Raw genomic sequence first — 448,797 nt, 5'->3', positions numbered from 1 at the left:
GAATCGGCCCTGATCGTCCTCGACATCCTCGAACTGGTCGCGCAGCGTGGCGACGCCCAGCGGCACGCTGATCCAGTCCACCACCCGCGCCCCGCCCGGCTGCGGGTCGGCAAAACCGTTGCCCAGCCGCATAATCGCGCGCGACCGCTCCTTGGGCTCGACATCCTCGAGGTCGATCCAGACCAGCTCGGTCGAGCCGCCGCCGATATCGACGACCAGCAATTGCTCGGTGCGCTGGCTGACCAGCGGCGCGCAGGAGATCACCGCCAGCCGCGCCTCTTCCTCGGCGTCGATGATCTCGACCGGCAGCCCGGTCTCGCGCCGGATCATGCGCAGGAAATCGCGGCTGTTCCTGGCCCGCCGGCAGGCCTCGGTCGCGACCAGGCGCATGCGCGTGACCTTATGCGCCTCGAGCTTGCGCCGGCACACCTGCAAAGCATGCACCGTCCGCGCCATCGAGGGACGCGACAGCCTGCCTGATGCCTCGAGGCCGTGGCCCAGCTGGACCGGCTTCGAGAAACTGTCGACCACCTGGAACTGGCTGCCCGCGGGACGGGCAATCAGCATCCGGCAGCTGTTGGTGCCAAGATCCAAGGCCGCATAGAGCGGCCCGTCCTCGGCCGGGCGGGTGGCGAAAGGCTCGACCGTTTTTCTCGGGAACGCGTCCGCACCCGCAGGACGCCTGGGCGCCATGGTCACGCCCTCCGATAACAAGTTGGTCCGAAAGTAACCCGCGCCCGCCACGCCTTCAAGGGGGGCGATCAAAGGCGCGCCTCTCGACAGGGGCGCGGGGGCGGGCTATGCCCTGCCCCATGATCGTGATCGCCGCATTCCTGATTGGCGCAGCGATCGGCTGGATGCGCGCCGCGAAAGCCGGCGGCAGCCGCGCCGACAAGCTGCAATATGCCGCCGCCCATGCCCTGGCGCTGACCGTGCTGGGGGTGTTCCTGACCATATTGCTCAGCCGGATGGGCTGATGTTCCGGCCCTTCCTCGACAGTCTGCGCCGCCATGGGGTGCCGGCCAGCCTGCGGGAATACCTGGACCTGCTGGCGGGGCTGCAGGCCGGGCTGTCGGACTGGACGCCCGAGGGCTTCTATCACCTCGCCCGCGCCACCCTGGTCAAGAACGAGGCGCATATCGACCGGTTCGACCGCGCCTTCGCCGAAGCCTTCTCGGGCCTTGACGAGATCCCCATCGAGGCGCTGGTGAACGAGGTCTCGATCCCGCGCGAATGGCTGGAAAAGCTGGCCGAGAAGCTGCTGACGCCCGAGGAGCGCGCCGCGGTCGAGGGCACCGGCAGTTTCGAGGAGCTGATGAAGCGCCTGCGCGAGCGGCTGGCCGAGCAACAGGGCCGCCACCAGGGCGGCAACAAATGGATCGGCACCGCCGGCACCTCGCCCTTCGGCGCCTATGGCTACAACCCCGAAGGGGTGCGGATCGGGCAAGCCGAAAGCCGCCACCGCCGCGCCGTCAAGGTCTGGGACAAGCGCGAGTTCCGCGACTTCGACGATTCGGTCGAGCTTGGCACCCGCAACATCAAGGTGGCGCTGAAGCGGCTGCGGCAATGGGCCCGCCACGGCGCGCTGGAGGAGCTGGACCTGCCCGGCACCATCCGCGCCAGCGCCGAGCATGGCTATATCGACGTGCAGACCCGGCCCGAGCGGCACAATGCCGTCAAGGTGCTGCTGTTCCTGGACGCGGGCGGCAGCATGGACGACCATTCGCGGCTGGTGGACGAGCTGTTCTCGGCCGCCCGCGCCGAGTTCAAGCACCTGGAGCATTTCTATTTCCACAATTGCGTCTACGAGGCGCTGTGGAAGGACAACCGCCGCCGCTGGACCGAGACGACGCCGACCTGGGAGGTCATCAACCGCTTCGGCCGCGACTACAAACTGATCTTCGTCGGCGACGCCTCGATGTCGCCCTATGAGATCGCCGTGCCCGGCGGCGCCAACGAGCACTGGAACCCCGAATCGGGCGAGACCTGGCTCAAGCGCCTGCGCGAGACCTGGCCGGATCACGTCTGGCTGAACCCGGTGCCGCGCGCGCATTGGGGCCATACCCGCTCGATCGCCATGATCCGCGAGATCTTCGAGGACCGCATGCAGCCCCTGACGCTGGAGGGGCTGACCCAGGCCATGCGCCTCCTTGGCTAGGCGCCGCGCCATGCCCATATTGCGCATATGCTGAAGCTCACGCCGATCCTGCTGATCCTGCTTTATGCCGCCGCGATGTGGTTCTTTTCCGCATGGCGGCTCAAGGCCGAGCTGAACGCCAAGTCCACGCCGCTGCGCCATCCCCGGCTGCTGCCGATGCTGGAGCGGCTGGGCCGGGCCATGGACCTGCCCGAAGTGCGGGCGCATGTCTACGAGGTCGGCCATGTGAACGGGCTGGCCGCGCCCGACGGCCGCATCTTCCTGACCCGCGGCTTCCTCGACCGGCTGGACCGCGGCGAAGTGACCGAGGCCGAGCTGGCATCGGTCATCGCGCATGAGCTGGGCCATGTCGCCCATGGCCATACCCGGCGCCGCATGGTGGATTTCGCCGGGCAGAACGTGGTGCGCATGGTGCTGGCAGGGGTGCTGGGCCGTTTCCTGCCCGGCATCGGCGTCTGGATCGCCAATATCGCCGCCAGCGCCATTGCCGCCCGCCTGTCGCGCCAAGACGAATTCGAGGCCGACGCCTTCGCCAGCGCGCTGATGGTCAAGGCCGGGCTGGGCACCGAGCCGCAGAAAAGCCTGTTTCGCAAGCTCGACCGGCTGGCGGGCGCGGGCCGGGCGGGCGCGCCGGCCTGGCTGATGTCGCATCCGCCGGCCGAGGCCCGCATCGCCGCTATCGAGAGGCTCGAGGCGCGCTGGGAATTAGCCTAACTTGTCTGCGCGCGCGGATCGCGTATGCTGCGCGGGCAAACAGCTGATTTTCCATGACCCGCCCTTTTCGCCGCCGCATCCTTTACATCCCGGGCTATGACCCGATCCCGCCCCGCCGCTATCGCGAGCTTTACCGGCGCGAGGGGGCGGAACAGGCGCGCATCTCGGGCTATCATCTGGGCTTCGGCCCGCGCCGCGACCGCACGGGCTTCGGCTGGGGCGTCGCCGGCGATTTCGCCGGCCGGCAGGCCGAGGCCGAGTTCGAGGTGCTGGTCTGGGCCGACATCGTGCAGGGTTCGATGGGCCAGGGCATTCTCGCGACCTATGGCCAGCTTGTCCGCACCGCCTGGGCCTATGTCGGCTCGGGCGCGCTGATGCGGCTGATGCGGCTGCGCCGCGGCCCGGTGATCGCGGCGCTTTACCCGGTGGTCGTGCTGCTGGCGCAGCTGCTGGCCTCGGCGCTGGCCGGGGCGCTCATCGGCTGGGCGCTGGGGCGGATCACCGGCCTGGGCTGGTGGCTGGGCGGGCCGGTCATGCTGGCGCTGACCTGGGCCGGGCTGCATGCGTGGCGGCGCCTCGACGGCAGGATCTTCGCCTGGTACCTGATGCACGACTACGCCTTTACCGCCCAGGACCGCGGCGCCTATCCCCCGGCGCTCGAGGCGCGGCTGGCGCGTTTCGCCGAACGCATCGCCGAGGTGCTGGCCGGCGACTGGGACGAGGTGCTGGTGGTCGGCCACAGCTCCGGCGCCTATCTGGGCATCTCGGTGCTGGCCGACCTGATCCGCTCGGGCCGGGTGCCGGCACAGGGGCCGCGGCTTTCCTACCTGTCGCTGGGCCATGTCGTGCCGATGGCGTCGTTCCTGCCGCGCGCGAACCGGCTGCGCGCCGACCTGCGCTTTCTGGCGGCTCGGGACGAGCTTGACTGGATCGACGTCACCGCGCCGGGCGATGCCTGCTGCTTCGGCCTGTGCGATCCGGTCGCGGTCTCGGGGGTCGAGCCGCCCGGCCGCCGCCATCCGCTGGTGCTGTCGGCGGCCTTCACCCAAACGCTTTCCCCGCAAAAGCGGCGCGCACTGCGCGGGCGCTGGTTCCGGCTGCATTTCCAGTATCTCTGCGCCTTCGACCGGCCGGGCGATTACGACTATTTCGCCATTACCGCCGGGCCGCTGACGCTGGGCCGGCGTTTCGCCGGGCGCGCGCATTCGCCGGGCCGCATCGCCCGGCCCGTCAATCGCCGGGTAGCGACATGATCCCGCCCAAGCCACCGGCGCGGCCGGGAAAACCCTCGGTCTGGCGCTTCCTTCGCGATTTCCGCCGCGACATCCTGTCGGCGCAATCCGACCGGCTCTACCGCGCCTGGATGGCCGAGTTCCGCGGCCCCTTCATCCACAGCTTCACCTGCAACGACCCGGTGCTGGTCGAGCTGATCCTGCGAAAACGTCCGATGGATTTCCCAAAATCGCCGCGCATGGCGGCGGGTTTGCAGCCATTGCTCGGGAATTCCAGTTTCATCTCGAACGGCGAGACCTGGCTGCACCAGCGCCGCATCATCGATCCCGCCTTCGAGGGCGGCCGCCTGCGCGAGGCCTTCCCGGCGATGTGGGACGCGGCCCAGGCCGGCGTCGCGCGCCTGGCGCCGCTGGCCGACGGGACCGAGATCGACATCGAGCCGCTGACCAGCCACATCGCCGCCGACGTCATCTTCCGCACCCTGTTCTCGATCCCCATCGAGGACGCGACCGCCGCCCAGGTCTTCCAGGCCTTCCGCGACCATCAGGATGCCCAGCCGATGGTGAACCTGGGCGGGCTGATGGCCCTGCCCCGCTGGGCCCAGCTGCACACCCGCCGGGTGCGCGAGACGGCGCGCCGCATCCGCGGTCTGATCCGCCAGCTCGTCGCGGCCCGCGCCGCCGAGATCGCCGCCGGCAGCGCGCCGCAAGATCTCGCCACCAAGATCATGACCACGCCCGACCCGCAGACCGGCCGCAGCTTTACCGAGGCCGAGATGATCGACGAGGTCGCGACCTTCTTCCTGGCCGGGCACGAGACCGGCGCCTCGGCCTTGGCCTGGACGCTCTACCTGCTCGCCGAAAGCCCGGAATGGCAGGACCGGCTGGCGCGGGAGGCGCGGCAGAACCTCGCCCCGGATTTCGCCGCCATGCGCAACCTGCCGCTGGCCCGCGCCGTCTTCCGCGAGGCGCTGCGGCTCTACCCGCCCGTCGCCATGACCGTGCGGCAATGCCGCCGCCCCGAGACCCTGCGCGACCGCAAGGCGCCCAGGGGCGCGCAACTGGTGCTGTCGCCCTGGCACCTGCACCGGCACGAGCGGCTCTGGGACAATCCCGACCATTTCGACCCGTCGCGCTGGGAAACCGAGAACGGCAAGGCCCGCCAGCGCGACGCCTTCATCCCCTTCTCGGCCGGACCGCGCGCCTGCCCCGGCGCCGGCTTCGCCATGGTCGAGGGGCCGCTGATCCTCGCCACCCTCCTGCGCGCCTATCGTCTGGAACCCGGCCGCGACCGCCCGGTACCGATCATGCGGCTGACGCTGCGCGGCAAAGACGGCATCCGCCTGTGTCTTTTCCCAAGGCAAACGGGCTGACTCGCACCCGCCGTATCCAAAAAGCGCCGATGCCAGGGCATTTCTTCGTTCTCCAAATACCCATGCAACGCCGGCAACCGGCACGAATTTCGGCCAGCCCGCGCCGGCATTTCCACCGTCCGCCCCGGCAATTCGCCCGGCCGCGCCGCGGCGCCCCGGCACTTGGCGCAGCCCCCATTGAACCGTCCCCGGTGCCCGGCTAGCCTGCCTCCAAAGCAGATGGAGGCTGACGTCATGAACCAACCGCAAAGCTGGGAAGCCCGCGCCGAGACCTATTCGCTCTACGGCTTCACCGACATGCCTTCGGTCCATCAGCGAGGCACCGTCGTCGTGACCCATGGCGAGGGCCCCTATATCGTCGATGTGCATGGCCGCCGCTATCTGGATGCCAATTCGGGGCTGTGGAACATGGTCGCCGGCTTCGACCACAGGGGCCTGATCGAGGCTGCCAAGGCGCAATACGACCGCTTTCCCGGCTATCACGCCTTTTTCGGCCGCATGTCCGACCAGACCGTGATGCTGTCGGAAAAGCTGGTAGAGGTCTCGCCCTTCGAATCGGGCCGGGTCTTCTATACCAATTCCGGCTCCGAGGCGAACGACACCATGGTCAAGATGCTGTGGTTCCTGCATGCCGCCGAGGGCAAGCCGCAAAAGCGCAAGATCCTGACGCGCTGGAACGCCTATCACGGCGTGACCGCGGTTTCCGCCTCGATGACCGGCAAGCCCTACAACTCGGTCTTCGGCCTGCCGCTGCCCGGCTTCATCCACCTGACCTGCCCGCATTACTGGCGCTATGGCGAGGAGGGCGAGACCGAGGAACAATTCGTCGCCCGCCTGGCCCGCGAATTGGAGGACACCATCACCCGCGAGGGCGCCGACACCATCGCCGGCTTCTTCGCCGAGCCGGTGATGGGCGCGGGGGGCGTGATCCCGCCGGCCCAGGGCTATTTCCAGGCCATCCTGCCGATCTTGCGCAAGCACGACATTCCGATGATCTCGGACGAGGTGATCTGCGGCTTCGGGCGCACCGGCAGCACCTGGGGCTGCCTGACCTATGACTTCATGCCCGATGCCATCATCTCGTCCAAGAACCTGACGGCGGGCTTTTTCCCCATGGGCGCGGTGATCCTCGGCCCCGATCTCGCGAAACGGGTCGAGGCCGCCGTCGAGGCGATCGAGGAGTTTCCGCACGGCTTCACCGCCTCGGGCCATCCGGTCGGCTGCGCCATCGCGCTGAAGGCCATCGACGTGGTGATGAACGAGGGGCTGGCCGAGAACGTGCGCCGCCTCGCCCCCCGCTTCGAGGCGGGGCTGCAGCGCATCGCCGACCGCCCGAACATCGGAGAATACCGCGGCATCGGCTTCATGTGGGCGCTGGAGGCGGTCAAGGACAAGCCGAGCAAGACCCCCTTCGACGGCAATCTCTCGGTCAGCGAGCGCATCGCCAATACCTGCACCGACCTGGGGCTGATCTGCCGGCCGCTGGGCCAGTCCATCGTGCTCTGCCCGCCCTTCATCCTGACCGAGGCGCAGATGGACGAGATGTTCGAGAAGCTGGAAAAGGCGCTCGACAAGGTCTTCGCCGAGGTCGCCTGAGGCGGCGGGCGGCCCCTACCAGGGGTCGCCCCCGCCCAGCACGGCGCGCGCCAGCTGCACCCGCTGCGGCGCGATCTGCGCGGCCTGCGCGAAATCCAGCACGCGCTGGTCGTGCTCCAGCAGGAAATCCAGCACGAAGACGGCGAATTCCGGCCGCGCCGCCATGGCACGCAGCCCCGCCACGTCGCTGCCCGATTGCGCCAGCAGCGCCCCTACCAGTTCCGCATCCCCGGCAATATGGACAAAGCCCGCATCGGCAATGTCGCGCGCCTCGTTTCGTGTCATGCCATTCTCGCTTTCGTGAAGCCCGCCGCGAATTTCCTCGCAGCCGGAAAGGATTTGTTAACCATTCCCGCGCAAGATGCGGCTCTGGGCTCGGGGTGTAAAGCAGGCGTAACCATGGCGGGGCGTATTCTTGTCGTTGACGGCGTGCCGACGAATCGCATCACCATGAAGGTGCGATTGGCTTCGGCCTGCTACGAGGTCTCGACCGCCAGCTCGGCGGCCGAGGCGTTGCGCATCGCCCGGCTGATCCATCCGCAGATCGTGCTGGTCGGCGCCGGCCTGCCCGACATGGACGGGGCCGCGCTGTGCGGCGCGCTGCGCACCCAGCCCTGGGCCGCCGACCTGCCGGTGCTGGTCCAGGCCAGCGGCGCGGATCGGGTGGCCGCGCTGCGGGCAGGCGCGGCGGCGCTGATCGACGCGGGCAGCGACGAGTTGACGCTGCTGGCGCGCATCCGCGGGCTGATGCGGCATGAATATGGCGCGCTGGATCATCCCGCCCCCGGCATGGCCGAGGCGGCGGCCGGCTTTGCCGCGGACAACCGTCCGCGCGCGGTCTTCGTCGCCGACCGGCCCGCCACGGCGCTGGGCTGGCGGCACGCCCTGCGCGACCGGGTGGATTTCGCCATCGCGGTCCGCGAACCCGAGCATGCGCTGGCCGAGGCCGCATCGAGCCGGGTCGCCGATCTTTACCTGATCGCCGCCGACATCCAGCAGCCGGGCGACGGGCTGCGGCTGCTGTCGGAACTGCGCTCGCGCCCGCGTTCGCGCGAGGCGGCGGTCGTGGTGACGCTGCGCCCTGAACGGGCCGAGATGATGCCGGTGGCGCTGGACTTGGGCGCGGGCGATGTGCTGCCCTGGGATCTGGCCCGCCCCGATGCCGCGCCCGAAACGGCGATGCGCCTGTCGGCCCAGCTGGCCCGCAAGCACGAGGCCGACCGCCGCCGGCACGAGACCCAGCGCAACATGCGCTGGGCGATGACCGATCCGCTGACCGGGCTGCACAACCGCCGCTTCGCCCTGCCCCGCCTTGCCGAGCTTGCCACAGAGGCGCAGGAGCGCCAGGGCGACCTGGCGGTCATGCTGCTGGACCTGGACCGCTTCAAGCAGGTGAATGACATCCACGGCCATCCGGCCGGGGATGCCGTGTTGGCCGAGATCGCCGCCCGCCTGGCCGCCACCCTGCCCGAGGGCGCGCTGCTGGCCCGTTTCGGCGGCGAGGAGTTCCTGGCCGTGCTGCCCGATTGCCCGGCCCGCGCCGCCCGCCGCGTCGCCGAGGATCTGCGCCGCGCGGTAATGGCCGCGCCGGTCGCCCTGCCGCAGGGCTGCCAGGATGCCGAATTGGGCGTCACCATCTCGGTCGGCGTGGCCACCGGCCATGGCGCGCCGCATCTGCTGCCGCTCGACCCCCAGGCGCTGCTGGCCAGCGCCGACCGTGCGCTGCTCAACGCCAAGTCCTCGGGCCGGAATCGTATCGTCATGGCCGCCTCGGGGCTTGCAGCCTGATTGTCGCTGCGTCACTTTGCCACGGCGGCCTCGGACTCAAGGCGCGCTTTTCATTGTGGAGTGCATCCCCTAGATAAAGGCGGAACAGGAAAGGAACGCGCCCATGCCCCATGCCTATTCCGACACCGCCCTGCCCGAACGTCCCGTCAAGCCGGCCATGCTGCGCGGCGCGCTTGGCCGCTGCCCCTCCTGCGGGCAGGGGCGGCTGTTTCGGGGCTATCTGTCGGTCAGCCCCACCTGCCCGCATTGCCACGAGGAACTGCACCATCAGCGTGCCGACGACGGCCCGGCCTATCTGACCATCCTGCTGGTCTCGCATCTGGGCGCGCCGCTCTTGCTGGCGATCTACATGATGTATCGCCCCTCGGCCATGGCCATGCTGATCGGCTTCGGCCTGGGCGCGGTGGTGCTGTCGCTGCTGCTGCTGCCCCGGATCAAGGGCGGGATGATCGGCTTCCAATGGGCGCGCCGCATGCATGGCTTCGGCGCCGAGCCCGCCGCGATCGAGGCCGCCGCGTCGTGAGCAGTCTGGCCGGGACCGCCCCCGCAAGCCGCGATGCCGCCGAGCAGCCGATCCGCGATGCCGCCACCGTCATCGTGCTGGACCGCAACGCCCAGGGCGGGCCTTCGGTGCTGATGGGGCAACGGGGGGCTTCTGCGGTGTTCATGCCCTCGAAATACGTCTTTCCGGGCGGCGCGGTGGATGCCGGCGACGCCCAGGTGCGCCTGGCCGGCGACCTGCCGGCCCGAACCTCGGCCCTGCTGGCCGCCGAACCGCGCGCCGAATCGCAGGTCACGCCCCTGGCGCTGGCCGCCGCCGCCCTGCGGGAACTGGCCGAGGAAACCGGCCTTTTGACCGGCCCCCCCGGCCCCGCGCCCGAGGGCTGGGATCATTACGCCGGGGCCGGGCTGGCGCCCGACGCTTCGGCGCTGATCTACCTGTTCCGCGCCATCACCCCGCCCGGCCGGACCCGGCGCTTCGACGCGCGCTTCCTGTTGCTGGACGCCGAGCGGCTGCATGGGGATCGCCACGATTTCAGCGCCGCCTGCGACGAGCTTTCGCATCTGCATTGGGTGCCATTGACCGAGGCGCGGGCGCTGGACCTGCCCTTCATCACCGAGGTGGTGCTGGCCGAGGTCGCAAGCCTGCTGGCCACGGCCGGCGACGGGCCGCTGGCCCCGCCGCCGACGGTGCCCTTCTTCGACAACAGGCTGTCGGTGCCGCGCTTCATGCGCATCGGCTAGGCCGGTTCCGCCCCCGATTCAGCGCCCCGGATCAGCGCCCCTTGAACCGCGGCGCGCGCTTTTGCAGGAAGGCCGCGACCCCTTCGGCGAAATCCTCGGTCCGGGCCATTTCGCCTTGCAGCCGCGCCTCCAGCCGCAACTGCCCGGCCATGTCGTTGCCGCCCGAGGCGCGCAACGCCTGCCGGATCGCCAGTAAGGCCGCCGTCGGTCCCTGGGCCAGGGTTTGCGCGCGCGCCGCCACGGCCGTTTCGAAATCCGCGTCCGGCACCGCCTCCCAGATCAGTCCCCATTCCGCCGCCTGGGTCGCGGGAATGCGGTCGGCGAACAGCATCATCCCCATGGCGCGCGGCACCCCGACCGAGCGCGGCACGATGAATGTCCCGCCCGCGTCGGGGATCAGGCCGATCCGGCTGAACGCCTGCACGAAGCTGGCGCTTTCCGCGGCGATGACCACGTCGGCGGCCAGCGCCAGGTTGGCCCCCGCCCCCGCCGCGATGCCGTTCACCGCGGCGATCACCGGCACCGGCGCGTCCGAGATGGCGGCCAGCATCGGCTCGTATTCCTCGCGCAGGATGGTCTCCACGTCGAAGCCGCCGGTGGCATCGGCCAGATCCTGGCCCGAGCAGAAGCCGCGCCCGTTCCCGGTCAGCACCACGCAGCGCGCGCCCGGCGGCAGGCCGGTCAGCGCCGCGACGATCTCGGCCCGCATGGCGCGGTTCAGCGCGTTGACCACGTCGGGCCGGTTCAGCGCCAGCCTTGCAATGCCGTCCTGATGCGTGAATTCGATGGTCTGAAAGCTCATCCCTGCCCCTCTCCCCCGGTTTCGGCCATCCTGCCGGGGTGCGGCGGGGCGGAAAAGCCCCGACCCTGCGTCAGTCGCGCAGGATCTGCTCCAGCCGGGCCTTTTCCTCGTCGCTGAGCTTTTCCGGCCCTTCCTCGGCCAGGTTGCGCGAGCGGATGAAGCGCCAGCCCACCAGCAGCGCCAGCAGCGCCATCACCGGCCCGGCCAGGTAGAGCAGCCAGTTCGCCCCGCGCGCTGGCGGCTCGAACAGGACATATTCGCCGAAACGGTCGGCGATGGCCTGCACCGCCTGGGCATCGCTGTCGCCGGCGACCAGGCGCTCGCGCAGGTAAAGCCGCAGGTCGCGGCTGATGGCGGCATTCGATTCGTCGATGGTCTCGCCCTGGCAGATCGGGCAGCGCAGGGTCTTGGAGATCTCGCGCGCCCGCGCCTCCAGCGCCGGGTCGGACAGCACCTCGTCGGGCTGGACGGCCAGGGCGGGCAGCGCAAGCAGCAGCGACAGGCACAGGATCAGGGCGCGCATGGGCTACTCCGCCGGCTGGGGCGCGACGCGGGCATGGCGGGCGCCGGCGGCGACGCGATAGCGCCGGTCCGACAGGCTGATGAAGCCGCCAAGCGCCATCAGCGCCGAGCCGAGCCAGATCCAGCTGGCGAAAGGCTTGATATAGACCCGCACCGCCCAGCCGCCGCCCTGCTGCTGATCGCCGATAACCAGGTAAAGGTCGCGGAACAGCCCGTTCTGGATCGCCGCCTCGGTCGTGGGCATGGATTGCACCGGGTAGACCCGCTTTTCGGGATGCAGCAGCGCGACCTGCCGCCCGTCGCGATCGACCGTCATCGCGGCGATGATCGAATTGTAGTTGGGGCCCGGACGCTCCTCGACGCTTTCCAGGGTGATGTCATAGCCGGCGACGGTGAAGGTCTCGCCGATGCGGGCCACGCGGATGTCCTCGACCTGCCAGGCCATCAGCAGGCTGATGCCGATGAAGGTGACGCCCAGCCCGGCATGGGCCACGGCCTTGCCCCAATCGGCCCGCGGCAGCCGGCGCAGGCGCGCAAGGCCGGAATTGCCGGTGCGCAGCCACAGATCCACCGCCGCACCCGCAACCAGCCAGGCGCCTAGGCCTGCGCCGATCACCGCCAGCGCCGAATGGCCGGTCGAGACGGCAAAGACCAGCGCCATCACCGCCCCGGCAAAGACCAGCGCCCCGCGCAGCGGGTAAAGCGCGCGCTTCAGCCGGCCGCGCTTCCACGGCAGGATCGCGCCCAGGGGCAGGATGATCGCCAGCGCCACCATGAAGGGCGTGAAGGCCTGCTCGAAGAAGGGCGCGCCCACCGACAGCCGGCGGTCCCACAGCATCTCGGCCACCAGCGGCCAGACCGTGCCGACAAAGACCACTAGGGCCGAAACCGCCAGCAGGATGTTGTTCAGAACCAGCGCCCCCTCGCGCGAGACCGGGGCAAAGGCGCCCCGCGCCTGCATCGAGGCGGCGCGGACGGTGTAAAGCAGCAGGGCGCCGCCGACGAAAAAGGCCAGGATCGCCAGGATGAACAAGCCGCGCTGCGGATCGCTGGCAAAGCTGTGGACCGAGGTGATGACGCCCGAGCGCACGATGAAGGTGCCGATCAGCGAAAAGCCGAAGGCCATGATCGCCAGCAGGATGGTCCAGCTTTTCAGCACCTCGCGCTTTTCCACCACGATGGCGGAATGCAGAAGCGCGGCGGCGATCAGCCAGGGCATGAAGCTGGCGTTCTCCACCGGATCCCAGAACCAGAAGCCACCCCAGCCCAGCTCGTAATAGGCCCACCAGGAACCCAGCGCGATGCCGATGGTCAGGAAGACCCAGGCCGCCAGCGTCCAGGGCCGGACCCAGCGCGCCCAGGCGGCATCGACCCGCCCCTCGATCAGCGCGGCCACGGCAAAGCTGAAGGCCATGCTGAGCCCGACATAGCCGAGGTAAAGGAAGGGCGGATGGAAGGCGAGGCCGGGATCCTGCAACAGCGGGTTCAGGTCGCGCCCGTCAAAGGGCGGGCTCGCCATGCGCAGGAAGGGGTTCGAGGTGAACAGGATGAAGGCCAGGAAGGCCGCGCCGATCGACGCCTGCACCGCCAGCACCCGCGCCCGCAGCTTGGGCGGCAGGTTGGCGTCGAAGACCGCGGCCATGGCGCCGAACAGCGTCACGATCAGCACCCACAGCAACATCGAGCCCTCGTGGTTGCCCCAGACGCCGCTGATCTTGTAGATCATCGGCTTGGCGGTATGCGAGTTCTGATAGACCAGCGCGACCGAGAAATCCGAGGTCACGAAGGCCATGGTCAGCGCCGCGAAGGAAATGCCGACCAGCCCGAACTGCGCCAGGGCGGCTGGGCGGGCGGAATCGATCCAGCCGCTCCAGCCCTTGCTGGCGCCGACCATCGGCACGACCATCTGGAACAGCGCCACGGCAAAGGCCAGGATCAGCGCGAAATGGCCAAGTTCAGCGATCATGGGCTTCCTCCGGGATGGCTGCGCCGCAGGATAACCGCGGTGCGGGCGGCAAACCAGCCCCCCGCACCTGCCAGATTGTCACAGCATCGCTAGCGCGCCGCGCCGGCCGCGGCCCAGTCCCGCAGGGCGGCATTGTCCTCGAAGGGCCCGGATGCGGCGATCTGCGCCGGGAATACGGCGGGCGCGGCATCGGCCGCCGCCTTACGCGCTGCGACGGGCAGCACGGGCCGGCTGCGAAAGTAATGCGCCTCGCGCGCGCCGAAATAGAAGCTGATGATGGCGCCAAGAAGCCACCAGAGCGGTTCGGGCACCAGGTTCAGGTTCTCCATCCGCAGGCCGAATCCTTCCGGGTCGGCCATGGCATAGGTGAACAGCCCCACCGTCCCCAGCGTCATCATCGGCCGCGGCAGCCGGTTCAGCCCGTTCATCATCGCGTCGAACCAGCCGCGCGGCTGGGCGGCGAACTCGCCGGAAAGCTGGGCGATGGCGCGGGCATAGGCCTCTTCGTCCAGCTCCATGCGCCGCGTCGCGTTCTCGCGGAACACCTCGGCCACGCCGGTCGCGGCATTGGCCATGGTGGTGACGGCGCCGCTGGCGCCCAGGAAGCGGTCCATCAGCCCCATTTCGCCACCCTCGCCCGATGCTCGGCCGCCGTCAGGTGGTATTTGGCCGAGATGAACTCCTCGGCCCGCAGGATCCAGCCGCCCTTGCCCCCCGATTTGGTGCGGGCATATTTGCGGCTGGCCGGGCGCGCATCGCCCAATGCATAGTAATAGTTCCGCCGCGCGATCCCGTAGGCATCAGCGAAATAGCCCGGCGCCGCCGCATCGGCCTGCTGCGCGGCCTGGACGGTGCGCGGTCCCACCACGCCGTCGTCCGTGGCCGCAAAGCCCATGCGCGTGACCAGCCGTTGCAGGATCTTCACCGCATTGGCGCCGGCATTGACATACATGTCGAAGGCCGAGGCCTGCACCGAGGCCGGCAGTTCCGCCAGGCGCGGGCGGCGGAAATAATGCTCGACGAAGATGCGCTCGGCATCGGCGCGGGTCAGCGCCTTGACGTCCGCCACGTCCACCCGCCCGTCGCCGGTCTTGTCGATCCCCAGCCGCTGCAGGGTCGCCAGCGTGACGCCGAATTTCGTCGCCCCGCCCGGATCGTCGGGGTCGTTGACGTAGCCCCCCTCACGCGCGACGATCTCGGCCGCGATCTGCGTTACTGTCTTCATGTCCAGCCCCCAATCCTGAAGCGGACCAAGGCTGGAGAAATCCGGTTAACCGGGGGTTAACCGGGCGCGCGTTGCGTCAGGAGTTCGGCTCTTGGTAGACGCCCTGCTCCTTCAGCGAATCCATGACCTCGCGCGGCATGTAGTTCTCGTCATGCTTGGCCAGGATTTCCGAGGCGACGAAGGTCTCGCCCTCCATGCGCCCGGTGCCGATCATGCCCTGGCCCTCCGAGAACAGGTCGGGCAGCACGCCGGTAAAGCGCACCGGGACGGTGGCGCCGCCATCGGTCACGCGGAAGGTCACCGTCTCGCTGGCGCCGCGCACCAGGCTGCCGTCCTCGACCAGGCCGCCCAGGCGGAAGACCTCGCCGGCCTCGGGCGGGTTCTCGGCCATCTGGCTGGGCGAGCGGTAGAGGTTGATGCCGTCGCGAAACCCGTAGCCGATCAGCCCGACGGCCAGCACAAGGGCCACGGCGGCGGCGACAAGGATCTGGATACGGCGCCTTTTCTTCAATGATTTCATATTTCAGGCTCTCCTTCTTCAGGCGCTTTCAAACCTGATCGGATGGCGGAGGAATTGCGTGGCCTTGCCCGAGACCCGCTCGGGATCGCCGGTGGTCAGGAAGCGCGAGCGGCTGCCCGCGCCCAGCATTTCGGGATGGCGCTCAAGATAGTCCTCCAGGCTTTCGGCGACCAGGTCGGGCTGGGAATAGACCTTGACCCCCGGCCCCAGCGCCTTCTGGAAAGCGGCCTGGACCAGCGGGTAATGCGTGCAGCCCAGGATCGCCGCCTCGGGATGCGGCATGCGGCGCTTGAGCGCCTCGACATGGCTGGTCACCAGCGCCTCGGCCAGGATCTCGTCGCCCATCTCGATGGCATCGACGACCCCGCCGCAGGGCTGGGCCTCGACATCGACGCCGATGGCGCGAAAGGCCAGCTCGCGCTGGAAGGCGCGGCTTGCCACGGTGGCGGGCGTGGCGAACAGCGCCACATGCTTCACCGCCACCTCGCGCGGGGGCGAATTGTCGCCCCAGCCGCGCTCGGTCAGCGCCTCGATCATCGGCACAAAGACCCCCAACACGCGCTTGTCCGCGGGCAGCCAGGTCTCCTGCATGCGCTTGAGCGCGGCGGCCGAGGCGGTGTTGCAGGCCAGGATCACCAGGTCGCAGCCCTCGGCCCACAGCCGCTCGACCCCGGCGCAGGTCAGGCCGAAGATGTCCTCGGCATCGCGCACGCCATAGGGGGTATGGGCATTGTCGCCCAGATAGACCAGCGGCAAGTCGGGCAGCCGGGCGGCGATGGCGGCCAGAACCGTCAGCCCGCCCAGACCCGAATCGAATACGCCCACCGCCATGACTAGCCTCCTGTTCGCGATTGGCCTTTTCTAGGATGCGCCGCGCCGGAATGCCATGATTTATGTCACCCGGCCGCCGGGGCCGGAACACGGCTGCGCGACGCGCCCAGGCTCGCGCCAGCATGGTTTTTCGCGGTCGAGCCCCCGCCGGCGGCGCACGAGGGCGGCGACGGCCGGGCACCATGCGGCAGAAGGTCGCGCGGCGCAGGCCCCGCGCCCGGCCGGGCCGGTCGGCCGCCCCCCCCCCCCGCATGACCGACCGGCCGCGTTCAAAAGCGCGTGACGTTTCGCCGGTCCGAATCGGCACCATGGACGGGATTTGCACAGGCTTGGCCTGCCCCTGCTCGGCAGGTGGTCATCCGCTGCGCATTGTGGGTAAGCAACACTGCCGGAGAAAGGGTTTTCTTGGCGTTTTGCAGGCTTGTTCCGCTAACCTTCTGTGATAAGGGTTGCACGGATTGCATGGCTGATGCCGCAAGAAAGCACTGTTATGGACTGGGATAAGTTAAGAATATTTCACGCCGTCGCCGACGCGGGCAGCCTGACCCACGCGGGCGATGTCTTGCACCTGTCCCAGTCCGCCGTCAGCCGCCAGATCCGCGCGCTGGAAGACTCGCTGGGCACCACCCTTTTCCACCGCCATGCCCGCGGGCTGATCCTGACCGAGCAGGGGGAGCTGCTGTTCGAGGCGACCTCGTCCATGGTGCGCAAGCTCGACACCACCGCCGCCCGCATCCGCGACAGCGAGGAAAGCGTCTTCGGCGAGCTCAAGGTCACGACCACCACCGGCTTCGGCACCATGTGGCTGGTGCCGCGGCTGGCCAAGCTTTACGAACGCTACCCCGACCTCAAGATCGACCTGATGCTGGAAGAGCGCGTGCTGGATCTGCCCATGCGCGAGGCCGACGTCGCCATCCGCATGAAGGAACCCAACCAGCAGGATCTGATCCGCCGCCGGCTGCTCAACATCCGCATGAGGCTTTATGCCACGCCGGAATACCTGGCCAAGGCCGGCGTGCCCGAGACGCTGGAGGATCTGGGGCCGCACCGGCTGATCTGCCAGAACCCGCAGACGCCGCAGGTCAGTTCCGGCGCGGTGTTGTCGCAGATGCTGCTGGCGCGCAACATCAGCTCGACCCTGATGGTGAACAACTATTTCGGCGTGCTGCAAGGCGTGCTGAACCATGTCGGCATCGGTGTCCTGCCCGATTACCTGTCGTCGGATTTCCCCAACCTGACCCGTGTGTTGCCGGACATCCAGTCGGGCGAGGTGCCGGTCTTCCTGGCTTTCCCCGAGGAATTGCGCGCCTCGCGCCGCGTCGCCGCCTTCCGCGATTTCGTGCTGGAGGAGATCCAGTCCCTGCGCCGCCAGCAAACCGAGGAACAGGCCACCGACCCGTCCGCGGGATGAGCGCCGAACGGGCAGATGCCGCGCGGCTTTGCCCGAGGCATTCGCAGAATGCATATCGGGCATGTGCTGCAATGCGGAATTGATCCTTGAACCGCTCGCCGACTGCACATATTTCCGATCTCGAAGGCGATGGTTTGAGGAAACTCTCATCACCTTCAACCTCCCTGTTGGACTTGAGCCGGGCTTCATGCCCGGCTTTTTTTTGCGCCGCCACTTTTTTGCCCCAGGCATCGCGGTTTTTCCCGGCCCTGCGCGCGGGGGCCTTTCCTAACCCTTCGCCGCCGCTTAAAAGGCCGCAAAACCGGGGGAAAGGCGCCAGGACATGAACGAACCGCAGATCACCGAGGAACTGATCGCCGCGCACGGGCTCAAGCCCGACGAATACCAGCGCATCCTCGAGATCATCGGGCGCGAACCCACCTTCACGGAGTTGGGCATCTTCTCGGCGATGTGGAACGAGCATTGCTCCTACAAGTCGTCCAAGAAATGGCTGCGCACCCTGCCGACCAACGGCCCGCAGGTGATCTGCGGTCCGGGCGAAAACGCCGGCGTCGTGGATATCGGCGACGGCCAGGCCGTGGTCTTCAAGATGGAGAGCCACAACCATCCCAGCTATATCGAGCCGCATCAGGGCGCCGCGACCGGCGTCGGCGGCATCCTGCGCGACGTCTTCACCATGGGCGCCCGCCCCATCGCCGCCATGGACGCGCTGTCCTTCGGCCGGCCCGAGCATCCCAAGACCGCGCATCTGGTCAAGGGCGTGGTCGAGGGGATCGGCGCCTATGGCAATGCCTTCGGCGTGCCGAACGTCGGCGGCGAGCTGCGCTTCCACCGCAGCTATGACGGCAACTGCCTGGTGAACGCCTTTGCCGCGGGCCTCGCGGACAGCGACAAGATCTTCTATTCCGCCGCCTCGGGCGTCGGCATGCCGGTGGTCTACCTTGGCGCCAAGACCGGCCGCGACGGCGTCGGCGGCGCCACCATGGCCTCGGCCGAGTTCGACGACACCATCGAGGAAAAGCGCCCGACCGTGCAGGTCGGCGACCCCTTTACCGAGAAATGCCTGCTGGAAGCCTGCCTGGAGCTGATGCAGACCGACAGCGTCATTTCCATTCAGGACATGGGCGCGGCGGGCCTGACCTGCTCGGCGGTCGAGATGGGCGACAAGGGCGGGCTCGGGATCAAGCTGGTACTCGATGCCGTGCCGCAGCGCGAAACCAACATGACCGCCTATGAGATGATGCTGTCGGAGTCGCAGGAACGCATGCTCATGGTGCTGAAGCCCGAGAAGGAGGCCGAGGCGCGGGCGATCTTCGAGAAATGGGATCTGGATTTCGCCATCGTCGGCGAGACCATCGCCGAGGACCGTTTCCTGATCATGCACGGCAACGAGGTCAAGGCGGACCTGCCGCTGTCGAAACTCTCCTCCAGCGCGCCGGAATATGACCGTCCTTGGGTGGAAACGCCCGTCGCGGCCGAGATGCCTGCCCTGCCCGCCATCGCCCCGATCGCGGCGCTGAAGGTGCTGATCGGCAGCCCGAACTATGCCCACAAGGGCTGGGTGTGGGAGCAATACGACACCCAGGTCGGCGCCGACACCATCCGCCGCCCCGGCCTGGGCGCCGGCGTGGTACGCGTGCATGGCACGAAGAAGGCGCTGGCCTTCACCAGCGACGTGACGCCGCGCTATGTCCGGGCGAACCCCTATGAGGGCGGCAAGCAGGCGGTGGCCGAGGCCTATCGCAACCTGACCGCCTGCGGCGCCCTGCCGCTGGCCACCACCGACAACCTGAACTTCGGCAACCCGGAAAAGCCCGAGATCATGGGCCAGTTCGTCGGCGCCATCAAGGGCATCGGCGAGGCCTGCGCGGCGCTCGACTTCCCCATCGTCTCGGGCAACGTCTCGCTTTATAACGAAACCGACGGCAAGGGGATCCTGCCCACCCCCACCATCGGCGGCGTCGGGTTGATCGCCGATCTGGGCGACCTGATCGCCGGCCTTCCGGCCGAGGGCGACCTGGCGCTGGTCATCGGCGAGACGCGCGGCCACCTGGGCCAGTCGGCGCTGGCCGCCGAGGCCTTCGGCATCGAGGCGGGCGACGCGCCGCATGTGGACCTGGCCGCCGAGCGCCGCAATGGCGAATTCCTGCGCGCCCACGGCGCGCTGGTCCGGGCCGCGACCGACCTGTCCGACGGCGGGCTGGCGCTGGCGGCCTTCGAACTGGCCGAGGCGGCGGGCCTGGGCGTGACGCTGGACAGCGCCGGGATCGCGCAGCTTTTCGGCGAGGATCAGGCCCGCTACCTGGTCGCCTGCACCGCCGAGGACGCGGCCAAGCTGGCCGAGGCGGCCGCGGCGGCCGGTGTGCCGCTGGCGACGGTCGGCGGCTTCGGCGGCGAGACGGTGATCCTTGGCGGCGACGCCGCGCCCCTGGCCGAGCTGTCGCAGCTTTATCGCACCGCCTTCGAGAAAAGCCTGGACCTGGAACTCGCCTGACCCGGAAAGCGGCCCTTGGCCGCTGCCTCCGGCGGGGGTATTTGGAAAACGGAAAGAACGGCAGCGGCCCAGGTCGCGGGACCGGCCGCGTCGCCATCCCGGTGCCGGAGCTTAGAAGACGAAGGGCGCGACGGTCCGGCGGCTTCCTCTTGTGAAGGCATCGGCAACGAGGATCATGGGCGAGAGGTCCACCTCGGAGGCGCCCTTGCGCAGGAGCCCGGCCATGCGCGCGTAAAGCGCCGGGTATTCGCCCGTGATGCTGGCCTTGCCCGTCGCCGGGCGGCCGTCGATCTCCAGCAGGTTGCCGCCCCTGCGCAGCGCCAGCCGGCCGGCATCGGTGGCGAACTCCATATCCCAGGTTTCGGAGCCCTGCTGGCGGAGGTCGAAATCGGCCGTGATGCCATGCGACAGGCTCAGCCGTGCGGCGATGGGGGCTTGGCGGTTCTCCGGGAAGTCCAGTTCCGCCGCGATGACATGCACCGGCACGGGCAGGATCTCGGTCAGGATCGAAAGCGCGTTGATGCCTGGGTCGAAGACGCCCATGCCGCCGGCCTCGAAGATCCAGTCCTGGCCGGGATGCCAGAGCCGCACATCCTCGCGCCAGGTGATCCGGCCCTCGCGGATGCGGCGGCCGGCCAGCCACGCCCTGGCCGCCGCCACCGCATGGGCCATGCGCGAATGCCAGGTCGCAAAAAGCGTCACCCCCCGCGCCTGCGCCAGGTCGCGCAGGACATGCACCTCGGCCAGGGTCGCGCCGGGGGGCTTTTCCAGCATCAGGTGGCGGCCGGCGCGCAGCACCGCCTGCGCGATCTCGAAGCGGGGCACGGGCGGCAGGCACAGGCTGACCGCACCGATGTCGGGACGGGCCTCCAGCATGTCCTCGATGCGCGGAAAGGCTTCGATACCCTCGACCCGGCCATGGCGACTGACCGTCGCGGCCAGCTCCCAATCCGGGCTCGAGGTCAGCGCCGGAACATGCTGGTCCAGCGCGATCTTTCCGATGCCGGCAAGCGCGATCTTCATCGGTAACTGTCCTTTCCTCACCTCGACCGCCATGGCGGCGAGCTTGCGATACGTCATCGCGGCCGGGCGGAAGCCGTTCCCGCTGGCCGAGAGCGCCGGCACCGCCAGCGGCAGGCCGAGCATGGGGCCTCGATCCCCGGCACCTCGCCCGGCCGGGCGCGCATGCCGTCCCGTGCCGATCAGGTCGAGCCGGGCGAGTATCACGCGCGACTTCCTGCCCTGGTGCGAATTGCCGCTGCACCGGGCGGCTGGAGAGATGGATTTCGTCCTGGCCCGCATCCTGCCGATGTCGGACGAGACCTACGGGCCAGCCACCACGCTGGACGCCCCGCCCGGCGACGCCAACCGAACTGGCCGGGCAGGAATGGAACTTGCAGGGCCGCATTCGGCTGAACCGGCGACAGCGCGCGCCGTCGCATGGGTATTTTGGAAACGGAGAAAGCCGGCGCCGCGTCTGCGGGCGGCGCCGGGGCGTTGTCATGCGCTTTGCAGGCCGCGCTCGTCCCGGCTTTGCAGGACGGCCTTGTCGGTCTGGCCGAGGATCTGCGAGGTGACGGTGCCCGCCGTCATCGAGCCCGAGACGTTGAGCGCCGTGCGCCCCATGTCGATCAGCGGCTCGACCGAGATCAGCAGCGCCACAAGCGTCACCGGCAGGCCCATGGCCGGCAGCACGATCAGCGCCGCCATGGTCGCGCCCCCGCCCACACCCGCGACCCCGGCCGAGGACAGGGTGACGATGGCCAGCAGCGTCATGATCCAGGCCGGGTCCAGCGGGTCGATGCCGACCGTCGGCGCCACCATCACCGCCAGCATCGCCGGATAAAGCCCGGCGCAGCCGTTCTGGCCGATGGTCGCCCCGAAGGAGGCCGAAAAGGAGGCGATGGTCTGCGGCACGCCGAGGCGGCGGGTCTGGATCTCGACATTGAGCGGGATGGTCGCGGCGCTGGAACGGCTGGAAAAGGCGAAGGTCAGCGCCGGGACGATCTTGCGGTAGAAGGTCAGCGGGTTCACGCCGGTCAGGCTGAGCAGCACGGCATGCACGACGAACATGATCGCCAGGCCCAGATAGGAGGCGACGACGAACTTGCCCAGGTTCAGGATGTCGGCCGCGTTCGAGGTCGCCGCCATCTTGGTCATCAGCGCCATGACGCCATAGGGGGTCAGCGCCATGATCAGCCGCACCAATTGGCTGATCCAGGCTTGCAGGATGTCGATCAGGTTCAGCAGGCTGCGGCCCTTTTCCGGGTCGCGGCGCAGCAGGCGGATGGCGGCGACGCCCAGGAAGGCGGCAAAGACCACCACCGCGATGATCGAGGTCGGGTTGGCCCCGGTCAGGTCGGCGAAGGGGTTCCTGGGGATGAAGGACAACAGCAGCTGCGGCACCGTCAGGTCGGCGACGCGGGGCGCGTAGCTGGTCTCCAGCATGGTCAGCCTTGCGGTCTCGGCCGCGCCCTGGGCCAGCCCTTCGGCGGTCAGGCCGAAGGCCAGCGACATGACCACGCCCACCAAGGCCGCGATGGTCGTGGTGCCAAGCAGCGTGCCCAGCGTCAGCACCGAGATGCGGCCAAGCGCCGAGGCGTCGTGCAGCCGCGCCACCGCGCTGAGGATCGCCGCGAAGACCAGCGGCATCACCACCATCTGCAACAGCTGCACATAGCCGTTGCCGGCCACGTTGATCCAGTCGATGGTGGTTTGCAGCGCCGGCGTGCCGGTGCCATGGACGAGTTGCAGCCCGATCCCGAACAGCGTGCCCAGGACCAGGGCGATGAAGACCCGCACCGACAGCGACAGCTGACCGCCTTGCAGGCGGACCAGTGCGACGATCAGCGCGGCAAAGATCACGAGGTTGATGAGGACGGATGCCATCGCGCGTCTCCGGCAATTTCAGATTGACCTATCAAGCCATAATGCACGTCCGGCGTATAGCCCAGGGGTCGCCCGGCTTTGCGGGCCTTCGCCGATAAAGGCCGTACAGAGTCGTGCTGCAAACCTCTTGACCGCGGTTTCGGTGGCTATATTCCATGTAATATTGAAACAGTGTTTGGATATCAGAGATTATTTTCGCTGCGTCGCCGCGATACCTTGGCGAAACCGATCCCTGCGGCCGCCGCTTGATCGGCCGCCGGCGCCGGGTCCAATCGCAACAGCAAGGCAGGCCATGCACAAGCTTCTGGCGATCCTGTTCGCCTTCGCCCTGGGCGCCGCCAGCCCCTTGCCCGTCCAGGCACAGACCATGCAAGAGACCGCCCTGTTCGCCGCCGCGACCGATGGCGATGCCGCGGCCATCCGCGACCTTCTGGCCCGCGGCGTGGCCGTGGACCCGCGCGACGCAAAGGGGCGCACGCCGCTGCTGGTGGCGACCCATGCCAACCGGGTCGAGGCCGCGAGGGCGCTGATCGAGGCCGGCGCCGACGTGAACGCCAGGGATGCCATCCACGACAGCCCCTATCTCTATGCCGGGGCGCGCGGGCATCTGGAGATCCTCGAGCTGACGCTGGCCCATGGCGCCGATCTGGCCAGCACCAACCGCTTCGGCGGCACGGCGCTGATCCCGGCGGCCGAGCGTGGCCATGTCGAGACCGTCCGCCGGCTGATCCGGGCCGGGGTCGAGATCGATCATGTCAACCGGCTGGGCTGGACCGCATTGCTGGAGGCGATCGTCCTGGGCGATGGCGGCCCGCGCCAGCAGCAGGTGGTCGACCTGCTGGTCGCGGCCGGCGCCGATGTAAACCTGGCCGATGCCGAGGGCGTCTCGCCGCTGGCCCATGCCCGCCGCAGGGGTTTCGACGCGATCGCGGCGCGGTTGGCCGAAGCCGGCGCAAAGTGAAGGAAGAACGATGACCGACAAGGCGACACGCTATCTGGAACAGGCGGTGATGCTGGCGCATCGCAACGTGCAGGCCGGCGGGCGGCCCTTTGGCGCGGTTGTGGTGCGGGGCGGCGAGGTGCTGGCGACCGGCGTCAACGAGACCGTCGCCACCCATGACCCGACGGCCCATGCCGAGCTGGTGGCCCTGCGCGCCGCCGCGCAGCGGCTGGGTTCGGCCGATCTTTCGGGCTGCGCGGTCTATGCCAGCGGCCAGCCCTGCCCGATGTGCCTGGCCGCCATGCGGCTGGCCGGCGTGGCCGAGGTGCATTTCGCCTATTCGAACCAGGACGGGGCACCCTACGGCCTGTCCACGGCCGCGCTTTACGAGGAACTGGCGAAACCGCTGGCGCAGCAATCCATGACCATCCGCCACCGGCCCCTGCGCCCCCAGGGCATGGGCGATCTCTATGCCGACTGGAAGGCACGGCAGGACCGGGCGTGACGAACCGTCAGCCGCTGATGCTGGCCGTGGTGGCCATGGTCGGGCTGGCGCTGCGGCCCTTCCTGACCGGGGTCGGCCCGCTGGCAGCGCCGATCTCGGCCGAGACCGGCCTGACCATGCAGGGCCTCTCGGCCCTCACGCTGCTGCCGATCCTCTTGATGGGCGCGGGCGCCTTTCTCGGCCCGGCGATCCAGGCGCGGCTGGGGGCGAAACGCGCCGCCGTGCTGGCGCTGCTGGTGCTGGGCCTGGGCTCGGGCCTGCGGCTGGGGGCGCATTCGGCGCTGGACATGCTGGGCTCGGCCATGCTGCTGGGCGTGGGCGCGGCGGTGGTGCAGGCGGTGTTTCCCACCATCATCAAGCGCGAGTTCCCGCGCGGCATCAACCTGGCCATGGGGCTTTACGCCGCGATGATGATGGGCGGCGGTGCCTTCGGCGCGCAGGCCGCGCCGCTGATCGCCGCCTGGTCGGGCAGCTGGCGGCTGGCGCTTGGCTGGCTGGCGCTGCCCGCCGTGCTGACCGCGCTGCTGGTGGCGCTGGCCCTGCCGCCCGAGGCACGCGCGCCGCGGACCGCCCGGCAGGGACTGTGGCACTGGCTGCGTCGGCCGCGGGTCTGGCTGCTGATGGCCTGTTTCGGGCTGATCAACGGCGGCTATTCCTCGTCCGTCGCCTGGCTTGCGCCCGCCTTCCAGGACCTGGGCTGGTCGGTCGGGGCCAGCGGCGGGCTGCTGGCGGTGCTGGCGGTGGGCCAGGCGGTCTCGGCGCTGGTCACACCGGTCCTGGCCAGTCACGGCAGCGACCGGCGGCCCTGGCTGGGGATCTGCCTGGCCATGCAGGCGCTTGGCTTTGCCATGCTGGTCCTGCGCCCCGAGGCCGCACCCTATCCCATCGCCTTTCTGCTGGGCGCCGGGCTTGGCGGTTGCTTTTCGCTGATGATGATCGTGGCGCTGGACCATCTGCCCGATCCGGCGCAGGCCGGGGCGCTGGCGGCGCTGATGCAGGGCGGCGGCTTCCTGCTGGCCGCGATCCCGCCCTGGATCCTGGCGCTGCTGTACGACCTGACCGGCAGCTTCGCCCCCGGCTGGGCGCTGCATCTGGCCGCCGTACTGGCGGTCTCGGCCCTGGCGCTGCGCCTGTCGCCGGCCAGCTATCGGCGCGCCCTGCACCGGCCCGGCCCGCTGCGCACGGATGCCGCGCCGGCCGAGTGAACGATTTTCGACAAGGAGGAGGAACCCATGCTGACCATCACCCGACTGGACCAGGCCGATGCACGCCTGTTGATCGCCGGAGCCGAGGCCCATGCCCGCGAGATCGGCGTGCCCATGTGCATCGCCGTCACCGACGAAAGCGGCCAGCTTCTGGCCTTTTCGCGCATGGACGGCGGCAAGGTGACATCTGCCACCATCGCCATCGACAAGGCCTTCACCGCCGCCGCGGCGCGCAAGGCCACGCATGAATACGGCGCCGCCAGCCAGCCGGGCGCCCCGGCCTGGGGCATTTCCTCGGCCATCGGCGGGCGGCTGATGGTGGTGGGCGGGGGACTGCCGGTCGATCACGACGGCCAGACCGTCGGCGGCATCGGCGTCTCGTCCGGCACGCCGGCGCAGGACCAGGCGGTGGCGCAGGCCGGCATCGACCATTGGCGGGCGCATCGCACCTGACCCCCAGCCCGGACCGCCCCCCGGAACGCGCCCATCCCGCGGCCGGACGCGCTTGCGCCCGGCCGCGCAAAAGGCTAGCAGCGCGGGCCTTGCGGACAGGGGCACGGGGACGGACAGGGATGCGCAACGACTGGCTCGCCATCGACTTCGGGACATCGAACTCGGCCGCCGCGATCCTGGACCAGGGGCAGCCGCGGCGCATCGCCATCGAGCCGGGGGCCGAAACCCTGCCGACCGCCGTTTTCTTCCCCGCCCAGGGCGGCGCCATGCGCATCGGCGCGGCGGCGGCCGAGGCGCTGATCCAAGGCGACGAGGGCCGCTACATGCGGGCGCTGAAAAGCGTGCTGGGAACGGCGCTGTTCCACGAATCGCGGCTCATCGCCGGCAAGCGCCGCACGCTTTCCGAAATCGTCACGGCCTTTCTCGCCACCCTGCGCGAGCGGGCCGAGGCGGCCGCCGGGCGGCCCTTTCGCCGCGCGCTGTCCGGCCGGCCGGTGCATTTCCACTCGAACGACCCCGTCCGCGACGCGCAGGCCCTGGCCGACCTGCAGGGCTGCTACCTGGCGGCCGGCTTCGGCGAGGTCGCCTTCCTGCCCGAGCCCGAGGCGGCGGCGCTGGCCAGCCACGGCCTGGGCCGCGCGGGCGAGATCGGGCTGATCGTCGATATCGGCGGCGGCACCTCGGATTTCTCGGCCTTCCGCAGCCGGGGCGACGGCTTGCAAATCCTCGCCAATCACGGCATCCGACTGGGCGGCACGGATTTCGACCAGCAGGTTTCGCTAAGCCATGCCATGCCGGCGCTGGGTCATGGCGGGCAGCTGCGGCGCGCGATGGGACCGGGGCTCTTGCCGGTGCCGAATGCGATCTATGTCGACCTGGCGACCTGGGCCAGGATCCCCTTCCTCTATGTCCCCGAGACGCGGCGCATGGCCGCCGGGATGGCCCGCATGGCGGTGGACCGCGCCGCCATGGACCGCCTCGTCGCGGTCCTGGACGAGGAGCTGGGCCATGAGTTGGCCTTCGCGGTCGAACGCGGCAAGATCGCCGCCAATGCCGGCGACGGCGCGCGCATCGCCATGGGATTCGTCGAGCCGGGCCTGGCGCCGGAAATCTCGCCCGCCTCGCTGGAGGCGGCGCTGTCGGATTGCCGCAGGGATCTTGCGCAAGCCGCGGCCGAGACGCTGCGGCTGGCGGGGATCGCGCCCGGACAGGTGGGCAGCGTGATTCTGGTCGGCGGTTCCAGCCTGATGGGCTTCGTCGCCGCCGAGGCGCTGCGGCTTTGCCCCGGCGCGCAGCTGCGGCGCGCGGGGGCCTTCACCGCCGTGGTGGACGGGCTGGCACTGGCGACGGCGCGCTAGCGCTTGCCGGGTTTCGGCCCGGCACGGAACGGCTTGTCACCGCCCTTGCCCTGCCAGCCGCCAGCCGCCTTGTGCGACTTGAAGCCCGCGGCACGCTTCGGCCGCGCCTCGGCACCGTCGCCCCGCGCCGGGCGGTCGTCGCGCGCCGCGCCGCCATGCGTCTTGAAGCCCGCCGATTTCAGCCCTGCACGCGGGGCGGTTTTCGGCGCTGCCTTGTGCGCCTGCTTCTTCTCGGCGCTCCAGCGGGCCTTGCGCGGGGTTTCCGGCGCCTCGGCTTCCGGCGCGGGCTCGCGGCCGTGGGCGGGGGCGGGGGCGGGGGCAGGACGGGCGGCGCGCGGCTTCACGTCGGCGGGATCCAGCAAGGCCGGGCGCCGGGCGGGCTTGGGCCTGTCCTCGGCGCGCGGCTCCAGTGCCTCGGGCCGTGCAGAGCGCGACGCCTGGCCGCGATGCGGTTTCTTCTCGCGCGCGGGGGGCATCGCACCTGCCGTTTCACCGTTTTCCAAATACTCCCGCCGACCGGGCCGCTTGTCGCGCCCGGCGGCAGGCTCGAAAACCGGCTCGCCCTCGATCCGGCGCATGGTCAGGCCGGGCTCCAGCTCGATCCGCTCGCCGAAATTCGGCGCGACGGCGGCGGCGATCTGCACGAAGGTCTGCTCAGTCTTGACCCGGATCGCGCCGATGGCATCGCGGGTGATGTTGCCCGCCTCACAGATCTTGGGCAGCAGCCAGCGCGCCTCGGCCCGGCCGGAATGGCCGACCGAAAGCAGGAACCAGACCGCCGGGCCGAACTCGCCCCGTTCGCGCGGCGCAGAAGGCGCAGGGCCCACGCTTTCCGACAGTTCCTCGGGCGCCGGGCGCCCCTCGCGCCACAGCCGCACGAAGGCCGATGCGACCCGTTCCGCGCCGAAGCGGTCGAGCAGCGCGGCAGCCAGCCCCGCCTCCTCGCCCGGCGCCTCGGCTAGCGCCGGATGGTCCAGCATGCGCGCGTCGTCGCGGGCCTGCACCTCGTCGGCCGAGGGCGCCTTGCCCCAGTCCGCGACCAGCTTGGCGCGCTGCAAGAGCCGCTGCGCCCGCTTGTATTCCGCCGAGGGCACGATCAGCACCGAGGTGCCCTTGGCGCCCGCCCGGCCGGTGCGGCCGGAACGGTGCAGCAGCGTGTCGGGATTGGTCGGCAGGTCGGCATGGATCACCAGTTCCAGCCCCGGCAGGTCGATGCCGCGCGCCGCCACATCGGTGGCGATGCAGACCCGCGCCCTTCCGTCGCGCAGGGCTTGCAGGGCGTGGCTGCGTTCCTGCTGGGACAGTTCGCCCGACAGCGCCACCACCTTGAAGCCGCGATTGCCCATGCGCGCCAGCAGGTGGTTCACATTGGCGCGGGTCTTGCAGAAGATGATCGCCCGGCTGGCCTCGTAATAGCGCAGGGTGTTGAAGATCGCGTGCTCGCGGTCGCGGGTGGTCACCGACAGGGCCCGATATTCGATGTCGCCGTGCTGGCGCGCCTCGCCCATCGCCTGGATGCGCAGCGCGTCGCGCTGGAAGTCGCGGGCCAGCGCCTCGATGGCCGGCGGCACCGTGGCCGAGAAGAGCAGCGTGCGCCGTTCGGCCGGCGCCGAGCCCAGGATGAATTCCAGATCCTCGCGAAAGCCCAGATCCAGCATCTCGTCCGCCTCGTCCAGCACGCAGGCGCGCAGGCCGGTCAGGTCCAGCGAGCCGCGCTCGATATGGTCGCGCAGCCGGCCGGGGGTGCCGACGACGATATGCGCCCCGCGCTCCAGCGCCCGGCGCTCGGTGCGATAGTCCATGCCGCCGACGCAGGTGGCGATGCGCACGCCCGCCTGCTCGTAAAGCCAGCCCAGCTCGCGCGCCACCTGCAAGGCCAGCTCGCGCGTCGGCGCGATGGCCAGCGCCAGCGGCTGGCCCGCCTCGGGCAGCGCATCGCCGTCGAGGATGTCGCCGGCCATGGCCAGGCCGAAGGCCACGGTCTTGCCGGATCCGGTCTGCGCCGAGACCAGCACGTCGTGGCCCCGCGCCTCGGGGGCCAGGGCGGCCTGTTGCACCGAGGTCAGGCTGGCATAGCCCTTGGCCGCCAGCGCCGCGGCCAGAGGCGCGGCAATATCATGTTCGTTCATCGTCTTCGCCAGAAAGGGGATGCGGGGGCGCATCCGGTGAAAGGCACCATCCCCTTTGCGGCCGGGCCCTCCCATGACCCGCCGGCCCGGAATGCGGAGCCAAGCCGCCCGCCTATCCTGTCGCGGCCCGCAAGTCAAAGCGAAACTAGGGCCGCATCAGCTGATCCTCGGTCCAGCCGAGCCGCGCCATGTCCTCGGCCCGCGCCGCCGCATCGTCGCCGACGATGAATTCGTCCAGCTGCGGCGGGACCATGCCGGCCTGCGACAGCAGGCCATGCACCTGCCCGCGGTGATGGGTCTGGTGCTGGAACAGATGCGAAAGCAGGTCGTCGCGGCGGTCGTGCTGCACGCGCAAGCCCCGGTCCACCGCCACGATTTCCGCCAGGGCGTCCGGCGTCAGCGCCGCGACCAGCGCCAGCAGGCGGTCGTCCATCCGCGTCTGCCATTCGGACAGCCGCGCGAGGTCAGGGCAATCCCGCGCCTCGGCCAGCGCGGCCTCATTGAGCGGCCGGCCCTCCAGCGCGTCGATATAGAAGCGGTCGACCAGCAGGATATGGTTCAGCGTGGCGCGGATCGAGCCGAAGAAGGACGGGCGCGGCGCCTCATAGGCGCCGGGCGGCAGGGCAGCGCAGGCGCGATGCAGCCGGGCATTGGCCAGGCGGTTCATCTGCGCCAGCTTGCGCAGCATGCGCAGCATCTGGACCATCGGGCACCTCCTGCCGCGATGATGCCGCGCGGCGCCCGCCGGGTCGAGCCTCTAGCGCCGCGGCCCGGCGGGATCATGGCCCAGGCTGCGGCGGATCTCGGCCAGGAACAGTTGCAGCGCCGGCACCGGGTCGCGGTGGTGATAGACGATATAGACCTCGGAGACCGGCGGGTTGGGCCGGATCGGCAGGAAGGTCAGCGGTCCCGCCGTCAGCTTGGCGATGCCCGCCGGCACGATGCTGACCCCGAAGCCCGCCACGATCAGGCTGGGGATCGACTGGGCATCCACCACCTGCTGCGAGACCCGCGGCCGATAGCCCGAGGCGATGATACAGGCCATGACATAGGCCGCGAAATCGGAACTGTCGGGGCGCAGCACCACATGCTGGTCCTCGCGCAGATCGTCGATCGAGACGCAGGTGCGCCCGGCCAGCCTGTGGTCGCTGCGCACCAGCGCCACCATCTCCTCGCGCCAGCCGTATTCATGGGCCAGCTCCTCGTCGCGCGGCACCGAGCGGTTGAAGCTGACATCGGTGCGCCGGCTCAGCACCTCGGTGATCTGCGTGGCCGGGGTCTGTTCGTGGACGCGCAGGGTGATTCGCGGATGCAGCCGGGCGAAATGCGCCAGAAGCTCGGCAAGGCCGCCGCGCAGGATCGAGCCGGTGGCGCCGATTTCCAGCAATCCGTCCTGGCCCTGCTGGATTTCGCGGATCTCGTGCAGGCTGCGTTCGTACTGGTCCAGCATGTTGCGCGCCCTGGGCAGGAACAGCGCGCCCGCCCGCGTCAGCGCCACCTTGCGGCTGGTGCGGCTGATCAGTTCGGCACCCACTTCGCGTTCAAGTGTCTGGATTTGCGTGCTCAGCGGCGGCTGCGACATGTTCAGCCGCCGGGCGGCGCGGGTGAAGTTCAACTCCTCGGCCAGAACGACGAAGCAGCGAAGCTGGCGTATTCTCATATCGTCACCATATTGATCAACGGCAAATCAATATTAGACACGGATGTGCCATTGGCCAACAATCTTCGGAATGAGGGGTGGCCGCGACCATGTGCCGATGCGCAAGGAGACGCATCGCCGCATCGCGGCCCCCCTTCCGTCACAGGGAGGAACGGAAACACATGCCGAATTGGTCCAGGTCCTTGTTTGGACAGGTCTGCGTGGCGCTGGTGCTGGGGATCGTCGCCGGCTTCTTCGCGCCCGAGTTCGCCGCCAAGATGAAGCCGCTGGGAGACGGGTTCATCAAGCTTATCAAGATGCTGATCCCCGTTATCGTGTTCTGCGTCGTCGTGCATGGCATCGCCGGCGCGGGCGACCTGAAAAAGGTCGGCAAGGTCGGCGTGCGCGCCATCATCTATTTCGAGATCATCACCACCATCGCGCTGGCCCTGGGCATCGCGGTCGCCTATCTGTTCGGGCCGGGCCATGGCATGAACATCGACGTGAGCCAGCTCGACGCCTCGGCGCTGTCGGCCTATGTGGACCGCGCGCATGAAGTCACCAGCGGCGGCACCGTCGACTTCCTGATGAAGCTGATCCCGACCACGATGATCAGCGGCTTCGCCCAGGGCGACATCCTGCAGGTGCTGCTGGTCGCCATCCTGTTCGGCTGCGCCCTGTCGCTGGTGGGCGAGCGCGGCAAGCCGCTGCTGCACATGATCGAGCTGACGGGCGACGTCACCTTCAAGATCATGTATTTCATCGTCCGGCTGGCGCCGCTGGGCGTGTTCGGCGCCATCGCCTTCACCGTCGGGCAATACGGCATCGGCTCGCTGGCGCAGCTGGGCTACCTGGTCGGGCTGTTCTACGTCACCATCGCCGTCTTCGTCTTTGTGGTCCTGGGCTTCGTGCTGCGGCTGGCGGGCTTCAACATCTTCAAGCTGCTGCGCTACCTGCGCACCGAGGTCGGCATCGTCGCCGGCACGGCCAGCAGCGATGCCGTGCTGCCCCAGACCATGCGCAAGCTGGAACACCTGGGTATCAAGGACTCGACCGTGGGGCTGGTGGTGCCGACAGGCTATTCCTTCAACCTCGACGCCTTCTCGATCTACCTGACGCTGGCGGCGGTCTTCATCGCCCAGGCGACCAACACGCCGCTGTCCACCACCGACCTGCTGGCCATCCTGGGCGTGGCGCTGGTGACGTCCAAGGGCGCGCATGGGGTGCCGGGCTCGGCCATCGTGATCCTGGCCGCGACGCTGGCCGCGATCCCGGCCATCCCCGCCATCGGGCTGGTGCTGGTGCTGTCGGTCGACTGGTTCATGGGCATCGCCCGCGCCCTGGGGAACTACCTGGGCAATTGCGTCGCCACCGTGGTCGTCGCCTCCTGGGTGGGGGATATCGACCGCGACCGCGCCCGCCGCATCCTCGAGGGCGAGGACATGCCGACCCTGGACGTGCTGGACGAGGATGCGCCGATGTCGCAGCCCCAGCACGGCTAAACGAAGTCGCCTCGCGGGGCTGGCCGGGACCAGCGCGACGGATCCGGTCAGCCCCGCCGAGAAGACGGCCTGCGCCTTCCCTCCCGATGGCGCAGGCCATTTCGCGTCAGGGAAGGCCGGCGGCAAAGCCCTCGTCCGTCAGGATCCCGATCAGCGCCTGCTGGGCCCGGGTGCGATAACGCCGCGGATTGGTCAGCAGCGAGAACGGCCGCTCGGCCCCCGGCAGCGGCAGGGTGCGAATCCAGCCGGCGGCGGCCGGGCGCGCCACCGCCCGCTGCGACAGCGCCGCAAGGCACTGGCTGGAGGCCACCGCGTTCAGCACCGCCTCGTTCGAGGGCAATTCCAGCGCCAGGGGCAGCGCGGCCACGCACAGCCCCTGCCCGGCCAGCCAGGTCTCGAACTCGGACCGGGTGCCCGAACCCGGCTCGCGCAGGATCCAGCTCTGCGTGGCAAGCTCGGCCGGGGGCACCGCCTCGCGCCCGACCCAGGGGTGATCGGTCGCCATGACCAAAACCAGCCGGTCGCGCGCCACCACCTGCCGGTGCAGATCGCCATGCGCCACCGCGCCCTCGACCAGCCCCAGGTCGGCGCCGCCCTCCTGCACCGCATCGGCGACCTGGGTGGTGTTGCTGACGGTCAGCCGCAGCTCGATGTCCGGATGCATCTCGTGCAACGCCACCAGCCGCGGCGGCAGCCAATAGCTCGCGACGGTCTGGCTGGCATGGACCCGCAGCCGCCCGCGCGGCTCGCGCGCCAGATCCTCCAGCACCATCTCGGCCGTCTCGGCGCGGTCCAGCACGGCGCGCGCCTCGGCCATGAAGGCCTCGCCGGTCTCGGTCAGCAGGATGCGCCGCCCCACCCGATCGAAGAAGCGCACGCCATGCCGCGCCTCCAGCGCCGAGACGGCGGCGCTGACCGCCGATTGCGTCAGGTTCAGCGCCTCGGCCGCGCGGGTGACGTGCTGGCGCTCGGCCACGGCCAGGAAGATGCGGAGCTGTTCCAGCGTCATGCGCCATTGATAAGCAAAATCGAACGATATGGCAAATATAATGCGATGGATTGAACAGCGATCCGCGACCATGTTCCGCTGCATCAGCAAGGAAGCGCGATCATGTCCTCGACCGACCAGAACCAGCCAACATCCCCCGCCGTCGCCGCCTGGCTGGGCGCCACGCTGCCGGGGCTGGGACTGACCTTCGGCATCGCGGTCCTGGCGACGGCGGCGCATCGGTTCTCGGGCATCCCGGCGCTCAGCCCGCTGGTGGTGGCCATGGTGCTGGGCATGGCGCTGCGCAACCTCGTGGGCACGCCCGGGGCGGCACGGCCGGGCATCGGCTTTTCGCTGCGCCGCGTGCTGCGCTTTGCCATCGTGCTGCTGGGCTTCCAGCTGACGCTGGAGCAATTGCGCGCCGTGGGCCTGCCGGGGGTGGCGGTGATCGCGGTGGTGCTGGCCGCGACCTTCGCCTTCACCAGATGGGCCGGGCGGGCGCTGGGGGTCGAGGCGCGGCTGGCGGAACTGATCGCGGCCGGCACCTCGGTCTGCGGCGCCTCGGCGGTGATCGCGACGAACACGGTCACGCGCGGGACGGACGAGGACGTGGCCTATGCCATCGCCTGCGTGACGGTCTTCGGCTCGCTCTCGATGATCGCCATGCCGCTGCTGGGCGAGATGCTGGCGATGGGGCCTGCGCATTACGGCATCTGGGTCGGCGCGACCGTGCATGAGGTGGCGCAGGTCGTCGGCGCCGGCTTCCAGCACGGCGCCGAGGCCGGGCAGGCCGCGACCGTGGCCAAGCTGAGCCGGGTGATGCTGCTGGCGCCGCTGATCCTGGTGCTGGGCACGCTGGCGCGCCGCGGCGGCAAGGCCGCGCATGGCGCGGCGCCGACGCCCTGGTTCGTGCTGGGCTTCATCGCCGTGGTGCTGCTGAACAGCGCCCTGCCCCTGCCCGAGCCGCTGCATGCCGAGGTGGTGGCGCTGACCGCCTTCCTGCTGACCATGGCGCTGGCGGCGATGGGGCTGGAGACCGACATCCGCAAGCTGCGCGCCAAGGGCATCCGGCCGCTGGCGCTCGGGGCGCTGGCCTGGCTGTTCATCTCGACCCTGGGGCTGGGGCTGGTGGCGCTGCTGTGACCCCGCGGCATTGAGCCGCCCCGCCGCCATGCCTAGATTGGGCGCGATCCGCCAAAGGACCGCGCCCATGGCCCTAAAGCCCGCCGACCCCCGTCCGATGACCCGGCGCGAGACCGAGGTCCGCCGCTTCGTCCGCGCCCGCTATGGCCCGCGCGGCACGCTGGCGCTGCATCGCCACGCCCTTGGCCTCGACCTGCTGCGCGCGCCGGTGAACGTCATGCTGTCGCCGCTGTTCCTGCTGGTGCGGCTGGCCGCGCCGCTTCTGCGCCGCATCGGGCTACGGCGCGCGGGCGACTGGCTGTCGCGCCGGCAGATCTTCCTGAAATCCGACGTGGCGCAGCGGATCGAGGCGGACCTGGCCCGTTTCATCGAGGATCTGGCCGAAAAGGGGCTGGCGCCCGGGGCCGCGCCGCAAAGCGTCGCCCGCGCCGCCTCGGACTATGCCGAGACCCGCAATGCGATATCCGAGATCACCACCTCGGTCCTGGTGCTGGCCTCGGGGCTCTTGCTGTTCCACCGCGCCACGCCGGGCGTGATCTCGCTGGCCGGGCCGGTCGCACATCTGCGAGCGCAGGTGCAGGCGATCGAGGATTTTGCGCTGGGAAGCTGGGCCGGCCGCATGTGGTACGGCGCCTTCCCGCGCGAGCTGTCCAGCGTGGACCTGGTGCTGACCGGGGCGGTGCTGGCCATGCTCGCCTCGGTCCTGACGACCTTTGCCGGGCTCGTCGCCGATCCGGTCCAGCTTTGGACCGGCATCCACAAGCGCCGGGTGCTGCGGCTGCTGCGCCGGCTGGAGAAGGCCGAGGACGCGCCGGGGCTGGCGCGCGAACATGTTCTGGCCCGGCTGGGCGACCTGTCCGACGCGGCGCTGAGCCTGTGGCGCAGCTTCAGGGGCTAGGCCAAAGCACGGTTTCGTCGATCCCGGCCAGGTCGCGCCGCCCGGTCAGCGCCATCGCGACCTCAAGCTCGGCGCGCAGGATGGTCAGCATATGCGCGACCCCCGCCGCACCGCCCACCGCCAGCGCATGCAGCTGCGGCCGCCCGACCAGCACCGCCGCCGCGCCCATCGCCAGGGCCTTCAGCGCATCGGTGCCGCGCCGGATGCCGCCGTCGCACAGCACCGGGATGCGCCCGGCGACCTGGCGGGCCACCACCGGCAGCGCCTCGGCCGTCGCCGGCAGCGTGTCGAGCGCCCGCCCGCCGTGGTTCGAGACGATCACGCCGTCCACCCCGGCCGCGACCGCACGCCCGGCATCATGCGCCGACATAATGCCTTTCAGCAGCAGCGGCAGCCGGGTCTGCGCTTTCAGCCAGACGATGTCCTCCCAGCGCGGCGCCTGATCCAGCAGGCCCAGGAAGGTCGCCGCCCGCCCCGGCTCGCTGCGGATCTGCGGCGGGCGCATGCCGTCCAGGTTGACCGCCCGCAGCCCCTCGGGCAGGGCGAAGCCGGCGCGGGCTTCGGTGTTGCGGATGCCGTTCACCGGCGCATCCACGGTCACGACCAGCGCGCGACAACCCGCCGCCTCGGCCCGGCGGACCAGCGCCAGCGTGTCGGCCCGGTCGGGCTGCATGTAGAGCTGGAACCACAAGGGCCCCTGCGCGCGGGCCGCGATCTCCTCCAGCGGCAGGCCGGACTGGGTCGAGACCACCATCAGGCTGCCGGTCGCCGCGGCGCCAAGGGCGGTCGCATGTTCCCCCTCGGCATGGGCGAGCCCGTGAAAGGCCACCGGCGCCAGCAGGAAGGGATGCGGCAGGTCCAGGCCGAAAAGCCGCAGACCGGTATGCGCCCCCCGCATGTCGCAAAGCAGGCGCGATTGCAGCCTGATCCCCCGCCAGGCGGCAAGGTTGGCCTGTGCCGTCAGCCCGTCCGCGCCGGCGCCATCGACATAGGCCCGCGCCGGGACGGGCAGGATGGCGGCGGCCAGGCGCTGGTAATCCTCCAGCGCCACCACGTCGGGGGGAATGGCCTGGGTCAAATCTCGGACCAGTGGCGGATCATGTTGTGATAATGCGCGGTGATGCCCGTGACCGCCGGATCGTCGTCAGGCAGCATCGCGCGGATGCGCATGATCGACTGGTCGAGGTCATAGAGCATGTGCCGCCTCCAGTCGTCCTTGACCATCGACTGCGCCCAGAAGAACGAGGCCCAGCGCGAGCCGCGCGTCACCGGCGTCACCGAATGCAGCGAGGTCGCGGGATAGACCACGGCATGACCCGCCGGCAGCTTGACGCGATGCTCGCCATAGGTGTCGTGCACGACCAGCTCGCCGCCGTCGTAATCTGCGGGCGGGGTCAGGAAGACGGTGGTCGAGACATCGGTGCGGATGCGCTGGCCGCTGCCGGGCACGACCCGGATCGAGCCGTCGACATGGGCGCCGAAGGTCATGCCCTCGTCATAGCGGTTGAACATCGGCGGCAACACGTGCAGGGGCAGCGCGGCCGAGGAATAGACCGGGCTGCGCCCCAGCGCCCGCATGACGATGCCGCTGAGTTCGCGTGCCACCGGGCTGTCCACCGGCACCTGGAGGTTCAGCTTGACCTTGGCCGCCTGATCGCCGGCGGTGCTGCGGCCGTCGACCCAGTCGGTACCCTCCAGCACCTGCCGGATATAGGCGACCTCCTCGGGCGTCAGCAGATCCGGAATGGTGACGAGCATGGGATTCTCCTGCGGTGGAATGCGGCGGGCGCAGGATAGGGCCGGGGCCGCAGAAAGTTAAGCGTTTTTGTCGGATTTTGGGAATGCCCGCAGCGCGAGCGAGAGGGAACGGCCCGAAAGCCGTCCCCGAAGCGGTGGCGACGCGATCCTCAGAACGCGTGCTTCAGCGTCAGCACGAAATTCCGCCCCGGCTCGATATTGGCGAATTGCCCGCTATGCGAGTCGGTATAGATCTGGCGGTCGAAGACGTTGTTGATGTTGAGCTGCAACGCCGTGGCCTCGTTCAGCCGATAGGCCGCCATCAGGTCGGTGCGCCAGCTTGACGGCAGGCCGGCATCGGCATCGCCGTTCTGCGAATAGCTGGCCATGCGCTTGCCGGTATAGGTCACGCCGCCGCCCAGCGTCAGTTCCGGGCTGTAGTCATAGGTCGTCCACAGCGAGAAACTGTTGCGCGGGATCTTCACGACCTGCTTGCCGGTGGCGGGGTTCGGATAGGGATCGCCGCCGCCGCGCGGCGTACTCCAGCCGCCGTCCTTCAGCTTGACGTCCTGATAGACATAGCCGCCCCAGATGCCCCAGCGCTCGGTGAGCTGGCCGGCAAAGCCCAGCTCGATGCCCTTGGCGGTGGTATTGCCGATATTTTCGGTCTCGCCCAGGGCGTTGGTGACGCGGGCATTGTCCTTTTCGGTCCTGAACAGCGCCGCGCTCAGCTCAAGCTGATCGTTCAGCACCAGCCATTTCGTGCCGATCTCGTAATTCACGCTGCGCTCGGGATCGAGGCTGTCCAGATCGTCCGAGGCATTGCTGCCGCCGGTGCCCGCGCCTTCGCCCGCCGGGTTCGAGGAGGTGCTGGCCGAGGCATAGATCGAGCCATTGGGCACCGGCTTGTAAACCACGCCCAGCATCCCGTTCAGGAAATCGGAATCGTTGTCGTTGCTCGCGCGTGGATCATCCTCGGTCGCATGGGTGACGCTGTCGACGCTGTAATCGTCCCAGCGTAGCCCCACCGTCGCCTCCCATTGCGGGGTGAAGGTGATGGTGTCCAGCGCGTAGACGCCGCGCGACTTGGTGGTGCTGTAGCCGGTCTCGCCGCCGCGCTCGATGCTGCCGCCCCAGAACGCGCCGGGATTCGGATTCTCATAGGGCGAGGTCGGCATCGGGTCGGGATTGTTCACCGCCAGCCGGCGGGTGGCGGCGCGGGAATTGGCGATGTCCACCCCGACCGCGAAGCGATGCTCGACGCCCCAGGCCCGTGCCTCGCCCGAAAGCTGGGCGTTGAACGACACGGTCTCGTTCACCCGGTCCGAAGCCTTGGAACTGCGCGACACCAGCCCGTCGCTGCCCGAGGTCGGCGAGGTCACGACATAGGTGTTGGTGTCGCGCGCCTTGCGCAGGGCCGTGGTCAGCCGCAGGCTGTCCGAGAAGGCATGTTCGAACTTCACATAGCCCGAGGCGGATTCGAGATCGCGGAAATCGCGCGCGTGCAGGCCGTAGAAGGTATCGGGCTCGACATCGGCCGGCAGGAACGGGTCGACGCTGGTGCCCGAACCACGCCGCCATGCCGCCGGCGTGCTCGCATTGGACATCGGCACGCCGTAATCGGGCGTATCCTCGTCCTTGTAGTAATACAGCCCGGCGGTGATCTTGCTGTCGTCGGTCAGGCGATAGCTGATGCTGGGCGCCACGCCGAAGCGCCGGGACTCGACGCCGTCGCGCCCGCCCAGATCGTCGGCGTGCTGCCCCATCAGGTTCAGGCGCAGGCCGATCGCGCCGAATTCACGGTTCGAATCCAGCGTGCCGCGGACATAGTTGCCGGTGCCATAGGACAGCGCCACCTCGTCAAAGGCGCCCGGCTGCGGGGTCTTGCTGTTCAGGCTGATGGTGCCGCCGGTCGAACCGGCGCCGGAATAGACGCCGCCCGGACCCTTGCTGATCTCGATCGATTCCAGGTTGAAGGCCTCGTATTGCGTGCGCGAGGCGTTGCGCATGCCGTCGACCAGCATGTCCTGGCTGGCCTCGAAGCCGCGGATATAGGGGCGCACGCCCTGCGGCACGCCGCCCTCGCCCGCGCCCAGGGTGACGCCCGGCGTTGTGCGCAGCACGTCCGCGACCGAGGTCTGGCCGCGCTCCTCGATCTGGCGCGCGGTGACGACGGTCACGGTCTTGGGCGTGTCGAGCAGCGGCGCGGTGGCCTTGTCCGAGGCGCTCTCGGTGACCTTGTAGCTGGTCTCGGCCTCGTTGCCCTGCTGGCGGCGGATGACCACCGTGTCCAGGGTTACGGTATCCTGCGCCTGGGCGGGGCCGGCCACGCCGGCCGAGATGGCCAGCACGGGCAGCAAGCCCAGGGTCGGCAGCAATTGCGCGGCTGACCCCGAGGCAGGCGGTTTGGGATGGGTTTTGTTCATGGGTTGATCCCGGCACGAAAGATGAGTCGCAACCGCCTCAAGGCGGAAACGACAGGAAGGTGCTGGCTCATCAATGGCTTGCGCGTTCGCGCAGCGGAAAGCGGGGTGAAACCGCGGTCCGGCTGCGCTTGATCAACGCAAGAGGACAAATTGTCATACCTTGTCAAACGACGCAGCGTCATTTCCCGGCTCCGCAACCTCGCCTGTTGCCATAATCCAACAGTCTGCCGGGTGCTGCGCCCGCGCCATGGCCCGTCATCGCCGCCGCCGGCAGCATATCCAGCCCCTGCCCGCGATCCCGGCGACCCACCAGATGTTCTAAGAACAGTGCCATCGCCCACTAAATCTGGATTGACCCGGCCTGTGACCCGTGGCTAACTGCGGGGGTCATGGTTGCCCTGGGGCCGACTCGGGGATGAAAAGGGAAGCCGGTGAAAAGCCGGCACTGCCCCCGCAGCTGTAAGCGGCGAGCGACGCTGGAATGCCACTGGAGCCCAGGCTCCGGGAAGGCCGGCCGAGCCGAGACCCGCAAGTCAGAAGACCTGCCATGGCGCGAAAGAACGAAACCGTGCGGCGGGCGCGGGGCTGGAACAGGGTCCGGTGGCATGTCCATCGGCCCGGCCCTCTCTTGCCGACAGAACAGAAGGAGCCGGGCCATGCCCATCACCGTTTACTCCAAGCCCGCCTGCGTGCAATGCACCGCCACCACGCGGGCGCTCGACGCGCGCGGCCTGGCTTATCGGCTGGTCGACCTGACCGAGGACGAGGCGGCGATGGAGCTGGTCGCCTCGCTGGGCTATCGTCAGGCCCCGGTGGTCGTCGCCGGCGATGCGCATTGGGCGGGCTTCCGGCCCGACATGATCGGCCGGCTGTCCTGACCGGCGCCATGGGCGGGCTGGTCTATTATTCCTCGGCCTCGGGGAACACCGCGCGCTTCGTCGCGCGGCTGGGGCTGGCGGCCGGGCGCATTCCGGTCTCGCCGCGCGACGCGCTGCCGCAGCCCGCGGCGCCCTATGTGCTGATCTGCCCGACCTATGCCGATGGCGAGGGACGCGGCGCGGTGCCGAAACAGGTGATCCGTTTTCTGAACGATCCCGCCCGCCGCGGCCTGCTGCGCGGCGTGATCGGCAGCGGCAACCGCAATTTCGGCACCGCCTTCGCCCTGTCGGCCAGGGTGATCGCCGCAAAATGCAACGTGCCCGTGCTTTACCGCTTCGAGCTGGCGGGCGACGACAATGATCTTTCCCGCGTCCGGGCGGGGCTTGAGAAATTCTGGGGGACGGAATGCTTGACGATGGCGTAAAGGCCGAGCTGGACTATCACGCGCTGAACGCGATGCTGAACCTTTACGACGGCGAGGGCCGCATCCGCTTCGACGCGGATCGCAAGGCCGCGCGGCAGTATTTCCTGCAGCATGTCAACCAGAACACCGTCTTCTTCCACTCGCTGGACGAGAAGCTGGGCTATCTGGTGGACGAGGGCTATTACGAGGCCGAAGTCCTGGAGCAGTATCCGCGCGAGTTCCTGCACCGGATCTGGGACGCGGCCTATGCGCGGAAGTTCCGCTTTCCGACCTTCCTGGGCGCCTTCAAGTATTATACCAGCTACACGCTGAAGACCCGCGACGGGCGGCGCTATCTGGAACGCTACGAGGACCGGGTGGTCATGGTCGCGCTGGCCTTAGCGCGCGGCGACGAGGATCTCGCCATGCGCTTCATGGAGGAAATCCTGTCGGGCCGCTTCCAGCCGGCGACGCCGACCTTCCTGAACGCCGGCAAGAAGTCGCGGGGCGAGCTGATCTCGTGCTTCCTCTTGCGGCTGGAGGACAACATGGAGAGCATCGGCCGCGGCATCAATTCGGCGCTGCAGCTTTCCAAGCGCGGCGGCGGCGTCGCCCTGATGCTGACCAACCTGCGCGAGGCCGGCGCGCCGATCAAGGGGATCGAGAACCAGTCCTCGGGCGTCATCCCGGTAATGAAACTGCTGGAGGACAGCTTTTCCTATGCCAACCAGCTGGGCGCGCGGCAGGGCGCCGGCGCGGTCTACCTGAACGCGCATCACCCCGACATCCTGCGCTTCCTCGACACCAAGCGCGAGAATGCCGACGAGAAGATCCGCATCAAGACGCTGTCGCTCGGCGTGGTCATCCCCGACGTGACCTTCGAGCTCGCCAAGCGCAACGAGGACATGTATCTGTTCTCGCCCCATGACGTGGAGCGGGTCTACGGCCTGCCCTTCTCGGAGATTTCCGTCACCGAGAAATATGCCGAGATGGTCGACGACAAGCGCATCAGGAAGAAGAAGATCAATGCCCGCGCCTTCTTCCAGACCCTGGCCGAGATCCAGTTCGAGAGCGGCTATCCCTATATCATGTTCGAGGACACGGTGAACCGCGCCAACCCGGTCGCCGGCCGCATCAGCATGTCGAACCTGTGCAGCGAGATCCTGCAGGTGAACGAGGCGAGCACGTTCAACGAAGATCTGAGCTATTCCCATTTGGGCACTGATATTTCATGCAATCTCGGCTCGCTGAACATCGCCGCGACCATGGACGGGCCGGATTTCGGCGCGACCGTCGAGGTGGCGATCCGGGCGCTGACCGCGGTGTCGGAAATGTCGGCGATCGAGGCCGTGCCCTCGATCCGGCGCGGCAATGACGAGGCGCATGCCGTGGGCCTGGGCCAGATGAACCTGCACGGCTTCCTGGCGCGCGAGCGCATCCATTACGGCAGCCCCGAGGGGATCGAGTTCACCAGCGTCTATTTCGCCGCCGTCGCCTATCACGCCATCCGCGCCTCGAACGGGCTTGCGCAGGAAAAGGGCCGGACCTTCAAGGATTTCGAGACGTCGAAATATGCCGACGGCTCGTTCTTCGACAAATACGTCACGCGCGACTGGCTGCCCTCGCTGCCCGAGGTTGCGCGGGTCTTCGCGGGCATCAGCCTGCCCACCCGCGAGGATTGGGCCATGCTGCGGGAATCGGTGATGCGGCACGGGCTTTACAACCGTAACCTGCAGGCGGTGCCGCCGACGGGCTCGATCAGCTACATCAACAACTCGACCAGCTCGATCCATCCCATCGTCGCCAAGATCGAGATCCGCAAGGAAGGCAAGATCGGCCGGGTCTATTACCCCGCGCCCTTCATGGACAACGACAACCTGGACTATTACCGCGACGCCTACGAGATCGGCCCCGAGGCGATCATCGACACCTATGCGGCGGCGACCGAGCATGTCGACCAGGGCCTGTCGCTGACGCTGTTCTTCCCGGCCGAGGCCACCACGCGCGACATCAACCGCGCCCAGATCCATGCCTGGAAGAAAGGCATCAAGACGATCTATTACATCCGGCTCCGCCAGACCGCGCTGGAAGGCACCGAGGTGCAGGGCTGCGTCTCCTGCACGCTTTGAGGCGGGGGCTGTCTGCCCCCGCACCCCCGAGGATATTTGGACAAGAAAGAAAGGCTCTTCGGATGAAGGACCATGCGCAGCGGACGCCCCTGCGGGCGATCAACTGGAACCGGCTGGAGGACGAGAAGGATCTGGAGGTCTGGAACCGGCTGACCGTGAACTTCTGGCTGCCCGAGAAGGTGCCGCTTTCCAATGACGTGCAGAGCTGGGCCACGCTGCGCCCCGAGGAGCGCGAATTGACCATCCGCGTCTTTACCGGGCTGACGCTTCTGGACACGATCCAGAACACCCTGGGCGCACCGGCGATGATGCCCGATGCGCTGACCCCGCATGAGGAGGCGGTGCTGTCCAACATCGCCTTCATGGAGGCGGTGCATGCGCGGTCCTATTCCTCGATCTTCTCGACGCTGTGCCTGACGCCCGAGGTGGACGCGGCCTTTCGCTGGGCCGAGGAAAACCTGCATCTGCAGCAGAAGGCGCGGCTGGTGCTGGAGGAATACCAGGCCGGCTCGGACCCTCTGAAGCGCAAGATCGCCAGCGTGTTCCTGGAAAGCTTCCTGTTCTATTCCGGCTTCTACCTGCCGATGTACTGGTCGAGCCGCGCCAAGCTGACCAATACCGCCGACCTGATCCGCCTCATTATCCGCGACGAGGCTGTGCATGGCTATTACATCGGCTACAAGTACCAGCGCGGGCTGGAGCGGCTGGGCGAGGCCGAGCGCGCGGCGCTGAAGGATTTCGCCTTTTCGCTGATCTTCGATCTCTACGATATCGAGGCGAAATACACCGCAGAGCTTTATGACGGCATCGGGCTGACCGAGGACGTCAAGGCCTTCCTGCATTACAACGCCAACAAGGCCTTGCAGAACCTGGGCTACGAGGCGCTGTTCCCGCCGCAGGCCTGCGAGGTCAGCCCGGCGATCCTGGCCGCCCTGTCCCCGGACAGCGAGAACCACGATTTCTTCAGCGGCTCGGGGTCGAGCTATGTCATCGGCAAGGCGGTCGCGACCGAGGATGAGGACTGGGACTTCTAGGCGCGCGGGTTGCGCGCCAGCCGCTGCGCGATGGCCGAGCAGACCAGCAGCTGCGTCATGTGATAGATCATCACCGGCAGCACGGTAGCGCCCACCGTCGCCGCCGGGAAGATCGCCGTGGCGATGGGCAGCCCGCTGGCGAGGCTCTTGGTCGAGCCGCAGAAGAACAGCACCGCCTGGTCCTGGGGCGGCAGGCGGAACAGCCGCCCGGCGCCCACCATGCCCCCCATGACCAGGGCCAGCAGCAGCGCAGTGACCAGGAAGCACAGCACCAGCCCGGGCAGCGGGATCGCCGACCAGATGCCCGCGACGGTGCCGGCGCCGAAGGCGGAATAGACGATGAGCAGGATCGAGCCCCGGTCCACCACCATGGTCATGAGCCGGTGGCGCTGGACGAAGCCGCCGATCCAGCGCCGCAGCAATTGCCCTGCGACGAAGGGCAGCAGGATCTGCACCGCGATCTTCTGGATGGCGTCCAGGCTGGCGCCGCCGCCCTCCTGATGCAGAAGATGCGTGACCAGCAGCGGCGTCAGCACCACACCCACCAGGTTCGACAGCGAGGCGGCGCAGATCGCCGCCGGCACGTTGCCACCCGCGATCGAGGTGAAGGCGATCGAGCTTTGCACCGTCGAGGGCAGCACGGCCAGGAACAGCAGTCCCAGCGTCAGTTCAGGGCCCAGCACGCGGCCGAACAGGATGGCCAGCAGGATGCCCAGGGCCGGGAACAGCGCATAGGTGGCGCCGAAGGTCAGGCCCTGAAGCCGCAGGTTCAAGAGCCCCGCCCGGACCGAGGCCGGATCGAGCTTGGCGCCGTAGAGGAAGAACAGCAGCGTCACCGCCCAGAAGGTCGCACCGCGCAGGATCTCGGCCGCCATGCCGCGGGCGGGCAACAGCAGCCCCAGCAGCACCATGCCGATCAGCAGCAGCATGTAGGTGTCGATGCCGATCCGTTTCAATGCCTGCATGGTCTTCCCCGTCGCGCGTTCGCCCCTGTCTGATATACATCGGGGCCCGGCACAAGCCGCCGGCGGAATGCCATGACGCTTGCCCCGCTGGCAAAAAACGGTCACAGCAGGGTCATGCCCGACCAAACCGTTCCGACCATGCGCCCCGCTTTCGCCCCCTGGCTGTCCCGCAGCAATGACGTGACCTCGGTCTTCCTGGCGGCCGGCCAGGTGCCCGACCTGGTCAACCTTGCCGGCGGCCTGCCCGAGCCCTCGGTCTGGCCGGTCGCGGAACTGGCCGATCTTGCCGCCGAGGCGATCCGCAACCACCCGGACGAGACGCTGGGCTATGGCCCGATCCCCGGCCTGCCGGCGCTGCGCGACCTGATCGCCGCCCGCTTCTCGACCGAGGCGCTGCGGCTGTCGCGCGAGAACGTGCTGATCACCACCGGCGGCATGCAGGCGCTGGAGCTGATGGGCAAGGTGCTGCTGGAACCGGGCGGGACGGTCGCGGCGCAAAGCCCGGCCTATCTGGGGGCGCTGGACGCCTGGATGCCGCATGCGCCGCGCTATCGGCCCATGCGGATCGAAGGCAACGATTTCGACCCCCATGCCGCGCTGGCGGGGGCGCAATTCGCCTATACGGTGCCGAATTTTTCGAATCCCAGCGGCCGGCTGGTGGCCCTGCCCGAGCGGCAGGCGCTGGTCGCCGCCGCCCATGCCACCGGCACCTGGCTGATCGAGGACGACCCCTATGGCGCGCTTTACTACGAAGGCGAGCCGCTGCCCCGGCTGCTCGAACTGTCGGCGGCCGAGCGGCCCGGCCCCTATGGCGGGCCGGTGGTCTACATGGGCTCGCTCTCCAAGGAACTGGCGCCGGGGCTGCGCATCGGCTGGGTGATCGCCGCCCCCGAGATGATCGTGGCGCTGGCCACCGCCAAGCAGGGCTCGGACATGTGCACCAGCGGCCTGTCGCAGATGCTGGCGCTGCGCGCGTTGCAGGCGGGGATCACCGACCGCATCCGCCCCGAGGTGCTGGCGATCTATCGCGCCCGGCGCGACGCGCTTTGCGCCGCCCTGCAGGCGCATCTGGCGGGCGAGCTGGACTGGCAGGTGCCGGTCGGCGGCATGTTCGTCTGGGCCACGGCGCGCGATCCGCGGCTGGATACCGACCGGCTGCTGCATCACGCGATGGCCGAGGGGGTCTGCATCTCGCCCTCCAGCGTCTTCGATCCCGAGGGGCTGGACCGCCGTTCGCTGCGGCTGAACTTTACCCTGAACCCGCCCGAGCGGCTGGAGGAGGGCTGCCGCCGCCTGGCCCGCGCCATCCGCGCCGCGCTGGCCGAGGCGGGCTGAAGCCGCCCGTCACACCGGCCAGACCATCAGGATCAGCGGCACGCCGGTCAGCACCACCAGCACCGACAGCGGCGCGCCCAGCCGGGCGTAATCGCCAAAGCGATAGCCGCCCGGCCCCATGACCAGCGTGTTGCACTGATGCCCGATGGGGGTCAGGAAGTCGCAGCCTGCCCCCACCGCCACCGCCATCAGGAAGGCATCGGGCCGATAGCCGAGTTCGCTGGCAAAGGTCGCCGCGATCGGCGCCATGACCAGCACGGTCGCGGCATTGTTCAGAAAGGGCGTGACCGCCATGGCCGCGACCAGGATCAGCGTCACCGCACCCCAGACCGGCAGGCCCATCGCCGCCTGCGACAGCCAGGCGCCCAGAAGCTCGGTCACGCCGGTCTTTTGCAGCGCCTCGCTGACCGGGATCAGCGCGCCCAGCATGACCAGGATCGGCCATTCGATGGCCTCGTAAGCCTCCTCGGCGCTGATCGTGCCGGTCAGGATCATCAGCACGGCGGCGGCGAAGAAGGCGATGGCGACAGGCACCAGCCCCGCCGCCGTCGCCGCCATGGCGACCGTCAGGATCAGCACCGGCAGCAATTGCTTGCGCACCCCGCCCAGCCGGATATGGCGCTCGGCCAGGGGCAAGAGGCCCAGCACCCGCATCCGCTCGGGCAGGCGGTCGATCGGCCCCTGCACCAGCAGCACGTCGCCGGCCGCCAGCACCGTCTGGCTGAGCCGCTGGGTCATGCGATGCCCGGCGCGCGAGATGGCGATCAGGTTCACGCCATGCTGGTCGAAAAGCGCGATCCGCCCCACGCTTTGCCCCACCAGCAGCGAGGCGGGCGCGATCACCGCCTCGATCACACCGATCTGGTCGGCAGGCAGGCCCTCCTCGGCGGCCGCATCCTGCCGGGTCAGTTCCATGCCCAGCTTGGTCACGGCGCGTTCCAACGCATTCGGCTCGCCGCGCAGAAGCAGCGTGTCGCCGACGCGGATCACCGTGTCGGGCAGTGTCACCGCGCGACGGACGTCGCCCCGGATCAGCCCGGTGACGGCCACCTCGCCATCGACGGCGCCCAGATAGTCGCCCACCGTCATGCCGACGATATCGGCGCCCTCGGGGACGGTGGCTTCGGTGTGATAGTCGCTGATGTTCACCGCCTCGCTCAGCGAGGCCGTGGCACGGCGGTCGCGCGGCAGCAGCCGATGGGCGAAAAGCAGAAAGACCAGCCCCACCAGCGACAGCCCGAGGCCGACCGGCGCATAGTCGAACATGGTGAAGGGCTGGCCCGTCATCTGCTCGCGCACCCGCGAGACGATGATGTTGGGCGAGGTGCCGACCAGCGTGATCAGCCCGCCCAGGAGCGAGCCGAAGGCCATCGGCATCAGATAGGCCGAGGGCGAATGCCCCGAGCGCCGCGCCATCTTCAGCGCGGCGGGCATCAGCATGGCCAGCGCGCCGATGTTCTTGACCAGCGCCGACAGGCCCGTGACCGAGCCGACCAGCACCAGCAGCTGCCAGCGCAGGGCCCGCAACCGCCCCAGCATCCGGCGCATCACCGCCTCGATCACGCCCGAGCGCGAGATGCCGGCGCTGACCACCAGCGCGCTGCCGACGATGATGACGATATCGTCGCTGAAGCCGCGGAACGCCTCGTCCGGCTTGACCGTGCCCGCCACCAGCGAGGCCAACAGCGCGATCATCGCCACCACGTCGTAGCGCAGCCGCCCCCAGACGAACAGCACCATCATCGCGCAAAGGATCAGCACGGCCAGGAGCTGCGGCATGGCCATGTGGCTTGACCCTCCCTTTCGTCGGATACGCTATCCAATGCCGCAGGCCGGCGGGCGGTTCCGCGGCAGGACAGGTTGTCGCGGCCGCCCGGCGGCACCGGATTGGCGCTTGACAGCCCTTGCCCGGCTGCGGCAATGCAGGGCCGCTACGGTTCCGGCGGATCTGCGCCGGATCAAAAGGGAACACCGGTGCGCCCATGGGCCGCGATGCGGCCGGGGCAAGGTCGGGACTGCCCCCGCAACTGTAAGCGGTGAGCGACGGTCGAACGTGCCACTGGGATCTCCTGGGAAGGCCGGCCCGAGCAGCGATCCGCGAGCCAGGAGACCTGCCGTGGCGATCACCCATTTCCGGCGCGGGGCGCGTCTGGAAAGCGGCCGTTCCGCAGAGGTGACGATCGCCGTCCTGCGGTCGGGCCTGCCAGCCTTTCCACAGGGCATTTCTGCAAATCGCGGGCCTGGCCCGCGCTGGAAAGGCTTTGGAATGTTCAGAACCCCGCTTTCGCTGCTGGCCACAACCGCCGCCGTACTGCCCGCCGCCCTGTTGCCCTGTGCCGCCACGGGCCAGCAGGTCCAGGACCAGGTCGTGCTTGACACCCTGGTCCTGTCCGCCGGCCTGTCGCCGGTGGCCGAAAGCGCCTATGGCCGCGCCCATACCGTGCTGACCAGCGAAGACCTGCAAAGCCGCCGGGTCATCACCGTCCAGGACGCTTTGCGCACGGTCCCCGGACTTTCCGTCACCTCGACCGGCGAAACGGTGGCCAAGATCCGCATCCGCGGCGGCGAATCCAATCACGTGCTGGTGCTGATCGACGGGGTCGAGGCCAATTCCCCCGGCAACGGCGACTATATCTTCAGCGGCATGCTGGCCGAGGACATCGAGCGCATCGAGGTGCTGCGCGGCCCGCAATCCGCCATCTACGGCGCCAATGCCGCATCCGGCGTCATCTCGATCACCACCCGTCGCGCCTCTGCGCAGGGGCCGGGCTATGGCGGCACGGTCGAGATCGGCGGGTTGGACACCCGCACCGCCAGCGCCTTTGTGCAGGCGGGGGACGGGCGCGGCAGCATCAGCCTGTCCGCGGTGGCGCGCCGCACCGATGGCGAGGACGAATCGCGCAGCCCCGGCGGGGATACCGAGTTCAACCGGCAGCGCGTGCTGGGCCTGAACGGCTCATATGATCTGACCGAAAGCGCGACCGTCGGTTTCACGCTTAGGCGCATCTGGCAGGAATACGGTTATGACCGGGCCGTCTCTTTCGTGGATTCGCCCGACGACTATATCGTCGACGCACCGCTGACCGCCGACCGGGACGAAACCTATGGTTCGCTGTGGCTGGAAGGCGAAGCTTTCGGCGGCAGGCTGCTCAACCGCTTTGCCGTCTCTGGCGCCAACCAGAACACGGCGCATTTCAACGGCGGCCTGCCGGATTACAGCGACGCCTCGCGGCTGCGGAACTTCAAATATACCGGCAGTTGGGCGCTGGATGGCGGCAATGCCCGCGATGCCGCGCAAAAGCTGAATGTGGCGGTGCAGAAGAAACGCGAGATCTACGAGAACTCCTTTGCATCGGGCGGCCGGTACGAGCGCGACACGAAATCGGCCTCTCTGGAATATCAGGGACAGTTCGACAACGGGATCGGCGTCCAGGCCGGCATGCGGCGCGATTTCAACGACGATTTCCGCCATGCGACCACCTGGAACATCGCCGCGGCATGGCAGGTGCCCGGCCGCGACCTGCGTCTGCGCGCAGCGGCCGGCAAAGCCATCGTCAATCCCACCATGTTCGAACTTTATGGCTATGCGCCGGGCAGCTATGACGGCAATGCCGATCTGACGCCCGAAACCAGCCGCAGCCAGGAAATCGGCGCCGACTGGAACTTTGCCGCGGGGCGGGGCGCGCTGGGAGTGACGCTTTTCACCAGCAAGGTCGAGGATATGATCATCGGGACCGGCAACACGTCGCAAAACCTTGACGGCACCAGCAAGCGCAAGGGGTTCGAGGCCGACCTGGAATATGAAGCGACCGACTGGCTTCGGCTGGGCGCGACCTATACCTACACGGATGCCCGCACAGAGGACGACCAGCCCGTCGTGCGCCAGCCCCGCCACCTGCTTGGCCTGCGCGCGACGGCCGATATTGCGCAGGGGCGCGGTTCGGTCACAGCCGATCTGCGCTATGCCGGCAGCAGTTACGACGCGGAATGGTTCAGGAACTACAGCCCGCCGACCACCGAATTGCCCGATTACGTCACCGTCAACCTGGCCGCCGGCTATGACCTGACCGAAAACCTGCGCCTGACAGGCCGCGTGGTGAACCTGTTCGACCGGGACTATTCCGAATCCTGGGGCTATTACGGTCAGGGCCGCACCCTTTACGCCGGCCTGACGGCGAAATGGTAAGGCGGCTCGGCCTTGTCGCCGGCCTTCTGGCCGGCCTGATCCTGCCGGGATTTTTCCAGCCCGGCGCGGCCGAGCCGCCGCGCCGGGTGCTGTCGATGAACCTCTGCACCGACCAGCTGGCGCTGATGCTGGCGGCGCCGGGCCAGCTGGTCTCGGTCTCCTATCTGGCGCAGGATCCGACCGCCTCGGCCATGGCGGATCAGGCGGCGCGGCTGCCTTTCAACCACGGCCTGGCCGAGGAAATCTTCCTGATGCGGCCCGATCTGGTGCTGGCCGGGGCATGGTCCACGCCCGAGACCATCCGGCTGCTCAAGCGCCTGGAGATCCCGGTCGAGATGTTCCCGATCGAAACCGACATCGCCGGCATCCGCGCCAATATCCGCCGTATGGGCGAGGTGCTGGGGCGCGAGGCCCAGGCCCAAGCGATGCTGGCGCGTTTCGACGCCGACCTGGCGCGGCTGGCCGATGCGCCGCCGGGGCCGCGGCCGCGCGCGGCGCTTTACATGGCCAACGGCTACAGTTCCGGCCGCGACAGCCTGGCCGGGCAGATCGTGGATCTGGCCGGATTCGACAATATCGCCGATGAACTCGGCCTGCCGGCAGGCGGGACGCTGGCGCTGGAATCGCTGCTGCTTGCCGATCCCGACCTGCTGATCGAGGGCCGCCGCTACGAGGGCCATGCCCGCGCGCAGGAGATGCTGGACCACCCGGCGCTGAAGGCGCTGAGCCGGGGCAGGCCGGCCGAGGTCATCTCGGACCCCGACTGGATCTGCGGCACTCCCTTCATCCTGCGTGCCGTGGCGGGGCTGCGCGACGCGCGGCTGGCCCTGCGGGACGCGCCATGAACCGGCAGGGCCTGCTTTTCGCCGGGCTTTCCGCGCTGGTCGCGGCGCTGTTCCTGGCCTCGCTGCTGACCGGCCCGGCCGGCATCGGTCCCGGTGAAAGCCTGGCCGCGCTGTTTCGCGGCGGCGACGACCTGCTGGCGTTGGTGATGCGCGAATTGCGCCTGCCGCGCGCCATCCTGGGGCTGATGGTCGGGGCGGCGCTGGGAATGGCGGGTGCGGTGCTGCAAGGCTTCCTGCGCAACCCGCTGGCCGAGCCGGGGCTGATCGGCACCAGCGCCTCGGCCGCGCTGGGGGCGGTGCTGGCGATCCAGACCGGGCTTTCCGCCGCCTTTCCCCTGGGCCTGCCGCTGGCGGCGCTGGCGGGCGCGGCGCTGTCGGTGCTGCTGGTGCTGATGCTTGCCGGGCCGCGCGGCGGCACGCTGGCGCTGATCCTGGCCGGCATCGCCATCTCGGCGCTGGCGGGGGCCGCGACCTCGCTGGTGCTGAACCTGTCGCCCAATCCCTTTGCCATCAATGAGATCGTGTTCTGGATGATGGGCTCGCTGGCTGACCGTTCGATGCTGCATGTCTGGATCGCGGCACCCTTCATGCTGCTGGGCTTCGCCCTGCTCTGGCCCATGCGCCCCGCGCTCGAGGCCCTGACGCTGGGCGAGGACGCGGCGGCCTCCAGCGGTGTGCACCTGGGCCGGCTGCGGCTGATGCTGGTCGCGGGCATCGCGGCGCTGATCGGCGGCGCCACGGCGGTCGCCGGCACGGTGGGCTTCGTCGGGCTGGTGGTGCCGCATGTGCTGCGCCGTGCCGTCGGCGCCAGCCCGGCGCGGCTGGTCCCGGCAGCGGCGCTGGGGGGCGCGGCCACGGTGCTGGCCGCCGACATCGCGGTGCGCTGGCTGGCACCGGGTCGCGACCTGAAGCTCGGGGTGCTCACGGCGCTGGTCGGCGCACCCTTCTTCCTGCACCTGATCCTGAAAACCCGGCGCGAGGGGCTGTGACCATGCTGGAGCTTCGCGCCCTTTCGCTCGACCGCGGCGGCCAGGCGGTGCTGGACGGCATCGACCTCAGCATCGGCGCGGGCGAGTTCGTGGGCCTGCTTGGTCCGAACGGCGCCGGCAAGACCACGCTTCTGCGCGCGGCGCTGGGGCTCTTGCCGGCGCGGGGCCATTCCTCGCTGGCAAGGCTTTCGGTGCGCGAGCGCGCCCGCGCCGCCGCCTATATGCCGCAGGGCCGCGAGATCGCCTGGCCGATGCCGGTCGAGGCGCTGGTGGCGCTTGGCCGCATCGCGCATCCGCATTCCGCCAGCGCGGAAGACCGCGCCGCAATCGAGCGCGCCATCGCGGCGCTGCACCTGAGCCCCTTGCGCCACCGCCGCGCCACCGAATTGTCGGGGGGCGAGCAGGCCCGCACCCTGATCGCCCGCGCGCTCGCCCAGGAAACCCCGCTGCTGATCGCCGACGAGCCCATCGCGGGCCTCGACCCGGCCGCGCAGATCGACGCGATGCGGCTGTTTTCCCGGCTGGCCGACCGGGGTCATGCGGTGCTGGCCTCGCTGCACGACCTGGGGCTGGCGGCGCGGCATTGCACGCGGCTCGTCATGCTGCACCAGGGCCGGATCGCCGCCGACGGCCCGCCCCAGGCGGTGCTGACCGCCGAAAACCTCGCCCGCGTCTTCGGCATCACCGCCCATCTGGCGCAGGGCCCCGGCGGCATCCTGTTCCAGCCGCTCGGCACCATTGAGGGAGAGGACCGATGACCGACATGCTGGCGGACCGGCTGGGCGCGCTGATGACCGATACCGGGGCGGGATGGTCCATGGGCTCCTTCGGGGCCATCGCCGAGTTCCACCATGTCGCGGGCGATCCGCCGCCGCAGCCGCTGGAGGGCTGCGGCATCGTTACCGAACGCGGAGGGGTGCGGCTGGACGACCTGGCCGACCTGACCCCCATCGCCTGGGAGGCGCTGAGCCCGCGCCCGCATCGCTGGCAGCAGGGCGTCTCGCTCTGCCTGCCCGAGGGGCGGCTGGGCACGGCGCGGCGCCGGGTGCTGACCGAGCTTGGCCCCGATGCGGGCGCGCTGCGCGACCAGGATCGCGGGGCGGTGCTGTTCGACCTGGGCCTGGACCAGCCGCAGGTGGATTTCTGCATCCGCAGCGACGATCCGGTGCTGGTCGCGCGGCTGCGGGCGGAATGCGGCCGCTCGGTCCTCGACCCGGAAAGCCGCGCCATGGCGGCGATCCTGCCCGCCCATCCGCATCGCGTGGCGCTGACCCGCATCGGGCGCATCGAGGTCTGGCAGAAGATCGGCGGGCCCGATACCGGCGGCATCTCGCCCGTCGGGCCGCATACGCATATCCTGCCGCAGCTTTTGCGCACCGGCCGCACCCATTCGGCGAATACGCCGATCCCGCCCGGGCTGGTGCCGGTCGCCGGGCTGCATCCGACCAGCCCGGTCATGGACAGCCTGGGCCAGGACCGCGATTTCGACGCCACCGCCTTTGCCGATTTCCAGGCCATGCTGGCCGATTGGGGCGATGCCGAACGCCATGCTCTGAAGGCACGGGTCTGGGCGGCGCTGGAAGCGGGCGAGCCGCCCTCGGCCCTGGCCGAGCCCGGCGACCGCCATGCCCGCGCCGCGCTGCGCATCGCGCTGCGCCAGGCCGAACGCCGGGACGGACCCTCGGCGCTGCTGTCGCAATGGCGCGCGGCTTTCGACCGCGACGCGGCGCCCGCGGATCAGGACGCACCCGGCCACTGACCGCCGCAAAGGCGGGGCGGGCCGCCCCGCCTGGCCCTGACGGCGCTTTTTTTCATCCCCGCGGCGGTCGGTTCCGCCCTGGTCAAGGGCGGCGGTTCCGGCCTGGCTTGGGCCCGAGGGAAAGGGGCGAGGCCGAAGCCCCGCCCCGCAAGGCCGATTACTGCCAGGACTTCAGCAGCTCGTCATAGGAGATCGTCTCGCCCTGCGGCTTTTCGTTCTCCAGCGGGCCGACGGGCGAGCCCTCGGCGGCCAGCCATTCCTGCGGATCCTTTTCCTCGTTCATCTTGGGGCCCAGGTCGCCCTGCACGCCGGCGCGCTCCAGCCGCTCCAGCACCCGCTCCTGCTCGGCGCAAAGCGCGTCCAGCGCCTCTTGCGGGGTCTTGGCACCGGAAAGCGCGTCGCCGATGTTCTGCCACCAGAGCTGCGCGAGCTTCGGATAATCGGGGATATTGGTGCCGGTCGGCGACCATTGCACGCGGGCGGGCGAGCGATAGAACTCGACCAGCCCGCCAAGCTGCGGCGCGCGCTCGGTAAAGGACTGGTCCTGGATCGTCGATTCGCGGATGAAGGTCAGCCCGACATGGGATTTCTTCACGTCCACGGTCTTCGAGGTCACGAATTGCGCGTAAAGCCAGGCGGCCTGCGCGCGATCCACCGGCGTCGATTTCATCAGCGTCCAGGAGCCCACGTCCTGATAGCCGATCTTGGTGCCCTCGGACCAATAGGCGCCGTGCGGGCTGGGGGCCATGCGCCATTTCGGCGTGCCGTCCTCGTTCATCACCGGCGTGCCGGGCTTGACCATATCGGCGGTGAAGGCGGTGTACCAGAACATCTGCTGGGCGATATCGCCGCGCGCCGGGACCGGCCCCGCCTCGCCGAAGGTCATGCCCATGGCCTCGGGCGGAGTGTATTTCTTGAGCCAGTCGATGGCCTTGGTCACGGCATAGACCGCCGCCGCGTCGTTGGTCGCCCCGCCCCGCGCCACGCAGGAACCGACGGGGCGCGAGTTCTCGTCGACGCGGATGCCCCATTCGTCGACCGGCAGCCCGTTCGGCTCGCCCTTGTCGCCCATGCCGGCCATGGACATCCAGGCATCGGTATAGCGCCAGCCGAGGCTGGGATCCTTCTTGCCGTAATCCATGTTGCCCCAGGCCCTGGTCGGGCCGCCCTCGACATAGGACATGTCGCGGCCGGTGAAGAACTCGGCGATGTCCTCATAGGCTGACCAGTTGACCGGCACGCCCAGGTCGTAGCCGTATTTCGCCTTGAAATCCTCCTGGGTCTTCGGGTCGTTGAACCAGTCGTAGCGGAACCAGTAGAGGTTGGCGAATTGCTGGTCGGGCAGCTGGTAGAGCTCGCCGTCCGGGGCGGTGGTGAACTCCAGCCCGATGAAATCGTCAAGGTCCAGCGTCGGGCTGGTGAAGTCCTTGCCCTCCTCCTCCATCCACCTGGTCAGGCTGCGCGCCTGCTGATAACGCCAATGCGTGCCGATCAGGTCGCTGTCGTTGACATAGGCGTCATAGATGTTCTCGCCGGTCTGCATCTGGGTCTGCAGCTTCTCGACCACGTCGCCCTCGCCGATCAGGTCGTGGGTGACCCGGATGCCGGTGATGGCGGTGAAGGCCGGCGCCAGCACCTTGGCCTCGTATTCATGCGTGGTGATGGTTTCCGAGACCACCTTGATCTCCATCCCCGCCAGCGGCTGCGCGGCGTCGATGAACCATTGCATCTCCTTTTCCTGGTCCTCGCGCGAAAGCGAGGACAGATCGCCGATCTCGGCGTCAAGGAACCTCTTGGCCGCCTCCATGTCCGCCCAGGCGGGCGCGCCCATGACCATCAGCGCAAGCGCCATGGCCGTGGTCCTTTGCATCGGTCTCATGTTTTCCTCCCTGATGAGACACCGTTTCCCGATCCCCGTCAGACCCAGCGGAACACCGCCGCGGCATAAACGAGGCAGAGCGCGAGCCCCCACCACAGCGGCGGGCCTGCGAAGAACAGCCAGCCCAGGCAGATGAAGGCCGAGCCGAGAAGCGAGATGAACAACCGGTCGCCGCGCGTCGTCTCGATGCGCAGGATGCCGCGGCGCGGGGTTTCCGGAAAGCGGATGGCCAGGATGGTGAACAAGACCAGCAGGCTGGCGATCACCCAGAAGAACAGCGCCACCGGAAAGGTCCAGGCCATCCAGCCGCCGGGAACCATCGGGCCGGTCCAGTCCCTGGCCCCGTCCCTGACCGGCGTGGCCAAGACCAGCAGGCCCAGGATCGCGCCCATCAGCAGGGCGGCCCCGGCATAGATCGCCGGCCAGGCGATGCGCTTGTGCGTCGGGATGGCGGCGTCGGACATCAGACCCTCCCCAGGGCAAAGCCCTTGGCGATGTAGTTGCGCACGAACCAGATGACCAAGGCGCCGGGAATGATGGTCAGCACCCCCGCCGCCGCCAGCACGCCCCAATCCATGCCGCTTGCGGAAACCGTGCGCGTCATCGTCGCCGCGATGGGCTTGGCATTCACCGAGGTCAGCGTGCGGGACAAGAGCAGCTCGACCCAGCTGAACATGAAGCAGAAGAAGGCGGCGACCCCGATCCCGCTGGCGATCAGCGGCATGAAGATCCGTACGAAGAAGCGCGGGAAGCTGTAGCCGTCGATATAGGCGGTCTCGTCGATCTCCTTCGGGACGCCGCGCATGAAGCCTTCCAGGATCCAGACCGCCAGCGGCACGTTGAACAGGCAATGCGCCAGCGCCACCGCGATATGCGTGTCGAAAAGCCCGACCGAGGAATAAAGCTGGAAGAAGGGCAGCGCAAAGACCGCCGGCGGCGACATGCGGTTGGTCAAGAGCCAGAAGAACAGGTGCTTGTCGCCCATGAAGCTGTAGCGGCTGAAGGCATAGGCGGCGGGCAGCGCCACGGCGACGGAAATCACCGTGTTCATCACCACGTAGATGATCGAGTTCACATAGCCCATGTACCAGCTGGGATCGGTCAGGATCACCCGATAGTTCCGCAGGGTCAGGTTGTGCGGATAAAGGCTGAAGGTGCCGGTGATCTCGGCATTGGTCTTGAGGCTCATGTTGACCAGCCAGTAGATCGGCACCAGCAGGAACAGCAGGTAGATCAGCATCACCAGGGCCGAGGGCTTCACGCGCATCACATGCCCTCCGGGATGTCGTCCTGGCGGCGGTCGATATTGGTCATGACGGTGTAGAACACCCAGCTGACCAGCAGGATCACCAGGAAATACATGATCGAGAAGGCGGCGGCGGGACCGAGGTCGAACTGCCCCACCGCCATCTTCACCAGGTCGATGGACAGGAAGGTGGTCGAGTTGCCGGGCCCGCCGCCGGTGACGACGAAGGGCTCGGTATAGATCATGAAGCTGTCCATGAAGCGCAGCAGCACGGCGATCAGCAGCACGCCCTTCATCTTGGGCAGCTCGATGTAGCGAAACACCGCCCAGCGGCTGGCCTGGTCGATCCGGGCGGCCTGGTAATAGGCCTGCGGGATGGATTGCAGACCGGCATAGCAGAGCAGCGCGACCAGGCTGGTCCAGTGCCAGACATCCATGACGATCACGGTGATCCAGGCGTCGATCGGATCATTCGTGTAGTTGTAGTCCAGCCCCAGCGCCTTGAGCCCCCGCCCCAGCAGGCCGATGTCGGTGCGGCCGAAGATCTGCCAGATCGTGCCCACGACATTGAAGGGGATCAGCAGGGGCAGCGCCATCAGCACCAGCACCAGGCTGGACCAGAAGCCCTTCTTGGGCATGTTCAGCGCCACGAAGATGCCCAGCGGCACCTCGATGGCCAGGATGATGGCGGAAAACAGCGCCTGCCGTCCCAGCGCCCCGTGCAGGCGGCGGGAATGCACCATCTCGTCGAACCATTCGAGCCCCGCCCAGAAGAAGGCGTTGTTGCCGAACGTGTCGTTCACCGAATAGTTCACCACCGTCATCAGCGGGATCACCGCCGAAAAGGCGACCACGACCAGCACCGGCAGGACCAGAAACCAGGCCTTGTTGTTCTGGGTCTTTTCCATCAGCCGGCCCCCTCATCCAGCGGCGCGACGCGCCAGTCGTCGGCATAGACGTTGATCTTGCCCGGCGCGAAGGCGACCTGCGGCAGGCCCTCGACCGGCAGGCCCTCGGGCATGACCACGTTCAGCGGCCGGCCCGCCACCTCGCCGCGCACCAGCCGATGCCGGCCCACGTCCTCGATGCGGCGGATGGTCAGGGCCAGCCCGCCGCCGGCCACCAGCCTGGCATGTTCGGGGCGGATGCCGATCTGCACCCGGCCCGCGACCGGGGGATAATGCGCCCCCAGCGCCACCGCCTCGCCGCCGGGCAGCAGGGCGCGGTCGCCCTGCAGCGCGGCATCGAGGAAGTTCATGCCGGGCGAGCCGATGAAATAGCCCACGAAGGTATGGGCGGGCTTTTCGAACAGTTCCTCGGGCGTGCCCATCTGCACCACGCGGCCCTCATGCATGACCACGACCTGCTGGGCAAAGGTCAGCGCCTCGGTCTGGTCGTGGGTGACGTAGATCATGGTATGGCCGAACTGGCGGTGCAGTTCCTTGAGCTGGGTGCGCAGCTCCCATTTCATCTGCGGGTCGATGACGGTCAGCGGCTCGTCGAACAGGATCGCGTTCACGTCCTCGCGCACCATGCCGCGCCCCAGGCTGATCTTCTGCTTGGCATCGGCGGTCAGGCCCTGCGCCTTGCGGTTCAGCCATGCCTCCATGCCGATCATGCGGGCGATCTGATCCACCCGCGCCTTGACATAGGCGGCGTCCTTGCCGCGGTTCCTCAGCGGGAAGGCCAGGTTGTCGCGCACCGTCATGGTGTCGTAGACCACCGGGAACTGGAACACCTGGGCGATGTTGCGCTCGGCCGTGGGGGCCGCGGTCACGTCGCGCTCGCCAAACAGCACCCGGCCCTGGCTGGGGGTCAGAAGCCCCGAGATGATGTTCAGAAGCGTGGTCTTGCCGCAGCCCGAGGCGCCCAGCAGCGCATAGGCGCCGCCATCCTGCCAGACATGGTCCATCTGCTTGAGCGCGTAATCCGCCTCGGACCGGGGATGGGGAAGGTAGCTGTGGGCCAGGTTCTGCAGGGAGATCCGCGCCATGTCAGGCCGCCCTCGCATAGGCGGCCGGAGCGGCAAGCCGCCCGGACGCGTCGAACAGATAGACATGCGCCGGGTCCAGCCAGACCGTCAGCGGCTGGCCGGGGGTCAAGGGATGCACGCCCTCGACCAGCCCGACCCAGCGGTCGGCGCCATGCTCGACATGGACGAAGGTTTCCGAGCCGGTGATCTCGGTCCCGACGAGCGTGCAGGCGAAAGCAACCGCCGCCGTTCCTTGCCGGGCCAGCGACAGGTGGTTGGCGCGGAACCCGGCCAGATAGGCGCCGTCGGCCAGGTCGGCGAAACCGCCCGAAGCCAGCGCGCTGTCGCCGAAGCTGACGGCACCGCCCTGCTTGCGGGCGGCGACGAAATTCATCGGCGGGTCGCTGAACACCCGCGCCGTGGTCGCATCGACCGGCTGGCGATAGACCGTGGGCGTCGGGCCGAACTGCGTCACCCGGCCCTGCCACAGCGTCGCGGTATGGCCGCCCAAGAGCAGCGCCTCCTCGGGCTCGGTGGTGGCATAGACGAAGATCGCGCCCGACGCCTCGAAGATGCGCGGGATCTCGATCCGCAGCTCTTCCCGCAGCTTGTAGTCGAGATTCGCCAGCGGCTCGTCCAGCAGCACCAGCCCGGCGCCCTTGACCAGCGCGCGGGCCAGGGCGCAGCGTTGCTGCTGGCCGCCCGAAAGCTCCAGCGGCTTGCGCGCCAGCATCGGCGTCAGGCGCAGCATCTCGGCGGTCTCGCGCACCTTGCGGTCGATCTCGTCCCGCGGCCGGCGCAGGATGCGCAGGGGCGAGGCGATGTTTTCATAGACCGAAAGGCCGGGATAGTTGATGAATTGCTGATAGACCATGGCGATGCCGCGGTCCTGCACCCGCTGGCCGGTCACGTCCCGCCCGTCCCAGAGGATGCGGCCGGTCGTCGGCTGGTCCAGCCCCGCCATCAGCCGCATCAGGCTGGTCTTGCCCGACAGCGTCGGCCCCAGCAGCACGTTCATGCTGCCCCTTTGCAAGGTCAGGCTGGTGGGATGGATATGCGCCCGGCCGCCGACCGACCGCGATACGCCCTGCAAGTCCAGCACGGCCCGTCCTCCCCCTATTCCGCTGCCGAATGGGCGGCGTGGTGCCGGTCCACGAAGGCCTCCAGCTCGCGGCGCTGCGCCTCGGTCATGTGCAGGCCCAGCTTGGTGCGGCGCCACAGGATGTCCTCGGCGGTCTGGGCGAATTCATGGCGGATCAGCCACATCACCTCGGCCTCGGTCAGCCCGGCGCCGAAATCGCGGCCCAGATCCCCGAGGCTTGCGGCGCCATCGAGCAGCAGGAAGGACTCGGTGCCGTAGCTGCGCACCAGCCGGCGCGACAGCCGTGGCGACAGGAAGGGATGGCGCGCCTGCAACTGCGCGACCAGAGCCTCGACCCCGTCCACCGGGAAATCGCCGCCCGGCAGCGGCACCCGCGCGGTCCAGTCCCCGCCCGCCTGCGGAAAGAAGGGTGCGAGCCTGGCCAGCGCGCCCTCGGCCAGCCGGCGATAGGTAGTGATCTTGCCGCCGAAGACATTGAGCAGCGGCGCCCCGCCCGCCTCGCCATCCTGCAGGCTGAGGACATAGTCCCGCGTCGCCGCCGTGGCCGATTTGGCACCATCGTCGTAAAGCGGCCGCACCCCGGAATAAGTCCAGACCACCTGGTCGGGCGTCACCGGGCGGGCGAAATAGCGGCTGGCGAAGGCGCAGAGATAGTCGCGCTCTTCCTCGGTGCAGCGCGCCTCGCCGGGGGGGGCGCGATGGTCCATGTCGGTGGTGCCGATCAGGGTGAAATCTTCCTCGAAGGGAATCGCGAAGATGATCCGCCCGTCCGTGCCCTGGAAGAAATAGCAGCGGTCGTGGTCGTAAAGCCGCGGCACGACGATATGGCTGCCGCGCACCAGCCGCACGCCCTCGGCCGAGGGGATATGCGCGACGTTGCGGATCACGTCCTCGACCCAGGGCCCGCCGGCATTGACCAGCGCGCGGGCGTGGTGGATGCGCGTGCCCCCCGGCCCCTCGGTGGTGATGCGCCACAGCCCGTCCGCGCGCTCGGCACGGGTGACGCGGGTGCGGGTCAGGATGGTGGCGCCGCGCGCCCGCGCATCGCGGGCGTTCAGCACCACCAGACGCGAATCCTGCACCCAGCAATCGGAATATTCCCAGCCCAGCCGAAAGCCCGGCTTCAGCGGCAGGCCCAGCGGATCGCGGGACAGGTCAAGCCGCCTGGTTCCCGGCAGGATCTTGCGCCCGCCCAGGTTGTCGTAAAGGAACAGCCCCAGCCGGATCAGCCAGGCTGGCCGGCGGCCGCGCAGCCAGGGCATCGTCCAGGACAGGATGCGCGAGGTCGGCGTGTCGGCCTCGAAGCGCATGTCGGGCGACCAGGGCAGCACGAAGCGCATCGGCCAGGAGATATGCGGCATCGCGGCCAGCAGGGTCTCGCGCTCCTCCAGCGCCTCGCGCACCAGGCGGAATTCAAAGAACTCCAGATAGCGCAGCCCGCCATGGAACAGCTTGGTCGATGCCGAGGAGGTCGCCTGCGCCAGGTCGCCCATCTCGGCCAGCGTGACCGAAAGCCCGCGCCCCGCCGCGTCGCGCGCGATGCCGCAGCCGTTGATTCCACCGCCGATGATGAAAAGGTCGGCCTGGGGCCGCGTTGGTGCCGGCACGCCGATCCCTCCCCGTCGCTGCGCGTCCGTCGATAGCCGAAAGGTGTAACGGCTTCGTGACTCCGGTCAAGCGAAAATTTTCGCTTATGATCGTTTTTACGATAAACGAATGAACACCTGCGGCAATGCAGCATGATTCGCGGCGAAATATTGCGCTTGCAGCAAGGAATCGGCGATGGAATGCGCGGTTTTTCCCGCAAGGTCGCGCAGGCAGGCGCCCATCAGCCACCAGGAACGAACTGAAACGAACGTTTTAGAATCATATGGCCGCAGCAACCGCAGGTAGAAAGGCATTTTCACGCCCGCGCACGGCCCTTTCACCCGGCCCGACGTTGCCGCAATGCAGCAACAATGCCGGCGATGCGGCAAAGTGACGCCGTTTTGCCAGCGCCGGGCTTGGTCTTGCCGGGAAAATCTGGCAAGGACGGCGCATCCTAGAACAAGGGCCGACCAGATGAACAGCCAATCCGTCATAGAAACCGGGGGTCAGGTGGCCACGCTGACCCATCTTCAGCGGCTTGAAGCCGAAAGCATCCAGATCATGCGCGAGGTCGTGGCAACGGCCGACAATCCGGTGATGCTCTATTCGGTGGGCAAGGATTCGGCCTGCATGCTGCATCTGGCGAAGAAGGCATTCTACCCGGCCCCGCCGCCCTTCCCGCTTCTGCATGTGGATACCACCTGGAAGTTCCGCGCCATGTACGAGCTGCGCGACCGCGCCGCGGCGCAGGCGGGCATGGAGCTGATCGTCCACCACAACCCCGAGGCGATGGAAAAGGGCATCAACCCCTTCGACCACGGCAGCCTGCATACCGACATGTGGAAGACCGACGGTCTGAAGCAGGCGCTGAGCCAATACAACTTCGACGTGGCCTTCGGCGGCGCCCGCCGCGACGAGGAGAAATCGCGCGCCAAGGAGCGGGTGTTCTCGTTCCGCTCGGCCAACCACCGCTGGGATCCCAAGAACCAGCGCCCCGAGCTGTGGAAGCTTTACAACACCCGCAAGGGCAAGGGCGAATCGATCCGGGTCTTCCCGCTGTCGAACTGGACCGAGCTGGACATCTGGCAGTATATCCACCTGGAAAACATCGACATCGTGCCCTTGTATTTCTCGGACCTGCGGCCGGTGGTGGAACGCGACGGCCTGCTGATCATGGTCGATGACGACCGCTTCCGCCTGCGCGACGGCGAGCAGCCGATGATGAAATCGGTGCGCTTCCGCACGCTGGGCTGCTATCCGCTGACCGGCGCGGTGGAATCGAACGCCAAGACCCTGCCCGAGGTCATCCAGGAAATGCTGCTGACCACCACGTCCGAGCGGCAGGGCCGCGCCATCGACCACGACCAGTCGGCCTCGATGGAGAAAAAGAAGCAAGAGGGGTATTTCTGAGATGAACCACGAGATGAAGAACCCCGTCTATGTCACGGACACGCTGATCGCCGAGGACATCAACGCCTATCTGCTGAAGCACCAGCACAAGACCATGCTGCGCTTCATCACCTGCGGTTCGGTCGATGACGGCAAGTCCACGCTGATCGGCCGGTTGCTCTATGACAGCAAGATGATCTTCGAGGACCAGCTTGCCAGCCTGGAAAGCGATTCCAAGGCCGTGGGCACCCAGGGCGGCGAGATCGACTTCGCCCTGCTGGTCGACGGCCTGGCCGCCGAGCGCGAACAGGGCATCACCATCGACGTGGCCTATCGCTTTTTCGCCACCGATAAGCGCAAGTTCATCGTTGCCGACACGCCCGGTCACGAGCAGTATACCCGCAACATGGTCACCGGCGCCTCGACCGCCGACCTTGCGGTGATCCTGATCGACGCGCGGCAGGGCGTGCTGACCCAGACCCGGCGGCACAGCTATCTGGTGAACCTGCTGGGCATCCAGAACGTGGTGCTGGCGGTGAACAAGATGGACCTGGTCGATTACTCGGCCGAGCGGTTCTACGACATCGTCGCGGATTATTCGCATTTCGCCAAGCAGATCGGCATGGACAGCTTCCTGCCGATCCCGATCTCGGGGCTCAAGGGCGACAATATCGTCAGCCACAGCGACAACATGCACTGGTATCAGGGCCCGACGCTGCTGGGCCATCTGGAAGAGGCGCCGGTCAGCGACACGCGCATGCTGGACCAGCCCTTCCGCATGGCGGTGCAATGGGTGAACCGGCCGAACCTGGATTTCCGCGGCTTTGCCGGCCAGATCGGCGCGGGCATGGTGCGGCCGGGCGACGCGATCCGGGTGCTGCCCTCGGGCAAGACCACCACGGTCAAGTCCATCGTCACCTATGACGGCGAGCTGGACCTGGCCGTTGCCGGCCAGTCGGTGACGCTGACCTTCGCCGACGAGATCGACTGCTCGCGCGGCGACGTGATCGTGCAATCCGACCAGCCCTGCGAGGTCGCCGACCAGTTCGAGGCCACGCTGGTCTGGATGGCCGAGCAGGAGATGCTGCCGGGCCGCCCCTACCTGCTGAAGATCGGCACCCAGACCGTCACCGCGACCGTCACCGAGCCCAAGTATGAGGTCAATGTCAACACGCTGGAGCATCTGGCCAGCAAGACGCTGGGGCTGAATGCGATCGGCGTGGTGAACATCTCGACCGACCGGCCGATCCCCTTCGAGGCCTATGCCCAGAACCCCGACCTGGGCGGCTTCATCCTGATCGACCGCATGACCAATGCCACGGTGGCGGCGGGCATGATCCATTTCGCCCTGCGCCGGTCGCAAAACATCCACTGGCAGGCGCTGGACGTGAACCGCGATGCCCATGCGGCGCTGAAGAACCAGAAGCCCGCCGTGGTCTGGTTCACCGGCCTGTCGGGCTCGGGCAAGTCGACCATCGCCAATATCGTCGAGAAAAAGCTGCATGCCCTGGGCAAGCACACCTTCCTGCTGGACGGCGACAACATCCGCCACGGGCTGAACCGCGACCTTGGCTTCACCGATGCCGACCGGGTGGAAAACATCCGCCGCGTGGGCGAGGTGGCGCGGCTGATGACCGATGCCGGGCTGATCGTGCTGACCGCCTTCATCTCGCCCTTCCGCTCGGAGCGGCAGATGGTGCGCGACCTGATGGCGCCGGGCGAGTTCGTCGAGGTCTTCGTCGACACGCCGCTGGAGGTGGCCGAGGCACGCGATGTCAAAGGGCTGTATAAAAAGGCGCGGTCGGGCCAGCTGAAGAACTTCACCGGCATCGACAGCCCCTATGAGCAGCCGCAGAATGCCGAGCTGACCGTGAACACCGTCGAGCTGACGCCCGAGGACGCAGCCGAGCGCATCGTGCAATACGTGCTGCGCGAGATGAGCTGACGCCCCGCCCCTTCGTGGATGAGACAAAAGAACGGCGGCCGGGTTGCGGCCGCCGTTCGCATGTCGGGGTCGGGCTTTTCCAAGCGGCGGCGTCAGGCCGTGTCCGCCAGCGCCCGCGGCCTTGGCCCGCCGGTGGCCCAGTCGAGCAGTTCGGCCGTATGGACGACCGGCACCCCGGTGCCCGAGCCGATCTGCATCATGCAGCCGATATTGCCGGCGCTGATGACCTGCGGGGTCAGCGCCTCCAGCGTCTCGACCTTGCGGCGCTTCAGCTCGGCCGAGATCGCCGGCTGCATCAGGTTGTAGGTGCCGGCCGAGCCGCAGCAGATATGCGCATCCCTGGGCTCCAGCACGGTGAAGCCGGCGGCGGCCAGCAATTCCTTGGGCGTCGCGCGGATCTGCTGGCCGTGCTGCAACGAACAGGCGGCATGATAGCCGACGCGCAAGGGCTCGGCATGGCCGGGTTCGCGCAGGCCCAGATCGGCCATGACCTCGGTGATGTCCCTGGCCAAGGCCGCGACCCGCGCGGCATCCGCGGCCAGCGGGTCATGCGCGAACATATGCCCGTAATCCTTGACCGTGGTGCCGCAGCCCGAGGTGTTGATGACCACCGCGTCCAGCCCCTCGCCCGCGACCTCGGCCATCAGCGCGCGGATATTGGCGGCCGCCATGGCGTGGCTTTCGTCGGTCTTGCCCATGTGATGGGTCAGCGCACCGCAGCAGCCCAGGCCGCGCGGGATCACCACCTCGCAGCCGTGCCGGCGCAGCAGGCGGATGGTCGCGTCGTTGATGTCGGTGTTCAGCGCCCTTTGCGCGCAGCCGATCAGCAGCGCCACCCGCTTGCGGCGCGGCCCCTCGGCGGCAAAGACCTGCGGGCGGTCGTTCAGGCTGGGCGGGGGAATGTCCCTTGGCGCCATGTCCAGCATCGCCCGCAGCCGCGCATCCGGCACCAGCCGCCGAAACGGCCGCGCGAGTTTCGCACCCATCAGCGCCAGCCGGAAACGGCCCGGATAGGGCAGGATGCGCGCCAGAAGCCAGCGCAGCGCCCGCTCGCCCAGGGGGCGGCGATAGGTCTTTTCGATATATTCGCGGGCGTGATCGACCAGATGCATGTAATGCACGCCCGAGGGGCAGGTGGTCATGCAGGAAAGGCAGCTGAGGCAGCGGTCGATATGACCGACGGTCTTGGCGTCGGGGATCTTGCCGTTCTCCAGCATGTCCTTGATCAGGTAGATGCGGCCGCGCGGGCTGTCCAGCTCGTCGCCCAGCACCTTGTAGGTCGGGCAGGTCGCGGTGCAAAAGCCGCAATGGACGCAGCTGCGCAGGATCTCGTTGGCGCGGGCGGTGCCGGGGTCGGCCAGTTGCTGGGGCGTGAAATTGGTCTGCATGTCACTGATCCATCAGGCCGGGATTGAGGATGCCGGCGGGGTCGAACCTCTGGCGCAGCCCGGCCGAAAGCCGGGCGACGGCCGGGGCCTCGGGCGGGAAGGCCGGGCCGGTGAGCCCGCCGCGCCGCAGCAACGTGGCATGGGGGGCGACCTGCCGCACCGCCTGGGCCGTCCCCGGCCCGCAATACCAGACCAGCCCGCCGCCCCAGTCGAGCGACGCCTCGCCCCCCAGCGCCTGCAAGGCCCGCGCCGCGGCCGGGGCGTCGCTGGGCTTGACCAGCACCCGCCAGAGCGGCGCGTCCGTGCCGGCGAAATGCGCCAGATCGCGCAGCTCGCGCCACAGGGCCAGGGTGGCCTCGGCATCCAGAAGCTCGGCCTCGCGCGGTGCCAGCAGCGCCAGCAGCCGGTCGCGGCGATAATCCATCTGCGGCCCCAGCCCCTCGACCCGCAGCCAGGCGGTGCCGTCGCGGAAGGCGGCGCCCGAGACCTCGAAAGGCGTCGCCAGCGCAGCCGAAAAGATCGCCACCGCCTCCTCGACCGTAACGCCGTGAAAGCCCAGCGTACAGCGGTCGGGCAGGTGCGGCAGGGTCTTCAGCGCCACCTCGGTCAACACGCCCAGCGTGCCATGCGCACCGCAAAAGAGCTTGCCCAGATCGAGGCCGGTGACGTTCTTCATCACCCTGCCGCCGTTCTTCAGCACCCTGCCCTGCCCGTCGACGAAGCGCAGGCCCAGCAGATGGTCGCGGCAGGCCCCGGCCAGCAGCCGGCGCGGGCCGCTGGCATTGGCCGCAACCACGCCGCCGATGGTCGGCGTGCCGCCCTGGCCCAGCACGCCGCGCATGTCGGCGGGCTCGAAGGCCAGCGCCTGGCCCTCGGCGGCCAGCATCGCCTGGATCTGGTCCAAGGGCGTGCCGGCGCGGGCGATCAGCGTCATCTCGCCCGGCTCATAGGTCACGACGCCCGAGATCGCGGCGGTAGACAGGGTGTCGCCCGGCACGGCGCCGGTCTCGACCCGCGTGCCGCCGCCGGCAAGGCGCAGCGGCTGGCGGGCGGCGAAACGCTCGGCGATCAGGGCGCCAAGCTCGGCCTCGCTGGCGGGGTTCAGCCCCGCGCGGCTGGGGGTCTCGGGGATCATCGGGTGGCTGCCTCCTCGCGCCAGGGCTGGCTTGCATCCAGCGGAAAGACCTTGGCCGGATTGAGCAGCCAGCGTGGGTCGAAAACATCCTTGACCGCCATCTGGATCTCCAGGTCGGGGCCGTCATATTGCTTGCCCATCAGGTCGCGCTTTTCGATGCCCACGCCATGCTCGCCGGTCAGGCAGCCGCCGACATCGACGCAAAGCCGCAGGATGTCGTTGCCGAAAGCCTCGGCGCGTTCCAGGTCGCCGGGCTTGTTGGCGTTGAACAGGATCAGCGGGTGCATGTTGCCGTCACCGGCATGGAAGACGTTCGCGACCTCCAGCCCGTGCTGGCGCGACAACTCGCCGATCATCTTCAGCGTATAGGGCAGCTGCCCCACCGGCACCGTGCCGTCCAGGCAAATGTAATCGCCCAGCCGGCCCATGGCGCCGAAGGCCGATTTGCGGCCCTTCCAGATCGCCATGGCCTCATCGGCATTGCGGCTTTCGCGGAACTCGACCGGGTTCAGGGCACCCGCGATCTCACGGATGCGGGCGATCTGGTGGTCGATCTCGGCCGGAGAGCCCTCGACCTCGACGATCAGCACCGCGGCGCAATCGGGATAGCCGGCATGGGCAAAGGCCTCGACCGCGCGCAGGCAGACATCGTCCATGTATTCGATGGCGACCGGCAGCACGCCCGAGCGGATGATCCGCGCCACGCATTCCCCCGCCACCTCGGCGCCGTCGAAGCCGATCAGCACCGGCCGCGCACCCTCGGGCCGCGGCAGGATGCGCAGGGTGGCCTCGGTCACGATGCCGAGCTGGCCCTCCGAGCCGCAGAGAAGCCCCATCAGGTCCAAGCCCGTCGGCCCCATTTCCGGCCCGCCCAGCTCGACCACCTCGCCGCTGGGCAGGACCACCGTGGCGCCCATCAGGTTGTTGGTGGTCACGCCGTATTTCAGGCAATGCGCCCCGCCCGAGTTCATCGCGATATTGCCGGCGATGGTGCAGGCCAACTGCGAGGACGGGTCGGGCGCATAGAAGAAGCCATGCGGCTCCAACTCGGCACTGACCGAAAGATTGGTCACGCCGGTCTGCACGCGGATGAAGCGGTTCTGGGTGTCGATCTCCAGCACCTCGCGCAGCCGCAGGGTGGCGATGATGACGCTGTCCGCGGTGGGCAGCGCCCCCCCGGCCAGCGAGGTGCCCGCGCCGCGCGGCACCACCGGCACGCGCATTTCGTGGCAGATGCGCATGGCGGCGGCGACCTCTTCGGTGGTGCGCGGCAGCACCACGGCCAAGGGCGGGCAGCGATAGGCGGTCAGCGCATCGCATTCATAGGCCCGCGTCTCCTCGGGATCCCAGATCACGGCATCCTCGGGCAGGACGTCGCGCAGGGCCGCGACGATCTGCGGCAGGCGCGCAAGGATGCCCGCATCGGGCTGGGGCATGGCGATACCGGACAAGCTCTTCTCCCTTCGTGGCGGGGCCGTCCTCTGCCCCTGCATTCTTGGTATTATTTTCAGACCATGTTAGTCAATCGGTATTTTTCTGTACCATCATGCGGGATTTGTGCTTACATGGCCACGATCCGGCAAAACCGCATGAGCGCCCATGACCAACGCTTCCGTAAAATCCGAACGCGCCGCCGAGGCCGTGGCCCAGCATCTCGAATCGCTGATCCTGGAAGGGTCGCTGCGCCCGGACGAGCGGCTCTTGCCCGAGCGCGAGCTGGCCGAGCGGCTGAACGTCTCGCGCTCGACCCTGCGCGACGGGCTGAAGATCCTGGAGGAACGCGGGCTGCTGACCAGCGCCGGCGGGCGCGGCAGCCGGGTGGCGGCCCTGGGCCAGGCCGCGATCACCGATCCGCTGATCGCCATGCTGGTCCGCCATGCCGAGGCGGCCGACGATTACCTGGAGTTCCGCGGCATCGTCGAAAGCGCGGCAGCAGGGCTGGCGGCAGAGCGCGCGACCGAGGTGGAGCTGGCACGCATCCGCGACTGCCTCGGGCGCATGGACCGCGCCCATGCCCGCGCCGATACCAAGGAGGAGGCCGAGGCGGATGCCGAATTGCACCTGCTGATCTATGAGGCCAGCCACAACCTGACGCTTTTGCAGATCATGCAGGCGCTGGCAGGGGTCTTGCGCTCGGACGTGATCCAGAACCGCAGCCGGCTGTTCGCGGTGCCGGCCATCCGCGAATTGCTGCGCCAGCAGCACCGCGCCATCGCCGAAGCGATCCTTGCCCGCGATGCGGAAGCCGCGCGGCAGGCGGCGTGCGAACATATCCGTTATCTGCGCCAAGCCAGCCGCGAGATCCGCGAGGCCGAGGCGCGGCTGGACCTGTCGCTGCGCCGGCTGAACGGCGGCGGCGCTGGAACGCGCGCGGCTGGCGCGAAAGCCGCCCCCGCCGCAGAGGGCTAGCCGGCAGGAAAAAGGCCGGGACGGTGCCCGGCCTTTCGATTGCGCGTCAGTCCAGGCTGACGTTTGCGTCGCGGACCACCGGCTCCCATTTCGCCATCTCGGCCTGGACATGCTCGGCCAATTCCTCGGGGGTCGAGGCGACGATGGTGGCCGAGAACTCCTGCATCCGCTCGGCGACGGCCGGGTCGGCCATGGCCACCAGCGCGGCCTTGTTCAGCGCCTCGACAACCTCGGGCGGCGTGCCGGCCGGGGCGAAAAGCGCGTTCCAGGTATAAGTCTCGTATCCCGGCAGGGTCTCGGCAATGGCCGGGATGTCGGGGAAGCTGGGCGCGCGTTCCGCCGTGGTCACGCCAAGCGCCCGCAGCTTGCCCGAGGCGATATGACCCGAGGCCGAGGGCAGGTTGTCGAAGATGATCGGCACCTGGTTGCCCAGCACATCGGTCAGCGCCGGCCCCGAACCCTTGTAGGGGATATGGGTCAGGTCGATCCCGGCCATGGCCTTGAACAGCTCGCCCGACAGGTGCAGCGGCGTGCCGTTGCCGGACGAGGCATAGGCCAAGGGCTCGGACTTGGACAGGTCGATCAGCTCCTGCACGGTGTTGACCGGCAGTTCCGGGTTCACCGCCAGCACGTTCGGTACCAGCACCAGCAGCGAGACGGGCGCGAAATCCGCGACCGGGTCATAGGGTTTCTGCTTCAGGATCAGCGGGTTCAGCGCATGGGTGGCGACGGTCGCCATCAGGATCGTATAGCCATCGGGATCGGCCTTGGCGACCTGGGCCGCGCCCAGGCTGCCGCCCGCCCCGCCGACGTTCTGCACGATGACCTGCTGGCCCAGCTCCTGGCTCATGCGGTCGGCGACGATACGGCCGACCACGTCGGTCGAGCCGCCGGCGGCAAAGGGGATGACCAGGGTGATCGGACGGTCCGGGTATTCGGCGGCGGCGGCCCCGGCCAAGCCAAGCACCACGGCAGCGCCCAGCAGCAGCCGGCGGGTGATGGATGCGGTCATGGTTTCCTCCCAGTTGAATATTCAGGCGTCGCTTTCGGTAAAGACCTCGTCCCGCCGCTTGCGGATCTGCGGCATGAAGACCAGCACCAGCACCACCAGCGACATCGCCAGCAGCGTGGCGCTGATCGGACGGGTCAGGAAGGTCGTGGGATCGCCGCGCGACAGGATCATCGCCCGGCGCAGGTTTTCCTCGAGCAGCGGGCCGAGGACGAAGCCCAGCAGCAAGGGCGCCGGCTCGCAGCGCAGCTTGGACATGACATAGCCGAGCAGGCCGAAGAAGGCGACGGCGAACAGGTCGTAGCTGTTCGAGTTCACCGAATAGACCCCGATCGAACACATGGCCATGATGATCGGGAACAGCACGTAGTAAGGCACGGTCAGCAGCTTCACCCACAGCCCGATCAGCGGCAGGTTCAGCACCACCAGCATCAGGTTGCCGATCCACATGCTGGCGATGATGCCCCAGAACAGTGCGGGTTGCTCGCTGACCACGTTCGGCCCCGGCACGATGCCCTGGATGATCATCGCGCCGATCATCAGCGCCATCACCGGGTTCGCCGGGATGCCCAGGGTCAGGAGCGGGATGAAGCTGGTCTGCGCCCCGGCATTGTTGGCGCTTTCCGGCCCGGCGACCCCGGCCAGCGCGCCCTTGCCGAACTCCTCGGGGTGGCGGGAGACCTTCTTCTCGATCGTGTAGCTGGCAAAGCTGGCCAGGATCGCCCCGCCCCCCGGCAGGATGCCCAGGACCGAGCCGATGCCGGTGCCGCGCAGGACCGGGCCGATCATCTGGCGCAGCTCCTGGCCGGTGGGGAACAGCCGGTTGATGTTCTTGGTCATGACCTGGCGGTCATGCTCGTCCTCGAGGTTGCGCAGGATCTCGGCGATGCCGAAGACCCCCACGGCGACGGCGACGAAGTTCAGCCCGTCGGCGAATTGCGTGATCCCCATCGTGAAGCGCGGGGCGCCGGTATAGATATCGGTGCCGACCATGCCCAGAAGCAGGCCCAGCACCACCATGGCCAGCGCCTTCAGCACCGAGCCATGCGCCAGCGCCACAGACATCACCAGGCCCAGCACCATCAGGCTGAAATACTCGGCCGCGCCGAATTTCAGCGCCACCGCGGTCAGCGGCGGGGCGAACAGCGCCACCAGGAAGGTCGAGACCGAGCCGGCAAAGAACGATCCCAGCGCCGCCAGCGCCAGCGCGGTGCCGGCCTTGCCCCTGCGGGCCATCTGGTAGCCGTCGATGGCGGTGACGGCCGACGAGCTTTCGCCCGGCATGTTGATCAGGATCGCCGTGGTCGAGCCGCCGTATTGCGCGCCGTAATAAATGCCGGCCAGCATGATGAGCGAGCTGACGGGCTCGAGCTGGAAGGTGATCGGCAAGAGCATGGCGATGGTCGCCGTGGCGCCGATGCCGGGCAGCACGCCGATCAGCGTGCCGAGCATGACCCCGATCAGGCAGAAGGCCAGGTTCGCCAGCGAGGAGGCGACCGAAAAGCCGAGCGCGAGATTGCTGAAAAGTTCCATCGCGCCCTCACATGCCCAGCCAGGGGCCGAAGCGCCGGAAGGGCAGGCCAAGGCCGTAGCTGAAGATCAGCGTGGACAGAATCGTCACCGCCACCGCCAGGATCAGCGCCGCCAGCGGCCGCATCCGCATCGAGGCCTGCGAGGCGATCAGCGTGGTGAAGAACAGCGCCGGCACGAAGCCGAGGCCGCGCACCGTCAGGCCAAAGAAGATCGGCGCCGGCAGGATGAACAGCAGCCCGCGCCAGGCGACCTTGCCGAAGGGCTCGTCATCCTCGCGCCCGAAGGATCTCAGCAGGATGATCAGCCCCAGGACGAACAGAAGCCCGGACAGGACCATCGGGAAATATCCCGGCCCCATCCGCAGCGAAGTGCCGATTTCCAGCCCGGCCGTGTGCCAGCCGAAGAATCCCGCCGCCGCCATCATCGAAAGCCCGGCGACGATGTCGGTGGTATCCTTGGGTTTTGCGGACATGCGTTCCTCCCCCCGATTGACGGGCCCCGCCGCAAGGGGCGGGGCCGCTTTCCGTTTCAGTCGGCATAGACGCCGGCGGCCTCGATCACCGGCTTCCAGCGGGCGATCTCGGATTCCAGCTTGGCCTTGAGCGCGGCCGGCGTGGCGTTTTCCGCCGGCTCGGGCGCGGTGCCCAGGTCGGCCATCGCCTTGGCGACACCCTCGTCGGCCAGCGCGACCTGCAGGGCCTGCGACAGCCGCTCGGTCACTTCGGCCGGCGTGCCCTTGGGGGCATAGATGCCGTGCCAGATGCCGAACTCCATCGTCTCGACGCCGCCTTCCTTGGCGGTGGGCAGGTCGGGGAACAGGTCCAGCCGCTCGGGCGAGGTCACGGCATAGGCCTTGATCGTGCCGCCCTTGATCTGCTGGGTGGTGTTGGTGGTCTGGTCGCACATGATGTCGGTCTGCCCGCCCAGCAGGTCGGTCATCGCCGGGCCGGTGCCCTTGTAGGGGACCGTCACCAAGGGTGCCTCCAGCGCCTGCATCAGCAGCATGCCGCACAGGTGGCTGGCCGCGCCGATGCCGGCATTGGCCAGCGTCAGCTTGTCGGCATTGGCCTTGACGTAATCCTTGAAGGCGGTGAAATCGGCGGGCTCGAAATCCTTGCGCGCCGTCACCACCATCGGCACCTCCGTCACCAGCCCGACATATTCGAAGGCGTTCAGCGTGTCATAGGGCAGGTTGCGGTAAAGCGTGTCCGATGTCGCCATGCCGATATGGTGCAAAAGCACGGTATAGCCGTCCGGCTCGGCCTTGGCGACATTGGCCGCGCCCAGCGTGCCGCCGGCGCCGCCGATATTCTCGACGATGATCTGCTGGCCCAGATCGGCCGACATGCGCTCGGCCACCATGCGCGCGACCGTATCGGTCGGACCGCCGGCCGAGAACGGCACGACCATGGTGATCTGGCGCTGCGGCCAGTCCTGCGCGAATGCCGGCGCGGCCAGCAATGTCGCGGCGCAAAGCGCGCCCAGAAGCTTTGGATAAGCCATGTTCCCTCCCCAAGGATATTCCGGCCGCCTCCCTCCCGGCGCGGCCACCGGGTGAAGCCTGCGGCGGGCCGGACCACGGCACAAATCAAAAACGCGGCCCATCCGGCGCATATTGCCGCAATACGACGGAAATGGGTGGAAAAGGGAACATTGCCTGGCTGGAGTGGGTGGATTTCCACCCATTTCCGGTCAACCCGGCTCGTCTTCAGCGGAATCCAGGATCAGCCGGCGGTCGAGACCGTATTTCTGCATCTTCTCGTAAAGCGTCTTGCGCGAGATGCCCAGCGTCTCGTAGACCGGGCGCAGCTTGCCGTCATGGGCGGCGATGGCGCCGGCGATCAGGCTGCGCTCGAAGGCCGCCACGCGGTCGGCCAGGCGCGCACCCTGGGCGGTACCAAGCTCGACCCCTTCCAGCCCCAGCACGAAACGCTCGGCCAGGTTGCGCAATTCGCGCACGTTGCCCGGCCATTCCCGTGCGGCTAGGCCGGACAGGAAGGCGGCGGGCGCCTCGCGCTCGGGCCGGTTGTGGCGGGCGGCCGCCTCGCGCAAGAGTTGCAGGAACAGCAGCGGAATGTCCTCGCGCCGGGCGGACAGCGGCGGGACGTGCAGCACGGCGACATTCAGCCGCCAGAACAGATCCTCGCGAAAGCGGCCCTGGGCGACCAGTTCCTCCAGATCGGCCTTGCTGACGGCGACGAAGCGCACGTCCAGCGCCACCGGGTCGTTCGAGCCGAGCCGGGTGATCGTGCGCTCCTGCAGCACCCGCAACAGCTTGGCCTGCAATTCCAGCGGCATCGAGCCGATCTCGTCCAGCAGGATCGTGCCGCCGCGCGCATGTTCGAACTTGCCGTATCGCGGCCGCAGCGCGCCGGGAAAGGCGCCGACCTCATGGCCGAACAGCTCGGATTCGATCAGCGCCTCGGGCAGGGCGGCGCAGTTTATGGCGATGAAGGGCCGCCCCGCGCGGGCCGAGATGTCGTGCAGCGTGCGCGCCACCACCTCCTTGCCGGCGCCGGTCGGGCCGATCACCAGCGCATCGGCATCCGAGGCGCCGATGGCGCGCAGCCGATAGCGCAGGTCGACCATGACCTGGGTGCGGCCGGGCAGCCGCGCCTCGACATCGTCGCGCTTGCCGGCGACGGCGCGCAGGCGGCGGTTCTCCAGCACCAGCCCGCGATGGTCGATGGCGCGGCGGATCACCGTGGCCAGTTCCTGCACCACGAAGGGCTTTTCGATGAAGTCATAGGCGCCACCGCGGATCGCCTCGACCGCCAGCGGCACCTCGGCATGGCCGGTGACCAGGATCACCGGGATCTCGGGATCGATCTCGTGCAGCCGGCCCAGCAGGGTCATGCCGTCCATACCCGGCATGCGGATGTCGCTGACCACCGCGCCGGCAAAGCCCGGCCCGGCCAGCGCCAGCGCCTCTTCGCCCGAGGCCAGCGGCTCGACGGCAAAGCCCGCCAGCTCCAGCGCCTGCGCGGTCGAACTGCGCATCTGCTCGTCATCCTCGACCAGAAGCACGCGCCGGGTCATGCGGCGGCCTCGGCCGGGACGGCGGCGGGCAGGGTCACGCAGAACTCGGCGCCGGGGTCCATGTTGCGGCAGGCGATCTCGCCGCCGAAATCGCGCACGATATTGGCGGTGATCGACAGGCCGAGCCCCAGCCCCGCCCCCATGCCCTTGGTGGTAAAGAACGGGTCGAAGATGCGCGCGGCGATGGCATCGGGCACGCCGGGGCCGCGGTCGCGGATGCGGATGGCGACGCGCCCGCCCTCGGCCCGCGCCAAAAGCGTGATGCGGCGATCCGCGCCGCCCTCGACCGCATCGGCGGCATTGGTGATCAGGTTCACCAGCACCTGCTGCAAGCGCGTCGGCCCTGCCCGCAGCGGCGGCAGGTCGGCGGGCACATCCACATCCAGCACCGCGTCGCTGCTGGCCAGCCGGGCGGCGACGATGGTGCGCGTCTCCTCCAGCAGCCCGGCCAGCGCCACCGCGCCCAGCACATCGTCGGGCTTGCGCGCGGCATGGCGCAGGTGCTTGCCGATGGCGGCCATCCGGTCCACCAGCGCCAGGATCTGCGCGATGTTTTCGCGCGCGCGGGTCAGGTCGCCGCGCTCGATCAGGATGGCGGCGCTGTCGGCATAGTTGCGCGCCGCCGCCAGCGGCTGGTTGATCTCGTGCGAAAGCGAGGCCGACATCTGCCCCAGCGCCGCCAGCTTGCCGACCTGCACCAGGCTGGCCTGGGCGGCGCGCAGCTCGGCCTCGGTGGCGCGGCGCTCGGCGATCTCCTGTTCAAGCTGGCTGTTGACCCGCGCCAGGTCGGCGGTGCGCTCGACCACGCGGCGCTCCAGTTCCGCCGTTGCGGCCAGGCGATCGGCGATGCGCGCCCGACGCTGGCGCCACATCATCAGCCCGATTCCCGCGACCGCGATCAGCAGCATGAGGCTCAGCACCGCCAGCCGCGCCTCGGCCCGCAGCTCGGCGCTGTCCAGCAGCACATGCACGGTCCAGCCCGCCCCCGGCATCTCCTCGGAGGCGGCGATATAGTCGTGGCTGCGCTGGGGCCCTTCTGCAAGGGCGGGCGGCAGGCGGAACACCGGCGCGCCGTGCAGCTCCAGCCGCTCGACCGGCAATTCGGCCAGCGGCGTGCCGGCATAACGGCGCGATGATTCGGTGCGCGCCAGCCGTTCCGGCGTCAGCGGCCGGATGCTGTGGTAAAGCCAGCTGGGTTCCGAGGACAGGAAGGCCGTGCCCTCGGGATCGGTCACCAGCACGCGATACTGGTTGCCGCGCCAGGAGGCCTCGATCCGGTCCACGCCGATCTTGACCGCGACGACAGCGCTGATCCGGCCGGTCTCGTCCGCGACCGGGGCCGAGAAGAAATAGCCCCGCACGCCGGACGTGGTACCGATGCCGTAGAACCGCCCCTGTCCGCCCGCCATGGCGTCGATGACATAGGGCCGGTAGCTGAAATTCTGCCCGACGAAACTGGCCGGGCCCTGATAGCCGGAATGGGCGATGGTCTCGCCATCGGGCAGGATCAGGTAGATGTCCGAGGCCTGCACCGCCTCGTTCTGCTCGGCCAGCCAGCGGTTCGTCTGCTGCCGCAGCGCGGCATTGCCGGGATCGGCGGCAAGCTCTCGGATCAGGTCCAGGTCGGCGACCAGTTGCGGCACCACCTCATAGCGCGCCAGGTCGGCATTGAGCGCGTTCACCGTCAGCCGCAGCGCGGTCGTGGCGCGGGCATGGCCTTCGCGGAAGTAATGCTGATGGGCAAGCTGCGCGCCCAGCCACAGGACGGCCGCCACGCAGGCCAGGCAGGACAGGACCAGCGGCCAGCGGCGCGGCCGCGGGTCTATGCGCATCCGAACCGGCGCATCCAAGGCATGCCTTCCTTCCCGCTCTCTCTCTCTCTCCCTGCGGCGGAATCTGACAGCAAGGCCGGCTGCGCGCAACCGGCCTCGTGCCAGGGTCAGGACAGCGCCCGGCGCACCGCCGCCCGGCCCGCCAGCGCGGCATAGGCGGCACCCGCGACCAGGAAGGTCGCCGGCGCCGACAGCGAGGCCGCCGTGCCGCCGGCGAAATGCAGCGCGAGCCCCGCACCCGAGGCCAGCAGCCAGGCCCCCAGCCCCGCCGGATTGACCGCGCGCGCATCCGCCAGGTCGGCGTCGCCGGCGCCGGCGCCGCGATCTGTCGCGATATGGACCAGCGCGATGCCGACCCAGGCCACGACGAAGATGCCCTGATAGGCCAGCGCCTGCAGGATATAGGCAAAGACATCGGCCAGCATCAGCGCATAGGCGATGGCGCCGACCACGCAGGCCCAGACCCATTTCGGCAGGTGCAGCCGGAAGGCGGTCTCGGCAAAGCTCTCCATGTTCACCGCGGCGAGGTAATAGTTCGCGGTGTTGATCCGGGTCTGCGAGATCCAGACGAAGGCGAGGCCCGCCACGCCCATCAGCTGCACCAGCGCGAAGACGACCGAGACCTCGGAGACCCCGCCCTCGGTCGGCAGGCTGGCGGCCAGGAAGATGCCGACAAGACCGTTGAGCAGGAAGGCCACGGCATAGAAGGGCGCGCCGAAGTTGATAATGGCGTGGAAGCGCGCATCCTCGGGCCGGCCGAAGCGGGCATAGTCATAGGTGAACATCATCAGGATCCAGACGCCCATATAGGCGGTGAAGCAGTCCCACCAGCCGCCGGCGGGCGCGCCGCCCTCGGGGCCAAGGTTCAGCCAGGCGTCCGAATAGCCGTATTCCGCCACCGCCAGCACCACCGCCGCGACCAGCCCCAGCAGGTAGAAGGGCAAAAGCACGCCGTTGAACTTGTCCAGCCAGTTCTGGATCGAGCCGAAGATCAGCGCCACCGAATAGACCGCCACCACCAGCGCCGCCAGCGGATAGGAGATGCCGGCATATTCCCGCAGGGCGACGGCGATCACCGAGCCCTCGAACACCGCGTAATAGATCGCGGTGGCAAAGAAGATCAGCGTCGCCACCGCCGCCCCGCTGCGCCCCAGCAGGATGCGCGAGAACAGCGAGACGCTGAGCCCGGTGCGGATCGCGTGCCGCACCAGCACCGCGTTCACCGCCGCATAGGCGATAACCGACAGCACCAGCCCGATGATGGCGTTCCTTGCGCCATAGGCCAGAGCCAGCGAGGCGGCGATGACCAGGTAGAACATGGCCGAGCAGACCGACCACCAGGCCATGGTCAGCGGCAGCCGGCCCATGCGCTGGTCGCGCGGCACCGGCCGGTCCGAAAATTCCAGTTCTTCCGAATTGTCCAAAGATCCAGCCATGGCTGAAGCTCCCTGTTTTGGTTCTTGTGATTGGTTCCGGATGGGCGGGGCCTGGCGCGGCCCCGCCCGGCCTTGGTCAGGCCTCGGCCAATGCCGCGGCCCTTTCGGGCGCAGCGCCGGCGGCGCTGGCCACGGTCACGACATAGACGCCGTTCTGGTCCAGTTCGGCGACCCAGCCCGGCTCGATGACGATGGTGGTCGTCACCTCCTGGATGACCGCCGGGCCGGTGACGACGTCGCCCGCGCCCAGCTTCGCGCCGTCATAGACCGGGGTCTCGTGCTTGCGGCCCGAGGCATCGAAGATCATCTCGCGCGTGCCCGACAGCGCCGCATGCGCGCCTGCGCCCTGCGCGATGCGCATCCGCGCCGGCCGCTCGACCGCGCCCGAGATGGCGCTTTCCACGTTCACCACCTCGACCGGGCTGTGCGGCTCGGCATAGGTGTAAAGCTCTTCGTGGCGGGCGTGGAAGGCGGCCTTGAGGCGTTCCAGCGCCGCCTCGTCGATCGGGAAGGGATCGACGCTGACCGTGCATTCATGCACCTGCCCGACATAGCGCATGTCCAGGCTGCGGCGGATGCCGATCCGGTCGGGCGCGAAATCGTCGGCCAGCAGGTCGGCGCGGCCCTTCTCCTCCAGCCGGGCGAAGGTCTCGTCCAGCCGCCTGGCCGCCTCGGCCCCTTCCAGCCACGCGGCGATGGGGGCCATGTAGTTGTATTTCACGTCCGAGATGATCTGCCCGAAGGCGCAAAGCCCCGAGGCGAGCTTGGAAACCAGCACCTTGCCGATGCCCATCTCGCGCGCCAGCGCCGTGATATGCGCGCCCGTGGCGCCGCCGGCGCAGTTCAGCACGAAGTCGCGCGGGTCGTAGCCCCGCTCGACTGAAACCCTGCGGATCGCATTCACCATATTGTTGTTGACGATGGTGAACATGCCATAGGCCGCGGTCTCGACGCTGATGCCCAGGGGCTCGGCCAGGTGCTTGCGGATCGCCTCGCGCGCCTTCTCGACGCTGAGCGGCAGGCGGCCGCCGACCAGGCCCTCGGGATTCAGGTAGCCCAGCACCAGGTTCGCGTCGGTCGTGGTCGGCCGCTCGCCGCCCTTGCCATAGCAGGCCGGACCGGGTTCCGAGCCCGCCGATTGCGGCCCCATCTGCATCAGCCCCATCGAGTCGATCCAGCCGATCGATCCGCCGCCCGCGCCCAGGGTTTCCACCTGAATCATCGGGATACCAATGCGATAGCGCAGAAAGTCGATGTTCTTTGACACATTGGCCTGCCCGTCGCGGGTCAGGGTGATGTCGAAGCTGGTCCCGCCCATGTCGACGGTGATGATGTCCTCAAGCCCGTAGGGCTCGCCCAGATAGAGCGCCGCGCGCGGCGCCGAGGCGGGGCCGGAATTGATCGCATAGACCGACTGGTCCGAGACCACCGACCCCAGCGCCAGCCCGCCGTTCGACTGGAAATAGCGCACCGGCTGACGCGCGCCGAGGCCTTGGAAATAGCCGTCCACCGCCTGCACGTAGCGCGACAGGATCGGCGCGAGATAGGCGTTCACGATGGCGGTCGAGGTGCGGGTATATTCGCGCACCTGCGGATAGAGCTGGCTACCGACGGTCAGGCGCGCCTCGGGCATCATCTCGCGCACGATCTCGGCGGCGCGGAGTTCGTGATCGGGATGCAGGACCGACCAGACGAAGCTGATGGCGACCGATTCGACGCCCTCGCGCAGGAAATGCCGGCAGGCCTCGCGCACCTCGTCCTCGTTCAGCGGCGTGTGGACGGCGCCGGTCGAGATCACCCGCTCGCTGATCCCGCGCCGCAGGTAGCGCGGCACCAGCATGGTCGCGGGCGGATAGTCCGGGTCGTAGCGATAGCCGTCCTCCTTGTGGCCGAGGCGGATCTCGATGCTGTCCTCGTGGCCCTTGGTGGCGATCAGCCCGGTCCTGGCGCCGCTATGGGTGATCAGCGCATTGAGCCCGACCGTGGTGCCGTTGATGCACAGGTCGGCGTTCGAGACGAGGTCGCGCGGGCCGATGCCCGTCTCCTCCTCGATCACGGCCAGGCCGTTCCTGATGGCCAGGGTCGGATCCTGCGGGGTGGAGAGCGCCTTGAAGATGCGCAAGCCCCCCTCGCGGTCGGCGAGGATGAAATCGGTGAAGGTGCCGCCGGCGTCGATGCCAAGGCGATATTGGTGTTTCATGGCGGGTTCCATCTTTGGCTGCGGTTCGCGGGTCCGGCGCCGGGGGCTTCGCGCCCCCGGACCCCCGCGGGGTATTTGGAAAACGGCGAAAGCCTTAGGCGGCGCGCAGGGCGGCGGTGGCGGCGTGATCGACGGCGAGGGTCGCGGCATCGGCGATGACGACGCCATAGTCGAGCCGCGCGCCCTCGAGGCTGACGAGGCCGTTCCTGACATCCTCGACCACCTTCTCGACCGGGCGGGCATAGGGGTCGCCGTAGCCGCCGCCGCCGGGATTGCGGTTCGCGGCGCGCTCGCCGGGCTGGATGGTCTCGATGACGTTTTCGGTGATGACCTGCGTCTCGCCGCCCCGCGTCACTTCCAGCCGGCCGACCTTGGGCGGGATCAGGGTGGAACGGGCGCCGGCCGCGCCCATGGCCGGGATGCGGCGGCCCTCGCCGAAGGTGACCAGCGTCATCGGGCTGTCCAGCGGCTCGACCTCCCAGCAGGTGCCCGAGCCGCCGCGGAACTGGCCGGCGCCGCCCGAATCCTGCATCAGGGAATAGCGGTGGATGATGATCGGATAGCTGTGCTCCAGCATCTCGATATCGCCCGAGGTCAGCGCGCCGAAGCAGCATTCCGGCCCGCAGGCATGCCAGCCGTCCTGGCTGGCCGTGGCCCCCGCCCCCGAGATGATCGAGGCCAGCACCATGGTCACATATTCCTCGTCATGGCGCTTGTCCCAGCCGGCGATGTTGCAGCCATTGGCATGGCCCCAGCTGGCCGAGACCTTGGCCGGCGCCGCCTGTTCGAAGGCCAGCCGCACCGCATCGGTCAGCGTCTCCATCGGCGTGGTGGTGCAGTTCATGTGCGGCGCGGGGGATTTCGCGTTGCAGAGCGTGCCCCGGGGCCCCATGTCGGTGGTCACGCAGCGATAGAGCCCCTCGTTATAGGGCGGCGGGAGCTGCGCGAACATCATCAGCCCCAGATAGACGCCGGAATGGCTGTTGCCTTCGTAGCTGTTGATGAAATAGGGCACCTGCGGCGGCGAGCTGATGGCGATGTGGCAGCCGTCGCCCTGGATCGTCACCGTGGCGGTGATGTCCATGTCGCCGAAGCCGTGGCCCGCATCCTCGAGCACCGCCGTGCCGGTATAGGTGCCGTCGGGAACCTGGGCGATGAGCTTGCGCATATGCGCCTCGGCCATGTCCAGCAGCTCGGCGATGCAGTCCTGCACCACCTGCTTGCCATATTTGTCCATCAGCCGGACCAGGTTGCGGGCGCCGACCTGGCAGGCGCCGATCAGGGCATTGAAATCGCCCTCCTGGTCGCGGCGCGCGCGCATATTGGTCAGGATCAGGTTCATCACGTCATGGCGCGGTCTGCCGCGATCCCAGAGCTTGACCGGCGGGATGCGCAGCCCCTCGGCATAGATCTCGGTCGCGTTGGGGTTGTAGCCGGCGGGCACCGGGCCGCCGATATCGGTCAGGTGGCCCTTGCAAACGGTCCAGAACACCAGCTCGCCCTGGTAGAAGACCGGGTAATACATGCAGGTGTCGATGATATGGCTGCCGCCATGGGCCGGATCGTTGTGCAGGATCAGGTCGCCCTCGTGGATGTCGCCCTGAAAGAATTTCGCCACCGATTTCATCGCCGGGATCAGGCTGCCGAGGTGGATGGGGATGTCCTGGCCCTGCAGGATCATCTCGGGCGTGTGGTTGAAGAGCGCGGTCGAATAATCATGCGCGAGGTTGAAGACCGAGCTGCGGGCGGTCTGTTCCAGCGTCAGCGTCATCTCGCGCTGCGTGGTCTCGAGCACGCCCCGCACCACCGAAAGCGTGATGGGGTCGGGTTTGGGTCTGGTCATGGCATTTCCCTGTCTGGGCCGCATGGGCGCGCACGGGCAGGGCAGCCGGGAAACGGCTGGTTCATGGTCTTTTCTCCCTGCGGCGTGCCGCCTGGCGCGGCATCTTTTCGGTTGGACCATGGTGCGGCGGCAGCGGCGCCCGGTCTTGGCGCTGGGTGCGGAGAAACTTGTCGCTGGGCGCAGCCCTGCCGATCCATGCGGCAGGATCTGGCGCCTGCCCCGCGCGCACGTTTTCTTTTGCCCGATTGCTCGCGGCGCGCTACGAATCGCGGAACCGATGCGGGGAGGCGCATCATGACCCTGGAAAGCTACAGCACCGCCGCGGCCGCGCCGCCCGAGCGCGCGGCGCATTGGTCGGCCATCATCGCGGATACCTATTTTCCGCTGCAGCTGAGCTATCGCGACCCCGCCACCTTCCAGGGCCGGCTGGAACGGCGCGGCATGGGGCAAGTGTCGCTGTCGCGGCTGCGCACCGAGCCGGCGCGCTATGAGCGGGTGCCCGGCCTGATCCGGCAGGGCGAGGCCGAGGAATACCTGGTCACCATTCCCAGCCTGGCGCCGGTGCTGTTTCGCCAGCTGGGCCGCGACATCACCTGCGCCCCCGGCGGCTTCATCGTCGAGCGCGGCGACGAGCCCTATCGCTTCGCCTATCAGGCGCGCAACGACCTGTTGGTGATGAAGATCGCCCGCAGCGCGCTGGCCGAAAGGCTGCGCCAGCCGGACCGGCTTTGCGCCACGGTCTTCGACGGGCGCGAGGGCCTGGGCGGCCTGTTCGCCGAGACGGTGCGCCGCGCCCATGCCCTGCCCGCCGATTCCGCGGCGGCAGACGTGCTGGGCCGGCACCTGATCGAGTTGCTGGCGCTGGCGCTGGACCGGCAGGCGGAAACCGACGGCGGCGCTGCCACGGCGGTCCGCGCCGCGCATCTGAAGCGCGCGCAGGACGCGATCCTGCGCAGCCTGACCGATCCGGCCCTGTCGCCCGAGACGGTGGCGGCGGCCTGCGGCATCTCGAAACGCTATCTGCACGACCTGTTCGGCGATACCGGGACCACGGTGGCGCAATTCATCCGCGAGGCGCGGCTGAAGGCGGCGCGGGACATGCTGCAGATGCCGGGCGACCTGTCCCTGGCCGCCGTCGCCTATCGCTTCGGCTTCAGCGACCAGGCGCAATTCTCGCGGCTGTTCCGGGCCATGTTCGGCCAGACCCCCAGCGGCTATCGCGCCGCCTGCCGCGCGGGGCGGCAGGGCTAGGGTTCAGCCCTGAAAGCGCCAGTCGCCCTCGCCGAGCGCCGGGGCGGCGCGTTCCGTCACCAGCGGGCTGCGCGAGAAGCGCAGCGGGCTGCGCAGCCCGGCGATGCCCTCGGGCGCGATGCGCAGGCCGCGGGCCTGCACCTGCGGCTCGGCCAGGGCCTCGGCCACGTCGTTGACCGGGCCCGCGGGGACGCCCGCCTCTTCCAGCAAGGCGATCAGCGCGCTGCGGGCAAAGCGGCACGTGGCATCGGCCAGAAGCGGCACCAGCCGCGCGCGGTTCGCCACGCGGGCGGGGTTGGTGGCGTAATCCGGGTCGGTCGCCAGACCGGCCAGATCCAGAACCCGGCACAGCGCCGCGAACTGTCGATCATTGCCGCAGGCGATGATCAGATGCCCGTCCGAAGCCGGGAAAAGCTGGTAGGGCACGATATTGGGATGCGCATTGCCCAGCCGATGCGGCACCGCGCCGCCCAGCAGGTAATTCGTTGCCTGATTGGCCAGCACCGCCACCCCGCAATCCAGCAGCGACAGGTCCAGATGCTGGCCCAGGCCCGAACGCGCCCGCTCGGCCAGCGCCGCCTGCACGGCGATCACCCCGTAAAGCCCGGTGAAGATGTCGATCCAGGCGACGCCGACCTTCTGCGGCTCGCCCTGCGGATCGCCGGTCAGGTCCATGATGCCCGACATGCCCTGGATCAGGAAATCATAGCCCGGCTGCACCGCGCGCGGCCCGTCCTGCCCGAAGCCGGTGATCGAGGCATAGACCAGCCGCGGATTGCGCGCCGAAAGCGTCTGGTAGTCCAGCCCGAACTTGCGCAGCCCCCCCAGCTTGAAATTCTCGATCACCACATCGGCCTGGTCGATCAGCGCCCGCAACCGCTCCAGGTCGGCGGGATCGTTGAAATCGCAGATGACGGAACGCTTACCGCGGTTGGCGGCGTGGAAATAGGCCGCGACCCGCTCGGTGGTCCCGTCGGCGCGCGGCCGCTCGATGAAGGGCGGGCCCCAGCGGCGGGTATCGTCGCCCTCGGGCGCCTCGACCTTGATCACCTCGGCGCCCAGGTCGGCCAGCGTCTGGCCGATCCACGGCCCGGCAAGGATGCGCGCCAGTTCGACGACGCGCAGCCCCTTCAGCGCCGGCTGATCCATCACGCGAACGCCTGGATGCCGGTCTGCGCCCGGCCCAGGATCAGCGCATGCACGTCATGCGTGCCCTCATAGGTGTTCACCGTTTCCAGGTTCTGCGCGTGCCGCATGACGTGATAGCCGATCTGGATGCCGTTGCCGCCATGCATGTCGCGGGCCTGGCGGGCGATCTCCAGCGCCTTGCCGCAATTGTTGCGCTTGACGATGGAGATCATCTCGGGCGCGAACTTGCCCTCGTCGAAAAGCCGCCCGACCCGCAGGCTGGCTTGCAGGCCCAGGGCGATCTCGGTCTGCATGTCGGCGAGCTTTTTCTGGTAAAGCTGCGTCGCGGCCAGCGGGCGGTTGAACTGGTGGCGATCCAGCCCGTATTGCCGGGCGCGGAACCAGCAATCCTCGGCCGCGCCCATCGCGCCCCAGGAAATGCCATAGCGCGCGCGGTTCAGACAGCCGAAGGGACCGCCCATGCCCTCGATATTCGGAAGCAGCGCGTCCTCGCCAACCTCGACATTCTCCATCACGATCTCGCCGGTGATCGAGGCGCGCAGGCTCAGCTTGCCCTCGATCTTGGGCGCCGAAAGGCCGGGCGTGCCCTTGTCCAGCACGAAGCCGCGCACCTTGCCGCCATGCGCCTCGGACTTGGCCCAGACCACGAAGACATCGGCGATGGGCGCGTTCGAGATCCACATCTTGGACCCGTTCAGCACATAGCCGCCCTGGGTCTTGCGGGCCACGGTGCGCATCCCGGCGGGGTCGGAGCCCGCGTCCGGCTCGGTCAGGCCGAAGCAGCCGATGAACTCGCCCGAGGCCAGTTTCGGCAGGTATTTCTGCTTCTGCGCCTCGCTGCCATAGGCCTCGATCGGGAACATCACCAGCGAGCTTTGCACCGAGGCCATCGAGCGATAGCCCGAATCGATGCGCTCGATCTCGCGCGCGACCAGCCCATAGGCGACGTAAGAGGCGCCGACGCCGCCATAGGCCTCGTCCACGGTGACGCCCAGCAGGCCCGAGGCACCCATCTCGCGGAATATCTCGGGATCGGTTTCCTCGTTCAGATAGGCGGCCTCGACGCGCGGCGCCAGCCGGTCGGCGGCAAAGGCCGCGGCGGTGTCGCGGATCATCCGCTCTTCCTCGGTCAGCTGATCCTCAAGCAGGAACGGGTCGGACCACGAGAAAGGGCTGCCCTTGTGCGATTTCGTCGTCACGTCATGCCTCATGCGCTGATGCTTGTCGGATCATTCATTACCGCTTTCAAACCGGGCCGGAAAATGGATAATCCTCATTACTTCATGCATGGGGTGAATGTTCTTGCGGCAAAGGCGCTTTCTTCCGAACCTCAGCCTGCTGCTGGCCTTCGATGCGGTGATGCGCACGGGTTCGGTCACCGGCGCGGCGCAGGATCTGGGGCTGACGCAAAGCACGGTCAGCCGGCTGCTGCAAAGCCTGGAGGCGCAGCTGGGGCAGGAGCTGTTCATCCGCCACAAGAAGCGCCTGACCCCGACCGAGGCGGCCGAGCGGTATTTCCGCGACATTTCCGCCGCGCTCGACCTGATCCAGCGCGGCAGCATGTCGCTGATCGCCAATCCCGACGGCGGCAGCCTGGACCTGGCCGTGCTGCCGACCTTTGCCACGCGCTGGCTGGCGCCGCGGCTGCCGGATTTCCTGTCGGCCCATCCGGGGGTTTCGATCAACCTGACCACCCGCTTCCGTCGCTTCAACTTCGACGAAGAGCCCTTTGACGCGATGATCTTTTACGGCCGGGACGACTGGCCGCGGGCCGAGCACCTGAAGCTGTTCGATGAACGCCTCACCGCCTGCGCTTCGCCCGATCTTCTGGCCCGGCGGCCTGTAACGGCGCCCGCCGATCTGGCGGGAATGGTGCTGCTGCAATTGCCGACCCGCCCGGACGCCTGGCAAGCATGGTTCCGGGGCCAGGGCGCCGAGCCGCCGGCGCCGCTGGACGGGATGATGATGGACCAGTTCTCGATGATGATCCAGGCGGCAATCTCGGGGCTGGGGATCGCGCTGCTGCCCGATTACCTGGCCCGGGTCGAGATCGCCGAGGGCCGGCTGGCGCCGGTGCTTCGGCAGGGCGTGCCGGGCAGCGGCGCCTATTGGCTGGCCTGGCCGGCGCGCAAGGCCGGGCTGAAGCCGCTGGCGGCCTTTCGCGACTGGCTCGCCGCCCGCATGGCGCTGGACGGCATGGGTTAGGGGCCGCCCGCCTTCAGGCCGGGACCAGCGCCGCCTCGATGGCCGCTTCCAGGATCGCCAGCGCCTCGGACAGCTGCGCGTCGGGGATGGTCAGCGGCGGCAGCAGGCGGATGACGTTGTAGCGCGTGCCGCAGGACAGCAGGATCAGCCCGCGCGCCTCGGCCTCGGCCACGATGGCGGCGGTCAGTTGCGCGTCGGGCTGGCTGCGGTCGCCGGGCTGCACCAGCTCGAAAGCGTTCATCGCGCCAAGCCCGCGCACGTCGCCGATGGCCGAGAAGCGTTCGGCCAGCTTTTGCAGGCGCGAGCGGATGGCCGAGCCGATTTCCTCGGCGCGGGCGCAAAGGTCTTCGTCCTCGATCACCTCCAGCACCGCCAGCGCGGCGGCGATGGCCAGCGGGTTGCCGGCATAGGTGCCGCCCAGCCCGCCCGGCGCGGGCGCGTCCACGATCTCGGCCCGGCCGGTGACGGCGGACAGCGGAAAGCCCCCGGCCAGCCCTTTGGCCATGGTCACCAGGTCGGGCGCGACGCCGGAATGCTGGAACCCGAACATGCGGCCGGTGCGGGCCATGCCGGCCTGGATCTCGTCGCCGATCAGCACGATGCCGTGGCTGTCGCAGATGCGGCGCAGCGCGGCCAGGAACTCGGGCGGCGCGACGTTGAAGCCGCCCTCGCCCTGCACCGGCTCGACGATGATCGCCGCCACCCGCCGGGGGTCGATGGACGAGGCCAGCAGCGTCTCCAGATGTGCGACGGCCTGCGCGACCGACACGCCCGCCATGGCGTTGGGGAAGATCGCGTGGTGAATCTCGGGCGGCATGGTGCCGAAACCGGCCTTGTAGGGCGCCACCTTGCCGGTCAGCGCCATGCCCAGAAGCGTGCGGCCATGGAAGGCGCCGTTGAAGGCGATCACGCCCGAGCGCCCGGTAAAGGCCCGCGCCATCTTCACCGCATTCTCGACCGCCTCGGCGCCGGTGGTGGCGAACATGGTCTTTTTCGCGAAATCGCCGGGGGTCAGCGCGTTCAGCCGCTCGGCCAGGGCGACATAGGATTCATAGGGCGCGACATGGAAGCAGGTATGGGTGAAGTCCTGCATCTGGCGCTGGACCGCCTCGATCACCTTGGGATGGCGATGGCCGGTGTTGTTCACCGCGATGCCGGCGGCGAAATCCAGCATCCGCCGGCCCTCGGCGGTCCAAAGCTCGGCATTCTCGGCCCGGACGGCATAGATGTCCCGCGTGCCGACACCCCGCGCCACCGCCGCCTTGCGCCGCTCGATCAACTGCTTCGATTCCATGTGCAGACCTCCATGCTGATGGAATCGGCTTACACGATGCTCAATATTTTGAGCAACGACTTTCTTCGATCTGCGGCAGGATGCGGAACTGGTGCGCAACCCCCGGCCCTGCTAACCTGCCGCAAAACGGCATCGGGGCAAGGATGAGCGATTTCGACGTGGGCGCGCGGCTGAAAGAGCTGCGCAGCGCGGCAAACATGTCGCAGCGGCAGCTGGCCGAGGCTTCGGGCGTGCCGCATGGCCAGATCTCGATGATCGAGACCGGGCGCTCCAGCCCCTCGGTCGCCTCGCTGCGCAAGATCCTTGGCGGGCTGGGCGTCACCATGTCCGAGTTCTTCGAGCCCGACCTGCCGCAAAGCCCGCAACCCTTCTTCACCCCGGCCGAGTTGCGCGACCTGACCTCGCGACTTTATTCCGCCGCGCAGGGGCCGGTCGGGCGTATGACCCTGCGCCAGGTCGGCGACGCGCGGCTGCACAACCTGCAAATCTTGCACGAACGCTATGAGCCGGGCGCCGATACCGGCGAGACCATGCTGGCCCATCACGGCAGCGAGGGCGGCATCGTCATCGCCGGCGAGATCGAGCTGATCGTGGCCGACCAGAGCCGGGTGCTGAAGGCGGGCGACAGCTACCTCTTCGCCTCGACCCAGCCGCACCGCTTCCGCAACATCTCGGACCGCGAGGCGGTGGTGGTCAGCGCCTGCACCCCGCCCTATCTCTAGCCCCTGATTTCTAACCCCTGCGGGTGACGAAGCGGGTCTGCAGATAGGCGCCGATCGCCTCGGAACCGCCCTCGGTCCCCATGCCGGAATCGCCGATGCCGCCAAAGGGCAATTCCGGCAGCGACAGGCCGATATGGTTGATGGTCAGCATTCCGGCCTGGATTTCATCCTGCAACCGCTGCGCGCGGGCCGAACTGCCCGTCCAGGCATAGCTGGCCAGGCCATAGGGCAGCCGGTTCGCCTCGGCAAAGGCCTCGTCGTCGCTGCTGAACCGGTTGACCACGGCGATGGGGCCGAAGGGTTCCTCGTTCATCACCGCCGCATCCGCCGGCACGTCGGTCAGCACGGTCGGGGCAAAGAACCAGCCTTCGTTGCCGATCCGCGCCCCGCCGGTCGCCAGCCGCGCGCCGCGGTCCAGCGCGTCCCGGATCAGCCGCTCGATGGCGGGGATGCGGCGCTCATTCGCCAGCGGCCCCATGGCGCTGTCCGGGTCCATGCCCGGCCCGACCTTGGCGGCGGCCAGTGCGGCGGTGAAACCTTCGGTGAAGCGGTCTGCCACCGCCTCTTGCACCAGGAAGCGGGTGGGCGAGATGCAGACCTGCCCGGCATTGCGCAGTTTCGCGGCCGCCATGGCCGCCACCGCCGCATCGACATCGGCATCGTCGAAGACCAGTACCGGCGCATGGCCGCCCAGCTCCATGGTCCCCGGCTTCATGTGCAGCCCCGCCAGCGCCGCCAGCTGCTTGCCCACCGCCGTCGAGCCGGTGAAGGACACCTTGCGGATCACCGGATGCGGGATCAGGTAGCCCGAGATTTCGGCCGGGTCGCCATAGACCAGGTTCACCACCCCCGCCGGCACCCCGGCATCGGCAAAGCAGCGGATCAGTTCGGCCGGCGAGGCCGGAGTTTCCTCGGGCGCCTTGACGATGATGGTGCAGCCCGCCGCCAGCGCGGCGGAAACCTTGCGAACCGCCTGATTGATCGGGAAATTCCACGGCGTGAAGGCGGCGACCGGGCCCAGCGGCTCCTTGACCGTCAGCTGGGTGACACCCGGCACGCGGGGCGGGATGACCTGGCCATAGCTGCGGCGCGCCTCTTCGGCGAACCATTCGATGATCTCGGCCCCGGCCAGGGTCTCGGTCCGCGCCTGGGCCAGCGGCTTGCCCTGTTCGGCGACCATCAGCGCGGCGATGGGCTCGGCGCGCTCGCGCAAGAGCGCCGCCGCCTTGCGCATCAGGTCCGAGCGGTGCAGCGGCGAACTGCGCCGCCATTCCACAAAGGCGCGGTCGGCGGCGGCCAGCGCCTGATCCAGGTCGGCGAGGCCGGCATGGGCGACGCGGCCGATCTCGGCGCCGGTGGCCGGGTTCAGAACCGGCAGGCTGCGCCCGTCCTGCGCCGGACGCCAGATTCCGTCGATGAAAAGCTGCGTGTTCGGATAGCTCATCCTGTCCCCCTGCTGGAATCGGCCGTCGGCCGGTCCGGTCATAGGGCTAGGCCGGGCGGTTTTCAATCCAATTGCTCAATATCCTGAACGCAGACTTTCTGCGTGATTGCGCATCGGCCGGAGCCCGGCCCTAGCCTCCCCCGCCGCCGCCGAACAACAGGTTGAAGAAGCGCGAGCCGATGATGAACGAGCCGACGGTGACGATCCCGGCCGCCAGCGTCATCTTGGTTCCCAGGGGCACCTCTGCCCCGGATTTCGTCCGACCGAACAGCTGAAAGAAGAAGGCCAGGATCACGACAAAGGACGGCAGCAGGTTTTCCAGCAAGGTATCCTTGCTCAGATAGGTCAGATAGGCGACCAGTAGCCCGATAAAGGAAAAGAATGTCAGTTCGAACGGCGCGAGAACCTTTTCCCCTTCATCGAAGCGGATGAAAAGCAGCAGGACCAGCGGAAAGGTGATCGCGAAGAATATGGCAGGCAGCAGGTCCGAAAGCGCCAAAAGGAAATTGAAAAGCGAAAGCTGGGCCCGAGAGACGACGCTGCTCCAGTCCAGCAGCATCTAACCCTGCCCCAGGCGGCAAGGATCGCTGGCATAGCAACTATGCAGGCGATCCCTGGAACTGGCGGCCTCGTCGCGATAAATGCCCATGAACTGATCGTAAAGCCGATAATACCGGCTGGAAGCCTTGTTCGAGACCGAACATTGCCCGCGTTCCTCGGCGATCCGGCGGTCGTAATTGCCTTTCTCGTTCGGGGAAAGGTCGCCCCTGCCGGCGGCCGCACTCACCCTGGCCTCGACAATAAGCAGATCGCGGCAGATCTGCTCTATCGCCTCGTTGAACGCCTCAAGATGCGTGACTCGGTAAAGCTCCAGATCCCGGCGATACCTGATCAGGCTGTCCAGCTTTTTCAGGCTGTTATCGACCTGCGGAAAAGCTTCGCTCAGCAACTGCCGCCGGGTCTGCACATCAATCGGGACCGGGAAGCCGAAATCGTCTCCGTCCTGGGCGAAGGCCCCCGTGCCCAGGAAAGAAACCGCCAGTAAAACGAAGGCAACCCGCATACCATTCCCCGATGTGGCGCGAATCCATGCTGCCACAACCCGGGGGATGAGTCATCCGTCCATCTTCAATGCCTGGATGAATGCCGTCTGCGGGATCTCGACCTTGCCGAACTGGCGCATCTTCTTCTTGCCGGCCTTTTGCTTTTCCAAGAGCTTCTTCTTGCGCGTCGCATCGCCGCCATAGCATTTCGCCGTCACGTCCTTGCGCAGCGCCGAAAGCGTCTCGCGCGCGATCACCCGGCTGCCGATGGCGGCCTGGATCGGGATCTTGAACATGTGGCGCGGAATCAGCTCCTTCAGCTTTTCCACCATCGCCCGGCCGCGGCTTTCGGCACGGTCGCGGTGGACCATGATCGCCAGCGCGTCCACCGGCTCGTCATTCACCAGGATCGACATCTTGACCAGATAATCCTCGCGATATTCGCTGATCTGGTAATCGAAGCTGGCATAGCCCTTGGTCACGGATTTCAGCCGGTCGTAGAAATCGAAGACCACCTCGGCCAGCGGCAGGTCATAGACCACCATCGCCCGGTTGCCGGCATAGGTCAGGTCCATCTGGATGCCGCGGCGGTCCTGGCAAAGCTTCAGCACGTCGCCCAGGTATTCGTCGGGCACCATGATCGTGGCCTTGATGCGCGGCTCCTCGATATGGTCGATCAGCGTCAGGTCGGGCATGTCGGCGGGGTTGTGCAGCTCGCGCACCTCGCCGTCGCGCATGTGCAGCCGGAACACCACCGAGGGCGCGGTGGTGATCAGGTCCAGGTCGTATTCGCGCTCCAGCCGGTCGCGGATCACCTCGAGGTGCAGAAGGCCCAGGAAGCCGCAGCGGAAGCCGAACCCCAGCGCGGCCGAGGTCTCCATCTCGTAGGAGAAGCTGGCATCGTTCAGCGCCAGCTTCTCGATGGCGTCGCGCAGCGCCTCGAAATCATTGGCATCGACCGGAAAGAGGCCGCAGAACACCACCGGCTGCGCCGGCTTGAAGCCCGGCAGCGGCTTGTCGGTGCCCTTGCGCTCATGCGTGATGGTGTCGCCGACGCGGGTGTCGCGCACCTGCTTGATCGAGGCGGTCAAAACGCCGATCTCGCCCGGCCCCAGCTCGGCAATGTCCTGCATCTGCGGCCGCAGCACGGCGAGCTTGTCGATGCCGTAGACGGCATTGGTCTGCATCATGCGGATGCGGTCGCCCTTGCGGATCACCCCGTCCATGACCCGGATCATCACCACGACGCCCAGATAGGGGTCATACCACGAATCGACCAGCATCGCCTTCAAGGGCGCGTCGCGGTCGCCCTTGGGGGCCGGCAGGCGGGTGACGATGGCCTCCAGCACCTCGGGGATGCCAAGGCCGGTCTTGGCCGAGATCTCGATGGCGTCATGGGCGTCGATGCCGATCACGTCCTCGATCTGTTCCTTGACGCGGTCGGGCTCGGCGGCGGGCAGGTCGATCTTGTTCAGCACCGGCACGATCTCGTGCCCGGCGTCGATGGCCTGATAGACATTGGCCAGGGTCTGCGCCTCGACCCCCTGCGTCGCGTCCACGACCAGCAGGCTGCCCTCGACCGCGCGCATCGACCGGCTGACCTCATAGGCGAAGTCGACATGGCCGGGGGTGTCGATCAGGTTCAGCACATAGGTCCGCCCGTCTCGCGCGGGGTATTCGATGCGCACGGTGTTGGCCTTGATGGTGATGCCCCGCTCGCGCTCGATATCCATGCTGTCGAGCAGCTGGGCCTTCATGTCGCGTTCGGCGACCGTACCCGTCAGCTGGATCAGGCGGTCGGCCAGGGTGGATTTGCCGTGGTCGATATGGGCCACGATCGAGAAATTGCGGATGAGGTCAAGGTCGGTCATGGCCGGGCTATACAAGGGCTTTGGCGTTGCGGAAAGAGGGTTCATGAGGCGGTGACGAAACCGGCCTCGCGCAGCCGGCGGCGGCGCAGCGCGGCCTCGCGCCACATGGTGTAGCAGCCCGAGCCGACGATGATCGCGGCGCCGGTCAGCGTCAGCGCATCCGGACGCTCGCCGAAGACCAGGAAGGCCAGGATCAGGGCAAAGACCAGCCTTGCATAGCGATAGGGGGCAAGCGCCGAGGCCTCGCCCACGCGGGTTGCGGTGACCAGCAGCGCATAGCCGCCGACGCCCAGGGTGATGCAGGCCAGCAACAGCAGCCATTGCCGCGGGCTGGGCAGGACGAAGTCCTGCCCCAGCACCAGCCCCATCAGCACCGCGGCGATCAGGATGGCGAAGAAGGCCGAGGCGGCCAGCTGGTCGGAATGGATATGCGCCGGCACGCGGCGGGTGGCGATGTCGCGCGCCGCCAGCCCCACCACCGCCAGCAGCGCCATCAGCGACACCGGCTGGAACCCCGCCAGTCCCGGCCGGATCACCAAGAGCACGCCCAGGAAGCCGACGATGATCGCGCTCCAGCGCCGCCAGCCGACCGGCTCGCCCAGAAACAGCGCCGCGCCCAGCACGATGGCCAGGGGCAGCGCCTGCATGATCGCCGAGGTTGAGGACAGCTCGGTCAGCGCCAGCGCCACGACGATGCCGATCGAGCCAACCGCCTCGGCCAGGTTGCGAAACAGCACGATGGGCCGGACCAGGTCGCGGGTGAACAGCCGCCCACGCTTGAGCTTCAGCATGGCGCCAAAGGCAAGAAAGCCCAGAAGCCCGATCAGGGCCAGCACCTGCGCATAGGGCAGTTCGGCCGCAAGCAGCTTGATGAACATGTCCTCGAAGGCGAACAGCACCATCGAGACGACCATCAGGATCGCGCCACGGAAGTTTTCGGTGACCATTGGTCGCAGCCTCATGAGGGGGAGTTGCGCCCGTGGCGCCGCGACGCGATCATAGGCTGCTTCCCGGACAAGCGAAAGGCCGGGCCAGACGAAAAACGGGTGAAAGGACGGGCCGATGAAATTCCGCGTCGAGGACATGAGCTGCGGCCATTGCACGGCGGCCATCGAAAAGGCGGTGGCCGAGGCGGGCGGCAGGGCCGCGACCGACCTCGCCAGCCGCAGCGTCACGGTCGAGGGGCTGGATGCCGCCCGCGCGGCCGAGGTGATTCGCGACGCCGGCTATACGCCCGAACCGGCCTGACCGCATATCTTGGGGCGCGCGCCCCCGCGGCCGCCATCCTTTGGCCCCCTGCGCCGCCCCGCCGCAATTGAGGCAAGGGGCGGCTTCTGCTAAGCTCCGCCGGACAAGAGCGCGGCGGAAAGAGGGTGCGCAGCCCCGTTGCCGTGGCAGGAGCCGAGGAGACAGAGATGTTCAACCGATTGATGATCGCCGCCGCCGCGGTGGTGCTGACCACGCCGCTCGCCGTGGCAGGCCCGATCGATTCCGCCTGCATCCGTTCGGAGCGGGGCGCCCGCAACGGCCAGGCCTGTCGCTGCATCCAGCAGGTCGCCGACCAGACGCTGTCGCGCTCGGACCAGCGCCGCGCGGCGCGCTTCTTCCGCGACGCCGATGCGGCGCAAGAAGTGCGCATGTCGAAAAGCGATGCCGACAACGCCTTCTGGGCCCGCTACAAGAATTTCGCCGCCGCGGCCGAGGCCTATTGCGCACGCTGAGCCGGGGATGCGCATCACCGTGCTGACGGGGGCAGGCATCTCGGCCGAAAGCGGGATCAGGACGTTCCGTGCCACCGACGGGCTGTGGGAAGAGCACCGCATCGAGGACGTCGCCACGCCCGAGGGCTTTCGGCGCGACCCGGCGCTGGTGCATCGCTTCTACAACCAGCGCCGCGCCGATGCCGCCCGCGCCCGGCCCAACGCGGCGCATCGGGCTCTGGCGCGGCTGGCGCAACGGCACGAGCTAACCCTGGTCACGCAGAACGTGGACGACCTGCACGAGCGCGGCGGCTCGGCCGAGGTGATCCACATGCATGGCAGCCTGCTCGGCGCGCTCTGCGCCGGCTGCGGCCACCGCTGGCCGGCGGCGCTGGTGATGCGCCCGCCCGATCCCTGCCCGGCCTGCGGCAAGGCCCTGGCCCGGCCCGACATCGTCTGGTTCGGCGAGATCCCCTATCACATGGAGCGGATCTGGAAGGCGGTCGAAAGCGCCGAGCTCTTTGCCGCCATCGGCACATCGGGCCTAGTCTATCCCGCCGCCGGCCTGGCCCAGCACGCCCGCCGCAACGGCGCCCATACCATCGAGCTGAACCTGGCTGCCTCGGCCGTCAGCCGCGACTTCGCCGAACGCCGCCTCGGCGCCGCGACCGAGGTGGTGCCGCAATGGGTGGATGCGCTCTGCCCCTAGGCGCCGCCTTCCGGCTTCTTTCTTGTGCAAATATCCTGGGGGAACGCCGCGCCGGCCCCGTCGAGGGGCCGGCGCGGCGGGGGCAAAGCCCCCCCCGGCCCCCATCTCGCAGCCACCGCGCTTGACCATGGCGCCGCAATCGGCCACCCCTGGCCTGCCCCGCAACCCCAAGGCCCGCTATGACCCGCACCATCCTTGCCAATGCCCGCCTGATCCTGCCCGAGACCGTGACCCCCGGCGCGCTGGTGCTGGAGGACGGCGCCATCGCCGCGATCCAGCCGGGCAGCGCCGTGCCGGCCGGCGCGCTGGACATGCAGGGCGACTATCTTGCCCCCGGCATGGTCGAGCTGCATACCGACAACCTGGAACGCCACATCCGTCCCCGCCCCGGCGTGGACTGGCCCCATGCCGGGGCCATCCTGGCGCATGACGCCGAACTGGCGGGCTGCGGCATCACCACGGTCTTCGACGCCATGCGCGTGGGCTCGATCCCGAACGAGGGGCCAGACCAGGATTACGACAAATATGCCCGCGAACTGGCGCATGAACTGGCCGCGCTACGGGCTCGGGGGGCGCTGCGCATCAGCCATTTCCTGCACCTGCGCGCCGAGATCTGCTCGCAGACCCTGCTGGCGGAACTCGACGAGTTCGGCCCCGAGGACCGGGTCGGCATCATCAGCCTGATGGACCACACACCGGGCCAGCGCCAGTTCCGCGACATCTCGAAGCTCGCGCAATATGTGCAGGGCAAGTACAAGCTCTCGGACGCGGCCTTCGCCGAGCATGTCGCCCGGCTGCAGGATCTGCGCGCCCGCTTCGGCGACCGCCACGAGGCGGCGGCGGTCGAGATCGCGCACCGGCTGGGCGCGGTGCTGGCCAGCCATGACGACACCACGGCCGCACATGTCGCGCTTTCGGCCGGCCATGGCGTGCGGCTGGCCGAATTCCCGACCACGCCCGAGGCGGCGGCGGCCTGCCACGACCACGGTATCATGGTGATGATGGGGGCGCCGAACCTGATCCGCGGCGGCAGCCATTCCGGCAATGTCTCGGCGGCGGATCTGGCACGGGTTGGGCAGCTCGACATCCTGTCCTCGGATTACGTGCCCGCGGGGCTCCTGGCCGGGGCGCTGATCCTGGCGCGGATCTGGGACGACCTGCCGCGCGCCATGGCAAGCGTGACGGCCAACCCGGCCCAGGCGGCCGGATTGGCCGACCGCGGCCGCCTGGCGCCGGGGCTGCGCGCCGACCTGATCCGCTTTGCCATGCTGGACGAGGATACGCCGGTCATGCGCGAGACATGGGTGCGCGGGCGCCGGGTCTGAACCTTGCCGCGAACCTGCGAAAATTCGCAATTCCCTTGATCTGGATCAAGCCGTTGCGATCGGCGCCGGGCTAGCCATGCCCGGCCCAGAAGGAGTGCGAACCATGAGCTACAAGGCAAAGATCGACGAGATGCGCAGCGAATTGCGGGTGATGAACAAGGCCATCCCCGACGCCACCAAGGGCTTCGGCGCACTGTCCAAGGCGGTGCATGACGGCGGCGTGCTGGACGCCAAGACCAAGGAATTCATCGCCGTCGGCATGGCCATCGTCCAGCGCTGCGAGCCCTGCATCCTGCTTCATGTCGAGGCGCTGATGAAGGCCGGCGCCACGCGCGAGGAACTGGGCGACGTGTTGTCCATGGCGATCCAGATGAGCGGCGGGCCGGGCCTGATGTATGCCGGCCACGCGCTGGCCTGCTGGGACGAGCTGGCGGCGGGCTGATCCCGCCGCGCGGGACGCGCTCAGGTGATGACGTCGGGCGCATCCCGGCCGGTGCGGGCGCGGATGCCGGCGATTTCCTCGGCGGCGGCGACGATGCCTGCCAGCGCCTGTTGCGGATCGTCCTGCATCCGGGCGGGATCGGTCTCGACCCGCTCCAGGTAGACGCGCAGCGTCGCCCCCTCGGTGCCGGTGCCCGACAGGCGCAGCACGATGCGGCCGCCGCCCTCGGTCATGATGCGCAGGCCCTGCCCCTCGCTGCGCGAGCCGTCCACCGGGTCGTCATAGGCGAACTCGTCCGCCGCCTCGATCCGCAGCCCGGCCGCGGCCTGGCCCGGCAGATCGGCCAGACGCTCGCGCAGCGCCTGCATCAGCTCGGCCGCGGCCGCGGCATCCACCGCCTCATAGTCGTGGCGGGAATAGTAGTTGCGGCCGTATTTCGCCCAATGGTCGGCCATGATCCCGGCCACCGGCTGCCGGCGCTCGGCCAGCAGGTTCAGCCAGAACAGCACCGCCCAGAGCCCGTCCTTTTCCCGCACATGGTCCGAACCGGTGCCGGCGCTTTCCTCGCCGCAGAGCGTCGCCTTGCCGGCGTCGAGCAGGTTGCCGAAGAATTTCCAGCCGGTCGGCGTCTCGTAGCAGGCCAGGCCCAGGCGCTCGGCCACCCGGTCCAGCGCCCGCGAGGTCGGCATGGAGCGCGCCACGCCTTTCAACCCGCCGGCATAGGCCGGGACCAGCGTGGCGTTCGCAGCCAGCACCGCCAGGCTGTCCGAAGGCGTCACGTAGCAGTTGCGGCCGACGATCATGTTGCGGTCGCCGTCGCCATCCGAGGCGGCGCCGAAATCCGGCGCGTCCGGCCCGAACATCGCATCCATCAGATCCTTGGCCCAGATCGGGTTCGGGTCGGGATGGCCGCCGCCGAAATCGGGACTGGGAACGGCATTCACCACCGAGCCCGCGGGCGCGCCCAGCTCGCCTTCCAGGATCGCCCTGGCATAGGGGCCGGTGACCGCATGCATGGCGTCGAAGCGGATGCGGAAGCCGTCGGCGAACAGCGCGCGGATCTTGCCGAAATCGAAGATCGAGCGCATCAGCTCGGCATAATCGGCGACCGGGTCGACGACCTCGACCTCCATGCCGCCCAGGGCCTTGGTCCCCGGCGTGGCCAGGTCCACGTCCTGCGCGTCGAGGATGTGGTATTCGGCCAGGGTCTTGGTGGCCTCGAAGATCGCCTCGGTCACCGGCTCGGGGGCCGGGCCGCCATTGCCGATATTGTATTTGACGCCGAAATCCTCGGTCGGGCCGCCGGGATTGTGGCTGGCGGACATGATGATGCCGCCATCCGCCCCGCGCAGCCGGATCAGGTGCGAAGCGGCGGGGGTGGAAAGCAGCGCGTTCTGGCCGACGATCACCTTCTTCGCGCCGCTGGCCGCGGCCATGCGCAGGATGACCTGCGCGGCGCGGTCGCCGAAATAGCGCCCGTCGCCGCCCAGCACATAGGTCTTGCCCGCGGCGCCGCCGGTGCCGTTCCAGATCGCCTGCACGAAGTTTTCCAGGTAATGCGGCTGCATGAAGACCGAGGTCTTCTTGCGCAGGCCCGAGGTGCCGGGCTTTTGCCCCGCGATGGGCTGGGTCGGGACGGTGTGAACGGTCATGGACCTCTCCTTAGCGTTCGTGGTCGCGCATGATGCTGGCAGTCCGCGCGACCGAGGGCAATGCCGGGAAATCCCCGGCCGCCACCGGCAGGCGCAGCTGCCAGTTCGGATATTCGCCGACCGTGCCGGGCAGGTTCGGCTGGTCGGCCATGTCGAGCAGCAGCTCCGCCTGCACCGCCACCAGACGCGACGGCGTGCGGGCCAGGAAACCGTGCAGCGCGTCCAAGCCGGGATCGGGCAGCAGCCGGTCGAAGGCGACGACCTCCTCGGCGCGTTCTTGCTGCCCGGCGGCGGTTTCCTGCCCGGCGATGCCGGCGCGGGCAGCGATGTCGGCGCCACGCCGCCAGCCGCGCCAGGTCGGCAGGTCGTGGGTCGAGAAGCTGGCGATGGCGCCCTGGTCATAGGATTCGGCCGGGCGGAAGGCCGGCGGATGCCAGCCCTCGCGCTCGAACATCGCCACGCGGCAGCCGAGGATGCCGGAAGCCGCCAGCGCCTCGCGCAGGCCGTCGGGGATATTGCCCAGATCCTCGCCGACGAGCACCGCATTGCCGGCGCGCGCCGCCTCGATCCGGGCCACGGCCAGCATGGCATCGCGCGGCATGGCGACATAGGCGCCGGGGGCGGCGTCCGGCACCCAATAGGCGCGCTCGAAACCCAGGATGTGGTCGATGCGCAGCACGCCGGCGAATTGCAGCTGGCGGCGCAGGGTCTCGGCCAGCGGCGCATAGGCTTGGGCACGCAGACCCAAGGGGCTGAAGGGCGCGAGGCTCCAGTTCTGCCCCTGCGGGGCGAAAGCGTCGGGCGGCGCACCGAGCGAGGCGCCGAAGGCGAAGCTGGCACGGTCCTCCCAGGTCTCGGCGCCGAAGGGATGAGTGCCGACGGCGAGGTCGAGATAGAGCCCATGCGCCATGCCGCCGTCGCGCGCCGCCTGCCCGGCCGCCGCCAAGGCCCGCTCGGCCCGCCATTGCAGCCAGGCGTGAAAGCGCATCTCGCCGGCCAGATCGGCCCGCGCGGCGATGGCGGCGGGCGTGTCGGGCGAGGCGAGGGTCGCCGGCCAGTCGCCCCAGAAGGCCCCCAGCCGGGCCGAGAGCGCCTGATGCAGGGCAAAGCGTTGCAGGCCCTCGCCCTCCGCCGCCTGCCAGGCGTCGAAGGCCGGATCGCCGGGAAAGGCGTCGTATCCCGCCCGCAAGGCCGCCATGCGGGCGGGGATGTCGCGGGCATAGTCGATGCGCGGGCCGGGGGTGCCGGGGCCGCCGGGCAGGTGGATCACGTTCAGCCGCCGTCGATGCGAGGGGGTATAGGGGCTGGACAGCTGCGGCTCGGTCGGAAAGCCGGCATGGACCGGGTTGATGCCCAGGAATGCCGCCCCTTGCCGGCCCATCCCCTTGGCCAGCACCGCAAGGTCGGCATAGCTGCCGATCCCGGTTTCCGAAATGCCGTAGAGCGGCGCGGCCAGCCCCCAGCAGCGCGCCGGCCCCGGCAGGCGCGGCGGCGCGGCGAGCAGCGTATAGTCCCGGCCCCCGGCCCGCAGGCGGTGGATGCCCAGCGGCAGCACGGGCAGCGGGCCGTTCCCCTCGGCCTCGGTGCCGTCCTCGAAGGTCAGTTGCCAGTCGTCCAAGGCCAGGTCGGGGCGCGCGCCGGCAGCGCAGATCACATCCTGCGGCAGGCGGACGGCATGGTCGTCCAGCGCCGCCTGCGCCTCGGCCGCCGTGGGCACGGCAAGACCCATGGCGGCAAGCAGCGCCACCGCCGTCTCGACCGAGGTCTCGCGCCATTGCCCGGCAAGGTCGTGAAAGCCCGGCAGCACGCCCATGCGACCGGCCAGGGTCAGGCGCGGATCAGCCATGCTCGCGCTCCAGATCGAAGGCGAGGGTCGACTGGCCGTCCACCGCCAGCCGCTCGGCCTCGACCACATGCGGGGCCAGGTCGGGGCGGCTGGTATCCAGATGCAGCCGCCAGCGCCAGCCCTCGGGGCGCTCGGGCAGCACCACCTCCAGCGGCTCACCGTTGTTGAAGACCAGAAACAGCGCCTCCTCGCGCTGCGCATATTCGGGGGTGCCGGCGGCCATGCGCAGCTCGGCGCAAAGCACGCGCAGCTCGGGATTGCCCCAATCGGCCGGGGTCATCTGCGCGCCGTCCGGGCGCAGCCAGAACAGGTCGGGCAGCCCGTCGGTCAGGCGCGGGCGCGAATGCAGGAAACGTTTCTGCCGCAGGATCGGATGGGCGCGGCGAAAGGCGATGAGCTTGCGGGTGAAGTCCAGGAAGGCCGGGTCGGCACCCTGCCATTGCACCCAGCCGATCTCGTTGTCCTGGCAATAGGCGTTGTTGTTGCCCTGTTGCGAATTGCCCAGCTCGTCCCCGGCCAGCAGCATCGGCGTGCCCTGCGACAGAAGCAGCGTCGCCAGCAGGTTGCGCCGCCGCCGCGCGCGGGCGTCCCGGATCGCGGGGTCGTCGCTGGGCCCCTCGGCGCCCATGTTGTCCGAGAAATTCTCGGAATGGCCGTCGCGGTTCTCCTCGCCATTGGCCTGGTTGTGCTTTTCGGAATAGCTGACCACGTCCATCAGCGTGAAGCCGTCATGCGCGGTCAGGAAGTTCACCGAAGCCGTGGCGGGCCGGCCGGAATGGTCGAACTGCCGGGCGGAGCCCGCCATGCGGTCGGCCAACTCCGGCACCTGCCGCGCGTCGCCGCGCCAGAAGCGGCGGATGCCGTCGCGATACTTGTCGTTCCATTCCAGGAACGGCGGCGGAAAGCCGCCCAGCTGATAGCCGCCGGGACCGATGTCCCAGGGCTCGGCGATCAGCTTCACCCGCGTCAGCACCGGATCCTGCCGGATCGCGTCGAAGAACGAGGCGCTGCGGTCGAAGCCGCCACGAACCCGCCGGCCCAGCGTGGCGCAAAGGTCGAAGCGGAACCCGTCCACATGCATCACCTCGACCCAGTAGCGCAGGCTGTCCATGACCATGCGCAGCACCATCGGGTGATTGACGTTCAGCGTGTTGCCGGTGCCGGTGTCGTCGACGTAATGGCGCGGATCCTCCTGCAGCCGGTAATAGCTGCGATTGTCGAGGCCGCGGAAGCTGAGCGTCGGGCCAAGCTCGTTACCCTCGCCGGTGTGGTTGTAGACCACGTCCATGATGACCTCGATGCCGGCGGCATGCATGCGGGCGACCATATGCTGGAACTCGGCGATCTGGCCCTTGGCCAGATAGCGCGGATCGGGGGCGAAGAAGCCCAGCGTCTGGTAGCCCCAATAGTTCACCAGCCCCTTCTCCAGCAAGAAGCGGTCGTTGAGGAAGGCTTGCGCCGGCAAGAGCTCCAGCGCGGTGATGCCCAGGGCTTGCAGATGCTCCAGCACAGGGTCCGAGGCGAGGCCCAGGAAGGTGCCGCGATGCGGGACATCAGGGTGCAGTTGCGTCAGGCCCTTGACATGGGCCTCGTAGATCACCGTCTCGGCGATGTCGCGGCGCGGCGGCTGGTCGGGGCCCCAGGCGAAGGAGGGATCCTCGACCACGCAGCGCGGCATGAAGCGGGCGCTGTCGCGGCGGTCGAAGCTCAGGTCGGCCTCGGGCGCACCGACCGTATAGCCCATCAGCGCATCGTGCCAGACCAGATGCCGGGTCAGCCGCTTGGCATAGGGATCGAGAAGCAGCTTGTGATAGTTGAAGCGGTGCCCCTCGGAGGGCGCATAGGGACCGTCGGCGCGCAGCCCGTAAAGCTGGCCGGGGCGCAGGCCGGGGACATAGCCGTGCCAGACGTCGCCGTCGCGTTCCGGCAGGTCCAGCCGGTACGTCTCGGTCCGGCCGTCGGGGGAAAACAGGCACAGCGTCACCCGGCGCGCATGTTCCGAGAACACGGCGAAGTTCACGCCCTCGCCGTCGAAGGTGGCGCCCAGCGGTTCCGCCCGGCCCTCGAAGATGCGCAGCCCGGTCATCAGGCGGCCATCGCCCCGAACAGCTCGGCATAGGCGCGGGCCGAGGCGTCCCAGCCGACCGGATGCGCCATGGCGTTTTCCGTCATCCGTCGCCACACGGCAGGCTGGCGCCAGAGCGCGCAGAGCCGCGACAGCGCCCGGGACAGCGCCCGGGCATCGACCGGGTGGAATTGCACCCCGGTCGCCACGCCCGCAGCCAGCCCCGCCGCCGAGGCGTTGATGACGGTATCGGCCAGCCCGCCGGTCAGCGCCACCAGCGGCAGGGTGCCGAAGCGCAGCCCGTAAAGCTGCGTCAGCCCGCAGGGCTCGAAGCGCGAGGGCACCAGGATGGCGTCGCCGCCGGCGATCATGCGGCGCGACAGCGGCTCGTCATAGCCCAGCCGCAGCGCGACGCCGGGGTGGCGGGCGGCAGCCTGGGAAAAGGCCGCTTCCAGCCCAGGATCGCCCGATCCCAGCACCGCAAGCTGGCCGCCGTTCTCCAGCAGCGCCGGCAGCGCCTCGATCAAGAGGTCCAGCCCCTTCTGCCCGGTCAGGCGCGAAACGACGACGCAAAGCGGCCCTTCGGCCTCGGGCAGGCCGAATTCCTTGCGCAGCGCGGCGCGATGCGGCGCCTTGCCCTCGGGCGCGGCATAGGGCGGCGTCCAGGCATCCAGGTCGATGCCGTTCAGGATGCCGGTGAAATCGCCGGCGCGGTCGGCCAGCACCCCCTCCATCCCCATGCCGAATTCCGGGGTCATCAGCTCTTCGGCATAGGTCGGGCTGACGGTCGAGACCTTGTCGGCAAAGACGATTCCCGCCTTCAGCGCCGAGATCCGGCCCCAATATTCGAAGCCGCGCGGGTTGAAGAGATGCGCCGGCAGTTGCAGCGCCGAGAGCATATGCGCCGGCGCCAGGCCCTGGAAGGCAATGTTGTGGATGGTCAGCAGCGTTCGCACGTCCCGCACCCCGGCCTGGCGCAGATAGACCGGGGTCAGGCCGGCCTGCCAGTCGTGCAGGTGCAGCACCTGCGGGCGCCAGTCCTCGATCCCCTCGGCGGCGATCAGCGCGGCGGCCTTGCAAAGCGCGGCGAAACGCTGCGGATTGTCGGGCCAGTCGCGGCCGTCCGGCCCCAGATAGATGCCGCCCTGCCGGTCGAAAAGATGCGGCGCGTCCAGGATGTAAAGCACCGCATCCCCCAGTGCGCCGCGCCGGATGCGGGCCGGGCCGCCGAACAGCTCCGGGATCTCGCGCACGGCCGGCGCCTTGGCCGCGGCCCCCAGCACCGCCGGATAGCCGGGCAGCAACACCCGCATCCCGACCCCGTGCCCGGCCAGCGCCGCCGGCAGCGCCCCGGCCACATCGGCCAGCCCGCCGGTCTTGACCAGCGGCACGCATTCCGAGGCGACGGACAGAACCCTCATACGGACAAGACCCTCATAAAGACGCTTCCCTTCGATCCAGCATGTCCTGCGTGATCAGCGTGACGCCGCCTTCCGAGACGCGGAACCATTTCGCGTCCTCGTCGGGGTCTTCGCCGACGACCAGCCCTTCGGGGATTCTGACGGCGCGGTCAATGACCACATTGGTCAAACGCGCGTGTCGGGCGACATTGGCATAGGGCAACACCACCGCGCGCTCCAGGCTGGAATAGGAATTGGTATGGACCTGGGTGAACAACAGCGACTCGCGGATCTCGCTGCCCGAGATGATGCAGCCGCCCGAGATCAGCGAGCTGACGGCGCTGCCGCGGCGGTCGGGCTCGTCATGGATGAACTTGGCGGGCGGCACCAGCTCGGAATAGGTCCAGATCGGCCAGTCGCGGTCCCAGAGGTTCAGGTCGGGGTTGAAGTCGGTCAGGTCGATATTCGCCCGCCAGAAGGCGTCGACCGTGCCCACGTCGCGCCAATAGACCGGATCGCCGTCCGAGCGCACGCAGCTGTCGGCGAAGCGATGCGCCTGCGCCTTGCCGTTCCTGACGATCTGCGGGATCAGGTCGTTGCCGAAATCATGGCTGGAATTGTCGTCCTGCATGTCGCGGATCAAGAGGTCGCGCAGGAAGTCCCAGCGGAACACATAGATGCCCATCGAGGCCAGCGTCACCTCGGGATCATCCGGCGTGCCGGGCGGATCGGCGGGCTTTTCCAGGAAGCTGGTGATGACGTCCTTGCCGTCCACCGCCATGACGCCGAAGGCCGAGGCCTCGGCCCGCGGCACGGTCAGGCAGCCGATGGTCACGTCCGCACCCGCCTCGACATGGTGGCGGATCATCAGTTCGTAATCCATCTTGTAGATATGATCGCCGGCCAGGATCAGCACGTAATCGACGCCGTAGCTGTCGATGATGTCAATGTTCTGCGCCACCGCATCGGCCGTGCCGCGATACCACATCGATTCGTCGTAACGCTGGGACGCGGGCAGGATGTCGAGGAACTCGTTGCGCTCGGCGCGAAAGAAGTTCCAGCCGCGCTGGACATGGCGGATCAGGCTGTGGGCCTTGTATTGCGTAGCCAGCGCCATCTTGCGGATGCCCGAGTTCAGCGCGTTCGACAGCGCGAAATCGATGATCCGCGACTTGCCGCCGAAATAGACCGCGGGCTTCACGCGCTTGTCGGTCAGTTCGCGCAGGCGCGAGCCGCGGCCGCCGGCCAGAATGAAGGCCATGGATCGTCTGGAAAGCCTTTCCTCACGCGGTGCCATCTCTCTGCCCTCTCCCTTTTTGCCCGGCGCGCGGGTGTGGTTGCTATGATGTCGTCCTGTCGTCCTTGATGAAAATCAGCGTCGAAAGCGGCGGCAGCACCAGGTCGGCATGGGCGGGCTGGCCGTGGCTTTCGCCCGGCAGGGCGGTGACGCGGCCCAGATTGCCGCGCCCGGCCCCGCCATAGACCTCGGCATCGGTGTTCAGCACCTCGCGCCACAGGCCCGGCTGCGGAAAGCCCATGCGCCAGCCGCTGCGCTCGACCGGGGTGAAGTTGCAGACCACCACCACCGCGGCATCGCCCGGACCACCGCGCCGGATCCAGGCATAGATGGAATGCGCGGCGTCATTGGCCTCGATCCACTGGAAGCCGGCGCCGTCGCAATCCTTCGCGTAAAGCGCGGGGGTCGCGCGATAGATGGCGTTCAGGTCGCGCACCAGCAATTGCATGCCGTAATGCAGCGGGTTGCCGATGCAGGCCCAGTCGATCTCGGCATCGTGGTTCCATTCCGAGCCTTGGGCGAATTCCTGGCCCATGAACAGCAGCTTCTTGCCCGGATGGCCCCACATGAAGCCGTAATAGGCGCGCAGGTTGGCGAATTTCTCCCATTCGCTGCCGGGCATCTTGGCCAGCATCGAGCCCTTGCCGTGCACCACCTCGTCATGGCTGATCGGCAGGATGAAATTCTCGGAAAAGGCGTAATGCAGGCCGAAGGTCATCTGGTGGTGATGGTGCTTGCGATGGATCGGCTCGCGCCGGATATAATCCAGCGTGTCGTTCATCCAGCCCATGCTCCACTTGAAGCCGAAGCCCAGGCCGCCTTCATGCACCGGCCGCGAGACCTTGGGGTAGCTGGTCGATTCCTCGGCCACGGTCATGATGCCCGGTTCCTCGCCATAGGTCAGGCGGTTCATCTCCTGCAGCATGGCGATGGCTTCGTAATTCTCGCGCCCGCCGTCCTTGTTGGGGATCCATTGCCCCTCGGCACGGGAATAGTCGCGATAGAGCATCGAGGCCACCGCATCCACCCGCAGCCCGTCGAGGTGGTACTCCCGAAGCCAATAAAGCGCGTTCGAGGTCAGGTAGTTCATCACCTCGCTGCGGCCGTAATTGTAGATCAGCGTGTTCCAGTCCTGGTGAAAGCCCTCGCGCGGGTCGGCATGCTCGTAAAGCGCGGTGCCGTCGAACTGCACCAGCCCGTGCGGATCGGTCGGGAAATGGCCGGGCACCCAGTCGAGGATCACCCCCAGCCCCGCCTTGTGCGCAGCGTTCACCAGGTCGCGGAACTCGTGCGGCGGGCCGAAGCGGATGGTCGGCGCGAACAGCCCGACCGGCTGGTAGCCCCATGAGCCGTCAAAGGGGTATTCGCTGATCGGCAAGAGCTCGATATGGGTGAAGCCCATGTCGCGGGCGTAATCGACCAGCTCCACCGCCGCCTCGCGGTATGAGATCGGCCGGCCGCCGTCCTTCCTGCGCCAGCTGCCCAGATGCACCTCGTAGATCGAGATCGGGCGGTCGATGCGCTGCGCCGCGGCCCGCGTGCCCATCCAGCCCTGGTCCGACCAGCCATAGCCCGCGATGTCGCGCACCACCGAGGCGGTGGCCGGCGGGTGCTGGGCGCCGAAGCCGACTGGGTCGGCCTTTTGCGCCAGCCCGCCATAGGCGCCGAGGATCTCGTATTTATAGGCGGTGCCCTCGCCCAGGCCGGGCATGAAGATCTCCCATACGCCGGTCGCGCCGCGGCGGCGCATGACATGGCGCCGCCCGTCCCAGGCGTTGAAATCCCCGATCAGCGAGACACGGCGGGCATTGGGCGCCCAGACCGCGAAATGCGTGCCGGCCGTGCCCTGATGCTCGATCACATGCGCGCCGAGCGCCTGCCAGAGCCGCCGGTGCCGGCCTTCGCCCAGCAGGTATTCGTCAAGCTCGCCCAAGACCGGGCCGAAGCGATAGGCATCCTCGACCAGCCATTCCTCGCCGTCGCGGCGCCCGCGCAAGAGATAGGGTTCCGCGCCCGGCACCTTGCCGTGGAACAGGCCCGGACAGCCCTCGACCGGCGCCAGCGGATGCGCCTTGCCGCCGACCATGGCCGCCAGTTCCTGAGCGCCGGGATCGAAGGCGGTGACATGGCGCAAGCCCCCCCGCGGATGCGGACCAAGGACCGCGAAGGGATCGTCGAAGCGCCCCTCGGCGATGCGGGCCAGCACCGCGGGGTCGGCGACTTCATTGGGGTCGATCTGCGCCATGGTTCCCCCCCTTGCGGCGTCACTCCTGCCCGAGCAGGCTTTTCACGTTCCAGATGTCCTGCATATAGCCGCGGATGGTGCGATCCGACGAGAACCAGCCCGAGCGCGCCACGTTCAGCGCCGCCATGCGCGTCCATTCCGCGCGGTTGGCATAGGCAAAATCCACCTCGCGCTGCGCCCGCCAGTAATCGGCGAAATCCGAGGCGACCAGGAAGTAATCCGCCCCCGTCAGGTTCTCGACGATATTGGCATAGCGGTCCGGCTCGCCGGGGCTGAAGGCACCGCTGCGGATCGCCTCGACGGCGCGCTTGAGGCGCGGATCGGCGGCGACCGCGCAGGCGGCATGGTCGGGGACGGCGCGGCGGGCCTCGGCCTCCTCGGCGGTCAGGCCGAACAGGAAGAAGTTCTCGGGCCCCACCAGTTCGCGGATCTCGACATTGGCGCCGTCCAGCGTGCCGATGGTCGGCGCGCCGTTCAGCGCGAATTTCATGTTGCCGGTGCCCGACGCCTCCTTGCCGGCCGTCGAGATCTGCTCGGACAGGTCGGCGGCCGGGATCAGCCGCTCGGCCAGCGTCACGTTGTAGTTGGGCAGATAGAGGATCTGCAGCTTCTCCTTCGTGGCCGCGTCGGCATTGATGACGGCAGCGACGTCGTTGATCAGCCGGATGATGTCCTTGGCAAAGAAATAGCCCGGCGCCGCCTTGCCGCCAAAGATCTTGACCCGCGCCGTCCAGTCCGCGGACGGGTTCTCGCGCATCTCCTGCCACAGGGCGATGGCTTCCAGGATGTTCAGGTGCTGGCGCTTGTATTCGTGGATGCGCTTGATCTGCACGTCGAACAGCGCCTGCGGATCCAGCATCACGCCATGGTCGCGGGCGATCCAGCCGCTCAGATCGGCCTTGTTGGCGGCCTTCACGGCGGCGAATTCCTCCAGCCAGCCGGCATCGGCGACATGGGGCTCCAGCGCCTGCAACTGCTCCAGATCGCCCACCCAACCGTCGCCGATGGTCCGGGTGATCAGCCGCGCCAGGCGCGGGTTGCAGCCCAAAAGCCAGCGCCGCGGCGTGACGCCGTTGGTCTGGTTCACGATGCGGTCGGGCCAGATGCGGTGCTGGTCGGCAAAGACCGTGGTCTTCATCAGCCCGGTATGCAGCGCCGAGACGCCGTTCACGCGGTTCGACAGGATGAAGGACAGCTCGCCCATTCGCACCTTGCCGTCGCCGCGCGCGGTGTTGCGGCGGTCGGGATGTGCGCGGGCATCCTCGGCGTCGATGCGGTCGATGATCTGCAGATGCCGCGGCAGCAGGTCGCCGAAAAGCCCCTCGCCCCAGCTTTCCAGCGCCTCGGGCAAGAGCGTGTGGTTGGTGTAGTTCACGCAAGCCCTGGTGATCGCCAGCGCCTCGTCGAAGGGCAGGCCGCGTTCGTCATGCAGGATGCGCAGCAGCTCCGGCCCGGCGATGGCGGGATGGGTATCGTTCAGCTGGATCGCCACCTTCTGCGGCAACAGGCGCAGGTCGGCATGCTCGGCCTCGAAGCGGCGCAGGATGTCGCGAATCGAGGCGGCCGAGAAGAAATATTCCTGCGTCAGCCGCAGCCGCTTGCCCTTTTCGGTCGAATCCTCGGGATAAAGCACGCGCGAGATGGTGCGCGCCAGCGCCTCGGCCTCGGCCGCAGCGGCGAAATCGCCGGCATTGAAGCGGGCCAGGTCGAAGGGATCGACCGCCCGTCCGGCCCAGAGCCGCAGCGTATTGGCCCAGGCGCCGCGCCAGCCGATGACCGGGATGTCATAGGCTTCGGATTGCACGAAGCTTTCGGGTTCCCAGACCGCGCGGCCGTCGCGGGTCGCGACCCGGCCGCCGAGACCCAGGACAAAACGCGCCTCGGGGCGTTCGAACTGCCAGACGAAGGGCTGTTCCAGCCAGTCCTCGGGCGATTCCATCTGCCGCCCTTCGGCAAAGCTCTGGCGAAACAGCCCGTGCTCGTAGCGGATGCCATAGCCATAGGCCGGGCAACCCAGCGTGGCGAGCGATTCCATGAAACAGGCCGCCAGCCGGCCCAGGCCGCCATTGCCCAATGCCGCGTCGGGCTCGTCCAGCAGCACGCCGCGCCAGTCGAGGCCGAAGCTTTCCACCGCCTCCTGTGCCTCGTCGGCCAGTTGCAGGTTGACGATATTGTCCTGAAGCAGCCGGCCGATCAGGAATTCCATCGACAGGTAATAGACCCGCTTGGCATCGGCGCGATAGGTGGCGCGGGTCGATGCCATCCAGCGATCCACGATGCGGTCGCGCACCGCATGGCTCAGCGCCAGCCGCCAGTCGAAAAGCTGCGCGTGGTCGGGATCCTTGCCCAGCGTATAGGTCAGGTGCCACAGGATCGCGTCGCGGAAATCGCTTTGGGGCATGTCGTCCCTGGCCATGGATCACCCTTTGTCGGCACACCCGTATCCTTTCGGGTCATCTCTTGGCTTAAGGCATCCGTGATCGAAAGCAAGCGGTTGGGAGAAAATTCTGTTAGCGTTAACCGGCGCGGGCAATATCGCGCCGAAACCCGGCGCGGGACGCCGGAAACACCCGCCCCTGCCGCATTGTGCGCTGCAGGATTGCGCCAAACCGGGCAAGGGCCGCATGTTCTGCGGCCCCTTGGCCGGTCAGAAATCCAGGCCCAGGTCCAGGGTGCGCGCCGAATGGGTCAGCGCGCCGACCGAGATGTAATCCACCCCCGTCGCCGCCACCTCGGCCACGCGAGCCAGCCGCATGTTGCCCGAGGCTTCCAGCACCACCCGGCCCTGGGCCATGGCCACCGCCTCGCGCAGCGCGGCCGTTTCCATGTTGTCCAGCAGCACGACATCGGCGCCGCCCTCCTCCAGCACCTCTGCAAGCTGGTCGAGCCGGTCCACCTCGATCTCGACCCGCATCATATGCGAGGCGCGGGCCTTGACGGCTTGCAGCACCGGCCGGATGCCGCCCGCCGCGGCGATGTGGTTGTCCTTGATCAGGATCGCGTCCGACAGGCTGAAGCGATGGTTGAAGCCGCCGCCATGCAGCACCGCCTGCTTCTCGACCAGCCGCAGGCCGGGGGTGGTCTTGCGGGTGCAGGTGATGCGCGCCTTCGTCCCCGCCGTCTCGGCCACGAATGCCGCCGTCTGGGTGGCGATGCCGGACAGCCGGCCGGCAAAGTTCAGCGCCACCCGCTCGGCCGAGAGGATCGAGGCCGCCTCGCCCTCGATCTCGGCCAGCGTGTCGCCGGGCTGGAAACGGCTGCCATCGGCATGGTGCAACCGACAGTCCAGCGCGGGGTCGATCAGCCGAAAGGCGATGGCCGCCAGTTGCATGCCAGAGGCCACGCCCGCCTCGCGCGCCACGATCCGCGCCCGGTAGCGGGTGCCGGCCGGGATCACCGTGCGGGTGGTGATGTCGCCATAGGTGCCCAGATCCTCGGTCAGCGCGGCCCGGACCAGCGGTTCCATGATCATCTCGGGCAGCGGTGGCATCTCGGTCATGTCGTCTCCGGTTCAAGCGAGGCGCGCAGGGCCAGCGCCTGCGAAAGCGTCAGGCGCGAGCGGCGGCCCTCGGGCAGGGTCTGCGGGAAATCGGTGCGGCAATGCGCGCCGCGGCTTTCCTGCCGCATCAGCGCCGCGGCGGCGATCAGCGTGGCGGTGGCGGTCATGTTCAGCAGCGCCGGGCAATCGGGCTGCGCCGCCTCGATGGCGGCGATCTCGCGCAGGCAGCGGGTCAGGCCCCCGGCATCGCGCAAGACGCCCGCCCCCTCGGTCATGGCGCGGCGCAGGCGGGCGACCAGCGCCGGATCGGGCACCGGGCCGGGCGGCAGGTCGGGCAGCACGATTTCGGGCGCGTCCTGCACCGGCCCCAGCCGCGCCGCGATGGACAGCGCGCAGCGGCGGGCATAGACCAGCGCCTCCAGAAGCCCGTTCGAGGCCAGCCGGTTGGCGCCATGCAGCCCGGTCGAGCTCGCCTCGCCACAGACCCAGAGCCGGTCGAGGCTGGCGCGGCCGTCGCTGTCCACCGCCACGCCGCCCATGTGGTAATGCGCTGCCGCCGCCACCGGGATCGGCTCGCGCGTCGGGTCGATCCCGGCCCGCGCACAGGCCCCCGCCACGGCCGGAAACTCGGTCAGAATGCGGTCGCCCAGGCAGGCGCGGGTATCCAGCATCGGTCGCAGCCCGGCCTGGCTTTGTGCATAGATGGCGCGCGCCACCACGTCGCGCGGCGCCAATTCGGCATCGGGATGCACCGCCGGCATGAAGCGTTCGCCCAGGCGGTTGACCAGATGTGCGCCCTCGCCGCGCAGCGCCTCGGTGGCCAGCGGCGCCGGATCCTCGCCGCAATCGATGGCGGTGGGATGGAACTGCACGAATTCCGCATCGGCGATCTCGGCCCCGGCCCGCGCCGCCATGCCGATCACCTGGCCGCGGATGCGCGGCGGATTGGTGGTCAGCGCGTAAAGCCCGCCCGAGCCGCCGCCGGCCAGCAGCACCGCCGGCGCCCGGATCAGCAGCGGCGCCGAGCCCTGCGGGCCGGAAAGCGCCACCTCGACCCCCGCGACCCTGCCGTCCTCGACCCGCAGCCCGGTGGCCATCACCCCCTCCAGCACCTGCACCGAGGGGGCCTCGCGCAGGCAGGCGACCAGCGCGCGCATGATCTCGGCCCCGGCCTGGTCACCGCGCACCCGCACGACGCGGGCGAAGCTGTGCGCCGCCTCGCGCGACAGCACATAGCCGCCATCCGGCTTGCGGTCGAAAGGGGTGCCGAGCCGGGTCAGGTCCAGGATATGCGCCCGCGCCTCCTCCGTGACCAGCGCCGCGATGGCGGGATCGACGGTGCCGGCGCCGGCGCGGAGCGTGTCGCGGGCATGGGCTTCGGTGCTGTCGGCCGGGTCCATGGCCGCCGCCACCCCGCCCTGCGCCCAGGCCGAGCTTGCGCCCTGGCCCAGCACCTCGGGCGAGATCATCAGCACCGGGCGCGGCGCCAGTTTCAGCGCCGCGTAAAGCGCACCCAGGCCGGCGCCCACAATGACGACGCGGCCGGTCGAAACCTCGCGCACCTCAGGCTGCCAGACGCTGCGACAGGTCGATCATGCGCTGCACCGCCAGCCGGGCGCGATCGGCGACCTGGGGATCGACCTCGACCACACCGGTCATGGTGTGCAGCGACCAGAGCACCTTCTCCAGCGTGATCTTCTGCATGTAGGGGCACATGTTGCAGGGTCCGAGGAACTCGACCTCGGGATTGGCGTCCGAGATGTTCGAGGCCATCGAGCATTCCGTGACCAACATCACCTGCTTCGGCCGCTCGGCCTCGACCCAGTCCTGGATATTGGCGGTCGAGCCGGCATAATCGGCTTCGGCCACCACCTCGGGCGGGCATTCGGGATGGGCGATGATCTTCAGCCCCGGATTCCAGTCGCGGAAGTCGCGCAGATCCTGCGCCGTGAACTGCTCGTGCACGATGCAGGCGCCGTCCCACCAGACGATGCGCTTTTGCGGCACCTTGTTCGCCACATTCTGCGCCAGCCATTTGTCCGGCGTCATGATGATCGTGTCGGCATCCAGCGCCGCCACGATCTGCGCCGCATTCGCGCTGGTGCAGCAGATGTCCGAGGCGGCCTTCACCTCGGCGGTGGTGTTGACATAGCTGACCACCGGCGCGCCCGGGTAACGCGCGCGCATCTGGGCGATGCCCTCGGCGGTGATGCTTTCGGCCAGCGAGCAGCCGGCCTCCATGTCGGGCATCAGCACCGTCTTTTGCGGGTTCAGGATCTTCGAGGTCTCGGCCATGAAATGCACGCCGCATTGCACGATCACCTGCGCCTCGACCTTGGTCGCGGCGATGGCCAGCGCCAGGCTGTCGCCCACCACGTCGGAAATGCCGTGATAGATCTGCGGCGTCATGTAGTTATGCGCCAGCACCACGGCATTGCGTTCCTTTTTCAGCTTGTTGATCGCTGCGACATAGGGGGCGTGGATCGCCCAGTCCGGCCAGGGCATGACGCGGCCCATCCGGGCATGGACATCCGCCATGCGCTCGGCCAGCTCGAGCGAGGGCTCGAGATCGTAATGCGAGCCCAGCTCGCTGCGGATGGTCGTCAGATCGAGCATTCGGTCCCCCCACTCTGCCCGCGTCGCAGTCACCCCGGATATAATGCGCCGGGCCCCCGATACCAGAGCCCCGGGCCTGTGAGTCGCGGTTCCTAACCCATGGATGACGCTCGGGCAACGCAAATGCTAAGCTGCGCCAAAAGGACAAGCCGCCTTGCCGGCCCCTGACGTCTGGACCTCGGGCCGTCCTGCGGTAAAAATGAACAGTAAAGTGATCGGGTTCAGGCCATGAAAGAGTTCCAAGACAGTTCCCCGGTGCCGCCCAGCCTGCGAAACCTCCAGATCCTGGAAGCCCTGGCCCGCGAGGCGCGCCCGATGACCGCGACCGAGATCAATGCCAGCCTGGGCCTGCCCAAGCCCACCATCCACCGCCTGGTCGCCAATCTGGAGCAAGAGGGCTACCTGTCGCGCCAGCTCGACGGGCGCAGCTACCTGCCCGGCCTCAAGCTGCGCCAGATGATGCTGGGCGTCATGCATGCCTGCCAATACGACCTGCCGCGCCACGACGTGCTGGTGCGGCTTTTCACCGCCGTGGGCGAGACCTGTTCGATCTCGATCCCCGAAGGCGACACGCTGGTCTATGTGGACCGCGTCGAGACGAACTGGCCCCTGCGGCTGGTGATCCAGCTGGGCACCCGCGTGCCGCTGCATGCCACCGCGGCCGGCAAGGTCTGCCTGGCCTTCATGAACCCGCAAAGCGTCGAGCATTTCCTGCGCCATGCCCGGCTGCATCCGCATACGCCGAACACCTTCGTCTCGGCCGAAAGCCTGCGCGAGGAACTGGCGCGGGTGCGCGAACAGGGCCATGCCATCGACGACCAGGAATTCATTCCCGGCATGGTCGGGATCTCGGTCCCGGCGCTGGATGGGCGCGGCCGGGTTCTGGCCGCCGTGACCTTCCACGCGCCGGTGCAGCGCATGTCGCTGGAAACGGCGATGACGCATCTGCCGGCGCTGAAGCGCGCGGCAAGCGAACTGGCCGACCTGGCCTGACCGGTTCAGCCGGCCCAGGTGGCGGGGATCAGCCCGCGCAGCGCATTGCCGACCCACAGCCGGACATGGGGCAGATCCCCGGCCAGCAGCAATTCCTCGCGGCAGGTGCCCTCGGCCAGCATCCCGGCGCGCAGCACGCCCGGCAGAAGCCCGCAGGACAGCGGCGGGGTGCGCAGCCCCTGGCCGCGGTCGAAGAAGACCGTGGTGATGGTGCCGTCGCAGACCTCGCCGCGCTCGTTCAGGAAGACCGCCTCCTCGACCCCCTCGGGCAGCGCGGCGCGGGCGGCGTCGTAATGCGCCCGCCGCGTGGTCTTGAGCCTGAGCCAGGGATCGACCGAATTGAGCCGCGTACCGGCCAGCGCCAGCCGCCATTGCGGGCGCGACTGCGGCAGGGGCGCGCGCGTCACCTCGATCCGCCCGGCGCGGTCCAGCGTCAGCCGCAACCGCGCAGGCTGGCCCGCAGGCCCGACCAGAGCGGCGCGGGCGGCCTGCGCGTCGCAGGACCAGCCCAGCGTCCGCGCCCCCGCCGCCAGCCGCGCCAGATGCCCCGCGATCCGCGGGCAGCCGGTGCCGTCCCACAGCACCGTCTCGATCAGCCGCAGTTCGGGATCGTCAGATCCTGCGCGTAGCGGGCTTTCCATAGCGCCTCCTCCCATTCGCCTTCCGCGGTCGAATCCTGCACCACGCCGCCGCCGACATTCAGCGTGACCTCGCCATCCGGCCAGACCGACAGCGTGCGGATCGCCACCGAGAAGCAGGCCGCACCGTCCGGGGCCATCCAGCCGATGGCGCCGCAATAGACCCCGCGCGGGAACGGCTCGACCTCGCGGATGATCTGCATGGCGCGGATCTTGGGCGCGCCGGTGATCGAGCCGCAGGGAAACAGCGCCCGCAGCAGCGCGCCCAGTTCCGCCGGACGCTCCAGTTGGCCCACCACGCGCGAGCTCATCTGGTGGACGGTGGCAAAGCTGTCTACGGCGAAAAGCTCGGGCACCCGCACCGAGCCCACGCGCGAGAGGCGGGCGATGTCGTTGCGCAGCAGGTCGACGATCATCAGGTTCTCGGCCCGGTTCTTTTCCGATGCCGCCAGCCCCGCCGCCAGGGCCGCGTCGCGCGCCGGATCGGGGTCGCGCGGCGCGGTGCCCTTCATCGGCCGCGCCTCGATCCGGCCCTGCGCATCGAGGCGGAAGAACAGCTCGGGCGAGCGCGAGACCACCACCGGCCCCTGCCCCAGCTCGGCATAGGCCCCGAAACCGACCGGCTGGCGCACGGCCAGCGCGGCGTAAAGCTGCAGCGCCGAGCCGGAGATCAGGCGCGAGCCGATGGGAAAGGTCAGGTTGATCTGGTAGCAGTCGCCGGCCGCGATATAGTCGCGGGTGCGGGCAAAGGCCGCCGCGTAATCCTGCGGCGAGATCATGGGCTCCAGCGGCGCCAGCCGGGCCGCGCCTGGCGCGGGCAACAGCGGCGCCGGCTCGGGCGCGTCATGGACGGCGAAGGCCATGAGCGGCGTGCGCCGGTCCGCCGGCATCTCGCGCGCCAGCACCGGCTCCAGCGCATAGCCCAGCTCATAGGACAGGTAGCCCGCGATCCAGGCCCCCTGCCGGCGCCGGGCCTCGAGATGGTCGAGCGCAGAGGCCACATCCTCGGGCCCGGTCACCACCAGCACTTCCCGCGGATCCCGGAACAGGACCGGCTTGCCGTCAGGACCGAATTCGCAAAGGATCACGCGCGCCTCCATTCTCGCCGCGCGGGGTAGCATAGGCGGGGCGGCGCGAACAATGGCCGGCACGGGACCGGCGCGACAATGGCGCGGAATGCCGGGGTCCGCGGTGCCTAGAGAGCCAGCGCCACCCAGGCGCCGTTGCGCTTGCTGGAGCGCAGGCAGGCATCGACGAAAGCCACGCCCTCCAGCCCCTCGCGGATGCCGGGAAAGGTCGCCGCCGGGTCCGGAACCGCCCCGTCGCGACGGGCTAGGATGGCGCGCGCCGCCTCGGCATAGATATTCGCGAAACCCTCAAGATAGCCCTCGGGGTGGCCGGCGGGAATGCGGGTCAGGCGCGCGGCCTCAAGCCCCGTGCCGGCGCCGCCGCGCGACAGCCGGTAGCGCGGCCGGCCCAGCGGCGTGACCCACAGGGCATTCGGCTCTTCCTGCGCCCATTCGATGCCGGCGCGGCTGCCATAGACCCGCAGCCGCAGCGCGTTCTCGCAGCCCGAGGCGACCTGCGAACACCACAGCATCCCGCGCGCCCCGCCGCGATAGCGCAAGAGCACATGGCCGTTGTCATCGACCGCCCGGCCCGGCACGAAGCTTTGCAGATCGGCGGCCAGCGCCTCCAACTCCAGCCCGGTCACGAAGCCGGCCAGGTTGAAGGCATGGGTGCCGATGTCGCCGATGGCCCCGCCCGCACCGGATTGCGCCGGGTCGGTGCGCCAGCCCGCCTGCTTGTTGCCCGCCTGCTCGATGGGCTCGGCCAGCCAGTCCTGCGCGTATTCGACCTGCACCAGCCGGATCTCGCCCAGTTCGCCCGCCAGGGTCATGGCGCGGGCCTGCCGCACCATCGGATAGCCGGTATAGTTGTGGGTCAGCACGAACAGTGCGTCCGAATCCGCTGCGGCCCCGGCCAGCTTGCGCGCCTCGGGCAGGGTCGCGGTCAGGGGCTTGTCGCAGATGACATGGATGCCGCGCTTCAGGAAGGCGCGGGCGACGGGGGCGTGCAGGTGGTTCGGGGTGACGATGGCCACCGCCTCGATCCCGTCCTTGCGCCGCGCCTCGCGCATCGCCATCTGCGCGAAATCGCCATAGGCGCGGCCCACGCCCAGCTCCGCCGCCGAGGCCGCGCTTTTCTCGGGCGTCGAGGAAAAGCAGCCCGCGACCAGCTCATACTGGTCGTCGATACGCGCGGCGATGCGATGCACGGCACCGATGAAGGCGCCTTGCCCGCCGCCGACCATGCCAAGGCGGATGCGGGGCACGCGGCGGGCCTGCGCGGGAACGGTCTGGGTCATGCCATGCTCCTTGCAAGATGTCCGGCGGCGGCAGGGAGGAGAGGGCCGCCGCCGGATCGGTTGCGCCTAGACGGCGAGGCCGAGCCCGGCCCCGACCGAGGATTCCTCGGCCCGGTCCAGCAGGCGTTGCAGCGCCGCGCCGCGGGCGAAATCGGGATCGACCGCGCCCTCGCCCCGGATCGCGGCGACGAAGCGCTGGTAGATCGTCGGCACCGGCGGGCAGTCGACCTCGTGCCAGGCGGCGATCTCCAGGTCAGGCGACAGGCAGGCGCGCAGCCGGCTCACGCGGTTCTCGAAGCAGACTTCCAGCCCGCCGCGGTCGCCATAGATCCGCAGCCGCAGGTCGTTCAGGTGCCCGGAGGCAAAGCGCGTCGCCGCCACCGTCCCCAGCGCGCCGTTTTCCAGCACGATCTGCATGGTGGCGCTGTCGTTGGCGTCCAGCACATAGTCGCCGATCCGCCCGCCCGGCGCCTTGTCGAAGGTCTTGAGCAGGCAGGAAACCTGCGCCGCGTCCTGCCCGGCGATATAGGTGGCGAAATCGAGGATATGGATGCCCACATCGCCCAGCACCCCCTTGGAGCCATGCGCGGTCGAGACCCGCCACAGCCATTTCGGGTCGGTGCGCCAATCGCCCCAGCCGGGCTGGGTCAGCCAGCTTTGCAGGTAGCTCGCCTCGAAATGCCGCACCGCGCCGATCTCGCCCGCGCGGACCATCGCGGCGGCCTTTTGCAGCGCCGGCACGTCGCGATAGCTGAGATTGACCATGTTCACCACGCCCGCCCGCGCCGCCGCCTCGGCCATCGCTGCCGCATCCGCGGCATTGGTGGCCAGCGGCTTTTCGCACAGCACATGCTTGCCCGCCGCCAGCAGCGGCATGGTGGTCGGATAATGCGCGGCATCCGGCGTCACGTTGGTCGCGGCGTCGAACGCGCCCCAGGCCAGCGCCTCGTCCAGGCTGGCGAAGCCGCGGGCAATGCCATGTTCGGCGTTGAAGGCGGCCAGCGGCTCGGGCCGCGGGTCCACGCCGCCCACCAGCTCGACGCCGGGAATGCCGGCGAAGGCACGGGCATGGTTCGCCGCCATGCCGCCGGTGCCGATGACGAGAAGCCGGACCATCAGCGATAGCCCTCCTCGCCGGCGGCATGCAGCCTGGGACCGCGTTCCTCGATCGGCTCCAGCGCCTGTTCGACCGGGACATTGGGCGCGACGGTCGGCTCGGCCAGCCGCGCGGCCGGGTTATGCGCCCATTTCACCGCGTTCAGGATCACCCGCTGCACATTGGCGTCGTGATAGGTCGGATAGGTCTCGTGGCCGGGGCGGAAATAGAACACGTTGCCGGCCCCGCGCTTGTAGGTCAGGCCCGAGCGGAACACCTCGCCGCCGGCAAACCAGCTGACGAAGACCGTCTCCAGCGGCTCGGGCACGCCGAAGGGCTCGCCATACATCTCCTCGTGCTCCAGCTCGAAATGATCGGGCAGGCCGGCGGCGATGGGATGGTTGCGCGAGGTCAGCCAAAGCCGCTCGCGCTCGCCCGCCTCGCGCCAGGTCAGGTTGCAGGGCGTGCCCATCAGCCGCTTGAAGGGTTTCGAGAAATGCGCCGAATGCAAAAAGATCATGCCCATGCCGGACCAGACCGCCTCGGCCACGCGCTCGACCACCGCGTCCTGCACCTCGCCATGGGCGCAATGGCCCCACCAGATCAGCACGTCGGTTTCGGCCAGCCTCTCGGCCGTCAGCCCATGCTCGGGATCTTGCAGGGTGACGCTGCCGGCCGCGATCCCGTCATCGCGGTTCAGCGCCGCGGCGATGGTGTTGTGCATGCCGTCCGGGTAGATCCCGGCGACGGTCTGGTTCTTCTGCTCGTGGACGTTCTCGCCCCAGACAGTGACTCGGATGGTCATTCATCGCTCCTTGTTGCTCCCCTGCGGAAGCGGGTGGTGGATTCAGCGGATCGGCGCGTCGTTGGCGTCGAAACGGTGCAGGTGGCCCAGGCGCGGCCCAAGGTTCAGCCGCGTGCCCAGCGGCCGGGCCAGCTTGCCCGGCTGGCGCACGACCAGCGGCTCGGCGGCGCCGATCTCGACGAAAAGGTAATGGTCGGCGCCCAGATCCTCGGCATGGACGACCTCGCCCGACCAGGGGCCGGCCTCGACGATGTCGATATGCTCGGGGCGGATACCCAGGGTCGCGCAGTCATGCGCATGCGCGAAACCGTCGGTCAGGAAGTTCATCTTGGGACTGCCGATGAAGCCGGCGACGAAGGTCGAGTTCGGCCGCTCGTAAAGCTCGGCCGGCGTGCCCACCTGCTCCAGCCTGCCGTCGCGCAGCACGGCGATGCGGTCGGCCAGCGTCATCGCCTCGACCTGGTCATGGGTGACGTAGATCATCGTCACGTCCTCCATGCCGTGATGCAGCCGGGCGATCTCCAGCCGCGTCTGCACGCGCAGCGCCGCGTCGAGGTTCGACAGCGGCTCGTCGAACAGGAAGACGCGCGGGTCGCGCACGATGGCGCGGCCGATGGCGACGCGCTGGCGCTGGCCGCCGGACAGTTGCTTGGGCAGGCGGTCCAGCAGGTGCTCGATCTGCAACAGCCGCGCCGCCTCGCGCACGCGGCGGTCGATCTCGGCCTTGCCGGCCTTGGCCAGCTTCATGCCGAAGGCCATGTTGTCATAGACCTTCATATGCGGGTAAAGCGCATAGCTCTGGAACACCATGGCGATGCCGCGGTCCGAGGGCACCAGGTCGTTCACCCGTTGCCCGTCGAACAGCATGTCGCCGCTGGTGATGTCCTCCAGCCCCGAGACCAGCCGCAGCAGCGTGGACTTGCCGCAGCCGGACGGGCCGACGAAGACCATGAACTCGCCCTTGCGGATCTCCAGGTCGATGCCCTTGATGACCTGCAAGCCGCCATAGGATTTGGTGACGTTCTTCAACTCGATCTTGGCCATGGTTCAACCTTTCACGCCGCCGGCGGTCAGGCCCGCCACGATCTTGCGCTGGAAAATGAGGACGAGGACGATCAGCGGCACCGTCACGATGACCGAGGCGGCCATGATCGGACCCCAGGGGATCTCCTGCTCGGAGGCGCCCGAAAGCAGGCCGATGGCCACCGGCACGGTGCGCATGCTTTCAGTGCTGGTGAAGGTCAGCGCGAACAGGAACTCGTTCCAGGCGCCGATGAAGGCCAGAAGCCCGGTGGTCACCATCGCCGGCCACAGAAGCGGCAGGAAGACGCGGGTGATGATGATCCAGGGGCTGGCGCCGTCGACGATCGCCGCCTCCTCGATCTCGACCGGCAGGTCGCGCATGAAGGTGGTCAGCACCCAGACGGTGAAGGGCAGCGTGAAGATCGTATAGGACAGGATCATCGCCCAATGGGTGTTGAAGATGCCCAGGAAGCGCACCAGCTCGAACAGCCCGGCCAGCACGGCGATCTGCGGGAACATCGACACGGCCAGGATGGTCATCAGCAGAAGCCCCCGCCCCCGGAACCGCACCCGCGCCAGCGCGTATGAGGCGGTGACGCCCAGGAACAGCGACAGCCCCACCGTGGCCGTGGCGATGATCAGCGAGTTGCCGATGGAGTAAAGGAAGTTCCTCGACCCCAGCACCGCCTGGTAGTTGCGCAGGTCGAAGCCCGCGGGCAGGTAGTTCACCCGAAACAGCGCCGTCCCCGAGGCGAAGCTGGTCACGACGGCATAGTAGAAGGGAAAGACCGAAAAGACGACGATCACCACGACCAGCGCGTAAAAGCCGATCCGTTTGAGCAGCTTGTGACGGGTCATTTCGAGCCCTCCCCGCCCAGGTCCACGCGGCCGAGCCAGATATAGGCGCTGACGAAGACGGCGATGATCGCGAAGAGCAGCGTCGATTGCGCCGCGCCATAGGCGAACTTGTCGAAGTCGATCATGTTCTCGCGGCTGATGACCGACATGGTCTTGGTGGCCGAGCTGTTCGGCGTCAGCACATAGATCAGGTCGAAGATGCGCAGCGCGTCCAGCATGCGGAAGATCACCGCGACCATCAGCGCCGGCTTGATCAGCGGCAGGGTGACGCGGAAGAACACCTTGACCGGATGGATGCCGTCGATCCGCGCCGCCTCGTAGATGTCGCGCGGCACCATCTGCAAGCCGGCCAGGATCAGCAGCGCCATGAAGGGCGTGGTCTTCCAGATATCGACGATCAGCACGGCGGTCATTGCGGTTTCGGTGCTGGCGGTCCAGGCGATCTTTTCGCTGATCAGCCCCAGCCGCAGCAGGATGTCGTTCAGGATCCCGAACTGGTCGTTCAGCATCCAGGCCCACATCTTGGCCGAGACGATGGTCGGGATCGCCCAGGGGATCAGGATGGCGGCGCGCACCAGGGCGCGGCCCCTGAACTCGGCATTCAGCACCAGCGCCACGATCAGGCCCAGCACCGTCTCGAACCCGACCGAGATCAGCGAGAAGCGGACGGTGTTCCAGACCGCGTTCCACCAGGCCGGATCGACCAGCGTGCCGCGCCAGACCACCCGCCCCGAGGACAGCGTGCGCATCGACAGGTAGTTGTCGAAGCCGATCCATTCGCCGCCATAAAGGTTCGACAGCGTGGTGTTGGTGAACGAGAACCAGATGGTGCGCGCCAGCGGCCAGGCCGCGACGCAGAGCAGCGCGAAAAGCATGGGGGCCAGGAACCAGAAGGCCGCCCTTTGCCGACGCTGCCGCAGGCTGGGACCGCCGCTGCGGCCCGCGATGGGGTCAGTCATGGGGAAACTCCTCATCGGCCGCAGGGGCCGGTCGGGGCCGGCGCAAACCCGCCAGCCCCCGCCAAGCGCCTTACCAGCCCGAGCCCTGCATGTCGCTCAGCTCCAGCTCCAGCAGCTCGAGGTTCTCAGCCGCGCTGCCGTTGCCCGACAGCGTGTCATGCACGGCCGACCAGAATTTCGACGAGACCTCGTTATACTTGTTCTTGGTCGGCCCCGAGGGGCGCGGCACCGCATCGGCGAAGACCTCTTTCCAGCGCGGGATCAGCGGCACCGCCTCGGCGATCTCGGCATCGTCGTAGAGCGCGACCACGGTGGGCAGGTTGCCGTCCAGCAGCGCGCGGCGTTTCTGCGCCTCGGCCGAGGCGAGATAGAGCGCCAGATCGACCGCCGCCTCCTGCTTGGTCGAGAATTTCGACACCGCGACGTTCCAGCCGCCCAGCGTCGCGGCCGAGCCGGCCTCCTCGGTGCCGGCTGGTAGCGGCGCCACGTTGAACTTGTCCTTGACCGCGCTGTCCGCGCCGCCGCTCAGCGCGAAGGCATAGGGCCAGTTGCGCATGAAGACCGCGTTGCCGGTCTGCCAGACGCCGCGCGCCTCTTCTTCCTTATGGGCCAGCACGCCGCGCGGGCTGATGGTGCCGATCCAGCCTGCCGCCAGTTCCAGCGCCGCCACAGCCTGCGGATTGTTGATCGAGACGGTGCCGTCCGCCTCGACGATCTGGCCGCCACCAAAGGATTTCACCCATTCCAGCGCGTTGCAGGTAAGCCCCTCATAGGCATTGCCCTGCCAGACGAAGCCCCACAGGTCGCCCTGTCCCGCGGCCCGCTCGCCGTCCTGGATCAGCTTGGCGGTCTCGGTCAGTTCGGCCCAGGTCCTGGGCACCTCCTTGCCGTATTTCTCCAGCAGGTCGGTGCGGTAATACAGCGCCGGGGCATCGGTATAGAGCGGCAGCGCCACCAGCTTGCCGTCCGAGGTCTGGCTTTCGATGACCGAGGGGAAATGCTCGCCGACAATATCCTTGGCCGCCTCGGACAGGTCGACGAAATATTCGGAAAGCTGCGGCGCCCAGATCACGTCGGTCTGATACAGGTCAACGTCCTTGGTGCCCGCCGCCAGCCACAGCCGGTATTGCGCGAACTGGTCCGAGCTGGACTGCGGCATCGGCACCAGCGTCACCGTGTGGCCGGTGCGTTCCTCCCAGGGCTTGACCAGTTCCTTGAAATGCTCGGCCTGCTTGCCGACGCCGCCCGCGACATAGAACAGCTCGTCCGCCACGGCAGGCAGCGCGATGCTGCCCATGAGCGCGGCCAATGCGACCGGGCGCAGCGCGCCCCGGCTGATACGTCCCATCCTCATCCTCCCCTTGGTAAAGGCGCCTCCCAGCACCGTTCGCAGTATCGGGCCTGCCTGCCTCGGCCCGTTCCGAAACCTTTCGGGAAATTTCTACCGCATCCGGCCGGTCCGGTCAATAATTCCGACGAAACCCGCCGGAACCGGGCGGCGGGCTGCAAGAAACCGTGCGTTTCCTGGGAAAAACCGTATCGTCGCGCCGGGCGGCGCGACGAACGCGCGGGACAGCGGATGTCATGCGCTAACATCAGACAGCGCGTTTCGCCGACAAGGGCGCTTTCGCGGCCGAATCACCGGCGCAGGGCTGGGAATCACCCGCCAAGCCGTTTTCCAAAACATTTCGGAGACGAAAACCGGCCCGCCCGCCGGATGGGGAAGCGGCGCCGGAAATCCGGCGCCGCAAGACTTCAGCCGTTCAGCAGGCGGCGCAGGCTGGCCAGGGCGCGCTCGCGATCCTCCTGATAGCCGATCAGCCCGGCATAATCGCCGTTGCCGTCAAAGAGCAGCATGGTCGAGGAATGGTCCATGGTATAGTCGCCCCCTTCCAGCGGCGACTTGCGGGCATAGATGCGGAACGCCTTGATCGCCTTGGCGACCTCTTCCGGCGCGCCCGAGACCCCGACCACGCCCGGCACCCAGGACACGTATTCGCGCAAGGCCTCGACCGTGTCGCGCTCGGGATCGACGGTGACGAAGAACACCCGCAGTTTCTTGCCGTCCTCGCCCAGTTCCTCCTGCCAGCTGGCGACGTCGCCCAGCGTGGTCGGGCAGACATCCGGGCAATGGGTGAAGCCGAAGAACACCGCCGAGGGCTGGCCCTTCAGCGCGGCCTGGCTGAACTCGGTCCCGTCGGTCGCCACCAGCCGGTAGTCGCCCCGCCCCAGCGCCGCCGTCCCGGCATCGGCGATCGAGCCCGTGCCCGAACCCGAGCGGGGCGAGACGAGCTGGAACCAGCCCAGCCCGGCCAGCGCCAGCACGACCAGCGCCCAAAGCGCATAGCGCAGCGGTTTCAACCCGGATTTGCCCTTAGTGTCCGCCATGGCCACCTCCTTTTTGCGCCCCGGCATTGCGCGGCCCGACCGCCAGCGGCAGGCTGACCTCGCCCGCCTTTTCGAAGCTCAGCGTGACATTGACCGTTTCGCCCTCGACCAGCGGCTGCTTCAACTCCATGAACATCAGGTGATAGCCGCCGGGCTTCAGTTCGACCGTGGCCCCGGCCGGAATCGCCAGGCCATCGGGCAGTTCGCGCATCCGCATCACCTCGCCCTCCATGGCCATCTCGTGAATCTCGGTGCGGCCGGCGAAATCGGCATGGGCGGCGACCAGCCGATCCTCGTCCCCGCCGTTGGCGATGGTCAGGAAGCCGCCCGCCACCGGCGCGCCGGGGGGCGTGGCGCGGCTGAAGCCGCCGCTGAGCGCCAGATCGCCCAGGACCACCGGACCGCCGGCAGCCGCGGCCTGGGCATCAGGCCCATGCCCGTGCCCGTGGCTATGCCCATGCCCGTGATCGGCCTTGCCCGCCGTGACCGTCAGGCCCGGCGCCGGGTTCGGCACCTCCTTGCTGCCCGAAACGTCGGTCCAGTCCGCCTTGCCCTCTGCGCATTCCTGCACGGTGGGGAAATACAGCACCGTGCCCGGCGCCACATCCGCGCCGACGGTGCCGCGGATGACGAACTCGTCATACCAGTCGTCCTGCAACGCACCGCCGGACCAGACCACCTCGCGCGTGCCCTCGGTCATCTGGGTGCCGTGATTGTCGAAGGGCCGGGCATAGGCGCCCTTCACCGTCTCCAGCGTCCAGCCCGGCTTGGGCATGGGCTTGGCGTTGTAAAAGCCCTCGGGCAGTTCGACCCGCAGGGTGTGGGTGGTCTGGCCGTCGCAACCATGGCCGATGCGGATCACCGCGCGATAGGCGGCACCGGCCGCGGCCTCGGATTTCTCCAGCGTGGCATGGGACAGGGCGGGACCGGCCGCAAGGCCCAGAAGCGTGGCGCAAAGCGCGCCGAAAACAGGATTTTGCATGATCGTTCTCATCTTGTGGAAAAGGCGCCGCCGGGCCCTGGCCCGTCGGCTGCCGAAACAGGATTCCGTCAGATGAGGCGCGGCGGTCCGCGCGCCGAGGGCTCAGGCAGGGCCGAGGCATGCGGCGGGGCCGGCGGCGCCGGCCAAAGCGCAAGGCGCGCCGCAGCGGCAAGGGGCTGGGGCGCGTCGGCCACGGCGCCCTGCAACAGCGGCTGGCCATGCGGCGCCCAGGCGCAGGCATGCGGATCGCCATGCGGGATCTCGTCGGCCGGGACCAGGCTGCCATCGGCGGCAACGGCCATCTGCACCGGCCCCTCGCCCGAACACAGCACGATGGCGACGGCGCCCTGCGCGTCGCGGGCGATCATGGTGCCGGGCTGGATCAGCGAGAACAGCAGGAAAGGCAGCACCGCCAGCCAGCGGCCCAGGCGCCAGAGCGGCCCGCCGCGTCCAAGCCCCGTCGTCCGATGTCCGCTTCGACCCTGCATGGGCGCAGCCCTGTCAGAAATCCGCGCCGGAGGAAAGGGACAATATGCCGCGATCACCGGCGAATCGTCCGCGCCAGCACGATTACCGGCAGGATGCCGATGACGACGATGATCAGCGCGACGATGGCCGCGTCCTCATAGGTGCCGCGCGCCGCCTCGCCGTAAAGATGGGTCGAGAGCGTCTCGAAGTTCAGCGGCCGCAGCAGCAGCGTCGCCGGCAGTTCCTTGACGCAGTCGACAAAGATCAACAGCCCCGAGGCCGCCAGCGCCGGGCGCGAGATCGGCACATGCACCTGCCGGAACACCTGGCCGGGGCTGCGGCCCAGCGTGCGCGCCGCATGGTCGAGCGAGGCGGGCACCCGGCTGAGCCCGGCCTCGATCCCGCCGGTGGCGATGGCCAGGAACCGCGCGACATAGGCATAGACCAGCGCCGCGCCCGAGCCCAGCAGCAAAAGCCCCGGCCCCGCGCCCAGCAGCGCCTGCGAGACGGCGGCGATCTGCCGGTCGGCCAGCGCGATCACCGGCAAAAGCCCGATGGCCAGGATGGTGCCCGGCACCGCATAGCCCAGCGTCGAAAGCCGCGCCATGCTGCGGGTCAGGCGTCCGGGCCGCATCCGCGCCGCCCCCGTCACGACCAGGCCCAGCAGCAGCGCGACCAGCGTCGCCGCCGCGGCGAACAAGGCGGTATTGCCGGCCTCTTCGATGATGCGCGGCGAAAGCCCGGCAAAGCGATAGCGCGCCCAGGCCGCGCTGGCCAGATACCAGGCCGGCGCCGCGAAGCCCAGGGCGACCGGCAGCGCGCAGACCAGCATCGCACCCCCGGCCCGCCAGCCGCGCAGCCGCATGCGCCGCAGGGGCTGCGCACCCGCCGCATAGCGCTGGCGCCGGCGGCCGCGGCGCTCCAGCATGACCAGCGCCATGGTGATGGCCAGCATCGCCAGCGCGATCTGTGCCGCGCCCGGCAGGTCCGAGCGGTTGATCCAGGTCGAATAGACCGAGACGGTCAGCGTGCGCACGCCCAGGAACTCGGCCGCGCCGATGTCGTTCATCGCCTCCATCAGCGCAAGCGCGGTGCCGATGGCGACGGCGGGCCGCGCCAGCGGCAGGGCCACGCGCAGGAAGGTGGCGACCGGTCCCGCCCCCAGCGTGCGCCCCGCATCCAGCAGATTGCCCGCCTGCATGGCGAACAGCGCCCGCACCGGCAGGTAGACATAGGGGTAAAGCACCAGCCCCAAGAGCAGGATGCAGCCGGGCATCGAGCGGATGTCGGGCAGGCGGAACTCGCGCGGGCTGGCATAGCCCAGCCAGCCGCGGATCACGCCCTGCACCGGGCCGACCGGGTGCAGAAGGTCCAGATAGGCATAGGCGACGATATAGGTCGGCACCGCCAAGGGCAGCAGCAGCGCCCAGCCGAAGATGCGCCGCCCCGGAAAATCGCAGGCCGCGACCAGCCAGGCCGTGACCGTGCCGAGCGTGGCGACGATGGCGCCGACGCCCAGAAGCAGGATCACCGTCTGCCGCGCCGCGACCGGCAGCACATTGCTGACCAGATGCGCCCACAGCCCCGGGCTGCCCCGCAGCGCGAACAGCCCCAGCGCCAGCACCGGCAGCAGAACCAGCGCGGCGACGGCCAAAGCCGCCGCCTGCCAGCCCATCCCCGCGCGGACGCGGGGGATTCGTGTCAGTTCCGGGGTCATGCGGCCTGCGTCCGCGGCGGGTTCAGTTGTCGAATCCCACCGCCTCGGCCAGTTCGCTCGCCGCCTTGCGCTGGCGGGCGATCTCGGTCAGGTCGGTGCCGTCGACCTGAAGCCCCGCCATGTCCTCGATCACCGGGCTGACCGCCACGCCGGGCTTGACCGGGTATTCGAAATTCGCCTCGGCATAGATCCTTTGCGCCTCATCCGAGACCAGGTATTCCAGCAGCTGCACCGCCTGGTCGCGGTTCGGCGCATGCTTGGCCACCGCGGCGCCCGAGACATTGACCTGCGTGCCGCCGCCCTCGAAAGTGGGCAGGATGACCTTGATCGCCTTGACCCATTCCTCCTGCTCGGGGCCGCCGGCGCCGCTGCGCATCAGCCCGACGTAATAGGAATTGGCGATGCCGATCTCGCAGATGCCGCCCATGATGTCGCGCGCCACGTCGCGATCGCCGCCGCCGGCGGTGCGGGCCAGGTTCGCCTTGACGCCTTCCAGCCAGGCCTTGGCGGCCTCTTCGCCGTGATGCACGATGTAAGAGGCGGTCAGCGCCACGTTATAGGGGTGCTGGCCCGAACGGATGCAGACCTTGCCCTGCCATTCCGGCTTGGCGAGGTCTTCATAGGTGAAGCTCACCAGATCCAGATCCTTGTCGGCGTAAAGCACCCGCGCGCGCTGCGACAGCGCGAACCAGTTGCCGTCCTTGTCGCGCAGGTTTTCCGGGATGGCGGCGGCCAGCGCCTCGGATTCGACGGGCTGGGTCAGGCCACGGTCGACCAGGTCGACCAGGTTGCCAATGTCCACGGTCATCAACACATCGGCGGGCGAGGCGTCGCCCTCCTGCTCGACCCGCTCGGGCAGGCCGTCCTTGAGGAAGATCGTGTTGACCTTGACCCCGGTGGTTTCGGTGAACGAGGCCAGCAGCGGCTCGATCAGGTTCGGCTCGCGCGTGGTGTAAAGGTTCACTTCCTGGGCGCTTGCGGCGACGGCCTGCGCCGCCAGCAGGATACCGATCACTCCAGATAGTCCGACACGCATTCCCTGTCCTCCTTGCGATTTCTCGACATGTTTACTAAACTAATTAGTAATGTAAACTATTCTCATGCGGTTGCGGTCACGAAGGGATGCCGATGAACCAATTCGCCAGCCCTCCCGACTGGGCCAGCCAGGTGGATGCGCGCGTTGCCGCACCCGATACCCCGTCCCCGCCCATGCTGGAGGTCGAGGCGCTGTGCCGCCGTTTCGCCGGCGTGGCGGCGGTCGAGGATGTCGGCTTCAGCGTGGCGCCCGGCCAGGTGACCTGCCTGCTCGGCCCTTCGGGCTGCGGCAAGTCCACCACGCTGCGCATGATCGCCGGCATCGAGCGGCCCGATTCGGGCGTCGTGCGCATCGCCGGCCGGCCGATGTCGGAAGGCGGCGCCTTCCTGCCGCCCGAGCGCCGGCCGGTCGGGATGGTGTTCCAGGATTTCGCACTGTTCCCGCATCTGGACGTGGCGGCGAATGTCGGCTTCGGCCTGCGCGGCCCGGCGCGGCAGGACCGCGACCGGATCGCCGCGCTGCTGGAGCGGGTGGGCCTGGCCGGCCATGCCGCGAAATACCCCCACGAGCTTTCGGGCGGCGAGCAGCAGCGCGTGGCGCTGATCCGGGCCCTGGCGCCACGGCCCTGCCTGATGCTGATGGACGAACCCTTCTCCAGCCTCGACCACCGGCTGCGCGACGGGGTGCGCGACGCGGCGCTGGACCTGCTGCGCGAAACCGAAACCGCGGTGGTGATGGTCACGCACGACCCCGAGGAGGCGATGCTGATGGGCCATCGCATCGCCGTCATGCGCCGGGGCCGGCTGATCCAGGAAGGCCGCCCGGACGAGCTTTACGACCGCCCGGCCGACCGCGGCGTCGCGGCCTTCTTCTCGGACCTGAACATCGTCGCGGGCCGGGTGGCGGGCGGGCGGGTGCAGACCGTGCTGGGCGCCTTTCCCGCCCCCGGCCTGGCCGAGGGCAGCCGAGCCGAGGTCGCCGTCCGCCCGCAGCACCTGGTCCCGGCCGAGGCCGGCGGCACCCCGGCGCGGGTCGAACGCGCGCGCTATCTGGGCCGCGAAAGCCTGATCGAGATCCGGCTGGAACCCGGCGGTGCAGCGATGAAATCGCGCATTCCCGGCCTGGTCCTGCCCGCGCCGGGCAGCCTGATCCGCGTCGCCGCCCAGCCCGGCAGCGCCATGGTCTTTGCCTGCGAGAACGAATAGGATCGGCCGCCCTTACTCGGCCGCCCCCTATTCGGCCGCCGCCCGGCAGGCGGTGCCGGCCTCCAGCAGCGCGCGGATCTCGGGCCGGCACGAGCCGCAATTGGTGCCCGCCCGCAGCGCCTGCCCCACTGCCTCGACCGAGGTCAGGGCCTGGCTGGCAATGGCCCGCACGATGCTGTTCACGCCGATGCCAAAGCAGGCGCAGACCAGCGCGCCCTCGTCCGGGCGGTCGGCGCCGGGGCGGCCGGCCAGCACCTCGGCCCCGCCCTCGCCCAGCAGCGCCGCGACATGGCTGCGCGACAGGCCCACCGGCCCGGGCGCCACGAACAGCGCCGCCCGCAAGCGCCCCTCGCGCAGGAAGGCCAGCCGCACCTGCCCGCGGGCGCGGTCATGCAGCACCAGCGGCTCGTCCGACAGGCCGAACAGCGCGCGGGCATGGGCGGTCCAGTCCTGCGGCATCTCCAGCCCGGCCAGTTCGGCCTGCTCCCCGCGGGGCAGCGTCGCCCGCGCCCAATAGTCGCAATCCGGCCGGATCGCGCCGGCCGAGACGGCAAAGCCGAACCAGCGCGCGGCAAAGGGCCGGATCGCCACCGGTGCCGATTTCAGCGCCGGCTGGCCCGAGACCGGATCGACCGTCCCCGGCACCAGCGCATCGACCCGGCCCGAGGGCGCGGTCTCTCTGGTCCAGTGCATCGGGGCGAAGGGATGGCCCGGCGCCACCCGGTCGCTGACCAGCACCCGCAGCACGGCCCGGCCCTGCGGGCTTTCGACCTCGGCCAGACTCGCGGGGGCCAGGCCCAGCCGGGCCGCGTCGCTTGGGTGCAGTTCCAGGAAGGGCTCTGCCAGGTGGCGCGACAGGCGCGGCGACAGGCCGGTGCGGGTCATGCTGTGCCAATGGTCGCGCACCCGGCCGGTGTTCAGCCGGAACGGATGATCCCCGCCGACCGGCTGCGGCGGGCGCGGCGTGACCGCGACCATCCGCCCCCGGCCCGAGGGCGTATGGAACCGCCCGTCGCCAAAGAACCGCCCGCCCTGCCTGCCCGCCGATTGCGGCCAAAGGAAAGGCTCCAGCGCGTCATATTCCGCCTGGGTGATGCCGGCATGGGCCGAGATGTCGAAATCGCTGCCCAACCCGCCCGCGATGCCCGACAGCGCGGCATGTTCGGCAAAGACCTCGGCCGGGCTGGTCCAGCCGAAGGCCCCCGGCCAGCCCATGCGGCGCCCGACCTCGGCCAGGATGCGCCAGTCGTCGCGCGCCCGCCCGGCGGGGGCCAGCGTCCGGCGCTGGCGGCTGATGCGGCGTTCGGAATTCGTCACCGTGCCGTCCTTTTCGCCCCAGCCGGTCGCCGGCAAGGCCACATGCGCCAGCCGCACGGTGTCGGTCCGCGCCATGATGTCCGAGACAACGACGAAATCGCATCCGGCGATGGCGCGGGCGACGCGGTCGGCCTCGGGCATGGTCGCGGCGGGGTTGGTGCAGATGATCCACAGCGCCTTGATCCGGCCGTCCTCGACGGCGCGGAACATGTCCACGGCCTTCAGCCCCGGCCGCTCGGCCATGCGCGGCGCGTTCCAGAAGGCACGCACCGCCTCGCGATGCGCTGGGTTCTCGATCTCCAGGTGGCAGGCCAGCATGTTGGCGAGCCCCCCGACTTCGCGCCCGCCCATGGCATTGGGCTGGCCGGTGACGCTGAACGGGCCCATGCCCGGCCGGCCGATGCGGCCGCTGGCCAGGTGACAGTTCAGGATCGCATTCACCTTGTCGGTGCCGCTGTCGGACTGGTTCACACCCTGCGACCAGACCGTCACCACCTTGTCGCTGTGCAGCCACAGGTCGAGGAATTGCCTGATCTGGCTGTGCGCCAGCCCGGTGGTCGAGGGCAGCGTCTCGCGCGCGGCGGCCATGGCATCCTCGATTCCCTCCAGGTTATCGGCACAGATCTCTGATTTTCTGCCGATTTCTGCCAGAAGCAGGTTGAACAGCGCCGAATCCGACCCCGGCGCCAGCGGCAGATGCAGGTCGGCGATGTCGCAGGTGGCGGTGCGGCGCGGATCGACCACAACGACCCGCGTGCCCCGCGCCTCGCGCGCCGCGGCCAGCCGCTGGTAAAGCACCGGATGGCACCAGGCCAGGTTCGAGCCGACCAGCACCACCGTATCGGCCAATTCTATATCCTCGTAGAGCCCCGGCACCGTGTCGGTGCCGAAGGCCCGCCGGTGCCCCGCCACCGCCGAGGCCATGCAGAGCCGCGAATTGGTGTCGATATTGCCCGAGCCGATGAAGCCCTTCATCAGCTTGTTGGCGACATAGTAATCCTCGGTCAGCAGCTGCCCCGAGACGTAGAAGCCGACCGAATCCGGCCCGTGCTCGGCGATGGTTTCGGAAAACCGGCGCGCGACCAGATCCAGCGCCTCGTCCCAGCCGGCCTCGCGCCCGTGGATACGCGGGGCAAGCAGCCGCCCGGCATGACCAATTGTCTCGCCAAGCGCCGAGCCCTTGACGCAAAGCCGGCCCTTGTTCGCCGGATGATCGGGATCGCCGGCGATGCCCAGCCCGCCGCGGCCGTCCGGCGCGGCCAGCACGCCGCAGCCCACGCCGCAATAGGGACAGGTTGTGCGGATGCTCTGCATGGCGACGCTCATTCGGCGGCGACCGGGACGGGCTCGGCGGCCTCGGGTTCGCGCCGGGGCGAGGTCTTGTGATGCGTGGCATAGATCATCGCGCCGACAAAGGTCAGCCCGCCGACCAGGTTGCCCAGCACGGTCGGGATCTCGTTCCAGATCATGTAGTCCATGATGGTGAACTGGCCGCCCAGCAGCAGCCCGGCCGGAAACAGGAACATGTTCACGATGGAATGCTCGAAGCCCATGTAGAGGAAGATCAGGATCGGCATCCACATGGCGATGACCTTGCCCGAGACGCTGGTGGACATCATCGCCGCCACGACGCCGGTCGAAACCATCCAGTTGCACATGACCGCGCGGACGAACAGCGTCAGCATCCCCGCCGCGCCATGGGCGGCATAGCCGATCGTGCGCCCCTCGCCGATATGGCCGATCTGTTCGCCGACCGCGTTCGGCGCCTCGGAAAAGCCGAAGGTGACGATGATCGCCATGAACACCGCGACGGTGAAGGCGCCGGCGAAATTGCCGCAAAAGACCAGGCCCCAGTTGCGCAGCATGCCCTGGACCGTCACCCCCGGCCGCCGGTCGATCAGCGCCAGCGGCACCAGCGTGAACACGCCCGTCAGCAGGTCGAAGCCCAGCAGGTAGAGCATGCAGAAGCCGACCGGGAACAGCAGCGCGCCGATCAGCGGCTCGCCGGTGTTCACGGTGACGGTCACGGCAAAGGCGGCGGCAAGCGCCAGGATCGCCCCGGCCATATAGGCGCGGATCAGCGTGTCCTTGGTGGACATGAAGACCTTGGCCTCGCCAGCGTCGATCATCTTCTTCGCGAAATCGGCAGGATTGACGTAGGACATGATGCAACTCCTCAGGCGGCGTTCGAGCGGGAGACGAGTTCGGCGCTGATCAGGACGCGGCCCTGTTCGACGCGGACGGGCCAGGTGCGGACCGCGCCCTCGTCGGCGCCCTGCGCGGCGCCCGAGTTCATGTCGAACACCCAGTTGTGCAGCGGGCAGGTCACGCGATCGCCATGCACGATGCCCTCGGACAGCGGGCCGCCCTTGTGCGGGCAGCGGTCGTCCAGCGCAAAGACCCGGTCGTCCATAGTGCGGAACACCGCGACGCAGCCCTGCGCGGTGCGGATCACCCGCGCGCCCTGGCGGGGGATGTCGTCCAGGGCTCCGATATCGACAAAGACGGTCATTCCGCAGCCTCCAGGGTCAGATCGGCAAGGGGCGCCCATCGGGGCGTCTCGGTGGTGGTGGAATGTTCGGCCCAGGGATCCTTGCGATAGACCGACTGGCTGATCTCGAACCGCTCGACCAGCGCGCGGCGGGTCGGCAGGTCGGCGATCTGTTCCTTGACCCAGTCGAGCCCGACCTTGGCCACCCATTTATAGGGCCGGTCCAGATAGCGCGCGTGCTCGCGGTAAAGCTGGATGAAGGCGGTGATGATCTCGACCGCCTCGTCCTCGCAGGGGGTCGCGGCCAGGGGCTCGGTCTCCTTCACCTCCATCCCGGCGGCCCCGGCGACGCTGATCTGGTAGCCGCTGTCGACGCAGATCACGCCCACATCCTTGCAGGTCGCCTCGGCGCAATTGCGCGGACAGCCCGAGACGCCCAGCTTGACCTTGTGCGGCGTCCAGGAGCCCCAGAGCAGCTTTTCCAGCCGGATGCCGAGGCCCGTGGAATCCTGGGTGCCGAAGCGGCAGAACTCGCTGCCGACGCAGGTCTTCACCGTGCGCAGCCCCTTGGAATAGGCATGGCCCGAGACCAACCCAGCCGCGTTCAGGTCGGCCCAGATATGCGGCAGATTCTGCTTCTTCACGCCCAGCAGGTCGATGCGCTGGCCGCCGGTGACCTTGACCATCGGCACGGCATATTTCTCGGCCGCATCGGCGATGGCGCGCAGTTCCGAGGGCGTGGTGACGCCGCCCCACATGCGCGGCACCACGGAATAGGTGCCGTCCTTCTGGATATTGGCGTGGTTCCTTTCATTCACGAAGCGCGACTGGCGGTCATCCTGATATTCCAGGGGCCATTCCGCCAGCAGGTAATAGTTCAGCGCCGGGCGGCAGGAATGGCAGCCGCCCACGCTCTTCCAGCCCAGTTCCTGCATGACGGCCGGGATCGACTTCAGCCCCATGGACTTGATGAGCCGCCGCACGTCCTCGTGGCTGTGGTCGGTGCATTTGCACATGCCGGCAGGCGCGGGCGCGACGAAGCCGTCGCCCAGCGTCAGCTTCATCACCTGCTCGACCAGCCCGGTGCAGGTGCCGCACGATCCCGACGCCTTGGTGGTTGCGCGCACCGCGTCGAGCGTGGTTGCGCCATTCAGCACCGCATCGGTGATCGTTCCCTTGCAGACGCCGTTGCAGCCGCAGATCTCCGCCTCAGGCGGCAAGGCTGCAACGGCCGCCATAGGGTCCAGCGCGGTCCCCCCCTGGAAGGCCGGGCCGAAGATCAGCGTGTCGCGCATCTCCGACACGTCGGTTTCGTCCTTCATCAGCCCGTAGAACCAGTTGCCGTCGGCGGTGTCGCCATACATGACCACGCCGATGATGCGGTCGTTTTCCAAGACCAGCCGCTTGTAGATGCCGCGGCCGGGGTCGCGAAACACGATGTCCTCGCGCCCCTCGCCTTCGGCGAAATCGCCGGCGCTGAACAGGTCGCAGCCCGTCACCTTCAGCTTGGTCGCGGTCTGCACCGGGCGGAACTCGGCCTCCTCGCCCAGCAGGGTCCGGGCCAGCACCTTGGCCTGGTCGTAAAGCGGCGCGACAAGGCCGAAGACCTGCCCCCGATGCTCGACGCATTCGCCAAGCGCGAAGATATGCGGATCGCTGGTGCGCAGGGCGTCGTCGACGACGATGCCGCGCTCGACCTCCAGATGCGCGTCATTGGCCAGCCGCACCTCGGGGCGGATGCCGACCGCCATGCAGACCAGGTCGGCGGGATGGACGGTGCCGTCCTCCAGCAGCACCGCCTCGGCCCGGCCATGGCCCAGGATCGCCTTGGTCGCGCCCTTGCAATGCACCTTGATGCCGCGGCGCTCCAGGTCGCGCTGCAGCAGATAGCCGGCGGCGGGGTCCAGCTGCCGCTCCATCAGATGGCCCATCAGGTGGACGACGGTGACGCGGGCGCCGCGCGCGGCCATGCCGGCCGCGGCTTCAAGGCCCAGAAGCCCGCCGCCGATCACCACGGCGTCCTTGCCGGCGATACCGGCCTCGATCATCGCATTGGTGTCCTCGAGGTCGCGATAGGTCACCACGCCCGGCAGATCGCTGCCCGGCACCGGGATGATGAAGGGCGCCGAGCCGGTGGCGATGACCAGCGCGTCATAGGGCGCGCCGCCCGAATTGGAATAGACGGCGCGATTGGCGCGGTCGATCCGCACCACCGGCTCGCCGAAGCGGCAATCGACGCCATGCGCGGCATACCAGTCCGCGTCATGGGTGACGATCTGCTCATAGGTCTTTTCGCCCGACAGGACCGGCGAGAGCATCAGCCGGTTGTAATTGCCGCGCGGCTCGGCGTTGAACAGGGTGACATGCCATTCGCCGGGCGCGGCCTCGAACAGCTGCTCCAGCAGGCGGCCCGAGGCCATGCCGGCGCCGATGACGACCAGTTTCTTCATCGCGTGACTCCTTTCTCAGGCGGCTTGCAGGGGCGCGCGGCCCATCTGGCGGATCGAGGCATGCATCCAGAGCGCGCAGAGCCCGACCAGCAGGAACAGCGCCATGAAGCAGCTGGACCACAGCCCGGTCTGGTCGCGCAGCCAGCCGAACAGCAGCGGCAGCGCAAAGCCGCCAAGGCCGCCGATCATGCCGACCAGCCCGCCGACCGCGCCGACATGGCCGGGGTAATAGCTGGGGATGTGCTTGTAGACGGCGGCCTTGCCCAGGCTCATGAAGAAGCCCAGCACGAAGATCACCGCCAAAAAGACCGGCACCGGCACGCCCGAGGGGATCGACAGGATCGCCGTCGCGACCAGCGAGACGAGGAAGGTCGCATACATCACCGCCCGCGCGCCGATGCGGTCGGACAGCACCCCGCCCCAGGCGCGGAAGATCGAGCCGGGGATAGAATAGGCCGCGCCGATCATGCCGGCGGTCCCGACACCGAAGCCGTAGACCTGCGTCAGGTAATGCGGCAGCCACAGCGCCAGCGCCACGAAGCCGCCGAAGCTGAAGAAGTAATAGGCCGAGAAGCGCCAGACCCGGACCTGGCCCAGCGGCGCGAACTCGGCGCGCAAGGGCGCCTTGCGGCTGGCCCCTGCGGCGGTGACGGGGTCGTCCTTGCTGAAGACCCAGAACAGCACGGCGGTCAGCGCCAGCGCACCGGCCCAGATCTGCGCGGTCGCCTGCCAGCCCAGTGCCAGCATGACGAAGGGCGCGGCGAATTTGGTCACGGCGGCGCCGACATTTCCGACCCCGAAGATGCCCAGCGCCGTGCCCTGCCGCCCTTTGTCGTAAAAGCGCGAGACATAGGCCACGCCGACGGCGAAGGATCCGCCGGCCAGCCCGACGCCCAGCGCCGCCAGCAGCATCTGCGGCCAGGTGCTGGCCCAGGACAGCAGGAAGGTCGCGCCGGCGGCGGCCAGCATGGTCAGCGTATAGACGCGCCGCCCGCCCAGCCGGTCGGTCAGCACGCCAAGCGCGATGCGCACCAGCGAGCCGGTCAGGATCGGCAAGCCGATCAGCAGGCCGAACTGCGTCTCGGTCAGGGAAAGCTGCTCGCGGATCTGCAGGCCGATGATCGAGAAGATGGTCCATACCGCGAAGCAGATGGTGAAGGCGAAGGTCGAGAGGCCCAGCGCGCGGCTGGCCTCGGAGGATGGAACGGGGGGAACGGCGGACATGGTGGCTCCGATGCGTTGCTGATGGCGAAGGCTGTCGGAAAGCGCGGCCGAGCGGCGAATACCGCAGCGGATTTACGCTTTCGGGGGAGGATCTCCGCGCCCTTGCGGAAACCCGTGCCGCATCATTGCGAGCGGGCCGATGGCGCGCCGTTGCGCCGGGCCATGAGGCAAGACTGGGTCAGGACGCGGGCCGGATCAAGCCTTGATGCGGCATCGCAGCATCCGCGACAGGCTGCGCCCGAATGCCGGGCAGCCCCATGCCCGGCCTGCCTGCAAAACGCTCAACCGGCGAAAGGGGGCTCGAAGACGGTGCCGTCGAAGAAGGCATCGGCACGCAGAATCATCTGCCCCTTTTCGGCCGCGACCTCGCGGTCCTCAGCCAGCGCGCCCTCCAGCCGGGCCGAGGCGCCGGGCAGCGCCGCCCCCGCCTCGCGCAGGTGCCGGCGGTAAAGATCGGTGCGGAAATGCGCCATCGCCTTTTGCATCGCCGGTCCCGGCTCCAGCCCGTGACGCAGGGCGATGCGCTGCGCGAACAGTGCAGCCAGGCTTTTCCAAGGGAAATTCGCCGCCCCGGCATGGAAGGCGACGAAGCCCGGCACATGGCGGATCTCGCCCGAAGGCGTGACCTGCATCCGCCCGGTCAGCCCGCGCTCGGCCAGTTCGGCCGGCAGATCCAGATATTCGCGCCGCGACAGGATCTCGGCGGCGGTGTCGCGGTTCTCGGGCTCGTCGAGCCAGCGCCCGGCGCGCCAGACCGCCCGCATCAGCGCGCCCGTCAGCTGCGGCTCGGCTTCGGAAAAGTTGCGGCGCAGCACCAGCCCCTTTTCCGGCGGCGAGGCCCAGATCGCCGTGCCGGGCAAGAGCAGCGCGGCAAGGCCGCGGTCCAAGGCACTCGACGCCCAGGGCTCGCCGACGCAGAAGGCATCGACCTCGCCCGCGGCCATGGATTCGGCCATCAGCGGCGGCGGCACGGTGACGACCTCCAAGGCCGGGCGGAAATCGCAGGCACCGAGCCAGTGCCGGATCAGTTCCAGCTGGGTCGAGAAATGAAAGGGCACGCCCACCCGCAGCCGGCCGGGGGCGGCGCCATGCAGGGCATGGGCGGCCTTGCGGGCGTCGCGGAAGTCGAAATCATGGCCCTGGTCGCGCATCCTGGCGGCCAGCGCGGCGCTGACCGCGACCGCCTGCCCGCCCTGGGACAGGAACATCACCAGGTCCAGGTCCGGCAGCGCCGGCCCCAACCCCAGCGCCTGCGCCACCGGCATCGGCACCAGCATATGCGCCGCCTCGATCAGCCCGGCGCCCAGCATGTCGCGGGCCTGCGCCCAGGCACCCAGGCGCAGCAGCCGGAACTCCAAGCCCTCCTCGGCGGCAAAGCCCAGCTCGCGCGCCACGATCAGCGGTGCGGCGTCGATCAGCGGCACATAGCCCAGGCGCAGGGGCGTCAGCGGCATGAGAGCAACCCCGCGGCCAGGACCAGCTGCTGCGCGATCTCGGCCACGCGCTTGCCCTGGTCCATCGCCGTCTTGCGCAAGAGCGCATAGGCGGCCTCCTCGTCGATGCCGCGCGCCTTCATCAGCACCGCCTTGGCACGGTCGATCACCTTGCGCTCCTCCAGCGCCGCGCGGGTGGCGGCCAGTTCGGCGCGCATGCGCTGGACCATGTGAAAGCGCGCGACGGCCGCGTCCAGCACCGGCTTGATGCGCTCCGGCCGCAGCCCATCCACGACATAGGCCGAGATCCCGGCCTCGACCGCCGCCCGGGTCAGGTGCTCGTCCGAGCGGTCCACGAACATCGCCACCGGCCGCTCGGTCGGGCCCGAGGCCACCGCCAGTTCCTCCAGCACGTCGCGCGAGGGGTTGGCCAGGTCGATCAGCACGATGTCGGGCCGGCATTCGGCGATATGGCGCGCCAGCCCGGTCTCCTCGGAAATGATGCGGATGTCATGGTCGCCGATTTCGCGCAGCCCGTCCACGATCGGGGCGGCGCGCTCGGGGTCGGGTTCGATGACGACGATGGAAAGGCGCTTGTCCATCTGCTTCCTGCCTGTGCCGCCCTTGCAGTTGCCACCGAAACAGCGCGCCCGCAACGCATCGCCCCCTCGCCGCACCGTCCCGCACCGGATCTGCACGCCGGCGGGCAGGTTTCGGGCGACGCTGCCCAAGGGACGGGCAGGAAAGATGCGACGCCGGCTCCCTTGAGCCTGCCGGGGGTTTGGCTAATCTGGCGGCGATGCGAACGGAGGGCAACCATGCCGGAAATCATCCTGTTGACGGGCAAGGCCGCCCCCTTGTCCGGAAGCGAGCAGAAAAGCGGCATCGACAAGCGCCCGGTGGACCGGCCGCTGGCGCTTGGCCCCGAGGGATTCGAAGGCGACGAGCAGGCCGACCGCCGCGTGCATGGCGGGCCGGAAAAGGCCGTGCATCACTATCCGTTCGATCATTATGCAGCCTGGCGCGAGGAGCTTGGACGGCCGCGCCTGGCCGAAGCACCGGGGGTTTCACACCCCCGGCCCCCCGTGGGGTATTTGAGGAACGAAGAAATCAGGGGACTTCTGGAAACGCCCGGCGCCTTTGGCGAGAATATCTCGACCGAGGGGCCGACCGAGGCGGAGGTGGCGGTGGGCGACATCTTCCGGCTGGGCGGGGCACTGGTGCAGGTCTCGCAGGGGCGGCAGCCCTGCTGGAAGCTGAACCGGCGCTTCGGCATCGAGGACATGGCGCGGCGCGTGCAGCAAAGCGGCCGCACCGGCTGGTATTACCGCGTGCTGGAGCCGGGGATCGTGGCGTCCGGCGACCGGCTGGAACTGATCGACCGGGTAGCGCCCGACTGGACGCTGCGCCGGCTGTGGCATGCGCTTTACGTGGACCGGCTGAACCTGGGCGAGCTGCAGGGCATCGCCGCGCTCGACGTGCTGGCCGAGGGCTGGCGGCGCTACGCCATCCGCCGGCTGGAGAGCGGACGGGTCGAGGACTGGTCCAGGCGGCTGGAGGGCAGCGCATGAGCCGGCCGCTGGCGATCTCGATCCAGAGCCAGGTGGTCATGGGCCATGTCGGCAATTCCGCCGCGGTCTTTCCGATGCTGGCCGCCGGGCTGGAGGTGGCGCCGATCCCGACGGTGATCTTTTCCAACACGCCGGACTACCCGAGCCTGCGCGGCCGGGCGCTGCCGGGCGATTTCTTCGCCGAGCTGCTGCAGGGCGCCTGGGACCGCGGGTTGCCCCAGCGCGCGGATTTCCTGCTGACCGGCTATATCGGCTCGGCCGAGGTGGCGCGGCTGACCGCCGATTTCGTCGCCCGCGCCAAGGCGGCGAACCCGCACCTGCGCTATTACTGCGACCCGGTGCTGGGCGACGAGCAGCCGGGGCTCTATGTGCCCAGGGAGATCGCCGACACCTTCCGCGACCGGCTGCTGCCCCTGGCCGACATCGCCTCGCCCAACCCGTTCGAGGTCGCCTGGCTGACCGGCCAGCCCATCGCGGAACTGGCCGACATCCACCGCGCCGCCCGCGCCCTGCGCATGGCGCCCGAGGCGCAGCTGATCGTCACCGGCTGCAAGCTGCGCGAGACGGCGCCGGGCATGCTGGAAAGCGTGATCCACGGCCCCGAAGGCCTGTCGCGCCACCCCACGCCGCATCTGCCGCTGGCCATGGCAGGAACCGGAGACCTGTTCGCCGGCCTCATCACCGCCGCCCTGGGAAGCGGGCGCAGCCTGGCGCAGGCGGTCGAATATGCGCAGGTCCAGACCTCGCGGGCGCTGGAGCGCGCGGCGGCGCTGGGAGCGAAGGAGGTGGTGCTCTCGGACCCCGATTTCCGCAAGGCCCTGCTGGAGCCCTGAGAAAGGCGGGGCCGGGCCTTGCGGCGCCCGCACCACCCGAGAAGCGGCCGCTCGGCGCCGGTGGCATGGCTTCGAATGCCTGTGCCGGCGAGATCCGCGAGAAGGGCTTCGCGCCGCCTGCGAAACTGATGGCCGGCCGCGCCGGGGCCGGCGCCATGGCGAACCCCTCGGCCCCGCCCGAGGGCGCGCGTCCGGGCAGGCCGATGGCGCGCGATGCGGGCGGCTCGTCCTCCGGCTCGGCCGCTTGCCGTTCCCGGTTCACAACGCCCAGGCGGCGGCGCAGGCCAGAAAAATCCCCAAGACCCTGTCGCATCGCATCGGGATCGCACATCATGAATCCAGCAACCCCGGCACCCAAAGGACCGACAGATGCCATCCGCGCTTTCCCGCCTGCCCCCCGTCCATGAGATTCTGCAATCGGCCCAGGGACAGTCCTGCATCGACGCACATGGCCATGCCGCAAGCCTGGCCTGCATCCGTGAATTGCTGGACGAATACCGCCAGCGGCTGCTGGACGGCACCGCGGATATCGAAAGCCGCGAAAGCGCCGCCGGGCAGATTGCCGGGGCCGCGCTGGAAAGGCTCGACCAGCGCCACGCGCCGGCGATGAAGCGCGTGCTCAACATGACCGGCACGGTGCTGCACACCAATCTCGGCCGTGCGCTCTATGCCCCGCGGGCGGTCGAGGCCGCCATGCGCGCCATGACCGGGCCGCTGGCGCTGGAATACGACCTCGACGCCGGCCGGCGCGGCCAGCGCGACGACGCGGTGCAGGCGCTGGTCGCCGAGATCACCGGCGCCGAGGCCGCCTGCATCGTCAACAACAACGCCTCGGCCATCCTCTTGGTGTTGGCGGCGCTGGCGGCGGGGCGCGAAACCATCGTTTCGCGCGGCGAGCTGATCGAGATCGGCGGCTCGTTCCGCATGCCGCAGATCATGGAAAGCGCCGGCACCCGCCTGCGCGAGGTCGGCACCACCAACCGCACCCATCTGCGCGACTACGAAGGCGCCATCGGCCCGGATACGGCGCTGCTGCTGAAAGTGCATCCCTCGAACTACCAGGTGCTGGGCTTTACGCATGAGACGCGCTGCCCGGAGCTGCTGCCGCTGGCGCGCAGGCATGGGTTGCCGCTGGTCGACGACCTGGGCTCGGGCACGCTGGTCGACCTGTCGCGCTGGGGCCTGCCGCATGAGCGCAGCGCGCAGGACGCGCTGGCCGAGGGCGTGGACCTGGTGACGTTTTCCGGCGACAAGCTGCTCGGGGGGCCGCAGGCGGGCTTCATCGCCGGGCGCCGCGATCTGGTGGAACGGTGCGCGAAACATCCGCTGAAACGCGCCCTGCGGCTCGACAAGGTGCGGCTGGCGGCGCTGGAGGCGACGCTGGCGCTTTACCGCGACCCCGACCGGCTGGCCGAGACCCTGCCCACGCTGCGCCACCTGGCCCGGCGGCCCAACGGGATGCGGGCCATGGCCCAGGCAATCCTGCCCGCGCTGGCCGCCGCCCTGCCGGCGGACCATGCGCCGGAAATCGCGGCCTCGCAGGCGCAGATCGGCTCGGGCGCGCTGCCGCTGCAGACGCTGCCGAGCCTTGCCTTGCGCATTCCGGCGCCGGGGGCCAGCGCCGAGCGGATCGCCCGGGCGCTGCGCCACCTGCCGCTGCCGGTGATCGGGCGGATCGCCGAGGGCGCGGTCTGGCTGGACCTGCGCTGCCTCGACGATCCGCAGCCGCTGGTCGAGCAACTGCCCGGCCTTGCCGCGCTGCTGGCCGAACGAACCGCCAGGGAACTGCCCTGACGGAGCGCCATTCCAGCCGCCCCATGCGCCGGCCAGATCGGGACGGAGCGCATCCCCATGACCCGGCGGCCGTGGCTGGCCAGCCCGGTTTCGCGCGCCGAAACGGGGCCATGGCGCGGACAACCAGCGGGTTGCCGGCGGGGATCACATCCTGCCGCGGCCCTGGCGCTGGCGGTGCCGCATGTGCGCCACTCCGGTGGCGATCAGCGGACCGACGATCACCACGGCGAACCGGCGTAGGGTCTGCAAGCTCATGGCAAAGGCGATATCGGCACCCGTTCCGATCGCAAGGATGGCGATCGAGTCGATGCTGCCCGGCACGGCGGCCAGCATGCCACCCATCAGCCCGATGCCGGCGATCCAAGACAGGGCAGCCCGGACCAGCCGCAAAGCAGGATCGGCAGCAGGCCCGCACCGATCACCCCCGGATCGGTGCCGGACAGGATCATTCGCACGGGCTCCGCCTGCGCCGGGCCGATGCCCATGATGCCACCGTTCGACTTGGTGATATGGGCGGGAACGGCGGCTGACCAGGCAGGAGCCGCTGGGCCGGTCAGCCAGGGCACCGAGGCGGGGCTGCGCCGCGCCGCAGGCAGCCCCTCGACCACCTGCGGGCCCGGCCGCATCGCCCGCGCGCATCGCGCGAACGCGTTCGTCCCGGACGAAAGGCTTGACGCCTGCTGCCGGGCCTGCCGGGCCTGCCGGCGGAAATAGCCGCCTTTGCATGGCGTTCCAATGGCCGGACGGCTGCAGGCCGCATCGGCGCCCGGCTGCTGGCCGCGGGCCGGGGATCCGCTTGGCCCGATGGGACCGGCGCGACCGTCACGGGCGCCGCGCGATCCGCCAGGGCCGGGTCGGCCCCCGCGGCTAGTAGATCGGCGGCGAGACGATCCAGATGGCGATGGCCGGTTCGTCGCCGTCATTGCGCCAGGCATAATCGGTCTCGCGGAACTGGAAGCTGTCGCCGGGCTCCAGCCGGATCTCGCGGTCGCCGACGATCAGGGTCAGGCGGCCCGAGATCAGGACGCCGCCGTCCTCCTTCGGCCGCGCCTTGCGCCGCCCGCCGCTGGAGGAACGCGGCGCGAAGGTGGACTTGATCATCTCGAACGAGCCGCTGAGCGTCGGCGACAGCAACTCCTCGACGAGGCCGCTTTCCTGCGAGCCGATGGGTGTCCGGTCCGCCGCGCGCAGGACCAGACCGCGTTCCTCGGGCGCCCGGCTGGAGGACCGGAAGAAGAAGCTGATGTTCACCCCCAGCCGGTCCGCGATCTGCCCCAGGTCGTGGACCGACGGCGCGGTCTGCCCGCGCTCGACCTGGCTCAGCCAGCCGACCGAGCGCCCGACATCGCCCGCAAGCTCATGCAGCGTCATGCCCCGCGACTTGCGCAGCGACCGGATGTCTTCGCCAACGTGATGGCCCATCGGCTCTCCTTCTGATGGTGCCTGGCAGGGTGCAGCAATCATTGTGAAATTTCAACAGGCCAGCGGCTCATATATGAAATTTTATACCAGTAATCATTATTATTGAAATTATTGATTGAAATTTCATTCTTGCCATGGATAGTTTCGGCATGTCGGCAGAATGGAAACGCCCGGTCGCCTCTTGCCCGCCAAAGGATCGCAGGGCATCGGCCCTGCGCGCAGCCCACCCAGTTCAACAGCGGATAACCCATCATGGTCGCACTCCCCCGCCAAGCCCGCGCCGTCATCATCGGCGGCGGCATTTCCGGCTGTTCCGTCGCCTATCACCTGGCGAAGCTCGGCTGGACCGACATCGTGCTGCTGGAACGCAAGCAGCTGACATCCGGCACCACATGGCACGCGGCGGGGCTGATCGGCCAGCTGCGCGCCAGCCAGAACATGACGCGGCTGGCGAAATATTCCGCCGATCTCTACGCCAGGCTGGAGGCGGAAACCGGGCTGGCAACCGGCCTGCGGCAATGCGGCTCGATCACCGTCGCCCTGACCGGGGAACGGCGCGAGGAGATCCTGCGCCAGGCGGCGCTGGCCCGCGCCTTCGGCGTGGACGTGAACAAGCTTTCCCCGCGCGAGGTGCTGGAGCTTTACCCGCATCTGGAGATCTCCGACCTGGTCGCCGGGGTGCACCTGCCGCTGGACGGCCAGGCCGATCCGGGCAATATCGCGCTGGCGCTGGCCAAGGGCGCGCGGATGCGCGGCGCAAAGATCATCGAGCAGGTCAAGGTCACGCGCGTCGTCACCAAGGGTGGCCGCGTGACCGGCGTCGATTGGGAAGCCGGCGGAGAGCGCGGCCATATCGCCACCGAAAACGTGGTGAATTGCGGCGGCATGTGGGGCCGCGATCTCGCGGCCGCGAGCGGCGTCACCCTGCCGCTGCATGCCTGCGAGCATTTCTACATCGTCACCGAGAATATCCCCGAACTGGCCCGGCTGCCGGTGCTGCGCGTCCCCGACGAATGCGCCTATTACAAGGAGGACGCGGGCAAGATCCTGCTTGGCGCCTTCGAGCCCAGGGCCAAGCCCTGGGGCATGGCGGGCATCCCCGAGGATTTCTGCTTCGACCAGCTGCCCGAGGATTTCGACCATTTCGAGCCGGTCCTTGAAAGGGCGGTGGCGCGGATGCCGCTGCTGGGCCAGGCGGGGATCCACACCTTCTTCAACGGACCGGAAAGCTTCACCCCCGACGACCGCTATTACCTGGGCGAGGCGCCTGAGCTTGCCGGCTACTGGGTCGCGGCGGGCTACAATTCCATCGGCATCGTCTCCTCCGGCGGGGCCGGCATGGCGCTGGCGCAATGGATGGAAGACGGCGAGCCGCCCTTCGACCTGTGGGAGGTGGACATCCGCCGCGCCCAGCCCTTCCAGCGCAATCGCTGCTATCTGAGGGAACGGGTCAGCGAAACGCTGGGCCTGCTCTATGCCGACCATTTCCCCTATCGCCAGATGGCGACCTCGCGCGGCATCCGCCGCTCGCCGCTGCACGAGCATCTGAAGGCGCGCGGCGCGGTCTTCGGCGAGGCCGCGGGTTGGGAACGCGCCAACTGGTTCGCCAATGACGGGCAAGAGCGCGAATACCGTTACAGCTGGAAGCGCCAGAACTGGTTCGACAACCAGCGCGCCGAGCATCTGGCGCTGCGCGAGGGCGTGGGCCTCTTGGACATGACCAGCTTCGGCAAGATCCGGGTCGAGGGGCGCGATGCGGCTTCCTTCCTGCAGCGGCTCTGCGCGAATGACATGGACGTGGCGGCGGGGCGGATCGTCTATACGCAGATGCTGAACACCCGCGGCGGCATTGAATGCGACCTGACGGTGACGCGGCTGTCGGAAACCGCCTTCCTGTTGGTCGTGCCCGGTGCAACCTTGCAGCGCGACCTGGCCTGGCTGCGCCGGCATCTGGGCGAGCAATGGGTGACGATCACCGACATCACCGCCGCCGAAGCCGTGCTGCCGCTGATGGGTCCGCGCTCGCGGGAACTGCTGTCGCTGGTCTCGCCCGACGACCTGTCGAACGAGGCGCATCCTTTCGGTGTCGCGCGCGAGATCGAGATCGGCATGGGCCTGGCCCGCGCCCATCGCGTCACCTATGTCGGCGAGCTCGGCTGGGAGCTTTACGTCCCGACCGACCAGGCCGCCCATGTCTTCGAGACCCTGGCCGAGGCGGGAGAGCAGGTGGGGCTGAAGCTATGCGGGCTGCACGCCATGGACAGCTGCCGCATCGAAAAGGCCTATCGCCATTTCGGCCATGACATCACCGACGAGGATCATGTGCTGGAGGCGGGCCTGGGCTTTGCGGTCAAGACCGGCAAGGGCGATTTCATCGGCCGCGAGGCGGTGCTGAAGAAGCGCGAGACCGGGCTGGAGCGCCGCCTGCTCCAGTTCCGGCTGAAGGATCCCGAGCCGCTGCTGTTCCACAACGAGCCGATCCTGCGCGACGGCAGGATCGTGGGCCATCTGACCTCGGGCAATTACGGCCACGCCCTCGGCGCCGCGGTCGGGCTGGGTTACGTCCCCTGCCGGACCGACGAGACCGCGGCCGAGATCCTGGCATCGGACTATGCCATCGACGTGGCCGGCCGCATCGTGCCCGCCGGGCCCAGCCTCGTCCCCCTCTACGATCCCAAGTCGACAAGGGTGCGCGGCTGAGCGGGGACCGGTCGGGGGGCAGCCCGCCATCACGACAACGGGCCTGCGGCTGAACCTGCCGCGCCGCGTCTCGGGGTCCGGCACCATGCAGGCGACGGCCTGCCGGCAGCCGTTGTCCCCTTGCTCAACCCATCGTCTCTCGCGCACGCCGGACCAGGCCGCGCAGATCCTCGAGGCTGTATTCGCCGAACGCGCCCTCGTCGCCCGCGATGAAGCTGGGGGTGCCCATCAACCCCATATGCTCGGCCAGCATGTGGCTCATGGAAATGTGGCGCTCGACCGGCTCGGCGGCCATGTCGCGCTCCAGCCGGGCGATGTCCAGGCCGATGTCGCGGGCGGCGCGCATCGTGGCGGCCTCGGTCACCCGGCCCTTGGTGCGGAACAGCGTGGTGTGGAACTGCCAGTATTTGCCCTGTTGCAGCGAGGCCAGCGAGGCCCGCGCCGCGAAATCCGAATCCTCGCCGAAGACCGGCCATTCCCGGAACACCACCCGCAGGTTCTTGTCCGAGGTGATCAGCCGGTGCATCGGCTCGACCATCTTGCGGCAGAACGGGCAGTTATAGTCGAAGAACTCGGTCAGGGTGATGTCGCCCCGCGGGTTGCCCAGGACCGGGGCCGTGGGATCGCGTTCCAGCGATTGGCGCAAGTCGTCGGGCATGGGGTTGTCGCGTTCCTGCGCTTGGGCGGTTTGGCCCAGGATCGGCAGCGACAGCAGGCTGGCCCCCGCAAGGACAAGGCTTCGACGGTGCATGATCTCTCCTTCAGGTATCGAGGCCCGACGGCGGCGCCGCAAGGCGATGTCGGCGGGATTCCCGCCCTTTCTAGACCATCTCGCTCAGGACATCTGCCGCGCTGCGGCGATGGCGCTGCGCAGGCGGGTCTCGTCCAGCGCGCCGGGATAGATCCTGGCGCCGATGATGAAGGCCGGCGTGCCGCGCAGGCCCAGTTCCGCGGCCTGCGCCGCGTTGCGCGACAGTAGCCCGTCCCACTTGTCGCGTTCGGCGCGATAGGCGGCCAGCGCCGCCCCGGTGTCGATGCCGCCATCCCCCAGCACCTGCCGGATCTGGTCCTCGGAAAGCCTGGCCTCGGTCACCATCAGCGCCGCATGGGCCTGCGCATAGCGGCCCATCGACGCCGCCCCGAGAACCAGCTGGCTGGCCAGGACCGAGGGCGCGCCGAAGATCGGCCAGTCCTTCATCACCAGCCGGATATCGCCGTCCTTTCCGACCATATCGGTCAGCATGGCATGGCCCATCTTGCAATAGGGGCATTGGTAGTCGAAATATTCGACGATGGTCAGCGCCCCCTCGGGATTGCCCAGGGCGGGATTGTCGGGATCGTGCAGCACGTCGTCGATACCGGCTCCGGCCGTATCGCTTGCCGTATTCCCGCCCCTGCCCAGCAGGACCGTTCCGCCCAGGATGCCTGCCAGCCCTGCCCCCGCGGTGCCGGCAAGGATGTCGCGTCGGGTGATGCTCATGTCGTTCCTCCTGTCTGCTCGCGGCCGGCAGCCAGCGCATCCTGCGGCGCAGGCAAAGGCTGGCCGGACGGCATGGTGCCCTTGCCGGATTCGGCGCGGGTCAGCACGATCACCTTCGTCATGCTGCCGGTCTGTTCGGCCAGGCGGATGATGTCCTGGTCGAACAGCCGGATGCAGCCCGCCGAGGTCGCCTGCCCGATCGAGGCCGGGTCCATGGTGCCGTGGATGCGGCAATAGGAGTCGCCCCGGCCATTGTGCAGATAAAGCGCGCGGGCGCCCATCGGGTTGCCGATGCCGCCCTCCAGGCCCTTTTCCACCGGACCATAAAGCTCCGGTTGGGTCGCGATCATGTTGTCGGCGGGCTTCCAGCTTGGCCAGTCGCGCTGATAGGGGATAAGCGCCTCGCCGGTGAAGCCGTGGCCGGCCGCATCCACGGCGACGGCATAGCGCATCGCCTTGCTGCCGGGCCGGACCTGATAAAGGGTGCGGGCATGGGGATCGACGATGATCGTGCCGGGCTTCTCGTCGCTCCAGTAATCCACCAGTTTCCGGGCCATGTCCTCGGTGAGCAGTCGCGGCGAGACGGCGGGGATTTGATGGCCATTATCCTCGACAGCGCCATACATGGCCGCCACTTCGGGGCGGATGGCGGGCGGCGGCGGATCGGCGGGGGCCGCGGGTCCGGTCGAGGCGCAGGCCGCCGGTGCCGGCAGCGTTGCGCCCGCCAATGCGGTTCGTATCGGGCTCATGGTCATTCTCCTGTCGCTTGCGCGATCATCCGGGCCAGGGCGGCGCGCGAAATCTCGCCCGTCTGCGCCGCGACCAGCCGGCCCTTGGCGTCGAAGACCAGCGTCGAGGGCAGGCCGATCGCACCAAGCGCCCCCATCAGCCGGCCATGCGGATCGCGGATCATGCCTTCGCGGGGCAGCTTTTCGTCTCGCAGGAAGGCCATGATCCGGGCCGCTTCCTCGCCCTGGTTGGCAAAGACGAACTCGACGCCGGGCGTATTCGCGGCCAGGTCGGTCATCATCGGCATCTCGCGCCGGCAGGGCGGGCACCAGGTCGCCCAGAGGTTCAGCACCACGGGCCAGCCGCGCCCGCCCAGTTGCACCCCGCGTCCGTCCAGCGCGATCAGTTGCAGGTCCGGCAGGATGACCGAGGGGCGCGGCGGCAGCGCGGCGATGACGGCCTGATGCCCGGCCAGCGCCACCGCGCCGCCCAGGACCAGCGGCAGGGCTGCCCCCCGCGCCCGGCGCAGCAGCGCCAGCAACAGGACGGCGATGCCCCCGGCCCAGCCGGCAGCGGGCAGGAAACCGCCCTGCCAGAGCTTCAGCGCGTCCAGCGGATGGGGGGTGAAGGCAGACCAGTTGGCGATGACGAAGCCCGTGCGCGCGCCAAGGGTCCAGGCCAGCACGGCAATGCCGGCCCATCGGCCCGCGTCGCCTTTTTGCAGCCGCGCCGCGATCTCGACCACCAGGAAGAACAGCAGCAGCGCCACGACCGCCGCGAAACGCGCGCCGTCGAAGACCAGCGGGCCGATCGAGATCGCCGTCACGGCACCACCTTCGCGATCGAGGCCAGCAGCGCGGCGCTGTCCATCTCGCCGACCAGCCGGCTGCCTGGCGCCTCGGCGCGGGCCGCATCCAGAAAGACCATCGTCGGCGGCCCGGCGGCGGCCAGATCCTGCATCAGCGCCTGCGCCTCGGTGTTGAAGGCGCTGACATCGACCTTGATCCCCGCCAGGCCCGCGAGCGCGGCGTGGACGGCAGGGTCGGCCAGGGGCCCGCGTTCGATGGCGCGGCAGGTCACGCACCAGTCGGCGGTGACATAGACCAGTGCCGGCCGGCCGTCGGCCGAGGCCAGGGCCTGTTCCAGTTCGGCCCGCGTGGCGACCTCGGCAAATTGCGTCTCGGTCGGCGCCGGCACCGCGCGACCCGCAAGCGGCGCCAGCGGCCGCAGCGGATCATCCGCCCCCAGCGCCGCCCCGAATCCTTGCATCAGCCCTGCGAACAGCAGCAGGATGCCAAGCGCCGCCCCAAGCCGGCGGCCTCGCGTCGCGTCACCTTCCGGCCGGTCCAGCGCGCCCAGGAACACCGCCGTCCCGACCAGCAGCGCCGCCCAGAGCGCCAGCGTGACCGGCCCCGGCAGCACGCGCCCCGCCAGCCAGATCGCGAAGCCCAGGAAGATCACCCCGAAGGCGCGCTTGGCACCCTGCGTCCAGCCGCCGCTGCGAGGCAGGATGCGCGGGCCGAAAAGCCCGATGGCCAGCAGCGGCAGCCCCTGCCCCAGCCCCAATGCAAACAGCGCCGCGGCCCCCAGCATCACCTCGCCGGTCTGCGCGGTGTAGAGCAGCGCCCCGGCCAGCGGCGCGGTCACGCAAGGCCCGACGATCAGCGCCGAGGTGACGCCGAGCACCAGCGCGCCGCCGACCGAACCGCGCCGGCCGCCGACACGCCCAAGCCGGGTTTGCAGCGCCTGCGGCATTTGCAGTTCGTAGAAGCCGAACATCGACAGCGCCAGCGCCACGAAAAGCACCGCGGCGACCGCGATGGCGGCGGGCGATTGCAGCACCATTTGCAGATTCGCCCCCGACCATGCCGCCGCTACGCCCAGCAGCCCGAAGGCCGACGCCATCGCCAGCACATAGGCGCTGGCCAGCAAAAGCCCGCGCCGCGCGGTCAGCCTCTCGCCCTGCCCGGCCAGCATGCCCGCGACGATGGGGAACATCGGAAACACGCAGGGCGTGAAGGCCAGCAGCAGCCCGAAGCCGAGGAAACCGGCAATCACCAGCGCCCCGCCCCCGCGCGCGGCCAGACCCTGCACCAGCCCCTGGTCCTGGGCCAAGGTCAGTCCGGCACCGGAAACCGCCGCGGGATCTGCGGGCTGCGGGCTCCAGCCCGAGCCGCCGGCGGAGCCTTCCTGCTTGGGAGCATCCGCCAGCAACGTGCCATCGCCATCCAGCCTTACGCTTTGCGGCGCATAGCAGATGCCGTCCTGCTGGCAGCCCTGCCAGTGCAGGGTGACGGGGCGACCGGCGTTCTCCAGCCGTGCCGCGACCTCGCCGCGATAGATCTGGCCTTCGCCGAAATAGGGATCCTCGTAGCTCTCGCCCTCGGGCAGGGACAACGGCCGGCTCTGCCCGTCGGCTTCCGCCGCGAAGGTGCTGCGATAGAGATAATATCCTTCGGCGATGCGCCAGTTCAGCACCAGCGCGCCGTCCTCGTCCCGGCTGACGGTCAGGGCGAAAGCGTCCTGCGGTTGCAGGGGCGGCTCATGGGTCTGGGCAGAGGCCCAGGTCACCACAAGGGCCGCGATCAGCAGCGACAGCAGCGCCGCGATAGGGGCAGGGAACAATCTCGTCATCATGGGGACTGGCTAAAGACGCCACCTTAAGCCCAGCTTAAGGTCCGTCGACGATAACGTGATCATCAGGAACTACGGGGAAACGCGCATGCGCCTGCTGATTGTCGAGGACGATCCGGTCCTGTCCGACGGCCTCGGCGTCGGATTAGGCCTGTCGGGGTTCACGGCCGATAGCGTCGGCACCCTGGCCGATGCCCGCGCCGCGCTGGAAGGCGGCGGCTTCGTGGGCATGGTCCTGGACATCATGCTGCCCGACGGTTCGGGCCTGGACCTGCTGGCGGAACTGCGCAGCAGGGGATCGCGAATCCCGGTCCTTCTGCTGACCGCACGCGATCAGGTGCGCGACAGGGTGTGCGGTCTCGATGCCGGCGCCGACGATTACCTGGGCAAGCCCTTCGACCTTGCGGAACTTGCCGCCCGGCTGCGCGCCATGCTGCGCCGCCAGGAAGGCCGGGCCTCGGCCGTGATCGCGTGGAATGGCCTGGAACTCGACCCGGCGACCATGCGCGGCAGGCGGAACGGCGACGATATTCCGTTCTCGCGCCGGGAATTCGCCATCCTCCAGGCCTTGATCGAACATCCCGGCGCCATCCTGGCCAAGCCCGTCCTGGAAGAGCGGCTCTATGGCTGGCAGGGAGAGGTCGAGAGCAACACGGTCGAGGTCCATATCCACAAGCTCCGCGCGAAGCTTGGCGCGACCTTCATCGAGACGGTGCGCGGCGCCGGCTACCGGCTGGGGAAACCCGCCGAGAACGGGAGAAAGGGATGACCTCGATCCGCAAGCGGCTGTTCATCATCCTGCTGGCCGCGACCGGCGTCATCTGGCTGTCCGCCTTGGCCTGGATCCAGCACTCGACCCGCACCGAGGTCGGCCATGTGCTGGACCGGCGGCTGCAGGAATCGGCGCAGATGGTGGCCTCGCTGATCCGCCGCAACGGCGGCATGCCCGGACCGGATGCGGCGATGCTGGTCGACAAGGCGCCGGCCCTGTCCGACATGGGCCGGCACGACTACGCCCGCCAGCTGATCTGCCAGGTCTGGGGCTTCGACGGCCAGTTGAAAAGCGAATCCGACGGCGCGCCCTCGGGCCAGCTGGCCGAGCAGGAAGGCTTCAGCGAGCGCGAGGTCGATGGCGAGGTCTGGCGCGTCTATACCCATATCGATGCGGAGCTGGGCATCCGCGTCATGGTCGGCGATGCGCGTTCCATGCGCGACCGGCTGGTGCATGGCGTGGTGATGGGGCTTCTGACCCCGGCGATGCTGATCCTGCCGCTGCTGGCGGCGCTGATCTGGCTCTCGGTGCGCGGCGGGCTGGCGCCGCTGGACCGGCTGGCGCGGACGCTGGCCCACCGCCCGGCCACCGATCTCGGTCCCCTGCCAGAGAACGGCGCGCCTTCGGAACTGCGCCCCATGATCGAGGCGCTGAACGGCCTCTTCCACCGCGTCGAAGGCTTGCGTGAGCGCGAGCGCAGCTTTACCGCCTTCGCCGCGCATGAGCTGAAGACGCCGCTGGCCGGACTGAAGACCCAGGCGCAGGTCGCGACGCTGGCCCCCGATGCCGCGACGCGCGAGCGGGCGCTGGCGCAGATCGCGCGGGGCGTGGACCGCACCGACCGCATGGTGCGCCAGCTTCTGGACATGACTGCGGCCGAAAACGCCATCGACGCGGCGCAGACCCCCGCGCAGGACGGTGCGCGCATCCTTGCCGAGGTGGCCGACGAACTCGCCGGGCTGGCGCAGGTGCGCGGCGTCGCGCTGCACCTGGAAACGGGCGCGGCCGAATGGCGCAGCCCGCAGGCCGCCCTGCTGGCACCGGCGCTGCGCAACCTGTTGGAAAACGCGATCCTCGCCTCGCCTTCGGGCGCCGGCGTCGAGGCCCGGCTGACCCGCGACCAGGAAACAGTCCGCTTCAGCGTGCTGGACCGCGGTCCCGGCATCAGTGAGGCCGACCGCCCCCATGTCACCGAGCGGTTCTATCGCGGTTCGGCCAGCCCCTCGGGCAGCGGCAGCGGGCTGGGCCTTTCCATCGTCGCGGCCGCCGTCGAGGCGATGGGCGGAGAGCTGCGCCTCGCCGCCCGCGAAGGCGGGGGCGAGCGGGCCGAACTGGTCCTGCCTGCCGCGCGGCCTTGACCGCCGGCGCCGGCCGCCGGCGCTTTCCGGCCCCGGATATTGACAAAGGCGCAGGCAGCAGGCAACGCATGGCAAGGCCGGGTGCAACCGGCACCATGATCCAGTCGCGGACGGGCAGCCGTCCGGCGGATGTCCCTGGCGGCCCTTGCAAGGTTGCGGCCCGGATCTGAAACCGGGCCGGCCGGCATTTGGCCGGGCACGGGCGATGCCGGGACCGCCCTCCCCCCAAAAAAGTCCGAGGCCCCATGCCCTTCACCATCGCCATCGACGGACCCGCCGCATCGGGCAAGGGAACCATCGCCCGCGCGCTTGCCGGGCATTTCGGCTTTGCCCATCTCGACACCGGGCTGCTTTACCGCGCCGTGGGCGCCAAGGGCGGCGACCCCGTCGCCGCGGCGCGCGCGCTTGCCCCCGCGGATCTGGCCCGCCCCGACCTGCGCAGCGCCGAGGCCGGGCAGGCCGCCAGCCGCGTCGCCGCCATCCCCGAGGTGCGCGCCGCGCTGGTCGAGTTCCAGCGCCGCTTCGCCCGCACCGAGCCAGGCGCGGTGCTGGACGGGCGCGACATCGGCACGGTGATCTGCCCCGAGGCCGAACTGAAGCTCTATGTCACCGCCAGCGACGAGATCCGCGCCCGCCGCCGGGCGCTGGAACTGGGCGCCGACGAGGCGCGGATCCTGGCCGAATTGCGCGAGCGCGACGCCCGCGACGCCGCCCGCGCCGTGGCGCCGATGCGCCCGGCCGATGACGCGCTGCTGCTGGATACCAGCGCAATGACCATCGACGAGGCCGTGGCCCGCGCCATCGCCTGCGCCAGGGAGGCCGGCGCATGAGCCCGCGTTTCCAGCTGACCGACCTGGGCGTGCCGGTGATCCAGGCGCCGATGGCCGGCACCGCGACGCCGCATCTTGCCGCCGAGGTCAGCCTGGCGGGGGGCCTCGGCTCGCTGGGGCTGGGCGCCGCCGATGCCGCGCAGGCCGCCGCGATGATGGCCGAGACGCGCGCGCGGCTGGGCTCGGACCGCTATGGCGTCAACCTGTTCTGCCACCGCCCCGCCCAGGCCGATCCCGCGCGGGAAATGGCCTGGCTCGACTATCTCGCGCCCGAGTTCCGCCGCGCCGGGGCCGAGCCTCCGACCGGCATCGCAGAGGTCTATCGCAGCTTTGTCGCCGATGACGAGATGCTGCGCGCGGTGCTTGCGGCGCGCCCGGCGCTGGTCAGCTTTCATTTCGGCCTGCCTTCGGCCGAGCGCATCGCCGCCCTGCGCGACATGGGCGCGACCCTGGCCGCCACCGCGACCTCGCGGGCCGAGGCGCTGGCGATCCGCGACGCGGGGCTCGACCTGATCGTGGCCCAGGGCCACGAGGCCGGCGGCCACCGCGGCATCTTCGACCCCGACGGCCCCGACGAATGCCTGCCGACCGCGGCGCTGCTGGCCGAACTGCTGGACCTGGGCCTGCCGGTGATCGCGGCCGGGGGCATCATGGACGGCGCCGATGCGGCGCGCCACCTTGTCGCCGGGGCGGCGGCGGTGCAGATGGGCACCGCCTTCGTCGCCTGCCCGGAATCGGCCGCCAGCGAGGCCTATCGCAGCCGGCTGGCCGGCGCGCAGCCCGGCGACACGGTGATGACCCGCGCCATCTCGGGCCGTCCGGCGCGCGGGCTTGCCAACCGGCTGACCGCGCTTGGCGCGGCACCCGAGGCCCCGCCGCTGCCGGATTACCCCATCACCTATGACGCGGCCAAGCGGCTGCATGCGGCGGCGGGCGGCTCGGACTACGCGGCGCAATGGGCGGGAACCCAGGCGCCGCGCGCGCGCGCCATGCCCGCCGCGGATCTGCTGGAACTGCTCGGGCGCGAGATTTGCGCGCATCTGCCGGGCCTCGGCGCTTGCCAGGACGGCCGATGAGCGTTATATCCCGCCCGTCAAGGTAAGCGATGGGGCCAGAACAGGCCGCTTCAACAGGGTCGGGCGCATGCCGCGACCCTTTGCGCTTATCCCGGCATCTACAAAAAGACCGGCGGAGCCAACCGCATGGCCAGCAATGATCGAAAAGGAAACTGGATCTATATGTGCGCTAAAGCGACCATGGAGGAATTCGAGGCCCTCCTGAACGAAAGCCTCGCCATCGACACGCCCGAAGAGGGCTCGGTCGTCAAGGGCAAGGTCATCGCCATCGAGGCGGGCCAGGCCATCATCGACGTCGGCTACAAGATGGAAGGCCGCGTCGATCTGAAAGAATTTGCCAATCCCGGCGAAGCCCCCGCCATCGCGGTCGGCGATGAGGTCGAGGTCTATCTGGACCGCGTCGAGAACGCCCGCGGCGAAGCCTCGATCTCGCGCGAGAAGGCCCGCCGCGAAGAGGCATGGGACCGCCTGGAGAAAGCCTATGCCGCGGAAGAGCGCGTCGAAGGCGCCATCTTCGGCCGCGTCAAGGGCGGCTTCACCGTCGACCTGGGCGGCGCCGTGGCCTTCCTGCCCGGTTCGCAGGTCGATGTGCGCCCGGTGCGCGACGCCGGCCCGCTGATGGGCCTGAAACAGCCCTTCCAGATCCTGAAGATGGATCGCCGCCGCGGCAATATCGTCGTGTCGCGCCGCGCCATCCTGGAAGAGAGCCGCGCCGAGCAGCGCGCCGAGGTCATCGCCAACCTGTCGGAAGGCCAGACCGTCGAGGGCGTGGTCAAGAACATCACCGAATACGGCGCCTTCGTCGATCTGGGCGGTGTTGACGGGTTGCTGCACGTCACCGACATGGCCTGGCGCCGCGTCAACCACCCGTCCGAGATCCTGTCGATCGGCGAGACCGTCAAGGTCCAGGTCGTCAAGATCAACAAGGACACCCACCGCATCAGCCTGGGCATGAAGCAGCTTCAGGCCGACCCGTGGGATACCGTGGCCGACAAGTTCCCGATCGGCTCGGTCCATACCGGCCGCGTGACCAACATCACCGATTACGGCGCCTTCGTGGAGCTGGAAGCCGGCGTCGAGGGCCTGGTCCACGTCTCGGAAATGAGCTGGACCAAGAAGAACGTCCATCCCGGCAAGATCGTCTCGACCTCGCAGGAAGTCGACGTCATGGTGCTGGAGATCGACGAAGCCAAGCGCCGCGTTTCGCTGGGTCTCAAGCAGACCATGCGCAACCCGTGGGAAGTCTTTGCCGAGACCCATCCCGTCGGCACCGTCATCGAGGGCGAGGTCAAGAACATCACCGAATTCGGTCTGTTCGTCGGCCTGGAAGGCGATATCGACGGCATGGTCCACCTGTCGGACATCAGCTGGGATACCCGCGGCGAGGAAGCCATCCAGGACTTCCGCAAGGGCGACGTGGTGAAAGCCGTGGTCCAGGAAGTCGACATCGAGAAGGAGCGCATCTCGCTCTCGATCAAGGCGCTTGAAAACGACGCGATGGCCGAGGCCGTCGAGGGCGTCAAGCGCGGCTCGGTCATCACCGTCACCGTGACGGCGATCGAGGATGGCGGCATCGAGGTCGAATACAACGGCATGAAGTCCTTCATCCGTCGTTCGGACCTGGCCCGCGACCGTCAGGACCAGCGCCCCGAGCGCTTCCAGGTCGGCGATCATGTCGATGTCCGCGTCACCAACATCGACACCAAGACCCGCCGCCTGGGCCTGTCGATCAAGGCGCGCGAGATCGCCGAAGAGAAGGAAGCGGTCGAACAGTATGGCAGCTCGGATTCGGGCGCCTCGCTGGGCGACATCCTGGGCGCCGCGCTCAAGGGCCGCAGCTGAGCCAACCATAGGCTGAACTTTGCGCCCCCGGCCCGTCCGGGGGCGCTTTTCATTGCGGATCGCCGCCGATTGAACCATAAAGTCTTGAAAAGCACGGCAACCAAACCGCGCACCATGCGTTCTGTCGTTGAATGCCGCGCCGCCAGCCCTATGATCGGGCGACAGGAATTGTTGGAACACCAGATTCAGGAACCGCAATGATCCGATCCGAACTGATCCAGAAAATCTCCGAGGAAAACCCGCATCTGTTCCAGCGCGATGTCGAGCGGATCGTGAACACCGTGTTCGAGGAGATCATCGACGCCATGGCACGGGGCGACCGGGTCGAGTTGCGCGGCTTCGGCGCCTTCTCGGTGAAGAAACGCGACGCGCGCCAGGGCCGCAACCCGCGCACCGGCGAAACCGTCAGCGTGGACGAAAAGCATGTGCCCTTCTTCAAGACCGGCAAGCTGCTGCGCGAACGGTTGAACGGCCTCGCCGAATAGGCCAGATTGCCGGCGTCAATCTTTGCGGGGTTCAGCGATGCGCACGATCCGGGTCTTCTTCCTTGTCATTCTGGCCATCGTGCTGATGCTGCTGGCGGCAGCGAATCGCCAGCCCGTCACCGTCAGCCTGGTGCCCGAGGCCTTGGCGCAATTCGCCGGCGGGCGCTGGTCGCTGACCATGCCGGCCTTCGTGGCGCTCTTCCTGGCCATGGTCTTCGGCGTGCTGGTCGGGCTGGTCTGGGAATGGCTGCGCGAATCGCATCTGCGCGCCGAATCCAGCCGCCGCGCGCATGACCTGGCGCAGTTGCAGCGCGAGGTCGGCGACCTGCGCCGCACCCATGCCGCGCCGCGCGACGAGGTGCTGGCGATCCTGGACGATCCCGCCCGCAAGCCGGCCGCGCCGGCAGGTTCCGGCTCGACCCTGCCGGCACCGCGCTGAACCATGGCCGTCTCCGTCAAGATCTGCGGCCTGACCGAGGCCGCCGGCCTTGCCGCGGCCGTCGAGGCCGGGGCGCGCTATGTCGGCTTCGTCTTCTTCCCCAAGTCCCCGCGCCATCTGGCCCCCGAAACGGCGGCTGAGCTTGCCGCGCAAGTGCCGCTGGGCGTGGCCAAGGTCGGGCTGTTCGTGGACCCTGACGACGCGGCGCTGGACGCGGTGCTCGCCCGCGTGCCCCTGGACCTGATCCAGTTGCACGGCACCGAGACGCCGGCCCGCGTGACCGAGATCAAGGCACGCAGCGGCCTGCCGGTGATGAAGGCGGTGGGCGTGGCCGATCCGCAGGATCTCGATCAGCTCTGGGACTACGGCCTGGTGGCCGACATGCTGCTGATCGACGCCAAGCCGCCCAAGGACGCGCCCCTGCCTGGCGGCAACGGCCTGGCCTTCGACTGGCGGCTGCTGGCCGGGCGGCAGATCCTCAAGCCCTGGCTGCTGGCCGGCGGCCTGACGCCCGAAAACGTGGCCGAGGCGATCCGCCTGACCCGCGCGCCGGGCGTCGATGTCTCCTCCGGCGTCGAAAGCGCGCCGGGCCTCAAGGATCCCGAGCGCATCCGCCGCTTCATCGCCCGCGCCACGGCGCCGATCCTGTGACCGCCGCCGTCGCCTTCCGCGAGGCGCGGCGCGACGAGGTTCCCGCCATCCTTGCGCTCCTGCGCGACGACATGCTGGGCCAGACGCGCGAGGGCGACGACCTCGCCCCCTATCTCGCCGCCTGGGATGCCATGCAGGCCGAGGCCGCGAACCGGCTGATCGTCGGCGTGCTCGACGGGCAGGTGGTCGCCTGCTACCAGATCACCTTCATCTCCGGCCTGTCGCTCCAGGCCGCCCGCCGCGCCCAGATCGAGGGCGTGCGCGTCCGCCCCGACCTGCGCGGCCGGGGCGTCGGCGCGGCGCTGATCGGCGATGCCGAGACCCGCGCCCGCGCCGCCGGCTGCCGGCTCTTGCAATTCACCACCAACCGCAGCCGCAGCGACGCGCATCGCTTCTACGACAGGCTCGGCTTTACCCCCTCCCATATCGGATATAAGAAAACCCTCTGACGGGCTTTCACCGTTTCCCAAATACCCATTCCGACCGCGCCGCGAGGAGAGCCATGGCCGAAGACCTCATCAACAGCTTCATGACCGGCCCGGACGAACAGGGCCGCTTCGGCATCTTCGGCGGCCGCTTCGTCAGCGAGACCTTGATGCCACTGATCCTCGACCTCCAGGCGGAATACGACCGCGCCAAGGACGACCCGAGCTTCTGGGCCGAGATGGACGATCTGTGGAAGCATTACGTCGGCCGCCCCAGCCCGCTCTATTTCGCGCCCCGCCTGACCGAGGAACTGGGCGGCGCGAAGATCTACCTGAAACGCGAAGAGCTGAACCACACCGGCAGCCACAAGATCAACAACGTGCTGGGCCAGATCCTGCTGGCGCGCCGCATGGGCAAGACCCGGATCATCGCCGAGACCGGCGCCGGGCAGCACGGCGTGGCGACGGCGACGGTCTGCGCCCGCTTCGGGCTGAAATGCATCGTCTACATGGGCGCCCATGACGTCGAACGCCAGGCGCCGAACGTGTTCCGCATGCGGCTCCTGGGCGCCGAGGTGGTGCCGGTCACTTCTGGCCGCGGCACGCTCAAGGACGCGATGAACGACGCGCTGCGCGACTGGGTGACCAATGTGCGCGACACCTTCTATTGCATCGGCACGGTGGCCGGCCCGCATCCCTACCCGGCCATGGTGCGCGACTTCCAATGCATCATCGGCCGCGAGACCCGCTGGCAGCTGGCCGAGCAGGAGGGCGAGGGCCGCCTGCCCGACAGCGTGGTCGCGGCGATCGGCGGCGGCTCGAACGCCATGGGCCTGTTCCACCCCTTCCTCGACGATCCCTCGGTGCGCATCATCGGCGTCGAGGCCGGCGGCAAGGGCGTCGACGCGCGCATGCAGCATTGCGCCAGCCTGACCGGCGGCCGCCCCGGCGTGCTGCACGGCAACCGCACCTATCTCTTGCAGGACGACGAGGGCCAGATCCTTGAAGGCCACTCGATCAGCGCCGGGCTCGACTATCCCGGCATCGGCCCGGAACATGCCTGGCTCAAGGAACAGGGCCGGGCCGAATATGTCAGCGTGACCGATGACGAGGCGCTGGCGGCCTTCCAGGCCCTGTGCCGGCTCGAAGGCATCATCCCGGCGCTGGAGCCCAGCCATGCGCTCGCCCATGTCGTCAAGATCGCGCCCGAGCTGCCGCGCGACCATATCATGGTGGTGAACCTGTCGGGCCGCGGCGACAAGGACATCTTCACCGTCGCCAAGCATCTGGGCGTCGACATCCGCACCTGAGGGCGAAAGGCGCGCGCTATCGCGCGCCGCGCGCCTCGGCCACCAGTTCGGCCAGGTCGTCCTTGGCCAGATAGCCGAAGATCGCCCGCTCGCCGGCGATGAAGCTGGGCGTGCCGACCAGCCCGATCTCGTCGGCCAGTTCCAGCGAGCGCTCGATCCTCTGCGTGATCTCGGGCGCCTGCATGTCGCGCTGCAGCCGCGCCACGTCCAGCCCGACCTCGCGGGCGACGCGCAGCACCGAGGCCTCCTCGGCCTTGCCGCGCATCGCCATCAGTGCCCGGTGAAACTCGGGATACTTGCCCTGCGCCTGCGCGGCCAGCGCCGCCTCGGCGGCATAGCGCGAGCCCGCGCCGAAGATCGGGATCTCATGCACCACCAGCCGCACGCCGGAATCCGATTGCAGCAGCGCCGCCACCTCCGGCGCGCTCTTGCGGCAAAAGCCGCAATTGTAATCCGAGAACTCGACCAGCACCGTATCGCCTTGCGGGTTGCCCATCACCGGCAGGCCGGGGCCGTTGAACACCGCTTCCTTGATCGCCGCGACCTCAGGCCCGCCGTGATCCTGCGCCTGAACCGGCCCCAGGGGCAGGGCGCAAAGCAGCGTCAGAGCGATTGCGGCAAGGGGACGGCGCATGGCAGGAATCCTTTGCTGTGACCCCACCTGAAAGCCATCGTCCAGGCCCCAGGTCAAGCCGCAGCACATGACAATCCCGTGGGAGGGCCGCATGAAGACAGACCTGTTCGGAACCCGCCGCGACGACCCTATCGGCCCCGGCGCCATGATCCTGCGCGGCTTCGCGCTCGATCCCGCCATCCTCGCGGATGTCGCGCATATCGCCGGCATCTCGCCCTTCCGGCACATGCAGACGCCGGGCGGCCGGCAGATCGGCGTCGAGATGACGAATTGCGGCGCGCTCGGCTGGGTCAGCGACCGGCACGGCTACCGCTACGAGCCGGACGACCCGCTGACCGGCCGGCCCTGGCCCGAAATGCCCGCAGGTTTCCTGCGGCTGGCGCAGGAGGCGGCCGCACATGCCGGCTTTCCCGGCTTCCGGCCCGATGCCTGCCTGGTCAACCGCTACGTGCCGGGCGTCAAGATGGGCCTGCACCAGGACCGGGACGAGGCGGATCTCGACGCGCCCATCGTCTCGGTCTCGCTGGGCCTGCCCGCGACCTTCCAGTTCGGCGGCCCCCAGCGCGGCGACCCGGTAAAGAAACACGCGCTGGAACATGGCGACGTGGTCGTCTGGGGCGGCCCGGCGCGGCTGGCCTGGCACGGCATCCTGACGCTGAAACGGGGCGAGCATCCGCTGACCGGCGCCACCCGCATCAACCTGACCTTCCGCCGCGCCCGCTGACCGGCTTTCTCTGTTCTCCCAATACCCCGGGGGAAGCCGCGCAGCGGCTGGGGGCAGAGCCCCCTACTTCCAGATCGGCGCGTGCCGGTTCACGTCCTTGTAGAGCAGGTAGCGGAAATTCCCCGGCCCGCCGGCATAGCAGCATTGCGGGCAAAAGGCGCGCAGCCACATGAAATCGCCCGGTCCCACCTCGACCCAGTCGCGGTTCAGCCGATAGACCGCCTTGCCCTCGATCACGAACAGCCCGTGCTCCATGACATGCGTCTCGGCGAAGGGGATCGAGCCGCCCGGCTTGAAGGTCACGATGGTGATATGCATGTCGTGGCGCAGGTCCGCCGGATCCATGAAACGGGTGGTGGCCCAGCTGTCATTGGTGTCGGGCATCGGGACCGGGGCAATGTCGCGCTCGTTGGCGACGATCACCTCGGGCTTTTCCAGCCCCTCCACCGCCTGCCAGCGCTTGCGCCACCAGTGAAAGCGCGCGGTCGCATCGCCGTTCCGGACCGACCAGGCCATGCCGGCCGGGATATAGGCGAAGCCGCCGGGCTCCAGCTCATGCGTCCGGCCGTCGATGGTCAGGGTCAGCGCGCCCTCGGTGACGAAGATCGCCGCCTGCACGCCCGCATCGTCCTCGGGCCGGTCCGAGCCACCCTGCGGCTGCAATTCGACGATATACTGGCTGAAGGTCTCGGCAAAGCCCGAGAGCGGGCGGGCGATCATCCACATCCGCATGCCCGTCCAGCCCGGCAGGAAGCTGGTGACGATGTCGCGCATCGTGCTGGCGGGGATGACCGCATAGGCATCGGTGAAGACGGCGGTATCGGTGGACAGGTCGGTCTGCGGCGGCAGGCCGGCGAAGGGCCCGGCATAGGTCGGGGTCTTGGCGGTCATGTCAGGTCTCCGTTGCGCCGGGATCGCTTTGCCCCGGTCCGTCTGTGGCGATTCCGGCCCGCCATGGCGGCGGGCGGGGCGGGGCTCAGTTGCTGCCCAGGATCTGCTGCAGGCGCAGCGCGCCGATGCGGCTGACCTGGCGTTCGGCCTCGGCCCGCTCGGTCGGGGTGTCGTTGTCGATGCGCCGGCGCATGGCGGCCATGATCCCCGGCTTGTCGTGGTCGCGCACGGCGATGATGAAGGGAAAGCCGTGCTTTTCCATATAGGCCGTGTTCAGCCGGTCGAATTCGGCACGCTCGGCATCGGTCAGGCTGTCGAGCCCGGCGCTGGCCTGTTCGGCGGTGCTGTCGGCGGTCAGACGCTTGGCCGCGGCCAGCTTGCCGGCCAGGTCCGGGTGCGCCAGCAGCACGCGCAGCCGCTCCTCGTCCGAGGCGCTGCGGAACACCTGCGCCATGCGCGCCGCCAGCCCGGCCGGGGTGTCGTGGATGGCGCCCATCTCGCCTTCCCAGACCCGCTCGGCGATCCAGGGCGAATGCTCGTAGATACCGCCGAACTTCTCGACGAACGCCGCGCGCTCCATCTGCGAGGGGCGCTCTCGGGGCTGGAAGGGATGCGTCCGCGCCCAGTGGCGGGCGATGTCGAGCCGGGTGGCGAACCAGACCCCCTCGTGGCTGCGGGCATGGTCCAGGAAGCGCCTGATCGCCATGGCCCGGCCCGGCCGGCCGGCAAGCCGGCAATGCAGCCCGATCGACATCATCTTCGGCGCACCGGCCTCGCCCTCGGCATAGAGCACGTCGAAGCTGTCGCGCAGGTAGTCGAAGAACTCGACACCGGTGCCGAAGCCCTGGCCCGAGGAAAACCGCATGTCATTGGCGTCCATGGTATAGGGCACCATCAGCTGCGGCTTGCCGTTATGGACATGCCAATAGGGCAGGTCGTCGGCGATGGTGTCGGCCAGATATTCGAAGCCGCCCTCCTCGCATCCCAGCGCCACCGTGTTCATCGAGGTGCGGCCCTGGTAGAAGCCGCGCGGCCGTTCGCCGGTGACGCGGGTGTGCAGTTCGACGGCGCGGGCGATATGCTCGGCCTCGACCTCGCGCGGGATGTCCTTGTAGTCGATCCATTTCAGGCCGTGGGTAGCGATTTCCCAGCCTGCGTCCTGCATGGCGGCGACCTGTTCGGGCGCGCGCTCCAGCGCGGTCGCGACGCCATAGACGGTCACGGGCACGTCCTTGAGCAGGCGATGCAGCCGCCAGAAACCCGCCCGCGCGCCGTAGTCATAGATCGATTCCATGTTCCAGTGGCGCTGGCCGGGCCAGGGCTGGCAGCCGATGATCTCGGACAGGAAGGCTTCCGAGGCGGCGTCGCCATGCTCGATGCTGTTCTCGCCGCCTTCCTCGTAGTTGATGACGATCTGCACCGCGATCCGGGCATTGCCCGGCCATTTGGGGTCGGGCGCATGCTCGCCATAACCGATCATGTCGCGGCTGTATCGCATCGCTTGCTTCCTTTCCTGTTTTCTGGCTGTCTAGCACTCATCACCCTGCCGGGCTTTCAGGCAACCCGAGAATTTCTATAAACAGAACCAAGATTTCCTTGAAAATGGCGGTTTGTTAACGTCTCGTTGAAACTCTGTCGCTATACCTTGCATTCTCGTTGAAGATGCCTGGGCATAATCTGGCCAGCACGGCGGGCAAACCGCCAATGGGAGGAATCATGCCAGACAAGCAATCCGGCCTGACGGCCAACGGCGCCAGCATCAGTCCAGGGAAAGGAACCGTGCTCGACAAGCAGTTCGGCCTGACGGCCCATGGCACCAGCGCCAGGACGGAGGTGATCGCGGGGATCACCACCTTCCTGACCATGGCCTATATCATCTTCGTGAACCCCGAGATCCTGTCCTCGACCGGCATGGACCGCAACGCGGTCTTCGTCGCGACCTGCCTGGCCGCGGCGCTGGGATCGGCGATCATGGCGCTTTGGGCGAACTGGCCCATCGGCATGGCGCCGGGCATGGGGCTGAACGCCTTCTTCGCCTTCACCGTGGTCGGCGCGCTGGGGTTCACCTGGCAGCAGGCGCTGGGGGCGGTGTTCATCTCGGGCCTGATATTCCTGTTCCTGTCGGTGACGGGCATCCGGCGCTGGCTGATCGCCGGCATCCCGACATCCATGCGCAGCGCCATCGCGGCCGGCATCGGCATGTTCCTGGGACTGATCGCGCTGAAGAACTCGGGCATCGTGGTGGACAACCCGGCGACGCTGGTGGGCCTGGGCGACCTGACCCAGACCGGCACGCTGCTGGCCATCGCCGGCTTCTTCATCATCGCGGCGCTGGACGCGCTGAAGGTGCGCGGCTCGATCCTGATCGGCATCCTGGTCATCACCGTCGTCTCCATCGCCATCGGCGCCAGCCCCTTTGCCGGGGTGATCTCGATGCCGCCCTCGATCATGCCGACCTTCATGCAGCTCGACGTCGCAGGTGCGCTGACCGTCGGCATCTTCCACGTGATTCTGGTCATGGTGCTGGTCGAGGTCTTCGACGCCACCGGCACGCTGATCGGCGTAGCCAAGCGCGCCGGGCTGCTGACCGAGGGGCCGACCCATACCAACAAAAACCTGGGCCGGGCGCTGATGGCGGATTCGACGGCGATCCTGGCCGGCTCGATGCTGGGCACCAGCTCGACCACCGCCTATGTCGAAAGCGCCTCGGGCGTGCAGGCGGGCGGGCGCACCGGGCTGACCGCGCTGGTCGTGGCCGGGCTGTTCCTGCTGGCGGTGTTCTTTGCGCCGCTGGCGGGCTCGGTGCCTGCCTATGCCACCGGGCCGGCGCTGCTTTACGTCGCCTGCCTGATGGTGCGCGAGTTCGAGGAGATCCAGTGGAGCGACGTCACCGAAAGCGCACCTGCCGTGCTGACGGCGCTGATGATGCCCTTTACCTATTCCATCGCCAATGGCCTGGCCTTCGGCTTCGTGAGCTATGCCGCGATCAAGCTGGCGACCGGCCGCGCGCGTGAGGTGCATGCAGCGACCTGGATCGTGGCGGCGCTGTTTGTGATCCGCTTTGCCTTCTTCATGGAATGATCTTCGCCGAGGCCGGGGGGCTGTCTGCCCCCCGGACCCCCCGAGGATATTTGGGCAAGAAAGAATAAGGGGGCGCGCCGGGCCGGCGGGCCTTCTTGCCTTAAGGGTAAAGCCGATCCATCCGGCGGCAGCAGGGTTTCTGTCCCCCGATTCCTGCCCCCTGGACAGGGCCACCGCAGGAGCGTTCGGGATGGCTGTCGAAATGCCCCTGCCGAACCGTTCCGAGCGCGTGGAAACCAGGCTTCGGGCTTGAAGCCAGGAGCCAGGAGCCAGGAGCCAGGAGCCAGGAGCCAGGAGCCAGGAGCCAGGAGCCAGGAGCCAGGAGCCAGGAGCCAGGAGCCAGGAGCCAGGAGCCAGGAGCCGCCGCGCGTGCCCCCTGTCCGATTCGAACGGACGACCTACCGCTTACAAGGCGGTTGCTCTGGCCAGCTGAGCTAAGAGGGCGACGCCTGGCCTGTTTAAACGACGAGGGCCTCGCGGGCAAGTGAGTCCGCCATGGCGGGAAGGCGATCGGCCCCGGCGGCAGGGCGGGCTTGCCACGGAGGTCGGGGCCCGTTGCGGCGCGGATCGACAGCCGCCCAGACGCCGATGCCCCCCGCGGCCTGCGGGGCGAACCCGGACCGGCAGGGCGCATCGGCTTTGCCGCCCGCTATTCGCCCGGCAGGATGGCGGCCACGATGCCTTGCCCCCTGATCTTGCGGGGCTTTCGCCATGGCGACATGAATGGCCGGAAGCCGGCCGGCAATTCAGCCAGCCGCTTGGCGTCGGGCAGGATTGCCGAGGCCGCGGCGTCCCCCCGGCCCAGGATCGCCCCGTCCCGAACCAGATGGAGCCCGGCAGGGGATGCGTCCCATGGACAACGGGTGGGGCACGCCTTCCGGCCCGGTGTTCCCGCCCCCCCTGTGGCGCAATCATGCGACGGGACGGCCGCCGATGGCGGCGACGGTGCGCACCGTCTCGACCAGCCGCGCCGGATCGGGCGGATGGGGCAGCCATCCCGCCGCCCCGGCATGGCGGGCGCGGGCCTTGAGCTGCGGCGTGGCCGAGACCGCCATGACGAGGATCGGGATATCGCGCAGGCGGGCCTGGCGCCGCACCGCCTCGATGAAGCCGAAACCGCAGACCCGCCGCATGTTGATACCGGTCAGGATCACATCGACGGAAGCGGACCGGAGCAGCGCCAGGCCCTCGGCCCCGTCGCAGGATCGCCGAACCGCCATTCCCGCCGCCTCCAGCGCGGCGGCCGCGGCTTCGCGCAATTCGCTGCGGGAATGCTGGACCAGCACCGTCAGCGCCATTCCCGCCCCCAAGCCACCGGGCCTTGCCGCCCCCTTGCGTCCGCAACGATCATCCGCCCCTCCGATTCAACCGGTTTTGCGCAGCATCGCGCAGAAAGATTAATCCGCGGTTGACGCGGGGTGGAAAGCCGGCCGGCCCGATTGCGGCAAAACCGGCCCATTTCCTGCCGCCGGGGCTTGCATTCCAGGTGGAAAAGGACTATTTCGCGCGCACTTCACAGGCGGGGTCGGGCCCCGGAGGGAGACATCCTTCGACGGTCCACCGGTTGGGGCAAGCCCCTGAAAACCCCGCCAAGGCGCAAACCGGAAAGGACATGGACATGGCGCTTCCCGAATTCTCCATGCGTCAGCTGCTTGAAGCTGGCGTTCATTACGGCCACCAGACCCAGCGCTGGAACCCCCGCATGGCCGAGTTCATCTATGGTGAACGCAACGGCATTCACATCGTCGACCTGACCCAGACCGTGCCGATGCTGGACGCGGCGCTGCAGGTCGTGCGCGACACCGTCGCCAAGGGCGGCCGCGTGCTGTTCGTCGGCACCAAGCGCCAGGCGCAGAAGGCCGTCGCCGAAGCCGCCGAGAAATCGGCGCAGTATTACATGAACCACCGCTGGCTGGGCGGCACGCTGACCAACTGGAAGACCGTCTCGCAGTCGATCCAGCGCCTGAAGGCCCTGGACGAGACCCTGGGCTCGGGCGCCGAGGGCCTGACCAAGAAGGAACGGCTGCAGATGGAACGCGAGCAGGCCAAGCTGCAAGCCTCGCTGGGCGGTATCCGCGAGATGGGCGGCCTGCCCGACCTGCTGTTCGTCATCGACGTGAACAAGGAAGACCTGGCCATCGCCGAGGCGAAGAAGCTGGGCATCCCGGTCGTGGCCGTGGTCGATACCAACTGCTCACCCAAGGGCGTGGACTATGTCATCCCCGGCAACGACGACGCCGCCCGTGCCATCGCGCTTTACTGCGACCTGGTCAGCCGCGCCGCGCTGGACGGCATGACCGCCCAGATGGGCGCCGCCGGCGTGGACCTTGGCGCGCTGGAAGCCAGCGTCGAGGAAGAGCTGGCCGGCGAGACCGCTGAAGAAGCCGCCGAAGCCTGATCGGACAGGGCCCGGTGCGGGCCGCGACAGGTTTACGGAACATTCATCAGGCGGGGATAAACCCCGCCTGACGCATTGAAAAGCAAGGAGACTCTCGATGGCTATCACCGCTGCTATGGTGAAAGACCTGCGCGAAACCACCGGCGCGGGCATGATGGACGCCAAGAAGGCGCTGACCGAAACCAATGGCGACATGGAAGCCGCTATCGACTGGCTGCGCACCAAGGGCCTGGCCAAGGCCGCCAAGAAATCGGGCCGCGTCGCCGCCGAGGGCCTGGTGGGCGTCGCCGTCCGCGCCGGCCGCGGGGTCGCCGTCGAACTGAACTCGGAAACCGATTTCGTCGCCAAGAACGCCGATTTCCAGCAGCTCGTCCGCGAGATCACCAATGTCGCGCTGGACGCCGCCACCGATGTCGAGGTGCTGAAGGCCACCCACCTGAACGGCCGCCCGGTCGAGGAGGTGCTGACCGACGCCATCGCCCGCATCGGCGAGAACATGACCCTGCGCCGCATGCACGCGCTGGAGGGCGACACCATCGTCTCCTACGTGCATAACGCCGCCGCCGAGGGCATGGGCAAGATCGGCGTGCTGGTCGCGCTGAAGGGCGATGCCGCCAAGGCGCAGGAGATCGGCAAGCAGATCGCCATGCATATCGCGGCGACCAACCCGGCCTCGCTGTCGGAAGCCGACCTGGACCCCTCGCTGGTCGAGCGCGAGAAGTCGGTGCTGACCGAGCAGGCCCGCGAATCGGGCAAGCCCGAGGCGGTGATCGAGAAGATGATCGAGGGCCGGATGAAGAAATTCTTCGAGGAGGTGACCTTGCTCGGTCAGAAATTCGTCATCAACCCCGACGTGACCGTGGCCCAGGCCGCACAAGAGGCCGGAGTCGAAGTGACCGGCTATGCCCGCGTCGTGGTCGGCGAAGGCATCGAGAAGAAGGAAGAGGATTTCGCCGCCGAGGTCGCCAAGACCCGCGCCGGCGCCTGACCCTCGCCTGATCCGGATTGCGAGCGCCGGCCCCCTGGGCCGGCGTTTCGCATTCCGCGCCGGTATCCGGCCGCAAAGCCTCAGCCGGCGCAGATCTGTGCGCCCGCCGACTGCCTCGGCACGCCGGCTTCGGAAGGCGGGGGATGCCCGCCCAGACCGGGGCCATGCGGTGCGGCAGCAGAGTTGAAGATCTGCCTGCGCCTGGCGGCCAGCAGGATCGCCTGCGCCGTGGTCTTGGCCCCCAGCGCCTTGCGCGCCAGCCGCAGATGCTTTTCCACCGTGGCTGGCGTCACATCCAGGATATCGGCGATTTCCTGGGTGGTGCGGCCGACCGAGATGCATTCCAGCACCTCACGCTGGCGCTGGGTCAGCACGCATTGCTGCTCGGCACAGGGCAGGGTCGAGATGCGCAGATGCGTCAGCCGGCTCAGCGCCTCGACCTGCCGGCCGTGCTGCGCCCAAAGCGCGTCCAGCCGGTCCTGGCACATGCCGATCACGCCGCCGAGGATCACCCCGGCGCGGACCCGTTCCACATCGTCGCCCATGCCGACCGCATAGCCCGCGACATGGCCGTAGCGGGCGAAAACCTCCATCGCATGCTCTTCCTGCGGCGTCAGCCGCCCGGCCAGGCGAAGCCGCCGCATCCAGTCCCAGCTTTCGCTGCCCCTGTTCTGCGCCAGCCAGCGACGCATCGGCATGCTTTCAAGCAGATCCAGCCCGGCAAGCTCCTGCATCAGGCGCGGCGGATAGCTGGACAGCAAGACCCCGTCATCCAGCATCCGGTCGCAAGAGGCCTCCAGAATCCGCACCGCGTGATAGGAAATGTTGGGGAAACCCAGGTCGGCAAGGCGCGCAGCATAATGCTGCCAGACCTCCTGCGCGGAACGTGCCGCCAGGATGACCTCGATATCATTCAGCATTTCCATTTTACACCAAACTCTTTCCAAAAACATCTTAGATTAAATTGCACCATAACCGGTGACTTTGAAACATTATTGCCAGGAACCACAAAGGATCAATGCATCACGCGCAAACCGCGCGCTTTACGTGAGGTCAAGGTGATTAGGGTCAGGATGCATTGATTTTCGACGCGCTGCGTGATTCACGGCTCGGAAAACGGAGCGGTGACATGAGCGACCTGTACTGGCTGACCAACGAGCAGATGGCCAAGCTTGCCCCTTTTTTCCCCAGGTCCCACGGCAAGCCTCGGGTCGATGACAGACGGGTCTTGAGCGGAATTATTTTCATCAATCGCAATGGCTTGCGCTGGCGCGACGCCCCTGAAGCCTACGGACCGCACAAGACGCTGTACAGCCGGTGGAAGCGTTGGAGCGAGAAAGGCATCTTCGCCCGGATGATGGTCGGTCTGGCTGCGGAACACGGCGAGGAAAAGACCGTGATGATCGACGCGACGTATCTGAAAGCCCACCGCACTGCGACCAGCCTGGCCGCGAAAAAAGGGGGCGTGGTCGCCTGATCGGTCGAACCAAGGGCGGCATGAACACCAAGCTGCACGCCATCTGCGACAGCCAAGGGCGACCGCTCAGCCTGTTCGTCACCGCTGGACAGGTCAGCGACTACATCGGTGCGCGGGCGTTACTGAGCAGTCTGCCCAAGGTCGACTGGCTTCTCGGAGATCGCGGCTATGACGCCGACTGGTTCCGAGAGGCGTTGAAAGACAAGGAGATACGCGCCTGCATCCCTGGTAGAAAGCAGCGCAAGAAGGCCGTCAAATACGACAAGCGCCGATACAAACGGCGCAACCGCATCGAGATCATGTTCGGCAGGCTCAAGGACTGGCGGCGTGTCGCGACACGCTATGATCGCTGTCCCAAGGTGTTCCTCTCAGCCATCGCCCTCGCCGCGGTCGTCATCTACTGGTTATGAATCCTGACCCTAATCATCCGCCATGACCCGCAGCATGCCGGCCAGCACACGCATCAGGCCCGGCTGGTGCGGCCGGGCGATGATTCGGTAATGTCCAGGCGCGTCGGACAGGACCGCGAATCCGGGAAACGCCAGGTCCGGGATCACCAGCTGGATGCGGCCCGGTAATTCCCGCAGGGATTCGACGAATTCCTGGAAGTTCGAGCCGCCGAAGCGCAGCAGCCTGCGGATCTGCTCCTGCCGGCTCAGCCAGGAACCGACATCTTCGAGCAGTTCGCCGACCGATTTGTCGAGCCGTCGGGCCGAGGCGATCACGATGGAGCGGGTGACGCTGTCCGGACTGCTGCCCCAGGTCAGGAAACCGTCGGGGTGGACATCGACCTCGGCCGCGACCTGCTGCCAGGTCGTGCTGCCATAGCTGTTGCGCAGGAACGCCTCGATGCAGCGATTGACCAAAGCATGCATTTCTTGGACTCCGTGCGGATTGCGTCAGTGCCAGAGCCGGCGGAAGCCGGGCCGGTCGACGGAAACGTATTTCGGGCCGGAGGCTTGCAGATATACCGCTATTGCACCGTGTTTCCCGAGATATGGCGGGTCAAGGACCAGGCATGGGCCCAGGGCACCCCGGCCTGGGACAAGGGCGACATTCGCGACCAGGATGCCGCCCTCGCGGCAAAAGCCTCGGGCATCCTGGCGCGCCGCCTTGCCGGTCAGGTGGCGGATGCGAAGCCGGGCGCCGGCCCGATCGAGCTCCACCATGCGGTTGGAAGGCGCCCCCTGCCACAGCGGGCGCGTGGCGGCGCCTGCCTGATCGGCGGCGTCGCCATCGGCCTTGAGCCAGCTCTCCACCGCGAAGCTGCCGCCGGCCGGCTTGGAGGGCACCCTGCCCGCCGGGGTCAGCACCGCCACCGCGTCGCCTTGCCCCGAAACCAGGACATCGGGACGTTTCGCGCCCAGCCAGAGCAGGCCGGCCGCCGCCAGCAGGGCGATGCCCATGCCCCGGCGCAGAACCAGCAGCGCCGGACCTCCTGCCCCCGCGGCCCCCGCGCCGGGCAGAAGCAGCATGGCGCCCACGGCCATCAGCGGCAGGACGGTGCGCGGCGCGACGGGTAGCAGCGTGACCGCGCCCTCCAGATCCGAGATCCATTGCGCGACCGCCAGCATCCAGCCGGTCCCCAGCCCCATCAGCCAAAGGGCCGGCTGCGCAAAGCCCAACGGCGCCAGCAGCGCCGCGAAGACGCCGCCCGGCATCACCAGCGTACCGACGACGGGCACGACCAGCATGTTGGCCAGCAGGCCATATTGCGTCATCCGCCCGAAATGCGCCGCGGCGATGGGCGCCGTCACCATGCCGGCCACGAAGGAGGACAGAAACAGCATCAAGGCCGGCCGGGCCCACCAGGGCAGCCGCGGCGACAGCCTCGTCCAGGGATCCTGCATCAGGATCAGCGCGACCGTGGCGGCAAAGCTCATCTGGAAGCCGGCCTCGGTCAGCGCCTCGGGGTTCAGCACCAGCACGATGCCGGCGGCGACAGCGACGGTGCGCAGCGAAACGGCGCGCCGGTCGGCGATGATCGCAAGCAGCATCACCGCCACCATGATGAAGGCGCGCTCGGTCGCGACGCCGCCGCCCGAAAGCCACAGATACAGCGCCGAGGCGCAAAGCGCCCCCACCGCCGCCAGCTTGTGGACCGGCACCGCCCGGATGCCGCCCAGCCCCTGCGCCGCCACGCCGCCCAGCCGCAACGCGGCATAGACGAAGCCGGCCAGCATGCTCATGTGCAGGCCCGAGATCGACACGATGTGGTAAAGATTCGAATCGCGCATGATCTGGTTGGTCGCCTCGGCGATGCCGGAACGGTCGCCGGTCATCAGCGCGGCCGAGACCGCGCCCGCCTGGCCGCCGATCCGCTCCTGCATGGCCTGGGACAGGGACATGCGGATGCGGTGCAGCGCCAGCATCCCGCCATCGGCCGGCGGCTCGACCGTCATGACCGGCGCGCGGGCATAGCCCACCGCGCCCAGGCGCTCGAACCAGGCGAGGCGGCGGAAGTCGAAGCCGCCCGGCTCGGCAGGGCCGGCGGGCGGCCCCAGATGCGCCGTCAGCATCACGCGCTGGCCGGGCACCGGCAGGTCCTGCGGGCTCATCAGCGAGATCCGCACCCGCGCCGGGGTGCGGGCGGGCGCGACCTCGTGCAGGGTGACCTGATCGAGCAGCAGCCGCATCCGGTCGCGCGACGAGCGGTCGATGCCCACGACCCGCCCCTCGACCGGCCCGTAATAGCGGAAATCCAGGACCGGGGCGGCGACCAGATGCGCCCTGCCGCCCGCCAGTCCCGCCCCGAGAAGAACCAGGAGCAATGCGAAAGCGGCCAGCCGCAGCCGGTCCGCCCAGGCCCAGCCCAGCCCGCCGGTCGCGGCCAGCCGCATCGCCCCGCCCGGCAGCAGCAGGCATGCCAGGCCCGCCAGGGCCAGCCCGGCATAGAAGCCCGGTCCCGGTTCGCGCGGCAACAGGAACCAGCCGCCGATGCCCAGCGAGAGCCAGAAAGGCATCCAGGGCAGCAGCCCCGCGCGAATGCCGACCGGGGGTCGCGGCCCGGCCGCCGCATGCCGCATGCCGGCCGGCGCAAGGGCCGGCAGCCGCCTTTGCAAAGCATTCACCGATTCCGTCACCAAAACTTGTCCTTGCCGTGCCACTTGCTTATCTGTGGCGCCAAGATTGGCATGCCGACCTTTCGAAAGGATTAACGGGCATGGCCGATGGCCCCGTTTTCTGAAACTGACCGGACCGCTGATGACTGATTCCCGCCCCGTCGTGACCCGCTTCGCGCCCTCGCCCACCGGCTACCTGCATATCGGGGGCGCGCGGACCGCGCTCTTCAACTGGCTCTATGCCCGCGGGCGGGACGGAAAATTCCTGCTGCGGATCGAGGACACCGACCGCGCCCGCTCGACCCCCGAGGCGACCGAGGCGATCCTGCAGGGCCTGCGCTGGCTGGGCCTGGACTGGGACGGCGAGCCGGTCAGCCAGTTCGCCGGAATCGCCCGCCATGCCGAAATCGCCCGCGCCATGCTGGAAAACGGCACCGCCTATAAATGCTTCTCGACCGCCGAGGAGATCGAGGCCTTCCGCGAACAGGCCAGGGCCGAGGGGCGTTCGACCCTGTTCCTGTCGCCTTGGCGCGACGCCGATCCGGCCAGCCTGCCCGAAGGGCCCTATGCGATCCGGCTGAAAGCGCCGCGCGACGGCGAGACGGTGGTGCGCGATGCCGTGCAGGGCGAGGTGACCTTCGGCAATGCGCAGCTGGACGACATGGTTCTGCTGCGCTCGGACGGGACGCCGACCTATATGCTGGCGGTGGTGGTGGACGATCACGACATGGGCGTGACACATGTGATCCGGGGCGACGACCACCTGACCAATGCCGCGCGGCAGATCCAGATCTATCAGGCGATGGGCTGGGACATCCCGGTCTTTGCCCATATCCCGCTGATCCACGGGCCGGACGGGAAAAAGCTGTCCAAGCGCCATGGCGCGGTCGGCCTGCACGAATATGCCGCCATGGGCTATCCGGCGGCGGCGATGCGCAACTACCTAGCGCGGCTGGGCTGGAGCCATGGCGACGACGAGTTGTTCGACGACGCCCAGGCAATGGCCTGGTTCGACCTGGACGGCATCGGCAAGGCCCCGGCCCGGCTGGATTTCAAGAAGCTGGAACATGTCAGCGGTTGGCATATCGCCCGGATGGGCGATGCCGAATTGCTGGAGGAAATTGCGGCTTTCCGCACCGCGACCGGTGCGCCGCCCCTGTCCCAGACCCAGACCGCCCGGCTGCTTCCGGCACTGGAGGCGCTGAAGGCCAAGGCCAAGACCCTGCCCGCGCTGCTCGACCAGGCGCATTTCGCGCTGATCGACCGGCCGGTCGCGGTCGAGGAAAAGGCGGCGGCGGCGCTGGATACTGTATCCCGTGGTATACTGACTGAATTGACTGCCGCGGTGCAGAATGCTAGCTGGGATCGCAACGAACTCGAGGCGGCCGTCAAGCGGATTGGCGAGTCGCACGGGCTGGGGCTGGGCAAGGTCGCGGCGCCGCTTCGCGCGGCGCTGGCCGGGCGCAGTTCCACCCCCAGCGTGTTCGACATGATGTTGGCGCTTGGCCGCGGCGAAACGGTGGCCCGGCTGCAGGATCAAGCGGGCTGAGACCCGCACCCATCACCCGGCCCGCGGGCCGGAGACAGGTGAAAGGAACTGGGAATGGCAGAACAGAAAGCCGCAAGACTGCATCTGGCGGGCAAGGATTACGACCTCGCGGTCCTGTCCCCGACCGCGGGCCCGGATGTCGTCGACATCCGCAAGCTCTACGGCGAGGCGGGCGTTTTCACCTATGACCCCGGCTTTACCTCGACCGCGTCCTGCGATTCGACCATCACCTATATCGACGGGGACAAGGGCGAGCTGTGGTATCGCGGCTATCCCATCGAGCAACTGGCCTCGGAATCGCATTACCTCGAGGTCTGCTACCTGCTGCTCTACGGCGAACTGCCCAACAAGGACCAGCTGGTCGATTTCGAGACCCGGATCACCCGCCACACCATGGTGCATGAACAGATGCACTATTTCTTCCGCGGCTTCCGCCGCGACAGCCATCCGATGGCGACCATGGTGGGCGTCGTGGGGGCGATGTCGGCCTTCTATCACGATTCGATCGACATCAACGACCCGGTGCAGCGCGAGATCGCCTCGATCCGGCTGATCGCCAAGGTGCCGACCATCGCCGCCATGGCCTACAAGTATTCGCTGGGCCAGCCCTTCGTCTATCCGCGTAACGAACTGGATTACGCCAGCAACTTCCTGCACATGTGCTTCTCGGTCCCGGCCGAGCCCTATCACGTCGATCCGGCCCTGGCCCGCGCCATGGACCGCATCTTCACGCTGCACGCCGATCACGAGCAGAACGCCTCGACCTCGACCGTGCGGCTGGCCGGCTCCTCGGGGGCGAACCCCTTCGCCTGCATCGCCGCCGGCATCGCCTGCCTCTGGGGCCCGGCGCATGGCGGCGCCAACCAGGCCTGCCTGGAGATGCTGCGCGAGATCGGCTCGGTCGAGCGCATCCCGGAATTCATCGCCCGCGCCAAGGACAAGAACGACCCGTTCCGCCTGATGGGCTTTGGCCACCGCGTCTACAAGAACTTCGACCCGCGCGCCAAGGTGATGAAGGAATCGGCCGACGAGGTGCTGGACCTGCTGGGCGTCCACAACAACCCGACGCTGCAGGTCGCCAAGGAGCTGGAGAAGATCGCGCTGGAGGACGAGTATTTCGTCTCGAAGAAGCTCTATCCCAACGTCGATTTTTACTCGGGCATCATTCTGGAAGCCATGGGCTTCCCGACCTCGATGTTCACGCCGATCTTCGCGCTGTCGCGCACCGTCGGCTGGATCTCGCAGTGGAAGGAGATGATCGCCGATCCGCAGAACAAGATCGGCCGCCCGCGCCAGCTTTATGTCGGCTCTCCGCGGCGCGACTACAAGCCGCTGGACGCCCGCTGAGCGCGCCCCACCAGGATCAGGATCGGCCCCGGACCAGTGCCGGGGCCGTTCTGCTGCGCCCCCATCACGTGCTTTGCTCGATCGGCTGGCAGGGACGCGGCTATTCGCCCGAGTTCACCCGGAACATGAACGCCGTCGTCCTGGGCCGGCTGCGCGCCGATCCGCAGGTGCCGGTGGTCTTTACCGTCATGGCCGATTCGATCTGCGCCCCCTGCCCGTCGCGGCGCGGCATGGGCTGCGCCGCGGACGACCGGATCGGCCGGCTGGACCGGCGCCATGCCGCGGCGCTGGACATCCGCCCCGGCCAGCGCATGACCTGGGCCGAGGCCCAGGCCCGCGCCGCGGCACGGCTGCAGCCCAGGGATCTGGAGCGGATCTGCAACGGTTGCCGCTGGCTGGGCCTGGGCATATGCCAGTCGGCCCTGGCCAAGCTGCAGCAGCCCGACTGAAGGCCTCCGCAGGCGGCCGCACGGTCGACAAGGTCAATGTGACGCAGTTGCCGGCAGCCCCGCCGCAAGGGGCTTGCGCGGCGCCGCGGCCGGTGCGAAATCGGCACCATGACCGAGCATGACAAAATCGCGCTGATCACCGGCGCATCGCGCGGCCTTGGCGCCGCTTTGGCCGAAACCCTTGCCGCGCGCGGCTGGCATATCCTGGCCGTCGCCCGCACCACCGGCGCGCTTGAGGAACTGGACGACCGCATCCGCAAGGCCGGCGGTTCGGCCACGCTGGCGCCGATGGATGTGGGCGAACCGCAGGCCATGGTGCAGATGGTCCGGGCGGTGATGGAACGCTGGGGCGGGCTGGATCTTTGGGCGCATACGGCGATCCATGCCGCGCCGCTGTCGCCGGCCGGCCATATCGACGCCAAGGATTTCCAGAAATCGGTCGACCTGAACATCGTCGCCACGCGCGGGCTGATCAACCTGATCGAACCGCTGCTGCGCGCCCGCAAGGGCACGGCGCTGTTCTTTGACGACAAGCGCGCCGGGCAGAAGTTCTTCGGCAGCTATGGCGCCACCAAGGCCGGGCAGATCGCCCTGGCGCAAAGCTGGCAGGCCGAGAACGTATCGCTGGGCCCCCAGGTGGTCATCGCCGAGCCGGCGCCGATGCCCACCGCCGTACGCGCCCGCTTCTTTCCCGGCGAGGACCGCGCCCGCCTGACCCCCTGCCTGGCCGAGGCCGAGCGCATCCTGGCGCAAACCCTCTAGCCGCGCCGGCGCAAGGGGCCGGCCCCTCGTGCGCCAGTGCGAAAATCCGGTCCCTAGCGCGCCAGCGCGAAAAGCCGGTCGATGTCCAGATGCGTCTCGAGATGCGCGGCCAGCCGGTCCAGCACCGCCTCGACCCCCGCGCCGTAATCCAGCGCCGAGGCCGCGCCGAACTGCTCGAGCCAGGCGGCGCGGAACGCATCGCCCGAGAACAGCCCGTGCAGATAGGTGCCGGCGACGCGCCCGTCGGGGCTGGTGGCGCCGTCCGGCTCGGGGATATGGGCAAAGGGGCGGGCGCAGTCGGGCCCCTCGGTGCGGCCCATGTGGATCTCGTAGCCCTCGACCGGCTGGCCGAGCGCGGTGCCTTGGGCCCGCGTCAGGCGCTTGTCGGGCGCCATGCGGGTCTCGACCTCCAGCAGGCCCAGGCCGGGGGTGCTGCCGGGGTCGCCGTCATGGCCCTCGGGGTCGTGGATCCAGCGGCCCAGCATCTGATAGCCGCCGCAGATGCCCAGCACCCGCCCGCCGCGCCGCAGATGCGCGAAAAGGTCGATGTCCCAGCCCTGCTGGCGCAGGAAGGCCAGGTCGCCCCGCGTCGATTTCGTGCCCGGCAGGACCACCAGGTCGGCATCGCCCGGCAGCGCCCGTCCGGGCGGCACCATGCTGAGCCGCACCCCCGGCTCGGCCGCCAGCGGGTCGAGATCGTCGAAATTCGCGATCCGCGACAGCATGGGGCAGGCAACATGCAGCCCGCCCGAGCCCAGGGCGCGGCGCAGGTCCACCGCATCCTCGGCCGGCAAAAGCGCGGCATCCGGGAACCACGGCACCAGCCCCAGGTCCGGCCAGCCGGTGCACTCGGCGATGAAGGCGCGGCCGGCATCGAACAGCGAGGGATCGCCGCGAAAGCGGTTGATGACGAAGCCGCGGATCATCGCCGCATCCGCCGGGTCGATCACCGCCTGGGTGCCGACGATCTGCGCGATCACCCCGCCGCGGTCGATGTCGCCGGCCAGCACCACCGGAACATCGGCGGCGCGGGCGAATCCCATATTGGCGATGTCGCGGGCGCGCAGGTTGACCTCGGCCGGGCTGCCCGCGCCCTCGACCAGCACCAGCTCATGCGCGGCGCGCAGCCGGGCGAAACTGTCCAGCACCGCCCCCATCAGCCGCGCCTTGAGCGCCCCGTAATCCGCCGCGGCGGCCCGCGCCGCGGCGCGGCCCTGCACCACCACCTGCGCGGCGCGGTCGGTCTCGGGTTTCAGCAGCACCGGGTTCATGTGGACCGAGGGCGCCAGCCCCGCCGCCCGCGCCTGCAGCGCCTGCGCCCGGCCGATCTCGCCCCCGTCCGGGGTCACGGCGGCATTGTTCGACATGTTCTGCGGCTTGAAGGGCGCGACATTGATCCCGCGCCGCAGCGCCGCCCGGCACAGCCCCGCCACCAGCAGGGATTTTCCCACATTCGACCCGGTCCCCTGGATCATCAACGCGCCCATGCCCGCCCCCGCTTGCCAATCCGCGCCTTGGTGACTAGATAGGCGCGTCGCTGAATGAAAGGCCCCGTGGTGGAAAACGTCGTTCTTACCGTGCATCTGATCCTCGCCGTGCTGCTGATCGGGGTGGTGCTGTTGCAGCGGTCCGAAGGCGGCGGCCTTGGCATGGGCGGCGGCGGAGGCGGCGTCATGACCGGCCGCCAGGCGGCCAATGCGCTGTCGCGCCTGACCTGGATCTTCGCCATCGGCTTCATCATCACCTCGATGACGCTGACCCTGATCGCCGCGCAGAACGCCTCCAGCGGCTCGATCGTGGACCAGCTGAACCTGGGCGGCACCCAGCAGGCCCCGGCGACCAGCCTGCCCGGCATCGGCGACTATACCCCGCCGCCCGGCGCGGGCCAGCCCGTGGTTCCGGGCGCCGGCCAGCCGGTGGCGCCGCCGGCCCCCGCAACGGCTCCCGCGGCCGAAACCCCGGCCCAGGCGCCCGCTGCACCCGCCGAAGACAGCAGCGCGCCCGCGACCGCGCCGGTGACGCCGCCTGCTGCCGGGGAACCCGCGCAGGAAAGCCCGGCACCGGCCAACAACTGACACCAGAACTTGGGGGCGCATCCGGCGCCCCTTACAACAACTTGCGGTCCGTTGCGGCCACGGGACAAATCGGATATGACTCGAGTCCCGTGAAACCGCCCAGATTCGGGCCGCGATCTCTTATTGGATTACTCACGGGGGCCCCTCGATGGCGCGTTACATCTTCATCACCGGCGGCGTGGTTTCTTCGCTCGGCAAGGGGCTGGCCTCGGCGGCGCTGGGGGCGCTGTTGCAGGCGCGCGGCTTCACCGTCCGGCTGCGCAAGCTCGACCCCTATCTGAACGTCGATCCGGGCACCATGAGCCCCTTCGAGCATGGCGAGGTCTTCGTGACCGACGACGGTGCCGAGACCGACCTGGACCTGGGCCATTACGAGCGTTTCACCGGCGTCTCGGCGCGCAAGACCGACTCGGTTTCGTCGGGGCGGATCTATTCCAACGTGCTGGAAAAGGAGCGCCGCGGCGCCTATCTGGGCAAGACCATCCAGGTCATTCCCCACGTCACCAACGAGATCAAGGACTTCCTGGCCGTGGGCGAGGCCGAGGTCGATTTCATGCTTTGCGAGATCGGCGGCACGGTGGGCGATATCGAGGGGCTGCCCTTCTTCGAGGCGATCCGGCAATTCGCCCAGGAACGCCCGCGCGGGCAATGCATCTTCGTGCATCTGACGCTGCTGCCCTGGTTGGCCGCAAGCGGCGAACTGAAGACCAAGCCGACCCAGCATTCGGTCAAGGAACTGCGCTCGATCGGCATCGCCCCGGACGTGCTGGTCTGCCGCAGCGAGCAGCCGATCCCGGAAAAGGAACGCGCCAAGATCGCGCTGTTCTGCAACGTCCGCCCCGATGCGGTGATCCCGGCCTATGACCTGAAGTCGATCTACGAGGCGCCCCTGGCCTATCACCGCGCCGGCCTGGACCAGGCGGTGCTGGACGCCTTCCAGATCAGCCCCGCGCCGCGTCCCGACCTGACGCGCTGGGAGGATGTCATGGACCGGCTGGAGAATGCCGAGGGCCAGGTCCGCATCGCCGTGGTCGGCAAATATACCCAGCTGGAAGACGCCTACAAATCCATCGCCGAGGCGCTGACCCATGGCGGCATGGCCAATCGCGTCCGCGTGCGTGCCGATTGGGTGGACAGCGAGAAGCTGGAGGGCGAAGGCGCGCATCTCTTGGACGGCTATAACGGCATCATCGTGCCCGGCGGCTTCGGCGAGCGCGGTACCGAGGGCATGGTGGCCGCGGCGAAATACGCGCGCGAGAAGAAGGTGCCCTATCTGGGCATCTGCCTGGGCATGCAGATGGCGGTGATCGAGGCGGCCAGGAACCTGGCCGGCATGCCCGACGCCGGCTCCGAGGAGTTCGACCACGAAGCCGGCAAGACCCGCTTCACCCCGGTCGTCTATCACCTCAAGGAATGGGTGCAGGGCAATTACACCGTGCAGCGCAAGCTGACCGACGACAAGGGCGGCACCATGCGGCTGGGCGCCTATACGGCGGTGCTGACGCCGGGCTCGAAGATCTCGGAAGTCTATGACGGCGCGCTGGAGATCGAGGACCGCCACCGCCACCGCTACGAGGTGGATGCGAAATACCGCGACCAGCTGGAGGCGGCCGGGCTGTGCTTTTCCGGCATGTCGCCGGACGGGCGGCTGCCGGAAGTGGTGGAATATCGCGACCATCCCTGGTTCATCGGCGTGCAGTCGCATCCCGAGCTGAAGTCGAAGCCGTTCCAGCCCGCGCCGCTGTTCGCCGGCTTCGTCCGCGCCGCGATGGAAAACGAGCGGCTGGTCTGAACCGCCGCGCCGCGCCATAGTGTCGGAACCAGACGAAACGGTTCCGACATGCGCCTTGCCCCGCTCGCCGCCCTGATGCTTTGCGCCCTGCCTGCGCTGGCGGATGCGCCGCTATTCCTGCTGGACCAGACGCGCCTGCCCTTCGACCTTGGGCCGGGCGCGCCGCAGAACCAGCCCTCGCGGCAGGCGAACTCGCCGCATGCCGCCGCCAATTCGGCGGCAAGCCCGGCCAACAGCGCCTCGCGCTATGCCAATTCGCCGCGCAATCCGGCCAATGAGAAGCGGGTGATCTTCACCGCGGACGGCACGGTCGTCGGCTATTACGCCCCGAACGGCTCGGGCACGCTGAACCTGTTCACCGTGACCGGCAAGCGCGTCGCCTATCGTCCCAGGGGCAGCAAGAGCCTGTTTTCCAGCGACGGGCGCTGGTGCGGCACGGTGGCGGATGCCAGCGGCGGCGGCTTCGCCTTTGGCATCATCCGCGACTGCGCGGCGCTGTTCTGAGGAGCGACACCGGATTGTCACATTGCAAGGCTAGATCGCAGGCAAGCGCAGCAGGAGATCCCCATGCAGGACCAGACGCCCAAGGACTGGCTTGAAGCCGAACTTCAGGACACGCTCGACGAGGATGTCGAGATCGAGATGGAGGATGCGGTCCTGTCCCAGGAGATCGCCCGCATCTATCGCCAGACCCATCCCGACCAGATGCCGCGCGCCGATTATTTCCGCGAGCTGCTGCGGCTTCAGGCCGAACTGATCAAGCTGCAGGACTGGGTGGCCCATCACAAGGAAAAGGTCGTGGTCATCTTCGAGGGCCGCGACAGCGCCGGCAAGGGGGGCGCGATCAAGCGCATCACCCAGCGGCTGAACCCGCGCGTCGCCCGCGTCGTGGCGCTGCCCGCGCCCTCGGACCGCGAAAAGACGCAATGGTATTTCCAGCGCTACGTGCCGCACCTGCCGGCCGGGGGCGAGATCGTGCTGTTCGACCGCAGCTGGTACAACCGTGCCGGGGTCGAGCGGGTCATGGGTTTCGCCACCGAGGACGAAGTCCGGCAATTCTTCGACGACGTGCCCGAGTTCGAGCGCATGCTGGTGCGTTCCGGCATCCGGCTGGTGAAATACTGGTTCTCGATCACCGACGAGGAACAGCAGATGCGCTTCCTGATGCGCATCCACGACCCGCTGAAACAGTGGAAGCTGTCGCCCATGGACCTGCAATCGCGCATCCGCTGGGAGGATTACACCAAAGCCAAGGAAGAGATGTTCGAGCGCACCAACATCCCCGAGGCCCCCTGGTATATCGTGCCCGGCAACGACAAGAAGCGGGCGCGGCTGAACTGCATGGCCCATCTTCTGACCATGATCCCCTATGGCCCGGTGCCGCATGACGAGATCACCCTGCCCGACCGGGTCTTCAACCCCGATTACGAACGCGAGGTGCTGCCGCCCGAGCTTTACGTGCCGCAACGTTACTAGGGCGGGATCGGGCTTGCGGCGGCGCCCTTGCGCGGCATGATCGGCACGGAACAGCCGCAAGGAACACGCCATGCCCAAAGCCTATTGGATCGGCCATGTCACGGTCGACGACCCCGCCGCATACGAAGCCTATCGCCAGGCCAATGCCGCCGCCTTCGCCAGGTATGGCGCACGTTTCCTGGTGCGCGGCGGGGCGCTCGAGGTGGTCGAGGGCCAGATGCGCCCCCGCGCGGTGGTGATCGAGTTTCCCGATCTGGCAACCGCCCGTGCCTGTTACCACAGCCCGGAATATCAGGCGGCCCTGGCGCTGCGGCGGCCCTGCTCGATCGCCGATCTGGCCATCGTCGAGGGCTGGGAATCTGCCTGACAAATTTGGCGCGGGATATTGTTGCGCCGCGAAAATACCCTAATATCCGGCCATGTTTCGCAATCTTCTGAGCCGTCTTTTCGCCGTCCGCCCTGATTCCCCGCATCTGAGCGGCCAGGATGCCGAGGTCGCCATCGCCTCGCTGCTGGTGCGGCTGGCGCGCACCGACGACCATTACGGCACGGCTGAACGGCAGCGCATCGACCAGGTTCTGGCCCGGCGCCGGGGGCTGGGCGCCGCCGAGGCGGCCGAGCGGCGCGCCGCAGCCGAGATGATCGAGGCCGAGGCGCCCGACACCGTCCGCTTCACCCGCATCATCAAGGAGCGCGTGGAACTGCAGGAGCGCCAGGAGATCGTCGCCGCCCTGTGGGAGATCGCCTATGCCGACGGGGCCCGCAGCGCCGACGAGGAATCGCTGGTGCGGCTGGTGGCCGGGCTTCTGGGCGTGAACGACCGCGATTCGGCCTTGGCGCGGCAAAGGGCGCTGGACGATCTGGGGCTGTCGGGCAAGTGAACGCGCAGCCCCGCCCCGGCCCGCCTGTGCCGCCCCCCGCGCCGGCGATCCATGCCTGCGCCCTGCCTGGAAGGCCAGTGACGAAAACATTGCAATCGCGCAGCAAATATCGCCTCATATTCCCATGAGCCAGACAGAACCGACCATGGCCGCGCCCGTCACGGCCCCCGATCCTGCCGCAGATCCGACCGCAGATCCGACCCGCGTGCCGGTGATAGAAATCCGCGATCTGCACAAGGCCTATGGCCCGCTCCAGGTCATCCGGGGCGTCAGCCTGACGGCGCCGCGCGGCCATGTCATCAGCCTGATCGGCTCGTCCGGTTCGGGCAAATCGACGCTCTTGCGCTGCTGCAACCTGCTCGAGGACAGCCAGCAGGGCGAGATCCTGTTCGAAGGCGAGGCGGTGAAATGGCGCGGCACCGGACTGGCCCGCGTGCCTGCCGACCGGGCGCAGGTGACGCGGCTGCGCACCAACCTGTCCATGGTGTTCCAGCAGTTCAACCTGTGGTCGCACATGACCATCCTGCAAAACGTCATGGAGGCGCCGGTCCATGTGCTGAAGCGCAACCCGGCCCAGGTCGAGGCGCGGGCCCGCGAATTGCTGGCCAAGGTCGGCATCGGCGACAAGGCCGATGCCTGGCCGGCGCAGCTGTCGGGCGGCCAGCAGCAGCGCGCCGCCATCGCCCGCGCGCTGTGCATGGAGCCCAGGGCGCTGCTGCTGGACGAACCGACCAGCGCGCTCGACCCCGAATTGCAGCAGGAGGTGGTGCGCGTCATCAAGGATCTGGCGGCCGAGCATCGCACCATGCTGCTGGTCACCCATGACATGCGGCTGGCGGCCGATGTCAGCGATCACGTCGTCTTCCTGCATCAGGGCCGGATCGAGGAAGAGGGACCGCCGGCGCAGCTTTTCGGCGCGCCGCGGTCCGAGCGGCTGCGCCAGTTCCTGAGCGCCACCATGGCCGAATGAAAGAACCGACAGGAGAGCAAGGACATGAAGAAACTGACGCTTGCAGCCGCAGCCTTGGCGCTGACCGCGGGCATGGGCATGGCGCAAACGGTGCGCATCGCCACCGAGGGCGCCTATCCTCCCTACAATTTCATCAACGACCAGGGCCAGGTCGCCGGCTTCGAGGTCGATCTGGGCAACGAACTGTGCCAGCGGGCCGAGTTGCAATGCACCTGGGTCAAGAACGACTGGGATTCGATCATCCCGAACCTGGTCTCGTCGAACTATGACGCGATCATGGCGGCGATGAGCATCAACGAGGAACGCAAGCAGGTCATCGCCTTCACCGAGGATTACCTGCCGCCGGCGCCGTCCTCCTATGTCGCGCTGGACGAGGGTGCGAACCTGGAGACCGGCATCGTCGCGGTCCAGACCGGCACGGTCCAGGCCTCCCATATCGCCGACACCCAGGCCACGATGCTGGAATACCCGAATATCGACCAGGTCTTCGCCGCCGTCCGCAATGGCGAAGCCGATGCGGCCTTCGGCGATCACGAAGTCATGCGCCCCTTTGTCGAGGACAGCGACGACCTGATCTTCGTCGGCGAGCAGGTCCACCTGGACGAGGGCATCGGCATCGGCGTGCGCCAGTCCGACAACGAGTTGCGCGAAAAGCTGAACGGGGCGATCGCCGCGATGAAACAGGACGGCAGCCTGAACGCGCTGATCAAGACGCATTTCGGCGAGGACGCGCAGACCTACGAATGACCTGATGCCGCCGCGGCACCGGCCGCGGCGGCCAAACCGGCGGCATGATGTTTTCCCATTGCACCGACCCCTCTGCCCTGGACGGGCTTGCCTGGTTGTCATGCTATCTGACGACCGGCAACCACATGCTGTTCTATGCCAGCTTCGGCACGGTGCTGCTGCTGCTGGCCATCACCGCGCCGGCGGCGCTGATCTTCGGCTTCGGCGGGGCCATGGCCTCGCGCTCGCGCATCGCGGGGGTGCGCTGGTTCGGCCGCATCTATACCTCGATGGTGCGCGGCGTGCCCGACATCATCTTCTTCCTGTTCGTGCCCATCGCGCTGGACCAGGGTTTCGAATGGCTGCGCTCGCGCGTCTATTGCGACCCCTCGGTGCCGGTGCGGCAGGGCAATGAGTTCATCGTCTGCGCCGCCGCCAAGCTGCCGCTTTCGACCTCGCCGGAATGGGTACACCAGGCCTATGGCATCTTCCTGGCGGTGATCGCCTTTGCCGTGGTCTTCGGCGCCTTCGCCGCCAATGTGCTGCATGGCGCGATGAACGCCGTGCCGAAGGCGCAGCTGGAAACCGCCGAGGCCTATGGCATGAGCCCGCGCCAGGTGAACCGGCGCATCCTGATCCCGCAGATGTGGACCTATGCCCTGCCCGGCCTGGCGAACCTGTGGATGATCCTCATCAAGGCCACGCCGCTGCTGTTCGTGCTGGGGGTCGAGGACATCGTCTATTGGGCGCGCGAGCTGGGCGGGGCCAAGACCCGCGCCTATGCCTATCCGCATCCCGACTGGCGGCTTTACTATTTCCTGGCCATCCTGGCCTTCTACCTGCTGATGACCTGGGGCTCGGAACGGATCTTCGACCGCATCCGGACCAGGCTGTCGCGCGGCCAGGCCACCGCCGCCGGCGAGGCGATGCGAAAGGCCGCGACATGAACCAATGCCTGCAAACCATCCAGGATTACGGTCTGCGCGCGCTCGGCCTGGGCGAAAGGCTGCTGCCGCGCAGCGGCTTTACGCTGTGCGAGCAGGTCACGCTGATCGGCTCGGGCCTGATCTGGAACATCTATTTCGCCGCGCTGGCGCTGTTCTTCGGCTTTTTCCTGGCCAATGCGCTGGCCGTGGCGAAGGCCAGCCGCAACCCCTGGGCCAGGAAGCCCGCCGAGTGGTTCATCTTCCTGTTCCGCGGCAGCCCGCTGTTCATCCAGTTCTTCCTGGCCTACGAGATGCTGGTGCAGCTGCCGCGCGCCGGCATCGACGTGCTGGGCATCACCGTGCAGACCAGCTGGATGACCCGCGCCTGGGCCGGGGCGCTGCTGGTCCTGATGCTGAACACCGCCGCCTATTCGGCCGAGATCTTCTACGGCGCGCTGCGCAACCTGCCCAAGGGCGAGCTCGAGGCCGCCGATGCCTATGGCATGGCCGGCTGGACCCGCTGGCGCCGGGTGGTCTGGCCCACCGCGATGCGGCTTGCCTGGCCCGCCTATACCAACGAGGCGATCTTCCTGTTCCACGCCACGACGCTGGTGTTCTTTTCCGGCTTCCCGGCCTTCCAGCAGCGGGGCGACGCGCTCTACTACGCCAATTATTTCGCCGACAAGACCTTCAACCCCTTCATCGCCTATCCGATCGTGGCGGGCTATTTCGTGCTGCTGACCATCGGTCTGATCGCGCTGTTCGGCATGGTGAACCGCCGGCTGAACCGCCACCTTCCCGGCGCGGCGAAGAAGATCCGTTACAGGCCCAATCTCATCAGGTGATCCATGGACTGGCTGCGCGAGCATCCCGACGTCAAGACCATCCGCATCGCGGCCGCCGACCTCAACGGCGTGGCGCGCGGCAAGCGGGTTCCGGCACGCTTTGCCGACAAGATCCTGACCGAGGGCACGAAATTCCCCTTCTCGGTCCTGAACATGGACATCTGGGGCGAGGATATCGAGGACAGCCCGCTGGTTTTCCAGGCCGGCGACCCCGACGGGCTCTTGCTGCCGACCGAACGCGGCTTCATGCCCATGCCCTGGCTGGAAGCGCCGACCGGCCTCTTGCCGATCTGGATGTTCCACCTGGACGGCCGCCCCTATGAGGGCGATCCGCGTCAGGCGCTGGCCCGCGTGGTCGAACGCTACCAGGCCGTGGGCCTGACCCCGGTGGTGGCGACCGAGCTGGAGTTCTTCCTGATCGACGATTCGGGCGGGCAGCTGCGCGTGCCGCCCAGCCCGCGTTCGGGCAAGCGCCGCACCGGGGCGGAAACCCTGTCCCTGCGCGCGCTCGACGCCTTCGACCGTTTCTTCACCGCGCTCTACGACGCCTGCGAGGCGATGGACATCCCCGCCGACACGGCGATCTCGGAAGCCGCGCCCGGCCAGTTCGAAATCAACCTGATGCACCAACCCGATCCGCTGAAGGCCGCGGACGACGCCTGGCTGTTCAAGCTGCTGGTCAAGGGGCTGGCGCGGCGCTACGGCTTTGCCGGCTCGTTCATGGCCAAGCCCTACGAGGCATGGAACGGCTCTGGCATGCACATGCATTTCTCGGTGCTGGACCGGCAGGGCCGCAACGTCTTCGACAATGGCGGCGACGAGGGTTCGGACGTGCTGCGCCATGCCGTCGCCGGCTGCCTTGCCGCCATGCCCGGCTCGACCCTGCTCTTTGCCCCGCATGAGAACAGCTACGACCGGCTGGTGCCGAACGCCCATGCCCCCACCGGCATCGGCTGGGCCTATGAAAACCGCACCTCGGCCATCCGCATTCCCTCCTCCGGGCCCAAGGCGCGGCGGATCGAGCATCGGGTGGCGGGCGGCGACGTGAACCCCTACCTGACCGTCGCCGCGGTGCTGGGCGCGGCGCTGAACGGCATCGAGGACAAGGCCGAGCCGCCGCCGCCGATCCAGGGCAATGCCTATGAGCAAGGGTTGGAGCAACTTCCCGGCAGCTGGGGCGCGGCCATCGACGCCTTCGAAACCTCGCCCGAGATCCGGCGCATCTTCCCCGCGCATCTGATCGAGAATTTCGTCATGACCAAGCGGCAGGAACTGCATTACATGGCCGAGCTTTCCGACGAGGAAACCGTCGAGCTTTACCTCGACACGGTCTGACCCGGCGCGGGCGGCTCAGGCCGCCAGCACCCCGGCCAGCGAGTTCGGCGCGCTATGGGTGATGCGCACCCGCACCAGGTCGCCGACCTTGGCCTGGGGCGCCTCGACAAAGACCGCGTGCAGATAGTCCGACTTGCCGACCATCTGGCCGGGATTGCGGCCGGGCTTTTCGAACAGCACGCCCAGCTCGCGCCCGACCATGCCCTCCTGCGCGGCCTTCTGCTGGCTGGTCAGCAAAGCCTGCAATTCCTGCAGGCGCGCATCGGCCACGGCGCCCTCGACCTCCGGCCGCTCATAGGCCGGGGTGCCGGGGCGCGGCGAATACTTGAAGCTGAAGGCGGTGCCGAAATTCACCGCCCGCACCAGCTCCAGCGTGTCCTGGTGGTCCCGGTCGGTCTCGCCGGGAAAGCCGACGATGAAATCGCTGGTCAGCATGATGTCGGGCCGCGCCGCGCGGATGCGCTCGATCAGCCTCAGATACTGGTCCACCGTATGCTTACGGTTCATCGCTTTCAGGATGCGGTCCGAACCCGACTGCACCGGCAGGTGCAGATAGGGCATCAGCTTCGGCTCGTCGCGATGCGCGGCGATCAGGTCGTCGGCCATGTCATTGGGATGGCTGGTGGTATAGCGGATGCGGTCCAGCCCGTCGATTTCCGCGATCGCCCGGATCAGCCGGCCGAATCCCCATTCCGCCCCGCCGGGCCCCTCGCCATGCCAGCCATTGACGTTCTGGCCCAGCAGCGTGATCTCGCGCACGCCGCGCCCGACCAGGTCGCGCGCCTCGGCCAGGATGCGCGAGACCGGGCGCGACACCTCGGCCCCGCGGGTATAGGGCACCACGCAAAAGGCGCAGAACTTGTCGCAACCCTCCTGCACGGTCAGGAAGGCGGCCGGCGCGCGCCTGGTGGCGGCGGGCTTCGGCAAATGCTCGAACTTGTCCTCGGCCGGGAACTCGGTATCGACCCCGCCGCCCGCGCGCACCATGGCCGGCAGCCGGTGATAGGCTTGCGGCCCCACCACCAGGTCGACGATGGGCATGCGACGCTGGATCTCGCCGCCCTCGGCCTGGGCGACGCAGCCGGCGACGCCGATCTTCAGGTCGGGCTTCTCCGCCTTCAAGGGCTTCAGCCGGCCGAGGTCGGAATAAAGCTTCTCGGCCGCCTTTTCCCGGATATGGCAGGTGTTCAGCAGCACCATGTCGGCGTCCGACTGGTTCTCGGTCAGGACATAGCCCTCGGCACCCATGGCCTCGGCCATGCGCTGGCTGTCATAGACGTTCATCTGGCAGCCATAGGTCTTGATGAAAAGCTTCTTCACCGCCGGGGCGGGCTTGCTGGCTGGGTCACTCATGCCGTGCTGTCCTTGGGATCGAGGCCTGATACAGGAAAACGCCCGGCTTGGAAAGGCCGGCCGCCATGACGCCCGGCGCGCGGCTTCTTCGTTCCCCAAATACCCGAATCCGGCCTCAAAGCCGGTAGATGGCCGAGAATTTCTCTTCCAGGTAGTCCAGAAGCGGCCCCTCCCCGACATCGGCCCCGGTCGCCTGCCCGATCAGTTCGCGCGGCGGGTAAAGTCCGCCATGGCGCTGGACGTTCTCGCGCAGCCATTCGACCGCCGGGTCGGCCTCGCCGCGCGCCAAAGCCTCGTCCAGGTCCGGCACCGCGGCGCGCAGCGCGGCATGCAGGCAGCCGGCATAGACGTTCCCCAGCGCATAGGTCGGGAAATAGCCGAACAGCCCCACCGCCCAATGCACGTCCTGCAAGACGCCATTGGCCGGCCGGTCCACCGCCACGCCGAAATCGCGCAGGAATCGGGTATTCCAGGCCTCGACCAGGTCTTCGACATCCAGCCGCCCGGCGATCAGGTCGCGCTCCAGGTCAAAGCGCAGCATGATGTGCAGATTGTATTGCACCTCGTCGGCCTCGGTGCGGATGAAGCCGGGCGTCACGCGGTTCACGGTGCCGTAGAAGGCATCGGCATCGGGCAGGGACAGCCCGCCGAAGGCGTCCGACATGCGCCGGTAGAGCCAGCCGGTAAAGGCGCGGCTGCGGCCCAGTTGGTTTTCATAGATGCGGCTCTGGCTTTCATGCGTGCCCATCGAGACGCCGCGGCCCAGCGGCGTGAAGGCATAATCGCTGTCGATGCCCAGCTCATAGCTGGAATGCCCGACCTCGTGGATGGTCGAGTAAAGGCAGTTGAACGGGTCGGTCTCGACCACCCGCGTGGTGATGCGGCTGTCCTGCCAGCGCCCGGAACTGAAGGGATGCACGGCGATGTCCATGCGCCCGCGCGTCCAGTCATAGCCGAAGGCGGTGGCGCAGGTCCGCGCCAGGCGCAGCTGCGTCTCTTGCGGGAAATGCCCGATCAGCGGCTCGGGCTGGAACGCGGCGCCCAGCACGTCCTCGCGCAGCGCCACCAGCCGCGGCCGCATGGCATCGAAAAGCCGCGCGATCTCGGCCTGGGTTATGCCCGGCTCGTAATCGTCCAGCAGCGCGTCATAAAGATCGCCGCCATCGGCCAGGGCCGAGGCCTCCTCGCGCTTCAGCATCAGGATGTCGTTCAGCGCCGGCAGGAAATCCTCGGGCGCGTCCTTGGCACGGGCATCGGCCCAGATGCCCTGCGCCAGCGAGGTCTGCCGCGCCAGTTCCGTCGCCAGCCGCGACGGGATGCGCGAGGCGCGGCGATGATCGCGCGCGATCAGTTCGATGACGCGGGCGTCCTCGGCATCCTCGGGCTCGGCCTGGTCCAGCCATTCGCCCAGGCGGGGATCGGTACGGCGCTCGTGCAGCACCGCTTCCATCGCCGCCATTTCCTCGGCGCGCTGCTCGACGGCGCCCCGCGGCATCACGGTTTCCTGGTCCCAGGCCAGCCGCTCGGCAACCGAGGACAGCGCCTCGGTCTGGCGCTGGAAGGCGAGAAGATCGTCGAAGGCGCTCATCGGACTGTTCCCCGGACCGAAGTTTCGATTGGATAGCGCGCATGGTGCCGCGCGCGCAGGATCAGCGTGAACAGTGCCACGGCACCGATCTGATGCGCCAGTGCCAAAGCCAGCGGCGAGGCATGCAGCACGTTCATGATGCCCAGAAACACCTGCACGGCCAGGGCGACCAGCATCGCGGCATAGGCGCCGCGCGTCACCGGATGCGGCGAGCGCCGGGCGCGCAGGAACACCACCACGGCAAAGATTGCCAGCAGATAGGCCACCATGCGGTGGATGAACTGTACCAGCGCCGGGTTTTCGAAGAAGTTGCGCCAGCCCAGCGCCGCGTCCCAGATCTCGGCCGGGATCCATTCGCCGCCCATGGTCGGCCAGCCGGTATACATGCGCCCCGCATCGATCCCCGCCACCAGCGCCCCCAGCAGGATCTGGACGAAGGCCAGGTGCATCAGCCCGGTGGTCATCGAGAAGAGCTTGCCCTCGCCCGCCCGGCGGGCGCGCAGCAGCGCCGCCTCGGATCGCGACAGCGCCAGCACCTGCCAGGCGATCAGGCCCAGGATGGCAAAGGCCAGCCCCAGATGCGTGGCCAGCCGGTAAGAGGCCACCCGCACCATCTCACCCGACAGGCCGGAATGCACCATCCACCAGCCGATCGCCCCCTGGGCGCCGCCCAGCACGCCCAGCAACAGCAGCCGCGGCACCCAGCCCGCGGGGATGCGCTTCGTCGCCAGGAAAAAGACGAAGCCCGCCGCCCAGACCAGCCCCACCAGCCGCCCCAGCAGCCTGTGCGACCATTCCCACCAGTAGATGCGCTTGAAGCTTGCCAGGTCCATGTCGGAATTGACCAGCTGGAACTGCGGGATCTGCCGGTATTTGTCGAACTCGGCCTGCCAGGTGGCGCCATCCATCGGCGGGATCGCCCCGGTCACCGGCTTCCATTCGGTGATCGACAGGCCCGAGCCGGTCAGCCGCGTCGCGCCGCCCAGCGCGATCATCGCCGCGACCATGACGAACAGCACGATCAGCCAGATGCGGATCGCGCCGCGCGCGCCCTTGGGACCGGCGTCGATCATGCCGCCGGCGGGCGGCGTGCTGCGGGGGGTGGTCTCGGTGACTTCCTGAAAGACGGGACGTCTTGCCATGTCAGCTTCCTTCTCGATCGGGCGCGACCTTGGCCCGCCCGCGCCCGGAAATCAATCAGCCGCGACGGATCAACTGCCGCAGCATGCCGTGAAAGATGCGCGTGTCGGCGCGGGTCAGCGGCAGGCGCGACCACAGGTTGCGCAGCGTCAGCTTCATCGCCGGCGCCTTCTCGGGCGGAAAGAAGAAGCCGGCTTCGGCCAGCCGCTCTTCCCAGTGATCGGCCAGCCGCTCGATCTCCAGCCGCGTCGCGGGCGCCTCGCCATCGGGGCGGCGGCCCTGCGGGGCAGGCTCGGGCGGCAGGCTGTCGCGGGCCCATTCATAGCCGGCCAGCAGCACCGCCTGCGCCAGGTTCAGCGAGGGGAAATCGGGATTGACCGGCACGGTGATGATGGCATTGGCGCGCGCCACGTCCTCGTTCTCCAGCCCAGCGCGCTCGGGCCCGAAGATCACCGCGACCCGGCCGCCCTGCGCAACCCGCGCGCGGGCATCGGCCATGGCCGTGGCCGGGGTCAGCACCGGCTTGGTCAGCTCGCGCCCGCGCGCGGTGGTGGCATAGGCATAATCCACATCCGCCATGGCCTCGGCCAGCGTCGCGAAAACCCGCGCTCGGTCCAGCACGCGGCCAGCGGCACCCGAGGCCATGGCCACGGCCCTGGGATTGGGCCAGCCGTCGCGCGGCGCCACCAGGCGCATGTCGGTCAGGCCGAAATTCAGCATGGCGCGCGCGGCCGCGCCGATGTTTTCGCCCATCTGCGGGCGGACAAGGATGATCGCCGGTTCCATGGCCGCGGCCATATCCTTCCGCAGACCCACTGGCAAGGCGCGCGGCACTGCGCTATCTGCTGGCGAACCACGAGGGATGACAGCGCCATGACAGACCAGCCCAATACGCCGCAACTCTACCTGATCGCCCCGGTCGGCGCGGCCGCCTCGACGCTGGGCCCGATGCTGGCCGAGGTCATGGACCGCTTTCCCATCGCCTGCCTGCGCATCCCCGGCGCCGGCACCGAGGAGGAGCTGGGCCGCATCGCGGATCTCGCGCGCGAGATCGCCCATGCCCGCGACGTGGCGGTGGTGATCGAGGACCATGTCCAGCTGGCGCAGCGCCACGGGCTCGACGGCGTGCACCTGACCAATGGCGCGCGCGGGGTGCGCCATGCCCGCAAGGAACTGGGCCAGGACGCCATCGTCGGCACGTTCTGCGGCGCCTCGCGCCATGACGGCATGAACGCGGCCGAGGCCGGGGCGGATTATGTCAGCTTCGGCCCCTGCGGCGCCACGGCGCTCGGCCATGGCGAGACCGCGCCGCTGAACCTGTTCCAATGGTGGTCCGAGATGATCGAGATCCCGGTGGTCGCCGAGGGCGCCCTGACCCCGGCGCTGATCGGCCAGCTGGCCCCGCTGACCGATTTCATCGCCCTGGGGGCAGAGATCTGGTCGGAACCGGATCCGGCCGAAGCCCTGGGGGTTCTCTGGCGCTGAAGGTGCCGGTGGCAGCTCTTGCCGGGGGTATTTGAAGAACAGAGAAGACGACTGGCTCGGACTGGACCGCACCGTCGGTAGAGGCGCGACGGCCGGCCTTCTCTGTTTTTCAAATACCCCGGCGGCGCTGCAGCCGGCGATGCGTCAGCCCTCTTGCGCAGCGCCATGCCGCGGCCTAAAGCCTTGCCATGACCCAGCATCAGCGCCTTCTCATCATCGATTTCGGCTCCCAGGTCACGCAGCTGATTGCGCGCCGCCTGCGCGAGCTGAACGTCTATTGCGAAATCCACCCGTTCAACGCGGTCGATGACGCCTTCCTGAAAGACTTCGCCCCGCAGGCCGTGATCCTGTCGGGCGGGCCGGCCTCGGTCACGCAGCCGGATTCGCCGCGCGCACCGCAGGGGCTTTTCGGCATGGGGGTGCCGGTCTTCGGCATCTGCTATGGCCAGCAGGTGATGATGGAGCAGCTGGGCGGCCGGGTCGAATCGGGCCACCACGCCGAATACGGCCGCGCTTTCATCGCCCCGGCCGAGGGGCACCGGGGCGACGGCATCTTCGCCGGCCTGTTCGACACCGGCCGCGAGGAAGTCTGGATGAGCCATGGCGACCGGGTGACGCAGCTTGCGCCGGGTTTCGAGGTCATCGGCACCTCGCCCAATGCCCCCTTCGCCATGATCGCGGACGAGGCGCGCCGGTTCTTCGCCGTGCAGTTCCACCCCGAGGTGCATCACACCCCGAACGGCCGGACCATGCTGGAGAACTTCGTCCGCATGGCCGGCTTTACCGGCGACTGGACCATGGCCTCCTATCGCCAGGAGGCGATCCGCAAGATCCGCGAGCAGGTGGGCGACAAGCGCGTTATCTGCGGGCTGTCGGGCGGCGTCGACAGTTCGGTCGCCGCGGTGCTGATCCACGAGGCGATCGGCGACCAGCTGACCTGCGTCTTCGTCGATCACGGGCTTTTGCGGCTGAACGAGGCCGAGGAAGTCGTGACCATGTTCCGCGACAATTACAACATCCCGCTGATTCATGCCGACGAGGCCGACCTGTTCATCGGCGCGCTGGAGGGCGTCAGCGACCCCGAGGTCAAGCGCAAGACCATCGGCAAGCTCTTCATCGACGTGTTCCAGAAATATGCGAGCGGGATCGAGGGCGCGGAATACCTGGCTCAGGGCACGCTTTACCCGGACGTGATCGAATCGGTCAGCTTCTCGGGCGGCCCCTCGGTCACGATCAAGAGCCACCACAATGTCGGCGGCCTGCCCGAGAAGATGGGGCTGAAGCTGGTCGAGCCCTTGCGCGAGCTTTTCAAGGACGAGGTCCGCGCGCTCGGCCGCGAACTGGGCCTGCCGGAAAAATTCATCGGCCGCCATCCCTTCCCCGGCCCCGGCCTTGCCATCCGCTGTCCGGGCGAGATCACCCGCGACAAGCTGGACATCCTGCGCAAGGCGGACGCGGTCTTCATCGACCAGATCCGCAAGCACGGGCTTTATGACGAGATCTGGCAGGCCTTCGTCGCCATCCTGCCGGTGCGCACCGTTGGCGTCATGGGCGACGGGCGCACCTATGACTATGCCTGCGCCCTGCGCGCGGTGACCTCGGTCGATGGCATGACAGCGGATTACTATCCCTTCAGCCACCAGTTCCTGGGCGAGACCGCGACGCGGATCATCAACGAGGTCAAGGGCATCAACCGCTGCACCTATGACATCACCTCGAAGCCGCCGGGCACCATCGAGTGGGAATGATCCCGAGGGGCGGCCGCTGCGCCGCCCTTTTCGTTTCGGGGGCCGCATCCGGCGCAAGGCGCGGCTTTGCAAATTGACAAGGACGGCGCAATGCCGCCCGATAAGGTTATCGCTGCTAACGGCTCCGGCCGCGGGAAGCCGCCGTCGTCCATCGTTGCGGCCTGTTCACGACGAGGATCTTGCCATGAGTTGCGCCTGCGGGCAGAACCACAACCACGCCCCCCCGCCCATCCTGGGCGGCGAGGAGATTCCCCTGGAGAAACCGCTGGTCTCGCTGACCGGCCGGCTGATCTGCAAGGATGCGGCCCAGATGATGCTGGCCATGGAGTTGCTGACCGAGCATGTGGCGCTGAGCCGGGCCGAACCCGGCAACCTGCGTTTCGACCTGTGGCAGTCCGAGGATCCGCTGGTCTGGGAACTGAACGAGCTTTACGCCGATGACGAGGCTTTCGCCGCGCATCGCGCCCGGCTGGAACATAGCCGCTGGGCCCGCGAGAGCCAGGGCATCGGGCGCGATTTCACCCGCAGCGATCCCTTGCCGCGCATCCGGGCCGAGCGGGCGCATGACCGCGCCGCGGTGTCCGACCTGCTGGTGCGCGCCTTCGACGGCCCGGCCGAGGCGCGGCTGGTGGACAGCCTGCGCGAGGCCGGCGACCTTGCGCTGGCGCTGGTGGCCGAGGCCGCGGGCACGGTGATCGGCCATGTCGCCCTGTCGCCGCTGGCAGCCGAGGGGCCGGCCCTGGCGCTGGCGCCGCTGGCGGTGCATCCCGCCGTGCAGTCGCGCGGCATCGGCACGGCACTGGTTCGCGCCGCGCTCGCCGCATTCGGCGACCATACCATCGTGGTGCTGGGCGATCCGGCCTATTACCGCCGCTTCGGCTTTGCGCCGGCCGAACTGGCGTCGCCTTATGCCGGGCCGCATCTGATGGCGCTGGGGCCGCGGCTGCCCGCGGGCAGCCGCATCGCCCACGCCCCGGCCTTCGCCGGGGTCTGAGCCGGCTCAGCCTTCGGCCGGGGGCGGCGGCTCGGCTTGCGGCAACCGCAGCCGCACGCGCTTGACCCGGCGCGGATCGGCGTCGACGATCTCGAACTCGGCGCCGCTTTCATGCGGGATCACCTCGCCGCGCACCGGCACCCGGCCGGTCAGCATGAAGATCAGCCCGCCCAGCGTGTCGATCTCCTCCTCCTCCTCGTCGGTGGCCAGGCGCAGGCCGGTCTGGGCCTCGACATCCTCCAGCGCGGCACGGGCCTGGATCAGCCATTGGCCGGGCTGTTCCTGGATGACCAGGCCGCCCTCGATCTCGTCATGCTCATCCTCGATCTCGCCGATGACCTGCTCGATCAGATCCTCGATGGTGACGAGCCCGTCCACGCCGCCATATTCGTCGATCACCAGCGCCATGTGGATGCGCTTTTGCTGCATCTGCTGGAGCAGAACGCCGATCGGCATCGAGGGCGGCACATAAAGCAGTGGCCGCAGCATCGGACGCAGCGCGAACTTGACCGGCACCCTGGCGCCGAAGCCGTATTTCAGCGCCAGATCCTTCAGGTGGATCAGCCCCAGCGGGCTGTCCAGCGTGCCGCGAAACACCGGGATGCGGGAAAAGCCGTGTTCGCGGAACATCTCGACCAGGTCGGGCAGCGTGGCCGTGACCGGCGCAGCGACGATCTCGGCCTTGGGCACGGCCACGTCGTCGACGCGCATCCGCCGCAGGTTGACCATCCCCGGAACGCCCGCCGTCGGGGCGGCCGGCCCCCTGTCGCGGGCCTCGGCGCCGGCCGGCTCGGCTTCGCCGCCGCCGAAGGCGCCCAGGATACGCCCCAGAAAGCCGCGCGATTGCGGCAGGTCACGCCCGTCCCCGCCTGTGCCATCCGCCCATGAGGCGGGTTCGGCGGAGACGGGCGTGTCGGGACTTCGGTCGTTGGTCATGTCTCGTGTTCCAGGTAAGGGTCGGGGATGCCCAGCTTGCCCAGGATCGAGCGTTCGGCATCCTCCATGGTTTCGGCATCCGCGTCGTCGATATGGTCATAGCCCGCAAGATGCAGCATGGCATGGACCAGCAGATGCATGGCATGGTCGGCGAAGGGCTTGCCCTGCGCCTCGGCCTCGCGCAGGCAGGTGTCGTAGGAAATGGCGATATCGCCCAGCTCCTCGACGCGGGGCGGTTCGGGAGGGGCGCCGGGCCGGCGCGCATCGAATTCGACCGCGGGCCAGCTCAGCACGTTGGTCGGCTTGGGCTTGCCGCGGAACTCGGCGTTCAGCGCGGCGATGCGGGCATCGTCGCACCCCATGACGACGATCTGGAACGCGCCCAGATCCAGCCATTCGCCCACCGCACGGGCCGCCCGCTCGGCCATGGCGGGCAGGCCGGCATCCTCCCAGCGGTCGTCCTCCAGCACGATGTCGACGATTTCCAGCGCCTCCTCGGGCGCATCGGCCTTGTCAGGCATCGCCCTGCCTCCCTGAAGCCAGCCGCGGCTCGCGCCGCGGGATGCGCTGGCCACGCTCGTCGAAGACCTCGCCGCGGGCCAGCGCCGCCTCGGCCTCGGCGTCATAGGCCTCGATGATGCGGGCGACCAGCGAATGGCGCACCACGTCCCTGGCGGTGAAATAGCTGAAGCTGATGCCCTTGATGTCCTTGAGGATCTTTTCCGCCTCGACCAGGCCGGAATGCACGCCGCGCGGCAGGTCGATCTGGGTGCGGTCGCCGGTCACGACCATGCGCGAGCCCTCGCCCAGCCGGGTCAGGAACATCTTCATCTGCATGGTGGTGGCGTTCTGCGCCTCGTCCAGCACCACGAAGCTGTTCGACAGCGTGCGGCCGCGCATGAAGGCCAGGGGCGCGATCTCGATGCGCTTTTCCTCCATCAGCTTCTGCACCTGCTTGGCGGGCAGGAAGTCGTTCAGCGCGTCGTAAAGCGGCTGCATGTAGGGATCGACCTTTTCCTTCATGTCGCCGGGCAGGAAGCCCAGCCGCTCGCCGGCCTCGACGGCGGGGCGCGACAGGATGATGCGATCCACATGGCCGCCGATCAGCATGGTCACGCCCACGGCGACCGCCAGATAGGTCTTGCCGGTGCCGGCCGGGCCGATGCCGAAGGCCAGTTCGTTGGCAAAGAGCGCGCGGACATAGTCCTTTTGCGCATCGGTGCGCGGCTCGACGGTCTTCTTGCGGGTGCGCAGCTCGATCGGGCCGGTCTGGAACATTTCCAGCTGCTCGGCCGGGCTCGGGCCCTCGGTGACGGTCTCGGCGCCCATACGCAGGGCCGCCTCGACCTCGGCCATCTCGACCGGGCGGCCCTGCTCCAGCCGGGCGTAAAGCGCGCGCAGCACCTGCGCCGCCTCGGCCTGGGCCTCGACGGGGCCGACAACGGACAGAAGGTTGCCGCGTCGCAGGATATGCACCTTCAGCGCCTCCTCGATCCGCGCGAGGTAGCGGTCATGCGGGCCGCAGAGATCGATCAGCAGCCGGTTGTCGTGAAATTCCAGCAGGGTTTCGCCGGGGGTCGCGGTCGCGGGATGCGTAGGGGTCAGACCCAAATTCGTCTCCGAGGTGGGGTTCTCAGTAACTCATGGTTGCAACTGAGCGGGATTCGCACAAGGGGGGCGGCCCCGCAGTTTCGGATTTGCCGTCGATTCGGCGAAAAAACGGACATCACGGCTGCGGACCACGCGCCATGGGCCGGGCGCGCCCTGCGACGAAATCACGCAGGTAATCGTCCTCGGCCGCGTCCATTTCGGCCACCGTGCCCTGCCAGCGCATCCGCCCGCGATCCAGCAGCGCCACCCGGTCGGCGATGGCGCGCACCGAACTCATGTCATGGGTGATGGTGATGGCGGTGGCGCCGGTCTCGTCGACGATGCCGCGGATCAGGGCATTGATCGCCGCGGCGCGGATCGGATCGAGCCCCGTGGTCGGCTCGTCGAAGAAAATCACCTCGGGATCGGCGGCGATGGCGCGGGCCAGCCCGGCGCGCTTGCGCATCCCGCCCGAGAGTTCCGCCGGGTAAAGATCCGCCACCTCGGGGCCCAGCCCGACGCGGGCCAGCTTTTCGATGGCGATGACGCGGGCGCGCGCCTTGGGCATGGTCCGCAGCAGGCGAAAGGCGACGTTGCGCCAGACCGGCAGGCTGTCGAACAGCGCCGCGTTCTGGAACAGCATGCCGAAATGCTCCATGAACGCGCCCCGCTGCCCGGCCAGCGGCCGGCCCTGCCACAAGACCTCGCCCGCATCGGGCGTCTCCAGCCCCAGGATGCAGCGCAGGAGCACCGATTTCCCGGTGCCCGAGCCGCCGATCACCACCAGGCTTTCGCCCGTGGCCAGGTCCAGATCCACCCCGTCCAGCACCCGCTTGGCGCCATAGGCTTTGCAAAGGCCGCGCACCCCCAGCATCAGAAGAACAGCCCCGTCAGTGCGAAATTCGCGGCCAGGATGCCGACCGAGGCGGCGACCACGGCATTGGTCGTCGCCCGCCCGACGCCCGCAGCCCCGCCCGCCGCCGTCATGCCGAACCAGCAGCCCGACAGCGCCACGATCAGCCCGAAGACCGCGCCCTTCAAGAGGCCCGAGATCACGTCCCAGCTTTCCAGATAGGCCCAGGAATTGGACAGGTAGATGGCCGAGTTGAACCCCAGCGCGTTCACCCCGATCAGCCAGCCGCCCATGATGCCGATCACGTCGCCCACGCCGACCAGCACCGGCACGCAGAGCAGCGCCGCCCAGAGCCGGGGCGAGACTAGCCAGCCCATGGGATCGGTCGAAAGCGTCACCAGCGCGTCGATTTGCTCGGTCACGCGCATGGTGCCGAGTTCCGCCGCGACGGCGCTGGCGACCCGGGCCGCCACCATCAGCCCGCCCAGCACCGGGCCCAGTTCGCGCGCCATGCCGATGGCGACGATGGCCGGGACCACGTCGCCGGCCTGAAAGCGTTCGCCCCCGGAATGGATCTGCAGGGCCAGCGCCGCGCCGGTGAACAGCGCCGTCAGCCCGACCACCGGCAGGGACAGCCAGCCGATCTGCATGACCTGCCGCGCCAGTTCCGCCGGATGCTGCCCGATGCCGGCCAGGCCGCGCAGGGCAAAGAGCGTCACCCGTCCCGTCATCCGGGTCAGGCCGATCATCGCCCTGCCGGTCAGCCGGATCGGGGTCACAGCCAGCGACGCTCGTAGCGCCGGCCCAGCGAGGTCAGGATTTCATAGCCGATGGTGCCCGACAGCGCCGCCAGGGCGTCGACGCCCTGCCGCGCGTTCAGGATCTCCAGAGCCGGGGGCACGTCGGGCAGATCGGTCACATCGACGGTGATCAGGTCCATCGAGATGCGGCCGATCACCGGACAGGCATGCTCGCCGGCCCAGAGGCTCAGCTTGCCCTCCCGCGCCAGGGCCCGCGCCAGCCCGTCGGCATAGCCCGCCGCCACCGTCGCCACCCGCGAAGGCCGCTCGGCCGTCCAGGCATAGCCGTAGCCCACGGATTCGCCGGGGCGCACCTCGCGCACCTGGATCACCGGCAAGCCCAGCGTGACCACCGGCTGCGCATCGCCAAAGGGCTCGCCGCCGTAAAGCCCGATGCCGGGTCGCACCAGGTCGAAATGATAGTCCGGCCCCAGCAGGATGCCCCCCGTCGCCGCCAGCGAGCGCGGCACGGCCACGCCCTCGGTCATGGCGCGGAAGGCGGCGAGTTGCTGGGCATTCGCCGCATGGTCCGGCTCGTCGGCGCAGGCCAGGTGCGACATGATCAGCGCCGGATCGGCGGCCAGCGCCTCGGCCCGGATGGCGGCCCATTCGCCGGGCTCGATGCCCAGCCGGTTCATGCCGCTGTCCAGCTGGATGCCGAACGGCGCGCGCGGCCGCAATGCCCGGTCGCGGAAGAACTGCTCGGGGCTGTTCAACAGCGGGATCAGCCCGGCCAGGTCGGCGCCCTCCATATGGCCCGACAGCACGAAGATGCGCGCATCCTCGGGCAGAAGCGGCCGGATCGCCTGCCCCTCCGAGGCCAGCGCGACGAAGAAATCCCGCGCCCCGGCCGCGTAAAGCGCCGGCGCCACGCGATCCGCGCCCAGCCCATAGGCGTCGGCCTTGACCACCGCCGCCGCCCGCGCGCCCGCAGCCTTGGCCGCAAGCGCCTTCCAATTGGCCACGACGGCCGCAAGATCAATGACGAGTCCCATGGCAGCGGCATGGCTCTTGCCCCGGCCCGCGTCAAGGGTTTTAGCAATTTTGCTATTTGCAGCGAAATTATCTAGCATATTTTGCAAATTTTCGCCTTTCCGCTTCCCGCATCCGCAGCAAGCCGGTAGTTTGCCGCAAACCCAAAGGGAGACGGCTCATGAAGGACATCCTCGGCGAACTGGAATCGCGCCGCCGCGATGCGCGGCTGGGCGGCGGGCAGCGGCGCATCGACGCGCAGCACGCCCGCGGCAAGCTGACCGCGCGCGAGCGGCTCGAGCTGTTGCTGGACGAAGGGTCGTTCGAGGAATTCGACATGTTCGTCCGCCACCGCTCGACCGATTTCGGCATGGAGGAGGACCGTCCCTATGGCGACGGCGTCGTCACCGGCTGGGGCACGATCAACGGCCGCATGGTCTATGTGTTTTCGCAGGACTTCACCGTCTTCGGCGGCTCGCTGTCGGAAACCCATGCGCAGAAGATCTGCAAGATCATGGACATGGCGGTGCAGAACGGCGCCCCGGTGATCGGGCTGAACGATTCCGGCGGCGCGCGCATCCAGGAAGGCGTCGCCAGCCTCGCCGGCTATGCCGACGTGTTCCAGCGCAACATCATGGCCTCGGGCGTGGTGCCGCAGATCAGCGTCATCATGGGCCCCTGCGCCGGCGGCGCGGTCTATTCGCCGGCGATGACCGACTTCATCTTCATGGTCAAGGACACCAGCTACATGTTCGTGACCGGCCCGGACGTGGTCAAGACGGTGACGAACGAGGTGGTGACGGCCGAGCAGCTGGGCGGCGCCTCGACCCATACGAAGAAAAGCTCGGTCGCCGACGGCGCCTTCGAAAACGATGTCGAGGCCATGTCGGAAATCCGCCGGCTGGTCGATTTCCTGCCGCTGAACAACCGCGAGAAGGCGCCGACCCGGCCGTTCTTCGACGACCCGGCCCGCGTCGAGCCCAGCCTCGACACCCTGATCCCCGACAACCCGAACCAGCCCTATGACATGAAGGAACTGATCCTGAAGGTCGCGGACGAGGGCGATTTCTACGAGATCCAGAAGGATTTCGCCGCCAACATCATCACCGGCTTCATCCGTATCGAGGGCCAGACCGTCGGCGTCGTCGCCAACCAGCCGATGGTGCTGGCCGGCTGCCTCGACATCGACTCGAGCCGCAAGGCCGCGCGCTTCGTGCGCTTCTGCGACGCCTTCGAGATCCCGATCCTGACCTTCGTCGACGTGCCGGGCTTCCTGCCGGGCACCGGGCAGGAATATGGCGGCGTCATCAAGCATGGCGCCAAGCTGCTGTTCGCCTATGGCGAGGCGACGGTGCCGAAGGTCACGGTCATCACCCGCAAGGCCTATGGCGGCGCCTATGACGTCATGGCCTCGAAACACCTGCGCGGCGATTTCAACTATGCCTGGCCCACGGCGGAAATCGCGGTGATGGGCGCCAAGGGCGCGGTCGAGATCCTGTATCGCAGCGAGCTGGGCGATGCCGAAAAGATCGCCTCGCGCACCAAGGATTACGAGGACCGCTTTGCCAATCCCTTCGTCGCCGCCGAGAAGGGCTTCATCGACGAGGTGATCCAGCCGCATTCGACGCGCCGCCGCGTGGCGCGCGCCTTTGCCAGCCTGCGCGGCAAGAAGCTGTCGAACCCCTGGAAGAAGCACGACAACATCCCGCTGTAACTGCGGGAAACGAAGGGAGGAAGCATGTCGAGACTGGCGGCAATCGGTCTTGCGCTGGTGCCTGCGGCCGTTCTGGCCGGGGCGGCGGGCGTTGCCCCTGCGCAAGAGCCGGGCGCCGACATCACCCTGCCTTCGGGCGCGGTGGTGCGCTGGCTTGAGACCCGCCACGACAATGCCGGCGGTCTGGGCCTGACCTATCGCTTCCGCTTCATCATGCCCGACCTGGCGCAGCGGGTGCCCACGACCGCCGGGCCGGCCTCGGACTTCGCGCCGGACGAAGCGCGCGGTTCCATCGAAATCGACACCGAAAGCGGCGAGGCCTGGGGCGAGCAGGAGGATGACGGGCTGATCGACCCCGCGACCCTGGCCGAGCCGGCCGAGGCGGACATCCCCGCCCCGGCCGACGAAGAGGCCGCCGACGCCCTGGTCGGCGCCCCGGTCCTGCCCGCCGCGCCCGATGTGCTGGCGCAGGATCCGGTGCATGAGGACATCGTCTGGCTGTGCGAGAACTGGGCCTTGCCCCGCATCGCCGCCCCTCCTGCACCGCGGCCCAGCAAGATCACCATTAACCTGACCGACCGCGAAAGCGTTTTCGGCGCCTTCGACCCCGAAGCGGTGCAGGTTTTCGAGGGTTTCAGCCTGCCAAGCGACCGCGACGCCTGCGAATGGGAGCCGTGGTGATGCGCGCCCCTGGCCATCCTGATGCAAGCCTGCCACAGCGCCGCGCACCCGCGCGGCCGCGGCTTCAAGCTGCCTGTCGGCGCTTCGCGGCGCTGGCTATCATGCCGCCGCGGTCGCATGAGGCGACCGAATCTCAACCGAGCAGTCGGGACTTGACGGTCCCGCATCACAGGAGCACGACGATATGTCGAAAAAGCTTGCACTCGCCCTCGTCCTGGTCGGCCTCGCCGCAGCCTGCGCCAAGAAAGAGCCCGAAGTCACCCCGGTTCCGGTCCAGCCCGAGCCTGTTTTCCAGGGCAAATACGGCGCCAACTAAGCCATTGGCCGCGCGCGGGCTGCCTGGCGGCCCGCGCCATCTGCGTTCCGCCCGGCCCCCGCGCGACAACGCAATCCTGCAAGGGGGCAAGACATGCTGAAGCATCGCGGCTTTCCGGGCCGCCTTCCCGGCACCGATTTCCAGTTCATCATCCGCCGCGCCAACAAGAAGGGCGCGACACCGCTGGTCCGGCGCGAGCGTTACCGCGACCGCAAGCCGGCCGACCGCCGCGCCGATACCGCCTTTCTGGCCGCGCTGATCCAGCATTTCGGCGAGGAGCCTTTCCCGCGCGGCAATCTCGATGCCGGGCGGCTGTCCTGGCTGATCGGCCGCGAGGTGGTCGCGGTCGGCAAGCTGGATCCCACCGATTACGACCAGCTGCTGCGCGTGGACATGAAGCGCGCCGAAGCCAGCTTTCCCGAGCTTTTCGCCGCGGACGCCCCCGAGTTCGACTGGGAGGAATCCGGCTGGGACGAGGGCGACTGGGACGACGAGGACGAAGACTGATGGCCAGACGGGGGATGGGCGGATTGCCGCGTAGTCTTGTCTTTTCACACCGTTGTCAGTTTCTTCCGGGGTTGGCGCGTGCAATATTGTGCGCACCTCTATCACCAACGGCCCGGAAGCGGGTCCATAATACAGGCAAAACGCTATGCAAAAATCCGTCATCCTCCGTCTTTCCGGCGCGGTCCTGCTGGTCGCCGGCCTTGCCGCCTGCGAACAGGGCTATGGCGGCGGCTCGACCCTTTCGCCCGACGCGCAGCGCGCGGCTGGCGGTGCGCTCGCCGGTGCGGCCGTGGCAAAGATCATCGACGGTGACGTGGCCACCGGCGCGCTCATCGGTGCGGCTGGCGGCGCGCTTTGCGACGACGCCGGCGTCTGCCAGCGCCGCTACTGATTGCAACCGGGCCGTCGGCGCCGGATCGCATTCCCGCGCCGCCGCCCATCTCTCGGAGCAAACGAGATGTCCAAGAAACTCGTCTTTGCGCTTGGCCTGGGCCTTTTCGGCCTGGCCGGCTGCACCCAAGGCATCAATCCGACCGACATGGATCGCGGCATCATCGGTGCCGGTGTCGGTGCAACCGCAGCCCATCTGGGCGGCCATGACGTCGCCAAGGGCGCGGCAATCGGCGCTGTCGCCGGCGCGCTTTGCGACGACGTGCGTCTGTGCCAGTAAGGCTTTCGCCAAGCTGACGGCGCGCCCTCGCGCGCCGGTCAAGCCTTTTTCCAGCCGTCCCGGCATCTTGCCGGGGCGGCTTTTTCACGTTCGGGATCTGCCCCAAGGGAAAGAAGCATGTTCAAGAAAATCCTGATCGCCAACCGGGGCGAGATCGCCTGCCGGGTCATCAAGACCGCCAAGAAGATGGGCATCCAGACTGTCGCCGTCTATTCCGACGCCGACCGCAACGCGCTGCATGTCAAGATGGCGGACGAGGCGGTCCATATCGGCCCGCCCCCGGCGAACCAGTCCTATATCGTGATCGACAGGATCATGGAGGCGATCCGCCGGACCGGGGCCGAGGCGGTGCATCCCGGCTACGGCTTTTTGTCCGAGAACATGAAATTCGCCGAGGCGCTGGAGAAGGAGGGCGTCACCTTCATCGGCCCGCCCTCGCCCGCCATCGAGGCGATGGGCGACAAGATCACCTCGAAGAAGCTGGCGCAGGAGGCCGGGGTCAGCACGGTTCCCGGCTATATGGGCCTGATCGCCGATGCCGACGAGGCGGTGAAGATCTCGAAGGAAATCGGCTTTCCGGTGATGATCAAGGCATCCGCCGGCGGCGGCGGCAAGGGCATGCGCATCGCCTGGACCGAGCAGGAGGCGCGCGAGGGCTTCGAATCCTCCAAGAACGAGGCGGCGAACAGCTTTGGCGACGACCGCATCTTCATCGAGAAATTCGTGACGCAGCCGCGCCATATCGAGATCCAGGTGCTGGCCGACAAGCACGGCAATTGCGTCTATGTGCATGAACGCGAATGCTCGATCCAGCGCCGCAACCAGAAGGTGATCGAGGAGGCCCCCTCGCCCTTCCTGGACGAGGCGACCCGCAAGGCCATGGGCGAGCAGGCCGTGGCCCTGGCCAAGGCGGTGGGCTATACCTCGGCCGGCACGGTGGAGTTCATCGTCGACGGCCAGAAGAACTTCTATTTCCTGGAGATGAACACCCGCCTGCAGGTCGAGCATCCGGTGACGGAGTTGATCACCGGCATCGATCTGGTCGAGCAGATGATCCGCGTCGCCGCCGGCGAGACGCTGCCCTTCGCGCAGGCGGATCTGAAGATCAACGGCTGGGCCATCGAAAGCCGGCTTTACGCCGAGGATCCCTATCGCAACTTCCTGCCCTCGATCGGCCGGCTGACCCGCTATCGCCCGCCGGTCGAGACCGCGGCCGGACCGATGCAGGCCGCCGATACCTGGGTGCCTGCCCATCCCGGCGATCACCCGCCCGCCGCGGCGACCGGGGTGCGCAACGATACCGGCGTCTACGAGGGCGGCGAGATCAGCATGTATTACGACCCGATGATCGCCAAGCTCTGCACCTGGGCACCAAGCCGGGCCGAGGCCATCGAGCAGATGCGCCTGGCGCTGGACGAATTCGAGGTCGAGGGCATCGGCCACAACCTGCCCTTCCTGTCGGCGGTGATGGACCATCCGAAATTCGTCTCGGGCGACATCTCGACGGCCTTCATCGCCGAGGAATATCCCGAGGGCTTCCTGGGCGCGACCCTGCCCGATGCCGAGATCACCCGCGTCGCCGCCTCGGCCGCGGCCATGCACCGCGTGGCGGAAATCCGGCGCACCCGCATCTCGGGCCGGCTGGACAACCATGAACGCCATGTCGGCGAGCACTGGGTCGTCTTCACCGCCGGCAAGGAAATCCCGGTGCGCATCACCGCCGACAAGCAGGGCTCGACGGTCGAGATCGACGGCCGCAAGCTGCGCGTCGAAAGCGACTGGCTGCCGGGGCAATCGCTGGCGCGGCTGACGGTCGATGGCGCGCCCTTGGTGATGAAGGTGGACCGGCTGCCCTCGGGCTTCCGGCTGCGGGTGCGCGGCGCCGACCTGAAAACCTATGTGCGCCGGCCGCGCGCCGCGGAACTGGCGCGGCTGATGCCCGAGAAGCTGCCGCCCGACACCTCGAAATTCCTGCTCTGCCCGATGCCCGGCCTGGTGGTCAGGATCAATGTCGAGGCCGGGGACGAGGTGCAGGAAGGCCAGGCCCTGGCCACGGTCGAGGCGATGAAGATGGAAAACATCCTGCGCGCCGAAAGGAAGGCGGTGGTAAAATCCGTCAATGCCGCGCCGGGCGAAAGCCTCAAGGTCGATGACGTGATCATCGAGTTCGAGTGACAGGAAGCCGCCGGGCGCCCGCCAGCGCCCGGCCCAGGGATCGGGGATCATGCCGGTTTTCGACGATTATCTCAGCCCCCATGCGCAGCAGGCGTTGATCGCCGGGCTGTTCATCGCCGCGGGCTGGTGGGTCGTCGCCCTGCAGAACCGCCGCCGCGACGCCAAGCTGCGCGCCGAGCGGATCGGCGACGTGCAGCGCGCGCTTCTGGCCGAGATCCGCGCCCATGTCGTCGCGCTGGAGGCGCAGCGGCTGGACGAGGACGAGGCGCGGCAGCTCTTGGACGGCCTGCGCGCCAGCGGCCGGGTGCCGGTGATCCCGACCCAGGCCAATGACCGGATCTTCGCCGCCATCATCGACGAGGTGCATATCCTGCCCGCCTCGGTCATCGATCCGGTAGTAACCTATTACCGGCAACTGTCGGTCATGGCCGCCTTTGCCGAGGCGATCCGCGACCAGGCCAGAAAGGATCCGGCGCGGGCGGTCGAGATGTTCGGGGATTACCTGGGGCTGACCGAGGCGGCACGCGAGACCGGGCACGAAGCCATGCGGCTGCTCATGGCCAGCATCTTCGGCGGCGAGCGGGCGGTTCAGGAATTGCTGGAGCAGGAAGAACGGGCCGGCGCCGGGCGCATCGCCGCCGCCCTGCCCGGCGAGCTGGCGGAACTGCGCGACCGCCTCAGTAAGCGATCTTCGGACCGGAGCGGCCTTTGATGGGTTTCAGACCGACGATGATGGCCATTTCATTGGCGGTGCGGGCGCGGGCCAGCCGCTCGGCCAGCGAGGCATTGGCCGGACCGGGCTTGGCCTGGCCGGCTCCCGTCGCCGGGGCGGCGTCTTCCGTCACGCGCGGCCGGGGCGATTTGGCCATGGCAGTCCTCCTGTTCAGCGGGCATCCATGCTGCCCTGCCCCCAAGATAATGGCTGCGCGCCCGTCCCGCAATGAAATCGGTGCGATTTTCGCAAGCCCGCGTCACGGCAGCCCGGCGCGGCCGATTTCCTGCAAGCGCAGCGGAAACTTGTCGATGGCCCGCGTGATCTCGCGCACCGACCAGGGCACGGGCTTGCGCTGCTTGACCTGGCCGTCCTTGTCCATCAGCACCAGCGAGAAGCCCTCGGGGCGCAATTGCCGGCGCCAGATGCTTGCCGCCGCGGGGTCGGCATCGGTGATCACCACCACGTCGCGGGCGATCAGCGGCGCGGGATCGCGCTGCAAGGCGGACAGTTGCTCGATGAAGGCCGGATCGGCGGCGGTATTGGCAAAGATCACCACCGGCCGCGCCTGCCACATGAACTCGGCCGGATCGGCCTCGGCGGCGGGCAGCACCGTCAATTCGCCCGCAGGCGTCTGGGGACGCGCGGGCGTCGCCCCCTCGCTTCGTGCGGCGGGCACTTCGCCGCGGACATATGGGCGATGGCCGTCGGCCTCGCCTTCGGGCCTTGGACCCATCGCCGCCACCAGCGGCACCACGACCAGCAAAATCAACCGTTTCAGTTTCATCGCCCCCTCTTCTCCTCATTCATATAAGAGCCGAGGGGCCATGGGAAAGGATGCAAGATGACCGAAAGCACGAAAGCCGCCCTCGAGGAATGGCGCCGGCTCGCCAGCAAAGAGCTGAAAGGCGCCGATCCCGACAGCCTGACCTGGCATACGCTGGAGGGGATCGCGGTCAAGCCGCTCTACACCGAGGAGGACGTGAAGGGCCTGGACCATCTGGGCAGCCTGCCCGGCATCGAGCCCTTCACCCGCGGCCCGCGTGCCACCATGTATGCCGGCCGGCCCTGGACCATCCGGCAATATGCCGGCTTCTCGACCGCCGAGGAATCGAACGCCTTCTATCGCAAGGCGCTGGCCGCAGGGCAGCAGGGCGTTTCGGTCGCCTTCGACCTGGCCACACATCGCGGCTATGACAGCGACCATCCGCGGGTCGAGGGCGACGTGGGCAAGGCCGGCGTCGCCATCGACAGCGTCGAGGACATGAAGATCCTGTTCGACGGCATCCCGCTGGACAAGGTTTCCGTGTCCATGACCATGAACGGCGCGGTGATCCCGGTGCTGGCCAATTTCATCGTCACCGGCGAGGAACAGGGCCATTCCCGCGCCGTGCTGTCGGGCACCATCCAGAACGACATCCTCAAGGAGTTCATGGTCCGCAACACCTATATCTATCCGCCCGAGCCCTCGATGCGGATCATCGCGGACATCATCGAATACACCTCGCACGAGATGCCCAGGTTCAACTCGATCTCGATCTCGGGCTATCACATGCAGGAGGCCGGCGCGAACCTGGTGCAGGAACTGGCCTATACCCTGGCCGACGGGCGCGAATATGTCCGCGCCGCGCTGAAGGCCGGGATGGACGTGGACCAGTTCGCCGGGCGGCTGTCCTTCTTCTTCGCCATCGGCATGAATTTCTTCATGGAGGCGGCTAAGCTGCGCGCCGCGCGCCTGCTGTGGACGCGGATCATGAAGGAGTTCGAGCCGAAGAAGCCGGGCTCGCTGATGCTGCGCACGCATTGCCAGACCTCGGGCGTCAGCCTGCAGGAACAGGACCCCTACAACAACGTGGTCCGCACCGCCTACGAGGCGATGGCGGCGGCGCTTGGCGGCACGCAGTCGCTGCATACCAACGCGCTGGACGAGGCCATCGCGCTGCCGACCGAGTTCAGCGCCCGCATCGCCCGCAACACCCAGCTGATCCTGCAGGAGGAAACCGGCATCACCCATGTCGTCGATCCGCTGGCAGGTTCCTATTACGTCGAGAGCCTGACGCATGAGCTGGCCGAGAAGGCCTGGGCGCTGATCGAGGAGGTCGAGGCCATGGGCGGCATGACCAAGGCCGTCGCCTCGGGCATGCCCAAGCTGCGCATCGAGGAGACCGCCGCCCGCCGCCAGGCCATGATCGACCGCGGCGAGGAGGTGATCGTCGGGGTGAACAAGTATCGCCTGGCCAAGGAAGACCCGATCGACATCCTCGATATCGACAACATGAAGGTGCGCGAGGCGCAGATCGCCCGGCTGCACAAGATGCGCGAGACGCGGGACGAGGTGCAATGCCAGGCGGCGCTGGCCGAGCTGTCGCGCCGGGCAAAGGAAGGCGGCAACCTGCTGGAAGCCGCGGTCGAAGCCGCGCGCGCGCGCGCTTCTGTGGGGGAAATCAGCATGGCAATGGAAAAGGAATTCGGCCGCCACCGCGCCGAGGTCAAGACCCTGGCCGGCGTCTATGGCGCCGCCTATGAAGGCGACGACGATTTCGCGCAGATCCAGCGCGACGTCGAAACCTTCGCCGAGCAGGAAGGCCGCCGCCCGCGCATGCTGGTGGTCAAGATGGGCCAGGACGGCCACGACCGCGGCGCCAAGGTCATCGCCACCGCCTTTGCCGATATCGGCTTCGACGTCGACGTGGGGCCGCTGTTCCAGACCCCCGAGGAAGCCGCGCAGGATGCCATCGACAACGACGTGCACGTGGTGGGCATCTCGTCTCAGGCGGCCGGGCACAAGACCCTGGCGCCGAAGCTGATCGCGGCCTTGAAGGAGCAGGGCGCGGGCGACATCATCGTGATCTGCGGCGGCGTGATCCCGCAGCAGGATTACGATTTCCTGAAGAAGGCCGGGGTGAAGGCGATCTTCGGGCCGGGGACCAACATCCCCGCGGCGGCGCGCGACATCCTGGGCCTGATCCGCGCGGCGCGGGCGGCATGACAGACCTGCGGCCGGGGCGCCTGGCGTCGCGGCCGCAGGGGTATTTGGGGAACGAAGAAGCGCGCGGCCCTTGCCCGAGGGACGGCGCGGCAAAGGAGGCCCGGCGATGATGCTGCGTCCTGCGACCGACCGGGATATTCCGGCGATCCTGGCGTTCTGGAACCCGCTGATCCGCGAGACCACGATCACCTTTTCCAGCGAGGAGAAGACGGCCGAAGGGCTGGCGCGGATGATCGCGGGGCGGCTGGCCGCGGGGCGGGCCTTCCTGGTCGCCGAGGAGGCCGGCGCGGTGCTGGGGTTGGCGAGCTATGACCAGTTCCGCCCCGGCGACGGCTATGCCCATTGCATGGAGCATACCGTCATCCTGTCGCCCGCCGCGCACGGGCGCGGCATCGGCCGGGCGCTGATGGCGGCGCTGGAGGATCATGCCCGCGTGCGGGGCGCGCATGGCATGATCGCCGCGGTTTCAGCCGAGAACGAGGCCGGCCTCGCCTTTCACCGCGCCATCGGCTATCGCGAGGTCGGGCAGGTGCCGCAGGCGGGGCGCAAGTTCGGCCGCTGGCTGGACCTGGTGCTGCTGCAAAAGATCCTCTGACCCGGCTTGCCTGCCGCCGGGTGCTATGGAACACTCGGGCCCGCAAGCGCGGGGACAGGATGGACGACGGCAGGGGCGGGCAGATCACCGGCATCGCGGGCAATGGAAAAATCGGCCGGAAAGGCGTTTTCTTGAAACGCAAGGTGCATGCCCCCCGCGGGATAACGGCCTTCGTGCCGCCCGATGCGATCCTGCTGCGCCGGGGCGCACCGCCTGATCCTGGGCAGGCGGCATTCGGCGACCCACCGCATGCGGGCCTGCGCCGTGGCCTGCTTCCCGTTGTTGCCTGCATCGGTGGTGCATCATGGCCAGGATAGGCGCACCACCCGAGACGCATTACACTCTGCCCGCGGATTTCGCCGCCGCCCTGGGGCATTGCGTGGCGAATTTCGGCTGGCTCGAGGAGATCATCAAGCGCACCATCTATGCACTGGACCGGGCGCGGCTGGCCGACGACCTGACCGAGGAAGAGCTGCAAAGCTGGCTGACCCGCATGGTCTCGATCGCCGACGATTCCATGGGCACGCTGATCGAGCAGCTCGACGCCGCCATGCGCCGCTATCCCGGCCTGCGCGACCGCAACCGCATCACCGACCGGCTGGCCGAGATCCGCCTGCAACGCAACCTGCTTTGCCATGCCTCCTGGCGGCCGACCGAGGACAAGGCGCGCTGGCACCCCGCCTTCGTCAACACCAGGGGCGAGGTGCAACGCCAGCCGCTGAGCATCGCCGACCTGGAGGCTATCCGCGCCGATACGGTCGAGATCGGCACCCGCGTGCTGCGGGTGATGCGGGCGACCGGCGTCAAGGGCTATTGGGCGGGGGATGACGAGGCCTGATCCCATGCGCGTTGCAACGTGCCGCGCCATCCGCTAACACCGCTTCGTCCATAGATAAGAGTTTCATATGTCCGCCCAGAACCAGGGGCAAAACGCCTCTCCGCTGCGTCTCGGCATCGCTGGCCTTGGGACGGTCGGCACCGGCACCGTCAAGATCATCCAGAAACACGCCGCCCTGCTGGCCCTGCGCGCCGGCCGGCCGATCGCCATCACCGCCGTCAGCGCCCGCGACCGGATGAAGAACCGCGATGTGGACCTGTCCGGCTATGCCTGGGAGGATGACGCCCGCACGCTCGCCCTGCGCGAGGACGTGGATGTCTTCGTCGAGCTGATCGGCGGCGACGAGGGCATTGCGCGCGAGGCGGTGACGGCCGCGCTGCGCGCCGGCAAGGACGTGGTGACGGCCAACAAGGCGCTGCTGGCGATCCACGGCCAGGAACTGGCGGAACTGGCCGAGGCCAATGGCCGGGTGATCCGTTTCGAGGCCGCGGTGGCCGGCGGCATCCCGGTGATCAAGGCGATGACCGAATCGCTTTCCGGCAACGAGATCCGCCGCATCATGGGGGTGATGAACGGCACCTGCAACTATATCCTGACCCGGATGGAAAGCGCCGGCCTGCCCTATGAGGAGGTTTTCGAGGAGGCGCGCCAGCTGGGCTATCTCGAGGCCGATCCGACGCTGGACGTGGGCGGCATCGACGCCAGCCACAAGCTGGCGATCCTGGCCGCCATCGCCTTCGGCACCCGGCCCAGCTTCGACGCGGTCGAGATCGAGGGCATCGAGCGGGTCAGCATCGACGACATCCGCCGCGCCGCCGACATGGGCTATCGCATCAAGCTGCTGGGCGTGGCGCAGATGACCGGGCGCGGCCTCGAGCAGCGCATGTCGCCCTGCCTGGTGCCCGCCGACAGCCCGCTGGGGCAGTTGCAGGGCGGCACCAACATGGTGGTGATCGAGGGCGATGCGGTCGGCCAGATCGTGCTGCGCGGCGCCGGCGCCGGCGAGGGCCCGACCGCCAGCGCGGTGATGTCCGACGTGGTCGAGATCGCGCGCGGCGTGCGCATGCCCAGCTTTGGCCAGCCGGCCGCGACGCTGGCCAGCCCGCAGTCGGCGCGGACCGCGGTGCCGGCGGCCTATTACATTCGCCTGCAACTGACCGACAAGCCCGGGGCGCTGGCCAAGGTGGCCTCGGTGCTGGGCGATGCCGGCATCTCGATCGACCGCATGCGGCAATACGGCCATTCCCGCACCGAAGGCGTGGCGCCGGTGCTGATCGTCACCCACAAGACCACGCCCGAGGCCATCGACCACGCCATCGAGGCCCTGCCGCGCACCGGCGTCATCGCCGGCGAACCGGTCGAGCTGCGGATCGAAGAAGTCTAGGGTCAGGATGCATTGATTTTCAGTGTGCTACGTGATTCACGGCTCGGAAAACGGAGCGGTGACATGAGCGACCTGTACTGGCTGACCGACGAGCAGATGACCAAGCTTGCCCCTTTCTTCCCGAAGTCGCACGGCAAGCCACGCGTCGATGACAAGCGTGTTCTAAGCGGGATTATCTTCATCAATCGCAATGGTTTGCGCTGGCGAGATGCCCCCAGGGAGTATGGGCCGCACAAGACGCTCTACAGCCGGTGGAAGCGTTGGAGCGAGAAAGGCATTTTCGCCAGGATGATGATCGGGCTGGCCGCCGACCACGGCGAGGAAAAGACCGTGATGATCGACGCGACCTATCTGAAAGCGCACCGCACCGCGACCAGCTTGGCCGTGAAAAAGGGGGGCGTGGACGCCTCGTCGGCCGGACCAAGGGCGGCATGAACACGAAGCTGCATGCCATCTGTGACAGCCAGGGCCGACCGCTCGACCTGTTCGTCACCGCAGGGCAGGTCAGCGACTACATCGGGGCGCGGGCGTTGCTCAGCAGCCTCCCAAAGGTCGATTGGCTGCTCGGGGATCGCGGCTATGACGCCGACTGGTTCCGGGAAGCCTTGCAGGACAAGGGGATACGAGCCTGCATCCCCGGCCGAAAGCAGCGCAAGACACCGGTCAAATACGACAAGCGCCGATACAAGCGGCGCAACCGCATCGAGATCATGTTTGGCAGGCTCAAGGACTGGCGGCGCGTGGCAACCCGATACGACAGATGCCCGAAGGTCTTCCTCTCGGCCATCGCGCTCGCGGCAACCGTCATTTATTGGTTATGAATCCTGACCCTAGCACGGTTCAGGCCATCGGCAGCCTCTCGTGACCGGCCGGGATCGCCGGTCTGATTTGCCCGGATCGGATGATCCACCAGGGCGCTGCCGCTGGCGACGCGACAGAAATGTAATGCGCCATCATGGCCGATCATCGCATTGGCCCTTGCAGGATCGGGGAGGGTCGCGCCCCTTCGTCTCCGATCCGTGCGATAACAATCGGAAGGTGGGGTGACGACGGCGCAGGAAAAGCCATCGGTTACCCGGTTCAGACCCGGTTCGGTCGCCTTTACGGCGCGATCCGGCTGCGTCTCGTGATCGCTCTCCACCCGATATCGGGCCTCTCCGGCCTCATGTCGCGGCCTTGAGGTTCAGCCGTTCCTCGAGCTTTGCGGCCGTCTCCTTGCGCTCGCTGTAGCGGTCGGTCAGGAAGGCCGACAGGTCGCGGGTCAGCAGGGTGAACTTCACCAACTCCTCCATCACGTCGACGATGCGGTCGTAATAGCTCGACGGCCGCATGCGGCCGGCCTCGTCGAATTCCTGATACGCCCTGGCGACCGAGGACTGGTTGGGGATCGTCAACATCCGCATCCAGCGGCCCAGCACCCGCATCTGGTTCACCGCGTTGAAGCTCTGCGAGCCGCCCGAAACCTGCATCACCGCCAGCGTGCGGCCCTGCGTTGGCCGGATCGCCCCCATCGACAGCGGGATCCAGTCGATCTGCGCCTTCATCACCCCGGTCATCGCGCCGTGGCGTTCCGGGCTGGTCCAGACCTGGCCCTCGGACCACAGGCACAGCTCACGCAGCTCCTGCACCTTGGGATGCGACGGGTCGGCATCCTCGGGCAGCGGCAGGCCGTTGGCGTGGAACACCCGCGTCTCGCAGCCGAAATGGCGCAGCAGGCGCTCGGCCTCCAGCGTGGCGAAGCGGCTGTAGGAGCGTTCGCGCAGCGAGCCGTAGAGCAACAGGATGCGCGGCGGATGGGTTACTCGCGGCAGGTCGGGGACCGCGGGCGCGCGCAGGCAGTCGGGCGACAGGTTCGGCAGGTCGGGGATCATGCGCGGGCCTCTTGCGGGGTTGCTGCGGGGAACCAGCGGCGGCCCAGCCACAGGGCGGCGTTGACCAGAAGGATCAGCACCGGCACCTCGACCAGCGGGCCGATGACCGCGGCGAAGGCCACGGGCGAGGCCAGCCCATAGGCGGCGATGGCGACGGCGATGGCCAGCTCGAAATTGTTGCCGGCGGCGGTGAAGGCGATGGCGGTGCTGCGCGGATAGTCCCGCGCGATCAGGCGGCCCATGGCGAAGCTGACGGCGAACTGGATGGCGAAGTAGAGCACCAGCGGCACGGCGATCCTGATGGTGTCGAGCGGCAGGCGCACGACATCGCCGCCCTTCAGGCTGAACATCGCCACGATGGTGAAGAGCAACGCGGCCAGCGTGATCGGGCTGATCTTCGGCAGGAAGACGTCCCGATACCACTCCTCGCCCCTGCGCCGGATCAGCACATGCCGGGTCAGGAAGCCGGCGGCGAAGGGGATGCCGAGATAGATCAGAACCGCCTCGGTCACCGTCCGGAAACCCACCTCGATCACGCTGCCCTCCAGCCCGAACAAGGGCGGCAGCACGGTCAGGAACAGCCAGGCATAGGTCGAGAAGAACAGGATCTGGAAGATCGAGTTGAAGGCCACCAGCCCGGCGACATATTGCCCGTCGCCGCGCGCCAGCTGGTTCCAGACCAGCACCATGGCGATGCAGCGCGCCAGGCCGATCAGGATCAGCCCGGTCATGTATTCCGGCTGGTCGCGCAGGAAGATCACCGCTAAGGCGAACATCAGCACCGGCCCGATCAGCCAGTTCTGCACCAGCGACAGCACCAGCACCCGCCTGTCGGCAAAGACCCGGGGCAGGTCCTCGTAACGCACCTTGGCCAGCGGCGGATACATCATCAGGATCAGCCCGATGGCGATGGGGATGTTGGTCGAGCCGACCGCCATGGCGTTCAGCGCATCCGGCAGGCCGGAGAACAGCGTGCCCAGCAGGATGCCGAGCGCCATGGCCGCGAAGATCCACAAGGTCAGGTAGCGGTCGAGAAAGGAAAGCCGGCGGGCCGGGCTGTCGGGGGTCATCACCTGCTCCTTTCAGGCCGGGCGAATGCGGTTGCCTTGGGCATCCACGACTTGCTCGCCATCTTCCTTGCTGAAGGCGGCGCGCTGCGGCGGCAGCAGGTCCAGCACCTGCTCCGAGGGCCGGCAAAGCCGCACGCCCCTGGGGCTGACCACGATGGGCCGGTTGATCAGCACCGGATGCGCCATCATCGCCTCGATCAGCGCGGCGTCGGTCAGCGCCGGGTCGTCCAGGCCAAGCTCGGCATAGGGCGTGCCGTTCTGGCGCAGCAGATCGCGCGGGGCGATGCCCATGCGGGCGATAAGCTGTTTCAACATCGCGCGCGAGGGCGGCGTCTTGAGATATTCCACCACATGCGGCTCGATCCCGGCATTGCGGATCAGCGCCAGCACGTTGCGCGAGGTGCCGCAGTCGGGGTTGTGATAGATCACGACATCCATGTCGGCCCCCGCCCCGGCCGCGCCTTCGGAGCGTCCGATCTCGTGCAGCCTGGAGACGAGGCTGGCGCGATCGAGGGTGCCGATCGGCAGGGCGGCAAAGGCCTGGATGCGCGCCTTCATGTAGCGCAGCGTCTCGATGAAGGCCATGTCGCGCTGCAACTCGCTGCCGGTCGCGGCTGCCGGGTCTGGAAGGCCCCAATGCGCCGTCATCGGCTGGCCCGGCCAATAGGGACAGGCCTCGCCCGCCGCGTCGTCGCAAACGGTGAAGACAAAATCCATCACCGGCGCGTCGGGCGCGGCGAATTCGTCCCAGCTTTTCGAGCGCAGCCCTTCGGTCGGGTAATGGTAGTTCTGCAGGATCTTCAGGGTCCGCGGATGCACCTCTCCCTTCGGCTGGCTGCCGGCCGAGAAGGCGCGGAACCGCGCGCCGCCCTCCTTGCGCAGCACGCTTTCGGCGATGAGCGAGCGGGCAGAGTTGCCGGTGCAGAGAAACAGCACGTTGAAGACACGAGGCGAGGCGTCAGCCATGCAGGGCATCCTTGCTGGGTTCACAGGAACAGGACAGCGCGGCCGCGACCGGCGCGCAGATCTCGGGGTGGCCGTCGCAGCAATCGCGCATCAGGAATGCGATCAGTCCGGCCAATGTCGCAAAGACGGCGCTGTAGATGATGAAGCGCCCCTCGCGCCGGGACCGGATCAGCCCGGCATGTTCGAGATGGGTCAGGTGGAACGACAGCCGCGAGGTGCTGGCACCCCCCAGGGCCTCGCCGATCGCCCCGGCCGCCATGCCCTCCGGCCCGGCCTTGACCAGCAGCCGGACGATGCGCAGCCGGGTCTCCTGCGACAGCGCCGCGAAGCCGGCAAGGGCGCGTTGCTCTTCCATCGAATCAACCCCTCAATATGTGTTGAGTCATATGCCGCCGAGAGCGGTATGTGTCAAGCCGCCGCGCTCGGACTGGTGGCAGGGTGCCGCGAATACCGGTTCGCTTCCCTCGTGGACCGGTCCCCGCAAAACCTGTGCCTCGGAAGAAGCGGCCGTTCCGCCGCGCCGCGTTATCCATATTCGGGGATGCAGAACGGAAACCCCGGCCAAGCCCGGCATTCATATCGGCGTGGCATTGCGTATAGAGAAATGGCCCGGCGTGACATTCCACGTCACGCGGGCCCGGCGGTACCCAAGCCAAGTGATCGGAGAGGACCGAATGAAGATGACCGCATTGCGGCCAGCGCAAGGGACAGCAGGAGAGGTCTTTGCGACCTTCCTCAAGCTCGGCCTGACCAGTTTCGGCGGGCCGATCGCGCATCTGGGCTATTTCCGCGACGAGGTGGTGACACGGCGCGGCTGGCTGAGCGACAGCGCCTATGCCGACCTGGTGGCGTTGTGCCAGTTCCTTCCCGGCCCGGCCTCCAGCCAGGTGGGCTTTGCATTGGGAATGATGCGGGCCGGCTGGCTGGGGGCGCTGGCGGCCTTCACCGCCTTCACATTGCCTTCGGCGCTGATGCTTGCGGCTTTCGCCATGACGGCGGCCGGCATTTCGGGGCCTGGGGGAGTTGGGGTGCTTCACGGGCTCAAGATCGTCGCGGTAGCGATTGTCGCGCAGGCGGTCTGGGGCATGGCGAAGACCCTCTGCCCCGACAAGGAACGCGCGGCGATCGCGGTCGGCGCTGTCGCGGTGCTGGCTTTCGTGCCGGGCGCGTTCGGCATGGTGGGCGCGATCCTGCTGGGCGCGTCCGCGGGCCTGCTGTTGCGGTGCAGCGCGGGCACGCCCGTCGGCGGGCATGTCTCCATGCCGGTCTCGTCCAGAGCCGCGATCGGCGCATTCATTGCCTTCCTTGCGCTTCTGGTCCTGCTGCCGGTCGTCGCCGGCCACGGCCAGGCATGGGCGGTCGTCGACAGCTTCTACCGCGCGGGCTCTCTGGTCTTTGGCGGCGGGCATGTGGTGCTGCCGCTCTTGCAGGCCGAGGTGGTGCGGCCCGGCTGGGTCACGCCGGACGCATTTCTTGCGGGCTACGGCGCGGCCCAGGCGGTGCCGGGACCGCTCTTCACCTTCGCCGCCTATCTGGGTGCGGCGCTGGGGCCGGAGCCGAACGGCGCAATCGGGGCAGCCCTGGCGCTGCTGGCCGTTTTTCTTCCCGGCTTCCTGATCCTGATCGCGGTCTTGCCCTTCTGGGACCGGTTCCGGTCCATGGCCACCGCGCAATCCCTGATGCGAGGAGCAAATGCGGCGGTCGTGGGCATCCTCGGCGCGGCACTCTATGCGCCGGTCTTCACCGGCGCGGTCGGGGATCTGCGGGATCTCGCACTGGCGCTGGCCTGCTTCGTCATGCTCACGGCATGGAAAACGCCGCCATGGCTGGTCGTCATCGTCGCGGCGCTGGGTGGCGCGGGCCTTGCGCTGTTCGGCTGAGGAAAGGTGGTCCGGGACATGGACATGCGGCCGGAAACCCTGCGGGCAGAACCCTGCCATGGCCGCGCGAAGTCGTCCGGGGCGGTCAGATCGCCAGGGTCATCACGCTTGCTCCCTGCTTCGGCATGGCAATTCCGGGTTGCCAATGCGACATGTTTGCGCATAACAGGCGCCCGAAACGCATGGAGCCGGGTGCAACTCCCGGCTGGCTCTTCCGGCCGCCGATCCGCCGGACAACCCGAACCTAAACCCCAAGATCGAAAACTCGACATGCGGCCCCATGCCGGGCCCTGATCGGTCAGGAACGGATGACATGATTTCACTTGATACCTACCGGGCCCAATGGTTCGGCAATATCCGCGGCGACCTGCTGGCCGGGCTGGTCGTGGCGCTGGCGCTGATCCCCGAGGCCATCGCCTTTTCCATCATCGCCGGCGTCGACCCGAAGGTCGGGCTTTACGCCAGCTTTTCCATCGCGGTGCTGATCGCCTTTACCGGCGGGCGGCCGGGCATGATCTCGGCTGCCACGGCGGCAACGGCGGTGCTGATGGTCACGCTGGTGCGCGACCACGGGCTGCAATACCTGCTGGCCGCCACCGTGCTGGCCGGGCTGATCCAGATCGGCGCCGGGCTGCTGCGCCTGGGTTTCGTCATGCGCTATGTGTCAAAATCGGTGATGACCGGCTTCGTCAATGCGCTGGCGATCCTGATCTTCCTGGCGCAATTGCCGGAACTGGACCCGTCCAGGGTCACCTGGCTGACCTATGTTCTGGTCGCGGCCGGGCTGGCCATCATCTACCTGTTTCCGCGGCTGACCAGGGCGATCCCCTCGCCGCTGGTCGCCATCGTCGTGCTGACGGCACTCTCGATGGCCTTCGGCTGGGACGTGCGCACGGTGGGCGACATGGGCGCGCTGCCCGACACGCTGCCGGTCTTCATGCTCCCGCAGATCCCGCTGACGGGGCAGACGCTGCTGATCGTCCTGCCCTATGCGCTGGCCATCGCGGTGGTGGGCCTGCTGGAAAGCCTGATGACGCAGAACCTGGTCGATGAGCTGACCGACACGAAATCGGACCGCAACCAGGAATGCATCGGCCAGGGCATCGCCAATACCGCCACCGGCTTCATCGGCGGCATGGCCGGCTGCGCGATGATCGGGCAGAGCATGATCAACGTGAAATCCGGCGGACGCGGGCGGCTTTCGGCCTTTACCGCCGGTTTCGTGCTGCTGATCCTGGTGGTCTTTCTGGGGGAATGGGTGGCGCGGATCCCGATGCCCGCGCTGGTGGCGATCATGATCATGGTCAGCATCGGCACCTTCTCGTGGTCGTCGCTGAAGAACCTGCGGACCCATCCGCGGTCTTCCTCGGCGGTGATGCTCGCGACCGTGGCGATCGTGGTCTGGACCCACAACCTCGCCATCGGCGTGCTGGCCGGCGTTCTGCTCTCGGGCATCTTCTTTGCTGCCAAGATCGCGCAGCTGTTCAAGGTCACGACCCATCTCACTCCGGGCGGCCGGGTGCGCAGCTATGTGATCGAGGGCCAGCTGTTCTACGGCTCGGTCGAGGATTTCATGGCGGCCTTCGACTTTAACGAGGCGGTCGAGAAGGTGATCATCGATGTCAGCCGCGCCCATATCTGGGACATTTCCTCGGTGCAGGCGCTGGACATGGCGGTGCTGAGGTTCCGCCGCGGCGGGGCCCAGGTCGAGCTCTTCGGCATGAACGAGGCATCGGAGACCATCGTCGACAGGCTTGCCATCCATGACAAGCCCGGCGCGATGGACAGGCTGATGGCGCATTGAGGCAGGCAGGCCGAACAACCTCCGAAGGTCGTCGCGCTTGTCGATGGCCCGGCCTATTCGGCCAGCGTCTGCGACCATGCCGCCTGGGCGGCGGGGGTCGAATCCGGAACGCGCCTTGCGCGCCAGCCATGGGCCGGCTTCGTCGCCTTGCGCGCGTTCCGGCCGATTTCCAGGGTGCCGGTCATCTGGAGGCGTTCTGAAGACGGCGCAGGCAGATTTCAAATAAATAGAACAAAACATATGAAATTATATAATTGTGAGCATGATCTGGCTTCGATAATGTGAGGGGAACCGCATGAGGAGGCCTGCGGTAGGGCAATATTCAGTCAATGCTCGGCATTCAGTCGGGGCATGTCGGATCAACCCGGCATCCCGCCCGGCGATGGCGTGCGCGATGACGGTTAGGGAGGATGAATGCAGCACGCCGTGCGCCTGGACAATGTCGACATCAGCTTTGGAGGGACGGGAAAGACTGTATTCCGCGCGGTAGCCGGGGCCAATCTGAGCGTTGCAAAGGGCGAATTCGTCGCCATCGTCGGCCCGACGGGCTCGGGCAAATCGACGCTGCTGAACGCGGCCGCCGGATTGCTGAAGCCCTCGGCCGGCACCGTCGAGATCCAGGGCCAGCCGCTCCAGGGCCTCAACGGGCGCGCGGGCTACCTGTTCCAGGCCGATGCGCTGATGCCGTGGAAGACCTCGCGCGACAATGTCGCCATCGCGCTGGAGATCTCGGGCACGCCGCGGCGCGAAGCCCTGGAGCGGGCCGAGGAATGGCTGGAAAAGGTCGGCCTGAAGGGGTTCGGGCACCGCTATCCCCACATGCTCTCGGGCGGCCAGCGCAAGCGCGTCGCCATGGCGCAGGTGCTGATCCGCGACCCGGAAATCCTGCTGATGGACGAGCCCTTCGGCCCGCTGGACGCGCAGACCCGGCTGATCATGGGCGACCTGCTGCTGGACCTGTGGCAGCAGGACCGCAAGGCGGTGATGTTCGTGACCCACGACCTCGAGGAAGCCATCGCGCTTGCCGACCGGGTGGTCATCATGTCGACGGGGCCGGACGCCAAGCTGATCGGGGATTTCACCATTCCCCTGGCGCGGCCGCGGGACGTGTCCGAGATCAAGCTGTCCCCCGAGTTCCAGGAGCTGCACCGCGACATCTGGCACCTGCTGAAAGAGCAGGTGCTCAAGGCCTATGGCAACCAGAACCGGGAGGAGCGGGCATGAGCAGAACCGTCCTGACAACCCTGCAGATCCTCGTGGCGGTCGTTGCCGTCGCGCTGTGGTGGGTGATCACCCAGACCTCGATCCTGGGCGATCCGGCGCGGATCCAGTTCTTCTTCTCGACGCCCGCCGATGTGTTCTGGCAGATCGTGGCATGGTTCAGGAGCGGCGAGATCTGGCGGCATCTGTGGATCACGCTGGTCGAGGCGGCGCTGGCCTTCGTCATCGGCGCGGTGGCCGCGATGATCGCCGGGTTCTGGCTGGCGCGCCGGCCCAGGCTGGCCGCGGTCTTCGACCCCTATGTCAAGGCCGCCAATGCCTTGCCGCGCGTGGTGCTGGCGCCGATCTTCACGCTGTGGTTCGGCCTGGGCATCTGGTCCAAGGTGGCGCTGGGGTTCACGCTGGTCTTCTTCATCGTCTTCTTCAACGTCTACCAGGGCGTGAAAGAAGTGAACCGCACCGTGCTGCAGAACGCCCGGATGCTGGGCATGACCGAGCGCCAGCTGCTGCGCCATGTCTACCTGCCCTCGGCGCTGAGCTGGGTGTTCTCCTCGCTGCATGTCTCGATCGGCTTTGCCGTGGTCGGCGCGGTGGTGGGCGAATACCTGGGGTCTTCCGCCGGGCTCGGCTATCTGATCGCGCAGGCCGAGGGCATGTTCGACATCGCCGGCGTGTTCGCGGGCATGTTCGTCCTGTCGGCCTTTGTCCTTCTCATCGACTGGGGGGTGACGCTGGTGGAAAGGAAGCTGCTGGTCTGGCAGCCCGACAACAATCACTGAAGGGAGGAGCAAAGATGACGATGCTCAGGACTATCCTTGCGGCGGCGCTGGTGGCGGGCGCGACGCCTGCGGCGGCCGAAACCGTCAAGATCGCGATCGGCGGGGCCAGCTGCATCTGCTACATGCCCGTCGTCCTGGCCGAACAGCTGGGCCTTTACGAAAAGCACGGGGTCGATGTCGAGCTCGTGGATTTCAAGGGCGGCTCGGCGGCGCTGAAGGCGGTGGTCGGCGGCAGCGCGGACGTGGTCTCGGGCTATTACGAACACACGATCACGCTGGCGGCCAAGCGGCAGGAGCTGTCCTCGTTCGTGCTGATGGGGCGGCTGCCCGGCATCGCCGTGGCCGTAGCGCCCGGCAAGACCGACGAGGTCAAGACGATCAAGGATCTTGCCGGCAAGACCGTGGGGATCAGCGCGCCGGGTTCCTCGACCGACTTCTTCCTCAAATACATGCTGTCGCAGAACGGGCTGGACCCGAATGCCGCCTCGGTCGTCGGCGTCGGCGTCGGCGCCACCGCGGTCGCGGCGCTGGAGCAGGGCCGGATCGACGCGGTGGTCACGCCCGATCCGGCGATCACCCAGCTGCAGAACCGGCATGCCGACCTGCCCGTACTGGTCGATACCCGGAAAGAGGCGGATACCCACGCCCTGTTCGGCGCCGACTATCCCGGCGCGGCGCTTTATACCCGCACGGAATGGCTTGAGCAGCACCCCGAACAGGCCCAGGCGCTGGCCGCCGCCATCGTCGAGACGCTGGAATACATCCACAACACCCCCGCCGAGGAGATCGCGGCGAAGATGCCGCCCAATCTGGTCGGCGCCGACCCGCAGATCTATATCGAATCGCTGAACAACAGCATGGAAATGCTGTCGGAAACCGGGCTGGTGGATGCGAAGGGCGCCGAAGCCGTGCAAACGATGCTGAGCTTCAACCTGCCCGAGGTCGCCGGCGCCAAGGTCGACCTGGGCAAGACCTATACCAATGCCTATGTCGAAAAGGTCTCGGCGCAACGGTGAAGCGGTGAAACCGATGCAAAGGCCCCGTCCGCCCGGACGGGGCCTTCGTCATTCCGCCTCGACCAGCCTTGCCGGCCAGATGCCGTCCTTGACGGCGCGGACGATCAGGTCGCGGATCAGGTCGCGGATCGTCTCGAGCGCGATGGTCGGCGGCCGGTCCGTCTGCTCGCAAAGATAAAGCGTCCGCGTCAGGGTCGGCGAGATGATCGGCCGCCAGTGCAGCCTGCCGGACTTGATCTCCTCGCCCATGAACAGCGTCGTTCCGATGGTGCAGCCCAGCCCCTCGCGGACCGCGCCGGAAATCGCATGAACCGAATTCATCTGCAGCTGGCTGGTCGCATAGATCTGTTCCAGGGTCTTGTGATGGTCCAGCAGCGCCCGCGCCGCCATGCCCTGGCGCAGCATGATGATCTTGAAATCCAGCAGTTCCGATACCGTTACCGGTTCCGACCCGCTGCCGATGATCTCGCGCTTGCCGATCAGGACCAGATCCTCCTCCAGGATCGGCGTGGCCTTGAAGGTGCTGGTCAGCGGCGGATTGTAGGCCAGCCCCAGGTCGGCATCGGCCGAGGACAGATGCAGCAGGGTGGTGCTGGACAGGCTTTCGATCATGTTGAGCTGCAGGTTCGGGTAATCCTCGACCACGACCTTGGCCAGCTGGACGCCGATGGCCTGGATCGCGGAATAGGCCAGGGCCAGCGACACCTCGCCCGAGACATCGTCGCGAAAGGTGGAGAGATCCCTTTTCGCCACCTCGACCGTCTTCAGGATGGACCGGGCATGAAAGTAAAGCCGCTCGCCCGCCGCCGTGGCCTCGAGCCCGCGCGACTTTCGGTGAAACAGCGGCGCGCCGATCTCGGCCTCGAGATTGGAAAGGTGATAGCTCAGCGCGGAAACCGCGATTCTCTCGGCATCCGCCGCCGCAGACAGGCTCTTGTTGTCGTAGATGCTGCAGAAATACCGCAATTGCTTCAGATCCAAGAGCGCCTCGCACTTGTGCTAATCTTTAGAACGTATCTGTAAGTATTATATAATTGTAAGAATAGTCAGGCAATCCTATCCTGTCGCCGATGGTATGGGAGGCCTCATGACTGCCGAGTTCAAACCCCTCGAGGGAATCCGTGTCGTTGAGATGAGCCATATGGTGATGGGGCCGAGCTGCGGCATGTTCCTGGCCTTCCTGGGGGCCGAGGTGGTCAAGGTCGAGCCGCCCGGAGGCGACAAGACCCGCCAGTTGACCGGCATGGGCAGCGCGTTCTTTCCGCTGTTCAACCGCCGCAAGAAATCCGTCGTCCTGGACAGCCGCACGCCGGCCGGCAGGAAGGCGCTGGACCGGCTGCTGGCCTCGGCCGACGTGTTCATCGACAATTTCAAGGACAGCACCCTGCAGGGCATGGGGCTGGATGCCGAAACCCTGCACGACCGCTTTCCGCAGCTGATCTGCGCCAGCCACAAGGGGTTCCTGTCAGGCCCCTACGAGCGCCGGACGGCGCTGGACGAGGTGGTGCAGATGATGTCGGGCCTGGCCTATATGACCGGCCCCAAGGGCCGGCCGCTGCGCGTCGGCACCTCGGCCAACGATATCATGGGCGGGCTGTTCGGCGCCTTCGCCGTCATCGCGGCGCTGTTCGAACGCGGCAAGACCGGCGAGGGGCGGACCATCCGCGTCGGCCTGTTCGAGAACTGCCTGCTGCTGGTCTCGCAGCACATGGTGCAGTTCGAACTGGAAGGCAGGGATCCCGAACCGATGCCCGAACGGGCCTTCAGCTGGCCGATCTATGACGTCTTTGCCGATGCCGAGGGGGGGCAGATCTTCATCGGCGCGGTCAGCGACGGCCACTGGACCCGGCTTTGCGGCTATCTCGGCCTCGACGACCTGCTGCAGCACCCCGAGCTGCAAAGCAGGATGGCCCGCATCAACGCCCGCTCCTGGGTGGTGCCCCTGGTCGCGGCGGCGGTCGCAAGGCGGCCCATGGCCGAGCTTCTGCCCGCGCTGGAGAAGATGGAGATCCCCTTTGCGCCGGTGGCCAAGCCCTCGGACCTGTTTCGCGACCAGCATGTCATGCGGCAGGGCGGGCTCGCCTCGTCCCAGACCGCGGATGGCCGGACCTTCCGGGCGCCGGCCTTGCCGATCGAGATCGACGGCGCCTCGCTGGCCGGCGGGGGCGATGTGGACGGCATCGGCGGGCATAATGCCGAAATCCTCGGCCGTCTCGGCCTGACGCCCGAGGAAATCGCCGCGGCCGCCAAGGCCCCCTCGGGCGAGGCGGCGTGACATGACCGCCCCCGCATCCGCACCGGGCAGGCAAGTCGCCGTGACCGAGGTTTCGCCCCGCGACGGCCTGCAATCCGAGAAAGCCTTCGTCCCGACCGAGGACAAGATCCGGCTCGTCGAAAGCCTTGTCGCGGCCGGCATCCGCTCGGTCGAGCTGACATCCTTCGTCTCGCCGCGCGCCGTGCCGCAGATGCGCGATGCGGCCGAGCTGGTGCGGCATTTCCGCGGCCGGGCCGGGATCCGCTTCAGCGCGCTGGTCCCGAACCCGCGCGGCGCCGAGGCCGCCATCGCGGCGGGAATCGATGCCGTCGTGATGTTCGCCTCGGCCTCGGAAAGCCACAACCGGAAGAACGTGAACCGCTCGCGCGCCGATTCGCTGGCCGGGTTTCATGAGATCGCGCGCCTCGCCGAAGGCTCCGGCGTCGCGCTGCACGGCGCCATCGCCACGGCATTCGGCTGCCCCTTCGAAGGCGACGTGCCCGTCGGCCAGCTGGTCGATCAGGCCCTGCGGTATCGCGATCTCGGCATCGCGCGGATCACCCTGGGGGACACGACCGGAATGGCGACGCCGGGCAATGTCGCGCCGGCGCTCGATGCCCTGCGCAAGGCGGTGCCCGAGGTGAGGATCGCGCTGCATTTCCACAACACGCGCGGCGTCGGCCTGGCCTGCGCCTATGCCGGCCTGCTGCACGGGATCCGCGATTTCGAAGCCAGCGTGGGCGGGATCGGCGGCTGTCCCTTCGTGCCGCGCGCGACCGGCAATATCGCCACCGAGGATTTCGTCTACATGTGCGAGGAATCCGGTTTCCCGACCGGCATCGACCTTGGCAAGCTGATCGAGGCCGCCGGCACCGCCGAGCGTATTCTGGGCAGGGAGCTGCCCGGCCAGGTCATGAAGGCCGGGCCGCGCCTGGCGCTTTCCAGCATGAACGCGGTCAGGACCGCCAATGGCTGAGACCAGCCTCGGGGAGGGCCTGGAAGCTGGCGTCGCTTGCCGGTGCTGATGATGGCATGCCGGCGCGGAAGGCGCGCTTCCGGTGGCAACCGTCGGCGCCGCCATGCGACTTGCCGCCCGGCCCTGCTTACGCGCAGTCCGGCTTGCGGGCTTCGGCAGGGGGCGGGCGAAGGTTGTTGGCTTCGAGCCAGGCCGGATTTTCGGCATACATGTCCCGGATCAGCGTCTTGACCAGGTCGAGATAGCGCGAGTTTTCGCCTGCCCGGTGGCTGAGGATCACCGGGGACACCGCCCGCAGGTCGTCAATCGCGCGATACTGCACGTCGGACCGCATCTGCCGGGCCGATGACGGGATGATGCAGATGCCGGAATCGGCGGCAACCAGGCCAAGGGCGGTCTGGATTTCCCGGACCTCCAGCACTTCGGACGGGCGAATCTCCTCGTCCTGGAGCATGCCCAGAACCTGGTCGGCATAGCTGGGGCGCGGCTCCTTGGGATAGACAATCAGCTTCTGCCCGGCGATGGCGGACAACGGCAGCGGCGCGTCGTCCCGGGCAAGGGGCGTGCCTTGGGCCAGCGCGACGACAAGGCGCTCCTCGCGCAGGACGGTGCCGACGACATTCGGGTCGCTGTGCATGAGGCGGCCGAAGCCGATATCGATACGGCCTTCCTTCAGCGCGGGTATCTGCTGGATCGACAGCATTTCCAGCAGCTGGATGTCCAGCTCGGGCGCGCTCTGGCGCAGCTTCCTGACCAGCGACGGCAGGCCGCCATAAAGCGTCGAGGCCACGAAGCCGATGGACAGCACCCGGTTGCGGTTCATGCCCACCCGGCGCGTCGCATCCTTCATCTGGTCGACCCGTCCCAGCACTTGCAGCGCCTGTTCATAGAATAGCCGTCCCGCATCGGTCAGCTTGATTGGCCGGCTTTTGCGGATGATCAGGACGACGCCCAGCTCTTCCTCGAGCAGCTGGATCTGCCGGCTCAGCGGCGGCTGGGCGATGTGCAGGCTCTCGGCCGCTCGGGTAAAGTTGCGCTCTCGCGCGACGGCGGCGAAGTAGCGCAACTGCCGCAAATCCATCGGAACCCTCCTGTCTGCCAGACGCAGCTTACGCGTTTTCCAGGTATCTTGCAGCGGAACAAACCGCTGATATGCGGGGTAATTCGCATCATAATACCATCAGGGTATGGTATCAAACCCAAACGGTGTTGGACGAAGACATGAGGCCAGCTGCAATCTGCGCGGCATGAACCAGACATTCGCACCCATCGCCCCGACCACCACCATCAGCCCGGTCATCGACCGGATCGAGACCATCCTGGTCGATCTGCCGACCATCCGGCCGCACAAGCTGTCGGTCGCCACGATGACCGGCCAGACCCTGATGCTGGTCAGGCTGCATTGCAGCGACGGCGTGACCGGCATCGGCGAAGGCACCACCATCGGCGGGCTGGCCTATGGCGGCGAAAGCCCCGAAAGCATGAAACTGGCGATCGACACCTATTTCGCCGCCGCGATGCTGGGCCAGGACGCGACCCGCATCCAGGCGCTGATGGCGCGCCTTGGCAAGGCGGTCAAGGAGAACCGCTTTGCCAAGAGCGCCGTCGAGACCGCGCTTCTGGATGCGCATGGCAAGCGGCTGGGCCTGCCGGTCAGCGAGTTGCTGGGCGGCCGGCGCCGCGACCGGCTGCCGGTGGCCTGGACGCTGGCCTCGGGCGATACCGCGACCGACATCGCCGAGGCCGAGCGCATGCTGGATCTGCGCCGCCACCGCATCTTCAAGCTGAAGATCGGCGCCCGCGACATCCGCGACGACATCGCCCATGTCGCGGCGATCAAGCGCGCGCTTGGCGACCGCGCCGCGGTGCGGGTCGACGTGAACATGGCCTGGAGCGAGACCGAGGCGGCCCATGGCATGGCGGCCCTGGCCGATGCCGGCTGCGAACTGGTCGAGCAGCCCGTGGCCACGGCCGCGGGGCTGGCGCGGCTGGTGCGGCGCTTTCCCACGGCACTGATGGCCGATGAATCGCTCTCGGGCCCGGAATCGGCCTTCGAACTCGCCCGCGTGCATGGCGCCGATGTCTTTGCCGTCAAGATCGAGCAATGCGGCGGCTGCTTCAATGCACTGCGGGTGGCGGCCATCGCCGATGCGGCGGGGATCGGCCTTTACGGCGGCACCATGCTGGAAGGCGCGGTGGGCAGCATCGCCTCGGCCCATGCCTTCTCGACCTTCGCCAACCTGCAATGGGGCACGGAACTGTTCGGGCCGCTACTTCTGACCGAGGAGATCCTGCGCGAGCCGCTGGATTACAGCGACTTCGCGCTGACGGTTCCGTCCGGGCCGGGCCTCGGCATCCAGCTGGACGACGAGCGCGTGGCGTTCTTTGCCCGCGACGGCCTGCACCGCAAGACCTACCCCGCCGGCCAAGGAGAGCCATGATGCTGTTCCACGTTCGGATGGACGTGACCATCCCCCGCGACCTGCCCGCCGAGGAGGCGGCCGAGATCATCGCCCGGGAAAGGGCCTATTCGCAGGCGCTGCAGGCCAGCGGCAAGTGGCGGCACATCTGGCGCATCGCCGGCGAATACGCGAATTTCAGCATCCTCGACGTCCGGGACAATGCCGAGCTGCACGAAATCCTGTCGGGCCTGCCGCTGTTTCCCTTCATGAAGATCGAGGTGACGCCGCTGCTGCGTCACCCTTCCTCGATCCGCGAGGACGACCGCTAGAGCCATCATTCCCGAAGGGCCGGCGGAGGAGCCGACCCGTCCCAGTTTCCACGAGAATCCAGGAGGAGAGACCATGACTGTCAAGATTTTCGACCGGCCCGACGTGCAGGCGTTCCTGCGCGAACTCAGCGGGCTGAACAGCGACAGCGGCAACCCGCGCATGAAGCAGATCATCCACCGGCTGATGTCCGACCTGTTCAAGGCCATCGACGACCTGGACATAACCCCCGACGAATACTGGACGGGCGTGGCCTGGTTGAACGATCTGGGCGCGGCCGGGCAGGCCGGGCTGATCTCGCCCGGACTCGGCGTCGACCATTTCCTGGATGAACGGCTCGACGCCATCGACGCCGCGCTGGGGATCGAGAACCCGACGCCGCGCACCATCGAAGGCCCGCTTTACGTCGCCGGCGCCCCGGAATCGGTGGGCTTCGCGCGGCTCGACGACGGCACGGATGCCGACGGCCACACGCTGATCATGCATGGCATCGTGCATGGCGCGGATGGCCAGCCGCTGGCGGGCGCCAAGGTCGAGGTCTGGCATTGCGACACCCGCGGCTTCTATTCGCATTTCGACCCGACCGGAAAGCAGGCGCCGTTCAACATGCGCCGCACCATCATCACCGACCAGGACGGCCGCTACAAGTTACAGAGCATCCTGCCCAGCGGCTATGGCGTGCCGCCCGGCAGCCCGACCGAGGCGCTACTGTCGGCGCTTGGCCGCCACGGGCAGCGGCCGGCGCATATCCATTTCTTCATCAGCGCCGACGGCCATCGCAAGCTGACCACGCAGATCAATATCGAGGGCGATCCGCTGATCGACGACGACTTCGCCTATGCCACCCGCGAAGGGCTGGTGCCGAAGGTCGTCGAGCGCACGGACGAGGAAAGCATCCACGCCAACAACCTCAACGGCCCCTTCGCCGAGATCCGGTTCGACATCCATCTGACCGCGCTGATCGACGGCGTGGACAACCAGGTCAACGAACAGCGCCGCCGCGCCGTCGCCTGACCCGCGTCTCCGGGCGGCCCCTCGGAAGGGGGGGGCGGCCGCCCGGCCCGAACCCACCTTTCATCACCGACATTGGCAGGGACCGGCGCGCAAAACGCGCCTGCCCTGGGGGAGAGAACTCATGTCCGCGATCATCGAAAAGGCACGCGATCTGGAACAGATGCTGGCCGTCGCCGTGCAGGACGACAAGGAAGCCGGCCTGTTCCGCTGCCGCCGCGACATCTTCACCAACGAGGATCTGTTCGCGCTGGAAATGAAGCACATCTTCGAAGGCAACTGGGTCTATCTGGCGCATGAAAGCCAGATCCCGGAACCGAACGATTATTACACCACCTGGATCGGCCGCCAGCCCATCGTCATCACCCGCGACAAGACCGGCACGCTGCACGCGGTCATCAACGCCTGCGCCCACAAGGGCGCCATGCTGTGCCGCCGCAAGCAAGGCAACAAGGGCAGCTTCACCTGCCCGTTCCACGGTTGGACCTTTTCCAACACCGGCAAGCTCCTGAAGGTCAAGGATGCCAAGACCACGCAATATCCCGAGCAGTTCAACAAGGACGGCTCGCACGACCTGACCCGCGTGGCCCGGTTCGAGTCCTATCGCGGCTTCCTGTTCGGCAGCCTGAATCCCGACGTGGCCCCGCTGGAGGAGTTCCTGGGCGAGACCCGCATCATCATCGACCAGATCGTCGACCAGGCCCCCGAGGGGCTGGAAGTGCTGCGCGGCAATTCCTCCTATATCTACGACGGCAACTGGAAGCTGCAGATGGAGAACGGCTGCGACGGCTACCACGTCAGCTCGGTGCACTGGAACTATGCCACGACCATGGACCGGCGCAGCGAAACCGGCACCAAGGCGGTGGATGCCAACAGCTGGTCGAAATCGGTCGCCGGCGTCTATGGTTTCGAGAACGGCCATATCCTGCTGTGGACCAACACCCGGAACCCCGAGGTCCGCCCGGTCTGGAACCGCCGCGAGGACATCGCCGCCCGCCTGGGCGAGGAAAAGGCCGGCTTCATCGTCAACCAGACCCGCAATCTGTGCCTCTATCCGAACGTATTCCTGATGGATCAGTTCAGCACCCAGATCCGCGTCGTGCGCCCGCTTGCCGTGGACAAGACCGAAGTCACCATCTTCTGCTTCGCCCCCAAGGGGGAAAACGCCGAGGACCGCGCCCATCGCATCCGCCAATACGAGGATTTCTTCAACGTCTCGGGCATGGGCACCTCGGACGACCTCGAGGAGTTCCGCGCCTGCCAGACCGCCTATGCCGGCACCGTGTCGCTGTGGAACGACATGTCGCGCGGCGCGCCGCTGTGGATCGACGGCCCGGACGAGAACGCCCGCCGCATGGGGCTGAAGCCGCTCTTGTCGGGCGAGCGCAGCGAGGACGAGGGACTGTTCGTCTGCCAGCACGAATACTGGGCCGGCGTGATGCGCAAGGCATTGGCCGCCGAAAAGACCGGAGAAGCCGCATGAGCCTGGATCACGACACCACCGGCACCAGCCTGGATTACAACGCCATCTGCGCCTTCCTCTATCGCGAGGCGCGCCTCCTGGACGACCGGCAATGGGACGAATGGCTGACCTGCTATGCCCCCGATGCGTCCTACTGGATGCCCGCCTGGGACGACAACGACCAGATCACCGAGGATCCGCAATCCGAGATCTCGCTGATCTATTACCCGAACCGCGAGGGGCTCGAGGACCGTGTCTTCCGCATCAAGACCGAGCGGTCGGGCGCCTCGACCCCGGAGCCGCGCACCAGCCACGCCGTCCTGAACGTCGAGGTGATCGAGGATCGCGGGCCCGAGGTGGATGTCCGCTACAACTTCCACACGCTGAACCACCGCTACAAGGTCACGGACCAGTTCTTCGGAACCATCTTCGTGACCCTGCGCAAGGACGGCGACGGGCTGGTCATCGCCGCCAAGAAGATCGTCCTGAAAAACGACTACATCCGCCAGGTCATCGACGTCTATCACGTCTGACGGCCGCCAGACCCCGCACAACCGCAAGGAGGAGGCGATCATGTGCTACCGCATCGCATTGAACTTCGAGGACGGGATCACCCGCTTCGTCGATTGCAAGCCGGGCGAGAAGGTTCTCGACGCCGCGTTCCGCAACAAGATCAACCTGCCGATGGACTGCTCGGACGGCGTCTGCGGCACCTGCAAGTGCCGCGCCGAAAGCGGCGCCTATGACATGGGCGAGGACTATATCGAGGACGCCCTGACCGAGGACGAGGCCGCCGAGGGGCTGGTGCTGACCTGCCAGATGGTGCCCTCCTCGGATTGCGTGCTGTCGGTGCCCACGACCTCGCAGGCCTGCAAGACCGGCCAGCAGGTCTTCGCCGCCACCGTGGCCCGGATCGAGCCGCATCAGGACGCCGCCGTGGTGCTGGAGCTTGACGTAGAGGACGCCCCCGCCTTCCTGCCGGGGCAATATGTCAACATCGCCGTGCCGGGCAGCGGCGATCACCGCTCCTATTCCTTCAGCTCGGCTCCGGGCGAGCATCGGCTGGGCTTCCTGATCAAGAAGATCCCCGGCGGGCTGATGGGCGGCTGGCTGGCCCGTGCGCAGCCGGGCGAGAGGCTGGAGCTGACCGGGCCGATGGGCAGCTTCTATCTGCGGGATGGCGACGGGCCGCTCTTGTTCCTGGCGGGCGGCACCGGCCTGGCGCCCTTCCTGTCGATGCTGGAGGTGCTGGCGCGGGCCGGGTCGCGGCGCCAGATCCACCTGATCTATGGCGTGACGCGCGATCAGGATCTGGTGCTGGTCGATGAGCTTGCGGCCTATGCCGGCCGCCTGCCGAATTTCACCTACGCGACCGTCGTGGCGGACCCGGCATCCGACCATCCCCGCAAGGGCTGGGTCACGCAGCACATGCCCGGCGACATGCTGGCGGCGGGCGGGGTCGATGTCTATCTGTGCGGCCCCCCGCCCATGGTCGATGCCGTGCGTAACTATCTGGATGAAAACGGCATCCGCCCCGCCAGCTTCCATTACGAGAAGTTCACCCCCAACGCGCCCCTGAAGGCCATCGCATGACCGGGGCCGTCTTCGCGGGCCGCTTTGCGGGCAAGGTGCTGGTCGTGACCGGCGCCGCGCAGGGCATCGGCCGCGCCGTCGCGCTGCGCGCGGCGGCCGAAGGGGGGCGGGTGCTGTTCGTGGACCGCGCCGATTTCGTGGCCGAGGTGGCGGCCGAGGCGGGCGGCGGTGCCGCCGCCTTCACCGCCGACCTGGAAACCTGGGACGGCGCCGATGCCGCGATGCGCCATGCCGCCGAAACGTTCGGCGGCATCGACATCCTGATCAACAACGTGGGCGGCGCGATCCGCATGCGGCCCTTTGCCGAGTTCGAGCCCGCCCAGATCGACGCCGAGATCCGGCGCTCGCTGATGCCGACGCTCTATTGCTGCCATGCGGTGCTGCCGCATCTGGCGGCGCGCGGCGGCGGCACCATCGTCAACGTCTCGTCCAACGCCACGCGGGGCATCCACCGCGTCCCCTATTCGGCGGCCAAGGGCGGCATCAACGCGATCACGCAATCCCTGGCGATGGAGATGGCAGCCCAGAACATCCGCGTCGTCGCCACCGCCCCCGGCGGGACCGAGGCGCCGCCGCGCCGCGTGCCGCGCAATGCCGAGGGCGACAGCCCTGCCGAACGGCAATGGATGGCCGAGGTCGTGGACCAGGTCAAGCAATCCGCCTTCATGCGCCGCTACGGGACCATCCAGGAACAGGTGGCGCCGATCCTGTTCCTGGCCTCGGACGAGGCATCCTACATCACCGGCTCGGTCCTGCCCGTCGCGGGGGGCGACACAGGATGAGCGTCGCGGGGGCGCAACACCGGCCGACCGCGATTTCAATGACAAGACAGGGAGGAGACAAGGAATGCGCAGCATAGATGTGAACGAGGCCATAGACCAAGGCCGGTTCGGCAGCTTTCAATGGAGGGTGGTCGCGCTTTGCGGCGCGCTGCTGGTGGTTGATGGCTACGACGTGTTCGTGGCGGGCACGGTGCTGCCCACGCTGATCGCGGAATGGGGCCTGACCAAGCCGCAGGCGGGCGCGCTGCAGGCCTGGGCGCTGTTCGGGATGATGTTCGGCGCGCTGATCCTTGGCCCGCTGGCCGACCGGATCGGACGCAAGAAAGGCGTTGCGATCAGCTTCATGCTGTTCACCTCGGCCACCGTGCTGACGGGCTTTGCCAACTCGCCCGAGCAGTTCAAGGTCTTTCGCTTCATCGCCGGCCTGGGCTGCGGCGGGCTGATGCCGAACGCGGTGGCGCTGATGAACGAATATGCGCCCAGGCGCCTGCGCGGCACCATGGTGGCGCTGATGTTTTCGGGCTATTCGGTCGGCGGCATGGTCGCGGCGGGCCTGGGCATCGGCCTGATCCCCAGCTTCGGCTGGAGGCCGATGTTTTTCATCGCCGCCGTGCCGCTGCTGATGCTGCCGCTGGTGCTGTGGAAACTGCCGGAATCGCTGGGCTTCCTGATCCGCCAGGGCAAGCAGGACGAGGCGCGGCGCATCTTTGCCTGCATCAACCCGGCCACGCCGCTGGCCGCCGAGGACCGGCTGGTCTTTGCCGAGGCCAAGGGCGCATCGGCATCCGTGGCGGAGCTGTTCCGCCATGGCCGGGCGCTGCGCACGCTGATGCTGTGGCTGTCCTTCTTCTGCTGCCTGCTGCTGGTCTATCTGCTGTCCTCCTGGCTGCCCAAGGTGCTGCAAGAGGCCGGATATGCCGAACGCGCCAGCCTTCTGTCGCTGTTCTCGCTGAATTTCGGCGGCATGGCGGGGGCGATCGCCGGCGGCAGGATGGGCGACCGCTTCGGACTGCCGAAGGTCGTGGTGGGCTTTTTCGCCGCGGCGGCGGCCTCGATTACGCTGATCGGCTTCAACCCGGCGCCGGGGCTCCTGTTCCTGCTGGTCTTCGTCGCGGGTGCCACGACCATCGGCACGCAGATCCTGCTTTATGCCAGCGTGGCGCAGCTCTACAACCTGTCGGTGCGCTCGACCGGTCTTGGCTGGGCCTCGGGCGTGGGCCGGATCGGCGCCATCGTCGGGCCGACGCTGGGCGGGGTACTCTTGGCGCGAGAGCTGCCGCTGGGGCAGAACTTCCTGATCTTCGCGATCCCCGCGGCGCTCTCCGCGCTGGCGATGCTGGTCTTTGCGCTTGCCAACGGGCGCGCTCGCGACGCGACGCGGCTTGCCGCCGCCTGAGCCTCCTCGCAACAAGGCGCGCGGCCCCTCGCCGCGCGCCAAAATCCGCATGAAAGGCCGACCATGCCCTATCTGGACCTGCCCACCCACCGCCTGCACTACCGCATCGACGGAGGGAAAGGGGACAAGCCCTGGCTGACCTTCTGCAATTCCCTGGGCACCGACCTGCACATGTGGGACGCCCAGATGGCAAGCCTCTCAGGGGATTTCCGCATCCTGCGCTATGATCGCCGCGGCCATGGCCGGTCGGGCGCCCCGACGCCGCCCTATGAACTGGCCGATCTGGGCGGCGACGTGATCGCGCTGTGGGACGCGCTGTCCATCAGGCGCAGCCATTTCTGCGGCCTGTCCATCGGCGGCCTGACCGGGCAATGGCTGGGCATCCATGCCGGGGCGCGGCTGGGGCGCATCGTTCTTTGCGCGACGGCCGCCCGGATCGGCAGCGCCGAAAGCTGGCATGCCCGCATCGACGAGGTCCGGGCGAACGGCCTGAGCGGTCTTGTTCCGGCGACTGCGGAACGCTGGTTCACGCCCCGCTTCCGCGCGGCCAACCCTGCCAGCGTCAAGGCGATCCTGGACGGTTTCGCCGCCACCTCGGTCGAGGGCTATGTGGGATGCTGCGCGGCGCTTGCCAGGGCGGATCTTCGCGACCGCCTCCCCGAGATCGCCAATCCGCTGCTGGCGATTTCCGGCAAGGACGATCCGGTCTGCCCGCCCGCCGAATTGGCCGGGATCGCCGAAGCGGTGCGCTGCGGAGGTCACCTGTCCCTGCCAGGGCGGCATATCGTGAGCCAGGAATCCGCGGCACAGTTTGACATCGCCTTGAAGGATTTTCTGACCGCTGCCCCGGGTTGCGCCTGAAGGAATGGCAAGGCCGTATTCCAGGCCTGGCGCCGGTGGTAAAGGATGCGGCCTCGCACCGGCCGCCCCCCTTGAAGTGACGCTGAATCCCGTCCCGATACGATGGGCCCGAAGACCGGCGGAAAGGAGTCTTTCCGCTCGGCCATCCACCGTCACGTCAATCGCCGCACCCGCGCGATACGTCCTGCAAGGATCGCAAGCACGGCGCTGCCAAGGCTGAACAGCGCCCCCATCTTGGCGGCATCCTGCACCGGCCCGGCCGGGAAGGCGACCGAGGCCACGAACAGCGCCACGGTAAAGCCGATGGCCGCGACGAAACCCACCACCGGCAGGTCGCGCAAGCTCATCCCCTCGGGCATGCCGAGATGCAGCACATTGGCCGCAAACCAGCCGAAAAGCGTGATCCCCAGCGGCTTGCCGATCACCAGCCCCGCCAGAACCAGCCAGGTGGGGGCAGAGATCGCGCCGAACTCGACCCCGGCATTGACCAGGCCGAAGGCACAAAGGACCAGCTGCACCGGGATTTTCAGCGCATGTTCGATGGTGTTCAGCAGGTCGGTCGAATGACGCTCGACCTCGGCGAAGATCCCGAAGTCGCGTTCGGCATGGGGGATGGTGGGCACGATCGGCAGCAGGCCAAGCGCCGGGTGCAGGCCCGCGCGGTAGAACGCATACCAGCTTATGCAGCCCGCGATCACATAGGGCCAGGCGCCCAGGTTCCGCCGCATCCAGGTCGAGTTCGGCCGATCCTGCTTGCCACGGTCCAACCGCCTGGGCAGCCAGCAGGCCAGGAACCAGACCGCGACGGCGGCGAACAGCGACAGCAGCAGCCACATCGGCACCACCTCGCCCGTGGGGTAGAAGATCGCCAGGATCGCAAGCCCGCCGGCGTCGTCGGCGATGGCCAGAAGCAGCAGAAAGCCGATGGCCGGGTGGCGCGCGCCGAAGACAATGCGTCCGACCAGATAGGAGAAAGCGATGTCGGTCGCAGTCGGAATGGCCCAACCCCGGCCGACCTCGGCCAGGACGCCCAGCATCCCCGCCAACGCCAGATAGACAAGGACCGGTCCCGCCATCCCTCCAAGCGTGGCGATCAGGGGTGTCAGCGCCTTCTTGCCCCGCAGCGAGCCGCCCGAAAGAATGACCGCCTCCCACACCTCTTTCGCAGCGATGGCGAAGAAAAGTGCCATCAGCATGTCGTTGATCAGGAAATGCAGGGTCAGGACACGGGTGGCCAGGCCGTCATGCTCTTCGATCATGCCGATCGGCGCATCGACCCACAGCGGCAGGTGGACAAGGTGATGATAGCTGTCGGGCGCCGTATTGGCCCAGAGCAGCGCGGCCAATGCACCGCCGACCAAGAGCAGAGAATATTCGGAAACAAAATTCCAGATTCGATACATAGGCGTCCCCCTTTTCGCTGGCAGATAGCAGAGCCAGGGAAACTTGAAAAATCAAAAGATGGTCGGAATCCTGGAGGTTTGGCCATGAGGTGTGATCGAAATCGTCCTCGTCGCGCTTGTTGGATGCGAAGGTCAGCCGCCGCTGCCACAGCGCCATCATCGCGTGCGGTGGCACGGCAATCATCCCGATCCGCAAGACTGGTCGAGCGTGGAAGGAGGACAGCCCAGCCGCCCGGCCCCGGAACAAAACCCTGCGCGCCACGCACCACTCCGGCCGCGCGTTCTGGAAACGATGGGCTCTGTTGCATAACTCAGGTGATGGGCGCGGTTACCCCCTCCCCGGACAGACTTATCCTACAGCTTCCGTGACCGGGATGCCGAGCGCGGTGTAGCCGTTCAGGACGGCGATGCGGATCTGGAACTCGGCGACCTGACGGTCGAAGTCCCTTGCCATGAGCCGCTGGCCCAGCAGTTTGACACAATGCATCTTCGTCTCGATGCGGCTCCGGCGGTGGTATCCACTCCATCGTCGCCACAGGGTGCGGCCGAGATACCTGGACGCCCGGAGGGCCTCGTTGCGCGCGACGGCTCCAGCGGTGATGGTCTTCCAGGTCTTCGCGTTCCTGCGCGGTGGGATGACGGCATGGGCTCCGCGATCTGCAATCGCATCGTGGCACTTGCGCGTGTCGTAGGCGCCATCTGCCGTGACGCTACCGATTTCCTGGTCCTCCGGGATCTGGTCGAGAAGGTCAGGTAGGATCGGCGCATCGCCGACGTTGCTCCCGGTGATCTCGACAGCCCGGATCTCTAGCGTTTCCTCGTCGATCCCAAGGTGGATCTTGCGCCAGACCCGCCGTTTGGGGCCACCATGCTTGCGAGCGTGCCACTCGCCTTCGCCCTCGACCTTGATTCCTGTGCTGTCGATCAGCAGGTGCAGCGGCCCTTTGGAGCCGCGATACGGGATGTTCACAGCCAAGGTCTTCTGGCGGCGGGACAGTGTGCTGAAGTCAGGCACCGTCCAGTCGAGGCCAACCAGACGCAGCAGGCTCTCGACGAACCCGGTCGTCTGCCGGAGCGCCATGCCGAATAGCACCTTCATCGTCAGGCAGCTCTGAATGGCAGTATCGCTGTAGGTCTGCTGGCGGCCACGCCTCCCCGTCGGCACGGCATCCCAGCTCATCTCGGGGTCGAACCAGATCGTCAGCGAGCCCCGGCGCTTGAGCGCTTCATTGTAGGCTGGCCAGTTTCTGGTCCTGTAGGTTGGCGGTGTGGGTCTGCTCATACATCACAGCTACCACCCTGGATTCACGATCTGAATCCCTGACGGGATTTGTGCAACAGAGCCGGACAGGGCCGAGAAGTGCAACGACAAATTCTGGGGGCCGTCCCAGGGGAAATGCAATGGTCTGGTCGACATGCGGATGGCACATCTCTCCCGGCCGGATTCTACAGCTTCCGTATCGAGGAGCAGAATAGCGACGGAAGCTATGTTGCGCGAGATGTCGAAGCTTATAGCCGTGTAACCGGGGTCGAATTGACAGCGAACGGCCCAGAACTTGTCCTGAAAGGTGGCGGTTCTGCGAGAATCGACCAGGTCAGTGCTTTGCGCGAATGATTCGGATTCGACCAGGCATCTTCGGTTGCGGATCGTGGCGCCATTCCAGCGGATCGGACCGCATTGCAGCGGGAGGCCAGCGCAAGGATTTTCTGCTCTCTCTGTCTTCGCAAGTGATGCGCCGCGGGGCAATATTCCATTGCCGCGGCACGGTGACGTGCGATGCAACCTGATCGCGAAATCAGCACGGAACCGAGCGAATGTCCCTTTCACCCATGATCCGGGTCGTCCGCTTGGCCATCGGCATAGCGGTGCGCCGGCCGGTGGCAGAAGTGATGCCGACCCGCACGATCCTTGCCCCGGACCCGCGACACCGGCACCGAACATGCGCCATGCCGCCGGCCCGGAAACCTGGCCTTGCAGGAAGTCTCGGGGCAGCGGGGCGGGGTTCTGGCGTATCATGCCGCAAGGGCAGACCGGCCTATTGCTCGGCGTGTTTCGGCGCAAGCCGATGGCGGGGCCAGGCGTGGGCCGCGCCGGGCATGCCGTCCCGCCGGCTCGGCCGTCCTGCCCATACCCGATGCCGGCAAGGTCCGGGCCACGGCCGAATGGATCGCGGATCCGCCGCAGCCTGCCTGCCCGCCCGGACGGCACAAGCGGTCGCGATCGGCAGGCGCACCCCCCCTACATGGGGCCATGCGCTGTCCGCCAGGCCTGGGAAGCAGATCCGGAAACGCGAACGGAACAAGGGCCGTCGACGATCCTGCCGCCCATTGCGGCGCCGGGCATGTCCGATCCCCTTGTGCCCGCGCTGACTGCCGGCAGTCTCGCCCGCCTGCCACCTTTTCTGGCCCAAGCGTAGACGAGGACAAATGCCCGAGGAAGGGCCGAGGACCGCGGCCGTCCCTGCACCACATGGGATCATGCGGAAATCGGGATCATGAGGGGAAACCCCTCCTGCGCCCCGGCATGAGCCAGAGGACTGATAACGCATGAAAACAGGCGACAACAGGACCGCGCGGCAAGGCCACCGGCGGCTACGGATGCGAAAGCGCCGGCGTGACCAGCAGGATGCCGGTCGCGACCATGGCCGCGATCAGCGTCATTCGCCACCAGGCGCAAGCGCAGGTCAGCATCGTCGCGACCGCGAAAGCCGCCACGGACAGGATGCTCGGCCATGCCGAAACCGCGATTGCGGGGTTTCCCCGTCCCGCCGGGGCCGACCGGGCGGACAGGCCGAGCAGCCCATGCCGGCGATTCGCAACAGCCAGGCCGGGCGGCGGCCGCCTTTTCGGCCGCGCAGTTGCTCGTGATGCCGCGGCATCGCCCCGGCCCGCGCGAGGAACCCCGGCTAGCAAAGGACAAGGGACGGCCGGACCGGCACCCTACGCTCGCCAAGCCCGGCTTTCCCGGAGGCAAGTCCGCGGCTTCGGCGCCTTCACCCGGCCGGGACGGGCCAGCCAGGCGGCATGGGCCAGGCAAGGCCGCACAGGATCGGCACCGGATCGACCGAGGCCAGCACCCGATCCCCCTGCCCCATCGCCTGCAACAGGCTGGACGGCCCGGTCGCCGCCATTCGGCAGCGGCAAGGCCAGAAGCAGCCCGGCGGCCAGGGCCAGCCGCGCGCCCCAGGCTTTCGCGGGCAGGCGCAGGAGGGGCCAGATCGCCGCCGCAAGCCGGATCAGCAAAAGGCGCGGATCTTCTGCAACGCGCGTTCCGGCACATCGGCCGGGATCAGCCGGTTGGCCCGGAAATGGCCCGCCGTGGCCAGCATGGGCCCGGCGATGGCGCCGGTGTTCAGCCGCGCGATCGGCCACAGCCCGCGCGGCTGCGTCTCGGCGCGGGAAGGCCCGGCCGCACGCTTCGACACCGCAAGCACCAGCCCGCTGCCGGCCATGACGGTCCCCGGCCAGCCCGGCCGCAAAGACCAGCCAGCGCAGCGCCGTATCGGCAAAGCGGACGCGAAGCAGCGCACGAAGCGCATGGTTCGCCCTGGTGCCGGCCGCGGCGTCCGGCCGGCCGGGCCGCTGGATCAGCACGCCGCCGAGTCCGTCGAAGCGCATCCGCCCGACCCGGTCCGAGCCCAAGCCGCTCTGCACCGTCAGCGCCGGATTGCGCCGCGGGAGCAAGACGATCTCGGGCCGGGGCCGGCCGGCTTTTCGATGCCGATCCGGCCGACCGGCATGGACCGGGCCACCGCGGCCGGCGCCATAAGCGGGGTCGGCAGAACCGGTGGCGACAGCGCACGCGGCGGGAGCGCCGCCGGGGCCGGGCCGGGCCGCGCGGCGCGGGACGCTCCACCACCAGGGGCGTCAGCCTCGCCGCGAACAGCACCGGCCCGGAAAAGGCGATCACGACATGATAGGGCAGCGTCAGCGCCGTGGCCATGTTGTGCATGCCCTGCCGGGATCGCTGGCCCTTGCCGGGACGGAAGGTGAAGAACGCCTTGAGGCTTTTCTTGTGGGCGATGACGCCGCTGATGATCGCGACGAACATCGCCATGGTCGCGATGCCGAGGATCCAGCGCGCCAGGTTGCGCGGCAGGCCGCAAAGCTCGAAATGAAAGCGATAGAGGAGCTCGCCCCCCGCCGTCTGGCGCGGCGAAAGCGGGGCGCCCGTGGCGGCGTCGGTCGCCATGGCCTTGCCACCGCGCCGCCACGCCTGCGCGCCGGGTTTCGCCCAGGACAGGACGGGCGCCGGGCTGCGCTAGTCGGGAACCGGCTTGCCGCCGGCGGGCGCGACCTCGGCCAGCCGGTCCAGGGCACGCCCGACCGGATCCGCGCCCGCGGCCGGGCCAAGCCGTTCTGGGCGCATCCAACAGCGCATCTCGACGCCGAAATAGGCGATGGTCCCGGTCAGGAAGATCGCAAGAGCAGCCAGCCCAGCAGCAGCCCGGTCCAGGCATGGCGTGTCGAACAGCACCGCGCCGCTTTCGCCCTCCGGCGCGATCACGATGTCGCTGCCCTGCGAAGCCATGACAACCCGCCCGGTCGCCGGATCGAAATCAACGCCCGAGGACGCTTTGGCGCCCGGCAGCGCCAGGATCTTCGCCGCGCCCGAGCCCAGATGGATGCGCCCCAGTTCCGGCCTGCGCAGCGGAAGGGTGTAAAGCCGGTCGGCCTTTTCATCCGGCGCCAGGCTCATGGTGCCGGGCTGGCCGCCGCGCGCCACGGATTGCAGCTCGAACCCGTCCAGCTTTTCCGGGGCCTTGATGCCGCAAGCCTCGATCCGGCCGCGATGGGCGCTGACATGGGCGCGACCGCGCGCGGCGTCGATCACCACGTCGCGCGGCTTCTCGACCGAGCCGACCTCGAATGGCCGCACCAGCGGCAGGGCGTCCCGGGCAAAGACCGCGACCGCGTTCTGGCGGGTATTCGCGGCCCAGACGGTACCCTTCGCATCGCCCGCGGCAATGCCGAAATCACCGGGGCTGACCTCGGCCAGATCCTCCAGCCTCTCGGCGTCCAGTTGGTGATGCCGGACCCGCCCCCGAACGGCCGGCCCAGGGCCGAGGCGACGAAAACCGTGCCGTTCCGCGCGCTCTGGGCGACCTGGCAGACCGGGCGCCACCTTGGTCGAGCGGCTCGCCCCCGCCGGCGGCACCCGGGGCGAGACCTTCAGCTCGGCCACGCCGGCCATGTCCGGACCCTCGGTCCGGACCACGACCGGCTGCGTGCCGGCCACCGCATCCGGGGGCAGGTCGAAGGCAAGGCCGAAGCCGCCCTCGGCATCGGCCTGCATGCCCTGCGGCGACACCAGCACCTGGCCGCGCTGCAGGCTGACCTGCCGCTGCGGGGCAAAGCCCGAGACGCTGACCTCGGCCTGCCCCATGCAGAGAGGCGCTGCCCCAAGACCCCCCGCCGCAATGCCGGCGCTGGCGATGATGCCGAACACCGGGGGCGGAGGAGAAAACGGTTGCCCGTGGCTTGCTCGGCGCCTCATGTCCCGCGCCGTGCCCTGCAGCGTACTCGCAAACCCAGCGCGGCAGCGAAAGCCCCTGGGCGGGAGACCCGATCCTGCGGCGCTTGTGCCGGGAAAAGCCCGGGCCGGGCGTCTGGGACATCGCGCGGCCCTGCGGCTGTCAGCCTGACGTTCCGGGAAGACCACAGGCAAGGGATACCGGCACGACCAGGGGCGAAAACCGGGAAAGCCGGCATCCCGGGCGCGGCGGCCGGCCCGGGGCCGCGCCCAAGGGCCAGGGGCAGCGCCTCTGCCCAGCCGAGAGGCGGGCGGCGCTGCTGCCAAGCATCCTTCGCGCCGCCGGCATCGGCATCGGGAACAAGCGCCGCCCGCTCGGGGTTCGGCAGGGAAGGCGGCATTCGACGAAAGGGGCTGGACATGGCCGACGAGCCCGAATTCTCGCTGGGCGTCGAAGAGGAATACCTGCTGGTCGATCCCGAGACCGGCGACGTGCGCGAGGCGCCCGATGCGCTGATGGCCGCCTGCAAGGCCGAGCTGGCCGACCAGGTCGGCCCCGAGTTCCTGCGCTGCCAGATCGAGATCGGCACCCCCGTTGCCGCCAATGTGCGCGCGGCGCGCGATGATCTGGCCCGGCTGCGCGGCAGCATCGCACGCCATGCCGCCGAGTTCGGCCTGGCGCCGATTTCCGTCGCCTGCCATCCGGTCGCGGACTGGCGCAGCCAGGACCATACCGACAAGGACCGCTACAACCAGATCTCGCAGGAAATGGGCGGGGTATCCCGGCGCATGCTGATCTGCGGCATGCATGTCCATGTCGGCATCCCCGACCAGGACATGCGCATCGACCTGATGAACCAGTTCTCGTGGTTCCTGCCGCATCTGCTGGCGCTTTCGGCCTCAAGCCCGTTCTGGCTGGGCGAGGAGACCCTGCTCGCCTCGTATCGCACCACGGTCTTTGCCGGCTATCCCCGCACCGGCCTGCCGCCGCGGCTGGGCAGCTGGGCGGAATACGAACGCTCGGTCGCGGCGCTGACCGAGACCGGGATCATCGGCGATGCCAGCAAGATCTGGTGGGATCTGCGCCCCTCGGCGCGCTTTCCCACGCTGGAGACGCGGATCTGCGACGCCTGCCCGCGGCTTGGCGACACCATCACCCTGGTCGCGCTGGTGCAGGCGACGCTGCGGATGCTGTGGCGGCTGTCGCGGCAGAACCTGCGCTGGCGGCAATACGACAACTTCCTGCTGGGCGAGAACCGCTGGCGGGCGACGCGCTACGGGCTGACCGAGGGGCTGATCGATTTCGGCACCCGCCGCATCATCCCCTTCGACGAGATCGCCGAAGCCTGGCTGGCCGCCATCGCCGAGGATGCCGATGCGCTGGACAGCCAGCCCGCGGTGGCCGGGCTGCGCGACATGATCGCCCGCGGCAGCGCGGCCGAACAGCAGCGCGCGCTCTACGCCGCGGCCATCGCTGCCGGGGCCACGCCGCAGGAAGCCTTTCGCGGCATCGTCGCCTGGCTGGTCGAAGAGTTCCGCCGCGGCCTGTGAGTCGCTTGGCGGCGGATTTCCCCGGCGCGCGGGAACAAAGCCCGCCAGCCGGGGGTTCCCCCGCCGAGTTGCAGCATCGGAAGGAAACAGCAATGCCCAAACATCTTCTGGCCCTCGGCCTCGCCCTGCTGCCGCTTTCGGCCCATGCCCAGGATGCCAAGGCGGTGTTCCTCGACACCCGGGGGCAAGAGGCGGGAACCGCGGCCCTGACCGCGACGCCCACAGGCGTACTGATCGAAGTCGAGGCGACCGGGCTGCCGGCCGGCCAATGGGTCGCCTTCCACATCCACGAAACCGGCAGCTGCGACCATGCCACCGGGCACGAATCGGCGGGCGGCCATTTCAACCCCGCGCAGGCCCCGCATGGCGTGCTGGCCGAGGGCGGCCCCCATGCCGGCGACATGCCCAATATCTGGGTCGATGCCGAAGGGACGGCGCGGGCGCAGGTCTTCAACCCGCTGGTGACGCTGGCCGAGGGCGAGAATGCGATCAAGGGCCGGGCGCTGATGATCCATGCCGGCCCCGACGACTACCAGACCCAGCCCACCGGCGGCGCCGGCGACCGGCTGGCCTGCGCGGTGATCGAATAGGCCAGCGGGCCGGGATCAGGCCTGCGCGCCCTGACCCGCGCCCAGGTGGCTCATGCGGCTGTGCAATTCGCAGCGCAGGCCCTCGGGATCAAGGCGGATCACGCTTTCGCCCATGAAGTCCTGGGCCAGCGCCTCCTCGATGATAAGCGAGCCGAAGCCCTTGCCGGCATGGGAGGCGACGGGCGGGCCGCCCGATTCCGCCCAGAGCAGCCGGAACGGGTCGTCGCTGCCCGGCCGCCCGCCGGTCCAGCCCAGATCCACCGCGCCCTGGGGGACCGACAGCGCGCCGTATTTCAGCGCATTGGTCGCCAGTTCGTTGATGGCCAGCGCCAGCGTCAGCGCCTGCCTGGCCGACAGCCGTACCGGCGGGCCGGCGATGCGGAACCGCCGCCGCCCGGTGCGGAACGGCGCCAACGCCTGCTGGACGACCTGGCCGATCTCGGCATCCAGCGCGCTGGAATCGGTCAGCAGCGTCTGCGCCTGGGCCAGGGCGCCGATGCGCTGGCGCAGGATCTCGCGCGCTTCGGGGCCGTCATGGCTCAGCAGCGTCTGGTTGACGATGGCCGAGACCACGGTCAGCGTGTTCTTGATCCGGTGGCCCAGCTCGCCGTTCACCAACCGCAACTGGCGGGCGGCCTCGACCTTGCCGGTGGTCTCGATCACCGTGTCGATCATGCCGCGCACCACGCCGTTCTCGTCGCGGATCGGGCTGTAGCAGAAGGTGAAATGGCATTGCTCGGGGTAGCCGTAGCGGTCGATGACCAGCGGGAAATCCTCGACGAAGGTGGCCTCGCCGGCATAGGCGCGTTCGGCGATGGGGCCGATCTCGGCCCAGGCCTCGCGCCAGACCTCGGCGAAGGAGCGGCCCAGCACATTGCCCTTGTCGCCCAGGATCGGACGAAAGGCGTCGTTGTGCAGGGTGATCAGCCCCGGCCCCCAGACGATGCATTTCGGGAATTTCGAGTTCAGCGCCATCCCCAGCGCGATCTTCAGCGCCGAGGGCCAGCCGTCGGGCGGACCCAGCGGATTGGCGGACCAGTCATGGTTGCGGATGGCCCTGCCCATCTCGCCGCCGCCATCCAGAAAATGCACCGATCCGCCCATCTCCGCCGTCCCCCTGCCGCCCGCTCCCGCCCGACGCAAAACAGCGCAACGCGGGATGTTGCCCGGCGGTTTCCCAACGCGGCGCGCGGCGGCGGGGAAAATGACCGGCGCCGGATCGTACCGTCTGGCTGCGGGAATACCGCCGGAAAAACCTGCGCCACGCCGGCCTTGCCGCGGAACGATTCCGCCGCTGCCCGGTTCGGGATGACAAGCCCATCATTCGCGACCAGGTGCCATGACGGAAACCCTTCGCTTCGGCCGCCTTCCGGCGGCAACGGCCCATCTTTGCATCGACATGCAACGGCTGTTCGGGCCGGGCTCGCCCTGGGCGGTGCCCTGGATCGAGCGGATCCGGCCCGCAGTGGCGACGCTGGTCGCGGCGCGGCCGCAGCGCACGGTCTTCACCCGCTTCATCCCGCCCGCCCGGCTCGGGGCGGCACCCGGCGCCTGGGCGCGCTATTACGCCCAATGGCCCGAAATGCTGCGCGAACGGCTGGACGGCCGCTGGCTTGAACTGTTGCCGGAGCTGGCGCGGCACGCGCCCCCCGCCAAGGTGATCGACAAGCCGGTCTATTCCCCCTGGCATGACGGGCGGCTGCACGGCTGGTTGCGGGGGGCGGGGGTCACGACGCTGGTGGTGACGGGCGGCGAGACCGATGTCTGCGTGTTGGGCACGGTGATGGGGGCGGTCGACCTGGGCTATCGGGTGGTTCTGGTCGCTGATGCGGTCTGTTCCTCGACCGACCGGGGCCATGACGCGGCGATGACGCTTTACCGCGAACGGTTCTCGCAGCAGATCGAGACGGCGCCGCTCCAGGAGATCCTGGCAGCCTGGGGGAACGATTAGGCGGGAACAAGGGCGGTCCGGAGGGTGTTTTCCTGATGCCTGGGGGGCGAGGGGCCCATCCGATAGCTGCACAGGAGCCTTGCAATGTCTGCACCACGCACCGATCTGGAAAAACAGAGGCGCCGCCACCTTGTCCCGATCCTCGGCATCCTCGCGGCCGTGCTGATCGTGCTGGCGGGATTCGTCTGGTGGTTCAACGACGAAACCAGCGATCCCGAAATCCCCGGCCAGGTGCCGGGGCCGGTAGACGAGATCGCCGAGCCCCCCGCGGCCGGCATGGAAACCGGCGTGGAAACCGCACCCGCCACCCTGCCCGGCCCCGAAACCGCGCCCGCAGCCGGAACCGGCCAGCCGACGCAGCCCATGCCATGACCGGGGGCGCGATCCAGAACCGCATCGCCGGGCCGGCGCACGAGTTCGATATCGGGGTGAATGCCATGGCCCCCGGCCCGGTCGGGACGCCCTTGATCCCGGCCGGCACGTCGGCCGAGGCAATGGCTGCGTTCGGTGCCGCCTGCGCCATGAAGCGGCCCGCCCCACCGGTCGAAGCAGCCGAGGCCGATGTCATGCCGGCCAAGCCGAGGCCGAGCCATGTCTCGGCCGCCACCATCGCCGTCACCGGCTGCAAACCGACGATCTGAGAAGGAAGCCGACCATGAACAACCGCCATCTTGCGTTCCTTTGCGGCCTTGCCGCCGGTTTCGCGCTCAAGGGTGCCTGCGATGCGCTGGCCCGCCCCGCCGCCGCAGGGCCCGGCCGCAGCCACCGCCCGCGCCGGGAGGAGATCCGCCCCGCCGGCCGGCGGCTGATGAAAAACCCGCCGCGCAGCTGGGACATCGTGGACGAGCAAGGCGACGAATCCTTCCCGGCCAGCGATCCGCCGGGGAACTATTGAACGAGCGGGGACCGAGACCCGCGACGCGCGCCGGATTCCCCCCCGGTCGCCAGAACCGCCGCGGGCCGGGAACGTGGGGCCGTCATCGTCTTTGACCAGGAAGGCAGGCCATGGCACCGCGGGCGATCTGGAAGGGATGCCGAAGATCGCCGAGCTCAGCTGCCCGGTCGCACTTCACGCCGCGGCCTCGACCGTGGAGCGGATCGCCGGTCACATGCCGCACCGGGCGGCCGGGAACCGGGTGCGCCGGCAGTTCATCGGCAGCGACACCAGCAAGCCGGTGGAGAAGGACGACCAGGTCAAGGGCTATAAGCTCGGCGAGGGCGATTCCCTCGCCCTTGTTCCCGACGAGATCGCCGCGGCCGTGCAGGAACACGATCAGACCCTGGCCGTCGCGGGTTTCAGCGCCTGCAAGGACATCGACGACGCCTGTTCCGACCACTGCTATTGCCTGACGCCGGCGGACCGCACGGCCGAAAAGGCCTTTGCCCTGATCCGCGAGGGCATGCACCGCAAGCGGGCGGCGGCGCTGTTCCGGCGGGTGCGCACGGCGCCCAGGCGCGAGAAAGCCCTGGACCTGATGGCGGCGCGGCGCGAAGGCGCGGGACGGGCGGCGAAAAAGCCCGCGTCCCGCAGGAAGGCGGCGCAAGCCCGGCCAAGCCCCGCGCCCCCTATCCCTTCAGGACCAGCGCCGCGCCGCTGACGATGGAAAAGACCAGAACCGCCAGCCGCAGCGCCGGCCCGTTGACATGGGCGTGGACATGCCGCGACAGCAGGCTGCCGATCAGCACCGCCGGGACCAGCGCCAGCGCCGCCAGGATCTGCGGCCCGCCGATCCGCCCCGCGGCCAGCAGGATCACCAGCGAGATCGCCTCTCCGACCAGAAAGCAGGTCGCCACGGTCGAGCGCAGCACCGGGCCGGGAGCATGCTGGTAAAGCAGCGCCAGCGGCGGGCCGCCGATGCCGGTCGCGGTTTCCGTCACGCCGGTGAACAGCCCCACCCCCAGCGAGGCCGAACGGCTGGGGGCGAAGGGCGGCGCCAGCAGGGCCGCCACGGCAGCCAGGACGGTCAGCAGGCCGACGGCGATTTCGAGCTGGCGCACCGACAGTGCGACCAGCACCGCCATGCCAAGGAATGTCCCGAAGAAGCGGCCAAAGGTGATCCACCCCGTCCCCTGCCGGTCGATCATCCGCCGCTCGCGCCATGCGACCAGGAAGTTCAGCGGCAGCATCAGGATCAGCAGGGTGACGGGCAGATAGCTGGCATCGATAAAGCCGAAGACCGGCGCCATGATCAGGGCAAAGCCGATGCCCACCGCCCCCTGCACGAATGCGGAGGCAGCGACCAGCAGCGACAGGCCGAGAAATACGGTCAGGGTCACGCCAGCCTCATGTCGATCAGGCTGTCGGCGGTCGGATGGATGCGCTGGATCGGCGCGGCGGCGATGGCCGGCGCGGCCAGATCGCGGATCTCCTCCATCAGCGCGCGCGCGTCCCAGTCCACCGGCCAGCCCTGCACCATCCTCAGCCGGCCGTTGGTAAAGACCGCGTCGATCTGGTCGCGGTTGCCATAGCGCACCAGTTCCCAGCTCAGGTCGTGCGAGGGGGTGAATTCCGGCCGGTCCAGGTCGACCAGCAGGAAATCGGCCGCCAGCCCCTTGGCGATGCGGCCGGTCACGCCGGCCAGCCCGCCGGCATCGGCGGCCATCCGCGTCGCCGCATCCAGCCACAGCCAGCCGCCGCCGCAGGAACTGTCGCCCGAGGCCAGCCCATAGGCCACGCGCTGCATGCTTTCGGCCGCGTCCATCAGCCGGAACCCGTCGGCCCGCGTGCCGTCGGTGCCCAGCCCGAAGCGGATGCCAAGCGCCTGCATCTGCAGGGCCGGCGCGACCGCGTTCCCCTTCCAGACCGAGGCGACGGGGTTGTAGGCGACGGCGGTGCCGGTGTCGCGCAGCAGGTTCAGTTCCGACGGCGTGACCAGCGTCGAATGCGCGATCAGGGTCTGCGGCCCCAGAGCGCCGACATGGGCCAGATGCTCCAGCGGCCGGCGGCCATGCGCGACCAGCGATCGCTCGACCGCCACCAGATGCTCGTTCACATGGGTCTGGAAGGTGACGCCCGCCTCGGCCGCCATGGCCGAGACCTCGCGCAGCATCCCGTCGCTGGCCGCCTCGGGAATCGAGATGGCCAGCGAGGCATGGATCAGCGGATCGCCCTGGCAGGCGGCCAGGTGTGCCCCGGCCCGGCGCAGGATCTCGGGGCGGTCAGGCACCACGGCCGCGCCGCCCAGGTCGTTGCAGATCTGCGCCACCACCAGCCGCAGCCCCACCTCGCGCGAGGCCAGCGCGAGCTTGCCGATATGGCCGGCCGAGCGCGTGCCGGCGTCGATCGCCGTGGTAAAGCCGCCCCGCAGGCATTCCAGCGCCGCCAGCTTCGAGGACAGGTAGACCATGTGCTCGTCCAGGCTGCCCTCCAGCGGCACCCAGATGCGGCGGAAGATCTCGGAGGGCTCGCCGAAGACCAGCGACTTGCCCAGCGATTGCGTCAGGTGGGTGTGGGTGTCGATAAAGCCCGGCATCAACAGGTGATCGGGCAGTTCGACCAGCCGCGCCTGGGGGTGGCGGGCGCGCAGCGCCGCGGCATCGCCGACATCGGCAAAGCGGCCGGCGCGCAGCAGCACGGCCATGTCGCGCTGCGGCCCTCCGTCAAGAAGCAGGCGCCCCGGCGCGACGATCGTCTCGTCGGTTCGGGCAAAGATCTGGTGCAGGTCGGTCATCGGGCTTGCTCCGCGGTATCGACGGGTTTGGGGGCGCTGAACTGGAAGAAGGCGTTGACCACGGCTGCGGTGATCGTGCCCATGGCCAGCCCGTTGCCCAGGATCATCTGCGACCATTGCGGGAACTGGCTGTAGACGCCGGGCACCAGGATCGGCATCAGCCCCATGGCCAGGCCCGAGGCCAGCGTGAACATCGCGCCATGCTCGCGCAGGTCGACGCGGCTGAGCACATGGATGCCGATCACGCCGATGATGGCAAAGACGATGACGGCCGTGCCGCCGACGACCGGGCCGGGCAGGACGCTGGCCAGCCGCGACACCGGCGCCAGCAGCGCGATCAGCACCAGGATCACCCCCGCCATGGCGGTGACATGGCGCGAGCGCACCCCGGTCGCGCGGACGATGCCGATGTTCTCGCCCGAGGTGATGATCAGCGAGGTGCCGAACAGCCCGCCCAGGATCGAGGCCGCCGCATCGCCGCGGATGGTGCGCGGCACGATGGCATGGGCATCGCCCTTGCGGTCCACGATCTCGGCCGTGGCGATGGTCTGGCCGGTCGCCTCGGCCATCGAGATGATCGAGAAGATGATCAGCGGCAGCGAGGCGATGAGGTCGAATTTCGGCATCCCGAACGGGAACAGCTGCGGCACCGCGACCAGCGGCCCCTGCATCACGCCCGACAGGTCGAGCCGGCCCAGCGCCGCCGCCAGCAGCGTCCCCGCGATCAGCCCCAGCATCACCGAGATGCGCTGCAGCGTGCCGGTGAACACGCGCGAGAAGATCACCGTCAGCGCGATGGTCGCCAGCGCCAAGCCGACGTTGACCGGATCGGCAAAGCCGTCGCTGCCGGGCTTGCCGGTGATGGTGCCGCCATAGATCTTGACCAGGTTGACCGCCACCAGCAGCAGCATGGTGCCCACCACGATGGGCGGGAAAAAGCGCAGCAGCCGGCGAAAGACCGGCAGCGCCAGGAAATAGAATACCCCGGTCATCAGCACCGCGCCCACCGCCGTCTGCACGTCGGTCTGGCTGGCGATGGCCAGGAAGATCGCGATGGGCGCGCCGCCCGGAACCATGATGAAGGGCAGCCGGGCACCGAAACCGGCCGGCCCGTAGCTTTGCAGGATCGAGCCCAGGCCGCAGACCAGGAAGGTGGCGCTGATGATCGACACGGTCAGCGCCGTGTCAAAGCCCAGCGTCTGCGCGACCAGGAACACCGCCGTAATCGGCGATGCGGCCATCACCAGCACATGCTGGAAACCGTAAAGGATCAGATCCCGGAGCGGCAGAACCCGATCCACCGGATCGGGCGGCGTAAGCGTTCTCGTATTGGCCATCGTGGCGTTTCCCTGTTGTTGAAGCGGTGTTCACATTTATGCAAATCGTTTTGCTTACTTCTCGGAATAGCATGAGATGCGATTCGTGCAAATCGTTTTGTTGCCTCTGGCACGGCAATGCTGCTAGCCTTGCGGCGATGAACGGACGGATGAGGGACGCGTTGCGCAAACCCACCATATCGGATCTGGCCAGGGCCGCGGGGGTCTCGGTCACCACCGTGTCCCATGCGTTCAGCGGCCGCCGCCACGTCGACCCCGAAACCCGCAAGCGCATCCACGCCATCGCCGAGGAAATGGGCTATCACCCCAGCCGCATGGCGCAGGCGCTGCGCAGCGGCCGCAGCGGCACCATCGCGCTGGCCTCCTCGATGCCCTTCGCCATTGCCGCCGGGCCGTCACGGCTGGGCTTCCTGATGGAGATCGCCGCCTCGGCCGCGATGTCGGCATTGACGCGCCAGCTGGCGCTGTGCCTGATCCCGCCGCATCCTTCGGTCCGCAGCCACGGCTCGGTCGCTTTCGACGGGGTGATCCTGGTCGAGCCCATGCGTGACGACCCGCTGGTCGCCCTGTTCGAGCAGCGCAAGACCCCCATCGTTTCCATCGGCACCGTGCCGGGCCGGCCCGACATCCCCGCCGTGAACATCCGCTCGCGGGAAACCGCGCTGCTGCTGCTGGAGCATCTGGCACAGCAGGGCTGCCGCCATGTCGCGGCGCTGATCGGCTCGACCCCGCGGACCAGCCAGATCGAGGCCGAGCAGGCCTATCGCGCCTTTGCCGCCCGGCGCGGCCAGCAGGCCACCCTGGTCATCCTGGACGAAGATGAGGGCGAAGAGATCGCCTATCGCGAGACCCTGCGCCTGCTTGCCGCGGATCCCTCGATCGACGGGATCTTCGCCGCCATCGACGCCTTTGCCAGCGGCGCGGTGCGGGCGGCGCATGAGCTGGGGCTGGCGATGCCGCGGCAATTGCGCATCGCCACCCGCTATGACGGGCTGCGGGCGAAGCTGTCCGATCCGCCGCTGACCGCCCTGGACCTGCATCTTCCGGCGATCGCCGAACAGGCGGTCCACCTGCTGCTGGACCGGATCGAGGGAACCGCCCGCACGGTCGAAGCGGAGCTGCCCGCTCTGATCCCCCGGCGATCCTCGGTCGCGCCCTAGGCGACCGGCGCCCTAGCCCTTGCGCAGTGCGTTCAGCAGCGCCGCGCCCAGGGCGCCCGGCTGCTCCTTGCCGGCGGGCGCGGCGGATTTCGGGCCGCGCGCCGGCTGGGCCTTGGGGCCGCGTTCCTTCTGCGCATCGCGGGCTGCGGCGCCACCGTCCTTGCGCATGGTCAGGCCGATGCGCTTGCGGGCCACGTCCACCTCGGTCACGCGCACCTTGACCACGTCGCCGACCTTGACCACCTCGTTCGGATCCTTGACGAAACGGTCGGCCAGCTGGCTGATATGCACCAGCCCGTCCTGATGCACGCCGATATCGACGAAGGCGCCGAAGGCCGCGACATTCGTCACCGTGCCCTCCAGCACCATGCCGGGGCGCAGATCCTTGATATCCTCGACCCCCTCGGCAAAGCTGGCGGTAACGAAGCTGGGGCGCGGGTCGCGGCCGGGCTTTTCCAGTTCGGACAGGATGTCGCGCACCGTCGGCAGGCCGAAATGCTCATCCACGAACTGCTCGGCGCGCAGACCCTTCAACGCCGCACCATCGCCCATGATCTGCCGGATGTCGCGGCCGCAGGCGGCGACGATCTTGCGCGCGACGCCGTAAGCTTCGGGATGGACGGCCGAGGCGTCCAGCGGCTCGTCGCCGTCGCGGATGCGCAAAAAGCCCGCGCATTGCTCGAAGGCGCGCGGGCCAAGCCCCGTCACCTTCTTCAGGGCCGCGCGCGAGCGGAAGGCGCCCGCGGCATCGCGATGCGCGACGATGTTTTGCGCCAGCGACGGCCCCAGCCCGGCGACATGCGCCAAGAGCGGCGCCGAGGCGGTGTTCAGGTCCACCCCCACCGCGTTCACCGCATCCTCGACCACCGCCTCCAGCGTCTTTGCCAGCTGCCGCTGGTCCACGTCATGCTGATACTGGCCGACGCCGATGGATTCGGGCGGCACCTTGACCAGCTCGGCCAGCGGATCCTGCAGGCGCCGGGCGATGGAGACCGCGCCGCGCAGCGACACGTCGAGGCCGGGGAATTCCCTGGCCGCCAGTTCCGAGGCGGAATAGACTGAGGCGCCGGCCTCGGAGACGATCACCTTCACCGGCGGCTTCACCCCCTGCGGCAGGCGCTTGAGCACCTCGGCCACGAAACGCTCGGTCTCGCGGCTGGCAGTGCCGTTGCCGATGGCGATCAGCTCGATCCTGTGGCGGGTGATGGCGGCGGCCAGCGCGGCTTCCGCCCCGCGCAGGTCGGATTTCGGCGGAAAGGGATAGAGCGTCGCCGTCTCGACCAGCTTGCCGGTGCCGTCCACCGCCGCCAGCTTGACCCCGGTGCGGATGCCGGGGTCCAGCCCGATGGTCGGGCGCGGCCCGGCGGGCGAGGCCAGCAGCAGGTCGCGCAGGTTGCGGGCAAAGACCCGGATCGCCTCGGCATGGGCGCGCGAGCGCAACTCGGTCAGCAGGTCGATATACATCGTGTTCGACAGCCGCACCCGCCAGCACCAGCCGGCCACCTTGCGCAGCCAGCGGTCGCCGGGACCGTCGCCCAGCCGGCCCAGCGCCGCGGCGACGATGCCCTCGGCCCGCGCCGCGCCGGTTTCCGGCTCGGGGGCGATCTCGATGGCCAGCACCTCTTCCTTGGCGCCGCGCAGGATCGCCAGCGCCCGATGCGCCGGGATCGCCGCCCATTTCTCGGACTGGTCGAAATAATCGCTGAACTTGGCGCCGACCTGTTCCTTGCCCGGCACCACCTTGGCCGAGATGATCGCCTCGGCCTGCATGAACTCGCGCAGCCGGCCCAGCAGCGCCGCATTCTCGGACAGTTCCTCGACCAGGATGTCGCGCGCGCCGTCCAGCGCCGATTTCACGTCCGGCACCGCCTCGGTCAGGTAGCCCGCCGCCAGCGCCTCGGGCTCGGCGGCGCGGTTGTCCTGGATGGCGCGCAACAGCGGCTCCAGCCCGTTTTCGCGCGCGATCATCGCCTTGGTGCGCCGCTTGGGCTTGAAGGGCAGGTAGATGTCTTCCAGCGTGGCCTTGGTCTCGGCCCCGGCGATGGCGCGGGCCAGATCCTCGGTCAGCTTGCCCTGCCCCTTGATGGAGTCAAGGATCGCCGCCCGCCGCGCCTCGAGTTCACGCAGATAGGCCAGCCGCTCGGACAGCGTGCGCAGCTGGGTGTCGTCCAGCCCGCCCGTCACCTCCTTGCGATAGCGCGCGACGAAGGGAACCGTGGCGCCCCCGTCCAAGAGGGCCGTCGCCGCCGCCACCTGGTCGGGGCGGGCAGCGATCTCGGCGGCGATGGTGCGGGCAATGCGGTCGGTCGCGTCCACGGGCGGCATCCTCTGCTGACTGGAACGCCGTCTTAGACAAAACCGGCCGCCGATCCAAGCGTTCCGGCAGCGCCGACCGGCTCAGGACAGCCGCATCGCCGCGCGCATCCGCTTTTCGAACTGCGGGTCAAGGCGCGGCAGGCGCATGTCACCCTTGGTCGTCTCCATCGCGCACCACAGGTTCGCGATGGCGGTCCAGTTCAGGCCAAGCGGCGCGTCACCGGTTTCGACCAGTTGCAGCCGCCCACCCAACCGGCGGAAGGCCATGCCCCTCAGCAGGGCGTTGGCGTGCAGCAGCACCTCGTCGGCCAGCTCGTCGTCGAACTGCGCCTCGGCCATGGCAACGAAACCCGAGGGATCGCCTTCTATGGAAAGGGTTTGCGCCTCGATCAGGTAGCTTTCGCAGATCGAGAAGCCCTGCTCGCACCAATCCGCCACCGAGCCCGAAAAGCTTCGGCTGCCGACCCCGATGCCCGGATCCTGAAGAAAGCTCAGGCAACCGTTGTCGCCCAGGGGATAATGCATGCCCGCGGCATGCGTGGCCTTGCCATTCACCAACATCACTCACCAACCAACAATAGAGATCACGCAATGACTTACAATTAAAACGATCTGTTCGGTTTAGGCCAGTTGCCCTTTAAGATAGGTTAACGGACCGTTAACAAGGTAGTGTTAGTGGTTTGTTTTCAATGTATTTTGCTGGCATGGCCTGCGGGTGGTGCGAACATCTCCAAGTTGCGATGAATTCGCGGCCCCCTGTCCGGACCATCAGCGCCCCGCCGGGCAGGGCCTGGGCAGCACCCGGCCACGGGCGCATGCAGAAAGCGCAAAGGCATGGCGACATGGGGCCTGGCGGCTCCTTTCGTCCTTTGGCATCGACTCGGGCGCATGCCGGCGGGCCGACAGGCAGCACCGGGCCGCTGCTGCCCGGCAAGGCCGGTGCTCGGGGCCGCAGCGGTGCCGACGACCGGCCGTTCACGGACGCGATCCTCTGGCTGGCACGGGGCGCTTCGCCCTGGCGCGACCCGCCACCGGCGCCGGGACATTGGCAGGCGGTCCGCACCTGGTTCCGGCGGTGGACCGCGCCGAGGCATGGGAACGGCTTTTCAAGGCATTGGGCGCCGGTCCCGCTTCCGAATGGGTGCTGATCGAGGCGACGATCTCGAAGGTCCATGCCGACGCGACCTCGCAGAAGGGGGCTTGAGGCCCACGCCATCGGCCGGTCCCGCGGCGGGCTGACGACGCAACCCCATGCGGCCGCGGACGCGTTCGGCCGGCCGATCCGGGTCACGATCACGCCCGGCCACTGGGCCGACAGCCCGCAGGCGAAGTTGCGCCAGGCGGCATTCCTCCGTCTGCGCCCGCGCTGCCTTTCAGCCCGATCCGGGCTGGCCGGCCGCAAGACGGCCACAAGGGAAATCGCCTCCTCGCCCGGACCGGAAGGGCTCCATGCGGCGCACCGCATCGCCCTGCAGCGCCATCGGCTCAAGGGCCCGGACGCGCCCCGTCCCCCGCGCGCCGCGCCGCCTTACCAGTGGCCGATATTGCCCATGCTGGCCCAGGGCTCTTGCGGCGCCAGCGACTCGCCCTCTTGCAGCAATTCGATCGAGATGTTGTCGGGGCTGCGGACAAAGGCCATGTGGCCGTCGCGCGGCGGGCGGTTGATGGTCACGCCGGCATCCATCAGCTTCTGGCACATCTCGTAGATGTTCTCGACCCGATAGGCGAGATGGCCGAAATGCCGGCTGTCCGAGGGCAGGCCATCGTCGCCGTCCCAGTTCCAGGTCAGCTCGACCGGGCATTCCGGCTGGCCGGGCGGCGCCATGAAGACCAGGGTGAAGCGCCCTTTTTCATTATCGATTCGCCGCGTCTCCTCCAGCCCGAGCAGGCGAAAGAACTCCATCGTCTTTTCCAGATCGAGCACGCGGACCATTGTGTGCAGATAGCGGACCTTCATCTGTCGTTCCTTTCCGTTCGCTGCGGCCAGACTGGCATGGCGGCGGCCGGACCGCAACGTGGGGCGATCGGCTGCACCCGCCGCGCCAATACTGCCGGTTGATTGAATCCCCCGTCGGTGCCACAAGATATGCCCAACAGCACGAAGGATTCCGCCATGCCCCTGACCCCCGAACAACAGGCCGAGATCGACGAGCTGCGCGCCAGCCCGCGCCCCACCCTGCGCGCCGTCTCCGAGGGGATGGAGGGCCATCTCTACCGGGCGCATCCGGTGCTGGATCACGGGCTGGTGCGGGTCATCGACTACATGGGCGACGACGGCGCGATCACCCAGGCCGCGCGCGTGAGCTATGGCCGCGGCACCAAGTCGGTCAGCAACGACGAGGGGTTGATCCGCTACCTGATGCGGCACTGGCACTCGACCCCGTTCGAGATGTGCGAGGTCAAGTTCCACGTCAAGCTGCCGGTCTTCGTCGCCCGGCAATGGATCCGCCACCGCACCGCCAACGTGAACGAATATTCGGCGCGCTATTCGATCCTGGACCGCGAATTCTACATTCCCGCGCCCGAACATCTTGCCGCGCAATCGACGGTGAACAACCAGGGCCGCGGCCAGGTGCTGGAGGGCGACGAGGCCGCCCGCGTCCTCGACATCCTGCGCGAGGACGCGATGCGCAGCTATGACCATTACGAAGCGATGCTGAGCCAGGAGGGCCAGCAGGGCCTGGCGCGCGAACTGGCGCGCATGAACCTGCCCGCCAATGTCTATACGCAATGGTACTGGAAGGTGGACCTGCACAACCTGTTCCATTTCCTGCGCCTGCGCGCCGATGCCCATGCGCAATACGAGATCCGCGCCTATGCCCAGACCATGTGCGGCATCGTCCGCGACTGGGTGCCCTTCGCCTATGCCGCCTTCGAGGATTACCGGCTGGGCGGGGTGCAGCTTTCCGCCAAGGGCGTCGAGGCGCTGAAGCGCCGCCTGGCGGGAGAGGCCGTCACGCAGGAGAACAGCGGCATGAGCAAGGGCGAATGGCGCGAGTTCGAGGCGGTCTGGGGTTGATCGTCAACCACCTGTAATGGGCCCGCTGCCCGGCAACAGCCGGGCCGGATCCTTCAGGACCGGCTCCGTTCAGCTTGGAAATGGCGACGACGCAGGCATGCCTACGCTGTGCAAAGCCGGGGCATCTGCATGAAAAGCCTTCCCGGATCACGGCCGATGATGATAACGGTTCTGCGTGATTCGTTAGTTGGTTAGGAGGTTGAGATGCGGATATTTTTGGCATTGGCGGCTACGGGATTCGTGTTGGCCGGATGCGCCGAACCCGAGACAAGCACGATGTCGGGGCCGGGTGGAAACACCATCCACACGTCGCGTTGCACGACTTCGCCCGAAGGCTGCTACACGGAAGCGGCGAAGAAATGCAGAAGCTCGTATCAGGTGGTCGACAGCTACAGCAAGGCTGGCGGCACTTTGGCAGATGTCACGCCGGGTCCGGTCACCTGGTATTACATGACCTATCAATGCGGCAAGTCCGATGGCCGGCTTCCCAGCTTCCCGTTCCGCGGGCCGCAATACACGCCGCCAAAGACAACCCAATGCACGCAGCACGGCAAAACCACCTCCTGCTACCACTATTGAGGGTCACGGGAGAGGGCTTGCGCCATCCTCTCGCGTCATGGGCATCCTGGCACGGCAGAGGCCGACGATCCTGATCGTCACTGGCCGGATGCCCATGAAGATCCTCGCGCCCGCACCCCTTGCAGGGCGCGTCGCCCTATCCGCCCGTTTCAGGAAGCCCGCGGATGAATGCCCGGCCGGGCGGCGTCTTAGGCTCAGTTGGGGTATTCGGCTGGCGCCCCACTTCCCTTCCCGCTCGTCATGAGGTGCTGCGCTTCGGGCCGATGGTAGAACGTGGTCTGTGAGAAGCCGCCACTAGCATCAGGGAAGGAAGCGCAGCACGAAGCTACTATGCCGGACTGGATGTATCGGTAAAAGAGACCGCGATCTGCATCCTCGACGAGGTGGCCGGATCCGTCGGGAACTCAAGGTCATAAGCCACCCGGAGGACATCTCTCGCGCCTTGAATGGCGTGGGTGCCCGGCTTGAGAGGGTCGGGCCGGAAGCGGGCCCATTATCCCAATGGCTGTCCGAGGGCCTGGCCAAGGCCGGCCTTCCGGCGATCTGCATCGAGACGCGCCACGCCAAGGCTTTCATCAAGGCGCAGGTGGACAAAATCGACCGCAATGATGCGCGCGGGATCGCCCAGATGAAGGGCACCCTGTCGCCTGCGGTGTTGCGGACATGCCATGTCTTGATGTCGTCGGGCTGCATCCGCGCCTCTGGGCAAACGCCCGATGGTGATCAGCCGAGGCATTCACAAGCCTGCCGCAGAAATGCCCGAACTGCTGGAGTTGAAGGCGCAGATCGAAGGGCTCTACGGCCCGGCCTCGCTGACCGAGATCGGCAGCACCTCCATGACCCCGACCTATGCCCGGGGCGAGGAGGGTTTCATCCCCGATCTTATGGGCCAGCCGCCGATGCGCTCCGAGATCCCCGACGGCAGCATGACCAAGGTCATCGAGAGTAATCAGCCCTGCGTGTTTCACACCTATGTCGACAGCCGGGTGCGGTGGACTTCGCCTGGCCGCGCCGGAAACCCCTGATGCTGGGCTGCGTGGCCACATATAAGGTCACTTATGATGTCGAGCAGGATCGGCTTTGCCCTCACCGGCTATGAACTCGGCCGGTTGCACCGCGAGGAGCTGGACCGCCAGATCCTTGATACGATCAAGAATCCCGAGGTCAAGCCATCTAACCTGGACTTGTAAGCCGATGAACCGGCAACCGGCAGTGCCCCGGCAGGCGAGCGCGATGGGCGACGACCCGGACTTCCTGTTGCTCTATGACCTTGCACCGCTGGCAAAACGTGCTGCGCTGCTGGAGACGTTCTTCGTGCATCCCGACGAACGGCGGGGCTTTCAGCATATCGTCGATGACCCGTTGCTGCGCGCCCGGCTGGAATTCGAGTTCAATCAGACGGTGCCCTTCGAGAGTTTCCACCTGCTGGTGGATACCGGCTTCGCCCGGCCCGCCGACGAATTCCGCCGCCGGTCGAAGCTGGCCTGTGGCCGGGTGCTGCCCAATGTCGTTGCCACCGACAGGATGCGCGACAAGCCGCCGGTGGTGCCGGGCCTCTGGGATGTGCATCGCTTCTTGGCCAGCTGCGCGCGCTGTCACCGGAGATCCGCGGAAAAATCCCAAAGGGCCGCAGATACCTATACGCAATCATCGATGTGGCGACACGTTGCATCCTGGCGGTGCTGGCACCTTGCCCGGCCGGAACCACCGACCCCCGCCGATCCCTAGACTGTTTGATCCCACGGTTTGATGGTGCGCTCCATTCTTTGGAATGGAAGGATGCCTTATGGGACAAGTTCGTCATGGAAGCGCCACGACCACGCACGCGATCCAAGCAGCAATAATGAGGGCCTGCCCGCCATTGGTCCGAGGGCTGGCCCGAATGATCGCAAGCTTCGCTCGCGCCGCTGAGCCGGAAGCGGGGCATCAACCCCAAGACCGTCGCGAAGTGGCGCAAGCGCGCGACGGCCGAGGATTTGCAGACCGGGCCGTCGGAGCCGCGATCCACCATGCTGACCGAGGCGGAGGAGGCGATGGTCGTGGCCTTCCGGCGCCATGCGCTGCTGCCACCGGACGATTGCCTTTATGCCCTGCAGTCCTCGATCCCCCACCTGACGCGATCCGCGCTGCACCGGTGCCTGCAACGACACGGCATCTCGCGCCTGCCTGATCTGGAGGGCGACAGGCCGAAGCGGTCGAAGTTCAAGCTCTACCCACAGGGTTCTTCCACATCGACAGTGCCGAGGTTCAGACCGCTGAAGGCAAGCTATATTTGTTCGTCGGCATCGACCGGCCGAGCAAGTGCGCCGTGACCCAACTCGTCGACAAGGCCGACAGGAAGACCGCCTGGGAATTGCTTCAGCATATGCTCGAAGCCGTTCCCTGCCGGGTCCACACCATTCTCACCGATAACGGGATCCAGTTTGCCGAGCAGCCTTGGAACCGGAACACGATCTACTCCCGGCCGATGCGCTTCGACATGATCTGCGAGGCAAACGGCATCGAGTACGCTCATCATTCCTTCCAATGATCACGTTTCTCCATCTTGGCAGCGGCCACCGCGCCGACATGTCCCTGACAATGCCCAGCACCTTGCGATGCAGCTGGGAGAAGGCCTCCCGGAGCTTTTGTCTTGCGGCCCGCAAAACGCCGAACATCTCTCCCAGATCCGGCAAGGCCTCGATGAGATCCCTGACCCGGAGTTCGAATGTAAGCGCTGTCCCGGTCACCCGGAGACGGAGCAGTTCCATGGTAGCAGGTCGTCGATCTGGCCTTGTTTGTGGCCTTTAACGATGGCGGTGAGTGTGGCGGTCAGCCATGCGTGAGGATCGACGCCGTTCATCTTGCAGGTCTCGATCAGCGAGGCGATGACGGCCCAGTTTTCGGCACCGGCGTCGTGGCCGGCGAAGAGGGCGTTTTTGTGGTTCAGGGCGATGGGCCGGATGGTGCGTTCGACGGTGTTGGAGTCGATCTCGACCTGACCATCAGTCATGAAGCACCCCAGCCCGTCGCGGTATTTCGCGATGTAGGCGAGCGCTTCGCCGAGGGACGATTTGGCTGAAGCGCGGGCACGATGATGGGCCAGCCAGTCGTCGAGGCGGGCGAGGATCGGGGCGGAGCGCTCTTGCCGTGCAGCCAGTCGGGCAGCAGGGTCGCTTCCGCGGATATCGGCCTCGATGGCATAGAGGTCGCGGATGAGGGCCACGCCCTCCTCGGCAATCGGCGCGGGCCCGGTGCGGGTGATCTCGATCAGCTTGCGGCGCGCGTGCGCCCAGCAATGGGCGAGCTGGATGCCGGGACCGATCCGGTCCGACGCAATCAGCCGATTGTATCCGGCATAGCCGTCGACCTGCAGGATGCCACCGAAGCCCTGCAATATCCGTTCGGCATGCTGCCCGCCCCGACCGGGAGCGTCAGTGAAGACGACACCCGGCGGCGCTGTTCCGCCCCAAGGCCGGTCATCGCGGGCCAGCGCCCAGAAGTATCCGGTCTTGGTCTTTCTGGCCCCCGGGTCGAGGACCGGCGCGCGTGTCTCGTCCATGAACAGCTTTGTCGACCGTTTCAGGTCGGCCATCAGCGCATCGCAAACGGGGCGAAGTTCGAAGGCGGCCCGCCCCACCCAATCCGCAAGGGTCGAACGGTCAAGGTCCATACCCTGACGGCTGTGGATCTGGGTCTGACGGTAAAGCGGAAGATGGTCGGCATATCTGGCTCGCCAGCACATGCGCGACCATCGCCTCGGTGGGCATGCCTCCCGGGATCAACCGCGCAGGGGCCGGCGCCTGAACCACGCCGTCGGTGCAGGACCGACAGGCAAATCTGGGGCGGCGGGTGACGATGACGCGGAACTGGGCGGGCGCGATATCCAACCGCTCCGACACATCCTCACCGATGCAATGCAGGCAGCCGCCGCAGGCGCAGGTCAGGCTTTCCGGCTCGATCACTTCCTCGATGCGCGGCAGGTGTTTCGGCAATGCACCACGGTTGGGGGCACGTGGTTTGGTGGGGCGCTGGCAGCGCGATCCTCGGCATCCTCCTCGGCATGAATGACCGCCATGGCCGTTTCCAGATCCTCCAACGCCAGTTCGAACTGGTCCGTATCGCTCTTCTCCGACCGCCGCCCGAAGGCCGCCTGCTTGAAGGCCGCGACCAGCTTCTCAACGCGTTCGATCCGCTCGACCTTGCGCCGGTCGCGCGCTTCCGCGGCGATCAGCATCGCCTTCAGCGCAGCAATTTCTTTAAGCAGATCAGCGGTATTAGGCATGGCCGGTCTTTACCAAACCGCCACTGGCTACGCCTCTGGAAAGCACCGGCTGAGTCATCCTGCCGCAGCCTGCACCGTTCACTCCACGGCTTCGGGAGCCTTCGCCTCGATGGCCCGAACCCGCCGCCAATCCAGCCCGGCAAACAGCGCCTCGAACTGTGCGTGGTTCATCAGCATTAGCCCGTCCTTCACGGCGGGCCAGGTAAACGTATGCTCTTCCAGCCGCTTATAGGCCATCACCAGCCCAGTGCCGTCCCAGTAGAGCAGCTTCAGCCGATCCGCCTTCCTGGCCCGGAACACGAAGACCGTCCCGGTGTACGGATCCTTGCGCAGCTCGTTCTTCACCATCGCAGCCAGGCTGTCATGCCCCTTGCGGTTATGTGGTGCACCACATAATCGTAACTATGCGGCGATCATGATTATGCGGAGTCGCGGACGCTGACGGGCGCATTTCCGGGCCTCACGACATCTGTCGACTCCACATAACAATACGCTATCGCGCAGCGAGCATCGCGATCAATTTGTCCGGCGGGCGGAATTTGCCTGGCTTGATGCCGAGCGGCGCCAAAGCGTCGATCATCTCGAGTTTTTCGGCCGGGTCAGCGCGCAAGTAGATCTCGGTGCTCTGGAGAGTGGCATGACCGAGCCACAGCGCTACCTTGCGGATATCCCGGGTGGCCTGAAGCATGTGCATCGCGCAGCTATGACGCAGAACATGAGGCGATATTGGCTTGGCGGCAAGCGAGGGCACGACCTTCGCCGCAACCGCGGCGTGCTTTGTCAGGATATATTCGAAGCCGGCGCGCGTCATCGCCCGGCCGGCCTTGTTGAGGAAGAGCGCGGTGTCGCCATCCTTGGGTCTGACCGCGACCCAGGCCCGGATCGCGGCGGCGGTCTCCTGCCAGAGCGGCAGCACGCGCTCCCGCCGTCCCTTCCCGATAATATGGATGCTGGCCGGCGACCGTCCGTCGAACTGGTCGAGGGCGAGACCAACAAGTTCGGAAACGCGCAGCCCGCCGGCGAAGGCGAGATGCAGCATGGCCCGATCGCGAATGCCCGATGGTGTCCGCCGGTCCGGTGCGTCGAGCAGCGCTTGAACTTCGGCGCGCGAAAGGGAAGCGACCAGCGCCTCGTCGACCTTCTTCATGGGAATGGCGTGCACCCGAAGGGCCTGATCGAGAACCGCGGGGACGCGGTGCTCGAGATAGCGGAAGAAGGACTTCACGGCCGCCAGCCTTGCGTTGCGCGAACGGGCCTTGTTGCCGCGCGCCTCCTCGACATGTTCGAGGAAGGCAAGGATCATCGGCACGTCGAGATCCTCGATCTGCAGCAGGCAAGGCCTCTTGCGCAATCGTCGCGCGGCGAACGTCACCAGCAGCTGGAAGCTATAGGCATAGGCATCGCAGGTATGCACGCTGGCGCGTCGTTCGCGGGGAAGGTGTTCGCGAAGGAACGCGGTGAGATGCGGGGCGAGTTGGGTCATGCCGGCACTTCCCGATGCAAGGCCTCGCCGGCTGCCGCCATGTGCGCCATCAGCTCGGGCGTCGCCTCAAGATACCAGTAAGTATCGGTCACATGGGCGTGCCCCAGATAGGTGCTCAGGGCGGTGATATGCCGTGCTACCGCCTGGGCATCGTGCGCACAGCGTTCGAGAGCGAACGGCGAATGTGTGGCGAAGATCGTGGAGACGTGGTCCTTGCGATCCTGGAGCGCCGCGCAAGCCGATCGATCGAATGATTTGCAGGAAGACAGTTATCACTGTCGGATAGGCGGGCGGCGTTCCCTGATGCGAAATGAAGAGTGCATCGCTCTGGCTCGAGGCCTTCAGGCGAGTGGCGAAGTATCCGTCCAATGCGCGCCGGGTCGTTGAATGGAGCGGCAGCAACCGGCTCTTTTTGAACTTGGTCTGGGCAATGATCAGCCCATCGTCGATCACGTCCGGCAGCCGAATGGCAAGCGCCTCCGAAACGCGCATGCCGGTCGCCGCGATCAGCCCGAACATCGTGGCGTAGGTGATCGGTCGGATCGAACCGTCGGGACCAAGGCGATGCGCGGCATCGATCAACCGTCGGATATCCCTGGGATCGTAGATATAGGGTGTGCGGCGGCGGTGACTGGCGCGGCCGAAGAGGTCAGCCGAGGGCACCTCGTGGCGCGGATCTTCGGCATGCAGCGCGATCGCGAAGCGGCGCACTGTCAGCAGACGGTTGCGTCGTTGCTCGGGCGATGGTGCCTGCAGTGCCCACTCGCGCACGGTCGCCGTCGTGACGACACGCTCCCCGCGATGCTCGGCGAAGGCGACAAAGTTGCGCAGGAGGATGCCCGGGGTCCGGAACTTGAATCCCAGTGCACGGTGCAGCGCTGCATGATCGGTGAGGAGCTGACTCAGCATGCCAGCTCTCCCGGCCAGGGCTGGGCAATCTGCTCCAGCATCGCAATGTCGACCTTGGCGTAATGCGCGGTCATATCGAGCGAACGGTGACGCAGCACCGTGCCGACAGCCTCGAGCGTGGCGCCCGAGCGCAGCATCGAGGTCGCCGCGGAGTGGCGCAGCAGGCTGGCTCCGGTCGACGGAGCATCGGAAATGCCCGCCCGCTTCAGCGCCAGTGCTACGATCGTGGAGACGTGGCTGGACTGCGAGAATGATCGGTAGGGTGCGACCATCATGAGAAAGACCGCCTCCTGATCCACGCGCGGCCGTTCCAGCTCGATGTAGGCGAGGATCGCATCGCCGACGTCCTGCGGGAGCGGCAACCGAACCTGCCGGCGCGCTTTGCCACTCAAGCGCAGCATGCCAGACGTCCAATCGAGATCGCTGAGTCTGAGTCCAGCGACATCCCCGGCCCGCAGCCCCAGGCGTGCGAGCAGGAGCAGGATCGCACGGTCCCGTAGGCGCCCCCTGGTAAGTTGATCGCAGGATGCAACGACGCGTTCGAGATCGGCGGCAGCAAGATACCGCGGCAAAGACGAAAGGCGCCATTGCACGACCGGCGGGATGGCGTGATCGAGGTTGGGGCGACAGAGGCCGGCACCCGCGAGGAAACGGAGATAGCTGCGCAAGGTGCTCGTTATGGTCCGCAGGTCCGCCGGTCCGGTTCGCTCGCGCCACTCGCGGACAACATTGCGGACGAGGGCGGCATCATAGTCGTGGGTCGCCGTGCCGAGTTCCGGCAACAACTTATGCAGGTGGCGAAGATGGCGGGCGATCGTCCGTTCCGACAGTCCCCGGTGGATGCGCAACCAGTTCCGATAATCGTCAAGCAGGGGATATGACGAGGCGACCTTCACGGATGGTCGCGCGACACCTTTCCTTTGCAGGAAAACAACGAACCGCCCGGCGCGGCGCGAATACTTTGGTGAAACACGCAGCCATCGCCGCCCACCAGGACATCGACACCGATGTTCGGCAAAGCGACGAACGACATCGTCACCAATATCATCGATCGCGATACCTGCGCTACCAAGCCAAGCCGCAAAATGACGCGCCGAGGCCGTGTAGCCTTCAATCGTCAGCGGCGTATATCTCTGAGCGGCAAGGTCGGCCGCGAACTGATCGATCCACGACGACAACGGTCCCGGATCGAGGAACCAGTGATTACGATTATTGGCATCCATCTTTGCTCTCCTCACGATATTGAACCATCGCGAGGGAGCATAGTTATGCGGAGCGAAAGCCTGCTCTCGGGCTACTTAGGTATCTGTAAAAAAGCCCTAATCTATCGATCGGCAACGCCAACTCCGCATAATCATGGTCGCCGCATAGTTGCGGAAGTCGACGGGCTTCGTCGCCACCATGATCCGCACCCGGTTCGACGGGAAGATCACGGGCGGGCCTGCAGTGCCATGGCCAGGTCCGCAACCCGGGCCGCAGGCGTGGCAGCATCCAGCCTCACCGTCACAGGGCCGATGACCAGTTCAATCGACGCTGTCGTCGACAGCGCGTCCAGCGGCGGCACCGTAAGCGCCGGCACGTCAAATTCGGCCCCCGCAACCTCTGGCACGACCAGCTTGCCTTGCCGAGCCAACGTCCGCCACGAGGACAGGTGGTTGGCCTTCACCCCATGACGACGCGCCACCTCGTTCACCGTAACGCCACCCACCAGCGTTTCGGCCACGATCCGGCCCTTCGCCTCGTCCGACCAACGCCGCTTGGCTGCCGGAGCCGCCAAAAGCTCCACGAACCCAACGGCCTCCATACTGCGCTCCCCATGGCCTCCCAATGAAACCTCCCATGCAAATCCCCACACAGGGCCGCATCGCAGCTTACGGATTCAGCAGGAAGGTGGGCTCAGCACAGCGCTTACGTTCGAATCCTCCCGCACCAACAATACCCACCTTGAGCCCGAAATTGCGCAACAGGCCGCGGATGTCGCTTTCGATCGCAAGAGCCTTTTCCTGCAGGAGCTTGCGGCTGCGCAGCAGGGCGCGGTGCTTCTGGCTGGCTACGGTATTCACATGCACCGGGCATTGACACGCCTCGCCGCCTTCACCGCGCAGGACTGGAACCAGCAGGCGCAGAGCCGGGCGCTATGGCGGCATCCGTTCGCTGGAGATCACCGGCGCGCCCGCGCAGGGCGTCTCCTCCGGCACGGCGATGGAGGAACCGGTCGCCGGCATGGAGGGCGGCTATGGCACCGCCTGGACCGCGCTGTCCCATCTATCAGGAGCGGCTGTCGGACAGACGATGCTGTTCGCGCTGCCGGCCCTCGGCTCACGGCAGCCCATCCGGATTCCCGTCGTCATCCCCAGGACAGTGGGACATGGCGGGCTTGCCGCCGCATGGGGTTTTCCCGATCCCTCTAGGCCACCGCGCGGCGGTAAAGATGCCAGGTGGCGTGGCCGAGGATGGGCAGCACGACGATCAGCCCGGCGAACAGCGGGATCATCCCCAGCACCAGCGACACGGCCACGATCAACCCCCAGAGCGCGGTCGCGCCGGGGTTGCGGCGCGCGACGGCAAGCGAGGTCGCCAGCGCCACCGGCACCCCCACCGGGCGGTCGATCAGCAACGGGAACGACACCAGGCTGACGCAAAGCACCACCGCCGCAAAGACGAAGCCGACGCCGAACCCGGCCAGGATCATCGTCCAGCCCGCGCTGGTGGTAAATGCGTCGCGAAACAAGGCCAGCAGGCTGTCATAGGGTCCGGGCCCCAGGGTGACGACCCAGATCGCATGCGCGGCGAGCAGCCAGAAGGCGAAGATCACCGCAAGCAGGCAGCCCAGCGCCAGCACCGGCCCCAGCACCCTGCCGGTCAGCGTGGCCAGCACCGCGCCCCAATTCGTGTCCTCGCCCCGTTCGCGCCGCCGGCTCATCTCGTAAAGGCCGATCGCCGCGACCGGTCCGACCAGCGGAAAGCCCGCCGCCAGCGGAAAGAGCAGGTGTACCTGCCCGGCATTGAACGCCCAGGCGGCCAGGACGAAGCCGATCACCGGATAAAGCGCCACCGCGGTGATCACGTCGGTGCGCAGCGCGGCGAAGTCCTCGACGCCCTTGCGCAGCGCGTCGCGGATGTCGCCCAGGCCGATCCGGTTGACCACCGGCAGGGTCATCTCGTGGCTGCCGATCCCGTCCACCGCCGCCCCGGCGCCGCGGCCCATGCCGGCGAGCCTCTGCGCGCTCCAGCTCAGCGGGTTTCCAATCGTGTCTCGATGCATGGCTGCATCCTCCCTTCCTGGAGGGCCCGGAACCGGGCGAGGCGTCAGCCGGAGAACCCGGCCCCCGCCCGCGGAATACGCCGGGCCGAACCGTCCTCATCTGTCAGTCTAGCAGATGCAGCGCCAGGTTGCACTCTCGGAATCGCGGCAGGTGCCGGCGCCGGCGGGGCGCGCAAGGCCCGAGCCGCGATGCCCGCCGCCATGGCATCCTCCCCGCCCCGGGGCCGCGGCCCGATCATGCCGGCCCGGCCAAGGCTAGCAGGTGCGCGACAGGAATTGCCGGCAGCGTTCGCTTTGTGGATCGCCAAAGACCTGTGCCGGTGCGCCGCGCTCCTCGATCCGGCCATTGTGCAGGAAGATCACCTGGCTCGACACGTCGCGGGCGAATTTCATCTCGTGCGTGACCAGGATCATCGTGCGGCCCTCTTCGGCAAGGCCGCGGATCACCTTCAGCACCTCGCCCACCAGTTCCGGGTCAAGCGCCGAGGTCGGCTCGTCGAACAGCAGCACCCGCGGCTCCATGCACAGCGCCCGGGCAATGGCGATGCGCTGCTGCTGGCCGCCCGACAGATGGGCGGGATACTGGTCGCGCTTGTCGTAAAGCCCGACCTTGTGCAGCAGCGCCTCGGCCTTGTCGCGGGCCTCGGCGCGGCTCAGGCCCAGCACATGCACCGGGGCCTCGACGATGTTCTGCATCACCGTCATGTGCTGCCACAGGTTGAAGCTCTGGAACACCATCGACAGCGAGGTCCGGATCCGCCGCAACTGGCGCGGATCGGCGGCATGCAGGTCGCCGTCGCGGCCGGGACGCAAGGCCAGTTCCTCGCCCGCGACCTCGATCCGGCCCCGGCTGGGCAGTTCCAGCAGGTTGATGCAGCGCAGGAAGGTGCTTTTTCCCGAACCCGAGGCGCCGATCATCGACACCACCTCGCCCTCGCGCGCGGTCAGATCGACGCCCTTCAGCACCTCCAGCGGACCGTAACGCTTGTGCAGATCCTCGACCCGGACGGCGAGGGGGGATTGCGGGTCGGGCTTGGGATGAAACATGGTTTCCTCGGGGAAATGGCGGGTCATGCGGCGCGGCCTGTCGACTGGGGGCGCTGAAAGGCCAGCAGCCGCGCCTCGATACGGCGGAACAGCCAGACCAGGGTGAAGGCGATGGCGGCATAGAGAACCGCCGCGATGCCGAAGGCGCTGAAAGGCGCATAGGTGGCCGAGTTCACGTCGCGGGCGATCTTGAGGATGTCCGGCACCGTCGCGGTGAAGGCGATCGAGGTGGCATGCAGGACCAGGATCACCTCGTTGCCATAGGCGGGCAAGGCGCGGCGCAGCGCGCTTGGCAGGACGATCCGGCGATAGACGCCAAGGCTGGTCATGCCGAAGACGCGCGCCGCCTCGACCTCGCCCGGCGGCACGGCACGGATGGCGCCGGCAAAGATCTCGGTCGTATAGGCGCAGGAGCAGATGCCGAAGGCCAGGATGGCGCAGTTGATCCCCTCGCGGAAAAACCCGTTCAGCAGGGGCTGGGACTGCACGAAGGACAGGCTGTAGACGCCGCTATAGAGGATCAGCAGCTGCACATAAAGCGGCGTGCCGCGGAAGACATAGGTGAACAGCCAGACCGGCAGCCGCAGCCAGGGATTGGCCGAGGCGCGCGCCACCGACAGCGGCACCGCCAGCACGAAGCCCAGGGCCAGCGAGGCGATCAGCAGCCACAGCGTCATCGCCACGCCGGTGATCTTGTAGCCGTCGGTCCAGAGATAGGCTTTCCCGTATTCCTGCAGGATCTCGATCATGCGGCATGCCTCCGGGACCCGGCCGAAAAGCGCCGTTCGAGCAGCAGGACGGCCAGGTTGATGACCGTCGCCAGGGCCAGAAAGATCAGGGCGCTGAGGATACTGAAATAGAAGAACTGCCCCGAGCCTTTCCCGGCGTCCTGCGTCGCCTTGATCAGGTCGTTCAGCCCGATCAGCGATACCAGCGCGGTGGCCTTGATCATCACCTGCCAGTTGTTGCCGATGCCCGGCAGGGCGTGGCGCATCATCTGCGGAAACAGCACGCGGCGAAACAGCGTCCAGGGCGGCATGCCATAGGCCAGCGCCGCCTCGATCTGGCCGCGATGCACCGCCGCGAAGGCGCCGCGGAAGGTCTCGGTGAAATAGGCGCCATAGATCACCGCCAGGGTGATCACCCCGGCCGAAAACGGGTCGATGTCGATCTGCGCCCAGCCCAGCGCGTCGGTCAGCCGGTTCAGCCAGATCTGCAGGCTGTAGAACAGAAGCAGCATCATCACCAGGTCGGGCACGCTGCGGATCACCGTGGTATAGCCCGCCCCCAGCGCCCGCAGCCCGCGGCTGCGCGACAGCTTGCAGCCCGCGCCGACAAGCCCCAGCAGGAAGGCCCCGATCATCGCCAGCAGCGCCAGCTTCAGCGTCATCATCAGCCCCGCCAGCACCAGCGGGCCGTAACCGTTCAGGAACATGCTCCCTCCCTCCGTGACCGGCTTGTCGCGCGGATCGCGCGGGATGCCCGCCCCGCCCTCATGGGGCGGGGACCGGGCGCAACCGGCCGGGCTCAGTCGCCATAGACGTCGAAATCGAAATACTTGTCGTTGATCTTGCGATAGGTGCCATCGGCGCGGATCGCCGCGAAGGCCCTGTTCCAGTCCTCGCGCAGCGCGGCATCATCCTTGCGGAAGCCATAGCCGGAGCCGATGCCGAAATAGGCCGGGTCGTTCATGTCGGGACCGGCGAACTCGAAGCCGGCGCCGTCGGGCTTTTTCAGAAAGCCTTCGCTGGCCTGGATCGAGGCCTGGAGCGAGGCGTCCAGCCGGCCGCTGATCAGGTCGGCATAGATCTGGTCCTGGGTCTGGTAGGACACGATCTCGACCCCCTCGGGCATCCAGACCGCGCGCGCGAAGTTTTCCTGGGACGATCCCTGCTGCACCCCGATCCGCTTGCCGCGCAGCGAAGCGGCCGTCGGTTCCAGCCCCGAGCCCTTGCGCGCCACCAGGCGCGAGGGCGCGTTGGAATACTTGTCCGAAAAGGCGATCTGCTCGGCCCGTTTCTCGGTGATGGTCATGGACGAGGCGATGACGTCGAACTTGCGCGCCTGGAGCGAAGGGATGATGCCGTCCCAGTTGCTTTCGACCCAGACGCAATTGGCGCGCAGTTCCGCGCAGATCGCCTCGGTGATCTCGATGCCGAAGCCGGTCAGCGAGCCGTCGGGCTGCTTGTATTCCAGCGGCGGATAGGTCGGATCGACGCCCAGCCGGATGGTCTGGCCGGTCCGGTCCTCGGCCTGGGCAGCGCCCGCGCAAAGCAGGGCAAGAAGCGAAATCCTGATGGTGTTGAGCATGATGTTTCCCTGTCGTGATGATCTCAGGCTTGGCAATGGCCGCCCTGGGCGCCTGCCGTTTCCGCCGCCGCGCCCGGCGCCAGGAACGCTTCCGCAAGCTTGACCCAATAGCTCGCGCCCATGGCCAGGGCCTCGTCGTTGAAGTCGTAATGCGGATTGTGCAGCGGGGCGCTGTTCACCCCATTGCCGATATGGATGTAGGAGCCGGGGCAATGCTCCAGCATCAGGGCGAAATCCTCGCTGGCCATGGCCGGGCGGAGGTCGGGGACGATGGCCTCGCGGCCCAGCCAGCCCTCGGCCACCCGGCGGGCCATGGCCGTCTCGGCCGGGTGGTTGACCAGCACCGGGTGGCTGCGGCGGTAATCCACCACCGCGCGGGCGCCAAAGCTTTCCGCCTGGGCCTCGGCCAGCCGGCGGATGCGGCTTTCCAGCATGTCCCGCAGATCGGGCGAAAGGCAGCGGATGGTCAGTTCCATCTCGGCCGTCTCGGGGATGACGTTGGCGGTGTCGCCGGCATGCAGCCTGCCCACGGTGACGACCGCCGCCGCCTGCGGATCGACATTGCGCGCCACGATGGATTGCAGTGCCGAGACGATGGCGGCCCCCACGACCACGGGATCGATTGTCGCATGCGGGGTGGCGCCGTGGCCGCCCATCCCCTCGACCCGGATGCGGGCGCTGTCGGCCGAAGCCATGGCCGGACCAGCGCGAAACGCCAGTTGACCCGTGGGCAGGCCGGGCAGGTTGTGCATGGCGAAGACCGCCTCGCAGGGGAACCGGTCGAACAGCCCCTCGGCCAGCATGCGCGCGGCACCGCCCAGCCCTTCCTCGGCCGGCTGGAAGAGCAGGTTCAGCGTGCCGGCGAAATTGCGGCTTTCCGCAAGATGGCGCGCCGCGGCCAACAGCATGGCCGTGTGGCCGTCATGGCCGCAGGCATGCATCCGGCCCGGTATCGTGCTGCGCCAGGCCAGGTTCGTGGCCTCGTGGATCGGCAGGGCATCCATGTCGGCGCGCAGGCCAAGCGCGCGGCCCGCGCCGTTGCGCAGCCGCCCGACGACCCCGGTGCCTGCCATCCGGGTCACCTCATAGCCCCATTGCGCCAGCAGCCCCGCCACCAGGTCGCCGGTCGCCGTTTCTTCGAAACCCAGTTCGGGATTGGCATGGATGCGGCGGCGGATATGAACCGCCTCGGCGCTGATCTTGCCGATCTCCGGCAATATCGCCTTGTCCATCCTCCTCCCCCCTCTCGTCGCCGACCCGGCATGGGGTCTGTCAGGCACCATAGCGCAGCGAGAATGTTGCGGCGGAGACAAAACTTTCTTATGGATATAACCAATGGTTGTCATGGTGGCACGATGAAGCTGCATCAACTCGAGGCGCTCGTCGCCAGCGCCGAAACCGGCAGCGTGCGCAGCGCCGCCCGACGGCTTGGCATTTCGCAACCGGCAGTCACCCGCGCGCTGCGCGAACTGGAGACAGAGCAGCAGTTGCCCCTGCTGGTGCGCTCGCCCACGGGGCTCAGTTTCACGGATCACGGGCAGGCGCTGCTGGCGCATGCCCGGCTGATCCTGAACCAGATGCGGCAGGCCGAGGAACAGATGGGCCTGCGGCGCGGCCGCCTGGAAGGCAGGCTATGCGTCGGCATCACGCCCTGGGTCTCGCTGATCCTGCTGCCAGACGTGCTGCGCGCGTTTCGACAGCACATGCCCGAGGTGCAGCTGGAGCTTTTCGACAGTTTCGCCATGATCGCCCAGCCGCTGCTGCGCACGGGGTCGATGGATCTGATCATCGGCCAGCCCTCGCCCGGCATGTCGCCGCAGGAATTTCGGATAGAGCCGATCCTTCGCTACGAGACGGGCATCATGGTCCGGCGCGATCACCCGCGCATGGGCTGCGACAGCATCCACGGCCTGCTGGACCAGGACTGGCTGCTGAACTTCGCGCCCGACGGGCGCGAACGGCTGATCGAGGAGGTCTTCACCCGCCATGGCGCCCAGCTGGACCCCAGGCGGATCGTGCAGGCCAACTCGGCGCTGCTGGCGCAATCGCTGGTCGAGCAAAGCGACATGTGTACCTGGGTGCCGAAAATCATGGCGGTCGCACCGATGTTCGAAGGGCGCACGGTGATCCTCGCGTTACGCGAGCGGTTCATGGCCTGCGATCTCTGCCTGATCAGCCGGAGACACACACCGATGAGCCCCGCCGCCGAAATGTTCATCCATTGCCTGAAGTCCTCTGCGCGTGCACATGCGCGGAAATCGGGGGCATGGAGCAAGCTGCTTCATGTCGCGACGCAGGCTCCCTCCGAAGGATCGGGCCGGGGGTGACTTGCCGCCGATGCGCTCGACCGCGTTCAGCGGCCCGTTCTTTCTGCAACTGCCGCGTCACGCCTGGCGCGCCTCTCTGCCACCGAAAAAGCTTTCGAACGCATATCGGGCAGGCAGGGCCGCGCCCGGAAAGGGCGAGTTGTCGTCCCTGTCGAAATTCGGGTGAGGGTGCGGAAAGCCCGAGCCGATACCGGCGCTGCGGCTCCCGATGCCCACGCCGTCCGGTTCCGGGCCGATCAGCCCCGACATGCCGGCCCCATGCAACGGCGGTTCGGGATTGGCGGGACGATGTCGCCAGACGGCTGACACGCCATCCCGGCCGGCCCCGGCCTCTTGCAGGATATCCAGCATTCGTCCCTCCGTTTCGCGCGATCCCCGTCACGGCGCATGGCCATTCGGGATGGCGCCGATCGGCGCCCTTCCGACCAGTCTCCGACGGGCGGCGGGGATGCGTTCCGCTCCGGCGACGAAGGGATGTCAGGCTGACGCCATACGGTGAAATACGTTACCAGCATCAAGTCCATGCAAGACAGGCATGGCCATGAATCTGAGACAGCTGCGCCATTCCTGTCGGTCGCCGAGCGCGGCAGCATCAGCGCGGCCGCGCAATCCCTCTGCATCGCCCAGCCGGCGCTGACCCGGCAAGTCCGCGAGCCTGCGGCCGACCTGGACACGCAGCCTTCCAAGCGCGCGACCCGTGACGCCGACCGATGCCGGCAAGCAGCTTCGGCGCGATGCCGTGCGCCTGCTCAACGGCTTCGAGCCAGCTCGCCACCACGCGGGTCGCGCTGTCGCTGGGACTGCCCGTCATGCAGGTCATTCCATCGGAAATCGGCAGGCTCCGTCGCGCCTTGCCCGATATGCCGATCAGTTTCAGCCGCCTGTTGCCCGAAGCGCAGCTTCTGCTTTTGCGCGCAGGACGGCTGGATGCGGGCTTGTCGCCCTTGCGTCCGAAGGGCTCTGGGGAGCTGATGGGAATCCCCGTCTATTCCTCCGGCATGGCCGTGGCTTTCCCCGGCGACCGGGACGGGCCCGGCAGCCGGCCGAAGCGGCCGAAAGACCTGGAAGGACGCGACTTCATCCTGATTCCGCGTCACCTCGCCCCGTCTCGTCCGAAATCAGCCGGGCTTCCTCACCCCGGCCCTGGCCATGGGCGCCTGCAAGGAAGGCCGCATCCGCCCCCTGCTGTCGGTGGGCGATACCGAAGAGCCCCAACCTCCCCGGCATTCCCGCCTCGACCATCGTCAAGGGTCTGCTCGGAAAGCGGCGAGAGCTTGCCTGACCCGGCCGCGCCGCAGCGGAACGGGCCGGCGCGGCCTGTCCGTTCCGCCGATCCGGCCGGCGGGAATGCATTCCCCATGGCCGCGCAGGGGCCGCGCGGTCAGCCTGCGGACGGGCCGGAGCCGGACGCGGCGTCACCCGCAGGCCTGTTCGCGTCATCGATCAGGCGGCGGTGGCGGCGGGCCTCGGCCATTATGTCCTCGAACCGCTCCAGCCCCTTCGCCTCCAGCGCCGCGATCAGCCGCAGATAGGCCTCGGCCGTGGCGCGGGTGTCGCCCATGGCGGTGTGACGTTCCTCGGGCGGGATGACGATGCCCAGCCGCTCGGTCAGCGCATCCAGCGAATGCGGCGCCGACTGGCCCCAGAGCATCGCCGAAAGCAGGATCGTATCCAGCGCCTGATTGTCGAAATGCGCCCCGGTCTCGGGCGCGGCGCGGCGCAGGAAGCCCATGTCGAAGGGCGCGTTATGGGCGACCAGCACCGCGTCCTCGGTGAAATGGCGAAAGGCGGTCAGCGCCGTGACCATGTCGGGAGCATCGGCCACCATCGCATCGGTGATGCCATGCACGGCGGTCGAGGCGGGCGGGATCGGCCGGCCGGGATTGACCAGCGTGTCGAAACGCTCGCCGGTCAGGCGGCCGCGGGCGATGCGCAGCCCGGCGATCTGCACGATGCGGTCGGTCGCGGGATCAAGGCCGGTCGTCTCGGTGTCGAAGACCACGCAGGTCAGGTCGGCCAGCCGCGACGAGGCCGCGCCGCGTCGCGCCAGGGCGAAGTCATAGGTCAGCCCGGCGCGGTCCGGCCGGTGCGAGGCGATGGGCAGCGGCAGGACCAGCCGCGCCTGGCCGTCCCGCGCCTCGGTCCAGATGCCGGTGGCATGGGCCGCCAGGATCTCGTGCCCGGTCAGTTCGGGCTGCGCCGGGTCGGGCGGCTCGGCCAGCCAGGATTCCAGCCGGTCCATGGGCAGCGGCGCCCCGGTCCAGAGCAGCAAGAGCCGCGCCTCGGACGCCTCGGCCTCGGCCTCAACCTCAGCGGCAAGGCGGGGGGTCGCGCCCTGTTCGCGCAGGCGTCGGTCCAGATGGCGCAGCAGCCCGTTCACCCCGGCCGCATCGGCCATCAGCATCAGCCGCGGCGGCAGGTCGGGCGCCGGATCCAGCCCGGCGGCCAACTCGTTCAGCCCCGCCCCTCCGCGCGGGGCATCGCCGCTCATCGCCTCGGTCAATGCGCGCAGGGCATTGGCAAGCCCCTGCCCCTCGGCCCGGATCGCCTGGGCCAGCGCGGGCGGGATCGGACCCTCCAGCGCACCCAGCATCGGCACCAGGGTCGCGGCATGGCGGCGCAGAGTCTCCAGCAGGTCGCGCGGCGCGGGGCGCTGCGGCGGGCGGTCGTTCAGGATCAGCAGCGTGCCGCCATCGATGCGCCGCATGCGCCCCCAGAGCCGTTGCCCGGCCGAGCTCAGGCAGGTCAGGTCGGTCGCGGCCGCCCCCGCCGCCAACCGCGCCGCACCGGCCTCCAGCGCGCCACCGGGCAGGTGGCGCTCGATGGGGCGGTCCAGCGCGATGCCGGGCAGAAGATGCGCGGCCGAGGCGTTGTAGAACATCACCCGGCCGGCCGGATCGGTCATCACCGCGCCGGCGCCGATATCGGCGAGAATGGATTCCAGCGTCGCCTTTTCGCGCTGCAGGTCGGCGGCATGTTCGGCGATGGCATCGGCCAGCGCCTCGGCCGAACGCGCCCGCGCCTCGGCGGCATCGCGGGCGGCGGGGCCCAGATCGGCCAGATAGCGGGCCTCCTCGATCTCGGGCGCCTGACCGGTGCGCAAGCCCCCGGCCAGCAGCTCGATCGGGCGGGCCACGTTGCGGTCGAACAGGAACCAGATCCAGACCACCATCCCCAGCGCGCCGAAGCCCGCGATCAGCGCCGCCTGGACCAGGGCGTCCAGCATCGCCTGGACCGGGACGCCCCGGCCCGCAAGGCCCGCCCCCGCCACCCAGAGCGCCACGGCCAAGGCCGCAAGGATCGCTGCCGCAAGCCCCGCAAAGATCAGCAGCACCCGCAGCCGGAGCGAAAGCCGCGTCAGCATCGCCCGCCCAGGAGCCGCGCCAGTTCCGCCCGCAGCTCGGACAGCTCGAAGGGCTTGGCGATGAAACCGTCCGCCCCCAGCGCCAGCCCCTTGCGGCGCTCCACCACCGAGCCGCGCGCGGTCATCAACAGCACCCGCACGTCGTTCAGCGCCGGATCGGCCCGCACGTCCTGCACGATCTGGTAGCCCGAGACATCGGGCAGCATCACGTCCAGCAGCACTAGATCGGGATGGCTGGCGCGGATCTCGTCGACCGCGCCGGCGCCCGTGGCCATGCGGCGGTGCTTGTGGCCGTCGCGCGACAGCAGGAAATCCAGGGCGGTGGCGATATTGTCCTCATCCTCGACCACCAGGATGCTGGCCATCATCCCCCTCCTCCGCAGACGACGGAATAGGCCGGGTCCGAGGGGCCCGGCGGCGACCACGCGCCGCGCGCCGGCCGGACCAGCCCCTTGGCGCAATCGAATTCCTGCGGCACGACCAGCGTCGGGCCGCGCCGCTCGACCAGCGTGATCCCGGCCCGGCGCGTGCCCTCGGCGGTCTCCGAGATGCCGGCGGGATCGAGGGCGGCAAAGCGGATCACCACCGGCGCCAGATAGGTCCAGGGCGCCCAGGGCTGGCTGTCGCGGCCCACCAGCAGGATCTGCGCACCCGCGGGCAACCGGGCGACCGCCCGGTCATACCAGGCGTAGTCATTCCAGACCGCATAGCCGACCATCGCCAGGCCGATGCCCGCCGGCAGCAGCCAGCGCGCCGGCGCCAGCCCCAGCTTGCGCAGCAGGTGCATCCCGGCATAAAGCAGCGCCGCCGCGCCCACGCCGACCGCGATCACGCCCAGCAATTCGACCCCGATCCCGGTCATATGCCCCTCATCCCAACATTCCCTTGCCGTGGCCTAGCGCCGATTGCATCCCCCGCACCACCACGAAGGCGTCGCGCAGATGGCTGCGCTGGAAATCGGGCAGCGCAGCGGGGGACAGATGGTTGCCCGGCCGTTCGCCCGCGCGGATCTGCGCGGCCTGGTTTTCCAGCCGCGTGGTCTGGATCAGGTCATAGGCCGCGATCAGGTCGCGTGCGCCGCTGCCCGAGATGATGCCCGCCGCCTGCGCCTCGACCAGCCGGGCCCTGGTGTTGACGGGCGCCAGCTGGCCCTGCAGCGCATAGATGCGCGCCAGGTCCGCCACCGGCACGACGCCGCTGAGCTTCATGTCGATCTGGTTGCGATGCTCGCCCGTGCGCGCGGTGGCAAAGCCGCCGATCAGCCCCAAAGGCGGGCGGTGCTTCATCGCGTTCGAGATCATATGCGCCACGAAGATCGAGTTCTTCGCCGCCATCCCCAGGGTTTCGGCCTGCAGCCCCTCCAGCAGCGCGGCATCGCCGCCGATGGCGCGCAGATCGAACATGACCGAGGCCAGCATCTGCGCCTCGGGGCTGGGATGGGCGATCCAGTCGCGGAAATAGCCGCGCCAGACCCGGCGCGGCTGGCGCCAGCGCGGGGTGACGGCCATCATCTCGCCGGGGCAATAGACATAGCCGCAGGCATTCAGCCCATCGCAAACGAAGCGCGCCAGATCCGCGAACCAGAGATCCTCCGGGTCGCAATCGTCACCCAGGATCAGGCAATTGTCCTGGTCCGACAGGCCGGTCTGTTCCTGCCGCCCCTGGCTGCCGCAGGCCGCCCACAGCCAGGGGCCGGGCGGCGGCCCCAGCCGCGCCTCGGCCATGACCAGCAGGCGCCGGGTCACGGCATCGGCGATGTCGGTGATCATGCGGGTGATGGTTTCGTGCCGGTGATGACCGTTGACCAGCTGCACCAGCAATGCGGGAATGCGTGCGGTGGCCGCCGCCATCTCGGCGACATCCCCCGATTGCGCGATGTCGCGGATCAGCGCCGAGGCCGAGATCGCCTGCACCCGCGTCAGGTCGGTCTGGCTGACCATGCCGACGAAGCGGCCCTTCTCGACCACCGGCAGATGGCCGATGCGGCGCTCCAGCATGATGTTGAGCACGTCATAGCCCAGCTCCGCCGGCGAAAGCGTGATCGGATCGGGCGTCATCACCTGCGCGACGGGAACGTTCACGTCGCGCCCCTCGGCGACGATGCGGTTCGAGATGTCGCGGATCGTGACCAGCCCGACCAGCCGCTCCCCGTCCAGCACGCCGATGCTGCTGACGCGAGCATCGCGCATGGCGCGGGCGGCCTCGATGGCGGGGGTCTCGGGCGTGCAGGTCAGCGGCGCCCGCCGCCCGATCAGGTCGCCGACCTTCAGCAGCGCCAGATCGCTTTCGCGACTGCCGGGCAGGCCGCTGCGGTCGAAGAAGCGTGCAACCGCACGATGGCTGCCGATCAGCCGCATCAATTCGGCGCGGGGCAGCATCAGCACGGTCGAATCCTCGATGGCCGTCGCAGTGGTGACTGCCACGCCGTCGCGCAGCAGCCCCCTTTCGCCAAAGGAGTTGCGCGCCATCAGCTCGGAAACGGAATCCCCCGCGGCATCCGAGACCCGGACCCGGCCGCTTTCGATCAGGTAAAGCCCCGCCAGCCGGTCGCCGCGGCGATAGATCACGCCGCCGGCCGGATAGTCCCTGCGCTTGAAGGCCGCCGCGGCCCGCGCCAGCTCGTCCTGCGGCAGGCTGTCATAGGGATGAACCGTGGCGATGAATGCGGCGATGTCGTTCATGGTCCCTGCCCTGCCGAACGGCGGAAAGGCCGCGCCCCGCGAGGGGGCGCGACTGTTCGTCAATGCGCCTGCGCCGCGCCGGCGCCGCGCGGAACGCGGATCGACTCGACCAGGTCGCGCACCTCGGCGGGCGGCTCCTTGGTGGCGGCGGACACCAGATAGGCCACCGCGAAGTTGATCACCGCGCCGATGGTGCCGAACGAGGCCGGCGAGATGCCGAACAGCCAGGCATCCGCGGTATCGGGCAGCATGTTGGTCCCCGAGATGAAGAACCAGCCCTTGTAGGTGAAGATATAGACCAGCGTCGAGATGACCCCGGCCAGCATCCCCGCGATCGCGCCTTCCTTGTTCATGCGCGTCGAGAAGATGCCCATCATCAGCACCGGGAAGATCGAGCTGGCCGCCAGGCCGAAGGCCAGCGCCACCGTCTGCGCGGCAAAGCCCGGCGGGTTCAGGCCCAGGATCGTGGCGACCAGGATCGACACCGCCATCGAGACGCGGGCCGCGAACAGCTCGCCCTTCTCGCTGATGCCGGGATTGATCGCGCCCTTGATCAGGTCGTGGCTGACCGCGCCCGAGATCGCCAGCAACAGGCCCGCCGCGGTGGACAGCGCCGCCGCCAGGCCGCCGGCGGCGACGATGGCGATGACCCAGCCCGGCAGGTTGGCGATTTCCGGGTTGGCCAGGACCATGATGTCGTTGTTCACCGTGGTCAGCTCGTTGCCCTGCAGGCCCTGCTCGGCGATCACCGTGGCCAGCGGCTCGTTCGCCGCCCCGGCCTCGTTATAGTACTGGATCAGGCCGTCGCCGTTCTTGTCCTCCCAGTTCAGCAGGCCGGTCAGCTGCCAGTTGCGCATCCAGTTCAAGTCCTCGCGGTTCTGGATGTCCTCCAGCGACACGGCCGGCTGGCTGAAGGTCTCGCCCGTCTCGGCGCCCGGCCACATGGTCGCGGTCAGGTTGAAGCGCGACATCGAGCCCACCGCGGGCGCGACGGTATAGAGCAGCGCGATGAAGACCAGCGCCCAGCCCGCCGATTTGCGCGCATCGGCCACTTTCGGCACGGTGAAGAAGCGGATGATGACATGCGGCAGGCCCGCGGTACCGATCATCAGCGCCATGGTGAACAGTACCATGTCCAGCGTCGAGTTATGGTGCCCGGTATAGGAGCGGAAGCCCAGGTCGGTCACCACCTGGTCCAGCTTGGCCAGGAACTTGGCGCCCGAGGCGTCATGCGTGCCGAACAGTCCCGTCTGCGGCAGCACATGGCCGGTCAGCTGCAGGGCGATGAACACCGCCGGGATGGTATAGGCGATGATCAGCACGATATACTGCGCCACCTGGGTATAGGTGATGCCCTTCATCCCGCCCAGAACGGCATAGACGAAGACCAGCGCCGCGCCGATCCACAGCCCGGTCGAGCTGGAGACCTCCAGATAGCGCGAGAAGGTCACGCCGACGCCGGTCATCTGGCCGATCACATAGGTGATCGAGATGATCAGCAGGCAGATCACGCCGATGATCCGCGCCGTGCCGGAATAGAAGCGGTCGCCGATGAATTCCGGCACCGTGAACTTGCCGAACTTGCGCAGATAGGGCGCAAGCAGCATCGCCAGCAGCACATAGCCGCCGGTCCAGCCCATCAGATAGGTCGAGTTGTCATAGCCGGTAAAGGCGATGAGGCCCGCCATCGAGATGAACGAGGCCGCCGACATCCAGTCGGCCGCCGTGGCCATGCCGTTCATGACCGGGCTGACGCCGCGGTTGGCGGCATAGAACTCGGCCGTGGAACCGGCGCGGGCCCAGATCGCGATGCCGATGTAAAGCGCGAAGGATGCCCCGATGACAAGGAGGTTGAGGGTAAACTGGCTCATGGGATGCTCCTCACTCCTCCACGCCGTGTTCGGCGTCCATCTTGTTCATGCGCCAGGCATAAAAGAAGATCAGCACGATGAAGACCAGGATCGAGCCTTGCTGCGCGAACCAGAAGCCCAGATCGGTTCCTCCCACCGAAATGCCCGCCAGCAAGGGCCGCAAGACGATCCCGAAGCCATAGGACACCAGGGCCCAGATGATCATGCACAGCCAGATCAGCTTCAGATTGGCCTGCCAATATGCGTTTGACGATTGTCTGTCACTCATGTCCTTCGTTTCCTCCCTTTTCAGACATGTCTCGCTCCGCCTTTGGGATTTGCGCCTCCCGGCGCCCGGCGGAAGGGCGGGGAGGCATTTCCCGCGCCCGTCTTCAGGCGCGGTTCATCCTGTTTTCGATGAGTTCGTCGACGACGCTTGGGTCAGCGAGGGTTGAGATGTCTCCGAGGGTGGCGAAATCGTCCTCGGCGATCTTGCGCAGGATGCGGCGCATGATCTTGCCCGAACGCGTCTTCGGCAGGCCCGGCGCCCATTGGATCAGGTCCGGCTTGGCGATCGGCCCGATCTCGGTGCGCACCCATTTCTCCAGCTCGGCGCGCAACCCGTCGCTGGGCTCGACCCCGTTCATCAGCGTCACATAGGCATAGATGCCCTGACCCTTCAGCGGATGCGGATAGCCCACCACCGCCGCCTCGGCCACCTTCTCATGCGCAACCAGCGCCGATTCCACCTCGGCCGTGCCCATCCGGTGCCCCGAGACGTTGATCACGTCATCCACCCGCCCGGTGATCCAGTAATAGCCGTCCTCGTCGCGCCGGCAGCCGTCGCCGGTGAAGTAATAGCCCGGATATTGCTGGAAATAGGTCTCCATGAACCGCTGGTGGTCGCCCCAGACCGTGCGCATCTGACCCGGCCAGCTGTCGGCGATGCACAGCACCCCCTCGACCCCGTCGCCGTCCAGCGCCACCCCGCTCTGCGGATCCAGCACCACCGGCTTGACCCCGAAGAAGGGCAGCGTCGCCGAGCCCGGCTTGGTCTCGATCGCGCCCGGCAGCGAGGTGATCATGTGGCCGCCGGTCTCGGTCTGCCACCAGGTGTCGACGATCGGGCAGCGCCCCTTGCCGACATGCTTGTCATACCAGACCCAGGCCTCGGGGTTGATCGGCTCGCCCACCGTGCCCAGAACCCGCAGGCTCGACAGGTCGTGCTTCTCGACCCATTCCGGCCCCTGGCCCATCAGCGCCCGGATCGCGGTCGGCGCGGTGTAGAACTGGTTGACCCGGTGCTTCTCGCACACCGCCCAGAAGCGGCCGGCATCGGGCCAGGTCGGCACCCCCTCGAACATCAGCGTCGTGGCGCCGTTGGCCAGCGGGCCGTAGACGATGTAGCTGTGCCCGGTCACCCAGCCCACGTCGGCCGTGCACCAGAACACGTCGCCGTCCTTGTAGTCGAAGACGTATTGATGCGTCATCGCCGCATAAAGCAGGTAGCCGCCGGTGGTATGGACCACGCCCTTGGGCTTGCCGGTCGAGCCCGAGGTATAGAGGATGAACAGCGGATCCTCGGCCCCCATCGGCCGCGGCGGGCAGTCGGGGCTGACCTCCTCCATCAGCTTCAGCACGTCCACGTCGCGCCCCTCGATCCAGCTGGTCTGGTCGCCGGTATGCTTGACCACCAGGCAGCGCACCCGGTCCGAGCAATGCAGAAGCGCCGCGTCGGTATTCGACTTCAGCGCCGTCTTGCGGCCGCCGCGCGGCGCGGTGTCGGCGGTGATCACCAGCTTGGCGCCCGAATCGTTGATGCGGTTGGCCAGCGCATCGGGCGAGAAGCCGGCGAAGACGATGGAATGGATGGCGCCGATGCGCGCGCAGGCCAGCATGGCATAGGCGGCCTCGGGGATCATCGGCAGGTAGATCACCACCCGGTCGCCGCGCATCACCCCCTGGGACAGGAGCACGTTGGCAAAGCGGTTCACCTTGTCCGACAGTTCCGCATAGGTGATGTGGCGGGCGGGCTGGTTCGGATCATCCGGCTCGAAGATGATCGCGGTCTGGGTCGCGCGCCGGGGCAGGTGGCGGTCGATGCAATTGACCGAGGCGTTCAGGATCCCGTCCTCGAACCATTTGATCGAAACCTGGCCCAGGGTGAAATCGGTGTCCTTCACCCGGCTATAGGGCTGGATCCAGTCCAGACGCCGCCCCTCGCGCCCCCAGAACCCCGCCGGATCCGAGATCGATTCGGCATAGAGCCGCGCATAGTCCCCAGGCGTGACCAGCGCAGCCTCAAAACCAGCCGGAACAGGATGTTTCTTAATCGATTCAATGCTCATGGCTCCCCCCTCACAGCGATCGCATCATTTCCCCTTGCCCGCAGCGTCATGCCGAAATGCCCCCTCCTGGGCGGCCGCGGGAAAGCTCGAGCACAATGTTAACCAGATCGCCGCTTTCGTGTTAAGTATTTATTTATAAAGGGAATTTTGTTAATAATTTGACAACGAGCATATCTGGAATGTAAATATTTTACACGCCGGTCGGCACCGTGACCTGGGAGCCCTCCTCCTGTCCGCGACGGCGGCTTGATCCCTCCAGGAGGTAGCGCCGCCTGCCGGCAGAACGCGCCCTCCGGCACCCGCCGGTCCCTGGCCCAGCGGCCCATCGCCACGGTCTTCACGCGGCCGGTGGCGCTGGCGAAATCGGCCAGTTGGTCGCCTATCCCGTCACCGCCATGCCGATCTGCGCGCCGGGCCGGACGAGATCATGGGCACGACCATGATCGCGGGCGCATCGGCCGCTGCTGCTCGCCGTGCCGATGGTGCAGGTGTTCCTGAACTCGGCCTCGGACAGCCATGCCAGCCTGCCCATCGTGCTGGCGCAGGGTGTCTCGTCCGTGGTGGGCGATGCCTGGCCGATATTCGCGCCGCTGATCAGGGCCATGGGCGCCTTCGTCGCCGGCTCGAACACGGTCAGCAACATGATGTTCTCGCTGTTCCAGTTCTCGACCGCCGAGCAGATCGGCCTGGGGGCGGCGGGCGCGGGCACCGTCGAGCTGGCCGACCGCAAGCACGCGATCATCCGCGAGACCCTGATCCCCATGGCTATTCCGTGGTGCAGGGCGGGCTGACCGGCAACCAGATGTGGTCGGCCGCCGCGGGATGTCCGCTCGAAACGGGAATCCGTCGCACGGAGCGATCACGGGTAAGGCTTATGGCCTGGTTTTGCCCCCTGCCCCTTGATCCACCCGGCGGCATCGCTATCTTGTCAGCAAGGCGTGTGCTGCGTGCGCCCAGGGACTTCCTCCCTGATTACGGAGACTGGTTGAACCCGTTTCTGACAGGAGATGTGCGATGCAGGCACATACTCGCAGCAAGACTTGCGATGTCCGTGATGAATTTCCCGACAGGGCAACGGAGCCCGGATCATCGGAGGCTTTGGCACCCCTCGGCCGCGAGCTGCTGACTGCCGATTGCATTTCGAACCCGGGAAAGGGGGCAATCGTCCAATGATCGGCCAAATGCTGAAAGAAGGTTATGGCATCGAAGACATATCCATCAGAACGGGACTGCCCATTGACGAGGTCCGGTTTGCCGTCGCCTTGCTGCGTGAAAGCGGCTCGCTGAAAATTCTCTTGCGCGGAAATCGCAGAGCCTTGCCCCAAAGCCATCCTGCCAGCGATGCAAACCCCGGCACGAAAGGCCAGGAAGCCGGGATAGAGCAAATTTGTGCGCCAAAGGGCAATACCGCATCACCGCGCCGCATGCATGAAGCAGCCTACAGGTCGGGACATGAGCCAGAATAAAGACCCAGGCATCAAGAGCAAAAAAGGCGCAGGCCGAAACGACCTCGACAGCCTTGAAATAAAGCCGATCAGGATAACGACCTCCCGCAGGCAGGCCGTCAGGAATATCCTGCTGCTGATATTGGCATATGCCTCCGGCATGGGGCTGCTCTATTGGCTGTTGCGTTAAGGAGCCCCCAGCAGCCAGAAGCGATTTTCCGTTTCCCCTGAGCAATTCCGGTCCGCCTTTCCCTGCGCTGCCCCTTTCTGTTCTTCTGCTGATTGGTCTTTGTTGTCGGGGGTATCAGGCTGCGATCTGGCGCAGGACGAGGAAGAGGATGGCCGAGAGCATTGCCGCGGCGGGGACGGTGACGACCCAGGCGGCGGCGATGGTCAGCACGTGCAGCCGGCGCACCAGCTTGCGGCGCCGGCGCTCGTCGGGGGGCAGGTCGGCGGGGGGCAGATCGGCGGCGGGCAGGTCGGCGGGCCGGGGAACGGCCATGCGGGCCTGCCTCAGCCGCCGCTCGGCATCCCATTCGCGGAAAAAGCCCACGCCGAAGATCGCGCCCACCGCGATATGGGTCGAGCTGACCGGCAGCCCCAGCGCGCTGGCCAGGATGACCGTGATCGCCGCCGACAGCGCCACGCAATAGGCCCGCATCGGGTTGAGCCGGGTGATCTCGCTGCCGACCATGCGGATCAGCCTGGGCCCGAACAGGCTCAGCCCGAAGCTGATCCCGAAGGCGCCGATCAGCATCACCCACAGCGGAATGGTCACCTCGCCGCTGAAATCGCCGGTCTGCACCGCCTGCACGATGGCCGCCAGCGGGCCGACCGCATTGGCCACGTCATTGGCGCCATGCGCAAAGCTCAGCAGCGCCGCCGAGGCGACCAGCGGGATGCCGAACAGCACCTTCAGCGACTTGTTGCGGTTCTCCAGCCCCGCGGACTGCCGCCGCGTCACCGGGATCATCGCCAGCCAGCAGCCCAGCCCCACCAGAAGGCCCAGAAGCAGCGCCGCCCCCATCGAGATATCGACCAGCTGCCTGAGCCCCTTCATCACCAGATAGGCGGCAAAGGTGCCCGCCATGATGCCGACCAGAACCGGCACCCAGATCCGGGCCGCCGCGATCTTGTCCTCGCGATAGATGATGCGGCTCTTGATGAACCACAGAAAGCCCGCCGCCACCACGCCGCCCAGCAGCGGCGAGACCACCCAGCTGGCCGCGATCGCCGCCATCTGCTCCCAGCTGACCGCGCCGAGGCCGGCCCCGGCCATGCCCGCGCCCATGACCCCGCCCACCACGGCATGCGTGGTCGAGACCGGCGCCCCGATCCAGGTCGCCAGGTTCACCCACAGCGCCGAGGCCAGCAGCGCCGCCATCATCGCCCAGACGAAGGTCGCGGACGTGTCCAGCGCCTCGGGCGCGACGATGCCCTTGGCCACGGTCGAGACCACGTCGGCCCCGGCGATCAGCGCGCCGGCGCTTTCGAAGACCGCCGCGATCACGATGGCCCCGCCCATGCTGAGCGCATTGGCCCCCACCGCCGGGCCCATGTTGTTGGCCACGTCATTGGCGCCGATATTGAGCGCCATATAGGCGCCGAACACCGCCGCCGTGACCACGATCAGCGTCTCGCCGCTCTGCCCCAGCAGCACCGCCGCGGCCAGCCCGGCCAGGATGACGAAGACCAGGCCGATCCCCGGCGCCACCAGCGGCCGGGCGATATAGGCCGTGGCCGCCTCGATATGCGCGAAGCGGCCGAGATCGCGGTCCAGCGTCTCCAGGTGCCGCGGCTCGAAATCCTTGTCAGACATGTTCCGCCTTTCTGCTCCGGCCGGGTGCTAGGCGGGAATCGGCCCCATATCAAGACGGCGCCGGCACCGGAAGAACAGATCCGCCCGCCACCGCCGCCAGCCAGGCCCGCGAAAACCGCCCCCCAAAAAACCGGGAGCCGGGGGCCGAGACGTCGCGGGAGCGGCGCATCTTCGCGCATCCAGCGGTTGCCTTGCGTGCCGGCTCTGCCTAGCCTCGGCCCGGACCACGAGGAAAACGGAGACATGCCATGAGACTCAGGACAATCGTCGCAGCCTTCGCCATCGCCGCCTTCGGCCAGGCCGCGGCGGCGCAGGAGATGTCGTTCTTCCGCATCGGCACCGGCGGCACGGCGGGCACCTATTACCCGATCGGCGGGCTGATCGCGAATGCGATCTCGAACCCGCCCGGCTCGCGCGCCTGCGAGGATGGCGGCTCCTGCGGGGTGCCGGGGCTGGTGGCGACGGCAGTGGCCTCGAACGGCTCGGTCGGCAACGTGAACGCCATCAACGGCGGCGCGATGGAGGCGGGCTTCAGCCAGTCCGACGTCGCCTATTGGGCGCAGACCGGCACCGGGCTGTGGGAAGGCCAGCCGGCGGTCGAGAAACTGCGGCTGATCGCCAACCTCTATCCCGAAAGCATCCACCTGGTCGCGCGGGCCGATGCCGGCATCGCCTCGGTCGCCGACCTCAAGGGCAAGCGGGTGTCGCTGGACGAGCCGGGCTCGGGCACGCTGGTCGATGCCAAGATCATCCTCGAGGCCTTCGGCCTGTCGGAATCCGACATCCGGCCCGAATATCTCAAGCCCGACCAGGCGGCCGACCGGATGCGCGACGGCGCCATGGATGCCTTCTTCTTCGTCGGCGGCTATCCGGCCGGCGCCATCGCCGAGCTGGCCAGCCAGCATGACGTGGTGCTGGTGCCGATCACCGGCGCCGAGGTCGACAAGCTGCGCGAAACCTACACCTTCTTCGCCGCCGATACCGTGCCGGCCGGCACCTACGAAGGCCAGGATGCCGATGTCGCCACGATCTCGGTCGGGGCGCAGCTGGTGACCAGCGCCGACCAGCCCGAGGAGCTGATCCACGGCATCACCCAGGCGCTTTACAACGAGAATACGCAAAAGCTGTTCGCCGCCGGCCATGCCAAGGGCAAGCTGATCACGCTGGACAATGCGACCGAGGGCGCGGGCATCCCCTTCCATCCGGGCGCCGAGCGTTTCTACAAGGAGGCCGGCAAGCTCGAATGAGCCTGGCCGCAAGCTGACGAAAGGACGCGGCCGGCCCCCCGGTCCGCGTCCTTTGCCCCTGAACCGAACGGCAGGAAAACCGCATGACCGAGCCAACCCGCCCGCTTACCGACGACGAGCTTCGCGCCCTGGAAGAGGAATACGATCCCGAGGCGCGTTTCCGCACCGTGACGCGCCCCATCGCCGTGCTGTCGGGGATCGTCCTGTTCCTGCTTGCGGCCTATCACTATTATACGGCCGGCTTCGGCATCCCGCGCGCGACCACGCATCGCGGGCTGCACATGGGCGTGTCGCTGTTCATCGTCTATCTCAGCTTCTCGTTCCTGGCGCGCAACCGCCACAGGACCGACGGCTTCGCCATCCTCGGCGTGCCGGTGACGGACTGGCTCTTGGCCATCGGCGGCGCGGTCAGCGCCTTCTACGTGCCGTGGATCTATGCCCAGCTGCAATTCCGCGTCGGCAACCCGCTGGCGATCGACATCGCCATGGGCACGGTGCTGCTGGTCGTGCTGATGGAGGCGGTGCGCCGCTCAATGGGCTGGCCGCTGCCGGTCATCGCGGCGCTGTTCATCGCCTATGCCTATTTCGGCAAGTCGATGCCGGGCATCCTGGTGCATCCCGGAGCGGACTGGGCCAATATCGTCAACCATCTCTACCTGACCTCGCAGGGCATCTACGGCACCGCGCTGGGGGTGATCGCCACCTATGTGTTCCATTTCGTGCTGTTCGGGGTGATGGCGCAGAAGATCGGCCTGGGGCAGCTGTTCATCGACCTGGCCACCGCGCTGACCGGCCGCTTCGCCGGCGGGCCGGCCAAGGTCTCGGTGGTGTCCTCGGCCATGCTGGGCACGATCTCGGGCTCGTCGATCGCCAATACCGTGACCACCGGGGCGCTGACCATCCCGGCGATGATCAAGATCGGCTTCAAGCGCCATTTCGCCGCCGCGGTCGAGGCCGCCTCCTCGACCGGCGGGCAGATCACGCCGCCGGTGATGGGCGCCGTCGCCTTCCTGATGGTCGAATACCTGGGCATCCCCCTGCGCACCATCCTGATCGCCGCCGTGGTGCCCGCCTTCATGCATTTCTTCGGCGTGCTGGTCCAGGTCCACCTGGAAGCCAAGCGGCTGGGCATCCGCGGCCTGCGCGCCGAGGAGCTGCCCAAGGCCGGCAAGGTGCTGCGCGAGGGCTGGCTGTCGGTCTTTCCGCTGGTCCTGCTGGTCTGGATGCTGATGTCGGGCCGCACGCCCTTCCTGTCGGCCTTCTGGGCCATCACCGCCTGCATGGCGGTTTATCTGATCCAGCGGGTGATGGCGTCGGGCGCCATCGAGGGCGTCAAGGAAACCGCCGCCGGCATCTATGAGGGCTTCGTCGCCGGCGCCCGGCAATCGCTGGCCGTGACCGCGGCCGCGGCGCTGGTCGGGGTGGTGATCGGCGTCGTGACCCTGACCGGCGTCGGCTTCAAGATCGCCTTCATGGTCACCAGCGTGGCGCAGGACTGGGCCACCTCCTTCCATGGCCTGCTGGCGGTGCTGCCCTTCGAGCTGCTCAGCATCCAGACGCTGACGCTGCTGTTCACGCTGCTGATGACCGCGGTGGTCTGCGTGCTGATGGGCTGCGGCGTGCCGACGACGGCGAATTACATCATCATGGTCGCCGTCGCCGCGCCGGTGCTGGGCATGATGAATATCGAGCCGCTGGTGGCGCATTTCTTCGTGTTCTATTTCGGCGTGCTGGCCGACGTGACCCCGCCGGTGGCACTGGCCGCCTATGCCGGGGCCGGGATCGCCGGGGCCAACGGCTTCAAGGCCGGCAACACCGCCTTCCGGCTGTCCATGGGCAAGGCGATGGTGCCTTTCGTCTTCGTCTTCTCGCCCTCGCTCTTGCTGGTCACGCAATCCTTCACCCTGCCCGATTTCCTGCTGGCCTTTTCGGGCGCCGTGCTGGGCATCATCGCGTTGTCGGCCGCGATCACCAACTGGATGCTGGGGCCCTTGCTGCTGGTCGAGCGGATGCTGCTGCCCGCCGCGGCACTGATGATGATCGCACCCGAAATCGTTTCCACCGCCATCGGCGCCGCGATCCTCGGCATGGTGCTGCTGCGGCAGTATCTCGCCGGGCGCTCCGGCCCCACCCCGGAACCGGCCGGGTAAGCGGCGCAATAGGCCGCGGGGCACCCCGATCCGCCGCAAGGCACCAGGGCCGGCATGGACGGTCTGCCGGTCCTGGTCGCCGCCGCGCCGCTGTCCCCAGATCAGGCAGGGCATTTCCAGCGGGCGCCTTGCGGCGCCTGCTGACAAGCACGCCGAGCCTAGGTCGATCCCAGATGACGCAACCCGTGCGTCACATCCGCACGGACGGCAAGCCGCAGCCCCGGCTCGTCCCCGGCCCGCAGCGAGGCCAGGATCATGCGGTGATGGCGCGGCGGCTCATTGCGCTTCATCCGGCCGTAAAGCGCCCGCATGGTCGGGCCGAGCTGCAGCCAGACCGTCTCGACGATGGCCAGCATCGCCGGGGCCTGGGCGCGCAGGTAAAGCAGGCGGTGGAACTCCAGGTTGGTGCGGATATAGCCCACGGCATCGTGACGCTCGGCCGCCTCGCCGATGGCGGCGTTGATGACGGCCATGCGCTCGATCAGGGCCTGGTGGGCGCGCGGCAGGGCGCGGGCGGCCAGCTCCGGCTCGATCAGCCCGCGCAGCGCGGCAAGCTCCTCGATCCGCTCAACCGACAGTTCCGGCGTCGCGATCCGCCCCGAGGAGGACAGCGACAGCGCCCCCTCGGCCACCAGCCGCCGCACCGCCTCGCGCGCCGGGGTCATCGAGACGCGATGCTCGGCGGCGATGCCGCGCAGGGTCAGCGGCAGGCCGGGCGGCAATTCGCCCAGCATGATGCGCTGGCGCAGGTTGCGATAAAGCCGCTCATGGGCCGAACTTTCCGAGGTTCGCGAAGCTGTCATGCGCCATCTGTGATCACAAATCCGGGCGCCGTCAAGCCGCCCCGATCAGGGACGAAAGCGCCATGCCAGCAGTTCATGCCCGTGCCGGCGCAGCCAGTCGCGATGGCGCGCATAATCGGGCATCAGCCGGCCGGTCGCGGCCCAGAAGGCGGGCGAATGGTCCATGTGCAGCAGATGGGCCACCTCATGCGCGGCGACATAGTCCAGCACCTCGGGCGGCGCCATGGCCAGCCGCCAGGAAAACATCAGCCGCCCGTCATGGGTACAGCTGCCCCAGCGCGAGCGCGTATCGCGCAGCGCCAGCGCCCGGAAGCCGCGCCCCAGGGCCGCGGCATGGCGGTCGCAGGCCGCGATCAGCCGCGCCTGGGCCAGCTGCTTCAGCCAGACCTCGACCAGCAGGCCCGCGGGGCGACGCTGCGGCACGAGCAACAGCGCGTCCGACAGCTCGACCCGGCGCCCGTCATGGGGCACGATCCGGCGCGGGCGCCCCTCGACCGGCAGCAGGGCGCCATGTTCCACGGCGCAAAGCGGCCGCATCCCGGCGCGGGTCTGGCGCAGCCATTCGGTCCGCGATTCGGCAAAGGCGCGGCCGTCCGACAGGCTGGCGCGGCTGGGCAGGGTCAGCACCACCTCGCCCCCCGCGCGCACCACGCGCAGGGTCATGCGCCGCGCCCTGGCCGAGCGCCGCAGCGTCACCGGGATGTCGCCACCGACCAGAATCCTGTCCATCCGTTCCCCCATCTTGCGAAGGGCCGTGCCTCTGCCCATCTTTCCCCCGCACCACCGGCCGCCCGCAAGGGGGAAAAGGCTTTGACAGCCTGCCCCGGCTGTGGCAGGGGACAGCGGATTTAGCTGAACGCGGCAGAAAGAGAACACCATGCCCAAAGAGGAATGGGGCACGAAACGCCTTTGCCCCCATTGCGCGACGCGCTTTTACGACCTGATGAACGATCCGATGACCTGCCCGGCCTGCGGCGCGGAATTTACCGTGGAAAGCCTGACCAACGGCCGCTCGCGCTCGCTGATCTCGGAAAAGACCGCTTCGCGTGACACGGACCAGACAGATCTGGCCGATGACGAGGATCTGGACGATGACGCCGATACCGGCGATCTGGACGACGATCTGCTGGACGATGACGATGACGGCGACATGTCGCTGGACGACATCGCCGACGTGCCGGACAATGACGACGAATAACCCCCTTTCCTGACCAACCCAGGCCCCGGAGCGCGACCGCGCCGCCGGGGCCTTTTTTTCATGGCAAGGACGATGCGGACCATCGACAGACAGGCCATGCGCGCCATCCTGCTGACCCCGCAGGACCGGGTGTTGCTGATGCGGGTCGATTACGGTGGCGGCGACTGGTGGATCACCCCCGGCGGCGGCGCGGAACCGGGCGAGACGCCGGAACAGACCCTGCGCCGCGAACTGGCCGAGGAACTGGGGTTCGCCCTGCCCGCCCTGGGCCCGCTGGTCTGGCGCCGCCGCGTGGCGATGACGCTGCACCAGCGGCGCTGGCGGCAAGCCGAGGATTATTTCCTGATCGAGACCGCCGCTTTCACCCCGGCGGTCCAGGACGCCCCCGAGGCCGGCACCATCCGCGAATTTCGCTGGTGGAGCCTTGACGAGATGCGCCACACATCCGAGCGGCTGGCCCCGGCCGGACTTGCGCGCATCGTGCTGGACTATCGCGCAAGCGGGCCGCCCGGCAGCCCGCCCGACATCGAAATCATCGAGGACTGACGGCTAAACTGCATAGGCATCGTCGAAAAATGCCAGTTCCAGCGTGACCGCGCGGCGGAAGAAATCCCGCGCCTGCTCTGCGGCCTCGGGTCCGGCGCGGTCGAACTCATCCCGCAGGAAGCCCACGAAATCGCGAAAGAACGGGTTGTCATGCAGCGTGATCCAATCGGCGTGGACGAAATTCTCGGGCAGCGGCTTGGGCGCGCGCATGGCCCAGTCGAGATAAAGCCCCTCGGCCACGTTCAGCACCGCCAGCACGGCGGGATAGGCACGCGTCGCCGCCGCCTCGCGCATCAGCGCCTGGAATCCCGCCATGGGCGCGCTGTCGGGAATGGCGGCACGGTCCGCCTCGCCCACGCCGAGCGCGGCGAAGGCGCGCAGGAAATAGTCGTTCTCCTCGCCCGAGACCATGCCGGCGAAGCGCCCGAAGCGCAGCCGCGATTCGAAGCGGTCGGCCGAGGCGATGGCCGCGCCCAGAAGCGTCAGGAAGGCGTCGAGGAAACGGTGGTCCTGCACCAGGTAGCGCGCCATCACCGCATCCGCGATGCTGCCGTCGCACAGTTCGCGCACGAAGCGGTGGCCGACGGCGGCGGACCATTCCGTCGCACATTCCCGGCGCAGGGTTTCGAAGAAGCTTTCGGTCATCATGCCCTCATGGCTGGGGCAAGGCCGTCGCTGCGGGCGGCCTTGCGGTTAAGGCCGGCAAAAGGCAGGTCGATCATTCCCATTCCTCCGCCGGCATGATCCGGGTCAGGTTCGAAGGGTCACCGCGCCGCCCGTCGCCAGGTTGCGTAAGGCCAGCGGTTTCTCAGCCCCTTGCCGGGGCTCCCCTTGGTGGCGCCAGACTAGCGCGGAGGGCGGCGGCTGTCACCTCCCGCAGGGCGCGGCGGGCATCGTTCCGCCCACAGAATCGTGAGCCGCGAAATGCGTGGCTGGCCGGGCCCGAGGCGGCATTCCAGCTTGCAGCCGGGGGCCAGATGTTATCTCGTTACGGCAGGGCGGGCACTACCCCGTCCCCTGCCAGGATCGGGACCATGACGACAGGCGAAATGCCGAAACCCACGACCGCGACAGAGCTGAACGATCCCGCCGCACCGCGGCAGAGCCCGAAACAGGTCGGGCTGCGGCTGCACCGGCCTCCCCTGCTGACCAATATCTCGGCCGCGCGCTGGCTGCTGCTGGCCATCGTGGCGGCCTCGATCTATTTCTTCCACGGCTTCCTGGTGCCGGTGCTGGCGGCCATGGTGATCGCGCTGGCCAGCTGGCCCCTGCGCGAACGCGCGGCCCATCAGCTGAACCTGGGCCGCACCGGCGCGGCGACGCTGCTGGTGCTGGTGTTGGTCTGCTTCCTGCTGATCCCCATCGCCATGGCACTGATCTATGCCTTCCGCGAACTGCGCGACTGGATCAACTGGGCCATCCTGATCAACAGCTCGGGCGCGCCGACGCCGGGCTGGATGGTCGAACTGCCGCAGGTCGGCGACTGGCTGGACGAGAACTGGCAGACCTATATCGGCCGACCCGGCGGCATCAGCGAGATCGTGCAGCTGGTCAGCGGCTCGAATATCGGCGCGATCTATCGCGGCGCGGTGACGGCGGGAACGCTGGCCTTTCACCTGGCGCTGACCCTGCTGTTCATGCTGATCACGCTGTTCGTGCTGTATCGCGACGGCGACAAGATCGTGGCGCAGATCGACCAGGTCGGCCGCCGCATCCTGCCCGACCGCTGGAGCCGGCTGTCCCGCGTCGTGCCGGCCACCATCAGCTCGACCGTGACCGGCATGACGCTGATCGCCATCGGCGAGGGGGTGATCCTGGGCGTCGCCTATTGGCTGGCCGGCGTGCCCTCGCCGGTGACCTTCGGGGTCATCACCGGCTTCATGGCGCTGATCCCCGGCGGGGCGCCGCTGTCCTTCACCCTGGTCTCGGCCTATCTGGTGGCCAGCGGCTCGCCCGTCGAGGGGGCGGCGCTGTTCATCTGGGGCACCTGCGAGCTGTTCGTGGTGGACAAGACCATCCGCCCGGTCCTGGTCGGCGGCCCGGTCAAGCTGCCGTTCCTGCCCACGTTTTTCGGCCTGATCGGCGGGGTCAAGACCATGGGCATCGTCGGGCTGTTCGTCGGCCCGGTGCTGATGGCGCTGCTGGTCTCGATCTGGCGGGAATGGCAGCGCGAACTTTCCGAAGAGGAACAGCGCCAGGACAGCAAGCTCATCGGGCTGGAGTGACCGGCGCCTGAATGAAAGGCGGGACATGAAAAAGGCGGGACGTGGATGCGTCCCGCCTTTCCTTTTGTGCCGTTCGTTACGCGGATCAGTCGGCCGAGGCCGGCGGCACCACCGGCTCTTCCTGCGGCGGGCTGGCCAGCGATTCCGGCAGCGGCGTCAGCGTCACGCCGGCGCCGGCGCCCAGCGGTTCGCCCTCGCGATTGGTCTCGGTCGGGGCGACCGCCTCGCCCGGTGCCAGCGCGCCCTGGGTCTCGGTCTCGTCCGATGCGGCAGGGGTGGAGGCCGGCCGGGGCACCGGCACCGGATTGGCCCGGTCCGCGCCGTCATTGCGCAGGTAGTCGAAGAACTCGCCCTGCGGCTGGATCACCAGCGAGCTGTTCTCGCCCTTCAGCGCCCGCTCATAGGAGGTCATCGAGCGGGTGAAGGCAAAGAACTCGGGATCGCGGCCGAAAGCCTCGGCATAGATGGCGTTGCGGCGGGCATCGGCCTCGCCGCGCACCACCTCGGCACGCTTGCGCGCCTCGGAGGTCAGCTCGACCACGGTGCGGTCGGCAGCGGCGCGGACGCGCTGCGCGGCCTCGCCACCGCGGGCGATCTCGTCGGCGGCCTCGCGCTCGCGTTCGGCCCGCATCCGGGCATAGGTCGCGGTCAGGTTCTGCTCGGGCAGGTCGGTCCGGGTCAGGCGCACGTCGATGACCCGGATGCCCAGGTCGCGGGCGTCGTCACGCGCCAGGTCGCGGATGCGGTTCATCAGCGGCGTGCGGTCGTCCGACAGCACCGTGGTCGAGGGTACCGAGCCCAGCACCTGCCGGATCGCGTTGGTCACGATCGGCTCCAGCCGGCGCTGCGCGAATTCGATGCCGCCGGCGCCCACGGCGCGGCGGAACTGCACCACGTCGGTGATCTGCCAGCGCGCGAAGGCATCGACCACCAGGCGGCGGTCGTCCAGCGGCGTGACCTCCATCGGCGGGGTCGGCAGACCGAGGATGCGGGCATCGTATTTCACCACGTTGTCCAGGAAGGGCACCTTGATGCCCAGGCCCGGTTCCTCGCGCACCTCGACCACCTCGCCGAAGCGCAGGACAAGGGCCTTTTCGCGCACGTCGACGATATAGAGCGCCGAGATCACCAGGACCGCGACCACGACCAGGAAGGGCAGCGCCAGAAGCGAGATTGCACGGTTCATCACTGGTTCCCCCCGCCGGTATTGGTGTTGCCGGAGCCCGAGGCCCCGCTGCGCAGCTGATCCAGCGGCAGATAGGGCACCACGCCCTGCCCGGCCTCGCCGTCCAGGATGACCTTGTTCACCCCGCCCAGAACCTTTTCCATGGTTTCCAGATACATCCGGCGGCGCGTGACCTCCGGCGCCTTGACATATTCGTCATAGACCGAATTGAAGCGCGCCGCCTCGCCCTCGGCGTTGTTCACCGCCTCGGCGCGATAGGCCTCGGCGCGTTCGATCACGGCGGCGGCCTCGCCTCGGGCGCTGGCCAGCACGCGGTTGGCATAGGCGTCGGCCTCTTTCTCCAGCCGGTCGCGTTCCTGCTGGGCGGCCTGCACCTCGCGGAAGCTGTCGATCACCTCGCGCGGCGGGTCGGCGCGGTCCAGGTTGACGCGCAGCACGTTGATCCCGGCCTCGTAGTCGTTCAGCGTGTTCTGCACCGCCAGCTTCAGGTCGTCGGCGATGGCGCCGCGGTCGCGGTTCAGGATCGGCGCCAGTTCCGAACGCGCCACGATGTCGCGCATGGCGGATTCCGAGACGGCGCGGATGGTGTCGTCGGGATCGGCCAGGTTGAACAGGAATTTCTCGGGGTCCGAGATGTTCCAGACCACCTGATAGGCCATGTCCACGATGTTCTGGTCGCGGGTCAGCATCAGCCCCGAATCCATCGGCCCGGCGCGGCCGGTGCCGATTTCCGTGGTCCGCTCGCCCGAGACCTGCACCACCTCGGCGGTGACGACGGGCCAGGGCGCGAAGTTCAGGCCCGGCTCGCCGGTGCCCACGGGCTTGCCGAACAGCAGCTCGACCGCGCGTTCCTCGGGCTTGACGGTGTAGAAGCTGGAAAAGGCCCAGACCGCCAGCACGGCCAAGGCGGCGATGCCCCAGGTGCCGCGGCTCATCTGGAATTGCGGGCCCTGCGGCCGGCGCGGGCCGCCGCCGCGGTTGCCACCGCCACCGCCCTTGCCGCCCATCAGCACGCGCAGCCGGTCCTGGCCCTTGCGCACCAGTTCCTCGATCTCGGGGATCTGGTCGCCGCGGCGCGGACCCTGCGGCCGGTCGTCCCTGCCGCCGCCCGGACTGCCCCACGGGGGCTGGCCGCCCCCTTGCGGCGGCTGCCTGCCGCCCTTGCCGTCATCTCCGCCGCCGCCCCAGGGGCCTTGTCCTGCCATACCTCTCGTGCCTCGCTTGATGTCTGTCTGGTTGAAACTGGTGCCTTCGGCCGGAAAATCAAGCCGATGCCGCGGGTTTGTCCATTTTTGCCGCGCCCACGCGGCGCGAGGGCTTGCGCATGGTCACAAGCTCCTCGGCCAGGGTCGGATGCACGGCGATGGCGGCGTCGAAATCGGCCTTGGTCGCGCCCATGCCCATCGACACCGCGACCATCTGGATCATCTCGCCGGCCTCGGGGCCGAAGATGTGGCAGCCCAGCACCTTGTCGGTCTCGCCGTCCACCACCAGCTTCATCACCGCCCGCGCATCCGAGCCCGCGAAAAGCGAGCGCATGGGCCGGAAGCTGGCGACATAGATGTCGGCGGGACCGCAGGCCTCGGCCTCTTCCTCGGTCAGGCCGATGGTCGCCACCTCATGCGGGCGGGTATAGACGGCGCTGGCCACCAGCCGGTGGTCGACCTTGCGCGGCCGGGCGCCGAAGATGGTGTCGGCAAAGCTGTGGCCTTCGCGGATCGCGACCGGGGTCAGGTTCACCCGGTCGGTCACGTCGCCCACGGCAAAGACCGAGGGCACCGAGCTTTGCGACCACTCGTCCACCGCGATCTCGCCCCTGCGGCCCAGCCTGACGCCGGCGTCTTCCAGCCCCAGGCCCTTGGTATAGGGCGCGCGGCCGGTGGCGAACATCACCGCGTCGAAGATCTCGCTCTCGCCGTCCTCGAAGCTTGCGCGGACGCCCGCCCCCTCGCGGTCCAGCCGCGCCGGGTTGGTGTTCAGCCGCACATCGACGCCGATGGCGCGCAGCTGCTCGGTGGCGTGGCGGCGCATCTCGCCGTCGAAGCCGCGCAGCACCGCATCGCCGCGATAGGCCAGCACGGTGGCGCTGCCCAGCCCTTGCAGGATGGTGGCGAATTCGCAGGCGATGAAGCCGCCGCCCACCACCAGCACCCGGCCCGGCAGCCTGTCGAGCGTGAACAGGTCGTCCGAGATCAGCCCCAGTTCCTTGCCGGGAATGTCGGGGCGCTGCGGCCGGCCGCCGACCGCGATCAGGATATGCTTGGCGCTCAGGCGCTGGCCGTCGGCCAGTTCGACCGTATGCGCGTCGTGCAGCCGGGCGCGCTGCATGTGGATCTCGACCCCGGCATTCGCCAGCCCCGAGGTATAGGCGCCCTCCAGCCGGTCGAGTTCGCGCAGCAGCTTGCCGTGGAACTCGGCCCAGTCGAAGCGGCCCTGATCCGCGCCCTGCCAGCCATAGCCGCGCGATTCGGCCGCCGCCGCCCCGGCCTGCGAGGCGAAGATCATCAGCTTCTTGGGCACGCAGCCGCGGATGACACAGGTGCCGCCCATGCGGCTTTCCTCGGCCAGGCCGACGCGGGCGCCGTATTCGCTGGCCGCGATCCGCGCCGCGCGCACCCCGCCCGAACCGCCGCCGATGACAAAAAGGTCGTAGTCGAATTTCATGCCATGTCCTCGCGCCGCAATTCCACCACCGAGCCGTCCGGGCAGCCGATGATCGCCAGGTCGCAGATATTCAGGAACAGCCCGTGTTCAACCATCCCGGCAATCGAGGACAGTTCCGCCGCCAGCGCCTCGGCATCGGGGATCGATTCCAGCGCCAGGTCCAACACCAGGTTGCCCTCGTCGGTCAGCAGCGGCTGGTCGCCGCGCTTGCGCAGCAGGATCGGCCGCTGGGTCAGTTCCAGCCGGTCCAGCGCGCGCTGGATCAGCGTCCTGGTCGCCTGCCAGCCAAAGGGAATCACCTCGACCGGCAGGTGGAAGGCGCCGAGCCGGTCCACCACCTTGCCCTGGTCGGCGATCACCACCATGCGGTCCGAGGCGGTGGCGACGATCTTTTCGCGCAGATGCGCGGCGCCGCCGCCCTTGATCAGGTTCAGGTCCGGGTCCACCTCGTCGGCACCGTCGATGGTCAGGTCCAGCCAGCCGATAGCGTCCAGTTCCTCGATCGCCAGCCCCAGCGAGACGGCCAGCTCCGCCGTCGCCTTCGATGTCGCGGCACAGCGCAGCGCGAAGCCTTCTTCCCTGACCCGCTGCGCCAGGCGGCGCACGAAGATCGCCGCGGTCGAGCCGGTCCCCAGCCCCAGCCGCATCCCCGGCTCGACCAGCGCCACCGCGGCGCGGGCGGCGGCATCCTTGGAAAGATCGGTGATGGCGGGATCGGTCATGGCGGGAATCCTTGGCTGAATGGCAGGCGGCACATGGCCGTCCTTATAAGCACAAGCCGCGCCTTGGGCCACCACCGGCTGCGTCTTTTGGCCGCGACGAAACGCCTGACCGGCGGCGATTGCCTCGGGGCGGCGGCTGACCTACATCTGGCGGCCATGACCATACCCGCCACATATGCCGCCATCATCACCGCCGCCGGCCGCGGCACCCGCGCCGGCGCGGGCCTGCCGAAGCAATGGCGCAGCCTGGCCGGGCAAACCGTGCTCGGGCGCAGCATCGCCGCCTTTGCCGGCTTCCCGCGCATCGTGGTGACGCTGGCGCCCGAAGACATGGCGCACGGCGTCGCGGAGCTTTCGGGCCCCGTCACGCTGGTCGCGGGCGGCGCCACGCGCTCGGGCAGCGTGCGCGCCGCGCTGGAAAGCCTGGAGGGCGCCGGCGTGACCCATGTGCTGATCCATGACGGCGCCCGGCCGCTGGTCTCGCCCCGCGTGATCGACGGCGTGGTCGCGGCGCTTGCCGCCGGCGCCCCCGCCGCCGCGCCCGCCCTGCCCGTCACCGACGCGCTGTGGCGGGCCGCGGACGGGCGCGTCACCGCCACCGCCAGCCGCGAGGGGCTGTTTCGCGCCCAGACCCCGCAGGGTTTCGCGCTGGACGCCATCCTGGCCGCGCATCGCGCCCATCCCGAGGGCGCGGCGGATGACGTGGAACTGGCGATCCGCGCCGGCCTGCCCGTCACCGTGACACCGGGCGACGAGGACAATCTGAAACTGACCTGGCCCGAGGATTTCGCACGGGCCGAGCGTATCCTGGGGGACGCGATGGACATCCGGCTTGGCAATGGTTTCGACGTGCATGCCTTTACCGCGGGCGATCATGTCTGGCTGTGCGGGGTGAAGATTCCGCATGACAAGGCGCTCTTGGGCCATTCCGACGCCGATGTGGGGATGCACGCGCTGACCGACGCGATCTATGGTGCGCTGGCGCAGGGCGACATCGGCCGGCATTTCCCGCCCTCGGACCCGCAATGGAAGGGGGCGGAAAGCCATATCTTCCTGCGCCATGCCGCGATGCTGGCGCGGCAGATGGGCTATGAGATCTCCAATGCCGACGTGACGCTGATCTGCGAGCGGCCCAAGGTCGGGCCCCATGCCGGCGCCATGGCGCTGCGCCTGTCCGAGATCATCGGCGTCGAGCCCGACCGGGTCAGCGTCAAGGCCACCACCTCGGAACGGCTGGGCTTTACCGGGCGCGAGGAAGGCATCGCCGCCATGGCCACCGTCACATTGGTCAAGGGGTAATTGGGGGGTTAATCATGGACAAGGCGATCGCAACCTTCTTCGGCATCGGCCACCTGCGGCCGGCGCCCGGCACCTGGGGCTCGGCCGCCGCGGTGGTGCTGGGGGTCGCCGCCTATGAATGGCTGCACCCGATGCTGGTGCCGGCGGGTTTCGTGCTGGCGACGCTGCTGGGCTTCTGGGCGGTGCCGCGGGTGCTGGCGGACAGCGCCGAGGGCGATCCGTCCTGGGTGGTCATCGACGAGGTGGCCGGGCAATGGCTCGCGATGAGCTTCACCGTCATCCCGCTGGCGCAGAAGGGCGTCTCGATCCTGGCGGCCTGGCCGGGATTCGTCGCGCCCTTCCTGCTGTTTCGGCTGTTCGACATCTGGAAGCCCTGGCTGGTCGGGCGCGCGGACCGGCGCGGCGGCACGCTGGGGGTGATGGCGGACGACCTGTGGGCGGGCCTGTTCGCCGGCGTGGTCTCGGTCATCCTGGCCGGGCTCTACCACGCCGTGCTGGAGCCGATGCTGTGACCGACCCCGCCGAAGTCCTGGATCTGGCACGCCGGCGCGGGGTGTTGATCGCCACCGCCGAAAGCTGCACCGGCGGGCTGATCGCCGGGCGACTGACGGACGTGCCCGGGTCATCCGATGCGGTGGACCGCGGCTTCGTCACCTATTCCAACGCCGCCAAGATCGAGATGCTGGGCATCCGCCCCGAGACTCTGGAGGCCCACGGCGCGGTCAGCGAGGAGATCGCGGCCGAAATGGCCCAAGGCGCGCTGGCCCGCTCGCAAGCGGGCGTGGCGGTCGCCGTGACCGGCATTGCCGGGCCGGGCGGGTCCGAGCATAAGCCCGAGGGCCGGGTCTGCTTCGGCATTGCCGATGCCCTTGGCGTCAGGACCGAGACGGTGGATTTCGGCCCGCTCGGCCGGGCCGCGGTGCGCGCCGCCACCGTGGAGCATGCGCTGGCGCTGCTGAAGGCGGCGCTGGCCTAGCCCAGGGCCTGCGGCTCGGCTCGGAGGGGCTTCGGCTCGGCCAGGGCCTGCAAAGCGCCGGTTACATCCTCGAGCCGCGTGTCCCAGCCGCAGACCAGGCGGATGCCGACCGGCTCGTCCTCGGCCGGCTGCTGGGTATGCGGCCAGAGGTGATAGCAGAGGCCGCCGGCACAGGCGCGGCGATGCAGATCGGCCGGGATGGTGGCGAAGACCGCGTTCGATTCGACACGCTGGTCGATGCGCACGCCGGGCAGGCGCGCCAGACCCAGCGCCAGTTCATGCGCCATGGCATTGGCGTGGCGCGCCAGTTGCAGCCACAGGTCGCCCTCGAGCCAGGCCAGCACCTGCGCCGCCAGGTAGCGGTGCTTGGACACAAGCGCCCCGGCCCGCTTGCGGCGGAACTGGAACTCCTCGGATTTCGCGGGGTCGAAGATCAGCACCGCCTCGACCCCCATGCAGCCGTCCTTGGTGCCGCCCAGCGACAGGATGTCCACACCCGCCCGCCAGGACAGGTCGGCCGGCGCCACGTCCAGCCCGGCCAGCGCATTGGCAAAGCGGGCTCCGTCCATATGCAGGCCCAGCCCGGCGTCACGGGCGATGGCGGCCAGCGCCTCGACCTCGTCCGGCCGATAGACGGTGCCCCATTCCGTCGCATTGGTCAGGCTCAGCGCCGCGTTCCGCCCGGCATGAACCGAATCGCGGCCATGGACCACCAGCGCCTCGGCCAGCGCCTCGGGGGCGATCTTGCCGCCGGCGCCAGGGATCGGGATCAGCTTGGCGCCGCCGGAAAAGAACTCGGGCGCCCCGGTCTCGCTGGTCTGCACATGGGCGTCGGCATGGCAGAAGACCTTGCCCCAGCCCGGCGCCAAGAGCGACAGCGACAGCGCATTGGCGGCCGTGCCCGAGGCCACGAAATGCACCGCCGCCTCGGGCGCGTCGAAGAGTTCGCGCAAGCGGTCCTGGGCGGCGCGGGTGATGCTGTCCTCGCCATAGGCGGGCACATGGCCCTGGTTCGCGGCGGCAAGCGCAGCCATGATGCGCGGATGCACGCCGCCCGCATTGTCCGAGGCGAAACTCATGAAAGATCCTCGATGATATGCTCGTCCCAATCGTCCTCGGTCACGGAAAGCTCGCTGACGGTCCAGCCGCGCACCGAGGCGCCGGCGCGATGCACCGATTCGCGATCCCCCGAGATCAGATAGTGCCAGTCGTAAAGCGGCTTGCCCTCGGCGCGCAACCTGTAGGCGCAGGTCGAGGGCAGCCACCAGGCGATCTCCTTGAGCTTCCTGGGCGTCAGGACGACGCAATCGGGCACGAAATCGTGGCGGTTATGATAGCTGGAACATTGGCAGGTCTGGCCGTCCAGCAGCCGGCAGGCAACGCGGGTAAAGGCCAGCTCGCCCGTATCCTCATATTCGATCTTGTTGAGGCAGCACTTGCCGCAGCCGTCGCAAAGCGCCTCCCATTCCTGCTTGTCGAGGCGCGCAAGCGGCAGTTCCCAGAACCGCTCGCGCATCAGCGGGTCGCCAGGATCTCGCGCGCCTGGGCACTGTCGCGATCCATCTGCGCGACCAGCGCCGGCAGGCCGTCGAACTTCGCCTCGGGACGCAGGTATTCGACCAGCGCCACCGACAGGTGCTGGCCATAGAGGTCGGCCGAGAAATCGAAGATATGCACCTCCAGGTTGGGCCGGTTCTCGCCGAACATCGGGCGCACGCCCAGGCTGGCCACGCCCTTGTAGCTGCCGCGGTCCGGCCCGGTCAGCACGTCGACCAGCACGGCATAGATGCCAAGCGCCGGCAGGTGCAGCCCCTCGACCGCCATGTTCGCGGTCGGATAACCCAGGTCGCGACCGCGCTTGTCGCCATGCAGCACCTCGCCGTCGATGCGGTGCCAATGGCCCAGCATGCGCTCGGCGTCGCGGGTGCGGCCCTCGGCCAGCGCCTCGCGGATCGCGGTCGAGCTGTATTGCAGCGCACCGTCGCCGATCAGCGGCGCCACGGTGACGCCGAAGCCCATCTCGCGCCCCAGTTGCGCCAGGGTCTGCGCATCGCCCGACCGCTTGCGGCCAAAGCAGAAATCCGCGCCCACGGTGACATGGCGCACGCCCAGCCCCTCGACCAGCACCTCGCGCGCGAAAGCCTCGGGCGCAAGCCCGGCCAGCACCGCGTCAAAGGGCAGTTCGTAAAGGTGGTCCACCCCCAGCCGCGCCAGGCGGTTGGCCCGCGATTCCACGTTCATCAGCCGGAAGGGGGGCGCGTCGGGCACAAAGAACTCGCGCGGATGCGGCTCGAAGGTGATGACGCCAAGCGCCGCGTCGCAGGCGGCGCGCGCCGCGTCGATCACCGAGCGGTGGCCCAGGTGGACGCCGTCGAAATTGCCCATGGCGACGGTGGCCCCGCGGGCATCGAGCGGCAGAGCTTTCCAGTCGTGATGGATGCGCAATCGGGCCCCCGGTGGGCCGGCGGCCGGCCCTGTCAGTCGAATTTGCGGCTTGGCGCCAGAACGACGGCCTCGCCTTTCAGGACGACCGTATCGCCGACGAGGCAGCGGGTTGCAAGGGTCACGCGGCGCTTTGCGTGGTCGATCGCCTCGACCGTGACCTCGGCGCGGACCATGTCGCCGGGCCGGACCGGGGCCATGAATTTCAGCGTCTGGCCCAGGTAGACCGTGCCATGGCCGGGCAGCTGCTCGCCGATCACGGCCGAGATCAGCCCGGCGGTCAGCATGCCATGGGCGATGCGCCCCTCGAAGATGGTGTCCTGCGCATAGTCATCGTCCAGATGCACCGGATTGCGGTCGGTCGAGACCTGAGCGAACATCTCGATATCCTCGTCGGTCACTACCTTCTGCAGGTAGCGCATCATCCCGACCTCGAGATCCTCGATGACGATCGTGCCGCGCGGAAGGTTGTCCAGCATCATTCAATGCTCCCGATGAGTGGATTTATGCTGCATAGCAGCAAAACCGGGGGAGCGCAACAAAATAACACTGGCACCATCCAAAAGGACGGATTGTTACCGAACCGTTCAGCGCAGCCGGCCGATGGCGTAGGCCGGGTTCTGCGACCGCAGCGCCAGCCATTCGGCAAGCCGCGCCGGGTCGGGGTTTTCCACATCCGGGCCGAACTGGTCGAAGCCGAGGCCGCCGGTGACGAACAGCGCATCCAGCCCCTCGCCCGCCGCGCCGGCGATGTCGGTGGCGATGCCGTCGCCGATGGCCAGGATGCGGGCATCCTCGCCCAGCCCCAGCCGGCGGCGCGCCAGGTCGTAGATCGGCGGATGCGGCTTGCCGAAATACAGCGAGGTGCCGCCCAGATCCTCGTAAAGCTCGGCCAGCGCCCCGGCGCAATAGAGACGCTTTTCGCCCATGTCCACGACCACGTCGGGATTGGCGCAAAGCAGCTTCAGCCCGCGTTCGCGCGCCAGCATCAGCCGGGCGCGGTAATCCTCGGGCACCTCGACCAGGTCGTCGAAGAGCCCGCAGCAAACGATGCCCTCGGCCTCGTCCAGCGCCACGCGCTCGATGGCCGGGGCGTCCTGCCATTCCTCGGGGATGTCGGTGAAGAAGCCCTCGTCCTTGGGCTGGGCGATGGCCCAGACCCGGCGGCCGACGGCGCCGGCGAACATGGCGTCCTGCGCGGCGTCGCCCGAACTGACGATGGCGTCCCAGGCATCGCGCGGCACGCCCATGCGGTCGAGCTGCGCGGCCACGTATTGCTGCGGCCGCGGCGCATTGGTCAGCAGCACCACCCGCCCGCCCTGGGCGCGAAAGGCCTGCAAGGCGGCGACCGCGGCCGGGAAGGCGGCGACGCCATTATGCAGGCAGCCCCAGAGATCGCAGAACAGGACGTCGTAATTCGGGGCGATCTCGTCGAGCGCGCGGATGATCTGCGTCATGGAACGGTCCTTCGCTCAGACGGCCAGGGCCGGGATGATCTGCTTCTTGCGGGACATGATGCCGGGCAGGACCACGCTGTCGCCCGAAACCGTCGCGTTGAAGCTTTTCTCGGCCACCTGCCGGACGAAATCGTTCGGCACCAGCAGGGTGGCCTCCTCGTTCAGGATATCGACGATGAACAGCAGCACCTCGTCGGCGCCGTCGGCGGCCGCGACGGCCGGCATGGCGGCGATCAGCGCCGCCTTGCGGTCCAGCAGCACCTGCGGCGCGGTCGTCTCCAGCACCGAGACGCGCAGCTGCTTGCCGCCGAGCTCATATTCCTTGCTGTCCATGCGCAGCAGGGCTTCCTCGGTAAAGGCCGATACGTCCGACTTGGCCGCGAACATCTCGGCGGCGTATTCGGAGATCGAGACGCCCAGATCCCTGGCTAGCTTCTCGGCCACGAAACGGTCGTGGGGCGTGGTGGTCGGGCTGCGGAACTCCAGCGTGTCCGACAGGATGCAGGTCAGCATCGCGCCCTTGATGGCACGGGGCGCGCGGGCCAGATCCTCGTCGCCGATCAGGTCGTGCATGATCGTCGCGGTGCAGGCCAGCGGGCGGATGGTGATGTTGATCGGCAGGCGGGTCTTGATACCGCCGGCCAGTAGGTGATGGTCGATGATCTCGATCACATCGGCCTCGGCCAGCGAATCGGGCAGCTCGGCGGGGTTGTTGGTGTCCACCACCACGCATTGCTCGCCCGGCGCCACATCGGCGATGATCTCGGGCATCTCGAGGCCCCATTTCGCCAGCATCCAGGCGGCCTCGGTGTTCGGCTCGCCCTGCAACACCGGTTTGGCCGGGGTCTTGCGGACTTCGGACAGATACCAGGCCCAGATGATGGGCGAGCCGGTCGAATCGGTGTCGGGGGCCTTGTGGCCGAAAACCTTGATCATGGGGATCCCCTGAAGCTTGGGCGGAAAATTCGCCGGGGTTATAGGGGCGCGGCCCGGCAATGTCTATCGACGGGCGGCACCGCGGCCCGGGCCGCCTTGCCCGCCGCGCGGGGTCCGGCCGGGCGGGGATCAGACCGGGGTCTGCTGGTGCTGCAGGATGCGCCAGTCGCCGGCGCGGCGGATCCAGGTGGTGGTGCAAAGCGCGCGATAGGTCTCGGCCCCGGCGCGGCGCGCGGTGGCGCGATAGGCCAGCACGCAGACCTCGTCGGTCTCGATGCTGGCCCGTTCGGCCATGGTGACTTCCTGCCAGCGCGGCGCGGATTGCAGCGCGGCGATCACCGCGGCGCGGTCCATGATGCCGGTGGGCCGAAAGGCCATCAGGCAGGAGCCGTCGAGCTTGCGCGCTGCCTCGGCCACCCCCGCCAGCCAGAATTCGCGTTCCTCGCGCCAAAGCTCATCCGCCATCGCCCATCCCCTCCACCGTGATCGGGCTGATGTTCCAGCCCCTGTTTTCCAGCAACCGCAGCACGCCATGCTCGCCCGGCAGGTGCAGCGCGCCAAAGCCGATCACCAGGCCCTTGCCCTGCCCGGCCGCCTCGGCCGCCGCCTGTTCAATCGGTTCGATCCAGCTTTCGTTCCGCCGGTCCATCAGCTTTTCCTGCGCCAGCCGCATCTGCTCATCGACCTCGGCCCGGGTCAGGCCGGAATTGTCATAGGCGTCGAAGCGGCCGAATTCCCAGATCAGCCAGCTGTCGCCCGAGAAATAGGCGTCCGCCAGCGTCACCGCGTAATCGTCGGCATATTCGGCGGCGGGCATGGCGGCGCGGATCATGTCCTCCTCCTCCTTGGAGGTCATGCCCGCAAACAGGGTGAATACGGTATCCCAGGGCTCCAGCGCGCGGACCGGCACCTCGGCGGCCTCGGCGCGCTCCACCAGCAGGTGATCCAGCCCTCCGGGATCGCCCTTTTCCTCGATCACCCGCATCATGCAGGGCGAGACCCCCAGCATGACCGCCACATACCAGGGCCGCAGCCGGCTGGCGATCACCGCCGGCAGGCCGCGCGCCTCGAGCGCGGCCGAAAGCGACTTCCACTCGACGTCGCTGAAACGCTCGGGCAGGGTCGGCCCCTCGGGATCGACCAGCAGCGACGGGTCCGAGGCCATGGCTTCGGCCAGCTTCGCCTCCTCCTCGGGGCCGGCCTCGACCATCAGCAGGGCGGCCTCGTCGATCTCGGGGCCGAAATGCTCCATGGTCAGATCGTGGCGCGGATCCGCGAAATGATAGGTGCCCAGCAGAGTGACCCGCTGCTCGCCCTTCTCGGCCTGCCAGAACAGGCCATGGCGATAGGGCACGCCCTCGGCCGCCGCGTGCAGTTCGGCCAGCCGCTCGGGCGGCATGCGCTCGAACAGGTTCTGTCCCATGCAATCCTGCGCCGCGGCCGGCAAGGCCGGGGTCACGGCGGCAAAAAGGGCGGTCAGGATCGGCGTAAGGCGCATGGAGTCGGTTCCTGCATCAGCGTGGCGTGCAGCATGGCACGGGTGCGGGCAACGCGCCAGCCTAGCGCGGCAGCGGCAATTCCTGCGGCAAAGGCGCCCCGGCGATCACCGCTCGCCAGATGCGCTCGACCTGCGCGGCCTTGGCGGCCCAGGTGAAGTCGCGCATGACGCGGGCCTGCCCCGCCGCCGCCATGACGCCCAGCACCGCCGGATCGGCGGCGATGGCCTCCAGCCGCTCGCGCAGCCCCGCCACCAGCGCGGCGCGGCGGCCCATCGGAATGCGAAAGCCTGTCGCATCGTCGACCAGTTCCCCCGGCCCGGCGTAATCGGCGACCACCGGCACCACGCCAAGCGCCATCGCCTCCAGCACCACGCCGCCGCCGAACTCGCGCACCGAGGGAAACACCAGAAGCTGCGCCCGCGCCGCGACGCCCTGCACCTCGGCATGCGGCAACCAGCCGTGGAACCGCACCGCCTGGGCAACGCCTTCGCGCGCGACCAGGTCGCGCAGCGCCCCGGCCTGCGGGCCGTCGCCGACGATGTCCAGCACCATGCGGCCATCGCGCAGCAGGGGCAGCGCCGCCTCGATCGCCATGTCGGCGCCCTTGTAGGGCACCAGCCGGCCGATGAAGCAGCCGCGCAGCGGCAAGGTGCCGGGCTGCGGCGCGGTCAGGCTGAAGCGCGCGGGCTCGATGGCGTTTTCCGGCAGCCAGACGGTCTTGGCCCGGAAGCCCGCCGGGATCTCGCCCAGCGTGTGCAGCGAGCCGCAGAGGATGGCCGAGGCATGGCGCAGCATCGCGCCGCGGCCCGGCAGCGCCTTGTAGGCGCCGCGGACATAGGACAGCCATTCCCGTTCCCGCCGCCGCTCGCTGTCGAAACCCCTGGGCCAGGGCACGCCGCCGTTCAGCGGCCCCAGCACGAAGGGCACGCCCGCGCGGGCGCAAAGCGGCGCGATGCGGCTGTTCGCCGTGGGCGTCAGCGGCGTCACCCGATGCACGACATCGTATTGCCCGGCGCGGATCGCCGGGCCGAAGGCACGCCAGACCAGCCGCTCGAAATAGCCGTAGCCCAGCGTCGAGACCGCGGTCTTCATGGTCCAGCCGACGCCCTTGCCCATGCTCAGCCTTTCCGCCAGCCGCCACATCGGCGCGGCCAGCCGCTCGCTGTCGATGGCGGTAAAGTCGCGCCCCTCGACCAGGCCGGCGCGCAGGATGGCATCGCGGTTGCGGACCTGGGTGACGATATGGACATCGGCCACGTCGCGCAGCGCATGGGCCAGCGACCAGCCCACCAGCGGCACCGAGACCCATTCCGGGTTCGCCGCCTCGGCAATGACAAGGGCCTTCAGACGCCGTTCCACCATAAGCTCCGCCCCCGCTGCTTCCCCTTGGGCCTAGCCGCGCCGCGGAAAGCCCGTCAAGCGGATTTCATGGCGGATTTCCCGATTGCAGGCCGTTGACAGGCCGCGGGCAGGCGCCTAGATGGTTTGCCATTGGCACTCACCCGAGCCGAGTGCCAACAGCTGCAACACTGCAACCTGAAACACCGGAGTGTTCTACTATGGCTTTCAAACCGCTGCACGACCGCGTTCTGGTCCGTCGCGTCCAGTCGGACGAAAAGACCAAGGGCGGCCTGATCATCCCCGACAGCGCCAAGGAAAAACCCGCCGAGGGCGAGATCATCGCCGTGGGCGAAGGCGCGCGCAAGGATTCGGGCGAACTGATCGCGCCCGCGGTCAAGGCCGGCGACCGCGTGCTGTTCGGCAAGTGGTCGGGCACCGAGGTCACGGTCGACGGCGAAGAACTGCTGATCATGAAGGAAAGCGACATCCTGGGCATCATCGCCTGATCGTCCCCTTCCGATAACCCATTCAAGGAGCAGAGCACATGGCTGCGAAAGAAGTTAAGTTCAACAGCGACGCGCGCGACCGGATGCTGAAGGGCGTGAACATCCTGGCCGATGCGGTCAAGGTGACGCTTGGCCCGAAGGGTCGCAACGTGGTGATCGACAAGTCCTTCGGGGCGCCGCGGATCACCAAGGACGGGGTCTCGGTCGCGAAAGAGATCGAGCTTTCCGACAAGTTCGAGAACATGGGCGCGCAGATGGTGCGCGAAGTCGCCTCGCGCACCAATGACGAGGCCGGCGACGGCACCACCACCGCCACGGTGCTGGCCCAGGCCATCGTGCGCGAGGGCATGAAGGCGGTCGCCGCCGGCATGAACCCGATGGATCTCAAGCGCGGCATCGACATGGCCACCGCCAAGGTCGTGGAAGCGATCAAATCCGCCGCCCGCCCGGTCAACGACAGCTCGGAAGTGGCGCAGGTCGGCACCATCTCGGCCAATGGCGAGGCCTTCATCGGCCAGCAGATCGCCGAGGCGATGCAGCGCGTCGGCAACGAGGGCGTGATCACCGTCGAAGAGAACAAGGGCATGGAGACCGAGGTCGAGGTCGTCGAGGGCATGCAGTTCGACCGCGGCTATCTCTCGCCCTATTTCGTCACCAATGCCGACAAGATGATCGCCGAGCTGGAGGATGCCTATATCCTGCTGCACGAGAAGAAGCTGTCGTCGCTGCAGCCGATGGTCCCGCTGCTGGAATCGGTGATCCAGTCGCAAAAGCCGCTCTTGATCGTGGCCGAGGACGTGGAAGGCGAGGCCCTGGCCACGCTGGTCGTCAACAAGCTGCGCGGCGGGCTGAAGATCGCCGCCGTCAAGGCGCCGGGCTTCGGCGACCGCCGCAAGGCCATGCTGCAGGACATCGCGATCCTGACCGGCGGCCAGGTGATCTCGGAAGACCTGGGCATGAAGCTGGAGAATGTCACCATCGACATGCTCGGCCGCGCCAAGAAGATCTCGATCAACAAGGACAACACCACCATCGTCGACGGTGCCGGCGAGAAGGCCGAGATCGAGGCGCGGGTGTCGCAGATCCGCCAGCAGATCGAGGAGACCACCTCGGATTACGACCGCGAGAAGCTGCAGGAGCGTGTGGCCAAGCTGGCCGGCGGCGTCGCCGTCATCCGCGTCGGCGGCATGACCGAGATCGAGGTCAAGGAGCGCAAGGACCGCGTCGACGACGCGCTGAACGCGACCCGCGCCGCGGTGCAGGAAGGCATCGTGGTCGGCGGCGGCGTGGCGCTGGTGCAGGGCGCCAAGGCGCTGGAAGGCCTGGCCGGCGCGAACTCGGACCAGGAAGCCGGCATCGCCATCATCCGCCGCGCGCTGGAGGCGCCGATGCGCCAGATCGCCGAGAATGCCGGCGTCGACGGCGCCGTGGTGGCCGGCAAGGTGCGCGAATCCTCGGACAAGGCCTTCGGCTTCAACGCCCAGACCGAGGAATATGGCGACATGTTCAAGTTCGGGGTGATCGACCCGGCCAAGGTGGTGCGCACCGCGCTGGAGGACGCCGCGTCGGTGGCCGGCCTCTTGATCACCACCGAGGCGATGATCGCCGAGAAGCCCGAGCCCAAGGCCCCGGCCGGCGGCATGCCCGACATGGGCGGCATGGGCGGCATGATGTAAGCCGACGACCCGCCTTTGGCGAAGCATTGGGCCGTCCCGAAAGGGGCGGCCTTCTCGCATCCCCCGGCAGCCAGCGCCGGCCAAGCGCGGGGAGCGTCGGGCCATGGGCCGCACCGCGCAGAGGCCGCCGATCTGCCGCGCCCTCAACGCTCCGCCGCCCCGTCGTAAAGCCCGGCAAAGCGGTCGCGCAGCAGGTTCTTTTGCACCTTGCCCATGGTATTGCGCGGCAGCTCGTCCAGAAACAACATCCGCTTGGGCTGCTTGAACTTCGCCAGCAGCCCCTTCAGCACGGTCAGCAGCTCGGCCTCGGCCAGGGCGGGGCTGCCGGTCGGGACCACCGCCGCCGTCACCCCCTCGCCGAAATCGCGATGCGGCAGGCCGATGACGGCGGATCCGGCCACGCCGGGCAGCTCGGCAGCGGTCTTTTCCGGCATGCGCCAATAGCCCTTGAAGACGTTCGGGCCGCACAGCTCGATCATGCCGATCTCGCCCCGCGGCAGTTCTGCGCCGGTTTCGGGGTCGGTGGCGCAACGCCGCGGCGGCGGCCGGACCCGCCGGTCCGGACCATTGCGGCATTGCCCGGAAAAGCCTCTGGCGCATCGCGGCGAGGCGATGGGATAAACGGGACCATGGACCGCCCGCCGGGCAGGTCGCGGCCAGCCGGAGGAACTGCCGATGCGCTATTTCGACTTCAGCACCTGGCAGGGGATCCTGACCACCCTGCTGGGCCTTGCGCTGTTCACGCTGATCGGCGTCGGCATCCGGGTGCTGATGCTGCTGACCATCCAGCAGCGCCAGCAGCGCATGAACCGGCAGATCAACGAACGGCTGCGCACGCTGATCGCCGCCTACAAGGTGCTGGGCGGTTCCTTCACCGGAGAGCTGCTGGTCGATCCGACCCATCTGCGCGACTTGCGGCAGCGCATGCAGGAGGCGGGGGGCGAGGAGGGCCCCGGTTCGGATCGCGCCCGGCGCATCCGCGACGCGGTCGAGGCGGCGCTTTCGGACATCATCCTGCTGGGCACCGAGGAGCAGGTGCGCCTGGCCAGCCAGGCCGCCGCCGAGATGGCCGCCGGCCGGCCGACCCATACCGCCGAACTGGTCGTCTCGCTGCGCGATTTCATCCGCAAGGCGCTGGATCTTGCGCCGGTGCCGCGGGATGTCGCCATTCCGCTGCAAGGCCCGGCGCGCCAGGCCGGCAGCTCGTCCAAGGGCGGGCGTGGCGAAGGCGGCAAGGGCGGCGGCGGGACCGGCGGGGCGGGCGCTGGCATGGGCGGCGGCATGGGCGGCGGCATGGGTCTTGGGCCGGGACGCCATGCCGATGATGCGGGGCCCTGAGCCGGCCGGGACTGCCGGCCTGCGACGCCACGGCGGCGCAGATCCGTCCGCGCCGCCGCCTGCGCCTGCCCGGAACGGGCGGCCTACCAGATGAAATCGTCCCCGCCCAGCTGGCCCAGCCGGATGTCCTCGATCACCAGTTGGTCGTTGCCGGCACGGATGACGACATCGTTGCCGACCTGGCTGGCAGCGGCGCGGATGTCGCCGAAACCGTCGAACCGGGCGTAATGCGACAGGTTGATGCGATCGTCGTCGCTGTCGAAATCGGTAATCCTGTCGCGGCCGCCGTTCCAGACGAAGACATCCGCCCCTTCGCCGCCGGTCATGGTATCATTGCCACCGCCGCCGTTCAGCGTGTCATTGCCCTCGTGCCCGAACAGCCGGTCGTTGCCGGCCTCGCCGAACAGGCGGTCATCGCCCTCGCCGCCCATCAGCGTGTCGGCGCCGGCGCCGGCGCGGACGACATCATTGCCGTCGCCGGCAGCGATGTGATCGCGGCCGTTGCCGGTGGTGGCCTGGTCGTTGCCCTCGCCCAGGGTGATGCGGTTGTTGCCGTTGCCGGCGCGCACCACGTCATTGCCGCTGCCCGCGTCGATGGTGTCGTTGCCGGCGCCGGCCAGGATCACGTCATTGCCCTCGCCGCCCCAGACCCGGTTATGACCCTGGCCGGCATCCAGGCGGTCGTTGCCCCCGCCGCCATAGATGCTGTCATTGCCCTGGTAGCCGAAGATGGTGTCGTCGCCGGACATGCCCCATATCTGATCGGCAAGGCCGGTGCCGAACAGGCGGTTGTCGTCGTCATTGCCACGAATGCTGGCCATGGTCTTTCTCCGTCACTTGCGTTGGACCGGCAGGATCGGAGCGGCCTTGGGCGGCCGTTCCCCGCGCATCCCGGCTGCCGGTTCGGCCGGGAGCGCAAGTCGCAATGTTCAGGCGCCGCGGGCGCGCCAGGCCAGGCGCTGGCCCACCAGCAGCATGCGCATGGTGTTTTCGGCCGCCGCGCGCAGCAGCTTGCCGCCCTCGTCGATGGCCTTGCCCAGCGAACAGGGGCGCCGCATGATCGAGGCATAGGCGGCGATCCCGTGTTCATAGGTCTGGCGCGCGCCCTTGCCGATGGTGCCGGCCAGCGCCACGGTCGGCACGCCAAGCGCCTCGGCACGGCGCGCGACCTCACAGGGCACCTTGCCATAAGGGCTTTGCCCGTCCAGCGCGCCCTCGGCGGTGATGACCAGGTCGGCGCGGGCCAGCAGCCGGTCGAAATCCAGATAGTCCAGCATGATGTCGAAGCGCGGATGCAGCGTCGCGCCGGCAAGGCCGGCAAGCCCCGCCCCCAGCCCGCCCGAGGCGCCCGCCCCCGCCATCCCGGCCACGTCGCGCCTGGCGGCCGCGAGGATCGCGGCGGCATGGCGGGTCATGCCGCGTTCCAGCGCCTCGACCTGCTCGGGCGTGGCGCCCTTTTGCGGACCGAAGACGCGGGCCACGCCGCGCGGGCCCAGCAGCATGTTGTGCCAGTTGACCGCCGCGTCGATCCGCACCCCCGCCAGCCGGGGATCGAGACCGGCAAGATCGATGCGCTCCAGCCGCTCCAGCGCGCCGCCGCCCTCGGGCAGTTCGCGCCCCTCGGCGTCCAGAAAGCGCGCGCCAAGCGCCCGCGCCATGCCGGCGCCGCCGTCGTTGATGCCGCTGTCGCCGCAGCCGACCAGGATGCGCGTCGCACCATGGTCCAGCGCCTCGAGGATCAGCTCGCCCACGCCGCGGCTGGTGGTCAGCGTCGGGTCGCGCCGGTCGCGCGGCACCAGCGACAGGCCGGCAGCCGCGGCCATCTCGATCACCGCGCTGCGCGGGCCGTCGCCGCCCATCATGCCCCAGAAACTGGGCACGGGCTGGCCCAGGGGGCCGGTGACGGTGGTGGCGACCATGCGGCCGCCGGTGGCAGCGATCAGCGCCTCGGTCGTGCCTTCGCCGCCATCGACCATGGGTGCCGTCAAAACGGTGGCATGCGGGGCGGCGCGGCGGATGCCGCGGGCGATGGCCTCGGCCACCTGGTTGACGGAAAGCGATTCCTTGAACCCCGAGGGCGCGATCAGAACGGTCAGCGACATATCCTGCCTCCTTTTTCCTGTTGTCTGGCGGGATTACGGCCCAAGCCCGCGGATTATTCCGGCGCAATGCGAAAAATACGTGGCAGGAAGCGAAAAGAGCGGCCGGAGCCGCCCTTTCCCCTTGATCCGAAAGGGTCTTATCGGATGGTGATGCGCAGGCCCACCGGGCGCAGGGCGCGGTTCACCTCGTGCTGCAGCCGCTGCAACTCGCCCATGGCGCGGACATCGCGCGGCCCGGCCGGGGGGCGCTCGGGCTGGGCTACGGGACGGGGCTCGGGACGGGGCGCGGGCCGGGTGGCGGCAATCGCCGGGCCCGGGACCGCCGCCGCCAAGGCCGCCACGGGGGCTTCCCGCGCCCCGCCGCGCATCCGCTCCAACTGCGCGGGCCAGACCAGCAGGGCGAAGCCGACCAGCAGCACGGCCACGACCGGCGCCAGCGGCAGCGCCAGCTGCATCAGGTCGCGCTGCGCGAAACCCGCGCCCTCGGCATGGCCGAAGATCGCCACCGGCTTGGCCGAGGCCATCATGCTTTGGCAAAAGCCGGTGCCCATGACTGCGACCAGGATCATCAGCGCCGGATCATGGCCCCAGCCCGCCATCGGCAGCGCCAGCGCCGGGATCAGCACCGCCGCGCGGGCCGAGCGCGAGGTGATCGCCAGATGCGCCGCCACCGATGCGGCGGCCAGCAGCGCCACCACCGCAGCGCGGCTCCCCGTCAGCGCCGGTGGCAGCGCGGCCAGCGCATGGCCGGCCAGCCAGCGATCCGTCCCGGTCGCGGTCATCGCCTGGGCGATCAGCACGGTCGCAGCCATGTAAAGCAGCAACTCGACATCGACGGCGCGGAAGATCTCCTTGGGCTTGCGGGTGGCGAAGGGCGGGGTCAGCAGCACCAACGCCCCGACCAGCGCCGCCAGCGCCATGCCGATGCCGTGCAGCGGCGCGGTCAGCCACAGCCCGACCACCGCCGCCAGCACCAGGGCAATGCGGGCCTGGCGGCGGCGGGTCGCCGGGTCCGGCTGCGGCGTCTCGATCCGGGGCAGCGGCGCCATCAGCAGGGCGCGCGGCACGAACAGCAGCAGGATCAGCGCGGTTCCGGCCAGGCTGGCGGCCAGCGAGAACGGCAGGCCCAGCATGGCCCAGTCCAGATAGCCCAGCTGCAAGCCGGTGGCGCTGCGGATGCTGGCGGCGGCCAGCAGATGCGCGCCAGCCCCGATCAGCGAGGCTCCGGCGGAAAGCAGGATCGCCGTCGGAAACAGCAGCGCCAGCGGCTTTCGCAGCGCCGGATCGGGCAGGCCGCCGGCGATCGCGGCAAAGACCGGCAGCAGCAGCGCCGCCCGGCCCGAGGTCGAGGGCAGCACGAAAGCCGTCGCCGCCACCAGCAGCGTCAGCAGCAGGGCGAAGGGCAGGAAACGCAGGCCCCGGCGCATCAGCGGCGCGACCAGCCGCTGGGTCAGCCCGGCATCCCTGGCGACGGCGGCGATGACGAAGGCCGAGAGCAGCAGCCAGATCAGTTCGCTGCCGAGCGCGGCGAAAAGCTGTACCTCGCTCAGCACGCCGCCCAGCACCAGCGCCAGCACGGCAGCCAGCGCCACCAGCGATTCCGGCAGGCGGGTGCCGACCCAGCCCAGCACTGCCAGCGCCGAGACGGCCAGCGTGATCCGCCCCCCTGCCTCCAGCGTCGCGGGCAGGCCCCAGGCGGCGCCCAGGATGGCCGTGGCCAGCAGCGCGACCACAAGCCGGCGCGGTTCGGCAAGCGACAGGGTCGGGGCAAGGGTGCGGGCGGTCATGGCATTCTCCTTTGCGGTCTCACCGCAGGATTACGCCGCCGCCGCCGATCTATTCCCCGGCCAGGGCGCGCAGGGCCAGCGCCTCGTCCTCGGGGGTCAGCGGCTCGCCCGCATCCAGGGCGGCAAGCGTCGCCTCGATGCTTTCCGGACCCGAGGCCGGGCGGTAGTCCGCGCCATCCGCCTCGGACCGGGCGGCGAAGCGCGCCTGCCAGCCCTCCGCGTCGCGGCAGGCCAGCACGATGCGCAGCATCCGCTCGCGGGCGGTTTCGTATTCGCGGCAAAGCTGCCCCTCGGGCAGCTGGAACGAGGCGATCATGCTGATCTCGGTGCCGTCCGCCAGCACCCGCACCTCGCCCGAGGGCAATTCGTCCAGCGCCGCCAGTTCGGCCCCCGGCAGCCCTTCGCCGCCCCGTCCCGACCACTCCCACCAGCCAAGGCCAAGGACGGCCAGCGCGGCCGAAGCGGCCAGCGCCAGCCATGGGCTGCGATTCAGGTTCGCGGCCGGAGCCCTTGGCGCGGGTGCGGGCGGGCACGGTGCCGCCTGCGGCGCAGGCTCCGGCGCGGCAGAGGCAGCGGCACGGATCATGCCGGCCAGCGGGTCTTCGCCTGCGGCGCCGGTCCTGAGGGTGCCAAGCAGCCGCCGCGTCTCGGCAAAGCGGTGCAGGCGGCGCTGCAATTCGGGATCGGCCGCGACGGCCCGGCGCACCGCCTCGGCCCGGCCGGGCTCCAGCTCGCCATCGGCCAGCGCCATCAGGGTCTCATCGTCGATCTGCATGGGCCTGTTCTCCCGCCGGGTTGCCCGCCGTATACGCGCCACCCGTCATTCTATTCCCAATTTCCCGGCCAGCGCGAGCCGGGCCCGCGACAGCCGGCTCATCACCGTGCCGACCGGGATCGACAGCACCTCGGCGGTCTCGGCATAGCTCATCTCCTCGACGCAGACGAGATGCAGCACCTCGCGCTGCTCGGGCGGCAGGGTGGCCATCGCCGCCTCGACCGATTGCAGCATCAGATGCGCCTCGAGCGCCGGGGCCGGGTCCACCGGCAGCGCCTCGGGCATTTCAAAGATGTCGAGCTGGGCGCCCGCGGTCCTTTGCCGCCGGGTCTGGTCGATCCAGGCGTTGCGCATGATGCGGAACAGCCACGGCTCCAGCCGCGCGCGGCGGTCGAAGCCGGCGGCATGGGTGATGGCGCGCTCGACGGTGATCTGCACCAGGTCGTCGGCCAGATCGGCGCGGCGCGACAGCGACAGCGCAAACCGCCGCAGGTTCGGCAAAAGGGCGATCAGGGCTTCGCCGAAAGCCGCATCCATGAAGACCTCCGGAGGGGGAAAGTTGACCTGGGCGGGGAATAATAGAATGTGTCGGGCGTAGAATGTCCAGAAACCGGCTTCATGGAGGAAGGGAAATGCCGCGCCTGCTGCTGTTCGTGACCGTGCTGGCCGCCATGCTGCTGGCCGACCTGCGCCCCGGCGCCGACTGGACAGCGCCCGCTGCCGCCTGGGCCGACGACGACGACGACGACGACGACGATGATGATGATGATGATGACGACGATGACGCCCCGCGCCGCCGCAGGGCGCCGCCGGCCCAGCCGCGGGTGCAGGCCGCACCCCTGCCCCAGCGCGCGCCGGACGAGGTGATCGCGCGCGGCCTGGCGCCCGCCGACCTGGCGCAGTTGCAGGGCATGGGCTTCGAGGTGCTGCACGAGACCCGGCTGAGCGCGGGCGAGCCGATGCACCGTCTGCGCAAGCCCGCCGCCATGCCCCTTGAGCAGGCGCGCGAGGTGGTGCGCGGCATGGGCTCGGCCACGGCAGCCGATTTCAACCATTACTACCGGCCGGGCAATGCGCCGGGCTGCCGGGGTGCCGACTGCCCGGCCCGGCAGATGATCGCATGGCCGGCGCATGGCACGGGCTGCGGCACGCCGCCCCGGATCGGCATGGTGGATACCGGGCTCAACATCGGGCACGAGGCGCTGGAGACAGCACAGATCAGCCTGCACCGCATCGCCTCGGGCGACGGGGCGGCGGATTCCGACAGGCTGCATGGCACCGCGGTGGCGGCGCTGCTGGTCGGGCGTGCCGACAGCCGCACGCCGGGCCTGGTGCCGCAGGCGCCGCTGATCGCCGTCGATGCCTTTCACAAGCAGCGCCAGGACGAGCGCGCCGATGCCTTCGCGCTGGTCGAGGCGCTGGACTACCTGGCCGCGCAGCGGGTGCGGATCGTGAACCTGTCCCTGGCCGGGCCGGCCAACGACGCCTTGGCCGAACAGATCCGCCGCATGGACCGGGCCGGGATCGTGCTGGTGGCGGCGGCGGGCAATGGCGGGCCGGCGGCGAAGCCGGCCTATCCGGCCGCCTATCCGCAGGTGATCGCCGTCACCGCCGTCGACCGCCGCGCCCAGGTCTATCGCCGGGCGAACCGGGGCGGGCATATCGACCTGGCGGCGCCGGGGGTGGATGTCTGGACCGCCGCCTCGATCCGCGGGGCGCGCACCAAGACCGGCACCTCCTTCGCGACGCCCTTCGTCACCGCCGCCGCCGCGCTGCTGATGCAGAAGGAGCCGGACCTGACCCCGGCCGAGGTGCGGGCCCGGCTGCGATCCAGTGCGCGCGACCTGGGCAAGGCCGGCCATGACGAGGTCTTCGGTCACGGCCTGGTCAGCCCGCCCGATCCCTGCCGATGATCCCGGCGCTATCGGCGTTTCGGCGAAAACCGACATGGAGGTGTTTCAGGCATCGGTTATCCTGCATCTGCCGCCACCCGTTCCGGGACGGGCCGGCACGATGTCTGGAAGCGCCCGATGGAAGGTCGAAATGCCGCAACAGAAAACCATGGTCTCCGTGCCGGAACTGATGCTCGAGATCGCACCCGATGCGGCCGAGGCCCTGCGCGCCTCGGACCTGCTGCCGGGCGAGCCGGCCGTCCTGCCGGTCCGTGCCACCTATTTCGACACGCCCGACCGGGATCTGGCCACCGCCGGCTTCACGCTGAGCCTGACCGAAGGCGAAAGTGAGGGCGAAACCGCGCGCGTCCAGACCGTCAGGGCCACAGGCAGCACCGCCGATCTGTTCGTGCTGCCGGAATGGCGCCAGCCCGTCGCGGCCGACAGGCCGGTGCTGGACGAGCGCACGCCGCTTTGCACGCTTCCGCCGGCGAAGATCGCCGAGATCGGCCCGCTGTTCGGCCTGTGCCTCCGGCGGCAGCTCTGGACCCTGTCCTGGCAGGGCGCCGATATCGAGCTGGCGCTGGACCGCGGCGAGGTGACGGCCGCCGACCGCCGCTCGGCGCGCTGCGAGCTGCGGCTGGCGCTGCGCGACGGCGCGCCCGCCGCCCTTTACGCGCTGGCCCGCCGGCTGGACGAGATCGCGCCGCTGCGCCTTGGCGTCCTGACCGAGGCGGATCACGGCTTTCGCCTGTTGGGGCCGGTGCTGCACATGCACAAGGCGGCGCCGGTCGCCCTGCATCGCGACATGGTGGCGGCAGAGGGGTTTCGCGCGATCGGCGCCGCCTGCCTGCGGCAGTTCCGGCTCAACGAGCCGCTGGTCGACCCCGCAAACCCCGAGGCCGTGCATCAGGCACGGGTGGCGCTGCGCCGGCTGCGCTCGGCCTTTGCCATCTTCAGGCCGATGCTTCAGGACGAGACCGGCCCTCGGCTGAACCGGGAAACCCGCTGGCTTGCCGGGGTGCTGGGCGAGGCGCGCGACCTGGACGTGCTGCGCATGCGCTGCCGGCCGGAAGCGTTGCGCGCCCGGCTGGAACCGGCGCGGATGGCGGCCTATGACCAGGCCCGCGGGATGCTGGAATCGCGCCGGGCGCGGCTGCTGATGCTTGACCTGGCGGAATACCTTGCCATCGGACCCTGGACCATGCAGCCCTCGGGCGCCGAGATCCGCGGCCTGCCCCTGCGCGAATACGCCTCGGCCGCGCTCGACCGCCTGCGCCGCAAGGTCAAGAAGGACGGCATCGGCCTTGCCGATGTGGATGACGAGACCCGGCACGAATTGCGCAAGGACGCCAAGAAGCTGCGCTATGCCGCCGAGTTCTTTGCGCCGCTTTATGCGGAAAAGCGCCGCAGGCGGCGGGCCGCGCGCTTCTTGGCCGCGCTCGAGGCGTTGCAGGATCGCATGGGGGCGCTGAACGACCTGGCGGCCGCCCCGGCGCTGGTCGAGCGGCTGGGCTTGGCCGGCGATCCCGCCGCGGCCGCGATCCTGGGCACGGATCGCGACAAGCGCAACCTGATCGAGGCCGCCGCCGAAGCCCATGAGGCCTTCGTCGATGCCAAGCGATTCTGGCGCTAGGGCCGCAGCGAAGCCCTAGCCGGCCAGCAGCTGGTCGGGGGTGATCGCCGCCAGCCCCAGCGCCTCGCCCACCGGCGGCGAGGTCAGCTGCCCCTCATGCGTGGCCAGGCCGGCGCGCAGATGCGCGTCATCGGCCAGCGCGCGGCGCCAGCCCTTGTCGGCCAGGGCCAGCAGGAAGGGCAGCGTGGCATTGCCGAGCGCCTGGGTCGAGGTGCGCGCCACCGCGCCGGGCATGTTGGCCACGCAGTAATGGATCACGCCGTCGACCTCGTAGATCGGATCCTGGTGCGTGGTGGGGCGCGAGGTCTCGAAACAGCCGCCCTGGTCGATGGCGACATCGACCAGCACCGCGCCGCGCGGCATGGTTTCAAGCTGCGCCCGCGACACCAGCTTCGGCGCCGCAGCCCCCGGCACCAGCACGGCACCAATCACCATGTCGGCGCGCTGGATCAGCTCGGCGGTCGCGGCTGCGCTGGCATGCTGGGTAGTCAGCTTGCCCATGAAGAGATCGTCGAGCCAGGACAGCCGCGGCAGCGACCGGTCCATCACCGTCACGTTGGCACCCATGCCGACCGCGACCCGCGCCGCCGCGGCACCGACCACGCCGCCGCCGATGATCAGCACATTGGCCGGCCTGACCCCCGGCACGCCCCCCAGCAGTACGCCGCGCCCGCCATTGGCCTTTTGCAGCGCCCAGGCGCCGACCTGCGGTGCAAGCCGCCCCGCCACCTCGGACATCGGCGCCAAGAGCGGCAGCCCGCCGCGCGCATCCGTCACCGTCTCATAGGCGATCGCGGTCACGCCCGAGGCCAGCAGCTCGCGCGTCTGTGCCGGATCGGGCGCCAGGTGCAGATAGGTGAACAGCACCTGCCCCTGCCGCAGCATGGCGCGTTCGGGCGCCTGCGGCTCCTTGACCTTGACGATCAGCTCGGCCTCGGCAAAGACCGCGGCCGCATCCGGTGCGATCTGCGCCCCCGCGGCCAGGTAATCCTCGTCGGCGAAGCCCGAGCCCAGGCCGGCGCCGGTCTCGACCAGAACCTGGTGGCCGCGCATGACCGCCTCGGCGGCGGCGGCGGGTGCCAGGCCGACGCGAAATTCCTGCGGCTTGATCTCCTTGGGGCAGCCGATCCTCATTCCCTTCTCCTCCCGTTGGCTTTGGAACTCCTGGCGCCAGTCTGGCATTGCCTTTCCGCAAGATGCTGCGAAATCAAGCCCTGCGAAGGCGCGCCGCCGCACGATGACGCCCCGGTTCTTCAGAAGAATCGAAGATCCTGCCGCCGTCAAGCGCAAGGGCGCAAGCTTTCCCTCCTCCGGCGGTCTTGCATATATTCGCATACTTGAATATGCTTTATTGCGACGCGCGATCTGCGTGCAGGAGGAGTATTCGATGCGCCATGCCCCGACCTCGGCCGCCGGCCCGGTCTCGACACCCGATCTCGATCTCGATCTCGATCCCGGTTCCGACACCCGGCCCGCCACCCGTTCCGAACCGCAGGCCGAACCGCAGGCCGAACCCGGTTCCGATGCGGGCCCGGCGGCCCTGGCACCCGCGCCCGAAGTGACCGGCTTCTACGAGGCGCGCACCGGCTCGGTGCAATATGTGGTGGCCGATCCGGCGACCGGCCAATGCGCGGTCATCGACCCGGTGCTGGACTATGACGAGAAATCCGGCGCCACCGCCACCATCGAGGCCGACCGCATCCTCGCCTTCATCGCCGAGAAGGGCTACGCGCTGGAATGGATCCTCGACACCCATCCCCATGCCGACCATTTCTCGGCCGCCGATTATCTCAGGCGCAGGACCGGCGCCCCCACCGCCATCGGCGAGAAGGTGGTCGAGGTGCAGAAACTGTGGAAGGAATTCTACAACTGGCCGGACTTTCCCGCCGACGGCTCGCAATGGGACAAGCTTTTCGCCGAGGGCGAGACCTTCCGCCTCGGCTCGATCCCGGCGCGGGTGCTGTTCTCGCCCGGCCATACCCTGGCCTCGATCTCCTATGTGATCGGCGACGCGGCCTTCGTGCATGACACGCTGTTCATGCCCGACAGCGGCACGGCGCGGGCGGATTTCCCCGGCGGCGACGCGCATGCGCTGTGGCGCTCGATCCAGGCGATCCTGGCCTTGCCGGACGCGACGCGGGTCTTCACCGGCCACGACTATTGCCAGGGCGGGCGGGCGCCGGCCTGGGAATCGACCGTGGCCGAGCAGAAGGCCAGGAACAGCCACATGGCGCGATACCGCACCGAGGCCGCGTTCGTGGCGGCGCGGCAGGCGCGCGACCGCACCCTGCCGATGCCCAAGCTGATCCTGCATGCGCTGCAGGTCAACACCAATGCCGGCCGGCTGCCCGCGCCGGAGGCGAACGGCCGGCGCTACCTGAAGATCCCGCTGGACCTGCTGCAGGCGCCCTGGGACTGAGGCGGAGGAGGAAGGATGCGGATCAATATCGGAACCGCCGAGCGGGCGCTGCGGCTGGTGCTGGGCATCGGGCTGGTGCTCTTGGCCTTGCTGGCCGGGCTGTCGCCGGCATGGAGCGGGGCGGCGGCGCTGGCCGGGCTGGTGCTGCTGGCGACCGCGGCGCTGCGCTTCTGCCCGGTCTGGGCGCTGCCGGGCATCACCCGCGGCCTGGAAGGCGGGGGGCGCGAAGCTGGCGACCGCGGGAACGGGGATCATCAAGACGGAGGCGGGGCATGACCGCGTTCACCACCGAGTTCACCCCTGTGCAATCGCTGCTGGGCGGCGGGCTGGTCGGGCTGGCGGCGGTGCTGCTGATGGCGCTGCACGGCCGCATCGCCGGCATGACCGGGATCCTGGCCGGGGCCTTCGCGCCGGGCGGCGGCTGGCGGCTGGCCTTCCTGGCCGGCGCGGTGGCGGCGCCCTTGCTGCTGGTGCGGCTGGGCGGGGTCGCGGTGGATTTCTCCAGCCCGGTGCCGCTGGGCTGGACGGCGCTCAGCGGGCTCATGGTCGGGATCGGGGTCAGCTATGGCGGCGGCTGCACCTCGGGCCACGGGGTCTGCGGGCTGGCGCGGCTGTCGGCGCGCTCGCTGGTGGCGACGCTGAGCTTCATGCTGGCGACCGGGGCCACGGTCTATGCCACGCGCCATCTTGCGGGAGGGTTCTGAGATGGTCTTGCTGTCGGCCTTGCTGATCGGGCTGGTCTTTGGCGCGGGGATTGCGGTCTCGGGCATGGCCAACCCTGCGAAGGTTCTGAATTTCTTCGACATTGCCGGGGCCTGGGATCCGTCCCTGGCCTTCGTGATGGGCGGCGCGCTGGCGGTGGCCCTGCCGGGCTACCGGCTGGTGCTGCGCCGGCCGGCGCCGGTGCTGGCGCTGCGCTTCCACCTGCCCGAGCGGCGCGACATCGACCCGGCCCTGGTCGGCGGATCGGCGCTGTTCGGCCTGGGCTGGGGGCTCTCGGGATTCTGCCCCGGCGGCGCCATCCCCGCCATCGGCCTCATCCACCCAGAACCCGTCCTCTTCTCCGCAACAATGGCCGCTGGAATCGCAATCGTCAAAACAGGGCAAAGGGTCCGCCGCAGATGCACCTGATCCACCGCCTGCCCATGCTGCAATGGGCGCGCGGCTATGGCGGGGCGCTGCTGAGCGCCGACCTGCTGGCCGCGGTGATCGTCACCATCATGCTGATCCCGCAGAGCCTGGCCTATGCCATGCTGGCCAACCTGCCGCCCGAGGTCGGGCTTTACGCCTCGATCCTGCCACTGGTCGCCTATGCGGTCTTCGGCACCTCGCGGGTGCTGGCGGTCGGGCCGGTGGCGGTGGTCTCGCTGATGACGGCCTCGGCCATCGGGCCGGTGGTGCAGGCGGGGCTGGCCGATGCGCTGAGCGCCGCCGTGGCGCTGGCGCTGCTTTCGGGCGCGATGCTGGTGGCGGCGGGCATCTTCCGCCTGGGGTTTTTGGCGAATTTCCTGAGCCATCCGGTGATGTCGGGCTTCATCACCGCCTCGGGCATCCTGATCGCGGCCGGGCAGATCCGGCACCTGCTGGGCCTGGGCGGCGGCGGCTCGACCCTGCCCGAGATCCTGCCCGCGCTTTTCGCCGGCCTGCCCCGGACCAATCCCTGGACGCTGGCCATCGGCGCCGGGTCGCTGGCCTTTCTTTACGCGGCGCGGCGCTGGGGCAGGCGCGGGCTGGTGCGGGCCGGGCTGCCCGGCTGGCTGGCCGACATGCTGGCGCGCACGGCACCGATCCTGGCCATCGCCGTTTCCATCGCGCTGGCCAAGGCGCTGGACCTGGGCGGGCGCGGCGTGGCGCTGGTCGGTGCCATCCCGCAGGGCCTGCCGGGGCTGTCGCTGCCCATCCCGTCGCTTGATTTGCTGGCGGCGCTGGCGCCGGCGGCGCTGCTGATCTCGGTCGTGGGCTTCGTCGAATCGGTCTCGGTCGGGCAGACCCTGGCGGCGCGGCGGCGCGAGCGGATCGCCCCGGACCAGGAGCTGATCGGGCTGGGCGCCGCCAATATCGCCGCGGGGCTCAGCGCGGGCTATCCGGTCACGGGCGGCTTCGCGCGCTCGGTGGTGAATTACGACGCGGGGGCGCAGACCCCGGCGGCGGGAGTGTTCACCGCCATCGGCATCGCGCTGGCGGCGCTGTTCCTGACGCCGCTGCTGGCCGACCTGCCGCAGGCGGTGCTGGCAGCGACGATCATCCTGGCGGTGCTGTCGCTGGTCGATTTCCCCGCCATCCGCCGGGTGCTGGACTATTCGCCGCGCGATTTCCTGGCCATGGCGGCGACCATCCTGGTCACGCTGCTGGTCGGGGTCGAGCCTGGGATCAGCGCCGGGGTGCTGCTGTCGCTGGTCATGCAGCTTTACCGCAGCTCGCGGCCGCATTCCGCCGTGGTGGGCCAGGTGCCGGGAACCGAGCATTTCCGCAATGTCGACCGTCACCGGGTGCTGATCTGGCCCGAGATCCTGTCGCTGCGCGTCGATGAAAGCCTGTATTTCGCCAATTCCCGCTTTCTCGAGGACCGCATCGCCGCGCTGGTTGCCGACCGGCCGCGCCTGCGCCACGTCGTGCTGATGTGCCCCGCGGTCAACGACATAGACGCAAGCGCCCTGGAAAGCCTCGAGGAGATCAACCGCCGCCTGGCCGAGGGCGGGATCAAGCTGCACCTCTCGGAGGTCAAGGGGCCGGTGATGGACCGGCTGCGGCGCAGCGATTTCATGCGCCACCTGTCCGGCCAGGTGTTCCTGAGCCAGCACGAGGCCATCTGCCAGCTGCGCCGCGACCTGGGGCCGGATGCCGGCCCGGCGCAGGAAACGGGGCTGGCCTGTTACGGCGACGCGGCGCGGCTTTTGCGGGGCGGATAGGGCTCCGGCAGGGCGGGCCTTGTTTACCTACGCGCCTGCGAATATATCGGGGCAGCCCTGCCCGGAACCCCGAGGTTGACCATGTCCGGCACCGACCGCCAGATCGTCTGCACCGCCTGCGGCGCCACGAACCGCCTGCCGCCCGAGCGTGACGCGCGCGCGGCACGCTGCGGCAAATGCCGCGACGCGCTGTTTTCCGGCCATCCCGCCGATGTGGAAGGGGCGATGTTCCAGCGCCAGGTCGGCCGCAACTCGATCCCGGTGCTGGTCGATGTCTGGGCGCCCTGGTGCGGCCCCTGCCGGATGATGGCGCCCGAATTCGCCCGCGCCGCCGGCATGCTGGAGCCCGAGATGCGGCTCATCAAGCTGAACTCCGAGACCGAGCCGCAGGTCGCCGCCGCCCTGGGTATCCGCGGCATCCCGACGCTGATCCTCTATCGCGGCGGGCGCGAGATCGCGCGGCAATCGGGCGCCATGAACGCCGCCTCGATCGCCGGCTGGGCGCAGGCGCAACTGGGCAACTGAACCGGGCGGTTGCCCGCCCTGCCCGCTCGGCTATGCTGGGCCGGACGGAAACGCGGGGGGGCGGCATGGGCCAGTTGATCGACGGCGTCTGGCATGACGAATGGTATGACACCGAAAGCAGCGGCGGGCGCTTCCAGCGCAGCGTGACCGCCTGGCGCAACTGGATCACCCCGGACGGCCGCCCCGGCCTCAGCGGCAAGGGCGGCTTCGGCCCCGAAAGCGGGCGCTATCACCTCTATGTCTCCTATGCCTGTCCCTGGGCGCATCGCACGCTGATCTTTCGCGCGCTCAAGGGGCTGGAGCCGCATATCGGCGTCTCGGCCGTGCATCCCGACATGCTGTCCGAGGGCTGGACCTTCGCCACCGATTTCCCCGGCGCGACCGGGGATCGCCTTTACGGCCTGCCCTATCTGCGCGACCTCTACCTCAGGGCGGATCCGAAAGCCTCGGGCCGGGTGACGGTGCCGGTGCTGTGGGACAAGGCGCAGCAGACCATCGTCAGCAACGAAAGCGCCGAGATCATCCGCATGTTCAATTCGGCCTTCGACAGGCTGACCGGGAATGAGGACGATTACTGCCCGGCCGAGCTGCTGGACCGGATCGACGCGATGAACGAACGCATCTACGACCGGGTAAACAACGGCGTCTACAAGGCCGGATTCGCCACATCGCAGGCGGCCTATGACGAGGCGGTCGGCCCGCTTTTCGAGACGCTGGACTGGCTCGAGGGTCATCTGTCCGCCAACCGCTATCTCTGCGGCGCGCGGATCACCGAGGCGGATTGGCGGCTTTTCACCACCGCGCTGCGCTTCGACCCGGTCTATCACACGCATTTCAAATGCAACCGGCGCTGGCTGCGGGAATATCCGAACCTCTGGGGCTGGACGCGCGAGCTTTACCAATGGCCCGGCGTGGCCGAGACGGTGCATTTCGACCATATCGTGCGCCATTACCACTATAGCCACGACACGATAAACCCGCATCGCATCATCCCGATCAACCCGCTGATCGACTGGCAGGAGCCGCACGGCCGGGGCTGAGGGGCAGCCTTGCCAGGCGCCCGGCCGCCGCGGCGGATCCTTATCAGGCGGCGTGATTGCCGCGCGAATCCGCCATCCGCGCCAGCCGCCCGGCCAGCGATGGGCATCGCCACCTTGACCATGGGGGACGGCGCAGTCGCCCCCGTCTTCTGAACAGGTCGCCCGCGGCAGGACAGGCATCGGCGCCGGACCGGGGCCGGCCCCGGCACTGCCCCGATTGCGGCCCGGAACCGCAAGGGGCAAACCGTCCTGGCGGGGTTCGCGGCACGATCTCGGGGCAGCCGCGCGCCTGCCCACGCAGGGTTTTGAACCGCGGGTTTTCCAGGAAAACCGCCATGATTATTGGGCTTGGCGGACAGCGCGAGAATTTTTCCCCGATGCCGTATTTTTCCGCTTGCACCCGCCGGCGCCCCCTCCTATACGACGCCTCACACGGGCGCCGGAGACGCCGCCCGAGACCTCCGGTGGGGCCATAGCTCAGTTGGTAGAGCGCTTGAATGGCATTCAAGAGGTCAGGGGTTCGACTCCCCTTGGCTCCACCAATTCTCTCGCACATTTCGATGTAATATCAGCCGGTTAGACGAATGCCGCCGCGTGCCACCCCACGCTCGCCCCCACACCCGAAAAAAGATGCCGCTGGATTTCGCTGGACGTTCAGCGACCCGTGTAGCCCGGAAGCGAGCCGGATCGAGGTGTCAGCTTCGGGGCACAACTAGGAGCCTTCGCGCCCGTTCCAGAGGCCGAAGCGGCAGGCATCATTTCAAACCCGGAGCGGTTAGGCCAGCCGTGACGGGGGCTATTCCGATGCGGTGTCCATCAAGTGGCGATAAGGATGGCCGAGAAGGCCAATCGGTTCTGGCTGAGCTTTTCCGAATGCCGTCGATCTGCGCAGGCTCGGTCGGATAGCCGTTCGAGGCGTGGCGGATCAGCCCGGCCCGGAAGGCCCGCAGGTCCAGCAGCCACCACAGGTCGAACCCCGTCCCGGAGGCATTGGCGTGGCCATAAAACAGCCAGTCGCCCTCGCCGTTCACAATCTTGGCCAGTCCGGTCGGATTGCCCGAGGGCCGGCGCGAGCGGATAGTGAGGTCGCAGGGATAGCTGCCGGCATAGCCATGGCGCTGCACCCTGGCGGCTATGCGCATGTCCCGGCCGTCCAGCATCAGCAGATCGGTGGCGTGGCGGGTGTCGAGGTAATCTGGCGCGACCCGCAGCAGATGCGCACCGACGATGCGGCGGATCTCGGAGATGAAGCGAACCTTGAGGCGCGCGTCAGCATGATATGCGCGGCTTCATAAGGCGCGTTACGCACCATGCCGTCACCGACCCTGGTGATACCGCCATCTCTGTCGGTCTCGCCCGACCGATATTTTCCGGGCAGCAATCGGAGGTAGGCACCAACGGCTTGGAACCTGGAAAACCGCCCTGGATCGTCAACCGCAGAGCGATAGGTCAGCGCAACCAAGGCTCCGACACCAGGCAGACTCATCAGCCGATGGCAGACAGGATCGACACGGGCGATCTTCAACATCGCAGGGTGCAGCCGGGTTAATTCCTCCCACAAGGCGGCGCGCGCCTTCAGCATCGGACCGATGACCGTCGCCAGCATGTCATGCCCTTCGATGAGCTCGCGAATACGGGCCTCGAAACACCCGTGGCTTACCTCGCCGACCTTGAGCCCGTAGCCACGTGAGGCATGCCGCGGATGCTGGGTTCGACATCGCGCAGCTTGGCCTGCAACAGCTCGCGGCCGACCAGCAACGCCCGCGTCGCCTGGGCATCTGCCGACTTCGCATGCACAGGGCGGCACCAGTCCATGCGCAGCAATTGCGCGATTCCACGCGCGTCCCTGCGGTCCGCCTTCACCGTCATCGCCGACAGCGCAGCCTTCGCATGCCGCGTTTCCAGCAACACCACGTCAAAACCTTTGACGACCAGACCCTCACGCAACCATTGCGACAGAGGGCCTGCCTCGAGACCGATCCTGGCGACTGGAAATCCAAGTTCGGCGAAGTGCCGCGAGAATGCCCCGGTTCGCTCGCCACTTTCGTTTCGCGCATGATCTTACCAGACGCATCCACCACGCAAACACTGCTCTGTTCCAGCGACACGTCGATTCCTGCATAATAAGTCCATGGCTGTTCCCCGTCTGATGCCTGGGGCCGAAACCAACGGACCCCGTTTCCGACATCATCACCCCGAGGGACAGCCACCTTCATGGCCACCAGAGGAACGCTGGCCCATTACGGCATCTAGGCAGGTTGAGGGGGCGGCTTGCGCCCCAACGTGCCGCTGCAGACAGGATCACAGCATGCAAATGTTCGCCCCCGACGCCCGATCAGCCGACCCGCTTCTTCGCCCCTTCAGCCTACGGGGGCTGGACCTGCGCAACCGCATCGTCAGCACCAGCCATGCCTCGATGCTGGACGATGGCGGAATGCCGGGGGAGCGTTACATGGCCTATCACGAGGAGAAGGCCAGGGGCGGCATCGGCATGACGATGATCGGCGGCTCGGCCATGATTTCGCGCGATTCCAGCTGGGGCGGGGGGCAGCTGAACCTGGCGGATGACGCGGTCATCCCGCATCTGGCGGCGATGGCGGACCGGATCCATGGCCAGGGGGCGGCGATCATGTGCCAGATCTCGCATCTGGGGCGGCGGGCCACGGCGCTTGGCGGCGCCTGGCTGCCGGCCATTGCGCCGTCCCGGGTGCGCGAGACCCGGACCCGCAGCTTTCCGAAAGAGATGGACCGCGCCGATATCGACCGGGTGATCGCGGATTTCGCCGCCGCCGCGCGGCGCTGCCAGGAGGCGGGGCTGGACGGGGTCGAGACGCTGACCGGCGGGCACCTGATCGGCCAGTTCCTGTCGCCGCGCACCAACCGTCGCACCGACGGCTTCGGCGGATCGGCTGCCAACCGCGCCCGCTTCGCGCTGATGGTGCACGAGGCGGTCCGCCGTGCCGTGGGCGACGATTTCGTGGTGGGCATCCGCTATGTCGTCGACGAAGGCGGCACGGACGGGCTGACCGCCGACGAAGCCCTTGAGATCGCCCGGATGATCCAGGCCGAGGGGCATGTGGATCTGTTCGACTGCATCTATGGCCGCATGGACAGCGACCTGCTGCTGACCGAGGACAACATGCCCGGCATGTTCCAGCCCCAAGCCCCCTATCTGGCGCATATCCGCGCCTTCCGGCAGGCGGTGTCGCTGCCGGTCCTGCACGCGGGCGGCATCCGCGACGTGGCCACCGCGCGCCATGTGCTGCGCGACGGGATCGCGGATCTGGTCGGCATGACGCGCGCCCATATCGCCGACCCGCATCTGGTCGCCAAGATCGCGGCCGGGGTCGAGGATCGCATCCGCCCCTGCGTCGGCGCCTCTTATTGCCTGTATCGCAAGGCGCATTGCGTCCATAACCCCGCGACCACGCGCGAAACCACCCTGGGCCACGCGATCCCCCGGTCCCCTGCGCCGCGCCGCGCCATTGTCGTGGGCGGCGGCCCGGCGGGGATGGAGGCCGCGCGCGTGCTGGCCGAACGCGGCCACCGCGTCACCCTGATCGAGGCAGCGGCGCGCCTTGGCGGGCAGATCCTGGTGGCGGCCAAGGCACCGGGGCGCCGCGACCTGCTGGGCATCATCGACTGGCGGCGCAGCGAACTGGGCCGGCTGGGGGTGGATGTCCGCCTGAACACCTGGGCCGAGGCGGCCGACATCCTGGCCGAGGCGCCGGACATCGTCGTCGTGGCGACCGGCGGCATTCCCGACCTGGACTGGCTGGAGGGGGCCGAGCATTGCCACAGCACCTGGGATCTGCTGACCGGCGCGGTCGCGGCCCAGGGCGAGGTGCTGGTCTATGACGGCACCGGGCGGCAGGCAGCGCCGTCCTGCGCGCTGAAGCTGGCCGATGCCGGGCGGACCGTCACCCTTGCCACTCCCGACGCGGTCCCGGCGACCGAGATGCCCTATCAGGACGCCACCAGCTTCCGCAAACGCTTCTATCAGGCGGGCCTCGCCACCCTGACCGATCTCGCGCTGATCCGGGTCGAGCGCCGGGGAAACCGGCTGCGCGCCACCTTGCGCAACGAGATGACGGGGGCGAAACGCAGCCTGGACGCCGCGCAGGTGGTCGTCGAACACGGCACCCTGCCGCTGGACGATCTGTTCACCGAGTTGCACGAGTCAGGCGAAGGTTTCGCGCTGCACCGGATCGGCGATGCCGTTGCCAGCCGCGACCTGCACGCCTCGATCCTGGATGCCTATCGGCTGTGCCTGGGGTTGTGACGGCGGGCCTTGGGCGCAGGCCTTGGGGTGGGGTTTCACCCCACCGCGCGCCCGGCAAAAAGTGGGTGAAACCCCACCCTACAGGCCGCTCGCCCTTTCATGGGGTGTGACAGCGTTTCGAGAAGGGGCGGGCCTTACAGCCCGCCGAAATGGAACGCCTTGGTTTCCAGATATTCCTCGATCCCGTCCTGCGCTCCCTCGCGGCCAAGGCCCGAGGCCTTGACGCCGCCGAAGGGCGTTTCGGCATGGCTGACCGCGCCGGTGTTCAGCCCGACAAGGCCGAACTCCAAGGCCTCGCCCACGCGGAAGGCCCGCGCGATGTCGCGGGTGAAGAAATAGGCGGCCAGGCCGAAGGGCGTGCCGTTGGCGATGGCCAGAGCCTCTTCCTCGGTCTCGAAGCGGAAGATCGGGGCGACGGGGCCGAAGGTTTCCTCGGCGGCCAGCTGCATCTGGGTCGTGGCGCCGACCAGAACCACCGGATCGGCATAGGCATCGGGCAGATCGCGCGCGGCGGTGGCGCGGGTCGCGCCCTTGGACAGCGCGTCCTCGACATGGGCGCGGATCTTGGCGATGGCGGCGCCATTGATCATCGGGCCGATGGTCGTGCCCTCGGCCGTGCCGGGGCCGACCTGCAGCGCATCGACACGCTTCGCCAGCGCCGCGACGAAGGCGTCGTGGATGCCCGACTGCACCAGGATCCGGTTCGCGCAGACGCAGGTCTGCCCGCCGTTGCGGAACTTGGACAGCATCGCGCCCTCGACCGCCGCGTCCAGGTCGGCATCGTCGAAGACGATGAAGGGCGCGTTGCCGCCCAGCTCCAGCGACATGCGCTTCAGCGTCGGCGCGCATTGCTCGGCCAGCAGCGCGCCGACGCGGGTCGAGCCGGTGAAGGACAGCTTGCGCACCACCGGGCTGGCGGTCAGCGTGGCGCCGATCGCCTCGGGGCGGCCGGTCATGATGTTGATGACGCCCGCCGGGATGCCCGCGCGTTCGGCCAGCACGCCAAGCGCCAGCGCCGAATAGGGGGTGAGGTCCGACGGCTTCACCACCATCGTGCAGCCCGCCGCCAGCCCCGGCGCCACCTTGCGGGTGATCATCGCGATGGGAAAGTTCCAGGGCGTGATGATCGCGCAGACGCCCACCGGCTCCTTCATGGCAAAGACCTTCTTGCCCGGCACCGGCGAGGGGATGATCTTGCCGTTGATGCGCCGCGCTTCCTCGGCGAACCAGCGCAGGAAGGAGGCGCCATAAAGCACCTCGCCCCGCGCCTCGGCCAGGGGTTTGCCCTGTTCCGCGGTCAGGATCTGCGCCAGGTCGTCGGCGTGGTCCAGCATCAGCTGATACCAGCCCATCAGCAGGTCGGCGCGCTCGGCATGGGTGCGCTTGCGCCAGGCCACCATGGCGCGTTCCGCGGCGGCGATGGCCTGCGCGGTTTCATCTGCCGTGCAGTCGGGCATGGTGCCCATGGCGCGGCCGGTGGCGGGGTTCATTACCTCCATGTCGGGGCGGGCGATCCACTGGCCGTCGATCAGCGCGGCCTGGCGGAACAGGCCGGGATCGTTCAACTGCGGGCCGAAATCGGTCATCTGGTTCATGCGTGTTCCTCCAGCGCGGCCAGGACGGCTGCGGTAATGGCATCGGTGCCGTGCAAGCCGGGGCGGATGCCGATGCCCCGGGCGGTGGCGGATTCGATGGCGGCCAGCACCGCATCGGCGGCGGGCTTCTCGCCCAGGTGCTCCAGCATCATCGCCCCCGACCAGATCGCGGCGATGGGATTGGCAAGGTTCCTGCCCGCGATGTCGGGGGCCGATCCATGCACCGGCTCGAACATCGACGGGCCGCTGCGGTCGGGGCAGATATTGGCCGAGGCCGCGAAGCCCAGGCCGCCCTGGATCGCCGCACCCAGATCGGTCAGGATGTCGCCGAACAGGTTCGAGGCGACGATCACGTCCAGATCCTGCGGCGCCATCACCATCTTGGCGGCCATGGCGTCGATATGCATGGGACTGACGGTCACGTCGGGATATTCGGCGGCAACCTGCTGCGTCACCTCGTCCCAGAACACCATCGAATATTTCTGCGCATTGGATTTCGTGACCGAGGTCAGGTGCCCGCGCCGCGCCCGCGCCTGTTCGAAGCCGAAGCGGATGATGCGCTCGACCCCCTTGCGGGTGAAGATCGCGGTTTCGGTGGCGACCTCGTTGTCGCGGCCCTGGTGGACGCGGCCGCCGGCGCCGGAATATTCGCCCTCGGTGTTCTCGCGGATGCAGAGGATGTCGAAGCCTTCCGCCCTCAGCGGGCCTTCCACGCCGGGCAGCAGCCGGTGCGGACGGATGTTGGCATATTGGTCGAAGGCCTTGCGGATCGGCAGCAGCAGCCCGTGCAGCGACACGGAATCCGGCACCGTGGCGGGCCAGCCGACCGCGCCCAGATAGATCGCGTCGAAGGGGCGCAGCTGCTCGATCCCGTCCTCGGGCATCATGCGGCCGGTCGCCAGACAGGTCTCGCAGGACCAGTCGAAGCGGGACGGTTCCAGCGTGAAGCCGAAGCGCGCGGCGGCGGCGTCCAGCACCTGCATCGCGGCGTCGGTCACATCCACGCCGATGCCGTCGCCGGGGATCAGCGCGATCTTGTGGGCGGTCATGGTCTTCTCCTTCAGATGTCGATCAGCACCGATTTCGTGCGGCGGTTCGCGGCGAATGCCTCGCGTCCCAGATCCTTGCCAAGCCCCGAGGCCTTCCAGCCGCCGGTCGGCAGGATATGGTCGCGCGACCGGCCATAGCGGTTGACCCAGACCGTCCCCGCCTCAAGCCGCCGGGTCAGGCGCAGGGCGCGGGACAGGTCGCGGGTGAACAGCCCGGCGCAAAGGCCATAGGTCGGGTGCTGGGCCAGGGCCAGCCCCTCCTCCTCGGTGTCGAAGGTCTGGAAGGTGGCGACCGGGCCGAAGATTTCCTCGGTCACGGCGGGATTGTCGGCCGAAACGCCGCCGATCAGGGTCGGCCGGTAGAAGCTGCCCTCGTGATCGAAGCGGGTGCCGCCGCACAGGATCTCGCCGCCCTGCGCCCGCGCCGCCTGCACGATGCCGTCGATCCGCCGCAGCTGCGGGTCCGAGATGATGGGCGAGAAGCCGGGGCTTTCCGCCCAGGTCGGCGCCGGCCGCGGCCTGGCAAAGCGGTCGGCCAGCCGCTCGGCCAGCGCATCGGCGATGCCGCGCTGCACGATGATGCGCGATCCGGCGACGCAGAACTGGCCGGCATTGGGCAGGATGCCGCGCTCCAGGCAGGTGGCGGCCAGGTCGACATCGGCATCGTCGAACACCAGCATCGGGCTTTTGCCGCCCAGTTCCAGGGTCATCGGCTTGATGCCGGTGCACGCGATATTCTCCATGATCGCCGCCCCCGCGCGGGTCGAGCCGGTGAAGCTGACCTTGTCGATGCCGGCATGCCCGGTGATCGCCGCCCCGGTGACCGGCCCGTCGCCCAGGACGACATTGACCAGCCCCGCGGGAATGCCTGCGCGCACCGACAGTTCGGCCATGTAAAGCGTGGACCAGGGCGTCATCTCGGACGGTTTCAGCACCACGGCATTGCCTGCGGCCAAGGCCGGCGCCAGCTTCCAGCCCGCCATCGAGATCGGGAAGTTCCAGGGCGCGATGGCGCCGACCACGCCATAGGGCTCGGCGGCGATGAAGCCCAGGCTGCCCGCGCCCGTGGGCACCAGGTCGCCGCCTTCCTTGTCGGCGAATTCGGCAAAGAAGCGGATCTGTTCTGCCGTCACCGGCACGTCGCCCGCGGCCACATGCGCGACCGGGCGGGAGGAGCAGACCGCCTCCAGCCGGGCGAGCGCCGGGGCCTCGGCCTCGATCAGGTCGGCCCAGGCATGCAGCGCGCGCAGACGGTCGCGGGGATGCAGGGTCGCCCATCCCGACACGGCAAGCGCCCGCCGCGCCGCCGCCACCGCGCGGTCCACCATGGCCGCATCGGCTACGGGGATATGGCCGATCACCCGGCCGCTGGAGGGGGCGCGCACCTCGAGCCGCGCCTCGTCCTCGACATAGGCGCCGTCGATGAAATGGCCTGCGGGCAGGGTCAGGGACAGGGGATCGAAGGCAAGGGTCATGGCATCCTCGGCTGTTGGGACAAGGGTGGCGCGGGGCGGCCGGCGAAAGCTGCCGAAGGGGCGCATCGGGCAGCAGAAATCACCGTGCCGCACCGAGGCACGGAAGATTATGCTGTCAGTCCTCCAGCAACGCGCCGACGGGCACCGGGCGCACCGGGGGCTGGCCGCGCAGCCGGCCCACCTCCTGCGGAGCAAGACCGGCGTGGCGGGCGATCAGCGCAGCGGCGGCAAGCTGGCAATAGCGGCCCTGGCAGCGACCCATGCCGATGCGGCCCAGGGATTTCACGCGATTGGCCTCGGCCCCGCCCAGGCCTGCGGCATCGCGCATCTGTCCCAAGGTGATCCCCTCGCAGCGGCACAGGACAGCCGCATCGGGCAGCGCATCCAGCTGGCCCGAGGGCCAGGGAAAGGCCCGCGCCATCGCGGCGGCGAAGCGGTGCAGCCGCCGGGCGCGGCGCAGCAGCGCGCGCGTGCCGGGCGTGGCGGTCCCCAGGTCGTTCAGGCAGGCATTAGCGGCCAGGGCACCCGCGACTTCGGCGCCGTCCGCGCCCAGGATGCGCAGCCCGTCTCCGGCCAGATAGAGGCCCGGCCCCGCCCGGCCCATCTCGTCCGCGACCGGCAGCCATTGCGCCCAGGTGTCGGACCAGGCAAAGCGCGCGCCTGCCAGATCGGCCAGTTGCGTTTCCGCCCGCAGGTGCCAGCCGAGCGCCACCGCGTCGCATTCCGTGACCTGCGCCCGGCCCCTGCCATCGCGCCAATGCACCGCGTCGTCCGTGATCCGCTCCAGCCGGACGCCGGCGTGATAAAGCCGTCCAAGCCGCGCCCGCATCGCCAGCCCGCGCGCCGTCACCGCCGGGCGGGCCAGGGCCATGCCGATGCCACCCCGCATCTGCGTCGCCAGGGACGAGGTGTCCAGCACCGCCGCGACCCCTGCCCCCGCCGCCAGCAGCTGCGTCGCCACCAGGGTCAGCAGCGGCCCCGATCCTGCCAGCACGATCTGCCGCCCGATGGCCACGCCCTGCGCCTTCAGCGCGATCTGCGCCGCGCCCAGGGAATAGACCCCGGCACGCTGCCAGCCATCCACCGGGACCAGGCGATCGGTGGCCCCCGTCGCCAGGATCAGCCGGTCATGGGGAATGCGTGCCGCGCCGACATGCGCCACCCCGTCGCGGATCGCATGGACCGAGGATTGCGGGCGATAATCCACCTGCCCCGTCGCCACCATTCCGTCGAACAGCGCGTGCAGCGCCCGCGCCTTCCCGGCCTCGGAGCCATAGAGCTTTTCCGGCGGCCGGGTAAAGCCCTCGGGCGGGCGGCGATAGATCTGGCCGCCGGCCCGCGCGGCTTCGTCCACCACGACCGGGCGCAGGCCCGCGCGGACCAGCCGCTCTGCCGCGCGGATGCCCGCAGGCCCGGCGCCGACGACCAGCACCCGCGTCATGCGGGCCACCCTTGCGGCGCCTCGGAAAGCAGCCGCATCCCCGCCGCAAGCGGCGTCGAGCAGGCGCGCAGGCGCGAGCCGTCCTCGGCCCAGATCCAGCAGTCCTGGCAGGCGCCCATCAGGCAGAAGCCCGCGCGCCGTTCCGGCCCGAACTCGGCCGGGCGCAGCGATCCGGCGCCGGTCAGGATCGCGGTCAGCACCGTGTCGCCCATGAGCCCGGTCATGTCGTGCCCGTCGAAACGGAAGGCGACCGGCGCGCGCCCCGTCTCGGCCAGCCGGACCAGTTGCCCGGTCATTCCGCGGCCTGCGCAAGGGCCGGGCGCGGCAGGTCGGGGAAACGCGCGCAGACGGCGTCGAAGGCGCGGTGCACGGCCTCGGGGCCATTGCCCTCCATGCGGCGGAAGATCTCGGTCTTGGCGAAGAAGCGCCAATGGATCGGCAACGCCGCCAGGATCTCCGTCAGGGTCTCATAGGCGGCATGGGTCCAGCGCGCCTCGAAACCGTCGCGTTCGGGGCCGAAATGGAAATGCCCCTGGTGTTCCGTCGCCTGCGCCCGCAGCGCCGCCGTGGCATCGGCATCGCCGACGACCACGCCGTAATCGCGCCGCGCCGCATCGGCCGAGACATAGCCCCGCGCCACATCCTGCTCGACGCGCCAGACCTCGCGCTCGAAGGGGTTGCCGCGCCCGCCGCCCCCGGCGGAACGGATCATCAGCACATCGCCGGGGCCAAGGATCGCGGTGTCGGCAGAGCCGGTGCGCCGTTCCTCGGGCGTTCCGGGGTTCACGATCATCTCGGCCAGGCCCGCCGCCTTGCCGCCCAGGATCCCCCAGGGGCGGAAGACGCTGCGGTCGCGGTTGCGCGCGGTGATGCGGCTATCGGGGGCGAAGACGCGGAAGGCCATCTCGGTGGCCAGCCCGCCCCGCCAGCGTCCGGCCCCGCCGCTGTCCTGCGCAAGGCCGTAGCGGACGAATTCCACCGGCACCTCGGTCTCGGTGATCTCGATGGGAGTGTTCTTCAAATAGGCCGCGTCCGCGCCCGAGCCGTTGGTGCCGTCGCGCCAGGGCATGCCGCCGCCGCCGCCCACCACCGGGTTCACGGCAGCGATGACCGTCTTCTGCGTGCGCTCGTCCCGCGTCATCACGTTGATGATGCAGTTGTTGCCGGCGGGCGCGGCGGGCATCCGGTCGGGAATGGCCTGCGAGAATGCCCCGAAGATCACCGACCGCAACCGCGCGCAGGTCAGCGACCGCATCCCCACGGCAGCGGGCGCCACCGGGTTCAGCACCGTGCCTTCCGGCGCGATGCAGGTAAAGGGCCGCGTCAGCCCGGTGTTCAGCAGGATGCGCGGGTTCAGCGTGTAGAGGACGTAATAGACCCCCACCAGCAGCATGGTATGGCGCGGATCCCCGCCCGAAGGCACGTTCAGCGAACTGCCAAGCTGCGGGTCCGATCCGGTGAAATCCAGCACCGCGCTGTCGCCGCGGATCTTCAGGGTCAGGTTCAGCCGGCAGGGATTGGCCTGGTCGCTGTCCTCGTCGGCGTAATCGGCGAACTGGTAATCCCCGTCCGGGATCGCGCGCAGGATGTCGCGGGCCTGCGCCTCGGCTTGGTCCTTCAGCGCCGCGACGCCCTGGACGAAGCCCTGCTTGCCGAACCGGGCGATCATCTGATGCACCTTGCGCTCGCCGGTGTTCAGCGCGCCGACAAGCGCCTTGATGTCGCCGATGTTCAGCGCGGGCTTGCGGACATTGGTCTGCATGATCCGCAGGATCTGCTCGTCGAAGACGCCTTCGTTGACCAGCTTCATCGGCGGGAAGCGGATGCCTTCCTGATGGATCTCGGTCAGGGACCGGGACAGGGACGCCGGCACCGCGCCGCCCATGTCGGTGTTGTGGATATGCCCGCCGGTCCAGGCGACGATCTCGCCATCCGCGAAGACCGGCTTCCACAGGTGGGTGTCGGGGGCATGGGTCGCGACATGGCCGGAATAGGGGTCGTTGGTGAAGGCCACGTCGCCCGGGCGGTAATCGTCCACCATGGCGATGGCCCGGCCATAGGTCAGGCCCGGATACCAGGTCGCGCCCAGGTCCATCGGCACCGCGAAGGTGTCGCCGCCCTTGTCCATCAGCATGACGGTGAAGTCCTGCGTCTCCTTGACGAAGGCGGAATGGGCGGTGCGGTGCAGCGTATGGGCCATGTTCTCGGCCGCCGCGCGGGCGTGGTTGGCCAGGACCTGAAGCGTCATCTTGTCGAACATGGGCTTACTCCGCAAAGCTCAGGTGGATGTTCAGGTGGTCGTCCACCCGGGCCGCCGCGCCTTCGGGGATCGCGAAGGTGGTGTCTTCCTGCGCGACGATGGCGGGACCGTGGAAACGCGCGCCCCCCGTCAGGTCCGCGCGGTCATAGAGCGGGATCTCCTGCCAGGCCCCCAGATGCACCGGCACATGGCGCGCGGGCCGGGCGGGGGCGGGGTCGCCCGTCTCTGTCGGAAATTCGGGCTTCGGCCCGGCACCGATGGCGGACAGGCGCAGGTTCACGATCTCGATCCGGCCCTCGGGGTCGTCGAAATCGTAAAGACGCAGATGCGTGGCGTGGAAGGCCTGCGCGATGCGGGCGGGATCGTTCAGCCAGGCGGGTTCCAGATCGACCTCGATCTCGTAGCTTTGGCCGGCATAGCGCATGTCGGCGGACAGGCGCAGGTCGGCGGCGCCGTGATGGCCCTGGGCGGCCAGCCAGGCGCGACCGTCATCGGTCAGCGCCCGGAACGGCGCGGTCAGATCCGCGCCCAGATCGGCAAAGACCGTGCGGATGAAGTCGCCGCGCAGATCGGCCACCAGACCGCCAAGCGCAGAGACCACGCCCGGACGGCGCGGGGCGATGACGCGCGAGATCCCCAGTTCGCGCGCCAGGAACGCCCCCAGCATCGGCCCGCCGCCACCAAAGGGCATCAGAGCGAAATCCCGCAGATCGACGCCGGCCCGCGAGGACAGCTTCTCGACCTCGACGAACATCTCGGAAATCGCGATGTCGAGGATCGCCTGCGCGGTTTCCTCGGGGCTGCGGCCAAGCTGCTCGGCCAAGGCAGCAACGGCTTGCCGGGCCAGCGCCACGTCCATCTGCAACTGGCCGTAGGCCATCTGGCTGTGGCCCAGCCAGCCGCAGACCGCCATCGCATCCGTCACCGTGGCCTGTGTCCCGCCGCGTGCGTAGCAGGCCGGACCGGGGTTCGATCCCGCCGATTCCGGCCCGACGCGCAGCACCCCCTGCGCGTCCACGCTGGCGATGGAGCCACCGCCGATGCCGATGGAGCTGACCGAGACCGAGGGGATGTGCAACGGAAACTCGCCGATCAGCTCGTCCGATCCGAATTGCACCTGCCCGTCCACGATCAGCGCGAAATCGGCCGAGGTGCCGCCGATATCCAGCGTCAGGATGCGATCCTCGCCGGCCTGACGGGCCAGCCAGCTTGCGCCGATCACGCCGGATGCCGTGCCCGACAGCAGCATCGAGACGCAGTCGCGCCGCCCCTCGGCCGCCGTCATCAGCCCGCCGTTCGACTTGGTCAGCATGGCGCGGGCCGGAACCCCCTGCCCCGCCAGGCGCGATTCCAGCGCCGTCAGATAGCCCGCGACGCGCGGATGGACATAGCCGTTCAGGATCGCGGTCGAGCTGCGCTCGTATTCGCGGATCACCGGCCAGACCTCTGCCGAGGTGAAGACGAACAGATCGGGCGCCTGCGCCTCGATCTGCGCCTTGACGGCGGCCTCCTGCGAGCCGTCGCGCCAGGAATGCAGCAGCGCCACGATCACCCCCTCGGCGCCTGCGGCCTTGGCGCGGGCCACGGCATCGGCGATGGCGGCCTCATCGGGGGCGAGGGTCTGGCGGCCGTCGGCGCGCATCCGGGCGGGGATGCCGAAGATCATGTCGCGTGAGACCAGCGGGTCGGGCCGGTGGCAGAACAGCGAATACATCTCGGGCATCCGCAACCGGGCGAGTTCGATCACATCCTCGAAGCCCGCATTGGTGATCAGCGCCAGGCGCGCGCCCTTGCGCTGGATGATGGTGTTGATGCCGACCGTGGTGCCGTGCACGAAGCGGCTGACCCTTGCCGGATCCAGCCCCTCGCGTTCAGCCAGCAGCCGAAGCCCTTCCAGCAGTTCGGCGCCGGGATCGTCGGGCGTGGTCAGCACCTTCAGCGATGCGACGCGGCCCGAACTCGCCTCCAGCGCGCAGAAATCCATGAAGGTGCCGCCGATATCGACGCCGATCTTCCAGTCCGTTACGGTCCCGTCCATTCCGCCACTCCGTCATTGGTCGAGGCGATGGAACCAGAAGCGGCGATCCGCGTCCAAGACGCAAAGCGGCGCGGGCTATAAGTCGGGCTTATGCCTTCGGATCGTGTCCCGCATCAGGCTTTCCGCGCGCGACAGCACGCGGCCCTTCAGCGTCAGCAGCGACAGGGGCAGCGCCACATCGTCCAGCAGCGGGCATTGCCGGATGCCCGCGAACTGCGCCCAGGGCAGCAGCGAATCGACCACCGCAATCCCCAGTCCCGCCTGCACGAAGCCGACGGCGGTGATCGACATGTCGATTTCCAGGACCGGCTCGAACCGCAGGCCCTGGGCGCGGGCCGCCTGGGACAATTCGTGATGCGGGCGGGTCGCCGCGCGATAGGAGATCAATGCCTGATCCTGCAGGTCGGCAAGCGTCAGCCCGTCGCGGTCCAGGAACGGATGGTCCGGCGGCAAGAGACAGGTAAACCGCGTGCCCCCCAGCGGCTCGACGTCGATATCGGGCGGCATCGTGTCGTCCAGCGCCAGCGCCAGCATGACATCGCCTGCGCGCAGCATGGTGATCAGGGATGCGACCGGGGCGACATGGGCGCGCACCAGGATGTCGGGATGCGCCTTGCGATAGGCGGCCAGCACCCCCGGCAGGAAGGACATCGCCGGCGGGGGCGAGGCCGCGATGCGCACCAGCCCCGCCCGCCCCTGCCGCAGGTCGGCGGTCTTGCGGCGCAGCCCTTCCAGCCCGGCGAACAGCCGCTCGGCATCGGGCAACAGCTCCAGCGCCTCGGGCGTGGGGTGCAGGCGGCCCTTTTCGCGGGTGAACAGGGCGAAACCCAATTCGTCCTCGGCATGCAGCAGCACCTGGCTGAGGGCGGGTTGCGAGATGTTCAGCATCCGTGCCGCGGCGGTGATCGAGCCTGCGCGCATCACCGCCACGAACACCTCAAGCTGCCTGGCCCGCATCACCACCCCATAGGTTCGACTTATGGCTCACCCAAGAACCCGTCCTTGACCCTTCATGGCCCAGGGCGTTCCCTTGGGCAAGGTTTTCGGGGGAACGCGGATGTCGGCGATCGTTCTGGGTGGCGGCTTGATGGGCAGCGCAACGGCGTTCTTCCTGGCGCGCCGGGGCATCGCCACGACCCTGATCGACACCGGCCGCATCGGCGCCGGGGCGACCGTCGCATCCTTCGGCAATATCCGGCGCAGCGGGCGCTACCTGCCGCAATTGCCGCTGGCGCATCGCTCGCTTGCCCTGTGGCACCGGCTGGAGACGCTGCTGGGCCGCGACGTGGAGTTTCGCGCGACGGGCCATCTGCGGCTGATCTTCGACCCCGAGGGCCTGGCCCTGATGCGCCGCTTTGCCGAAGACGCCCGGCCCTGGGGCTTGGATCTCGAGGAGCTTGGCCCGGACCAGATCCGGCGGCGCTTTCCGGGGCTTGGGCCGGATGCCATCGCCGCGTCGTTCTCGCCCCGCGACGGCTCGGCCAACCCGCGCCTGATCGCGCCGGCCTTTGCCGATGCCGCGGCGCGGGCTGGGGTGCAGGTGGTGGACCAGGCGCAGGTGCTGTCCGTCAAGCCCGGCTTTACCGTCGAGACCTCGCGCGGAACCTTCCATGCCGATCGGTTGGTCAACTGCACGGGCCATCACGGCGCGGCTCTGGCGGCGCAGTTCGGCGAACCCGTGCCGATCGAGGTTCGCGGCCCGCAGATGGCCGTGACCGAGCCCCTGCCGCATCGCATCCTGCCGGTCGTCGGGGTCTGGTCCGCCGAGCACGGCGCCTATCTGCGGCAGGTGGAACGCGGCAACGTGGTCTTTGGCGGCGCGGTGGACCGGGGGACGGTCGGCGCGGATGGCCGTGCCCATGCCGACCCCGCCCGCCTGCCCGCGCAATTGCGCGCGGTGGTGCGCCTGTGCCCGGCCCTGCGTCATGTTGCGGTTATCCGGCAATGGTCGGGGGCCGAGGGCTATGTCCGCGACGGCCTGCCGGTCATGGGCGCCTCGGGGACCACGGCGGGGCTGTTCCATGCCTTCGGTTTCTGCGGCCACGGCTTCCAGCTGGGCCCCGGCGTGGGCGATGCGATGGCGGAACTGGTCGCAACAGGCCGCTGCGAAACGCCGCTGGAGGATTTCCACATCGGGCGTTTTGCGGCATGAGCTCAGAACTTCGCCACCTTGCCCCATTGGCTGCCCTTGAAGCGGTCCAGCCGGTATTGCGCGATCTCGGTGATCGGCGTCCGGCCCAGGATCATGTCGGCCACCAGATGCCCGACCCCCGGCCCGATCCCGAAGCCATGGCCCGACAGGCCCGCCGCCAGGACCAGGCCCGGCAGGCCGCAATCCGCGTCGATGACCGGCACCCCGTCGGGCGTGCTGTCGATGAAGCCCGCCCAGCTGGCCTGCACGGGAATGTCCCGCAACGCGGGCAGCAGGCGGCGGGCGCGGGCCAGCGTTTCCCTGACCAGGGCCTTCGACGGATGCGGGTCGAGAATCCGCACCCGCTCCATGGGCGTTTCACGATCCAGGGACCAGCGGGCGCGGGTCTCGAACCCCGCAGCCCAGCCCTGCAACCCGCCGGGGCGCAGGGCGCGCCAGCGTTTCGCGAACATCGGCAGGAAATGCCCGGCTCCGGCGATCATCCGCGGCGTCGGATCCACATTGGCCCGGCCCGAGATCGCCAGCGTATAGCCGCCGTCACCCCGGCGCGTGGCCGATACGGCAGCGGTGTGCAGGGCATCGGGCAGCCCCTCGGCCCCCGGCATCACCGACAGGATCGAACTGCGCACCGAGGCTTGCGGGAAGCCGATCCCCAGCTGGTGCAGGAAACTGCCGGCCCAGGCCCCGCCGGCCATCACCACCGTGCCGGTGCGGATCGTGCCGCGCTCGGTCACGACGCCCGCGACGCGGCCGGCCTCAAGCGCCAGCCCGCGGGCGGCGCAGGACTGGATCACATGGCCGCCATGCTTGATGATGCCCTGCGCGATCAGCGGCGCGGCGCTGGCGGGGTCGGCAATGCCGTCCGTGGGCGACCAGACGCCGCCCAGCCAGGATTTGCCGGTGGCGCGGCCGCGCTCGGCAGCCTCGGGGCCCGACAGCATCCGGGTGTCGACGCCTTCACCTTGCGCGAAGCGGCCCCAGGCGGCCCAGCCTTCCAGCTCGGCCGGGTCATCGGTCAGATACAAGAGCCCGCAGCGGCGAAAGCCGATGCCGGGGCCCAGGTCGGCGGCCATCTGCTCCCACAGGTCCAGGCTGCGCGTGGACAAGGGCAATTCGCGGGCGTCGCGATTCTGCTGCCGGCACCAGCCCCAGTTGCGGCTGGACTGTTCCGCCCCGACGCGGCCCTTTTCCAGCAGCACCACGCTTTGCCCGGCGCGGGCCAGCCAATAGGCGGCCGAGACCCCGACAATGCCGCCGCCGATCACGACGCAATCGGCGCGGGCGGGCAGGTTTCCGGCGGTCTCGATGGGCAAAAGCGGTGCGGGCATGGGGTTCTCCGGTCGTGTCACCGCAGGCTAGCGGCGGGGGGCCAGCCGCTTCTGCCGCATCTCGCGGCGGCAGCGGCATTTCCTGTCGAATTGCAGCCGGTTGGCAGCGAGGCCGAATTGCAGCAGAAGAGATCCGGAACGGGAAGGAAGATCGCATGACACCGCCGCTGAAACTGGACCGCATCGACGTGAAGATCCTGGCCGAGCTGCAGAAGAACGGCCGCATCACCAATGTCGAGCTGGCCGATCTGGTCGCGCTGTCCCCCTCGCCCTGCCTGATGCGGGTCAAGAAGCTGCAGCAGGCCGGATACATCACCGGCTATAGCGCCCAGATCAACGTGGCGAAGCTGGGCGAGACGCTGACCGTCTTTACCGAGTTCACCCTGAAGAACCACCGCCCGCCGGACTTCGCGCGCTTCCAGGAGGCGCTGGAAAAGATCGACAGCTGCATCGAATGCCACCTGGTGTCGGGCGGATACGACTATCTGGCGAAATTCGTGACCTCGGGGATCGTGGACTACCAGAACATCATCGAATCGCTGATCGACCGCGACGTGGGCGTGGACAAGTATTTCAGCTTCGTCGTGATCAAGACGCCCTTCGTCAAGACGCAGATCCCGCTGACCAGGCTATTCGCGGAACGGTCCTGACGCCGGACCGAACGAAAGAGGCCGGCCCCCGCCGGGCCTTTGCGGCCCGGCGGCAGCCGTGGACAGGACAGCTGGTCGCGAAGGCTTGGGCCCTTGCCCGTCGCAGCTACCGTCCCGCGAACTGCGCCATCAGGGCGGGATCCTGCTCCAGCCCCTTCAGCCAGCCGGTATCCAGCTGCGGGATCGACCCGATCAGCAGCCGCGAATAGGGATGCGCGGCCTCGGTCGACATGCGCGCGGCGGGCAGCGCCTCGACCACGCGGCCCTTCAGCATCACCAGAACCTCGTCGCAGATCGCCTCGACCGTGGACAGGTCGTGGCTGATGAACATGTAGGACAGGTTCAGCTCGCGCTGCAGTTCCTTCAGCAGGTCCAGGATGGCCGCCGCGACGACGGTGTCCAGGGCCGAGGTGATCTCGTCGCACAGGATCAGCTCGGGCTCGGCGGCCAGGGCGCGGGCCAGGTTCACGCGCTGTTTCTGCCCGCCCGACAATTCCGAGGGCAGGCGGTGGCGCAGGTGGCCGGGCAGGCGCACCATGTCCAGAAGCTCGATCACCCGGGCATTGCGCGCGGCCCCGGTCATGCCGTGATAGAAGGTCAGGGGCCGGGCCAGGATCGTCTCGATCGACTGCGCGGGGTTCAGCGCGGTATCGGCCAGCTGGAAGACGATCTGGACGCGGCGCAATTCGTCCTTGCTGCGCTGTTGCAGCGCGGGCGCCAGTTCCTTGCCGTCCAGCAGCAGGTTGCCGCGATAGGCGGGCAGAATGCCGGCAATGGCGCGGGCGAGCGTCGACTTGCCCGACCCGGATTCGCCGATCACGCCCAGGTTGCGGCCGCGTTCCAGCCGGAAGCTGACATCCTGCAGGATCTTCGCCGCCGGCACGCCATCACGCATCGCGCCATAGCCCGCGCAGAGATTCTGCACCGCAAGGATCGGCTCGGCCGCGTCGGGCCGGGCCACGGGAACATGCGGCACCGGCTCGAAGGCATCCAGCAGCTGGCGGGTATAGGGGTGCTTCGGCGCGTGCAGGATCTGCTCGGTCGCGCCTTCCTCCTGCACCACGCCGTTTTTCAGCACGATGATGCGGTCGGCGATCTGGGCGACCACGGCCAGGTCGTGGCTGACATAGACCCCCGCCATGGCGCCCTTGTCCATGACCGACTTGAAGGCGCGCAGCACCTCGATCTGGGTGGTCACGTCCAGCGCGGTCGTCGGTTCGTCGAAGATCACCAGCGCCGGATCGCCGATCAGCGCCATGGCCGCCGACAGGCGCTGCAACTGCCCGCCCGAGACCTGGTGCGGATAGCGGCTGCCGATGGTGTCGGGATCGGGCAGCGCCAGGGCGCGGAACAGCTGCCGCGCCTTGGCCTCGGCCTGCTCGCGCGGCATCAGCTGGTGGATGGCGGTGATCTCGACCACCTGGTCCATGATGCGCTTGGCCGGGTTGAAGGCCGCCGCCGCCGATTGCGGAACATAGGACACCTCGGTCCCGCGCATGGCGGCGCGCTGGCGTTCGGGCATCGCCGTCACGTCGCGGCGGCCCACGCGGATGGTGCCGCCCTGGATGGCGCAGCCGGGCCGCGCATGGCCCATCAGCGACAGGGCGATGGTGGTCTTGCCCGACCCGCTTTCGCCGATCAGGGCCACGATCTCGCCCGGGGCGATGTCGAAGCTGACGCCCTTGATGATCTCGACCTCGCGGCCCGAGTCGGTCCTGGCGCCGATCTTCAGGTCGCGCACGGAAACAAGCGGCTGATCCATCATTCGCTCCTGTCGCGGATGCGGGTGGGCAGGTTGTCGATGAACATGTTGACCGAGATGGTCAGCGAGGCGATGGCGATCGAGGGAAAGATCACCGCCGGCGCCCCGAGGCTGAGGCCCTCGATATTCTCGCGCACCAGGGCGCCCCAGTCGGCATTGGGCGGCTGCACGCCAAGGCCCAGGAAGGACAGGCCCGACAGCACCAGCACGATGAAGACGAAGCGCAGGCCCAGATCGGCCAGGACGGGGCCCAGGATGTTGGGAAAGATCTCGCGCAGGATGATATGGCCGAAGCCCTCGCCCCGGGCGCGGGCCACGGTGACGAAATCCATGGTATTGACGTTGACCGCCAGCGCGCGGGCAAAGCGATAGGAGCCCGGCAGGTACATGGCCGCCAGCGTCACGATCAGGATCGGGATCGACGATCCGACGGCAGCCACCACGACCAGGCCGAACAGCAGGTGCGGAATGCCGTTGAAGGCGTCCAGAAAGCGCGACAGCAGCATGTCGAACCAGCCGCCGACCACGGCCGCGATCATGCCCAGCAGCACGCCGCCCGCGCAGGCCAGGATCACCGCGGCCAGCGCGATGCCGACGGTATAGCGCGTGCCCATGATGATCCGGGACAGGATGTCGCGGCCCAGATAGTCGCTGCCCATCCAGAACTGGCTGCTCATCGGGCCGAAATAGTCGAAATCGACCATGTCGCCGGGGGGATAGGGCGCGATCCAGGGGCCGATGATGGCGATCACCGCCCAGAACAGGATCACGGCCAGACCGATGCGGCCCATCCAGTTGAAGGAATATCCCAGCCGGGCCGGGGTCGGAAGGCGCAAAGCAAGGGACATCAACGGCGCAACCTCGGGTTGGAGAGAATGGCGATCATATCGGCCAGCGTGATCAGCAGCAGATAGCTGATGCAGAAGATCATCGCGCAGCTCTGGATCAGGGGCAGGTCCCGGGTGGACACCGCGTCGACCATCAGCTTGGCGACACCGGGATAGTTGAAGACGGTCTCGACGATGATCACGCCGCCGACCAGATAGGACAGGGACAGCGCCACCGCGTTGGCAATGGGGCCAAGCGCGTTGGGCAGGGCATGGCGCAGCACCATTCGCGTGCGCGACGCGCCCTTCAGCAACGCCATCTCCACATAGGGGGTGTTGATCGTCTCGATCACCGCGGCCCGCGTCATGCGGATCATCTGGGCCGAGACGACGAAGGACAGCGAGATGACGGGCATCGCATAGGCGCGCAGCATGTCGCCGATGCTGGTCACATTGACCCCGAAGGACAGCGCGGGCAGCCAGTCCAGCCAGACGGCGAAGACCAGCACCGCCAGCGTCGCCACCATGAATTCGGGCACCGAGATGACGGAAATGGTCAGCACCGAGACCAGGCGGTCCAGCCAGGATCCGCGCCACATGGCGGCGGCGATGCCCAGGGTCAGCGCGACGGGCACGCAGACCAGCGTGACGATGCCCGCCAGGCGCAGCGTGTTCATCAACCGCCCCGACAGAAGGTCGGCCACGGCCATCTTGTTGGCATAGGACATCCCCAGATCACCCGTGGCAAGCCCGCCCAGCCAGGACAGGAAGCGCCAGATCGCCGGCTCGTCCAGGCCCATGGCGGTGCGCAGCCCGGCCACGGCCTCGGGGGTTGCGGCCTGACCCAGCAGCACCTCGGCCACGTCGCCGGGCAGCAGTTCGGTCGCGAAGAAGACCGCGAAGGACACGATCAGCAGCGTGATGAGCGCAATGCCCAGGCGCTGGCCGACCAGGATCCAGGTGGTTGCGGAACGCAGCATGTCACACCTCCATAAATGGGGATGCCCCTGCGCGCATTGCGCAGGGGCGCGGGGCGTGGGGATGTCAGCCCTCCAGCCAGACATATTCGGCGAAGGCATAGCCCATCTGGCCGCCGAGGGGATTGGGGCGCATGCCCTTCATCTTCGACGAATGCGCATCGACGTTGGAAATATAGGCAGGAATGATGGTGCCTGCCTCGGCCGCGATCATTTCCTGCATCTCCCAATAGATCGCCTTGCGCTTTTCCTCGTCCAGCAAGCCGCGCGCCTCGACCAGCATGGCGTCGAACTTCTCGGACTTGTAGTGGCTTTCGTTCCAGGGCGCGTCGGAGGCGTAGAGCAGCGAGAACAGGATGTCCGGCGTCGGCCGCGGGTTGATGTTGCCGAAATGGATCGGTGCCTTCAGCCAGTAGTTCGACCAGTATCCGTCGGACGGCACGCGCTCGATCTTGAAGGGCATGCCGGCCTGGGCGCCGGCCTGCTGGACGACCATGGCATAGTCGATGGCCGAATTCGCCGCGTCCGAGGTGACGATGGGGATCGCCTGGCCCAGCACACCGGCCTTTTCGAACAGCGCCTTGGCGCGCTCGGGGTCAAATTCGCGCGGCTTCAGGTTCGGGTTGTGATAGCGGTCCATGGCCGAGACGGGCTGGTCGTTGGCGACCTCGCCCAATCCGCGCAGCACGCCGTTCACGATGGCGTCGCGGTTCATCAGGTATTTCATGCCCTTGATGAAATCGGCCTTGTCGCCCGGCGCCATGTCCAGGCGGATGTTGAGGTTGGTATAGTTGCCAGCGGTCGAGATCGCGCTGACGACATGGTCCTGCCCCTCGATCATGCGCATGGACCGCGGGTTGATCGCGGCGGCCAGGTGGATGTCGCCCGACAGCACGGCGTTGACGCGGGCATTGTTGTCCGAGATGGCAAAATATTCGAAGCTGTCCAGATAGGGCCCGGTGCCCTTGAAATAGTTCGGGTTGCGCGTGCCGATGGAGCGCACGCCGGGTTCGAAGGTTTCGCAGAGGAAGGCGCCGGTGCCGTTGGCCTTGCTGAAATCGCTGGTGCCTTCGGCCAGGATCATGAAATGGTGCAGCGACAGGATCGTGGGCAGGTCGGCATTGGCCGCCGCCAGCACGATGCTGACGGTGCGGTCGTCGACGGCGGTGATCTCGGCCATCTGTCCGGCAATGGCGGCGGCCTTGGACCCCACGGCCGGATCCTGATGGCGCTTGAGCGACCAGACCACGTCCGACGCCGTCAAGGTCTTGCCATCGTGGAAGGTCACGTCGGGCTTCAGCCTGATCTGCCAGGTCTTGCCGTCCGTCGTCTCGATGGACTCGGCCAGTTCCATCTTCACCTCGCTGCCCTCCTCGAGGAAGGTGAGGCGGTTATAGAAGGCGCAGCAGCGGGTATAGTCGGTGGACAGGGACGCCTTGGCCGGGTCCAGCGTGTCGGCGGTCGAGGCCGACCAGCCCGCTGCCTTCAGGTGCCCGCCCGTGACCGGGGTTTGCGCGACGGCCTGACCGGCGCGCAGCAGCAGCGACCCGCCCGCGGACAGCGCCACGCCCGACGCCATCAGCATCTTGAGCAGATCCCGGCGCGAGGCGCCGCGGCGGATTGCGGCCTCGACCATCGCGTCGTCGCGGCCCGTCCAGTTGTTCGGCTTGAGGTCTTTCATGTCGTCATCCCTGTTGCTTGCCCGGCGGCTCTCGTGTCCGCTCGGGCGGGTGAAGTCAGTTGTCGAAGGCCTTGTCGGCGGCCTCGGCCAGGTCGATCAGTGCGTGGAAGTGGTAGTCGGGTTCGGTGAATTCCGCGGGTTCGATGGTCCCGCCATAGCCTTTCTGGGCATGGCGGCGCTGGATCCAGGCATTCGTCATGCCCAAGGCGCGCGAGATGCCGATATCGTGGTGCTGGCTTTGCGCGGTATGCAGGATGTCGTCCTTGGTCCCGCCATTCTTGCCAACGAAGTCGAAGACCTGCTGGAAAAAGGCCGAATCGGGCTTTTCGGTGCCGGTATCGTCGGTGGTGAAGCTGGCCCAGAAGGGATTGCCCAGCTTTTCCTCGTATTTCTCGAAGGCCCAGCGGCGGGCATTGGTCATGGCGATCAGCTTGTAGCGCGCCTTCAGCCGGGCCATCGCCTCGACGCTGTCGGCAAAGGGCTGCGCCTCGCCCACGGCGTCGATCATGAACCGGCGGTTTTCCGGCGTGTCGGGCAGGCCGGTCGCCGCCGCGATCCGACCGTAGCAGCGGCCCAGGTCGTCCGGGAAGCGCAGCGCGTCCGGCTGATAGCGGGCAGCGCGGTAGATGGCCAGCGCCTCCTCGCCATCGACGGTCATGCCGGCATCGGCCGCGATCGTCGCCAGCGCGCCGGTGATCGCACCCTCGAAGTCGATCAGCGTGCCGACCACATCGAAGGTGACATAGGAAAAGCGGTCCAGGGGTCTTGCCGCCGTCAGGGTGGCCATGGGGTGAGCTTCCTTTCGCAGATGCCGCGGGCCGCGGCGGTCAGATCGGCGGACGCGCGGATCGTCATGTCCCGTCACATCCAGATTGCGCCATTCCGGGGCTGCAAAACGCCGAAACGGGCGGCCGGCGCAGCAGATTCTTTCGTATTGGGCGGGGGCGCGGCATATCGCGAGCGCCCTAGTATCCCCGGCTGCGGTCCACTAGGCCCGGCACCGGCTGTCCGTCGCGGTCGGCGCGGATGACGGCCAGGGCGTGGCGCGCGCCTTCCTTGGCATCGGTATGGGCGGCGATATGCGGGGTGATCAGCACGCGCGGATCGCGCCAGGCCCAGTGATCCGCCGGCAAGGGCTCGGGGTCGGTCACGTCCAGCATGGCGGCAGAAAGCCGCCCGCTGTCCAGCGCCCAGCGCAGCGCCGCCATGTCCAGCTGCGCGCCGCGCCCGGCATGGACCAGTCCCGCGCCCTGCGGCAGCCGGTCGAAGAAGGCGCTGCCCATCAGGCCGCGGGTTTCGTCCGTCAGCGGCAGCAGGCAGACCAGGATATCGGTCCCGGCCAGAAAGGCGTCCAGCCGATTCGCGCCAAAGATCTCGACCCCCTCGACCGGCCTGCCCGAGCGGCTGTATCCCGAAACGGCAAAGCCCAGGGCTTGCAGGCTTGCGGCGGCCAGACGCCCGATCCGGCCCATGCCCATGATGCCCACGCGCCGCGTGCGCGCCAGCCGCGCCGGGCGGGGCTGCCATTCGCCGCGCGCGGCATGATCCAGATAGAACGGCAGATCCCGGTGCAGTGCCAGCGTGGCCATGACCACCCAGTCGCGCACCATGGCCTCGATCCCCGGCGCGATGGTGCGCGAGAGCGCCACCCCCTCCGGCAAGGCCGGGAAATGGTCGGTGCCCGCCCCGACGCAGATCACCGTGCGCAGGTTCGGATAGCGCGACAAATCGGCGGGCGGCGTCCAGCAGGCCAGATGCGTGACCTGCGCGGGGTCGGTCACGCTGGCCTCGTCGGGGATAAAGCCCTCGCCCGCCTCGGCGAAGATGTGCCCCCAGACGGCGCCGCGTTCGGGGGTGGAATGCAGCAGCAGCGCCATCAGCGCAGGACCGCGCGGATTTCCGGGTCTTCCAGCGTCAGATCCAGCACCTTGCGTGTGCGGGCGACGATCTGGTCGATCTGGTCCTCGGTGCAGCACAGGGGCGGCGCATAGCCGAAGATGCCTTGCGCAAAGGACCGCACGATCAGCCCCTGTTCCCAGGCCCGGTCGAACAGCCGCGTGGCGGGCTGGACCTCGGGCGGCAGGGGAGTCCTGGCCTCCTTGTCCACGACCAGCTCGACCGCCGCCAGCATCCCCCTGCCCCGCACATCGCCCACCAGCGGATGATCGCGCAGGCTTTCCAGCCCGGCCTGCAACCGCGCGCCCGCACGGCGGCCGTTTTCCAGCAACCCGCCTTCGTAGAGCGCCAGCACCTCCAGCGCCACGGCGGCGCTGACCGGATGCGCGGAATAGGTGAAGCCATGGCCCACGGCCTTGGCCCCCGCACCGTCGGCGATGGTCTCATAGACATGGTCGCGCATGAAGACCGCGCCCATCGGCACATAGCCCGAGGTCAGCCCCTTGGCCGTGGTCATCAGGTCGGGAACGATGCCCTCGTCCTCGCAGGCGAATAGCGGGCCGGTGCGGCCAAAGCCGGTGATCACCTCGTCGGCGACGAACAGCACGCCGTATTCGGCACACAGATCGCGCATCGCCCTGATCCAGCCCTTGGGCGGCACCAGCACGCCGCCCGAGCCCTGGATCGGCTCGACATAGAAGGCGGCAACGCGGTCGGGGCCGAGCGATTCGATCTTCGCCCGCAGTTCCGCGACCGAGGCCTCGGTCACGGCCTGCGGATCGCGGGCCGCCGGGTGGCGATACAGGTCATGCGACGAAATCTTGTGCTGCCAGTCATAGGGCACCCCGAAGCCGTCGTGAAAGCCCGGCAGCGCCGTCAGCCCCGCCCCCATGGTCGTGGACCCATGATAGCCGTTGGCGACCGAGATGAACTGGTCGCGCCCCGGCTGGCCCTTGGCGTGCCAGTAATAGCGGATGAAGCGGATGGTGCTGTCCACCGCGTCCGATCCGCCCAGCGTGAAATAGACGTGGTTCAGATCGCCCGGGGCGCGTTCGGCCAGGGCGGCGGCCAGGCGGATCGGCGCCTCGGCGCCCAGGTCGAAATAGCCGGTGGCATAGGGCAGCTTGCGCATCTGCTCGGCGGCGGCCTCGACGATGCTTTCGTGGCCATAGCCCGCGTTCACGCACCACAGGCCCGCGAAGCCGTCGATCAGGGTGCGCCCCTCGCTATCGGTGACGGTCGCGCCCTGCCCGCCGGTCAGGATGCGCACGCCGCGCTGTTCATGCCCGCGAAAGGACGAAACCGGGTGGATCAGGTGCCGGCGGTCAAGCTCGGCCAGGGAATTGCTCAGCATGGGGGTCTCCGGGTTCAGCCCAGGGCTTGCGAGATCAGGGCCTGGGTCGTGGGTGCGGGGGTGCGCGGATTGCGGGTCATGGCGGTGCCACCGCCGGCATGGGCAAGGCCCAGCATCGCCGCGAAGCCGCCAAGGCCCTGTTCCGCGCGCAGGTCGACACGCAGGAAGCTGCCTTCGCAGCGGCGCGCGGCCTCGGCCAGCAATGCGCGGGCAGTGGCGGTGTCGGGGGCGACAACCGGCCCGACCACGCGGCCGCGCCCGAAATCGCGCAGCAGGGCAAAGCCGGCATTGCAGGTCAGGATCTCGCCGCCGGCGGCGATGTCGCGCAAAAGGGATGCGCGGTCCATGCCGCTGGCGGCGCGGTCGGCATCGGCGAGCCGGTCGATATCGGCGGGACGGCCGGTGGCGACGGGCCGTTCCGGCGCGGTTGCGACAGCAAGGCCCTGATGCTGAACGATCTGGCCGCTGGCCCGGAAGCCGAGTTTTTCGTAAAGCGGCAGCCCGTCCGTGGTGGCGATCAGGCGCATTTCGCGGTCGCCGGCCAGGGCGATGATCGCCTCCATCAGTGCGCGGCCCAGGCCCCGCCCGCGCATCGCCGCATCGACGATGATCATGTTCAGCGTGGCGACCGGGCCGAAGGGCGAACACAGCGCGGTGCCGACCACCCGGCCTTCGTCCAGCGCCACGACGCCCTGGGATACCGACAGGGTCAGCGCCCAGTCCTCGGCCCGGTGGGGCCAGCCGGCCTGCTGCGACAGGCGCAGCGCCTGCGGCAGATGGGCGGGGGTAAAGGCAGTAAGAGCAGTGGTCGTGGTCATGCGGTTTGTCCTTCTTGGCACCATCCTGCCACGGGCGCGCCCGCAGGATTGCCGATCTGGCCAGGGCGCGCGGCATGTCCTGCGGATGGCAGGACTGCCGCCGCAGAAAATGCTGTCACAGGCAGAGCCGCCGCCCCAGGCGACGGATCAGGGCGCAGGCGTCCTGCAATTCGGCCATCGTCAGGTATTCCTCGGGGCGGTGCGCGCGGGCGATGTCGCCGGGGCCGCAGATGATCGCGGGGATCCCGGCCTGCTGGTAAAGCCCGGCCTCGGTGCCATAGCTGACCGCGCCCAGGGGCGTCGCGCCCGTCAGCTCGGCCAACAGCCGCGCCAGCGGGTGATCGCCGTCAAGCGCAAGCGCCGGATAAGAGGACAGCCAGTCCACGGCCAGCCCCGCTGCCGCCGCGACCACCGGCTCCAGGATCGCCCGGGGATCGACGCCGTGGATCGCGCGGGCCTCGATCTGCGCCTCGGCGCGGTCGGGGATGATGTTGACAGCCTGCCCGCCCGCGACGGTGCCGATCTGCAGGCTGGACCAGGGCGGCGCGAAGCGCGGATCCTGCGGCCCGGATTGCAGCGCCACGGCCTGCGCCGCGGCGGCACTCAGCGCCGGCAGCAGCGCGTGGATCGCGTTCGCGCCCAGGTCGGGGCGCGAGGAATGCCCCGCCACCCCCGTCGCCACCAGCCGCAGCGCCGCCTTGCCCTTGTGCGCCAGCACCGGCACCAGGCCGGACGGCTCGCCGATGATCGCCCCCAGAGGCGGCGCGCAAAGCCCGGGCAGGGCCGCCAGCAGATGCGGCACGCCCCGGCAACCCGCCTCCTCGTCATAGGAAAGCGCGATATGGACCGGCGCGGACAGCGGCATCGCGACCAGTTCGGGCACCATCGCCAGGGCGGCGGCGACAAAGCCCTTCATGTCGCAGGCCCCGCGCCCGATCAGCCGGTCGCCGTCGCGGCGCAAGACGAAGGGATCGGCCCGCCAATCCGGTTCGCCCGCCGGAACCACGTCGAGATGGCCCGACAGGACATAGCCGGGGCGCGAGGCATCGCCGATGCTGGCGAACAGGTTCCAGCGGTCGCCCTCGGGTCCGGGGACCAGCGCCGGCTCGATTCCATGCCCGCGCAGGTAATCCGCCACGAAGCCGATGATGTCGCCGTTCGGGCCGCCCACGACGCTGGGAAACCCGACCAGCCGGGCCAGAAGATCAGTCGGCGAAGACATAGATCTTGCGCACGGTTTCGATGGTTTTCCAGGTGCCCTTGAAACCGGGCTTCATCAGGAAGCTGTCGCCCGCGGTAAAGCGGCGCGTCTCGCCGCCTTCCTCGGTCAGATCGACCACCCCGGAGAGGATATGGCAGAATTCCAGCGCCTCGCCCTTGGCGGAACGCGTGGTGCCGGGCGTCGCTTCCCAGATGCCGGTGCGGATCTTCGACCAGTTGCCCAGGGGCACCTCGTCCAGCGCCCAGGTCTTGAAGGCGGGGGCGCCCTCGATCAGTTTCTCAGGGGCGGCCACGTCTTCGCGCGGGGCAAAGGCCGGGGCGATGTCGATGGGGGTCAGCAGGGTCATGGGGTTCCTTTCCGTTACGCCGCCAGCCTGGCCCGATCCGCGCAGGGTCGGGCACCGTTGTCGGGTCATGGGCGGCACGGCCTGCCGTCCATTGCCGGAATTTCGCAATCTCCTGCCGTCAGGCGCCCGACTGCCGCATGCGCTGTCGCAAGACCGCGCCAATGATGGGTCAAACGGACCAACAGGAGGCCCCCATGGCGCTGCGCCCGAAATTCATTACCTTCGACTGCCACGGCACGATGATCTTCTTCGACATGGCGGGCGCCGCGCGCGACCATTACGGCGCGCAGCTCAGCGGCCCGCAGATGGAGAAATTCATCGCCAATTTCGCGGCCTACCGCCTGGACGAGGTGCTGGGCGCCTGGAAACCCTATGCCGAGGTCGTCCACAACGCGCTGGAACGCACCTGCAAGCGCAACGGCATCGCCTTCGATCCCGCGGTGGCCGAGGATATCTATAACCGCGTGCCGACCTGGGGACCGAACCTCGACGTGCCCGCGGGGCTTAGCCGCATTGCCGGGAAGATCCCGCTGGTCGCGCTGACCAATTCGATGAACGACCAGATCCCGCATAACATCGCCAAGCTGGGCGCGCCCATCGACCATGTCTTCACCGCCGAAAGCGCGGGCGCCTACAAGCCGCAGATGCGGGCCTTCGAATACATGTTCGACCAGCTTGGCTGCGGCCCCGAGGACGTGCTGCATGTGTCGTCGTCGTTCCGCTATGACCTGATGACCGCGCATGACCTGGGGATCCGCAACAAGGTCTGGGTCAATCGCGGCCATGAGCCGGCCAATCCCCATTACGGCTATACCGAGGTCCGGGACATCTCGGGCCTGGCCGAGGTGGTGGGGCTGTGACGAAATACGCATCCTATTGGCATGATGGCGTGCCCCCCTTTGCGGGCGCCGAGGCCGGCCCGATCGAGGGGCGCTTCGACGTGGCCGTGATCGGCGGCGGCTTCACCGGGCTGAACGCCGCCCGCAGCCTGGCGAAAGCCGGGGTGCGCGTGGCGCTGCTGGAGGCCGAGCATGTCGGCTGGGGCGCGTCGGGCCGCAATGGCGGGCATCTGAACAACGGCATCGCCCATGGCTATGCCGATGCCAAGGCGCATCTGGGGGCAGAGCGCGCCCATGCCCTGTATCGCGCCTATGACCGGTCCATCGACATGATCGAGCAGATCGTGGCCGAGGAAGGCATCGCCTGCGATTTCCGCCGGTCCGGCAAGCTGAAGCTGGCCTCCAAGCCCAGCCATGTCGCGGGGCTGCGCGCGAATTTCGACCTGATCCATGCCGAGGTCGATCCCGACACCCGCTGGCTGGACCGCGACCAGGTGCGAAGCGAGGTCGGGTCCGACAGCTTCCACGGCGGGATGCTGTATGAAAAATCCGCGATGATCCACATGGGCCGCTATGCCCAGGGGCTTGCCACGGCGGCGCATCGCCATGGCGCGCGGATCTGGCAAGGCGCGCCCGTGACCGGCCGGACAAGGCTGGCCGATGGCTGGCAGCTGCAGACCCCGCGCGGCAGCCTGGCCGCGGGCCGGGTGATCGCGGCGACCGGCGCCTATGGTACGACGGCGCCCTTGCGGCACTTCCGGCGACGCATCATCTCGGTCGGGTCGTTCATCATCGCCACGCGGCCCCTGTCGGATGCCGAGGTCGCCGCCACCCTGCCCGGCGACCGGACCTGCGTGACCTCGATGAACATCGGCAACTATTTCCGCCTGTCGCCCGACCGGCGGCTGATTTTCGGCGGACGGGCACGGTTCTCGGCCCGGTCGGACCAGACCTCGGACGCGAAATCTGGGACGATCCTGCGCCGGTCCATGGCCGCGATCTTTCCGCATCTGGCGGATATTCCCATCGATTATTGCTGGGGCGGGCTGGTGGACATGACCAAGGACCGCTTCCCCCGCGCCGGAGAAGTGGACGGCATGATCTATGGCATGGGCTATTCCGGCCATGGCGCGCAGATGTCCACGCTGGTCGGGCAGGTCCTGGCGGACATCGCCCTGGGCCGGCGCGGCACGAACCCGCTGGAGGGCCTCGCCTGGCCCGCGATCCCGGCGCATAGCGGCAAGCCCTGGTTCCTGCCGCTGGTGGGGTTGTGGTTCGGGCTGAAGGACCGGCTGTCCTGATCGCGCGGGGATGGAAACGCTATCCCAGCGAATGCGATGCCAGGCCGTAGGTGACCGCCCCTTCCGCGGCGCGGCGGTGGGGGCCGATGCACATTTCCGTAACCGTGTCGAAAGCCACCAGCCCGGCATCGGTCAGGAAGGACAGGAAGCCGTCGCTGTCCACCGGCGTGTCGAGGCGCGTGAAACGGCCGGCATTTGCCCGGATCAGCGGGGCGATCAGGGCCTGTGCCATGGCGTCCCCCTCGGCCACGACGGGACCGATCACCGTGCCCTTGCCGAAATCGCGCTGCAGCGCAAAGCCGCAAACGGCACCGCCACGCAGCGCAACCGTGCCGGTCGACAGGGGCAGCAGCGCGTCCAGAACCCGCGTTCGCTTTGCGCCATAGGCGTTCGCGTCCAGGGCCCGAAGGCTCGCATCATCCTCTGCCCGCAGATCGCGGACCAGGATGCCGGGCGCGTCAACGGGCCCGATATCCCGCGCCATGCCCTGCTGCTGGCGGATGATGCCCACCGGCCGGAACCCCGCCGCCGCATAAAGGCGATACCCCGAATGCGTCGCGCTGAGCCGCAGATCCCGGCCCGCGCAATCGGCCATCACCCGCTGCAGCAGCCACTTGCCCGCCCCCCGCGCCTGCAACCGCGGCACCGTGACCATCATCCCCAGCATGGCGAAATCGTCGCCCGTCGGGAAATACATGGCCGACCCAAGGGGACGGCCGATCTCATCGACCGCCAGGTAGCCCTGCCCCAGCGACAGGAACAGATCCAGGTCGCGGGGACGATGCGGCCACAGCACCCCCACCGTCAACTCGTGCAGCAACTGCCGCTGCGCCATGCGCAAGGGCTTGGCGCTGGCATCATAGGCGTCGATGCGCAAATGCGGCAGGAGGTCGCGATCGCCTGCCGCCAAACCCGCTTCGTTCTGACCCATGTTGCCCCGCTTCAAGATTATTCCCCGGGCAGTATGCCCGCTGTCCTTCGCCATTTGATGCTGTATCACCGGCCGCAAGGCAAAGATCGTGCCGCCGGGCCTGGTCTCCTGATCGGGTGCGCCCGCATCGGTCGTGCTGAAATCTTCTGTCCCAGTGCCCGGGGAACGCGCTGCTCAGTGTGCTGGCATAGCTGTCTTGATCTGGTGCCCATCGGCATCTCGATCATCTCGCATCCGACCGCCTCGGCCAGCTCCACAGCACGGCAATGGTTCAGGCGCGACCAGCCAGCATGACCAGCGAGACCAACCAGGTAAACCCGTCTTTGAACGATCAGGGTTCGCCTGCTCCCTGTGCTTTGGCGATACGCATCCTTGCGGTTTCGGCATGTACTTCATCGATCTCGATGCCGATCCCGTCCCAGCCGAGCCTTTGGGCCGCCACCAGCATGGTGCCTGACCCGGCGAAGGGATCCAGCACAACACCCGTCGTTTTGCCGTGCATAGGCATTATTTTCAGAAAGTCGGACTGAGGCGTGACTTCCCCTTCTCCCTTCATGTTCGGACCCCGCGGACGATCTCGGCGGTGCCGAGTGCATTGAAGCGGTTCATGAGTGCGACGCGGAGCTCACCTCGATTTCGGCGGTTTGGCGGTCTGGGCCTCTTGCGGCGATGCGCTCGCCGAATGCCTTGAGGCAGCGCATCCTTGCCTCGGCTCGGCTGCGGGCATGGTATCCTGTCCATCGTTTCCAGAACGCGCGGCCGGAGTGGTGCGTGGCGCGCAGGGTTTTGTTCCGGGGCCGGGCGGCTGGGCTGTCCTCCTTCCACGCTCGACCAGTCTTGCGGATCGGGATGATTGCCGTGCCACCGCGCGCGATGATGGCGCTGTGGCAGCGGCGGGTGTCGTAGGCGCCGTCTGCGGTCACGGTGCCGATCTCCGCATCTTCGGGGATCTGGCCCAGAAGGTCCGGCAGGACGGGGCTGTCGCCTTCCCGGCTGGGGGTGAACTTCACCGCGCGGATGTCGGATGTGGCGGTGTCCATGGCCAGATGGACCTTGCACCATTGGCGACGGCTCTGAACACCATGCTTGCGCGCCCGCCATTCCCCGTCGCCGAGGAACTTGATCCCTGTGCTGTTCACCAGCAGGTTCAGCGGCCCGGCAGCGCGGCGATGGGATATGCCCCTCCACGGTCTTCTGCCTGCGGCGCAGGGTCGAATCGTCCGGAACGGGCCGGTCCAGCCCGGCCAGCCGCAACAGCCTGGAGACCATTCCGGCGGCCTGTCTGAGCGGCAGCGTGAACAGCACCTTGATCGACAGGCAGAACAGGATCGCCGCATTCAAGAAGACCGGCGGGCGCCCGGGGCGGCCCTCATGCGGCGCGTGCCAGGCCATCTCCTTGTCCATCCAGATCAGCAGCGACCCGCGCGGCCTGAGCGCATCATTGTAGGCGGGCCAGCTCGTTGTGCGGTAGCGGGCGGGCTCGGGCTTGCTCATGCAGCCCGTCTAACCGCATGGATTCACGAGGTGAATCCTTCACGGTCAGTGTGCTGCAACAATGCCGGCGCCCCGGCACCGACCATCGTGCTGGTGCTGACGGCGCTGTTCACGCTGGCCTTTCTGTGGCGCAGCATTGCCACGCGGCGGGCGCAGGGCGCGGACCGGTCAGGGGCGCCCTAGGTCACATACCCATAGACGGGATTCCGGAGACGGGATTCCGGTGCGGGCTGAGTTGTGCTTCACTTCTGCACATGCATGAGGAGGTGGGATGGCAGGCTTCGATCTGACGGATCTCGAGCGGGAGGTGATCCGGCCTTTGTTGCCAACGAAGGTGCGCGGCGTGAAGCGGGTGGATGACCGGCGGGTGTTGAACGGCATCTTCTGGCGGCTGCGGACGGGGGCGCCATGGGCGGACATTCCAGCGCGCTACGGCCCCTTTACGGCTTGCGTGAACCGCTTCAGCCGCTGGCGCAAGGCGGGCCATTGGGCGCGCATTCTGCAAGCCGTGTCAGAGGCTTATGACGGGAAAGTCCAGATGATCGACCCGTCCTCGATCCGGCTTCACCAGCATGGGGCGAACCGCCCGAAAAAGGGGGGCGATCCCGTTGCATGGGGCGCTCGCGCGGTGGGCTGACCGCGAAGATCCACGCTGTGGTCGATGCCCGCGGCCGCCCGATCCGCCTGAACCTGACCGAAGGTCAGGCGCATGACGGACGCTCGGGGAACGATATGGTCGGGTCCATCGGCGCGGGCCGGATCCTGCTCGCCGGCCGGGGCTACGACCGCCACCGGCTGCGCGATAGGCTCGCCGAACGCGGTGCCCGGGCCAATATCCGTCCCATACCGACCCGAAAACGCTTTCCTCCCTTCGATCCGGTTCTCTGCCGCGCCCGCAATCAGATCGAACGGTTCTTCGGCAAACTCAAACATTTCCGGTCCATCGCAACGCGATACGACAAGCGAGACGGCAATTTCCTCGCATCCGTACAACTCGCCTCCATCCGCATATGGTTGCGGAGATATGTGTCGGTGAACAAAAGCGGCGTTATTCAGAAGTCGAACCGCACACCCATATCGGCAAGGGTCATGCGCTCGTAATCGCGCTGAACTGAGGCCGCAAGAAAGATACTTGGACCCAGATCATATCTGAGGGCGACACCATAAGAGCTGTCGGTCACCTTTTCCGCCCAATCACCGTCATTATACACGACATAGGAACCCAACGTAAATCGGTTAAACTTGTAGTCGCCATACAGGGCGTAAGACGTTCCCAGTTCGGCAAAACCGTTGTCATTGATGTTCAGGCCGATGCGAAGGTCATCGTTGACCTTGTAACGCGTTCCCACGAAATAAAGATTGTTATCCCTGACCCCGGCCCCGCTCTGCGCCGTTGCAGCAGAAAACTCCCAGTCGTTTAGACGATAGAAAACCGAGGCGGAAACCTCTCGGGTCAGATCCCCTCCCATGCCGCTGCCGATCTGATCCGGGTCCACCACGGACAGCTTCACGTCGAAGTTGCGCGTGCCATAATTCAAGGCCACCCCGGTCCGATCAGGAAGGCGGCCATATCCGCGATAGGCCAGAATGAAGAAATCCCCCAACGGATCCCCGCCGACGGAAACAGCATGAACCCCCAGCCGCGTCTGTTTCAGCAATAAAGCTCCATCGAAAGCCGGAAGCACATTGCCGATCTCAAGCGACCAGTTTTCATACTCGACATAGAAATTCGCGGGACTGAAGCCCCAGGAAGGGCTGTTGTGATCGCCCTGAACCCAGGTTTTTGCGCCAAATTTCAAGCCGATATCGGTCTCGACGGATGCATCGATCTCCAGCCGCAATCGACTCTGGAGGAACGTGCCGTTCTCTCCGCCCTGTTTCTTCGCCTCCGAATAGGTCAGACCAAATCGGCCAAAGCCGGACAAGCTCACATCGGCCAAGGCCGCACAAGGCGCAAGCGCGGCCGTCATTGCAATCATGCTGAAAAACTTCATTATCCCCCCATAAAAAACGGACGCCTCCACGCCCGACCGTACAATCGACGCTATTCTTTTGAAAACCGAACTCGCGACGACCACCTCATAATTGCCTGCGGAAAGTCGTCATAGATAATCGTAAAATGCCCAAAGGCCATAACTTGTGTGAACGGCAATCACGTCAGCCTGGAAACAGGCAATCTAAAAAGAAAAAGGGGGCAGTCCCCCCTTTCCTCATTTCCCATGCAGGGCCGATTTTCACGGCGCAATGTCACGGATCAGCGGATGGAACAGTTCCTCGACCGTGATAGGCTTGGTGATCATATGCTGCTGCGTCGCAAACCGGATCGCCGCTTCAAGCGCCTTGCGGTTCGCCGCGATCCCCACCGGCCATGGATCAATGCTGCCCTCGGGTGTTGCGGCCGCGCGGCTTTTGACAAGCATCCGCCAGACCTCGCGCACCAGGTCGGGTCTCTGGTCGCAAAGCGCGTTCGGAACGATGACATAATGGTTCGGCGGCACGAAACGCTCCCGCTTGTGCCAGTCGAGCGCGGCTTCATGCGGGTTCTCGATCAGCGTCCGCACCCGCGGATCCTTGGGCATGTTCATGCCGAGGATCGCCGCATCGACCTCGCCATCAAGCAGCATGTTGACCGGATCCTTCGCGGGATCGCCGCGAATCACCGAAGGTGGGTCGGTATATTCTTCCAGATGAGGCTGATCGAAACACAGCCATGTCACGCTGTCGGGATCAACGCCGTATTCGTTTTGCAGGATGCCCCTGATCCATAGCCCCGTGGTCTGGGTATAAGAGCGCACGCCGACCGTCTTGCCCGGCAGGTCAGCGGGCGTCATGTTGGGATGACGCTCGATATTATAGCCAATGCAATGATGCTGAAACCGACCCAGCACCACCACCGGCAGCAGCGAGAACGGCTTGCCGAACTCATGCGCCTGCAAAAAGGTGGCGATTGCCATTTCGCTGATATCGAACCTGTTGCGACGCAGCATGTCCTTGAACCCGCTATGCGCGTTCTTCAGCCCGGCGAATTCGAAACTGACCAGATCCGAGGCGATGTCACCGTTTATCAAGGCCCGCGTCGGCTCGTAAAGGGTGATATTGGCCGCCAGCGAGACGGGACCGGCTTCGGGATAAGTCTTTTCGGGAAAAGTCATGCGTGGACTGCCTTGTCGAACGTTGCTTTTGCAAGTTGCGGATAAAGTTTCTCGGCCGTACCCGCCCATATTGCAGCCCGGTCGGCCTCTGACAGCGTGGCAAAACAGCGGTGCCCCTGATCGACCAGATCCTTCAGCGTGCCGTTGTTCGCGGGGAAGTTCGATCCCCAAGCCAGCCTGTCTGCACCATATTCCAGGACCAGTTTCGGGAAGAATGTGTCCGGCGTGGCCGGCGCCTTTTCGGACAGATCGAAGGTGCGCGGCGTGATCTTCAGATAAAGGTTGTCAAAACGCGCCAGCTTCCAAAGCGGAGCAGCCTGGGCATAGGGCGCACCATCCGTCAGATCGGGGCGGCCCAGGTGATCGAGGATGATGTTCACCTCGGGATAGCGCTCAAGAATCTCTTCGACGACGGGAAGGCCGATCGCGGTGGTCTGGATGGCCACGGTCGTGTTGATGTCGGCCATGTGCTCCCAGACCGGAAAAGTCTCGTGCGCGATCATCCAGCGCCCATCCGTTTGCACGGTTGATCCCGCTCCGAACAAGCGCAGGCCCGCCATGCCTCGGCGCCGCCATTGATCGATGACCGCCACGGCATCCGGCGCGGCGATATCCACGGAATAGACGCCGACAAAGCGCGCAAGGTCGCGACAAACGCTATCGGCCGCATAGGAATTGTCATAGCCATAGGTGGTCAAGGAATGTACCATCGCGGCCTGTGCAATGCCGGCGGCTTCCATTTCTTCGACATACTGCTCGAATGTGAAGGGACGTTCCGCCGACCAGTCAGACCGGATGCCGCCAAGCGGATTGAAGGGATATTTCGCGGTATCGGGCGAAATGATATGCGGGTGAATGTCGATGATTTTCTGCGTCATGGCTGTGTCCTGAAGGATGGGCGAAGGGACTGAGGTAAAGACGGACGCAGCGTCGCAGGATATTCTGCGGCACAGGGGATGACGGCACCTTGCGTTCTGGCGGCACCGACTTTCCCCTTATGTCCGAAAATCTAAGCCGGCGCTGTCTTTAAGCTTTGCCCCGAGTTCTGTTTACGTTGAGAGGATAAGTGAGCTGGTGACACTCGAAAACATGGGACAACGGAAATACGATGGCCGGCAGACGAATTCCAATATCCCAACCCATATTCATATAAAAAGCCGGCCTCGACACGAGGCCGGCCTGTCGACCTGTCGAAGGGTTGAGATCAATTCGTCCGAGGCGAGGCCGCGCGGATCTGGCTGAGGGATGCCGCCGGGGTCAGTGCCTCGGGGTCTATCATGATCTCCAGCACCGCCGGCCCGTCATGGGCATGCGCGCGGGCAAAGGCTGGCGCGAAGTCCTCGGTCCTTTCGATCCGCTCGGCATAGGCGCCATAGGACTTTGCGAGAGCCGTGAAGTCCGGATTCCCCTTGGACAGATCGGTGCCCGAGACGCGGGCGGGATACTGGCGTTCCTGATGCATGCGGATCGTCCCCAGCATCCCGTTGTTCAGGATCAGGATACGGATTTTCAGCCCATGCGCCGCCGCCGTCGCCAGCTCGGTGCAGGTCATCTGGAAATCGCCGTCCCCTGCGATGCAAATAACAGAGGCTTCTGGCCGGGCGAACTTGGCGGCCAAGGCTGCCGGAATGCCGTAGCCCATCGAGCCGCAGATCGGCGCGACCTGCGTGCCAAAGCGGCGATAGCGGTGAAAGCGGTGCAGCCAGACGGTAAAATTCCCTGCGCCGTTGGTGTAGATCGTGTCCTCCGGCAGGCTCTCATCCAGCCAGGCCATGATCTCGCACATCTGGATCGCGCCGGGGCTGGTCCGAGGGGCGGTCCATGCCTCGAAATCCGCGCGTGCGGCCTTGCGCCAGTCGTCCCAATCACCGCGGACAGCACCGCCCGCGGCGAGCGCCAGGGCAAAGCTTGCCGGATCGCTGACGATGCCCAGTTCGGGTTGATAGACATGGCCGATCTCATCAGGACCGGGATAGACATGGATCAATCGCTGCCGGGGACAGGGAATGTCCATGATCGTGTAGCCATTGGTTCCGATCTCGCCCAACCGCGCCCCGATGACGAGGATCAGATCCGCCTCCGCCATCGTCTGCACAAGCCTGGGATTGGGGCCGAGGCCGAGTTCCCCGATATAGCTGCTGCTGTCATTGTCGAGCAGATCCTGCCGCCGGAACGAGGCGGTGACGGGCAGCCCGCTGTCCTCGGCAAAGCGACGGAAGGCGGCGACCGCCTCGCCGGTCCAGCCGGAGCCGCCCAGCATCACGACCGGACGGCGCGCCTCGGTCAGCAATGCCCGCACCGCCGACACGGCCTCCGGCGAGGGCTCATTCGCAAAGCGCGCCGTAGGGCGGCCATCGGCGGTTTCGGCGATTTCGGTCAGAACGTCCTCCGGCAGTGGAATGACCACGGGACCGGGGCGGCCGGAAATGGCCAATTGAAAGGCGCGGGTGACATGTTCCGCCGTCCGTGCGGCATCTTCGAGCTGCAGCACCGCCTTGGCCTGCGTGCCGAAGGTGCAGCGGTAGTCGATCTCCTGAAACCCCTCGCGCGTCATCACCCCACGCGGGTTCTGGCCGATGAACATGATCATCGGCGTGCTGTCCTGAAAGGCGACATGCAGCCCCGAGGAGGCATTGGTTGCCCCAGGGCCGCGCGAACAGAAGACGATGCCCGGCCGGCCGGTCAGCTTTCCATAGGCCTCGGCCATCATGGCTGTCAATCGGCGTTGAATGGTGCCCCCTTATCGGCGTCCAAAAGGGACCCCTCTGGCGATGTGGTGAGCAGGCCCGTGGCGGCGTAGCTTTTCAGCTGGCGCAGCCGACGCGGGCCTGCGTTTTGGAGGGCGGTCAGGCTCTTGTTTTGATGCGCCAGCTGTCGTTGCCGGTTTCGACGATGTCGCAGTGGTGGGTGAGACGATCGAGCAGCGCGGTGGTCATCTTCGCGTCTCCGAAGACGGTCGGCCACTCTCCGAATGCGAGGTTGGTGGTGACGATGACGGAAGTCTGCTCGTAGAGCTTGCTGATCAGATGGAACAACAACTGGCCGCCGGACTGCGCGAATGGCAGATATCCGAGTTCATCGAGAATGACGAAGTCGAGCCGCATGAGATGCTCGGCCAGCCGGCCGGCCCGCCCTGCACGGCCCTCGGCCTCCAGCCTGTTCACGAGGTCCACAACGTTGAAGAAGCGGCCGCGAGCGCCGTTGCGGATGACGGCGCGCGCGATCGCCACGGAGATATGGGTCTTGCCGGTCCCGGTGCCGCCGACCAGCACGACATTGCGCTGCTGGCTGAGGAATTCCCCGCTGGCCAGGTCGCGCACCAGCGTCTCGTTGATCGGCGTATCATCGAAGGTGAACTCCTCGATCTCCCGGGCATAGGGCAGCTTGGCGGTGGTGATCTGGTATTTGACCGAGCGCGCCTTCTTCTCGTTGATCTCGGCGGCCAGAAGATCTCCGACGATCTGGCGGGGTTCGTGCTGGCGGCGCACAGCCACCGCCATGAGTTCGTCGTAAGCGGCGCGCATGCCGTAGAGCTTCAGCTCGCCCATCGCTGCCATGATCTCTGCACGATCCATCAGCCGGCCCTCCGCAGCAGGTCATAGCGGGCACAGTCGGCCACCGGTTCATGGGTCAGGCGCAAGGCCGGAGAGGTGAGCAGCAAGGGTGGCGGCTCCGGGTCGCACCTGCGGGACAGGATGTTGAGGATCACATCGGCGGAGTGGACGCCCTGCGAGAGCGCTTCGGCGCAGGCCTTCTGCACGGCGGGAACTCCCTCCGTCAGCACGGCGCCGAGGATCTTCACCATCTGGCGGTCACCGTCCGAGGAGCCCTGCAGCTTGCGACGGATCTGCTCGAGGGCGCCGGGCAGAACCCAGTCCTTGAACGGTGCGCCATTGCGCAGCGCCCCGGGTTTGCGAAGCAGGACAGGCACATAGTGCCAGGGATTGTAGATTGTCCGGTCCCGCCCGAAGTGACGGGGATGGTCCCCGACCAGCCGCCCTTCCTGCCGGATCTCGATCCGTTCCGCATAGGCCCTGATCTCGACCGGCCGCCCGACAGCCGTTGCCGCGACAGAGTATTTGTTGTTGTCGAACCGCACGAGGCAGGTCTTCGATACCGCCGCAGGCAGCGAGTGGAAGCCGTCGAAGCGCCCGGCATAAGGGACGAGGTGCGGGCGTTCTTCCTGAAAGACTTCCCAGATGGTCTTGTCCGTCAACTCCGGATGCTTGCTGCTCCTGGCCGAGGCGATGCACTTGTCCAGCAGCCAGGCATTCAGTTCCTCGTAGCTCTTGACCCTGACCCGGGGTGAGAAGAACCGTTGGCGAACCGTGCCGACCTGGCTCTCCACCTGACCCTTCTCCCAGCCCGAGGCCGGGGTGCAGGCGACGGGCTCGACCAGATAGTGGCTGGCCATCTGCAGGAACCGACGATTGTAGAGGCGCTCCTTGCCGACAAAGATGGTCTCCACCGCCGTCTTCATGTTGTCGTAGATCCCGCGGGTGCAGGTGCCCTTGAAGAAGGCGAAAGCCCGATCATGGGCATCGAACACCATCTCCTGCGTCTCGCGCGGATAGGCCCGCACGAAGAACATCCGGCTGTGGCACAGGCGAACATGGGCCACCTTGATCGTGGTGGTCGCCCCATCGATCAGGACAACCTCGTGGCTCCAGTCGAACTGATAGGCTTCGCCGGGGGCAAAACTCAGCGGCACGAAGGCGGACGAGGCACCGGAGCTTTGAGTGCGCGCCCAGACCGAGGCGTAGCGGCGGACCGCATCATACCCGCCTTCATAGCCAAGGCCGCGCAGTTCCTCGTAGATCTGGATCAGCGTCAGGCGTTCCCGGCGCCCACGAGCCGCGTTGATCGCCAACAGCCGGCTCAGTTCCTCAAGCCAGGCGCCCAGCTTCGGGCGTGGCTGAACCGTCCGGGTGTAGGTGAACTCCGTTATCCCGGTGCGGATCACCTTGCGCACCACCTTCTTCGACAGCTTCAGGTCGCGGCAGATCGTCTTGATCCCCTTGCCCTCGGTAAAATGCAGCCGCCTGATTTTTGCGATTGTCTCCACGATCAGCATCCCGCGCTCGGCCTCCGATAATCCTCGGAAGCACAATGGACCCAACCCCCGGTCGGTGGGGTCCCTTTTGGACGCCGATCACCCCAGAAGCGGGGTCCTTATTCCACGCCGCTCAACACCCAGTGTCCATCGTGAGCCCGTATCTGCATCCTATCGGGGAACAACCACCGGCCCAAAATCCGCAAGGCACTACGGTTCGGGGCGGCTCGCTCCCGCGATTACCCCATGTGTGAGATTCGGTTCTGCCCCGACACAAGGGCGAGCGCCGGCGCCGGTGTCTCGCCCTGAATGCCGGGTCCCTCATCGCCCGTCCCCATAAAAGTGGCTTCTCTGAGAGAGATCGGAAATACACAGCAGGCTGGGCACTCTCCTTCTTCCGGCTCATGCCCTTCCCAATGTGCATCGGCGCCTGACGGCCGCAGCGCCTCATCCAATGCGGCTTGTTCAGTCGAACCGCAGAGGTGACGACCCTGTCCAACCCGCCAGCTGGTCGGGCCGTGCAGGGGCGAATATCTCGTAATAGGTGCAGCCCTCGGCCCCCGTGCCAATCACAGCATGTCTGCTACCTGAGGGAAAGAACACCATCTCGCCCTCGGCCGCTTCGATCCGCTTCCCGTCGATTACGATTAGGGCATTGCCGCGGATCACAATCAGGAGCTGCTCATGTTCGTGCCAATGCGTCTTACCGTCGAACAGTGTCTCGGGCGCTACATCGACCATTACAGCCGAGATCAAATCGCCACATATCCCCTTGCGGCTCGACCCTGGCCGCATGCCGCCGGCGGGGGGTAGATTGTTCCAGTCGATCTTCATTCTGCTGATCTTTCCTGAGGAAGCTCTACCTGCCGCGCCCCTCGACCCGCCAGCCACCTGCGGCGAAGTATCGGCAGGAACACGAGGCTGGCAGTCAGGGCAAGCATCGTCACCGCCAGAGGGCTGGACAGGAAGATCATCGGATCGCCGTCCGACATGATCAGGGAGCGCCGCACCCCTTGTTCCAGGATCGGGCCAAGCACGAGGCCTAGCAGTACCGGAACGGACGGATAGTCCAGCTTTCGGAAGACGAAGCCGAGGACTCCGAAGAACAGCGCCACCCATATATCGAAGATGCTGAAATTGACGCTGTAGACCCCGAACAGAACGATGCCCGAAATCAGCGGGAAGAGGATCGACACCGGCACGAAGACGATACTGGCAAGCACGGGAACGAACAGGATCGTCAACACGACCAGCATCAGGTTGCCGGTGTAGAAGGTGCCGATCACCGGCCAGACGAATTCGGGATTGCTCTGGAACAGCAGCGGCCCAGGCTGCAGGCCCAGCATCAGAAGGCCGCCCAGCATGATCGCGGTCGTTCCGGACCCGGGAATCCCCAGCGTGAACAGCGGGATCATCGCCGAGACCGAGGCGGCGTTGTTCGCCGCTTCGGGCGCTGCCACGCCCTCGATCGCGCCCTTGCCGAATTCCTGCGGATGCTTCGACATCTTCTTAGACAGGGAATAGGAGAAAATCGTAGCGGCCGTCGCCCCCGCGCCGGGCAGGACGCCCACGACAAAGCCCACGATGGCGCCGGACACCAGGTCTTTCCATGTCTTCAGCATGTCACCCAGCCGGGGCCACAGGGACCAGAAGGAATAGTTCGGCCGCTGGACGTCCGACGACTTCTCGCCGATCGAGGCGAAGACCTCGCCCAGCCCGTAAAGACCGATGGCCACAACCGAGAATTCCAGGCCTTCCAGAAGGCTGAACGAGCCGAAGTTGTAGCGCGGCGCGCCGCTGACGAGATCCAACCCAATCGTGCCGAGCCAAAACCCGATGCCAAGCGAGACGAACCCCTTGGCCGGATTTTCGCCGCCAAGCGCCGTCGCAAAGACCAATGCCATCACCATCAGCGCGGCCATCTCGACCGGGCCAAACCGGATCGCGAACTCGGCAAAGGGTGCAGCGATCAGGGTGAACAGGATGATGGCGATGAAGCCGCCCACGAACGAAGCGAAGGTCGAGACGCCAAGCGCACGGCCCGCTTCTCCTCGCCGGGCTAATGGATAGCCATCCAGCGTTGTCATCATCGAGGCGCTCTCGCCCGGAATTCCCAGCAGGATCGAGGTGACGGCGCCGCCATACATCGCGCCGTAATAGATCCCGGCAAGGCCGGCCATCGCGGTTGCAGGCTCGAACCGGACGACGATCGGCAAGAGGATTGCCACTGCCGCCGCGGGACCAAGCGCCGGAAGGACGCCGATGGCAAGGCCTAGGACGACGCCGATGAGGGTGGCGGCCAGCATCTCGAAACCCATGGCGGCGGAGAGGCCGCTCAGAAGCAGGTCAAAGGTGTTCATGGTTCAGTCTCTCAGTTCGCGCCGGCCAGCAGCCCTTCGGGCAGCGGCACGCCAAGCGTCACGTCGAACAGCACCCAGGCGAACAGGGTGAAGCCGGCCGCCGTGACGACATGTCCGATCGCCGTGCGGGCCGACCGCGGCGGCTTGATCACGCAGGCGACGGCAAAGATGTAGAAGGGCGTCAGGACCAGCATTCCGATCCGCTCCATCAGCAGCAGAAAGATCACAGTGGCAATCGAGATCGCCAGCACCGGCATGACCTCGGTACGCGTCAGGCTGCCTTCGAGCCGCGCCCCGCGCCGACGGTCCGCCAAAACCCCGATCAACCCGCCCAGGATCAGCAACCCGCTGAGCAGCGGGAAAAAGCCCGGTCCCGTGATCTCGGAGGACAGCACGCCATAGCGGCCAAAGGCGGTGGCAACGATGAAAAGCCCCAGCACTCCGATCAACACGGCGAAGCAAAGGTCAAGCTTGTCCAGTTTCATGGCGGTTCCCCCTGGAGACCACGTTTCCGTTAGAGCTAGGCAGCATGGCTGCCCGGCTACGTCTCATGGCCGGCCCCTCACTTGATGGCCTGGATTTCCCGCAGATAGGTTTCATAGCGCGCGGAAATATTCGGAATCTCGGCTGCAAACTGTTCGGAGTCGAGATAGAGCGGAAAGGAATTGTTCCGCCGAATATACTGCTCTTCCCATTCCGGGCTTTCGGAAACCTGCCGGAGGACATCTTCCCAGAAGGCGACTGCTTCTGGCGGCACATCGGCAGACATCATGAACCCGCGATAGAGCATCAATTCGATCCCCGAACCGAGTTCCTTGAAGGTCGGCGTGTCCGGCAGCGCCTCCAGCCGCTCGGACGAAGTGACGGCGATCGGACGGACCCGTCCCGCCTCGACCTGCGACATGACCTCGGACGCATTGCCGAACTGCAGGTCGATATGCCCGCCCAGAAGCGCGGTGGTCACCTCTCCGTCGCCGTTGAACGGCACGGCCCGGACCTGGACGCCAAGCTCGTCGCGCAGCGAGGCCGCCAGCAGGGCCGGATCGGTGACCGGTCCCGTATTGCCGATCCGGACGCTGCCCATCTCCCGGATATCGTCCAGGCTCTGGATTGTCGAATTCGCCTCGACCACCAGCACGAAGGGATCGGCCGCGATCACCGAAACCGGCGTGAAGTCCGAGATCTTGGCGGGCGACTGGCCCATCAGCGGCGCGACGAAGAAGCTGGTCGCCATGATCCCCAGGTAATACGGATCGCCCTTACGCTGCGCGATGAAGTTATAGGCGATCGCACCGCCGCCGCCGGGGCGGTTCTCGACCAGAAGCCCGGTCGGCAACAGCCCTTTTTGCTGAATGATTCCGGCCACGGTGCGGGCGATGATGTCGCTGCCGCCGCCCGGCGACGACTGCACGATCATCGTCACGTCGCGTTCGGGATAGTCCTGCGCAACCGCCGCAGTCGCAATCACCGCCAGGACCGCCGTCGCGGCCCATGTCATGTGGCGGATCTTCTGTCGAAAAAACATCATGCTTCCTCCCTTTGCTTTCATGCCGGTGCGATTGGCCCTCTTCCGATCGCACCGGATGCCCGACGACTGCGTGTCGTCACCTCATCTTGCGGCATATTCCTTGATCAGGCCGTCCTTCGGTTCCAATCCGAAGCCCGGTTCCTGCGAAACGTCCAGCCACCCCTTATCCGGCTGCGGCACGTCATTGAAGATAGCGTTGTAGGACATCCACTTGTGGAAGTGATATTCCACCAGCCCTCCATTGCCGACCCCGGCATGCAGAGCGATGTTGTGCGGCCCGTTGCCGTTGCCGTGGCCCAACGGCACGTTGAAGGCCCGAGCCAGCGCCGCCGTCCGCAACCCGGCCGTCAGCCCGCCATCGTTGTTGATATTGGGCTGGATGATGTCCACCGCATCGGCGACCAGCAGGTCGCGGGCCGAGAATTTCTCGTTCTCGGCAGCCGCCACCGAGATCTTGGTGCGCGAACGAAGATGGCGCAGGTTCGTCGGCTCGTTATAGTGAACCGGCTCCTCGATGAAGGAAATGTCCAGTTCCTCGCAGCGGTTGCAAAGCTCGACCGCCTGGGGCAGGGACATGCGCAGGTTTCCATCCATAGACAGCTGGATCCCGGGGCCGACCGCCTCCCGCATCGCGGCCATGCGCAGATAGTCATCCTTGGGATCGGGGATCGCCTGCCGGCCGACGGTATTCTTCAGATGCGTGTTCCCCAGCGTGACAAGGTGCGCTGCCTCGGCCGCCAGTTCCTCGGCCGAATAGACCGGGGCGCCGTCATAGGCCGCGCCATGCGTCACGTAAACCGGCACCCGGTCCCGCGCCCCGCCGATCAGGTGATGGACCGGCTTGCCCATGGTCTTGCCCTTGATGTCCCAGCAGGCGATGTCGATCATCGCCAGCGCCGAGACCAGAGCCCGCCCCAGCGGACGTTCCCAGGTGTGGCGGTCGAAAAGCTGCGGGATACGCTCGGTTCGGAACGGGTCGGTCTGTTCGCCGATGATCCGGGGCGCCAGATACTTGTCGATCAGGTCGATCGCGACATGATGCGTATAGCCGCTGGTCGCCCAGCCGATGATGCCGTCGCTTGTCTCGACTTCTAGCAGCAGCGCGCCTTCCACGTTCGGGCGATCCCGGAATGGCGGCGGGGTGATCGGGATGTTTTTCAGGTTATGCGCTTGAATGCGAACGATCTTTTGCTTGCCCACCAGAACGCTGGTTTCGTAGAGCATGGTTTGGTTCAGCATGGGGTCCTCCAGTGTTGAGGCACACTAGCGGCAGGAAGTCCCCATGAAAAATTCAAAAAAGACGGTGATTATGCGGAAAACAGCATCACTGACGATCTTCCGCCGTAGCTTCGATAAGGTCGTATAGCCGGCTCGCCGCAGGCGAGAGGCGCTGACCCAGGCGGCGGATCAAAGCAAAGTCGCGAACGAGCGCGGGCTTTATCACCTTGACGATGCGACAGGTCCGCACTTGATGCAGATCGGCCACGGAATTGGTCAGGACCGAAGCGCCCAGGCCGGCCTCAGCCAGTGCCACCAGGGTCTGGCCCTGGATGCAGAGAAACTCGATATTCGGTTCAAGGTCCAAGGCCTTCGCGGCGTTCATCACGATTCGCCACAGCACGGTATGAGGATGAAACATGATCAGCGGCAGCTTCAGAAGCTGGCGCAATTCGATCTCGTCGCCCCGCCCGTCCCACAAGCTGCGCGGGACCAGCGCCAGCAGCGGTTCGGACTGGATGACTCGAAAGCTCAGTTCCGGCTCGGACAATTCGGGGCCGACGCCGAAATCCGCCTCGCCACTCTTGACGGCCTGCACCAGTTCGGCCGATTTGTGTTCCTTCAGGACGATCCTGATGCCGGGATAATCCCGCCGGAACGCCGACAGGATCGCCGGCAATCGCGTCGCCGCAAAGGCGGGCGAACAGGCGAGCGTCACCCGGCCCCGCCGCAAGTTTGCGGTCTCGATGATGCTGCGGACACCGAACTCCATCGCCGCAACCGCTTGGCGTGCCTGTTCCAGCAGCAGCTCTCCCTCGCGCGTCAACTGAAGGCGCCGGGTGGTCCGCACCATCAGCGTCGTGCCAAGCTGTTCCTCCAGCTGCTTGACCTGGGCGCTGATCGCCGACTGGGACCGCCCTGCCGCCGCTGCAGCTTCGCGAAAACTTGCGTGTTCCGCCACCAGCAGGAAGGTGTGGATCAGCTTGAGGTTGATCTGGGCGGACATTGCGGTCTGCATCGACATGTTCCTGGCTCTGATGGCGGATGATCCGCCCCGGCTTCCCGGCGATCATTCGTAGACCATCGTTGCCGACCGTCGAGGGATTTGGAAGAGACCTCCGTCTGGATCAGGAAAACCCTTCCGGGAGCCGCCCGGCGTCAATCAAGGCCACGCCAGCGGTCAGACCGCCACGGGCGTCAGCCAGGACTGGCCCTCGGCATCGTGGCTGTCCACGACCGCCTCGACGAAGGCCACGCCCTTCAGCCCGTCATAGGCCAGCGGCAGGTTCTGCCCCAGCAGGCTGGGCTCGCGCCCTTCTTGCCGGGCGCGGATCGCCTCGGCGAAACCGGCATAAAGGTTGGCGAAGGCCTCCAGATAGCCCTCGGGATGGCCGGGGGGCGTGCGGATGCGCAGCTTGGCGTCCTCGGACAGATCGTCGGCGCCGCGCTTGATGATCTGCACGCGGCCGTCCAGCGGCGTGAAGACCAGTTCGTTCGGCTGCTCCTGGAACCATTGCAGCGAGCCTTTTTCGCCGAACACCCGCAGCCGCACGCCGTTGGAATTGCCGATGGCGACCTGCGAAGACCAAAGCAAGCCCCGCGCCCCGCCCTGATAGCGCATCATCACATGGGCGTTGTCGTCCAATGCCCTGCCGCCCACGAAGGTCGCCAGATCGGCGGTCAGGCTTTCCAGCGTCAAGCCGGTGACGAAGCTCGCCAGGTGATAGGCATGGGTGCCGATGTCGCCGATGGAGCCGCCGCGGCCGTTCTTCTTGGGATCGGTGCGCCAGGCGGCCTGGGCATTGCCCGACTGCTCGATGGCGGTGGCCATCCATTCCAGCGGATATTCGACCTGCACGGTGCGGACCGCGCCCAACTCGCCACGGGCGACGAGGACGCGGGCCTCGTGCACCATCGGATAGCCGGAATAGGTATAGGTCACGCCGACGAAGCGGCCACTTTCCCGCGCCAGTTTTTCCAGCGCCACGGCATCCTCCAGCGTCGCGGTCAGGGGCTTTTCGCAGATCACGTCGAAGCCTGCCTCGATCAGCGCCTTGGCGATCGGGTAATGGGTGAAGTTCGGCGTGCAGATCGCCACCGCGTCCACCCGGTCCTCCCGCGCCGTCTCGCCCGCGATCAGTTCCTCATAGGTGCCATAGCTGCGGGCGGGATGGAGCCCCTGCGAGATCGCGAAGGCGCGGCCACGCTCGGGATCGACGTCGAAGGCCCCGGCCACCAACTGCCATTGCCCGTCCAGCCGCGAGGCGAGGCGATGGATATTACCGATATAGGCGCCCTGCCCGCCGCCCACCATTCCAAGACGCAACATGGTCATTCCTCCAGTCCGAGCATGGCCCGGTTGGCGCTGCGATTGGCGCCGGATTTCACGAAATCGTCGAAGGCGCGGTCCGACACCCGGATGATGTGGTCCGCGATGAACTGCGCGCCTTCGCAGGCGCCGTCCTCGGGGTTCTTGACGAAGCATTCCCATTCCAGCACCGCCCAGCCGTCGAAGCCATGGGTGGTCAGCTTGGTGAAGATAGCCCCGAAATCGACCTGCCCGTCGCCGGGCGAGCGGAAGCGGCCGGCGCGCTTGCTCCATGGCTGATAGCCGCCATAGGCGCCGGACTTGCCGTCCGGGCGGAACTCGGCATCCTTGACGTGGAAGGTCTTGATGCGCTCGTGGTAGTGGTCGATGAAGGCCAGGTAATCCAGCGCCTGCAACACGAAATGGCTGGGGTCATACATCAGGTTGGCGCGGGGATGGTTCCCGACCTTCTCCAGGAAATATTCCCAGCTATGGCCGTCATGCAGATCCTCGCAGGGGTGGATCTCATAGCAGACATCCACGCCATGCGCGTCGAAATCGTCGAGGATCGGCGTCCAGCGTTTCGCCAGTTCCTCGAAGCCTTCCTCGACCAGCCCCTCGGGCCATTGCGGATAGGGATAGAGATAGGGCCACAGCAGCGCGCCCGAGAAGGTCACATGCCGGTCGATCCCCATCCGCTTCGAGGCCCGCGCCGCGAAGCGCAACTGTTCCTCGGCCCATGCCCGGCGCGTGGCCGGGTTGCCGCGCACATGTTCGGGTGCGAAGCTGTCCATGATGACATCATGCGCCGGATGCACCGCCACCAGCTGGCCGGTGATATGCGAGGCGAATTCGGTGATCTGGAGCCCGTTGTCGGCCAGCATCCCCTTGATCTCGTCGCAATAGGCATCGCTTTCGGCGGCCTTCGCCATGTCGATCAGGCGCGTGTCCCAGGTCGGGATCTGGACGCCCTTGAAGCCCTTGTCGGCCGCCCATGTCGCCAGGCTGGGCAGCGAGTTGTAGGGCGCGTCATCGGCCGCGAACTGGGCCAGGAAGACGCCCGGCCCCTTGATGGTCTGCATCGTCATGCCTCCAGTTTGGCGCTCGGCACCGGCGCGTCGTCATAGCCGCCATGGACGGACTGGTCGAAGGGGATCACCGCCCCGGTCAGCATGCCGCTGTCGTCGGACGCCATCCACAGGACGGCGCGCGCGACTTCCTTCGGGTCGAGGATGCGACCGAAGGGTTTCTGCGCCGCCGCCCGGTCGATGAAATCGGGATCGCCGGTTTCAGACAGCATCAGCGCGCGTTCGTGGTCCGAGTTCATCCAGCCGATATCCAGCTGGTTGACATGGATCCGATGCCGCATCAGCGCAAAGCCGGCATGGCGGGTCAGCGTCGCCAAGGCCCCCTTGGAGCCCGCATAGGGCGCGAGGAAAGGTTGCCCAACAAGCGCGGACATCGAGCCGATATTGACGATGCGGCCCTCGATCCCGTCGCGGGTCATCACCTTGGCCGCGTCCTGCATCAGGAAGAACGGCGCGCGGGTGTTGACCGCGAACATGCGGTCGAACAGTTCGGGCGGAGTGTTCAGGATATTGCCGCGGTCGGTCAGGCCGGCGGCGTTGACCAGAATGTCCACGCGGCCGAAACGCTTGTCGGCGGCGGGGATGATGGCCTGCACGTCCTCGATCTTGCCCAGGTCGGCGGCGACCATCTCGACCGAAATGTCGGTCGCAGCCGTGATTTCGGTCGCGACCGCCTGCCCTTTCTCGACGCCTCGGCCGACGATCACGATGCCCGCCGCACCGGCTTCGGCAAAAAGCCGCGCGATGGCCGCGCCAAGCCCCTGCGTGCCGCCGGTGACGACGGCGATCTTTCCATCAATGCGGTTCATTTCACCACCTCATAGCCTGCCGCCGCCATCACGCGCAGCAGCTCCTTGTGCCCCTTCTTCGCCATCTCCAGGGGGGGATTGGCAACGGGATCCTGCTCGGCCTCGACCACGAACCAGCCCTCGTAACCCTTGGCCGCCAATGCCTTGACGATGGCCTCGAAATCCAGCGAGCCATCGCCCGGCACGCTGAATGCGCCCTTGACGACCGCGTCGAGGAAGCTTTCGCGCGAACGGTCCAGCCCGTCCACGACTGCGCGGCGGATGTCCTTGGTGTGGACATGGCTGATGCGCGCATGGTGATTGTCGATCACCCGCATCACGTCGCCGCCGGCAAAAGCCATATGGCCCGCGTCGAACAGCAGCGGCACCGAGGAATGCTTCATGAACAGGTCAAGCTCCTCCTCGGTCTCGACCGCTGCCGCCATGTGATGGTGATACGAGATCGGCATCCCCTGCCCCGCGCACCAATCGGCAAAATCGCTGATCTTGCGGCCATAGGCGGCCATCTCGGATTCAGACAGCTTCGGCTTGGTGACCAGGGGCGCGGAACACACGCCCTGGATGGAACGCGCGGTCTCGCCATAGACGATGCAGGGCGCGCCGGCGGCGATGAAGAATTCCATCTGCTGCGCGATGCGGTCCTTTTCCACCTCGATCTCGCCGTCCAGCAGCAGGCCCGAGAACCAGCCGCCGCAGACCGAGATCCCGAAACGGTCGAGGATCGGCCCCAGTTCGGCCATGTCCATCGGAAAGCGACGGCCGGTCTCCATGCCGGTGAAGCCGGCCTCGGAGGCCTGCCGCAGGCATTCCTCCAAGCTAACGTCATCGGACAGTTCCGCCAGGTCGTCGTTCCACCACGCGATGGGCGCGATGCCAAGCTTTGCTTTCATTTACACACCCAGGCGCTGCGCTTCACGGATCTTTTCCTGCGCCGCACGGGCGGCGCGGACGGTTTCGAAATTCGAGATCTCGGGCACGCCGACATCCCAATCCGCATCCCCCGGCACCCATTTCCAGGCATCCGAGACGATCGAGATCACCGTCACCCCGTCATGGGCCAGCGCATCCGTCATCGCGCCTTCCAGATCGGCCAGGCTTTCGGCCCTGACGGCGCGGGCGCCCATCGCCTCGGCATGTTTCACGAAATCGACATGCAGCGGGTTGTCGCGGTTCTGGATCCGGCAATCGGCGAGCAGGTTGTTGAAACCGGGCACACCCTTGGCCTGCTGAAGCCGGTTGATGACCGCGAAGCCTCCGTTGTCGCAGACCACCACGACCATCTTGTGGCCGGTCAGCGCCGCCGAATAGATGTCCGAGTTCATCATCATGTAGGTGCCGTCGCCCAGCATGACGATGGGCGTGCCGCCGGTCGCGCCCGGCCCCTCCTGCGCCATGGCGCAGCCCCAGCCCGCGGCGATCTCGTAACCCATGCAGGAAAAGCCGAACTCGCAGTCGAAGGTGTTGGGGTTCTTGACCCGCCAGCCCTTGGTCACCTCGCCCGGCGTGCCGCCCGCCGCAGCGATCAGCGTGTCGTTCGGCCCCGCGACCTTGTTCAGCACGCCGACAACCTGCGCATAGGACGGCACCAGCTCGTTGGTCGGCGCCTGATGCTCGTCCAGCAGCTTGTTCCATTCGGCGAACAGGGTCTTGGCGCGTTTCATCAGCCCGGCATCGGCCGCGTAATCGCCAAGCGCCGCGTCCAGCTCGCCGATGGTTTCCAGCACATCGCCGACCACGGCCAGCGAACGGTGCTTGATGGCATCGAAGCGTGCCGCGTTGACCGAGATGAACCGCGCATCCTCGGCAAAGGCCGTCCAGGAGCCGGTGGTGAAATCCTGCAGCCGGGTGCCGATGGCCAGGATCACGTCGGCCTCTTTCGCCAGCGCATTGGCCGAGGTCGAGCCGACGATGCCGATGGGTCCGGCATGGACCGGATGGTCATGGGTCAGCGCGCCCTTGCCGGCGATGGTCTCGACCATCGGGATGCCGCGCTTCGCCGCGAAATCCGCCAGGGCGTCCTCGGCCAGCGAATAGCGCACGCCGCCGCCCGAGATGATCAGCGGCTTCCTGGCCGTTTTCAGCAGTTCGGCCGCCGCCGCGACCGCATCGCGGTCGGGACGCGGGCGCGGGATCGACCAGACGCGCGGTTCGAAGAAAACCTCGGGGTAATCATAGGCCAATTCCTGCGTGTCCTGCGCCAGGCCGATGAATGCCGGGCCGCAATCGGCGGGGTCCAGCATGGTCGCTACCGCCTGCGGCAGCGACTGGATCAGCTGCTCGGGCAACGTGATGCGGTCCCAATAGCGCACGACCGATTTGAAGGCATCGTTCGCGGTGATGGTCGGGTCGCCGAAATGCTCGACCTGCTGCAGCACCGGATCGGGCAGGCGATTCGCGAAGGTGTCGCCCGCGATCAGCAGCACCGGCAGGCGGTTCGCCATGGCGACGCCCGCCGCCGTCACCATGTTCAGCGCCCCCGGCCCGATCGAGGTCGCGGCGACCATCAGCTGGCGGCGACGCTTGGCCTTGGCGAAGCCGATGGCGGCCAGTGCCATGCTCTGCTCGTTCTGGCCGCGCCAGGTCGGCAGTTGGTCCTGCACCTGCTCCAAGGCTTCGGACAGGCAGGTCACGTTGCCATGGCCGAAGATGCCGAAGACGCCCGCGAACAGCGGGACACGCGCGCCCTCGATCTCGGTGAACTGGTTGCAAAGGTAACGAACAAGGGCCTGGGCCATGGTCAGGCGCACGGTCTTGCGTGGCATCTCGCCTCCTCCTGCGGATGGTGTTTTTCAGACGATACGGAATGATGATTGACAATGCAATAGTTCTGCAATGATTATTGCGAAACGAATTTCGGGAGGAACCCATGACAGGAATCGTCGTCCTCGGCACCGGCCGCATCGGCCGCATGCATGCCGAAAACATCGCCGCCCATCCGCGCGCCCGGCTGGCAGGCGTCTATGACATCCATGCCCCCGCAGCCGCCGAAGTCGCAGCCCAACTGGGCGCGGCGCAATTCGATTCGGTCGAGGCGGCGCTGGCTTCGGCCGAGGTGGATGCGGTGCTAATCGCCAGCTCGACCGCCACCCATGCCGATCTGATCGAGCAGTCCGTCGCGGCGGGCAAGGCGATCCTGTGCGAGAAACCCATCGACCTGTCGCTGGACCGGGTAAACGCTTGTGCAACGAAAATTGCCGGCACCAGCCTGCCGATCATGCTGGGCTTCGTGCGCCGCTTCGACAGTGGCCATGCCGGGGTCCGGAAGGCCATCGAATCGGGCCAGATCGGCGAGTTGCATCAGGTCACCATCACCTCGCGCGATCCAGGCATGGCGCCCGACGCCTATATCGAGGCCTCGGGCGGCATCTTCCGCGACATGACCATCCATGATTTCGACATGGCCCGCTTCATCCTGGGCGAGGAGGTGACCGAGGTCACCGCCACCGGCTCGCGCCTAGTCGACCCGTCTCTGATGCAGCGTTGCGACGACTACGACACGGTGACGGTGGTGCTGAAGACCGAATCGGGCAAGCAGGCGATCATCACCAACTCGCGCCGCGCGGTCTATGGCTATGACCAGCGCGTCGAGGCTTTCGGCAGCGCAGGCATGGCGATCTCGGAAAACCGGGCGCTGGATCATGTGCGGCTCTATGGCGCGGAATTCACCGACCGCGCCACGCCGCTGAAGAATTTCTTCATCGACCGTTATGCCGATGCCTTCGCGGCCGAGATCAGCGCCTTCGTCGATGCCATCGAGCAAGGCAAGCCGGTGCCGGTCGGGTTCGAGGACGGCCGGCAGGCACTGCTGCTGGCCGAGGCCGCGATCCTTTCCGCCGCCGAGGGCCGCACGGTCGCAACCAGGGAAATCGGATAAGCCATGTATTCGCAATTCGGACTGTTCATCGACGGAAGCTGGACCCAGGGCACCGCCAGCGGCGAGGTCATCTCTCCGGTCACCGAAAAATCGTTGGGCCAGTTGGCCCTTGCCACGGTCGAGGACACGAAGGCGGCACTGGACGCCGCAGCCCGCGCCCTGCCGAAACTGCGTGAGATGGGCGGTTTCGGCCGCGCCGACGCGCTGCACAGGGCCGCGGACGAGATGATCCGCCGCGCCGACGAGGCAGCGCGGATGATCTCGGCCGAGACCGGCAAGCCCATCGCGCAGGCGGGCCGCGAATGGGGCCTTGCCTGCGACCAGTTCCGCTGGTTCGCCGAAGAGGCGCGCCGCATCTATGGCCGCATCGTCGACAGCCGCGTCCCCGGCGGCCGTTTCGAGGTGACGCGCGAGCCGGTGGGGATCGTCGGCGCCTTCACCGCCTGGAACTTCCCCGCCGCCCTGCCCGCCCGCAAGCTGGCTCCGGCGCTGGCCGCCGGCTGCCCGGTGGTGCTGCGCCCGTCCTCGCAGACGCCGGGCGTGGCGATGGTGATGGTCGACTGCCTGCGTGCGGCGGGACTGCCCGATGGGGCGGTGAACCTTGTCGTCGGCTCGACCGGCGCAACCTATGCGCCGATCATGGCGGACAGCCGGGTGCGCAAGGTCAGCCTGACCGGCTCAACCCGTGTCGGCCAGCAGATGATCCGTGATGCCGCCGATACGGTGAAGAAGGTTTCGATGGAGCTTGGCGGCAACGCGCCGCTGATCATCCATGACGATGCGGACCTGGAAGCCGCGCTGGACCTGACCGTGCCGACCAAGTTCGCCAATTGCGGGCAGGTCTGCGTGACCCCGGACCGGATCTTCGTGCATGACAGCCTGCACGACGCCTTCGTGGACGGATTTGTTTCGCGGACGGCGCAGATCAAGCTGGGCGACGGGATGGACCCCGACACCGGCATGGGCCCGCTGATCAATGGCGGACGACTGGCGGAAATCGAGGAAATCGTCGCCGATGCCGTCCGCGCCGGGGCCAAGCTCGCGCATGGCGGCAAGCGTCCGGCGCATCTGAACAGCGGCTTCTTCTTCGAGCCGACGGTGCTGACCAATGTTACCGACGACATGAGGGTCTTTGCCGAGGAGAACTTCGGTCCGATCGCCGCCATCACCCGCTTCTCGACCGAGGACGAGGCGCTGGCGCGCGCCAATGCATCCGACATGGGGCTGTCTGCCTATGCCTTCACCCGCTCGCCCGACCGGGCGCGGCGCATGTCGGCGGGGCTGAAGGCCGGCATGGTCGGCATCAACAGCTTCGCGCTGGCCGCATCCGAGGCGCCCTTCGGCGGCACCAACCATTCCGGCATGGGCCGCGAGGGCGGCATCGAGGGGATCGAGGATTACCTCGACACCAAGCTCGCGCAGATCGTGTTCTGAGGGGAGGAAACGCGATGTTCACCAACAAGCTCAAACAGCAATGGGCCGAGGGGCGCGCCGCAATCAACGGCTGGCTGTCCATCGGCAACCCGCTGACTGCCGAGATCATGGCGGCGCAGGGCTATGACAGCATCACCATCGACGCCCAGCACGGCGCGCTGGACTACAGTGCCGTGCTGCCCATGCTGCAGGCGATGCGGGCCTCGGGCGTCACGCCGATGGTCCGCGTGCCCTGGCGCGAGCCGGGCGCGATCATGAAGGCGCTGGACGCCGGCGCACAGGGCATCATCTGCCCGATGGTCAACTCGGCCGAGGAGGCGGCGGAATTCGTCAGCTACATGCGCTATCCGCCGCATGGCCAGCGCAGCTTCGGTCCGACCCGCGCCACCTTCGCCTATGGCGGCTATGGCGTGGCGGCGAACGATCAGGTGCTCGCGCTGGCAATGGTCGAGACCCAGCAGGGCATGGACAACCTGGACGCCATCGCGGCGACCCCCGGTCTCGACGGCATCTATGTCGGCCCGGCGGACCTGACGCTGGGCACGCAGGAAGGCCGCCTGCCCCCCGCCTTCGACCGCGAAGAGCCCGAGATGATCGCGCTGCTGCAGCGCATCAAGGATGCCTGCCAGGCGAACGGCATCCGTGCCTGCCTGCATTGCGGCACGCCGGAATATGCCGCGAAAGCCATCGGCTGGGGGTTCGACCTGACCACGGTCGGCGGCGACACCCGCCTGCTGGCCGGCGCGGCCAGCGCCTCGGTCGCGACCTGGCGCGACCTGACCGGCTCCGCCCCCGCCTCCGCAACGAAAGGAGCCTATTGATGCCGCATCTTCTTGTTGCCGGAAAGCTGCATCCCGCGGGAGAGGCGCTGCTGCGCGAACTCCCCGCCCGCGGCATCACCGTCGATTATGTCGAGGAAATCTCGGAACCCTCCTACGCGCCGCTGATCCAAAAGGCCGATGCGCTGGTGATCCGAACCCAGCCGCTGTCAGCTGCCACCGTCGCACTGGCCGAGAGGCTGAAGGTCGTCTCGCGCCACGGCGTCGGCTACGATGCCGTCGATCTCGCCGCGCTGAACGAACGCGGCATTGCCCTGACCATCGTCGGCGACGTGAATTCGATCTCGGTCGCCGAACATGCGATGATGCAGTTGCTGGCCGGGGCCAAACGCGTGCTGCTGGCCGACCGCGCGGTCCGCGAGCCCGGCCAATGGGGCTGGCGCAACCGGCTAGAACAGCAGGAAATCTCGGGCAAGAACCTGCTGATCATCGGCTATGGCCGCACCGGGCAGCGCCTTGCCCGCATGGCCGCCGGTTTCGAGATGAACGTCCGCGCCTTCGACCCCTATCTTTCGCGCAAGGGCTGGCCCGAAGGTCCGGTGGCAGAGGTCACCGACCTGGACGAGGGGTTGGCCTGGGCCGACTGCATCTCGATCCATGTGCCCAAGGCCGACAAGCCGGTGCTGGGGGCAAGGGAGATCGCCCTGATGAAGCCGGGCGTCGTCCTTGCCAATACGGCGCGCGGCGGCGTGGTGGACGAGGCGGCGCTGGCCGAGGCGCTGGCCTCGGGCCAGGTCGGCGCTGCCGGGGTCGATGTCTTCGACGAAGAGCCGCCCAGCGGTTCGCCCTTGTTCGACCAGCCGACCGCAGTGCTGTCGCCCCATATCGCCGGGCTGACCGCCGAATGCGGCGAACGCATGGCCATCGCATCCATCCGGAACGCGATCGACTATCTGGACGGCACGGTTGACCATGCTCTCATCGTCAATCCGACTTTCGCCCATGCTTGAGACGATGCACCGCCGACTTGCGGCTTTCGGAGCCGTCGTCGGACAGGCGACGGTTCTTCGTTACGGCGGTGCCGCATTCATATCGGACCTGCCACGGCGCTTGGAGCAGGATCTTCCAGCACCGCCGCACAACGGCCCACCACCGCGCAGCCGTGCCGAAACCCCGTCAATCGGCCGTCTCGTCCGCCATCTGGATGGCGGCTGAGTGCAACGTCACTTCAAACCGGATACTGCCCATGTCTGACAAACCCGTCCTGCGTATCGGCCTGATCGGCACCGGCTTCATGGGCAAGGCCCATGTCTTCGGTTTCGCCAGCGCGCAGAAGGTCTTCGACCTGCCCTACCAGCTGGAACTGCATACGGTCGCCGACGTCACCGAGGCAGCAGCCGCCCGTGCCGCCGCCGATTTCGGCTTTGCCCATGCCACCGCCGACTGGCGCAGCATGGTCGCGGACCCCGAGATCGACGTGATCGACATCACCGCCCCGAATGCGCTGCACAAGGAGATGGCCCTGGCCGCCATTTCCGCCGGCAAGCACGTCTATTGCGAAAAACCGCTGGCGCCGCTGGCCTCGGATGCGCGCCAGATGGCGGATGCGGCGGCGGCCAAGGGCGTCAAGACCCAGGTCGGTTTCAACTATCTCTGCAACCCGATGCTGCGGCTTGCGCGCGAGATGATCGCGGCGGGCGAACTAGGCGAGATCCGCGGCTATCGCGGGCTGCATGCCGAGGATTACATGGCCGATGCCGACGGCCCCTGGACCTTCCGCCACGATCCGGCGGGTGGCGGCGCGCTGGCCGATATCGGCAGCCATGCGCTGGCCACGGCCGAATTCCTGCTCGGTCCGATCACCGAGGTGATGGGCGATTGCGTCACGATGATCGGCCGGCGCCCCGACGGCCAGGGCGGCACGCGTGCCGTGACCGTGGACGATGTCGGCCGCGCCTTCCTGCGCTTCGCCAATGGCGCGCAGGGCTCCATCGAGGGCAACTGGATCGCCACCGGCCGCAAGATGCAGCATGATTTCGAAGTCTATGGCACCAGGGGCGCGCTGACCTTCAGCCAGGAACGCTTCAACGAGCTGCATTTCTACTCGACCGCCGACGCGCCCGGCCGGCACGGCTTCCGCCGCATCGAGGCCAGCCCCGACCACCCGCCCTATGGCCGCTTCTGCGTCGCCCCCGGCCATCAGATCGGCTTCAACGACCTGAAGGCCATCGAGATCGAGGGTTATCTGCGCGCCATTTCCGGCGAGATCCCCGAGCCCTTCGGCTTCGCGGCCGGTCTGCGCATCCAGCGGCTGGTCGAGACGATCCAGCGCTCCTCCGCCGCGCGGCAGTGGATGTCGGTTACGGCCTGAGAATCCGCTGCCGCCTCCCTCCCGCGGCATCGGCTGGGGCGCTCTTCGCCCCTTCCCCCAGGTGCCCGGCTGCGCGCCGGGCACCCACCTTTCGAAAGGGCTCTGCATGTTCCGAAAGATTCTTATTGCGAACCGTGGCGAGATTGCGATCCGCGTGATGCGGGCGGCGAACGAGCTGGGCAAGAAGACGGTCGCGGTCTATGCCGAGGAAGACAAGCTGAGCCTGCACCGCTTCAAGGCGGACGAGGCCTACCGCATCGGCGGCGGCCTGGGGCCGGTGGCGGCCTATCTGTCGATCCCCGAGATCATTCGCGTCGCGAAGGAATCCGGCGCCGATGCCATCCATCCGGGCTATGGGCTTCTGTCCGAAAACCCCGATTTCGTCGACGCCTGCACCGCCGCCGGCATCACCTTCATCGGGCCGAGCGCCGACACCATGCGGGCGCTCGGCGACAAGGCCTCGGCGCGGCGCGTGGCGATCCAGGCCGGCGTGCCGGTCATCCCCGCGACCGAGGTGCTGGGCGAGGACATGGAGGCGATCAAGCGTGAGGCCGCGCAGATCGGCTATCCGCTGATGTTGAAAGCCTCCTGGGGCGGCGGCGGGCGCGGCATGCGGCCGATCATGGGCCCCGAGGAACTGCCCGAGAAGGTGCGCGAGGGCCGGCGCGAGGCCGAGGCCGCCTTCGGCAACGGCGAGGGCTATCTGGAAAAGATGATCCTGCGCGCCCGGCACGTCGAGGTGCAGCTCTTGGGTGATGGGCATGGCGGGCTCTATCACCTCTACGAGCGCGACTGCACCGTGCAGCGCCGCAACCAGAAGGTGGTCGAGCGCGCCCCGGCGCCCTACCTGACCCCCGAACAGCGCGCCGAGGTCTGCGAGCTGGCGCTGAGGATCGGCCGCGCCGTCGGCTACCGCAACGCCGGCACCGTCGAGTTCCTGATGGATATGGACAGCCAGCAGTTCTACTTCATCGAGGTGAACCCGCGCGTCCAGGTCGAGCATACCGTGACCGAGGAGGTCACCGGCATCGACATCGTGCAAAGCCAGATCCTGATCGCCGAGGGCGCGACGCTGGCCGAGGCCACCGGCGTCGCCCGGCAGGAGGACGTGCATCTGAACGGCCACGCCCTGCAATGCCGGGTCACGACCGAGGATCCGCTGAACAACTTCATCCCGGATTACGGCCGCATCACCGCCTATCGCTCGGCCACCGGCAACGGCATCCGGCTCGACGGCGGCACCGCCTATTCCGGCGGCGTCATCACCCGCTATTACGATTCTCTGCTGGTCAAGGTCACGGCCCATGCCCAGACGCCCGAGAAGGCCATCGCGCGGATGGACCGGGCCTTGCGCGAGTTCCGGGTGCGCGGCGTGGCGACGAATATCGAATTCGTCATCAACCTGCTGAAACACCCGACCTTCCTCGACGACAGCTATACGACCAAGTTCATCGACACCACGCCGGACCTGTTCGCGTTCCGCAAGCGCCGCGACCGGGCGACGAAGCTCCTGGTCTATATCGCCGACATCACCGTGAACGGCCATCCCGAGACCGCCGGCCGGCCGCTGCCGCCGGCCGAGGCGCGCATCCCGGTGCCGCCGCCCGCCAAGGCCGAGCCGGCGCCGGGGACCCGGCAACTGCTGGAGGAACAGGGGGCGAAAGCCGTCGCCGACTGGATGCTTGATCAGAGGCGGCTCTTGATCACCGACACCTCGATGCGCGACGGCCACCAGAGCTTGCTCGCGACGCGGATGCGGTCCATCGACATGATCCGGGTGGCGCCGGCCTATGCCGCGAACCTGCCCGGGCTCTTCTCGGTCGAATGCTGGGGCGGCGCGACCTTCGACGTCGCCTATCGCTTCCTGCAGGAATGCCCCTGGCAGCGGCTGCGCGACATCCGCGCCCGCATGCCCAACCTGATGACGCAGATGCTGCTGCGGGCTTCGAACGGCGTCGGCTACACCAACTATCCCGACAACGTGGTGCAGGAATTCGTCCGCCAGGCGGCGAAGACCGGGGTGGACGTGTTCCGGGTCTTCGACAGCCTGAACTGGACCCCGAACATGCGCGTCGCCATGGATGCGGTGATCGAGAGCGGCAAGATCTGCGAGGGCACCATCTGCTATACCGGCGACCTGCTCGATCCCGCACGCTCGAAATACGACCTGCAATATTACCTGAAGATGGCGCGCGAGCTTCGCGACGCCGGCGCGCATGTGCTGGGGCTGAAGGACATGGCGGGGCTGCTGAAGCCCGCCTCGGCCTCGATTCTGGTCCGCGCGCTGAAGGAGGAGATCGGCCTGCCGGTGCATTTCCACACCCATGACACCGGCGGCATCGCCGGCGCCTCGATCCTGGCCGCGGCCGAGGCCGAGGTGGATGCGGTGGACTGCGCCATGGACGCCTTTTCCGGCAATACCTCGCAGCCCTGCCTGGGCTCGGTGGTCGAGGCGCTGCGGCATACGGATCGCGACACCGGGCTGGACATCGACGCCATCCGCCGGATCAGCAACTATTGGGAGGCGGTGCGCGAGCAATATGCCGCCTTCGAGAGCGGCCTGCAGGCCCCGGCCTCGGAGGTCTGGCTGCACGAGATGCCGGGGGGCCAGTTCACCAATCTCAAGGCCCAGGCGCGCTCGCTCGGCCTCGAGGACCGCTGGCACGAGGTCGCCCAGGCCTATGCCGAGGTGAACCGCATGTTCGGCGACATCGTCAAGGTCACGCCCAGTTCCAAGGTGGTGGGCGACATGGCGCTGATGATGGTGGCCCAGGGCCTGACCCGGGCGCAGGTCGAGGATCCGAATGTCGAGGTCTCCTTCCCCGATTCGGTCGTCGACATGATGAAGGGCAACCTGGGCCAGCCGCCCGGGGGCTGGCCCGCGGCCTTGCAGAAGAAGGTCTTGAAGGGCGAGGCGCCACTGACCGCCCGCCCCGGCGCGGCGATGCCGCCGGTGGATATCGAGGCCACCCGCGCCGAGCTGATCCGCCAGCTGGAAGGCAAGGCGGTCGACGACGAGGACCTGAACGGCTATCTGATGTATCCCAAGGTCTTTTTGGACTACATGGGCCGGCACCGGCAATACGGCCCGGTCCGCACGCTGCCGACGCGGACCTTCTTCTACGGCATGGAGCCGGGCGAGGAGATCGAGGCCGAGATCGACCCCGGCAAGACGCTGGAGATCCGCCTGCAGACCGTGGGCGAGACCGACGAGAAGGGCGAGGTCAAGGTCTTTTTCGAGCTGAACGGCCAGCCGCGGGTGATCCGGGTGCCGAACCGGCTGGTGAAATCGCAGACCGCCGCCCGTCCCAAGGCCGACCCCGCGAACGAGGGCCACCTGGGCGCCCCCATGCCCGGCGTCGTCGCCTCGGTCGCGGTCACGCAAGGCCAGAAGGTCAATCCCGGCGACCTGCTGCTGACCATCGAGGCGATGAAGATGGAAACCGGCATCCATGCCGACCGAGCCGGCGTGGTGAAAGCCCTCCACGTCAGGCCGGGAGAGCAGATCGACGCCAAGGATCTCATGGTCGAGATCGAATAGGAAGAAAGAGGGCTTGGCACCCTGCAATAATTATTGCAGACTTGGCGGTAGAGGAACGCCATGCCAACAAGCCACCCGCCGCAGGATTACGAAGAGCTGATCCGCATCATCCATGATCGTCACGATCAGATGAGCAAGACCTATCAGCGCATCGCCGTCTATCTGACCCAGAACCCCAACGAAGTCGCCGTCCATTCGGTGAATGCCATCGCCGAACGCTGCGGCATCCACGCCTCGAGCTTCGTGCGCTTCGCGCAATCCCTGGGCTACAAGGGCTTCAAGGAATTGCAGGCGCTGTTCCAGAAGCGCCTGGCCACCGCCGCTCCGGGTTTCGAGGCCCGCGTCAAGGCGCTGGAAACCGAGCTGAAGGGCGCGGGCGACCCGACCGAGATCGGCTTCCTGCGCGATCTGGTGGTGCGCGACATCGCCTCGCTCCAGCAATTGCTGGACGAGGTGAACCCCGAGGATCTGGCGCTGGCCGCCGATCTGCTGGACCGTGCGGACATCATCTATCTGATCGGCCAGCTGCGCTCGTCGCCGGTGGTGGAGCTTCTGCGCTATGTGCTGACCATGCTGGGCAAGCGCTGCGTGCTCTTGGACCCCGGCGGCGGGCTGGCCACGCATATCGGCCGCACCATTCGCAAGACCGACGTTTTGCTGGCGGTCTCGTTTCGCTTCTATGCCAACGAGGTGGTGAACGTGGTCGAGGAGGCGGGCCAGAAAGGCATCGACATCATCGCCATCTCGGACAGCACGCTGTCGCCCCTAGCGCGGTGGGCGCGGGTGCTGTTCCCGGTGCCCGAGCACGACTACACCTTCTCGCGCTCGCTGGCTGCGCCGATGTGCCTGGCGCAGGCGCTGGTGGTGGCCGTGGCCGCCCGCGTGCAGCACAATGACGAGGATCCGCGCATCCCGACCGTGACCGGAACCTAGAGCCCGGCCAACCCGTCCCAGACCAGCTTGACCCCGACCAGCGCCACCGAGGCATAGGTGAAGGGATAGAAGATGCTGGCGCGCATGTGGCGAACCACCCAGCCCCCGAGCCAGGTCGCCCCTACCGCCAGCGGCAGCATGGCTGCGGCGCGGGCCAGGTTGTCGGAGCCGAACTCCCCCAGCGCGGCATAGGGGATCAGCTTCAGCGCATTGGTCACGGCAAAGAACATCACCGTGGTGCCGGTGAAGAGCTTCGGATCCAGCCGCAGCGGCATCATGTAGATCTGAAGGGGTGGCGCTCCGGCATGGGCGACGAAGCTGGTATAGCCGGCCAGCCCGCCCCAGAAGCGGGCGGCAGCCGGACGCGCGCCGGCAAGCGCGGCGCCCTGCCCCGTTCCGACAAGCGCGCGCGCCACGAAGGCCAGCGAAACCAACCCCACGACCAGGCGAACCGCCGAATCCGAGACCAGTTCGGCGCTGGCCCAGCCAATCCCGATGCCTGCGACCGCTCCGGGCATGATCCGACGCATGATCTGCCAATCGACCCAAGCCCGCCAGCTTGCCACGCTGACCACGTCCATCGCCACCAGCACCGGCAGCAGGATCGCCGCCGCCGTGACCGGGGGCATGACCAGGGCCATGAGCGGCACGCCGAGCAGGCTCATGCCGCCGAGGCCGCCCTTGGAAAGACCGACCAGGACGACGGCCAGCGCGGTCACGGCCAGTTCGGTCGGCGATGCGAAGATGGTCCAATGCATGGCGGTATCCATGAAAAAGGCCCGGAGCGAGGAGCTCCGGGCCCAAAGCCTGGGGGAAGGTCAGGCTTTCTTGCTGCGGGCGTTCTGGCGGAAGGTATCGGCCACCACGGCGGCGACGATGATCACGCCCTTGACGATCTCCTGATAGAAGGCATCGACCCGCAGGAAGGTGAAGCCCGACATCATCAGCCCCAGGATCAGCGTGCCGATCACCGTACCGAATATCCGCCCGCGCCCGCCGCTGAGCGAGGTGCCGCCGATCACGGCCGCGGCGATGGCGTCAAGCTCATACATCATGCCCATGCCGGCCTGAGCCGTTTCCGCACGGGCGGCGGTGACGATGCCGGCCAGCCCCGCCAGCAGCCCGGCGATGGCATAGACCTTGATCAGGTGGCGCTGCACGTTGATGCCCGAGACGCGCGCCGCCTGCGGGTTGGCGCCGATGGCATAGGTGAACTTGCCATAGCGGGTATAGCGCAGGGCGATATGGAAGATCAGCGCCACCGCCAGGAAGATGAAGACTGGCCAGGCGCCCGATCCGATCGCGGCGAAGCTGTCCGTGGGAAAGCTGATCGGCTGGCCCTTGGTATACCATTTGGCGATGCCGCGCGCCGTCACCATCATGCCGAGCGTAGCGATGAAAGGCGGAATTCCGGTCAGCGCGATCAGCGCGCCGTTGATCATGCCGGCGATCAGCCCAAGCCCAAGCCCGACGGCCAGCGGCAGGATGACCGGCAGGTCCGTCAGCGCCGGATACATGGCCCGCGCGTAATCGCCCGACTGCGCCACGCTCATGGTGATCATCGCCGTCATGGCGACGACCGAGCCGGACGACAGGTCGATGCCGCCGGTGATGATGACCTGCGTGACGCCGATGGCGATGATGCCCACGACCGAGACCTGCAGGATCATGATCGTCAGGCGACGGGTGTTCATCAGGAAGCTCTGGCCCTGGAAGATCCAGCCCAGGATCTCGAAGACCAGCGCGACGGCGACCAGCACCAGCAGAATGTTCAGTTCCTGCGGCAGGCCACGCCGCTGTCGCTTGACGGGTTCGATCTGCACATTGTCCATGATAATATTCCTCCTCGGGCGCCGGGCGCCGCGCGGGCCTCAGCGGGCCGCCAGTTCCATGATTTTCACCTGGGTCGCCTCGGCCCGGTCCAGGATCCCGGTCATATGGCCCTCGTGCATGACCATGATCCGGTCGGACATGCCCAGAACCTCGGGCAGTTCGGACGAGATCATGATGACGGCGACCCCCTGCTGCGCCAGGCGCGAGATCAGCCGGTGGATCTCGGCCTTGGCGCCGACGTCGATGCCGCGGGTCGGCTCGTCCAGGATCAGGATCTTCGGCTTGGTCAGCAGCCAGCGCGCGATCAGAACCTTCTGCTGGTTGCCCCCCGACAGGTTCTCGATCCGCTCGTCGAGGTTGGGGGTCTTGATCCGCAGCTTGTCCTTCATCTCGAGACAGAGATTGGTCATCCCCCGCTCATCGACGCAGCCCAGCTTGACATGGCCTTCATGCAAGGCTGCGATCTGCATGTTCTCGAGGATCGTGAGCGGCAGGAAGCAGCCGGTCGCCTTGCGGTCCTCGGTCAGCAGCGCCATTCCCTCGCGCATGGCATCGGCGGGTGAGGCGATGGTGACATCGCGGCCGGCGATGCGGATCTTGCCCTCGGTGGCCGGCGTCACGCCGAACAGCGCCTCTGCCACGTTCGAGCGGCCCGAGCCCACCAGGCCGGCCAGCCCGAGGATCTCGCCGCGGCGCAGATCGAAGGTGATACCGTGGAAGGTGCCCGGCAGCGAGAGGTTCTCGACCGACATGATCACGTCGCCGATTTCGGCCTCCTCCTTGGGGAACATCTCGGTAATCTCGCGCCCGACCATCATGCGGATGATGTCGTCGCGGGTCACGTCGGTGCTGGTATGGGTGCCGACATACTTGCCGTCTCGGAAGACCGAGAACTCGTCGGCGATCTCGAACAGCTCGTTCATCTTGTGGGTGATGTAGACGATGGCCACGCCGCGCGCCTTCAGGTCGCGGATGATCTCGAACAGGTGGTCGACCTCGGTTTCGGTGATCGCCGAAGTCGGTTCGTCCATGATCAGCACCTGGGAACGATGGCTGACCGCCTTGGCGATCTCGACCATCTGCCGCTGCGCGACGGTCAGGGTGCTGATCTGCGCGGTCGGATCGATCTTGAGCCGAAGCTGCGCGAACAGCTCCCGAGTCATCTCGGTCATCTTGCGGTGGTCGATCAGGCCGAGCGCATTTTTCGGCTCGCGCCGGATCCAGATGTTTTCGGCGACCGTCATCCAGTCCATCAGCGCCAGTTCCTGATGGATCATCGCGATGCCCTGTTCCAGCGCATCGAGCGGGCTGGACAGAACGACCTCCTCGCCGCGCAGGCGGATGGTGCCGCGGTCGGGCGTGTAAATGCCGGCGATGATCTTCATCAGCGTGGACTTGCCTGCGCCGTTCTCGCCCATCAGCGCGTGAACCGAGCCCGGACGTAGCCGGAACTGCACATCATCCAGCGCCACAACGCCAGGAAACTCCTTCCGAATACCCTCGATTTCAAGGATATAGGGCAGGCTCTTTTCCTTGTAGCGTTCGATCGCCTCCAGTGTGGTCTTCGAAACCATCTTCCCCCCGAAAGACTGTCAGGGGACGCGGCCCCCGGATTGAGGTCCGGGCATCCGGTGCGCGACCGAATGCCCGCCCGGATCAGTTCTGCGTCTTGTATTCGGCGACGTTCTCGGGCGTGACCAGCTCAAAGGGAACGGCCACGCGCGGCTCGAACGCCTCGCCGCGGGCGATCTTCAGGACGGTGTCCAGCGCACCCTCGCCCTGGCCCTTGGCGGACTGATAGACGGTGACGTCCAGATCCCCCGCCTCCAGCGCCGCCAGCGCGTCCTGCGTGGCATCGACGCCGCCGACGATCACATCGTCCATCGAGATCCCCGATGCCTTGAGCGCCTGAACCGCACCAAGCGCCATCTCATCATTGTTCGAGAACACGGCATCGGGCTGCATCCCCGAGGTCAGCCAGTTGGTCATCAGGTCCAGCGCCGGGGTTCGCATCCAGTTCGCGGATTGCGAGTCGAGCACGTTGATGCCCTTGCATTCATCCGATTGCAGCACGCGTTCGACCGCCGCGGTGCGCCCGCGCTGCCCGGTGGTGCCAAGCTGGCCCATCAGGATGACCGCATCGCCCTCGCCGCCCATCAGCTTGCACATCTCGGTCGCCTGCAGTTCGCCCGCCTGCTCTTCGTCCGAGCCGACCCAGGCCTGTTTTTCCGGGAACTCGTCCATGTTGGCGGGCAGCATGTTGACGAAGACCAGCGGCACGCCCGCCCGGTCGGCGATGCGCGACATGGCCTGGCCGGAATCGGCGTCGACCAGCATCACGATGATGCCGTCCACGCCCGAGGCGACGAAATTCTCGATCTGGGACTGCTGGCGGGCGATGTCGCCCTGGGCATCCTCCATCTGCACGGTAACGCCCAGATCGCCGGCGTGGCGCTGGATGTTCTGACGCAGCACGGTCAGGTAGTTGTCGTCGAAGAGCGACATCGCAACGCCAATGGTCTCGGCCTGAACCGTGCCTGCCATCAGCGCACAGAATGCGGTGGCCGTCGCGAATTTCTTGATCATGTGGTCTTTCCTCCTCCTGTTACCTCCGTCCGATCTTCTCATGTCGGACGAAGCCAAAACCTCGATGCGACAAGGCAATATCAAGCCGTTGGCAGAACCACTGTTCCGCCGCATCCATTCCGACCTGATGACGACCTCCCGCCATGTCCGAGAACCGTGAGCGATGCGCGTCCCGCATCTTGCCCCTGGCCACCGCGAGCCAGGGATTCCCTGCCTCGACATTGACCATAGCCCCTCTGCAACGTGATTGCAATAAAAATTGCAGATACGAAATACAGCAACAAACGCTCTCTCGCGCATGTTTACATGCGAGGCGCCAGCGGCCCCCCGCCTGCTGGCAGATGCTCGACCAACTGCTGGCAATAGCCGGTCGCCAGAAGACCGTCGCGGGCCGTCGCCATGTCCTTGCAGGGCCGGCCGGAACGGCATGCCCGCACCCAGGCCTGATCCTGCAAGCGATAGCTGTCGGCAAAGCGCCCGATCCAGTCGGGCGAATATCCGGCCTGCATCGCACCGCCGCGCCGCAATCGCACCTGCGCCGGTTCGGCCATGGCCACCGTCCCCTCGCGGCCGACGATCTCGGCACGGACGTGGTAGCCATAGGCGGCGTTCATGAACATCTCGACCGAGACGACCGCACCGCGATCCGTGTGCAATTCGGCCAGCAGCATGTCGCCGGCATCGCCAACCTGCGTCAGGCTTGCCGAGGTGTATTCGGTGTCCAGCAACCAGCGGCAGATGTCGATCTCATGCACCATGGCATTGGTAACGATCATCGGGCCGTCGAACCAACGCGGTGCCTCGCGATTTCGATGCATGCAATGTATCAGCAAGGGCGCGCCGATCCGGCCCGCGTCCAAGGCGGCTTTCATGTCGCGATAGGCGGGATCGAAGCGGCGCATGAAGCCGACGCTGACCAGGTTGCGGCCCGCATCGGCCTCGACGATCTCGCGGCATTGCGCGACGGTCGAGGCCAGAGGCTTTTCGCAGAGCACGGGCTTGCCCAGGCGTATCGCCGCCATGACCAGGTCATGGTGGACGGCATCCGGGGCGGCGACCAGCACCGCCTCGACCGCGTCGCTTTCGATCAGCGGCAGTCCTTCGGCAAAGACCTGCGCGCCATATGCAGATGCGCCTGCCCGCGCCGGATCGGGGTCGGAAACCGCAACCAGCCGCGTCCCCGAAATCTCCTCGGCGAAAAGGCGGGCATGAAACCCGCCCATGACACCGGCGCCGATCACGCCAACGGCCAGGCTCATCTGCCATCCCTCCGCATGGCGAGATGGCCGGTTTCAGCGCGCCAGATAGTCATCGACATTCTCGGGAGTCACGAGTTCGAACGGGATATAGACGGCGCGCTCTGCCAGTTCCTCACCCCGCGCCATGGCGGCGGCGACCTCCAGCCCCTTGCGCCCCTGCCCCGCCGCGTCCTGGAATACGGTCAGGTCGATGTCGCCAGCCTTCAGCGCCATCAGCGCGTCCGGCGTCGCGTCGATGCCGGCCACGACGACATCCTGGGGGTCGACCATTGCGGCCTTCAGCGCCTGCGCAGCACCGATGGCCATTTCGTCGTTGTTGGCAAAGATCACGTCCGGCGTCAGCCCGGCGGTCAGCCAATTCGAGACCAGATCCGACGCCTTGCTGCGCGACCAGTCCGCGACCTGCATGTCCTCGATCTTCACGAAATCGCAGCCGGGCGTCTTGACGAAGTCCTGCACCGTCTCGGTCCGCACGCGGCCGGCCTGGATGAATAGGTCGCCCGCCAGGATGGCGCCTTTCGCCTCGCCGTTACCGATCTTTTCCTTGACGAGGCGGCAAGCCTCGGTGGCCTGGATCGTGCCCGCATCGACCTCACGCGAGCCGACGAAGGCTTCCAGCGGCCCGAGGCTCTCTACATTCGGCGGTTCGCGATTGATATTCACGATGGGAATGCCGGCATCGTTCGCCATCTTGTCCATCTGGGTGATCGCATCGGAATCCACCGCGACCACGATGATCGCGTCGACCCCGGAGGAGATGAAATTCTGGATCTGGCTCAACTGCCGGGGCACATCGTTTTGCGCATCCTCGAATTGCAAGGTGACACCCTCGGCTCGGCCCGCCTCTTCGATGCCCTGGCGCAGGATGGTCAGGAAATTGTTGTCGAATTGCGCCATTGCGACGCCGATTTCCTGCGCCTGCGCACCGAATGCCGTCATCGCGAAAGCGGTGGTGATCATCAGTCGTTTCATGTGGTTCCTCCTCCTCGTGTTCTTCCGTCAGGCGTCGAAGGCGCAGGATACCCACGCCCCGCCTTCGGCATTCGAGCGGATCGCGGCCTGGATGAAGGCAACGCCCGCAGCGCCCTCCTCCAGCCCCGGATAGGCCAGCAGCCCGTCCGGCAGATCGCGCCCTTCGCGGCGGGCCTCGATGGCGATGGCGAATTCCTCGTAGAGATTGCCCCAGGCGTCCGAGAGCGCTTCGGGATGGCCGCGCGGCATGTGGACAAAGCGCGCGGCATCCGACAGCATCCCTGCGCCATGCCCGCGCGAAATGCGGATATGCGGTGCATTGAAGGGTCGGTGATGCAGGTATTCCGGGTTCTCCTGATCCCATTCCAGCGTGCCCTCGGTTCCCGAGATGCGGATGCGCAGCCCGCAGCTTGCCCCCGCCGCCGCCTGTGAGATCAGCAGCGTGCCGGGCACGCCGCCCTGAAAGCGGCAGGTCATGAAGACGGTGTCCTCCAGCGGCTGATCGGCGCCCAGTCGGTGAAACTCGGCGCGCAATTCGATCATGCGCAGATCCGATACGAACTCTGCCAGATGGTGGGCATGGGTGCCGATATCTGCCGTGGTCGCGGCGCCCCCCACCTTGGCGGGATCCTGCCGCCAGGGCGTGCCGGACCATGCGGCATCGGCGGGCAGCAATGCCATTTCCTGGAAATACTCGACATGGATCTGCGTGACCTTGCCGATGACACCCTCGCGCACCATCTGCCGGGCCTGCCGCACCATCGCATGGGCTGCGAAGGAATAGGTCACGCCGAAGATCAACCCGGTTTCGCGCTGTCTGTCGATCAGCGCCCGCGCCTCGTCCAGCGTATTGACCAGCGGCTTGTCGCAGATCACGTCGATGCCCGCATCCATGAAAGCAATGGCGACCGGAAAATGCAGATGGTTCGGGACGGTGATCGCCACAGCGTCGATGCCGTCCGGCCGCGCCGCCTCGGCCCGCGCCATCTCGCGCCAGTCAGTATAGCTGCGATCTGGATCGAGCCCCCAGTCGCGGCCCGATGCCAGCGCGACCTCGGGGCGCGAGGACAGCGCGCCTGCGACGATCTGCCAGCGATCCGACAGCCGCGCACCCCGCGCATGGACCTGCCCGATGAACGCACCCGCGCCGCCGCCCACGACCCCAAGGCGCAGCTTCCGGCCCATGGCGGGGAAGGCTCCCGCAAGGTCGGCACTCTTTGACATTGGCTTCCTCCTCAAGGTGATTCCCAGTTCTCTCCGGCAATAGAAAGCGCGGATCGACCGTGATCGCAACAACTATTGCAATATCTCATGGATCGGTGTTTCTGTTGCGGTGGAGGATTTCACATGCAGCAGAATCAGCAGCCGAACCCGCTTCGGCTGGATGGAATTGCACATGCCTATGGCCCGAACAGGGTGTCGAGCGGACTTATGAACTCATCTTAAGCACACTGCGGAGAAGAAAGGAAAATAAGCCATGGACCTTCGTCATCTTCGACATGTTGTTGCGACGGCACGGAATGGCAGTTTCAGCGCAGCGGCACTGGAGCTGGACGTCAAACAACCGATCGTAAGCCGCCGGATCCGTGAGCTTGAGGAACAGCTTGGCGTCGCCCTGTTCGACCGCTCGACGGCGGGGGCAAAGCTGACCCCCGTCGGCGAGGATTTCGCAATCATGGCCGGACGCATTCTGGACGATCTCCAGCGCCTGACCGACCGCACACAGGCGGCAGTGCAGGGCCGGAGGGGCAGGGTAGTGCTCGGGTTTTATAAATCGCTGTCTTCGGGGAATCTGCGCTTTGTCCTGCGCCGGTTTCGCGAGAATCACCTCGATATCGGCCTCGACCTGCGAGAGGCGCCTTTCGTCGAACTGATAGCCGATCTCCATTCCGGAAAGCTGGATGTTGCTGTCATCCTCGGCGATCCGGACCGCTGTCCTGTGCTGAACACCATGGCGATCGGCACCGAGCAATTGATGGTCGCGCTGCCGGAGGACCATCCGCTAGCCGAAAAGCCATTCGTCTACTGGCCCGACCTGAAGGGAGAAAAATTTCTGACATCGCATCGGGATCCCGGCCCCGACATCCGCAACATCCTGATCGCTAAGCTTGCCGCGCCATCAGACGGACCCGAGATCGTCAGCCTGCATCTGAGCCGCGAAAGTATTCTCAGCCTGGTGGGAGCTGGGGAGGGCATCAGCCTGCAATGCGAATGCGCGAGCGGCCTGACCGGCCTTGGGGCGGTGTTCCGACCGGTGCATGACGGCAATGGCGCAACCCGGATCGGTTACATCGCCTGCTGGCATCCCGAGAACGGCAACCCGGCTCTACAGACCTTTCTGGAGGCGTTGCGGCCGGAGATGTGAGTTGCGCAACAATGGGCTTCGCGCCTCTTGCGCCCGAAAACCGTGCCGCGCGTTCCTGTATCTTTGTGGCGGCTTCAACCGTTCTTTCCCAAGGTGCGAGGCCGTGCGCGATCCGACGACTGCAAGGTGCTGAGCGGGATCATCTACGTCAAGCGGTATGGGCTGCGATGGCAAGATGCGCCCTCGGTCTACGGTCCCTACAAGACCCTGTACAACCGGTTTGCCCGCTGGTCCCGGATGGGCATCTTCGCACGCATATTTCAGGAACTGGTGCAACCCGGCAGCCATGGCGACACGCTGATGATCGACAGCACCTTCATGAAAGCACACCGCACCGCAGCAAGCCTGCGAAAAAAAGGGATCGTCCGAGGGCGATCGGGCGCACGAAGGGCGGCCTTAACTCCAAACTGCACATGCTCAGCGATGGCAAGGGGCGCCCTTTGGACTTCTTCCTTTCTCCCGGCCAGATGGCCGACAGTCGGGGTGCCCTCGTGTTGCTGCGCCATCTGCCGCCAGCCAGGCACTTCCTGGGCGACAAGGCCTATGACGCCGACTGGTTGCGCGACGACCTCAAGGGCCGCAGTATCGGCCCCTGTATCCCGCCCAGGAAGAAACGCAGGAAACCGGCCAGATACAACAAGCGCCTTTATCGCAGGCGCTACCGCATCGAGAATGCCTTCGGTCGTCTGAAGGACTGGCGCGGCATTGCTACCCGCTACGAGAGATGCGGCGACATCTTCCTCAACGCTATCATCCTCGCCGCGATCATCATCTTCTGGATCTAAAATTTATAGGGATCGACCCTAGACGCCTTCGCGTCTCAACATCCGCTGCAGTTCGAACTCCACAGGCGACAGCATCCCGTTTCTCGCGTGCTTGCGTTTCGGGTTGTAGAACATCTCGATGTAATCGAACACGTCCTGCCTGCCGCTTCGCGCGTCCGGTAAGTTCTGCGCCTGATCCTTTCACGCTTGAGCAGGTTGAAGAAGCTTTCGGCAACCGCATTGTCATGACAGTTGCCGCGGCGGCTCATCGAATGCTCAAGATTGTGGGCGCACAAGAGTGAGCGGGGGAACGCCACCGGTCAACGCGGCAATGGCCGCTTCCAGCTTGCGATCACAGTCCTCGATCTTGGCCTGGTCCGGCGCCTAACGGGTGTTATGGAGCACGTCAGGAACGGCGTCCGAATCCGTGCGATCTGCCGACCTCGAGGAACCAATTCCACAACTTTGCTTAGATTGTAAGGTCGTGCTTGAAGGCCAGCTCGCCACCTGCGCGCCCGCCCGCGCCTTGTCCCAGATGCCGCAAAGCCGGCCGTATCGGCGGGCCATCTCCTCGACCGCCTCGCCGTCGGTCAGGTCGCCGTCCAGCCAGGCCTGCGCCACCACGCCGAAGATGGTGCGCCCGACCGCGAACCCCTTGACCAGGGGAAAGGCGGCGGCGACCGCAAAGCTGTCGGCCAGTTCCGCCTCGGGCGCATCGAGGCCCAGAACCACGATGCCGCGGGTATAGGGGTCGTTCTCCTCGATCGCGGCAATGGCCTTGCGCCAGGCTACAGGCGAGGTCATCGGCACCAGCTTCCACCAGTCGGGGAAGACGCCTGCCGCGTAGAATTGCCGGATCAGGGTGGCGGTGGTCTCGTTGTCCACAGGGCCGACCTTGGACGGAATGATCTCGAGCAGGAATTCCAGGCCGTTGCGGCGTGCGGCCTGGAACAGGCGCTTGACGGTTTCCTCCTGCCCGGCCCGCGTGGCTTCGTCGTCGTCGGGGTGGCAGAAGCACAGCACCTTGACCACGTTCTCGCGCGCCCAAGCCTCCAGCCCGCCGCAGTCGGCGCCCAGTTCCGGTTCCAGTTCCAACGGCCGCGATCCCGGCCATTCGGCGGGCCGCCCGATCCAGAGGCCGGTGCCCGAGGCCGCGTGCAGCGCGTCGCGCCCGATGCGGTTGTCGCAGAGGACTCCATATCCGGGCTTGCCACCCTTGACCTGCAGCGCGGCCTGCAGGCAGAGTTGCTTGAAGGCGCCGCCCTTTTGCGGCGTATAGCCCGGCATCTGTTCCAGCTGCATCCGGTGGTCGAAGGCAAAGACCCGCATCGTGGACCAGTCGCCGCCCGTGCGGCGCTGGCGGTTGGTGGCCCAGTGGACCTGTTCCAATTCGGGGTCGTTCCTCAGATCGGGGCGGATCACGCCGCGCCGCAGGAAGAATTCCAGCTCGGCCAAGCTGGGATAGGCGGGGGTGCAGCCGTGGCGGCTCACGGCAAGCGCGCCGCAGGCATTGGCGTATTCAAGCGCCTTGGGCCAGGGCTCGCCATCCAGCCAGCCCTTCATCAGGCCGGAAAAGAAGCCGTCGCCCGCGCCCAGCACGTTGAACACCTCGATCGGAAAGCCCGGTCCCGCTTCGCCTTTGTCCAGGCTGTCGGGGATGGGGCCAGTAAAGGCCACGGCGCCCGCCGCCCCCCGCTTGCAGACCAGCGTTGCGTCGGTGACGCCGCGCACCGCCCGCAGCGCGGCCACCGTTTCGGTGGTGCCGCCGGCGATATGAAACTCTTCCTCGGTGCCCACGATCAGGTCGAACAGGTGCAGCGTCCCCTGCAGCTTGGCAGTCACCGCCGCGCTCTCCACGAAGCGGCTTTCGCCGTCACCATGCCCCGCCAAACCCCAGAGGTTCGGACGATAGTCGATGTCGAGCGCCGTCCGGGCGCCGTGCTGTCGGGCCAGCCGCAGCGCCTTAACGACGGCGGCTTCGGTACGCGGATGGGACAGATGCGTGCCGGTCGCCAGCACCGCGCGGGCGTCGGCGATCAGCGATTCATCGATGTCCTCCTCGCAAAGCGCCATGTCCGCGCAGTCACTGCGATAGAAGATCAGCGGGAACTGTGCCTCGTCGCGAATCCCCAGGATCACCAGGGCGGTCAGCCGCTCGGGGTCGGTCGCGACGCCGCGCAGGTCCACGCCCTCGCGCACCAGCTGCTCGCGGATGAAGCGGCCCATATGCTCGTCGCCCACCCGCGTGATCAGCCCCGACCGCAGCCCCAGCCGCGCCGTCCCGCAGGCGATGTTCGTAGGACTGCCGCCGATATACTTGCGGAACGAGCCCATGTCCTCCAGCCGCCCGCCCACCTGCGCGCCATACAGATCGACGCCCGCGCGGCCGATAGTGATCAGGTCAAGGGATTTGGTCATGGGATCGGTGTCAGAGCGAAAGGCAGACATATTTCAGCTCCAAGAAGTCATCGATGCCGTATTTCGATCCCTCGCGCCCCAAGCCCGAGCTTTTGATGCCGCCAAAAGGAGCTTCAGGGGTCGAGATGAGACCGGTATTGACGCCGACCATCCCCGCCTCCAGCTGTTCCATCACGCGCCAGACCCGGCTGAGATTCTGTGCATAGAAATAGGATGCCAGGCCGAACTCGGTGTCATTGGCAAGCCCGATGCCCTCTTCTTCAGTCTCGAAGCGGATCAGCGGAGCCAGCGGACCGAAGGTTTCCTCGGTCATCACGGCCATGCCTGGCCGCACATCTGTAAGCACGGTCGGCTGGAAGTAGCTGCCCCCTTTGTCGTGCCGCTTGCCACCCGTCAGCAGACGCGCGCCTGCAGAAAGGGCATTGGCGACATGCTCCTCGACCTTGGTCACGGCACTGGTGTCGATCAGCGGTCCGATCTCGGTTCCTTGCTCGCGACCGTCGCCTACCTTCAATACCGCGACCCGCCGCGCCAACTTTTCGGCAAAGGCGTCGTGGACACTGGCCTGAACCAGAATCCGGCTGGCACAGACACAGGTTTGCCCGCCGTTTCGGAACTTGGCGATCATCGCCCCCTCGACGGCGGCGTCCAGATCAGCATCGTCGAAGACCAGGAATGGAGCGTTTCCGCCAAGTTCCAACCCTAGTTTTTTGATCTGCCCGGCCGATTGCCGCATCAGGATCTCGCCCACGCGGGTCGAGCCGGTAAAGGTGATCTTTCGTACCACCGGATGTTCGCAGAACAACCGACCCATTCCCGCACTGTCGGACGAGGGCACCACGCTGAATACGCCCTTAGGGATACCCGCACGATGTGCCAGTTCCGCCATGGCCAGGGCCGACAGGGGCGTCTGAGCGGCGGGCCGTGCCACGAAGGTGCAGCCTGCGGCCAATGCGGGGGCAACCTTGCGCGCGATCATGGCATTCGGGAAATTCCACGGCGTGATCGAGGCAACGACGCCGATCGGCTGCTTCAGGACCAGTAGCCGCTTGTCTGGCTGGTGGCCCGGAATCGTATCGCCGTAAACCCGCCTCGCCTCTTCGGCGAACCAGTAGAGGAAGGAGGCGCCATAAGCGATCTCTCCCCTTGCCTCGGCCAGGGGTTTGCCCATTTCCGAGGTCAGAAGCAGTGCAAGATCGTCCTGCGCCGCCATCATCAGGTCAGCCCAGCGGCGGATCAGATCGCTGCGGTCCTTGGCGGTACGCGCCGCCCAAGCGGCGCCGGCTGCTTGGGCGGCGAGGATCGCCCGTTCCGCCTCGGTAGGGGTTAGGTCGGCAACATCAACCAAATGCGCTCCCGTTGCCGGATCCGTCACAGCAAGATGGCGATCCGTCCCCTGCCATCTGCCGTCGATATATGCGTCCGTCCGCAGAAGCGCGGGATCGGACAGACTCGCCTTCAAGTCCATGTCGGTCCTCCTGCCGTCTTATTCCGGCCTGGTGGCGTGAAACGCCCCTCGTTCGTTCATCACATCGGCAAACGAAGCCAACGCCGGGAAATCTTCTCGCCAGCCCAACTGCGGATAACGGAAGTCCAGATAGGCCAGAGCGCAACCCGTCGCGATATCGCCGATATCGGGGTTGTCAGGATTGCCGCCATCCTCGGACATCGCGATCAGAGCGCGCGCAACTTTTTCCATCTGACCATCGATCCAGTCGCCCCACCGAAATTCCTCCGGGCGCAGCGTCACCTCGTACCGCGCCAGCAGGGCGGCCTCAATCAGGCCGTCCGCCAAGGCCTCGCGCCGCAAGGCGCGCCACAAGCCTGCACCTTCGGGATACATCGTAGTGCCATGGCCCAGATAACGGCAGATCACTGCGCTGTCGTAGAGGACCTCGCCCGAAGAGATGCGCAGTGCAGGGATCTTGCCTAATGGGTTGGCACCCAACAGCTCTGCCGACGGAGCGACCGGACTGGCAAACACCGGGGCTAGTTCCAGGTCCTGCCCGACCTCTTGTGCGACGACGCGGACCTTGCGAACGAAGGGAGAAGGCGCGGCATAGTAAAGCGTGCAAGTTTGCATCACAGGAACAACCTTGGCAGAAGCAACGAGATGGACGGGATCAGCGTCAGCAACAGCAACGCGACGACCAGCGCCAGAAAGAACGGCCATGCCTGGCGGACGTAGTCCTCGATCCTGACCTTGGCGATCGCGATGGTGATGAACATCATCGTGCCCACGGGCGGCGTAAAGCCCGCGATGGTCAGGTTGACGGCCATGACGATGCCGAAATGGACCGGGTCGATGCCCATCTGGTTGGCGACCGGCAGCAGCAGCGGCGTCATCAGGATGATCGCCGAGCCGCCTTCGAAGAACAGGCCGATGAACAGCAGCAGCAGGTTGACCACCAGCAGGAACACGATCGGGCTGTCGATCGAGGACATCAGCATGGACGAGAATGCGGCGGGGATCCCCTCCCACGTCAGATAAGTGGCGAAGGCGTTGGCCGCACAAATGATGAACATTACGCCGGCCGTGGCCACCACCGACTCTTCGACAATGGTTCCAAGATGGCTCCATTTCAGTTCGCGGTAAACGACAGCGCCGACGAACAGCGCATAGACAATGGCCACCGCGCCCGCCTCGGTCGGGGTGAAGACGCCGAAGCGCAGCCCCATGATGATGCCAAAGGGCAGCATCAACGCCCAGACGCTGCGAACCAGCTGCATCCCGATTTCCTTCAGGCCGGCACGGCTGTCGCGGGAAGGGGCATAACCCTTGTAACGCGACACGATGGACACGGTGATCATCAGGATAACGGTCAGCAGCAGGCCCGGCAGGAAGCCCGCCATGAACATCCGCGCCACGGAGACATCGGCCACCAAGGCAAACAGGATCAGGATGATACCCGGCGGAATGATCGGCGTGATGCAGGCCGACGCCGCCGTCACCACCGTCGAAAAGGCGCGGTTATAGCCCAGCCGCTCCATTTCCGGGACGATCATCTTGGTCTGCATGGCGGCGTCGGCATTGGCCGATCCCGAAAGGCCGCCCATCATTGCAGACAGCGCCACGTTGACCTGCGCCATGCCGCCGCGCATGTGCCCGAACAGCAGTTCCGCCAGCTTCATCAACCGGGTCGTGATGCCCGCATAGTTGAAGACGACACCTGCACAGGTGAAGAACGGAATGGCCAGATAGGGGAAGCTTTCCATTGAAGCGACCATCGTCTGGATCATCGCCTCCTGGGGCATGAAGGTGTTGACGAAGCCGAAATAGATGGCCGTTGCGACTAGCAGCGCCAGCGCGATTGGCACCCGCAGCGCGAACATGACGAACAGCGCAATGACCGGCGAATAGGACAGCAGGGTCATGTCAGGTTCCTTGATTGGTGACGAAGCGTTCCGATCTCACATCGATGAGCTTTTGAGTGCTGTCTCAGGGTCGGAAGCGTCGATCATGGCGGGCGCCCGAAGGTTCTGAGCGAAGTGCACCGCAGAATAGATGGCCATCAGCACAAAGGCCACCAGCGGAGCGAGGTTTATCCAGAAGTAGGGTATTTCCAGAACTGCCGTGCGCCGGACGAAACCTCCGCTCGCCAGAATCCACGACAACCAGGCAAGCCACAGATTGGCGGCGACCATGAACAAATCTACCAGCAGCGACAGACCCCGCTGCATGCGCCGCGGGAACAGCGTAAAGGCAACATCGACCGAGATCAGCGCGCGGGTCCGGTAAAGCCAAGGCACAGCCGCAAAGGTCGCCCAGGTAAACCCAAGATAGGCCAGTTCCTCGGTGAACAGCACGCTGGTCTGAAAGAAATAGCGCAGGAACACGTTGATCACCACGACGCCGGTCATCACGACAAAGAAGATGCCTGCGACCACCAATTCCAGATTTCCTGCGATCCGCCGCATGCTCGGCAGGTTTGCTTCTTGCATCTTGAACCCCTTCTGCGCCATCTGCGCGGGCATTACCTGCCCGTCCGCCCTCGGCATTGATGCCGGGGCGAACAGGAACGGATGTAGCGAACGGATCAGCTGATGATCTGGTTGATGCTGTCGTAAAGGCCGGGCGTCCATTCCGGGAAGTGGTTGGGCGTCTCGGCGGCGGCATCGAAGAAGCTGGCCTGATCCACGTCATTGAAGACCAGCCCGGCTTCTTCCAGCTTGGTGCGGTATTCCGATTCCAAGGCCACGATCTCGGGCTGACGGATGGCGGTGTAGTCGCGACCAACGGTATCCAGCGCTTTTTGCGCGGCCTCGGGCAGGCCTTCGTAGACCCGCTGCGACATCAGGATCGAGGTGGTAGCCACCAGATGCCCGGTCAGCGAAACATAGGGTTTGGTTTCATACCAGCGAGTCGAATAGATGACCGATAGTGGGCTTTCGGCTGCATCAGCGACACCCTGGCTCAGCGCAGTATAGGCTTCCGAGAAAGCGGTGTTGGTTATGTTGCCGCCCAAAACACGCCCTACCTCGTTCCACATCTTGGTGGGCGCGTTGCGGATCTTCAGGCCCTGGGTATCCGCGCGCTTTGCAACGGGACGACTGGTCAAGAGATGACGGGTGCCGAAGTAGGTCAGGGTCAGGATGCGGATGCCTTTAGCCTGCACTTCCTCTTCCCAGCCCCGCACCAGATCCGAGTTCCACAGTGCTCCAATGTCCTCAGGCTTCTTCAGCAGATAGGGCGCCATCATAGCGGCGAAATCAGACTTATAGTTGTAGAGATGCGTCGGATCGCTGTCCTGCAGGATCGGCGCACCACGCGACAGTGCCTCGATCATGTCGTTGGTTTTGCCCAGCGTTTCGGTTGGATAGATTTCGACTTTCAGCGTACCTTCCGCAGCCTCCTCGATACGGCGGCCGAAGTCCTGCCACATGCCAAAGCTGGGATCCTGGTTGCCGACAACCAGGTTCATCCGCAACAGTGTCGGTGTCTGTGCGCGCAGAATTGACGGTGTTGCGAGACCAGAGGCCAAGGCCGCACCACCAATTGCGAAGGTTTTCAGGAATTGTTTGCGTGTGACGTTCACTTGTCTTCCTCCCAAGACACGGAGCCGAATTCGTATCAGAGCCCCATCAGTTTCGATCGAACCCTTCATTTAAATATATGATGCATGATGGATCATCCGGTCAAGCTTTTTTGGGCATGGGCTGCCGCCATTGCAGCCCATCCTCGATCTTCTGCTTTTCTAGCGTGCGGCTGCCGTGCCCGTGGCGAGTTCCTGACCGATCTCTCGGATCAGATCCTCCGCCCATACGATGTCTTCCTGAATGGCCTTGCGGCTACGCTCCTGGTCGCCAGCAGCCAGTGCATCCAGAAGCTCATGATGCTTGTGCTCGTCGCTGGCGATTTCGCGGACGGGCATTCGGATATGGAACAGCCGCAACAGCGGACCAATCAGGGTCCACATGTTCTCACACAGCCCCATCAAAAGGGGCATGTTGGACATGCGCAGCAGAGCGAAATGAAAGTCTCTGTTCAGGATGCTGGCTTTGGCCGGATCGCGCGCGGCGGCCGCAATGAACTTGGCGTGGATTATCCGCAGTTCGTCGAGCTCCTTCGGTGTGATCCGCCCGGCAGCCTCGTAAGCTGCGCGGCCCTCGAGTTCGATGCGGATGGCTTGGACCTCGAGCAACTGGGCTGTGTCGAACCGCGGCACCTGGAATGATGTGGCGGCTCGCATCTGCAAGGCCCGCTCACTAACCAAACGGAAGATCGCCTCGCGAACTGGCGTGATCGAGGTCCCGTACTCCTCGGCCAAGCCCGAGATGGTCAGCCGCTCACCCGGCTCATACTGGCCGTTCATCAGGGCCAGTCGCAGGCTTTGGTAAAGCTGCTCGGACAAGCTTTGACGGACGACCTTTCCAGCCATGAACATTCCTCCTCAGGAGCGCGGTTTCTCGACGATCTCGATCAGGACACCGTGCGGGTCCATCATATATAATCCACGACGGCCCTTGGCGACACCCTCGGTAATGGCAACCATGCGGCCCTGCTCGCGGCCGCCACCCGCCAGGATCCGCGCTCGCAACGCGTCCACGTCCGATGTCATCAGACACACATGCGGTACGTTCCCCTGGGATGCACGTGGACTGGCCGCCTCGTCCTGAGGGGAGTCGAACTGGATGAATTCGATGTGCGTGCCGTGACCAAACAGATGCACCAGGCGCACCTGAGCCCCTTCGACGCCCATGAAGCCGCTGATCCATTCCTGGCGGCGTTCGCCGATGGGCTGCGCCTCGAAGCCCAACACATTCTGCCAGAAGTGCACCGACGCCTCGATATCGGTGGTTATAAAGCCAGTGTGATCGAAGCTAATATCGGGCAGCGGCGGCAAGGTTTCAGTAGTCATATCGTCAAGTCCTGTTGATGAGTGATGAAGCTTTCCAGCGCCTGCCAGTCCAATGCGAGACCGGCACCGGGGGTGATCGGGGCGACCAGCATGCCCCCCGCGATCTGCATCGGCTGCGTCAGAAAAGCGTCGATAGGGTCGGCCCCCAACTCGGGCAGGATCGCCTCGATCCGGGAAACCGTTTCATGGGCAAAGCCGAAATGTTGGTGCAATGTGGCAAACACATGCGGAATGACAGACTTGCCCAGCGTCCGTGCCAGCGCCAAACCGTCCAATGCATAGCCCACCCCGCCCGAAGCCGCGGCATCGATCCGCAGGATATCGCTGCCCTCGGCCATGTCGCGCAGGGCTGCCAGATTGACGGCATCCTCACCCAGGCACAGCGGCACCGAAGTCCGGCTGCGCAGTTCGGCCGCCACGCGCCAGTCGGTTGGAGCGACGGGATCTTCCAGAAACAGCGCGTTCATCCGCTCCGCCAAGTGACACCAGGGCAAGGCATCTGCGGTGCGGTGCCATGACCAGTGGGCATCCATTCCGAAGCGAACTCCGTCCGGCAAAACATCGGCCAATGCGGTGACGACCGCCGTGTCAAAGGCCAGATCGTTCCCGTCGATCATTACCTTGATCGTGCGGAAACCGCGGGCGGCAAGTGCGGCACCCTCTTGGGCGGCAACTTCGGGAGTCATTCCGTAGCCGATAACAGGCATCAGCTCGACCCTGTCCCGCAATGTTCCCAGCATGGCGTGCAACGGCAGCCGGACTGCCTGCGCATGGGCATCCCATAGCGCGATGTCGCACAGCGACACTCCTCGCACCATTGTGGCACGAGGCGCTGGCGTCGGCCCAAGAGCTGCACGCGCAAGCCGCGCCTTATCCCGCAAGGGCTGGCCCAGATAACGGCGTGCGGCCTCTGCCGCGATCTCGAACAGCGGCATCCCGCGGTCATAGCCATAGGCATAACCGGACGCTCCGTCCGATAATGTCAGCCGCACCGCGACATAGGCGCGCTCGGCGATCCTGACGGCACCTAGCCGCACCGGATTTTCCAATGGAACAACCAGCCGCCGGACCTCGGCGCGTGTGATCGTCTGGTCCAGAACCATCAGCTTGACGCCCCAAGGTTCTGTGTTTCCACCAAGAGCGAATTGCTGGTCATACCGCCATCGACCATCAGCAACTGCCCGGTCACGAAGCTGGCTGCGTCCGAGGCCAGAAAGACCGCCGTGCCGCCCAACTCCTCGGGCGCCGCCCACCGGGCCATCGGCGTGCGGTCCGTAACTGTCTTTTCGAACGGCGTTCCAAGGACGTGGCGGTTCATCTCCGTCAGGATATAGCCCGGTCCGATCGAGTTGACGGTGATGTTGTGCGGCCCCAGTTCGGCCGCAAGTCCCCGCGTCAGGCCCAGAACGCCATGCTTGGCCGCAACGTAGGAGATCACTCCAGGCCTGGACGAGATCGACATGACCGATCCGGTGTTGATGATACGGCCCCTGCCCTGCGCCTTCATGGGGCGCGCGCAGGCCCGCGCCATGGCATAGACCGCGTTCAGGTTGATGTCGATCACGCGGGCGAAATCGGGCATCTCGTGATCCTCGATAGGCGCTCGGATAAGGATGCCCGCGTTGTTCATCAGGATGTCCAAGCGCCCAGTGCGCGCGACGATGCCGTCAACAGCCGCGTCCAGACCAGCGAAATCAGTCACACTGAAGACCGCCGGACTGGCCTTGCCACCTGCGTTTTCAATGGCGTCGCAGGCTTCCTCGGCCATGTCTGGGCGCAGGTCGTTTACGACCACGTGTGCCCCGGCTTTGGCCAATGCCTGAGCAAAAGCCAGACCAATGCCCCGCCCCGCGCCGGTGACCAGTGCAGTCCGCCCTTCCAGGGAAAATTGTTCCAGGCTGGCGGTCATCTTATGCGGCCTCGATCCGTTCAATGGCGGCCGCGATATCGCTGGCACCAATGGCACGATTGAACTTCTTCATGTGGGCGGCTTCCGCCGAAACGTCAGCAATGGTCTGCACGACCGAATTAGATGCCTGGTCAGCCCCCAGCTGTGACAGTTTCAGCGGTAGCTGCGCATCGCGATAGAACGCGCGCATGTCGTCCATGAAGGAGGCATCGCGATTTTCCAGTTCCAGCTGCACCAATAGACCGTAGGCGACCTGATGGCCGTGCAGCGCATTGGCCACGCCGGGAACGGCAGACAGGCCGCGTGTCATGCCGTGGCTAACCGACAGCCCGCCGCTTTCGAAGGCAAGTCCGCTCATCAGCACACTGGCCTCGACCAATGCCTCGAAAGCCGCGTTGGGAGTGCCTGCCGCGTGAGCCTTGTAGGCCTCTGTCAGGTTCTCGCGGACCGTGTCGTAACAAGCGCGCGCCAGCGCCAGCGCTGTGCGCGGCGAGGCCGCGCCAAAGACGTTCTTGCCGCCCGCACCAATGCACTGCTCCACCTCGAACACCTTAACCAGCGCGTCTCCGACACCCGCCGACAGCAGTTCCAGCGGCGCCTTGATGATGACGTCGGTGTCGACAAGCACCAGTTCGGGATTGCCCTTGTTTTCCTCAACACCGACAAGCTTGTGATCGGCGTCATAGACCACCGCGATATGGCTGGTTGGCGAGTCGTTCGAAGCGACAGTCGGCACCGAAACAAAAGCTGCCCCAATGTCGCGTGCCACGATCTTGCCGGTATCGATGGTTTTGCCTCCGCCCGCACCGATCACGACCTGCGGCCTGTCGCTGCCAATCCGGGCCACGATTCTAGCGATTTCGTCATAGGTGATTTCCCCGCCAAAGGGGATAATGGTCAGGCCCACGCCTTCGGCCGCGGCGCTGTCACGGATGGCGGCGCCGCAGATCTCCAGGACGCGGCTGTCGGCGATCAGAACGGCGGATTTGCCGATGACAGCCAATTCCTGCCCGATGCGGGACAAGACTCCTGGTCCCTGGACATAGCGGCGCGGTGCTCCGAATACGATCATGGTTTCCTCCGATAATTCAGTCTTTGTTCAGCTCGGTGGCGTCGCGCGCCGTCCCCAGTACGAAGTCGATGAAAGGATCGATTTGGCCAGTGATCATCGCCTCGCCCGGAACCGTTGCGGCTCCACGATCGGCGGCCTCTTGCAGAAGCGGTGTCACCTTCGGGACCATGACCACCTCGGCCACGGTCATGCCGGGTGTGATCAGATCGGCCGGAATGGGCAGGGCATCACCGTCATGCATACCAAGCGAGGTAGCGTTGACGGCAAGGTCGAACTCTGTCGGATCGGCCTGCCCCACCTCAAGCGCTACACTGCCTGATCCAAGCTGACGCAGGCGATCTACCATGGCCTCGGCCCTGGCGGCGGTGCGGTTGGCTACACGCAAGCGGGTCACGCCCGCCTCGATCAGTGCCGCGGCGATTGCCAGCGCCACGCCGCCCGCTCCCACGATCAATGCCGATCGACCCTGTAAGGCAATACCACGTTCGCGAAGCCCGCCTACGAAGCCTTCCCCATCAAGGATGCGTCCAGTGAGGGTACCATCAGCCTCTCGCCGGATGACATTGGCCACCTGCAGGGTTTCGGCCACTCCTTCCAGACGGTCGCAAAGGCGCGCGCAGGTTTCCTTGTGTGGGATCGTGACAATGGCACCCGCCAGGCTCTCGGCATGGCGCAGGGCATTCATTGTCAGCGCCAAATGGTCGGGCTTAACCTGCCACGGCACCAGAACGGCATTTACCTGTCGTGCAACGCAACGCGGATTGAATCGCTGAGGCGTCTGCAGGTGTGCGGCAGGACAAGCCAGATGCACCAGAACCGCTGTCTTGCCGTCGATAGTCATTGCCCCTCCGCTTGCTACCAAACATCATGCATGATATTTTATGATGGTCAAGCCGTACATCCGCGCATGGAGGAACAGAAATGTCGGAGACGTTGATACTTGAAAGCCCCGGCACGCTGCATGCTGAGACGCGGCAGGTGCCGGAACCCGGCCTGGGCGAGGTGCGCGTGCGCATGGCCTTTGCCGGCATCTGCGGATCGGATCTGCACTACTTCCTGCACGGAGGCTTCGGCAAGGTTCGCATGCAGCGTCCGATGGTCCTGGGTCATGAAAGCTGCGGCACAATCGAGGCAGTGGGGGACGGTGTCGATCCCGCCCGGCTCGGGCAGCCCGTCGCGGTCAATCCTTCCCTGTCATGCGGTGAATGCGTCGAATGCCGTGCAGGGCGCGCACGGTTTTGCACCGACATGCGTTTCATGGGCAGCGCCATGCGCAATCCGCCGGTGGAGGGTGCGTTTCGCCAGCATGTCGTCTGCACCGCGGTCCAGGCTGTACCCTTCGCCGGAGTAGCGCTGGAGGAAGCTGCACTGGCCGAGCCGCTGGCCGTCTGCCTGCATGCCATCGCGCAGGCCGAAGATTTGATGGGTAAGCGTGTGCTGATCACGGGTTTCGGGCCGATAGGCGCCTTATGCCTGCTGGCTGCCCGCTACGCAGGTGCGGCACATATTACGGTCACGGATGTCTCTGAGGGCGCGCTGGATCTGGCCCGCAGGCTGGGAGCGGACGATGCCTTCAACAGCACGCAACCGGCCGCATTGGATGGCCTGACGCAGGGTCGTGGACAGGTGGACGTGTCTCTGGAATGTTCGGCGCATCCTTCGGCTATCGCGGATGCCATTGCGTCCACGCGACCCTGCGGAACGGTCGTGCAGGTCGGCATGCTGGGTGCCGAGACCACTGCTCCGCTGACGCATGTGGTGACAAAGGAACTGAACTTCCGCGGCACGTTCCGCTTTGATATCGAGTTCGCCGAGGCCGTAGACCTGATTGCGTCGCGCAGCATCGACGTGCGGCCGCTGATCTCGCAGCGCCTGCCCCTGTCCGCTGCGGCCGAAGCCTTTGCCTTGGCGCAGGATCGCAGCAAGTCGATGAAGGTGTTGTTCGATCTGGCCTGAATGCAAAAAGGCGGCCCGTTCGAGCGCCGCCCTTCCTGATGCCAATGCTCGGGTTACAGCAGCGTCTGCGCGACCTCCCGAATGCCATCGCCATCCAGCTTGTAATGCTGGTAAAGTCGCATCGGAGGCGAGATCAGCGCATATTCATCAATGATCCCGTGACGTTTCAGCCGAGCCTTGACGGGGTTTTCGGCCATGACTTCGGCGACCGCCGAACCGAGGCCGCCCATGATGTTATGTTCCTCGACCGTCAAGACAATGCGCGAGTTGTTTGCGGCTTCCAGGACAGCAGCCTCGTCCAGCGGCTTGATCGTGTGCATGTCGATCAAGCCCGCCGAATGCCCCGCCTTGTTCAGCGCATCGACCGCAGCCTTTGCCCCGTGAACCGCCATGCCGCAGGCGATAATGGTGATGTCCTTGCCAATGCCATGGATCTTGGCTTTGCCCAACTCGAAAGGCTCGTCATCACCATAGACGACCGGATCGTGTCCACGTCCAATACGGAAATAGATCGGTTGGGGATAGGTAGCCGAGTGACGTAGCAACTGGCGGAACTGCGCCCCGTCGGCGGGAGACACGACCGCCAGATCTGCGATGGCCCGCATGGTCGAGATGTCTTCAGTCGCGTGATGAGAGGTGCCGTAGAACCCCATCGAAATGCCGGTATGATGCCCGATCAGGCGCACGGGCTGCGCGCAGTAGGCTACGTCCATGCGGATCTGCTCGCAGGTCAGCAAACCCAGGAAGGACGCGAAGGTCGCGACGTATGGGATCATCCCGGTCGTAGCCATGCCCGCCGCGGCCGACACCATGTTCTGTTCCGAGATGCCAAATTGCACGAAGCGGTTCGGATAGGCTTCCGCAAATTTCACGAGCCCGTTCGAATGCTGAAGATCGGCCGTGCCTGCGGCGACAGGATGGCCCTGCCCCACAAGTTCGATCAGCGTGTCAGCCAGAACCGATAGGCTAGGCGCGCGCTTGTTCAGGTCACGATATTGCCAGCTTTCCGGCGTGAAATTCGGCTTGACGTTCACAGCGCACCTCCGGTGATCCGCGTGTTCAGGATGGTCTGGCGGGCTTTTTCACTGTCCTCGCGCGACAGATAGCCCAAGTGCCAACCCGGTTCAGTTTCCATGTAGTCGATGCCGCGACCCTTCACCGTCTTCGCGATGATGCAGCATGGCTTTTCGCGGGACTTGTCGGATTTCACCCGACGCAGCAGCGAGGTCAGCGCCACGATGTCGTGACCGTCGACCTCATGCACTTCCCAGCCAAAGGCGCGCCATTTCTCATCGAGAGGCTCAATTGCCATGACATCGTCGACCTTGCCGTCAAGTTGGTAGCCATTGCGGTCGATAATGGCGATAACGTTGGACAACTTGTGGCTGGCGGCCGAAATGGCGGCCTCCCATACTTGGCCCTCCTGCATCTCGCCATCGCCCAGCATGACGAAGACATCGAACTGCAGGTCCTGCATCCGGCCGCCAAGCGCCATGCCAACACCGTTCGACAGTGCATGCCCGATGGAGCCGGAACTGAAGTCCACGCCCGGCACCTTGCGCATGTCGGGGTGATCCCCCAGCGGGCTCCCAAGCCGGGTGTAGCTGTCCAACCATTCGGTCGGGAAATAGCCTTTGTCGGCGAGGATCGGGAACAGTCCGACAGCCGCATGGCCCTTGCCCATCAGGAAGCGATCGCGCAACGGCCAGCCGGGATCGTCCGAGATGTTCATGACATCATAGTAGAGCGACGAGAAGATCTCGGCACAGGAGAAGACCGACGAGTAGTGGCCGACCTTCGCGATCTCGATCAGCCGAATGGTTTCCAATCGGACGAATTGTGCCCGCTCTTCCAGGCGCTCAGCCTGCTCTGATGAAATGTCGACGTTGTCCGTCACAACGGCCCTCCATGTACGTGAGTTCGGTGCCGCATCACTGCGGTGTTCAAAGCATTACAACACAAACTCAAAACTGGTCAAGCATCATGCATGATATATGATATTAACAGAAATGGTTTAGATGTGGTGTAACGGCAATCGTTATCGATGATCCGGCATCACCTGGAACATTATGACGCTTATCCCGGCGATATGGAGGCATGCCGTAACTTCTGTTGCAGCAGCTTAAGAGGTAGGGGCAAGTTGTAACTCTTGCAGCTGCGCCTGCTCGATGGGCTAGGCCTCGTCCCGGCGCGCCCGGTCGGACTGCCGCGTGGGATCTGGACGCCGATCGGGGGCACTCTTCAACGCCGATTGACAACTGAACGTCCAGCAACCGATCGTGAGTCGGCGGATCCGCGAACTCGAAGAGGAGCTCGGCACCGCGCTGTTCGATCGGTCCACCGCGGGCGCGAAACTGACCCCGGTCGGCGAGGACTTTGCCGCCATGGCCGCGCGTATCCTCAATGATCTCCAACGGTTGAGTAACCGCACGCGGGCTGCCGTGCAGGGTCGGCGTGGCAACGTGTCGCTGGGGTTCTACAAATCGCTCTCCTCGGGAGGTTTCCGCACCACCTTGCGCCGGTGCCGCGAGAACCGTCCCGATATCGGCCTCGACCTGCGGGAGGCGCCTTTCGCCGAACTGATGGCCGATCTCCATTCCGGCAAGCTCGATGTCGCGGTCATCCTCGGCGATCCGGACCGCTGCCCGGTTCTGCACACCATGGCGATCGGCACCGAGCAGTTGATGGTCGCCCTGCCGGCGGAACATCCGCTGGCCGGAAACCCCGTCGTCTACTGGTCCGACCTGAAGGGAGAGCGGTTCCTGATCTCGCATCAGGATCCCGGATCCGATATCCGCAACATCCTGATCGCCAAGCTGGCCGCACCATCGGACGGACCTGATATCGCCAACCTGCATCTGAGCCGTGAGAGCATCCTCAGCCTGGTCGGCGCGGGCGAAGGCATCAGCCTGCAATGCGAATGCGCGAGCGGCCTGACGGGTCTCGGGGCGGTGTTCCGACCGGTGCATGATGGCAACGGCGCAACCCGGATCGGCTATATCGCCTGCTGGCATCCTGATAATGGCAACCCGGCGCTGCAAACCTTTCTCGAAGCGTTGAAATCGGGAACGTGAGTCGTTCGGGGAGACGGCTTTCCATCATATGTCAGGCAGCCGTGCCGCAGGCTTCCTGTATTTTTTCGCTCCCCTACGCTCCTCTTCGATTTTGAGAAGACAGCTGTTGCTTCGCTGCGTTTCGAGGCTCTCTTAGTCGACCCCATCCGGGGCCTTCCTCTCGCCGCCCCGGGGGAACGGGGGACGGGATGGCAGGTTCGGACCACATCGAGGCAAGGGTGGAGCGCGGCGCCCGCATGCTCCGCACCGCGCTCGGACCTGCCATCTCCGCCCTCTTGCGGGATCCCGACATCGTCGAGGTGATGCTGAACCCGGACGGCCGAATCTGGGTCGACCGGCTGCGCGACGGACTCGCCGATACCGGCCAGGTCCTGTCCCCTGCCGATGGCGAACGCATCATCCGCCTCGTCGCGCATCATGTCGATGCCGAGGTCCATGCCCGGTCCCCGCGCGTCTCGGCGGAACTGCCCGAGACCGGGGAACGTTTCGAGGGGCTGCTGCCGCCGGTGGTCGCGGCGCCCGCCTTCGCCATCCGCAAGCCTGCCGTCGCGGTGTTCACGCTCGACGACTACGTCGGTGCCGGGATCATGACCCGGATGCAGGCCGAAGCGCTGCGGCTCGGCGTGGCCACCCGCGCCAATATCCTCGTCGCCGGCGGCACCTCGACCGGCAAGACCACGCTGACCAATGCGCTGCTGGCCGAAGTGGCGAAGACGCAGGACCGCGTCGTCATCATCGAGGACACGCGGGAATTGCAATGCGCGGCGCCCAACCTGGTGGCGATGCGGACCAAGGACGGCGTCGCGACGCTTTCCGATCTGGTGCGCTCCTCGCTGCGTCTGCGCCCCGACCGCATCCCGATCGGCGAGGTGCGCGGCGCCGAGGCGCTGGATCTGCTGAAGGCCTGGGGCACCGGCCATCCCGGCGGCATCGGCACCATCCATGCCGGATCCGGCATCGGAGCCCTGCGCCGCCTCGAACAGCTGATCCAGGAAGCTGTGGTCACCGTGCCGCGCGCCCTGATCGCCGAGACCGTGGATCTGGTCGCGGTGCTGTCCGGACGCGGCGGCAATCGCCGCCTGACCGAACTCGCCCGCGTCGAAGGACTCGATCCGCACGGCGACTACCGCATCGTTCCCGTCATTCCCGACACGGACACGCCCCCCACAGCAAATACCGGAGAAACTCCATGATCCATTATGCCTTGAAGATTCGTCGCCAGATCGCGGCAGCCGCCAGCTTCGCCTATGCCGGCCTGATGCTGGCGCCCGCCGCCCACGCCGCCGGGTCTTCGATGCCCTGGGAGGCGCCGCTGCAATCGATCCTCGATTCCGTCGAGGGGCCGGTCGCGAAGATCGTGGCGGTGATCATCATCATCGTCACCGGGCTGACCCTGGCCTTCGGCGATACCGGCGGCGGTTTCCGCCGGCTGATCCAGATCGTCTTCGGCATCTCCATCGCCTTCGCCGCCTCCAGCTTCTTCCTCAGCTTTTTCAGCTTCGGCGGCGGGGCGCTGGTTTGATGATGACGACTGGTGCGGCGAAGACGCACGCGAGGCCCCAGTGGGGCGTCGCGAAGGAGGAACGCCATGAGCAGTAGCGAATGGCAGGGCTTCGAACAGCTTTCCGAGGTTCCCGGCTTTTCCGTCCCGGTGCATCGCGCCCTGACCGAACCGATCCTGCTCGGCGGCGCGCCCCGAGCCATCGCCATCCTCAACGGCACGCTGGCCGGCGCTGTCGGCCTCGGCCTCCAGCTCTGGCTCGCCGGGATCCTGATCTGGGCGGTCGGGCATCTCGCGGCCGTCTGGGCGGCAAAGCGCGATCCGCTCTTCGTGGAAGTCGGGCGGCGGCATCTGCGCCTTCCCGGCCATCTCGCGGTATGACGGAGCCCCACGATGATGAACCTCGCCGAATACCGCCGCACCGCCTCCCGCCTCGCCGATTATCTGCCCTGGGCGGCACTGGTCGCGCCCGGCGTGGTGCTGAACAAGGACGGCTCGTTCCAGCGCACCGCCCGGTTTCGCGGCCCCGATCTGGATTCCGCCGTCGCCGCCGAACTGGTGGCGGTGGCCGGCCGGCTCAACAACGCCTTCCGCCGCCTCGGCTCGGGCTGGGCCATCTTCGTCGAGGCGCAACGCTCGGAAGCCGCGACCTATCCGGACAGCCGCTTCCCCGATCCGGCCTCGGCGCTGATCGATGCCGAGCGGAAAGCCGATTTCGAACAGGAAGGCAGCCATTTCGTCTCGGACTATTTTCTCACCCTGCTCTGGCTGCCGCCGGCCGAAGAGGCGGCCCGCGCGGAAAGCTGGCTCTACGAGGGCCGCGAGACATCTGGGGTGAATCCCTGGGAACTGCTGCGCGGTTTCATCGACCGCAGCGACCGGGTGCTGGCGCTGCTCGACGGCTTCATGCCGGAATGCCGCTGGCTCGACGATCCAGAGACGCTGACCTATCTGCATTCCACCATCTCCACCAACCGGCAGCGCCTGCGCGTGCCGGAAGTGCCGATGCATCTCGACGCCCTGCTCGCCGACCAGCCGCTGACCGGCGGGCTGGAGCCGCGGCTCGGCGAGCAGCATCTGCGGGTGCTGACCATCACCGGCTTTCCGACCGCGACGACGCCCGGCATTCTCGACGAGCTGAACCGCATCGCCTTTCCGTACCGCTGGTCGACCCGCGCCATCCTTATCGACAAGACCGATGCGACGAAACTGCTGACGAAGATCCGGCGGCAATGGTTCGCCAAGCGCAAGAGCATCGCCGCCATCCTGAAGGAGGTGATGACCAGCGAGCCCGCGGCCCTGGTCGATACCGATGCCGCCAACAAGGCCACCGACGCCGACATGGCCTTGCAGGAACTCGGCGCGGATGTGGCCGGCATGGGTTATGTCACCGCGACGATCACCGTCTGGGACGCGGACGCCAGCATCGCCGACGAGAAGCTGCGGCTGGTCGAGAAACTGGTGCAGGGCCACGACTTCACCGCGATGATCGAGACTGTGAACTCGGTGGACGCCTGGCTCGGCTCGCTACCGGGACATGCCTATGCCAATGTGCGCCAGCCGCCGATCAGCACTTTGAATCTCGCCCATATGGTGCCGTTGAGCGCCGTTTGGGCCGGCGAGGGGTCGGACGAGCATTTCGATGCACCCCCTTTGCTCTTTGGAAAGACCGAAGGCGCGACGCCGTTCCGCTTCTCGCTGCATGTCGGCGATGTCGGCCATACCCTCGTGGTCGGTCCGACCGGGGCGGGCAAGTCGGTGCTCTTGGCGCTGATGGCGCTGCAGTTCCGCCGCTACGAAAGATCGCAGATCTTTGCCTTCGATTTCGGCGGCTCGATCCGGGCGGCGGCGCTGGCCATGGGCGGCGACTGGCATGATCTCGGCGGCGGGTTGTCCGAGGATGCGGAGAATTCCGTCGCCCTGCAGCCGCTGGCCCGCATCGACGATGCGGCCGAACGGGCATGGGCGGCGGACTGGATTTCCGCCATCCTAATGCGCGAAGGCATCGCCATCACCCCAGAGGTGAAGGAGCATCTCTGGACAGCGCTGACCTCGCTGGCCTCGGCGCCGGTCGGAGAACGCACCATCACCGGCCTCGCGGTGCTGCTGCAATCCAACGATCTGAAGCAGGCGCTGCGCCCTTATTGCATCGGCGGCCCCTATGGCCGGCTGCTCGACGCCGAGGCGGAACATCTGGGCTCCGCCTCGGTGCAGGCCTTCGAAATCGAGGGACTTGTGGGGACGGGCGCGGCGCCGGCCGTGCTGTCCTACCTGTTCCACCGCATCGGCGATCGGCTCGACGGCCGCCCGACGCTGCTGATCATCGACGAGGGCTGGCTGGCGCTGGACGACGAGGGGTTTTCCGGCCAGCTGCGCGAATGGCTGAAGACGCTCAGGAAGAAGAACGCTTCGGTCGTCTTCGCCACGCAATCGCTGTCGGACATCGATGGTAGCAACATCGCGCCGGCGATCATCGAGAGTTGCCCGACCCGGCTTCTGCTGCCCAACGAACGCGCCATCGAACCGCAGATCACTGCCATCTATCGCCGCTTCGGCCTCAACGACCGCCAGATCGAGATCCTGGCGCGGGCGACGCCGAAGCGGGATTATTATTGCCAGTCCCGGCGCGGCAACCGACTCTTCGAGCTGGGGCTTTCCGAAATCGGCCTCGCGCTTTGCGCCACCTCGTCCAAATCCGATCAGGCGCGCATCGCCGCGATCTACGCGGAGCACGGCCGCAAGGGTTTCCTGGCCGGCTGGCTGCGCGACCGCGGTGTGGACTGGGCGGCCGAGTTGATCCCGGATCTCGGCAATCTGACGCCGGAGGAAGCCGGCATGCTTGCATCCGAGCAATCCAGCTCAGAAACGGCACTCGCTGATCGCCGGGTGGAACCGGCCGATACCGGGTTCACCGACGCGAAGACTGGGTTTCCCGATCCCGCGGCAGAGGCAGAGGCAGAGGCAGAGGCAGAGGACGGATCTGCCGACACCGGAGCCGCATCCACCCCCACAGAAGCAGGACCAGAAACAAGCGCAGAAAAGGAGATCGCGCCATGACGCGCAGACCATCCATGATCACCCGTTCCATCAGCACGGCACTGGCCCTTGCGCTGGCGGCACCCCTGGCGCTGGCGCCTGTCCTGACGAACCCGGCCCATGCCTTCTTCGGCGGCAGTTTCGGACGGATCGTCTACGATCCGACCAACCATGCCGAGAACCTGCTGACCGCGGCCCGCACGCTGGAGCAGATCAACAACCAGATCGCCTCGCTGCAGAACGAGGCGCAGATGCTGATCAACCAGGCCCGCGATCTCGCCAGTCTGCCGCATAGCTCGCTGCAGCAGCTGCAGCAGAACGTCACCCGCACCCAGCAGCTGCTCGACGAGGCCCAAAACATCGCCTTCGAGGTGCAGGAGGTCGACCAGGCATTCGAGCAGGAATACGGCACGCCCGACCTGTCGATGTCGGAGCAGCAGCTCCTCACCGATGCCCGGACGCGCTGGAGCAACACCATGGGCGGGTTGCAGGACGCCATGCGCGTTCAGGCCGGCGTCACAAACAATATCGAGGTGCAGCGGGCCGAGATGGCCACGCTGGTCGAGCAGAGCCAGGGCGCGACAGGTGCCCTGCAGGCCAGCCAGGCCGGCAACCAGCTGCTGGCCCTGCAATCGCAGCAGCTCTCCGACCTGACCGCGCTGCTGGCGGCAACCGGCCGGGCCGAGGCGCTGAGCGAGGCCGAACGCGCGGCGGCGGCCGAACAGGGCCGCATCCAGCGCGAACGGTTTCTGACCCCCGGCACCGGCTACCAGCCCGGCAATGCCCGGATGTTCAACGACTGACGGACCAGGGAGGCTCAACCATGGAGGGCAAGGCGCTTGCCCGGCTCATTGCCATCCTGTTCCTGGCGATCGTCATGACCGTGACGCTGATCCGGATGGAGCGGAGCGGCGACCTGCCGCCGCTGCCTGGCCGGCAGGTTCAGCCGCAGTCCGAAGACCCGCTGCGCGAGGGCCAGCGCCGCTGCCAGCGGATGGGCGAAGCGGCGGCGGAGGATGCCGAATGCCTGGCGATCTGGACCGAGACCCGTGATCGGTTTCTCGGGCGGAACCCGGCACCCCCTCGGCCCGGCCCTGCTGCCTCCTCTGAAGCGGAGTGATCATCTATGGGCGGGTCTGGGGTCATCGACAATTTCCTGGCGGTCTTCACCAGCTATATCGACTCCGGCTTCGGCTTGCTGGGCGGCGAGGTGGCGTTCATCGCCACCACGCTGATCGTCATCGACGTGACCCTGGCGGCGCTCTTCTGGGCCTGGGGCGCCGAGGACGACATCATCGCCCGGCTGGTCAAGAAGACCATCTTCGTCGGCGTCTTCGCTTACCTGATCACCAACTGGAATACGCTGGCGAGGATCGTCTTCGACAGTTTCGCCGGGCTCGGGCTCATGGCCTCCGGCACCGGCTTCACCGCCGCCGATCTCATGCGGCCCGGCCGCGTCGCCCAGACCGGGCTCGATGCCGGCCGGCCGCTGCTGGACTCCATCTCCGACCTGATGGGCTGGGTCGCGGTCTTCGAGAACCTGATCCAGATCCTCTGCCTGTTCTTCGCCTGGGCGCTGGTGATCCTGGCCTTCTTCATCCTCGCCGTGCAGCTCTTCGTCACCCTGATCGAGTTCAAGCTGACCACGCTCGCGGGCTTCGTGCTCATCCCCTTCGGCCTCTTCGGCAAGACCGCCTTCATGGCCGAGCGCGTCCTCGGCAATGTCGTGTCCTCGGGCATGAAGGTCCTGGTCCTGGCGGTGATCATCGGCATCGGTTCGACGCTGTTTGGTGAGTTCACCACCGGCTTCGGCGGCGGCGCCCCGACCGTCGACGACGCCATGGCCATCGTGCTGGCGGCGCTGTCGCTCTTGGGCCTCGGCATCTTCGGGCCAGGGATCGCCACCGGCCTGGTTTCCGGCGGTCCGCAACTCGGCGCGGGCGCCGTCGCCGGCACCGGGCTGGCCGTAGGGGGTGCCGCGCTGGCCGCCGGCGGCGCCACGGTGCTGGGCGCGAAAGGCGGCGCGATGGCCGTGCGCGGTGGCGCTGCCACGGCGGGCGCCGCCTCTGCCGCCTGTTCGCTGAACTCGGCCGGACAGTCCGGCATCGGCGGTGCGCTCTCCGGGGCCGCCGGGGTCGGCAAGGGCGCCGGCATCGCCGCGTTGTCGCCCTTGCGCAAGGCGGCGGCCAGTCTCAAGGCCAGCCGCAGCGCCGGCATGAAAACCGCCTTCACCGGCACCGGGGGCAGCACCACGCAGGGCACGCTCGGCGGTGTCGGTACCTCCACGCCCACTTCGTCTTCCTCATCCCCCGGCAGCCCGCCCGCCTGGGCGCAGCACCTGCGCGGGCAGGCCGTGGGCCGCGGCGCAACCGTCGCCGCCCATGCGGTCCGGTCAGGCGACAGCCATGGCCCCGGCGCCTCCGTCTCCCTTTCCGAAAGCGACAAGCCATGAACCTGTTCAGACGCCCGACCACGCATTACGGCAAGACGCCCGAACCCGAGACTCCCTATCAGAAGGCGGCGCAGGTCTGGGACGAGCGCATCGGCGCGGCCCGCGTCCAGGCCAGGAACTGGCGGCTCATGGCCTTCGCCTGCCTCTTCCTGGCCGCCGGCTTTGCTTCCGCATTGGTCTGGCAATCGGCACGCGGCAGCGTGGTGCCATGGGTGGTGCAGGTCGACGATCTCGGCCAGGCCCAGGCCGTCGCACCGGCTTCTGCCGATTACCGCCCGACCGATCCGCAGATCGCCTGGCATCTCGGCCGCTTCGTCGAGCAGGTCCGGTCTATCCCGGCCGATCCGGTGATCCTGCGCCAGAACTGGCTCCGAGCCTATGACTGGACCACCGACCGCGGCGCCGCGGCGCTGAACGACCATGCCCGCACCAACGATCCCTTCACGAAAGTCGGGCGCCAGCAGATCGCCGTCGAGGTGTCCTCGGTCATCCGCGCCTCCCCGAATTCATTCCGCGTCGCATGGACCGAACGCCACTACGAGAACGGCCAGCTATCCTCCACCGAACGCTGGACCGCGATCCTGACCGTGGTGATCCAGACGCCCCGCACTGCGGAAACCCTGCGCGCCAATCCCCTCGGCATCTACGTCAATGCCGTCAACTGGTCGCGGGAGATGAGCCAATGACCGCTGTTCTCACCGAAGAAATGTTCGGCACCCCGGCGCAGCGCTTGCCCCGATCCGTGCTGGCCGTTGTTCTGCTGTCGGCCACCGCGCTGGCGGGCTGCGCCACCCAGAAATCGCCGCAGTTCAGCTATGACGAGCATGTGCCGCCATTGCCATCGCCTCCCGCTGCCGTTGCAGGATCAGTTCCGAAGCCGCTGCATGTGCCGCCGGCATGGATCCCGGCGAAGGGCGGTGCCGCGGCGGAGAACCCTGTCGGTCGGGTGGCAAATGCCAATCTCGCCGCCCGGGTCGAGCCGCGCCGAGAGGGCTACTATAATGCTATCCAGGTCTATCCGTGGAGCGAAGGCGCACTTTATCGGGTCTATGCCGCACCCGGCCAGATCACCGATATCGCGCTGGAGCCCGGTGAGCGCCTGACCGGCACCGGACCCATCGCCGCCGGCGATACCGCTCGCTGGATCATCGGCGATACCGAGAGCGGCAGCGGCAACAGCCGCCGTGTGCATGTGCTGGTCAAGCCGACACGGCCCGACATCGGCACCAACCTGGTCATCGCCACCGACCGGCGCCGCTACATGCTGGAACTGCGCGCCGGCGAGGAGACCTGGATGCCGGCGGTGTCATGGCATTATCCGGAAAGCGCATCGTCTTCGGCAGCGGTGCAGCGACAGGCGGCTCCTGCAGCACCGGCGATACCGGCCAAAGGCGCCCGCAACCATCGCTACGGCTTGCAGATCGAGGGCGCCCGCCCGCCCTGGCGGCCGGTCTCGGTCTTCGACGACGGCCGCCGGGTCTTTGTGGTCTTCCCTCCCGGCATCGCCCAGGGCGAGATGCCGCCGCTCTTCGTCATCGGCCCGGATGGCGAGTCGGAAATCGTCAACAGCCGCATCCACGGCAACGTGCTGATCGTCGACCGGCTCTTCGGCGTCGCGGAACTGCGCCTCGGTTCGGGAAAACGCCAGCAGGTGGTGCGGATCCACCGCCTGCAGCCGGAGCAGCAGGCTGTTGCCCCGGCTGCCGCCCGCGGCAATGCGGGGTCCAGCAGGGATCGTGCTCATGGCCGATAAGGAAAGCACTGCCGCGCCGATGCGCCTGCGCGCCGAGCCGCCGCGCATCACCCGGCTGTCGCGCAAGGTGCTGGCGAGCATGGCCGGAAGTGCCGCGCTCGGCATCGGTGCGGCGCTGATCTTTGCCCTGCAGGGCAGGGACATGATGGAACGAAGCGGTGAGGAGTTGTTCTCCACCGAGAACCGCGCTACCGCGGACGGGCTAACGGAACTGCCGCGCGACTATACCGGTCCCGCCCTCGGCCCGGCGCTGCCCGGGGATCTCGGCAAGCCGATCCTCGATGCGCGCAATCGCGGTGAGCCGGTGCCGGCGCCCGCCACGCCCACCGTCACCGCACCCGCCATGGACGCGGCCGAGCAGCAGCGGCTGGCCGAGGAAGAGGCCGCGCGGCTCAGCGGCGTGTTCTTTCAGGGCGGGCCGCGGGTGGAAGGTACGGCGAATACCAGTGCCGGAAGTGCCGGATCGGCGTCCGCCGGGTCCGGTTTCGTCGGCCAGCCGCAAGCCGGAGGAGCACAGGACCGGCATGCGGCGTTTCTGGGTGCGGCCGCCGACCGGGTGACGGTGGCGCCGGATCGCATCAAGCCACCAGCCTCGCCCTATGTGCTGCAGGCCGGCTCGGTGATCCCGGCGGCGCTGATCACCGGCATCCGCTCCGACCTGCCCGGCCAGATCATCGCCCAGGTCACGCAACCCGTTTATGACAGCCCGACCGGCTCGATCCTGCTGATCCCGCAGGGCACCCGCATCATCGGCGAGTACGACAACGGCGTGACTTTCGGCCAGCGCCGCGTTCTCCTCGTCTGGAACCGGCTGATCTTACCCGATGGCCGCTCCCTGGTGCTGGAGCGCCTGCCGGGCGCCGATGCCAGCGGCTATGCCGGACTCGAGGACGGCGTCGATTACCACTGGGGAGAGCTGATGAAGGCCGCCGAGCTGTCCACGCTGCTGGCCGTCGGCACCGAACTCGCCGCCGGTGACGACGACGACCGGCTGGTCCGCGCCATCCGCGACGGCGCCCAGGACACCGTTGACCAGGCTGGCCAGCAGATCGTCCAGCGCCAGCTGCAGGTCGCGCCGACGCTGACCGTCCGGCCGGGATTTCCGGTCAGGATTCTCGTGAGTCGAGATCTCGTGTTCGAGAATGCCGGAGGATGACACCATGACCAAGCTGAAGCTGGGGCCGATCGCCGACGATACGCCGGTGAAGATGGCCGTCGAATTGCCCGCCGGCCTGCACAGGGCTTTGACCCTTTATGGCGAACTGCTTGGCCGCAGTGGTGGGCAGGGGCCGGTCGCGCCGCAGAAACTCGTGGTGCCGATGCTGGAGCGGTTCCTCGCCTCGGATCGCGGGTTTGCGAAAGCAAGGCGGAACGTCAATGCTGGGCGCAGGACCGAGGACTGAACGATATTAGCCCAGCCAACACCTGCGGCTTAGGCACGCATGCCAAATGTCGTCCTGCGTGTTGGGGATCACCTCCTCTGGCAGTAAGCCCACCTCGCCTAAACCAATCCCAGCCAGCGCGGCAGTGCCAGCGAAAGCGCGGGGATGAAGGTCGTCAGCATCATCACCGGCAAGGCGACGAAGGCCATCATGCGCAGGGCGGGACCGACCGCCTGATGGACCGAAGCGCGTCCGATCCGGCAGGCCATGAACAGCACCGGCGCCATCGGCGGGCTGTTCGCGCCGATCACCACCGAGGTCGCGACGATGGCGGCGAAATGCACCGGATGCACCTCGACCGAGACCATCAGCGGCAGCAGCAGCGGCGCGATCACCACCGTGACCGAGACATCGTCGATCAGCGCCCCCGCGATGATCAGGAACACGTTCACCAGGATCATCACGCCGATCGGATTGCTGACCAGCGACGCCACCAGTTCCGTCAGATCCTGCGGGATGCGCTCGGCCACCAGGATACGGCCGATCACGAAGGAAAACAGCAGGATCAGCACGATGGAGCCGGTGGTCTCGGCGGCCGCCACCGTGCTGTCGCGCAGCCGCGCCAGGCTCATGTCGCGATAGACGAAGAGGCCGATCAGGACCGCGGCGAGAACGGCGAAGGCCGCCGCCTCGGTTGGCGTGAAGAAGCCGCCATAGATGCCGCCGATGATGATGACCGGCAGCGAAAAGGCGGGGATGGTGCGCAGGGTGATGCGCCATTTCTCCGCAGCCGGGATCCGGCGCTCGTCGTGGATCTCGTGAATGCGGCGGCCGATCTGGGCGCGGTTGAAGATCATCAGCCCGATCATCAGCATGATCCCCGGCACGATCGAGGCCGCGAAGCAGGCCGCCACCGATTGCTGGGTCGCCACCGCGAAAAGGATCATGGTGATCGAGGGCGGAATGAGGATGCCGAGAAGCGAGGAAATCCCCAGCAGCGCCGCCGAATAGCCACGCGGATAGCCGCGTTCGGCCATCGGGTCGATCATCAGCGTGCCGATGGCCGCCACCGCCGCTGTGGCGGTCCCGGCGATAGCGCCGAACACGCCCGCCGCCCCGACCATGGCATTGCCGAGCCCGCCCCGCCGCCGCCCGATCGCCATCTCGATGCAGGCGACCAGGCGGTTCGCGATGCCCCCCGACTGCATCAGGTAGCCCGCAAGGATGAACAGCGGCAGGGCCAGCAGGATCACCGAGTTCAGCGACCGGAAGCCCTGCAACATCAGCGTGTTGAGATTGGCGTCATAGATCCAGGCCAAGGCGGCAACGACACCGGCGAAGGACCATGCGACGGGAATGCCGATCCCCAGAAGAACCAGGAGCAGCCCCAGAACCAGTAAAGCCTCCATGTCAGGCTCCCTTGCCGGATTGGGCGATCTGAAGGCCTGCGCGAGCGACATCGCGCAGGGCGTAGAGGACGGCGGACACCGCGGCGAGAGCCAGCGGCGCCTGCGCATACCATAGGGGCAGGTTCAGGACCGGGATGATCTGCGGCCGCTTCATCCCCCAAGCCAGCATCTTCCAGACCCAGAGCGCAAAGATCGCCGCGATGACCAGGGTCAGGACCGCGACGACAAGGCCGTGGATCGCCCGGGCGCGGGGCGTGCGTAGCGATGTCGCGAGGAAATCCACGACCAGATGCTCGGACCGCCGCGAGGCCATGACCGCGCCCGCCATGTAAAGCCACATGGCGGCAAGCAGGCTCGCCTCGTGCATGCCGAGCAGCGACTGGCTGAAGAAGACGCGAAAGATCACCAGGGCGACCAGCGACAGGGTGACGATGGCGCTGGTCGCCAGGATGGCGGCCCTCAGGAGCCAGGCAAAGACCCGGTCGGCCATGGCAAGAAAGGCGATCACGCGAACCTCCATGCGGCGAGGGTGACGAGGATCACTCGGAGGCGGCGTTCTGGCGGACGAGGTCCAGAAGCTCGGCGCCGATCATCGGCTCCATCTGCGGCCAGACCGCCTCGCGCACGGTCCTGCTCAGCGTGGCCAGTTCATCCGGGTTCAGCTCGACATAGGTATGGCCGCGCTTCTTCCATGCCTCGACATAGCCCTCGTCCGAGCGGCGGGCGGCCTCGAACTGCGCCAGCATGACCTTTTCCGCGCCGGCAGCGATTGCCTCCTGATGCTCGGGGGACAGGGCCTCCCAGTTTTCGAGGTTCGCGGTCAGGATGCCGGTCAGGAACTGCTGCCGGCTGTGGACGTAATCGGTCAGCACGTCGCCGAAATATTCGTAGTCGTAGAAGATCACGTTGGCGCTGTCGCCGTCGACGACCCCGGTCTGGATGGCCGAGTAGAGTTCGCCCCAGTCGATGGTCGCGGTCTGATAGCCCATGGCGGCGATGGTTTCGGTAAAGGGCGAGACCGGCGGGACGCGCACCTTGAAGGCCCTGGCGGCCTCGACCGTGGTGGCGTGGCCGCCCTTGGTGCCGACGCCGTTGAAACCCTCGGGCCAGGCACCGAGGTATTTCAGCCCGGTATCGGCATAGACCTCGGACAGCGCCGTGCTGAGCCAGCCGTCCTTGCCATAGGCGGCCAGGGCATCATCCCAGTCGGTGAACATGTAGGGCGTATAGATCAGCGAGATGCGCTGGTCGTATGAGGTCATCGGCCAGTTCAGCATCAGATCGACATCGCCGGCCATGAGCAGGTCGAAGACCTCCTGCTGGCCGCCCAACTCGTTCTGGTAGAAGATCTCGACCTTCAACGCGCCGTCGGTGGCAGTCTCGATCTCCTTGGCCCAGGCCTCGATGGCATTGCCCGCATCCGAGCCTTTCGCGCCGGAATCGGTTGCCATCTTCAGCGTTTCCGCCATCGCGGGCATGGCCGCCGTCGCGCCGGACGCCAGCGCCGCGAGCAGTACCGCGGCCGTCATTCCATTCATCTTTCTGACCATTCCCTTCCCCTCCCCAGGAAGCGGGCCGTCTTCAGGCCTCGTGTCGGTTCTTGAAAATCTCATAGGCAAAGCGCGCCCTCACGCCGATGTCCAGGAAAGGCCGCGGCGGCACCGCCGTCGGCGTGCCAAGGCCGATCATGTCCGAGATCAGCGGATCGTCCTCGCCAAGCGCCATGGCCGCGGCCAGCCGGCCGCTGATCGTGCCCTTGGCGACGCCGACGGCGTTCTGGCAGACTGCGCTCCAGACGTTCGGGGCGACCTGTCCGAATCCCGGTGCACCATTGCGCGACAGGCAGATATAGCCGGTCCAGGTATGCTCCATGGTGACGCCCCGCAGCATCGGGAAGCGTTCGTCGAACAGGCGCTGGTGCTCGGCCCGGATCTTCAGCCGGCGTTCGTCGGACTGGCGCAGGCCGGGGCAGAAATGGATGTTCTGCCGGATCAGGATGCGGCGATCGTTGGTATAGCGCATGGTGATACCGGCAAAGGCATTGGCCGGGGTCGAGCCCCAGGGCGCGATATTGCCGAAGGCCGCCTGCTCGGCTTGCGTCAAACGACGCGAGAGGCTCGCATGCGCCGCAAAGTTCAGCAGCCTGCCCCTCCAGAAGCCGAAGCGCATGGCCAGGCCGTTCACCGCCAGGATGGCCTTGGGCGCCCGGACCGAGCCATGCGCGGTCCGAAGCGTGATCGTCGGGCCGAAATCCGCCTCCAGCACCGGGCAATTCTCGTAAAGCGTGACGTTTTCCGGCAGGGTGTCGCCCAGCCCCCGGTTCAGTGCCGCCGGGTTCAGAAGCACCGTGCCGGGCGTATAGACCGAGGCCGCGAAGTGCCGCGTGCCCAGGCGCCGGGCGGTTTCCCCGGCATCCAGCCATTCGTAAGGCTCGCCCAGCCGCTTCAACTCCTCGACCGTGGGCCGCAGGATCTGCTCGGCGCCGCGCTGCGAACTGGCGGTATGGTATTTGCCGTCCTCGCTCCAGTCGCAGTCGATGCCGTGGCGCTGCACGCTTTCGCGCAGCGAGGCGATCCCCGCGCGGGCAAGGCGCAGATAGGCCCGACCCTTTGCCAGTTCCTCGAGCGACGAGCCGACATTATGCGGCAGGTCGATGGCAAAGCCCGAATTGCGGCCGGAGGCCCCTTCGCCCAGTTGCTGCGCGTCGAACACCACGATCTTCGCATGGGGGCGCAACTCGGCCAGACGGCGCGCCGCACCCAACCCGGCATAGCCCGCGCCGATCACCACGACATCGGCGGTGATGTCTTTGGACAGCGACGGCCTGGGTTGGCGCGGCGGCAAAAGCGCGGACCAGCCATTGGTGCGGTCGTCCTTGGGAAGCAGCGAGATCCGCGTCATGCAGCCGCCTCTGTGGCCCAGCTTGCAGGCTGGAGGCTGTAGAACACCAGCGCATCCTCCGAGACATAGCGCACCTCGGTGCCGGCGGGCAGCCAGATCGTGTCCATGGGCCCGGCTTCCAGCCGGCCCTGCGGCGTTTCGACGGCAAATGTCCCCGAGATGACCAGGATCAGCTCGTCGTATTTGACCTGCCAGGGAATGTCCGCATCCCGGAACCTCGCGAAGCCGCCCGCAAGCTCGCTGCGATCCGCAAGGCCGGCGACCTCCGCGACCTCAGCCATCGCGGGATAGGCGAAACGCGGCTGGAAACGCAGGTCGGAAAAGCGGTTCAGGCGCGCCGGCGCCTTGTCGGCTTTCGTCATCTTTCTCTTCCCCCCGGACATGCCATCTGTTCTGGTGCAGAAAGCAATCGCCCAACACCATACAGTGGTGTATTGGAAGATACAGACGTGTATGGAGCAGTCAATGAAAAAGCGCCAGCTGATAGAGCGTGTCAGCAAGGAAGCCGAGGAGGATCATGCCCAGCCCCGGCTGACACGCGCGGACTGGCTGGAAAAAGCCCTGGAAATGCTGATCGAGAACGGCATCGACGCGGTCAGGATCACCCGGCTTGCGGATCTGCTGGGGGTGACGCGCGGCAGCTTCTACTGGCACTTTGCCGACCGCAACGAATTGCTCGAGGCCATGCTGGACGTGTGGCAGCAGTCCAACACGGCCAGCATCATTCAGGCCGCGACTGCGCCGGGCACGCTTCAGGACCGCATCCTGGCCCTGTTCATCTGCTGGCTGGATCCCGAACTGTTCGATCCGCGGCTCGACTTCGCCGTGCGCGACTGGGCGCGGGGCGATGCCGCGCTTCAGGCGGTCATCGCGCAGTCGGACCAGCAGCGGATGGACGCGCTGATCGCCATGTTCGCGGCCCATGGCTTTGCCGAACGCCAGGCGATCATCCGGGCCCGCAACTTCTATTATACGCAGATGGGATATTATGCGCTGAACGTGCGCGAACCGCTGTCGGTGCGGCTGTCCTATGTCGCCACCTATTTCGAGACCTATACCGACGAAAAGCTGGACCCGCAGGCAGAGGCCGATTTTCGCCAGAAGGTCATCGCGCGAAAAGAGCTGTGGGGCGACGAGCGCATACCTGCTCGTTGATCAAGCCGATGCATGCGCTTGGCTCGGTTCAGGCTGGAAGAGGATACCGCGGCCTGGGATACGGCTCCCAGATCTGCCATCCGATTAGTCTGTCGTTTTGACCCATCGGATTCCATTGCAGGAATTCCTGCAATGCCCGCCGGTGCATCCAATCACGCCCGATCAGAATCGCCCGGCACCTCCTGCCGCAGCCTCGGCCCGCGGACGAGACGCCGGCCAAGGGCTTCGAGGAAGCGATCGTAGCGTTCACCGCCCTGTGCCTGCGCCGCAGCGTCGGGCGGTGCCGGAGTTGCAGTCAGCCAGGACCGCATAAAGATCGCGAAGGCCTCGTTGGCGATGCCGTTGTCGCGTTCGAGCCGCTTGATGGTCCGGTCGATCCGGTCGAGCCGCCGGGTCATCGCCGCCTCCTGCCGCTCGTCGGCATCGGGGGTGAGGAAGGAGGCGATGGCCGCCTCGGCAACGAGCGAGCGGGATTTGCCGCGCCGGTCGGCATAATCGGCCAGCAACAGCATCAGGTCCGGGTCCAGATAGACCGAGAGGCGTTTCTTCTTGTCGGCATGTTCCGGCATGGCTCAGAGTTCCATTCCATCGTTCTGGTCCATCGAGATCTGACGCGCGATCCTGCGCATGTCGCGCACCAGCCCCCGGTTACGGACCGCCTGCTGCTCGGGGGCCTCGAAATCGGGATCGAACTCGTTCTCCGGAAGCGTCACCGGCTGCGGCACGATATCCTGATACGGCTCCAGCCCCGGCTCGCGGCGCAGCCCGGCATTGTCCGAATCCCCGGACGAATTCGCGTCGGACTGCGCGAGGCCGCTATTTGGCACGGTGGCAGCATCAGCCCCCTGCCCCCCATCATCCGACTTCGGCGGCTTCAGCCCGGTCCAATCGTCCGGTCGCTCCGACGGCACGAGTTCGCGCGGATCCGGCGGAGACAGCACCCGCTCGCGGAAACGCACATCGACATAGTAGCGCGCCTTCCGGGCCCGGACCGGCGGGATGCCGGCGACCATGACGATCTCGTCCTCGGGCGGCAGCTGCATCACCTCGCCCGGCGTGAGCAGCGGCCGGGCGGTCTCGGAGCGCGAGACCATGATATGGCCGAGCCAGGGGGCGAGGCGGTGCCCGGCATAGTTCTTCATCGCCTTCATCTCGGTGGCGGTGCCGAGCGCGTCCGAGACCCGCTTCGCGGTCCTCTCGTCGTTGGTGGCGAAGCTGACCCGGACATGGCAGTTGTCGAGGATCGAATTGTTCGGGCCATAAGCCTTCTCGATCTGATTGAGCGACTGCGCGATCAGGAAAGACTTGATGCCGTATCCGGCCATGAAGGCCAGGGCGGATTCGAAGAAGTCGAGCCGCCCCAAGGCCGGGAACTCGTCGAGCAGCATCAGCACGCGATGCCTGCGGTCCTTGGCATGCAGATCCTCGGTCAGCCTGCGGCCGATCTGGTTCAGCACCAGCCGGATCAGCGGCTTGGTGCGCGAGATGTCCGAGGGCGGCACCACCAGATAGAGCGTCGAGGGCTTTTCGCCCGCGATCAGATCGGCGATGCGCCAGTCGCAGCGGCTGGTCACCTGTGCGACCACCGGATCGCGATAGAGGCCGAGGAAGGACATGGCGGTCGACAGCACGCCGGAGCGTTCGTTCTCGGACTTGTTCAGCAGTTCGCGCGCGGCGCTGGCGATGACCGGATGCGGGCCTGCCTCGCCCAGATGCGGGGTCTTCATCATCGCCGCCAGCGTCGCCTCGATCGAGCGGCGCGGATCGGAGAGGAAGGCGGCGACACGAGCGAGGGTTTTGTCCTCTTCGGCATAGAGCACATGCAGGATGACGCCGACCAGCAGGGCATGGCTGGTCTTTTCCCAATGGTTGCGCTTTTCCAGCGAGCCCTCGGGATCGACCAGGATATCGGCGATGTTCTGGACGTCGCGCACTTCCCACTCCCCGCGGCGGACCTCCAGCAAGGGATTATAGGCGGCGGAGGCCGCATTGGTGGGATCGAAGAGCAGCACCCGGCCGTGCCGCGCCCTGAACCCCGCGGTGAGCTGCCAGTTCTCGCCCTTGATGTCGTGGACGATGGCCGAGCCGGGCCAGGTGAGCAGGGTCGGCACCACCAGCCCGACGCCCTTGCCGGAGCGGGTCGGGGCGAAGCAGAGCACATGCTCCGGCCCGTCGTGGCGCAGGTAGTCCTGCTCGTATCGGCCCAGTACCACGCCGTCGGGGCCGAGCAGCCCCGCCCGCTCAATCTCGGGCCGCCCCGCCCAGCGCGCCGAGCCGTAGGTGTCGACATCGGCCGCCTCGCGGGCGCGCATCACCGAGAGGGTGATGGCGACACCGATGGCGAGAAAGCCGCCCGAGGCGGCGATGATGCCGCCTTCCATGAAGATACGCGGGGCGTAGGCGTCATAAAAGTACCACCACCAGAACAGGGCCGGCGGATAATAGACCGGGATGCCCCAGATCTCGAACCAGGCTGGACCGAGCTGCGGCTGGAAGCCGAGCCGCCAGGCCGCCCATTGCGTGCCGGACCAGATGAAGATCAGCACGATCAGGAAAACGATGAGGATCTGGCCCCAGAGGACCTTGGTTCCTGACAAGGCGTCTATACCTTCCCTGCGGATATCCGACACCAGAAGGGAAAACCCACCCGTCTCAGGTTTCAACATCCATCCGTGAGCCGTTCGCAGCCCGTCGCAGAACAGCGTAAAAATACCGGCAGGCTGCGGCGCGCAGGCTTCCTGCGATGCATCGCAATCGGCACCTGATGATGCTATATTCGATGCATCGCTTTCGGAGGCATCATCATGCGCACGACCCTCAATCTCGACGACGAGTTGCTCCGGCAAGCCCGTGACCTCACCGGCATCGGCGAGAAGGCCGTCCTGGTGCGCGAGGGGCTGAAGGCTCTGATCGAGCGCGAGAGCGCCCGACGGCTCGCCCTGCTCGGCGGCAGCGACAAACGCGCAGCTGTGGCCTCACGCCGGCAGCCGTCGCCGTGATCCTCGTCGATACCTCGATCTGGATCGATCATCTGCGCGACGGCGATGCGGAACTGGTCGATCTCCTGAACGCCGGGCTGGTCCTGGCGCATCCCTTCGTCATCGGCGAACTGGCGCTCGGCAGTCTCAAGGACCGGGAAACCGTCATCGCCGCGATGCAGGGACTGCCGCAAGCGCCAATGGCCAGCCATGCCGAGGTGATGGCGCTGATCGAGACGCGGCAGCTCTTCAGCCTCGGCATCGGCTATGTCGATGCGCATCTGATCGCCGCCACCCTGCTCGCCCCCGGCACCACGCTCTAGACCCGCGACCGTCGCCTGAGCGCGGCAGCAAAACACATCGACTTTCCTCCGAAAGGATGACCCATGCCACTGATCGACTCCGCCCGTTCGCTGCTTCTGCTCATCGACTTCCAGGCCCGCCTGATGCCTGCCATTCATGAGGCCGAAGCTGCCCTGCGCAATGCCGGCCGGCTTCTGGAAGCAGCCGGGATGCTGGATGTTCCAAGCCTGCTGACCGAGCAGAACCCGAAAGGTCTTGGCCCGACCGTCGGGCAATTGCCGGTCGGCGATGCCCCGGTGGTGGCGAAGCAATCCTTCGGGGCCTGTGGCGAGGAAGGTTTCGCGGATCGCATTCCTGCGAATGCGCAGGTGATCGTCGCAGGCTGGGAAGCGCATGTCTGCGTGCTGCAGACGGTGCTGGGACTGCTGGAAACTGGGCGTCAGATCCATGTGGTGGCCGATGCGATCGGATCGCGGCAGCCGGAGAGCAAGGAGACGGCAATCCGCCGGATGGAGCGGCACGGGGCCGAGATCGTCACCACCGAAATGGTGCTGTTCGAATGGCTACGCACGGCGAAGCACCCCCGTTTCCGCGAGGTGGCGGCATTGATCCGTTAGAGTGGCATTCAGAAATACAAGCGCGCGGGTCGACAACCGGCCAGCGCGGCAGCAGCCAAGCCAAGCCGCTATGCGGGCAGTTCCTTCAGTGGATTGACATAAGGCACGCCGAGCGGCTCGAAATGCCGCTCGTTGGCGGTCAGCACCGTCAGGCCATGCGCGGCGGCCGTCGCCGCGATGGCGATGTCCTCGAAGCCCGGATCATGGCCGCGAGCCCGGTCGAGGATCGCCCCGGCCTGACGGGCCTCGTCGATGCCGAAGGACAGGATACGGCTGGCATAGAAATGCTCGACGGCGGCCAGCCAGCGGCGCAGTGCCGGGGCCTTGGCGCTGGCGCCGATCCTGACCGCGCGAGCGATGCCGGCCTCGATCTCTGCGATGGTGATGGCCGAGAGATAGAGCCGATCGCTATGGGCGCGCATCCAGACGGCGAGAGCCTCGGCATCGGTATTGCGCCTCGTCGGCGCAGAGGCCGAGAGAATATTGGTGTCGAGCAGGTACAAGATTCAGAGATCCGTATCCCGCAACGCGCGCGCAGGCTTGCGGGCGCGTTCGGGGATGTCGCCGGGCTCTCCGGGAAAGGCGAGCAGCAGATCGGCGAAATCCGGCACCCGGGAGATGCGCTGCCATTCCTCGAAGGAGAGCAGCACCGCCTCCTTGCGGCCGTGCCGGGTGATCACCGTCGGCTCGCCGGCCACGGCCTGATCGACCACGGCGGAGAGCGTCGCCTTCGCATCCCTGAGCTGGAGTTCCTTCATGGCCGCCTCCGGGTTGTGACTACATATAGTCATATGGTGCGCGCACTCCGGTCGTCAAGATCCCGGCCGCTACTCTGCATCCTGAAAACCGGCCGTCCCTGACGGCCATCACAATCCCAGCCCACGCTTGCGGCCAAAGCTCCAATCCACACCGCCATCCGCGCGGGCGACGCCCGAGACGTGCCGGTCGAGATGCCGTTCGAGCGAGGGCGTCCAGGGCACCAGCTTGAAGCCCAACCCATCATCGATCATGGCGAAACGCCCCGAGGCCAGGGTGAAGCGCCGGCGATAGGTGCCGGCGACAGTGTCGCCACCGGCCGCGCGGTCGTAGGACATGCCGGTCTCTGCCGCGAGTTTCTCGGCAAGCGCGCCGACCTCGCGCTCGCGCAGCCGGTCGAGCAACCGGTGTGCGAAGGCCACGCGGTTGCCCTGCCGCTCGGCCAAGCTCTCCTCGATCAGGTGTTCCGCACGCCGCTTCATCGCCTGCCGCACCTCGATCCCGAAGCCGACATCCGAAAGCGGCACGGGATCGCGGGCCACCGCTTGCCGGTCGAGCCATGTCGCGCCGCTGGCGGTCACTTGAGTGTGGATATCGAGATCGGAACGGACGGCCAGTGCAACCCGGCGCGCGCCGCGCGCATCTTGATAGGACCGCAACTCGACGATGGACCCGGGCGCGCTGTCGCCGGCGGCATCGAAACTTCGCAGCCGAATGTGATGGGTGCGGCCATCGACACCGTCGATCACTGCATAGGCGCTGCCCTTCAGCTCGTCGTCATGGCCGCGCTCGACCAGCCGGCCGAGGATCGGCCCATCGGCCTCGCTGGCGAAGACATAGTCCGAGACCCCGCGATCGATCCCCTGCCCCGACAGCGCCCGATGGATGCGCTTGATGATGTCGCCCCGCTCGCCGAGTTCGCGCAACACCCTCTCGGCTTCGGGCCGGATCACCCATTGCGCCTGCCCGACCTGATCGGCGAGGCCGAGGCGTTCCAGATGCCGCAGGCGCCCGACCTTCTGCGGCAGGTAATCGTCGCGCGAAGCGTCGATGGCCGGGGCCATGTCGATGATGCCGGACTTGCCGGCATCCCGGAGAAGCTGGCGGTCGAGCGCGGTCCAGCGCTCCGCCTCGACCTGCCGCATCAGGCTGCGGCGGATCTCGTGGTCATGGCGCGGCCCCAGTTCCCGGGTGATCAGGTCCTGCGCCCGGTCGCGCAAGCCTTCCCGGATGTAGTCGCGGGAGATGACCAGGTCCTTGCCGTCGTCGGCCCGCCCCCGCAGGATGACATGGACATGGGGATTGTCGGTGTTCCAGTGATCGACGGCGATCCAGTCCAGCTTCGTGCCGAGATCCTTTTCCGCCTGCGTCATCAGCTCCCGGGTGAACCGCTTCAGGTCCGCCATGTCGGCGGCATCCTCGGGTGAGACGATGACACGGAAATGATGCCGGTCGTCCTCGCTGCGCTCGGCGAAGTCCTTGACATCGGCATTGTCGGTGTGTGGATCGAACATCCGCGCCTTTTCCCCGCCGCGGGTGACGCCGTCGCGGCTGAGATAGCCCAGATGCCGCGGCAGCGCGGCGACCTGCCCAACTTTGCGGACCACCCGGACCTTGACGGTGCAGAGCCGGGTGCGGCGGGTGATCAGCCTGTTGGCGCGGACGGCCGCAGTTCGGCCCCGGCCGAAGCGCGAGGCGCCCGGCGACAGGATCCTGCCACTGCGCGAGACGCGCCCGCCCGCCTTCTGGGCGGCGGCCAGCGCCTGGGCCACGAAAGGCCGGGCGCGCTGGCTGCGGCTGGAGCGGATGCGCCCCGGACGGATGCGGAAATCGTCCTCGCTGCTCATAGCTCGATACTCTGCGAGGTGCGGGATTTGTTCAGAGACCTGCGCAATCCGGAAACGCGCGAGGTGCGGTTTGGCGCCGCGATGTGCGGAAATGCCCCGAAAACCCGGCAAACACCCCCGACCGCCCAGCGCGCACATCGCGGGCTTTTATCTTGCATGTTTTTCAAGGGCGGCGTGGCCCCAAGGGCCGCGCCGCCCGTTCCTGCGCTGGGATACGCCGCAGTGCGATTTCCGCAATTGGGACTCATGAGGCCCCTCCCGGACGGGAGCGCCCCCGGCGGGCACTGTCCGGCTGAAGAAAATCCGGTAGCGGATCCTCCGGCAGGGTGAACTTCCGCTGCCATGAGTGCCATGCCGCGGTGACGGCGCCGGTGCCGGGAAACAGGTCGTCGAGCGTGTCCTCGGGCCGCGCGGCGACCATCTCGAAGCACCAGTGACAGACGGCTTCCGGCTTGGCGCCGGTCAACCCGCGACGCAGGGTGATGCTCTCCTGGATCCAGTCGCGCAGCACCAGCCGCTTGCTGACCACGGGTTTGCGGGCGGCTTTGACGATCACCGGCTCCCAGGCCCAGACGACCGGGACATTGCGCTTGAAGGCGGCGAATCCCTTCACCCAGGCCATCCAGCGGGCGCCGGTCGGCTCGACCAGCGGCGCGAGAACGGCGATGGAACGCGGTGTCGCGGCGGCATGCAGGATCCAGCCGTCATAGTCCCGTTCGAGCCGTGCGATCAGCGCCGCATGATCGACTTCGCCGGCGTAATCCGGTTGGTCGCGGTAAAGATGCGCGCAGCCGATATAGGGCGGGTCCGCATAGGCGATCTTCATGAGTTGTGCCCTCCCGCAAGATAGGCAGAGAGGCGTCGGGAATGATTTTTCATTGTGCTGCTTCCGCGTCGGATCGGCGCATGAACAGGCTATCGGATTGCGGCGCGCGGGCGTCTGAAGCGGTGTCGGACCGTTCGGCAGGCGGTTCCGGATCGGCAGCCAATGCGCCATCGTACTGCGGTTGTTCTGCAGCGGACCGGCGCACGAACAGACCGCCGGGCTGGGGTCGTTCCGCATCCGGGCCGTCGATCATGCTGCCGGCGAAGAGCGGGGCCTCGCGCCAGTCGGTTGGCGGCGCGGCGGCGAAACCGGTGCCGGGCAGCGGCTCGCCGCCGAGCAGCGGCGCCAGCGCGGCGACATAGGCGCGGGTCTCGGCCGGCAGGGTCCGGCCTGAGACCAGGTATTCGTCGTAGCGTCCCGGCCCGGCATTGTAGGCCGCCAGCATGCCGGCGACATTGCCGTAGCGGTCGTGCATCTCGCGCAGATAGGCGGCGCCGGCAAAAATGTTGTCGCGCGGCTCGAACGGATCGTTGCCGAGACCATGTTTGGCGCGTAGCGCCGCCCATGTCTCCGGCATGATCTGCATCAGCCCGATGGCACCTTTCGGCGAGACGGCCTGCGGATTGCCGCGGCTTTCGACATGCCGCACGGCGCGGATCCAGTGCGCCGGAATGCCGAAGCGCAGCGAGGCTTCCACGACGTGGGACGCGAAGGGATCGTGGGTCTGTTGCGCGAGCGGCTGCACGGTCTGCGCCAGCGGGCCGGCAACTGGAGCGGCGGCAAAGACCAGGCCGGAAAGAAGAAGGACGGCGATGCCGCGGGCGGTGCAAGCCCGCCCGTCGGTAAATGGATGGCAG

Annotated in this window: 422 protein-coding genes, 2 tRNA genes, 12 pseudogenes, 3 riboswitches and 1 other annotated feature (2 of these 440 only partly in view); of the genes and pseudogenes, 187 read left to right on the top strand and 249 right to left on the bottom strand. The window is 67.7% G+C overall.

The features are described from left to right. Window positions 1–693: the 5' portion of a Ppx/GppA phosphatase family protein gene (locus ACNKFW_RS14590; protein ID WP_024842612.1), read on the bottom strand. 432 nt of this gene lie to the left of the window's left edge; 693 of the gene's 1,125 nt are visible here — the first part of the coding sequence; it begins with the start codon at window positions 691–693; its stop codon lies off the left edge, out of view. Between the two features lie 107 nt (window positions 694–800). Between ACNKFW_RS14590 and ACNKFW_RS14585 the strand changes: the two genes are divergently transcribed. The 6 genes from ACNKFW_RS14585 to ACNKFW_RS14560 all read left to right on the top strand — a co-directional run bounded on the left by ACNKFW_RS14585 (window position 801) and on the right by ACNKFW_RS14560 (window position 7,073). After that, the gene (locus ACNKFW_RS14585; RefSeq protein WP_155987163.1) at window positions 801–977 is read left to right on the top strand and encodes a hypothetical protein; all 177 of its coding nucleotides are present in this window, start codon (window positions 801–803) and stop codon (window positions 975–977) included. Next, a complete protein-coding gene (locus ACNKFW_RS14580; RefSeq protein WP_147429038.1) occupies window positions 977–2,158 on the top strand; it encodes a vWA domain-containing protein in 1,182 nt (393 codons plus the stop codon). Before ACNKFW_RS14585 ends, ACNKFW_RS14580 begins: the two co-directional genes overlap by 1 nt. Window positions 2,159–2,185: 27 nt before the next feature. Next, window positions 2,186–2,872: a M48 family metallopeptidase gene (locus ACNKFW_RS14575; protein ID WP_147429039.1), complete on the top strand. Its 687-nt coding sequence runs from the start codon at window positions 2,186–2,188 to the stop codon at window positions 2,870–2,872. A gap of 53 nt (window positions 2,873–2,925) precedes the next feature. After that, on the top strand, window positions 2,926–4,125 hold the full coding sequence (locus ACNKFW_RS14570; RefSeq protein ID WP_028709810.1) for a hypothetical protein: 1,200 nt from the start codon (window positions 2,926–2,928) through the stop codon (window positions 4,123–4,125). Beyond that, window positions 4,122–5,477, top strand: a complete 1,356-nt coding sequence (locus tag ACNKFW_RS14565) for a cytochrome P450 (RefSeq protein ID WP_418025506.1) — start codon at window positions 4,122–4,124, stop codon at window positions 5,475–5,477. The genes ACNKFW_RS14570 and ACNKFW_RS14565 overlap by 4 nt, the downstream gene beginning before the upstream one ends. 234 nt (window positions 5,478–5,711) lie before the next feature. Further along, on the top strand, window positions 5,712–7,073 hold the full coding sequence (locus tag ACNKFW_RS14560) for an aminotransferase (RefSeq protein ID WP_147429041.1): 1,362 nt from the start codon (window positions 5,712–5,714) through the stop codon (window positions 7,071–7,073). 15 nt (window positions 7,074–7,088) lie between these two features. On the opposite strand, the gene ACNKFW_RS14555 is transcribed toward ACNKFW_RS14560, so the two are convergent. Next, complete coding sequence (locus ACNKFW_RS14555; protein ID WP_024842607.1) at window positions 7,089–7,358, bottom strand: DUF3572 domain-containing protein; 270 nt, start codon at window positions 7,356–7,358, stop codon at window positions 7,089–7,091. Between the two features lie 114 nt (window positions 7,359–7,472). Between ACNKFW_RS14555 and ACNKFW_RS14550 the strand changes: the two genes are divergently transcribed. The 3 genes from ACNKFW_RS14550 (at window position 7,473) to ACNKFW_RS14540 (ending at window position 10,106) form a co-directional block, all read left to right on the top strand. Beyond that, window positions 7,473–8,861, top strand: a complete 1,389-nt coding sequence (locus ACNKFW_RS14550) for a diguanylate cyclase (protein ID WP_024842606.1) — start codon at window positions 7,473–7,475, stop codon at window positions 8,859–8,861. Window positions 8,862–8,964: 103 nt separating this feature from the next. After that, window positions 8,965–9,384: a DUF983 domain-containing protein gene (locus ACNKFW_RS14545; protein ID WP_024842605.1), complete on the top strand. Its 420-nt coding sequence runs from the start codon at window positions 8,965–8,967 to the stop codon at window positions 9,382–9,384. 5 nt (window positions 9,385–9,389) lie between these two features. Next, entirely contained in the window at window positions 9,390–10,106 is a 717-nt protein-coding gene (locus tag ACNKFW_RS14540) for a DNA mismatch repair protein MutT (protein WP_147429195.1), read from the top strand. Between the two features lie 31 nt (window positions 10,107–10,137). Here ACNKFW_RS14540 and ACNKFW_RS14535 read toward each other — a convergent pair whose 3' ends face one another. The 7 genes from ACNKFW_RS14535 to ACNKFW_RS14505 form a co-directional block, all read right to left on the bottom strand. After that, on the bottom strand, window positions 10,138–10,908 hold the full coding sequence (locus ACNKFW_RS14535; protein ID WP_147429043.1) for an enoyl-CoA hydratase-related protein: 771 nt from the start codon (window positions 10,906–10,908) through the stop codon (window positions 10,138–10,140). Window positions 10,909–10,978: 70 nt separating this feature from the next. Continuing rightward, window positions 10,979–11,431, bottom strand: a complete 453-nt coding sequence (locus tag ACNKFW_RS14530) for a cytochrome c-type biogenesis protein (RefSeq protein WP_024842602.1) — start codon at window positions 11,429–11,431, stop codon at window positions 10,979–10,981. A 3-nt stretch (window positions 11,432–11,434) separates the two neighbouring features. Continuing rightward, complete coding sequence (locus ACNKFW_RS14525) at window positions 11,435–13,396, bottom strand: heme lyase CcmF/NrfE family subunit (RefSeq protein WP_147429044.1); 1,962 nt, start codon at window positions 13,394–13,396, stop codon at window positions 11,435–11,437. Between the two features lie 89 nt (window positions 13,397–13,485). Further along, the gene (locus ACNKFW_RS14520; protein WP_024842600.1) at window positions 13,486–14,019 is read right to left on the bottom strand and encodes a holin family protein; all 534 of its coding nucleotides are present in this window, start codon (window positions 14,017–14,019) and stop codon (window positions 13,486–13,488) included. Continuing rightward, a complete protein-coding gene (locus tag ACNKFW_RS14515; protein WP_147429045.1) occupies window positions 14,010–14,621 on the bottom strand; it encodes a holin-associated N-acetylmuramidase in 612 nt (203 codons plus the stop codon). The genes ACNKFW_RS14520 and ACNKFW_RS14515 overlap by 10 nt, the downstream gene beginning before the upstream one ends. 76 nt (window positions 14,622–14,697) lie before the next feature. Further along, complete coding sequence (gene ccmE, locus ACNKFW_RS14510; RefSeq protein WP_024842598.1) at window positions 14,698–15,141, bottom strand: cytochrome c maturation protein CcmE; 444 nt, start codon at window positions 15,139–15,141, stop codon at window positions 14,698–14,700. 18 nt (window positions 15,142–15,159) lie between these two features. Beyond that, entirely contained in the window at window positions 15,160–15,972 is an 813-nt protein-coding gene (locus ACNKFW_RS14505; protein WP_147429046.1) for a glutamate racemase, read from the bottom strand. A 490-nt stretch (window positions 15,973–16,462) separates the two neighbouring features. On the opposite strand from ACNKFW_RS14505, the gene ACNKFW_RS14500 reads away from it, so the two are divergent. After that, window positions 16,463–17,383 carry a LysR family transcriptional regulator gene (locus ACNKFW_RS14500; protein ID WP_024842596.1) on the top strand — a complete coding sequence of 307 codons (921 nt, stop codon included), beginning with the start codon at window positions 16,463–16,465 and terminating at the stop codon, window positions 17,381–17,383. 322 nt (window positions 17,384–17,705) lie between these two features. After that, complete coding sequence (gene purL, locus ACNKFW_RS14495) at window positions 17,706–19,877, top strand: phosphoribosylformylglycinamidine synthase subunit PurL (RefSeq protein WP_147429047.1); 2,172 nt, start codon at window positions 17,706–17,708, stop codon at window positions 19,875–19,877. 111 nt (window positions 19,878–19,988) lie between these two features. Here the strand turns inward: purL and ACNKFW_RS14490 are convergent, their stop codons facing one another. Together ACNKFW_RS14490 and ACNKFW_RS14485 are read right to left on the bottom strand one after the other, a co-directional pair. After that, window positions 19,989–20,900, bottom strand: a complete 912-nt coding sequence (locus ACNKFW_RS14490; protein ID WP_147429196.1) for a Gfo/Idh/MocA family protein — start codon at window positions 20,898–20,900, stop codon at window positions 19,989–19,991. Between the two features lie 477 nt (window positions 20,901–21,377). After that, complete coding sequence (locus ACNKFW_RS14485) at window positions 21,378–22,766, bottom strand: L-cystine transporter (RefSeq protein ID WP_024842593.1); 1,389 nt, start codon at window positions 22,764–22,766, stop codon at window positions 21,378–21,380. Between the two features lie 292 nt (window positions 22,767–23,058). Here ACNKFW_RS14485 and ACNKFW_RS14480 point away from each other — a divergent pair, with 292 nt between their 5' ends. From ACNKFW_RS14480 to ACNKFW_RS14460, 5 genes are all read left to right on the top strand, one after another. Next, complete coding sequence (locus tag ACNKFW_RS14480) at window positions 23,059–23,727, top strand: ankyrin repeat domain-containing protein (protein ID WP_147429048.1); 669 nt, start codon at window positions 23,059–23,061, stop codon at window positions 23,725–23,727. 10 nt (window positions 23,728–23,737) lie between these two features. After that, window positions 23,738–24,211: a nucleoside deaminase gene (locus ACNKFW_RS14475; RefSeq protein WP_147429049.1), complete on the top strand. Its 474-nt coding sequence runs from the start codon at window positions 23,738–23,740 to the stop codon at window positions 24,209–24,211. Window positions 24,212–24,228: 17 nt separating this feature from the next. After that, a complete protein-coding gene (locus ACNKFW_RS14470; protein ID WP_147429197.1) occupies window positions 24,229–25,416 on the top strand; it encodes an MFS transporter in 1,188 nt (395 codons plus the stop codon). Between the two features lie 27 nt (window positions 25,417–25,443). After that, on the top strand, window positions 25,444–25,869 hold the full coding sequence (locus ACNKFW_RS14465; protein WP_024842590.1) for a GlcG/HbpS family heme-binding protein: 426 nt from the start codon (window positions 25,444–25,446) through the stop codon (window positions 25,867–25,869). A 119-nt stretch (window positions 25,870–25,988) separates the two neighbouring features. Then, window positions 25,989–27,227, top strand: coding sequence for an Hsp70 family protein (locus ACNKFW_RS14460; protein ID WP_147429050.1), 1,239 nt, complete (start codon window positions 25,989–25,991; stop codon window positions 27,225–27,227). Here the strand turns inward: ACNKFW_RS14460 and ACNKFW_RS14455 are convergent. The 3 genes from ACNKFW_RS14455 to ACNKFW_RS14445 form a co-directional block, all read right to left on the bottom strand. After that, entirely contained in the window at window positions 27,224–29,356 is a 2,133-nt protein-coding gene (locus tag ACNKFW_RS14455) for a DEAD/DEAH box helicase (RefSeq protein ID WP_147429051.1), read from the bottom strand. The genes ACNKFW_RS14460 and ACNKFW_RS14455 overlap by 4 nt on opposite strands. 145 nt (window positions 29,357–29,501) lie before the next feature. After that, on the bottom strand, window positions 29,502–30,062 hold the full coding sequence (locus ACNKFW_RS14450) for a DinB family protein (RefSeq protein ID WP_147429052.1): 561 nt from the start codon (window positions 30,060–30,062) through the stop codon (window positions 29,502–29,504). Window positions 30,063–30,113: 51 nt separating this feature from the next. Continuing rightward, window positions 30,114–31,016 carry a LysR family transcriptional regulator gene (locus ACNKFW_RS14445; protein WP_147429053.1) on the bottom strand — a complete coding sequence of 301 codons (903 nt, stop codon included), beginning with the start codon at window positions 31,014–31,016 and terminating at the stop codon, window positions 30,114–30,116. 161 nt (window positions 31,017–31,177) lie between these two features. On the opposite strand from ACNKFW_RS14445, the gene ACNKFW_RS14440 reads away from it, so the two are divergent. Further along, complete coding sequence (locus ACNKFW_RS14440) at window positions 31,178–32,497, top strand: C4-dicarboxylate transporter DctA (protein ID WP_028709814.1); 1,320 nt, start codon at window positions 31,178–31,180, stop codon at window positions 32,495–32,497. A gap of 106 nt (window positions 32,498–32,603) precedes the next feature. Here the strand turns inward: ACNKFW_RS14440 and ACNKFW_RS14435 are convergent, their stop codons facing one another. Then, window positions 32,604–33,506: a LysR family transcriptional regulator gene (locus ACNKFW_RS14435; protein ID WP_147429054.1), complete on the bottom strand. Its 903-nt coding sequence runs from the start codon at window positions 33,504–33,506 to the stop codon at window positions 32,604–32,606. A gap of 102 nt (window positions 33,507–33,608) precedes the next feature. On the opposite strand from ACNKFW_RS14435, the gene ACNKFW_RS14430 reads away from it, so the two are divergent. Beyond that, on the top strand, window positions 33,609–34,628 hold the full coding sequence (locus ACNKFW_RS14430; protein WP_024842583.1) for a YeiH family protein: 1,020 nt from the start codon (window positions 33,609–33,611) through the stop codon (window positions 34,626–34,628). 67 nt (window positions 34,629–34,695) lie between these two features. Beyond that, entirely contained in the window at window positions 34,696–35,526 is an 831-nt protein-coding gene (locus ACNKFW_RS14425) for a DUF6635 family protein (RefSeq protein WP_024842582.1), read from the top strand. Here ACNKFW_RS14425 and ACNKFW_RS14420 read toward each other — a convergent pair. From ACNKFW_RS14420 to ACNKFW_RS14410, 3 genes are all read right to left on the bottom strand, one after another. Next, the gene (locus ACNKFW_RS14420; protein ID WP_028709816.1) at window positions 35,516–36,604 is read right to left on the bottom strand and encodes an alpha-hydroxy acid oxidase; all 1,089 of its coding nucleotides are present in this window, start codon (window positions 36,602–36,604) and stop codon (window positions 35,516–35,518) included. The genes ACNKFW_RS14425 and ACNKFW_RS14420 overlap by 11 nt on opposite strands. Further along, on the bottom strand, window positions 36,601–37,284 hold the full coding sequence (locus tag ACNKFW_RS14415) for a Fe2+-dependent dioxygenase (protein ID WP_147429056.1): 684 nt from the start codon (window positions 37,282–37,284) through the stop codon (window positions 36,601–36,603). The genes ACNKFW_RS14420 and ACNKFW_RS14415 overlap by 4 nt, the downstream gene beginning before the upstream one ends. A 149-nt stretch (window positions 37,285–37,433) precedes the next feature. Further along, window positions 37,434–39,689, bottom strand: coding sequence for a TonB-dependent receptor (locus ACNKFW_RS14410; protein ID WP_147429057.1), 2,256 nt, complete (start codon window positions 39,687–39,689; stop codon window positions 37,434–37,436). 373 nt (window positions 39,690–40,062) lie between these two features. Further along, a riboswitch (cobalamin riboswitch) is annotated at window positions 40,063–40,254 on the top strand. A gap of 91 nt (window positions 40,255–40,345) precedes the next feature. On the opposite strand from ACNKFW_RS14410, the gene nrdH reads away from it, so the two are divergent. The 4 genes from nrdH (at window position 40,346) to nrdF (ending at window position 44,134) form a co-directional block, all read left to right on the top strand. Beyond that, window positions 40,346–40,567, top strand: coding sequence for a glutaredoxin-like protein NrdH (gene nrdH / locus ACNKFW_RS14405; RefSeq protein WP_024842578.1), 222 nt, complete (start codon window positions 40,346–40,348; stop codon window positions 40,565–40,567). 8 nt (window positions 40,568–40,575) lie between these two features. Further along, window positions 40,576–40,992: a class Ib ribonucleoside-diphosphate reductase assembly flavoprotein NrdI gene (nrdI, locus tag ACNKFW_RS14400; protein ID WP_024842577.1), complete on the top strand. Its 417-nt coding sequence runs from the start codon at window positions 40,576–40,578 to the stop codon at window positions 40,990–40,992. Next, window positions 40,974–43,100: a class 1b ribonucleoside-diphosphate reductase subunit alpha gene (nrdE, locus tag ACNKFW_RS14395; RefSeq protein ID WP_147429058.1), complete on the top strand. Its 2,127-nt coding sequence runs from the start codon at window positions 40,974–40,976 to the stop codon at window positions 43,098–43,100. Before nrdI ends, nrdE begins: the two co-directional genes overlap by 19 nt. 62 nt (window positions 43,101–43,162) lie before the next feature. Continuing rightward, the gene (gene nrdF / locus ACNKFW_RS14390) at window positions 43,163–44,134 is read left to right on the top strand and encodes a class 1b ribonucleoside-diphosphate reductase subunit beta (RefSeq protein WP_147429059.1); all 972 of its coding nucleotides are present in this window, start codon (window positions 43,163–43,165) and stop codon (window positions 44,132–44,134) included. Here the strand turns inward: nrdF and ACNKFW_RS14385 are convergent. Then, window positions 44,131–45,099 (bottom strand): bile acid:sodium symporter family protein, encoded by a 969-nt coding sequence (locus tag ACNKFW_RS14385; RefSeq protein ID WP_024842574.1) that lies wholly within the window; start codon window positions 45,097–45,099, stop codon window positions 44,131–44,133. The two genes, nrdF and ACNKFW_RS14385, sit on opposite strands and share 4 nt — an antisense overlap. 114 nt (window positions 45,100–45,213) lie before the next feature. Between ACNKFW_RS14385 and ACNKFW_RS14380 the strand changes: the two genes are divergently transcribed. After that, complete coding sequence (locus ACNKFW_RS14380; protein ID WP_028709817.1) at window positions 45,214–46,434, top strand: PLP-dependent aminotransferase family protein; 1,221 nt, start codon at window positions 45,214–45,216, stop codon at window positions 46,432–46,434. Window positions 46,435–46,443: 9 nt separating this feature from the next. Here the strand turns inward: ACNKFW_RS14380 and ACNKFW_RS14375 are convergent, their stop codons facing one another. Continuing rightward, the gene (locus ACNKFW_RS14375) at window positions 46,444–48,219 is read right to left on the bottom strand and encodes an SLC13 family permease (protein WP_147429060.1); all 1,776 of its coding nucleotides are present in this window, start codon (window positions 48,217–48,219) and stop codon (window positions 46,444–46,446) included. Window positions 48,220–48,351: 132 nt separating this feature from the next. After that, a riboswitch (cobalamin riboswitch) is annotated at window positions 48,352–48,568 on the top strand. A gap of 132 nt (window positions 48,569–48,700) precedes the next feature. On the opposite strand from ACNKFW_RS14375, the gene ACNKFW_RS14370 reads away from it, so the two are divergent. From ACNKFW_RS14370 to ACNKFW_RS14350, 5 genes are read left to right on the top strand one after another with little or no spacing between them, the layout of a single operon-like run. Then, the gene (locus ACNKFW_RS14370) at window positions 48,701–50,620 is read left to right on the top strand and encodes a TonB-dependent receptor plug domain-containing protein (protein ID WP_024842571.1); all 1,920 of its coding nucleotides are present in this window, start codon (window positions 48,701–48,703) and stop codon (window positions 50,618–50,620) included. After that, window positions 50,614–51,465 carry an ABC transporter substrate-binding protein gene (locus tag ACNKFW_RS14365; protein WP_418025496.1) on the top strand — a complete coding sequence of 284 codons (852 nt, stop codon included), beginning with the start codon at window positions 50,614–50,616 and terminating at the stop codon, window positions 51,463–51,465. The genes ACNKFW_RS14370 and ACNKFW_RS14365 overlap by 7 nt, the downstream gene beginning before the upstream one ends. Next, complete coding sequence (locus ACNKFW_RS14360) at window positions 51,462–52,454, top strand: FecCD family ABC transporter permease (RefSeq protein WP_024842569.1); 993 nt, start codon at window positions 51,462–51,464, stop codon at window positions 52,452–52,454. Before ACNKFW_RS14365 ends, ACNKFW_RS14360 begins: the two co-directional genes overlap by 4 nt. Before the next feature lie 2 nt (window positions 52,455–52,456). Continuing rightward, on the top strand, window positions 52,457–53,212 hold the full coding sequence (locus ACNKFW_RS14355) for an ABC transporter ATP-binding protein (RefSeq protein WP_114669112.1): 756 nt from the start codon (window positions 52,457–52,459) through the stop codon (window positions 53,210–53,212). Continuing rightward, window positions 53,209–54,213 carry a DUF6925 family protein gene (locus ACNKFW_RS14350; protein ID WP_147429062.1) on the top strand — a complete coding sequence of 335 codons (1,005 nt, stop codon included), beginning with the start codon at window positions 53,209–53,211 and terminating at the stop codon, window positions 54,211–54,213. Before ACNKFW_RS14355 ends, ACNKFW_RS14350 begins: the two co-directional genes overlap by 4 nt. Window positions 54,214–54,370: 157 nt before the next feature. On the opposite strand, the gene ACNKFW_RS14345 is transcribed toward ACNKFW_RS14350, so the two are convergent. The 8 genes from ACNKFW_RS14345 to ACNKFW_RS14310 all read right to left on the bottom strand — a co-directional run bounded on the left by ACNKFW_RS14345 (window position 54,371) and on the right by ACNKFW_RS14310 (window position 62,493). Continuing rightward, window positions 54,371–56,092 carry an ABC transporter substrate-binding protein gene (locus ACNKFW_RS14345; RefSeq protein WP_024842566.1) on the bottom strand — a complete coding sequence of 574 codons (1,722 nt, stop codon included), beginning with the start codon at window positions 56,090–56,092 and terminating at the stop codon, window positions 54,371–54,373. A gap of 38 nt (window positions 56,093–56,130) precedes the next feature. Then, a complete protein-coding gene (locus tag ACNKFW_RS14340; protein ID WP_024842565.1) occupies window positions 56,131–56,556 on the bottom strand; it encodes a DUF2160 domain-containing protein in 426 nt (141 codons plus the stop codon). Then, window positions 56,556–57,359, bottom strand: a complete 804-nt coding sequence (locus ACNKFW_RS14335; protein ID WP_024842564.1) for a carbohydrate ABC transporter permease — start codon at window positions 57,357–57,359, stop codon at window positions 56,556–56,558. Before ACNKFW_RS14335 ends, ACNKFW_RS14340 begins: the two co-directional genes overlap by 1 nt. Then, a complete protein-coding gene (locus ACNKFW_RS14330) occupies window positions 57,359–58,246 on the bottom strand; it encodes a carbohydrate ABC transporter permease (protein ID WP_024842563.1) in 888 nt (295 codons plus the stop codon). Before ACNKFW_RS14330 ends, ACNKFW_RS14335 begins: the two co-directional genes overlap by 1 nt. Then, window positions 58,246–59,331 carry an ABC transporter ATP-binding protein gene (locus tag ACNKFW_RS14325; RefSeq protein WP_024842562.1) on the bottom strand — a complete coding sequence of 362 codons (1,086 nt, stop codon included), beginning with the start codon at window positions 59,329–59,331 and terminating at the stop codon, window positions 58,246–58,248. The genes ACNKFW_RS14330 and ACNKFW_RS14325 overlap by 1 nt, the downstream gene beginning before the upstream one ends. A 1-nt stretch (window position 59,332) precedes the next feature. Further along, on the bottom strand, window positions 59,333–60,412 hold the full coding sequence (locus ACNKFW_RS14320; protein WP_147429064.1) for an ABC transporter ATP-binding protein: 1,080 nt from the start codon (window positions 60,410–60,412) through the stop codon (window positions 59,333–59,335). A 14-nt stretch (window positions 60,413–60,426) separates the two neighbouring features. Continuing rightward, a complete protein-coding gene (gene glpD, locus ACNKFW_RS14315; protein ID WP_147429065.1) occupies window positions 60,427–62,019 on the bottom strand; it encodes a glycerol-3-phosphate dehydrogenase in 1,593 nt (530 codons plus the stop codon). A gap of 96 nt (window positions 62,020–62,115) precedes the next feature. Continuing rightward, window positions 62,116–62,493: a hypothetical protein gene (locus ACNKFW_RS14310; protein WP_147429066.1), complete on the bottom strand. Its 378-nt coding sequence runs from the start codon at window positions 62,491–62,493 to the stop codon at window positions 62,116–62,118. Here ACNKFW_RS14310 and cysD point away from each other — a divergent pair. Next, the gene (cysD, locus tag ACNKFW_RS14305) at window positions 62,474–63,409 is read left to right on the top strand and encodes a sulfate adenylyltransferase subunit CysD (RefSeq protein WP_024842559.1); all 936 of its coding nucleotides are present in this window, start codon (window positions 62,474–62,476) and stop codon (window positions 63,407–63,409) included. The two genes, ACNKFW_RS14310 and cysD, sit on opposite strands and share 20 nt — an antisense overlap. Before the next feature lies 1 nt (window position 63,410). After that, window positions 63,411–65,333: a sulfate adenylyltransferase subunit CysN gene (gene cysN / locus ACNKFW_RS14300; protein WP_024842558.1), complete on the top strand. Its 1,923-nt coding sequence runs from the start codon at window positions 63,411–63,413 to the stop codon at window positions 65,331–65,333. Window positions 65,334–65,425: 92 nt separating this feature from the next. On the opposite strand, the gene glcF is transcribed toward cysN, so the two are convergent. The 3 genes from glcF to ACNKFW_RS14285 are packed head-to-tail and all read right to left on the bottom strand — an operon-like array spanning window position 65,426 to window position 69,307. Next, a complete protein-coding gene (gene glcF / locus ACNKFW_RS14295; RefSeq protein WP_147429067.1) occupies window positions 65,426–66,721 on the bottom strand; it encodes a glycolate oxidase subunit GlcF in 1,296 nt (431 codons plus the stop codon). A gap of 1 nt (window position 66,722) precedes the next feature. After that, window positions 66,723–67,856, bottom strand: a complete 1,134-nt coding sequence (locus ACNKFW_RS14290) for an FAD-binding protein (protein ID WP_147429068.1) — start codon at window positions 67,854–67,856, stop codon at window positions 66,723–66,725. Further along, window positions 67,853–69,307: an FAD-linked oxidase C-terminal domain-containing protein gene (locus tag ACNKFW_RS14285; RefSeq protein WP_147429069.1), complete on the bottom strand. Its 1,455-nt coding sequence runs from the start codon at window positions 69,305–69,307 to the stop codon at window positions 67,853–67,855. Before ACNKFW_RS14285 ends, ACNKFW_RS14290 begins: the two co-directional genes overlap by 4 nt. 148 nt (window positions 69,308–69,455) lie before the next feature. Here ACNKFW_RS14285 and ACNKFW_RS14280 point away from each other — a divergent pair, with 148 nt between their 5' ends. Next, on the top strand, window positions 69,456–70,265 hold the full coding sequence (locus tag ACNKFW_RS14280) for a FadR/GntR family transcriptional regulator (protein ID WP_024842554.1): 810 nt from the start codon (window positions 69,456–69,458) through the stop codon (window positions 70,263–70,265). Between the two features lie 46 nt (window positions 70,266–70,311). Here ACNKFW_RS14280 and ACNKFW_RS14275 read toward each other — a convergent pair whose 3' ends face one another. The 9 genes from ACNKFW_RS14275 to ACNKFW_RS14235 all read right to left on the bottom strand — a co-directional run bounded on the left by ACNKFW_RS14275 (window position 70,312) and on the right by ACNKFW_RS14235 (window position 83,157). Continuing rightward, window positions 70,312–71,277, bottom strand: coding sequence for a Bug family tripartite tricarboxylate transporter substrate binding protein (locus tag ACNKFW_RS14275; protein ID WP_147429070.1), 966 nt, complete (start codon window positions 71,275–71,277; stop codon window positions 70,312–70,314). A gap of 21 nt (window positions 71,278–71,298) precedes the next feature. Then, window positions 71,299–72,807: a tripartite tricarboxylate transporter permease gene (locus ACNKFW_RS14270; protein ID WP_024842552.1), complete on the bottom strand. Its 1,509-nt coding sequence runs from the start codon at window positions 72,805–72,807 to the stop codon at window positions 71,299–71,301. Window positions 72,808–72,814: 7 nt separating this feature from the next. Continuing rightward, window positions 72,815–73,279 carry a tripartite tricarboxylate transporter TctB family protein gene (locus tag ACNKFW_RS14265; protein ID WP_024842551.1) on the bottom strand — a complete coding sequence of 155 codons (465 nt, stop codon included), beginning with the start codon at window positions 73,277–73,279 and terminating at the stop codon, window positions 72,815–72,817. A 56-nt stretch (window positions 73,280–73,335) separates the two neighbouring features. Then, a complete protein-coding gene (locus ACNKFW_RS14260) occupies window positions 73,336–74,310 on the bottom strand; it encodes a tripartite tricarboxylate transporter substrate-binding protein (protein ID WP_024842550.1) in 975 nt (324 codons plus the stop codon). Between the two features lie 189 nt (window positions 74,311–74,499). After that, window positions 74,500–75,846 carry a sigma-54-dependent transcriptional regulator gene (locus ACNKFW_RS14255; protein ID WP_024842549.1) on the bottom strand — a complete coding sequence of 449 codons (1,347 nt, stop codon included), beginning with the start codon at window positions 75,844–75,846 and terminating at the stop codon, window positions 74,500–74,502. After that, entirely contained in the window at window positions 75,843–77,696 is a 1,854-nt protein-coding gene (locus tag ACNKFW_RS14250; RefSeq protein WP_244314490.1) for a sensor histidine kinase, read from the bottom strand. Before ACNKFW_RS14250 ends, ACNKFW_RS14255 begins: the two co-directional genes overlap by 4 nt. 89 nt (window positions 77,697–77,785) lie before the next feature. After that, a complete protein-coding gene (locus ACNKFW_RS14245; protein WP_147429071.1) occupies window positions 77,786–79,114 on the bottom strand; it encodes a purine-cytosine permease family protein in 1,329 nt (442 codons plus the stop codon). 76 nt (window positions 79,115–79,190) lie between these two features. Then, the gene (locus tag ACNKFW_RS14240) at window positions 79,191–81,314 is read right to left on the bottom strand and encodes a hydantoinase/oxoprolinase family protein (RefSeq protein WP_167521688.1); all 2,124 of its coding nucleotides are present in this window, start codon (window positions 81,312–81,314) and stop codon (window positions 79,191–79,193) included. A gap of 94 nt (window positions 81,315–81,408) precedes the next feature. Further along, the gene (locus tag ACNKFW_RS14235; protein WP_147429073.1) at window positions 81,409–83,157 is read right to left on the bottom strand and encodes a hydantoinase B/oxoprolinase family protein; all 1,749 of its coding nucleotides are present in this window, start codon (window positions 83,155–83,157) and stop codon (window positions 81,409–81,411) included. Window positions 83,158–83,451: 294 nt separating this feature from the next. Here ACNKFW_RS14235 and ACNKFW_RS14230 point away from each other — a divergent pair, with 294 nt between their 5' ends. Then, window positions 83,452–84,408: a helix-turn-helix domain-containing protein gene (locus ACNKFW_RS14230; RefSeq protein ID WP_147429074.1), complete on the top strand. Its 957-nt coding sequence runs from the start codon at window positions 83,452–83,454 to the stop codon at window positions 84,406–84,408. A 3-nt stretch (window positions 84,409–84,411) separates the two neighbouring features. On the opposite strand, the gene ACNKFW_RS14225 is transcribed toward ACNKFW_RS14230, so the two are convergent. Together ACNKFW_RS14225 and ACNKFW_RS14220 are read right to left on the bottom strand one after the other, a co-directional pair. Then, complete coding sequence (locus tag ACNKFW_RS14225) at window positions 84,412–85,557, bottom strand: CaiB/BaiF CoA transferase family protein (RefSeq protein ID WP_418025540.1); 1,146 nt, start codon at window positions 85,555–85,557, stop codon at window positions 84,412–84,414. Further along, a complete protein-coding gene (locus tag ACNKFW_RS14220) occupies window positions 85,557–86,768 on the bottom strand; it encodes an acyl-CoA dehydrogenase (RefSeq protein ID WP_024842543.1) in 1,212 nt (403 codons plus the stop codon). Before ACNKFW_RS14220 ends, ACNKFW_RS14225 begins: the two co-directional genes overlap by 1 nt. Window positions 86,769–86,859: 91 nt before the next feature. Between ACNKFW_RS14220 and ACNKFW_RS14215 the strand changes: the two genes are divergently transcribed. Further along, entirely contained in the window at window positions 86,860–87,762 is a 903-nt protein-coding gene (locus tag ACNKFW_RS14215; protein WP_147429200.1) for a LysR family transcriptional regulator, read from the top strand. 13 nt (window positions 87,763–87,775) lie between these two features. Here ACNKFW_RS14215 and gabT read toward each other — a convergent pair whose 3' ends face one another. Beyond that, window positions 87,776–89,056 (bottom strand): 4-aminobutyrate--2-oxoglutarate transaminase, encoded by a 1,281-nt coding sequence (gabT, locus tag ACNKFW_RS14210; RefSeq protein ID WP_147429075.1) that lies wholly within the window; start codon window positions 89,054–89,056, stop codon window positions 87,776–87,778. Between the two features lie 143 nt (window positions 89,057–89,199). On the opposite strand from gabT, the gene ACNKFW_RS14205 reads away from it, so the two are divergent. Continuing rightward, entirely contained in the window at window positions 89,200–89,778 is a 579-nt protein-coding gene (locus tag ACNKFW_RS14205; protein WP_024842540.1) for a cupin domain-containing protein, read from the top strand. A 10-nt stretch (window positions 89,779–89,788) separates the two neighbouring features. Here ACNKFW_RS14205 and ACNKFW_RS14200 read toward each other — a convergent pair whose 3' ends face one another. The 5 genes from ACNKFW_RS14200 to ACNKFW_RS14180 form a co-directional block, all read right to left on the bottom strand. Beyond that, window positions 89,789–91,222: an NAD-dependent succinate-semialdehyde dehydrogenase gene (locus tag ACNKFW_RS14200; protein WP_147429076.1), complete on the bottom strand. Its 1,434-nt coding sequence runs from the start codon at window positions 91,220–91,222 to the stop codon at window positions 89,789–89,791. Window positions 91,223–91,352: 130 nt separating this feature from the next. Continuing rightward, the gene (locus ACNKFW_RS14195; protein WP_418025487.1) at window positions 91,353–91,781 is read right to left on the bottom strand and encodes a hypothetical protein; all 429 of its coding nucleotides are present in this window, start codon (window positions 91,779–91,781) and stop codon (window positions 91,353–91,355) included. Next, window positions 91,782–92,285, bottom strand: coding sequence for a hypothetical protein (locus ACNKFW_RS14190; RefSeq protein ID WP_147429077.1), 504 nt, complete (start codon window positions 92,283–92,285; stop codon window positions 91,782–91,784). 51 nt (window positions 92,286–92,336) lie between these two features. Continuing rightward, on the bottom strand, window positions 92,337–94,136 hold the full coding sequence (gene lepA, locus ACNKFW_RS14185) for a translation elongation factor 4 (RefSeq protein ID WP_024842536.1): 1,800 nt from the start codon (window positions 94,134–94,136) through the stop codon (window positions 92,337–92,339). 41 nt (window positions 94,137–94,177) lie between these two features. After that, window positions 94,178–95,083 (bottom strand): DMT family transporter, encoded by a 906-nt coding sequence (locus ACNKFW_RS14180; protein ID WP_114669106.1) that lies wholly within the window; start codon window positions 95,081–95,083, stop codon window positions 94,178–94,180. A 115-nt stretch (window positions 95,084–95,198) separates the two neighbouring features. Here ACNKFW_RS14180 and ACNKFW_RS14175 point away from each other — a divergent pair, with 115 nt between their 5' ends. From ACNKFW_RS14175 to ACNKFW_RS14155, 5 genes are all read left to right on the top strand, one after another. After that, on the top strand, window positions 95,199–95,384 hold the full coding sequence (locus ACNKFW_RS14175; RefSeq protein WP_024842534.1) for a heavy-metal-associated domain-containing protein: 186 nt from the start codon (window positions 95,199–95,201) through the stop codon (window positions 95,382–95,384). Between the two features lie 167 nt (window positions 95,385–95,551). Then, window positions 95,552–95,857 (top strand): hypothetical protein, encoded by a 306-nt coding sequence (locus ACNKFW_RS14170; protein WP_024842533.1) that lies wholly within the window; start codon window positions 95,552–95,554, stop codon window positions 95,855–95,857. 7 nt (window positions 95,858–95,864) lie between these two features. Continuing rightward, window positions 95,865–96,545, top strand: a complete 681-nt coding sequence (locus ACNKFW_RS14165; RefSeq protein WP_024842532.1) for an NAD-dependent deacylase — start codon at window positions 95,865–95,867, stop codon at window positions 96,543–96,545. 179 nt (window positions 96,546–96,724) lie between these two features. Next, window positions 96,725–97,870, top strand: a complete 1,146-nt coding sequence (locus tag ACNKFW_RS14160) for an alpha-D-ribose 1-methylphosphonate 5-triphosphate diphosphatase (RefSeq protein ID WP_147429078.1) — start codon at window positions 96,725–96,727, stop codon at window positions 97,868–97,870. A gap of 103 nt (window positions 97,871–97,973) precedes the next feature. After that, window positions 97,974–98,312, top strand: a complete 339-nt coding sequence (locus ACNKFW_RS14155; protein WP_147429079.1) for a carboxymuconolactone decarboxylase family protein — start codon at window positions 97,974–97,976, stop codon at window positions 98,310–98,312. 20 nt (window positions 98,313–98,332) lie between these two features. On the opposite strand, the gene ACNKFW_RS14150 is transcribed toward ACNKFW_RS14155, so the two are convergent. From ACNKFW_RS14150 to nadA, 10 genes are all read right to left on the bottom strand, one after another. Next, window positions 98,333–99,964 (bottom strand): alpha-D-glucose phosphate-specific phosphoglucomutase, encoded by a 1,632-nt coding sequence (locus ACNKFW_RS14150; protein WP_147429080.1) that lies wholly within the window; start codon window positions 99,962–99,964, stop codon window positions 98,333–98,335. Window positions 99,965–99,974: 10 nt separating this feature from the next. Next, window positions 99,975–101,810 carry a 4-alpha-glucanotransferase gene (locus ACNKFW_RS14145; RefSeq protein WP_147429081.1) on the bottom strand — a complete coding sequence of 612 codons (1,836 nt, stop codon included), beginning with the start codon at window positions 101,808–101,810 and terminating at the stop codon, window positions 99,975–99,977. Continuing rightward, window positions 101,803–103,896, bottom strand: coding sequence for a glycogen debranching protein GlgX (gene glgX, locus ACNKFW_RS14140; protein WP_147429082.1), 2,094 nt, complete (start codon window positions 103,894–103,896; stop codon window positions 101,803–101,805). Before glgX ends, ACNKFW_RS14145 begins: the two co-directional genes overlap by 8 nt. Continuing rightward, window positions 103,896–105,296 carry a glycogen synthase GlgA gene (glgA, locus tag ACNKFW_RS14135; protein ID WP_147429083.1) on the bottom strand — a complete coding sequence of 467 codons (1,401 nt, stop codon included), beginning with the start codon at window positions 105,294–105,296 and terminating at the stop codon, window positions 103,896–103,898. The genes glgX and glgA overlap by 1 nt, the downstream gene beginning before the upstream one ends. 13 nt (window positions 105,297–105,309) lie before the next feature. Continuing rightward, a complete protein-coding gene (gene glgC / locus ACNKFW_RS14130) occupies window positions 105,310–106,536 on the bottom strand; it encodes a glucose-1-phosphate adenylyltransferase (RefSeq protein ID WP_024842525.1) in 1,227 nt (408 codons plus the stop codon). A gap of 79 nt (window positions 106,537–106,615) precedes the next feature. Then, the gene (glgB, locus tag ACNKFW_RS14125; protein ID WP_147429084.1) at window positions 106,616–108,817 is read right to left on the bottom strand and encodes a 1,4-alpha-glucan branching protein GlgB; all 2,202 of its coding nucleotides are present in this window, start codon (window positions 108,815–108,817) and stop codon (window positions 106,616–106,618) included. A gap of 19 nt (window positions 108,818–108,836) precedes the next feature. After that, complete coding sequence (locus ACNKFW_RS14120; protein ID WP_147429085.1) at window positions 108,837–111,233, bottom strand: glycogen/starch/alpha-glucan phosphorylase; 2,397 nt, start codon at window positions 111,231–111,233, stop codon at window positions 108,837–108,839. Window positions 111,234–111,464: 231 nt separating this feature from the next. Continuing rightward, on the bottom strand, window positions 111,465–112,316 hold the full coding sequence (gene nadC, locus ACNKFW_RS14115) for a carboxylating nicotinate-nucleotide diphosphorylase (RefSeq protein ID WP_147429086.1): 852 nt from the start codon (window positions 112,314–112,316) through the stop codon (window positions 111,465–111,467). Further along, complete coding sequence (locus ACNKFW_RS14110) at window positions 112,313–113,878, bottom strand: L-aspartate oxidase (protein ID WP_418025480.1); 1,566 nt, start codon at window positions 113,876–113,878, stop codon at window positions 112,313–112,315. Before ACNKFW_RS14110 ends, nadC begins: the two co-directional genes overlap by 4 nt. Before the next feature lies 1 nt (window position 113,879). Then, window positions 113,880–114,932, bottom strand: coding sequence for a quinolinate synthase NadA (gene nadA / locus ACNKFW_RS14105; RefSeq protein WP_147429088.1), 1,053 nt, complete (start codon window positions 114,930–114,932; stop codon window positions 113,880–113,882). 228 nt (window positions 114,933–115,160) lie between these two features. On the opposite strand from nadA, the gene ACNKFW_RS14100 reads away from it, so the two are divergent. After that, window positions 115,161–115,925 carry an IclR family transcriptional regulator gene (locus ACNKFW_RS14100; RefSeq protein WP_147429089.1) on the top strand — a complete coding sequence of 255 codons (765 nt, stop codon included), beginning with the start codon at window positions 115,161–115,163 and terminating at the stop codon, window positions 115,923–115,925. 5 nt (window positions 115,926–115,930) lie between these two features. Here the strand turns inward: ACNKFW_RS14100 and ACNKFW_RS14095 are convergent, their stop codons facing one another. The 14 genes from ACNKFW_RS14095 to ACNKFW_RS14030 form a co-directional block, all read right to left on the bottom strand. Next, complete coding sequence (locus ACNKFW_RS14095; protein WP_147429090.1) at window positions 115,931–116,566, bottom strand: aminotransferase class IV family protein; 636 nt, start codon at window positions 116,564–116,566, stop codon at window positions 115,931–115,933. Next, complete coding sequence (locus ACNKFW_RS14090; protein ID WP_167521687.1) at window positions 116,518–117,651, bottom strand: aminodeoxychorismate synthase component I; 1,134 nt, start codon at window positions 117,649–117,651, stop codon at window positions 116,518–116,520. Before ACNKFW_RS14090 ends, ACNKFW_RS14095 begins: the two co-directional genes overlap by 49 nt. Window positions 117,652–117,758: 107 nt before the next feature. Further along, window positions 117,759–118,931: a Gfo/Idh/MocA family protein gene (locus tag ACNKFW_RS14085; protein ID WP_147429092.1), complete on the bottom strand. Its 1,173-nt coding sequence runs from the start codon at window positions 118,929–118,931 to the stop codon at window positions 117,759–117,761. 66 nt (window positions 118,932–118,997) lie between these two features. Beyond that, window positions 118,998–120,047 carry a Gfo/Idh/MocA family protein gene (locus ACNKFW_RS14080; RefSeq protein WP_024842515.1) on the bottom strand — a complete coding sequence of 350 codons (1,050 nt, stop codon included), beginning with the start codon at window positions 120,045–120,047 and terminating at the stop codon, window positions 118,998–119,000. After that, a complete protein-coding gene (locus ACNKFW_RS14075) occupies window positions 120,047–120,832 on the bottom strand; it encodes a ThuA domain-containing protein (RefSeq protein WP_024842514.1) in 786 nt (261 codons plus the stop codon). Before ACNKFW_RS14075 ends, ACNKFW_RS14080 begins: the two co-directional genes overlap by 1 nt. Window positions 120,833–120,874: 42 nt before the next feature. Beyond that, the gene (locus tag ACNKFW_RS14070) at window positions 120,875–121,876 is read right to left on the bottom strand and encodes an ABC transporter ATP-binding protein (protein ID WP_147429093.1); all 1,002 of its coding nucleotides are present in this window, start codon (window positions 121,874–121,876) and stop codon (window positions 120,875–120,877) included. Window positions 121,877–121,879: 3 nt separating this feature from the next. Then, complete coding sequence (locus ACNKFW_RS14065) at window positions 121,880–122,713, bottom strand: carbohydrate ABC transporter permease (RefSeq protein ID WP_024842512.1); 834 nt, start codon at window positions 122,711–122,713, stop codon at window positions 121,880–121,882. Further along, window positions 122,710–123,672 carry a carbohydrate ABC transporter permease gene (locus tag ACNKFW_RS14060; protein WP_114669360.1) on the bottom strand — a complete coding sequence of 321 codons (963 nt, stop codon included), beginning with the start codon at window positions 123,670–123,672 and terminating at the stop codon, window positions 122,710–122,712. Before ACNKFW_RS14060 ends, ACNKFW_RS14065 begins: the two co-directional genes overlap by 4 nt. 70 nt (window positions 123,673–123,742) lie before the next feature. Next, on the bottom strand, window positions 123,743–124,969 hold the full coding sequence (locus ACNKFW_RS14055; protein WP_418025538.1) for an ABC transporter substrate-binding protein: 1,227 nt from the start codon (window positions 124,967–124,969) through the stop codon (window positions 123,743–123,745). Between the two features lie 458 nt (window positions 124,970–125,427). Next, entirely contained in the window at window positions 125,428–126,060 is a 633-nt protein-coding gene (locus ACNKFW_RS14050) for an SCO family protein (RefSeq protein WP_024842509.1), read from the bottom strand. After that, window positions 126,047–127,042: a DUF1775 domain-containing protein gene (locus ACNKFW_RS14045; RefSeq protein WP_147429095.1), complete on the bottom strand. Its 996-nt coding sequence runs from the start codon at window positions 127,040–127,042 to the stop codon at window positions 126,047–126,049. Before ACNKFW_RS14045 ends, ACNKFW_RS14050 begins: the two co-directional genes overlap by 14 nt. Before the next feature lie 68 nt (window positions 127,043–127,110). After that, complete coding sequence (locus ACNKFW_RS14040; protein WP_024842507.1) at window positions 127,111–127,530, bottom strand: DUF2946 family protein; 420 nt, start codon at window positions 127,528–127,530, stop codon at window positions 127,111–127,113. A 53-nt stretch (window positions 127,531–127,583) separates the two neighbouring features. Continuing rightward, window positions 127,584–129,227 carry an ABC transporter permease gene (locus tag ACNKFW_RS14035; RefSeq protein WP_024842506.1) on the bottom strand — a complete coding sequence of 548 codons (1,644 nt, stop codon included), beginning with the start codon at window positions 129,225–129,227 and terminating at the stop codon, window positions 127,584–127,586. Between the two features lie 22 nt (window positions 129,228–129,249). Continuing rightward, a complete protein-coding gene (locus tag ACNKFW_RS14030; RefSeq protein WP_147429096.1) occupies window positions 129,250–130,263 on the bottom strand; it encodes an extracellular solute-binding protein in 1,014 nt (337 codons plus the stop codon). Window positions 130,264–130,355: 92 nt separating this feature from the next. Here ACNKFW_RS14030 and ACNKFW_RS14025 point away from each other — a divergent pair, with 92 nt between their 5' ends. Next, entirely contained in the window at window positions 130,356–131,468 is a 1,113-nt protein-coding gene (locus ACNKFW_RS14025; protein ID WP_024842504.1) for an ABC transporter ATP-binding protein, read from the top strand. A 27-nt stretch (window positions 131,469–131,495) separates the two neighbouring features. On the opposite strand, the gene ACNKFW_RS14020 is transcribed toward ACNKFW_RS14025, so the two are convergent. From ACNKFW_RS14020 to ACNKFW_RS13990, 7 genes are all read right to left on the bottom strand, one after another. Beyond that, complete coding sequence (locus ACNKFW_RS14020; RefSeq protein WP_147429097.1) at window positions 131,496–134,099, bottom strand: nitrate reductase; 2,604 nt, start codon at window positions 134,097–134,099, stop codon at window positions 131,496–131,498. Window positions 134,100–134,107: 8 nt separating this feature from the next. After that, entirely contained in the window at window positions 134,108–134,950 is an 843-nt protein-coding gene (locus tag ACNKFW_RS14015) for a formate/nitrite transporter family protein (RefSeq protein WP_147429098.1), read from the bottom strand. 11 nt (window positions 134,951–134,961) lie between these two features. After that, window positions 134,962–135,297 carry a nitrite reductase small subunit NirD gene (nirD, locus tag ACNKFW_RS14010; RefSeq protein ID WP_147429099.1) on the bottom strand — a complete coding sequence of 112 codons (336 nt, stop codon included), beginning with the start codon at window positions 135,295–135,297 and terminating at the stop codon, window positions 134,962–134,964. Beyond that, complete coding sequence (gene nirB, locus ACNKFW_RS14005) at window positions 135,294–137,726, bottom strand: nitrite reductase large subunit NirB (RefSeq protein ID WP_418025474.1); 2,433 nt, start codon at window positions 137,724–137,726, stop codon at window positions 135,294–135,296. Before nirB ends, nirD begins: the two co-directional genes overlap by 4 nt. Window positions 137,727–137,741: 15 nt before the next feature. After that, entirely contained in the window at window positions 137,742–138,950 is a 1,209-nt protein-coding gene (locus tag ACNKFW_RS14000) for an MFS transporter (RefSeq protein ID WP_024842499.1), read from the bottom strand. 281 nt (window positions 138,951–139,231) lie between these two features. Then, a complete protein-coding gene (locus tag ACNKFW_RS13995; protein ID WP_024842498.1) occupies window positions 139,232–140,404 on the bottom strand; it encodes a CmpA/NrtA family ABC transporter substrate-binding protein in 1,173 nt (390 codons plus the stop codon). Then, the gene (locus tag ACNKFW_RS13990; protein ID WP_024842497.1) at window positions 140,395–140,985 is read right to left on the bottom strand and encodes an ANTAR domain-containing response regulator; all 591 of its coding nucleotides are present in this window, start codon (window positions 140,983–140,985) and stop codon (window positions 140,395–140,397) included. The genes ACNKFW_RS13995 and ACNKFW_RS13990 overlap by 10 nt, the downstream gene beginning before the upstream one ends. A gap of 216 nt (window positions 140,986–141,201) precedes the next feature. Here ACNKFW_RS13990 and ACNKFW_RS13985 point away from each other — a divergent pair, with 216 nt between their 5' ends. The 3 genes from ACNKFW_RS13985 (at window position 141,202) to selA (ending at window position 144,581) form a co-directional block, all read left to right on the top strand. Further along, window positions 141,202–141,954: an MOSC domain-containing protein gene (locus tag ACNKFW_RS13985; RefSeq protein ID WP_024842496.1), complete on the top strand. Its 753-nt coding sequence runs from the start codon at window positions 141,202–141,204 to the stop codon at window positions 141,952–141,954. Beyond that, a complete protein-coding gene (gene pdxY / locus ACNKFW_RS13980; RefSeq protein WP_028709832.1) occupies window positions 141,951–142,787 on the top strand; it encodes a pyridoxal kinase in 837 nt (278 codons plus the stop codon). Before ACNKFW_RS13985 ends, pdxY begins: the two co-directional genes overlap by 4 nt. A 369-nt stretch (window positions 142,788–143,156) precedes the next feature. Further along, entirely contained in the window at window positions 143,157–144,581 is a 1,425-nt protein-coding gene (selA, locus tag ACNKFW_RS13975; protein WP_024842494.1) for an L-seryl-tRNA(Sec) selenium transferase, read from the top strand. 144 nt (window positions 144,582–144,725) lie between these two features. Here selA and ACNKFW_RS13970 read toward each other — a convergent pair whose 3' ends face one another. From ACNKFW_RS13970 to ACNKFW_RS13955, 4 genes are all read right to left on the bottom strand, one after another. Further along, window positions 144,726–144,914 carry an AbrB family transcriptional regulator gene (locus ACNKFW_RS13970; protein ID WP_244314489.1) on the bottom strand — a complete coding sequence of 63 codons (189 nt, stop codon included), beginning with the start codon at window positions 144,912–144,914 and terminating at the stop codon, window positions 144,726–144,728. Window positions 144,915–144,922: 8 nt separating this feature from the next. Then, window positions 144,923–145,207 (bottom strand): hypothetical protein, encoded by a 285-nt coding sequence (locus tag ACNKFW_RS13965; protein ID WP_024842492.1) that lies wholly within the window; start codon window positions 145,205–145,207, stop codon window positions 144,923–144,925. 241 nt (window positions 145,208–145,448) lie between these two features. After that, a complete protein-coding gene (locus ACNKFW_RS13960) occupies window positions 145,449–146,003 on the bottom strand; it encodes a helix-turn-helix domain-containing protein (RefSeq protein ID WP_147429102.1) in 555 nt (184 codons plus the stop codon). Window positions 146,004–146,041: 38 nt separating this feature from the next. Beyond that, on the bottom strand, window positions 146,042–146,257 hold the full coding sequence (locus tag ACNKFW_RS13955; RefSeq protein ID WP_418025470.1) for a hypothetical protein: 216 nt from the start codon (window positions 146,255–146,257) through the stop codon (window positions 146,042–146,044). On the opposite strand from ACNKFW_RS13955, the gene ACNKFW_RS13950 reads away from it, so the two are divergent. Next, window positions 146,256–148,703, top strand: coding sequence for a GcvT family protein (locus tag ACNKFW_RS13950; RefSeq protein ID WP_418025468.1), 2,448 nt, complete (start codon window positions 146,256–146,258; stop codon window positions 148,701–148,703). The two genes, ACNKFW_RS13955 and ACNKFW_RS13950, sit on opposite strands and share 2 nt — an antisense overlap. A gap of 124 nt (window positions 148,704–148,827) precedes the next feature. Here the strand turns inward: ACNKFW_RS13950 and ACNKFW_RS13945 are convergent, their stop codons facing one another. From ACNKFW_RS13945 to dsbD, 5 genes are all read right to left on the bottom strand, one after another. Then, complete coding sequence (locus tag ACNKFW_RS13945; RefSeq protein WP_028709834.1) at window positions 148,828–149,454, bottom strand: DsbA family protein; 627 nt, start codon at window positions 149,452–149,454, stop codon at window positions 148,828–148,830. An 84-nt stretch (window positions 149,455–149,538) separates the two neighbouring features. After that, window positions 149,539–150,183, bottom strand: coding sequence for a DsbA family protein (locus tag ACNKFW_RS13940; RefSeq protein ID WP_147429104.1), 645 nt, complete (start codon window positions 150,181–150,183; stop codon window positions 149,539–149,541). Beyond that, window positions 150,180–150,932, bottom strand: coding sequence for a L,D-transpeptidase (locus ACNKFW_RS13935; RefSeq protein WP_244314488.1), 753 nt, complete (start codon window positions 150,930–150,932; stop codon window positions 150,180–150,182). Before ACNKFW_RS13935 ends, ACNKFW_RS13940 begins: the two co-directional genes overlap by 4 nt. A gap of 2 nt (window positions 150,933–150,934) precedes the next feature. Then, window positions 150,935–151,738, bottom strand: coding sequence for a TlpA disulfide reductase family protein (locus tag ACNKFW_RS13930; RefSeq protein WP_147429106.1), 804 nt, complete (start codon window positions 151,736–151,738; stop codon window positions 150,935–150,937). Beyond that, window positions 151,735–153,537 (bottom strand): protein-disulfide reductase DsbD, encoded by a 1,803-nt coding sequence (gene dsbD / locus ACNKFW_RS13925; RefSeq protein ID WP_147429107.1) that lies wholly within the window; start codon window positions 153,535–153,537, stop codon window positions 151,735–151,737. Before dsbD ends, ACNKFW_RS13930 begins: the two co-directional genes overlap by 4 nt. 97 nt (window positions 153,538–153,634) lie before the next feature. Here dsbD and ACNKFW_RS13920 point away from each other — a divergent pair, with 97 nt between their 5' ends. From ACNKFW_RS13920 to trpB, 10 genes are all read left to right on the top strand, one after another. Then, window positions 153,635–154,315, top strand: a complete 681-nt coding sequence (locus tag ACNKFW_RS13920) for a response regulator (protein WP_147429108.1) — start codon at window positions 153,635–153,637, stop codon at window positions 154,313–154,315. Further along, window positions 154,312–155,676: an ATP-binding protein gene (locus ACNKFW_RS13915; RefSeq protein WP_333484778.1), complete on the top strand. Its 1,365-nt coding sequence runs from the start codon at window positions 154,312–154,314 to the stop codon at window positions 155,674–155,676. The genes ACNKFW_RS13920 and ACNKFW_RS13915 overlap by 4 nt, the downstream gene beginning before the upstream one ends. A gap of 245 nt (window positions 155,677–155,921) precedes the next feature. After that, window positions 155,922–156,506, top strand: a complete 585-nt coding sequence (locus ACNKFW_RS13910; RefSeq protein WP_024842482.1) for a (d)CMP kinase — start codon at window positions 155,922–155,924, stop codon at window positions 156,504–156,506. Next, window positions 156,503–157,582, top strand: a complete 1,080-nt coding sequence (locus tag ACNKFW_RS13905) for an NAD(P)H-dependent flavin oxidoreductase (protein WP_147429110.1) — start codon at window positions 156,503–156,505, stop codon at window positions 157,580–157,582. Before ACNKFW_RS13910 ends, ACNKFW_RS13905 begins: the two co-directional genes overlap by 4 nt. Before the next feature lie 162 nt (window positions 157,583–157,744). Beyond that, window positions 157,745–159,424 (top strand): 30S ribosomal protein S1, encoded by a 1,680-nt coding sequence (rpsA, locus tag ACNKFW_RS13900; RefSeq protein WP_024842481.1) that lies wholly within the window; start codon window positions 157,745–157,747, stop codon window positions 159,422–159,424. A gap of 197 nt (window positions 159,425–159,621) precedes the next feature. Continuing rightward, entirely contained in the window at window positions 159,622–159,909 is a 288-nt protein-coding gene (ihfB, locus tag ACNKFW_RS13895) for an integration host factor subunit beta (RefSeq protein ID WP_024842480.1), read from the top strand. 37 nt (window positions 159,910–159,946) lie between these two features. After that, window positions 159,947–160,348: a LapA family protein gene (locus ACNKFW_RS13890; protein WP_024842479.1), complete on the top strand. Its 402-nt coding sequence runs from the start codon at window positions 159,947–159,949 to the stop codon at window positions 160,346–160,348. Between the two features lie 3 nt (window positions 160,349–160,351). After that, window positions 160,352–160,999 (top strand): phosphoribosylanthranilate isomerase, encoded by a 648-nt coding sequence (locus tag ACNKFW_RS13885; protein WP_024842478.1) that lies wholly within the window; start codon window positions 160,352–160,354, stop codon window positions 160,997–160,999. Next, a complete protein-coding gene (locus tag ACNKFW_RS13880) occupies window positions 160,996–161,448 on the top strand; it encodes a GNAT family N-acetyltransferase (protein ID WP_147429111.1) in 453 nt (150 codons plus the stop codon). The genes ACNKFW_RS13885 and ACNKFW_RS13880 overlap by 4 nt, the downstream gene beginning before the upstream one ends. A 53-nt stretch (window positions 161,449–161,501) precedes the next feature. Continuing rightward, window positions 161,502–162,734, top strand: a complete 1,233-nt coding sequence (gene trpB, locus ACNKFW_RS13875; RefSeq protein WP_147429112.1) for a tryptophan synthase subunit beta — start codon at window positions 161,502–161,504, stop codon at window positions 162,732–162,734. Window positions 162,735–162,750: 16 nt separating this feature from the next. Here the strand turns inward: trpB and ACNKFW_RS13870 are convergent, their stop codons facing one another. Next, on the bottom strand, window positions 162,751–163,368 hold the full coding sequence (locus ACNKFW_RS13870) for a DsbA family protein (RefSeq protein WP_024842475.1): 618 nt from the start codon (window positions 163,366–163,368) through the stop codon (window positions 162,751–162,753). A 91-nt stretch (window positions 163,369–163,459) separates the two neighbouring features. Between ACNKFW_RS13870 and alkB the strand changes: the two genes are divergently transcribed. Further along, a complete protein-coding gene (gene alkB / locus ACNKFW_RS13865; protein WP_147429113.1) occupies window positions 163,460–164,092 on the top strand; it encodes a DNA oxidative demethylase AlkB in 633 nt (210 codons plus the stop codon). Window positions 164,093–164,155: 63 nt separating this feature from the next. On the opposite strand, the gene ACNKFW_RS13860 is transcribed toward alkB, so the two are convergent. Beyond that, window positions 164,156–164,983, bottom strand: coding sequence for a bifunctional allantoicase/(S)-ureidoglycine aminohydrolase (locus ACNKFW_RS13860; RefSeq protein WP_024842473.1), 828 nt, complete (start codon window positions 164,981–164,983; stop codon window positions 164,156–164,158). 85 nt (window positions 164,984–165,068) lie between these two features. After that, the gene (gene puuE / locus ACNKFW_RS13855) at window positions 165,069–166,481 is read right to left on the bottom strand and encodes an allantoinase PuuE (protein WP_147429114.1); all 1,413 of its coding nucleotides are present in this window, start codon (window positions 166,479–166,481) and stop codon (window positions 165,069–165,071) included. Between the two features lie 281 nt (window positions 166,482–166,762). On the opposite strand from puuE, the gene ACNKFW_RS13850 reads away from it, so the two are divergent. Next, window positions 166,763–168,064 (top strand): NCS2 family permease, encoded by a 1,302-nt coding sequence (locus ACNKFW_RS13850; protein WP_024842471.1) that lies wholly within the window; start codon window positions 166,763–166,765, stop codon window positions 168,062–168,064. A 370-nt stretch (window positions 168,065–168,434) separates the two neighbouring features. Here ACNKFW_RS13850 and ACNKFW_RS13845 read toward each other — a convergent pair. Further along, window positions 168,435–168,508: transfer RNA gene (locus ACNKFW_RS13845), tRNA-Thr, on the bottom strand. Window positions 168,509–168,975: 467 nt separating this feature from the next. Continuing rightward, window positions 168,976–169,362 (bottom strand): response regulator, encoded by a 387-nt coding sequence (locus tag ACNKFW_RS13840; protein ID WP_147429115.1) that lies wholly within the window; start codon window positions 169,360–169,362, stop codon window positions 168,976–168,978. A gap of 314 nt (window positions 169,363–169,676) precedes the next feature. Between ACNKFW_RS13840 and rpsB the strand changes: the two genes are divergently transcribed. Both rpsB and tsf read left to right on the top strand, forming a co-directional pair. Further along, window positions 169,677–170,462: a 30S ribosomal protein S2 gene (rpsB, locus tag ACNKFW_RS13835; protein ID WP_036746997.1), complete on the top strand. Its 786-nt coding sequence runs from the start codon at window positions 169,677–169,679 to the stop codon at window positions 170,460–170,462. A 97-nt stretch (window positions 170,463–170,559) separates the two neighbouring features. Next, on the top strand, window positions 170,560–171,450 hold the full coding sequence (gene tsf, locus ACNKFW_RS13830; protein WP_024842468.1) for a translation elongation factor Ts: 891 nt from the start codon (window positions 170,560–170,562) through the stop codon (window positions 171,448–171,450). Between the two features lie 80 nt (window positions 171,451–171,530). On the opposite strand, the gene ACNKFW_RS13825 is transcribed toward tsf, so the two are convergent. Beyond that, window positions 171,531–172,376 carry a helix-turn-helix transcriptional regulator gene (locus ACNKFW_RS13825; RefSeq protein WP_147429116.1) on the bottom strand — a complete coding sequence of 282 codons (846 nt, stop codon included), beginning with the start codon at window positions 172,374–172,376 and terminating at the stop codon, window positions 171,531–171,533. Window positions 172,377–172,579: 203 nt separating this feature from the next. Here ACNKFW_RS13825 and ACNKFW_RS13820 point away from each other — a divergent pair. Then, window positions 172,580–173,337, top strand: a protein-coding gene (locus tag ACNKFW_RS13820; RefSeq protein ID WP_418025058.1) for an IS5 family transposase whose coding sequence is annotated in 2 segments (ribosomal slippage) — window positions 172,580–172,916 and window positions 172,916–173,337 — 759 coding nt in all. Because the reading frame shifts where the segments join, the coding sequence is not laid out codon by codon here. A 9-nt stretch (window positions 173,338–173,346) separates the two neighbouring features. Here the strand turns inward: ACNKFW_RS13820 and ACNKFW_RS13815 are convergent. Together ACNKFW_RS13815 and ACNKFW_RS13810 are read right to left on the bottom strand one after the other, a co-directional pair. Beyond that, window positions 173,347–173,802 carry a heme NO-binding domain-containing protein gene (locus tag ACNKFW_RS13815; protein ID WP_418025462.1) on the bottom strand — a complete coding sequence of 152 codons (456 nt, stop codon included), beginning with the start codon at window positions 173,800–173,802 and terminating at the stop codon, window positions 173,347–173,349. A gap of 24 nt (window positions 173,803–173,826) precedes the next feature. After that, window positions 173,827–176,010 carry a ComEC/Rec2 family competence protein gene (locus ACNKFW_RS13810; protein WP_418025460.1) on the bottom strand — a complete coding sequence of 728 codons (2,184 nt, stop codon included), beginning with the start codon at window positions 176,008–176,010 and terminating at the stop codon, window positions 173,827–173,829. A gap of 121 nt (window positions 176,011–176,131) precedes the next feature. On the opposite strand from ACNKFW_RS13810, the gene gltX reads away from it, so the two are divergent. The 4 genes from gltX (at window position 176,132) to ACNKFW_RS13790 (ending at window position 180,096) form a co-directional block, all read left to right on the top strand. Beyond that, window positions 176,132–177,538, top strand: coding sequence for a glutamate--tRNA ligase (gene gltX / locus ACNKFW_RS13805; protein WP_028709842.1), 1,407 nt, complete (start codon window positions 176,132–176,134; stop codon window positions 177,536–177,538). Window positions 177,539–177,592: 54 nt separating this feature from the next. Continuing rightward, complete coding sequence (gene gltA / locus ACNKFW_RS13800) at window positions 177,593–178,885, top strand: citrate synthase (protein ID WP_024842461.1); 1,293 nt, start codon at window positions 177,593–177,595, stop codon at window positions 178,883–178,885. A 68-nt stretch (window positions 178,886–178,953) separates the two neighbouring features. Next, window positions 178,954–179,334, top strand: coding sequence for a DUF1284 domain-containing protein (locus ACNKFW_RS13795; protein WP_147429120.1), 381 nt, complete (start codon window positions 178,954–178,956; stop codon window positions 179,332–179,334). A 108-nt stretch (window positions 179,335–179,442) separates the two neighbouring features. Continuing rightward, window positions 179,443–180,096 (top strand): SDR family NAD(P)-dependent oxidoreductase, encoded by a 654-nt coding sequence (locus ACNKFW_RS13790; RefSeq protein ID WP_024842459.1) that lies wholly within the window; start codon window positions 179,443–179,445, stop codon window positions 180,094–180,096. 53 nt (window positions 180,097–180,149) lie between these two features. Here ACNKFW_RS13790 and ACNKFW_RS13785 read toward each other — a convergent pair whose 3' ends face one another. After that, the gene (locus tag ACNKFW_RS13785; RefSeq protein WP_147429121.1) at window positions 180,150–181,583 is read right to left on the bottom strand and encodes a cobyric acid synthase; all 1,434 of its coding nucleotides are present in this window, start codon (window positions 181,581–181,583) and stop codon (window positions 180,150–180,152) included. A 54-nt stretch (window positions 181,584–181,637) separates the two neighbouring features. Here ACNKFW_RS13785 and secG point away from each other — a divergent pair, with 54 nt between their 5' ends. The 11 genes from secG (at window position 181,638) to ACNKFW_RS13730 (ending at window position 191,122) form a co-directional block, all read left to right on the top strand. Beyond that, a complete protein-coding gene (gene secG / locus ACNKFW_RS13780; RefSeq protein ID WP_028709844.1) occupies window positions 181,638–182,171 on the top strand; it encodes a preprotein translocase subunit SecG in 534 nt (177 codons plus the stop codon). 148 nt (window positions 182,172–182,319) lie between these two features. Next, complete coding sequence (locus ACNKFW_RS13775; RefSeq protein WP_024842456.1) at window positions 182,320–183,963, top strand: CTP synthase; 1,644 nt, start codon at window positions 182,320–182,322, stop codon at window positions 183,961–183,963. Window positions 183,964–184,011: 48 nt separating this feature from the next. Then, window positions 184,012–184,467, top strand: a complete 456-nt coding sequence (locus tag ACNKFW_RS13770) for a hypothetical protein (RefSeq protein ID WP_024842455.1) — start codon at window positions 184,012–184,014, stop codon at window positions 184,465–184,467. Between the two features lie 63 nt (window positions 184,468–184,530). Next, window positions 184,531–185,439 (top strand): polyphosphate kinase 2, encoded by a 909-nt coding sequence (gene ppk2 / locus ACNKFW_RS13765; RefSeq protein WP_024842454.1) that lies wholly within the window; start codon window positions 184,531–184,533, stop codon window positions 185,437–185,439. A 70-nt stretch (window positions 185,440–185,509) separates the two neighbouring features. Further along, window positions 185,510–185,806, top strand: coding sequence for a DUF1330 domain-containing protein (locus ACNKFW_RS13760; RefSeq protein WP_024842453.1), 297 nt, complete (start codon window positions 185,510–185,512; stop codon window positions 185,804–185,806). A 52-nt stretch (window positions 185,807–185,858) separates the two neighbouring features. Further along, a complete protein-coding gene (locus ACNKFW_RS13755) occupies window positions 185,859–186,320 on the top strand; it encodes a TerB family tellurite resistance protein (protein WP_147429122.1) in 462 nt (153 codons plus the stop codon). Between the two features lie 145 nt (window positions 186,321–186,465). Further along, window positions 186,466–187,290, top strand: coding sequence for an ABC transporter ATP-binding protein (locus ACNKFW_RS13750; RefSeq protein ID WP_051419446.1), 825 nt, complete (start codon window positions 186,466–186,468; stop codon window positions 187,288–187,290). A 24-nt stretch (window positions 187,291–187,314) separates the two neighbouring features. Further along, the gene (locus ACNKFW_RS13745; protein WP_147429123.1) at window positions 187,315–188,037 is read left to right on the top strand and encodes a transporter substrate-binding domain-containing protein; all 723 of its coding nucleotides are present in this window, start codon (window positions 187,315–187,317) and stop codon (window positions 188,035–188,037) included. A 47-nt stretch (window positions 188,038–188,084) separates the two neighbouring features. Further along, window positions 188,085–188,963 carry an ABC transporter permease gene (locus ACNKFW_RS13740; RefSeq protein WP_024842449.1) on the top strand — a complete coding sequence of 293 codons (879 nt, stop codon included), beginning with the start codon at window positions 188,085–188,087 and terminating at the stop codon, window positions 188,961–188,963. Next, window positions 188,960–189,787 (top strand): ABC transporter permease, encoded by an 828-nt coding sequence (locus tag ACNKFW_RS13735; RefSeq protein WP_024842448.1) that lies wholly within the window; start codon window positions 188,960–188,962, stop codon window positions 189,785–189,787. Before ACNKFW_RS13740 ends, ACNKFW_RS13735 begins: the two co-directional genes overlap by 4 nt. A gap of 3 nt (window positions 189,788–189,790) precedes the next feature. Beyond that, complete coding sequence (locus ACNKFW_RS13730; protein WP_024842447.1) at window positions 189,791–191,122, top strand: glutamine synthetase family protein; 1,332 nt, start codon at window positions 189,791–189,793, stop codon at window positions 191,120–191,122. 15 nt (window positions 191,123–191,137) lie between these two features. On the opposite strand, the gene miaB is transcribed toward ACNKFW_RS13730, so the two are convergent. From miaB to ACNKFW_RS13710, 4 genes are all read right to left on the bottom strand, one after another. Beyond that, on the bottom strand, window positions 191,138–192,475 hold the full coding sequence (gene miaB / locus ACNKFW_RS13725) for a tRNA (N6-isopentenyl adenosine(37)-C2)-methylthiotransferase MiaB (protein ID WP_024842446.1): 1,338 nt from the start codon (window positions 192,473–192,475) through the stop codon (window positions 191,138–191,140). Window positions 192,476–192,590: 115 nt separating this feature from the next. Continuing rightward, window positions 192,591–194,063 (bottom strand): carboxypeptidase M32, encoded by a 1,473-nt coding sequence (locus ACNKFW_RS13720; protein WP_147429124.1) that lies wholly within the window; start codon window positions 194,061–194,063, stop codon window positions 192,591–192,593. Next, window positions 194,060–195,205 (bottom strand): heme A synthase, encoded by a 1,146-nt coding sequence (ctaA, locus tag ACNKFW_RS13715; protein ID WP_147429125.1) that lies wholly within the window; start codon window positions 195,203–195,205, stop codon window positions 194,060–194,062. Before ctaA ends, ACNKFW_RS13720 begins: the two co-directional genes overlap by 4 nt. 55 nt (window positions 195,206–195,260) lie before the next feature. Then, a complete protein-coding gene (locus ACNKFW_RS13710) occupies window positions 195,261–196,001 on the bottom strand; it encodes an RNA methyltransferase (protein ID WP_024842443.1) in 741 nt (246 codons plus the stop codon). Between the two features lie 75 nt (window positions 196,002–196,076). Here ACNKFW_RS13710 and ACNKFW_RS13705 point away from each other — a divergent pair, with 75 nt between their 5' ends. The 3 genes from ACNKFW_RS13705 to ACNKFW_RS13695 all read left to right on the top strand — a co-directional run bounded on the left by ACNKFW_RS13705 (window position 196,077) and on the right by ACNKFW_RS13695 (window position 199,430). After that, window positions 196,077–196,688, top strand: a complete 612-nt coding sequence (locus tag ACNKFW_RS13705) for a thiamine phosphate synthase (protein ID WP_147429126.1) — start codon at window positions 196,077–196,079, stop codon at window positions 196,686–196,688. A gap of 188 nt (window positions 196,689–196,876) precedes the next feature. Next, a complete protein-coding gene (gene guaA / locus ACNKFW_RS13700; RefSeq protein ID WP_024842441.1) occupies window positions 196,877–198,436 on the top strand; it encodes a glutamine-hydrolyzing GMP synthase in 1,560 nt (519 codons plus the stop codon). 184 nt (window positions 198,437–198,620) lie between these two features. Further along, window positions 198,621–199,430, top strand: a complete 810-nt coding sequence (locus tag ACNKFW_RS13695) for a GNAT family N-acetyltransferase (RefSeq protein WP_147429127.1) — start codon at window positions 198,621–198,623, stop codon at window positions 199,428–199,430. A 6-nt stretch (window positions 199,431–199,436) separates the two neighbouring features. Here the strand turns inward: ACNKFW_RS13695 and ACNKFW_RS13690 are convergent, their stop codons facing one another. From ACNKFW_RS13690 to alr, 6 genes are all read right to left on the bottom strand, one after another. Further along, window positions 199,437–200,366, bottom strand: coding sequence for a CBS domain-containing protein (locus ACNKFW_RS13690; RefSeq protein WP_024842439.1), 930 nt, complete (start codon window positions 200,364–200,366; stop codon window positions 199,437–199,439). Further along, on the bottom strand, window positions 200,363–200,887 hold the full coding sequence (gene ybeY / locus ACNKFW_RS13685; protein WP_051419432.1) for an rRNA maturation RNase YbeY: 525 nt from the start codon (window positions 200,885–200,887) through the stop codon (window positions 200,363–200,365). Before ybeY ends, ACNKFW_RS13690 begins: the two co-directional genes overlap by 4 nt. After that, window positions 200,880–201,977 carry a PhoH family protein gene (locus ACNKFW_RS13680; RefSeq protein ID WP_024842437.1) on the bottom strand — a complete coding sequence of 366 codons (1,098 nt, stop codon included), beginning with the start codon at window positions 201,975–201,977 and terminating at the stop codon, window positions 200,880–200,882. Before ACNKFW_RS13680 ends, ybeY begins: the two co-directional genes overlap by 8 nt. Window positions 201,978–202,092: 115 nt before the next feature. Next, window positions 202,093–202,830, bottom strand: a complete 738-nt coding sequence (locus tag ACNKFW_RS13675) for an ABC transporter ATP-binding protein (RefSeq protein WP_147429128.1) — start codon at window positions 202,828–202,830, stop codon at window positions 202,093–202,095. Further along, complete coding sequence (locus ACNKFW_RS13670; RefSeq protein ID WP_147429129.1) at window positions 202,830–203,588, bottom strand: MlaE family ABC transporter permease; 759 nt, start codon at window positions 203,586–203,588, stop codon at window positions 202,830–202,832. The genes ACNKFW_RS13675 and ACNKFW_RS13670 overlap by 1 nt, the downstream gene beginning before the upstream one ends. Continuing rightward, a complete protein-coding gene (gene alr, locus ACNKFW_RS13665; RefSeq protein WP_147429130.1) occupies window positions 203,585–204,604 on the bottom strand; it encodes an alanine racemase in 1,020 nt (339 codons plus the stop codon). The genes ACNKFW_RS13670 and alr overlap by 4 nt, the downstream gene beginning before the upstream one ends. A gap of 158 nt (window positions 204,605–204,762) precedes the next feature. On the opposite strand from alr, the gene ACNKFW_RS13660 reads away from it, so the two are divergent. The 8 genes from ACNKFW_RS13660 (at window position 204,763) to ACNKFW_RS13625 (ending at window position 211,356) form a co-directional block, all read left to right on the top strand. Further along, window positions 204,763–206,295, top strand: a complete 1,533-nt coding sequence (locus tag ACNKFW_RS13660; protein ID WP_024842433.1) for an acyl-CoA carboxylase subunit beta — start codon at window positions 204,763–204,765, stop codon at window positions 206,293–206,295. Between the two features lie 24 nt (window positions 206,296–206,319). Next, window positions 206,320–206,976: a DUF6497 family protein gene (locus tag ACNKFW_RS13655; RefSeq protein WP_147429131.1), complete on the top strand. Its 657-nt coding sequence runs from the start codon at window positions 206,320–206,322 to the stop codon at window positions 206,974–206,976. A gap of 184 nt (window positions 206,977–207,160) precedes the next feature. Continuing rightward, window positions 207,161–207,292 carry a hypothetical protein gene (locus ACNKFW_RS13650; protein WP_256233572.1) on the top strand — a complete coding sequence of 44 codons (132 nt, stop codon included), beginning with the start codon at window positions 207,161–207,163 and terminating at the stop codon, window positions 207,290–207,292. Window positions 207,293–207,385: 93 nt separating this feature from the next. Continuing rightward, window positions 207,386–207,799, top strand: a complete 414-nt coding sequence (locus ACNKFW_RS13645) for a hypothetical protein (protein WP_024842431.1) — start codon at window positions 207,386–207,388, stop codon at window positions 207,797–207,799. A 145-nt stretch (window positions 207,800–207,944) separates the two neighbouring features. Beyond that, complete coding sequence (locus ACNKFW_RS13640; RefSeq protein ID WP_011749921.1) at window positions 207,945–208,190, top strand: hypothetical protein; 246 nt, start codon at window positions 207,945–207,947, stop codon at window positions 208,188–208,190. 66 nt (window positions 208,191–208,256) lie between these two features. Beyond that, window positions 208,257–208,469 carry a hypothetical protein gene (locus tag ACNKFW_RS13635; protein ID WP_024842430.1) on the top strand — a complete coding sequence of 71 codons (213 nt, stop codon included), beginning with the start codon at window positions 208,257–208,259 and terminating at the stop codon, window positions 208,467–208,469. 117 nt (window positions 208,470–208,586) lie between these two features. After that, entirely contained in the window at window positions 208,587–210,644 is a 2,058-nt protein-coding gene (locus tag ACNKFW_RS13630) for an acetyl-CoA carboxylase biotin carboxylase subunit (RefSeq protein ID WP_024842429.1), read from the top strand. Window positions 210,645–210,693: 49 nt separating this feature from the next. Further along, entirely contained in the window at window positions 210,694–211,356 is a 663-nt protein-coding gene (locus tag ACNKFW_RS13625) for a hypothetical protein (RefSeq protein ID WP_024842428.1), read from the top strand. On the opposite strand, the gene ACNKFW_RS13620 is transcribed toward ACNKFW_RS13625, so the two are convergent. Then, the gene (locus tag ACNKFW_RS13620; RefSeq protein WP_147429132.1) at window positions 211,322–211,513 is read right to left on the bottom strand and encodes a hypothetical protein; all 192 of its coding nucleotides are present in this window, start codon (window positions 211,511–211,513) and stop codon (window positions 211,322–211,324) included. The two genes, ACNKFW_RS13625 and ACNKFW_RS13620, sit on opposite strands and share 35 nt — an antisense overlap. A 102-nt stretch (window positions 211,514–211,615) precedes the next feature. Continuing rightward, complete coding sequence (locus ACNKFW_RS13615) at window positions 211,616–212,143, bottom strand: DUF4174 domain-containing protein (protein WP_024842426.1); 528 nt, start codon at window positions 212,141–212,143, stop codon at window positions 211,616–211,618. Between the two features lie 57 nt (window positions 212,144–212,200). On the opposite strand from ACNKFW_RS13615, the gene scpA reads away from it, so the two are divergent. The 6 genes from scpA (at window position 212,201) to ACNKFW_RS13585 (ending at window position 217,983) form a co-directional block, all read left to right on the top strand. Then, window positions 212,201–214,345, top strand: a complete 2,145-nt coding sequence (scpA, locus tag ACNKFW_RS13610; RefSeq protein WP_147429133.1) for a methylmalonyl-CoA mutase — start codon at window positions 212,201–212,203, stop codon at window positions 214,343–214,345. Window positions 214,346–214,451: 106 nt separating this feature from the next. Next, a complete protein-coding gene (locus ACNKFW_RS13605) occupies window positions 214,452–214,940 on the top strand; it encodes a GNAT family N-acetyltransferase (RefSeq protein ID WP_074990839.1) in 489 nt (162 codons plus the stop codon). 59 nt (window positions 214,941–214,999) lie between these two features. Further along, window positions 215,000–215,257, top strand: a complete 258-nt coding sequence (locus tag ACNKFW_RS13600; RefSeq protein WP_147429134.1) for a hypothetical protein — start codon at window positions 215,000–215,002, stop codon at window positions 215,255–215,257. After that, the gene (locus ACNKFW_RS13595) at window positions 215,245–215,778 is read left to right on the top strand and encodes a hypothetical protein (protein ID WP_024842423.1); all 534 of its coding nucleotides are present in this window, start codon (window positions 215,245–215,247) and stop codon (window positions 215,776–215,778) included. The genes ACNKFW_RS13600 and ACNKFW_RS13595 overlap by 13 nt, the downstream gene beginning before the upstream one ends. Window positions 215,779–215,845: 67 nt before the next feature. Then, window positions 215,846–217,162, top strand: coding sequence for a homoserine dehydrogenase (locus tag ACNKFW_RS13590; RefSeq protein ID WP_147429135.1), 1,317 nt, complete (start codon window positions 215,846–215,848; stop codon window positions 217,160–217,162). A gap of 63 nt (window positions 217,163–217,225) precedes the next feature. Next, a protein-coding gene (locus ACNKFW_RS13585; protein WP_114669439.1) for an IS5-like element IS1248A family transposase occupies window positions 217,226–217,983 on the top strand; the annotation gives its coding sequence in 2 pieces (ribosomal slippage) (window positions 217,226–217,547 and window positions 217,547–217,983; 759 coding nt in all). A gap of 342 nt (window positions 217,984–218,325) precedes the next feature. Here the strand turns inward: ACNKFW_RS13585 and arsH are convergent. The 4 genes from arsH to ACNKFW_RS13565 are packed head-to-tail and all read right to left on the bottom strand — an operon-like array spanning window position 218,326 to window position 221,424. Then, on the bottom strand, window positions 218,326–219,033 hold the full coding sequence (gene arsH, locus ACNKFW_RS13580) for an arsenical resistance protein ArsH (protein WP_147429136.1): 708 nt from the start codon (window positions 219,031–219,033) through the stop codon (window positions 218,326–218,328). Next, complete coding sequence (gene arsB / locus ACNKFW_RS13575) at window positions 219,030–220,103, bottom strand: ACR3 family arsenite efflux transporter (RefSeq protein ID WP_147429137.1); 1,074 nt, start codon at window positions 220,101–220,103, stop codon at window positions 219,030–219,032. Before arsB ends, arsH begins: the two co-directional genes overlap by 4 nt. 12 nt (window positions 220,104–220,115) lie before the next feature. After that, on the bottom strand, window positions 220,116–221,069 hold the full coding sequence (gene arsC, locus ACNKFW_RS13570; protein ID WP_147429138.1) for an arsenate reductase (glutaredoxin): 954 nt from the start codon (window positions 221,067–221,069) through the stop codon (window positions 220,116–220,118). Then, window positions 221,062–221,424: an ArsR/SmtB family transcription factor gene (locus ACNKFW_RS13565; protein WP_010400452.1), complete on the bottom strand. Its 363-nt coding sequence runs from the start codon at window positions 221,422–221,424 to the stop codon at window positions 221,062–221,064. Before ACNKFW_RS13565 ends, arsC begins: the two co-directional genes overlap by 8 nt. Window positions 221,425–221,743: 319 nt before the next feature. Between ACNKFW_RS13565 and chrA the strand changes: the two genes are divergently transcribed. Further along, on the top strand, window positions 221,744–222,949 hold the full coding sequence (gene chrA / locus ACNKFW_RS13560; protein ID WP_147429202.1) for a chromate efflux transporter: 1,206 nt from the start codon (window positions 221,744–221,746) through the stop codon (window positions 222,947–222,949). A gap of 181 nt (window positions 222,950–223,130) precedes the next feature. After that, window positions 223,131–223,188, top strand: a sequence feature (sul1 is cis-regulatory element that is thought to sense ions involved in sulfur or methionine metabolism; They are found in Alphaproteobacteria). A 74-nt stretch (window positions 223,189–223,262) separates the two neighbouring features. After that, window positions 223,263–224,753 carry a SulP family inorganic anion transporter gene (locus ACNKFW_RS13555; RefSeq protein ID WP_147429139.1) on the top strand — a complete coding sequence of 497 codons (1,491 nt, stop codon included), beginning with the start codon at window positions 223,263–223,265 and terminating at the stop codon, window positions 224,751–224,753. A gap of 53 nt (window positions 224,754–224,806) precedes the next feature. On the opposite strand, the gene ACNKFW_RS13550 is transcribed toward ACNKFW_RS13555, so the two are convergent. After that, window positions 224,807–224,938 carry a hypothetical protein gene (locus ACNKFW_RS13550; protein ID WP_276330390.1) on the bottom strand — a complete coding sequence of 44 codons (132 nt, stop codon included), beginning with the start codon at window positions 224,936–224,938 and terminating at the stop codon, window positions 224,807–224,809. A 229-nt stretch (window positions 224,939–225,167) separates the two neighbouring features. On the opposite strand from ACNKFW_RS13550, the gene ACNKFW_RS13545 reads away from it, so the two are divergent. The 3 genes from ACNKFW_RS13545 to ACNKFW_RS13535 are packed head-to-tail and all read left to right on the top strand — an operon-like array spanning window position 225,168 to window position 227,769. Further along, the gene (locus ACNKFW_RS13545) at window positions 225,168–225,977 is read left to right on the top strand and encodes an ABC transporter ATP-binding protein (protein ID WP_123130282.1); all 810 of its coding nucleotides are present in this window, start codon (window positions 225,168–225,170) and stop codon (window positions 225,975–225,977) included. Further along, on the top strand, window positions 225,974–226,753 hold the full coding sequence (locus tag ACNKFW_RS13540) for an ABC transporter permease (protein ID WP_123130283.1): 780 nt from the start codon (window positions 225,974–225,976) through the stop codon (window positions 226,751–226,753). The genes ACNKFW_RS13545 and ACNKFW_RS13540 overlap by 4 nt, the downstream gene beginning before the upstream one ends. Window positions 226,754–226,767: 14 nt before the next feature. Next, complete coding sequence (locus ACNKFW_RS13535; RefSeq protein ID WP_123130284.1) at window positions 226,768–227,769, top strand: ABC transporter substrate-binding protein; 1,002 nt, start codon at window positions 226,768–226,770, stop codon at window positions 227,767–227,769. Between the two features lie 48 nt (window positions 227,770–227,817). Here the strand turns inward: ACNKFW_RS13535 and ACNKFW_RS13530 are convergent, their stop codons facing one another. After that, window positions 227,818–228,750, bottom strand: a complete 933-nt coding sequence (locus ACNKFW_RS13530) for a LysR family transcriptional regulator (RefSeq protein WP_123130285.1) — start codon at window positions 228,748–228,750, stop codon at window positions 227,818–227,820. A gap of 106 nt (window positions 228,751–228,856) precedes the next feature. Here ACNKFW_RS13530 and ACNKFW_RS13525 point away from each other — a divergent pair, with 106 nt between their 5' ends. After that, window positions 228,857–230,044: a CaiB/BaiF CoA transferase family protein gene (locus ACNKFW_RS13525; RefSeq protein ID WP_147429140.1), complete on the top strand. Its 1,188-nt coding sequence runs from the start codon at window positions 228,857–228,859 to the stop codon at window positions 230,042–230,044. Between the two features lies 1 nt (window position 230,045). Continuing rightward, window positions 230,046–230,999: a hydroxymethylglutaryl-CoA lyase gene (locus ACNKFW_RS13520; RefSeq protein ID WP_147429141.1), complete on the top strand. Its 954-nt coding sequence runs from the start codon at window positions 230,046–230,048 to the stop codon at window positions 230,997–230,999. A gap of 127 nt (window positions 231,000–231,126) precedes the next feature. Here the strand turns inward: ACNKFW_RS13520 and ACNKFW_RS13515 are convergent, their stop codons facing one another. Further along, window positions 231,127–232,080: a LysR family transcriptional regulator gene (locus ACNKFW_RS13515; protein WP_028710922.1), complete on the bottom strand. Its 954-nt coding sequence runs from the start codon at window positions 232,078–232,080 to the stop codon at window positions 231,127–231,129. Between the two features lie 166 nt (window positions 232,081–232,246). Between ACNKFW_RS13515 and ACNKFW_RS13510 the strand changes: the two genes are divergently transcribed. The 9 genes from ACNKFW_RS13510 (at window position 232,247) to pcaD (ending at window position 240,833) form a co-directional block, all read left to right on the top strand. Further along, window positions 232,247–233,440: a muconate/chloromuconate family cycloisomerase gene (locus ACNKFW_RS13510; RefSeq protein WP_208852046.1), complete on the top strand. Its 1,194-nt coding sequence runs from the start codon at window positions 232,247–232,249 to the stop codon at window positions 233,438–233,440. Then, the gene (gene catC, locus ACNKFW_RS13505) at window positions 233,440–233,730 is read left to right on the top strand and encodes a muconolactone Delta-isomerase (protein ID WP_028710920.1); all 291 of its coding nucleotides are present in this window, start codon (window positions 233,440–233,442) and stop codon (window positions 233,728–233,730) included. The genes ACNKFW_RS13510 and catC overlap by 1 nt, the downstream gene beginning before the upstream one ends. A 73-nt stretch (window positions 233,731–233,803) precedes the next feature. Next, on the top strand, window positions 233,804–234,742 hold the full coding sequence (catA, locus tag ACNKFW_RS13500; RefSeq protein WP_147429142.1) for a catechol 1,2-dioxygenase: 939 nt from the start codon (window positions 233,804–233,806) through the stop codon (window positions 234,740–234,742). A gap of 121 nt (window positions 234,743–234,863) precedes the next feature. Beyond that, window positions 234,864–236,222 (top strand): Rieske 2Fe-2S domain-containing protein, encoded by a 1,359-nt coding sequence (locus tag ACNKFW_RS13495; protein WP_028710918.1) that lies wholly within the window; start codon window positions 234,864–234,866, stop codon window positions 236,220–236,222. Further along, window positions 236,219–236,734: a benzoate 1,2-dioxygenase small subunit gene (benB, locus tag ACNKFW_RS13490; protein WP_028710917.1), complete on the top strand. Its 516-nt coding sequence runs from the start codon at window positions 236,219–236,221 to the stop codon at window positions 236,732–236,734. Before ACNKFW_RS13495 ends, benB begins: the two co-directional genes overlap by 4 nt. A 37-nt stretch (window positions 236,735–236,771) precedes the next feature. Continuing rightward, window positions 236,772–237,794 (top strand): benzoate 1,2-dioxygenase electron transfer component BenC, encoded by a 1,023-nt coding sequence (gene benC / locus ACNKFW_RS13485; RefSeq protein WP_147429143.1) that lies wholly within the window; start codon window positions 236,772–236,774, stop codon window positions 237,792–237,794. After that, window positions 237,791–238,576 (top strand): benzoate diol dehydrogenase BenD, encoded by a 786-nt coding sequence (gene benD, locus ACNKFW_RS13480; RefSeq protein WP_024846144.1) that lies wholly within the window; start codon window positions 237,791–237,793, stop codon window positions 238,574–238,576. The genes benC and benD overlap by 4 nt, the downstream gene beginning before the upstream one ends. Window positions 238,577–238,640: 64 nt before the next feature. Continuing rightward, window positions 238,641–239,972 carry an MFS transporter gene (locus tag ACNKFW_RS13475; protein WP_147429144.1) on the top strand — a complete coding sequence of 444 codons (1,332 nt, stop codon included), beginning with the start codon at window positions 238,641–238,643 and terminating at the stop codon, window positions 239,970–239,972. Window positions 239,973–240,035: 63 nt separating this feature from the next. Beyond that, window positions 240,036–240,833 (top strand): 3-oxoadipate enol-lactonase, encoded by a 798-nt coding sequence (pcaD, locus tag ACNKFW_RS13470; RefSeq protein WP_147429145.1) that lies wholly within the window; start codon window positions 240,036–240,038, stop codon window positions 240,831–240,833. Window positions 240,834–240,985: 152 nt separating this feature from the next. On the opposite strand, the gene ACNKFW_RS13465 is transcribed toward pcaD, so the two are convergent. After that, the gene (locus ACNKFW_RS13465) at window positions 240,986–242,236 is read right to left on the bottom strand and encodes a Na+/H+ antiporter NhaA (RefSeq protein WP_024846141.1); all 1,251 of its coding nucleotides are present in this window, start codon (window positions 242,234–242,236) and stop codon (window positions 240,986–240,988) included. 134 nt (window positions 242,237–242,370) lie between these two features. Here ACNKFW_RS13465 and ACNKFW_RS13460 point away from each other — a divergent pair. Then, window positions 242,371–242,544: pseudogene (locus tag ACNKFW_RS13460) on the top strand (IS5/IS1182 family transposase); the annotation flags it as partial. A 41-nt stretch (window positions 242,545–242,585) separates the two neighbouring features. Here the strand turns inward: ACNKFW_RS13460 and ACNKFW_RS13455 are convergent. Further along, window positions 242,586–243,518, bottom strand: coding sequence for an IS5 family transposase (locus ACNKFW_RS13455; RefSeq protein ID WP_179921185.1), 933 nt, complete (start codon window positions 243,516–243,518; stop codon window positions 242,586–242,588). Between the two features lie 114 nt (window positions 243,519–243,632). Between ACNKFW_RS13455 and ACNKFW_RS13450 the strand changes: the two genes are divergently transcribed. Continuing rightward, on the top strand, window positions 243,633–243,851 hold the full coding sequence (locus tag ACNKFW_RS13450; RefSeq protein WP_418025535.1) for a hypothetical protein: 219 nt from the start codon (window positions 243,633–243,635) through the stop codon (window positions 243,849–243,851). A 977-nt stretch (window positions 243,852–244,828) separates the two neighbouring features. Here the strand turns inward: ACNKFW_RS13450 and ACNKFW_RS13445 are convergent. The 4 genes from ACNKFW_RS13445 to ACNKFW_RS13430 form a co-directional block, all read right to left on the bottom strand. Then, complete coding sequence (locus ACNKFW_RS13445) at window positions 244,829–244,951, bottom strand: hypothetical protein (RefSeq protein WP_256233631.1); 123 nt, start codon at window positions 244,949–244,951, stop codon at window positions 244,829–244,831. Window positions 244,952–245,472: 521 nt separating this feature from the next. Further along, window positions 245,473–245,688: a hypothetical protein gene (locus ACNKFW_RS13440; RefSeq protein ID WP_024845902.1), complete on the bottom strand. Its 216-nt coding sequence runs from the start codon at window positions 245,686–245,688 to the stop codon at window positions 245,473–245,475. Next, window positions 245,589–246,428: a PepSY-associated TM helix domain-containing protein gene (locus tag ACNKFW_RS13435; protein WP_147429150.1), complete on the bottom strand. Its 840-nt coding sequence runs from the start codon at window positions 246,426–246,428 to the stop codon at window positions 245,589–245,591. Before ACNKFW_RS13435 ends, ACNKFW_RS13440 begins: the two co-directional genes overlap by 100 nt. A 69-nt stretch (window positions 246,429–246,497) precedes the next feature. Further along, complete coding sequence (locus tag ACNKFW_RS13430) at window positions 246,498–247,622, bottom strand: hypothetical protein (protein WP_333483744.1); 1,125 nt, start codon at window positions 247,620–247,622, stop codon at window positions 246,498–246,500. A 507-nt stretch (window positions 247,623–248,129) separates the two neighbouring features. Here ACNKFW_RS13430 and ACNKFW_RS13425 point away from each other — a divergent pair. Together ACNKFW_RS13425 and ACNKFW_RS13420 are read left to right on the top strand one after the other, a co-directional pair. Further along, on the top strand, window positions 248,130–249,260 hold the full coding sequence (locus ACNKFW_RS13425; protein ID WP_024845900.1) for a carboxylate-amine ligase: 1,131 nt from the start codon (window positions 248,130–248,132) through the stop codon (window positions 249,258–249,260). Window positions 249,261–249,352: 92 nt separating this feature from the next. Then, window positions 249,353–249,850, top strand: a complete 498-nt coding sequence (locus ACNKFW_RS13420) for a superoxide dismutase family protein (protein ID WP_147429152.1) — start codon at window positions 249,353–249,355, stop codon at window positions 249,848–249,850. Between the two features lie 15 nt (window positions 249,851–249,865). Here ACNKFW_RS13420 and ACNKFW_RS13415 read toward each other — a convergent pair whose 3' ends face one another. Then, complete coding sequence (locus ACNKFW_RS13415; RefSeq protein WP_147429153.1) at window positions 249,866–250,954, bottom strand: sensor histidine kinase; 1,089 nt, start codon at window positions 250,952–250,954, stop codon at window positions 249,866–249,868. Window positions 250,955–251,189: 235 nt separating this feature from the next. Between ACNKFW_RS13415 and ACNKFW_RS13410 the strand changes: the two genes are divergently transcribed. The 5 genes from ACNKFW_RS13410 (at window position 251,190) to ACNKFW_RS13390 (ending at window position 253,399) form a co-directional block, all read left to right on the top strand. After that, the gene (locus ACNKFW_RS13410) at window positions 251,190–251,801 is read left to right on the top strand and encodes a cysteine hydrolase family protein (RefSeq protein WP_147429154.1); all 612 of its coding nucleotides are present in this window, start codon (window positions 251,190–251,192) and stop codon (window positions 251,799–251,801) included. An 84-nt stretch (window positions 251,802–251,885) separates the two neighbouring features. Further along, window positions 251,886–252,173 (top strand): hypothetical protein, encoded by a 288-nt coding sequence (locus ACNKFW_RS13405; RefSeq protein WP_024845896.1) that lies wholly within the window; start codon window positions 251,886–251,888, stop codon window positions 252,171–252,173. Further along, complete coding sequence (locus tag ACNKFW_RS13400; protein WP_147429155.1) at window positions 252,170–252,442, top strand: hypothetical protein; 273 nt, start codon at window positions 252,170–252,172, stop codon at window positions 252,440–252,442. Before ACNKFW_RS13405 ends, ACNKFW_RS13400 begins: the two co-directional genes overlap by 4 nt. A 14-nt stretch (window positions 252,443–252,456) precedes the next feature. After that, window positions 252,457–252,696 carry a hypothetical protein gene (locus tag ACNKFW_RS13395; RefSeq protein WP_024845894.1) on the top strand — a complete coding sequence of 80 codons (240 nt, stop codon included), beginning with the start codon at window positions 252,457–252,459 and terminating at the stop codon, window positions 252,694–252,696. Between the two features lie 136 nt (window positions 252,697–252,832). Continuing rightward, window positions 252,833–253,399, top strand: coding sequence for a Ku protein (locus ACNKFW_RS13390; RefSeq protein WP_208852045.1), 567 nt, complete (start codon window positions 252,833–252,835; stop codon window positions 253,397–253,399). Here ACNKFW_RS13390 and ACNKFW_RS13385 read toward each other — a convergent pair. From ACNKFW_RS13385 to ACNKFW_RS13375, 3 genes are read right to left on the bottom strand one after another with little or no spacing between them, the layout of a single operon-like run. Next, window positions 253,368–254,078 carry a sulfite exporter TauE/SafE family protein gene (locus ACNKFW_RS13385; RefSeq protein WP_147429156.1) on the bottom strand — a complete coding sequence of 237 codons (711 nt, stop codon included), beginning with the start codon at window positions 254,076–254,078 and terminating at the stop codon, window positions 253,368–253,370. The two genes, ACNKFW_RS13390 and ACNKFW_RS13385, sit on opposite strands and share 32 nt — an antisense overlap. Continuing rightward, complete coding sequence (locus tag ACNKFW_RS13380; protein WP_024845892.1) at window positions 254,075–255,472, bottom strand: amidohydrolase family protein; 1,398 nt, start codon at window positions 255,470–255,472, stop codon at window positions 254,075–254,077. The genes ACNKFW_RS13385 and ACNKFW_RS13380 overlap by 4 nt, the downstream gene beginning before the upstream one ends. Next, the gene (locus ACNKFW_RS13375; RefSeq protein WP_024845891.1) at window positions 255,469–256,809 is read right to left on the bottom strand and encodes a uracil-xanthine permease family protein; all 1,341 of its coding nucleotides are present in this window, start codon (window positions 256,807–256,809) and stop codon (window positions 255,469–255,471) included. Before ACNKFW_RS13375 ends, ACNKFW_RS13380 begins: the two co-directional genes overlap by 4 nt. Window positions 256,810–256,958: 149 nt before the next feature. Between ACNKFW_RS13375 and ACNKFW_RS13370 the strand changes: the two genes are divergently transcribed. Then, window positions 256,959–257,969 (top strand): LacI family DNA-binding transcriptional regulator, encoded by a 1,011-nt coding sequence (locus ACNKFW_RS13370; RefSeq protein ID WP_244314481.1) that lies wholly within the window; start codon window positions 256,959–256,961, stop codon window positions 257,967–257,969. A gap of 12 nt (window positions 257,970–257,981) precedes the next feature. Here ACNKFW_RS13370 and ACNKFW_RS13365 read toward each other — a convergent pair whose 3' ends face one another. Together ACNKFW_RS13365 and ACNKFW_RS13360 are read right to left on the bottom strand one after the other, a co-directional pair. Further along, on the bottom strand, window positions 257,982–260,294 hold the full coding sequence (locus ACNKFW_RS13365; protein WP_244314480.1) for a Tex family protein: 2,313 nt from the start codon (window positions 260,292–260,294) through the stop codon (window positions 257,982–257,984). Between the two features lie 72 nt (window positions 260,295–260,366). Continuing rightward, window positions 260,367–260,810 (bottom strand): hypothetical protein, encoded by a 444-nt coding sequence (locus ACNKFW_RS13360; protein WP_231486944.1) that lies wholly within the window; start codon window positions 260,808–260,810, stop codon window positions 260,367–260,369. Between the two features lie 164 nt (window positions 260,811–260,974). Here ACNKFW_RS13360 and ACNKFW_RS13355 point away from each other — a divergent pair. Both ACNKFW_RS13355 and ACNKFW_RS13350 read left to right on the top strand, forming a co-directional pair. Next, a pseudogene (locus ACNKFW_RS13355) lies at window positions 260,975–261,310 on the top strand (hypothetical protein); the annotation flags it as partial. A 20-nt stretch (window positions 261,311–261,330) separates the two neighbouring features. Continuing rightward, the gene (locus ACNKFW_RS13350) at window positions 261,331–261,489 is read left to right on the top strand and encodes a hypothetical protein (protein WP_231486896.1); all 159 of its coding nucleotides are present in this window, start codon (window positions 261,331–261,333) and stop codon (window positions 261,487–261,489) included. A 324-nt stretch (window positions 261,490–261,813) separates the two neighbouring features. Here the strand turns inward: ACNKFW_RS13350 and ACNKFW_RS13345 are convergent, their stop codons facing one another. After that, window positions 261,814–262,242 (bottom strand): VOC family protein, encoded by a 429-nt coding sequence (locus tag ACNKFW_RS13345; protein ID WP_024846204.1) that lies wholly within the window; start codon window positions 262,240–262,242, stop codon window positions 261,814–261,816. Between the two features lie 156 nt (window positions 262,243–262,398). Here ACNKFW_RS13345 and thyX point away from each other — a divergent pair, with 156 nt between their 5' ends. The 7 genes and pseudogenes from thyX to ACNKFW_RS13310 all read left to right on the top strand — a co-directional run. Beyond that, window positions 262,399–263,304, top strand: a complete 906-nt coding sequence (thyX, locus tag ACNKFW_RS13340) for an FAD-dependent thymidylate synthase (protein WP_024846205.1) — start codon at window positions 262,399–262,401, stop codon at window positions 263,302–263,304. A gap of 204 nt (window positions 263,305–263,508) precedes the next feature. After that, complete coding sequence (locus tag ACNKFW_RS13335) at window positions 263,509–263,883, top strand: hypothetical protein (RefSeq protein WP_147428357.1); 375 nt, start codon at window positions 263,509–263,511, stop codon at window positions 263,881–263,883. 299 nt (window positions 263,884–264,182) lie between these two features. Next, window positions 264,183–264,514 (top strand): annotated as a pseudogene (locus ACNKFW_RS13330) (IS110 family transposase); the annotation flags it as partial. An 85-nt stretch (window positions 264,515–264,599) separates the two neighbouring features. Then, a complete protein-coding gene (locus tag ACNKFW_RS13325) occupies window positions 264,600–264,908 on the top strand; it encodes a hypothetical protein (protein WP_418025437.1) in 309 nt (102 codons plus the stop codon). 36 nt (window positions 264,909–264,944) lie between these two features. Beyond that, window positions 264,945–265,073: a hypothetical protein gene (locus ACNKFW_RS13320; protein ID WP_276330383.1), complete on the top strand. Its 129-nt coding sequence runs from the start codon at window positions 264,945–264,947 to the stop codon at window positions 265,071–265,073. 43 nt (window positions 265,074–265,116) lie between these two features. Continuing rightward, entirely contained in the window at window positions 265,117–265,611 is a 495-nt protein-coding gene (locus tag ACNKFW_RS13315) for a hypothetical protein (protein ID WP_147428361.1), read from the top strand. A 58-nt stretch (window positions 265,612–265,669) separates the two neighbouring features. Next, window positions 265,670–266,392, top strand: a pseudogene (locus ACNKFW_RS13310) (IS481 family transposase); the annotation flags it as partial. Between the two features lie 216 nt (window positions 266,393–266,608). Here ACNKFW_RS13310 and tnpC read toward each other — a convergent pair. The 13 genes and pseudogenes from tnpC to ACNKFW_RS13245 form a co-directional block, all read right to left on the bottom strand. Further along, window positions 266,609–268,147, bottom strand: a pseudogene (tnpC, locus tag ACNKFW_RS13305) (IS66 family transposase). A gap of 78 nt (window positions 268,148–268,225) precedes the next feature. Further along, window positions 268,226–268,510: pseudogene (gene tnpB, locus ACNKFW_RS13300) on the bottom strand (IS66 family insertion sequence element accessory protein TnpB); the annotation flags it as partial. 130 nt (window positions 268,511–268,640) lie between these two features. After that, window positions 268,641–269,630 carry a tyrosine-type recombinase/integrase gene (locus ACNKFW_RS13295; protein ID WP_024846203.1) on the bottom strand — a complete coding sequence of 330 codons (990 nt, stop codon included), beginning with the start codon at window positions 269,628–269,630 and terminating at the stop codon, window positions 268,641–268,643. A 66-nt stretch (window positions 269,631–269,696) separates the two neighbouring features. After that, window positions 269,697–270,539 carry a tyrosine-type recombinase/integrase gene (locus tag ACNKFW_RS13290; protein ID WP_208852044.1) on the bottom strand — a complete coding sequence of 281 codons (843 nt, stop codon included), beginning with the start codon at window positions 270,537–270,539 and terminating at the stop codon, window positions 269,697–269,699. Beyond that, complete coding sequence (locus tag ACNKFW_RS13285; protein ID WP_028710450.1) at window positions 270,533–271,762, bottom strand: tyrosine-type recombinase/integrase; 1,230 nt, start codon at window positions 271,760–271,762, stop codon at window positions 270,533–270,535. The genes ACNKFW_RS13290 and ACNKFW_RS13285 overlap by 7 nt, the downstream gene beginning before the upstream one ends. Window positions 271,763–271,968: 206 nt before the next feature. Further along, window positions 271,969–272,343 (bottom strand): transposase, encoded by a 375-nt coding sequence (locus ACNKFW_RS13280; RefSeq protein ID WP_147428365.1) that lies wholly within the window; start codon window positions 272,341–272,343, stop codon window positions 271,969–271,971. 103 nt (window positions 272,344–272,446) lie between these two features. Beyond that, window positions 272,447–272,611, bottom strand: a pseudogene (locus ACNKFW_RS13275) (IS110 family transposase); the annotation flags it as partial. A gap of 335 nt (window positions 272,612–272,946) precedes the next feature. Further along, a complete protein-coding gene (locus ACNKFW_RS13270; RefSeq protein WP_147428366.1) occupies window positions 272,947–273,804 on the bottom strand; it encodes a DUF2189 domain-containing protein in 858 nt (285 codons plus the stop codon). 255 nt (window positions 273,805–274,059) lie between these two features. Continuing rightward, entirely contained in the window at window positions 274,060–274,851 is a 792-nt protein-coding gene (locus ACNKFW_RS13265; RefSeq protein WP_147429159.1) for an ABC transporter ATP-binding protein, read from the bottom strand. Between the two features lie 23 nt (window positions 274,852–274,874). Then, window positions 274,875–275,600, bottom strand: a complete 726-nt coding sequence (locus ACNKFW_RS13260) for an ABC transporter permease (RefSeq protein ID WP_024845831.1) — start codon at window positions 275,598–275,600, stop codon at window positions 274,875–274,877. Then, a complete protein-coding gene (locus tag ACNKFW_RS13255; protein WP_147428368.1) occupies window positions 275,597–276,286 on the bottom strand; it encodes an ABC transporter permease in 690 nt (229 codons plus the stop codon). The genes ACNKFW_RS13260 and ACNKFW_RS13255 overlap by 4 nt, the downstream gene beginning before the upstream one ends. Before the next feature lie 92 nt (window positions 276,287–276,378). Further along, entirely contained in the window at window positions 276,379–277,161 is a 783-nt protein-coding gene (locus ACNKFW_RS13250; protein WP_024845829.1) for an ABC transporter substrate-binding protein, read from the bottom strand. Window positions 277,162–277,184: 23 nt separating this feature from the next. Next, on the bottom strand, window positions 277,185–278,393 hold the full coding sequence (locus ACNKFW_RS13245) for a M20 aminoacylase family protein (RefSeq protein WP_114669352.1): 1,209 nt from the start codon (window positions 278,391–278,393) through the stop codon (window positions 277,185–277,187). A gap of 123 nt (window positions 278,394–278,516) precedes the next feature. Here ACNKFW_RS13245 and ACNKFW_RS13240 point away from each other — a divergent pair, with 123 nt between their 5' ends. Continuing rightward, window positions 278,517–279,488, top strand: a complete 972-nt coding sequence (locus ACNKFW_RS13240) for a LysR family transcriptional regulator (RefSeq protein ID WP_074991104.1) — start codon at window positions 278,517–278,519, stop codon at window positions 279,486–279,488. A gap of 57 nt (window positions 279,489–279,545) precedes the next feature. On the opposite strand, the gene ACNKFW_RS13235 is transcribed toward ACNKFW_RS13240, so the two are convergent. Beyond that, entirely contained in the window at window positions 279,546–279,839 is a 294-nt protein-coding gene (locus ACNKFW_RS13235; protein ID WP_333483930.1) for a hypothetical protein, read from the bottom strand. A 171-nt stretch (window positions 279,840–280,010) separates the two neighbouring features. On the opposite strand from ACNKFW_RS13235, the gene ACNKFW_RS13230 reads away from it, so the two are divergent. Further along, window positions 280,011–280,460, top strand: coding sequence for a helix-turn-helix domain-containing protein (locus ACNKFW_RS13230; protein WP_081750596.1), 450 nt, complete (start codon window positions 280,011–280,013; stop codon window positions 280,458–280,460). 409 nt (window positions 280,461–280,869) lie between these two features. Here the strand turns inward: ACNKFW_RS13230 and ACNKFW_RS13225 are convergent, their stop codons facing one another. From ACNKFW_RS13225 to acs, 7 genes are all read right to left on the bottom strand, one after another. After that, window positions 280,870–282,852, bottom strand: coding sequence for a 3'-5' exonuclease (locus tag ACNKFW_RS13225; protein WP_024845826.1), 1,983 nt, complete (start codon window positions 282,850–282,852; stop codon window positions 280,870–280,872). Continuing rightward, window positions 282,846–283,217: a response regulator transcription factor gene (locus ACNKFW_RS13220; protein ID WP_010400165.1), complete on the bottom strand. Its 372-nt coding sequence runs from the start codon at window positions 283,215–283,217 to the stop codon at window positions 282,846–282,848. Before ACNKFW_RS13220 ends, ACNKFW_RS13225 begins: the two co-directional genes overlap by 7 nt. Beyond that, complete coding sequence (locus ACNKFW_RS13215; RefSeq protein ID WP_010400164.1) at window positions 283,217–283,714, bottom strand: hypothetical protein; 498 nt, start codon at window positions 283,712–283,714, stop codon at window positions 283,217–283,219. The genes ACNKFW_RS13220 and ACNKFW_RS13215 overlap by 1 nt, the downstream gene beginning before the upstream one ends. A gap of 7 nt (window positions 283,715–283,721) precedes the next feature. Beyond that, window positions 283,722–285,533 (bottom strand): DUF294 nucleotidyltransferase-like domain-containing protein, encoded by a 1,812-nt coding sequence (locus tag ACNKFW_RS13210; RefSeq protein ID WP_147428372.1) that lies wholly within the window; start codon window positions 285,531–285,533, stop codon window positions 283,722–283,724. Window positions 285,534–285,592: 59 nt separating this feature from the next. Continuing rightward, entirely contained in the window at window positions 285,593–287,404 is a 1,812-nt protein-coding gene (locus ACNKFW_RS13205) for a sodium:solute symporter family protein (protein ID WP_147428374.1), read from the bottom strand. Window positions 287,405–287,414: 10 nt separating this feature from the next. Further along, window positions 287,415–287,672 carry a DUF4212 domain-containing protein gene (locus tag ACNKFW_RS13200; protein ID WP_010400161.1) on the bottom strand — a complete coding sequence of 86 codons (258 nt, stop codon included), beginning with the start codon at window positions 287,670–287,672 and terminating at the stop codon, window positions 287,415–287,417. A gap of 103 nt (window positions 287,673–287,775) precedes the next feature. Further along, window positions 287,776–289,731: an acetate--CoA ligase gene (gene acs / locus ACNKFW_RS13195; RefSeq protein ID WP_147428376.1), complete on the bottom strand. Its 1,956-nt coding sequence runs from the start codon at window positions 289,729–289,731 to the stop codon at window positions 287,776–287,778. A 479-nt stretch (window positions 289,732–290,210) separates the two neighbouring features. Here acs and ACNKFW_RS13190 point away from each other — a divergent pair, with 479 nt between their 5' ends. From ACNKFW_RS13190 to ACNKFW_RS13180, 3 genes are all read left to right on the top strand, one after another. Continuing rightward, the gene (locus tag ACNKFW_RS13190; protein ID WP_147429160.1) at window positions 290,211–290,522 is read left to right on the top strand and encodes an L-lactate permease; all 312 of its coding nucleotides are present in this window, start codon (window positions 290,211–290,213) and stop codon (window positions 290,520–290,522) included. Window positions 290,523–290,912: 390 nt separating this feature from the next. After that, window positions 290,913–291,197, top strand: a complete 285-nt coding sequence (locus ACNKFW_RS13185; protein WP_147428378.1) for a hypothetical protein — start codon at window positions 290,913–290,915, stop codon at window positions 291,195–291,197. Further along, window positions 291,184–291,366: a hypothetical protein gene (locus ACNKFW_RS13180; RefSeq protein ID WP_147428380.1), complete on the top strand. Its 183-nt coding sequence runs from the start codon at window positions 291,184–291,186 to the stop codon at window positions 291,364–291,366. The genes ACNKFW_RS13185 and ACNKFW_RS13180 overlap by 14 nt, the downstream gene beginning before the upstream one ends. A gap of 114 nt (window positions 291,367–291,480) precedes the next feature. Here ACNKFW_RS13180 and ACNKFW_RS13175 read toward each other — a convergent pair whose 3' ends face one another. Then, window positions 291,481–292,995 (bottom strand): inorganic phosphate transporter, encoded by a 1,515-nt coding sequence (locus ACNKFW_RS13175; protein ID WP_147428382.1) that lies wholly within the window; start codon window positions 292,993–292,995, stop codon window positions 291,481–291,483. Between the two features lie 248 nt (window positions 292,996–293,243). On the opposite strand from ACNKFW_RS13175, the gene ACNKFW_RS13170 reads away from it, so the two are divergent. Next, complete coding sequence (locus ACNKFW_RS13170) at window positions 293,244–294,242, top strand: TAXI family TRAP transporter solute-binding subunit (RefSeq protein WP_024845635.1); 999 nt, start codon at window positions 293,244–293,246, stop codon at window positions 294,240–294,242. A gap of 83 nt (window positions 294,243–294,325) precedes the next feature. Then, window positions 294,326–296,392: a TRAP transporter permease gene (locus tag ACNKFW_RS13165; RefSeq protein WP_147428384.1), complete on the top strand. Its 2,067-nt coding sequence runs from the start codon at window positions 294,326–294,328 to the stop codon at window positions 296,390–296,392. 158 nt (window positions 296,393–296,550) lie between these two features. Here the strand turns inward: ACNKFW_RS13165 and ACNKFW_RS13160 are convergent, their stop codons facing one another. Together ACNKFW_RS13160 and ACNKFW_RS13155 are read right to left on the bottom strand one after the other, a co-directional pair. Next, window positions 296,551–297,195, bottom strand: coding sequence for a GntR family transcriptional regulator (locus ACNKFW_RS13160; RefSeq protein ID WP_024845637.1), 645 nt, complete (start codon window positions 297,193–297,195; stop codon window positions 296,551–296,553). 45 nt (window positions 297,196–297,240) lie between these two features. Next, entirely contained in the window at window positions 297,241–297,924 is a 684-nt protein-coding gene (locus tag ACNKFW_RS13155) for a M48 family metallopeptidase (RefSeq protein ID WP_147428385.1), read from the bottom strand. Window positions 297,925–298,072: 148 nt separating this feature from the next. Here ACNKFW_RS13155 and ACNKFW_RS13150 point away from each other — a divergent pair, with 148 nt between their 5' ends. Together ACNKFW_RS13150 and ACNKFW_RS13145 are read left to right on the top strand one after the other, a co-directional pair. Then, the gene (locus tag ACNKFW_RS13150) at window positions 298,073–298,393 is read left to right on the top strand and encodes a TIGR02300 family protein (RefSeq protein WP_024845639.1); all 321 of its coding nucleotides are present in this window, start codon (window positions 298,073–298,075) and stop codon (window positions 298,391–298,393) included. A gap of 72 nt (window positions 298,394–298,465) precedes the next feature. Beyond that, a complete protein-coding gene (locus tag ACNKFW_RS13145; protein ID WP_147428387.1) occupies window positions 298,466–298,939 on the top strand; it encodes an NUDIX hydrolase in 474 nt (157 codons plus the stop codon). 3 nt (window positions 298,940–298,942) lie between these two features. On the opposite strand, the gene ACNKFW_RS13140 is transcribed toward ACNKFW_RS13145, so the two are convergent. Beyond that, a complete protein-coding gene (locus ACNKFW_RS13140; protein WP_024845641.1) occupies window positions 298,943–299,584 on the bottom strand; it encodes a TenA family protein in 642 nt (213 codons plus the stop codon). A 65-nt stretch (window positions 299,585–299,649) separates the two neighbouring features. Next, window positions 299,650–299,781: riboswitch (TPP riboswitch) on the bottom strand. A 192-nt stretch (window positions 299,782–299,973) separates the two neighbouring features. On the opposite strand from ACNKFW_RS13140, the gene ACNKFW_RS13135 reads away from it, so the two are divergent. Next, window positions 299,974–301,164, top strand: a complete 1,191-nt coding sequence (locus ACNKFW_RS13135) for an AI-2E family transporter (RefSeq protein WP_147428389.1) — start codon at window positions 299,974–299,976, stop codon at window positions 301,162–301,164. Between the two features lie 85 nt (window positions 301,165–301,249). Here the strand turns inward: ACNKFW_RS13135 and hflC are convergent, their stop codons facing one another. The 4 genes from hflC to rpiA are packed head-to-tail and all read right to left on the bottom strand — an operon-like array spanning window position 301,250 to window position 305,745. Continuing rightward, window positions 301,250–302,350: a protease modulator HflC gene (gene hflC / locus ACNKFW_RS13130; protein ID WP_024845643.1), complete on the bottom strand. Its 1,101-nt coding sequence runs from the start codon at window positions 302,348–302,350 to the stop codon at window positions 301,250–301,252. Then, window positions 302,350–303,555: an FtsH protease activity modulator HflK gene (gene hflK / locus ACNKFW_RS13125; RefSeq protein ID WP_024845644.1), complete on the bottom strand. Its 1,206-nt coding sequence runs from the start codon at window positions 303,553–303,555 to the stop codon at window positions 302,350–302,352. Before hflK ends, hflC begins: the two co-directional genes overlap by 1 nt. Before the next feature lie 58 nt (window positions 303,556–303,613). Continuing rightward, on the bottom strand, window positions 303,614–305,014 hold the full coding sequence (gene gorA, locus ACNKFW_RS13120) for a glutathione-disulfide reductase (protein WP_024845645.1): 1,401 nt from the start codon (window positions 305,012–305,014) through the stop codon (window positions 303,614–303,616). Beyond that, complete coding sequence (gene rpiA, locus ACNKFW_RS13115) at window positions 305,011–305,745, bottom strand: ribose-5-phosphate isomerase RpiA (RefSeq protein ID WP_407672800.1); 735 nt, start codon at window positions 305,743–305,745, stop codon at window positions 305,011–305,013. The genes gorA and rpiA overlap by 4 nt, the downstream gene beginning before the upstream one ends. 147 nt (window positions 305,746–305,892) lie before the next feature. Here rpiA and ACNKFW_RS13110 point away from each other — a divergent pair, with 147 nt between their 5' ends. From ACNKFW_RS13110 to ACNKFW_RS13100, 3 genes are read left to right on the top strand one after another with little or no spacing between them, the layout of a single operon-like run. Continuing rightward, window positions 305,893–307,035, top strand: coding sequence for a bifunctional 2-C-methyl-D-erythritol 4-phosphate cytidylyltransferase/2-C-methyl-D-erythritol 2,4-cyclodiphosphate synthase (locus tag ACNKFW_RS13110; protein WP_147428393.1), 1,143 nt, complete (start codon window positions 305,893–305,895; stop codon window positions 307,033–307,035). Window positions 307,036–307,049: 14 nt separating this feature from the next. Beyond that, the gene (locus ACNKFW_RS13105; RefSeq protein ID WP_024845648.1) at window positions 307,050–307,547 is read left to right on the top strand and encodes a phosphatidylglycerophosphatase A; all 498 of its coding nucleotides are present in this window, start codon (window positions 307,050–307,052) and stop codon (window positions 307,545–307,547) included. Continuing rightward, window positions 307,544–308,011, top strand: coding sequence for a CinA family protein (locus ACNKFW_RS13100; RefSeq protein ID WP_147428395.1), 468 nt, complete (start codon window positions 307,544–307,546; stop codon window positions 308,009–308,011). Before ACNKFW_RS13105 ends, ACNKFW_RS13100 begins: the two co-directional genes overlap by 4 nt. On the opposite strand, the gene ACNKFW_RS13095 is transcribed toward ACNKFW_RS13100, so the two are convergent. The 9 genes from ACNKFW_RS13095 to ACNKFW_RS13055 all read right to left on the bottom strand — a co-directional run bounded on the left by ACNKFW_RS13095 (window position 308,008) and on the right by ACNKFW_RS13055 (window position 315,707). Then, window positions 308,008–309,090, bottom strand: a complete 1,083-nt coding sequence (locus tag ACNKFW_RS13095; protein ID WP_147428397.1) for a threonine aldolase family protein — start codon at window positions 309,088–309,090, stop codon at window positions 308,008–308,010. The genes ACNKFW_RS13100 and ACNKFW_RS13095 overlap by 4 nt on opposite strands. Then, a complete protein-coding gene (locus ACNKFW_RS13090) occupies window positions 309,087–309,527 on the bottom strand; it encodes a YcgN family cysteine cluster protein (protein WP_024845651.1) in 441 nt (146 codons plus the stop codon). The genes ACNKFW_RS13095 and ACNKFW_RS13090 overlap by 4 nt, the downstream gene beginning before the upstream one ends. Then, window positions 309,527–310,456 (bottom strand): bifunctional riboflavin kinase/FAD synthetase, encoded by a 930-nt coding sequence (locus ACNKFW_RS13085; RefSeq protein WP_024845652.1) that lies wholly within the window; start codon window positions 310,454–310,456, stop codon window positions 309,527–309,529. The genes ACNKFW_RS13090 and ACNKFW_RS13085 overlap by 1 nt, the downstream gene beginning before the upstream one ends. Window positions 310,457–310,488: 32 nt before the next feature. After that, entirely contained in the window at window positions 310,489–310,932 is a 444-nt protein-coding gene (locus tag ACNKFW_RS13080) for a MaoC family dehydratase (protein ID WP_024845653.1), read from the bottom strand. A gap of 108 nt (window positions 310,933–311,040) precedes the next feature. Further along, complete coding sequence (locus ACNKFW_RS13075) at window positions 311,041–311,910, bottom strand: TIGR01459 family HAD-type hydrolase (protein WP_147428399.1); 870 nt, start codon at window positions 311,908–311,910, stop codon at window positions 311,041–311,043. 15 nt (window positions 311,911–311,925) lie between these two features. Beyond that, window positions 311,926–312,846 carry a manganese-dependent inorganic pyrophosphatase gene (locus ACNKFW_RS13070; protein WP_418025429.1) on the bottom strand — a complete coding sequence of 307 codons (921 nt, stop codon included), beginning with the start codon at window positions 312,844–312,846 and terminating at the stop codon, window positions 311,926–311,928. 129 nt (window positions 312,847–312,975) lie between these two features. Continuing rightward, on the bottom strand, window positions 312,976–313,311 hold the full coding sequence (locus ACNKFW_RS13065; RefSeq protein WP_024845656.1) for a DUF4440 domain-containing protein: 336 nt from the start codon (window positions 313,309–313,311) through the stop codon (window positions 312,976–312,978). Next, on the bottom strand, window positions 313,301–314,344 hold the full coding sequence (locus ACNKFW_RS13060; RefSeq protein ID WP_024845657.1) for a TraB/GumN family protein: 1,044 nt from the start codon (window positions 314,342–314,344) through the stop codon (window positions 313,301–313,303). The genes ACNKFW_RS13065 and ACNKFW_RS13060 overlap by 11 nt, the downstream gene beginning before the upstream one ends. A gap of 61 nt (window positions 314,345–314,405) precedes the next feature. Continuing rightward, window positions 314,406–315,707, bottom strand: coding sequence for a glycosyltransferase family 4 protein (locus tag ACNKFW_RS13055; RefSeq protein WP_028710803.1), 1,302 nt, complete (start codon window positions 315,705–315,707; stop codon window positions 314,406–314,408). A 197-nt stretch (window positions 315,708–315,904) separates the two neighbouring features. Between ACNKFW_RS13055 and groES the strand changes: the two genes are divergently transcribed. After that, window positions 315,905–316,192: a co-chaperone GroES gene (gene groES, locus ACNKFW_RS13050; protein ID WP_019353022.1), complete on the top strand. Its 288-nt coding sequence runs from the start codon at window positions 315,905–315,907 to the stop codon at window positions 316,190–316,192. Window positions 316,193–316,230: 38 nt separating this feature from the next. Continuing rightward, window positions 316,231–317,868 carry a chaperonin GroEL gene (gene groL, locus ACNKFW_RS13045; RefSeq protein ID WP_024845659.1) on the top strand — a complete coding sequence of 546 codons (1,638 nt, stop codon included), beginning with the start codon at window positions 316,231–316,233 and terminating at the stop codon, window positions 317,866–317,868. A 143-nt stretch (window positions 317,869–318,011) separates the two neighbouring features. Here groL and ACNKFW_RS13040 read toward each other — a convergent pair. After that, window positions 318,012–318,392, bottom strand: a pseudogene (locus ACNKFW_RS13040) (AMP-binding enzyme); the annotation flags it as partial. Window positions 318,393–318,543: 151 nt separating this feature from the next. On the opposite strand from ACNKFW_RS13040, the gene ACNKFW_RS13035 reads away from it, so the two are divergent. Further along, complete coding sequence (locus tag ACNKFW_RS13035; protein WP_147428403.1) at window positions 318,544–319,206, top strand: hypothetical protein; 663 nt, start codon at window positions 318,544–318,546, stop codon at window positions 319,204–319,206. An 83-nt stretch (window positions 319,207–319,289) separates the two neighbouring features. Here the strand turns inward: ACNKFW_RS13035 and ACNKFW_RS13030 are convergent, their stop codons facing one another. From ACNKFW_RS13030 to ACNKFW_RS13010, 5 genes are all read right to left on the bottom strand, one after another. Next, a complete protein-coding gene (locus ACNKFW_RS13030) occupies window positions 319,290–320,027 on the bottom strand; it encodes a calcium-binding protein (protein ID WP_024845962.1) in 738 nt (245 codons plus the stop codon). A gap of 108 nt (window positions 320,028–320,135) precedes the next feature. Continuing rightward, window positions 320,136–321,308 (bottom strand): glycerate kinase, encoded by a 1,173-nt coding sequence (locus ACNKFW_RS13025; RefSeq protein ID WP_147428405.1) that lies wholly within the window; start codon window positions 321,306–321,308, stop codon window positions 320,136–320,138. A gap of 137 nt (window positions 321,309–321,445) precedes the next feature. Then, window positions 321,446–323,095: an SLC13 family permease gene (locus tag ACNKFW_RS13020; protein ID WP_208852041.1), complete on the bottom strand. Its 1,650-nt coding sequence runs from the start codon at window positions 323,093–323,095 to the stop codon at window positions 321,446–321,448. Between the two features lie 49 nt (window positions 323,096–323,144). Further along, window positions 323,145–323,870, bottom strand: coding sequence for a hypothetical protein (locus ACNKFW_RS13015; RefSeq protein WP_024845959.1), 726 nt, complete (start codon window positions 323,868–323,870; stop codon window positions 323,145–323,147). 45 nt (window positions 323,871–323,915) lie between these two features. Further along, a complete protein-coding gene (locus ACNKFW_RS13010) occupies window positions 323,916–324,407 on the bottom strand; it encodes an RNA polymerase sigma factor (protein WP_147428407.1) in 492 nt (163 codons plus the stop codon). Window positions 324,408–324,502: 95 nt separating this feature from the next. Between ACNKFW_RS13010 and ACNKFW_RS13005 the strand changes: the two genes are divergently transcribed. Together ACNKFW_RS13005 and ACNKFW_RS13000 are read left to right on the top strand one after the other, a co-directional pair. After that, window positions 324,503–325,783, top strand: coding sequence for a S8 family serine peptidase (locus tag ACNKFW_RS13005; RefSeq protein WP_147428409.1), 1,281 nt, complete (start codon window positions 324,503–324,505; stop codon window positions 325,781–325,783). 130 nt (window positions 325,784–325,913) lie between these two features. Beyond that, entirely contained in the window at window positions 325,914–327,398 is a 1,485-nt protein-coding gene (locus ACNKFW_RS13000) for a CYTH and CHAD domain-containing protein (protein WP_147428411.1), read from the top strand. A 15-nt stretch (window positions 327,399–327,413) separates the two neighbouring features. Here ACNKFW_RS13000 and ald read toward each other — a convergent pair whose 3' ends face one another. After that, entirely contained in the window at window positions 327,414–328,532 is a 1,119-nt protein-coding gene (gene ald / locus ACNKFW_RS12995) for an alanine dehydrogenase (protein WP_024845955.1), read from the bottom strand. A 406-nt stretch (window positions 328,533–328,938) separates the two neighbouring features. On the opposite strand from ald, the gene ACNKFW_RS12990 reads away from it, so the two are divergent. The 8 genes from ACNKFW_RS12990 to ACNKFW_RS12955 all read left to right on the top strand — a co-directional run bounded on the left by ACNKFW_RS12990 (window position 328,939) and on the right by ACNKFW_RS12955 (window position 334,833). Further along, on the top strand, window positions 328,939–329,817 hold the full coding sequence (locus ACNKFW_RS12990) for an MBL fold metallo-hydrolase (protein ID WP_024845607.1): 879 nt from the start codon (window positions 328,939–328,941) through the stop codon (window positions 329,815–329,817). A 15-nt stretch (window positions 329,818–329,832) separates the two neighbouring features. Continuing rightward, window positions 329,833–330,093: a YgaP-like transmembrane domain gene (locus ACNKFW_RS12985; RefSeq protein ID WP_147428413.1), complete on the top strand. Its 261-nt coding sequence runs from the start codon at window positions 329,833–329,835 to the stop codon at window positions 330,091–330,093. After that, window positions 330,090–330,521 (top strand): YeeE/YedE family protein, encoded by a 432-nt coding sequence (locus ACNKFW_RS12980; RefSeq protein WP_024845605.1) that lies wholly within the window; start codon window positions 330,090–330,092, stop codon window positions 330,519–330,521. The genes ACNKFW_RS12985 and ACNKFW_RS12980 overlap by 4 nt, the downstream gene beginning before the upstream one ends. A 1-nt stretch (window position 330,522) precedes the next feature. Next, entirely contained in the window at window positions 330,523–330,948 is a 426-nt protein-coding gene (locus ACNKFW_RS12975; RefSeq protein WP_147428414.1) for a DUF6691 family protein, read from the top strand. After that, window positions 330,939–332,726, top strand: coding sequence for a SulP family inorganic anion transporter (locus ACNKFW_RS12970; protein ID WP_147428416.1), 1,788 nt, complete (start codon window positions 330,939–330,941; stop codon window positions 332,724–332,726). The genes ACNKFW_RS12975 and ACNKFW_RS12970 overlap by 10 nt, the downstream gene beginning before the upstream one ends. Before the next feature lie 81 nt (window positions 332,727–332,807). Then, on the top strand, window positions 332,808–333,251 hold the full coding sequence (gene trxC, locus ACNKFW_RS12965) for a thioredoxin TrxC (RefSeq protein ID WP_147428417.1): 444 nt from the start codon (window positions 332,808–332,810) through the stop codon (window positions 333,249–333,251). Between the two features lie 65 nt (window positions 333,252–333,316). Next, complete coding sequence (locus tag ACNKFW_RS12960) at window positions 333,317–334,291, top strand: glutathione S-transferase family protein (protein WP_147428418.1); 975 nt, start codon at window positions 333,317–333,319, stop codon at window positions 334,289–334,291. A gap of 466 nt (window positions 334,292–334,757) precedes the next feature. Next, window positions 334,758–334,833: transfer RNA gene (locus ACNKFW_RS12955), tRNA-Ala, on the top strand. A gap of 213 nt (window positions 334,834–335,046) precedes the next feature. Here ACNKFW_RS12955 and ACNKFW_RS12950 read toward each other — a convergent pair. Together ACNKFW_RS12950 and ACNKFW_RS12945 are read right to left on the bottom strand one after the other, a co-directional pair. Further along, the gene (locus ACNKFW_RS12950; RefSeq protein ID WP_208852055.1) at window positions 335,047–335,451 is read right to left on the bottom strand and encodes a hypothetical protein; all 405 of its coding nucleotides are present in this window, start codon (window positions 335,449–335,451) and stop codon (window positions 335,047–335,049) included. Window positions 335,452–335,522: 71 nt separating this feature from the next. Then, window positions 335,523–336,482: pseudogene (locus tag ACNKFW_RS12945) on the bottom strand (IS110 family transposase); the annotation flags it as partial. A 117-nt stretch (window positions 336,483–336,599) separates the two neighbouring features. On the opposite strand from ACNKFW_RS12945, the gene ACNKFW_RS12940 reads away from it, so the two are divergent. Next, window positions 336,600–338,573, top strand: a complete 1,974-nt coding sequence (locus tag ACNKFW_RS12940; protein WP_208852040.1) for an NADH:flavin oxidoreductase — start codon at window positions 336,600–336,602, stop codon at window positions 338,571–338,573. Between the two features lie 134 nt (window positions 338,574–338,707). Here the strand turns inward: ACNKFW_RS12940 and ACNKFW_RS12935 are convergent, their stop codons facing one another. The 8 genes from ACNKFW_RS12935 to ACNKFW_RS12900 all read right to left on the bottom strand — a co-directional run bounded on the left by ACNKFW_RS12935 (window position 338,708) and on the right by ACNKFW_RS12900 (window position 349,388). Beyond that, complete coding sequence (locus tag ACNKFW_RS12935) at window positions 338,708–340,168, bottom strand: NAD-dependent succinate-semialdehyde dehydrogenase (protein ID WP_418025423.1); 1,461 nt, start codon at window positions 340,166–340,168, stop codon at window positions 338,708–338,710. Further along, the gene (locus ACNKFW_RS12930; protein WP_147428419.1) at window positions 340,165–341,217 is read right to left on the bottom strand and encodes a tartrate dehydrogenase; all 1,053 of its coding nucleotides are present in this window, start codon (window positions 341,215–341,217) and stop codon (window positions 340,165–340,167) included. The genes ACNKFW_RS12935 and ACNKFW_RS12930 overlap by 4 nt, the downstream gene beginning before the upstream one ends. A gap of 11 nt (window positions 341,218–341,228) precedes the next feature. Next, window positions 341,229–342,692, bottom strand: coding sequence for an aldehyde dehydrogenase family protein (locus tag ACNKFW_RS12925; protein ID WP_147428420.1), 1,464 nt, complete (start codon window positions 342,690–342,692; stop codon window positions 341,229–341,231). Window positions 342,693–342,807: 115 nt separating this feature from the next. After that, entirely contained in the window at window positions 342,808–344,133 is a 1,326-nt protein-coding gene (locus ACNKFW_RS12920; RefSeq protein ID WP_333483816.1) for an FAD/NAD(P)-binding oxidoreductase, read from the bottom strand. Beyond that, window positions 344,130–344,429 carry a (2Fe-2S)-binding protein gene (locus ACNKFW_RS12915; protein WP_028710680.1) on the bottom strand — a complete coding sequence of 100 codons (300 nt, stop codon included), beginning with the start codon at window positions 344,427–344,429 and terminating at the stop codon, window positions 344,130–344,132. Before ACNKFW_RS12915 ends, ACNKFW_RS12920 begins: the two co-directional genes overlap by 4 nt. After that, entirely contained in the window at window positions 344,426–346,393 is a 1,968-nt protein-coding gene (locus ACNKFW_RS12910; RefSeq protein WP_147428422.1) for a hydantoinase B/oxoprolinase family protein, read from the bottom strand. The genes ACNKFW_RS12915 and ACNKFW_RS12910 overlap by 4 nt, the downstream gene beginning before the upstream one ends. A 4-nt stretch (window positions 346,394–346,397) precedes the next feature. Then, window positions 346,398–348,431, bottom strand: coding sequence for a hydantoinase/oxoprolinase family protein (locus ACNKFW_RS12905; protein WP_147428423.1), 2,034 nt, complete (start codon window positions 348,429–348,431; stop codon window positions 346,398–346,400). A 75-nt stretch (window positions 348,432–348,506) separates the two neighbouring features. Further along, entirely contained in the window at window positions 348,507–349,388 is an 882-nt protein-coding gene (locus tag ACNKFW_RS12900; protein ID WP_147428424.1) for a LysR family transcriptional regulator, read from the bottom strand. A 100-nt stretch (window positions 349,389–349,488) separates the two neighbouring features. Between ACNKFW_RS12900 and ACNKFW_RS12895 the strand changes: the two genes are divergently transcribed. Continuing rightward, window positions 349,489–350,583 carry an NAD(P)/FAD-dependent oxidoreductase gene (locus ACNKFW_RS12895; RefSeq protein ID WP_147428425.1) on the top strand — a complete coding sequence of 365 codons (1,095 nt, stop codon included), beginning with the start codon at window positions 349,489–349,491 and terminating at the stop codon, window positions 350,581–350,583. Between the two features lie 2 nt (window positions 350,584–350,585). Here ACNKFW_RS12895 and ACNKFW_RS12890 read toward each other — a convergent pair whose 3' ends face one another. Continuing rightward, entirely contained in the window at window positions 350,586–351,911 is a 1,326-nt protein-coding gene (locus ACNKFW_RS12890; RefSeq protein WP_333483818.1) for an FAD-binding oxidoreductase, read from the bottom strand. Between the two features lie 167 nt (window positions 351,912–352,078). Here ACNKFW_RS12890 and ACNKFW_RS12885 point away from each other — a divergent pair, with 167 nt between their 5' ends. Next, on the top strand, window positions 352,079–352,561 hold the full coding sequence (locus ACNKFW_RS12885) for an Lrp/AsnC family transcriptional regulator (protein WP_028710686.1): 483 nt from the start codon (window positions 352,079–352,081) through the stop codon (window positions 352,559–352,561). A 106-nt stretch (window positions 352,562–352,667) separates the two neighbouring features. Here the strand turns inward: ACNKFW_RS12885 and ACNKFW_RS12880 are convergent, their stop codons facing one another. The 10 genes from ACNKFW_RS12880 to ACNKFW_RS12835 all read right to left on the bottom strand — a co-directional run bounded on the left by ACNKFW_RS12880 (window position 352,668) and on the right by ACNKFW_RS12835 (window position 363,444). Continuing rightward, window positions 352,668–354,323: an ABC transporter ATP-binding protein gene (locus ACNKFW_RS12880; protein ID WP_147429162.1), complete on the bottom strand. Its 1,656-nt coding sequence runs from the start codon at window positions 354,321–354,323 to the stop codon at window positions 352,668–352,670. Then, a complete protein-coding gene (locus ACNKFW_RS12875; RefSeq protein ID WP_028710688.1) occupies window positions 354,323–355,171 on the bottom strand; it encodes an ABC transporter permease in 849 nt (282 codons plus the stop codon). Before ACNKFW_RS12875 ends, ACNKFW_RS12880 begins: the two co-directional genes overlap by 1 nt. Then, window positions 355,171–356,130, bottom strand: coding sequence for an ABC transporter permease (locus ACNKFW_RS12870; protein ID WP_147428427.1), 960 nt, complete (start codon window positions 356,128–356,130; stop codon window positions 355,171–355,173). The genes ACNKFW_RS12875 and ACNKFW_RS12870 overlap by 1 nt, the downstream gene beginning before the upstream one ends. A 64-nt stretch (window positions 356,131–356,194) precedes the next feature. After that, window positions 356,195–357,808 (bottom strand): ABC transporter substrate-binding protein, encoded by a 1,614-nt coding sequence (locus tag ACNKFW_RS12865; RefSeq protein WP_147428428.1) that lies wholly within the window; start codon window positions 357,806–357,808, stop codon window positions 356,195–356,197. Between the two features lie 55 nt (window positions 357,809–357,863). After that, on the bottom strand, window positions 357,864–358,595 hold the full coding sequence (locus ACNKFW_RS12860; RefSeq protein WP_147428429.1) for an HAD-IA family hydrolase: 732 nt from the start codon (window positions 358,593–358,595) through the stop codon (window positions 357,864–357,866). 178 nt (window positions 358,596–358,773) lie between these two features. Beyond that, the gene (locus tag ACNKFW_RS12855; RefSeq protein WP_147428431.1) at window positions 358,774–359,685 is read right to left on the bottom strand and encodes a 2-hydroxyacid dehydrogenase; all 912 of its coding nucleotides are present in this window, start codon (window positions 359,683–359,685) and stop codon (window positions 358,774–358,776) included. Beyond that, on the bottom strand, window positions 359,685–361,058 hold the full coding sequence (locus ACNKFW_RS12850; RefSeq protein WP_147428432.1) for an aspartate aminotransferase family protein: 1,374 nt from the start codon (window positions 361,056–361,058) through the stop codon (window positions 359,685–359,687). Before ACNKFW_RS12850 ends, ACNKFW_RS12855 begins: the two co-directional genes overlap by 1 nt. Before the next feature lie 14 nt (window positions 361,059–361,072). Then, window positions 361,073–361,876, bottom strand: coding sequence for a GNAT family N-acetyltransferase (locus tag ACNKFW_RS12845; RefSeq protein ID WP_028710694.1), 804 nt, complete (start codon window positions 361,874–361,876; stop codon window positions 361,073–361,075). Between the two features lie 115 nt (window positions 361,877–361,991). Continuing rightward, entirely contained in the window at window positions 361,992–363,098 is a 1,107-nt protein-coding gene (gene argE, locus ACNKFW_RS12840; protein ID WP_147428434.1) for an acetylornithine deacetylase, read from the bottom strand. Further along, on the bottom strand, window positions 363,082–363,444 hold the full coding sequence (locus ACNKFW_RS12835; protein ID WP_147428436.1) for a cupin domain-containing protein: 363 nt from the start codon (window positions 363,442–363,444) through the stop codon (window positions 363,082–363,084). The genes argE and ACNKFW_RS12835 overlap by 17 nt, the downstream gene beginning before the upstream one ends. Window positions 363,445–363,638: 194 nt before the next feature. Between ACNKFW_RS12835 and ACNKFW_RS12830 the strand changes: the two genes are divergently transcribed. Both ACNKFW_RS12830 and ACNKFW_RS12825 read left to right on the top strand, forming a co-directional pair. Continuing rightward, the gene (locus ACNKFW_RS12830) at window positions 363,639–364,304 is read left to right on the top strand and encodes a haloacid dehalogenase type II (protein ID WP_147428438.1); all 666 of its coding nucleotides are present in this window, start codon (window positions 363,639–363,641) and stop codon (window positions 364,302–364,304) included. After that, window positions 364,301–365,584 carry an NAD(P)/FAD-dependent oxidoreductase gene (locus tag ACNKFW_RS12825; protein ID WP_147428440.1) on the top strand — a complete coding sequence of 428 codons (1,284 nt, stop codon included), beginning with the start codon at window positions 364,301–364,303 and terminating at the stop codon, window positions 365,582–365,584. The genes ACNKFW_RS12830 and ACNKFW_RS12825 overlap by 4 nt, the downstream gene beginning before the upstream one ends. A 19-nt stretch (window positions 365,585–365,603) precedes the next feature. Here ACNKFW_RS12825 and ACNKFW_RS12820 read toward each other — a convergent pair whose 3' ends face one another. From ACNKFW_RS12820 to ACNKFW_RS12810, 3 genes and pseudogenes are all read right to left on the bottom strand, one after another. Further along, complete coding sequence (locus ACNKFW_RS12820; protein WP_167521682.1) at window positions 365,604–366,515, bottom strand: GNAT family N-acetyltransferase; 912 nt, start codon at window positions 366,513–366,515, stop codon at window positions 365,604–365,606. Window positions 366,516–366,846: 331 nt separating this feature from the next. Continuing rightward, window positions 366,847–367,071, bottom strand: coding sequence for a DNA methyltransferase (locus ACNKFW_RS12815; RefSeq protein ID WP_028710700.1), 225 nt, complete (start codon window positions 367,069–367,071; stop codon window positions 366,847–366,849). Next, window positions 367,068–368,009, bottom strand: a pseudogene (locus tag ACNKFW_RS12810) (IS5 family transposase). The gene ACNKFW_RS12815 and the pseudogene ACNKFW_RS12810 overlap by 4 nt, the downstream one beginning before the upstream one ends. A 30-nt stretch (window positions 368,010–368,039) precedes the next feature. Here ACNKFW_RS12810 and ACNKFW_RS12805 point away from each other — a divergent pair. After that, on the top strand, window positions 368,040–368,192 hold the full coding sequence (locus tag ACNKFW_RS12805; protein WP_167521679.1) for a hypothetical protein: 153 nt from the start codon (window positions 368,040–368,042) through the stop codon (window positions 368,190–368,192). Between the two features lie 88 nt (window positions 368,193–368,280). Further along, window positions 368,281–369,023 (top strand): annotated as a pseudogene (locus tag ACNKFW_RS12800) (IS5 family transposase); the annotation flags it as partial. 38 nt (window positions 369,024–369,061) lie between these two features. Here the strand turns inward: ACNKFW_RS12800 and ACNKFW_RS12795 are convergent. From ACNKFW_RS12795 to iolD, 17 genes are all read right to left on the bottom strand, one after another. Continuing rightward, window positions 369,062–370,003, bottom strand: coding sequence for a porin (locus ACNKFW_RS12795; RefSeq protein WP_151208806.1), 942 nt, complete (start codon window positions 370,001–370,003; stop codon window positions 369,062–369,064). Window positions 370,004–370,243: 240 nt separating this feature from the next. Beyond that, entirely contained in the window at window positions 370,244–371,230 is a 987-nt protein-coding gene (locus ACNKFW_RS12790) for a hypothetical protein (protein ID WP_244314478.1), read from the bottom strand. Then, a complete protein-coding gene (locus ACNKFW_RS12785) occupies window positions 371,158–372,039 on the bottom strand; it encodes an amidohydrolase family protein (RefSeq protein WP_418025415.1) in 882 nt (293 codons plus the stop codon). Before ACNKFW_RS12785 ends, ACNKFW_RS12790 begins: the two co-directional genes overlap by 73 nt. A gap of 326 nt (window positions 372,040–372,365) precedes the next feature. Beyond that, window positions 372,366–373,871, bottom strand: a complete 1,506-nt coding sequence (locus ACNKFW_RS12780; protein ID WP_418025530.1) for a thiamine pyrophosphate-dependent enzyme — start codon at window positions 373,869–373,871, stop codon at window positions 372,366–372,368. 136 nt (window positions 373,872–374,007) lie between these two features. After that, the gene (istB, locus tag ACNKFW_RS12775; RefSeq protein ID WP_062562743.1) at window positions 374,008–374,736 is read right to left on the bottom strand and encodes an IS21-like element helper ATPase IstB; all 729 of its coding nucleotides are present in this window, start codon (window positions 374,734–374,736) and stop codon (window positions 374,008–374,010) included. After that, window positions 374,736–376,235, bottom strand: a complete 1,500-nt coding sequence (gene istA, locus ACNKFW_RS12770; RefSeq protein WP_418024080.1) for an IS21 family transposase — start codon at window positions 376,233–376,235, stop codon at window positions 374,736–374,738. Before istA ends, istB begins: the two co-directional genes overlap by 1 nt. 444 nt (window positions 376,236–376,679) lie before the next feature. Next, entirely contained in the window at window positions 376,680–377,048 is a 369-nt protein-coding gene (locus tag ACNKFW_RS12765) for a cupin domain-containing protein (protein ID WP_418025413.1), read from the bottom strand. After that, on the bottom strand, window positions 377,045–378,574 hold the full coding sequence (locus ACNKFW_RS12760; protein WP_418025411.1) for a tripartite tricarboxylate transporter permease: 1,530 nt from the start codon (window positions 378,572–378,574) through the stop codon (window positions 377,045–377,047). Before ACNKFW_RS12760 ends, ACNKFW_RS12765 begins: the two co-directional genes overlap by 4 nt. Before the next feature lie 11 nt (window positions 378,575–378,585). Continuing rightward, window positions 378,586–379,059, bottom strand: a complete 474-nt coding sequence (locus ACNKFW_RS12755) for a tripartite tricarboxylate transporter TctB family protein (protein ID WP_418025410.1) — start codon at window positions 379,057–379,059, stop codon at window positions 378,586–378,588. A gap of 77 nt (window positions 379,060–379,136) precedes the next feature. After that, entirely contained in the window at window positions 379,137–380,102 is a 966-nt protein-coding gene (locus tag ACNKFW_RS12750; RefSeq protein ID WP_418025408.1) for a Bug family tripartite tricarboxylate transporter substrate binding protein, read from the bottom strand. Window positions 380,103–380,183: 81 nt separating this feature from the next. Then, a complete protein-coding gene (locus tag ACNKFW_RS12745; RefSeq protein WP_418025406.1) occupies window positions 380,184–381,341 on the bottom strand; it encodes a mandelate racemase/muconate lactonizing enzyme family protein in 1,158 nt (385 codons plus the stop codon). A gap of 85 nt (window positions 381,342–381,426) precedes the next feature. Continuing rightward, a complete protein-coding gene (locus ACNKFW_RS12740; protein WP_418025404.1) occupies window positions 381,427–382,338 on the bottom strand; it encodes a LysR family transcriptional regulator in 912 nt (303 codons plus the stop codon). Window positions 382,339–382,500: 162 nt separating this feature from the next. Continuing rightward, window positions 382,501–383,634, bottom strand: coding sequence for a Gfo/Idh/MocA family protein (locus ACNKFW_RS12735; protein ID WP_418025528.1), 1,134 nt, complete (start codon window positions 383,632–383,634; stop codon window positions 382,501–382,503). Window positions 383,635–383,651: 17 nt separating this feature from the next. Then, window positions 383,652–384,710 (bottom strand): sugar phosphate isomerase/epimerase family protein, encoded by a 1,059-nt coding sequence (locus tag ACNKFW_RS12730; RefSeq protein ID WP_418025402.1) that lies wholly within the window; start codon window positions 384,708–384,710, stop codon window positions 383,652–383,654. Window positions 384,711–384,712: 2 nt separating this feature from the next. Beyond that, on the bottom strand, window positions 384,713–385,525 hold the full coding sequence (locus tag ACNKFW_RS12725) for an SDR family oxidoreductase (RefSeq protein ID WP_418025400.1): 813 nt from the start codon (window positions 385,523–385,525) through the stop codon (window positions 384,713–384,715). Continuing rightward, window positions 385,522–386,415 carry a myo-inosose-2 dehydratase gene (gene iolE / locus ACNKFW_RS12720; RefSeq protein WP_418025398.1) on the bottom strand — a complete coding sequence of 298 codons (894 nt, stop codon included), beginning with the start codon at window positions 386,413–386,415 and terminating at the stop codon, window positions 385,522–385,524. Before iolE ends, ACNKFW_RS12725 begins: the two co-directional genes overlap by 4 nt. Continuing rightward, window positions 386,416–388,287 (bottom strand): 3D-(3,5/4)-trihydroxycyclohexane-1,2-dione acylhydrolase (decyclizing), encoded by a 1,872-nt coding sequence (iolD, locus tag ACNKFW_RS12715; RefSeq protein WP_418025396.1) that lies wholly within the window; start codon window positions 388,285–388,287, stop codon window positions 386,416–386,418. A 104-nt stretch (window positions 388,288–388,391) separates the two neighbouring features. On the opposite strand from iolD, the gene iolG reads away from it, so the two are divergent. The 7 genes from iolG to ACNKFW_RS12680 all read left to right on the top strand — a co-directional run bounded on the left by iolG (window position 388,392) and on the right by ACNKFW_RS12680 (window position 398,457). Continuing rightward, window positions 388,392–389,399, top strand: a complete 1,008-nt coding sequence (gene iolG / locus ACNKFW_RS12710; protein WP_418025394.1) for an inositol 2-dehydrogenase — start codon at window positions 388,392–388,394, stop codon at window positions 389,397–389,399. A 3-nt stretch (window positions 389,400–389,402) separates the two neighbouring features. Beyond that, window positions 389,403–390,833, top strand: coding sequence for an NAD-dependent succinate-semialdehyde dehydrogenase (locus ACNKFW_RS12705; protein WP_418025392.1), 1,431 nt, complete (start codon window positions 389,403–389,405; stop codon window positions 390,831–390,833). Window positions 390,834–390,847: 14 nt separating this feature from the next. Continuing rightward, complete coding sequence (locus ACNKFW_RS12700) at window positions 390,848–391,654, top strand: HpcH/HpaI aldolase family protein (RefSeq protein WP_418025390.1); 807 nt, start codon at window positions 390,848–390,850, stop codon at window positions 391,652–391,654. Further along, window positions 391,654–392,622, top strand: a complete 969-nt coding sequence (locus tag ACNKFW_RS12695) for a hydroxyacid dehydrogenase (RefSeq protein ID WP_418025388.1) — start codon at window positions 391,654–391,656, stop codon at window positions 392,620–392,622. Before ACNKFW_RS12700 ends, ACNKFW_RS12695 begins: the two co-directional genes overlap by 1 nt. Before the next feature lie 236 nt (window positions 392,623–392,858). Continuing rightward, window positions 392,859–393,983, top strand: coding sequence for a Gfo/Idh/MocA family protein (locus ACNKFW_RS12690; RefSeq protein ID WP_418025386.1), 1,125 nt, complete (start codon window positions 392,859–392,861; stop codon window positions 393,981–393,983). Between the two features lie 106 nt (window positions 393,984–394,089). Next, the gene (locus ACNKFW_RS12685; RefSeq protein WP_418025384.1) at window positions 394,090–397,524 is read left to right on the top strand and encodes a pyruvate carboxylase; all 3,435 of its coding nucleotides are present in this window, start codon (window positions 394,090–394,092) and stop codon (window positions 397,522–397,524) included. A 60-nt stretch (window positions 397,525–397,584) separates the two neighbouring features. Beyond that, entirely contained in the window at window positions 397,585–398,457 is an 873-nt protein-coding gene (locus ACNKFW_RS12680; RefSeq protein WP_036757890.1) for a MurR/RpiR family transcriptional regulator, read from the top strand. On the opposite strand, the gene ACNKFW_RS12675 is transcribed toward ACNKFW_RS12680, so the two are convergent. The 7 genes from ACNKFW_RS12675 to ACNKFW_RS12645 form a co-directional block, all read right to left on the bottom strand. Next, complete coding sequence (locus ACNKFW_RS12675; protein ID WP_418025382.1) at window positions 398,454–399,215, bottom strand: sulfite exporter TauE/SafE family protein; 762 nt, start codon at window positions 399,213–399,215, stop codon at window positions 398,454–398,456. The two genes, ACNKFW_RS12680 and ACNKFW_RS12675, sit on opposite strands and share 4 nt — an antisense overlap. A gap of 60 nt (window positions 399,216–399,275) precedes the next feature. Beyond that, window positions 399,276–400,289 (bottom strand): ABC transporter permease, encoded by a 1,014-nt coding sequence (locus ACNKFW_RS12670; RefSeq protein ID WP_418025380.1) that lies wholly within the window; start codon window positions 400,287–400,289, stop codon window positions 399,276–399,278. A gap of 39 nt (window positions 400,290–400,328) precedes the next feature. Then, window positions 400,329–401,864, bottom strand: coding sequence for a sugar ABC transporter ATP-binding protein (locus ACNKFW_RS12665; protein ID WP_418025378.1), 1,536 nt, complete (start codon window positions 401,862–401,864; stop codon window positions 400,329–400,331). An 82-nt stretch (window positions 401,865–401,946) separates the two neighbouring features. Next, window positions 401,947–402,873: a sugar ABC transporter substrate-binding protein gene (locus tag ACNKFW_RS12660; RefSeq protein WP_418025526.1), complete on the bottom strand. Its 927-nt coding sequence runs from the start codon at window positions 402,871–402,873 to the stop codon at window positions 401,947–401,949. A 305-nt stretch (window positions 402,874–403,178) separates the two neighbouring features. Then, the gene (locus ACNKFW_RS12655; RefSeq protein ID WP_418025376.1) at window positions 403,179–404,135 is read right to left on the bottom strand and encodes a Gfo/Idh/MocA family protein; all 957 of its coding nucleotides are present in this window, start codon (window positions 404,133–404,135) and stop codon (window positions 403,179–403,181) included. A 33-nt stretch (window positions 404,136–404,168) separates the two neighbouring features. Next, on the bottom strand, window positions 404,169–405,107 hold the full coding sequence (locus ACNKFW_RS12650) for a sugar ABC transporter substrate-binding protein (RefSeq protein WP_418025374.1): 939 nt from the start codon (window positions 405,105–405,107) through the stop codon (window positions 404,169–404,171). Between the two features lie 27 nt (window positions 405,108–405,134). Beyond that, window positions 405,135–406,331 (bottom strand): Gfo/Idh/MocA family protein, encoded by a 1,197-nt coding sequence (locus ACNKFW_RS12645; protein WP_418025372.1) that lies wholly within the window; start codon window positions 406,329–406,331, stop codon window positions 405,135–405,137. 253 nt (window positions 406,332–406,584) lie between these two features. Between ACNKFW_RS12645 and ACNKFW_RS12640 the strand changes: the two genes are divergently transcribed. Both ACNKFW_RS12640 and ACNKFW_RS12635 read left to right on the top strand, forming a co-directional pair. Beyond that, window positions 406,585–407,472, top strand: coding sequence for a LysR family transcriptional regulator (locus tag ACNKFW_RS12640; RefSeq protein ID WP_418025370.1), 888 nt, complete (start codon window positions 406,585–406,587; stop codon window positions 407,470–407,472). A 42-nt stretch (window positions 407,473–407,514) separates the two neighbouring features. Then, window positions 407,515–408,257, top strand: a protein-coding gene (locus ACNKFW_RS12635) for an IS5 family transposase (protein ID WP_418025524.1) whose coding sequence is annotated in 2 segments (ribosomal slippage) — window positions 407,515–407,836 and window positions 407,836–408,257 — 744 coding nt in all. Because the reading frame shifts where the segments join, the coding sequence is not laid out codon by codon here. 18 nt (window positions 408,258–408,275) lie between these two features. Here the strand turns inward: ACNKFW_RS12635 and ACNKFW_RS12630 are convergent. From ACNKFW_RS12630 to ACNKFW_RS12570, 13 genes and pseudogenes are all read right to left on the bottom strand, one after another. Continuing rightward, window positions 408,276–408,541 (bottom strand): annotated as a pseudogene (locus ACNKFW_RS12630) (IS3 family transposase); the annotation flags it as partial. Window positions 408,542–408,620: 79 nt separating this feature from the next. Beyond that, window positions 408,621–410,654 carry a bifunctional 5-dehydro-2-deoxygluconokinase/5-dehydro-2-deoxyphosphogluconate aldolase gene (locus ACNKFW_RS12625; protein ID WP_418025368.1) on the bottom strand — a complete coding sequence of 678 codons (2,034 nt, stop codon included), beginning with the start codon at window positions 410,652–410,654 and terminating at the stop codon, window positions 408,621–408,623. A gap of 10 nt (window positions 410,655–410,664) precedes the next feature. Continuing rightward, window positions 410,665–412,122, bottom strand: coding sequence for an NAD-dependent succinate-semialdehyde dehydrogenase (locus tag ACNKFW_RS12620; RefSeq protein ID WP_418025366.1), 1,458 nt, complete (start codon window positions 412,120–412,122; stop codon window positions 410,665–410,667). Window positions 412,123–412,140: 18 nt separating this feature from the next. After that, on the bottom strand, window positions 412,141–412,737 hold the full coding sequence (locus ACNKFW_RS12615; RefSeq protein ID WP_418025364.1) for a glutathione S-transferase family protein: 597 nt from the start codon (window positions 412,735–412,737) through the stop codon (window positions 412,141–412,143). Beyond that, complete coding sequence (locus tag ACNKFW_RS12610) at window positions 412,737–414,029, bottom strand: TRAP transporter large permease (protein ID WP_081762281.1); 1,293 nt, start codon at window positions 414,027–414,029, stop codon at window positions 412,737–412,739. The genes ACNKFW_RS12615 and ACNKFW_RS12610 overlap by 1 nt, the downstream gene beginning before the upstream one ends. Window positions 414,030–414,065: 36 nt before the next feature. Then, entirely contained in the window at window positions 414,066–414,596 is a 531-nt protein-coding gene (locus ACNKFW_RS12605; protein WP_197025590.1) for a TRAP transporter small permease, read from the bottom strand. Window positions 414,597–414,691: 95 nt separating this feature from the next. After that, window positions 414,692–415,690, bottom strand: coding sequence for a TRAP transporter substrate-binding protein DctP (gene dctP / locus ACNKFW_RS12600; RefSeq protein ID WP_418025362.1), 999 nt, complete (start codon window positions 415,688–415,690; stop codon window positions 414,692–414,694). Between the two features lie 159 nt (window positions 415,691–415,849). Continuing rightward, window positions 415,850–416,533: a GntR family transcriptional regulator gene (locus ACNKFW_RS12595; protein WP_081762287.1), complete on the bottom strand. Its 684-nt coding sequence runs from the start codon at window positions 416,531–416,533 to the stop codon at window positions 415,850–415,852. Window positions 416,534–416,545: 12 nt separating this feature from the next. Beyond that, on the bottom strand, window positions 416,546–417,013 hold the full coding sequence (locus tag ACNKFW_RS12590) for a VOC family protein (RefSeq protein WP_024846013.1): 468 nt from the start codon (window positions 417,011–417,013) through the stop codon (window positions 416,546–416,548). After that, window positions 417,010–418,116 carry a mandelate racemase/muconate lactonizing enzyme family protein gene (locus tag ACNKFW_RS12585; protein ID WP_024846014.1) on the bottom strand — a complete coding sequence of 369 codons (1,107 nt, stop codon included), beginning with the start codon at window positions 418,114–418,116 and terminating at the stop codon, window positions 417,010–417,012. Before ACNKFW_RS12585 ends, ACNKFW_RS12590 begins: the two co-directional genes overlap by 4 nt. After that, the gene (locus tag ACNKFW_RS12580; protein WP_024846015.1) at window positions 418,116–418,922 is read right to left on the bottom strand and encodes an SDR family NAD(P)-dependent oxidoreductase; all 807 of its coding nucleotides are present in this window, start codon (window positions 418,920–418,922) and stop codon (window positions 418,116–418,118) included. Before ACNKFW_RS12580 ends, ACNKFW_RS12585 begins: the two co-directional genes overlap by 1 nt. 1 nt (window position 418,923) lies before the next feature. Continuing rightward, window positions 418,924–419,994: a glycerol dehydrogenase gene (locus ACNKFW_RS12575; RefSeq protein ID WP_024846016.1), complete on the bottom strand. Its 1,071-nt coding sequence runs from the start codon at window positions 419,992–419,994 to the stop codon at window positions 418,924–418,926. 16 nt (window positions 419,995–420,010) lie between these two features. Continuing rightward, window positions 420,011–420,835 (bottom strand): shikimate dehydrogenase family protein, encoded by an 825-nt coding sequence (locus ACNKFW_RS12570; RefSeq protein WP_418025359.1) that lies wholly within the window; start codon window positions 420,833–420,835, stop codon window positions 420,011–420,013. Window positions 420,836–420,915: 80 nt separating this feature from the next. On the opposite strand from ACNKFW_RS12570, the gene ACNKFW_RS12565 reads away from it, so the two are divergent. Further along, window positions 420,916–421,950 (top strand): L-idonate 5-dehydrogenase, encoded by a 1,035-nt coding sequence (locus ACNKFW_RS12565; protein WP_024846018.1) that lies wholly within the window; start codon window positions 420,916–420,918, stop codon window positions 421,948–421,950. Between the two features lie 53 nt (window positions 421,951–422,003). Here the strand turns inward: ACNKFW_RS12565 and ACNKFW_RS12560 are convergent, their stop codons facing one another. Both ACNKFW_RS12560 and ACNKFW_RS12555 read right to left on the bottom strand, forming a co-directional pair. Further along, a complete protein-coding gene (locus ACNKFW_RS12560) occupies window positions 422,004–422,984 on the bottom strand; it encodes a transketolase family protein (protein WP_418025357.1) in 981 nt (326 codons plus the stop codon). Further along, entirely contained in the window at window positions 422,981–423,847 is an 867-nt protein-coding gene (locus tag ACNKFW_RS12555; RefSeq protein ID WP_024846020.1) for a transketolase, read from the bottom strand. Before ACNKFW_RS12555 ends, ACNKFW_RS12560 begins: the two co-directional genes overlap by 4 nt. 382 nt (window positions 423,848–424,229) lie before the next feature. Here ACNKFW_RS12555 and ACNKFW_RS12550 point away from each other — a divergent pair, with 382 nt between their 5' ends. From ACNKFW_RS12550 to ACNKFW_RS12495, 12 genes are all read left to right on the top strand, one after another. Further along, window positions 424,230–425,024 (top strand): LysR family transcriptional regulator, encoded by a 795-nt coding sequence (locus tag ACNKFW_RS12550; RefSeq protein ID WP_418025355.1) that lies wholly within the window; start codon window positions 424,230–424,232, stop codon window positions 425,022–425,024. Window positions 425,025–425,212: 188 nt separating this feature from the next. Next, window positions 425,213–426,217: a P-type conjugative transfer ATPase TrbB gene (gene trbB / locus ACNKFW_RS12545; protein ID WP_418025353.1), complete on the top strand. Its 1,005-nt coding sequence runs from the start codon at window positions 425,213–425,215 to the stop codon at window positions 426,215–426,217. Continuing rightward, the gene (locus ACNKFW_RS12540; protein ID WP_418025351.1) at window positions 426,214–426,546 is read left to right on the top strand and encodes a TrbC/VirB2 family protein; all 333 of its coding nucleotides are present in this window, start codon (window positions 426,214–426,216) and stop codon (window positions 426,544–426,546) included. The genes trbB and ACNKFW_RS12540 overlap by 4 nt, the downstream gene beginning before the upstream one ends. A gap of 66 nt (window positions 426,547–426,612) precedes the next feature. Next, a complete protein-coding gene (locus ACNKFW_RS12535) occupies window positions 426,613–426,906 on the top strand; it encodes a VirB3 family type IV secretion system protein (RefSeq protein WP_418025350.1) in 294 nt (97 codons plus the stop codon). A gap of 12 nt (window positions 426,907–426,918) precedes the next feature. Continuing rightward, window positions 426,919–429,582 (top strand): conjugal transfer protein TrbE, encoded by a 2,664-nt coding sequence (gene trbE, locus ACNKFW_RS12530; protein ID WP_418025348.1) that lies wholly within the window; start codon window positions 426,919–426,921, stop codon window positions 429,580–429,582. After that, entirely contained in the window at window positions 429,579–430,364 is a 786-nt protein-coding gene (trbJ, locus tag ACNKFW_RS12525; protein WP_418025346.1) for a P-type conjugative transfer protein TrbJ, read from the top strand. Before trbE ends, trbJ begins: the two co-directional genes overlap by 4 nt. Before the next feature lie 20 nt (window positions 430,365–430,384). Next, entirely contained in the window at window positions 430,385–430,681 is a 297-nt protein-coding gene (trbK-alt, locus tag ACNKFW_RS12520; RefSeq protein WP_418025345.1) for a putative entry exclusion protein TrbK-alt, read from the top strand. A 6-nt stretch (window positions 430,682–430,687) separates the two neighbouring features. Then, window positions 430,688–432,013 carry a P-type conjugative transfer protein TrbL gene (trbL, locus tag ACNKFW_RS12515; protein ID WP_418025343.1) on the top strand — a complete coding sequence of 442 codons (1,326 nt, stop codon included), beginning with the start codon at window positions 430,688–430,690 and terminating at the stop codon, window positions 432,011–432,013. Beyond that, complete coding sequence (gene trbF / locus ACNKFW_RS12510; RefSeq protein ID WP_418025341.1) at window positions 432,010–432,699, top strand: conjugal transfer protein TrbF; 690 nt, start codon at window positions 432,010–432,012, stop codon at window positions 432,697–432,699. The genes trbL and trbF overlap by 4 nt, the downstream gene beginning before the upstream one ends. 20 nt (window positions 432,700–432,719) lie before the next feature. Continuing rightward, window positions 432,720–433,766 (top strand): P-type conjugative transfer protein TrbG, encoded by a 1,047-nt coding sequence (gene trbG / locus ACNKFW_RS12505; protein ID WP_418025339.1) that lies wholly within the window; start codon window positions 432,720–432,722, stop codon window positions 433,764–433,766. Next, window positions 433,756–434,922, top strand: coding sequence for a TrbI/VirB10 family protein (locus ACNKFW_RS12500; RefSeq protein WP_418025337.1), 1,167 nt, complete (start codon window positions 433,756–433,758; stop codon window positions 434,920–434,922). Before trbG ends, ACNKFW_RS12500 begins: the two co-directional genes overlap by 11 nt. A gap of 4 nt (window positions 434,923–434,926) precedes the next feature. After that, window positions 434,927–435,169: a DUF2274 domain-containing protein gene (locus tag ACNKFW_RS12495; protein ID WP_418025335.1), complete on the top strand. Its 243-nt coding sequence runs from the start codon at window positions 434,927–434,929 to the stop codon at window positions 435,167–435,169. Between the two features lie 98 nt (window positions 435,170–435,267). On the opposite strand, the gene ACNKFW_RS12490 is transcribed toward ACNKFW_RS12495, so the two are convergent. The 5 genes from ACNKFW_RS12490 to ACNKFW_RS12470 are packed head-to-tail and all read right to left on the bottom strand — an operon-like array spanning window position 435,268 to window position 439,820. Next, the gene (locus ACNKFW_RS12490; protein ID WP_418025333.1) at window positions 435,268–436,557 is read right to left on the bottom strand and encodes a TRAP transporter large permease; all 1,290 of its coding nucleotides are present in this window, start codon (window positions 436,555–436,557) and stop codon (window positions 435,268–435,270) included. Window position 436,558: 1 nt separating this feature from the next. Continuing rightward, window positions 436,559–437,065 (bottom strand): TRAP transporter small permease, encoded by a 507-nt coding sequence (locus tag ACNKFW_RS12485; RefSeq protein WP_418025332.1) that lies wholly within the window; start codon window positions 437,063–437,065, stop codon window positions 436,559–436,561. A gap of 31 nt (window positions 437,066–437,096) precedes the next feature. Further along, window positions 437,097–438,086: a TRAP transporter substrate-binding protein DctP gene (gene dctP, locus ACNKFW_RS12480; protein WP_418025330.1), complete on the bottom strand. Its 990-nt coding sequence runs from the start codon at window positions 438,084–438,086 to the stop codon at window positions 437,097–437,099. 52 nt (window positions 438,087–438,138) lie between these two features. After that, window positions 438,139–439,458 (bottom strand): NAD(P)/FAD-dependent oxidoreductase, encoded by a 1,320-nt coding sequence (locus tag ACNKFW_RS12475; RefSeq protein ID WP_418025328.1) that lies wholly within the window; start codon window positions 439,456–439,458, stop codon window positions 438,139–438,141. Beyond that, entirely contained in the window at window positions 439,455–439,820 is a 366-nt protein-coding gene (locus tag ACNKFW_RS12470; RefSeq protein ID WP_418025326.1) for an ethanolamine utilization protein EutQ, read from the bottom strand. Before ACNKFW_RS12470 ends, ACNKFW_RS12475 begins: the two co-directional genes overlap by 4 nt. A 103-nt stretch (window positions 439,821–439,923) precedes the next feature. Between ACNKFW_RS12470 and ACNKFW_RS12465 the strand changes: the two genes are divergently transcribed. Continuing rightward, window positions 439,924–440,613 (top strand): TetR/AcrR family transcriptional regulator, encoded by a 690-nt coding sequence (locus tag ACNKFW_RS12465; RefSeq protein WP_418025324.1) that lies wholly within the window; start codon window positions 439,924–439,926, stop codon window positions 440,611–440,613. A 152-nt stretch (window positions 440,614–440,765) separates the two neighbouring features. Here ACNKFW_RS12465 and ACNKFW_RS12460 read toward each other — a convergent pair whose 3' ends face one another. Together ACNKFW_RS12460 and ACNKFW_RS12455 are read right to left on the bottom strand one after the other, a co-directional pair. Continuing rightward, window positions 440,766–441,182 carry a CopG family transcriptional regulator gene (locus tag ACNKFW_RS12460; protein WP_418025323.1) on the bottom strand — a complete coding sequence of 139 codons (417 nt, stop codon included), beginning with the start codon at window positions 441,180–441,182 and terminating at the stop codon, window positions 440,766–440,768. Between the two features lie 3 nt (window positions 441,183–441,185). Next, window positions 441,186–443,210, bottom strand: a complete 2,025-nt coding sequence (locus ACNKFW_RS12455) for a conjugal transfer protein TraG (RefSeq protein ID WP_418025321.1) — start codon at window positions 443,208–443,210, stop codon at window positions 441,186–441,188. Window positions 443,211–443,417: 207 nt separating this feature from the next. Here ACNKFW_RS12455 and ACNKFW_RS12450 point away from each other — a divergent pair, with 207 nt between their 5' ends. The 3 genes from ACNKFW_RS12450 to ACNKFW_RS12440 all read left to right on the top strand — a co-directional run bounded on the left by ACNKFW_RS12450 (window position 443,418) and on the right by ACNKFW_RS12440 (window position 444,511). Then, on the top strand, window positions 443,418–443,612 hold the full coding sequence (locus ACNKFW_RS12450) for a type II toxin-antitoxin system VapB family antitoxin (RefSeq protein WP_028714435.1): 195 nt from the start codon (window positions 443,418–443,420) through the stop codon (window positions 443,610–443,612). After that, complete coding sequence (locus ACNKFW_RS12445; RefSeq protein WP_418025319.1) at window positions 443,609–443,914, top strand: type II toxin-antitoxin system VapC family toxin; 306 nt, start codon at window positions 443,609–443,611, stop codon at window positions 443,912–443,914. Before ACNKFW_RS12450 ends, ACNKFW_RS12445 begins: the two co-directional genes overlap by 4 nt. Before the next feature lie 63 nt (window positions 443,915–443,977). After that, window positions 443,978–444,511, top strand: coding sequence for an isochorismatase family protein (locus tag ACNKFW_RS12440; protein WP_418025317.1), 534 nt, complete (start codon window positions 443,978–443,980; stop codon window positions 444,509–444,511). A gap of 68 nt (window positions 444,512–444,579) precedes the next feature. Here ACNKFW_RS12440 and ACNKFW_RS12435 read toward each other — a convergent pair whose 3' ends face one another. The 5 genes from ACNKFW_RS12435 to ACNKFW_RS12415 form a co-directional block, all read right to left on the bottom strand. Beyond that, window positions 444,580–445,014 carry a PIN domain-containing protein gene (locus ACNKFW_RS12435; RefSeq protein ID WP_418025315.1) on the bottom strand — a complete coding sequence of 145 codons (435 nt, stop codon included), beginning with the start codon at window positions 445,012–445,014 and terminating at the stop codon, window positions 444,580–444,582. Window positions 445,015–445,017: 3 nt separating this feature from the next. Then, window positions 445,018–445,269 (bottom strand): type II toxin-antitoxin system Phd/YefM family antitoxin, encoded by a 252-nt coding sequence (locus ACNKFW_RS12430; RefSeq protein ID WP_418025313.1) that lies wholly within the window; start codon window positions 445,267–445,269, stop codon window positions 445,018–445,020. A gap of 108 nt (window positions 445,270–445,377) precedes the next feature. Further along, a complete protein-coding gene (locus ACNKFW_RS12425) occupies window positions 445,378–447,114 on the bottom strand; it encodes a relaxase/mobilization nuclease domain-containing protein (protein ID WP_418025522.1) in 1,737 nt (578 codons plus the stop codon). Window positions 447,115–447,358: 244 nt separating this feature from the next. Then, the gene (locus tag ACNKFW_RS12420; protein ID WP_418025311.1) at window positions 447,359–447,940 is read right to left on the bottom strand and encodes a hypothetical protein; all 582 of its coding nucleotides are present in this window, start codon (window positions 447,938–447,940) and stop codon (window positions 447,359–447,361) included. A gap of 49 nt (window positions 447,941–447,989) precedes the next feature. Then, window positions 447,990–448,797, bottom strand: the 3' portion of a protein-coding gene (locus ACNKFW_RS12415) for a lytic transglycosylase domain-containing protein (protein ID WP_085502871.1). Its footprint extends 11 nt past the window's final position; 808 of the gene's 819 nt are visible here — the last part of the coding sequence; its start codon lies beyond the right edge, outside the window; its stop codon occupies window positions 447,990–447,992.

The sequence above is a fragment of the Paracoccus sp. TD-10 genome (genome assembly GCF_048270675.1).
GTDB classification, from domain to species: domain Bacteria; phylum Pseudomonadota; class Alphaproteobacteria; order Rhodobacterales; family Rhodobacteraceae; genus Paracoccus; species Paracoccus pantotrophus.
Note: the sequence above shows the minus strand (reverse complement) of the source record. Positions and strands in the feature narration are given on the sequence as shown.

Bases quoted from the DNA above. Each gene is read 5' to 3' on its own strand.
- ACNKFW_RS14585 (WP_155987163.1), top strand. From the start codon at position 801: ATGCCCTGCCCCATGATCGTGATCGCCGCATTCCTGATTGGCGCAGCG.
- ACNKFW_RS14580 (WP_147429038.1), top strand. From the start codon at position 977: ATGTTCCGGCCCTTCCTCGACAGTCTGCGCCGCCATGGGGTGCCGGCC.
- ACNKFW_RS14575 (WP_147429039.1), top strand. From the start codon at position 2,186: ATGCTGAAGCTCACGCCGATCCTGCTGATCCTGCTTTATGCCGCCGCG.
- ACNKFW_RS14570 (WP_028709810.1), top strand. From the start codon at position 2,926: ATGACCCGCCCTTTTCGCCGCCGCATCCTTTACATCCCGGGCTATGAC.
- ACNKFW_RS14565 (WP_418025506.1), top strand. From the start codon at position 4,122: ATGATCCCGCCCAAGCCACCGGCGCGGCCGGGAAAACCCTCGGTCTGG.
- ACNKFW_RS14560 (WP_147429041.1), top strand. From the start codon at position 5,712: ATGAACCAACCGCAAAGCTGGGAAGCCCGCGCCGAGACCTATTCGCTC.
- ACNKFW_RS14555 (WP_024842607.1), bottom strand. From the start codon at position 7,358: ATGACACGAAACGAGGCGCGCGACATTGCCGATGCGGGCTTTGTCCAT.
- ACNKFW_RS14550 (WP_024842606.1), top strand. From the start codon at position 7,473: ATGGCGGGGCGTATTCTTGTCGTTGACGGCGTGCCGACGAATCGCATC.
- ACNKFW_RS14545 (WP_024842605.1), top strand. From the start codon at position 8,965: ATGCCCCATGCCTATTCCGACACCGCCCTGCCCGAACGTCCCGTCAAG.
- ACNKFW_RS14535 (WP_147429043.1), bottom strand. From the start codon at position 10,908: ATGAGCTTTCAGACCATCGAATTCACGCATCAGGACGGCATTGCAAGG.
- ACNKFW_RS14530 (WP_024842602.1), bottom strand. From the start codon at position 11,431: ATGCGCGCCCTGATCCTGTGCCTGTCGCTGCTGCTTGCGCTGCCCGCC.
- ACNKFW_RS14525 (WP_147429044.1), bottom strand. From the start codon at position 13,396: ATGATCGCTGAACTTGGCCATTTCGCGCTGATCCTGGCCTTTGCCGTG.
- ACNKFW_RS14520 (WP_024842600.1), bottom strand. From the start codon at position 14,019: ATGGGGCTGATGGACCGCTTCCTGGGCGCCAGCGGCGCCGTCACCACC.
- ACNKFW_RS14515 (WP_147429045.1), bottom strand. From the start codon at position 14,621: ATGAAGACAGTAACGCAGATCGCGGCCGAGATCGTCGCGCGTGAGGGG.
- ccmE (WP_024842598.1), bottom strand. From the start codon at position 15,141: ATGAAATCATTGAAGAAAAGGCGCCGTATCCAGATCCTTGTCGCCGCC.
- ACNKFW_RS14505 (WP_147429046.1), bottom strand. From the start codon at position 15,972: ATGGCGGTGGGCGTATTCGATTCGGGTCTGGGCGGGCTGACGGTTCTG.
- ACNKFW_RS14500 (WP_024842596.1), top strand. From the start codon at position 16,463: ATGGACTGGGATAAGTTAAGAATATTTCACGCCGTCGCCGACGCGGGC.
- purL (WP_147429047.1), top strand. From the start codon at position 17,706: ATGAACGAACCGCAGATCACCGAGGAACTGATCGCCGCGCACGGGCTC.
- ACNKFW_RS14490 (WP_147429196.1), bottom strand. From the start codon at position 20,900: ATGAAGATCGCGCTTGCCGGCATCGGAAAGATCGCGCTGGACCAGCAT.
- ACNKFW_RS14485 (WP_024842593.1), bottom strand. From the start codon at position 22,766: ATGGCATCCGTCCTCATCAACCTCGTGATCTTTGCCGCGCTGATCGTC.
- ACNKFW_RS14480 (WP_147429048.1), top strand. From the start codon at position 23,059: ATGCACAAGCTTCTGGCGATCCTGTTCGCCTTCGCCCTGGGCGCCGCC.
- ACNKFW_RS14475 (WP_147429049.1), top strand. From the start codon at position 23,738: ATGACCGACAAGGCGACACGCTATCTGGAACAGGCGGTGATGCTGGCG.
- ACNKFW_RS14470 (WP_147429197.1), top strand. From the start codon at position 24,229: ATGCTGGCCGTGGTGGCCATGGTCGGGCTGGCGCTGCGGCCCTTCCTG.
- ACNKFW_RS14465 (WP_024842590.1), top strand. From the start codon at position 25,444: ATGCTGACCATCACCCGACTGGACCAGGCCGATGCACGCCTGTTGATC.
- ACNKFW_RS14460 (WP_147429050.1), top strand. From the start codon at position 25,989: ATGCGCAACGACTGGCTCGCCATCGACTTCGGGACATCGAACTCGGCC.
- ACNKFW_RS14455 (WP_147429051.1), bottom strand. From the start codon at position 29,356: ATGAACGAACATGATATTGCCGCGCCTCTGGCCGCGGCGCTGGCGGCC.
- ACNKFW_RS14450 (WP_147429052.1), bottom strand. From the start codon at position 30,062: ATGGTCCAGATGCTGCGCATGCTGCGCAAGCTGGCGCAGATGAACCGC.
- ACNKFW_RS14445 (WP_147429053.1), bottom strand. From the start codon at position 31,016: ATGAGAATACGCCAGCTTCGCTGCTTCGTCGTTCTGGCCGAGGAGTTG.
- ACNKFW_RS14440 (WP_028709814.1), top strand. From the start codon at position 31,178: ATGCCGAATTGGTCCAGGTCCTTGTTTGGACAGGTCTGCGTGGCGCTG.
- ACNKFW_RS14435 (WP_147429054.1), bottom strand. From the start codon at position 33,506: ATGACGCTGGAACAGCTCCGCATCTTCCTGGCCGTGGCCGAGCGCCAG.
- ACNKFW_RS14430 (WP_024842583.1), top strand. From the start codon at position 33,609: ATGTCCTCGACCGACCAGAACCAGCCAACATCCCCCGCCGTCGCCGCC.
- ACNKFW_RS14425 (WP_024842582.1), top strand. From the start codon at position 34,696: ATGGCCCTAAAGCCCGCCGACCCCCGTCCGATGACCCGGCGCGAGACC.
- ACNKFW_RS14415 (WP_147429056.1), bottom strand. From the start codon at position 37,284: ATGCTCGTCACCATTCCGGATCTGCTGACGCCCGAGGAGGTCGCCTAT.
- ACNKFW_RS14410 (WP_147429057.1), bottom strand. From the start codon at position 39,689: ATGAACAAAACCCATCCCAAACCGCCTGCCTCGGGGTCAGCCGCGCAA.
- nrdH (WP_024842578.1), top strand. From the start codon at position 40,346: ATGCCCATCACCGTTTACTCCAAGCCCGCCTGCGTGCAATGCACCGCC.
- nrdI (WP_024842577.1), top strand. From the start codon at position 40,576: ATGGGCGGGCTGGTCTATTATTCCTCGGCCTCGGGGAACACCGCGCGC.
- nrdE (WP_147429058.1), top strand. From the start codon at position 40,974: ATGCTTGACGATGGCGTAAAGGCCGAGCTGGACTATCACGCGCTGAAC.
- nrdF (WP_147429059.1), top strand. From the start codon at position 43,163: ATGAAGGACCATGCGCAGCGGACGCCCCTGCGGGCGATCAACTGGAAC.
- ACNKFW_RS14385 (WP_024842574.1), bottom strand. From the start codon at position 45,099: ATGCAGGCATTGAAACGGATCGGCATCGACACCTACATGCTGCTGCTG.
- ACNKFW_RS14380 (WP_028709817.1), top strand. From the start codon at position 45,214: ATGCCCGACCAAACCGTTCCGACCATGCGCCCCGCTTTCGCCCCCTGG.
- ACNKFW_RS14375 (WP_147429060.1), bottom strand. From the start codon at position 48,219: ATGGCCATGCCGCAGCTCCTGGCCGTGCTGATCCTTTGCGCGATGATG.
- ACNKFW_RS14370 (WP_024842571.1), top strand. From the start codon at position 48,701: ATGTTCAGAACCCCGCTTTCGCTGCTGGCCACAACCGCCGCCGTACTG.
- ACNKFW_RS14365 (WP_418025496.1), top strand. From the start codon at position 50,614: ATGGTAAGGCGGCTCGGCCTTGTCGCCGGCCTTCTGGCCGGCCTGATC.
- ACNKFW_RS14360 (WP_024842569.1), top strand. From the start codon at position 51,462: ATGAACCGGCAGGGCCTGCTTTTCGCCGGGCTTTCCGCGCTGGTCGCG.
- ACNKFW_RS14355 (WP_114669112.1), top strand. From the start codon at position 52,457: ATGCTGGAGCTTCGCGCCCTTTCGCTCGACCGCGGCGGCCAGGCGGTG.
- ACNKFW_RS14350 (WP_147429062.1), top strand. From the start codon at position 53,209: ATGACCGACATGCTGGCGGACCGGCTGGGCGCGCTGATGACCGATACC.
- ACNKFW_RS14345 (WP_024842566.1), bottom strand. From the start codon at position 56,092: ATGAGACCGATGCAAAGGACCACGGCCATGGCGCTTGCGCTGATGGTC.
- ACNKFW_RS14340 (WP_024842565.1), bottom strand. From the start codon at position 56,556: ATGTCCGACGCCGCCATCCCGACGCACAAGCGCATCGCCTGGCCGGCG.
- ACNKFW_RS14335 (WP_024842564.1), bottom strand. From the start codon at position 57,359: ATGCGCGTGAAGCCCTCGGCCCTGGTGATGCTGATCTACCTGCTGTTC.
- ACNKFW_RS14330 (WP_024842563.1), bottom strand. From the start codon at position 58,246: ATGGAAAAGACCCAGAACAACAAGGCCTGGTTTCTGGTCCTGCCGGTG.
- ACNKFW_RS14325 (WP_024842562.1), bottom strand. From the start codon at position 59,331: ATGGCGCGGATCTCCCTGCAGAACCTGGCCCACAGCTACCTTCCCCAT.
- cysD (WP_024842559.1), top strand. From the start codon at position 62,474: ATGAACAGCCAATCCGTCATAGAAACCGGGGGTCAGGTGGCCACGCTG.
- ACNKFW_RS14310 (WP_147429066.1), bottom strand. From the start codon at position 62,493: ATGACGGATTGGCTGTTCATCTGGTCGGCCCTTGTTCTAGGATGCGCC.
- cysN (WP_024842558.1), top strand. From the start codon at position 63,411: ATGAACCACGAGATGAAGAACCCCGTCTATGTCACGGACACGCTGATC.
- glcF (WP_147429067.1), bottom strand. From the start codon at position 66,721: ATGCAGACCAATTTCACGCCCCAGCAACTGGCCGACCCCGGCACCGCC.
- ACNKFW_RS14290 (WP_147429068.1), bottom strand. From the start codon at position 67,856: ATGATCCCCGAGACCCCCAGCCGCGCGGGGCTGAACCCCGCCAGCGAG.
- ACNKFW_RS14280 (WP_024842554.1), top strand. From the start codon at position 69,456: ATGACCAACGCTTCCGTAAAATCCGAACGCGCCGCCGAGGCCGTGGCC.
- ACNKFW_RS14275 (WP_147429070.1), bottom strand. From the start codon at position 71,277: ATGACCGCATCCATCACCCGCCGGCTGCTGCTGGGCGCTGCCGTGGTG.
- ACNKFW_RS14270 (WP_024842552.1), bottom strand. From the start codon at position 72,807: ATGGAACTTTTCAGCAATCTCGCGCTCGGCTTTTCGGTCGCCTCCTCG.
- ACNKFW_RS14265 (WP_024842551.1), bottom strand. From the start codon at position 73,279: ATGTCCGCAAAACCCAAGGATACCACCGACATCGTCGCCGGGCTTTCG.
- ACNKFW_RS14260 (WP_024842550.1), bottom strand. From the start codon at position 74,310: ATGGCTTATCCAAAGCTTCTGGGCGCGCTTTGCGCCGCGACATTGCTG.
- ACNKFW_RS14255 (WP_024842549.1), bottom strand. From the start codon at position 75,846: ATGACCCGGCGCGTGCTTCTGGTCGAGGATGACGAGCAGATGCGCAGT.
- ACNKFW_RS14245 (WP_147429071.1), bottom strand. From the start codon at position 79,114: ATGGCTGGATCTTTGGACAATTCGGAAGAACTGGAATTTTCGGACCGG.
- ACNKFW_RS14240 (WP_167521688.1), bottom strand. From the start codon at position 81,314: ATGAAACACCAATATCGCCTTGGCATCGACGCCGGCGGCACCTTCACC.
- ACNKFW_RS14235 (WP_147429073.1), bottom strand. From the start codon at position 83,157: ATGACCAGACCCAAACCCGACCCCATCACGCTTTCGGTGGTGCGGGGC.
- ACNKFW_RS14230 (WP_147429074.1), top strand. From the start codon at position 83,452: ATGACCCTGGAAAGCTACAGCACCGCCGCGGCCGCGCCGCCCGAGCGC.
- ACNKFW_RS14225 (WP_418025540.1), bottom strand. From the start codon at position 85,557: ATGGATCAGCCGGCGCTGAAGGGGCTGCGCGTCGTCGAACTGGCGCGC.
- ACNKFW_RS14220 (WP_024842543.1), bottom strand. From the start codon at position 86,768: ATGAGGCATGACGTGACGACGAAATCGCACAAGGGCAGCCCTTTCTCG.
- gabT (WP_147429075.1), bottom strand. From the start codon at position 89,056: ATGGAATCGAAGCAGTTGATCGAGCGGCGCAAGGCGGCGGTGGCGCGG.
- ACNKFW_RS14205 (WP_024842540.1), top strand. From the start codon at position 89,200: ATGAGCGATTTCGACGTGGGCGCGCGGCTGAAAGAGCTGCGCAGCGCG.
- ACNKFW_RS14200 (WP_147429076.1), bottom strand. From the start codon at position 91,222: ATGAGCTATCCGAACACGCAGCTTTTCATCGACGGAATCTGGCGTCCG.
- ACNKFW_RS14195 (WP_418025487.1), bottom strand. From the start codon at position 91,781: ATGCTGCTGGACTGGAGCAGCGTCGTCTCTCGGGCCCAGCTTTCGCTT.
- ACNKFW_RS14190 (WP_147429077.1), bottom strand. From the start codon at position 92,285: ATGCGGGTTGCCTTCGTTTTACTGGCGGTTTCTTTCCTGGGCACGGGG.
- lepA (WP_024842536.1), bottom strand. From the start codon at position 94,136: ATGACCGACCTTGACCTCATCCGCAATTTCTCGATCGTGGCCCATATC.
- ACNKFW_RS14180 (WP_114669106.1), bottom strand. From the start codon at position 95,083: ATGGTCACCGAAAACTTCCGTGGCGCGATCCTGATGGTCGTCTCGATG.
- ACNKFW_RS14175 (WP_024842534.1), top strand. From the start codon at position 95,199: ATGAAATTCCGCGTCGAGGACATGAGCTGCGGCCATTGCACGGCGGCC.
- ACNKFW_RS14170 (WP_024842533.1), top strand. From the start codon at position 95,552: ATGTTCAACCGATTGATGATCGCCGCCGCCGCGGTGGTGCTGACCACG.
- ACNKFW_RS14165 (WP_024842532.1), top strand. From the start codon at position 95,865: ATGCGCATCACCGTGCTGACGGGGGCAGGCATCTCGGCCGAAAGCGGG.
- ACNKFW_RS14160 (WP_147429078.1), top strand. From the start codon at position 96,725: ATGACCCGCACCATCCTTGCCAATGCCCGCCTGATCCTGCCCGAGACC.
- ACNKFW_RS14155 (WP_147429079.1), top strand. From the start codon at position 97,974: ATGAGCTACAAGGCAAAGATCGACGAGATGCGCAGCGAATTGCGGGTG.
- ACNKFW_RS14150 (WP_147429080.1), bottom strand. From the start codon at position 99,964: ATGACCGTTCACACCGTCCCGACCCAGCCCATCGCGGGGCAAAAGCCC.
- ACNKFW_RS14145 (WP_147429081.1), bottom strand. From the start codon at position 101,810: ATGGCTGATCCGCGCCTGACCCTGGCCGGTCGCATGGGCGTGCTGCCG.
- glgX (WP_147429082.1), bottom strand. From the start codon at position 103,896: ATGACCGGGCTGCGCATCTTCGAGGGCCGGGCGGAACCGCTGGGCGCC.
- glgA (WP_147429083.1), bottom strand. From the start codon at position 105,296: ATGAGGGTTCTGTCCGTCGCCTCGGAATGCGTGCCGCTGGTCAAGACC.
- glgC (WP_024842525.1), bottom strand. From the start codon at position 106,536: ATGGCCTTCATTCTGGCCGGCGGCCGCGGCTCGCGCCTGCGCGAACTG.
- glgB (WP_147429084.1), bottom strand. From the start codon at position 108,817: ATGGCGCAGATCGACCCCAATGAAGTCGCCGACCCCGCGGTGCTGGCC.
- ACNKFW_RS14120 (WP_147429085.1), bottom strand. From the start codon at position 111,233: ATGGCCAGGGACGACATGCCCCAAAGCGATTTCCGCGACGCGATCCTG.
- nadC (WP_147429086.1), bottom strand. From the start codon at position 112,316: ATGACCGAGATGCCACCGCTGCCCGAGATGATCATGGAACCGCTGGTC.
- nadA (WP_147429088.1), bottom strand. From the start codon at position 114,932: ATGCTCGATCTGACGACCATCCGCAGCGAGCTGGGCTCGCATTACGAT.
- ACNKFW_RS14100 (WP_147429089.1), top strand. From the start codon at position 115,161: ATGAAAGAGTTCCAAGACAGTTCCCCGGTGCCGCCCAGCCTGCGAAAC.
- ACNKFW_RS14095 (WP_147429090.1), bottom strand. From the start codon at position 116,566: ATGGAAAGCCCGCTACGCGCAGGATCTGACGATCCCGAACTGCGGCTG.
- ACNKFW_RS14085 (WP_147429092.1), bottom strand. From the start codon at position 118,931: ATGACCCAGACCGTTCCCGCGCAGGCCCGCCGCGTGCCCCGCATCCGC.
- ACNKFW_RS14080 (WP_024842515.1), bottom strand. From the start codon at position 120,047: ATGGTCCGGCTTCTCGTCATCGGCACCGGCGGCATGGCGGCGAACCAT.
- ACNKFW_RS14075 (WP_024842514.1), bottom strand. From the start codon at position 120,832: ATGACCATCCGAGTCACTGTCTGGGGCGAGAACGTCCACGAGCAGAAG.
- ACNKFW_RS14070 (WP_147429093.1), bottom strand. From the start codon at position 121,876: ATGGCCAAGATCGAGTTGAAGAACGTCACCAAATCCTATGGCGGCTTG.
- ACNKFW_RS14065 (WP_024842512.1), bottom strand. From the start codon at position 122,713: ATGACCCGTCACAAGCTGCTCAAACGGATCGGCTTTTACGCGCTGGTC.
- ACNKFW_RS14060 (WP_114669360.1), bottom strand. From the start codon at position 123,672: ATGACTGACCCCATCGCGGGCCGCAGCGGCGGTCCCAGCCTGCGGCAG.
- ACNKFW_RS14055 (WP_418025538.1), bottom strand. From the start codon at position 124,969: ATGGGCAGCATCGCGCTGCCTGCCGTGGCGGACGAGCTGTTCTATGTC.
- ACNKFW_RS14050 (WP_024842509.1), bottom strand. From the start codon at position 126,060: ATGGCGGACACTAAGGGCAAATCCGGGTTGAAACCGCTGCGCTATGCG.
- ACNKFW_RS14045 (WP_147429095.1), bottom strand. From the start codon at position 127,042: ATGCAAAATCCTGTTTTCGGCGCGCTTTGCGCCACGCTTCTGGGCCTT.
- ACNKFW_RS14040 (WP_024842507.1), bottom strand. From the start codon at position 127,530: ATGCAGGGTCGAAGCGGACATCGGACGACGGGGCTTGGACGCGGCGGG.
- ACNKFW_RS14035 (WP_024842506.1), bottom strand. From the start codon at position 129,227: ATGACCCCGGAACTGACACGAATCCCCCGCGTCCGCGCGGGGATGGGC.
- ACNKFW_RS14030 (WP_147429096.1), bottom strand. From the start codon at position 130,263: ATGCGTGTCGGACTATCTGGAGTGATCGGTATCCTGCTGGCGGCGCAG.
- ACNKFW_RS14025 (WP_024842504.1), top strand. From the start codon at position 130,356: ATGAACCAATTCGCCAGCCCTCCCGACTGGGCCAGCCAGGTGGATGCG.
- ACNKFW_RS14020 (WP_147429097.1), bottom strand. From the start codon at position 134,099: ATGCAGAGCATCCGCACAACCTGTCCCTATTGCGGCGTGGGCTGCGGC.
- ACNKFW_RS14015 (WP_147429098.1), bottom strand. From the start codon at position 134,950: ATGTCCTACGTCAATCCTGCCGATTTCGCGAAGAAGATGATCGACGCT.
- nirD (WP_147429099.1), bottom strand. From the start codon at position 135,297: ATGACCGTCTTTGTCGATATCGGAGCCCTGGACGACATCCCCCGCCAG.
- nirB (WP_418025474.1), bottom strand. From the start codon at position 137,726: ATGAAGAAACTGGTCGTCATCGGCGCCGGCATGGCCTCGGGCCGCCTG.
- ACNKFW_RS14000 (WP_024842499.1), bottom strand. From the start codon at position 138,950: ATGTCCGCCGTTCCCCCCGTTCCATCCTCCGAGGCCAGCCGCGCGCTG.
- ACNKFW_RS13995 (WP_024842498.1), bottom strand. From the start codon at position 140,404: ATGCCGCTGACGCCCCTGCGCCTGGGCTATGTGCCGCTGATCGACGCC.
- ACNKFW_RS13990 (WP_024842497.1), bottom strand. From the start codon at position 140,985: ATGGACAAGCGCCTTTCCATCGTCGTCATCGAACCCGACCCCGAGCGC.
- ACNKFW_RS13985 (WP_024842496.1), top strand. From the start codon at position 141,202: ATGCCGGAAATCATCCTGTTGACGGGCAAGGCCGCCCCCTTGTCCGGA.
- pdxY (WP_028709832.1), top strand. From the start codon at position 141,951: ATGAGCCGGCCGCTGGCGATCTCGATCCAGAGCCAGGTGGTCATGGGC.
- selA (WP_024842494.1), top strand. From the start codon at position 143,157: ATGCCATCCGCGCTTTCCCGCCTGCCCCCCGTCCATGAGATTCTGCAA.
- ACNKFW_RS13970 (WP_244314489.1), bottom strand. From the start codon at position 144,914: ATGCTGGCCGCCGTGCCGGGCAGCATCGACTCGATCGCCATCCTTGCG.
- ACNKFW_RS13965 (WP_024842492.1), bottom strand. From the start codon at position 145,207: ATGCGGCCGGGCCCGCAGGTGGTCGAGGGGCTGCCTGCGGCGCGGCGC.
- ACNKFW_RS13960 (WP_147429102.1), bottom strand. From the start codon at position 146,003: ATGGGCCATCACGTTGGCGAAGACATCCGGTCGCTGCGCAAGTCGCGG.
- ACNKFW_RS13950 (WP_418025468.1), top strand. From the start codon at position 146,256: ATGGTCGCACTCCCCCGCCAAGCCCGCGCCGTCATCATCGGCGGCGGC.
- ACNKFW_RS13955 (WP_418025470.1), bottom strand. From the start codon at position 146,257: ATGATGGGTTATCCGCTGTTGAACTGGGTGGGCTGCGCGCAGGGCCGA.
- ACNKFW_RS13945 (WP_028709834.1), bottom strand. From the start codon at position 149,454: ATGCACCGTCGAAGCCTTGTCCTTGCGGGGGCCAGCCTGCTGTCGCTG.
- ACNKFW_RS13940 (WP_147429104.1), bottom strand. From the start codon at position 150,183: ATGAGCATCACCCGACGCGACATCCTTGCCGGCACCGCGGGGGCAGGG.
- ACNKFW_RS13935 (WP_244314488.1), bottom strand. From the start codon at position 150,932: ATGAGCCCGATACGAACCGCATTGGCGGGCGCAACGCTGCCGGCACCG.
- ACNKFW_RS13920 (WP_147429108.1), top strand. From the start codon at position 153,635: ATGCGCCTGCTGATTGTCGAGGACGATCCGGTCCTGTCCGACGGCCTC.
- ACNKFW_RS13915 (WP_333484778.1), top strand. From the start codon at position 154,312: ATGACCTCGATCCGCAAGCGGCTGTTCATCATCCTGCTGGCCGCGACC.
- ACNKFW_RS13910 (WP_024842482.1), top strand. From the start codon at position 155,922: ATGCCCTTCACCATCGCCATCGACGGACCCGCCGCATCGGGCAAGGGA.
- ACNKFW_RS13905 (WP_147429110.1), top strand. From the start codon at position 156,503: ATGAGCCCGCGTTTCCAGCTGACCGACCTGGGCGTGCCGGTGATCCAG.
- rpsA (WP_024842481.1), top strand. From the start codon at position 157,745: ATGTGCGCTAAAGCGACCATGGAGGAATTCGAGGCCCTCCTGAACGAA.
- ihfB (WP_024842480.1), top strand. From the start codon at position 159,622: ATGATCCGATCCGAACTGATCCAGAAAATCTCCGAGGAAAACCCGCAT.
- ACNKFW_RS13890 (WP_024842479.1), top strand. From the start codon at position 159,947: ATGCGCACGATCCGGGTCTTCTTCCTTGTCATTCTGGCCATCGTGCTG.
- ACNKFW_RS13885 (WP_024842478.1), top strand. From the start codon at position 160,352: ATGGCCGTCTCCGTCAAGATCTGCGGCCTGACCGAGGCCGCCGGCCTT.
- trpB (WP_147429112.1), top strand. From the start codon at position 161,502: ATGGCCGAAGACCTCATCAACAGCTTCATGACCGGCCCGGACGAACAG.
- ACNKFW_RS13870 (WP_024842475.1), bottom strand. From the start codon at position 163,368: ATGCGCCGTCCCCTTGCCGCAATCGCTCTGACGCTGCTTTGCGCCCTG.
- alkB (WP_147429113.1), top strand. From the start codon at position 163,460: ATGAAGACAGACCTGTTCGGAACCCGCCGCGACGACCCTATCGGCCCC.
- ACNKFW_RS13860 (WP_024842473.1), bottom strand. From the start codon at position 164,983: ATGACCGCCAAGACCCCGACCTATGCCGGGCCCTTCGCCGGCCTGCCG.
- puuE (WP_147429114.1), bottom strand. From the start codon at position 166,481: ATGCGATACAGCCGCGACATGATCGGTTATGGCGAGCATGCGCCCGAC.
- ACNKFW_RS13840 (WP_147429115.1), bottom strand. From the start codon at position 169,362: ATGGCGCTGACGGTGCTGGTCCAGCATTCCCGCAGCGAATTGCGCGAA.
- rpsB (WP_036746997.1), top strand. From the start codon at position 169,677: ATGGACATGGCGCTTCCCGAATTCTCCATGCGTCAGCTGCTTGAAGCT.
- tsf (WP_024842468.1), top strand. From the start codon at position 170,560: ATGGCTATCACCGCTGCTATGGTGAAAGACCTGCGCGAAACCACCGGC.
- ACNKFW_RS13825 (WP_147429116.1), bottom strand. From the start codon at position 172,376: ATGGAAATGCTGAATGATATCGAGGTCATCCTGGCGGCACGTTCCGCG.
- ACNKFW_RS13815 (WP_418025462.1), bottom strand. From the start codon at position 173,802: ATGCATGCTTTGGTCAATCGCTGCATCGAGGCGTTCCTGCGCAACAGC.
- gltX (WP_028709842.1), top strand. From the start codon at position 176,132: ATGACTGATTCCCGCCCCGTCGTGACCCGCTTCGCGCCCTCGCCCACC.
- gltA (WP_024842461.1), top strand. From the start codon at position 177,593: ATGGCAGAACAGAAAGCCGCAAGACTGCATCTGGCGGGCAAGGATTAC.
- ACNKFW_RS13790 (WP_024842459.1), top strand. From the start codon at position 179,443: ATGACCGAGCATGACAAAATCGCGCTGATCACCGGCGCATCGCGCGGC.
- ACNKFW_RS13785 (WP_147429121.1), bottom strand. From the start codon at position 181,583: ATGGGCGCGTTGATGATCCAGGGGACCGGGTCGAATGTGGGAAAATCC.
- secG (WP_028709844.1), top strand. From the start codon at position 181,638: ATGAAAGGCCCCGTGGTGGAAAACGTCGTTCTTACCGTGCATCTGATC.
- ACNKFW_RS13775 (WP_024842456.1), top strand. From the start codon at position 182,320: ATGGCGCGTTACATCTTCATCACCGGCGGCGTGGTTTCTTCGCTCGGC.
- ACNKFW_RS13770 (WP_024842455.1), top strand. From the start codon at position 184,012: ATGCGCCTTGCCCCGCTCGCCGCCCTGATGCTTTGCGCCCTGCCTGCG.
- ppk2 (WP_024842454.1), top strand. From the start codon at position 184,531: ATGCAGGACCAGACGCCCAAGGACTGGCTTGAAGCCGAACTTCAGGAC.
- ACNKFW_RS13760 (WP_024842453.1), top strand. From the start codon at position 185,510: ATGCCCAAAGCCTATTGGATCGGCCATGTCACGGTCGACGACCCCGCC.
- ACNKFW_RS13755 (WP_147429122.1), top strand. From the start codon at position 185,859: ATGTTTCGCAATCTTCTGAGCCGTCTTTTCGCCGTCCGCCCTGATTCC.
- ACNKFW_RS13750 (WP_051419446.1), top strand. From the start codon at position 186,466: ATGGCCGCGCCCGTCACGGCCCCCGATCCTGCCGCAGATCCGACCGCA.
- ACNKFW_RS13745 (WP_147429123.1), top strand. From the start codon at position 187,315: ATGAAGAAACTGACGCTTGCAGCCGCAGCCTTGGCGCTGACCGCGGGC.
- ACNKFW_RS13740 (WP_024842449.1), top strand. From the start codon at position 188,085: ATGTTTTCCCATTGCACCGACCCCTCTGCCCTGGACGGGCTTGCCTGG.
- ACNKFW_RS13735 (WP_024842448.1), top strand. From the start codon at position 188,960: ATGAACCAATGCCTGCAAACCATCCAGGATTACGGTCTGCGCGCGCTC.
- ACNKFW_RS13730 (WP_024842447.1), top strand. From the start codon at position 189,791: ATGGACTGGCTGCGCGAGCATCCCGACGTCAAGACCATCCGCATCGCG.
- miaB (WP_024842446.1), bottom strand. From the start codon at position 192,475: ATGAGTGACCCAGCCAGCAAGCCCGCCCCGGCGGTGAAGAAGCTTTTC.
- ACNKFW_RS13720 (WP_147429124.1), bottom strand. From the start codon at position 194,063: ATGAGCGCCTTCGACGATCTTCTCGCCTTCCAGCGCCAGACCGAGGCG.
- ctaA (WP_147429125.1), bottom strand. From the start codon at position 195,205: ATGGCAAGACGTCCCGTCTTTCAGGAAGTCACCGAGACCACCCCCCGC.
- ACNKFW_RS13710 (WP_024842443.1), bottom strand. From the start codon at position 196,001: ATGGCCGCGGCCATGGAACCGGCGATCATCCTTGTCCGCCCGCAGATG.
- ACNKFW_RS13705 (WP_147429126.1), top strand. From the start codon at position 196,077: ATGACAGACCAGCCCAATACGCCGCAACTCTACCTGATCGCCCCGGTC.
- guaA (WP_024842441.1), top strand. From the start codon at position 196,877: ATGACCCAGCATCAGCGCCTTCTCATCATCGATTTCGGCTCCCAGGTC.
- ACNKFW_RS13695 (WP_147429127.1), top strand. From the start codon at position 198,621: ATGAGTTGCGCCTGCGGGCAGAACCACAACCACGCCCCCCCGCCCATC.
- ACNKFW_RS13690 (WP_024842439.1), bottom strand. From the start codon at position 200,366: ATGACCAACGACCGAAGTCCCGACACGCCCGTCTCCGCCGAACCCGCC.
- ybeY (WP_051419432.1), bottom strand. From the start codon at position 200,887: ATGCCTGACAAGGCCGATGCGCCCGAGGAGGCGCTGGAAATCGTCGAC.
- ACNKFW_RS13675 (WP_147429128.1), bottom strand. From the start codon at position 202,830: ATGCTGGGGGTGCGCGGCCTTTGCAAAGCCTATGGCGCCAAGCGGGTG.
- alr (WP_147429130.1), bottom strand. From the start codon at position 204,604: ATGGGACTCGTCATTGATCTTGCGGCCGTCGTGGCCAATTGGAAGGCG.
- ACNKFW_RS13660 (WP_024842433.1), top strand. From the start codon at position 204,763: ATGAAGGACATCCTCGGCGAACTGGAATCGCGCCGCCGCGATGCGCGG.
- ACNKFW_RS13655 (WP_147429131.1), top strand. From the start codon at position 206,320: ATGTCGAGACTGGCGGCAATCGGTCTTGCGCTGGTGCCTGCGGCCGTT.
- ACNKFW_RS13650 (WP_256233572.1), top strand. From the start codon at position 207,161: ATGTCGAAAAAGCTTGCACTCGCCCTCGTCCTGGTCGGCCTCGCCGCA.
- ACNKFW_RS13645 (WP_024842431.1), top strand. From the start codon at position 207,386: ATGCTGAAGCATCGCGGCTTTCCGGGCCGCCTTCCCGGCACCGATTTC.
- ACNKFW_RS13640 (WP_011749921.1), top strand. From the start codon at position 207,945: ATGCAAAAATCCGTCATCCTCCGTCTTTCCGGCGCGGTCCTGCTGGTC.
- ACNKFW_RS13635 (WP_024842430.1), top strand. From the start codon at position 208,257: ATGTCCAAGAAACTCGTCTTTGCGCTTGGCCTGGGCCTTTTCGGCCTG.
- ACNKFW_RS13630 (WP_024842429.1), top strand. From the start codon at position 208,587: ATGTTCAAGAAAATCCTGATCGCCAACCGGGGCGAGATCGCCTGCCGG.
- ACNKFW_RS13625 (WP_024842428.1), top strand. From the start codon at position 210,694: ATGCCGGTTTTCGACGATTATCTCAGCCCCCATGCGCAGCAGGCGTTG.
- ACNKFW_RS13620 (WP_147429132.1), bottom strand. From the start codon at position 211,513: ATGGCCAAATCGCCCCGGCCGCGCGTGACGGAAGACGCCGCCCCGGCG.
- ACNKFW_RS13615 (WP_024842426.1), bottom strand. From the start codon at position 212,143: ATGAAACTGAAACGGTTGATTTTGCTGGTCGTGGTGCCGCTGGTGGCG.
- scpA (WP_147429133.1), top strand. From the start codon at position 212,201: ATGACCGAAAGCACGAAAGCCGCCCTCGAGGAATGGCGCCGGCTCGCC.
- ACNKFW_RS13605 (WP_074990839.1), top strand. From the start codon at position 214,452: ATGATGCTGCGTCCTGCGACCGACCGGGATATTCCGGCGATCCTGGCG.
- ACNKFW_RS13600 (WP_147429134.1), top strand. From the start codon at position 215,000: ATGGACGACGGCAGGGGCGGGCAGATCACCGGCATCGCGGGCAATGGA.
- ACNKFW_RS13595 (WP_024842423.1), top strand. From the start codon at position 215,245: ATGGCCAGGATAGGCGCACCACCCGAGACGCATTACACTCTGCCCGCG.
- ACNKFW_RS13590 (WP_147429135.1), top strand. From the start codon at position 215,846: ATGTCCGCCCAGAACCAGGGGCAAAACGCCTCTCCGCTGCGTCTCGGC.
- arsH (WP_147429136.1), bottom strand. From the start codon at position 219,033: ATGATCCCCGACCTGCCGAACCTGTCGCCCGACTGCCTGCGCGCGCCC.
- arsB (WP_147429137.1), bottom strand. From the start codon at position 220,103: ATGACCCCCGACAGCCCGGCCCGCCGGCTTTCCTTTCTCGACCGCTAC.
- arsC (WP_147429138.1), bottom strand. From the start codon at position 221,069: ATGGCTGACGCCTCGCCTCGTGTCTTCAACGTGCTGTTTCTCTGCACC.
- ACNKFW_RS13565 (WP_010400452.1), bottom strand. From the start codon at position 221,424: ATGGAAGAGCAACGCGCCCTTGCCGGCTTCGCGGCGCTGTCGCAGGAG.
- chrA (WP_147429202.1), top strand. From the start codon at position 221,744: ATGAAGATGACCGCATTGCGGCCAGCGCAAGGGACAGCAGGAGAGGTC.
- ACNKFW_RS13555 (WP_147429139.1), top strand. From the start codon at position 223,263: ATGATTTCACTTGATACCTACCGGGCCCAATGGTTCGGCAATATCCGC.
- ACNKFW_RS13550 (WP_276330390.1), bottom strand. From the start codon at position 224,938: ATGACCGGCACCCTGGAAATCGGCCGGAACGCGCGCAAGGCGACGAAG.
- ACNKFW_RS13545 (WP_123130282.1), top strand. From the start codon at position 225,168: ATGCAGCACGCCGTGCGCCTGGACAATGTCGACATCAGCTTTGGAGGG.
- ACNKFW_RS13540 (WP_123130283.1), top strand. From the start codon at position 225,974: ATGAGCAGAACCGTCCTGACAACCCTGCAGATCCTCGTGGCGGTCGTT.
- ACNKFW_RS13535 (WP_123130284.1), top strand. From the start codon at position 226,768: ATGACGATGCTCAGGACTATCCTTGCGGCGGCGCTGGTGGCGGGCGCG.
- ACNKFW_RS13525 (WP_147429140.1), top strand. From the start codon at position 228,857: ATGACTGCCGAGTTCAAACCCCTCGAGGGAATCCGTGTCGTTGAGATG.
- ACNKFW_RS13520 (WP_147429141.1), top strand. From the start codon at position 230,046: ATGACCGCCCCCGCATCCGCACCGGGCAGGCAAGTCGCCGTGACCGAG.
- ACNKFW_RS13515 (WP_028710922.1), bottom strand. From the start codon at position 232,080: ATGGATTTGCGGCAGTTGCGCTACTTCGCCGCCGTCGCGCGAGAGCGC.
- ACNKFW_RS13510 (WP_208852046.1), top strand. From the start codon at position 232,247: ATGAACCAGACATTCGCACCCATCGCCCCGACCACCACCATCAGCCCG.
- catC (WP_028710920.1), top strand. From the start codon at position 233,440: ATGCTGTTCCACGTTCGGATGGACGTGACCATCCCCCGCGACCTGCCC.
- catA (WP_147429142.1), top strand. From the start codon at position 233,804: ATGACTGTCAAGATTTTCGACCGGCCCGACGTGCAGGCGTTCCTGCGC.
- ACNKFW_RS13495 (WP_028710918.1), top strand. From the start codon at position 234,864: ATGTCCGCGATCATCGAAAAGGCACGCGATCTGGAACAGATGCTGGCC.
- benB (WP_028710917.1), top strand. From the start codon at position 236,219: ATGAGCCTGGATCACGACACCACCGGCACCAGCCTGGATTACAACGCC.
- benD (WP_024846144.1), top strand. From the start codon at position 237,791: ATGACCGGGGCCGTCTTCGCGGGCCGCTTTGCGGGCAAGGTGCTGGTC.
- ACNKFW_RS13475 (WP_147429144.1), top strand. From the start codon at position 238,641: ATGCGCAGCATAGATGTGAACGAGGCCATAGACCAAGGCCGGTTCGGC.
- pcaD (WP_147429145.1), top strand. From the start codon at position 240,036: ATGCCCTATCTGGACCTGCCCACCCACCGCCTGCACTACCGCATCGAC.
- ACNKFW_RS13465 (WP_024846141.1), bottom strand. From the start codon at position 242,236: ATGTATCGAATCTGGAATTTTGTTTCCGAATATTCTCTGCTCTTGGTC.
- ACNKFW_RS13455 (WP_179921185.1), bottom strand. From the start codon at position 243,518: ATGAGCAGACCCACACCGCCAACCTACAGGACCAGAAACTGGCCAGCC.
- ACNKFW_RS13450 (WP_418025535.1), top strand. From the start codon at position 243,633: ATGCAATGGTCTGGTCGACATGCGGATGGCACATCTCTCCCGGCCGGA.
- ACNKFW_RS13440 (WP_024845902.1), bottom strand. From the start codon at position 245,688: ATGGCCGGCAGCGGGCTGGTGCTTGCGGTGTCGAAGCGTGCGGCCGGG.
- ACNKFW_RS13435 (WP_147429150.1), bottom strand. From the start codon at position 246,428: ATGGCGACCGACGCCGCCACGGGCGCCCCGCTTTCGCCGCGCCAGACG.
- ACNKFW_RS13430 (WP_333483744.1), bottom strand. From the start codon at position 247,622: ATGGGGCAGGCCGAGGTCAGCGTCTCGGGCTTTGCCCCGCAGCGGCAG.
- ACNKFW_RS13425 (WP_024845900.1), top strand. From the start codon at position 248,130: ATGGCCGACGAGCCCGAATTCTCGCTGGGCGTCGAAGAGGAATACCTG.
- ACNKFW_RS13420 (WP_147429152.1), top strand. From the start codon at position 249,353: ATGCCCAAACATCTTCTGGCCCTCGGCCTCGCCCTGCTGCCGCTTTCG.
- ACNKFW_RS13415 (WP_147429153.1), bottom strand. From the start codon at position 250,954: ATGGGCGGATCGGTGCATTTTCTGGATGGCGGCGGCGAGATGGGCAGG.
- ACNKFW_RS13410 (WP_147429154.1), top strand. From the start codon at position 251,190: ATGACGGAAACCCTTCGCTTCGGCCGCCTTCCGGCGGCAACGGCCCAT.
- ACNKFW_RS13405 (WP_024845896.1), top strand. From the start codon at position 251,886: ATGTCTGCACCACGCACCGATCTGGAAAAACAGAGGCGCCGCCACCTT.
- ACNKFW_RS13400 (WP_147429155.1), top strand. From the start codon at position 252,170: ATGACCGGGGGCGCGATCCAGAACCGCATCGCCGGGCCGGCGCACGAG.
- ACNKFW_RS13395 (WP_024845894.1), top strand. From the start codon at position 252,457: ATGAACAACCGCCATCTTGCGTTCCTTTGCGGCCTTGCCGCCGGTTTC.
- ACNKFW_RS13390 (WP_208852045.1), top strand. From the start codon at position 252,833: ATGCCGAAGATCGCCGAGCTCAGCTGCCCGGTCGCACTTCACGCCGCG.
- ACNKFW_RS13380 (WP_024845892.1), bottom strand. From the start codon at position 255,472: ATGACCGACCTGCACCAGATCTTTGCCCGAACCGACGAGACGATCGTC.
- ACNKFW_RS13375 (WP_024845891.1), bottom strand. From the start codon at position 256,809: ATGGCCAATACGAGAACGCTTACGCCGCCCGATCCGGTGGATCGGGTT.
- ACNKFW_RS13370 (WP_244314481.1), top strand. From the start codon at position 256,959: ATGAGGGACGCGTTGCGCAAACCCACCATATCGGATCTGGCCAGGGCC.
- ACNKFW_RS13365 (WP_244314480.1), bottom strand. From the start codon at position 260,294: ATGCCGCCCGTGGACGCGACCGACCGCATTGCCCGCACCATCGCCGCC.
- ACNKFW_RS13360 (WP_231486944.1), bottom strand. From the start codon at position 260,810: ATGCATTATCCCCTGGGCGACAACGGTTGCCTGAGCTTTCTTCAGGAT.
- ACNKFW_RS13345 (WP_024846204.1), bottom strand. From the start codon at position 262,242: ATGAAGGTCCGCTATCTGCACACAATGGTCCGCGTGCTCGATCTGGAA.
- thyX (WP_024846205.1), top strand. From the start codon at position 262,399: ATGCCCCTGACCCCCGAACAACAGGCCGAGATCGACGAGCTGCGCGCC.
- ACNKFW_RS13335 (WP_147428357.1), top strand. From the start codon at position 263,509: ATGCGGATATTTTTGGCATTGGCGGCTACGGGATTCGTGTTGGCCGGA.
- ACNKFW_RS13325 (WP_418025437.1), top strand. From the start codon at position 264,600: ATGGTGATCAGCCGAGGCATTCACAAGCCTGCCGCAGAAATGCCCGAA.
- ACNKFW_RS13320 (WP_276330383.1), top strand. From the start codon at position 264,945: ATGTCGAGCAGGATCGGCTTTGCCCTCACCGGCTATGAACTCGGCCGG.
- ACNKFW_RS13315 (WP_147428361.1), top strand. From the start codon at position 265,117: ATGGGCGACGACCCGGACTTCCTGTTGCTCTATGACCTTGCACCGCTG.
- ACNKFW_RS13295 (WP_024846203.1), bottom strand. From the start codon at position 269,630: ATGACCCAACTCGCCCCGCATCTCACCGCGTTCCTTCGCGAACACCTT.
- ACNKFW_RS13290 (WP_208852044.1), bottom strand. From the start codon at position 270,539: ATGCTGAGTCAGCTCCTCACCGATCATGCAGCGCTGCACCGTGCACTG.
- ACNKFW_RS13285 (WP_028710450.1), bottom strand. From the start codon at position 271,762: ATGGATGCCAATAATCGTAATCACTGGTTCCTCGATCCGGGACCGTTG.
- ACNKFW_RS13280 (WP_147428365.1), bottom strand. From the start codon at position 272,343: ATGGAGGCCGTTGGGTTCGTGGAGCTTTTGGCGGCTCCGGCAGCCAAG.
- ACNKFW_RS13270 (WP_147428366.1), bottom strand. From the start codon at position 273,804: ATGCATCGAGACACGATTGGAAACCCGCTGAGCTGGAGCGCGCAGAGG.
- ACNKFW_RS13265 (WP_147429159.1), bottom strand. From the start codon at position 274,851: ATGTTTCATCCCAAGCCCGACCCGCAATCCCCCCTCGCCGTCCGGGTC.
- ACNKFW_RS13260 (WP_024845831.1), bottom strand. From the start codon at position 275,600: ATGATCGAGATCCTGCAGGAATACGGGAAAGCCTATCTCTGGACCGAC.
- ACNKFW_RS13255 (WP_147428368.1), bottom strand. From the start codon at position 276,286: ATGTTCCTGAACGGTTACGGCCCGCTGGTGCTGGCGGGGCTGATGATG.
- ACNKFW_RS13250 (WP_024845829.1), bottom strand. From the start codon at position 277,161: ATGCTCAACACCATCAGGATTTCGCTTCTTGCCCTGCTTTGCGCGGGC.
- ACNKFW_RS13245 (WP_114669352.1), bottom strand. From the start codon at position 278,393: ATGGACAAGGCGATATTGCCGGAGATCGGCAAGATCAGCGCCGAGGCG.
- ACNKFW_RS13240 (WP_074991104.1), top strand. From the start codon at position 278,517: ATGAAGCTGCATCAACTCGAGGCGCTCGTCGCCAGCGCCGAAACCGGC.
- ACNKFW_RS13235 (WP_333483930.1), bottom strand. From the start codon at position 279,839: ATGCTGGATATCCTGCAAGAGGCCGGGGCCGGCCGGGATGGCGTGTCA.
- ACNKFW_RS13230 (WP_081750596.1), top strand. From the start codon at position 280,011: ATGCAAGACAGGCATGGCCATGAATCTGAGACAGCTGCGCCATTCCTG.
- ACNKFW_RS13225 (WP_024845826.1), bottom strand. From the start codon at position 282,852: ATGCTGACGCGGCTTTCGCTCCGGCTGCGGGTGCTGCTGATCTTTGCG.
- ACNKFW_RS13220 (WP_010400165.1), bottom strand. From the start codon at position 283,217: ATGGCCAGCATCCTGGTGGTCGAGGATGAGGACAATATCGCCACCGCC.
- ACNKFW_RS13215 (WP_010400164.1), bottom strand. From the start codon at position 283,714: ATGACCGGGATCGGGGTCGAATTGCTGGGCGTGATCGCGGTCGGCGTG.
- ACNKFW_RS13210 (WP_147428372.1), bottom strand. From the start codon at position 285,533: ATGAACGACATCGCCGCATTCATCGCCACGGTTCATCCCTATGACAGC.
- ACNKFW_RS13205 (WP_147428374.1), bottom strand. From the start codon at position 287,404: ATGAGCCAGTTTACCCTCAACCTCCTTGTCATCGGGGCATCCTTCGCG.
- ACNKFW_RS13200 (WP_010400161.1), bottom strand. From the start codon at position 287,672: ATGAGTGACAGACAATCGTCAAACGCATATTGGCAGGCCAATCTGAAG.
- acs (WP_147428376.1), bottom strand. From the start codon at position 289,731: ATGAGCATTGAATCGATTAAGAAACATCCTGTTCCGGCTGGTTTTGAG.
- ACNKFW_RS13190 (WP_147429160.1), top strand. From the start codon at position 290,211: ATGGTGCAGGTGTTCCTGAACTCGGCCTCGGACAGCCATGCCAGCCTG.
- ACNKFW_RS13185 (WP_147428378.1), top strand. From the start codon at position 290,913: ATGCTGAAAGAAGGTTATGGCATCGAAGACATATCCATCAGAACGGGA.
- ACNKFW_RS13180 (WP_147428380.1), top strand. From the start codon at position 291,184: ATGAGCCAGAATAAAGACCCAGGCATCAAGAGCAAAAAAGGCGCAGGC.
- ACNKFW_RS13175 (WP_147428382.1), bottom strand. From the start codon at position 292,995: ATGTCTGACAAGGATTTCGAGCCGCGGCACCTGGAGACGCTGGACCGC.
- ACNKFW_RS13170 (WP_024845635.1), top strand. From the start codon at position 293,244: ATGAGACTCAGGACAATCGTCGCAGCCTTCGCCATCGCCGCCTTCGGC.
- ACNKFW_RS13165 (WP_147428384.1), top strand. From the start codon at position 294,326: ATGACCGAGCCAACCCGCCCGCTTACCGACGACGAGCTTCGCGCCCTG.
- ACNKFW_RS13160 (WP_024845637.1), bottom strand. From the start codon at position 297,195: ATGACAGCTTCGCGAACCTCGGAAAGTTCGGCCCATGAGCGGCTTTAT.
- ACNKFW_RS13155 (WP_147428385.1), bottom strand. From the start codon at position 297,924: ATGGACAGGATTCTGGTCGGTGGCGACATCCCGGTGACGCTGCGGCGC.
- ACNKFW_RS13150 (WP_024845639.1), top strand. From the start codon at position 298,073: ATGCCCAAAGAGGAATGGGGCACGAAACGCCTTTGCCCCCATTGCGCG.
- ACNKFW_RS13145 (WP_147428387.1), top strand. From the start codon at position 298,466: ATGCGGACCATCGACAGACAGGCCATGCGCGCCATCCTGCTGACCCCG.
- ACNKFW_RS13140 (WP_024845641.1), bottom strand. From the start codon at position 299,584: ATGACCGAAAGCTTCTTCGAAACCCTGCGCCGGGAATGTGCGACGGAA.
- ACNKFW_RS13135 (WP_147428389.1), top strand. From the start codon at position 299,974: ATGACGACAGGCGAAATGCCGAAACCCACGACCGCGACAGAGCTGAAC.
- hflC (WP_024845643.1), bottom strand. From the start codon at position 302,350: ATGAACCGTGCAATCTCGCTTCTGGCGCTGCCCTTCCTGGTCGTGGTC.
- hflK (WP_024845644.1), bottom strand. From the start codon at position 303,555: ATGGCAGGACAAGGCCCCTGGGGCGGCGGCGGAGATGACGGCAAGGGC.
- gorA (WP_024845645.1), bottom strand. From the start codon at position 305,014: ATGAAATTCGACTACGACCTTTTTGTCATCGGCGGCGGTTCGGGCGGG.
- ACNKFW_RS13110 (WP_147428393.1), top strand. From the start codon at position 305,893: ATGACCATACCCGCCACATATGCCGCCATCATCACCGCCGCCGGCCGC.
- ACNKFW_RS13105 (WP_024845648.1), top strand. From the start codon at position 307,050: ATGGACAAGGCGATCGCAACCTTCTTCGGCATCGGCCACCTGCGGCCG.
- ACNKFW_RS13095 (WP_147428397.1), bottom strand. From the start codon at position 309,090: ATGAGTTTCGCCTCGGACAATGCGGGCGGCGTGCATCCGCGCATCATG.
- ACNKFW_RS13090 (WP_024845651.1), bottom strand. From the start codon at position 309,527: ATGCGCGAGCGGTTCTGGGAACTGCCGCTTGCGCGCCTCGACAAGCAG.
- ACNKFW_RS13080 (WP_024845653.1), bottom strand. From the start codon at position 310,932: ATGCTGGACAACCTTCCGCGCGGCACGATCGTCATCGAGGATCTCGAG.
- ACNKFW_RS13075 (WP_147428399.1), bottom strand. From the start codon at position 311,910: ATGACGCAGATCATCCGCGCGCTCGACGAGATCGCCCCGAATTACGAC.
- ACNKFW_RS13070 (WP_418025429.1), bottom strand. From the start codon at position 312,846: ATGATCAAGGTTTTCGGCCACAAGGCCCCCGACACCGATTCGACCGGC.
- ACNKFW_RS13065 (WP_024845656.1), bottom strand. From the start codon at position 313,311: ATGGCGGATGAGCTTTGGCGCGAGGAACGCGAATTCTGGCTGGCGGGG.
- ACNKFW_RS13060 (WP_024845657.1), bottom strand. From the start codon at position 314,344: ATGCGCCTTACGCCGATCCTGACCGCCCTTTTTGCCGCCGTGACCCCG.
- ACNKFW_RS13055 (WP_028710803.1), bottom strand. From the start codon at position 315,707: ATGGTGGAACGGCGTCTGAAGGCCCTTGTCATTGCCGAGGCGGCGAAC.
- groES (WP_019353022.1), top strand. From the start codon at position 315,905: ATGGCTTTCAAACCGCTGCACGACCGCGTTCTGGTCCGTCGCGTCCAG.
- groL (WP_024845659.1), top strand. From the start codon at position 316,231: ATGGCTGCGAAAGAAGTTAAGTTCAACAGCGACGCGCGCGACCGGATG.
- ACNKFW_RS13035 (WP_147428403.1), top strand. From the start codon at position 318,544: ATGCGCTATTTCGACTTCAGCACCTGGCAGGGGATCCTGACCACCCTG.
- ACNKFW_RS13030 (WP_024845962.1), bottom strand. From the start codon at position 320,027: ATGGCCAGCATTCGTGGCAATGACGACGACAACCGCCTGTTCGGCACC.
- ACNKFW_RS13025 (WP_147428405.1), bottom strand. From the start codon at position 321,308: ATGTCGCTGACCGTTCTGATCGCGCCCTCGGGGTTCAAGGAATCGCTT.
- ACNKFW_RS13020 (WP_208852041.1), bottom strand. From the start codon at position 323,095: ATGACCGCCCGCACCCTTGCCCCGACCCTGTCGCTTGCCGAACCGCGC.
- ACNKFW_RS13015 (WP_024845959.1), bottom strand. From the start codon at position 323,870: ATGCAGATCGACGATGAGACCCTGATGGCGCTGGCCGATGGCGAGCTG.
- ACNKFW_RS13010 (WP_147428407.1), bottom strand. From the start codon at position 324,407: ATGGATGCGGCTTTCGGCGAAGCCCTGATCGCCCTTTTGCCGAACCTG.
- ACNKFW_RS13005 (WP_147428409.1), top strand. From the start codon at position 324,503: ATGCCGCGCCTGCTGCTGTTCGTGACCGTGCTGGCCGCCATGCTGCTG.
- ACNKFW_RS13000 (WP_147428411.1), top strand. From the start codon at position 325,914: ATGCCGCAACAGAAAACCATGGTCTCCGTGCCGGAACTGATGCTCGAG.
- ald (WP_024845955.1), bottom strand. From the start codon at position 328,532: ATGAGGATCGGCTGCCCCAAGGAGATCAAGCCGCAGGAATTTCGCGTC.
- ACNKFW_RS12985 (WP_147428413.1), top strand. From the start codon at position 329,833: ATGCGGATCAATATCGGAACCGCCGAGCGGGCGCTGCGGCTGGTGCTG.
- ACNKFW_RS12980 (WP_024845605.1), top strand. From the start codon at position 330,090: ATGACCGCGTTCACCACCGAGTTCACCCCTGTGCAATCGCTGCTGGGC.
- ACNKFW_RS12975 (WP_147428414.1), top strand. From the start codon at position 330,523: ATGGTCTTGCTGTCGGCCTTGCTGATCGGGCTGGTCTTTGGCGCGGGG.
- ACNKFW_RS12970 (WP_147428416.1), top strand. From the start codon at position 330,939: ATGCACCTGATCCACCGCCTGCCCATGCTGCAATGGGCGCGCGGCTAT.
- trxC (WP_147428417.1), top strand. From the start codon at position 332,808: ATGTCCGGCACCGACCGCCAGATCGTCTGCACCGCCTGCGGCGCCACG.
- ACNKFW_RS12960 (WP_147428418.1), top strand. From the start codon at position 333,317: ATGGGCCAGTTGATCGACGGCGTCTGGCATGACGAATGGTATGACACC.
- ACNKFW_RS12950 (WP_208852055.1), bottom strand. From the start codon at position 335,451: ATGCTGGACGGCCGGGACATGCGCATAGCCGCCAGGGTGCAGCGCCAT.
- ACNKFW_RS12940 (WP_208852040.1), top strand. From the start codon at position 336,600: ATGCAAATGTTCGCCCCCGACGCCCGATCAGCCGACCCGCTTCTTCGC.
- ACNKFW_RS12935 (WP_418025423.1), bottom strand. From the start codon at position 340,168: ATGAACCAGATGACCGATTTCGGCCCGCAGTTGAACGATCCCGGCCTG.
- ACNKFW_RS12930 (WP_147428419.1), bottom strand. From the start codon at position 341,217: ATGACCGCCCACAAGATCGCGCTGATCCCCGGCGACGGCATCGGCGTG.
- ACNKFW_RS12925 (WP_147428420.1), bottom strand. From the start codon at position 342,692: ATGACCCTTGCCTTCGATCCCCTGTCCCTGACCCTGCCCGCAGGCCAT.
- ACNKFW_RS12920 (WP_333483816.1), bottom strand. From the start codon at position 344,133: ATGACGCGGGTGCTGGTCGTCGGCGCCGGGCCTGCGGGCATCCGCGCG.
- ACNKFW_RS12915 (WP_028710680.1), bottom strand. From the start codon at position 344,429: ATGACCGGGCAACTGGTCCGGCTGGCCGAGACGGGGCGCGCGCCGGTC.
- ACNKFW_RS12910 (WP_147428422.1), bottom strand. From the start codon at position 346,393: ATGTTCGACAAGATGACGCTTCAGGTCCTGGCCAACCACGCCCGCGCG.
- ACNKFW_RS12905 (WP_147428423.1), bottom strand. From the start codon at position 348,431: ATGGACGGGACCGTAACGGACTGGAAGATCGGCGTCGATATCGGCGGC.
- ACNKFW_RS12900 (WP_147428424.1), bottom strand. From the start codon at position 349,388: ATGCGGGCCAGGCAGCTTGAGGTGTTCGTGGCGGTGATGCGCGCAGGC.
- ACNKFW_RS12895 (WP_147428425.1), top strand. From the start codon at position 349,489: ATGTCGGCGATCGTTCTGGGTGGCGGCTTGATGGGCAGCGCAACGGCG.
- ACNKFW_RS12890 (WP_333483818.1), bottom strand. From the start codon at position 351,911: ATGCCCGCACCGCTTTTGCCCATCGAGACCGCCGGAAACCTGCCCGCC.
- ACNKFW_RS12880 (WP_147429162.1), bottom strand. From the start codon at position 354,323: ATGGATCAGCCGCTTGTTTCCGTGCGCGACCTGAAGATCGGCGCCAGG.
- ACNKFW_RS12875 (WP_028710688.1), bottom strand. From the start codon at position 355,171: ATGTCCCTTGCTTTGCGCCTTCCGACCCCGGCCCGGCTGGGATATTCC.
- ACNKFW_RS12870 (WP_147428427.1), bottom strand. From the start codon at position 356,130: ATGCTGCGTTCCGCAACCACCTGGATCCTGGTCGGCCAGCGCCTGGGC.
- ACNKFW_RS12865 (WP_147428428.1), bottom strand. From the start codon at position 357,808: ATGAAAGACCTCAAGCCGAACAACTGGACGGGCCGCGACGACGCGATG.
- ACNKFW_RS12860 (WP_147428429.1), bottom strand. From the start codon at position 358,595: ATGGCCACCCTGACGGCGGCAAGACCCCTGGACCGCTTTTCCTATGTC.
- ACNKFW_RS12855 (WP_147428431.1), bottom strand. From the start codon at position 359,685: ATGGCGCTGCTGCTGCATTCCACCCCCGAACGCGGCGCCGTCTGGGGG.
- ACNKFW_RS12850 (WP_147428432.1), bottom strand. From the start codon at position 361,058: ATGCTGAGCAATTCCCTGGCCGAGCTTGACCGCCGGCACCTGATCCAC.
- ACNKFW_RS12845 (WP_028710694.1), bottom strand. From the start codon at position 361,876: ATGACCACGACCACTGCTCTTACTGCCTTTACCCCCGCCCATCTGCCG.
- argE (WP_147428434.1), bottom strand. From the start codon at position 363,098: ATGTCTTCGCCGACTGATCTTCTGGCCCGGCTGGTCGGGTTTCCCAGC.
- ACNKFW_RS12835 (WP_147428436.1), bottom strand. From the start codon at position 363,444: ATGACCCTGCTGACCCCCATCGACATCGCCCCGGCCTTTGCCCCGCGC.
- ACNKFW_RS12830 (WP_147428438.1), top strand. From the start codon at position 363,639: ATGGCGCTGCGCCCGAAATTCATTACCTTCGACTGCCACGGCACGATG.
- ACNKFW_RS12820 (WP_167521682.1), bottom strand. From the start codon at position 366,515: ATGGGTCAGAACGAAGCGGGTTTGGCGGCAGGCGATCGCGACCTCCTG.
- ACNKFW_RS12815 (WP_028710700.1), bottom strand. From the start codon at position 367,071: ATGAAGGGAGAAGGGGAAGTCACGCCTCAGTCCGACTTTCTGAAAATA.
- ACNKFW_RS12795 (WP_151208806.1), bottom strand. From the start codon at position 370,003: ATGAAGTTTTTCAGCATGATTGCAATGACGGCCGCGCTTGCGCCTTGT.
- ACNKFW_RS12790 (WP_244314478.1), bottom strand. From the start codon at position 371,230: ATGGGCGGGTACGGCCGAGAAACTTTATCCGCAACTTGCAAAAGCAAC.
- ACNKFW_RS12785 (WP_418025415.1), bottom strand. From the start codon at position 372,039: ATGACGCAGAAAATCATCGACATTCACCCGCATATCATTTCGCCCGAT.
- ACNKFW_RS12780 (WP_418025530.1), bottom strand. From the start codon at position 373,871: ATGATGGCCGAGGCCTATGGAAAGCTGACCGGCCGGCCGGGCATCGTC.
- istB (WP_062562743.1), bottom strand. From the start codon at position 374,736: ATGGATCGTGCAGAGATCATGGCAGCGATGGGCGAGCTGAAGCTCTAC.
- istA (WP_418024080.1), bottom strand. From the start codon at position 376,235: ATGCTGATCGTGGAGACAATCGCAAAAATCAGGCGGCTGCATTTTACC.
- ACNKFW_RS12765 (WP_418025413.1), bottom strand. From the start codon at position 377,048: ATGAAGATCGACTGGAACAATCTACCCCCCGCCGGCGGCATGCGGCCA.
- ACNKFW_RS12760 (WP_418025411.1), bottom strand. From the start codon at position 378,574: ATGAACACCTTTGACCTGCTTCTGAGCGGCCTCTCCGCCGCCATGGGT.
- ACNKFW_RS12755 (WP_418025410.1), bottom strand. From the start codon at position 379,059: ATGAAACTGGACAAGCTTGACCTTTGCTTCGCCGTGTTGATCGGAGTG.
- ACNKFW_RS12750 (WP_418025408.1), bottom strand. From the start codon at position 380,102: ATGATGTTTTTTCGACAGAAGATCCGCCACATGACATGGGCCGCGACG.
- ACNKFW_RS12745 (WP_418025406.1), bottom strand. From the start codon at position 381,341: ATGCTGAACCAAACCATGCTCTACGAAACCAGCGTTCTGGTGGGCAAG.
- ACNKFW_RS12740 (WP_418025404.1), bottom strand. From the start codon at position 382,338: ATGCAGACCGCAATGTCCGCCCAGATCAACCTCAAGCTGATCCACACC.
- ACNKFW_RS12735 (WP_418025528.1), bottom strand. From the start codon at position 383,634: ATGGTGGGCGGCGGGCAGGGCGCCTATATCGGTAATATCCATCGCCTC.
- ACNKFW_RS12730 (WP_418025402.1), bottom strand. From the start codon at position 384,710: ATGCAGACCATCAAGGGGCCGGGCGTCTTCCTGGCCCAGTTCGCGGCC.
- ACNKFW_RS12725 (WP_418025400.1), bottom strand. From the start codon at position 385,525: ATGAACCGCATTGATGGAAAGATCGCCGTCGTCACCGGCGGCACGCAG.
- iolE (WP_418025398.1), bottom strand. From the start codon at position 386,415: ATGAAAGCAAAGCTTGGCATCGCGCCCATCGCGTGGTGGAACGACGAC.
- iolD (WP_418025396.1), bottom strand. From the start codon at position 388,287: ATGCCACGCAAGACCGTGCGCCTGACCATGGCCCAGGCCCTTGTTCGT.
- iolG (WP_418025394.1), top strand. From the start codon at position 388,392: ATGACAGGAATCGTCGTCCTCGGCACCGGCCGCATCGGCCGCATGCAT.
- ACNKFW_RS12705 (WP_418025392.1), top strand. From the start codon at position 389,403: ATGTATTCGCAATTCGGACTGTTCATCGACGGAAGCTGGACCCAGGGC.
- ACNKFW_RS12700 (WP_418025390.1), top strand. From the start codon at position 390,848: ATGTTCACCAACAAGCTCAAACAGCAATGGGCCGAGGGGCGCGCCGCA.
- ACNKFW_RS12695 (WP_418025388.1), top strand. From the start codon at position 391,654: ATGCCGCATCTTCTTGTTGCCGGAAAGCTGCATCCCGCGGGAGAGGCG.
- ACNKFW_RS12690 (WP_418025386.1), top strand. From the start codon at position 392,859: ATGTCTGACAAACCCGTCCTGCGTATCGGCCTGATCGGCACCGGCTTC.
- ACNKFW_RS12685 (WP_418025384.1), top strand. From the start codon at position 394,090: ATGTTCCGAAAGATTCTTATTGCGAACCGTGGCGAGATTGCGATCCGC.
- ACNKFW_RS12680 (WP_036757890.1), top strand. From the start codon at position 397,585: ATGCCAACAAGCCACCCGCCGCAGGATTACGAAGAGCTGATCCGCATC.
- ACNKFW_RS12675 (WP_418025382.1), bottom strand. From the start codon at position 399,215: ATGCATTGGACCATCTTCGCATCGCCGACCGAACTGGCCGTGACCGCG.
- ACNKFW_RS12670 (WP_418025380.1), bottom strand. From the start codon at position 400,289: ATGGACAATGTGCAGATCGAACCCGTCAAGCGACAGCGGCGTGGCCTG.
- ACNKFW_RS12665 (WP_418025378.1), bottom strand. From the start codon at position 401,864: ATGGTTTCGAAGACCACACTGGAGGCGATCGAACGCTACAAGGAAAAG.
- ACNKFW_RS12655 (WP_418025376.1), bottom strand. From the start codon at position 404,135: ATGAGCCTGGCCGTTGGCGTGATCGGCGCCGGTGTCATGGGCGGGTTT.
- ACNKFW_RS12650 (WP_418025374.1), bottom strand. From the start codon at position 405,107: ATGAAACGACTGATGATCACCACCGCTTTCGCGATGACGGCATTCGGT.
- ACNKFW_RS12645 (WP_418025372.1), bottom strand. From the start codon at position 406,331: ATGTCAAAGAGTGCCGACCTTGCGGGAGCCTTCCCCGCCATGGGCCGG.
- ACNKFW_RS12640 (WP_418025370.1), top strand. From the start codon at position 406,585: ATGGACCTTCGTCATCTTCGACATGTTGTTGCGACGGCACGGAATGGC.
- ACNKFW_RS12625 (WP_418025368.1), bottom strand. From the start codon at position 410,654: ATGACCAAATCCCTTGACCTGATCACTATCGGCCGCGCGGGCGTCGAT.
- ACNKFW_RS12620 (WP_418025366.1), bottom strand. From the start codon at position 412,122: ATGGACTTGAAGGCGAGTCTGTCCGATCCCGCGCTTCTGCGGACGGAC.
- ACNKFW_RS12615 (WP_418025364.1), bottom strand. From the start codon at position 412,737: ATGCAAACTTGCACGCTTTACTATGCCGCGCCTTCTCCCTTCGTTCGC.
- ACNKFW_RS12610 (WP_081762281.1), bottom strand. From the start codon at position 414,029: ATGACCCTGCTGTCCTATTCGCCGGTCATTGCGCTGTTCGTCATGTTC.
- ACNKFW_RS12605 (WP_197025590.1), bottom strand. From the start codon at position 414,596: ATGCAAGAAGCAAACCTGCCGAGCATGCGGCGGATCGCAGGAAATCTG.
- ACNKFW_RS12595 (WP_081762287.1), bottom strand. From the start codon at position 416,533: ATGGCTGGAAAGGTCGTCCGTCAAAGCTTGTCCGAGCAGCTTTACCAA.
- ACNKFW_RS12590 (WP_024846013.1), bottom strand. From the start codon at position 417,013: ATGACTACTGAAACCTTGCCGCCGCTGCCCGATATTAGCTTCGATCAC.
- ACNKFW_RS12585 (WP_024846014.1), bottom strand. From the start codon at position 418,116: ATGGTTCTGGACCAGACGATCACACGCGCCGAGGTCCGGCGGCTGGTT.
- ACNKFW_RS12580 (WP_024846015.1), bottom strand. From the start codon at position 418,922: ATGACCGCCAGCCTGGAACAATTTTCCCTGGAAGGGCGGACTGCACTG.
- ACNKFW_RS12575 (WP_024846016.1), bottom strand. From the start codon at position 419,994: ATGATCGTATTCGGAGCACCGCGCCGCTATGTCCAGGGACCAGGAGTC.
- ACNKFW_RS12570 (WP_418025359.1), bottom strand. From the start codon at position 420,835: ATGACTATCGACGGCAAGACAGCGGTTCTGGTGCATCTGGCTTGTCCT.
- ACNKFW_RS12565 (WP_024846018.1), top strand. From the start codon at position 420,916: ATGTCGGAGACGTTGATACTTGAAAGCCCCGGCACGCTGCATGCTGAG.
- trbB (WP_418025353.1), top strand. From the start codon at position 425,213: ATGGCAGGTTCGGACCACATCGAGGCAAGGGTGGAGCGCGGCGCCCGC.
- ACNKFW_RS12540 (WP_418025351.1), top strand. From the start codon at position 426,214: ATGATCCATTATGCCTTGAAGATTCGTCGCCAGATCGCGGCAGCCGCC.
- ACNKFW_RS12535 (WP_418025350.1), top strand. From the start codon at position 426,613: ATGAGCAGTAGCGAATGGCAGGGCTTCGAACAGCTTTCCGAGGTTCCC.
- trbE (WP_418025348.1), top strand. From the start codon at position 426,919: ATGATGAACCTCGCCGAATACCGCCGCACCGCCTCCCGCCTCGCCGAT.
- trbJ (WP_418025346.1), top strand. From the start codon at position 429,579: ATGACGCGCAGACCATCCATGATCACCCGTTCCATCAGCACGGCACTG.
- trbK-alt (WP_418025345.1), top strand. From the start codon at position 430,385: ATGGAGGGCAAGGCGCTTGCCCGGCTCATTGCCATCCTGTTCCTGGCG.
- trbL (WP_418025343.1), top strand. From the start codon at position 430,688: ATGGGCGGGTCTGGGGTCATCGACAATTTCCTGGCGGTCTTCACCAGC.
- trbF (WP_418025341.1), top strand. From the start codon at position 432,010: ATGAACCTGTTCAGACGCCCGACCACGCATTACGGCAAGACGCCCGAA.
- trbG (WP_418025339.1), top strand. From the start codon at position 432,720: ATGTTCGGCACCCCGGCGCAGCGCTTGCCCCGATCCGTGCTGGCCGTT.
- ACNKFW_RS12500 (WP_418025337.1), top strand. From the start codon at position 433,756: ATGGCCGATAAGGAAAGCACTGCCGCGCCGATGCGCCTGCGCGCCGAG.
- ACNKFW_RS12495 (WP_418025335.1), top strand. From the start codon at position 434,927: ATGACCAAGCTGAAGCTGGGGCCGATCGCCGACGATACGCCGGTGAAG.
- ACNKFW_RS12490 (WP_418025333.1), bottom strand. From the start codon at position 436,557: ATGGAGGCTTTACTGGTTCTGGGGCTGCTCCTGGTTCTTCTGGGGATC.
- dctP (WP_418025330.1), bottom strand. From the start codon at position 438,086: ATGACGGCCGCGGTACTGCTCGCGGCGCTGGCGTCCGGCGCGACGGCG.
- ACNKFW_RS12475 (WP_418025328.1), bottom strand. From the start codon at position 439,458: ATGACGCGGATCTCGCTGCTTCCCAAGGACGACCGCACCAATGGCTGG.
- ACNKFW_RS12470 (WP_418025326.1), bottom strand. From the start codon at position 439,820: ATGACGAAAGCCGACAAGGCGCCGGCGCGCCTGAACCGCTTTTCCGAC.
- ACNKFW_RS12465 (WP_418025324.1), top strand. From the start codon at position 439,924: ATGAAAAAGCGCCAGCTGATAGAGCGTGTCAGCAAGGAAGCCGAGGAG.
- ACNKFW_RS12460 (WP_418025323.1), bottom strand. From the start codon at position 441,182: ATGCCGGAACATGCCGACAAGAAGAAACGCCTCTCGGTCTATCTGGAC.
- ACNKFW_RS12450 (WP_028714435.1), top strand. From the start codon at position 443,418: ATGCGCACGACCCTCAATCTCGACGACGAGTTGCTCCGGCAAGCCCGT.
- ACNKFW_RS12440 (WP_418025317.1), top strand. From the start codon at position 443,978: ATGCCACTGATCGACTCCGCCCGTTCGCTGCTTCTGCTCATCGACTTC.
- ACNKFW_RS12430 (WP_418025313.1), bottom strand. From the start codon at position 445,269: ATGAAGGAACTCCAGCTCAGGGATGCGAAGGCGACGCTCTCCGCCGTG.
- ACNKFW_RS12425 (WP_418025522.1), bottom strand. From the start codon at position 447,114: ATGAGCAGCGAGGACGATTTCCGCATCCGTCCGGGGCGCATCCGCTCC.
- ACNKFW_RS12420 (WP_418025311.1), bottom strand. From the start codon at position 447,940: ATGAAGATCGCCTATGCGGACCCGCCCTATATCGGCTGCGCGCATCTT.